Origin of the sequence: Polaribacter sp. KT25b (assembly GCF_900105145.1) — a bacterium.
Lineage (GTDB): Bacteria > Bacteroidota > Bacteroidia > Flavobacteriales > Flavobacteriaceae > Polaribacter.
In genome coordinates this window covers 1380687-1842059 of the sequence record NZ_LT629752.1, presented here as the reverse complement: position 1 = coordinate 1842059, position 461373 = coordinate 1380687, and the positions used below count along the sequence as shown (strand labels likewise).

Sequence of the window (461373 nt, the reverse complement as noted above, 5' to 3'; positions counted from 1 at the left end):
CTGAAACTACTTTTAATAATTCTTCAAAAAATAAAACACTTTGGGTATTAGGTAAAGATAAAAGTATTACCGAAAAAATAGTAACATTAGGTGCAAGTGATGGTGTAAATGTTCAAATTTTAAGCGGAGTTAATGAAGGAGATAAATTGGTTTATAGTTTAAAAGGTGTTTCTAAATCAGAAGGAAAACCTGGAGGAGCTGCAGGATCAGGTGAGAGTCCGTTTATGCCAAAACCACCAGGATCAAAAAAATAAAAGCCATGACTAAAGAAATTATTAAAATAGAAGACTTAAAACGAGAGTTTATAATGGGAACCGAAACGGTTCATGCCCTAAGAGGTATTTCTTTTAATATTAAAGAAGGAGAGTTTGTTACCATTATGGGATCTAGTGGTTCTGGTAAAAGTACATTGCTAAATATTTTAGGATGTTTAGATCAACCAACTTCTGGAACTTATGAAATTGATGGTGTAAAAGTAAAAGATTTAAGTAGAAATGATTTGGCAACTATCAGAAATGAAAAAATAGGTTTTATTTTTCAATCGTATAATTTATTAGCAAGAACATCTGCAATAGAAAATGTTGAATTACCTTTAATTTATAATAGTAAAGTTTCTACAGAAGAACGAAGAAAAAGAGCAATTGAAGCATTAGAAATGGTTGGTTTGGGTGATAGAATGGATCATACACCAGCACAACTTTCTGGAGGACAACAACAACGTGTTGCTATTGCAAGGTCTTTGGTAAATAACCCAGTTATGATTCTTGCTGATGAAGCTACAGGTAACTTAGATACAAGAACATCCTATGAAATTATGTCTTTGTTTCAAGAACTAAATAAAAAAGGGATTACGATTACTTTTGTAACACATGAACCAGATATTGCTACATTTAGTAATAGAACAATTGTATTAAAAGATGGGCATCTTATTAAAGATTATAAAAATGAGAATATACAATCTGCAGCAAAAGAATTAGCGAAATTACCTAAACAAGAAGACTAATTATGAGACTATTAAATCTATTAAAAATTGCATTTAAGGCTATCGTTTTAAATAAAACAAGAACCTTACTAACTATGTTGGGTATAATTATTGGGGTAGCTTCAGTAATTGCCATGTTAGCTATTGGAGAAGGTTCTAAAGAAAGTATTAGAACAACAATTTCTAGTATGGGATCTAATATGATTACTATAAGACCTGGAGCTGACGATAGAGGCCCAGCTAGAGGTAGTGGAGGAAACGTTCAAACTTTGATACTTAAAGATTATGAAAAAATAAAAGAAGAAGCTAACTTGTTAAGTTACATTACACCAGTTGTAAATAGTGGAGGCCAAGTAATTAATGGTTCTAACAACTGGCCAAGTACTATTTATGGTGTAAATCCAGAATATCTTAATATTAAAGTAGTAGGGTTACAAAGCGGAAGTATGTTTACAGATGCTGAAGTAAAATCGGCTTCAAAAGTAGTTTTAATAGGCCAAACAGTTGTGGATAATGTTTTTCCTGATGGTCAAGAACCAATTGGTCAAATGATTCGTTTTAATAATATTCCGTTTAAAGTAATTGGTGTATTAGAAGAAAAAGGAGAAAACACCTTTGGTCAAGATCAAGATGATGTTGTTATAGCACCTTATACAACAGTTCAAAAACGTATTTTGGCTATCGATTATTTAAATCAAATTATGGCCTCGGCTGTTAGTGAAGATGATGCACCAGAAGCAGTAACACAAGTTACAGAAATTTTACGTTCTCAACACAAATTAATGGATAATGAAGATGATGATTTTACAGTTCGTTCTATGGAAGAGTTAATTTCTACATTTAGTTCTACAAGCGAAATGTTAACTGTTTTATTAGTTGCAGTTGCAGGAATATCACTCTTAATTGGAGGAATAGGAATTATGAATATTATGTATGTTTCCGTAAAAGAACGAACTCGAGAAATTGGATTACGAATGGCAGTTGGTGCTAAAGGATCAGATATATTAATGCAATTTTTAATTGAAGCTATTTTAATAAGTATTACCGGTGGAATTTTAGGGGTTATATTAGGTCTTAGTGCTACAGTTTTTATAGAGAAATTTTTAAATTGGCCTACAAGCGTTGCTTTATATTCTATAATAATCTCATTTGTAGTTTGTGCAGTAACTGGTATTTTCTTCGGATGGTATCCTGCAAGAAAGGCATCAGCATTAGACCCTATAACAGCTTTACGTTATGAATAATAAAAAGAATAGAATCAATTAACGTTACAGATTCTATTAGAATAAAAAATAATATATTATGAAAACTTATAAATTTAATAAACCTATTATTGTATTGACTTTTGTATTACTGATCTTAAATTTACAATCTTGTAAAGGACAAAAAAAAGATTCAAAAGCAATTGAAAAAAAAGTGAATAATTATGTTCAAATTGCAACGGGTCAAACTGTTACTTATGATAATGATGGAGAAGTTTTAACAAATTTACAGCCTAATGATTCTCTTTACGGACAAGATGCTACTTATTTAAAAGGCAAAAAAATGTCTTTTAAAAAAAATGAAGATGGAACAGTTTTAGACTTAAATTCTGGATTGATGTGGCAAGAAATTCCTACAACAGAAGGATTTGATTGGAAAGGAGCAAAAGAATATACAGAAAATTTAGAACTAGGAGGATATGATGATTGGAGAATGCCAACAGCTAAAGAGTTATATTCAATTAGTGATTTTAGCGAAGGTTGGCCTTATTTAGATACTACTTATTTTTCGCTTGTAAATAATGAACACGTAGATAAAAGTGAACAATATTGGACAAGCAATAAATATGTAGGTCATACAGAAGAAGGTAAATATGCAGCAGTTTTTGGAGTAAACCATGCTACTGGTCATATAAAAGCATACGCAGGTGAAGAGCCAAAAGACAGAAAAGATAGAAAAGGTCCACCTCCAGGAAATCAAAAACCACAAGGTGCAAAAGGAGAAAATAGCAACGAAAATAGACCTCCACCTCCTGGTCAAGGTAAAGGAACTAGACCTATAGGGAATCCAATGTTAAAACATGTACGTGCAGTTCGTGGGGCTATTTATGGCACAAATCAGTTTATAGATAATGGAGATAAAACTATTACAGATAAAGCATCTGGTTTAATGTGGTCTAAAGATGATAGTAAAAAAGGTTTAGATTGGAAATCCGCGCTTTACTATGCAGAACATTCAGAATTAGCAGGATATTCAGATTGGCGTTTACCGAATGTGAAAGAGTTACAAGGAATTGTAGATTATGATTATGCACCAGGAGCAAAAGATTCAAATTTTGATAGCGCTGCAATTGATCCAATATTTTCTACTTCTGAAATTACGAATGAAAATAACGTTAAAGATTATCCTTATTTTTGGACAAGTACTTCTGCTAGATTTCAAAAAGGGAAACCATATTATTATGCTTGGTATGTTTCTTTTGGGCGTGCTGTAAATAACGAGGGTTTAGATTTTCATGGAGCAGGAGCTGTACGTTTTGATACCAAACATGAAAATGGACCAGCAAGTGAAGGTGGAGAACGTTATAATAACTATGTTCGTTTGGTAAGAAATGTTGAATAGTTTATTCTAAAAAAAACAAAGGGATATTAAGATTATAATCACATAATTATTAGTTACTAAACAATAAAATAAGTAACTAAAGTTATTTTGATTTGTAAACATAAAAAGGTTGTTTTAAAAGACAACCTTTTTACAATTAACCAAACTATATTTTAGTTTAAACTTGCTAATAATTTCTCTGCAACAAGCTGAGATGAAGCAGGATTTTGACCTGTAATTAAATTTCCATCCTGAATAGCATAAGGTGCCCAAGCATCTGCGTTTGAGTAAAAAGCACCAGCTTCAATCAACATATCTTCAACTAAAATTGGTACAATTTCAGTTAATCCAACTTGAGTTTCTTCTAAATTAGAAAATCCGGTTACTTTTTTGCCTTTCACTAAATACTTTCCATCAGTATTTTTAACACCTTTTAAAGCTACTGGCGCATGACAAACAAAAGCTATTGGTTTCTGCTGAGAATTGAATTTCTCGATTAAAGCAATAGATGTTTTGTCATTTGCCAAATCCCATAAAGGTCCATGACCACCTGGATAAAATACTGCATCAAAATTATCTGGATTCATATCAGATAATTTATAAGTATTTGCAATTTTAGCTTGTGCATCTGCATCTTTATTAAAACGTTCTGTGTCTGCTGTTGCAGCATCTGGCGAATCGCTACTTGGATCTATAGGTGCAATACCTCCTTTTGGTGTTGCAATAGTAATAGTTGCACCTTTATCTAATAAAGTGTAATATGGATTTGCGAATTCTTCTACCCAAAATCCTGTTTTTTTTCCTGTATCTCCTAATTTATCGTGAGATGTTACTACAAATAATATTTTCATTTTCTTATTTTTTTAATTCTATTTTTCTTCTGATTTTTTATCAGAAATTACTTTTTAATGTTTATGATTTAAAGTGATAAATCATAAAATCTAATAAGCCATTTTTACAATTTTCTCAACCTTATCTGGTGATAAATTTTGATGTTCTCCTAAACCTAACCAACCACGATCTGTAAAACGTTTTGCTATTTTTTCAGCAGTTCCTTCGTAGTCTTTTGTATAATCAGATAGTTTTGTATCAATGCCTAATTCATGAAAAAAGTCGACTGTTTTTTCAATTGCAGCGTGTGCTTTTTCATCTGTATTTCCATCCGTAATATTCCAAACACGTTCACCATATTGTGCTAATTTTTCTTTTTTAGCTTCAAAATTGAACTTATAATGACTTGGTGTAATTACTGCTAAAGTACGTGCGTGATCAATACCAAATAAAGCTGTTAACTCATGACCCATTGCATGAACTGCCCAATCTGATGGCACTCCTTTTTGAATCAATCCGTTTAAAGCCATTGTACAACTCCACATAAAATTAGAAGCCGCGTTATAATCTGTAGGATCTTTTAAAACCTTCGGAGCAACTTCAATAATAGTTTGTAAAATACTTTCTGCAAAACGATCTTGTAGTAAAGCACCAATAGGATACGTCATATATTGTTCTAAAACATGCGTAAAAGAATCCATTAATCCGTTTGCTAATTGACGTTCTGGAATAGAAGAAATTACTTGCGGATCTAATATAGAAAACTCAGGAAACAAACCTGGGCCACCCATTGCTAGTTTTTCTTTGGTTTCTTTTCTTGTAATTACAGCACCAGAATTCATTTCTGAACCTGTAGCAGGTAATGTTAAAACAGTACCAAAAGGCATTCCTTTTTCTGTTCTAATGTTTTTGGTTAAAATATCCCAAGGAGAATCGCCTTCATATAAAGCAGCAGCAGATAAAAATTTAGTTCCGTCAATTACAGATCCACCACCAACTGCTAATAAATAGGTTATTTTTTCGTCTTTAATTACTTTTAAAGCATCCATTAATAGAGCATATTCTGGATTTGCAGGAATTCCTCCAAACTCAACAATATCAACTTTTGCCAAAGCGTTTTTTACTTGATTGTATATTCCGTTTTTCTTAATACTTCCTCCTCCATAAAGCAATAATACTTTGGCATCTTTAGGAATTTCATTTTCTAATTTCTTAATAGAATCCTTACCAAATATAATTTTAGTAGGGTTTTTAAATTCAAAATTGTTCATCTTCTTTTCTTTTTAATCGGTTAATTTAAAACGTATTTACTATTCAATAATAGTCACTAATTCTTCCATAGGTTTTCTAACTTTTACTAAGTTAACCAACCAATCTGCATCTTCTTTTCTGTAACCAACAGGTAACATTACAGCGCTACGTAATCCTTTTTCTCTTAATCCTAAAATTTTGTCAACAGCATTCGCATCAAAACCTTCTAAAGGAGTTGTGTCTACTTCTTCAAAAGCAGCAGCAGTTAATGCTTCTGCAAAAGCAATGTATGCTTGTTTTGCAGCATGGTTAAAGTTTTCTTCTGAATCTCTTTGTGGATACATACCTAATAACATCTGACGGTAGTTTTCCCAACCTTCATTTTTAAAGCCACGAATTTCGTTTGTTAAATCGAACATGTGGTTTATTCTATCTTCAGTATATGTATCCCAAGCAGCAAAAACGAGTAGGTGAGAACAGTCTGTAATTACAGATTGATTCCAAGCCACTGGTTTTATTTCTTCTTTAATAGCTTGATTTTTAATTACAATTATCTCGAATGGTTGCAATCCGCTTGATGTTGGTGCTAAACGTGCAGCTTCTAAAATTCGTTCAATTTTATCTTCTGATACTTTTTTACCATTCATTGCTTTTGCAGCGTATCTCCAGTTTAATTTGTCTAATAATTCCATATTATATATTTTATTTTTTAATTATTTATGTATTGCGTATTCTTTAATTTGATCTGATTCTATTCGTTTTATTGTTGGTTTTATAGATGCTAAATTTTGCATAGCATCAGCAATTGTAGTTGCTTTTATAATTTTATATTTTTTTAAATTTCCGATAAGAAAAATGTTTACTATTGGAAAAATCACATCATACAAGCGCTCCAAAGGTCTGTTTTCAGTTCTGTCACCTTGTATATAGGAAGGCTGTAAAATGTAAGTATTTTTAATACCAAAACTTAAAACTGAATCTTCCATTTCACCCTTTAATTTATTGTAAAACAAAGCACTTTTTGAACTAGCACCAAGAGCAGAAATCACCATAAAAGTCTCAATATTATTTTCTTTGGATAGTTTAGCGGCTTTGGTTGGTATACCATAATCAATACTTCTATACACTTCTTTATTAGGCGTTTTCTTTAACGTTGTACCAATACAACAAAAGACTTCATCCGCAGTAAAATCTGATTTAAATGATTCTAAATCAATAATGTTACCAATAAATTGTTCAACTTTTAAAGGTAAACCTTCAATTTTTTTTCTAGAGAATAATTTAATTGATGTATAATTATCATCATTAATTAACTTTTGTAAAAGTAGGTTTCCCGTTAAACCAGTTGCTCCTAAAATAATAGCTGTTTTATTCATTTTTAAATTAAATAGTATTAAATTTTTATACTGCTCCAAGCAGCTTCGTAAGCTTCTTCTATATGAGTTTTATCTAGTATAAATGCGCCACGATTTTGTGTCATCATTAAAAATGATAACGGATTTATTGCATACGCATATAGAAGATAATCTGAAATTGGCTTTATAATGCCTTCTTTTTTGCCACGTTCCCAAAGATCGAGTAGCGGTTGCAAATGTTTAATTCCTTCTTGTCTGCTTGTTTCATCAATAATTGGTGTATTATCACATTGTGCTAAAAACATCGCATTTTCGCATTCATTTAATTTAAAATCTGCAATTCGTTTCCAAATCAATTTAAATCCGGCTTCAACGGGCATTGTTTCGTCATAGGTTTCAAAAGCATATTCTGTGTATGCTGCTTTAACTTCTATATATGTTTGATTTAACAAATCTTGTTTATTTTCAAAATATAAATAAATTGTAGCAGGAGAAACATTTGCCATTTTAGCAATTTTACTCATTGGTGTTGCATGAAAACCATTGTTGTTTACCAACTCGATAGTTGCTTTTACCAGTGCATTTCGTTTATCAATACTTTTTTGAAGCTTTGCCATTTTCTATAAATTCTGATACAAAGATATGTAAAAATGAACGTTCATTCTTTTTTTTAACAAACATTTATATATTCTTAAATAGGCAAAATTGATAGTACTAAATTAAAACTATCAATTTGATTTAAACTAATAGGATATCAGATGAATAGAAACAAAAAAGATAATAATATTAAGAATACAAAATCAGAAAAACTCCTATCATAATTCCGACTAACGGAATTAATTTTTTGCGCTTATTTTTCTCTTTAAAGACAAGTCCACCAACAACAACCGCAATAAGAATCTGACTTCGTTTAATAGCAGACAACAACATAATAAGTGCATCAGGATCTTGCAAAGCTTTAAAATAGAAATAATCTGCAGCTTGTAATAAAACACCAACTGCAATAATAGACCATCTAAATTTAAATGCTTTTCGTTTTTCTGCATACGGAAACCAAGTAATTGTTAAGATAATCAGTAAAATAAGGATGGTGTATAAGCAAAACCAAAATTGCAAAGTTTGCGGATTTAAACTTAAATTCTGAATTAAAAATTTATCATACAAACCACTAGAAGCACCTAAAAAAGTGGCGCCAATAATAGCAAAAATCCATTTATTGCGTTTAAAATTAATGCCTTCTTGTTTTCCAATTCTAGAATACAAAATCACGGAGAAAATAATAAAGAAAAATCCTATCCATTGATATACATTAGGACTTTCTTTATAAATAACAATAGCGCCAATAAAGGTGAAAAACGGCCCAGCAGAGCGAATTGGAGTAACAATGGTAATTGGCAAATGTTTTAAAGCCTGATAGGCTAAAATCCAAGAAGCAGCCATTATTGCCGATTTTATAAAAATAAAACCATGTATTTGCCACGAAATTTGCTGAAAATTATAACCATTTTCTAGCGCATCATCAGGATAAAAAATAGCAAGTACATAAAACGTAGCCACAAATAAGAATCCACTAGAAATAGTGCCTAAAAGAACCGGAAAAACTTCATTGCCTTGTACTGCATGTTTTTTACATAAATTGTGTAATCCTAAGAAAAGTGCGGCCAATAAGCCTAAATACATCCACATGGCGCGAAAATAGTTTTTTAAGTTATTTTAGCGTCTCTAAAACTTGAATTACTTGGTAATTCGAAAATTTCTAAATTGAAATACGGAACAGCAGCAATAACATGATCAAAGATATCTGCCATAATGTATTCGTAATTTTTCCAGCGTTTATCGCTACTAAAAGCATAAATTTCTATAGGAATTCCTTGCGGTGTTGGCGCTAATTGACGCACCATAATTATCATGTCTTTATTAATACCAGAATGATTCTCTACATAAGTTTCTATATACTTTCTAAATACACCTAAATTGGTAAGGTTTCTACCATTTAAAAGTAATTCTTTATTGATATTATTGTTTGTGTTATAATTCTTAATATCAGATTGACGCGTTTCTAAATAAGCAGAAATCAATTGAATTTCCTTTAAGTTATGTACTTCATCATTCGTTAAATAATGTACGCTTTCTAATTTAATATTTAATGCTCTTTTAATTCTTCTTCCGCCAGAATCTGCCATTCCTCTCCAGTTTTTAAAAGAGTCAGAAATTAAAGCATACGTAGGAATTGTAGTAATCGTTTTATCAAAGTTTTGCACTTTTACAGTAGCTAAATTGATCTCTATAACATCACCATCTGTATCATATTTTTCAAAGGTAATCCAGTCGCCAATTCGTACCATGTCATTTATTGAAACTTGAATACTTGCAACAAAACCTAAAATAGTATCTTTAAAAATAAGTATTACTACCGCAGAAGCTGCACCAAGAGTTGTAATAAATTGAATAAATTCTATGCCTGTAAGTATCGCAAAAGCAGATAACACACCAACTACCCATGAAAATATCATAAATACTTGAATATAACTATCTATAGGTTTATCCTTTAAACTTGGTAAGGTTTTAAAGTAATCTTTAAGAGTGTGCAAAAGGCTTCGTACAATCCACAGTACAAGGATAATTGTAAAAACCTCTAATCCTTTTTGAATAATATTTTCAAAATAACTAAAGTCAACAAAAACAATAGGAAGAAGCTCTAAAACAATAATTAAGGGAATAATATGAGCTATATTTCGTGGCGCTTTGTTTTGCACTAATAAATTATCAAAATTCGTTTTAGTTTTAGTTGCAAATTTTGAAAATAATTGCACTATAATTTTACGAATTAGAAAATCAATTAAATAGGTAATTATAAATAGCCCAAATAATAAAGCAATCATGTTTAAATATTTGGCTATAACAACAGAAGTACCTGTCGTTACTAAATAATCGTATAAGAGGTGCTCAATTTTCATTAATTGGTAGTTTTAAAAGAAAGTATATCAAGTTAGAAAACGTTGTCTTTTAACGGGCTATAAAAATACGGATTTACGGATGCAATAAGGTGTTTCTAATGATAATTATTATTACTAAATAGTACTTAAAAGTTAAAGTAAACAATGATAAAGTCTTTATAAAATAATACTAAAACCCAATTAAAAAGTATGTCTTTGTTCGGCTATAGAAGATGCGTTTAGCAATTGATGAAATAGTTTGATACTATCAAAATTACGTGTAATTTCATCGGAAACAGCAACTCCAGAAATACCAGTTGCTAAAATATCTTTAACATCTTTTGTGGTGATTTCGCCAACACCAATAATAGGAGTTTCAGTTTTTAAGGCTTCAATAATTACTGTAAATCCATTTAAACCTAAAACGGTTGGCATATTTTCTTTGGTTTCGGCACTTCTAAAAGGACCTAAATGAATATAATCGACTTGATTGGTGATTAATTTTTCGCAATCTTTCAACGTATTTGCCGATCCACCAATAATTTGCCAAGTGTATAAATGTATTCTTGCTTTTGTGTTGCTAATCGTATTTTGGTCTATATGAACTCCATCTGCTTTTACCGTTTTTGCAATTTTATAATCGTTGTAAATCAGTAATCGAGTTTGAAAATGAGAAGTAATTTCTCTTGCTTCTTCTGCTAATTTTAAATGTTTTTTTTCTGATACGTTTTGTAAATGCAATTCTACTATTTCTGCACCTGCAGAACAAGCTTTTTGAATATTTTCTAGATGTTCTTCTGGAGTATTTCCTTGAGATATATACTGTAATTTTGGTATCGTCATGAAATTATTTTTTGACAATTAATTAGTTATAATTAAAAGTATTAAGTTTATTTTGTTGAAATTACTCTAGCGTGTTGCATAAAATAAGATTCATAGCGTTTTAGTGATGGATGCATTTTTTCTGAGTACATTACAAACTGACATTTATGAATACTTTGTGTAAGTAACATCATAGTATTGTGTGCAACTTTTTGTTCTAAAAAGGCAGCGTCATCCATACTAAATATTTGTAATTGTGTGGTATTTATACCTTCTAATAAAAACAACTTATTTAATGTTTTTGGTGTAGCAATCAAAATATCTACACCTTCAAATACTTCTGATTTTATAACATCAATATGTAATTTTTCATCACACAAATAAAGACGTAACGGATGATGTCTAACATATTTTAAAAAGGCTTCGTAGATTTCTGATGCTTTTTCTCTATTCTCAACTAGAACTATAGCTCTTGGTGCGGTGCCAACTTCTTCACATTTTAATTTTTGCAAAGTAGTAAGAATCAACGTAGTTGTTTTTCCGCTTCCTTCTGGAGCTGTACAAAAAATGTTTGCGCCACTTTTAATAACAGGAATACTTGCTTTTTGAAAAGGAGTAGGCGTTGTTATTTCTAGATACTCAAACATCTCTTTGATATCGGAATGTAATTTTTTAAAAGGCATAGAAATTAAAGAGATAATTATTATGTAATATTCAGTTTAAAGAGGGCAAATATACAATATAAATTATGTATCAGTTTTTTCTGTGGTTACTTTTCCTGGTGATGATAAAACTACTAAGATTTATAAAAACTACACAGTTTAATAATCAATCAGAAAAAATAAGATTTCTCAAGCTGAGATTATAAAAAACAATAAAATTAAAAATACAAAACATGTAATATTAAAAGCACTTATTCAGCATTTTTCCAAGCTTGTTTTAAGAATTCTAAGTCTTTTTTAATTCTCGAAAACACCTCTTTTTTATCAATAGTTATTTTTTGATTTCCTTTTTCTGCGCCACCCAAATCATACTCTACATGAAGAGAAACAGGAACATTAATTTTATATTTTTTTAGTAAAGAAAAATAGCGATTAAAATCAACCATACCTTCTCCAACAGGAACGTTTATGGGTTGCCATTTTCCATCAACAATTCCCCATTTTACATCTTTAATAACAATAGAATTTATATATGGTTTTATACGTCTTAAGCCAAGTTCCCAACATTCGCCACCTTCAATTACCGCATGTCTAATATCATATTGACTACCAAAATAGTTGCCATTTGTTGCTTCAATAATAGGAAGTAAATCCCAAATTGGCGCACCAACATTCATCCCAGAATTATTTTGATAACCTCCAATAAGGCCTAATTTTTCATTCAGAATTTCCAATTCTTTTGCTTGTTTTCCAAATAGCGTTTGACTTTCTACAATTGATGTATCTTCTGGATATTTTAACCAATCTGTTCTGTAATTTGTAAAACCTAAAGAACTTGCGGTTTCTAAAACAGACTTTTGCACACTATTATGAACATCCCAAACATTTGTAGACATCATTTTTGGCTTCAAACCATGTTTTTTCATGGCTTCAACAGCTTTAGGTAAATCATCTTTCACATTTTCTGGTAATACGTGTCCTTTTGGTCTTACAGTTAAATCTAAACCATCAAAACCCATATCTACAGCAGCTGCAGACATATCATTATAATCTAAAAATTGTAAATGTTTTGAAAACAAAGACACATTAAGTTCATCATTTGTTGATGAAAAACTTTTATCTACAACATTTTGAAAAGAAAATAAAGGAATACTTGCTAAACCTATTGCTGAAAGTTTGGTGAAATCTCTTCTAGAATATTTTGTATTTAGCTTACTCATTTTTTTTGTATAATATAAAAATTATTGTTTGATACTTGCCTTTTGCTAAGATACTTATTTTGGGTTAACCAATTTTAAGAGTATGTATTTTTCTATATTCTAAAGCAATTTTATTGTAATTTATAAGGATACTTAGGTAAGTGTTAGTTTTAAAAAACTTTTACAACTTTTTTATTGAATAATAAATACCTAACAGTAGGTATTTTCATTTATTATATTTTTTATAACTTTCAAAATTGCTGATAATTGAATTGTGGTAAATAATATGAAATTGTTAAATGATAAAAAACACTTGTTTTAGAGTATTTTAGGTGCATTAAAATAAATAAAAATTTTTAGTTTAAATTAATATCAGAATTTACAAAAGATAAAAATGAAATGTAGTAACAATAGTATTCGTTTTATAAAAAAGCTTTTTACAAAACAAAAAGGGTGTTTCATAAAAAACATTATTCAATAACTACAACTTTTAATATTTTTATAAAAAACAAAAACAAATGAACTATAAAAGTTACACTCACATAGGCAAAAAGAAAGTAAATGAAGATTATTTAACGTGTTCTAAAAATAGCTTTATAGTTTGTGATGGTGTTGGTGGAGAAGTAAGAGGAGAAATTGCAAGTAAAGAGGTGGCTACTTTAATTTTAAAAAGACTTGAAAATACTCAAGATGACTTATCCAAAGAGAAAATTTATGATGCTATTATCAATGCTCAAGAAAAATTAAATAACTATATCAAAGAAAAAGAAGATTTAGTAGGTATGGCAACAACTTTAGCCGCTATTTTTATTTCTGAAAACGGATTTTACTCTACACATATTGGCGACAGTAGGGTATATATTGTAAGACCAAGCAACAATACATTTTGGCATACTTGGGATCATTCTCTAGTTGGAAATTTAGTTAAAAATGGCGAAATTTCTAGAGAAGCTGGTAGAAAACATCCTATGAATAATCAAATCTTTAAAGCGATTAAAGCAAATTTTAAAGACAAAGTCACAGAGCCAGAAATCCATTTTATTACGGATATAAGAAAAGGTGATCTTATTTTTATTTGTTCAGATGGTGTTTCTGAAGCTTTTTCTGATGTTGCTTTGTTAGAGTTACTTGCCGATGAAACTAAAGACCTAACTGAAAAAATAGCGATTATAGAAAAAAAATGTTCAGAAGATAGTATAGATAATAATACAGCTTTTTTATGCGAAGTAGAAAAAAAGGATATTCCTAATACAACTATAATTCCTTTAGAATGGTCGTCTATAGATTCATTACATGAAAATGATAGTTTAGAAACTGTAAGTCTAGAAGATAATCAGGAGGAAGAAATAGAAAAACCAAAGAAAAAGAAGTGGTTTCGATTTTAAGAATTTAAAGAAACATACTAACATCAATAATTAAAATTTTAAAAAAATGACACAGCAAGAATTTAAAGAACGATATGAATTTAGTATTAAAACCGATAAAATTGGTGGAGGTAGTTTTGGTACAGTTTATAAAGCTTATGATAATTCTTTAGATAGGGAAGTAGCCATAAAAATATCTGAAGTAAAATTTGTAGGAGATAAAGAGTTTTCTCTTTTAGAAGAGTTTAAAGCAATAGAAAATATTCCTGTAAATAAATTTATAGCAAACTACGAAGAAGTATTTAGATATGAATCTTTTAATGGAATTTATGATTATGGTATTATGCAATACTATCCTTTAGGAAATTTATCTAATTATTTAAAGAATAATAACTTAAATCTAGAAAAAAGAGAAAGTTTAGTTGTAGGAATTTTAAACGGAATCTCTTTTTTACACAAACATAAAGTAGTTCATAGAGATTTAAAACCAAGTAATATTTTAGTTGTTGATAGAAGAGGAGAATTAATTCCTAAAATAACTGATTTTGGATTAAGTAAACAAGCAGAAGGCGATGGTAAAGCATCTCGTTTTACAAATAGTTTTGCAGGTGGAACCTTACAATATTCTAGTCCAGAGCAATTAAAAGGATTACCATTAAAATTAAATACAGATTTATGGAGTTTTGGTGCAATTGCTTATGAAATTTTAACTGGTAAAACACTTTTTGAAGCTGATGTAAAAGGAACTGCAACTGCAGAATGGCAAAATGAAATTACACAAAAGATTTTGCATAAAGATGTAAGTGAGCAATTAAATATGGTTTCAGAAAGATGGCAAAGAGTAATTAAAGCATGTTTAGAAAGAGATTTAACCAAAAGAATTAAAACTTCGGATGAATTATTTACCATTTTAAATAATGAGAAAATAGAAGAAAATATAGCGTTAGCTGCACCAATAGCAAATAATGATGCAACTATTATTAAAAGTAAAGAACCAGAAAAAGTAATTTCTACAAAAAAGATAGAAGAACCTAAAAAAGAAGCTGCACCAAAGCAAAAAATAATTCAGAAAACGCAACCAATTCCTAAAAAAGAAAAACCAAAATGGATGATACCAACTATTGCAGCAGCAGTTATTGGTATTTTAGGTGTAGCTGGTTATTCTATGATAAAGCCGGAAGAAATAAAACCTTTAAATACCAATTATCAGATATATGAAAAAGATGGGTTGTTTGGATATAAAGTTGATGATAAAATTGTTATACCTGCAAAATATAGTTTGGCTAGAAGTTTTATAAATGGAGTAGCAAATGTTGATACAAAAGATAGTAGTTTTTTTATTGATAAAACAGGTTTTTGGATACCAAATCCTACAATAGCTATTAAAGACTCTATAAGTGAACAAGTTGAAAAGCCAATTAAAAAAGAGACAATAAAAGAGTCGGAAACCATAGAAAAGAAAGAAATTATACAACCTGTTAAAAAAGAAGAGGTAAAAAAGCCAATAAACAAAATAACTATAGATTATAAAATAATTCCCAAAAGTGAATTAAGCAGTTGGATTAAAAAAGGAAATAATTTGCAAAATACTATTGATGCCGCAAATGCTGGTAATGGAGTTGCGCAAAGAAGATTAGGGAGAATAAATGCTTTTATTTATGATAATATTGACAAGAAAATATATTGGTATAAAAAAGCTGTCTTAAATGGAGATGCAATAGCACAATCAAATCTTGGTGTTTCTTATCATTATGGAGAGAATGGTCTTAGACAAGATTATAAGGAAGCTGTAAAATTATATCAAAAAGCATCAGACCAAGGTTATCGGGGAGGTCAGCATAATTTAGCTGTAATGTACAGAGATGGCTTAGGAGTTGAAAAAAATATAGATAAAGCTCTTTATTGGTTTAAAAAAGCAGGAAATCAAGATTATTTAATTTCACAAACTTCTGTAGGAGAGATATTATATTATGGTAGATATGGTGCTAAAAAAGATTATACAGAGGCTTTAAATTGGTATAAAAAAGCAGCATATTTAAATGATGTTAATTCACAATACACAATTGCATTCATGTACGATAATGGTCAGGGTACCACATTTAATTGGAAAGAAGCTTTTAAGTGGTATACAAAAGCTGTAAACCAAGGGCATACAATTTCTAAAAGAAAAGTAGGAGAATTTTATTTTTTTGGAGTTGGTGGAGTTTCTAAAAACATAACAAAAGCAAAACAATTATTTAGAGAAGCAGCTAATAAAGGAGATAAAAAAGCTAAAAGCTATTTAACTGTTATTGATGATTATAAAAATCAAAATACCTACTTAATTACACCTTCTAAATATGGCAATACTTTAAAAGCTAGTAGTGCTACTATAGATGAATTAGCTAAAGGAGATCAACCAGAAACCATTTCTAAATATTCAAATTCATGGTCTTATTCTTTTGATTATACTTTAGGGCAATCTTCTAATGTACAAATTTGGCCAGCAGCAAGTGCCTTTAACAAAGAAAGATATGATGATGAAGTAGATTATTCAAGTTATTCCTCATCAGAAAGATATACAAAAGATGGTACAAAAAAAGTATCAGTTGGTTTTAAAGATGGTGGTGGTTATAGAGGAATTGGCTATATGTATGTAAGAGCTGGATTTAATTCACCTAGTGAAGTTTTAGAGGTAAAAGTGCCAATGATGGCTTGTTGGAAACCTAGAGATGAATATTAAAAAAGTATTTTAGAAATATTTAGTTTAAGAAGTACAAGATATAATGAAAATTATTTATATATAATGACACAACAAGAATTTAGAAACCGTTACGAATTCGATCTCAAAACCGATACTATTGGTGGTGGGAGTTTTGGTACGGTTTATAAAGCGTACGATACTGTGTTAGACATTGAGGTGGCCATAAAAGTTTCTGAAGTAAAAATAGTTGGTGATAAAGAGTTTTCTCTATTAGAAGAATTTAAGGCAATAGAAAACTTAAAAAAGCATCAAAATATAGCTAATTATGAAGAAGTATTTCGTTTTGAATCTTTCCCAACTGTTTTTGATTATGGAATTATGCAATATTATTCTTTGGGTAATTTATCTCATTATTTAAAAAATAATGAGGTTAGTATTGCTAAGAGAGAGAAAATTACAAAAGGAGTTTTAGAAGGAATTGCCTTTTTACATCAGCATAATGTTGTGCATAGAGACTTAAAACCAAGCAATGTTTTAGTAGTTGATAGAAAAGGAGAAATTATTCCTAAAATTACAGATTTTGGTTTAAGTAAACAAGCAGAAGGCGATGGTAAAGCATCCCGTTTTACCAATAGTTTTGCTGGCGGAACCTTACAATATTCTAGTCCGGAGCAATTAAAAGGAATGCCATTAAAATTAAATACAGATTTATGGAGTTTTGGCGCAATTGCTTATGAAATTTTAACAGGAAAAACACTTTTTGAAGCAGATAGCCAAGGAACTGCAAGTGCAGAATGGCAGAATACCATTACACAAAAAATATTGCATGCAGATATCAATGAAGAGCTACAAAATTTACCATCAAAATGGCAAAAAGTAGTACGACTTTGTTTAGAAAGAGATGTTAACAAAAGAGTCCAGAATACAGTTATTCTATTTAAAATTTTAAATGCTGATGAAAGTGTAATTAATTCAAATGAATTACAAAATAAGAACGTTCAAAAAAGTGTTGAGTCGAATAATGAAGCTACAATTATAAAAGGGAATAAGGAGCTAAAAAAGGATGTAGAAAAAACAAAAGAAACTTCACAAAGTCCTGCATTATCTAAAAATGATGCTACGATTATAAAAGGAAACAAGAAGGAAGAAAAAGTAGTAGAAAAACCTAAACCTTACACAAATCAAAAAGTAACAAAACTAAAAAAGGAAGAATCAAAATGGATGTTGCCTGCAGTAGCTTCTGTAGTAATTTTAATAGCAAGTACAATTGGGTATTTTATGTTTTCTTCTAAAGATATAAAAGTCCAAGATGCAAAACTGAGTATATTTAAAGAAGGAAACTTTTATGGATATAAACAAGAAAATAAAATTATTATACCTGCCAAATATAAAAGCGCTGCTTTGTTTGTAAACGATAGTGCGATCGTAAGTATAAAAGATTCTAGTTTCTATATTAATAAAAAGGAGAATTGGTTAGGAACATATTTAAAAGATACAATTTCTTTAACAAAAGGAGAAGATTATTATTATGGTTTCAATGGAGTTAAACAGCATTATACAGAAGCATTAAAATGGTTTTTGAAAGCCGCAAAAAATAAAAGTGTGGATGCTCAAAATTATTTAGGGTATATGTATCATTTTGGAAAAGGGGTACCTATAAACTATGAAGAAGCTCAAAAATGGTACTTTAAAGCAGTAGAACAAGGAAGTGCTAGTGCACAATCTAATTTAGGTTCTATGTACCAATATGGAAGAGGATTTAATATAAGTTATAAAAAAGCACTAATATGGTATCGTAAATCCGCAGAGCAAGGTTTTGCTATTGCACAAAATAATTTAGCTTTCATGTATCAATATGGTTATGGAGTTTCAATAGACTATAAAGAAGCTATGATGTGGTATCAAAGAGCTGCTAATCAAGATGAATTATTTGCTCAAATTAACATAGGAAGGATGTATGCATCAGGAAGTGGTGTTGAAAAAAACAAGAAAGAAGCAGAGAAGTGGTATCTTAAAGCAGCTAAATTAGGAAATGAAAAAGCGAGTTGGTATTTTAATAGGTATGGATATAAATCAAATAAAAAAAAATGGGATGTTTATTTTGATAAATTAAAAAGGTTAAGAATAAAAAATAGAATAAAAAACATGTTTGAGAGTGGAGAAGGGATATCAAGAAAAGATATCAATGAAATCTACCTTTATTATTAAAATTTTATAATGACACAACAAGAATTTAGAAAAAGATACGAATTCGATCTTAAAACCGACAATATAGGAGGAGGAAGTTTTGGTACTGTTTATAAAGCTTATGACAATGCATTAGATAGAGAAGTTGCCATAAAAGTATCTGAAGTAAAAATAGTTGGTGATAAAGAGTTTTCTTTATTAGAGGAATTTAAGGCAATAGAAAATTTAAGTGCGCATCAAAATATAGCTAATTATGAAGAAGTATTTCGTTTTGAATCTTTCCCAACTGTTTTTGATTATGGAATTATGCAATATTATTCTTTGGGTAATTTATCTCATTATTTAAAAAATAATGAGGTTAGTATTGCTAAGAGAGAGAAAATTACAAAAGGAGTTTTAGAAGGAATTGCCTTTTTACATCAGCATAATGTTGTGCATAGAGACTTAAAACCGAGCAATATTTTAGTTGTTGATAGAAGAGGAGAAATTATCCCTAAAATCACAGATTTTGGTTTAAGTAAACAAGCAGAAGGCGATGGTAAAGCATCCCGTTTTACAAATAGTTTTGCTGGCGGAACCTTACAATATTCTAGTCCAGAGCAATTAAAAGGTTTGCCATTAAAACTAAATACAGATTTATGGAGTTTTGGTGCAATTGCTTATGAAATACTAACAGGAAAAACACTTTTTGAAGCAGATAGCCAAGGAACAGCAACTGCAGAATGGCAAAATGAAATTACTCAAAAGATTTTGCATAAAGATTTAAGTGAAGAATTACAAGGACTTCCTGGTAATTGGCAAAAAGTAGTAATGGTTTGTTTAGAAAGAGACTTAACAAAAAGAGTTCAAAATACTGATGAATTATTTTTACTTTTAGATGATAAAAAAACAATAATCACTTCAAATGTAAATAGTGTTTTTCCTAAACAAATAAATAAAGATACTGAAACTATCTCTCGTAATAATGACGCAACTATTATAAAAGGATCAGAGAATTTACATCAAGATAAACAACAAGAAGAGGAACAAGTAAATATAAAATCATTTAAACCAAAAGATTATAGTACTAATAAACCTAAAAAAAAGAATTTTAAATTTATAAAAACAGCAATTGCATTTGTGCTATTAATTTGCATACCATTAGGATATTTTGCAAATAAGAGCTATAAAGAAAATAAAATTTGGGCTTCAGCAAAACAAATAAATACAAAAGAATCTTATCAAGACTATTTAGATAATACAGCAAGTATTGAAAATTTAGAAGAAGTAAAGCAAAATTTAGATTGGATAAAAGCTATAGAAAGTAATACTGTTTTAGGGTTTCAGAAATTTGAAAAAGATTATCCTAAAAGTAATTTTATTTTGAAGCTAGATAGTTTAATGAAATCTTTATCATGGTCAATTAAATTAGAAAAAAATAAAAATGGTTCAGGAAAATGGACTGAAAATCATATGCTTCCTGACGAGCCCAAAGTCTTTAATTTAAAAAATGATAATATTTTAATTTCAAGAAACACAAATTCTAATGGGAATAATAACATTGAATTGAAGTTTATAAATAAATATGGAGAAATGGTTTGGACAAAATCTTTTGGTACTTCAAAAAAAGATTTAGTCTATAATGCTTTAACTATTGATAAGGATAAAACAGCAATTATTGCTTATAATTATTTTAGTTTAAAGGGAGTTTATAAGCCTCAAAAAGATTTATGGATTATGTTATTAGATAAACAAGGCGATTTGATTTGGGAAACAAAATTTAGTAAAGACAATTTAGGTGATGTAAGCGTTAAAACCAATGATAAAAATAATATTATTGTTTCTGGAAGTTTTAGAAAACATGATTCAGAAATTGGTAATGATTGGTTAATTGTATTAGATTCTAAAGGCTCAAAATTAATTGATAAAGCATTTAGCGATACTAACTTTAGAGGGATGTGGCATGAATTTTTACCATTAGATAGTAACTATTTGTTATACTGGAATAATGGACTAGATTTAAAAACACCAAAAGGGATTATTAAAAAATTAGATTATAATGGTCAGGTCATTTGGGAAAAAACTTTAGGCAACTACATAATAAAATCTGCAAGTATCAAAAGAGATTCTATTCTTGTTAATCAATCTAGAGGTTTTTCTAATGGAGTGATAAAAGACAGTGTTGTTGATTATTATTTAGATTTTGATGGAAATATTTTAGGAAAAAAATCAAAACCTTTAGAATATTATGCTTGGGGAAATCCAGAGAAAGTAAAAAGGCTTACTTATCATAAGTATTCAATAGTGAAATTAGAAGCTAATAAGCTTAAAAATACTACAAGTATTTCTTTAAATTCTTTAGATAATAAGTTATTATTTGAACAAGAATTAAAAGGAAGATCTGAATTAATATACGAAAAAGGAAAAAATAACTATTTAACTCTAAGTGGAGATGATAGTAGTTATAATTCAATTAAAGATGCTACATTATTTTCTATAAATAGAAAAGGAAAAATTTTATACGATGAAAATATAAAAAACTGTGTAATTCTTTCTTTTCGTGATTACAATTCAGATGAAAGTCAATCTACATTTTTTTACAGATATGATAACGAAGACAATTTGATTTTAGAAAAAAGAGATCGTTTTGGCTTTAAGTATGAAACAAAAGAATAAAATTATTTTTAAAGGACTATTCATTAAGATCATCAATCTTAATGAAGTTAATAAATAATAAGAAAAGTAAGACATTGTAGTTTTTTTAAAAAAAGCTACAGAAACTTTTGATAGATTTAAGGATAAAAAAATATAATGACACAACAAGAATTTAGAAAACGTTACGAATTCGATCTCAAAACCGATACTATTGGTGGTGGGAGTTTTGGTACGGTTTATAAAGCGTACGATACTGTGTTAGACATTGAGGTGGCCATAAAAGTTTCTGAAGTAAAAATAGTTGGTGATAAAGAGTTTTCTCTATTAGAAGAATTTAAAGCGATTGAAAACTTAAAAAAGCATAAAAATATTGCTAATTATGAAGAAGTATATCGTTTTGAATCTTTTCCTGCTATTTACGATTATGGAATTATGCAATATTATGCGTTGGGTAATTTATCTCATTATTTAAAAAATAACGAAGTTTCGTTAGAAAAAAGAGACAGTATTACCAAAGATATTTTAGAAGGAATTGCTTTTTTACATCAGCACAAAGTAGTGCATAGAGATTTAAAACCTAGTAATATTTTAGTTGTTGATAGAAGAGGTAAAATTATTCCTAAAATTACAGATTTTGGTTTAAGTAAACAAGCAGAAGGCGATGGTAAAGCATCTCGTTTTACAAATAGCTTTGCTGGCGGAACGTTACAATATTCTAGTCCGGAGCAATTAAAAGGATTGCCATTAAAATTAAATACAGATTTATGGAGTTTTGGTGCAATTGCTTATGAAATTTTAACAGGAAAAACTCTTTTTGAAGCAGATAATCAAGGAACTGCAAGTGCTGAATGGCAGAATACCATTACACAAAAAATATTACATACTGATGTAAGTAAAGAATTAGAAAAGTTACCTGTAAAATGGAAAAAAGTGGTAACAGCATGCTTGGAAAAAGATGTAAATAAACGAATTCAAAATGCAAGTACTTTATTTTCTATTTTAAATGACGATGAAAATGTTCAAAAAGAAAATTTTGAAGAAAAAGAAACTATCGTAAAACCGAAAAAATCTTATAAAGAAAAGGAATCAACTTCAAAAAATAATAACGATGCTACTAGAATAAAAGGAAAAGAAAAAACAGTCATTAATAAGGAAAAAGAGCCAATAAATAAAGAACCTATAGAAAATCGAAAAAGCAAAAATCTGCTAGTTTATGTTATTTCTATAGTTTTTATATTAGCCATTGCCTTATTCTTTTGGAAACCTTGGGAGAAAAATATTGAGACTAAAGATTTACAAACTTATACAGCCTTTAAAAACAAAGCAGCCAATGCTTATAAAGTAGATAGTTTAGATTTAGCTCTAAAATATTACAAAGAAGTTGATTCTTTTATGAACGGCTTAAACATAAAAGCAGCAAAACAATTATTATTAAAAGAAGGTATAATTGATAGTATTAATTCTTTAAATAAGATAATAAAAAATCAATTAGAACTTGCTATTAAAAAAGAAAATGATGCTTGGGATGTTGCAAAAAAGACTAATACAATTGATACTTACAATCGTTATTTAAATGAGTATCCTAATGGTGTTTTTAGTGAAACTGCTAAATCATTAGTTTTAGATTTAAGAAAAAAACAATTAACTCCTAATCAAATAAAAAAACAGGTAATTACCGCTATCAAACAAGGAATTGAGAAAAGAGAATCAAACAGAACAATAGCACAAAAATTTTTAAAATTACAATCTAAATTAACAATTTATAAATTGTTAAACGCAGTATATAAAGTTAACAATACTAACGGAATTGAATATGACTTTTTAGAGTTACTAGATAATGTTGCTAATTCTTCTAATAATTTTTTAGAGATAAAAGATTATTACAAAAATAACATGCTGTCTAGAAAAAGGTTATCTCAAATAGTACCTTTTTTATTGAATGATATAAATAGTAAAATTGTTTCTAATACTCAATTTGATAAGGAATCATTTAATCTTTTAAGTGCTGATGTTTCAATTGTAGATTGTATTGCAGAGACAGAATTAAAATTTAATACAGGAAGATACGATAATCGATTTATTGATAATCAAAACAGCCAAAGATCAATATTTAATTTCTTAAGAATGATTAATGAGGCAATTTTGTCTTCAAATAAAAGTAAATCAGCAATTAAAAAAGATATTTCTGTTGGTATCAAAAAAGTAAACAATGAAATATATTATTTAGTAAAATCTATGAATATGGATGCTCAAACTAGAGAATTATTTAATTCTAATACGCTAAGTAATGGCAACTATAAGCTAGTTAAAGATTCTTTTAAATCAAGTTTAAATTCAGCTATATCTAGCGCTAATGGATTTTATAGATTTCGTTATTTAAGAAGTGGAGAAATTAAATTAGATGATATTTAAAATTAGTTTAGTGTAAAATATAAATGAGAGCAGTAATTATGAATCAAGAAAAATATAAAAAACTATACAAATTCAATTTCAAAACCTAATTAGAATCAAATTTTAATGAAACAAATAAATACCATACAATGTTTAAATTTTTCTAATATTGAAGATGCTTCATTTTTAGAAGAAAATGCTAGTTTACTTTCAGTTTCTAGTAAATTATCTTTTTTTTACTTAAAAGAAGATTCTTTAGATAACAGAATATTGTTACGTAAATTAATAAACACCAATGAAAATGAACATTTTGTGGTGGTTTCTACAAATAAAGAAGTAGCATTTTTAGCATGGAAAGCAAATGTGTTGGCTTTTATGCATTATCAGAAAGAGTTATCTGTGGGGTTTCATGAATTTAGAAATCGATTTAAAAAATATCCACCGATAAAAGAAGAAATCAAAGAAAAATTAAAAATTAATTTTAAAGGTGGTTTTGAATTGGTAGACATTACAAGTATTTGTTTTTGTGTAGGGAGTGGTAATTACACCTATATTTATTTAGAAAATGGAACTAGAAAATGTATATCATATCCTTTAAATGTATTAGAAAATAGAATAAAAGAAGTCTCTTTTTTAAATAGAATAGGTAAATCTTTTATAGTAAACATCAACAGAATTAAAAAAGTACAAAGTCAGCATATAGTTTTTAAAGGAGCTACAGAAATAGAATTAAAATTAGGAGAAATTTATATAAAAAGAGTGAAACAAAATTTACTTTGGTATTAGTATGAAAGCATTTACAATAGGAAGAAACGAAAATAACGATTACAAAATAGATAACAATACCGTTAGTGGTAATCATGCAGAATTGCAAATTGCCAATGATTTTAAAACTTTTACGCTAAAAGATTTAAACTCTACAAATGGCACATCTGTTAACGGTCAAAATATTATATCGAAAAGAATTGATGAAAAGCAACGCATTCAATTAGGTACATTTTCTTTAGATGTAGAGGATTTTTTTAAAAAAGTGCAGGCTTATATTTTAAAAAATAGAACTGAGTTTTCTACAGAGTTTCATCAACTAAAAGAAATTGAACTAAAATATAAAAATGAAAAACAGAATGTAAATAAATATTTTAAGTTAAAATCTGCACTTTTAAAAGGTAGTATTACTATTGGTTTAATGGTGTTGGTTTATAACAATGCCTATGTAAAATCTATCGAAGGAATAAGAATATATTTAATGTTAGGTATTGGTACTATTGGTGGTTTAATTTCTACAGCATCAATTTCTGATAAAAAAGTAAAAGAAAAACTAGAGGATTTGTATATCGATTTTTCAGAAAAATTTCATTGCCCAAAATGTAAGTTTGATATGACTTCTAAAAGTTGGCGATTTTGGAAATCTAAAAAGAAATGTCCGAAATGCAAATGTAATTGGGTTAAATAAAAAGTTATTTTTTGAAAAATAAAGAAAACATAGAAATGATTACCATAGAAATTGAAGTTCCTAAAAAACCAGATACAGAATTTTTAGCGGATGAAAACTTTGTTTCTTTGGATTTAGAAGAAATAGAAAATACGCTAATTACTGATGAAATTACACTAGAAGACCTAGAAATAGATACAGCACAAATAACAATTGATGAATTTGAAGATGATGATTTTGAAGAAGATTTTAATGAGTTAAATCCTTTGGATGAAATAGATTTAGATTTTGATGAAATTTTTGAATAATAAATAATATGGCAGGATATAAATGTAAAAAATGCAATACCAATAACACTGTTTTACAAGAATGGATAGAACTTGGCATTAGCAGAGTAGTAACTTGTAAATTTTGTGGGCATAAGATGAATTTAAACTTAAAGCCTAGATCAGTACAAAATAATCCTGGTACACAAGTATCAGAAAACGGACAAGGTTTTAATCATTTTATGGAAAATGAACCAGGTACAAATGTTGTAGGAATCAATAAAAAATCGAAAAGTAAGTTCAAATTACAGATTTTAAAAAGTAATGGTTCTGCAAGTAATTTAGCTGTTAAAAATCCGAAAGAAAATTATACCATATTTATTGGTAGAAATCCGGAAGGAGCAAGTGGTAATTTTAATGCAGAAAAAGATGTCTCTTGGATTTTGGATGACGATTATCTTTCTAGAGCGCATTGTAGTATAAAAGTTCAGAAACAACAGAACAAAGTACAATTTATCATAGAAGATTTAAAAAGTACAAACGGCACACTCGTTAATAAAACAAAACTAGAAAACGAAGATCAAATTTTACTGCATCTTGGTGATGAAGTAGAAGTAGGAGATACTGTTTTTACCTTAACACAAGCTTAAATTTTGTTTTCATTTAATAAAACCTACGTTTCGTGAAGTAAATTTTATCAGAAATAAAAAAAGAGATAATTTTAATAAACTTTAAAAAGAAAAAAATGGAGAAAAAGACATTCATAAAAGGAGCAAGTCAACCATCAAAAAAAAATACAATAAAATTTAAAGGAGTTACCAAAAAACAAATTGAATTACTTAAAGCAAAAAGATTACCATTTGCTGCTGCTTTAGGATTAATTGCTGGTATTGGATCTCAATATGCATTTTTAAGCGCAACAGGTAAAATAGTTGAAAAAGAAGATGTTGATACTGATGAAACTGATGCTGAGACAGAAGAAACTTTTGATTTTGAAGTTCCAACAGATATAGAATTTTCTGATGCTGTTAAAGAAGATATGTCTTTTGCAGAAGCTTTTAAAACAGCAAGAGAAGATACAGATGGTTCAGGTTTTTTTAATTGGCATGGCAACACTTATCATACTTTAAATAAAGAAGAATGGGACGCGCTTTCTGATGAAGAAAAACAAGAATTTTACGATAAAATTAAAGAACATTCAGACTTTGATAATACTGATTATAGTAAAAACGATACAGATGAAACTGATGTTATAATTGATGAGGATGAAACTGATGAAAATAATGAAAACGAAGACGAAACTATTGACGAAGAAATAATTGATGAAATAAGTTATGATGATATTGTTTTTAATGATGACAACGATATTATTGATTCTAATTCGGAATTAGAAGAATTTGTAACACTTGATGAAATTGGTGAAACTGTAGATATTATTGAAGGTTTAAATGATGGTGACGCAACAGAAGAAGCTGAAGGGATTGAAGGCGGAGTTACATATGAGGAAACAGAAATTGAAGAAACTAATATTGAAGACAGTTCTTTTGAAGAGACAGATTTTGAAGACAGTTCTTACGAAGAATCAGATAATGACGATACATCTGGTGATGATATAGATTATGATGATGATTATCTTGATATAATCTTTTAAAAAAAAACTGGTATATGAAAAAAATATTTTTAATAGTTTGTTTAATTTCAATTTCATTACAGAGCTGTAAATTAATAGAAAACTATAAAGCTACAGAAGGCTACAAAGTAAATGAAGAGTTTAAAATTGAATTAGAAAAAGAAGGTGATGGAGGTTATCAATGGAGTTATATACCAATACCAGAAGTAGAACAAATAAACACTTCGAAAAAAATAATTAAAAGTGAAGGTAAATTATTAGTTAGTTATAACAAGGTTTTCACTTTTAAAGCACTTAAACCAGGTACTTATAATTTAGAGTTTCATTTTTTAAGAAGTTTTGAAAAATTAGATTCTATTCCAGAAGATTTTAAAAAAATAATTAAAGTAAATATTAAAAAATAATACTATGAAAAATTTAAGAATTGTTTTTATTACAATGCTATCATTGTATTCTTTCTTTGCAAATGCACAGCAAAAAGGTACAGGATTAGTTGTACCAACAGATCAAGAATTTAGAAAACTGTTTAAAGTACAAAGTGGTTATATTCAAGATGGTCAAAAAATATATGATCTTACATTAACTAAATATGGTGATGAAAACGCTACTTCTTTCGATTTAAGAGACTATAATGGTGTAACTTCTGTAAAAGATCAAGGTACTTGTGGTTCTTGTTGGGCTTTTGCTGCTGTTGCAACAATAGAATCTAGCCATGCTTTAATAAATAAAGAAAAGTTAGATTTATCAGAACAATCTTTTGTTAATTGTGTAAATGATAGTAATGGTTGTAGTGGTGGTTGGTATGATTTTGCTTTTAATTGGTTACTAGAAAACGATGCTGAAGTAGCTTTAGAAGGGCAAACACCTTATGAAACAGTACAAAAAAGTTGTGCTTTATCCGAAGGAAAATCTAATGTAAAATTAGCAAATTATAATTTTATTTCTGGAAATCCATCAACAGTAGAAATTAAAAACTTATTGGTTAAACATGGTGCAATGTCTGTTGCTTTAGATGCAAATACATTCGAGTTTCAAAATTATAACAGTGGTGTTATAAAAACAATGAATACTTTTCCTACACATGCAGTAACTCTTATTGGTTGGGATGATGATAAAGAAGCTTGGTTAATTAAAAATTCTTGGGGAGTAAATTGGGGATTAAATGGCTATGCTTGGGTTGGTTACAATACTTCTGGACTTACCGCTTTTTCTTGGGCAGATGTTACAAAAAACGATTTTTTACCAGAACCAAATAATGATACAGACTTAGTAGAAATAGATTTTGTACATGCACTTGGTTCTTTACAAGTACATCAAGAATTATACGTTAAGATTGATGATGAAGATCCAAAGATTTTTGGAATGAATAAAAAAGGCGTTAAATATCATAATAGAGTATTTGCGACTAAAGGAAAACATAAGTTTGAAATTATAACAACTTCAATTATTAAAAAAGAAAACAAGAAATCTTTAATTTTTGGATATTCAAGTGCAAACGTAAATGTAAAAAAGAATAAAACATATAAATTAGTTTATAAAGAAAGATTAAAAGAATCTAATATTTTTAAATTAACGCTTGAAGAGGATGATATTAAAGTAGATTAAATCATAAAATAAAGATTTTTTTTTTTTGAAAAGTAATAATTAAACTTCATAATTAATCATATAAAATAAGATCAAAGTTTACAAAGCAATAAAATAAAATATGCAAACAAGAGATTATGATGATTATATATATGTGTCATCAACATTAGGTTTTAGAAAAGTAAATGACGACGGTAATGAAGTGTTTGTAAACAAGGAAACTGATGGCTATTGTAATTTATATGCTGATAGTATTAGCGTTAGTTATTTACATAGCATGAATGATGCTCAAATAAATGCAATTCATTTTTTTGAAGAAAATCATGAATATATTTTTGAAGTTTTAATGGCTCATTTTTCTAAAAGATATCAAAATCCAAAATTAGAACTTGGGTTTAGAGATGTTAATATTTTAGATGAAAATGAAAACGAAATTTGTTTCACAGAATATGCTTTTATTGATGCTAAAAAAAATAAAATAAAAATTAAAATGCATCAACTTAAATTGATTAATTAGATATGCTCTACATTAAATTCGCAATAAAATCACAAGAAAAATTTATAGCTTTTAAAGAAGTATATAATCATATGTGTGCTGTTAGAAAACCAGGTTATCAAGAAGAAGAAAAAACAATAGATTGGGAAACTGCTACTGATGAAGAAATTGACCATTTTATGGATGAAGATAAACCTAAAATTGAACTTTTTAATCAGTTATTTCCTGTTTACGCTCAAGAGTTTTTACGCAATTATTTTTCGTACGATAAAAGCAAAAGTATTTTGGTAAGAGCAGATATTTTATCTTTTTTTAATTATTTAGAATATGGTTTTGAAGTTGATTTAGATGCTTTAGAAAAACAAAAAGAAAACGAAGTAATTGTAAAATTCTCTACAGGAAATTATCCTTATGGAGGAATGGAACGCTTTTTAATGACGCTAAAAGCATTTGAATTAAATCCTATTGAGTGTTTTGATGGTTATAATGTGTATCTATTTCAATGGACTTCAGATTATGAACATGACGCTATTATTTTATCAGAAAAAACAAAAGAATACATAACTTCTTTACAACAGAAATAAGAGTGAAGAACTCTTAGAAAAAGAAAGATTTTTAGTATTCAAGATGTATAAAGTATATAAAATGGTTTGTAAATTTAATATTAGAATAACTGTATTAAAAATCGCTATATTTTTATTTCTGATATTTTTATGCAACGTTTCTTTTGCTCAAACAGCCAATAATAAGCATAAAACATGGTTAAATAAAAAAACAACTTTAAATATTTTATATACAGATTAATCTGATAATAAGAAGAATTTAAAAATTGGTTATTTAAAATAAAGTAAGAAAAATGAAAACTAAAAAGTTAAGAGGACACAAACGTATTTTCAAAAATATAGAAAATTGGAAAAATAGCAGTTTAAAACTAGATTTAAAAGATTTAGAAGAATATCAAAGAAACTATGAAAAAGTTTGGGTTCGTCCTTTTAGTGATACTTCAATATCAGGAAAACCAATTCCGGTTCCAAAAAGAAAATCTCGAAAACTAATTTTAGAAAGTTTACTTGCTATTTTTAATAGTTGGGAAACACAATTAAAAACGTTGGATAAACCTTATTATTTAGCAATTTGGTTGTACGAACCCAATATAGCCTATTCGCAAGTAGTTTGTGCAATTGATGGTTTTTTAAACTTTTATGATATTACTTTTTATCGTCCAGAAAATCAAAAAAAAATGCCAACTCAAAATTATGGAAATTTAAAAACGGAGTTAGATACTTTTAATTGGCTTTATGCCAAAGATGATAATTACTTTACCAGTGAAGATTTAAAAATGACTGAAGATGAATATTATACAATTGAAGAATATTATAATTTTCAAAAATGGTATAAACGAAAATTAAAACAAAAATTGAGAACTTACACAGATAAAGATGGTAAAATTACGTATTATATTCCTAAAGACACTGTTTGGATTGGAACAAGAAGAGGCTAAATAAATCAGAAGAATTGTAATTATAAATTTTATTTGATACAGGTTAAAACGAAAAAGCATCAAGTTAAACCTTGATGCTTTTTTATTGTGAACAGAACTTAAAGTTCTTATTGTTTATATAAACTATTTCATAAGTTTATTAAGAATTTTTCTTTGTAATGACTCAAATTCTTCTTTAACTTTTTTTACGTCTTCAATATCTTCTCCTATTAAAACTTCATGTTCATTATTTTTTAAAACTTTAGTTTTATGGGTTTGAATAGTCTGTTCACCAACAACATTCTTAGTAACACCTCCAGTAATTACATCTTTGTCATATAGATTTTTATCGTCTTTTTTCATAATATTGGTTTTAAGATTCATTTAAATATAAGAAAAATTAAACTTTTTTCCAAATTTTCACAGCCTAAGTTTACTCAATTTCTTTAGCTCTTTTTATAATATTTTCTGGAATAGCCTTTTTAGCTTTTGCGCCCATCTTTTTTAATTTTTCAACGCTATTTATTAAGTTTCCTCTACCATCAAAAAGTTTATTCATTGCATTAGAGTATTCTTTTTTACTATCATCAATTCGTTTTCCAATAGTAACTAAATCAGTTAAAAGGCTTTGAAACTTATCATATAAAGCACCAGCTTGTCTCGCAATTTCAATTGCATTTTTTTGTTGCTTTTCGTTCGTCCACATAGAATCAATTGTACGTAAAGTAGCCAATAAAGTCGTTGGAGTAACAATAACAATGTTTTTTTCGAAAGCTTCGTTGTATAAATGAGTATCAGCATTTATAGCAACTGCAAATGCGGGTTCAATTGGTATAAAAAGCAACACAAAATCTGGAGATGCTATTTTATAAATATCTTCATATTTTTTTTCTGATAATTGGTCTACATGTCGTTTTAAAGAAGCAACATGTTCTTTTAAAAATTGTGCTTTTAAAGTTTCATCATCTTCATTTACATATTGCTCATAAGCAGTTAAAGAAACTTTAGAATCTACTATCATTTTTTTATTATCTGGCAAATGAATTACTATATCTGGTAAAATTCTTTTACCATCTTCATTGGTAAAGCTTTGCTGCACATAATACTCTCTATCTTTCTCTAAACCAGATTTTTCTAAAACTCTTTCTAGAACTAATTCGCCCCAATTTCCTTGTGTTTTGTTATCGCCTTTTAAGGCTTTTGTTAGGTTGATAGTTTCCTTGCTCATTTGCAAATTCATCTCTTTTAAACCTATAATTTGCTGACGTAAAGCAGCATGATAATCGATACTTTCTTTGTGCGTTTGATCTACTTTATCTTCAAAAACTTTTATTTTTTCTTGAAGCGGATTTAAAATAATTTTTAAATTTTCTTTGTTTTGTTCTGTAAATTTATTCGATTTTTCTTCTAATATTTTATTAGCAAGCACTTCAAAATCATTCGTAAATTTTTGTTGTAATTTTTCTACTTCGCTTTTATGTTCATCCAACTTTAGTTGCAAATTTTTGTTTTCTGATTCTTGCCTTGTATTTACAGTTATTAAGTTTTCTTTTTCTTGCTGATTATTTTTCAGTTCTTTTTGAAGCTCAATATAATTATCTTCAACCATATCTTTAGATTGTTGCAATAATGCAACGCGTTCTTCTAAAGTAGATTTCTCTTTTTCTATGAAGGTTTTTTCTTTTTCTAGGTTTAATTTGGTTAAAAGTTTACCAATAAAAAATCCTACAAAGCTAAATACCAGTGCTATTAATAAGTAAATAATCAATTCGTTCATCATGTCAATTTAAGTTCTTAAATTTATCACTTTTAAAACAGACAATGAAAGCTATTGCAAAATTTATATTATACACCATTTTAGGTTGGAAATTGGAAAACGATTTTCCAAAAGATATAAAAAAATATGTTGTTATTGCTGCTCCGCATACAAGTTGGGTAGATTTTCCTATTGCTATTTTATCTAGAATGGCTTCTGGAGTGATGATAAATTTTATCGGCAAAAATTCTCTTTTTAAAGGTCCTTTTGGCTTTTTTTTTAGAGCTTTAGGAGGCACACCTGTTGATAGAAGTCAAAGTAATAATTTGGTGGATGCAATTATTGATATTTTTAATTCTAAAGATGAATTTAGACTTGGTTTATCGCCAGAAGGAACTCGTAAAAAAGTAGATGCTTGGAAAACAGGTTTTTATTATATTGCTAAAGGAGCAAATGTGCCAATTGTGATGGCAACTTTAGATTTCGAAAAAAAGCAAGTTAAAATTTCTGAACCTTATTATACAACTGATGATAAAGAAAAAGATTTTAAAGTTTTTTATGCTTTTTATCACAATGTAAAAGGTAAAAATCCAGATCAATTTTAACAAGGATTTTTAAAACCCTTGCTAAAATTGAGTTTTTTTAAGACTTATATTTGTTTGCAACTTTTTGTGCAATTCCTACAATTACTTCAGTAGCTTTTATCATCGATTCTACAGGAACATACTCAAATCGTCCATGAAAATTATGTCCGCCAGCAAAAATATTTGGGCAAGGCAAACCTTTGTAAGAAAGTTGAGAACCATCTGTACCACCTCTAATTGGTTTTATTAAAGGCGTAATACCAATTTCTTTCATAACTTCCTCTACAATATCTACAATATACATAACCGGAGTAACTTTTTCCTTCATGTTAAAATATTGATTTTTAATTTCTACTTTAACCAAATCTTGCTGTAAACGCTCATTAAAATCGAACGCAATTCTTTGCATTAAGTATTTTCTTTCTTCGAATAAATCGAAATCGTGATCTCTAATAATATATTCTAAAACAGTTTCTTCTACATTTCCGGTAATGTCATGTAAATGGAAAAAACCTTCATAATCTGTTGTTTTTTCTGGAACTTCTGTAACAGGTAGAGACGAAATAAATTCGTTTGCAATTAATATTGAATTTATCATTTTTCCTTTTGCATATCCTGGATGTACAATTTTACCAGTAATTGTAATTTTAGCACTTGCAGCATTAAAATTTTCGTATTCTAATTCGCCAATTTGACTTCCATCCATGGTGTAAGCCCATTTTGCACCAAACTTTTCTACATCAAATAAATGTGCTCCTTTACCAACTTCTTCATCCGGAGTAAAACAAATTCTGATTTTTCCATGTTTAATTTCTGGATTTTTAATTAGATATTCCATTGCAGTAACAATTTCTGTAACACCAGCTTTATCATCTGCGCCTAAAAGCGTTGTTCCGTCTGTGGTAATAATTGTCTGACCTTTATATTGCAACAAATCTTCGAAATAATCAGGAGATAAAATAATGTTTTTCTCTTTGTTTAAAACGATGTCTTTTCCGTCGTAATTTTCTATAATCTGCGGATTTACATTTTTTCCTGTAAAATCTGGACTTGTATCAATATGCGCAACAAAACCAATTGTTGGCACTTCATAATTTAAATTACTTGGCAAAGTTGCCATGATGTAACAATTTTCATCTAACTCAACATCTTGTAAGCCAATTTGTTTGAGTTCTTTTTCTAGAATTTTTGCTAAATCCCATTGTTTTTTTGTGCTTGGAAAAGCAGGATTGTTAGGATCTGATTCTGTATCAATCGTAACATATTTTATAAAACGTGTTGTAATGTGTTGTTTATCAATCATTTTTATTGATGAATTTTAATATTTTCTATTAATGAAAAAGAATTACAGAGTCTTTCGTTTACTAATGAATCTCCATAGATTTCTGTTTTTGCTAAGATAAAACTTTGCGCATTAATTTTAATAAAAGTATGACAAGTTTCATACATAAAATTCCCTTTTTTTCCTTTATAGATTATATAAATTGATGGTTTTTCTAAAAGTGTAATTTCTTTCGATTTTATTTTAATCAAGCCTTTTGTTAAGTTTTCTTGTTCTTGCTGAAGGATAAAAGCATCATCAAAATTAATTTTATTTCTGATGAATGTTACATCTAATAAAACAGATTCTGTAAGTTGTTTTGTAGTGTCTGCTGCAAAAATTGAGGACTGCACTTCATCTTGATATAAATTGATTTTCCAATCTTTTGGTAAATCAATTGAGAATAAATTTTTTACATCTTCAACCTTTTCTAAATTTTTATATGCTGATGTTTCACAATTAAAATCTTTACTAATTTCTGATTGTTTTGAACAAGATAAAAATAGGAGTGAAGCTATTAAAAGAATACTATAACTAATTTTTGACACAGGTTTTATGGATTTATACAAATAAATACTCATTTAAATTTTTAAAATTATTTTACTCTAAAATTAGTTTTCCTATTTTCTGATTTCCACTTAACCAAGCTGTATTTTTATCAACAAACTGAATTGCATAATAATCATCTTTAGAAACTTCTACCCAAGTATTTCCTGCATCATTAGAGAAAGAAACACCCGTTTTACCAACCGCAAAAATTTCTTGTCCGTTTGTATTAGGCACATATTGTACACAACTTTTATAATTAGGATTTTGATTATCGGCAACTAAAGTCCACGTTTTTCCACCATCTTTCGTAATTGCCTTATTTGCCTTGTTTTCTGTTGGTTTAGAATAATCTCCGCCAATAATAATTCCGTTATTTTTATCAGAAAAATCAATAGAATAAATACCTTGAGGGCCATTTCCTTGAATTATAGGAGTTTCAAAAATTTGCCATGTTTTTCCAAAATCATCAGACTTTAAAATACGAGTTTTTTTTCCTCCAGAAGCAATCCAAACTGTGCTTCCAATCGTTTTTATATTGGTATTACTTGCTGCAAAAAAAGCTTCATCATCAGCAAATTCTGGAAGATTATCACAAGAAATTTTACTCCAAGAATTTCCTCTATCAGCAGTTAAAATAACAGATGCACAATCTTCTGTTGGATCGCCAACTGCAATTCCGTGTAAACCATCATCAAAAAATTGAAGCGCATCATAAAATACTTTTTCATGATTTTCTGTATACACTAATTCGGTTTTCTCTTTTGATATTTTATATAGCAACGCAGGATTCGCAATTGAAAGTGCAAAAAAAGCATCGCCATTTTTGGCTAAACTTCTAAAATGCGGAATGATAGAATCTTGATAAGTTATGTGTTTTGTAGACCAAGATTTGCCAGCATCCGAAGTAAAACCAACATCAGCTTTAGAACCAGCATAATGCATAGTGTTTGCATCAATTGCTACAATTGCTCTAATACTTGTATTGTCCATTTTAAATTCTTGAATTTTAATATTTTCAATATTTCTAGGAATGTATTTTTCATAGCAAGAAACTATTAATGTGAAAGTTAAAATTAGTAATGTTATTTTTTTCATACGTTTTATTTAAAATTATTTATTTATAAATCAGTTTTAAAATTACTTTTTAATGAACTCATTATAATTACTTTCTGTTTGTAATAATTTAATTATTAGTTAAATAATTAGTAACTGTAATTTTGTTTTTTATATAATTTGTATAGTTCTTTTAAATAATATAAAAAGGATTTAAAAATAGGTTGTCAATTTTAATTGCATATTGTATTTTTAAAAAGTTATATTTCAAAGATAAAAAGATTTTTATGAAAAAAGCATTGGTAATTTCTGGTGGAGGAAGCAAAGGAGCATTTGCAGGTGGTGTTGCGCAATATTTAATGAAAAAAGAAAACAGAGATTATGATTTGTTTATTGGTACATCTACAGGTAGTTTAATGGTTTCTCATTTAGCTTTAGGTAAATTAGATGAACTAAAGCAATTATATACCAATGTTAATCAAAAAACTATTTTTAGTAATAATCCTTTTAAAATTAAAAAAGTTGCCGGCGAAAAAGTAATAAGTATTAGACACTTAAATACATTATGGAATTTTTTAAACGGAAGAAAAACTTTTGGTGAAAGTAAAAACTTACGTAGTTTAATTAAAAAGAAAATTACGAAAGAAATGTACGAAGAAATTAGAAAAAGCAATAAAGAAGTTGTGGTTACTGTTTCTAATTTAACTGCAAATCAAATTGAATATAAATCGAGTAATGATTGCGCTTACGAAGATTTTGCAGATTGGATTTGGGGATCTTGTAATTATGTGCCTTTTATGAGTTTGTTAGAAAAAGATCATTGTCAATATGCAGATGGTGGTTTTGGGTCTTTAGTGCCTATTAGAGAAGCAATTTTAAGAGGAGCAACAGAAATTGATGCTATTATTTTAGAAACAGAAGTTTCTCATTTTAATAAAATACCATCTAAAAATCCTTTTACATTGTTATTTGATGTGCTAGAATTTATGTTAGTGCATGTAGAAAGACATAATATTACAATTGGTAAATTGGCCGCAAATAATAAAAATGTAAAATTGAATTTATATTATACACCTACAGTTTTAACTACAAATTCTCTAGTTTTTGATGAAAAGTTGATGCGTAAATGGTGGAAATCTGGTTTTAAATATGCAAAATCTAAACGAGAAGAATTAATGAGCGAATTTAGACCTGATGTTTTAACTGATCAAGAAATTGAAGAAGGTGTAGATAATGTTGAGAAATTAGTTTTGTAGTTTTTAATTTATGAATTTTGATTTTAAAAATAAAATCCAGCTTTTTTAGCTAAATTTTTAGTATCAAAACATTTATTTATTTAAATTAATAAACATATTATCTTTTGCAGGAGTTGCTAATTTTGAGTTGAAAAATTCATTAAACTCGAATAAGTTTTTTGTCTTAGTACTTGTTTTAGAATCTGTTGTAATATATTCTATAGTTTTATTTAATAAAGGATCTGAGCGCTCACCAAGAACACCTAAATTATTATAATCTTCGCCCAATTCAATTCCAGACAATGTTTTTCCTGGAATAATACCTTCGGGATAGTTTTGATTGTCTTTATTGCTAATTTCTAACACCAAAGGTTGCATAGCATAGGTATGATTTGGATTTAAATTACTACCATTTCGTTGAGAATTATCAGAATCATAAATGGTAATAGAACCAACTTGTTTTCCTCTAGTAGTTTTACCAACCAATTCTACATCAATATAAGAACTTAAAGAATTTATAACCAATTCTGAAGCAGAAGCTGTGCTATAACTAGTTATAAAATACACTTTATTTAAATGTAAACTATTAATACTTTCTTCTAATATAACAGTTCCGTTTTCGTCTGTATTTCTGATTTTATTAGTAAAATTATTTAAAAATCCGTCTGAAGAGTATTTCTTCATTACTTTATCATTCCAAACTTCTTGCGAATATAATTCACCATTAAATTGCCCAGTTACCATACTTCCTAAATAGGTTGCAGTACTAACAGAACCACCACCATTATAACGTAAATCTATAATTAATTCAGTAATATTTTCTGATTTTAAATTGGCAAAAACAGCATTTAATTGTCCGTCGTAATTACTTGCAAATTGATTGTATAATAAGTAACCTATTTTATTTGATCCTTCTGTAAAAACTTTGATAATTGCAACAGGATTTTCTTGTAATTCTACTTTTGATAAAGAAATAGTGTTGTTATTAAAAATAGGATTTCCATCATTATAATTAGCAAAACCAACAGTATAATTAGTAGTATTACTAAATAATAAAGCTTCATAATTATCATAGGTTAATTGAGAGTCATTAATGTAATTAAAAATCATTCCTCTGGAAATTCCATTAGTTGCAGCATCAGAATTTTCAATAACATAACGCACATATCCAAATATTTTGTTAGAGTTATTTTTATATTCTACCAAACCAAACTCCATTCCGTTACTAAGATTAATTCCCTGAAAAGAATTTTCTAAAGCAACATAATCATTTACAATCCAAGAAAACCGATCTTCAGGTCTATTTAATAAACTTTCAAAAACAGCTTCTGGAGAAGAATATCCTTTAAAATTGATATATAAGTCATTTAAGTTAGAAAATTTGTCATCAGATAAATTAGGCACATCTTTTTGCCATAAATAATAGTTGTTTAAACCTTCCCAAATAAAATAATTAATATCATCATTTATAGTTGTTTCTATTGAGTATGCTTTTTCTTTTTCGCAAGAAGAAAAAAGAGTTACTATTGATAAAATACAGATTATAAGTGTTTTATTTATTGTAAAATAGGTGTTCATATTTTTGTTTGATGAAAATTACTGTAAAAAACTCTTAAGAAATTACGACGTTAAAGTCGTTAAATTAACGCAATTTAATCATATTTAGTGTTTTTTATAGCATCGTTGTAACAAAATAAATGATGCATCGTCTTAATTATGTAACCTGATATAAGAGATGAAAAAATATCAGAAAAACAAATAAACCAAATGAACCAATCAGACTTTTTAAAAGTTGTTTTACCGTTTAAAGATAAGGTCTTTAGATTAGCGAAAAGACTCTTAGTTTCTACAGAAGAAGCTGAAGATGCTACTCAAGAACTGATTTTTAAATTATGGAGAAGCAAAGAAAAAATTGCTGATTATAATAATGTTGAAGCATTTGCAATGACCATGACAAAAAATTATTGTTTTGATCGTTTAAAAAGCAAACAAGCAAGTAATTTAACACTAGTACACAGTAATTATAAAGAAAAAGATACGTCTTTAGATAAACAAATGGAATATCAAGACAGTGTAAACCAAGTACATTTATTGATAGAAAAATTGCCAGAGCAACAAAAAATTATAATTCAACTAAGAGATATAGAAGAATATGATTTTGATGAAATCTGTAAAATGGTAGACATGAAACCAACAGCTGTAAGAGTTGCATTATCTAGAGCAAGAAAAACAATTAGAGAAGAATTAATTAAAAAACACAACTATGGAGTTAGCTAACATAGAAAAATTAGTAGAAAAATATTTAAATGCAGAAACTACTTTGCAAGAAGAAACAACCTTAAAAAACTATTTTAAAGAAGGTTCTGTTGCACCACATTTGCAAGAGTATGCGTATATGTTTAATTATTTTGCTGCTATAAAAGCTGAAACTTACACAAAAACCATTGAGTTAGAACCTAAGAAATCTAATAAAAGAAGAAACTATAAATGGTTATCTGTAGCAGCATCAATAGTGTTATTATTTAGCGTATTTATTGGTAAACAAGAATACGAAAGATACCAAGCATTAAAACAATTTGATCAAATAAGTAAAGGATTAAGATTACTTTCTACCAATCTTAAAAAAGGAGAAAAAGCAGTTGCAACCTTATATACTTATGAAGATACTGTAAAAAAAATATTAAAATAAAACCAAGTAAAAATAGTAAAATAAGTAAACACAGAAATTATGAAAAAAATAATAATGTTAATAGCATTTATTGTTACACCAATTGTAACAAATGCACAGTCTTTTTTTGATACTTTAGAAGATACAGAAGGAGTAGATATGGTTGTTGTAACCAAAGATGCTTTTGAGCTAATATCAAAATTTAAAAATGTAGAAATTGAAGATAATGAAGGGATGAAAGTCTTTCAAATGATTCAAGAATTAAAAGAATTTAAAATGTTTTCTACGGATAAAGCATCCGTTGCAGACAAAATGGAAAGCATGGTAAATTCTGCCATTAAAACGCAAAACTTAACGCAATTAATGCGAATTAAAGAAGATGATTCTCGTATTAAAATCTATGTAAAATCAACAAAAAACAAAGATTATGTGAGCGAAGTTTTAATGTTTATTAAAGGTTTAAGTAAAAAAACAAATCAGGCATCAGAAGCTGTAATTGTTTCTTTAACAGGTAATATAGACATTAATAAAATGTCTGAATTAGCAGATACTTTTGTAAAAGAGGGTAACAATAAATAATACTAAGATTGTAAAGTTGGGTTTTTAAAAACCTAACTTTACAATCAATTAAAACACACAAAATGAAAAAATTAACCACACTATTTTCTGTAGTTTTTTTAGTACTTTTTGCAAGTTCTTGTAAAAACGAAAAATCACTGCAGAGTTATTTAGTAGATACCAGCGGAAAAGAAGGTTTTTTTACCGGAGATTTACCTGTAGGTTCTATGTTAACTGCGAAAGCAGATGTTTCTGAAGAAGTAAAAGAAACGATGAAAAGTATCAAAAAAATTAATGTTGCTTTTTTGAAAAAAACAGAAGATAATACAGCTGCTTATGAAACTGAAAAAGCAACACTTAAAAATATATTTACAAATAAAGACTATAAAAGTTTAGGAGCTGTAAAAGCAAAAGGAATGAATGTAAAAGTGTATTACACAGGTAATACAGATTCTTTAGACGAAGTAATTGCTTTTGGGTATAGTCCAGAATTAGGAGTAGGAGTTGCAAGATTATTAGGCGATAATATGAATCCTTCAAAAGTAATTGAAATGTTAAATAGCGTAAAAATGGATGAAGACAATATAAAAAACTTCGGCAAAATTTTTACCGGAAAATAAAGCTATAATTAGGTAGTTTAAAGCTGTAATCTCTTAATAAGATTACAGCTTTTTTATTTATATTTGAAAAAAAATTAGTTTGAAAATTAAAAATAGTTTATTTCTTTACCTTTTTATCTTTCTTATTTCTTGTGAATCTAATGAAACTGTAGAAATAGAAAAAATTCCAACAGCTACAATTACTTCCTATTCTATTTTAGATAATAATAACATTTTTATTCAAACAAAAACGGATTTAGAATTTTCGGATCCACAATCTAATTTTTTAGAAGAACATGGTGTTTATTGGTATAAAAATACCGGATCTAAAGGGAAAATCAATTTAGGATCACTTCAAGAAAATCAATTTATTGCAGATATTTCTCAAGGTTTATTAAAGGATTCTATTTATAAAACGTATCCTTATATTAAGTTTCAAAACAAGTATTTTTATGGAGATACTTTAACTTTTAAAAGCAATTTTACTTCAATGGTAAAAATTGATAAAGTTTTTCCATTAAACGGATTTATAAATGATACTATAACCTTTGAGGGAAAAAACTTTTGTGCTGAAGATTTTAGTAACACAATTTTGCTTGGAACTTTTTCTCAATTACATATTATTTCTGAATCAGATACTTTAATAAAAGCAGTAGTACCAAGTTATTTAAGAGAATCAGAACTTTCATTAACTTTAAAAACGTGTAATACAACTACTCAAATAAAGGATAAATTTACGATTAATGAACCTATTATAGATTCAATAAGTTCTGGTGAGAAATTTATTGGAGATGTTTTAACAATTTATGGTGAAAACATTCATACCTCAATATCAGAAGTTTGGTTAGAAAATATAAAAACAGAACTTGTTTATAATAATAACTCTGTAGATAGTGTGTCTATTAAAGTTCCAAAAAAATTATCTGTTGGTAAAGTAGCTTTAAAAATGAAAGTTTTAGACAGGATAATTGAAAAGCCAAACTATTTTGAAACTACAACTCCTTATATAGAAAGTTTATTGCCACAATCTGTTGGTTTTTTAGATACCTTAACTATAAAAGGGAATTATTTTATTCAGAAAAACTCTAATTTAAAAGTGTATGTTGGTAATAGTCTTCAAAAAATTGTAGCCTTAAAAAAAGGCGAAATAAAGATTTTAATTGATAGATATTTTAACGACACAAATCCGAAAGTAAAATTAGAGTTTACAGACTTTACAATAGAAAAACCCGTTCAAATATTGCCGCCAACAATAGAAGGGTTTAATAAAGAAATTTACCATTTAAATGAAACCGATTTTACAATTAAAACAGAAAGTTTTTTAGACGATGATATTGAAATTGGTGGAAGACCCAAAACATTTGGGGTTAAAAGCGAAATTGATATATTAGGAAACGTAAATTTGTCTTTAATTAGTTGGTTGAATATTAACTTTTATAGTTGGAACTACAACTTAACAACTCCTGGTAGTTTAGAAATTAAAATTACAACGCCATTTGGCGAAGATTCTAAATTGGTTAAAATTCACAAACCAGAAATAATTTCAGTAAACAAAGAAGAATTTAAGTACAATGATCATATCATTTTAACAGGAAATAATTTTGCGTATAGAAGTTTCACAAAAGTGTTTATTGATGACGAAGAAGTTCCTTTTCAAGCAAACTCAGCATATACTTTAAATAATAGTAAAATAGAATTCCCTTTAAATATAAATACTACAGCTGGTAAGCATAAATTATATGTAATTACTGCAGGACAAAAATCTAATGAAATAGAATACAGTATTAAAAAAACAGAAGTTTTTTCTTTAAGTAGTAATTCGGGTACAAGAAGAGATCTTTATGAAATTACAGGAAAAAATCTTCAAAAATTAGATATTACAGCAGACGATTTTTATGTTTTTCAAATAAGTGAAGAAGATGAAAAAGTAACTTTTATGTTGCCTTATTTCAATAAATTAAAACCAAGTTTTAAAATCACAGCTTCAAGTGGAGATCAAAAATTTGACTTAGGCACTTTTAATGGTATTGAACCTTTTGATTTTTATGAACAAGTATATGAAGATGATGTTCCCTATTACAAAACTCACATTTCTTTTTCTGATGAAGAAAATTGGTTTTTCTGCAATAATAAAGGGGTTTATAAATTTTCTTTCATTAAAAATAAATGGGAATTATTTGATAATAACCCTCCACCATTTGGCACACCCATTTTTGGTGAAAAAGCATATATTTCATTAGAAAATGGAATTGCTAAATACCCAATTGGTAGCAAAGTTTATCTTTATGATACGAATACTAAAATTTGGAGTGAAGCTGCGCTTACAAATATCAGTGTAAAAAATGGAGTTATTGTGGGGGATTATTTATACGGAATTCAATACAATACCAACGATTTTTATAAAGTTAATTTGTTAGATAATTCAGTTGAGAAAATAAACAAACCTTCAGATTTAAATATCCTTTATGAAAATATTACTTATGGCGATGATAAAATATTTATAAATCCTTTTCAAGGAAGTGGATATTATTATGATATAAAAACCAACAATTGGGTAAATATGGGAAGACCAAGAGATTTTTATGGAACGTATAATAATGTTTCTTTAAAATATTACAATGGTAGTTTATACTTTAGTGGTGGTTATACCGATGGTGGAGTAGAACATAGATTATATGAATATAATATCAGTACAAATTCGTGGTCAGAAAAAAACCCAATGTTACAAAAGTTAATGAATCACGTAACTTATATAAAAGATGATACCATGTATTTTAGCCTTGGTATCGGTCAATATTATTATATCAATCCGTATGTTCAAGTTTACGATATCAAAAATGATCCGCACTAGTTTAACGGCGCATTAACAGTATATCTTATCATATTTGCTAATTTTGTTTTTACTAACAATACTATTTTATGAAATTTCAGAAGTTTATTATTTTTATTTTTATTTTATTTTCATTTTTAAGTAGTGCTCAAAATGCAACTTACAAATCAGAAAGAGAAAAAATTCATGATTTAGTACATACAAAATTAAAGGTCGATTTTAATTTTGATAATAAAACCATGAATGGTGAAGCCTGGATTACCGCAAAACCGCACTTTTACAACACAAATACAATTACTTTAGATGCAAAAGCAATGCTGATTCATCAAGTTTCTATGAATAATGCTGCTTTAAAATATACCTATGATGATGGTTTGAACTTGATTATCAGCTTAGCTAAAACCTATCAAAAAGACGAGGAATTTACTATTTATATAAAATATACAGCGCAACCAGAAAAGGTGTATCAAAAAGGAAGTGCAGCAATTACAGGTGCAAAAGGCTTATATTTTATAAATGCTGATGGATCTGATAAAAATAAACCTACACAAATCTGGACGCAAGGAGAAACAGAATCTAGCAGTTGTTGGTTTCCAACAATTGATGCTCCAAATCAAAAAACATCCGAAGAAATTTATATTACGGTTCCTAATAAATATGTAACGCTTTCTAATGGCGAATTGATTAGTCAGATTAAAAAAGGAAATAACAGAACAGATTATTGGAAATTTGATCAAAAACACGCTCCGTATTTATTTTTTATGGGAATTGGAGAATATGAAATTATCAAAGATTCATATAAAAATATTCCTGTAAATTATTATGTAGAAAAAGAATTTGCACCTTATGCAAAAGATATTTTCGGATTAACGCCAGAAATGATTGGTTTCTTTTCTGATAAATTAGGTGTAGAATATCCTTGGAATAAATACAGTCAGATTGTTGGTAGAGATTATGTTTCTGGCGCAATGGAAAACACAACTGCTGTAATGCATGGCGAACAAGCATATCAAAAACCTGGGCAATTAATTGATGAAAATGTGCAAGAAAATACCATTGCGCACGAGCTTTTTCATCATTGGTTTGGCGATTTAGTAACCGCAGAAAGTTGGTCTAATTTAACGTTAAATGAATCTTTTGCCAATTATAGCGAGTATTTATGGAGAGAATATAAATACGGAAAAGTTGAAGCAGAAATGCATTTATTTGAAGATGTTGATGCGTATTTAAACGGACTAAGTGAAAGTAAAGACTTGGTGCGTTTTAATTATGACGACAAAGAAGATATGTTCGATTTGGTGAGCTACAATAAAGGTGGCGCTATTTTGCACATGTTGCGTACGTATTTAGGTGATGAAGCTTTTTTCTTAGGATTAAAAGAATATTTAAATACCTATAAATATCAAGCAGCAGAAGTGCATCAGTTGCGATTAATTTTTGAAAAAATAACAGGTAAAGACTTAAATTGGTTTTTTAATCAATGGTATTTTGGTTCTGGACATCCAAATATTGAGATTTCTTACGATTACAATACGTTAAGAAAAACGGTTACAGTTAATGTTGTTCAGTTACAAGCAGATACTTTTAAATTTCCTTTTGCAATTGATGTTTTTGAAGGTGGAAAAAGAACTAGACACAGTGTTTTTGTGGAATCAAAAGATGCGTCATTTTCGTTTCCGTATACAAAACAACCAAATTTAATTCAGGTAAATGCAGATGGATCTTTGGTTTGTGAAATTCATGAAAACAAAGTTTTAAGCGATTATATTTTTCAGCTTAAAAATGCAGATAATTATGCACACAGAAGAGAAGCTTTTTTAGAAGTGGCAAAAAAGCAAGACGATAAAGATGCATTTAACGCAGTAGTTGAAGCTTTGGATGATAAAGCGTATAAAATTAGAGTTTTAGCTTTAAAACAAATTGATTTAATCAATAAGTTTTCTAAAAAAGATGTGATTCTAAAAATTATGAATATTTCCAATACAGATACTAAAACATTAGTACAAGCAGAAGCAATAAATACGTTAGGAAAATTAACAGACCCAGAATTAAAATCAATTTTTGAAAAAGGATTGCAAAGTAAATCATATTCTGTTTTGGGTAAAGCATTGGTTTCTTTGTATTATGTTGATAAACCAGCTGCAATTGCAAAATCGAAAGAATTACCAGATGAAGTTCGTAAAATTTTAGCAACGCCTTTAACAAAAATATTTATTGAAGAAAATGACGAATCAGAATTGCCTTTTGTAGCAAAAAGTGTATTATCTGGAATGTTTTTAACGGGTGATGATGCTACTAAAGTGTTATTTCAAAAAGCATTTAAGCAAATTTCTGAAACTAATAATTCTGAAGCAATTCGTAATTTAGTGGATGATATGGTTGAAAAAGGAAAACAATATAAAAGCTTTAATTTTGATAAAGTTGTTATTAACTTAATGCGAGATATGGTAAAAGAGCAGCAGAAAGTTAATAAATCTAACAAAGAAAAGAATATAGAAATTATTAAAACAGCAATGGCTAAGTTGTTGTAAATTATATTTTTAAAAATAATAAATGCTATATTTAATTGCAATTACTGCACTTCTTATTGTTTTGATTGTTAGTTTATTGCCCAAGAAAAAAGCAAAAGAAATTTCATTTAAAAAAGTTGATATTCCAGCACATTGGCATCAATTATTAGAAGACAACATTCTTTTCTATAAAAAATTAACTTCGGATGAGCAGCAACTATTCAGAACAAAGATTTTTCATTTTTTAAACACAAAAAATATTGAAGCAGTTCATTTTAAGCTAGAAGAATTGGATAGTTTGCTAGTTGCTGCAAGTGCTGTAATTCCTGTTTTTAGATTTCCAACTTGGAACTATTCCAACCTAACAACTGTTTTAATTTATCCTGATTATTTTGATGATGATTTACAATTTAACAGTAAAATTAGTGACAGAACAATAGGAGGTTTGGTTGGTTCTGGAAGATTTGAAAACCAAATGATTTTATCTAGAAAAGCATTGCATCATGGTTTTAGCAATAAAACTGATAAAGGAAATACAGCGATTCATGAATTTATTCACCTTTTAGATAAAGAAGATGGTGTTATTGATGGAATTCCTGCTGCTTTGTTAGACAAACAATATATAATTCCGTATTTGCAATTGGTTCATAAAGAAATGGAAGCAATTAATAAGGATACTTCTGATATTAGAAATTATGGAGGGACATCAGAAATTGAATTTTTAGCAGTTGCAGGAGAATATTTTTTTGAAAGACCAAAATTGTTTAAAAGAAAACATCCAGAATTATATAAAATGCTGGATGCTTGTTTTATGAAATCGTAAGAATAAAATAAACAATAGTTGTTGCTTTTTTTATTGTGTAACAAATTGATTTGTGATGTTATCTACATCTTTTTGTGTAACTTTTTTGGCAGATTTCTTTATCTTATTTATAAATTCTTTTACTTCTTCTACACTTGCAGGACCACCTAAATTCTGACCATTAGCATCAAAAGAATCTGTAATAATTTTTAAATCTGAATCTAAAATTACCCAAAAAGGCAAACCTGCTTTATCACCTTTATATTGCTTTAATAAAGCTGTAGAACCTGGGTTTTCTAAATGTTCTTTTCCTTTTGCTTCATTTACTACAACTGGTACCATAATATAATTGTCTTCAAAGAACTCTTTTGTTTTCTCAGATTTCATGTCTTTGGTCATTTTATGACACCAACCACACCAAGAAGCTTCAAATTTTATAAAAATAGATTTTCCTTCCTTTTTTGCTATTTCTTGAGCATTTTTTAATAAAGTATCTGTAGTTTCTTGTGCCGAAACTTGGAAATTAACAGCTAATAAAGTGGTTATAAAAAGTGTTATAATTTTAAATTTCATGGATAATTTTTTAAGGTTTTGTAAATATAAATAATTAAGATAACTTTTTTAAAGCTTCAATAATTTCTTCAGGTTCAGAACGTGTTCTGTAATCAACATTTACATAATTCCATTTAACTGTGCCGTCTTTTCCTACTATAAATGTAGCAGGAATAGGTAAAACGTTACCATTTCCATTATTAATTTTTTCTAAATCAAGATTACGATCAACTCGCATATGTTCGGCTAAAAACTCAGGTACTTCCCATGCAACACCAAATTGTGTGGCTACTTTTGCATCTTGATCAGATAATACAGTAAAATCCATTTCGCTAATTTCACTTTTTGTTAAAGATCCATCAGGAACTTGCGGACTAATAGCAACTAAAGTAGCTCCTAAGTCATGAATTTCGCTTAATCTTGCTTGCAAAGCTCTTAATTGTAAATTGCAATAAGGACACCAATCTCCACGATAAAATGTAACAACAAGAGGACCATTATTTAATAATGTATCTAACGATATTAATTTTCCATCAGGATTTGGAAGCTCAAAATTGGGTGCTTTTTCTCCAACTTTACATGCATTTTTGCCTTCTTCAAAAGCTTTTGCTTTCTCAATAATATCATCAACACCTTTCATAAAATCAGGTTTTGCATTTCGTCCAGCTGCAATTTTAGCATCCGTTTGTTCTCTTAAAGTCTTCATTTTTAAATTATTTTTTTCTGATACTTCAAATGTAAATATTTATAATACTTTTTTATGTGAAATTAGTATTAAAACTTAAAATTGATTTTTTAGTTATTACTGATAATTTTTTTTTGAGAAATCAAACTTCATTAAAAGAAACATCCAGAATTATTTAAAATACTGGATGCTTGTTTTATTAGGTAGTAAAGATATTTTAGAGTGATGTTTACTAGAATGTAGTGTCAATTTAAATATTTATCATCAGATTTTAGATTTTATCCTACTTAAAGTTTCTTGTGATATATTAATGTAAGAAGCTACAATCTTATTTGGTAAACGTTTAACAATATTTGGATTAATTTTAAATAATTGTTTATATCGTTCTGATGCATCTAGCGTAGTAAAAGAAATTAATCTTTTAGAATTATTTACATACGCTTTCTCTAAATAGATACTATAAAAATCTTTCCATTTGGGAATAGTTTTCATGAGATGTCTAAAATCTTCGTGGGTGATGTATAAAAGTTCGCTATTTTCAATAACTTGAATAGTTTCTTGAGCAGGTTGCTTTGTTATAAAACTAACAAGTTCTGTTGCAAATTGATTTTCAAAAGCAATATAACGCGTTACGTCTTTACCTTCTTCATCTAAGTAAAATAGTCTTAAACAACCTTTTTTTACAAAATAACTAACTTGACTATTTTTTCCGTTAGAAAGTAAAATTTCATGTTTCTTTTTTTTTATTGTTTTAAAATAAGACAGCACAATTTTTAAATCGTCATCTTCAATGTTAATATTCTTTTTTATGAAATTTGTAAGTTCAATATAGTTTGTCATTTATTTATAATCTCTTACAAATTTACGATAATGAATAATATCTTGTATGGATAGAACGATCAAATTATGCTCATTTGCAAATTGTGAAATAGTGTCAGTTTTTGCCATTGTTCCGTCATCGTTCATTAATTCACACAAAACTGCTTCTGGTTTTAAGTCAGCTAATTTCATTAAATCTACGCTACCTTCTGTATGACCTTTTCTTTCTAGAACACCATTATTTTTTGCTCTTAAAGGAAAAATATGACCAGGTTTCGCTAAATCGTTACTTTTTGCATTTTTATTAGCAGCCACTTTTATAGTTCTTAATCTATCTTTAGCAGAAACGCCTGTCGTAACTCCTTCTTTTGCTTCTATAGAAATTGTAAAAGGTGTTTGAAAACTACTTGTATTTTCTTTTACCATATATGGTAAATTAAGTAAATCTGCTTTTTCATTTGTTAAACAAAGGCAAACTATACCGCTACATTTTCTTATCATTAATGCCATTTGTTTAATGGTCATATTGTGAGCTGAGAATATTAAATCACCTTCATTTTCTCTGTCTTTATCATCAGTTAAGATAATTCCATTTCCGTTTTGAAGATGTATTAATGCTTTTTCTAAACGTTCTTGACTGTCTTTATCAATTGTTTGTAATGTCTCTAATTCTGTAAATATCATCTTAAAATCTATTTAATTTTCGATTACAAAATTAATGTTGTCTCAAGTTAAACTAATTGATGTAAGTCAATAAATTAATTTATTTTTAAAAAAGAAAACATCCAGAATTGTATAAAATGCTGGATGATTAAAATGATTTTCAATATAATATAGAGAATCTCTTTTGATGAAATTAGCGTAAAATTTAGAAACATTTATTGCATTAATATAAGATTGCTTATATAAAGTATAATCTAAATTGTTATATAAAGGACTTGTCTGTTTTAGTTGTTCTTTTAAAAGGAGAGCTGCTTTTTCGAAATGATATTCTTGTAAGAAGTGCCCTAAATGAAATTCTCTTGCCATTTTTTTATTTTAATGTATGCTAACTTAATAGTGATATAAAGTAGTTTTAATTATTTAAATTCGAAGCTAACGAAGTTAGAGTATTTTTAGGCATATAAAACACAATTACAACCACTCCTTATTAAACAAGTTATCAACCAAAAATCAACTCTCCAATCTCCATCGCAAAAAACCAACCAAATTTTTCACTTACTTTTCCAAAATCACATAGTATCTTTGCAATTTATGTATAATTCATGTCTATAAATACACTTTTAATAACTCCGCCCTTTACACAATTAAATACTGCGTATCCTGCAACTGCATATATTAAAGGTTTTTTAGATTCTAAAAATGTAAAAACCGAGCAATTGGATTTAAGTATTGAGTTGTTTACAGCAGTTTTTACCAAAGAGTTTATAGATGCAATTTTTAAACAAGCAGCAATGTTGGGCAATAAAGAGTTGCCTTTGGTTTGGAAACAAAAAGAAGAATACATCAATAAGGTAGATGCTGTTATGAATTATTTGCGTGTGCAAGAAGTTACTGCTGCGTATCAAATTGTACATAAAGATTTTTTACCTCACGGACACAGACGCATAAAATTAGATAAAGATTTAACAACCGAGTTTGGGAAATTAGGAATTTTAGATAAAGCCAAACATATTGCAACGTTGTTTGTAGAAGAATTGGGCGATTTTATAAATGTAAATGTCGATGAGTTTTTCTCTTTTACACGCTATGCAGAACAAATTGGTAGAGCAGCTTCTAGTTTTGATGAGTTAGACGAATGTTTACAGTTTGAAACAACTTTGATAGAAGACGAAATGCTGTATTTGTTGGATGAAAAATTACAACAAAAAAATATTAATTTAGTGTGTTTTACAATTCCGTTTCCTGGGAACTTATTTTCTGCTTTGCGATGTGCGCAGTTTATAAAACAAAATTATCCAAATATTAAAATTGGTTTTGGTGGAGGTTATTGTAACACCGAATTAAGACGTTTGTCTGATACTAGAATTTTTAATTTTGTAGATTTTATTACTTTGGATGACGGAGAAGGTCCGTTATTAAGAATTACCGAATTTTTAGACGGAAAAATAGGAGAGGAGCAATTAGAAAGAACGTATATCTGTAAAAATGATACAGTTATTTATCAGAATAAATTACCAAATACTATTTTTCATCATAAAAATTTACCAGCGCCAAGTTATGTTGGTTTGCCTACAGAAAAATATTTGTCTTTTTTAGATGTCATGAATCCGATGCACAGAATGTGGTCTGATGGAAAATGGAATAAACTCACAATTTCTCATGGTTGCTATTGGAAAAAATGTTCTTTTTGTGATGTAAACCTAGATTATATCAGTAATTATCAAAATACAACTTCGGATGATTTGGTTGATAAAATTGAAAAAATAATATCAGAAACAGGAATTACAGGTTTTCATTTTGTAGATGAAGCTGCGCCGCCAAAAATGTTGAGAGCTTTGGCAAACAAATTGATTGAGCGCAAAGTGTATATTACTTGGTGGACAAACATCCGTTTCGAAAAAACTTTTGATGCTGAATTGTGTGCTTTATTATCAAAATCTGGTTGTATTGCTGTAACTGGTGGTTTGGAAGTTGCATCCGACAGGTTGTTAGATAAAATGAAAAAAGGAGTAGATATTGGTCAGGTTGCTAGAGTTACGAAGGCTTTTGCAAACGAAAATATAATGACACATGCGTATTTAATGTTTGGTTTTCCAACAGAAACGGCACAAGAAACGATTGATTCTTTAGAAGTTGTACGTCAATTATTTCAAAATAATTGTATTCAATCTGCTTTTTGGCATCAATTTGCGTGTACAAGTCATAGTCCCGTTGGTAAAAATCCTGATGAATTTCAAATCAACATAATTGGTCCAGAATTTAAAGGTTTTGCAGAAAACGATTTGTATCACGAAGATCCAACAGGAGCAGAGCATCATTTATACAGTGAAGGTTTAAATTTGGCTTTAAATAACTACTTAAATCACAAAGGTTTTGAAATTCCGATTCACGAATATTTCAATTTTAAAGTTCCTAGAGTTACTTTAAAAAGTAATTTGATAAAAGAATATTTAGATAAATAGCAGAATCAGTGTTAATACAATTCCACCAGCTGCAAAATACATTCCTTTTTTAAATACGGGCATTTTTGGTGTGTACATCCAAAAAGCAGATAACACAAAAAATAATAAGGAAACACCAAAAAAGATGTTTAAAAAATAAAGCGGACTATTTGTGTTTGCTTTATGCAAATGTTCCATTCTATCAAGTATAAATGGTAATTCTTGTTTTTTTACTGATGCAATACCTGTTGTTTGGTTGTAAGTTCCATTATTAAAATAAATAATATCACCTTCTTTCTTTATAACTTTTGCTCTCTTTTTAAATATAGGTTTTACTTGATTTGCAGTTAAATTGGTTTCCAATTTTTGTTCAGTAATTACTTCTGTTTTTAAGAAGTCTGTATCTCTATAAATCATTATAATTCCGCTTAAAGCATACACAAACATAATTCCTGATAAAAAATACCCTAAATATCTGTGAATAATTCTTACTTGAAATGAAAACGGAGTTTTTCTTTTTGCCATGAGGAGATTTTATTTAAATATCTATTTTATAGACTTTAATTTATTAATTTGGTTTAATTAAAAACCTGCTTTTTTTTGAAATTAGTTGTAATTGTATAAATTGGTAGTGTAATTATTTTTCAAGTAATAAATTAAATTTACAAAACATATTTTTCGAAAATATCTTGTAATTCTTTTTCAGGATTTTCGCACAATCCAGGATGTGTTTTAGAACTCTGAATAATTGTACTTCTGCAAGCAGCTAACCATCTAAAACGATCGGATATTTCTAATTCGCCAATTTTGCCTCCAGCAGCTTTTCCTTCACAAATTAATTTCCAAGCGTTTAAATAATTGTTTAAAGTTTCCAATTCAATTTCTGATGCAAAAACTTTTAATTTATTTGGATTGATTTCAAATTTTATACCTAAAAATTTTTTCCTTTTCGAAAAAAGGAGCACACCAATATTAAAGAATTCTTCGCGTTCTACTTTTGGTACAAATCTGATGATGGCATATTCAAATGTTACTTTATCTTGCATCTTCCGCTTCTTTAACTAATGTATCAATCATCGATAATTTTGCATTTAAAAAAGAAATATATGCAGCTCTCATTTCATCAGCATTTAAAAAATCGCCTTCACTTTCTAACCAATCTTCAGGAATGTTCGCAACAATTTCTTTTATTACATCAGTATTTATAATTTTTTTTATTTCTGATAAAGCTTCTTGTAAAGAAGTTGCTTTTGGTAGAAGTACATGATCTTTTATCAAAGGGAAAGTTCTTGATAAATGATTTTCCCAAGTTTCCCAATGATGATGAAAGTACAAACTTGCACCATTATCAATTACCCAAAGTTCTTTGTTCCAATTTAGCAAATTGGTGTTTTTTGCAGTTCTGTCAATATTACTAATCAGACTATCTAAAATTACAACTTTAGAAGCTGTTAAAGAATCAACATCAGAAACCAAAGGATCGTATGTTATTGAGCTTGATAAAAAATGCAATCCTAAATTTAAACCTACGCTAAATTTTAATAAGTCTTGAATTTCTTCATCGGGTTCTGTTTTACTAAAAGAATCATCAAGATTCATAAAAACCAACTCCGGAACATTTAAACCAATTGCTCTTGCCAATTCGCCACCAATAAATTCTGATATCAATGCTTTCTTGCCTTGACCTGCACCTCTAAATTTTAGCACATATAAAAATCCATCATCTGCTTTTACAATTGCGGGCAAAGAACCACCTTCTCTTAAAGGTTGTAAATATTGCGTAACATTTACGGTTCGAATATCAATTTTATTCATAGGTACTAAAATATGCTATTTAAATAAATTGAATACAAAAATGAAAAAATCATTTTAATTCTTTTCTTCAATTTTATATTATTTCTGATATTCTTCAAAAGTTCCATCAGCATAAAAAACCACAATTCTTTGAATTCGTTTTCCATCATTTGAGTTATTTGCGAACAAAGTTGGAGTGGAAGTTTGGGTTACAGTTTTTTCATTTTTAGGAAAAGAACCTATTCCGTTTAACAACCAATGAATATCTACATCCTTAAATTCGGAGGTGATTTTTAAAACAAAATCTAAACTTGGTTTGTTTCTTCCTGATAGAATATGAGATATACTTGAACGCTGAACTCCTATTTTATCTGCGAATAAAGAAGCCGATAAATCATGAAATTCCATCACTTTTTTAATCCTAGTTGTAAATTCTAAACTGTTTATCATTGTAACATTTGTTTGTATTACAAATGTAAATTAAACTTTGTAAACAGCAAAATATAATAAATAGATTGTTTTAAAAGTAGAGTATTTTAGTTGAACTATAACTTTATATAAATTACATATTTATATGATTATCACGATATTGAGTTTAATTTTAGTTGTATGTGGTTTACATCAAAGGTTTGTAGGGTGTTTTATAAAAACTAAAAATCAATTAAGTTTACAAAAGTAAATATACTTTCTAAAAACTTTATTTACAATTGTAATATCTTGCTAATTTACAATTGTAACATTACAATTGGCTGCTTATTTTCAATGTTGTAAATTTGCGTTTCTAAATAGAATATACACGTGCAAATATTATCATCAGTAGTAGTAAAGAAAATTTTTAAAGACCAAAAAGAAATATCGCTTTCTGGTAAATGGATAACTTTTAAAAATATCGAAAAGCTATTTTTAAAACATCAAGATGCTTTTGAAATTACTCAACTAGGATTTTCTGAACAACAAAGACCAATCTATAAACTAAAAATAGGTTTTGGTAAGAAGAGAATTTTATTATGGTCTCAAATGCACGGAAATGAAAGCACAGGAACAAAAGCGTTATTTGATTTATTTAATTGTTTTTCTAATTGTAATAATCAAGAATTAAAAACCATTTTAGAAGAATGTACATTGGTTTTTGTGCCAATGTTAAATCCTGATGGTTCGCAAGCTTATACAAGAGTAAATGCAAATAATATCGATTTAAATAGAGATGCTGTGGATAGAGTTGCAAAAGAAAGTAACCTTTTAAGAAATTTATTAGAAGAATTTAATCCGCAGTTTTGTTTTAATTTACATGACCAAAGAACTATTTTTGGAGTAGAAGGCACTAAAAATCCAGCAACTATTTCTTTTTTAGCACCATCAGAAGAAATAACTAGAGCTTTAACTAAAGGAAGAATTGAAACGATGGATGTAATTGTTGCAATGAATTCTTTATTGCAAAATATCATTCCTAATTTTGTTGGGAGATATACAGATGAGTTTTATCCAACAGCTACAGGAGATAATTTTCAAAAACTAGGTTATAACACTATTTTAATAGAATCTGGTCATTATCCAAATGATTATCAGAGAGAGTTTTCAAGAGAATTTACATTCTATTCTATATTACAAGGATTGTTTCATGTTGCCACTGCTACCAAGTTTAATAGTTTTGAACCGTATTTTTTAATACCAAATAACGATAAAATCTTTTATGATGTTATCCATAGATATTCAAATTCGGAAAAAGATGTTGCTTTTCAGTTTAAAGATGAAATTATTGATAAAAAATTCGTTTCAAAATTAGAGAAAATACAAGAAAATGACCTAAAAACGAAAATTGGACACAACGAAATCGTTTTCGAGGGTAAATTTGATTAAGTATTTATCAATTTTATACCTGTTTAGTTAAATTAAAATCATAAATTTGCAGTGTTAATTGAATAATGCACAAAAAATGAAAAAATTTACCTTAGACGAAATAGATCATCAAATTTTAGATGTATTAATAGAAAACGCAAGAACGCCATTTACTGATATTGCTAAACAATTATTAGTGTCTGCAGGAACTATTCATGTTCGTGTTAAAAAAATGGAAGATGAAGGAATCATTCAAGGTTCTACTTTGTCTTTAAACTATGAGAAAATGGGCTATTCCTTTATAGCACATGTAGGCGTATTTCTAGAAAAAACATCTATGACACAAGCTGTAATAGAAAATTTAAGAAAAATAGAAAACGTTACAGTTGCCTATGTTACAGCGGGTAAATATAATATTTTTTGCAAAGTAAGAGCAAAAGGAACCAATGACGCCAAAGATATTATTTATAAAATAGACGATATTCCGGGTGTTAATAGAACAGAAACTATGATTGCTTTAGAAGAAAGCATAAATGATAAAAAGAGGATGATGCATGCAATTTTTAAAGAATTGTAAGTTTAAATTTCCTTTTAAAACATATAAATCCTTATCAATTATTTTGATAAGGATTTTTTTATGGAATACACTTCATTATCTGTATGTTTGTTATAAATTATGAAATCAATAATTTATGAACCATTTACTTAAATATAATTCAAGCCATAAGCTCAAAAATTCAAAGTTGCTTAGTTTGTACAAAAAAATGCTAAAACCTCGCTTAATAGAGGAGAAAATGCTGATTTTATTGCGTCAAGGAAAAATTTCTAAATGGTTTTCTGGAATTGGGCAAGAAGCAATTTCTATTGGTGTAACTGATGCTTTAGAAAAAAACGAATATATTTTGCCAATGCACAGAAATTTAGGCGTTTTTACATCTAGAGATATTACTTTGCATAGATTGTTTTCTCAATGGCAAGGAAAAATGAATGGTTTTACAAAAGGTAGAGATCGAAGTTTTCATTTTGGAACACAAGAATATAATATTGTAGGAATGATTTCGCATCTTGGTCCACAATTAGGTGTTGCTAATGGAGTTGCATTAGCCAATAAACTAAAGAAGAATAATAAAATTTGCGCTGTTTTTACAGGTGAAGGAGGTACAAGTGAAGGTGATTTTCACGAAGCTTTAAATGTAGCTTCTGTTTGGAGTTTGCCTGTTTTATTCTGTGTAGAAAATAATGGCTACGGATTATCAACGCCAACTCAAGAGCAATTTAATTGTAAAGATATTGCTGATAAAGGAATTGGTTACGGAATAGAAAGTTGCATAATTGAAGGTAATAATATATTAGAAGTTTATACAAAAGTTAGTGAAATAGCAAAAAGTGTACGTGAAAAACCAAGACCTATTTTAATAGAATTTAAAACCTTTAGAATTCGAGGTCATGAAGAGGCGAGTGGCACAAAATATGTTCCTCAAGATTTAATGGATTTCTGGGCAGTAAAAGATCCTTTAGAAAATTATCAAGCATATTTAAAAAAACAAGGAATACTTACAGAGGAAATTGAGGTTTTATATAAATCAGAAATTGTTCATGAAATAAATGAACATCTCAAAATTGCTTTTGATGAAGAAAAAATTATTCCAAATGTAGAAACAGAACTCAACGACGTTTATAAGTCTTTTGAGTATCAAGAAGAAAAACCATCAGAAAATAAAAAGATAATTCGCTTTGTGGATGCAATTACTGACGGATTAAAAGAGTCGATGCATAAACATGTAGATTTAGTAATTATGGGGCAAGATATTGCAGAATATGGTGGTGCTTTTAAAATTACGGATGGTTTTTTAGAAATTTTTGGTAAAGAAAGAGTTAGAAATACACCAATTTGCGAATCTATAATTATTTCAACTGCTTATGGTTTGTCTATAAATGGTGTAAAATCTGTTGTGGAAATGCAATTTGCAGATTTTGTTTCCTCTGGCTTTAATCCTATTGTAAACTTATTGGCAAAATCTCATTACAGATGGTCTCAAAATGCAGATGTTGTTGTGAGAATGCCTTGCGGAGCAGGAGTTGGTGCTGGACCTTTTCATAGTCAAACAAATGAAGCTTGGTTTACAAAAACACCAGGTTTAAAAGTTGTGTATCCAGCATTTCCACAAGATGCAAAAGGATTATTAATTAGTGCAATTAATGATCCAAATCCTGTATTATTTTTTGAACACAAAGGTTTGTATCGTTCTGTTTATCAAGATGTTTCTGAAGGTTATTTTACCACAGAAATAGGAAAAGCTGCACTTTTAAAAGAAGGCAATCATTTATCAATTATAAGTTATGGAGCTGCAGTTCATTGGGTTTTAGAAGCTTTAGAAATAATGTCAGAAATTACTGCAGATGTTATTGATTTAAGAACTTTACAACCTTTAGATGTTGAAACAATTTATACATCAGTCAAAAAAACAGGAAAAGCAATTATTGTTCAAGAAGATTCTATGTTTGGCGGCATTGCAAGTGATATATCAGCATTAATTAATGAAAATTGTTTCGAGTTTTTAGACGCTCCGGTAAAAAGAGTGGCTAGTTTAGAAACACCAATTCCGTTTCAAACCGATTTAGAAGCACAATATTTAGGCAAATCATTGGTAACAAAAGCAATACAAGATTTACATAATTATTAAGTATATTTAGCATCAAAATAAAAATATCAGCAATGAACAACAAACAAATTATCTTTAAAAAACGTCCTTCTGGTGTTCCAGATGCTGCAACTTGGCAGTTAGAAACAAACCAAATTCCTGAATTAGAAGAAGGAGAAATTTTAATACAACAACATTATATTTCTTTAGATCCTGCAATGCGTGGTTGGTTAAATGACTCAAAATCTTATATTCCGCCAGTAGAAATTGATGCTGTAATGAGAGCTGGTTCTATTGGAAAAGTGATAAAAAATAATGGAAATCCTGATTTTGAAATAGGAGATTGTGTTACAAGTTGGGGAGGTGTGCAACAATATGTAATTACAGATGGCGAAGGTTGGTATAAAGTTGATACGCGTTTAGCGCCAATGCCAATGTATATTGGTACTTTAGGAATGCCAGGAATGACTGCTTATTTCGGAATTACAGAAGTTGGTAAAATAAAAGAAGGAGATATTGTATTGGTTTCTGGAGCTGCTGGTGCAGTTGGTAGTATTGTAGGGCAAATTGCAAAAATTAAAGGTTGTACTGTTATTGGTATTGCTGGTGGAAAAGAAAAATGCAATTATTTAATTAATGAGTTGGGTTTTGATGAAGCAATTGATTATAAATCAGAAAATATTTATTCTGCTTTAAAGAAAAAATGTCCAAAAGGAATTGATGTATATTTTGATAATGTTGGTGGTTTAATTCTAGATGCTGCTTTAAGTAAGTTAAGAATGCATGCCAGAGTTGTAATTTGTGGTGCAATTTCTCAATATAATAACAAATCTAAAATTTCTGGGCCAAGTAATTATTTATCACTTTTAGTAACTCGTTCTACCATGCAAGGTATGGTTGTAATGGATTATGCAAATGAGTATTCTAAAGCTGCAAAACAAATGGCAATTTGGATAAAAGAGGGTAAATTAAAATCAAAAGAAGATATTTATGAAGGTATTGAAAACTTTTATGAAACCTATAATAGATTGTTTTCTGGAGATAAAAAAGGAAAGCTTATTCTAAAAGTGATTGAAGATTAATGGAGCATTTTTTTCAATGCCCTTATTGTTGGGAAGAAATTTCTATGCTTTTAGAAGCCAATGTTCATCAGCAAATATATATTGAAGATTGCGAAGTTTGTTGCAATCCTATAGAAATTACAGCAACATTTAATCAAAATGAATTAATTGGTTTCGATGCTCAATCTATAGAGCAATAAATAAAGAAAATACAACTTTTATATAATTTATTTTTGAAGCTATTTCCTGCTTTACACTATATCTTTTTTTATTTGTAAATTCTGCTAATGCAGAAATTACAAATAAAAAAAGGATGCCGTTTCAATCAGGGCTAAACCAATTTACTAGCTTTTGGTTTAGCTTAAAAAGGCAAATTACGCTAATGGGTTTTTCCAAGAAAACACTTTAAATAAAGATATCCAATCTTCAGTAAAAGAAGCTTTTAAGGTTAGAGTTTTTGACGAAAAAGGATGTGTAAACTCTAGTTTTCCTGCGTGTAAAAAAAGGTTTTTCCATCCAAAGTTTTCATCAAACATTACATCATGATTTTTGTCACCATATTTTGCATCACCAATTAACGGGTGACTAATTTTATTGGTATGCACTCTTAATTGATGCATTCTTCCTGTTTTTGGCTTTAATTCTACTAAACTATAACGAGAAGAATCATAAGGTTTAACAGGAATGTTTAAAGTTATTTTTTCTAATGTTTTTAAATATGTTAAAGCATCTTTGTGTACGTTAGCATCTCGTCCTTTTACAGGAGTATCAATTGTTTTTGTATCTGGAGAAAATCCACGGACAACACCATAGTAGGTTTTCTGAATTTCATCATTGGTAAACAATTCTTGAAATTTAGAAATGAAATCTTTTTTTTTTGCCATTAAAATAATTCCTGATGTTTTTCTATCTAATCGATGAATAGGGTAGACTTTCAATCCCTTTTCATTCTCAATAATTTGTAGTAGAGAATCTTCATCAGCTACATTTCTAGAATGAAAAGCATGATGTACCAAAACATTGTTTGGTTTATTTACACAAAGAAGATAATCATCTTCAAAAATGATTTCTAAGCTCATTATTTTAGGAATTAAATTAGAATTAATTAGTTTTTAAGGCTAGTTTTAGTTTCTTTTCAGAAAACTTTAAATAAACTATAAGTAGTAATGCGATAGAGCCACAAACAAAAAAACCAATAAATAAAGGTAAAGCTCTAACACTTATAAAACTACCAATAAAAGTTGCAATTGGTACAGCCATTATTGTAGAGAAAAAGCCATTTATTGCAGCTCCAATTCCTGCAATATGACCAATAGGTTCCATTGCTAAAGCCCTCGTGTTTCCAAAAAGAAAGCCAATACTAAAGAATTGTAAACTAAAAAACGGAATTAAAATATAAATACTTGGATTTGTTTCTCCAGAAAAAAATAAGATATAAAACAAAGGAACTACAGTAAATAGAACTGTAAAAACAGAAACCAATTTAAACATACCAAGTTTAACTACTAGTTTTCCGTTTAAAAAAGTAGCTAAACCAATACTAATTGCTAAACCTGCAAAAATAAAAGGAAATTCTTCTTTTAAATTGTATTGCTCTTCAAATATTTGTTGACTAGCACTTAAATACACCATAAACGAACCTGTTATAAAACCAGAAAATATGGTAAAAATAACGGCATATTTATGTTTTAAAAACTCTTTTGCGCCTTCCATAAAAAGAGTGAACTTAAACTTCTTTCTATTTTCTAACTTTAATGTTTCAGGTTGTCGTTTCCAAACCCAAATCATAGTAAAAAAACCAAATATTAATTGACTATAAAATATTGATTTCCATCCATATAAATCTAACATAAGTTTACCAATAGCAGGTGCAACAACGGGTACTAAAATAAAAATAACAGTTATAAAAGACATCACTTTAGCCATATAATTACCACTAAAACGGTCTCTAACCATGGCAATACTTATAGTTCTTGGAGCCGAAAGCCCAATTCCTTGTAGTAATCTACCAACAATCATCATTTCTAAACTAGTTGCAAAAACACAAATTAAACTTGCTAAAGCAAAAACGATGAAACCAACATAAATAATAGGTTTTCTTCCGAAACTATCAGAAAAAGGGCCAGAAATAAGTTGACCAAAACCTAAACCTAAAAAGATCATTGTTATAAATAACTGATTATTTTTAGGATTAGTAATGTGTATTGATTTACTTATATCTGCAACTGCTGGCAATAAAGCATCTATTGCTAAAGCTACTAATGACATTAAAGATGCCATTACGATGATAAATTCTAATTCTGATTTTTGTCTAATTTTCACCGGGCAAAAATACTTTTATTTAAACTTAAAAGGTGTTTGAAACTCTTAAAGTTTATTAAAAAAAGCAACTAACTAACACTGTATAATTTACGGTAATTATTCAACTCCAATTTGGTTTATAACGTTATCGTTTCCAAATCCTTTGGGGTTTTCTCCCCATTTATTTACACCAGGTTCACTATCCATACACAATAAAACTAGTAACCAAATCCAACCAATAATAGGAAAAAATAATAGAAAGAAATACCAGCCACTTTTGCCCATATCATGTAATCTTCTTAATAAAACTGCTAAAGATGGAATGAAAACTATTAACGAATATATATACGAGGCAATTGTAAAGTAAAAAGTAGCAAAAGCAAAATCAAGAATAGAAAAAGTCCAAGAAATTAAAACGTTAAACAAAATAAACATCCAATATTCTTTACGTCTAGCTCTTCCAGAAAAGTCAAAATATTGATTAATTACTTTTAAGTACCAATTCATTATTTGTTATTAAGTTTATTAATTTTCTGTAATACCTTTGGGGTAAGGTCCCCATTTATTAAGTTTAGGTTCACCAAGCAAAATTAATAATATTAACAACCAAAACCAACCAAGAATCGGAATAAAAACAAAAAGAATATTCCAACCATTTTTACCAGAATCATGCAACCTTCTTAATAAAACAGCAATACTTGGAATTAATATTATAGCAAGAAAAATGTAAGGAACATTTGTTAAATCTGCATCTGTAAAACGATATAAATTGGTAAGTATCCAATAAATAAATATATTAGTAAGAAAGAAAACCCAAAACTCTTTACGTCTAGCTCTTCCACTAAAATTGAAATATTGATAAAAAGCTTTAAAATACCACTTCATAACTGGTTGATTTAGAATTAATTCATAAAAATACTAAAAATTTAAAAAAGACCTCTAGTTTTTAATTCTAAATATTTGTTAATCGTATTGCCTGTTAAATCGGCTGGTTTTGTTAATACAGACTGAATTCCGTATTTTTTTAGTTCATTTACAATTTGTTTCTTTTCATACATAAACTTTTCAGCAATAATTGTATCATATACTTCTTGAATAGTTTCTGCTTTTGCATTTGTTAAAATATCTAACTCTGTATTTTTAAAAAACACTACTAATACTAAGTGATTTTTAGCCAAAGCACGCAAATAGGGTAGTTGCCTATTTAAAGCATCGATAGTTTCAAAATTTGAAAATAAAATAAGTAAACTTCTATGAGTAATTTTCCTTTTTACAACAGCATATAAAGTACTAAAATCAGATTCTGAAAAGTTTGTTTTAATGTTATGCAAAGCTTCTGATATTAAACTCATTTGTGAGCTTCTTCTTTCTGCAACAACCCAATCTTCTAATTTTGTTGAAAAAGACAACATACCAGCTTTATCTTGTTTTCTTAAGATAATATTACTAATTGCTAAGGTTGTATTTACTGCATAATCTAATAAACTTAAGCCATTAAATTGCATTTGCATGGCGCGTCCTTTATCAATAATAGCGTATACAGATTGCGATTTTTCTTCTACATATTGATTTACCATTAATTGGTTTCGCTTTGCGGATGCTTTCCAGTTTAAAGTTCTAACATCATCACCAGAAACATATTCTTTAATTTGTTCAAACTCTAAAGAATGACCAATTCTTCGTACTTTTTTTGTTCCGTAAGAAATCGTTGAATTGTTAAATGCTTGAATATTAAAATCGCGTAACTTTAAAAAAGAAGGATAGCATTTTAGTTCTTTTTCTTCGCCTAAAATGTATTTTTTAGTCGCTAATTGTAAGCGAGAACTTGCATACACATTTACATTTCCAAAAAAGTAAACACCTCTTTCTTTGGGTGTTAAATTATAATGTATGGTTTTTTCTTGGCGTTGTTTTAATTGCTGATGAAAGAAAAAATCTCTTTTCTGAAACTGATAAGGCAATTCTTCAATTAATGATAAATGCGCTACAAATGGATAGTTGTTGGTAAGTTGTAAGGTTATTTTGTTTTCATCACCGTTTGATAAGCGCTCTGGTAAATAACGTTCTATTTGAATGGCGTTTTTTGTTTTGTAAAGTAAAAAGACATCAACAAAGGTTAAAATAGTTAAAACGAATAATAACACTTTCGAAACTTCAAAAAAGATAGGAGCAAAGAAGCCTACAACAAACAATATCGCAATGGTTGCTAAGGCATAGAAAAATCTATTGTTTAGAAATAATGTGTTGTAAAAGTGTTTCAATGTTTGTTTAATTGTGTAAATGTTTAATTGTTTTATTGTAAACCGTGTCATTGCGAGGCACGAAGCAATCTGTTTGTTGTTTAGTTCTACTAAATTAGAGACTGCTTCGTGCCTCGCAATGACATTTTTTACTTGCTAACCACTAAGTGCAACTACTAACTAAAACTACCTCGGAATCTCTACGGCTTCAATAATTTGTTCTATAATTTGTTTACTCGTTAAACCTTCCATTTCTCTTTCTGGCGTTACAATTACTCTGTGTTGTAATACGGGAATGGTAGCTCTTTTAATATCTTCTGGCGTTACAAAATCACGACCTTCAATAGCTGCAAATGCTTTTGATGCTGATAAAATAGCAATACTTGCTCTTGGCGATGCGCCTAAATATAAAAACGAATTTGTTCTTGTATTCACTACAATATTGGCAATGTATTTTAGTAAATTCTCTTCAATTTTAATCTGTTTTACCAAAGCTCTGAATTCAACAATTTTAAAACCGTCAATTATAGTTTCTATTTTGCTGTCTTTGGTGGTGTTTTCTAGCGCTTGCTCTCTAATTATAATTTCTAATTCTTCATCAGCACTAGGATACTCTACAACTACTTTAAACAAAAAACGGTCTAATTGCGCTTCTGGCAATCTGTAGGTTCCTTCTTGTTCTATTGGGTTTTGAGTGGCTAAAACAATAAAAGGTTCTAGCATTTTATAGGTAAAACCATCGATGGTTACTTGCTTTTCTTCCATCACTTCAAACAAAGCGGCTTGTGTTTTTGCAGGCGCTCTATTAATTTCATCAATTAAAATCATGCTAGAAAATATAGGGCCTTGTTTAAACTCGAATTGAGAGGTTTGCACATTAAAAACAGAGGTTCCTAAAATATCCGAAGGCATTAAATCTGGTGTAAACTGAATTCTACTAAAACCAACATTTATTGTTCTAGAAAGTAGTTTTGCGGTGATGGTTTTTGCTACTCCAGGAACACCTTCAATTAAAACATGACCATTGGCAAGCAACGAAACTAGCAATAAATCCATCATTTCTTTTTGTCCTACAATTACCTTTTGTAATTGCTGTTTTATCTTAAAAACACTCTCTTGTAATTCGGCTAAATCAATTCTATTTTCAAAAGATAAGTGCTCTGAATTTGTTTCGTTATTTGGTTGTTCCATGTGCTTGTTTATTAAAGAAAGTTTCAATCATTTTATGTAAGACAAGTAGTTCTTCTTTAGAACATTCTGACCTTTTATGTAAAGTGATAATTGTATTTATTAAATAGTTTGTATTTTCAATTTTATTACCTGATTTCGCTGCTAAATGCTGAATGAATTCTTTGTTTAAATTGTTGGTATTTAGCAAGTATTTTGTTCTTACTTTTTCTAAGAAATAGGCAATCTTTTTATCCGCTAAATTCTTATGATCGTCCTCTTTTAAATACAAACTAGAAATGGTTTGTGTAAATGCCACAGTGGTATTATCTAAGGGATTGATAATAGGAATTGCGCGTTGTTTTCTGCGAGCATTAAACAACATAAATAACAAAACACCCCCAAAAGAAACAAATAAAAACCAAGTTAGCGTTTTGTGCTGTAAAAAGAATTTAAAGATCGATTTGTTGTCGTCGTCAGAAGAATCTGCATAGTTACTTTTTTTAATCTGCGGATCCCAATACACTGTGTTTTCTGGCAAATAAGAAAATACATTTTCTACATAATTTTCTTTGTCTTTTAATAAGTAATAATTGGTAAATACAATCGGATTCGTGTGTATATAGATCTCGCCAAAACCGTGATAAATTTTTATAAAGTTGGGTATTTTTTCTCCGTCAATCTTTGTGGTTCCTAAAACGATTGTGGTTTTCTCATTATAGGAAACCACATAATTTCTACGGATGTTTCTATCAAAAGTAAAAGTTTGATTATCAAAAGACTCATTTTCTAAATGGAATTCACCTTTTAATTCTTTTAAATTTTCAACTCCATAGACATCTTTGTCTAAATTGTTCGTTTTAAATGCTAACTGTTCTCTAAGTTCATCAGAAAAATAATTGAGTGCTAAAAAAGCAGTATTTCCGCTATAAACGAATCCTAATAAATAACTTACACCATCATCCGTTAATTTATTCGTGTTGCTCTTTATACAAATATAATTGGAAAGCTTGTTTTTATCAATATTATTTTTATCAATTAGAAAATCGTATAAATTCTCTTTTAAGTAAACAATTTCTTGATTTTTAAATAGTTTATCTGCTTCATTATACACAATATAGGTGCCAAAAGGACTTTTCTCCTTTTCTCTAAAGTTCTCATCCCAATTGGTTTCTTTACAACTAGTTAGCTGTAAAATCATCCCCAAAAATAGCAGACTTTTTAGTATGTGCGTTGGTATTTTCAAAGAATCTGGTTTAAAAACGATTGATATTTTTGCTGTGCTGCTTTAAAGTTCTGTGCGTCAATGGGGAACTCTCCATACCAAACATAACTATATACGTAAGAAATGTAAGAAAATTGACTTCTTAGTGCTGTGTTTTCTATCTCAAAAAGGTATTCTGAATTGGTTTTATCTTTATGATACGCAATCATTTTTTTGGTTGATAAGCCTTTTAAAGTAGTAAGATAATAATACCGAATTGCCAATCTAAAATTTTGATTGTCAATTGCTTGTTGTAAAAGTGTTGCTAAGTCTACATCATGAATGTCTTCATCTTCATAAATTAATTGCTCTTTTTTTCTTTTGGATACATTGTTGGTTTTCCAAAATTGATAATCGAAACCTAATACTATTTTTAAGATGATAAAGATGATAATTCCGCCTAATACATACGGAAATATGTTACTCATAAAGAACACTAAACCTTGTATAAAACCCAAATCAAAAGGAGCTGAGTTGTCTTTTTTTTCAGGCACATTTTCTTTGTATTGGAAATCTTCATCCGAATATTTATCTTTTAAATTGGATGAAAATGTTCTTTCTTTACTAATATCCGTGTTTTTAGTATAAACGATGGTATCTGCTTTTTCTACAACAATTGTATTGAGATCTTCTTGTGCATGCACAAAAAAGGTCATCAATAAAAGGAGGGAAGCGATACACTTTTTCATTTATCGAAGTCCGTGTTTTTTAGCAACTACAAATGGTAACACCAAATAATAATAACTAATGGTTATAAGACTGAAAACAATAATAGCAAAACAAAAAATTGTAGGCATGGTGTTGGAATACCGTGTAATATATCCTTCTAAAAAAGCAGCCATAAGTGTAAACGGAATGGTACTTATAAAAATATAAAAAGCATCTCTCATTCCTATTTTAAAAGACTGAAAACGTTTTAAAGTTCCTGGAAATAAAATACTTGCCCCAATAATATAGCCTGCAGCAGCTTCAATAATCATCCCAAATATTTCGTAGGTTCCGTGAATCCAAATGCCTTTTAAACTATCAAATAAACTGTTATATTGATAAAAAAAAGCTTGAAAGACCGCCACCATAATAGCGTTGTATACAATATAAAATCCGGTACCGATGCCTAAAAATAAGCCCGATAAAAACATCGATAAGCCCACTCGTTGGTTGTTATCATAAATGCCAATAAAAGTACCCCAATTGCTACCGCTTTTGTAAATTGCCATCGCATCGCCACTTTCTATATTCTCTAAAGTCTGATCTACATAGGTATTTCCTAGTATTTGACGTGCAAAAGACTCGTCATTAAAAGTAGAAAGCAATCCTATAAAGAAACAGATAAAAAAGAAAATAAACGAAATGTAAAAGTATTTTCTGTATTTGTAAGAGAGTAGTGGCACTTTATGTAAAAAGAAGCTCATAAATACATTCTGGTCACTTCTTTTTGAATCGTATACTTTATGAAAACTAGTTTTCGCTAACTTATTTAAGTAGCTAGTAACCTTGCTTTTAGGGTAATATGTTTGCGCATATACCAAATCGTTCATGATTTTAATATGCAGGTTGGCAACGTCATCTGGACTTTTTTTCTCTTTATTTGAAAAACTTAGTTCGAATTCAAGCCATTTTTCTTTATTTTGCTTTATAAAAGCGACCTCTCTCATATAGAGCGAATTTACTACTTGCATGAAAACACTCCAAATAAAAACGGCACAAAATGTAAATATAAAATTTACTGTGGCTACAGTATTTCAGAGGCTATTTGCTTTTTCTATAGACAATCTTTTAAAATTTGCTTATTTCTATTTTGCCTTTAAATTTTTTGGTTTTAGTTCGTTAGATACTTCTTTAAATGGAGATGGCTGGACCATTAAAGCGATAGAAGTGTTGTTTTTAGTGCCCATTACGTTTTACTCGCTATACACAGAAATTTTAATGGATGGGCAAACCATTGGTAAACGCTTGTTAAAACTAAAAGTGATCAATGTAGATGGCTTTAAACCATCGATTACTGATTACATTATGCGTTGGTTTTTAAGAATTGTAGATTTTAATTTGTTTTTATTGCTGTTTGTGTATGTGGCTTCTTTAGGATTAAATGAACATACTGGATTGTTGGTTGTGCTTTTTCTATTCGGAAAAATGGTAGGATTCTTTCTGATTTTATTTACCAATAAAAGTCAACGATTTGGAGATGTGATTGCAAATACCATCGTTATTTATTTAAAGGATGATGTACAATTCTCTGAAACCATTTTAGAAGATATCAAAGAGAATTATGTACCAACGTATGCAAATGTGATTAAGTTGTCTGATAATGATATGCGTATTATAAAAGAAACTTATAAAACGGCTGCCAAACATAATGATTATAAAACGCTTATAAAGTTACGTTCTAAAATTCTAGAAGTAACTGGTATCAAGTCTGTACATAATAGCGATTTAGAATTTATAGATACCGTTTTAAAGGATTATAATTATTATACGCAAAGTATGTAGGAGTATTGGTTTTAAAATATTCTATTTTACATAATATAAATTATAGTACGTATACATAGTAATTTTTGTATAGCCGTTTTTCAGGCTATTTACACATAATTGTAGATATAGTGCCTTTAGGTCTATATCGTCAACAATTATGTTAAAAGAAATTACGGCTATTTAATTTCTAGCTTTTAAATGATTGCTATAAATCTCTATTAACTAACGATAAACATTGTTATTGGGGTGTTTTAAAATTCGTCAACAAGTGTTAATTGTATTTTCGTAGAATCTCATACTTGGTAATCTGTTTATTGGGTAGTTTTTTAATCATTTATTTTTGAATTACTACTAAAATTATAGTATATCGAGTGAGATTTGTTATTAATTTTACCCAACCATACCCGTAATAAAAACATCAATAAATGTTTTCATTTTTGTTAATATTCTATCACCAATTTCACGGGCTTTTAAAATGCTTGGTCTATTGTCTAAACATTTAAAAATGTCTTGTCTAATAGGTTCTTGACCATTATAAGTATAACTTTGTATCAAAGCATTAAACTGTTTTTGGTCTAAATGTTCATCTTCACAAATTTTAGACAATGCTTTTACTTTTTCTTCTTTCCAATAATTTTCAAATTCGTCGGTAATACTGTCTGCATCTGTAATATGAGGTAAATTTTCTTCAATAAATTTTTCTATCAATTCTCTTTTACTTCTTAATTTTACATTACCACCTAATAAATCGATAATTGCTTTTTTCTGTTTTTGAGCTTCTGTTTTATCTTTTACTTTTATTTTAGATAATAACTGTAAAATATAAACGATATTTATTTCATCTCTATGAATTAATTCTAACTCAAAATCTACATCGTTTAAAATAGATGTTTTATGGGTTCTTCTTTGTTCGTCTACAAAATCTTTAATATCTAAGTATTCGCTTTTATAGTTTTCAAATGTTTGCTCATCAATATCTAAATTTTGCCAGTCGAAATCTACATAAGATTCTAGAACGTTTTTTGCTCTTAAAAGCCTTCTAAACGCTTGTACAAATTGAAGCTTTTGCTCCTCTCCTACTAAATTATCTACACTTTTGTGTGTTGGTGCAATTGTTAATAACGCTTTTAAGGTTTCATCAAATTTTGTAGCAATGTCTTCATAAGGTGGCATAATTATAGTTTCATTGGCTTCTTTATTAGAAAACAATGTAATGGCTTCATCTGTATCCTTTTTTAAGTTTCTAAAACATACAATATTACCTTGAGATTTATTTTCTCCTAATATTCTATTGGTTCTAGAAAAAGCCTGAATTAAACCATGTTGTTTTAAGTTTTTGTCTACATACAAGGTATTTACTTTTTTAGCATCAAAGCCAGTAAGCATCATATTTACAACAATAACAATGTCTAAGCGGTCTTTAGCATCATTAAAATTCTTCTTTTCTCGTTCTTTTAAACGCTTGCTAATGTCTTTATAATACTCTTCAAATAATTTACTGTCTTTAGTTGAAAAACCAGTGTTGTACATTTTGTTATAATCTACAATGTATTCATCTAATTTTTCTCTAGAATGGCTAGATTTATAGCTTAGTTCACTTTCTGCAGCAACATCCAATTCATCGTCGGGTAAATAATCTTGGGCATCTTCATTTGCTTCATTTGCTCCATAAGAAAAAATAGTTGCTATTCTTAAATTGTGTTCGCCAGCAATTTTTTTAGCTTTAAAAATATCGTAATATTTAATTAAACTTTTAATATTACTTACAGCAAACAAAGCAGAAAAATGTTTGTTATCTGTTTTTGTACTGTGGTATTTAATAATATAATCTGCTATTTTTTCTAAACGTTTTTCGTCTTTAAAAACTTCTGTTTTGTCTATATCTTCTACATCAATATCTAGTAATGTGTTGCTTTTCTTTTTGTAACGCCCTATATATTCTATTCCAAATTTTAAAACATTACCATCTTCTATTGCATCTGTAATTACATATTTGTGCAAACATTTACCAAATAGGTCTTTGGTGGTTCTTTTTCCTAAATTGTTTTTAGAAGCATTGTCTGCAAAAATGGGTGTTCCTGTAAAACCAAATAATTGCGAATTTGTAAAATAGTCTGTAATTAGTTTGTGCGTTTCTCCAAATTGACTTCTATGACATTCATCAAAAATAAGGACTACTCTCTTACTTTTTAAATCTGCTAATTGCTTTTTATAATGCTCTTTAGAAATAGCATTGTTTAATTTTTGAATGGTTGTTAAAACTAATTTAGAATCGCTTGCGAGTTGTTTTACTAGGTTATGGGTGTTTTTGGTAACATCTACACTATCTTTTTTAAAAGAATTAAATTCATTCATGGTTTGATAGTCTAAATCTTTTCTATCTACCACAAACAACACTTTGTCCACTTGTGGCAAATCCATAATAATCTGACTTGCTTTAAAAGAGGTTAAAGTCTTACCAGAACCAGTAGTATGCCATATATATGCATTGTCTGTTGTGGTTTCTACTTGTGCTACTAACTTTTCTACTGCATAATATTGGTAAGGTCTTAAAACCATTAAAATTTTATGCGTTTCGTTTCTTACAATATACTTGGCAATCATTAACCCCAAATGATTTGGGTTTAAAAAAGCATTGGTAAAATCTGGTAGTTCTTTAATATTTTTATTGTGTACATCAGACCAGAAAAAGGTTTGTTTTACAGACTGTAACTCATTATTAGCAAGGTATTTTGTGTTTACGCCATTACTGATGATAAACAATTGTACATATTGAAATAACCCACGATTAGACCAAAAAGAATGTTTTTGATAGCGATTAATTTGATTAAAGGCTTCTTTTATTTCTAAACCACGTCTTTTTAACTCTATTTGTACCAAAGGCAAACCATTGATTAAAATAGTAACATCATATCTGTTTTTATAAGTACCTTCTTGGGTGATTTGATTGGTAACTTGAAATAAATTGTCTGTCCAAACTTCACTATTAAAAAAACGAATGTAAGTAGCTTCTCCTTTATCATTCTCAAACTGAAAACGTCCTCTTAAGGTTTTAGATTTTTCGAATACATTTCCTTTTTCTAAATGGTTTAAAATCTTCTCGAATTCTTTGTCTGAAAAAACACAGTTATTAAACTGTTCTAGTTGATGTTTTAAATTAGCAACCAATGCATCTCCATCTAAAACCGTTACATTTTGATAGCCTAAACCTACTAATTGTTTAATTAGGTTGTTTTCTAGTTGTAATTCTGATTGTTTACTCATTTCTTTTTCTTTTCTCACTCGTCATTTCGAGGCACCCAATTAATACTCGTCATTGCGAGGCACGAAGCAATCTGTTCGTTGGGTTTCTTGCTTTTTATTAAAACTCGTTTTCACTTTCTATATGTTCTCACTCTTGCGTTCTCACTCTTGCGTGGGATTGCTTCATTTCGTTCCTCATTCGCAATGACACGTTCTCTTCTGTCATTGCGAGGAACGAAGCAATCTCTAAGTCTCAATTAACAGATTGCTTCACTCCCACTGCGTTTCGTTCGCAATGACTTGTGCTACTCATAATACAATTCTTCCCATTCTGGATTTATACTTTCTATTAATGCAATTTTTCGTGCTCTATTTCCTGCTTTTAATTGCTTTTCTCTTGCAATAGCATCACCTATCATTTGAAAGGATTCAAAATACACCAATTTATCTAAATTATACCTAGCGGTAAACGATTTTTTATCAATTTTTGCTTTGTGTTGTTTTATGCGCTGTTCTAAATTAGCAGTTACACCAATGTATAATGTGGTGTTGTTTTTATTGGTTAATATGTAAACGAATCCTGGTTTCATTTTTTTTCAAGTGTCATTGCGAGGCACCCAATTAACACTCGTCATTGCGAGGCACGAAGCAATCTGTTCATTAGGTTTCCTGCTTTTTATTAATACTCTTTTCACTTTCTATATGTTTTCACTCTTGTGTTCTCACTCTTGCGTGGGATTGCTTCATTCTTCGCAATGACTTACGCTACTCGTCATTGCGAGGAGTTGCGAGGAACGAAGCAATCTGAAGCAATCTGTTTGTCTATTTAGAGATTGCTTCATTTCGTACCTCATTCGCAATGACATCTTGCTTGTCATTTTGAGTTTACGAAGCAATCTAAACAAACATTTGCTGCAACAAACCTTTTTTAAACGCTTGTGTTTTGTCTATTTGTGTTTGTACGTTTTCTATTTTAGTATCGATGGCACTTAAATAAGTGGCTATTTTTTGTTGTTCTTTTAGGGATGGAAGACTTATTTTAAATTTTGATGTTGCTCCAATACCAAAGAAATTCATTGCGCTTCCACTATCTTGAGATCTAACCTGCTTCCTAACTTTAAAAGAATTCATTGAATGGTACAAAAAAGTACTTTCTATAATATTCATATCAACTCTTAATAACGTTAATTGTGGTCCAATATTTCCGTGAGAAATTGTTGTATCAACAAAAGCAATAGCACCTACATTTGCTCCTCGATTTGTAAAAAGCACATCATTTAACATTAAATGTGCTTTTTTTAATTCTTGATGTTTTTTAATAGGTATAAAATCAATTTTATTTGAAATGATTGAACCTCCAGTACCCAATGCTTTTGAAGTTAAAAAAGGAATACCTATTTCTATAAACTCATTTGTTTTAGGGTATGATGCTCCATAATTACCATCTTGAATTTTAATACAAACCTCACCCAACCTCTTCTCTTCCCAATCAGGAAATTTCTTATTGTTATCAAGAGATTGCTTCGTGCCTCGCAATGACGGTGTGGGTTTAAAACGCAATTGCTGACTAAACAATTGTTGCATCACTCCTTTTTTGTAGTTGGCTAACAATTCCTTTTTTTTGTTGAGTTGTTGTAGTTTGGTATCTACTGCTGTTAAAAATGTGGCTATTTTTTGTTGTTCTTTTAGGTTTGTTAATTTGATTAAAACTTCACTTAAACTGTCTTGACCAACATTATACCTTGTACTTCCACCACTTTTCGTTGTTATCTCTTTTCTTGCTGATGAAGTTTTTAGTAAATAATTAATAAAATATGGATTATAATCTACTTTTTTTCTTCCTCTAATTACAAATCCACCAAATACAGCACTTTTATTTTTATCAACATAAACATTTGCTTGACCTACTTCTTCTCTTGTTTCTGAACTTCTTTGAAAAAGCACATCTCCATAAATAACTTCATTTTTTTCAAGTTCTTTATCTGTTATCTCTACTTTTCCAAAAATTGAATCATAAGTAATTACAGATTCTCCAATAATATCAAGAACGTTAATGAATTTTATTCCTGTACCATATTTTTCTTTATCAGAATTTAAACCATTTTTAAAGGTAAATAAATCACCTAATGTAGTTTTTATCCATTCACCTTCAAACTCTTTAAAACGAAGTTTAGGAACTAAAGAAAGAGATTGCTTCGACGAAAAGTCACGCAATGACGCGTTTTTATTAGTTTCGTCATTGCGAAGCTCTTGTTGCGAGGTACGAAGCAATCTTGCTGAAGCAATCTCTTTTTTATTGGCAGATTGCTTCACTCCGTTCGCAATGACGTTTCCCTCTGTCATTGCGAGGCACGAAGCAATCTGTTTGTTATTTTCTTTCGTCATTAAAAAGGTGTTTCAATATTTAATTCTTTACAGAAATTGGCAATGGTTTGGTCTGTTGTTGCCATATCTTTTTCTAAGGCTTTTAAATCCGAAGAAACATTGAAAAGATCTATAGCTTCTTCTTCTTCAAAAGTATCTACATAACGTGGTATATTTAAATTGTAATCGTTTTCTTGTACTTCTGCTAAACTCGCAACATAACTATATTTGTCTTTGGTTTGCCTTGTTCTATAGGTTTCAATAATGTTTGATAAATGATTGTCAGTCAAGACGTTTTGTGTTTTTACTTTTTCAAAATCGTTACTAGCATCCACAAATAAAATATCTGTAGTAGGTCTGTTTTTTTTCAAAACCAAAATACACGTAGGTATGCTTGTACCGTAAAAAATATTAGAAGGCAAACCAATAACGGCATCCAATTGGTTTTTATCTTCTATTAAATATTTACGAATATGTCCTTCTGCTGCTCCTCTAAACAAAACCCCATGAGGCAACACACAAGCCATGGTTCCAGTATCATCTAATTGATAAATCATGTGTTGTACAAAGGCAAAATCTGCTTTACTTTTGGGTGCCATTTTTCCGTAAGGCGAAAAACGCTCATCACTAATAATACTATCTGGATTCCATTTTGCAGAAAAAGGCGGATTGGCAACTATGGCTTCAAAACGTTGGTCTCTATGTTTTGGTGATGGATTTACAAGTGTATCTTCATTATAAATATCGAACTTTTTGTAATGTACATCGTGCATAATCATGTTCATTCTACACAAGTTGTATGTTGTTGGGTTGCTTTCTTGTCCAAAAAAAGCACCAACTTCTTTAACTTCTTTAGCAACTCTTAATAGTAAAGAACCAGAACCACAAGTTGGGTCGTACACAGATTTTAAACGCTCTTTATTGGTGGTTACCAATTTGGCTAATATTTTAGATACTTGTTGTGGGGTGTAAAATTCGCCTGCTTTCTTCCCTGCTCCAGAAGCAAACTGACCAATTAAATACTCGTAAGCATCACCCAATACATCATTTTCATCGTTTTCTAAATCAAAATCAATGCCTTGTAAATGCACTAACACTTTTACAATCAGTTCGTTTTTAGCTTCTTCTGTTTTACCAAGTTTACTACTGGTTAAATCTAAATCTTCAAAAAGGTTTCCAAAATCGTCTTCAGATTCACTACCCATAGTACTTTGTTCAATATTAGTGAGTACTTTTTGTAAGTCCTCTAAAATGAATTTATGTACGCCACCAGAGTTTCCTCTTTTAGCGAGTTCATCAAACAATTCCGATGGATGTAAGAAATACCCTAAAGCATCTAAAGACGAAAATTTTATTTCTTGTAGTAATATTTCTTCTTGCTCGTTTCCTAAAACCTCGTTATAAGTTAAGTGATCTGGTTGCAAAATATAATTAGCATGCAAGCTCATTTTTTTACTTAAATATTTGTAGAAGATAAAGCCTAGTATATAATCTCTAAAATCATCTGCGTCCATATTACCACGTAAATCGTTGGCAATATTCCACAAAGTTTGTTGTAATTGTAGTTGGTTTTCTGACATTTAAATGTTGTAGTTGTAATTAAAAGATTGGTTGACTACTTAAGGTAATAATACCTTTAAAGTAGTTTTACAAACTAGCAATTTATTTTTTGTTTAAAATTAGTAAAATTGATAGAACTACCAAGAGAATAATGCATCATTTTATAATAATTATACAACTGTCATTACAAAGAAGAAACGACTGAAGTATTCTGTTGGTTATAAAACTTAGATTTTGATTTGTTTTTCTTAATGGCTAACTTATAATAACGAGCGCATGAGTGTCAATCACTAAGATTATATTTACTAGTATCTAGTAATAAATGAAAAGAAGTTGCATTTTTTTTATGGCAAAAAAAAAGGTAAATTGTGGGGAGAGCAGGATTCGAACCTGCGAAGACGTAGTCAACGGAGTTACAGTCCGTCCTCGTTGGCCGCTTGAGTATCTCCCCTTTATATTTATTATTTTAAAGAACCTTTTTTCTTAAAGACAGCGAATATACAATGTTTTTATAATTGTACAAATAAAGTATTATTATTTTTTTAATTACATGTTTTAACCTACTAAAATGAGGTTTCGAGGGTATTTTAAACGTGTTGCAATTGCATTTTTTTGAGAAAGTTTTTTGAGCACAAAAACACCTTTTAAAACATTGTATTATAGTGTTTTGAATTGAAAAACACCTATAAATTTAATCGTATTTAGTGACACATCCTGACACACTGTGACACACTATGACACATTTTGACCTGTATTGACTTCTCTTGACACAAAATAGCAGTTTTTAAGGGGTTTTGTTCGAGTCTTGTTCGAGTTCTTGTTCGAGAACGATAGTAGTCTATTTTTTAAAAATAGATCATTTACCGAAGGAGACTCGAACAAGACCCAAATAAGACAGGGGGAGCAACAATTTTTTAGTGTCGTTAATAATTAGAGATAGTTCTCTTATAAAATTAGAATTAGGTATTATGTAATACTATTTTCAATAGCATTTTTAAGTACAGAAGGTTCGCTACCCTTACCAATACTTAGTAGTTTTGAACCTTTTATAGGAATGCCGTTAAAAGGTCTGCTATGCACCTTACCATCTGGAGTACGTTCAAAATACGCAAAACCAGTTATAATACCTGTTACAGATTTATCTTCTACCACCACCTTCACCTGTAGGCCCCATATCTCCACCTATTTGTGTAACTGTACTATTTATAGTAAAGTAATCGCCAGTATTTGATCCTCCGGTATATGTACCAGCGCTGTATAAACCGTTTGTTTCGGTACCATTGCTTACACTACCACCTGTATATATGTAATATGTTTCTCCTGTTTCTAATTTTGCATTGGCATATATAATGGTATTTACCGTATATGGCACTTCAAAAGTTAAGGCTTCCGTACCATCTTCTGATTGAATATTTAATAGCTGATTTGCACTAACTCCATCAAAAATAACTGAATTTTGAGTACTTGCACTCGCTGTAGGAAAGGAAGTATTTAATCCTAATCCTAAAATGGTTCCTCCTGTAATTTTAAAAGTGTCGTCGTCGCAATCAAAACTACCATCAGGTTCATCTGTTCTAGTTGTTATTGCAATAGTAGTACCGCCTGTAATGGTAATTCCTGCATTACTATCTATAGCATCATTAAGAGTAGTATATGCATAGATATTACCACCATTGATGTATAAAATTCCGTTTGCATTAATAGAATCATCATAAGCATTAATGTTTATAGTTCCGTCATTAATTGTCATAATTGCCTTTGATTCTATTCCTTCTCCTGCTGAAGAGTTAATTTCAAAAGTTCCGCCATTTATCGTTACATTTGGTGTAATCGTATCATCTGGTTCGTCTTCTTCATCAATGTCGTAAGAAGCAGCAATACCATCATCTCCAGTATTAATTGTAAATGTTCCGTCGTTAATAATAATATAACCTTCCTCACAATCCATTCCGTCACTATCTGCTGTTAAATTAAGTGTACCACCATCTACAATAATATAATCATTAGTATGTATGCCATCTGTATCTGCAGAAACTGTAATTGTTCCGCTAATTACTCTAATATAATCATCACTTGCAATACCATGTTTGTAGTTTCCTTTAACATTTAATGCTCCTGTACCACTAAATACCAATTGTCCCTCACTAAAAAAAGCAGCTTTGGCATCTTCATCATCAGGTATATTGCTGTAGCTTGATGCATCTGTTAAGTTATTGGTACCCTCTAATACCACAAAAATGGTTTTTGAAGTTTGAATATTAATTGCAGGACCATCTGCATTTGTAATACTTAAATCCTTTAAAGATAATTTGAGTTTTTTATCACTATAAATTTTTAACATCCCATCAGAAGTTGTTCCTGAAATTTCGTAAGCCACTTCGGATATCGTAGAATTAATAGTTACTTCGGCACCATCTTGGGTAATTACCACATTATCAGGAACCGGATTTGTAATGGTTGCCGATGTATTAGAAAACACAATTTGTATGGTATTTGCAAAAGTGGCATTTTCTACTAAATCACCCTCATCTGCACCTGTGTTATCAGTGTCTCCTTCTGCAGTACCAGATGTATTTGTATCTGTTATAACTACATCTTCCGATAGTGAGACTACTAAACTTTCTTCGTTTTCATCACTGCTACATCCTGTAAATATTGCTATTATCAAGAATAATAGTGAAAATAGACCTAAACTACTGACTTTGTTTTTTAAAGCTACATTTTTCATTTTTAATTATTTTATTATGCTTATACTAGTTTATAAATTATAATTGCTACTTATCTAGTAAGTATGTTATTTTAGATGCACTTACTCATTAAAACTTGTGTATACTTTGTTAAAAAAAGCATAAAAAAAAAGGTTGTTATTAAAACTTTAAGACAACCTTATAAAACAAATTCAGCAAAAAATATTTAATTAAAATCTCTAACCAACCTTACATAATTCTTTATTCTTAAGGAATCTGCAGCATTTACAGATTCTAAAAGATAATCTTCAATTTTTCCAGATTTAGGATCAGAACGTTGCGCACCTGCACCATGCCAATCATAATATTCTGTTGCGCTACTATTATCTTTACTATATGCTTTTCCGAAAGCCACATAACAAGCGGTGTATTTAAAATCGCCTTGTGTTGTACTAGACCAAAACCAACTATCTTCTGTACATTCAAAAAAGTTTTCGTCAATTGCAGGAAATGTTTTTTTATCATAATCTACAATACTCTGTAGCTCTTTGGTATTAGGTACTCTCCAATCTTCATAACCTGCTATTTTGCGATTTTTTGCAACTTGTAAAGCCTCAGCCCAATTGTAAGTTTTACCATTGTCTGCTTTTTGCCACATTAATCCCGTTGCTTTATCGGTAATTGTTCCATTTTTATTATCAACAAAATTATTAACTCCGTACACATTTTCTTTTCCTCTAACTGCTCTTACGTTGTTTCCTGGATCATGAACACCTTTGCTGCCATCAAAATACAAACCTGTTTCATAGGCTTTTATATGTCCGTCGGCAAAATTGAACCCGAAAGCACCTTCCATTTTTATATTCTGTAAAGGGCCTTTTACATATTTAGTACTAGACCAATATTGCCCTGCAAAAGGCATTCTCTTATCGTATTCAAAATCAAAATAATCTGTGTTTAAATACGGTTGTGATTTTTCTAAATCTTGCGGATATAATTCGCCATTAGAATTAAGAAGTGAATACAACTCTTTGATGGTTGGCATTCTCCAATCTGTATAACCTCCAATTTCTAGATTTTCTACATAATTAAAAGCATCATAAAAATTATGACGTTTAAAATCTGGTGTTTTCTGCCACATTAAACCAGTATTTAAATCTGTTACGGTGCCATCTCCATTATCTTGATATGAAGATTCTATTCCTTTAAATTGTGCATCTTGACCGTAAAATGCATCTTCTTTACTAGGTTCATCAATTTGATTACCTTCGTTATCATAAAATTTATCCTGCCCCGTATCAGTTAGAACAAAATGAACTTTATTTAAATTAGTGTTTGCTTTTTTATGCTTTGAGGTATTACATCCTATTAAAGACAAAGCAGCGCAAAAACTAGCGACTTTTAAATATTGTGTTTTCATAATATTATTATTTAACTGTTAGTACTTCTTTTATAATTTGATATATGTTATTAACCTGTTTTATATTCATAAAAATATGAACACTAGAATTTTAATAGTATTAAGTGTTATAAATTACTCATATTTTCTAGAACACTATCATTACTATTTAGTAATGAAACCTTCTTCATTTCATCTTTTTTTACTAAAAATAAGGAAATAATAGCTGAAGCGCCATCACTTACCGGAAAAGAAGCCCAGATACCTAATAAACCGAAATAGCTATTTAAAAGGTAAGTTATTGGTATAAAAAGTAATATAGGTCTTAATAAGGCTAAAAAAGTTGCCTTCTTATTTTTTTGAAGTGCTTGAAAATATCGTGTAATAATTATTTGAATAGCATAAAAAGGAATGGATATTGCAAATATTCTCAAAGCAATTTTACTGATATGAATAACCTCTTGGTTTTGATTTGTATCAATAAAAACACTTGTAATTTGTGTTGGAAATACTTCTATTATTATTACCCCAACAATAGCTACTACACCTACTATTTTTAAAGCTAGTTCTAATGTTTTACTAGCTCTATCATAACGTTTTGCACCAAAATTAAAACTTACAATAGGCTGCATTGCATCTCCCGTTCCTAAGGCAATCATCATAAAAAACACATTAACTCCAAATAGTATTCCCATAGCAGCCACGCCATTTACTCCGCTAGATTGTATCAATAAATTATTAACAAATATATTTTGAAAACTTATAGCTAAATCCATTAAGAATGGTGCAAACCCCACCATTACAATAGGAAAAATAAAATGTTTCTGAATTCTAATTTTCTTCCATACTAGTTTAACAACACTATTTCCTCTCATATAGTATCTCATTAATAACAATACATTTGTAGCTTGTGCTATTACAGTTGCTAATGCTGCCCCCCGAATACCTAATTTAAAAATTTTCATAAAAACATAATCTAAACAAACATTAATAATGCAAGAAAGTACAACTAGTTTAGCTGGAAATTTAGGGTTGCCCTCTGCTCTACAAGTAAACTCTAAAGCAAGAAAAAAACTAAGAGGAAAACCTAAAATGATGACCAATAAATATTCTGCAGATAAATTTAATAATACGCCTGATGCACCAAACAACTCTAGCATAGGCTTGTAAAACAATAAACCAGTACTTGTAAAAACCAGCATAATTACCATAAGACCCGCAATGGCATTGCCTAGTATATTTTCGGCTTTTTCTGGTTTAGATTCTCCTAAATATTTTGCAATTAAAACACCAGATCCACTACCAAAAAGTAATACAAAACCGAATTGAAAAAGGGTTACAGGAAAAACCATAGTTACTGCCGATAAGCCATCTACACCTACAAATTGCCCAACAAATATGCGATCTACAAAATTATAAAGTGCATTTATTAACATTCCTAAAACTGCAGGCCCCACAAAAACAATGAGCAACTTTAATATAGAATCGTGTTTAAGAGAGTATTTTTTATTGTCGTTACGAGTTTTAGATACAATCGATTCTTTCTTTTCTTTTAAGAAAAGAAATAGCTTATTAAATATATTGTTTTGATTGCTCATGATACTTTGTCTCGTTTTAAAAGGACAAAGGTATAGGGATAAAAAACTGTATTATACATTATAATTTACGTATAAAAGATTATTATTTAGGTTTTTTGTATTTTTAACGTAATAATTAAAAGTATAAGAAATGAATTTATTTAGTGACATCAACAACTATTTTTTAAACAGTTTAGATCCTGCTAATGATTATTTCAACAGCTTCTACATTCGAAGAATGGATGCGTCTAAAAATCATATAGTGCTTGATAAAAAGTTTTCTAGTCCACATAAACGAGATTTTTTTGAAATAGCAGTTTTAGAACGAAATACCAAAAAGATTCAAATAGGTAACCAAACTCTACCGGATATGAATAATAGTTTAGCTATTGTATCTCCTTTTCAAGTGATTAATTATAGTGATTTTCCACCTAATGATGATAAAGGTTATATTCTTTATTTTAATGCATCTATTTTTACCAAGTTAAATCAGTCTTATGGATTACAAAATGAATTTCCTTTTTTTAAGATTCATACCATGCCTATTTATCAATTATCAGATTCTGATTTTAACGCTATTCTTAGCTTATCAGAAGAACTATATACTGAATCTAGAAGTAGTAAGTTACATCATTTTGAAATAGTAAAATCATTACTTCTTGTTTTACTATATAAGGTAAAACGATCTACCCAAGATAATAAAGGTATTGTTGCCATGAATCGTTTTGATGCAATTATGTATAAATTTGAACAAGAAATTCTTTCTAGTAATAATCAATTTTTATCGGTAAAAGAGTATGCTTCAAAAATGCACATTAGCCCTATATACTTAACGGAATGTGTTAAAAAAGCAACGGGTAAAAGTGCGCAAAAAATAATAATTGATTATAAAATATTGTATGCAAAAACATTGTTGCACCAAATGGATAAATCTATAGCGGATGTTGCTTATGGGTTAGGTTTTAATGAAGTTGCTAATTTTAATCAGTTTTTTAAACGTAATTTAGGGCTTACTGCTACGCAATTTCGAAATCGAGAGGCTTAGTTTTTTTATATTTATGTTATTATGAAGATGTAAAGAATGAAATAATCTCTTTCTTTATTCTTTTCTTTTTTACTTTGCTGGTTGCTAGAACTATAAAACTGAATGTAATTTACACAAGAATTGTGGTTCCTTTTGATGATTTTTCATTGTCTTCATCAAAGTAAAAATCGATTCTACCTAAATTTACGCCATAAGCACCTACTTGATTTACCAACATGTTTTTTCCTTCTGCATTCTTTACAATGGTTGGTTTTGGTAAAAAAGTATGTGTATGCCCGCCAATAATTAAGTCGATATCTTTTGTAGCTTTCGCAAGGGTTAAATCAGAAACTTTAGTTGGATTGTTTTTATAGTAATAACCTAAATGAGATAGACAGATAATCAAATTACACTTTTCAATGTTTTTTAATTGATGCGTAATGTCTTGTGTAATTTCTATAGGATTTAAATATCCTGTTTCTTTGTACATTTTTTTACCAACCAAACCTTCTAATTCAATTCCTAAACCAAAGATGCCAATTTTAATTCCGTCTTTATTTAGAATTTTATAAGGTTTTACGTGGGTATCTAATACCGTATTTTTAAAATCGTAATTAGCAGACACAAAATCGAACTTTGCGTTTGGTAATTGTTTGTACAAACCCTCAATAGAATTGTCAAAATCATGATTACCAATTGTTGCAACATCATACTTTAAAGTACTCATCAATTTAAACTCTAATTCACCTCCAAAATAATTAAAATAAGGTGTTCCCTGAAAAATATCACCAGCATCTAAAAGCAGCGTATTTTCATTTTCTTTTCTTATCTGATGAATTAATGTGGCGCGTCTTGCAACTCCACCTTTATTTGGAAATTGAGTATCATTAGCCTTAAAAGGCTCTATTTGACTATGCGTGTCATTAGTGTGTAAAATAGTAATGTGTTTTTGTTTTTTAGCCATAAATGATGGTAAGGTAAAACCACCAACTAAGGCCAATGCAGAAACGGCTCCAGTGCGTTTTATAAAATCTCTTCTTTTCATTAGTTTAGCTTAACACGGTTATCTATTGCAGATTGTAAAGTATCTACTTTTTGAAAATAATCTATAATTGCATCTCTCATTTTATAATCTAAAAAAGTAAGTTTTACAGGATTTTTAAAGAAGTTCATTTTATCACCACCTCCTTGTAAATAATCTGTAGTTAAAACTGAATATGTTTTATTTTTATCAAAAGTTTCTCCATTAATTTTTAATGAATACTCTTCATCAGAAATGGTTAAGTTTATATTTTTTGATAAAGGATGTGCTTCTTTATTTTTGATAAAATAAGCAACTAATTCATTTATTTTATCACCTGTTAGGGTAACAACTACCAATTCATTATCAAAAGGCATTAATTTAAAAGCGTGCTGTTTGGTAATGTTTCCTATTGGAATTGTAGAACGAATTCCGCCACTATTAAACATCGAAAAATCAATATTTGTATTCGTTTTTTTCTTAAAAATAGGAGTAGCAACTTCCATACATAAATCTGCCAATAAATTTCCTAGATTACTTTGTCTATTAGTTGCATTTAGGGTGAAACTAACGGTAGAATATGATAAAACCTCTTGCATATCTGCAGTAAGTTCTTCTTTGTAAGGCGCAATCATATTCTCTATTGATTTTGATGACACAAGCATACTATCAATACCAATATTTTTTGCTGATATTTTAGTTAAATGATTATTTGCTTCTTTACAAGAAATTAGTAAAATTAAACAACAAATAAAATGTGATAATTTCATGAAATTTATATTTGTGCGAAAGCTAATAATTTTAAAAATAATAGACTTATTTTATTCTACTAAAATTGCTTTACAATCTCTTAAAATATAATTGTAATGTTCTACATCATTTTGATTCAGTTTTAAAACACCTGTTACTGCAATAATATCGTCTGTTTTAAAAAATGGTGTCAGTTTATAATAATTGACACCATTAACAACATCAACAAACTAACCCATGAATTTAGATATGATGTTAAACACTATTTATTTTAAATTGTTATTCTATAATTTTTATATCTACAGATGTTCTAGCTTGCCAACCTGTTGCATCTGTTACAGAATACGCACAATGATAATCTCCTGTATCTATATCATCTGGAATTGTAATAGCTACATTAATTTCATAGTTATTTAAACCATCTTCAATCGTATAATTTTCTATAAAAATAAATGGGTTTACGGCATCTTTTACTTCACCCAAATCGCATTCTGTTACTTGGTCATCGTGTGTATGATGATCGAAATTATGATGAATATCAATACTATATGCAGCCAATTCTTTATTATCTGTAACCATAGCTCTAAAATAATAGGTTTCTCCTTTTTTTAAAGACGTACAACCCTGTGGAAATCCTTCTGCATAATTGATATCTATCGTTGGTTTTTCTTGATCTTTATAAATACTACTCTCACTAGAACAAGCAGTAAATATTAGTATAAATGATAAAAAATATAAAAATTTTAGTGTAATTTTCATGTTATAATATTTAAAACCGCACAGTATAATTAAATACCATGCGGTATTTTTTTTATTAATTAAGCTGTAACATCAATATGAGTTTCATACTCTTTTGTATTACCATCTTCATCTTCTACTGTAAAAATTATATGGTATTCTCCAGCAGGAGCAGTTGCCGGAACATCTATATGCTCATGAAATTCAACTGAAGTTTGTTCATGGTAAGTTCCTAAAAACTCTTCTTCATAATCCCATTCTACTTCTCCATCAGCAACTGTAAGACCATGCGCATGTGCATCTACAGAAATACTATGAATTCCATTTACAGCATCAATCATAAATTCTGCATGAAAATCTTTTCCTCTTACCACTTCAGAGTCAATAGAAATATCACTTAAAGTGATAACATCTAAAATTTGTATATGTCCTTCTACTTCTGTACTATTACCTAGTTCGTCTGTTACGGTTAATTCTACATGATATTCACCAGCGGGAATATTACTAGGTACATCTACGTGCTCATGAAAAGTAGGGTTAATAGCTAAATATTTAGCATCAGTAAACACTTGTTCAAACTCCCATTCTACTTCATCATCACCAAGAGCTAAATCGTGTGCATGAATAGCAAGAGTTATACTACTTACAATTGCCTCTGCATTTATTACCGCTTCTAAATGAATATCAGAACCTTTATAAGCAATTTGATCTGTAGTATGCTCACTACCTTTACCATACTCAAACTCTGAGATTACTGGTGCTGCAAATTCTAATGGATCATCGTCATTAGTACAAGATTGAATTGACAGCGCTATAAAAGCTATAATTGCTAAAAATTTAAAATTTGTTTTCATAATTTTGGTTTTCATTTGTGTTAATTTTACTTATTTATTTATGATTATTGAATTATTCTAATTGATAATAGTTTAAAAAGGTATTGTTAGCGATAGGGATAAATTTCTACCCGCTTCTGGTACATCTATTAATCTGTAAAAACTAGTATGATTGTAATATTTGGTATCGAAGACATTATTTAATTTTAAACGCATTTCTACAGGTAAATGCTTTTTAAATACATCCATTTGTGCTAAATAAGACATGTTTAGTACCTGATAACCATCGGTTATTTCTTCTGGAGGAACAATTTCATTTTGCGATGCAGTTATTCTATAATCTGCTACTAACTTAGGTTTTTTAAAGAATAAGATATTTTTTAATTTATAATTAGCAGAGATTACCCCAGATAGTGGCGGAGAAAATGGTAAAGTAAAACCTTCTTTTGGGCCGCTAGTTTGTTTAGAATACACATATTCTACAGAAGCATCTAATTGTAAATTTTTTGAGATGTTAGTATTTGCTCTAAACTCTCCTCCTATTCTAAAAACTTTAGCTTGTGTGTATTCGTAAATTTGCAGGGTTTCATAATAATTAGCAGTAGGATTTAAATAAATATAATTCTGAAATATATTTATAAATGGACTAACCCCAATGCTAAAGGATTTTGTAGAATGATCGATATCTACATCTAATTGATATGATATTTCTGGATCTAAATCTAAATTTCCTCGTTCATAACGATACATGTGATAATTAACACCATCAGAAGCCAATTCATTAGCCAAAGGCATTCTAAAACTTCTACCTACATTTACCTTATATGTTGTGTTTTTATAGATATAACTAAGCCCTAAAGAAGCGCTTAAATTTCCAAAATTTAGTACTTTATCTTTAGATCTTTGCAAGTAAACATAAGATGTAGAATTATCATTATTGTTTATCGTTGACGGAAACCAATCTTTATAAGCTTTGGTATCTATCATACCATAATCATATCTTAATCCTGCTAAAAGATGTAAATTATGGTTTATTTTATATTGATCATAACCAAAAACCCCAGCTGTAAAACGATTATATTCTGGAATTAAAAATCCCCAGCCACCAATAGAATTATCTTGGTATTCTATATTTAAACCAACAACCATATTATTGTGGTTATTAGGTTTAAAAGCATCTCTCATGTTAAAAGAGTAAGTATTTTTTTTAAATAAACGTTCTTTTGTACTTGGTGGTTTTGGCATGTAACCATGAGGAACCGCTTCTGAGTGTTCTTCTCTATGATTATTCTGATAGCCAAAATCGAAATACAACTTATGGTTCTCTGTTTTAATAGAAGTATTGTTGGTAATTTTAAAATGATTTACTTTATGAAAAGGCAAATCGATATCTCTATTAGAAGTATCATAATCAATACTAGAAGTTCTTACCTCTAAACCATGTGCATTTGCAAAAAATCCGTTTTTAGCATTCACATTGCTAAATACAGTTTCTGATGTAATTTTATCAGAAATAAAACCAACACTAAAACTTGCATCAGCCTCTTTACCTGCGGTATTTCTTAAATTGTTGTTATGTAAACTAAAAACATAATTTTCATAATTAATTTTATCGGTTGGTACTTTATAATCTCCATAATCTCTATATGTTAGGCGACTTCGATAAAACCATTTTGCTTTTCTAGAAACTATACCTGTAGAAATACCTAACAAATCATTATTGCTTTCACCAAGTATATTTACCTCTCCAGAAAAAGAATTTGGAGAAGGTATTTTATTTGGTTGAATATCTACAACACCAGCAATAGCATCTGAACCATATAATAACGAAGCAGGTCCTTTTATAATTTGTATCTGTTCTATTCCTTGCTGATCTATTTCTAAACCATGATCATTACCCCATTGTTGCGCCTCGTGTTTTATACCGTTTTGTACAACCGCAACCCTGTTAAACCCTAAACCTCTAATTACAGGTTTAGATTGACCAGAACCTATATTTATGGTGCTAACTCCTGGTATTTTACTCAAAGTTTGCATTAAACTATTTTCTCTATTATTATTTAAGAATTCTTTAGAAACGCTTTGGGCAACTATGGGTAATTCTTTAATTTTTCTTCTTTTTGATTTGCCTATCACTTTAATTTCTTCTAATACTGTAGCAGTTTCTATTAAATAAATTGGCATGAATTCTATAGGCGATTTTACTTTAATAGTAACCGTTTGAGAATCGAAACCTAAATGAGAAATTGTAAAAGTATAAGACGAGCCTTTTATTACATTATCTATCACAAAATTGCCTGTATTAGATGAAATTGCATACAGATTTTTGCCAATAATATTGACACCTTCTATAGGATGTAAAGTGCTGGCATTTATTACAGATCCTTTTATTTGATATGAATCTTGCCCAAACGCAATAGCGCACAAGCTAAAGTATAGCCATATACTCAGTAAATTTTTAAACATAATTTATACGATAAGATTTAAAGTATTGTTCTTAAAAAAGAACCATATTAAAAGGTATACATCTATTGATTTAAAGCTAATTAATTGACATATAAATGTCTTATAGAAATCTGTTTTAAATCTATTATATAGATTTAAAAGCTACATAAAAAGGCAAATACACAATTGCACTCTTTGTTTTTAGCTATATTTATAAATAATAAGATGTATAAAAAATTACACTAAAAAGGGAGGTGGTCGAGAAAAGAGTTCTCTTAGAATTGTGTTATTATAAACAATATCACAGTTATTAATAGCAACTTCTTTTTGAACATAAAAATTGATGCTCTTAATTTCAAAATAACTAAAATCAGGAGTAATAGTTGGTGTTAAATTATGTGTAATAGCAGTGTCACAAATAGCACAATATATTACATGCTCTTTATCATCTGAATGAGTTAAAGCATGAAGACCTGTTATTTTCATTGATAGAAAAAGAACAAGAAATAGGTATGTGATATTTTTTTTGTGACTTAATTTCACTAAAATAAAACTTTTTGAAATAAATTAAAAAACAGTGTTAAAAATATTTAGGTACTGTTTATTTTGCAAATATAATGTCTTTTTTACATTATCGCAACAGAGTTGCGTTATGTTTTAATTAAATACATTTAATGCTATATTTTGAGTAGAACTCAATTTAAATTAATAAAAAAACAAATTTATATTTTTTCTTGCCCAATAATCTTTAAAAAATCGTTACGATTTTCATTGTCTTCAAAACAGCCACCATACTCTAAGGTGGTTGTAAAACTGCTTTGATCTTTTATGCCTCTAGAAGAAACACAAAGATGTTTTGTGGTAACGGAAACAATAACATCTTTAGTTTCTAATATGCTTTGTAAGTCGTTTAAAATTTGAAGCACTAGCCTTTCTTGTACTTGCGGACGACGCGCATAATAATCTACTAACCGATTAATTTTAGACAAACCGATTACTTTGTCTTTAGGAACATAAGCAACATTTGCATAACCTGTTATGGGTAAAAAATGATGTTCACAGGCAGAATCAATGGTAATATTTTGTTCTACCAACATTTTTTTATATCCATATTTGTTTTCAAAAGTAGATAGTTTGGGTTTATTTACTGGGTTTAGCCCATAAAACAACTCTTTTACATACATTTTTGCAACACGATACGGAGTTCCAGACAAACTATCATCAGTTAAATCTAACCCCATTTCTTCCATAATCCTTTTAAAATGATGCTGAATATTTTCTATTTTTTCATCATCCGTTTTATCAAAAGCATCTGCACGTAAAGGTGTTTTGATACTTGAAGAGAAATGATTATCTCCTACAATTTCTATTTGTTTTTTATGATTCATGTGTACAACATTTATCGGTTTTACACTGGCAATATTTTCTATTATAAGTATGTAAAATAATCAGAGCAATTGCCGGTATATAAATTGCGCTTTCTGGTATAGAAAGCAGTGCTATTTTTTCATTGATAATAACTACAAACAAGAGTATCCAACTAAACCATAAAGAAGGTTTCATCCAATTATTTGTGGTGGTTTCTGTAGATCTATAAATGGCAAAAAACGAGATAACTAAGAAGAAATAATCTATAGATTTCCACCACACGGGTGTGGTATTACAACATGCTGAAGCACCTGCTTGCACTATAAATAATAAGGGTGTAGCAGCACAATGTATAAGACAAAGAGTACTTGCTATGGCTCCGATGCTGTCGGATTTTTGTTTAGTAATTATCATTATTTATTCTATTAATACAACTGAGTTGCAAATGTAAATAATATATTTGTTAATACAACTAAGTTGCATTATATTTGTTCTATGGGAGTGATTAGAAAGACAAAATCGGTAGAAGCTTTGCTTAACGAGTTTAAAAACAACTCTGTAGCTATTTCAGCTAAAATGTTAATAGATCAATTAGATACTAAATTTAACAAAACTACTATTTATCGTGTATTAGATAAGCTAGAAGATGATGGAGTTTTACATTCTTTTTTAGGTAAAGAAGGACTTAAGTGGTATGCAAAATGTAATGGTTGCTCTACAAATAATCATAATGATTTTCACCCTCACTTTCAATGTTTAGAATGTGGAAAAGTTGATTGTTTAGACGTTACTGTTACACTTCCTAAAATATCTAATAGAAAAATAGAGGTTTCTCAATTATTAATACAAGGAAAATGTGAAAAATGTTTAACTTAATTTTTTTTTATAATTGTATTTTTTGTTTTTTACTTCAAAATAGAATCTTCATGCATTATGGTATAACAACAGTATTTTCGAAGTTTTTTATCATAAAAATTTACTAGAAATCAGGAAGTAGACAAGGCAGAATAGCAAGTATTCCATTTTACAACATATAACAAAACATTATCATATCTTAGTTCATTAAGTGAGTTTCTGTTTTATTCGCTAAATATACCTTTTGGTTTGCACTAAAGGTAAGTCTGCAATTTATTGCAAATCATCGAAAAGTACTTTTATTGGTGAATGAAAACCCAGATTTATTCAAATTTATTTTTAGAAAAATGAATAAGCAATCCATCTACTCGCTTTGTTGGTAGGATCTTATTTCCACCAATCTTGATTATGGACAACTTCTGCTTTTAATAAAAAAGCTTCTCCTATTTTGGGAGTGATTAAAGGCAAATTTAATTCTTTGGCTTTTTTAGTTACGCGCTCAGCAGGATCTTTCCAAGAATGCATTGCCAATTTAAAAGCACCCCAATGAATAGGCATCATTTTTTTAGCTTTTACATCTACAGCGGCTTGTGCAGTTTCTTCTGGAAACATATGAATTTCTGGCCACATTTCATTGTATTGTCCGCATTCCATCATTGCAAAATCAAAAGGCCCATATTTTTTGCCAATTGCTGAAAAATGGGAATCATAACCGCTATCACCACTAAAAAAGATATTTTCTGTAGCGGATTGTATCACCCAAGAGCTCCAAAGTGTACTTTGTCTGTTACTAAACTTCCTTCCAGAAAAGTGTTTGGCAGGTGTACACACAAATTTTAAATCGGCTAAAGTAGTTTCTTGCCACCAATCTAATTCAATGATGTTTTCTGTTGAAACTCCCCAAGCCTCTAAATGTACGCCAACTCCTAAAGGCGCGTAAAATATACCAACTTTATCTTTTAGCTTTAAAATAGATTCGTAATCTAAATGATCGTAATGGTCATGAGATAAGATTACTGCATCAATTTTAGGTAGTTTCTGAACCTCAATAGGTAATTCTGCGCTAAATCGCTTCCCTCCTAACAAACTATGTGGCGCAGGAACATCGCTAAACATTGGGTCTATCAAAATATTTTTATGGTTCATTTGAAGTAAAAAAGAGGAATGACCGAACCAGACAAACCGAGTTGAACTTGCATAATTAGCAATGTTTGTAGCGTCTATTTTTTGAACTACAATATCATTTTTAGGTCTTCCGTCTTCTACTTTGGTAAAAAAGAATTTTTTAGCCATAGTTAAAGTCTCAGAAAAACTCATATCCATATTTACTGGGTGCGTGTTTTCAAATTTTCTATTATGAAATTGAGGGGATTTCATAAATTCTGTTTGCTTTTCTTTAGAAATATCGCCTCCAAAAGACGGATAAAAACCAACGAATAAAAAGTAAATTACTATTAGAACAACTACAAGAACTACAAGCGATACTAACATTCGTTTTATATATTTATAAAGTTTTTTCAATTTAAAAATGTTCTAAATGAAATGCGAATTTAATTGAAAAAGTATGAAAACACGAAACCAATAAACTTTTACTTTACTTTAAATTCACCGTTACTTCTAATATAGAGAACGGTTTCTTTTTTTGCTGAAATAATTGAAGTTGCATTTTTTTCTGCACCAAAATAAGAAGGCGCATTTAATCTGTTAACTACTCCTTTTTTAGAAAACTGGTGTGTTATGCCTCCAGAAATAACTACAGCTCTAAAACTAGGACTCAAATTTTTTATTTTCCCGCTAAAACCAGCAGGCAATTTTAAAAGTGTTGCACGTAATTGATTTTTTTCATGACTACCCCATAAAAAAGCAGTTTCCACATTACTTTTTCCAGCAATCCATTTAATATCATTGGCATTTAACCAAACCATATTCGATTGATCTATATTAATTGGACGCTCTCTATTATCAAAAGCTTCTGAAATTGGTTGTACCAAATATGGACCTTCTTGAATATCTAAAAACGCCATATTTTCTTGACTATCTGCAGCAGTTATGTGTGCTTCTCCTGCTGGTTGTTGCCAATAGGAACCTGCTGGCAGCCATTGTTTTTCTGCCTGTTCGTCATCATTATGTAATAATCCTTTTATTACCACACCGCGATAGGTAATGTTATGAATATGTGGTGGTGAAGAAAATCCTTTATTAAATTTTACTAAAAAACCTGCGGGTTCATTTTTCGTTCTGTCACCCCAAAGTTTTCCTGCCGCGGGACTTTTATCTCCTCTTAACGGATTTAACCAGCCCCATTCTACATTGTCTTCAGTTACCACTTCATTTACAGTTTTTACTGAATCTGTTGATGGTGTCTGTGCATTTATGTAAATGCTTGCAAATATTGCTAAAGCAATAATTATATTTTTTTTCATCACTTTAAATTTAAAGAGAAATACTAATTATATTTCAGTAAAAATTTCGCTTTCTGGTAATCTAGATTTTGGTGTTTTTTCTGTTGAATTAAAATCAGATTCAGCTCTATAACCTAAAGAAACAGCAACCAAAGATGTATATCCTTTTTCTCTTAATCCAAATTCTTCATCCAAAGCTTTTACATCAATCCCTTCCATTGGTGTAGCATCTATTCCTAAACCAGCAACACCTAATAAAAAGCTTCCTATATTTAAATATACTTGTTTCTCCATCCAATGTTGTTGGTCTTTTAAATCGTATTTATGAATACCAGCAAAAGCTTTTACAGCTCCTAAAAACCCGTTTTTAATATCTTCATTTGGGAATCTTCCGTTTTTATCTTCTGTGTCTGCAATATGTTGGTAATATGCATCATCTGCATCTGTTTTTACACAAAATAAAACTACAGCATAAGCATTGGTTACTTTTGGCTCATTAAAACTAAAAAAGCCTTGTGTTCCTTTTGCAATACGTGCCTTACCTTCAGCAGTTTCTGCAACAATAAAATGCCAAGGTTGTAAGTTTACACTAGAAGGACTCATTCTTAATAAGTTTTTTACTTCAGCCATATTTGCTTCAGATATTTTCTTGGTTGTGTCGTATTCTTTTGTTGTGTATCTCCAGTTTAAAATTTCTTTTAAATTCATTTGTATGTTTTTTTTTAAGTTGATTTATAATTATTACACGGCAAAGTTAAAAGTATCAACTTGTATTTCTAATGTATAAAAAAAGGTATTACTGGTAAAAAAAGAGGTTTTAGAAAGGTTTTTTATCTAAATTATCACAAAATAACTCAAATACATGTTTTTTTCACACTCAAACATGCATTAATTAAACGTTAAACCATTATTAATACAATATTTTCTTTTTATGCAATCCTTTTAAAGGTTAAATTGATTCTTGGATAAATCTGTTCTAGAAAAATGTTTTAACTGAAATGGTCTCGTTTCGCCAAAAGTAACAGAAGCAATGGTTGCTAATAAAATGAAAACAGACCAAATAACATTGAACTTGTTTTAGTAATAAAAAAGACAATTAAAATGCAAATAAAAACAACACCTTCAGAAATAGATAAAATTAAATATTGTTGGATATATTTAAAATCAAAAGATATAAATTTTTGTAAAAGATAGATATTAGAAATAATAATTAAGAGTATATATAATTTTAAGGTATAAAAAAAGGGTAATTTTGTAATTATAAGGGTTTCAATAATGAAATAATAGTTTTAAAATAGATTTTTTTCTAAATTTGCTCAAAAAAATCAACAAAACACTACATAATGCAAGTATTAGAAGCATATAAACCTTTTGAAATACAAGAAATTGAATTAACAGAATGGAAACAACGTCCTGTTAAAAATAACTTTTTTGAACTCGTTTTAATAAAAGAAGGAGAAGGTTCACAATGTATTAATTATAACGATTATAGTTATACTAAAAATAGTATGTTTTTGTTACCTCCATTAAAATGCCACTCTTTTACTATTGAAAAACCTACGCGTTTTGTGTTTTTAAAATTTACAGATTCATTTTTTAAGAATGTAAATAGAATTACTATTGATAGAAACGAATGGTTTAAAGAAGCTGCTTACATACTCTCTAATTACAACCAATTACCTGGTGATATCATTAAAAATGAAATCGACAGAAATCATTTAAATAGCTTAGTAACCATGATTTTACAAGAATCTAGAAATTATGGCGAAGAATCTGTAAATCTTGTAACTAGTTTAATGACCAGTATTTTAGAGATTTTAATACGAAATATAAAAAAGAGTAGTTATTTTGAGATTCCAAAAAACAATTCGGATGACAGAATTACAAAAATGCTAACTTACATTAATGAAAACATTGATAAAACCGAATTACTTAAAGTTGAAAATTTAGCCGATGTTTTTATGATGTCTTCTACTTATGTAAGTGAGTTTTTTAAGAAGCAAGTCAAAATGTCTCTACGAGAATATATTATTAAAGCGAAGCTGAAGTTGGTAGAAATACGCTTGTTAAATTCTGATTTTACACTAACACAAATTGCAGACGAATTAGGTTTTACAGATGTTAGCCATTTATCTAAAACTTTTAAACGCTACACAGGAACCTCTATACGAGAGTTTAAAAATAATGGCGAATATATGTTGTTAAAAAGAGGGTCTTGTACACCTAGAAGAATTTAATATTTTGATAAAAAAGTAATTATTTAAAATGAATTTACGCGCTATTTTAACTAGATAAAATTACCTGTCAAAACAGGTGTTTTCAATTTATTTAACACCTATAAACCATCTAAATTAACATCGTCGGCATTGTTTTAAGAGTCTTTTTAGTAGTTAATATTTCTGAAATAAAGTTATTTGCTTATCTCAAAAAAAAACCACATCCTTTATATATTTTATGATCAAAAAATGTTCGATTTCCTTTTTCATACCAAGCTTCTTTAAGCAAAGAGAAATCACTTATAGAAGCAGTTGTAAATATAATTTGTTCTGTATTTGGTAATTTATTGGGATTTCTGATAAAAAAATAACTTCAAAGAATAAAACTAATTTTAAGACAATAAATCAAAAGTAATTTTAATTCCTTGTATAATCATTCCTGTACCTATTATTGCAATAATTAAACCCATAATTTTACCAATTACAGAAATAACATTATTACCTACAGTTTTAACTATAAGATCACTTAACCTAAATGTAAAATAAGTTAATAAACTCATAGAACCAAATATAAGAATAACTAAGAAAATTTGTAAAGGTGCTGCATTAGACACAAAATTCATAGCCGTTACAATAGTTCCTGGCCCTGCTAAAATAGGAATTGCAAGTGGAGACACTGCAATATCTTCATCTATATTTACATTTTTAATGTTTTTCATGTTAGATTGTTTTGACTGCAACATTTCAAAACCAATAAAAAAGATTAAGATTCCACCAGTAATTTTAAACGCAGGAATACTTATATTAAACAATTCAAAAATATATTTACCTAAAAGAATAAATACGGTAACAATTACAAAAGCTATTAAATTAGACTTTTTATTAATTTCTCTTTTTGTTTTTTTGCCTATACCTTGCGTCAAAGAGATAAAAACCGTCATGTTAGAGATCGGGTTCGTTATAGCAAAAAAGCCTGTAAATACAGTGATTGAGAATGTTATTAAGTTATCCATTAATTTGAATTTTTTAATCATGCAAGAAACTGAAATACTTCTATATTACCAAAGTAATTGTTATTTCTTTCGTATGTTTAAATACTTACATTCGTTTTAATTTTCTACAGGCACATAAAATTTAATTTATCAAACATTAAAATCAAATAAACTTACTAAACCATTAATTTTAAATATTATTATTTCTAATGATTAAGACAGATAACTATACAATTCATTAACATGCAAATGATTAAATATTTAAAACATAAAAAACAATAAATAGCAGTAAATTTAACATTCACTTGTTATTAATATATCTAAGTTTGTCTAAACTTTTAAAATCAAAGGTTATTTATTTTCAACTTACTATTTACATAATTGTGGCACAGCTTTTGAAAACAGTTGAGGAAAAATATATAAATTTAAAAAACCAATATTTTATGAAACTTTATAAAAAGGCAACCTTACTAGCATCAATGTTAGCATTATTTTTATTTGTTAGTTGTAACTCTGAAGACGAACCAATACAAGATTCAGAATTTACTATAGAAATAACAAACTTTGAAGCTTCTTATGATAAAGTACAAATAGATTGGTCTTTTGAAAAAGGTGATGATGTACATATTCAAAAAATATATGTGATAAGAACAACTACAGATCAAAACGGGTTTGTAGATACTAAAATTATTGCTACTTTACCAGCTACTCAATTTTCTTATATTGACACTGATATTCCTTATTTTGCCGAAATTAGTTATAAAGTTACACCACTATATGTAGTAACGGATGCTTTTATTGAAAGTGAATTTTATGATTATATTTCTTTAGATAGTGAAATTAAAACTTATGACAGAAATATTGTGTTTTTTAATGAAGTTCCTTTTCAAGTAAAAAAAGACCCTTTAGACGATCATATTTTTCATCTTATAGATCGATTAGATATTGCAGCATTAAAAAAATATGATTTCAATGATAATACAGTTATAAAAAATGCCGATCTTAGTGAAAACTACACACATAATGTTGTTTTTAAAGTAATTGATAATCTAATTTATATTGGAGATGATACTGGTAAATTTAGATTGATTAATAAAAGTACTTATGAAATTGAAAAGGAATTTATGGTAGCTATAGATGGTAAATTAAAATCTTTTGCTGTAGATGGAGATCGAATTTATTATCATGATAATGATGTTTTAAAGCTATATAATTTAAGTACAGAAGTATCTTTAAATTTAAATTTAGCATACTTACCAAGTAAATTTATGGAAACAATAACTGGTAATCAAATTCTATTTGAAAGTACTAAGGTTGCAGAAATTTCATCAACAAATTGCCCAGATAACACCAATTGCAATCCAAATATCTTATATAGTTATGATGCTGTTGCAGGTGAAGAATTACATCACGATCCGTATATTTTCTCATTTAACAAAGATAAAACCAAGTTTATAACTTCTTATTTTGGTGATGTTGTAAACCTTAGCAATTTAACAAAAGAAGCTAGTTTAAAAGAAATTACTGGTGAAAATTATTTTCAAGCTGTTTTTGATAATGAAGGCAAAATATATGCAACAGTTCAAGGAAAAAAAATGATTCATGTTTTCAATGCTGATTACGAGTTAATTGACACCATTGAAACAAAGTTATACCCACTTTTTCCGTTATTAACGTCAGAAGGTTTAAAAGTAATTGGTTCTTACACTAGCGTGCAATACTCTGGATATCTTTATGGTTTAGAGTTTAATTTTAATGATAGTAATGGTAAATGTGCTATTGAAGTGTTTTAATCTAGAAATATAAATCAGTTTTATTCTTTAACAATAGTTAATTTTAATGATTACCAGAAGCAATCTTCCTATTTAAAAAGATTGCTTCTATGCTTTGTAAGCATTCGTAAAGTTATCTTTTTATATAGGGCTTAGTAATATGAGCTTTTGTCATTCCGAAACATTGATGTACTACATGATCAAGTTAACAAAATAAAGCTAAAAAAGCATAACTAAAATTATATGATTCCTCGTTACTTTAGAATGATCTGTATTAAAAAACTATTATTTTTTGTTTAAATTTCTTTTATTTTACAAAATACAAGTTTTGATGATTTTCATTGTAAACTTTTTGTTAGTCGTAATATAAAAATTTGTTTTATCAATTTATTAGCTATTGCAATTTTAATTACTCTTTCTAGTTTTTTTTAAAGAATAATTGATGTTTTTTAACAAAAATTGTCATTGACAAGTTTTAAGTAAACTGATAGTCAATTTTTTATTTTAAATAACTTTAATGAACATGATAACACCAACCAAAAATGAGATATAATTAGTTAACAAACATAGCTTTAAAAATACCTATTATTAGGGATTGACTTTAAAACAAACTTTAATTAAATTTACAAATTAAATATAAACAATTAAAAGATAATTTTATTAATTGGTGATACCAATGACGATTCTAATATTACTGAAAAAACCCAAAGTACAAATTGAAAAAATAATATGTAATGCTCCTGAAACATTAGATATCATTCTTAATGACGTATAAACTCTATTGTTATATTTTACTCAATAAAAAAATATTCATATTTTTTTTAACTTCCATAAATAATACACTCAATAAAACAAAAAAACATGAAAAAAGCATTAGTTTTGATAACTTTATTTATCTTCAACTTGGCAAATAGTCAAGTTCATAAAGAATATTTTGACAATGGAAAATTAAAAGAAATTGGAAAGTATAAGAAAGGAGAACAAGAAGGTGTTTGGAAGTATTATTACCAAAACGGACAATTAGAAAGTAAAACCACCTATGTAAATGGAGATAAAATTGGAAGTTATGAAGCATATTTACAAAATGGATCTCCAACCCGAAAAGGTAATTACAAAAAAGTAAAAGAAGTTGGTGCTTTTGGAAGTTATTACACATCTAAGCCAAGTGGAATATGGTATTATTGGGAATATCATTCTAATGGAAAATTATATTATAAAAAAATTATAGATGAAGATACTGGTTTTGATATAGGAAAATATGAATGCTATTATGAAAATGGTGAACTTCAAGAAAAAGGAAAGTTTGTTAATAATAAAAAAGATGGTGAGTGGTATTTTAATATAGATTTCGAAAGAAATCATCTTTTAAAACGTTTACATCCAGTGGAAGGAAAGTATAAAATAATTTATAAAAAGGGTGAGCCGATAAACTTTAAATATGTAAACTCTCAGTTTGATCCTATAGAAGATAATGAATTATATGAATTAGGATTTAAAAATAACTGTAATAAAAAAATTCAAGTTGCTGTAAGGTATGTAAATCTAGATGGTAATTGGAAAACTTATGGTTTTTATACTTTAAATCCTAAAGAAGAATTTACACTTGGAAAAACAAAAAACAGTGTTTATTATTTATATGCTTTATCTATTGATGGTAAAGACAAATGGAAAGGAATTTTTAAAAAATTCTTTAGAGGTAAACATTATGATTTTAAAAAAGTTATGATTTATGACGGATATGGTAAATATACAAAAGTCTTAAATTGTAACTAAAAAGATAAATTTTCTATTATTAAAAAATACAGTAAAAAAAAAGTTTCAACTAATTGAAAATTAATATTTAATAAAACAATTAATTACAATATTATACCAAATTAATTTTTTGGCAAGAATCAACTTAAGAAGAATCAATTCTAAAAGTTGTGTTCCTATTGTTTAAAAGAATTTCTTCTGTTATAATAACAAACAAATTTGAGAAAGATGGTTCTCTTCTTCTCTGCTCTGTTAGAAAAAAATGATTATAACGAATTTTACTTCTCTCAGGCCTACATATAAAAGTCTACATAGTTTAATTAGGAATGACAAAAAAATACGTTCTTTTATATAAATTAGGAACAAAATAATTATATATACAAAACAACAAATCAACCTATATTTCCGAAGTATTGTGGAATCACATAAACAAGCTAATACAACATAAAAGACCTATCTACAAATTCAACTCCTTCATAATTTCTGCAAACAATTTATACGAATGTACTCTAGCTTTTCCATCATAAATATTAGTAACAGCAATTAATTCATCCACATCAGTTTCTGCTATAAATTCTTTTACTTTAGCTTTCACAGTAGCTTTACTACCAATAAAAGAATATTTCAGCATTTGATGAACTTGCGGATTTTGCATAACCTCTCTTAACTCGTCATTCATAGGGATTGGTGGTTGAACTTTGTCTCGTTTTCCTGTAAATATACCTACAATCATTCTAATTAAAGAGGTTGATAAACTTTGAGCTTCTTCATCTGTATCTGCAACAATAATATTTACACCTGCCATTACATAGGGTTTTTGCAATTCTTTTGAAGACTTAAATTCTTTGCGATAAATAGCAAGTGCATCCTTTAAATAGGTTGTTGCAAAATGACTTGCAAACGCATAAGGCAATCCTTTTTTTGCAGCCAAATGTGCACTATCAGTACTTGATCCTAAAATATAAATAGGCACTTCTACTCCTTCAGCTACAGTTGCACGTACTTTTGAGCTTGAATTATCCGCAGAAAAATAACGTTGAATTTTATCAACTTCTTTAGGAAAAGATTGTGCGGCTTGCATAAAGTCAGATCTTATAGCTTGTGCTGTTTCTCTATCAGTTCCTGGCGCTCTACCTAACCCCAAATCGATTCTGTTTGGGTATAAAGTAGCCAATGTACCAAATTGTTCGGCAATAATTAAAGGCGAGTGATTTGGCAACATAATTCCACCAGAACCAATACGAATCGTTTGTGTTCCTGCTGCTACATACCCCACTAATATAGAAGTAGCACTACTACCAATATTTGGAGAATTGTGGTGTTCTGCTAACCAATAGCGTGTGTATCCAAAAGCTTCTGCATTTTGCGCCAACTCTAATACGTTTATATAAGTTTGTTGCAGGGAATTATTTTTAGACACTAAAGCTAGGTCTAAAACGGAATATAATGTAGGTTTCGCTTTCATAAAAACAGTATATATATTGTAAAATTACTAAAGTTTTTTATAATAATTAAATAGGTAACTATAGTCGTATTAATTTACTAAAACCTACAGTTTACCCTTTATTTTTAATTAATTTTATAACACTGATTTATAGTTTATAAATAAAATATAAAATACAAAAATTGCTGGTCATATAAAAAAATGAAAGTCAAAACTAAACTTTAATTAATCTCTTAAATAAAAATTACTAAAAAAATAAATCAATTTAATAGTCTCCAATTTTATAAATTTTTGTCTCATTTGATTTTAAATCAAGTAAAAAAAATACTGTATGGTTTATGTATGGTTCTCTTTTGACTTTTTTAAGTTTTTAAAAAGTAAATTTGTAATACCTGAATCCTGTGTTTTTTATTTCTAAGGTAATTATTCATTACAATAAAGTGGTAGCTTAGAAGCATAAAAAATCAACAACTATAACTAACAATACATGTATCAAAACTATAAAATTATAACTATTACAAAAAAGTATGTATTTTTATTCTTTATTTTCTGCATCTATAATTTTTCGGCACAATCTGTACGAATTAATGAAGTCGTTTCTTCTAATGATGCATATTTAGATGAAGACGGAGATACTTCTGATTGGTTAGAACTTCATAATTTTGGTACACAACAAATTTCTTTGAAGGATTGGTATTTATCTGATGATGTAAATGATCTTACAAAATGGATTTTTCCTGATATTACTATAGCTCCTAATGAATACATGCTTTTATGGGCTTCATCAAAAAATAGAACTACAGTTAGTGTTCCTAGAACTTTAATCAATAAAGGTGATCAATTTAAATATTTAATTCCTAGTTCAGAACCAAGTTCTAATTGGAAAAATCTAGATTTTAATGATTCTAGTTGGGCAACGGGTGTTTCTGGTTTTGGATATAATGATGGCGATGATACAACAATTATTCCTGTTGGTACACAGTCTATCTATCTTAGAAAAGCATTTACGATTGATAACCTTACGAAAATTTCATCCATATTATTAGATATCGATTATGACGACGCTTTTGTTGCTTATATCAACGGAACAGAAATAGCTAGAGCTAATATTGTAGGTACACCACCAGCTTATAATTCTGGTACAATTACAGATCGTGAAGCAGAAATATACAGCGGTGGAAAACCAGAAAGATTTACAGTGGCAGATTTTGCTACAATTTTAGTAGAAGGAGAAAATATTTTAACAATACAAGCACATAATATCAGTTCTAGTTCGTCAGATTTTACAATTATACCTTTTTTATCAGCAGTCTTTTCCACACAAAGCAATTTAGGAATAACACCACCAGCAATTTTAAACTTATCAGAAAACAATAAATTGCATACAAACTTTAAAATTTCATCAACTTCAGAAACATTAACGTTATCCAATGATTCTGGCACTATTGTACATCAACTAACTGCAGAAAATCTTGCAAAAAATACATCAATTGGTACTTCTATAATTTCTGGAGAAATTGTAAGTTATATAGACACAACACCAGGATATGAAAACTCTAGACAAGAATATGTAGGCAGTGTTCAAAATGAAGTTCTTTTTTCTCATCAAGAAGGATTATTGGAAAGTGCTATCAGTTTAGTGCTATCTGGCAATTTCGATAACGAACTTATACTCTACACTATAGATGGCTCTTCACCAACAGAAAACTCACTTTTATATACAGATCCTATTCAAATTAGTACAAATACTACAGTAAGAGCTCGCCTATTTTTAGAAAACTATATCCCTTCTGATGTAGCTACAAAAACATTTGTAATGAATGCAAGTAGTTCTACATTTACAGACAGTAATTTACCAATTGTTATTATTGCTACAGAAGATAATGTAGCAATACAAGACGCCTCTAGAGTATTCGGAACGATGAAAATTATTCAACGACCAAACGGAGCTAGAAATTATGTAAGTGATGCTAATAACGAAGATTTTATAGATTATTCAGGAACTATTAATATAGAAATTAGAGGTTCTTCATCTCAATATTTACCAAAAAAACCTTACGGATTTTCTACGTTAACAGCAGATCGTTTTGAAAATGATAACGTAAAATTACTAGGAATGCCAAAAGAGAATGATTGGATTTTAAATTCATTTGCTTTTGATGATTCTATGATGCGCGATTATATTAGTTACGAAATGGCTAGAAGAATGGGGCAATATGCTGTAAATTTAAAATATTGTGAAGTTATTGTAAACGGAGAGTATATGGGTTTATATGCACTTTCTGAAAAAATAAAGATTGACGGCGATAGAGTTGACATTGCAAAGTTAGATATAGATGATAATACACTTCCTAAATTATCTGGTGGATATTTGTTACAAACTGATAGACCAACTGTCGAAGATCCGCAGGCTTGGTATAATAACGGAGCGGGTTATATTATAGAAAAACCAAACTCAGAAGACGTTACTACACAACAAGCTTCGTATATAGAAAATGTTTTTAGAAGTTTCGATCAAAATGCAAGTAATTCAAGTATTACAGATGGATATCCATCTATTATTGATGTGCCTTCGTTTGTAGATTATATGATTATGGCAGAAGTTTCATCGAATGCGGATGCCTATGCTTTAAGTACTTTTTACCATAAAGATAGAAGCGGAAAATTAAGAGCAGGTCCTGTTTGGGATTATAATTTAACCTACGGAAATGACTTATTTAACACATTCGATGTTTATTATGATAGAAGTTTAACTAATGTATGGCAATTTCAATATAGCAATACGGGATCTTATATTTGGCGAAGTCTTTTTTATAATACTACTTTTAAATGCTATTTAGCAAAACGTTTTAACGAAGTTACAAGTACTGGCGCATCTTTAGATTATAATTATATAGCTAATTTAATTGATACAACTGCCAATTTAATTTCTGAAGCTTTAGTTCGAGAGAATGAAAAATGGAACACGATTAATAATTTTCCTAGCGAAGTACAAAATTTAAAAAGCTGGTTGCAACAACGTATATCGTGGATGAAATCAAACCTTGGTCAATTTTCTAATTGTAGTAATATTACCACTCCGTCTTTAGTAATTTCTAAAATTAATTATCACCCGCAGGAAACCACTACATTTCCAGAGAGTGATGATTTAGAGTTTATAGAAATACAAAATACAGGAAACACAAATGTAGTACTTACGGGAATTTATCTTTTAAAACTTGGTGTTTCGTATCAGTTTCGTAAGTTTAGTACACTTTTAGCGGGTAAATCGATTTATTTAGCAAGCAATGCGGCCACTTTTGAAGCTAAATATGGCTTTGCTCCGTTTGATACTTTTACTAGAAACTTACCTAATAGCAGTCATAATTTAGTGTTAGCAGATGCTTTTGGAAATGTAATTGATCAAGTACAGTATACAGATAAAGCTCCTTGGCCAGAAACGGCAGATGGAAACGGTTTTTACTTAGAATTGATAAATCCCTTATCAGATAATAGTTTAGCAAGTAACTGGAAAGCTAATACAGAAGATGTATTGAATACTACTTTTAATTTACCTACGGATATTTTTACAGTATACCCAAATCCTGCAAATGAGAAATTAACAATTAACGCGTCACAAACAATTGAAAAAATAGCAATTTTTAATGTTCTTGGACAACAAATTAAAACCATTAAAGTCAATTTACAATCTACAGAAATACAAATACCAGCACTTAAAAAAGGTATGTATGTTTTAAGTGTACAATTTATAGATGGCACTCGTATTTCTACAAAATTTTTTAAAGAATAAAAATGATATTTGTTACCTTTTAAAAACACCAGCAACTAGATTATATTTTACAATATTATTCTGCTAGAAATAGCAGATGTAAAAACACACCAGATAACCAAATAAATAAAGCTGTAAAGCATCTAAAAACACTTTAGGTACTAAGTACTAAACAACTAACTAATACTTTCTGCGTTCTTAAAATAGCTGTATTTCTTTTAAAAAAAATACTACTTGTATTTATAACGAATTGAATGTTAATTTTCTAATAACATTTTGTGTTTTTTTTAACTTTTAACACTCATTTTTAGACTCAAAATGAGTACTTTTATTCTTTATTAGCAAGCATTATTTGTTAATATTGTAATAATCAATTTAAATAAAACTAATAATTTTAAAAACAATAAATTATGAAACGATTAATCGTATTAGTTACAGCAATTTGTATTAGCTCATTTACGTATGGACAATTCCAGGTTTCTGTTAGTACTGGATATTCTGTAGGAAGTGCAGGAATGAAATTAGGAGAAACAATGTCTACCACAGAAACAGAAAACACGTATGGTAGTTATGGTGAAGGTTTAAACTTTCAATTAAGAGGAACGTATTTTTTTAACAATAAGTTTGGTTTAGATTTAGGATTAGGGTATCTTAATGGATCAGATCAAACGGTATCAGAAGTAAGTGTTCCTGGTACTGAGGTAGATGCAATTGCTAGAGCACGTGCATTTGGTGCTTCTGCTTCTGTAGTGTATAAATTTAATAAAAATGTATATGGTCGTTTTGGTGCTTTGGTAAAAGTAGGCGGAAAAACAGAAGCTGTTGTTTATAATCAAGCAACGTTACCAGATGCTACTGCAACTGCATTAGGTTTACCTTCTGGCTCATACACAGAAACTAATTATGTAGAAGATTATCATGGTCATCTTCCTTTAGGTTTTGTTGCTGCATTGGGTTATACTTATGAGCTTAATGAAAACTTTAGCCTTTTTGTTGAAGGAGAATATTACGGAATTAGTTTAAAGCGTAAAGATTCTAAAATTCAAGAGTTTAATACAGATGTATTTTTACCAGACGGAACTGTTGCAATGAGTGGTCTTTACACTTTAGATAATTTACCTGCTGGTACTTATCAAGAAACTACGTATGTAGATACTTTATCAAATACCGAAACAGATGCTTCAAAAAAATTATCACAAAAAGTACCTTATTCTTCTTTCGGAATTAATTTTGGACTTATTTATAAGTTTAAAAATTCAAGCTCTAAATAGTACACTATTTAGATTTTAAAATTAAAGGTTATTTTATAATAATTCTTTTAGTAATTACAACTAAAGAGTTTTATAAAATAACCTTTTTGCTTTAAAAAAAATCAGTACGCCTACAAAAATAAATTTTGTAAACGCACTGAAAGGTTAAATTAAAAAGGGGGATTTTAAGTTTTATTCGAAAGTTATAAATTTCTCTATATCTTGCTTTGTTATTTCTGGGTTTGCACCTTCTCTACTGGTAACTATTGCACCCATAGCACAAGCAAAATCTATCGACTCTTGTGGCGAAACTCCTTTTAATAATCTATCTGTTAATGCAGCCAAAAAAGAATCTCCTGCACCTACTGTATCTGCAACATCTACTTTATAACCCGCATTTTCATAAAATGTATTTTGATAATATAAGATGGCTCCTTTACTACCTTTTGTAACGCATATTGATTTGGTATTGGTAATTGCAGCTATAAACTGTATCGTTTCTATTAAAGTACTTGTTTTTGCATCTAAAGATTTTGCTATTTCAAAAATCTCTTCATCATTAAACTTTATAAAATCTGCTTCATTCATTAAATAATGAAGTACATCAAGCGAATAATGTGGAGCTCTAAGATTTATATCAAAAATTTTATACTTTGCTAATTTTAAAAGTTCATACAATGTATTTCTAGAGGTGTGATCTCTTGCCACTAAACTTCCAAAAATAAAAGCATCTGATTCTTTAACTATTTTAGCCGCACTTTTAGTAAGCTGAATAGCATCCCAAGCTCTTGGGAAATTAATAGTATAAGTTGCAGAACCTTTATCATCTAAAAGAACAGCTACTTCTCCTGTATTTAATTTCTCATCAATTTGAACATTTTCTATTTGTACACCACGTTCTTTAATAAAATCTTTTATTTCGGTACCTGGTATATCATTTCCAACTTTAGTAATAATAGCAACATTATTATCTAAAGATTTTAATCTTAAAGCTACATTTAAAGGTGCGCCTCCAATTTTTTTGTGAGTCGGAAAAACATCCCACAGTACTTCACCAAAACAAACTATATTTTTCATATACTTTTATTTAAGAACACTATTATTCATAGCTATAACGCATTTCTCTATGCCATTTGTTACTATATTATTGTACGCTGATGTGTAAGCTTTTACAAATGCTTCATTATCTTTTAGGTTGCCAAAAATAGAAGCGATTTCTAAAAATGCTGCTGGATTTTCTTTTGCTGCTAATGCTTTTTCATTTAAAATAGTTTTCATAGCGTCTTTAATCAATAAAGGTTGCCCTTTTTCGTTACTACCTAAACTATAAATTGCCCAAGCAGCTATTACAAATGCAGCAAAATCTACAGAGCCATTATTTTCTAATTGTTTGTTTACGGTAGGTAAAATAAATATTGGGAATTTTGCAGAACTTTCAGAACAAATTCTATCTATTTGATCTTTAATATAAATATTTCCAAATCGCTCTAACAAAGAGTCTTTATATGCGTTTAAGTTTACACCTTCTAAACCTGCTAATGTTGGTGTTACTTCTATATTCATATAGTTTTTTAGAAATTTTTTAATTTCTGGATTATGAACAGATTCATCAATTGTAGCATACCCAATTAAATCACCTAAAATACCTAAAACTGAATGCCCAGCATTTAACAAGCTTAATTTCATTTTTTCAAACGGAACAACGTCTTCTACAAATTGAGCGCCTACTTTTTCCCAAGCAGGTCTTCCGGCAATAAAATCATCTTCGATAACCCACTGTTTAAAAGGTTCGCAAACTACTGGCCAAGCATCTTCTATTCCTGATGTTTCTAGTAAGTTTGTAATATCCGAAGGAGAGGTTGCTGGCGTAATTCTATCAACCATCGCATTCGGGAAAGATACATTTTTCGCAATCCAAGTTACCAATTCTGGTGCTGCTTTTTCTACATAGCTTAACAACATGTTTTTAGCCATATGGCCGTTTCCTTGAATATTATCGCAAGATTGTAACGTAAAACCTGCTAAACCTCTTTCTTTTCTTAGTTTTAAAGCCGCCGTTAAATATCCAAAAATTGTTTTTGGTGCTTCCGGATTTTCTAAATCATGGTGAATTAAAGGGTTTGTAAAATCAAAAGCTTTGGTAGCTTCGTTATAATTATAACCTCCTTCGGTAATAGTTAAAGTAATGATTTTAGTATCTACACTTGCCATTTTTTCAATTACTTTTAAAGGATTTTCTGGTGCATATAAATAATCGACTATAGAACCGATTACTCTTTTTGTTAACTTACCATCTAATTCTTTAATTATTAAAGTATATAAACCATCTTGTTCTTTAAGGGTGTTATATATTTTAGCATCAAAATCTAATAATGCAATTCCACAAATTCCCCATTCGGTAACCGATTCGTCATGTAGTAATTGATCTGTATAAAATGCTTCATGTGCTCTATGGAATCCACCAATTCCCACATGTATAATACCTGTTTTAATGTTACTTCTGTTATAAGTAGGACAGGAAACTTTTTTAGCGATTACTGCTAAATTTTGCTGATTTAATTTAATTGTATTTTCCATGATTTTTTATTTATTTAAAGAATTACCTCTTTTAAGTGCCCAGATTGATGTTGCAAAATAAATTACAGTACAAACAAATGCATACGTATAAAATATTTCTCTATTTTCTTTATATATGATTTCGGTTTCACTACCAAATAAAACGATACACGCTAAAACAAGTGTTATTACTAATACAATTAATGAAATCACTTTCAACACCTTTGTAAATACTGATGTATCTTTAATAAGAACTACTTCTTTTTCTGCTTTTTCTTCTTGAAATTTTTTAATGTTGTTATTTCTTTCACTTTCTGCCTTTTCTTCTTCTGGATATTTATCTTTTGCGCCATATTTACCTGCTAAAAAGGTATATACTAGTATTGTAAAAATCCAAGTAGGAATAAATAAGTAATAAAAAGACATTATATTTAAAATGTTTAACCCAAAACCAAATGCCAATCCTAACGCCCAAGAAGCAATTGCGGGTGTACTAAATGTTAACTTACGATAACGTGCAAAATAACGTGTGTAGCCAATTTTAGGAAAAATTTGATGTTCTGCAAAAACAATACTTCCTACAGGTACTACTAACAAACCTGCATAAGTTAATAACGGTAACATTTGAGAAAACACAAAAGGGAAACATGCAACTACCATGGTTATTAAACCAACAATGATTGTGGTCTTTTTTCTTGATGTTTTAGTAAAAATTGCTTGTGCTGCCAAACCTGCTCTATAAAGATTTGCAACAGCGGTTGTCCATCCTGCAACAATAACAATTACAAAACCAGACCAACCTAGCGCATAATATGCAACATCTCCCGGATCTAACTCTACAATAGATTTTCCTATAATAACTGCTGCTCCTGCTCCCATTATTCCTGCAGAAATCCACGCTATAAAATGACCAAACATCATACCTGTACTAGTTGTTAATCCGTAAGATTTCTTTTTGGCAAAACGGAATAAAGCCATATCTATAAGACCAAAATGTGTAATTGAATTTGCAGCCCAAGCAAAACCAATTACTTCTAACAAGCCAATACCTGGTTCTCCATCACTGTTAACTCCTGTCCAAATTGATTGATCTCCTAAATTAATAAATTCTCCCCAACTACTTGGTAAAGTTTCGCCTAAAACATCCAAAGAAAGTGCTGGTAAGAGTATAAATGCACCACTAATAAACATTACAAATAACCAAGGCGCACAAATTGCAGAGAACTTAGAAACCGCAGTAAAACCATAAATTGCAATTGAAACCACCACAGCACCTACGCACAAAACAATCATTACAAACCATAAATTTGTGGGATACCAATCTAGTTGCGCCGGAATATTAAATGCAAAACGTACTGCTGTTGACGATACAGTAATCATTGCCGCAGAAATTACGGTAAAAATAATAACGTTTGCCCAATTATAGAGCTTTGTCATAGAGTCTCCTGCAATTTTATTAAGATAGGTATATAAACTTAATCGAGTATCTACAGCAATAGGAGACGTAATAAAAGTCCAACTTAAAACAGCTAAAACATTACCAATCAATAAACCTAAAATAATATCTTTAGTGGTGGCACCTAAGGCAACAAAAGTTGCACCAATTACAAATTCTGTGGCGGCAACATGTTCTGCAGCATATAAACCTGCAAAATGCCCCCAATTATGTAACTTGTTTTTAGCAATTGGTAATTGATCTTCTTCTAAACTCTCAAATTGCTTAAATTGATTGGATGTTTCCATAATACGTTCTTTATTAGTTTTTATTAGTTTTTGGTTACAATGCTCTGCATGGTAAATTGGATATTTATATTGATTATTATTGATTTAAAACAGTGTAATATCTAGTTGTAGAACCGTAATTTCTTTTTCTGGATTCCACATTGCGGTTACTTCTACGGGCAATTTAAAGTTAGCTATTTTTATATTTTTATTTAAAGCAGCACCTACATTAATAACATTACCGGCACTTTCTGTATAAAAAGTTTTATCTGTAATAAAAGACCATGCACCACCAACAAATAAAGATAATTTAGCATTCTCTTTTTCCCATACCTTTCTTTTAACTTCTAAGTAATTTGTATAAGAGTCTTTTAGTGAACCATCGGTTTGTACTTCATAATCACCAGAACCACCGCCAATAATAGTTGCTAAATATACAGATGTGTTTTTGTCTAATTTATATCCGAAGCCAATATCAACAAAATTATACCCCTGTGTTTTATCATAACTCCAATAATGCAATTGATCTCCTCTTTCCTCTACACCTGTGTAGTTATTGTGGGAAACTGCTTCCATAAAGAAGTTATCAGAAAAGCGATAAGATGTATATATAGAAAACTCTTTATAATTTGCGTTTACATATTTCTTAGTGGTTTCATTCCAAACATCATTGCCTGCAAAACTAGCACCACCCCAAACACCAAATGTAAATTTAGTGTTTTTAGAATTGTATTCTAAACTAGTAGCAAATAAGGCACCAGAGTGTACCATAAATCCATGCCATAAATGCATGTTTTTTAAATGTCCGCTTATATTAAATGCTTGATATTCTTTTGCTGTATCTTGTTGTTGTGCTTGTAAATTTTGAAAACTAGCAACCAATATTGCTATCAACAAAATGCTGTTTATATTTTTTTTAAAAGTAACTAATGCGTTTTGTTTACTATTTTGATGTACTCGTTTCATTATTTCTTTTTTTTTTAAATAAGTAACGAATTGCAACTTACAATTCCAACATAAAACGTCATAATGACGTTTACTATGCAAATGTATATAAAAAAATAATACAAACTCAAAAATAATAGAAAAAAATATCTTAAATTATCATTATAATATCCTAAATTGATAAAAATACTTATATATACAGTGTTTGTATTCTTTTAAAACTTATAATAATAAAATAGTTTTTAGCATTTATAAAGTTAAAAAAATCAAATATTTTAATAATTAATGTATATTTGACGTTTATTATGCTTTTATTTAAAAAATAATAATGTAATTTCACATTCTAAATTAAACTATGAATACTAAAAAAATTCCAAATTTATCGGTTGATTGTGTTGTTTTTGGTTATGATACTGATACTAAATCTTTAAATGTATTGTTGTTAAATCGTTATTTAGAATCGAAATCTAGTAATGCAATACTTGTTAATGATTTTGTTTTAACTGGCTATCATGTATATGAAAATGAAACTTTAGACGAATCTGCTTCTAGAGTTTTAAAAGAATTAACAGGCTTAACAAATCTCTATAAAAAACAATTTAAGGCTTTTGGTGATCCTAATAGATTGATGGATGAAAAAGATTCACTTTGGATTGAGAATCAAGAATTTAATCAAAGAACAGTTACCATAGCTTATTACTTTTTACTAAAAACAGATGCTGTTGCTATAGAAAACAACAAACATAAAGCACAATGGTTTGCTATTAATGAGCTGCCTAAATTAGGTTTTGACCATGAACAAATTATTTTAGAAGCGTATGAAGACCTTAAAATTAAATGCTTACAAGATCCTATTATTTTTGAGTTGTTGCCAGATAAATTTACCATTAATGAGGTACAAGATGTGTATCAATCAATATTAGATATCGAAATTGATAATCGTAATTTTAGACGTAAATTAATCAATAAAAAATACATAGTTCCTTTGGATGAAAAACAAGTGGGAGTTTCTAAAAAACCAGCCCAATTATATATGTTTAGCAAAGATATTTATGATAAAATGTTTCAGAAAAATTACTTAATTAGTATCTAATGGCTTCAAACACTTTTATTTTTGATATGGACGGAGTTATTATTGACTCAGAACCTTTTTGGAGACAAGCACAAATTGATATTTTATCTAACTATAATATTACAATTACCATAGATGATTGTATAAAATATACAATGGGTAAACGAATTGATGATGTAGCGTTAACTTGGTGTCAATTATATTCATTAAAAATATCTCCTAAATTATTAGCACAAGAAATTATTTCTGCTGTTGCAAATTTAATTAGCCAAAAAGGAAATGCTAAAATTGGTTTATATGAACTTTTAGACTTTTTAAAAGAAAACAATTTTAACATTGCACTAGCCACCTCCTCTAGCTTAGCAATTATAGAGGCTGTTTTTAAAAGATTATCAATAGCACATTATTTTGATGTAGTTTGCAGTGCAGACGAAGAAGTTTATGGTAAACCTCATCCTGCTGTATATTTGCGGGTGGTTAAAAAATTAGGTGTAAAAACTAGAGATTGTTTTATTTTAGAAGATAGTGTTACTGGTTTAATAGCTGCTAAAGCTGCTGCTATAAAAACGTTTGTAATTCCAGAAGATACAACAGACCCTCGATTTAGTTTGGCAGACCATATTTTTAATTCAATGTTTGATGTAATTGATTATCTAAAATAAATTAGGTTACTATTAAAACAAGAAAAGAGTCTAATAAAATGATTAGACCCTTTTCTACAATTAACAAAATAAAAACTATTTCATTTCTACAATCCCAATTACCTCATAAGCTCTAGTGCCATCAACTTGTATTTTTTCGTAGATTATGTTTGCATATTCATAATACGTTTGATTGTCTATTACTACTTTTTCATAATCTTCTGGTAGTTCATATACAATAGTACCAATTTCTGGATCTACTACTTCATATTCGTTATTTATTTGTATGTAAAAAACACCATTTGCTGTATAATAATTACGATTATTAAAACGTATTTTTCGATAATTTGTAGGTAATACTTTTATTCTAAATCCTATTTTAGGTGCAATTACAATATATCTACCTCTAGATTGTGTGTAAAATCTATTATTAGCATAATAGTAATTTTGACCATTATTACGAACTACAGTTCTGTTTGGCAAATTTCTTACCGCTACTACTTTTCGTTGCTTTTTTTTGTAGGTTACTCTTGTACTTGGTATTCTTCTACTCACTGTTTTTTTTACCACTACTTTATTGTTAGTTGAGCGTCTTGATTGTGCGGTTGTCTGAGCTGTAAATGAAACTAAAAGTAATGCTGCTATTCCGTATGTTTTTAAAAATAATTTCATAATTTATTCTTTTTAAATGTTCTATTCTTAGACCTATTTATGCTTAGAAAGTTTAAAAAAACACTGTTAAAAATGTCCTAAATAAAAGTAATTCATTAGTAATTACTACCTGTTATTTTACTAATTTAACTAGCCCATGTAATTCTTTAATATTTAAGCTTTCACTTTTATCAGCATCTAATATGCTAAAGTTTTCTTCTACCAAACCAATAGCTTCTGTTGTACTAATAGAACTATCTCTATTAATATCTAATAGATTAAAAATACTAGTAACTTCTTGTAGTGTAGAATCAGAATTTAGCGATTTAAGTAAAGATGTAGCTTCATTTAAACTTGTTGGCTCAAAAATGCTTAAACTATTACAACTAAACAGACTTGTTGTTAGCACTAATAATACTATTACTTTCTTCATAAATATGTATTTAACTTTTTAATATATATCAAAAATAACACTCGTTAATAACCTATAAAAAAGTAATAGACAAATTGAGTTTATTTACCTCTTAACAAGGACTATTTATAGAGGAAGTTAAAAGTAATATTGTAAATAAACTACTTATTATTGTAGTGTAATTATTAACCTGAATTATAAGATTAAATTAATTACTAGATGTATCGTTTTATATATCTTATTTTAGTTTCTTTTTAGCTAATTTAAAAACCTTATTATGCGGGTTAGTTTTGCTTTTACTTAGTACATAAAAAAGTGCGTATTTGATTGCGAGAATTTTCCGAAGAAAAAACAATCACAAGCAAATACGCACTAGAATTATAATTTGTAGTTTATAATATATTAAATTATCTAAATTGCTAGATAGCTTTTACAGGACAACCAATAGCCTTTGTAAAATTTACTGCTGGTTTTTTACCTTTTATTAAAGCATCAATAGCATTTTCTAAATATTTTACTTTAACAGCTTCTGCAGATCTTGCATTATCATCTATAGTACCAATATATTGTACTTTTCTTTCGCTATCTAGTAAAAATACATGTGGTGTTCTAACAGCACCGTATTTAGGAAACACTTCATGCTTTTCATCTGCTAAATACACAAAAGGAAACTTTTTTTCTTTTGCTCTTTTTTGCATAGATTCAAAGTTTTCTTTTTTATTGTCTTCGCTTACATTAGGATTAATAGCAACTACAGCATATCCTTTAGGAGCATATTTATTATGAAGTTCAATTAATCTGTCTTCATACATTTTAGCAAACGGACATTCATTACAAGTAAAAACAACAATATATCCTTTGGCTTTTTTTATATCTGATAAAGAAAACATCTTTTTATCTACATTTTTTAATTTAAAATCTGTAGCCACTTCTCCTATTTGATATCCGCCAATTTCTGCTAATGTCTTAGTTTGTTCTGGGCTATGTCCGCCTCCTGGAGGTCCTTTTCTATCTCCGTTTGGTGGTGGTCCTTTACGTTCGTGATCTTGTGCATTTACAGTATTTGTAATAAATAAACTGCTTATTAAGATAATAGTGGCAAAAATTAGATTGGGTTTTTTCATGTTTGTTGGTTTTAATTTATTTTTTTAATTTCATTTTCAAGGTCTTCCATACTCTCAAACATTCGCTCATGATAAGTACGTTTTTTATTATTAAATATAATTGTAAATGGTATAGAGCCAGACCATTTTGGGTTTACCTTGTCTATCCAACTATTTGCATCTGGGTCGTCTAAAAGAACTACTTTAGATGTAATTCCTTTTTTCTTTAAAAATGGTTTTAATTTTGTTTCTATATCTTCTGGAAAATCAAGACTTACTAATGTAATTTTTACATTGGGATGCTTTTTTTGATATGCTTCTAAAATAGGTAATTCTTTTACGCAAGGTGCACACCACATAGCCCAAAAGTTTACTATTTGTATTTCTTTAGATTCTGTGTATAATAACGGTTCTAAAGTCTTAAAGTTTAAAACCAGAATGTCTTTATTCTTTTCTGTTTCTTGTTCTACTACTAAATTGCTTTTGGTTGTAAATCCTAAAAAGAGTACACAGATTGTTATTAGAATGCTCTTATACATTTTTATTATAGTTTTGTTTTGTAAAATTTAAAAGTATTAGTAATCTACTTCTAAAAAAAATAAAATAGACAATAACACCTTTTATATCTATGAAACTGTTTTTTTTCTAGAAGACATTTAATCAGTGGCTGCAAAACGGTATAACTTGCTAATTAGATTGGTGTTTTTTTCGCTGATTTTTTTTATGTGTTAATAAGTTTGGTTTTTCTGCGGACGAATATTTTTGTTGATCATGGGTTTTACTGCTGATTTCGCTGATATACACTGATTTTTGATGCCTAAATAAATGTAGTTTTCTGAGAATAACTGAAGGAAATTATGTCTGTGAATATCTGAGGGAATAGATGCAACAGCAACTTTATTCTTTAAGAATTTAAAGAATTATTATTAACAAACGCTAAAAATTTTGGTTTGTATTGATCAGAAACTGTAATTCGTTGTTTATTGATAATTATCTGACTACGCTCTATAACTTCCACATTTTTTAGAGATACAATAAAAGAACGATGTACACGCATAAACTGAGTTTCTGGTAGTTCTTCTTCTAAAGTCTTTAAGCTCATCAGCGTTAAAATTGCTTTCGGATTGTCTTTTATCCAAATTTTAATATAATCTTTTAAGCTTTCAAAATACAAAACATCTGCTAATTTAATACGCAATTGCTTGTATTCAGATTTTACAAAAAGAAATTCTTTTTCTTCAGAAATAATAGGTTGCTTTTTCCTCTTTACTAACTCAAACCAAGTACTTGCTTTATTTGCTGCTACTAAAAACTCTGAATAATCAAACGGTTTTAGTAAATAATCTAAAGCTTCAACTTTAAAACCTTCTAAAGCATATTGATCAAAAGCAGTAGTAAAAATTACACGAGTTTCTTTAGGCAACATTTTAGAAAACTCAATACCCGTTAAATCTGGCATTTGAATATCTAAGAACAATAAATCTACAGAAGTAGTTTTAATAAACTCTAAAGCTTCAATAGCACTACTACATTTTTTTTTAAGCTCTAAAAAGGGCGTTTTTTCTACATAGCTTTCTACTAAATTAAGTGCCATAGGTTCATCATCTACAATAACACAGGTAATTTTCATATTACTCATAATCTAGTTGGTTTTAATTTCTAAAATTGCTGTAAATCGATTGTCTTTTACAAAGGTATTAAAACTGTTTTTGTTAGGATATAGTAATTCTAAACGTTTTTTAATATTCGGAATCCCAATTCCAGATCCACTTTTATCATCTGTCTTTTTCGGAAAATTATTATTTTCTATGGTAAATAAAACTGTTTTATCTTTACAAGTAATAACAATATCTATAGTACTTTCTTTACTAGCAGAAACCCCATGTTTAAAAGCATTTTCTATTAAAGATATAAATAATAAAGGTGCTATTTTAATTCCAGATTCTTCGGTTGGAAAATTATAGTTTATAACAGTTTTATCAGACACACGCAATTTCATTAAATCGATATATTTTTTCATAAAATCGATTTCTTTGGTTAAAGATATTAATTCTACATTGGTTTCATATAACATATAACGCATTAATTTACTTAAACTATGCACCGATTTTTTTGCTTGTTCTGGTGATAGATCTACCAAAGCATAAATATTATTTAACGAATTAAAAAAGAAATGTGGTTGCAATTGATAACGCAAATGCTCTAATTCTGATTTTAGTTTAAAATTAGCAGCTTCTTTACGCTCTGCTTCTGTTTTTACTAATTTTTTGGTACTTTTTATAGCTATAGAAAATAACAAAGGAGCCATATAAGAAATCATTTGAAAATAAATAAACATTTTAAGTGGAGGCCCTTCTCCTTCAACTTTAGGTGTTTTTTTAAATAATTCTTCGAAATAAAAATTTTCAATTAGTTCTTTTGTAGTAATAAAAAAAGCAATAACAATTATATTAATTATAATAAAAGGAATTATTTTTTTTAAAAATAAAAACCGATCTATTAAAATAAAATAATTAAGATAAAATACTATTGCGTAAAATACCAAAGGAACCCAAAAGTGAGCTATAATTCTATTAACATCTTGTTCTTGACCATAAGATAAAATATAGGGTATACTAAACAACACAAGCCACACGAGTAGATGAGAAAAGATGTTAATTTTTATATTTTTATGCATATTGTTGTAATATCATTTTATACCTAATATGTTTTTAAATGTCGTATTTATACATTGATTCATTTTTTCTTTATCAAGGCAAATTTATCAAGAATAACCTTAGCTATGTTTTCAAAATTTAACTTAAAGAAAGCATAAAACAAACGATTTATATACTGCATTTAATGCTTTTTAGGTATTATTAAACTTATAAATCAAAACAAAGGTAAAACGAATTCCTTTCTTTTTTATAAAGGAATAGATGTTTTAAGGAATTTATCTGATAAATAAGGTGGTTTTATAGACCGTTTTTTAACAGGGTATTCGAGCGGTGTCGAGAACTTATGAGACTTCTTTAAATTGTTTATTGGTTATGCTTCTCGAATACGCCCGAAGACCAGTTTTGATACTTTTCTTGGGTACTGTTTTTTAACAGGGTGTTCGAGCGGAGTCGAGAACTTACGAAACTTCTTTAAATTGTTTATTGGTTATGCTTCTCGAATACGCCCGAAGACCAGTTTTGATACTTTTCTTGAATACTGTTTTTTAACAAGGTGTTCGAGCGATGTCGAGAACTTATGAAACTTCTTTAAATTGTTTATTGGTTATGCTTCTCGAATACGCTCGAAGACCAGTTTTGATACTTTTCTTGAGTACTGTTTTTTAACAAGGTGTTCGAGCGAAGTCGAGAACTTATGAAACTTCTTTAAATTGTTTATTGGGTATGCTTCTCGAATACGCTCGAAGAACAGTTTTGATACTTTTCTTGAGTACTGTTTTTTAACAAGGTGTTCGAGCGGAGTCGAGAACTTATGAAACTTCTTTATTCTTTATTTTTAAAGTGTGTATCATTCTTGCATTCTGAAAGTATAGGTAAGAGTTTCCAATTGTTTTTAATAAGAGCTTTCTTTTTAGCATGCGACCATTTTTGAATTTTCTTTTCATAATAGAAAGCATCTGCTATATTTAAAAATAATTCTTGAAAAACTACTGTTACTGGTAATCTGGTTTTAGTGTAATTAGCTCCCTTTTTTGATTGGTGAGCTGCTAATCTTTTTTCTAAATTTCTTGTACTCCCAGTGTAATATGTTCCATCGGAGCATTGTAATATGTATACGTATCCAGCCATTTTTTTCTGTAAGATAAGAAAATTTATTAATTTTAGACTTCTCGACTCCGCTCGAAGACCATTTTTTAACAGGGTGTTCGAGCGGAGTCGAGAACTTATTTGGTTTTTTGAATCTAGAATATCTATTGAATTTGCTTCTCGACTCTGCTAGAAGACCGTTTGTTAACAGGGTGTTTGAGTGAAATCGAGAACTTATTTGGTTCTTTGTATCTAAACATGTATTGACTTAACTTCTCGACTCCGCTCGAAGACCGTTTGTTAACAGGGTGTTTGAGCGATATCGAGAACTTATTTAGTTTCTTTGTATCTAGAATATCTATTGAATTTGCTTCTCGACTTCGCTAGAAGACCGTTTGTTAACAAGGTGTTCGAGCGGAGTCGAGAACTTATTTGGTTTTTTGTATCTAAACATATATTGAATTTGCTTCTCGACTCCGCTCGAAGACCGATAATAAGTACTAAAAATAATACTAAAGAATCAATTTATCTTCTTCTACCACCAGAGTATGTCATGGCTTCTCCTTTACCAAAGCCGTAGCTAATACCTAAAGTTACAAAACGACCACGTTGTGTAAAACTGTAAGTTTCAAAAGTAGTTTGAGACACAAATTGTTCAAAATTTCTAGACTCGAACAAATCTCTAACTCCTAGATTTACAATAGCTTTTCCTTTAAATATTTTTTTACGTACACCCACATCTAAAAAAACAAACCCGGTAATACTACCTTGTACCGTTTTATAACCCGATTGGTAATTACCAGTTAATTCTAAATCAATATCTGCTGGCAATCCTATTTTAGAGCCTAATTTAGAAGACCATTGACTACCAGAAAAATCAAAAATTTGTGTTTCATAACTACCTTTTCTATCAAAATAATTAAAGTTAACATTACCTGTTATTGTTAACCAATTATTAGGTCTGTATTTACCGTTTGTTTCAAACCCAAAAGCCGAATCTGTTCCAATATTTTCTGGAGTAGATATGGTTACATTATCTACATATGTAGAAACTTGTTGCACCATATCTGTTGTATATTGATGATAAAAACTAGAACTTAAAGAAGCTTTTCCTATTTTATAGATACTAGTTAACTCGTAAGAATCTGTAAATTCTGGTTGTAGATTTGGGTTACCAACACGAATATTAAAGTTATTTCTAATATTAAAAAACGGATTTAAATCTCTTAACCCGGGTCTATAAATACGTTTAGAATATCCTGCTTGCAGCGAAAAATCTTCTGCTACTTTGTAGGATGAATGTAATGTTGGAAAAATATTAGTAAAATTTTGCTCGTTAGCTTCATTGGTATTTGTTAAAAGGGTTGTTAAGTTGGTATGTTCTACTCTTAGACCTGCTTTTATACCCCATTTTTCTTTTTCGTAAGCCCCCGTTACATAGACACCTAATACTTTTTGATTGTATTCAAAATCGTTGGTTAAATCTTCGTCTACAACAAAAACACCATTGCTTACATCTCTTACCTCATAATCGTTACCAACATCATTAATAACATATTGTGCACCAGTTTCTAAAGTATAAATATTAGAAATAGGATTTGTATAATCTATCTTAAATGTATAGTTTGCTTGCTTAAAATTAGTTTCAGTTTCTTGTTCGCTATTACTATCGGTACCAGAAATAGTAGTATTTGTAAATTCTGATGACTGGTCTTTACCAAAAAAACGCCCTAAAGCACTAAACAATAACGTATGCTCTTCGTTGTTTTTAAATTCTTTTTTATAATTTAATTCGTATGTATATTTAGGGTTGGTAGCATCGGTAATTTCATTACGTACCCAACTAGAAATTAAACTATTAGTAGCATCAAAATAACTAAAATTAGTTTCTGATGGTTGCTCTTCCACTTCATAGGCAAAATTACCAGATAAAGTAATTACATTTAAATCATTTATATAATAATCTGTACCTAAAGTAAGATTGTAAAAGGTTTCGTCTCTAGATTCTGTTCCGTTGCTAAAAATAACTTCATTATTTACCAAATCTGTATTTATAGCTTCCGATTTTTTTGGTATAGATCTATACCCTGCTCCTAATTGTGCAAATAAATTAAAACTTTCTGTTCTTCGGTTTAAACTTAAGCCAATACTATGATTATCTGGAGTTCCGGTATTTAAAGATACAGCCCCGTTCCAACCTTTTTTTTCTTCTTTTTTTAGAATAATGTTTAAAATTCCTGCTGTTCCGGATGCTTCATATTTAGCAGAAGGATTTGTAATTACTTCTATACTTTCTATCATATCTGCAGTAATTGTACCCAGTGCATTGCTAGATTCGTCTGCTAAAACAGATGGTTTACCATTAATTAATATTTGTACACCAGTACTACCTCTTAAACTAATTTCACCTTCTATATTTACATTTACAGAAGGTACGTTATTTAGCACTTCTAAAGCACTTGCGCCTGTGCTACTAATATCTGCACCTACATTAAAAACACGTTTATCTAATTTAAAAACGGTCTTAGAAACTTCGCCTGTTACTACTACTTCGTCTAGTGCTTGCTTATCTGTAGTTAAAATTATATTGCCTAAATCTGCCTTTTTATTGATAAAATTAAAAGTGGTTATTGTTTTTGTTTTAAACCCCATAAAACTTATTTCTAAATAAAAATTGTTATGAGTAGTAGTAATGCTAAAAGCTCCTTTATCGTTAGATGTTGTGCCAACTATAATTTTTTTTGATGTTTTATCATGTAGAACTACTGTTGCATACGGTATGGCTAAAGATGTAGCGTCTTCTATTAGTACTCCAATAATTTTAGTACTATTATTCTGTGCTTTTAGATAACTACCTGCATATAAAACAAGTAACATGCATAATGCCTTTTTTATAAATGAATTCATTTTCTAACTTTTTTTTTGGGGTTGATATATTTTTTTTATAAAAAAAGTATGAATATACTACTATTTTATAAAAGATAGGTATCACAAAACAAGAACTTTAGAAGCGCATAATAGTATTTTATAAATATTTTATTTATGCATTACAAATATAAAGCTATTTACTTTCTTGTATTTACAATATCGACTGTTTAAGCTTTTAAATATACTAATAAGATGATTTTATCGATGTTTTTTTTTGGGATACTGATAAAAGTAAAGAAATTTCATTGTAACTCTTAATTGTGTCTGCTTCGAGTTTTCTTCTGTAAAGTATCTATTTTTTAAAAAAACACCCCTAGCCTACCCGAAGAAACCCCGAACAAGACTCGAACAAAACCCCCATAAATCTCGGTTTTAGTGTCAATCTGTGTCAGACTGTGTCAAACTGTGTCAAAATGAATCAAAATAGATCAAAATGTATCAAAATGTATCAAAATGTATCAAAAATAGTCAATTTGTACTATTTTGTACCAATTTGTGTCAGTACGTGTCAAGGGTTTGTTTGTAAGCTTTTTAACTATTAGTTTCGTGGTATATTAATTTTAAAAATCATAAAATAATGGCAACATTCGAAAAAGGTATTCTTGGCGGATTTTCTGGCAAAGTAGGAAACGTAGTAGGCTCTAAATGGAGAGGTAAAAATGTAATGCGTAGTTTACCACAGCGTGGTAAATATACACCTACAGAAAAACAAGAGCAACAGCGCGCAAAATTTAAAACTGTTATAGGCTTTTTAAGTCCGATTACAGAGGTATTAAATTTGTATTTTGGCAATACGATAGGCGATAAATCTCGCTTTAATATTGCTACTTCTTATCATCTTAAAAACGCAGTAAAAAGCACACCGCTGGGCATGGTTATGGACTATGAAAAAGTTTTAATTAGCAAGGGCGATTTAAGAGGTATTGATGGTGGTACTATAGCAACTGGTGCGGGGCAAACTCTAACTTTTGGTTGGCAAGATAATAGCGGACAAGGTAAAGCTACCGCTACCGATGCATTTATGATTGTTATATATGTACCCGATTTACATATGTACTATACCAATTTATCTGTTGCTACTAGAGAAGCTACCACAGCAACAGTAACTTTACCCAACTATATGGCAAGTTTTGAGGTAGAAGTTTGGGCTTCTTTTAACAAGCCAGGCACCAATTTTGCAGCAACAAGTACTTATTTGGGACCTGTTACAATATTATAATGTAAAATGTTGTAAAAATGCAATAGTTTAACACGCTTTTTTAAATGTGCTTGTTTTGGGTGGCAATTTGTTTAAAAAAAGTGATGCTTACTTATCTGTAGGCTTTTGCTGTATTATACTTTGAACTGCTCTTTTAGAAAATGTTGTATTTAATAGTAAAAGTGGATAAATTGGTCTGGAGCCTATTTTAGAAACAGGAATCAATAGTTTTTTTCTTAATCTATATAATGTACTTCTACTAACTTTAAAATGCTCTGTGGCTTCTTGAGTTGTAAGAAACTTTTCATTTTCCATCATTCTGGCATCATAGATTACATAATCGTTTTCATCTTTTTTCATAATATTTAATTTTAGTTATTATATCTCTAAAATAGAGCTTATTGTCTCCTAATATAGTCATTTTATTTTTAACCCTATTTTTAAAAGCCTCCTATCTTGTTGTTTTTAAGATTATTGCTTTATATGCTATTATTATTTTTGTACACTAGCTACACGGTTTTATATACATATACAGAGTTATTTTATACAAAGATTTCCATATGCTCTTAGGATATAAAACTGCTATAAATATTTGGTTAATTCCTTTTATAGTTTATAAAAAGTGACTACTTTGCTTCTTGAAGTAAAAACAGCTTATTGTACAAATAAATAGTACAACTAAAATGTATTGTTATCCCATCTTTTTAATGTGGTATGGGATGTTTTAGTAATTATATAAGTAGTTCTATAAAATAAAATAAAAAAAGGGCGCCAATATTGTGGAATTTACGCACGTTCAATTTTTGTCTTAATTATTCTATATAAATCATTTTCAAACTCTTTTAAACCTTTTCTACTAAATGTAGTGTATAAGTTATCTGGTTTTATTCCTGTTACATTTGAAAGGCTCGTAATACTTCCAAATATTCGAGCCTCGTTTGTTTCTTTGTTTAGATATATGTATGCCATTATAATTCGTTTTTAAAATTTTCAATTAATTTAAAAATAAAGTTTTCTGGATTTTTAACAAAAAAATATCCTTCCATTTCTTCTGCAGATGCAAATTCAGGGGCGTTTTTATAATCAACATATCCAATAGAATCAAAATCCATCCAATCATCCATTAAAATAATATTAGAATTTTCAGGAATTTCAATTTCATAAATAAATGTTTCTTCGTTGTAATTACCACAATCATCTAAACCTAAAGCATAATCTCTAGCAATTTCAATATCATTAGTAAAATACATTCCTGTATTTTTATTTACTTTTTCAATTTCAGTATAGCTTCCGTGATATAGTTTCATAATATTTGTTTTTATCTTTATTTCTTATACAAATATACAACATATATATGTATTATCAATTACCATTCATCGAAAAAATACAAATATTTTTATTTATTTTGTAATTTCAATATATTGCGCTCAAATATTGTGCATTTTGCTACGCAACGCCCTTTTCTCATTTTACTTTAAAGAACACCTTATAAAGATAATGCTTACTTTTTGTTTAACTATAAGGCTATTGCTTATTAAGTTACTTCTTAAATTCTTGCGAATTTCCTCATTCACTTAAACGCACTATCCTTATAAATTTCGTTGTAAACAATTAAAAACTACTTAGTATTTGCTTCTGTCTTAATATAGTAAGAGCGGTTTGCATACTATTACCTGTTGTTTTTATATTCCAACTTACCCATTCTATTGGCTTGTCTTTAAAGTCTGGTTCTGTAATTAAAAGTTTTTTCATTTTTTACCGTTTTTAAAAGTTAACAACAGCGTTTATAAAATAAAGCTGTTTTGGTTTTACTAAATCTTTTTGTTTGTCTTTGGCTTGTATTTTCCTACGGAAAATCCTCGCCCACTTATACGCTTCATTCCATACACGCCTTAAGTTAGGCAAAATATGAAGAAACGACAGATAAATCCAATTGACTTGCTAATTGATAACCTTTCTGTGAATTTTGCAAAAATTAATGACTTTGAAAAACTACAAGAGTCAGAAGAAGGACAAAGACTTTTTGATTTAATAGTGAAATCTACATCGGAAATGGAATCTTTTCAGACTCTATTTTTGAATTATTACATTCCAGCAGCGAACAGGTCAATTGCTGACAGTTGGACACATATTTCAAAATCAAAATACAAGAGTTTATTAAACATCTCAAAGCAAGATTTAAAAGACAATTTGTATGAAACAATCCGACTTGGGTACGTTGGATTATTTCATAAATATGAATCTTATCTAAAAGATTTAGTTGCTGCGACTAATTTTCTGTTTGCGGAATTAAGAGAAGAAAATAACTTACTGACTTTAGAGAAATATTGTAAAAAAGAATACAATATTGACATTTACAAATCACACTATCAATTCGACATAACAAAGAGGGTTAGTTACATTTGTAATTGTGTTAAACACAAAGATAGTTTCCCTGTAAAAGAACCTATCCATCCTGATTTCAAACACTCTGATAGAAACAAAAAGATTGAAATTGAAAAAGAAATTTTCAAAATAGATATTGAACGAATGAAAATTCATTGTCAATCTCTTCAATCCCAATTATTTTCAATGGGATTTAAACAATATTTGGAACTTGAATTTGAAACAATACTCGAAAGCGTAAAACCTGAACTAAAAGAAAGTTTAGAAACAAAGGAGAAAATTCTATTAGCAAAGAAAAATTTCGAACTTGTTTTATCAGACTTTAGAAAATAAATACTTTGCCTAACAATGTATAAAAATAATGCTAAATTAGTTGCTTAATCAAAGGTTAGTGCACTTTTGTTACGTCTGATTTTCCTTCGGAAAATCCTCGCACACAAAACCGCACTATTCTTATACGTAACCGTTGTGTGTCATTAAAAAAATGAATATTAATCTAAACAAAATTGAGCGAATCAAAAATTACCTAGTGTTTAAATACTCTGGGATTTGTGGCATTGGTTCAATTGGAAATTCTGATGTTGTAAAAATTTTAGAGAATTCTAAAAAAGAAATAGAGTCAGAGAAAGGTATCCAAGGAATTATTTATGACTTCAATGATTTAAGATATGAATTCGGAAATAAATTTTCAGAACTTCTAAGTTTTGATAAACAAAATAAGAAACTATTTGTTAGAATAATACCGAATAAGAGTGACTTAAATAATTGGAAATCTCTACAAGTTAATTGTTCACAAAATAGGAATATAGAATTGTTTCAAACAAATATTAAAAATGCGATTAACTCTATTAATTCTGAAATGAATAATTCAAATAAAGAGATTACTTTGAAAGAATATAATTTATTCTGTAAATATGGTAGTGAGTTACTTTGGGTTTCTGATAAATTACGTTTTAAAAGACCAAAAGACACAAATAAGGAAACTGACGAGATGTTTATTCTGTTAGAGAAACTAGACCAATATCTGGAAATTATTTCTTTAGGAACATACAATTCTGAATTAATTGAACAATATAAAAATGAGATAGTATTATTGAAAGGAAAAGTCTCTAAAGAAGTATTTGAAATAATTAGGGGAAAATATAAAACGCCACACAACACCGTGTAAAATTAATAGCTATTTTTAGCTTATTTACGAAAGTCCTCACGGACTTTCTATCTGTGATTTATTTACTAACTTTAGTGCATAAAAAACGCTACTAATCTTACACAACAACGTTGGCAACAATCTAAAAAATATACTTTCCTGAAATAGGTTGACTAAAAATTAAACACTTAATTATAGTCACTTATGAAAACACAAAATGAACACTGCCGAAAAAAAACTTACGAAAAAGTAACTTTAGAGCTTAAATTATTAGTCGTTGACCAAATTCAAAATGGTCAGATCTCAACCAACTTCGCTTCTAAAAAATATGACATTCCTAGAACTACCATTGGCTATTGGATTAAAAAATATAGTACTTTAGTGCAACAAAATACAGGAATGAGCAAAATAAACGAAATAAAAAAATTAAAGGAACGTATTGAAGCCCTTGAGTTTATCAAAGACTTTCAGCAAGATATTATTGCCGATATGGAAATCATTACAGGAGTCGATTTATCAAAAAAGTCGCTGCCCAAAACATTAGTAAAAGAGATAGAGCTAAAAAAGAAAAACCGTTTAAAAGAAAGTGGTTCTATAAATGTTTTGGGATTAGTAAACAAGCCTTCTACAAAAGATGTAAAGAACAAGAAATCAAACAAATAAATTATGATAAACTTATTGTAATGGTACTAGATTATCGCAAAAAAGTAGGCATGAGAACTGGTGGTATTAAGCTGTATGATGAACTAAAATCTGACTTCATAAAACAAAACATAAAGATGGGAAGAGATAAATTTTACGACTTTTTAAGGCTCCATAATTTGCTCGTCCCTAAGCTTAAAAATTACGTGACAACAACAGATTCGAATCATCAATTTAGAAAATATAAAAACCTAATTAAAGACCAAGTGCCTAATAGACCAGAACAACTCTGGGTAACCGATATAACATACATTAAAACAGAAAATGGACACAATTATCTAGCAATCGTAACAGATGCATATTCAAAGCAAATTATGGGATATAAATTAGATAACAATATGAAGACATCTCTTTGTATAGAAGCTCTTGCTATGGCTATTAAAAACAGAAAATATCCCAATGAAAAACTAATTCATCATTCTGATAGAGGTTTTCAATACTGCAATCCTAAATACACAGCATTTGCCGAAGAAAATGGAATGATAATGAGTATGACAGAACAATATGATCCTTACGAAAATGCAATCGCTGAGAGAATTAATAGAACTTTAAAATATGAATATGGGCTTAGAAACTGTATTAAAAACACTGCTATTGCTCAAGAAATTACAAAACAAGCTGTAGATATATACAATAATTTGAGAAAGCATTTTAGCCTAGATTTAAGAAATCCTGCTGACGTACATTTAAATCCTAACATTAAATACAAATCATATCGAAAAAATAAAGTAAATTTACCTGAACTTAAAATTTAATCTAAAAGCTAGTTCAAATTATTTTTTTGCCTTCTAAACGGCTAAAAAAAATAGTTTGAACGGGTAAATTAATAAAAAAAAGGTCAACCTATATCAGTATAATACAGAATGACATTCAAAGCCTACATTCATAAAATTATAAAGATCGAAACTTCAAATACACAAGTGATTTTTCTTTCAGGATTATTTTTAATGATTATTGGATTGGTTTTTTCATATATATACAACGAAATATTTCATACTGATTCTGGAAAAGGAATTTTAGCTTCAATTATGATGATTGGAATGCTGACAATATTATTTACTTATTTTTATCAATATTATGATTTTGAGAAAATCAAGAACTTAAAAAAAGGTTTTATTGAGCTCGAGAAAGATGAATTGATAATAAACTATTCAGAGAAAATTAAATACGAGGAATTGACTGATTTCGATTTATCTATAAACGCTTATTATAATGAAAAAATCAATTTAGGACATCGGAACCCAACAGAAAAAAGGAGTTTAGGAATAAGCAATTCTTTGACAATTACTCATAAATCTAAAACGAGAACATTTAATTTTAAACTTGAGAGCAAATCTCATCAAAATGTACTTGAGAGAAATATTTATAATTTAGTAATTCACGATAAATTGAGAAATATTGATGGGAAAAAATCAATAAAGCTAATCCCAGAACAATATAAAGGATTTGAGGAATATCGAGAATATGTAGAAAAACAGTTGAAAGAAAAGAAAATTAATTGCACAGAAGGATTACTATTAATGGGATATAAAAGTTTTGATGAAGCTCAAGAACTAAAGAAAAAATACTGTGGCTAACACCTCATATAATTTATGCTTAAATTTGAACTAATACAAACGACAAACATTCAACAAGCGATTTGCTACGTCCGAAAAATCTCCGATTTTCCAGTCGCACAAATCATATAAAAACACGGTAGCACATTTGAGAAAAGTATGAAATTGATTTTAAAAATAACTATTCTGATTATTACTTGTTCGATAAATGCTCAAGAATTTGAATCTTTTGACATCAATTCAATTAATATTAATAATTGGTAAAATACACCACACATAAAAGGAAAATTAGCAACTCAAAATGATGTTGATGAAAATAGAGCAATTTATGTAAATATTGGTCTGAAAGAATATATTCCTATTGATTTAGAGATTCCATTCCTTGCTTGTTTAATAGATGCAAGAACAGAAAGAAAAGATACTGTCGTTGTTGTCCAAGCTCATAAAGTTGATGGAGGAATTTATACTGGGTTCAGAACATTTCACGGAACTGGAATTGGTACTTCTTTATTAAAGGATTTAATAATAATTGATAATTATGAAGAGAATTTAAATACAGCATCTGAATTTTATTTAAAGAAAGAAATAATTCCTGAATCTGTATTAATAAAATTAGTTCCTGAAAACTATACTGAATTCGGAAACTATTATGAAACAACTGAACCTGAACATAAAATGGGGAAAACTGACTTTTTCTATGACACTACTCGACTGATTTTTGAAAAAGTGATTTCTGAAAAAAACTCTGATTTTTATTTACCAAGTTTAAATCTAGCGAGTTTTGCAGATGGAGAATATGCAGAGGAATTTATGGTGTATTTAGAATTAATAATAAATACGGACAAGAAAAAATTTTGTAAATCATTAAGTAGAATAAAATATAAAAATCGTAATCCAATTAAATATTATTCGGAATTAAATAAGTGTGAATAAAAACGTGCTACAACAACATATATAATTTATTGCTGGCAAAAAGCCTACTTACGAAAATCCTCGCGGACTTTCTTGGTCAGTAATTATTTACTAAATTAGGTGCTTGAAACACGCAACAAACCATATATAAACACCTTAGCCACAAGCCGATAAAAAATATGCTAGAAAGTTTAATATTTATGATTTTGTCATTTATCGGAATAGTCGGATTGATTATTTCGATCATAATTTTATTAGTTGGATTGATTAAAAAATCAAAAAAACTAAAAATGACTGGATTGATTTTCTTAATAATTCCGATTTTTTGTTACGGATTAATTCAATTTTGGTATAAAATTGTAATTCCAAACTCTAATGACAGAATATCGAATGAATTTGTTGGAGTTTATTCAACTCATAAAGTTAAATCAAAAAAGTTCCTAAAGAGAAACGGATTGTTTGATAAAGAGCGATTCTTGATTTTAAAAGAAGATGGAACTTATGAGTTTGACAGTATTCCTGGAGTTGATTTATGGAAAAGAGGAAAATGGCAAACTGGTGGAATTGATGGTGCTTTTGATTTTTACAATAACAAAGGTGATTTAATAGAAAGAGGAATGCCTTTTGGAAGTGGTGATAATTGTGGATTAGAATTTGATTTTTATCCGAACCCAAAGGATTATAAAAAAAGAGAAAATTTAACATTAATAAAAACAAATGATTAGGTAAAAGCCAGTACCCAACACCTCATAAAATTTATGCTTACTTTTAAACTAAATAACGAACCTACAAACATTTAACAAACGATTTGCTACGTCCGAAAAATCTCCGATTTTCCAGTCGCACAAATCTTATAAAAACTCGTTGTACGCAATACCCGCAAACTATTGTAAATAAAACTAATAAGACCTGTGAAATATAAAATAATAATTAGAAAAATTCTTAGAATAATAGGTAGTATTGCTATTGTATTTTTAACTATTTTCACCATACACCAATTCAAGGCATCTAGACTTGCGTATGGAAAAAAATCCAATGAAATTAGAAAATCTATTAATCTACCTATTATTAAACCCTTAATGTATTCCCAAGATGTTAATAATGACTTACTTGGAAATCGATGGGTAAGCTTCAGGAAAGAACCGAAAAAGGGAGAAGTATTACATATTTGGAAACTAGCTATTCCTGAAGATGATAACGAAACTCTTCACGAAGAAAGAGACGCTTTCAGGAAAATGGACGAAAATGAAATAGTTTATCAGTTGAACTTATTTTCAACTATTGAAAATGGTAATATTATGGAACAAGAAGCTATTTTATTTGAAGTTTCAAGTTCATATGAAGATAGAAAAACAATTAGCGGAATTGAATTAAAAAACCTGATAGCGGAATGGAAAATACTCGAACTGAAATAATACTACGCACTACACCGTGTATAAAAAATTGCAATATTTAGCTAAACTAAAACTTGTTGCTTCTTTGCTAACTTCTGAATTTCCGCTGGAAATTCCTCGTTCACAAATCGCAACTTTCCATACAAAACAACGTTGTAGGTAATTAAACAGAACTCAATAAAAATAGAAAAAAATGAAAAGAACACTAATCGCATTAATGATTTTAGCATCAAGTAACTTATTTGCACAATCTAGTCCACAAAAATTGATTGACACTTTTTTTGCCACTTATGAAAAGGACGCTGGAAAAGCAGTAAAGGATTTATATGCAACAAATAAATGGACTGAAAGAATAAAAGATGATATTGATAAAATTATTGGAACGGTAAATGGATTTACAGAAAGTTATATGGGAAAGTATTACGGACAAGAATTAATCACTACAAAAAAATTTGCTGAAAGTTTTGTTTTATACTCATATCTCGTAAAATACGACCGACAACCGATTAGATTTATTTTTAAATTTTATAAACCAAACGATGAATGGGTACTTTATTCATATGCGCTAGATGACAGTTTAGATGATGAAATTCAGGAAGCTGCAAAACTGTATTATCTGAATTTGGATAAAGAATAAATAACTACCTACAACAATGGCTATAAGTAATTGCTTGTTCTCGCCTACGTTGGAAATTCCTGCGGAATTTCCAACTTGGTTTGTACTTGCAAAGTTAAGTGCTAAACCACGCAACTACTCATAGCCGAGACCGTTTGGCAACAAGCAAAACGAACAACTGTAACAAAAGTCATAGTCTTTAGATGAAACACTAACCAATGAAAAATACATTTTTAATAACAATTTTAATTTTCACGCTTTTTGGATGTGACAAAAAAGTTGAAGACTCAAAACAGAACATCATCACTTCAGATATTACAAACTTTTGGAAAGCATATGATAAAATCACATCAACTCAAGATTCAATTTTACAATACAAATATCTCGATAGTTTATATTTAAAAAATGGAACAGTTGGTTTAAAAGGAATTAGGCAAGCAAGAAATTATACACCACAAGATTATATAAACTCAATAAATAATTATCCAAAATTTTGGAATTCTGTTCGTAAAAATACTCTTAAAACGGAAATGTATGTTTCTGAATTAGGAGAAGGTATTGAAAAAATGCGAAAAATTTATCCGGAGTTAAAAGCTGCAAGAATTTATTTTACTATTGGAGCTTTAAGAACAAATGGAACTACTATTGACAGTCTAGTTCTTATCGGGAGTGAATTAGCAATGTCAGATAAAAATACAATTGCTTCTGAATTTCAAGGAGATTTAGGAAAAGGTAGACGTAAATATTTCGACAGCAAACCAATAGATAATTTAGTTCTGTTAAATATTCACGAATATGTTCATACGCAACAAAATGAACAAGTTGACAATTTATTATCCTATACGCTTCGTGAAGGGATAGCTGAATTTGTTTCTGTGATTGCAATGGAAGTACCATCTGCTACACCAGCTATAAATTATGGAAAACAAAATGACAAGGTTAAAAAGAAATTTGAAGAAGAAGTGTTTTATGGAAATAATATTCATCATTGGCTTTGGAGTGATTTCCCAAATGAGTTTAAAACAAGAGATTTAGGATATTATATAGGATATGCTATCGCTGAAATAAATTATAATAAAGCAAAAGATAAACAGTCAGCAATAAAAGAGATGATTGAATTAGACTACACTAATGAAACTCAAATTGAGGATTTCGTTAATAGAACTAATTTCTTTTCTAAACCACTCGACAAACTTTATCAAATATTTGAAAATAAAAGACCAACTGTTGTTAAAGTTAAGCAGTTTAAGAATAAAGCTCAAAATGTTAGTCCAAAGACTAAAGAAATAACTATTGAGTTCTCGCAATCTTTAAATGGACACAATACAAGTGTAGATTTTGGAAATTTAGGACAGGATGCATTTCCGAAAGGAACGCTGAACGGAAGGTATTGGGGAAAAGACAATACTTCTTGGACAATACCAGTAAAGTTAGAACCAAATAAAAAATATCAAATATTTATAACTAACAATTTTAGGACAGAAGAAGGTGTCCCATTGAAACCTTTTTTAATAGAATTTAAAACATCAAAATAAAGCCAGTTGCCAACACCGTATAAAATTAATCGCTAGGTTAAAGCCTACTTACGAAAGTCCTCACGGACTTTCTATCTGTGATTTATTTACTAAATTCACTGCTTAAACCACGCAACAAAGCTTATATTAACACGTTATGTGTAATTAATAAAAAAAAATATGAAAAATAATATTTAAAGGTTACTATTATTATTATTTTCTTTATCAATTTTATCACAAAATAATAAAAAATTAAATTCCATAAATAAAAAAAACTTTGTTACTATAACTGGAGAAATCAAGAATATAGACACTTGTAATAAATTAACTTTTTATGCTAAAGACTATATTAACAAGGATATTTTTGAAGAATCTCTTATAGTTGATTCTACTAATATTTTTAGATTTAAATTTAAGTTTAAGTTAACAAAGCAACAAGATGTTAAAATAGCATATAATTATCTATTTAAATTAATTGTAAAACCAGGGGATAGTTTAAATGTAATTATTGATGGGAGTGCTAAAACAAATTCATCTTTTTTAAAAAGGCTAAGTGTTTCTGGAAACAGTAGTGAAATTAATAAAAACTTAATTAGTTTTTATTTGAAAAATCCACTTGATTATGAGTTATTAAGAAAAAAAAGAGCCGAATTAAAGGCTGAAAAATTCTTAAATTTTAAAGATAGTCTTTATGGTCTTCAAGAAAATTATATTAATAAACTTTTACTAAATAAAACTTTATCGAAACCTTTTTTAAACTGGCTTGAGGCTGAAAAGTTATATGCTTATCCTTCAAGTTTTAGTTTTTTTAATTTACATAAATTTAAAAAGAATACAACACAAACTGATATAAAAGATTTATCAAATATTAATTTAAAAACTGATTATTCTAAATATAACTTGTTTGATTTACCTACCGTAAAATCAGAATATTTAATAAACGGTAATATTTCAGATAATTTATCACAAAATATATTTGGATATTACATGTTTTCAAATCAAGCAGAAATTGCAAAACTACCTGTTGATAAACGATTTAATTTTATTTTATTACAAATAAAGAAGGAAAATATCGACCGTCCATTTTTAACTCAAATACTATTTATTGAATTCGTTTCGACATATTTAAATAAGAAAAATACTAATGTATATGAAAATAATTTAGACTTGATAAATGATGTATTAGATAATTCTATATTTAAAGATTCTCTTTTAGCAAAATATAAAAAAATTAAAAAGAATATAATTATACCAATAAAAGAATAATTCTTTTAAAAGATGAATCAAAGGGAACTATTAAAATAATTATATTCTGTTAAAGCAAAATCAAGAAAAAAATTTAATGAAAACATTATCTATAAAAAGATTTCCAACTAATTCAATTATAAATAAAAAAGGAGAAATTATAAATTCGAATAGTAGCTTAAAACCTAGTAATATTGAAACAATAAATATATTAAAAGAATTAACAAAATAATAACTACACACAACACCGTTTATGATTAATGGCTAGTACTCGCCTACTTACGAAAGTCCTCGCAGACTTTCTATCTGTGTTTTATTTACTAAATTAGTTGCTTAAAACACGCAACAAACAATATAAAACAAGGTTGTAGGTAATTAAAAAACAGAACTATGAAACAAAATTTATTAGTAGGATTATTATTGATTTTTACACCTAACGCTTTTTCTCAAGATTCGAAATTTAGTTTGGAAGTAAACTACCCAATTACTATTGACCAAAACTTCTTAGGAGAAGACTCATATGGAATAATTGACCTTGGATTGAAATATAGGTTTGTAGAATTGAATCCATTAAAACTTGGAATAAGTATTAACGGAGGAGTTTTAGTCGACAATTCTAATCAAAATAATTCACCTCAAGATTTTTTAGTTACTACCTATATAATTCAACCGAAAATCTTCGCTGAATTTAATATTCAATCTATTGAAAATTTTCACCCATTTATTGGTTTAGGCTATACATTTATGAATTTCCAATTATCAGGATCTAACAATGGAATGGATGTATCGGATGAATCTGATAAGTTGAGTGGATTTGGTTTGAATTTTGGAATAGCATATGACATTAGCAGGAAAATTTTTATGCAAGCTCAATATGATTTTACAAAACTTAACGTTGACGATGTTCCTGACATAAAATTCAACACAAATGTAAATTTATTAAAACTTGGAATTGGATTTAGAATATAAAAACTACCTACAATACCATGTATAATTAATGGCTAGTACTCGCCTACTTACGAAAGTCCTCACGGATTTTCTATCTGTGTTTTATTTACTAAATTAGTTGCTTAAACACGCCACTAACTATATATAAACAAGTTGTGTGTCATTAAAAAAAAACGAAATCTAAATTGAAAGACCTCTATAATTTTCTTAATGCTATTTCTCCTATTAAAGAAAAGACTTGGAATGAAATAAAAACCCTTTTTACAGAGCATTCATTAAAAAAAGGTGAGTATTTTTTACAAGAAGGAGAGGTCGCTAAAAATTTTGGTTTTCTTAAACAAGGTGTTGTTAGAGCCTTCTATCGTAATAATGAAGGAGTAGAATATAACAAACATTTCTTCACGAAAAACAATATGATTGGTGGCTATTCTTCTTTGGTTTCTCAACTTCCAAGTACTATAAATCAACAAGCATTAACCGATTGTAATTTACTAATAGGAAACTATAAAAAATTAACTGATTTATTAGACAAATATCAAGATTTAGAAAGGCTTTTAAGAAAAATTGCTGAACACTATTTTGTTGATAAAGAAAAAAGAGAAGTAGAAATTGTATTGTTAGAAGCAAACAAACGATATGCTATTTTTCAAAGAGAATATCCTCAATTAGAACAATTAATTCCTCAATATCATATTGCCTCTTACCTTGGTATAACTCCGACACAACTAAGTCGAAATAGAGCCAAAAATAGCAAGAACTAGTATTATCGACATATGTAAATGTATACAAATTTTATGTGTACTTTCTTTGTATCATAATTAAAACACTAAAATTATGATAGAAAAAATCATGTCGTTTACAATATTGTTAGTATTGTTTTCGTGCACGGAATCTAAAAACGTAAACACTCTAAACAATAATAGTATGGCTCAAGAAAAAAACAGTTTTATCAACCCAAAAGGATTATTTAATCCTAAGTACAATGGATTTTCTCATATTGTTAAAGTTCCAAAAGGAAAAGAAATGTATTATTTCTCAGGTCAATGGGCTTCAAATATAGAAGGTAAATTGGTTTCAGAAGATTTTGAAGAACAAGTTAGACAAACTGTTTCTAATGTAAAAATAGCTCTAGAAACAGCTGGATTATCATTAGATGATGTTGTTAAGCAGACTGTTTATATTGTAGATTTTACACTCGAAAAAAAACAAATTCTAATAGACGTAGCATCTAAAGAATGGAGAGTAAAAAATTTTCCAGCTAGTACCATTGTTCCTTTACCTTTATTAGCAACAGCTCCAAATTGTCTTATAGAAATTGAAATTATTGCAGCTAAATAACCTTAAAATGAAAAAACTAATTTTAATTATAACAATTGTAATGATTACGAACATATCACTTTCTGCTCAAAACAAGAAAATTCTTTTTGTTTTGAGTGCAGCAGACACTTTAGAGCTTAATAAAGGGCAAAAATTACGACAAACTGGAGTCTTTTTAAATGAATTTTATTTGGCATATAAATCTGTTTCGGAAAATGGATATACTGTGGAATTTGCCACACCAAATGGAAATGTTGCAACAATTGATGAAGAGAGTACTAATGATAAATATTGGAAAGAAGTATTAGAAATTAAGAATGAAGCCCTGGAGTTTATAACAAAAGACAATTCGTTCAATAGCCCAATTACACTTGAAAATGCAATTGAAAATCAAGGTAATTATGTAGGAATTATTATTCCGGGTGGACAAGGTTTAATGATAGATTTAATAGAAGACAAAAACATTCCTATTCTTTTAAAACTTTTTGCTAAAGAGAATAAGCCAACTGGACTTATTTGCCACGCTCCTAGCCTTATTTTGACAATACCAGCAGAAGAAAACCCATACATTGGATATAAAGTCAATTCTGTATCACCTTTTGAAGAATTTGTAATTGAAAAATTTATAATGAAAGGAAAACCAAAAAACAGGAAAATAGCCAAACAACTAAGAAAATTAGGGCTGATATACAGAAGCGGTTTGCCAAAAGCTAACTTTGCTATAAAGGATAGAAATTTAATTACTAGTCAGAATCCATTTTCAAGTAGCACTTTTAACACCCTTTATTTAGAAGCATTAACAGAATATTTAGAAACAAAAAAATAAAATAAAAAGATAAAAACGCCACATAACATATCATGGAATATTAATTCTCGGAATTTTGATTGGATTGTTTTTAGGAATTATAATGACTAACATAACTGGAATTAAATTATTAGGAACTGCTGGAATTATATTTGGAGCTATTACAACTAAAAAATAATGAATAAATATTTAATAAAGAATAACAAGCCACAACACCTTGTATAGAAAATTGCTATATTTAGCATAATTTAAAACTTGTTGAGATTTTGCAAACTTCTGAATTTCCGCTGCAAAATTCCTCGTTCACAAAATCGCAACTTTCAATAAACAACAACGTTGTGTTTCATTTTACTTCTGTTAGATCTAAACTTAAAAAATATGAAGAAAAGTAAAAAAAATTAAAACCTATCTTATAGAACTACTTGTTTTGATACTGGGTGTTTTTCTTGGAGTGATGGCATCTGAGTGGAGCACAAACAAAAGACTTAAGAAAGACCAAGAAAAGCTATTATTTGGGTTGAAAGTAGAATTGTCCAGCAATTTAGAGTACATATCAGACAGGAAGGTAGAAATATATGAATTTGCGATACGTATCAACCAACTAGTTAAAGAAAATGGTCAGAATCCATCTTTTTTTATAGTACCATTTAAAGAAAAACCATTTGCTGCAAGAATACCAGGTTTCCCTGGATTAGGAAAATCAGCTCTTAATAGAGCAATGTTTGAAGCAGCTATATATAGTAATTTATTTCCAGACCTGAATATCGAACTAATTAAACAATTATCAGTTTCATATAGTATTCAACATAATTTTTTGGATTCAAGAGCTAAAATTGAGCGAAAACTTGAGTATATTGATTCTGAAACAACTTATCGCGAAGTAATGGACATTATGTATGAATATCTGGATGAATTCTACAAAACGCATGAGAGACTTGAATCGGAGTATCAGAAAACAATAGAATTAATTGAAAACTCATTGAATTAATATAGTAAGCTATGAAAAATTAAATAAAAACGCCACACAACAACTTGTATAATTAATTACTGATTTTAGCCTAGTTACAAAAGTCCTCGCGGGCTTTCTTGATCGATAATTATTTACTAAATTAGTTGCTTGAAACACGCAACAAATCATATACAAACATGTTGGCGTGCACTCAAGAAAACCGAGATTTAAATAGATTATAATGGAATTTTACTATTTTTCAATATACATGTAGAACTATTAATTTTTTACGTTATAAAATATTAAATACTAATTAGAAAATAATGAGAAGAATAAAAATTGTAAGTATCATAATTGTGCTATCAATTATCTGTTTTAATTCAGCGTTTGCACAAAACAAACTATCCATTCCTGGTTTTGGAGATATACCTCTTACTAAAGATGGTAATTTATATTCTTTAAATTTTGGGAAATTAGGGAAATTTGGTTTTGCAGGAAGTGTTGATCCACTTTCTTTGACAGCCTCTATTGGTATGGATGATTTAAAAACTTTTCCGGGAGCTAAGGCTATGGGTGCTTTAGGACTTCGGGATATAGAAATGAACGTAAAACAAAAAGCACTTGAAATTGCTGCAAACTTTGACGATAAGATTAAAGATGATTTAGTAAATGAACTCCGCAAAATTGAGCAGCTTAAGCCTATTATAGAAACCATTTTTAATACTCTTGAAATAAGGGAATCGCATGCATCTCTTATTTATAATACTGATGGTAGTTTAGGAGGTGAACTAGACTTCAATATTATTGTATTTGGAAAAAAACTGCGAATTCCAAAAATTAAAGGAAAAGTTGATATTGATACAATTACCAGCCAATTGGTTTCCATAATTAAAAAAGAAGCAATAAGCCTTCTAGCTAATTTAGATGAACTAGTTAAAGGAGCAGAAAAAATTGCTAAAATGGCTTCAAGTGAAGCAGATAAATTAATTGCTGATGCCAAAGTTGCATCAAAACATACTCATTCTAAGGGAGAATGTGATAAAAAATGTTGTCCAAAACATGCAAAAAAATTAAGTGGTCCTATTATAGAAGGATCTTTTGATGCTGTTAGGAAATTTTATTTTGATGTATTCCCTACTATAGGAAAGATTCATGGCGCTACTCCTAAAGAAACTCGACAAATGAGAAGTAGCCTTATAAAAGAAGATTGGGATGCTTTATTTACAAAGATAGATGAAAAATGGGCTAAAATATTAAAGGACAGAACCTATGTTCGTTTTTACATAATGCCTAGTAGTGCTGCCAATGGCGGAAATATTTATAGAAGTAAAGTTAAAGAGTACAAAAAGAAAGACCTAGATTATAGAAAAACGGTATGGGAGCGTATGATGACAAATACCGCAACAGGTAAAGAAGAAGCTAAAATTAAAGGCACTAAAATTCCAGCTGGAACATATTATATAAAATCTGCAAATACAGGTAATGCAAATAATGGCTACTTCGATATTTCTTACAATAGAGAAAAAAAGAAATGGAAAATGAAAGGACAACGTTTACAGATTTGGACAAAAGATAATAGTGGTGCAAAAAAATATAGATTTCATAAAAATAAATATTTGTCTTACTATATAATAACACCTGCAAGCGATAGTAAATTTGCATTAGATTGTTATGGTGGAAAATCAAGTAAAAAAACAGCTATCCATTTGTGGTCAACACATAAGGCAGGCTCTCAGCAGTTTTATCTAGAACACAAAGGAAATGGCAAATTTGCTATTATACCCAAAAGAAACCATAATATGTGTTTAGCTTTGGTAGATAACAAAAATGCAGACAAAGGAAACAAGGTTCATTTATGGACATATTCTGATATGCCTTCAAAACATTGGTATTTGATAAATGTTAAAACAAATAAAAAATATATTCCGAAACAATAATACAATAAAAAAAAGCCTTAACAGCAGTTTGTTTGTTAGTCTGGCAAGTAGCCACTTGTTAGGCTACTGCAAAGTCGTGTTTGATGTGAACAATTCCAGTAATATTAGAAAGAAAAAGAATGAATAAATACAACACGCTAACAATCTTAGTAAAACAACTTTGGGTTAGTGATATTATATATATTAAAACTGAAAATGGACATAACTATTTGGCTATCGTTACTGATGCTATTCTAAGCAAATTATGGGATACAAATTAGATAACCATATAAGAACATCACTTTGCACAGATGCCCTAGCTATGGCTATTAAAAATAGAAAATATACAAATCAAAAACTTATACATCATTCTAACAGAGGGTTTCAATACTGCAATCCTAAATACACCGAATTTGCCGAAAGTAATGGAATTAAAATGAGTATGACAGAGCAATACTACCCTTATGAAAACGCTGTTGCTTAACGTATTAATAGAACTTTGAAATATGAATACGGTTTAAAAAAGACCATTAAAAAACTGATATCGCTCAGAAAATCGTAGCACAAGCTGTAGATATTTATAATAATTTGAGGTCTCATCTTAGCCTCTATTTAAGAAAACCTGCAGAAGTACATTTAAATCAAAACATCAAATACAAATCATATTGTAGAAATAATGTAAATTTACCTGAACTTATAATTTAGAAAGAACTTAGTTCTAATTATTTTTTTGCCGTTCTAAACGGCTATAAAAATCTTTTAAACGGTATAAATTAAACTAAAAAAAAGTCAAGCTATATCAGTATAATACAAAACGTATGAAAAGAATCCTATTAGTATTACTCCTGGCAATAAATGTTTTAGTTTATTCTCAAATCCCTAAAGAAGCTTTTGAATTAACAAACTCATTACCTGATTTATGGGAAAAAGAAAATCCTGAAGAAGCAATAAAATCTTCCGAAAAACTAAATGAAATATTTCAACCTTTTTTTATTGATAGATTGCATCATTCATTAGCTCAAACTATTCTTAGAAATAAAGGTAAAGGAAATGAAACCGTATTTTTAAATGAGCTTTATAAAAAAGATAAAATCTCAATAAAAAAAATAATAGAACCTATCTACTTATGGAATAAATCTTTTAAAATAAATAGATCAGATAAAGCAGATTCATTATTAAAAACGTATTATGCAAAATTATCTGATTCTACAAATTATAACTCAAAAATAGAATTATATGGACTTTTAATTGTTAAAGAATTTGAAGATAAAGAAATTGGCAGTTCAAAACTTAAGGATAAAATTCTCTCTAAAATAGTCTTAAATTTATCTTTAAACCCACTAATAAATAACCCTGCTAAAGGAAACCGTAGAATTAAAGAAGAGCGTGCTTATTATAGATTTTTATTAGCATATAATTACAATCTTCTTTTTGAAAAGAACAAAACAGAAGAATCTATTAAAAATGCTTCAAAATATAGCCCAGACCAAACTGATTTACAAAATAAGTCAGGGTATTTTTATGATGCCTATTTATTGGTTAACGATCTAAAAAATATAAACTACAAAAAAAAATACATTAATTTTTTAAGTAAAAATGGTAAACAGGAAATAGCATTAGATATGTTGCTAGAGGAAACCTATATACAAGCCACAAATGAAAATTTAAAAAATTTAAAAGGTTTCTATAACCAAATAGTTAAAAATAAAACTTTTAAAACTATTTGGTCTAATTATCTTAATTCTAAAATGCTAGAAGTTCCCAAAATTAAAGTTGAATTTAAAGAAGAAATATTAGATTTATCTAAAAAAAGAGATAGTTGGGTTTATATTGATATTTGGGGAACTTGGTGTGCGCCTTGCATTAAAGAACTACCAGAGTTTGACAAAGTTGCAAAAGAATACAATAAAAAATTAGATTCAAAGATAAAATTTTATTCATTTTCCTATAACTCAAAAAAATTAGAGGAATTTATGAATAAGAATAATTATACATTTCCAGTCTCTGAAATAAATAAACAAATAACACAATTATTTAAAGTATCTGCTTATCCAACAAAAATTTTGATTTCACCTGATAATAAATATTTAAAAATACCATTTGGAGTTAATTGGAAAGAGTTTATAAAGAATTATACTCTAATTGATTAAATACTGGTGGTAACAGCGTTTATAATTTATTGCTAGTTCTAGCCTACTTACAAAAATCCTAGCAGATTTTAAATTAGGTTTGTATTTACTAAATTAGGTGCTTGAAACACGCAACTAATCTTATACAACAACTTTGGGCACAAGCACTCACGAAACCTTAAAAATCGAAATAAATAAAAAAATAATTGAAAAAGTGTAATAAAATTACCTTTTGCTAATCTAAAGAGTAAATCATAAAAACATTTACAATGAAAAAATTAGCAATTCTATTCGTCATCTTTTGTTATCAAACAACAACTTACTCTCAATCTGAAAAATATTCTTTCAATATTGAAATTAAAGGGCAAGGGAAACCGATAATTTTAATTCCAGGATTGGCATCTTCTGGTAAAGTATGGGAAGAAACAACAGATACATTAGAGAAAAATTTTGAATGTCATATTTTAACTTTAGCAGGATTTGCTAATCAAAGTGCAATTTCACTCGAAAATGGTTACTTACCAATTATTGAAAACGAAATTATAAAGTATGTTCAGGATGAACTCAATGAAAAACCAATATTAATTGGACATAGTTTGGGTGGTTTTTTATCACTTTCAATTGCAAGTTCTCAACCTAAATTATTGAAAAAGATTATAATTGTAGACTCATACCCATTTATGTCAGCAGCTCATAACCCAAATGCAACCGTAGAAAATGTGATTCCACAAGCAAAAATGATGAAAGAAATGATGCTATCAACTTCTGATAGTCAATTTATTCAACAACAAAAAATGACGATGCCCACTATGATAACTGATTCCACAAATATTCAGTTGGCGAATAAATGGTCTATACAATCAGACAGAAATACAATGGCACAAGCAATGTTTGAACTTATGACAACAGATTTAAGAGATGGTATTGAAAAAGTAAAAATTCCTATCCTTGTATTTGGAAGTTGGTATGGAGCAAAAGATTACGGAATAACAAAAGAAACAGTTGAAGCAAACTATAAAAATCAATTTTCAAAAGCAGCTAATTGCGAAATTATAGTTGCAGAAACAGCCAAACACTTTATAATGTGGGACGAACCTAAATGGTTTATTAATTCGGTTGAAGCATTTATAAATTATGAAGAATAAAGAACAAAAATTTAAACAAGTCTATGAGCAATCAAAGGATAAAGTTTATCGGCTTTGTTTAGGGTTTATGGGAAATAAAACGGATGCTGATGATTTATTTCAAGAAGTTCTTATAAAAGTTTGGAATAATTTAGACACGTTTAGAAATGAGAGTAATATAGATACTTGGATTTACCGAATTACAACAAACACAGCACTCTTAACGCTGAATCGAAAAACCAAATTAAACAAAAAAGAGATAGCATATCAACCCAATATTCCTCATTACGAAATTGAGAACTTGAACGCAACTGATAAAGAACAAGAAGTAAAAAAACTCTATAAATCCATTTCATTACTTAAAGAAATAGATAGAATAATTATAGGTTTATTATTAGAGAATTGTAGTTATGACGACATTTCAAATATAACAGGATTAAAAACTTCGAATGTTGGAGTTAGAATAAATAGAATTAAAAAAATATTGAGAAAAAAACTCAAATAATTATGGAGAAAGATATTACAAATTGGCAAAACCTTTGGAAAGAAGAAAAATCGACACCTTTAGATTTCGGTAAGTTGGTTACTCATTTAAACAAAATTGAAAAGAAAGGAAAATTAGAAAGAATCATTTTACTCGTTGCTGTTCCAATTACGATAATAGTTTTAGCAACATTACTTCCTATACTCTCAAATATTTATTATTTAATATCTATCCTTATCATTGGTTTTGGTATGATAATGATACTAATCCAATCTTATAGAAGTAAGTATAGCTTAATAAGCAATGATGCTGAATTAAATAATCATAAGTATATAAAAAACCTTATTCATAAACTAAAGCAACGAATGTTAACTACATCAAAATATATGTGGTTCTATACATTTTTATTGGTTTTAGGAATAAATATAGGCTACATTGATGTTTTACAAAAATTTAATGTATCAATAACTCTAAGGATAATTATTCACGTTGTTTTCACAGTTTTTATGATTTGCGTGATGTATTATTCAATAGAAAAAAGAAAAAAAGAAAATAATAAAGGAATTTTACCATTAATTGACTTTTTAGAAAATTTGAACTAAAAAATTGCATGTGCCTAACATCGTGTAAAATTAATTGCTAGTTCTAGCCTACTTTAGAAAGTCCTCGCGGACTTTCTTGGTTCTTAATTATTTACTAACTTTACTGCAAAACCAACGCAACAAAACTTATACAACAACGTTGGCAGTAATAAAAAATCGAATGAAAAACTTGAAAGGAAACATCCTATTCTTTATAATAATATTTATTTCAATTAACGTTTTCTCTCAAAAGAAATTTAAAGTTAAAACTGAAGAAAAATATGAAACTAAAAATCAATACTATCTTGTAGATGAAAAAGAAAATATATTACAGAAATTAGACACTTCAAAATACTATATTTTTTTGGAGGAAAATTCTTTGAAATATTTTGCGGTTTTTGGAATAAAAGGAGAAAACGGTTGGTCTGCAATTGACTCAAATGAAAACATACTTTTTCAAGTATATAATTCAGTAAATGGGGAACCTTCACCTGACAGTTTAATAGAAAATAAGATCAGAATAATTAACGAGAATAATAAAATTGGTTTTGCGAATGAAAAAGGAGAAATAATAATAAATCACCAATTTGAAATAGTTACTTCATTTAGGAAAAACAGAGCAATTTTTGGAAATAAATGCAAAAAAGTATATTGGAAAAAGGAAAAGCACGAAAATGGTTGCAATCATTATTCGATTGAATGCTCAGAACACGGTTACATAAACGAGAAAGGAAAAATATTGATATCTGGAAATTACACGTTTGAGGAAATAATGAAAGAATTAAATTGGAAAAACGAATAATACTAAAGCCAACACCGTACAAAATTAATTGCTTGCTTTTTGCTTACTTACAAAAATCCTATCGGATTTTCTTTGTCTGTAATTATTAACTAACTTATTGCTTAAACACAGTAACTAACAATAAACAAAACCGTTACCTGTAATATGAAGAAAACGATATTATTAATTATACTTTATTTCTTAAGTTTAGATTTATCTTTTTCACAAGAAAAAATTTCTAATAAAGATTTAAAATTTTACAAAGAACTAATCAAAGAATTTAAGAAAAATTCAATCAACAAAGATTCAATTAATTGGGTTCTTTTTGAAAAGAAAGTTCTTGAAAAATCCAAAATATCAAAAGATTCTGCTATAATAGAAGCATTATCCTTAAATGGAGAATCACATTCGAGATACTTTAAAAAAGACACAAAGTCTTCTTTACATGGAAAATTTAAGTCTAAAAAAATATTTCAAGATTTTGAAAAAACTGGTTATATAAAAATAGATTATTTCACACCATCAAAAACAAGTCTAAAAGAAACAATAACAAAAGCACGAAAATATATAAATAAACGAATTGAAGCTATTAAATTACAAGACCAGAAAGAATTAAATTGTTGGATAATTGATTTAAGGAATAATGGTGGTGGTGATATGTGGCCAATGATTATTTCTTTAACTCCTTTTTTTAATAATGGAATTTTAGGTTATACTGTGAAAAAAGAAAAAGAGAATATTTGGAGAAAGGAAAACAGTAAAATCTATTATAAAAACATAAACAAAACAAAAAAATATTTAGAAAAACCATTTGATTATAAATTGAAAAATAATAACATTAAAATTGCTGTTTTGATTAATAATAGAACAGCAAGTTCAGCAGAAGCTACAGCTATTGCATTAACGAATAATGAAAATGTGAAATTTTTTGGAACTAAAACATTTGGTTATACTACAAATAATACTTCCATTGAAATGAAAAATGGAGACTTTTTAATTTTAACAACTGGATTTTGGAAAAATTATAATGGAAAAAAATTTAAAGATGGAATTATTCCTGATTTTGAATCTTGCAATGAGAAAGAATTGAAAGAATCTTTAAAAAATTGGATTAAAAAGTAATACTGCAAGTAACAAACAACGTATAAACTTTATTGCTGGTTTTGGCTCACTTGGGAAATTCCTTTAGAATTTCGCCGTTCGTGTTTTTTATTTATTAGATTCATTGATTAAATAAGGCAACTAATCTTATACAATAACGTTGTCAGCAAAAAAACAATCAACTAAGGCAACCATTTTAAAAAAATCAGCGTCTATTAATATGAAAGGATAAAGTAATACTTATTTCTAAACTAAAAAGATTAATAAACACTAGATCAATTTATGAAACACATCAAACTACTATTCACACTTATTGTACTTACTTTATTAACTAGTTGTGCATCTTCAAAAATTAATAAAACCCTTAAACAAGGAAATATCGTTCAGGAAGACTTTAAAACTACCATACCTTTTGAATACCGTAAAGGACTTATTATTCTTAAAGTAACTATTGAAAATGAAAAATATGACTTTATTTTAGACACTGGAGCTTCTAACGTGCTTTCTAAAGAATTGGCAGAAAAGCTTAACGTTAAGTCTTTAGGAAGTGAAAATGTAACTGATATTCACAAAACTAGCCAACTACTTAACTATACAAAAATAGACGATATTGAAATAGGAGGTCTTAATTTTAAGAATACTATTGCGGCTATATCAGATTTTAATAGTGGTGAACTTGCTTGTTTAAATGCCGATGGTTTTATTGGTTCTAATCTAATGCGATTTGCTGTATGGGATTTCGATTTTAAAAATCAAATAATTACCATAACAGATAATGAACAGAAATTAAATATTCCGAAGGATGCTATAGAATCAAAAATGTTTATAGGTACTGCCGTTAGTCAACCATCTATTATTAGCTATATAAATGGTGATAAAGCATTGAATAATATGATTGATTTAGGTAACAATTCTACGTCACATTTATCGTATTTAGATTTTTTAAAACAAAAAAAATCTAAAAAAATCACAAAGTATATTTCTGGTTCAGGATATTCTGGTATTGGTATGTATGGGAAGGGCAAGAAAAAAAATGAGTTTTCTGCAAAAATAGACGAAATAAAAATAGGTGATCATATTATAAAAAATAAGGTGATGAGGGTTAAAGATGGCAAAACAAACCTCGGAATTTTATTTTTTAAAAATTATAGATTGATTTTAAATTGGGAAGAACGAAACGTCAAAATGGTTCTTCAAGAAAGTACTTCTAATAATACAGAATTAAACCATTTTGGTTTCAACCCTAATTTTAATGAAAACAAGGTATTTGTAGATTTTATATATAATGATACAGAAGCATCAAAAGTTTTACAATTTGGAGACCAAATATTACAGATAAATAATATTGATTTTACGAACATTACTGATAACAATAAGTGTGATTACTTTAACGATGGTATTATACCAAAAGGAACTGATGAAATAACAATTATAATATTACGGAATGAAGAAGAACTAGAATTTCAGTTAAAAAAAGTTAGGCTTCTTTAAAACAGAAATAATGCCGAACAACTAACATCCTATATAATTAATGGCTAGTTCTCCCCTACTTACAAAAACCCTTGCGGATTTTCTATCTGTGATTTATTTACTAAATTTAGTGCTTAAACCACGCAACTAATCCTACACAACACATTGTACTGCATTTTAGAAACGAAACCAGATAAATTACAAATTAATCATTAAATCATTTAAAAAAACACTGTAATTATTCAACTCAAAAGGAACATCTGCATTTTTTTCCATATCGTGAAAATGATGTGTTGCTAATAATTCCATTCCTGTAAAAGCATTCATTCTGTGAAACCCAAACATAGCACCTTCATCTACACTTTTTTGATTAAAAAATTCATTTTCTAAAGTAAATGCGGTTTTAGGTGCATTCCAACTTGTAGTTAGTATATATTTTTTTCCACGCATTAAACCACCAGTCCCGTAATTGATGTTTGGATTTTTTCTACTTCTTCCATCACTTGCATAAATTCCATTTTGATGACCTTCAGTAAAAACTTCATCTATATATTTTTTGAATCCAAACGGTATTTGAAACCACCAAATTGGAGTATGATAAATCACTATATCAGCCCACTTAAATTTTTCAACTTCTTCTTTCACATTATAATTTTCACCTACTTGAGTAAATTTCACTTCAAATCCCTCATGTGTATCAAAATATGAAATAGTTTTGTTGAAAAGTGTTTCGTTAAATCTTCCACCAGAATGTGCAAATGGATGACTTCCATTAATTATAAATATGTTTTTCATTTGTCTCTTATTTTATATGGGCAAAACTAAAGCAATATTTATTATTGTAAAAATAATACAAATCATACCTTTGTATCAATATTTTAATAGTTATGGTAAATTTAGAATGGTACAGAACATTTAAAGAAATATATGAAAACGGAACTTTGACCAAAGCTTCTATTGCTTTATATGCTTCTCAACCTGGAGTTAGTGTACACTTAAATGCTTTAGAAGCTTATGTTGGCAAAAAACTATTTGAACGTACTTCGAGAAAAATGATTCCAACAGAAGACGGGAAATTTTTATATGAATATATTATTGAATCTTTAAAAAAATTGGAGATAGCAGAACAGCATTTTAAAAAAACAACGCAAGAAAAAAATCCATCTTTAAATGTAGGAATGTGTTCTGAAATGTTTCAACTCATTATTGAGCCAGAAATTCCAAAACTAGACTTTGACCTAGTAGCTAGATTTGGAGCACATACAGATTTAATAAGAGACCTAAACAACGGCATTTTAGATTTAGTAATAACACCTAAAAAACAGCATGAAAAAAAATCATTAGTTGAGTATATTCCTTTTTCAAAAGAAAGAATCGTTTTAATAGCAGGAAATAAAACCAATGTAACTAAAATACAAAAACACATAGAATCAAACAATTTAAGTAAGTTAGAAGCCGAACTACTTCAAAATATTTGGTATAGTTCCTCAAACGAAATGGAACATTTTAGACGTTTTTGGTTTGAAAATTTTAATAAGAAACCTGCTTTTAAACCAAACTATATTTTGCCTAATATTACTTCTATAATAAGATGTTTAAACAATGGAAACGGATTGGCCTTAGTTCCAGATTTTTTATGTCAAGAACAAATTTTAACAAATAAAATAAAATTAGTTTGGGAAGGCAAAGTAAAAACGGAAAACACCTTATACTTTGCATCTAGAACAGATTTAAAGTACAAAAAAGAATTAGATACTATTAAGGATATATTTACATCAAAAATGAAATAAACGCAGTACAACAAGGTGTATAATTTATTGATAGTTCTCCCCTACTTACTGAAATCCACACGGATTTTCTATTAGGTTCTTAAAACAAGTAACAAACTATATATAAACATGTTTTACATAATATGAAAAAACTGACACTTCTTATAATTACGATTATATTTTTTAATTGTAAAACTGAAAATCAATCACAAGTTGATTATGCAGATTCATTGAGTAATTATTTAACTAAAAACGAAATAAAATTATTGAACAGAGGCTGTGAATTATTTGAAAAAGAAATATTAAAAATAAACGAAAAAAATAATGTTGGAAATTCTTATAAAGAATATGTTGAAAGTTTTAAAGAATACCCACGAAAAATATCTGAAAGTAAGAACATAAATAAATATTTGATTGTCCTAAAAAAATCCGAATTGTATAATAAAATATGGACTGAAAATAAATTGAATGAAAACTTTTTGGATTGTTTAATAGAAAAATCACAAAAACCGAAAGTAAAAGAACTTCTTAATGGTTATAAAGAAATTATTGACATTGCTCTTATCGTAGTTTCTGAAAGTCTGAATAAAAGTTTAACTGAAAAAGAATATGATTCTAAAACAATGAAAATATTTATCGGAATTGAATTTTATTACGGACTGAAAATTAATCAAATTGAATAAAATACTGTGACAACAAATCTTGACAGTTTATACTTTCAAAAAGGAACTGAAGATTTGGAAGGAATTAGACAAGCAAGAAATTATACCCCACAAAATTATATAAACTCAATAAATAATTATCCAAAATTTTGGAATTCTGTTCGTAAAAATACTCTAAAAACAGAAGTTTATGTCCCCGAATTGAATGAAAGTATAGAAAAAATGCGAAAGACAAACAATCAGCAATTAAAGAAATGATTGAATTAGACTACACGAATGAAAATCAAATTGTAGATTTTGTAAATAGAACTAATTTTTTTTCTATACCACTTGACAAGCTTTATCAAATATTTGATAGCAAACGTCCTATTGCTATTGGAATTAAGCAATTTAAAAAATAAAGCTCAAATTGTTAGTCCGAAAACTAATGAAATAACTATTGAGTTCTCACAATCTTTAAATGGACACAACACAAGTGTAGCTTTTGGAAGCTTGGGAGAGGTTGCATTTTAAAAAGGAACGTTGATTGGAAGAAATTGGGGAAAAGATAACACATCTTGGACAATACCTGTAAACTTGGAACCTAATAAAGAATATCAAATATTTATTACAACCAATTTTAGAACAGAAGAAAACATCCCATTGAAATCATATTTAATAGAATTCAAAACATCTAAATAACAAAGCAGTTGCCAACATAGTATAAAAATTAATTGCTGGTTTTGGCTCACTTGGAAAATTCCTCCGGAATTTGGACGTTCGTGTTTTATTTGCTAAATTTAGTGATTAAACTACGCAACAAAGCTTATACAACACCGTCGTAAAACATAAAAAAACTATGAAGAAACCCTTAATATTATTATTTTTAGTTCTATTTTTTTCTAATTCCATTTTTAGTCAAGATATGCCTGAAAAACTTGCTAAAAAAATATGTAAATGTCTTGAAAAAGAACAAATAAAAACAATTGAAGAAATGAATCCATGCTTTGAAAAAGTACTTATTGACAATATGAAGGAAATATATAAAGCATATAAAATTAAATCAATTGAGGAATTAGATTTTGATAAATTAGGACTTGAAATAGGTGATAAATTAATGAATGAATGTGATTATGCTTTGGAAAAACTAACTCCTGAAGAAAACAAATTTGAAAAAGATTTTGTCCCTGAAAAAAACCTTGATTGCTCTAATCTTAAGAATGGAGAATTTTTCTACTTGGATTTTAATACCAGTACTAAAACAAAAGATACCACTTTTGTAACAATAAAAGACAATATGTTTCTTGAAAGAATGAATAATGGAAGAACCTATGCAATGTTAGATATAAAATGGAAAAATGACTGTGAATTTGAATTAATATTTAAAGACAGCAATGATCCCATAAAAAGCGTAATGAGTAAACCAGGAGAAAAATATAGATATCAAGCAGTTTCTTCTACATCAAACTCTTATATTTTGAAATTTTTTTTGGAAAAAAAGGAATTTAAGATTGAATTTTTTAAGGCTAAATAACGTTTTACAACATTTTGCATAATTAATTGCTAGTTCTCCCCTACTTACAAAAATTCTAGCGGATTTTCTATTTGGTAATTTGTTTAGTAAATTAGGCGCTTAAATACGCAACAAAGCATATTAAAACTCGTTGTGTGTAATGCAAAAACAATCTAACACGGAAGAAAAAAAGACGAAAACTATTTAGTTTTCGTCTTCAGGTTTGATAAATTCCGACTGATATTTTTCTAAAAATTTCTTCTGTCTCGAAATCATTTGTTGCCTTAACTTATCAATGTCCATAAAGTCCTTTCCAAAGTTACTTCCGAAAAAATCATCATTAAAGAAATGTTTGCTGAAAAGTGAATCTTGAGAAAAAACATTTTCAAATCCTTGATTTTCAAATACTGAATAGTTTGAGAAAAATCGTGATTTAAAAGATTGCATCAAACTATCTTTATCAGACAATGAGAGATTATCAAAATTATTGTTGGAAGACCAAGAATAAATACTGTCATATCTAATTAAGTTTCCGTTTTCATCAAATTCTTTATCAACTTTCCAATTACCTTTAGGCTCTTCAACTATATTAGTTTGATTTTTTTCTTTTTCATCTTTTTTAGTTTCATTTTCTTGCCCTTTACAACTAACAGTTAACAAGCTAACTATAAATAATAAAATATACTTTTTCATCACTTTTACATATTAAGTTCAAGTTATTATTTAGAGGATGCAGAAAAATCAGCATCCTCTAAATATTTTACTCTAAAATTTAGTGAAACAATTATGAAATCTTAATGCTTCTGGCTGGTTTTTGTTTAGCCTCTTCTTTTTTTGGTAAAAGAATATTTAAAATACCATCTTCATAATTTGCATTAATCTTTTCATCGTTTACACTTTCTGGTAAATTAAAGGTTCTTTTGAACGAAGAATAACCAAACTCTCTACGAGTATAATTTTCTTCCTTATGTTCACTTTCTTCCTTTGTTTCCGTAGAAATAGATAATAATTGATTATCGAGGTCAATTTGGAAATCTGATTTCTTTAGACCTGGAACTGCCATTTCAACTATAAAAGCATCGGCAGTTTCTTTAATATTTACTTTGGGTAAAGTAATTCCAGTATTAAAATTCGAAGTGAATACTGACGGTAGGTCTCTATTAAAGATATCATCTAACCAACTTGATAAATTTGGGAAGTTTTGATTTGAATTGCTGTTCGCTAAACTTCCATTTTTAGGAACACTAACTAAATTGCTCATAATTAAAAAATTTAAATTAAACATTATTTCAAATTTGAAATCTTAATTGATTTCGGGTTCAATAAAACAAAAAAAATACCAAAACAAACAGAACCAGTTTTTATGCAAAAAACCACTTAATTCTCTGAAATTTTGACATATTAATGAATTATTGACATATTTTAATCTAAATTACTGACATATTTACATTTTATAATCGATTGATTATTTGAGAACTGACAAATAAAAAAGTATAAAAACCGATGAATGTAACCTGTGAAAAAGCACTACACACAACACTCTACAAACTTAATTGCTAGTTTAGAGCAGATTTACCAAAATCCTGAAGTATTTTATTGGCAACTAATTATTTACTAAATTTATAGCTTAAACACGCAACAAAGCTTATACAATCAGGTTGGCAAAAATTAAAAATGAAATTGAAAAATGAAAAAAATTACTTTAATTACTATAATGAATTTTCTAATAATAAGCTGTGGAAAACAAAAAGAAAATAAAATTACATCTGAAAATTTCTTTAAAGCTGGGACTATTCAATTTACTGGAAAAGTAAAAAACTTTAAGCTAACTGATGATAGAACTTTATTTATATCACAATATAATGTACTGACAGGCGAAGATGAAGTGTCTTCTATAAAAATAAACAAGGATGGAAAATTTGAGAAAATTATTCCGATATATTCTCCACATGAAATAACATTAAAATACAAAAACAAAAGAACTATACTATTAGTAAATTACTTAGATAGTTTAAATTTTATTTTTGACGTTAAGAATAAAACAATTATTTCTGGTAAAGGAAGTAACCGAAACAATTTATTACAGCAATATATCGAATCATCTTACAAAATAAAAAATAATTATTTCGACGCAATTTTCGGTAAAGAATTTGAGCTTCTTTTAAAAGAGCACTCTAAAACTAAAAGAAAGTTGGATTCTATTACTGATATGATTTTTTTAGACAAAAAACCTGACTCATTACTAGATATTTGGATTAAAACAGATAAAAAGACATTAAAAACTTATGGTTTTATTAATTATGCTTTAAAGAATGAACCTTTCCCAACTCATTTTCTATCAGAAAAAAAAATAATTAATGATTCAGATTTAAACAATATAAACAGTTATTATAACAAATCATTTACTATTGATGTTTTTAATCTGTACATTGGAGCTATAGTAAAAGGAAATCGTGAAAATTTCAACAAAATGCGTACCTTATTTAAAAAAGGTAGCTACGAAGAAGCAACGAACCTACTAGCTGACAGTATATTTAAAAAGTATAAAAATCTTGGAAAAGATATTGTATTATATCGGGAATTTAAACAAATGACTCAGAAAGATTTAATTAGAGATGATCCAAATATTGATTTATTAAAAAGACAGTTCTTAAAGAAAATCAAAAATGAGTTTATAAAAACAAATATTTTAAACGAAAGTTTTAAAAGCAACTCAGCTCAAAAAGAAAAATCTACCATAAATAATTCTGATAATGTATTAGCAGATTTAATTAAAAAACATGAAGGAAAAACACTTTATGTAGACATAAGTGCGACTTGGTGTGGGCCTTGTATTGCTGAATTTCCATATTCTGTTAATTTACACGAAAGTTTAAAAAATGAAAATATCGTTTTTGTTTATCTTTTTGCAAAATCTAACCAAGATACTTGGAAAAAACTAAGTACAAAATATAAATTAAAAGGTGAGAATTTAATAATTAGCGATAATCAATATAATCTTCTATTAAGTGAATATGGAATTAATACAGGTTTTCCTCAATATTTTATAGTTGATAAAAACAAAGAAATAAAGAAAAATATTAAAAGGCCATCTACAACAGGAATGAAAGAATATCTATTGAAGATATTATAAATAACGTTAATCAACACGATGTTTAATTAATTTACTGGTTATTAAATACTTGCAAAAAACCTCGCTGTTTTCTATTCGGTTTTTATTTGCTAAATTAAATGCTTAACCACACAACTAACCATATACAAAACAGTTACAAGTAGTATGACAAAAATAATCGCTGAAAATCTTCTTCAACTAATAATAGTATTTCCAATTATTCTGATTACATTAAAAAATAGAAAATCAGAAACTTTTGAAATTTTAATGGCTTTTATTATATTTTTTCTTATTAATCAAATTTCTCTTGTTTTACCAATGGTTTATCCTAAATTAAGAATTAGTAATTGGAATTCAAATTGGAATTGGGTTGGAAAAATATACGCCATATTTGGAGCTATAGCATTTTTATTAATTTACAGAAAATATCCATTGAAAGATTATTTTTTAACATTTAAACAGGAAAGTAAGTTTTTAAAGAAAGGAATTTTAATAATTACCTCACTTTTAATAATAAAAACTGTGCTTATGTTTTTTGCTCCAACTAAAATACTGAATTGGGAAACACTTTTCTTTCAATTTTCTATGCCAGGAATAAACGAGGAAATTGCTTACAGAGGAATTATGCTTGGACTTTTGGCAAAAATTTTGAAAAGTAAAAACTTAATATTGAATACACCTGTTTGGATAACTGCAATACTATTTGGATTAGAACACGGACTTTCACTTTCAACTGAACTCATTATAACTTTCAACATTCAACCTTTCTTAATAACAATGATTTATGGATTAATTTGGGGTTGGATAACAATAAAAAGTGGAAGTATTTTATTAGCGTTAATTTCACATAATTTAGGAAATGGAACTGGAAATATAATTAGAATGAGGTAAAAAACTACTTGTAATACTCTATATTATTTATTGCTTGATTCTAGCCTATTTGCTAAATTCTTCGCGAATTTTCTTTTCCGTTTTTATTTGCTAAATTATGTGCTTAAACACTCAACCAACCATGTACAAAACCGTTGTGGTTAATAAAAGCTAAATCTCAAAAAATGAAAATAATAATTACGAGAATATTTATAGTAGGTTTAATAATATCAAACTTAAACGCCCAAGAGTCTAAAGAAAATAATGGGGTATTTGTGAATTTTGAACAATTCAAATTAAATCGACCTTGTCCATTGGAATCGATAGACTTAAAAAAAAGAAGTGAATTATTCCTGTCTGTAGACGATATTGAATCTGAATGTAAATTTAAAAAAGTAAATAAACTCATCGCGATATCCTTTGAAAATGAAATATATTATAATATGCGTTTTAATGTTGAGTTTCTAACAAAGAATAAATTTTCTAAACTTCTAGTTAAAGGAAAGTACTGTGCATTCAAAGTAGACGAATCATATCCGAAAAATATTCAAGGACAAGCAGGATTTAACACAGGAGGACTTATTGGAGCAATTATTTTAGGTGTAAATGGCAAGAATAAGATTTATTATTTAGATACGTCTAAAGGATATAAAACAAAAGTTTTGACAAAAAATAGACTTAAAGAAATATTGAGTCAAGAAAAGGAACTTTTAGACGCATTTAATAAAGAGAAAGATGTTTCAGCGGAGTTATACTTGAACTACTTAGAAAAGTTGAATAAAAAAGTTGAAAATCGATAAATTACTTATTAAAACACTGTGTATATCTTATTGCTAGCTTATCGCCTACTTACCAAAGTCCTCTCGAGCTTTCTTGGTAGGTAATTAGTTGCTTGAAACACGTAACAAACCATATAAAAGCCCATTGGCATTCATTGGCGGAACACACTCTGATTCAAAAAAATGGAATATTAATAAACTAATTTTATTATGAAAAATCAAACCAAAAAGAAAATTTTAACTTTAATTAGTTTCATCTGCTTGATAATTCCTTTTATAATTTATAGTTTATGGATTTATGTTTGTAATTTAGGAACAACACAAGCTGAAAGAGTTTCTATTTTTAAGAATTATTTCCCAGATTTTCTTGATGGAAGATGGAGCACAACAATTGTTAGTATAATTTTCAGTATTTCAGCAGTTATTATAAGTAGTATTAATTTAAAACATTTAAATGGAATATGGAAATTAATAAATATTGTACTTCTAATATTGAGCAGTTTATTGTTATTTCTAAATCTATTTTCAATGATGTAAGTTTTATTTTCTTCAATTATGTAAACCTGAATATTTAATTAATCAGAATTTCGCCGTTCGTATTTTATTTAGTAAATTCATTGCTTAAACAACGCTACAAAGCTTATTCAACAACGTTGACAACTATAATGAAAAAAGCATTTTTACTATCAACATTATTTTTTTCTATTCAAATTATCTTTTCTCAAATCAATAAAGATATTCACGAATTGAATTCAATAGACAAACTTTTGACAGAACAAGTTAAGGAAATAATTGACACAAATATTGGTAAAAAAAAAACTGTATTTCTAGGAGAAGCTGTTCATCATAGTGGCTCTGACTTCCTAGGTAAAACAGAATTTATAAAATATTTAGTCACTAAACACGGTTACAAGGACATCGCTTTTGAGAGTGATTTTTTTGCTTTGCTATTTGACCACGACAAGCATAATTTATATACAATGTGGAGTAAATCAAAACAATGTAAAGAACTTTTCGAATTTCTTAAAGAAAATAGTGTCACAATTTGGGGTTTTGACAACAAAATACATTCAAGATATTCATATCAAAATTTCACAAAAAAACTATCCGAAATTCTTAAAAAAGATGGAATTGAATTAAATACAGAATTTACAAGACTTATTAAACTAATTATAAAAAATCAGCACAATAGTAGAAAGGAATTATCTCAAAAAGAAGTTGATTATTTAAAAAATTATATACAAAAACTTCAAACGAATGAAAAAATTAAAACAAACAAGGTTTGGAATCAAATTTTAAATAGTATTGAAAGCGCTATTAAACTTTATACTGTAAAAGACAACTATTCTGATAAGCATAGAATCAAAATAAGAGATAAACAAATGGCTAAAAATCTTGACTTTTTAGTTAAAACTAATCCAAGCAAAAAATTTATTGTTTGGCTAGCTAATGGACATATGTCAAAATCTAACAATGGTTTAATGAAAGGACAAACTATGGGATATCAATTTAGAAAACTAAATCCAAATAGTTCTTATCATATTGCTTTTGGCTCAATAAGATTACCTGAAAGAAAGGAAAAAAACATCATAAAAGCTAGAAAAAAAAGTAAGAACATTTTATCTCTTTTGCCTTCTCTTGAAAGCAATTATTTTCTTGATTCGAAAAAAATAATATCAAACAACATTGAATTAAAAAATAAAATTTTTAATGATATGTATATTTTCAATTTACCAAATAACAAAACAAAATTACTGAATCATTTTGACGCTCTTGTTTTTATAGCATTTGGAGAAGAAGTGAAATATGAAAAATAAATTACAGTTGTTAATACCGTGTATAATTAATTACTTTATTCTTCCCTACTTGCGAATACTCCTGCGGAATATTCACGGGTTCGTAAATATTTACTAACTTAGTTGCTTAACCACGTAACTAACTATACACAAAACCTGATAATATACCAACTTCCTATCCAAATTAAACCTTTAAGAAAATCAAGTGTCTTAGAAGTAAAAAATTTAAAATGACAAAACACTTAGCTTTACTACTATTTTTTTTAGGAACACAATTGTTCGCTCAAGAAAATAATAACCATTTATCTGCAACAATAATTGGCTCAGGCTCACCTAAATTTAATACAGAACGATGTGGTCCTTCTGTATTAATCACTTACAAAAACACTCAAATTTTGGTTGATATGGGCAATGGTACACAAGCCAATTTAAACAAAATTAACTCGAAAATTAAAGACATTGACGGTTTGCTTTTTACTCACCATCATTTAGACCATAATGAGGAGTTTGCTCCTATTTTTATCCAATCGCTTCTTGGTGGAAATAAAACAATTATTGCAGGACCAAAACAAACTACTTCGCTAATCGATAATACTATCGAAAATTATCGAGAAGATATTGATTATAGATTATCAAAATCTGGGAGAAGTTTAACTGATGTTAAATCCAATTTCACCGCTAAAAATTTAACAGGAAACACCATATTCTATATTGGAGAAATAAAAATCACTTACACACCTGTAAATCATACTATTGCTACACTCGCTTATCGTTTTGATGTAGAAAATGAATCCATTGTAATTTCTGGCGATTTAACCTACTCGGAATCATTACCAATTTTAGCTAAAAATGCGGATTATTTAATCATGGATTCTGGAGGAGCTATTGAAGTAGGTTCAAAAAGGAATGTGATTAAAAATAATAACAATAGAAACAATAGTCGAGCAAAAGAAAAAGCACATGTTAATTTAGCTGAAAGCTCTCAAATGGCAAAAGAAGCAAATGTTAAGAATTTAGTTTTAACACATTTCAACTTTACAAATGTGGATGAAGAAGCAACTTCAGCTGAAATACGAAAAAATTATAATGGTACCATTTTATATGGAGAAGACTTAATGTCCATAACTCTCAACCAAAACATCATTACAAACAAGCATTCAAATTTAAAAAATAGTTCCGCGCTTGTAAATACAGGGGTTCAAAATTATTATTCTAACACAAAAAAAAATTCTAAACCAACTGTAGCACAATTAAATAAACAACCTAAAAAAAATAAGAAATCGCAACAAACAGAGCAACGTGAAACAAAACCTTCAAATTATATTAGTCAGTATGCTAATGTTCCTGAAGGAGGTGTTGTAACGAGTGGAGAATTACCAGATTTAAATGCTTTTTCTGCGAATGGAAATTCATTAAAAATAAAAGAGTTAAGCAAAGGTAAGTATACCGTATTGGCTATGGGATGTTTAACTTGTCCGGAATTTCATAAAGCATATACTGGTATTGAGGCTTTAAACGTAGATTATGCGCCAAAAGATGTACAATTCTTTTTTGTGTATAAAAGTTTGCGTCACCCAGAATTAGATGGATATGTTGAAGCACAAAATATTTCGGAAAGATTACTTATGGTTAAAGAAGTAAAAAAGAAGTTAGGTACAAAAGTTCCATGGATTGTAGATGCTATGGATGATAACATTCGTATTGCTTTAAATTCTGGTTCTCAATCGGTATATTTAATATCTCCAGAAGGCAAGATTGTTAAAGGATGGGGTAAACTTAAAGAACAAGAGTTGCGCCAAATGTTAAGTGATAAGGTTGGAGCAGCAAGTACACTAACTACTATTAAAGACCTTGATTTACCTGTTATTAAGCGATACGAAAAACGTTTAAATGAAGAAACAAATACCACAATATATAGACCAGAAGGGTTAAATATTTTATCTATTGTACCTAAAAAACCTGAAGACACCTATTATGTTAAGTTACGTGCAGAAGCCGATAGAAATCTTATTGAAACGGGGAATGGTAAATTAGCATTAGGATTCTTTCCAGACCCTATTCTTGATGCTCATTGGAACAACCTAACGCCACCAATGAAATATGTTCTTGAATTACCAGAAGGAGTTACAGCTTCTCCACAAGAAGCAAGTGCTGAAAAAGGCCCTGGAGATAGCGACACTGAACCACGTCAATTTTGGGTAGATATAAAAGGAGCATCACCAGCAGATCAAATAGAATTAACGCTCCATTATTATGGATGCACTTCTAACATGTGTATGGCACTTACTCATAAATACACTATTAATATAACGCCAGAAGATAATGGCTCAAGAACCTTTGGTTTTAATAAAGGTAAACATAATAATAATAATAATAATAACAATAATAGCCAAAAAGCAAAAAATTCAGGGCCATCTTTTGAAAGAATGTTAGCCAATATGGATACTAACCATGATGGTAAAGTATCAAAATCTGAAGCAAAAGGTAAATTAAAAGAAAACTTTAATAAACGCGATAAAAATAAAGATGGTTATATTACAGAAGATGAATTGGCAAGAAGAAATCGATAAAAACTGATTACAACAATATATAAAAATAATATCGGTTTAATAGCTAAAACGAAACAAAGTAAATAAAAAAAAGTCTGTGGTTAACCGAAAAGTTAGTGTTTAAAAATCCTCCAATATTCTTGTACTAGGTCGTTCGTTGTAAATAATTTGAAGAAAATAAAAAAAAATAAATGAAAACATATTGCATATTCTTTTTTTTAATAGTTGTCAAATATTCGGCATTAGCCCAAGAATATTCCTCTTACAAACAACCATTTCAATTAAATTTATATTCTGAAACATTAAACGATTCTGTAAGTCTGGAAATAACCTTGCCTAAAGGGATTAAGAATAATACAGACGCTGAATATCCAATTATTTATTTATTAGATAAGCAAAATCAAAATAACTATAAATACAATCTCAATACAATTGATTATTTAACCAGTTTACTATGGATGCCAGAAGCCATCGTTGTTGGCATTACTTTTCCTTGGAAAAAAAGAAACAAATGGACAAATCCAAATATTTCCGGTGGTAAAGCCGATGATTTTATAATCTTTTTAGAGAAAGAGTTAAATAATGAATTAAAAAAGAATTACTCTATCTCAAACTTTAATTTATTGATAGGACATTCTCGAACAGCTATTTTTTCTTCTTACGCTCTATCAAAAAGCCCAGATTTTTTCAACGGTGCAATAGCAAACAGTGTGTCTAATTTCGACTTTGGAGATAAACAGCAGCAAGCCCAATTTGAATTTTTCTTAAACAAGATTCCTTCGATTCCCCATAAATACTTTTACTATTTTTCGGTAGGAGAACAATCGTATGGAGATTTACATGAAACAGCTGTAGATACTTTAAATTCCTATTTAATTTCAAAAGATTTACCTAAAAACTTAGAATGGAGATATTACAAATATAAAGTAACACATAATCTTACACCAGGTTTAACTGCAAGTAGAGCACTAAGTGAAATTTTTAAAGATTATGGCAGAAGAATAGACATCTGTTTTAATCTTGCAAAAGCATCAAAAAATAAGGTACCATGGAATGGTTTTCAAGAATTATATTCATCTTTATCATCTGAACTGGGTTTTAAAATACTACCGTCTGAATTATTCTATAATAGCATTGCTTCCGAGTACTACAATGATTATGACAATATATATGGTACAAAGAAACTAAATTTCACACTGGAAGTTTTAGTTAAAGCAATAGAAAAATATCCTAAAGATTTTAGCTATTTCAGTTGGATAGGAGAAATCTATATGACTCAAAAAGATTATGAAAAAGGACTTCTGTTTCTTAATAAATCGATTGAGCTCATTAATAATGATAAATCTATCTCGAAATCTGACCGAATAAGTTACATTGAAGAAATTGAAGCGTTAAAAAATTAAAATAACTACTTACAACCAAAAACTGTTGACAAACATTATAACACCCCCTGAAATAATCCAAATATATTGCCGTTTTATTACAAAAACAATAGTAGATTTTAAAATGCTGTTTTTGGTTTAGTTATTGATAAATAAAATGCTTTTCTAAATTATGCCCTTTTTAAAAACAATGAAAACAATGAAAATTAAATATTTATTCAAAGTAGCTTTTTTATTGATTTTTACAATAACATTTAATAGCTGTTCAAGTGATGAAAAACCGATGAACCCCTTAGATGATAGAGTTTTTACTACGAATGATGATACTGATTTTTTTATTAACTTCGATGGTACAGTAAACCTTATCATTTCAGGAACTTTTCAAAATAATGCTAATTTTGGTAATGAAATAAATAGAGGTTTTGTTTATGGAACTTCTTCTACCCCTCTAGTTAGTGCTAATAATACATCTAATGTAAGCGGAAGTAGTTCAGCCGCAACTGGATATATTGAAGGCTTAACAAGCAATCAAACATATTATATTAGAGGATATTTTGAATATGATGATGGTACTTTTTTCTATGGGAATGAGATACAAGCTTCTACAAATATTGATGCAAGCGCAAATAGAGATTTAACTTTAGCTATAGAATCTGATGCCTTTTTAATTCAGACAAATTTCATAACTGTTACTTTAAACATCAATGATATTATGAAAGAAATACCTGTAGAATTTGGTGTTGAGTATAGTGTAAACAGTGATTTCACTAATAGCAGTACTAACGAAGTTGAAGGTTTTAATGGAGTTCACAATAAAGGTGTTATTTTAACTACAAGTTATTCAGTTGTAGCTGAACCTTTAACGTTTGGAACTCAATACTTTTTTAGACCTTACGCAAAATATGCAGATAATACAGTAACTAATGGTGGTATAAGTACAGCTTCTTTTACTACAAACTAAATGATATAAAAGGTTTGCTAACTTAAGCCATATATAATTTATTACTGACTTCTTGTCTGTTTTCGAAGATTCTCTCTAATTTTCTTGGTTTGTGTTTTATTTACTAAATTTAATGCTTGAAACCCGCAACAAAGCTTATACCAAAACGTTGTGGGCAATTAAAACAAACCACATCCAAGAAATGAAAATTTGCATTGCACAAACGAAATCTCAAAAAGGAAAAGCCAAAGAAAACATTCAGAATCACTTGCGAATAATTGAACTTGGAGTCAAATCAAATACTGATTTAATCATCTTTCCCGAATTATCAATTACTAATTACGAACCTAATTTAGCCAAAGAACTTACTACAGAAATAGAAAATAGTATTTTTAATCTATTTCAAGAACTTTCTAACAATAATGACGTAACAATTGGAATAGGAATGCCGACAAAAGCAAATGACGGAATAAAAATCAGTATGTTAATTTTTCAGCCAAACGAAAAGAGAGTTGTTTATTCCAAGCAAATGTTACATTCAGACGAATTACCATATTTTGTTTGTGGAAATGACCAAGTAATTCTAAATATTAAAGAAAAAAAAATTGCGATTGGAATTTGCTTTGAAACTCTACAAAGTGAACACTTTTTGAATGCTAATAAAGAAGGTGCAGATATTTACATTGCAAGTGTTGCAAAACCAAAAGGTGGAATTGAAAAGGCATATAAACACTTTCCAAAAATTGCCAGAGAATTTAGCACACCAATCTTAATGTCTAATTGTATTGGTAATTGCCACAACTTTATTAGCGTTGGTCAAAGTGCTGTATGGAACAAAAACGGAAAATTAATTGAACATCTTGATAGCGAAAATCAAGGAATTCTTATTTATGACACAGAGACTGAATTAGTAAAAATTGACCAATCGAAAATAGAAAAAGGACAACTTTTTGATTTAGAAAAAATATTTCAAATTTATCTAAATGGTAAAATCGATTTAGAAAATAATGGAATTTATCAATGGACAGATAATTATCCTTCAATCTCAATCATTGAGAATGATTTAAAAAAAGATGTTCTTTACACATTGAAAAGCAATGAAAAAATTATTGGAGCAATTAACATAAGCGAAGAACAAGAAACTGAGTATAAATTAATTAAATGGGAATTTAACAATTCAAAAGTATTAGTAATTCATAGACTTGTAATTGACCCAAAATATCAGAAAAAAGGATACGCACAAAAACTGATGGACTTTGCCGAAAATTTTGCGAAAGAAAATAATTATTCTTCAATAAGATTAGATGCTTATAGTCAAAATTTGGAGGTGATTGAATTCTACAAGAAAAGAAATTATTTTATACGTGGAAATGTCAATTTTCCAGAAAGAGAATACCCGTTTCATTGTATGGAAAAGGATATAATAACTGTCTACAATAACTTGTATAATTAATGGCAGGCTCTCGGATTTTCTATTCTGTTTTTATTTGCTAAATTAGTTGCTGAAACACACAACAGAGCTTATTTAACAATGCTACCTGTAAGCTTAAATAGACATTACCGAAAATAAATGGAAATTAGAAAAGTAAGCATTCAAGATATTGAAAATTTAAAAGAGATAGCAAAACGAACTTTTATAGAGACATATTCTTTAGTAAATAGCAAAGAAAATATGACAAATTATTTGGAAAACAAATTTTCTACAGAAGAGCTTAAGACAGAACTTAATGATATAAATTCTGAATTTTATTTTAGTGAATTTGAAGGAAAAATAATTGGATATTTAAAAGTAAATATAAGACAATCTCAATCTGTTATTAAGGATAAAAATGCACTCGAAATAGAGCGGATTTACGTGCTAAAAGAATTTTACGGAAAAAAAGTTGGACAAAACCTTTACAAAAAAGCTATTAAATTGGCGAAAGAGAAAAATGCGGAATTTGTTTGGTTATCTGTTTGGGAGAAAAATCCAAGAGCAATTCGATTTTATGAAAAAAATGGATTTGTGCCATTTGACAAACACATTTTTAAACTTGGAAATGACGAACAGTCTGACATATTGATGAAATTAGAGCTGAATAAAGAAAAGCAATAGCTACTAACACTGTATAAAATTAAATGCTGGTTTTAGCCTATTTACGAAAGTCTTCGCGGACTTTCTTGGTCTGTAATTATTTACTAAATTAGGTACTTAAACCACGTAACAAACCATATACAACACGTTATGTGTAATTATGACCAACCAAAAAGTATACAACATTCGAAAATCTGTATAAGGAAACAACACTACTTCTATCCGACCTTTGTCTTATTATTTTAACATTGATAAATAGACAAAAATGAATACAAATCAATTTGGCAAAAAAGGTTGGACACCAGACAGAATTGGAGATTTATGTGGTAAAACATTCGTCATTACAGGCACTACAAGTGGAACAGGTTTTGAAGCTGCAAAAATATTGCTATCAAAAGGAGCGAAAGTTGTAATGCTAAATAGAAACCAAAATAAAGCAGAAGACACAATCAAAACTTTAAAGCAAGAACTTGGAAATCAGATAGACGTTTTAGCTATAAAAATGGATTTGGCAGAACAAGCTTCTGTAAAAAAAGCAGCTGAAGAAGTTCTAAAAATAATTCCTCAAATTGATGCATTAATTTGCAATGCTGCAATTGCCCAAGTACCTAAACAAAAACTAACAACTGACGGTTGGGAAAGTCAAATGGGAACGAATTACTATGGGAATTTTACACTTCAAGCTTTACTATTCCCTCTCATTGAAAAATCTAAAGGACGAATTGTAACGGTAGGAAGTCTGGGATATGATATGGGAATTAAAACAATCAAATTTGATGATTTGAATTGGGATAAAGATTACACGCCTAATAATGCATATAGTCAAAGTAAACTGGCACAGATTATGACTATCTATGAACTACAGGATAGATTGAACAAAGCAGGCAAATCAGATGTTAAAGCATATGCTTGTCATCCTGGTTCTTCAAGAACAAACCTTATAAATACAAGTGGTAGTTTTATGATGAAATTCATCTTTAATCTAATGAAATTATCGCCATTAACACAATCGGCTGAAAAAGGTGCCTATCCGAAATTGATGTGTGCTACAGAATCAAATTTAGACCAGAGTTGTTTTTACGGACCTACAGGAAGAAGCAATTGGACTGGTCCTGTTGGAGCACATAAAATAGAACCACACGCCAAAGATAAAGTGGTTGCTAAAAAATTATGGGAACTTACAGAAAAAGAAACCGGTGTAAAATGGAATTTTTAAATTTGTAGTATGGAACATTTTAAAACATTAGCATCGTATTTGGATTATTTAAAACTACCGAGACCTGAACATCCTATGTTGAGTATTTTTAATTCAAATGGTGAAGGTTATCTACCTTGTCCGAGAGAAAGTTCGCCACCAATTACAAATGATTGCTATTCGATTAGTTTAAAAAAATATGTAGAAGGAGATTTAAACTATGGTAGAACAAAGTATGATTTTACCAATGGCGCTTTGATTTTCATTGCACCAAGGCAAATTCTACAATGGGATAATAGTGTAGTTTTTGAGCAGAAAGGGTTTTCAATAAACTTTCACGAAGATTTTATAAAAGGAACAGATTTAGCCCAACAAATTAAAAAATATGGTTTCTTTTCCTATTCAGTAAATGAAGCATTACATCTTTCGCCAAAAGAAGAAAAGCAAATAGAATCGATAGTTGCTAATATTGAAATTGAATATCAAAATAATCAAGATGTCTTCAGTAAAGAAATTATTATTTCTCAATTAAACACGTTGTTAAAATATGCAAATCGTTTCTATGAAAGGCAGTTTTTAAATAGAATAGAAATATCCAATAATTTGTTAGAGCAATTCAATAAGCATTTAACGGAATATTTTGAATCTGGACAATTGCAAGAAAAAGGTATTCCTAGTATAGAACACATCGCTGGTAAAATGTATATTTCACAACGTTACTTAAGTGACACTTTAAAAAAAGAAACAGGTAAAACTACAACCGAACATTTACACTTACACTTAATAGATGAGGCGAAAAATATACTATTACAACCAAATAAAAGTATTTCAGAAGTGGCTTACGAATTAGGATTTGAATATCCACCCTATTTTTCGAGACTATTCAAAAAGAAAGAAGGAATAAGTCCAACTGAATACAGAGAAAAATATAAACTAAATTAAACGATGGAACTATTAAAATTAGCGACAGAATGGGCAAAAGCCGAAGTCTTCTCAACACGTTTCTTCATACTCTTTGCAATTATATTTTTAATCGCAAGTATTGGGTTTTGTCAATTAGGAAAAACAGATTTAGCAAAGGCTTATATCATTCCAACATTAGTAGCAGGAATATTACTATTAATAATTGGTAGCGGACTTAACTACACAAACGTTCAAAGAGTTAAACAATTTGAAAAGGATTTTAATGGTGATGCATCTGCATTTTACCAATCCGAGATTGAACGTTCTGAAAGCACTTTAAAGGAATATAAAGTTGTATTTAAAGTAATTCCAATATTAATTATCATAGCCGCATTATTAATTCTGTTTGTTAACACACCAACTTGGAGAGCAATTAGTATTACAATTATTGCAATGCTAATAGTCATTTTATTAGTTGACGGAACTGCCCACTCAAGAATAGAAAGCTACCATAAAGAATTGAAATTAGTGGATATTGAAAATGAAATTAAAAATAACTACACACAACAACGTTAGCTCATTGGGCTATATTTATACACTCTTGAAATAGTGTTGATTAAAAATTAAACACATAATTATAGTCACTTATAAAAACTCAAAAACAAAACTGGCGAAAAAGTAACTTTAGAGCTTAAATTATTAGTCGTTGGCCAAATTCAAAATGGTCAGATCTCAACCAATTTCGCTTCTAAAAAATATGACATTCCTAGAACTACCATTGGCTATTGGATTAAAAAATATAGTACTATAGCTTAGACTTAAGAAAACCTTTAGAAGTAAATTTAAATCCGAATATCAAGTACAAATCATACCGAAAAAATAATGTAAATTTAACGGAACTAACAATTTAAAAACAAACCTAGTTCAAATTATTTTTTGGATTCTAAACGTCTAAAAAAATACTTTAAACGGTATTAATTAACCGAAAAAAAGGTCAACTTATATCTGTATAATACAAAAACATCATAGCTAATGACATTTAAAGAATATCTAATAAAAAAATACAACAAAGAAACATATGATTTATTTCTTGAGAATTTTGAAACTAAAAGATATTCAAAAGAACATATAATTACGAACTATGAAGAAGTTGAAAAATACTGCTACTTTATTGAAAAAGGCATTATAGAAGCAGAAATTTCAAATAATAAAAACGAATTTTTAATCGATATTTTATTTGAAGGAGAAATTTGTACATCATTTATCTCATTTTACAATGGTTTACCTTCAGATATTCTTTTAAGATGTACCTCAGATACTATTTTAACAAAAATCCCTTTACACTTTATAAAATCTAGTAAGAATCCTTTAATTATAAATTTTCTACAAAATGAATCTATGCGTTATACTATGAAGAGAATTCAAAGAGAGAAAGATTTTTTCATACTATCTACAAAAGAAAGGTATCTTAAAATTTTAAAAAACAATCAAGAACTTATTAATAGAATTCCATTGTATAAATTGGCTAAATACTTAAAAGTTTCTCCTGAACGATTAAGTAGGATTAGAAAAGAAATTTCTTGACCTTAAGTCAATAGAATTAATATTAAAGATTTTAATATTTGCAAATATTAAAAAAGACTTAATGTTAAAAAATATATTGACACCCATTACTACTCTACTTATAATCTTTTCTTGTAATACTGTTAAACAAAATTATAGTACTTTGAGTAAAAGTGAATTTTTAGTGATACACACTAAGAATGAAAATGATGGACAAACGATTACTTTAAGAAATAATCACAACAAAATTTATACAACAACAATATCAATTCCTAATAGAAATTGGGTTGAATTAAAAAAAGGAAATATAATTTCAATGGAAATTAAAGACTCCATAGAAATGAATCCAACTCTTTTAAATTCAAAAAACATTAAAATTATTTCAAAGAAATACTTGAAAGAAAATATTATAAGTTCTATTTCTACTACTAAAACTTCTTACAACTTAGGAGAAGTTATAGAACTTGAAATGGATACTAAGAATTTCGGGGAAGAAAAATTCACATTTTTACCTTGGAAAACTCCAATTGAAAATAGTTTTACAGGAGAGTTTATGGATATAATATATGATAGCAAAAAAATAGAATATAGTGGTATCATGGTAAAAAGAATGCCTCCAACAAAAAATGATTACATCACATTAAAACCAAATGAATCTATTTCAGGGAAAATAAACCTATTAGATGGTTATAAATTTAATAAAAAAGGAATTTATAGTATTCAATTTAATGGTGTTAATGATAAACTACCTGCATCAAACCTAATTTTAATTGAAATTAAATAATATGAAAACATTTTACTTTTTAATAACTATAATACTAATTTGTAGTTGTAAACCAATTGAAATTGAAGATTTTTCAGGTGATTCAGATATAACTGTAATGTCTTTCAATTTACGCTATGATGAACCTGCTGATGAAGAAAATCAATGGGAAAACAGAAAAGAATCTTGTTTAACAATGTTAAACGAAGTAAAACCAACAGTATTTGGTATTCAAGAAGGTTTACATAATCAAGTATCCTATTTAGATAATAACTTACAAAACTATAGTTATGTTGGAGTTGGAAGGGATGATGGCCATTCTGGAGGCGAATATGCTGCTATTTTTTATGATACAACAACAGTTGAACTTCTTAACAATGGAGATTTTTGGCTAAGTGAAACTCCTGAATACCCTTCATTAGGATGGGATGCAAACAATATAAGGATATGTACTTGGGGAAAATTTAGAGATATTGATAAAGATAAAGAATTTTATTTATTCAATACACATTTTGATCATAAAGGTAAAACTGCCCAAGGAGAATCAAGCAAGTTAATAGTTCAGAAAATTGAAGAAATTACAGAATCTGATTTACCTGTTTTTATTACTGGAGATTTTAATATGCTCATAGGTAATTCTCGTTTAGAACCAATTAGAAACAATTATTTTAGTGCTCAGCGATTTGCAGAACGAAGTGATGATAATAAATCTTACAATGCTTTTGGCTTAGGTATTATTAGTAGAAATATTGATTTTATATTTTATAATAGATCAAAAGCTGTTTCGTATAAAACCCTAGTAAAAAATTATGGGGTATCTTATATATCTGACCATTACCCAATTATTACTCATTTTAAATTTCAATAAATTAGTATGAAAAAATACATTCTTTTTACATTACTATTATTAGTTGCTTTTAACACAAATTCACAAAGTAAAAACGATTGGCCTCACATTCCTGGTTTTGATCCAACTTTACATACAACCTTAACCAATCGAAGTACTTTAATAGGTGTATTAGGATTGGCTGCTTTATCTTATAGTTTAGAAGAATTTGTTTTTAAAAATCACGAAAACATTAATTTCTATTCAGCTAGAGCAGGTATGAATAACGAATATGCTTTTGGGTTAAAAAATGTGTGGCATCAAAACATTGGTATTGAACATAGAGTTGCTAGTTGGTTTTCAGTATCAGCAGAATTCAATATTCAAGAATGGCAAGACAAAACACCATTAATTAATGGTAATCAAAAATTTGGTTTGGGTGTTGGTTTAATGACTTATTATCGTTGGTACTTATTTGGAAAGAAAAAAATAAGTCCATTTATTGAATACGGAACAGGAATTTTTACAGGATTTAAGAAATTTCCATACAATGGAACAAATTTTACATTTAACAATTCTACACTACTAGGTTTAGAATATACTTTAATAAACAATAGTAAAATAAGGTTGAGTTATGGTAATTTTAACCAAACTAATTACAATCTTTCAGGGTCAAATCCAGCTTATAATGGAAATGGTTTTAGTATAGGGTATTCACTTAAAATGAAATAAAACTTCCGCCAACAAATGCGTAACCAAAATTGTTTCTTTCTGCTAAATAGAATATTTATTAATTTTAAATCTGAAAAATTTCGATAACCAAAACACAACTTTGGTTACTCTAAATCGTTAGTATTAATTTATGAAAACCGAATTTCCTTTAAAATTTACAACTGAATATTAAACCTGTTTATCTAAACATGAACTAATTGAAAAACTAAATACTCGCTGATTTATTATTCGGTTTGTATTTATTAACTTTATTGTTTAAGCCAAATAATAAGCTACATAGCTACATATAAACACTTTGTGTGCTATTTGAACTCACTCAAAACTACCTACTATTAGGTATTGAATAATATTTATAATTTAATTAATATTAACTTCTTAAACTTTGAATTATGAAAAAAGTAACAGGAATTATTATCTTAATGTTTATTGGTATAAATTTAAATGCACAATCGTGTAAACAATACGGTAATAATTATTTCGGTTGCGGAGTTCCAACCAATGAATTTGAATATATGCGAGCAACTTCTGTTAATGGAGGTTCTCAAATGCAATCTAATTGGTGTTGGGCTGCTTGTATTCAAATGACATTAAATTATCATGGATTATATGTTTCACAAGTTGATGTTGTTAGAAAAATATATGGTTTTTCTAACTCAAACAGACCTGCTAACGAACGACAAATTTTAAATGCTTTGTCTGGTTGGGCTGCTGATAATAGAGGTAGATTTTCTTCAATAAATGCTTATGGAGGCTATACAAGTGTCCAAGAAATTATAAGCGGACTATCGAAAAAGTGGCCATTAATTGTGGGACTTTCAAATTCCAACGGAGGAATTGGACACGCATATGTTATGACAGGAATATATTATTCTAACAGGTATGATAATTTTGGAAATGTTATTGGTATAATACCAGACAAAGTAGTTTTAAGAGATCCTTGGCCTTTAAATGATTCAAGACAAGAAATGAGTTGGAATGAATTTCAAAGAAGAGCATTTATGGGAGTTAAGGTTTGGGTTAATCGAATGTAAAAAACTACCTACAACACCGCATATAATTTATTACTAGTTCTAACCTACTAAGAAAAATACTCTCGGGCTTTCTTTTCGTTTTTTATTTATTAAATTAGGTGCTTAAACACGCAACTACTCATAAACAAACACTTTTTAGGCTATATTATAAAAATAGCTGTCGTCATAAAAATTATATTAGTGAATCTTAAAGAACATTATAGTAAATTATATAAAGAATCAATAAAAAATATCTGTGTTGGAAAATACAGAATTGATAATTTAATTGACTCAAAGGGCGACAAAAGATTTGGAATTACTCTTCTTGTTAGACCGTCTAATGATGTAAAAGAAAAAATCGAAAAACTTATACTCGAATTAAAGAAAACTGAACCAAATCAATATTATTATCCTAATTCTGATATCCACATTACAGTTATGTCAATAATATCGTGTTATGATGGATTTAATATCGAAAACATTGAATTATCTAAATATATTGAATTAATCAAAAAATGTTTACCTACTAAAAAAAACATTGAAGTTAATTTTAAAGGTTTAACTGCATCAACTTCTTGTATAATGGTACAAGGATTTTTGAATAACAACTTATTAAATGAAATTAGAGATAATTTAAGATTTGAATTTAAAAAATCTGAATTGGAACAAAGTTTAGACAAAAGATATTCAATTGAAACAGCACACTCAACAATAGTTCGATTTAGAAATCAATTAAATAAAAAAGAGAGTTTTTTAAAAATAATTGAAGACTATGTTGACTTCGATTTTGGAACTTTTGAGATTACAAAAATTGAACTTGTTTATAACGATTGGTATCAAAGAAAAAAACTTGTAAAGAAATTATACGAATTCGAAATATAAAATTGTTGCCTAACGGCGTAGATAATTTATTGGTTTTAAGAGCCTACTTACAAAAATACTCGCGTTTTTTCTATATGGTTTTTATTTGCTAAATTACATTCTTAAAATACGCTACTAACCTTGTACAAACACATTGGAAGTAAGCTTGATAAAAATTATTATTAATGAAAAAATATTTTTAATAATAACAGTTTTGGTTTGTCTGCATAAAGAGAAACCTAGTACAGCCAAGTTGGCATCAAATATGAAGAAAATCCTGATAATTATATTACTATTCATTTCAGTACTGACTTTTTGCCAAGAAAAGTTTAATAATGAAAAAGAAATTGAGAATATTCAAAACTATAAAGTTGAGGAAATATCGAAAATAATCGATAATAATATTACAATTTCCGGAACTTTATTAACACCAAAATTTAAATTTGATAACGTTATTGTAATAATTTCTGGAACAGGAAAAATATCTCAAAAAGCACACAATTACTTGACTGAATATATGTTAAAAAATAATATTGGAGTTTTTAGATTTGATAAAAGAGGCGTAGGAAAATCGACTGGAGAATATAATGATCAAGCAAAAGTTTATACAAATGATTTTCTTGAAATATTTAGCGAACTTAAAAAATCACAAACTTTAGAAAACAAAAAAATTGGCTTTTTAGGTCATAGTTTAGGCGGTATTGTTTCCCTTAAAGTAATAGAAAAACAAATATTACCAAACTTTTTAATTCAATGGTCTGCACCGATAGGAAAACCGAGAGATTTACTCAAATATCAGATAAATAACGGAATCAGAAATTATGATAATTTAATAATTGGAAAAACAGCTAATGACAAAATAAAAACATTAGACTACATCTTTGATTTAATAGATAAAAATCCAAATAAAACAGCTTGGGAAATATGGAAAACAGCAAAGAAAGAATCAAAAAAACACGGAATTAATAAAAAATCATTCAGTAATTACCTTATGCCTCATAAATTAGAAGAAGCCAGAATAGATAATACAAAAACTTTAGAGAATATTAATTTTCCGACTTTAGTAATTATTGGAAAAGAAGATATTTTAGTTAACCCAAAACAGAGCAAAACAAAATTAGATGAAATTGGAAATTCAAATATTGAATTTAAAGAAATGGATAAATTAAATCACTTTATGACTAAAAAAGGAACTAACGAAAGAACAAATGAAATTTATAATGTAAATTTAAATTTTAAAGAGTATTTAGTGAATTGGATAAACAATCTGAAAAAATAAATATTACCAAAACCAAATATAAATAAAATCGTTACTCATAATTTCAAAGCATTTGTTACAACTCTATTTTTAATCTTATAAACGCTATACTAAATTACAATTAAAAAATATACTGGGTTACTTTAGGTAGAGATAGCTATATACTTTTAAAAATTACTTTTATAGCTTTTAAAAAGTGATTACATTGGTACAAAGTTTTAAATATTTTATTACATAATAAATATACACTGTTAAAAAGCATTGATATTACTTGTTTTTTGATGTTATAGTGTGTTTAAGTAATTATATAATGGGTTATATAAATTTGAATTAAAAAAACTATGAAGTTAACATTAATTTTATTTTTTTCTTTTTTAACAGCAGTTGGACAAAATGTAAAAGGTGTTGTTCTAGATAAAGAAAACCTAAAACCATTAAAGAATGTAAATATCTATTTAAATAAAGATAAAACAGGAACAGTGTCTAATGAAAAAGGAGAATTTAATTTAAAAATAATATCTAAAATAAATCCAATAGATTCAATAAGATTTTCAATTATTGGTTATGAACCTAAAAAATATACTTTATCAAAACTAAAAGAACTTAATAATATAGTTCATTTATCAAAAAAAACAGAAAATCTTAACGAAATTACAATAGTAAATAAGCGAAAACTAAAACGAACAATATCTTATAAAAAATTATCTCCTTTAAAAAACGGAGTTTACAATTTTGGTGCAACATTAGTTGATAATAAACTTTATATAATTGGTGGAGATGAAACTTATTTTGATGATAATGCAAGAAAAGCTTTAAGCGAATCTTCTTCTTTAGAAGAGTTTATTAAAAACACTAAATATAATTCCATTTGGGAAAATTACAGTGATAAATTACAAGTATATGATATAGAAAATGATACTTGGCAAATGTTAGAGTTAAAATTTAGAAAGCGTGCTTATCATAATATAGTATTCGTTAATAACTACATCTATATATTAGGAGGCAAAACACTTTCTACAAATAGAAAACGTGAATATTTAGATGACAAAATAGAAGTTTTAAACCTAGAAACAAAACAAATTATTTTAGATAACACTAATCCGCACCAAGCAGTTAATTTTACCGCATTTCCATATCAAGATAATATTATTGTTATGGGAGGTTCTATTAAACAAAATAGGAACGGACAAAAAACATATACAGACCAATCGCATATCTATAATACAACAAATGGTTATTGGTACAAATTACCAAAGATGACCAAACCAAAAGAAGTGAAAGGTATTATAATAAACAACAAAATATATCTTATTGGTGGGTTTAATAAAGTTCCTCTTTCCTTAATTGAATCGTATAATATTATTACAGGAAAATGGAATAATGAAGGGAATTTATTTTACGGAATAGAAAATCCTGCTTTAACCCATTATGGAAGTATTATATATATCTATAATGATAATAAAATAATTACTTATAATATAAACACTAAAATATTAAATGAATTTAGAATTGACTTAAATTTAAAAAATTCTGAAATTTATTATTATAAAGACAAACTTTATATATTAGGAGGTTTAATAGAAGAAGAATTTGAGAAATCTCCATCTTCAAAGTTATATTCAATCGATTTAAACGAGTTTACAAATACGAGAATTATAAATACTAAAAATAATTAAAAACTATTTCAATAGTAAATAAAAAAATAAAAACGTATTGTAACATTGTCTATAAATAATTACTATGAAATATAGATATATTCTAATTTTAATAACATTTATAAGTTGTAAAACAGAAATTAATAAAAAACAGTCACAGTCTAATAAAAATATACAAAATCAAACTATTTTTATTAATGGAATATCTAAATAATATAAAAGGACAAATTACTAAGGTTTCTAAAATTAGAATTATTAAAGCACCTCAAACTAGTTTTGATATTTAAAATCTACCATTTAAAGAACCGTTTTTGAACCAAATTAATAATAACAAATTTATCAAAATGGTACAAATTTTTGGTCTCATAATATTACTCAAAATGCTAAGAATAAAAATATAAAGTAAAAAAGCAATTTTTACAAAAATGTAACTCTTACTTTTTTCTTTTTTAAACGGGTATTATTAAGTTTTTCTACTAAAGAATCAGCAAATTCTAACGGAATTGCCACAAAAGCACAATCTGGTTTTAATTCTATAGTACCCAGTTGATCTTTGGTTAAACCTCCTTGTTTTATAAATAAACCAGCAATATCTCCTTTTGAAATTTTATCTTTTCTCCCTCCAGAAATAAATAAAGTTTCCCAATATTGAGGCTCTAATTTTGCTTTTTTAGCAATATTTTCTCCTTTAGTATTTTTAATAAAATCTGGCGTTGTTTCTTTTTCCCACTTTAAAATATATGCAGTTCCTTTTTCATTTACTCTTGCCGTTCTTCCGTTTCTATGGATGAATTCTTCTTCATGTTTTGGTAATTCAAAATGAATAATATATTTCATTTCTACAATGTCAATTCCTCTAGCTGCTAAATCTGTAGCGATTAATAATTGACACGTTCCGTTTCTAAATTTTATTAAAGAACGTTCTCTGTCTTTTTGCTCCATTCCGCCAGAAAAACAAGCATGACTAATTTTATGTTTATCTAAAAAAGCACTTACTTTTTCTATACTATCTTTTAAATTACAAAACACAATTCCTGGTTCATTACCAATATGCTTAATTAAATCTAATAAGGTATTAAGTTTATTATGATTTGGAGATATTACAGTTTTAATAGCTAATTGAGAAGTTCTTTTTTCCTTTAAATAATTAATGATAGTTGGTTTGTCTAATTTTACAAAATCAGGAACATCAACACCTTGTGTAGCAGAAGTTAAAACTCGTTTACTTAAAGTAGGCAATTGATTAATAATTCCTCTCATTTCATACTCAAAACCTACTTCTAAAGACTTATCAAACTCATCTAAAACTAAAGTTTTAATGTAATCTTTAGAAAAACGATCGTTGGCAAAATGATCTGAAATTCTTCCTGGAGTTCCTATTAAAATAGCAGGAATATGTTTTAGTTCTATTTTATCTTTTGCCATAGATCTACCACCATAAACAGCATTTACTTTGTATCCAGATCCCATAGTTCTAATTACTTGCTCAATTTGTATTGCTAATTCTCTTGATGGCACTAAAATTAATGCTTGTACTTCATGTATATCTGGATCTAAAGAAGCAATTAAAGGAAGTAAGAATGCAACCGTTTTTCCTGTTCCAGTTGGCGATAATAAAATAGTATTAATAGTAGATTCTATTACAAAAACAGCTTCTTTTTGCATTTTATTTAATGCAGTAATATTTAATTTAGCTAAAATTTCTTCTTGATTTTTTATTTCGTTTGCCATAATTTATTTAATTCTTTTTAACATAAAAAAGGTATTTAAAAGTTAAATTGTTCTCAACTAAGCTCAAATAGACAATCATAACTTTAAAATAAAATATTTAATTACGTTATTTCTTTTTTCTTCTTTTAGATACTTCTGGTTTTATTTTTGCAGATGCAGTTTGTACTAAATAATTTGCCAATATTTTATCAACCAATTCTTCTTTAGTTAAATGATGAAATATTGTTTTTATTTGTGATTTAAAGTCTTGAGAAACATCGTGATTTGGTTTAGTTTTAAATATCTTTTTAGCCCACAACAACCCATTATTTTCTTCGATACTTTGTGAATCTGCTTTTTTATATGCTTTAAAAATAAGTCCCAAATCTTCTTCAAATTCAGGAATTTCTTCTAGTTCTTCTTTTTGAATAATACTTAAAGAAAGCCCCTTTGCTCCTGCTCTTGCCGTACGACCACTTCTATGAACATAAGCTTCATAAGTATCTGGCAAATGATAATTTACAACATATTCAATTTCTTTTACATCAATTCCACGTGCTGCTAAATCTGTAGCTACTAAAATATTAATATTTCCATCTCTAAATTGCCCCATAATTCGATCACGAATTCCTTGAGTTAAACTTCCATGAATTGCACCAGAAGAGAATTTATTAATCGCTAAGTTTTTTGCTAATTTATTTACAGCAGCTTTTGTTTTACAGAATATAATTCCACGTTTCCCTTCTTTTGAACTTAAAAAATGCATTAAAACCTCTAATTTTTCAATAGGTTCTACAACTACATATTGATGGTCAATTCCTTGATGACCCAAAGTTTTCATATCTGCTTCAATATGAACAACATGTTTAGCCATATAATTTTGAACCAATTGTTTAATTGTTCCTGGCATTGTTGCTGTAAACAATAATGTCCTTCTCGATTTCGGAATTTCTTTAATAATAGCATCTACTTCTTCTTTTAAAATAGTTACCATTTCATCAGCTTCATCTAAAACAAAATACTTAATTTCTTTAATATTAATAACACCTCGTTTAACCAAATCTACCAAACGACCTGGCGTTGCAACAATAATATGTGTAGTTGATTTTAAGCGTTCTATTTGAGGTTTTATAGGAATTCCACCACAAATTGATGCGATTGATATTTCTGGAATTTCAGTTGCATAAGAAACCAAATTATCATAAATCTGATGTCCTAACTCTCTCGTTGGCGCTAGTATTAACGACTGAATCTGAGGGTTTTCTAAATCAACTAATTGCAATAAAGGCAATCCGAAAGCAGCTGTTTTACCTGTTCCTGTTTTTGCTAAAACAACCAAATCTTCTTTTTGATTTAATACAACCGGAATGGTTTTAGCTTGAATATCCGTAGGAATAGAAATGTCTAATTTAGCTAAACTATCTTGCAATTTTTTATGAACACCTAACTCTGAAAACGATTTTGACATCAAATAATTTTTTGGCAAAGGTACTAATAAGGTTCTTGAAAATTAGACAAATGATACTTGTGAATTTAAAATGTTAATTTTACGTCTAAAAATGCAATTATATATTTGCACTTACAGTAAAAAACAGTTTTCTATATTTGTATCTTTGCACAAATAAATTAGTAGAATTAGATTTGCAACAAATAAAAGCTCACTTAGATCAAATAGCAACAATTTCTAATGTAGATTGGGATTTTTTTAATTCTAAACTACAACGTAGAGTGATAAAAAAGAAAGCTGTTTTTTTAAAATTAAATGAAATAGAGAATCATATTTCGTTTATAGAATCGGGTGTTGTTCGCTTATTTATTCCTAAAGAAGATCCTGAAAAAGAAATTACTTTTGGATTTAGTTTTAAAAATCAATTTATAAGTGCATATGATTCTTTTTTAACTCAAAAACCATCTGCATATCAATTACAAGCGCTTACAGAAACTACTATTTTAAGTATTACATATGCTGATTTACAAGAAGTTTACAAAAAAACACAAATAGGTAATTTAATTGGTCGGTTAACAGCAGAACGATTATTTCTAATCAAATCTAAACGCGAACAAAATCTTCTAAATCTATCCGCAGAAGAACGTTATCTAAAATTATTTAAAGAACGCCCAGAGCTTTTAAAGATAATTCCGTTAAAATATATTAGCTCTTATATTGGTGTAACCGCACAAGCATTGAGCAGAATTAGAAAACGAATTTAATAAAATACATATATTTTAGAACTCTTTTAGAATGTTCTTTTGTTAAAAAGATTAGTCTTGACTCTAAAAGTTCAGCGGTCTATTTCCTTATATCTTTTTTTAATTGATTTAGGTTCATTGTTTAAAGACTTACATCAAATTATCTTTGCAAAAAAAACTTTATGACAGTTGTTATTTTTGTAATTATTCTTTGGTATGGAGGTTTGTTTTTTCAGTCTTTCTTTTTACACCGTTATGCAGCGCATCAAGTGTTTACAATGTCTAAAACCATGGAAAAAATTACATTTATTTTAACTTGGATTTTTCAAGGATCGAGTTATTTAAGTGCTTATGGTTACGGAATTATGCACAGAATGCATCATGCATATACAGATACTGAAAAAGATCCACACTCGCCTTCTCATGATCCAAATATGTTTGCAATGATGTGGAAAACAAAAAATATTTATCAAGATATTAATACACAAAGGATTGAAATTGACGAACGGTTTACTAAAAATGTTCCGCAATGGAAAACATTTGATGCGTTTGCTGGTTCTCGATTTTCTCGTATCCTTTTTATTGCAGGTTACATTGCTTTTTTCGCTTTCTTTACTACTGCTTGGTGGCAATGGCTTTTATTACCAATCACTTTTTTAATGGCGCCAATTCATGGTGTAATTATCAATTGGTTTGGACATATTTATGGATATGTGAATTTTAAAATGAAAAATACCAGTAAAAACTTGTTCCGATTTGATTTTTTAATGATGGGAGAAGGCTATCACAACAATCACCATAAACACGCAAGTAACGCTAACTTTGGTGTTAAATGGCACGAAATAGATATTACCTATTTAATTATAAGAATTTTAGACTTTTTAGGACTAATTAACTTAAAACCAATTAAAGTTAAAAGTTAGTAAATTTGTAAAAAACAATATAAAAACTAAGTAGATTTATTCTTTATTTTGATTGTAACTATTTTAGATTTCTATAAAAAATAGACTCAATTTAAATTAAAAAAACGATTTAAAAACACCCTTTCTTTAGTGGTGTTTTTTTTCATAATTAGTATCTTTGTTAGTATTAAAATCCCCAATATTAACTTAGCTTTCTATCACTAAAATGAAAAATTACAAACCTAAAAACAGATTAACTTCACAAGCTTATATAGACGGTATTTTAAGTGGAAATAGAGTTATTTTATCTAGAGCAATTACAATTATAGAAAGTAATTTAGAGAGCGATAAAATACTCGCTAAAGAAATAGTTCAGGAAATTTTACCAAATTCTGGAAACTCAATTCGTATTGGTATTACAGGAGTTCCTGGTGTTGGTAAAAGTACATTTATTGAGGTTTTTGGTATGTATCTAGTTAAAAAAGGTCATAAAGTTGCTATTTTATCAATAGATCCTAGTAGTCAACGCTCTAGAGGAAGTATTTTAGGTGATAAAACGCGAATGGAAGATTTAGCTAATTTACAAGAAGCGTATATTAGACCATCTGCTTCTGGAGATACTTTAGGTGGAGTTTCTAATAAAACAGGAGAAACCATGTTGCTTTGTGAAGCTGCAGGTTATGATGTTATTTTAATTGAAACTGTTGGTGTTGGACAATCTGAAACGGCTGTACATGGTATGACAGATTTCTTTTTATTACTGATGTTAGCTGGAGCAGGTGATGAATTGCAAGGAATAAAAAAAGGAATTATGGAAATGGCCGATATGGTAGTCATAAACAAAGCTGACGGAGAAAATATAACAATGAGCAAAATGGCAAAAATACAATACCAAAATGCACTTCATATTTTCCCACAATCAGAATCTGGTTGGAGTCCTGTTGTTAGTACTGCATCCGCAATAAAAAACATTGGAATTTCTAATGTTTGGAACGAAATTCTAAAATTTAAAACACTGGTTGATGAAAATGGTTACTTCTTAAAAAACAGAAACCATCAGCAAATAAAATGGATGTACAATAATATTAATGAAGAATTAAAACAATTATTTTACGGTTCTAAAAATATTAAAAGTGAACTTACTAATTTAGAAAAAGATATTGTTGGTGCTAAGATTTCGCCAGTTAAAGCATCACAACAAATTATAGAACAATTCAAAAGATCATTTGAATAAATAGGATATTCAATTCCTTAAAAAATACTTATAATGACGTTTGATAATTATTTTGATAAGCAATTTGAATTACGTTATTTTGAAATGAATAAATTAGGATTTGCAACACCTACAATTATTTTAGGTTTGTTAGAAGAAACAGCTGCAGAACACTGTTTTTCTATAAATTATAGTTTGTTTGATTTATTCAAAAAAAATATAGGTTGGATTTTAGTATCAGGTGTTTTTCAAATGGATCGTTATCCAAATTATAAAGAAATAATTACCATTAGAACCTGGTTATCAAAATATACTTCTATAACAGGTTATAGAGAAAATATTATTTATGATGAAAACCAGAATATTATAGGAAAAGCTAAAGGTTTATGGGTTTTCTTTGATATTGAAAAAAGGAAACCAATACCTATTTTTAATCAAATTAAAGAAAAATGGTCTTGTTTTATTAACGAATCTATTTCTAGTGATATAAAGAAAAAAATAAATTCTATCGATTTTGCTGATTATCTTAAACAATTTAGAGTAAATCGATATGATACAGACATGAACAAACACGTTAATAATATTAGATATTTACAATGGGTAATTGAATCTATCCCCGAAAATATTTCAGAAAATTATTATTTACATAAAATAGATGGTCGTTTTATTGCTGAAGCTCAATACGGAGACACCGTTTTATCTTTAACAAAAAAACTAGAAACAGAGAACTCTTTTGCGCATACAATAAAAATCGAAGGCAATAATAAAGTTTGTGCTACTGCCAAGACTTTATGGAAAAAATATTAAGAGTGTATCTATGATGTGTTTTTATGTATTTTAATTAGTTCGTTTTTTTGTATATTCTAGCAGAATAACAAACTTTAAAAACCTCTCGACTGCACTCGAGGAGATATCTTTTTTTGACAAACCTATAAGAATAACAAAAATTAAAAAAGCCCAAACAAATTAATGTTTGGACTTTTTATTTATTTTTATCTAGAACTAGAACTTATTCTTGCTCTAAATATTTCTCCATAATTGTAATAGCAGATTCTGAAATTACAGTACCAGGACCAAATACAGCAGCTACTTTTCTTTCAAATAAGTAATCGTAATCTTGCGCTGGTATAACTCCACCTGCAAAAACCATAATATCTGGTCTTCCTAATTTCTCTAATTCACCAATTAATTGCGGAATTAAAGTTTTATGACCAGCAGCCAAACTAGATGCTCCAACAAAATGCACATCATTTTCAACAGCTTGTTTTGCAACCTCTTCTGGGGTTTGAAATAAACCTCCCATATCTACATCAAAACCTAAATCAGCAAAACTAGATGCAACCACTTTTGCACCTCTATCATGCCCATCTTGACCCATTTTTGCAATCATTACTCTTGGACGACGACCTTCTATTTCTGCAAATTTATCAGTCATTTTTTGCGCTTTTGCAAACGTATCATCATTATTTACTTCTTTACCGTACACACCACTTATTAATTTAGTATCAGCTTTATGTCTTCCAAAATGAACTTCTAAAGCATCTGAAATTTCACCCAATGTAGCAAAATTTTCAGCAGCTTCAACAGCCAATTCTAATAAATTACCTTTTCCAGTTCCAGCGCAATCTTCTAATGCTTTTAAATTAGAAGCAACAAGATCTGAGTCACGTTCAGCTTTCATTTTATTTAAACGAGCAATTTGAGAATCTCTTACAACTGTATTATCAACTTCTAAAATTTCTATATTCGATTTTTCTTCAGTTTGGAATTTGTTTACCCCAACTAAAATATCTTGTCCAGAATCTAAACGTGCTTGTTTACGTGCAGAAGCTTCTTCAATACGTAATTTAGGAACTCCAGTTTCAATAGCTTTTGCCATTCCTCCTAGTTCTTCAACTTCTTCAATAAGTTTCCAAGCTTTTTTCGCAATTTCTTGCGTTAAATACTCCACATAATAAGAACCAGCCCAAGGATCAACAGATTTTGTCATCTGAGTTTCATCCTGAATAAAAATTTGCGTGTTACGTGCAATTCTTGCAGAAAAATCTGTAGGTAAAGCTATTGCTTCATCCAAAGCATTTGTATGTAAAGATTGTGTACCTCCTAAAGTAGCAGCCATTGCTTCAATACAAGTTCTAGCTACGTTGTTAAAAGGATCTTGCTCACTTAAACTCCATCCTGAAGTTTGACTATGTGTACGCAATGCCATTGACTTTGGATTTTTTGGATTGAAAGATTTTATAATTTTTGCCCAAAGCATACGTGCAGCACGCATTTTTGCAATTTCCATAAAATGATTCATACCAACTGCCCAGAAGAAAGATAAACGAGGCGCAAATTCATCAATTTTTAAACCTGATTTTAATCCAGTTCTAATGTATTCCATTCCATCAGCTAAAGTATATGCCAACTCAATATCTGCAGTTGCACCTGCTTCTTGCATGTGATAACCAGAAATAGAAATGGAATTAAACTTCGGCATATTCTTCGTAGTGTAATCAAAAATATCACCAATAATTTTCATCGAAGGAGCAGGTGGATAAATGTACGTATTACGTACCATAAACTCCTTTAAAATATCATTCTGAATAGTTCCAGAAAGTTGATTTAAAGGAACTCCTTGTTTTCTTGCAGCGGCTATATAAAAAGCCATAATTGGTAAAACTGCTCCGTTCATTGTCATAGAAACAGACATTTTATCTAACGGAATTTGATCGAACAAAATTTCCATATCTAAAATAGAATCTATGGCAACACCGGCTTTACCAACATCACCAGTTACACGTGGGTGATCTGAATCGTATCCACGGTGCGTTGCTAAATCAAAAGCAACTGAAAGTCCTTTTTGACCTGCCGCTAAATTTCTTCTGTAAAAAGCATTTGATTCTTCGGCTGTAGAAAAACCTGCATATTGTCTAATTGTCCAAGGACGCATAGCATACATTGCGCTATATGGTCCTCTTAAAAATGGAGGCACACCAGCAGCGTAACCTAAATGTTCTGCTTCGGAAATATCTTCTTTTACAAATTGTTTTTTTACAGGGATTCCCTCAGGAGTATTCCAAACTTCTTTATTTTCTGAAGTTGCAACTGTTTGCTTAACAGCTGAATTTATTTTTATATCTGAAAAATCTGGTTTCATACTTCTTAAGATTTTAAGGTTTTTTGAACTTTTTTCTGAATGTTAGAAAGTGTTACCAGAACATCTATTCTCATATTTACAACACCATCTAAACCAGCTTCAGTAAGTTCGTCCATATTTTTTGGAGCACCGGCTAATAATAATACTTTATCTGTATTTATAGCTCTAAATACTTTTATAAAGTCAAGAGCAGTTTCGTCATAATCTTGATCTGAACTACAAATAACAACAATATGTGAATCTGATTTTGCACTTACTTCAGCAGCATTTTGTGCACTTGTGAAACTTTCTTCTTGATGAACATCAAAACCACTTACACCAATAAAATCGTATGCAAAAGCTGCTCTTGCTTTACGCATATTTAAATTACCATAACTAGCTAATTGTACAATTGGTCGTACATTTGTTTCAGCAACTAATTCTTCGGTAACTCTTCGCATTGCCTCAATTTCTAATGAAGCTCTTCTTGGAGTTAATACTTTTAAATTATCAGAAGCACCTTTAGAAAGTAAATTTGCATCAACAGATTCCATAAGGTTAGGATATTTGTTAATACCTACCATTGGAGTTCTACGTTGACTAATTAATTTTAATTTTTTAAGACGGATTTCTGCAATTTGTTTTTGAATTGTTTCGTTTTCAAAATTAGCATAGAAACCACCATCAGCTTCAATCGCTTTAAATAATTCTAACGCTTTGTTAGCTATTTTAGAACTAACTTCTTCAATATAATAAGAGCCATCAACAGGATTTGAAACTTTACCAAAGTAAGATTCTTCTCTTAAAATTGTAGTAATGTTACCAGCTATTCTGCTTGAAAAATCAGAAGGATTTTTAAACTCTTTGTCGTAAGCATCAATTAAAATACCATCTACATTACCTAATATTGCAGACATTGCTTCTGTTGTACAACGTAATAAGTTAGTTTCTGCATCAGTTATAGATTTGCTCCAAATTGAAGTTTTTGCAGTAATCGTATTAGAAAATTCTATAACCCCGTATTTAGCAGCTACTTCTGCTAACAAATTATTGAAAGCTCTAAATTTACCAATTTCAACAAAATACTCTAAACCAATTGCAAGTTTAAAATTTAAATTGTCAAAAATAGCTTGAACTTCAACTCCTTTTTCTTTTAATTTTTCAGTTAAGAAAACTAATGAATTTAATGTGTATGCAATTTCTTGCACTTGGTTTGCACCAGAATCTAAATATTCAGTTCCTGAAATTGTAATTACTTTAAAGTTAGGGAAACTTGAAGTTAATTTAACCAATTCTGCAGTAACTTCTACTTGATTTTCATCAAAAGAACCACTAGTTAAATAGTTAGAAATAATTCCTGTGTTAATAAACCCTTTTAAATTACTATCTTTTGCATAAGAAACTAAATCTTTAGTAAAAGCTACAGCATCAGCTTCTATTTCAAAAGAAACAGTTGTAGTATTTAAATCAATTCCACTTAAAAGTGATGCAACAGATACATTCTCTTTTAATTGAAAAATAATTCCGTTAATTCCTTCTTCAACTGCTTTTACAGCTAATTGATTTCCATTTTCTGCTGTTGTAACTATAATACTTCGGTAATTTACTAATGATTGTGAATTTTCTCCAGTATTTTTAAGCTTTGTAATTTTATTTTCAATCGTATAGCAAGGTTGAAAATTGATACCAGTAAGGTTGTTCCAAACTAGTTTTTTATCAAAATCAGCTCCTTTTAAATCTGCGGTCACTCTTTCCATCCACTGCTCGGTAGAAACCGGAGGGAAATCAGAAAAAAGTGCTTTATTTTTATTGCTCATTATGTGTAAATTTATTTAATATTAAGAGTTAAAATTCTAAAATTACAAATTTTAAGAATACTAACTTCAATAAGTTTATTTTGTCATTAAACTACTTCCAAATCTTTCAAAAATAGCTTTATCTAATTCTTCTCTATGATCTGGATGTGCAACATTTCTTAAAGCTTGTGCTCGTTGTTTTAAATTTTTACCAAACAATTCTGCAATACCATATTCTGTAGCAACAAACCTAGCATGTGCACGAGTTGTTACTACACCAGCTCCTAATTTTAACATAGGCGTTATTTTAGAAACACCTTTAGCGGTTGTAGAAGTAATAGCACAAATTGGTTTTCCTCCTTCGGATAAAGCTGCACCACGCATAAAGTCCATTTGACCACCAACACCAGAGAACATTCTTGTACCGATGGAATCAGCACAAATTTGACCTGTTAAATCTACTTCAATAGCAGAATTAATTGCAGTAACTTTTGGGTTTTTACGAATTACAGATGTATCATTAACATACGCTATATCTAACATTTCAATTTCAGGATTATCATCCATAAAATCATATAAACGCCTGGTTCCCATAGCAAAACCAGAAACAATTTTATAAGGATTCACTTTTTTTTGTGAACCATTAACAATACCTTTTTCTACTAAATCTACAACACCTTCAGAGAACATTTCTGTATGAACACCTAAATTTTTATGATTATGTAAAAATGTTAATACTGCATTAGGAATACCACCAATACCCATTTGTAAAGTAGATCCATCATCAATAATTCCTGCAATATTTTTACCAATTGCTTTTTCAATTTCAGAAGGTTCTACAAATTTCATTTCGTATATTTCTTCAGAAATTTCTACACAAGCATCAAAATGTTTTATATGAATTTGTGCATCACCAAAAGTACGAGGCATTTGTGGGTTAATTTGCGCAATTACTTTTTTACCTTGCTCTATTCCAGAAATAATGATATCAACGGAAACTCCTAAAGAACAAAAACCATGTTTATCTGGTGGAGATACATTTACCATAACTACATCTAAATCCATATAGCCTTCACGAAATAAACTAGGAATATCACTTAAAAAAATTGGAATATAATCTGCTGTATCTCCAATCATTTTACGAATATTTCCACCAATAAAAAAAGCATTGGTATGAAAACTTTCTCTTAATTCTGGGGCTGTATATCCACAAGCTCCTTCTGTATGTAAATGTACAAGTTCAACATTTTTTAACTCTGGCGCTCTTGCTACCATTGCATTTATTAATGCTTGTGGTGTTGCAGAACCACCTTGTATTAAAACTCTATCGTTAGATTTGATTAATTTAACAGCTTCTTGAGCCGTCATTTTATTTGGTATTTTCATTTTAACAAAATTTAAAAATTGTTATTTTATTCATTTAAAAAAATTAAATGCTTCTTTTTATCCTAAAAAACTTAATATAATACCCGCAGCAATAGCAGATCCTATTACACCTGCTACATTTGGTGCCATAGCGTGCATTAATAAGTAATTATGAGGATCGGCTTTTATACCTTCTGCGTGTACTACTCTTGCACTATCTGGTACTGCAGATACACCAGCTGCACCAATTAATGGGTTTATTTTATCATTTCCTTTTAAGAATAAGTTCATAAATTTAGCAAATAATAACCCCCCTATGGTAGCAATCACAAAAGAGATAGCTCCTAAACCAAATATCAACATAGAATCTTTTGTAATAAAAATATCTGCTTGTGTAGACGCTCCAACAGTTACACCTAAAAGAATAGTAACAATATCAATTAATTTAGTACGTGCAGTATCTGCTAACCTTTCTGTTCTACCAGACTCTTTTAATAAGTTTCCAAAAAATAACATACCTAATAATGGTAAAGAACTAGGAGAAATAAAAGTAGTTAATAGTAAAGCTACAATTGGAAAAATCATTTTTTCCTTTTGAGTAACCGCTCTTGGTGGTTTCATTCTAATAATTCGCTCTTTCTTAGATGTAAGTAATCTCATAATTGGCGGCTGAATTACAGGAACTAATGCCATATAAGAATAGGCTGCGATTGCAATTGGACCAATTAAGTTTTTTACTGTTGTACCATCTGGTAATATATTTATTCCATTTGCTAATTTTGATGAAAGGAAAATAGCTGTTGGACCATCTGCTCCACCAATAATACCTATTGCACCTGCTTCCGGAAGGCTAAATCCTAAATATAATGCCCCTAAAAACGTTGCAAATACTCCTATTTGAGCTGCTGCGCCTAAAAGCATTAATTTAGGGTTTGCAATTAAAGATGAAAAGTCTGTCATTGCCCCAATACCTAAGAAAATTAATGGCGGATAAATACCTTTGACTACCCCAAAATAAAGGTAATTTAATACAGATCCGGCTTCATAAATACCTGTCTGATTTCCAGCTACAAAAGGAATATTTCCTAATATAACACCCGTACCAATAGGAATTAATAAAAGTGGTTCATAATCGAATTTAATTCCTAAATAAATAAAAATTATACCGATTAAAATCATTAATAAATTACCACTTGTTGCATTTGCAAAACCGGTGTAGTTATAAAATTGTTTTATTCCATTAAATGCTTCATGTACAAAACCTTCACCCTCTACCTCTTCAGTTTGCACAATAGATGAGATTGTAGCTGTATTTGCTGATGCCGTATTTAATCCAAATACAGGTCTCATAAAAATTAAGAGAGACAGTACTCCAAATATTAATAATAATTTCTTCATTTTTTTTATTTTTACAAGCCTTTGTTTTAAACAATAGCTTTTAAATATTAACCTAACTCTATCAATAGTTCACTTTGTAAAACTTGTTGCCCTACATTAACATGAACAGCTTTTACAGTACCTGCTTTTTCAGATGCAATATTGTTTTCCATTTTCATTGCTTCTAAAACAAGTAATCTATCTCCTAATTTAACTTCATCTCCAACTTTTACATCTATAGATAAAACAGTACCTGGAATTGGTGCAATAACTTTAATGTTTGATGAACTAGAAGAAGAACTAGGGCTAACTTTTAAAGGCTCGGCTGGTCTTTTAGAAGCAGATCTAACTAATGTAGGAGTTTTAGCCTTCTTAATTTCTTCTTTCATTTTTACAGCATAAGAGGTACCATTTACTTCAATATCAATAGTATCAGATTCATGCGAAACTATCTTTACGCTGTAACTATTTTCGTTTATTTTAAATTTAAAATTTTTCATATTTTATATTTTGTTATTGTGAGGCTTTTTTAAAAAATAAATACTCACAAATAATCCTTAATAAGTTTAAAGTCTATTTTGTATACCGTAAATTTTAGAACTCCAAGGAGAATATAATTTTCTCGCTTGCTTAATAGTTAACACAGCATTTTCATTGTCATGTTGTTCATGAAGATATAAGTGTACTGCTACAGAAATTGCTGCTGCAATTTCTCCTGTAAATTTTTCATCATTTTTTACAGAAATATCTTTAATTTTTTTATCTGATCCTTTTGTAATTATTTTATAGACATAAAGCATTACTGGTAATCCAAACTTAAAGAAAAGAGATAAGGTAAGTAATGCACTAAAAACGATAATTAAACCTGTTAACAAAATAACGTATCCTTCGCTAATTTGATCTATTGCTAGCATTGTATGTATCATTATAATGGAATATTTGAGTGTTTTTTAGGTGGATTTACTTCTTTTTTATTTGATAATAACTCTAAGCCTCTAATAATTCTAAAACGTGTATTTCTAGGCTCGATTACATCATCAATAAAACCATATTTTGCAGCCACATAAGGGTTAGCAAATTTAGTTGTATATTCTTCTTCTTTTTTATCGATGTAATCTTGTTTTTCTTCTGCTCCTTCAATTTTTCTAATATTAGAACCTTCTAAAACCTCAACTGCACCTTTAGCTCCCATAACTGCAATTTCTGCAGTTGGCCAAGCATAATTTAAATCCCCTCGTAATTGTTTACAACTCATCACATCATGTGCACCTCCGTAAGATTTACGTAATGTAATAGTTACTTTAGGCACTGTAGCTTCACCATAAGCAAATAATAATTTAGCACCGTGTAAAATAATACCAGCATATTCTTGTCCTGTTCCAGGTAAGAAACCAGGTACATCAACTAAAGTTACAATTGGAATGTTGAATGCATCACAAAAACGTACAAATCTTGCTGCTTTTCTTGATGCTTCACTATCTAAAACACCAGCATAATATTTTGGCTGATTGGCAACAATACCAACAGAACGACCATTAAAACGAGCAAAACCAACAACAATGTTTCTTGCATAATTTCTATGAACTTCTGTAAATTCTGCATTATCTACAATTGTTGAAATAACATCAACAATATCATAAGGTTGATTAGGGTTTTCTGGAATAATTTCATTTAAAATATCATCTAAACGATCAATAGGATCAGAAGTAGAAATTGTTGGTGGTTCTTCTAAATTGTTTGAAGGTAAGTAACTTATTAATTTTCTAACTAAAAGTAAGTTTTCTTCATCATTTTCTGCTAAGAAATGCGAAACACCAGATTTTGTTGAGTGAATATTAGCTCCTCCTAATTGTTCTGTTGTTACAACTTCACCAGTTACAGATTGTACTACTTTAGGACCTGTTACAAACATATAACTTGTTTGGTCTGTCATAATTGTAAAATCTGTTAATGCAGGCGAATAAACTGCTCCTCCAGCACAAGGTCCTAAAATTGATGAAATCTGAGGAATTACACCAGAAGCCATAATATTACGTTGAAATATCTCCGCATAACCCGCTAAAGATCTCACTCCTTCTTGAATACGTGCTCCTCCAGAATCATTTAATCCGATAACTGGAACACCAATTTTCATTGCCATATCCATTATCTTACATATTTTTAATGCATATGTCTCAGACAATGAACCACCAAATACTGTAAAATCTTGTGCAAATACATACACAATTCTTCCGTCTATAGTTCCGTGTCCAGTAACAACTCCATCAGAAAGGTAAACTTGTTTATCTAATCCAAAAGACTTTGTTCTATGTGTTACAAACATGTCAAATTCCTCAAAACTATCTTCGTCTAAAAGAATATCTATACGTTCTCGTGCTGTTAATTTCCCTTTAGCGTGCTGAGAATCGATACGTTTTTCTCCTCCCCCCATCTTAGCTTGCGCTCTTTTCTCGATGAGTTCGTTAATTTTATCTTGATTTGCCATAAATTTATATATTTGCTTATGTATGCTATTATTTTAAATTATTCTTGTTTTGAACAAAGTTCTGTAAGAACACCTAATGTTGATTTTGGATGTAGAAAGCCAATATTTAAACCTTCTGCCCCTTTTCTAGAAACCTTATCAATTAAAGTAACACCTCTTTCTTCTGCCTGTTTTAAAGCTTTTGTTGCACTATCTACTGCAAATGCAATGTGGTGAATTCCTTGTCCTTTTTTGGCAATAAATTTACCAATAGGTCCATCTGGATAAGTACTTTCTAATAATTCAATTTTTGTGCTACCAACCATAAAAAAAGCAGTTTTTACTTTTTGATCTGCAACTTCTTCAACAGAATAACATTTTAACCCTAAAACTTCTTCATAATATTTTATGGATTCTTCTAAGTTTTCAACTGCTATGCCTAAATGTTCAATATGTGAAATATTCATAATTATTTATATAAATTTTATTGTTATTTTTCTAATATGATAATGTTGGGTAACAAAATTAAAAGAAATCATATTTTAAAGATATGATGAATGTCATATAATTATTTAAACTACTAAAACGATTTAGCTATCATAAAAACCAGCAAATCAAATACTTAAACAATAAAAAAACACTTTTACATTCTTGTTTATTTTAATTAAAGGAAATAAAATCCATTAAAAGTTAGTTTTTTATAAAGTAAAATAGTAAGACAGTTTTTACAGAATTCAATTTTACAAACGATACTTTTTTATAGTTTTTTTTACATAAAAAAATGCCATTTCTTTTCAGAAATGGCACCGTACTTTAATTAAAGTTATTTTCTTTTTTTACATAAAATTTAAACCGGTATTTACTTACTTAAACAATGTAAAGTTCCAAAGCCCCAAATTAAATCGATATATTTATACCTAAAATTTCTCTTTTAGGAAAACAATCAACTATAATATTTAAAGCAACTCTATCATTACCGTCATTAAAAGCAGTCACTAAAGCACAATTTACTAGCCTCAAAAAAAATAATTATAAAATAAAAAACGTTGTAATTATACTTTTAAAAGTAAAATTACAACGTGTATATTTAATCTAAAAATTAGAAAACCTTAACAAGTATAATGGAATTTCTTTTTCTTTTTTGTGTAACTTTTTAAAATACCCATATCTTCAAGTTCGTCCATAACATTATATAGCACTAATATTAAAGAAATATTTTCAACTTTTTGTAAAATTTGAAAACTAGTTAAGTGTTGATTTTCTAAAGCTTTTAAAACTGTAATTTGATTGTTTGTTAAGTGTGTCTGATTCATGATAATTTAATTTTTACACTATAAATTTAGAGATTCTATTACCTTAAATTAAAAGAATTAGACAAATAAGCATTATAATAATATCAATTGCTTTTTATTATAGTTGAATGGTAATTTCTTATATATTTTTAATAATGTCTGATAAGTTCTTTTTTAGGTTGAGCTTACATCTTTTTAATTAGGTATTTATTGATTTAACACAATACTCCTAAAATTATTATCTATTCTACAATAAAGCATTAAATTATATTCTAAATAACAAATATTTTTCATTAAATTATTAGTAAATTTATAAAAATTAAAAATTATTTATTTTATTTGTTTCAAACAATATAATAAATATTTGATAAGAGTCTCATAAATCATTTTTTATCAATTTTATACATGAATTTAGCATATAATTTAACTAAATTTGTCGGCATTTTTAAAATTTGATTTTATTCACAAAAAAATCAAAAACTTACTTTGCAAATTGCAAAACAACACAATAATATATGGCTTTAAAAATTGTAATATCGCACAAAACTACCTATAAATATGATCGTAAAGTATCTTTATCTCCTCATATTTTTAGATTAAGACCTGCACCACATTCACGTACACCAATAGAATCTTACTCTATAAAGATTACTCCAGAAAATCAGTTTTTTAACTGGCAACAAGATCCATTTGGTAACTATGTGGCAAGATTAGTTTTTCCTGATAAAACTGATGAAATGTCTATTGATGTTGAGATTATTGCAGATTTAAAAACCATAAATCCTTTTGATTTCTTTATTGAAGAATATGCAGAAGAATATCCTTTTAAATATACAGAAACAACAAAGAAAGAGCTTCAACCTTATTTAGAAATTACAGATAAAGGTAAGTTATTAGAAGCTTTTTTAAAGACTTTAGATTATACACCTAGAAAAACTATTTATTTTTTAATTGACATCAATCAGAAAATTTATGAGTTTTTAAATTATAATATTAGAATGGATCCAGGTGTACAAACCTGTGAAGAAACGCTAAGTCAAAAAAATGGCTCTTGTAGAGATTATGCTTGGTTATTTGTGCAAACTTTGCGTCATTTAGGATTTGGTGCTCGTTTTGTCTCTGGATATTTAGTGCAATTAAAATCTGATGAAAAATCATTAGACGGTCCTTCTGGTCCAGAAGAAGATTTTACAGATTTACATGCTTGGGCAGAAGTTTATTTGCCAGGTGCAGGTTGGATTGGTTTTGATGCAACATCAGGCCTTTTAGCTGGTGAAGGTCATATTCCGTTAGCTTGTACGCCTTCTTTTGAAAGTGCAGCACCAGTATCTGGAATGACAGATAAATGTGAAACTGAGTTTTTCTTTGAAAATAAAGTAACCAGAATTTTTGAATCTCCAAGAGTTACAAAACCTTATGTAGAAGAGCAATGGAATGAAATTTATAAACTAGGAAATAAAGTAGAAAAGCAACTACAAAAACGTGATGTTCGTTTAACAATGGGTGGCGAACCAACTTTTGTTTCTATTGATGATTTAGAATCTCCAGAATGGAATACAGCTGCAGATGGACCTCATAAAAGAAAATTAGGAGCTGATTTAGCAAAGCGATTATACGATAAATTTGGTAATGGAGCAGTTTTACATCATGCGCAAGGAAAATGGTATCCTGGAGAACCTTTACCTAGATGGCAGATAGAAATTTGTTGGCGTAAAGATGGAAGACCTATTTGGTATGACAGAAAATATTTATCTTCTTATGCAGAAAATACTTTTGTTCCACAAAATACAGACAAGCTTTTTTTAGAAACTCTTTCTAAATATTTAAGAGTTTCTACAGAACATATTATGCCTGCTTTTGAAGATCCTTTTTATTATTTATGGGAACAAGGAAATTTACCTATAGATATTAATCCAGAAACGGATAAAGACAGTTCTTTAGCTCGTAAAAAATTACATGATATTTATGAAAATGGAACTTCAAATCCTGTTGGATATCTTCTTCCTTTAAATAAAACTGAAGGAAAATGGTTTACCAGTGAATGGACTTTTAGAAGACAACATATATTTTTAACGGCAGGAAATTCACCAATGGGATTAAGATTACCATTAAACTCTTTGATGTCTAAACCAGAGCATGAAATATTTCCTGTTTATGAGCCAGATATGTTCTCTAAAAAGAAACGTTTGCCTAGCTTTAAAAACATTGTTAAAGAAAGACATCAACAGTTTCTAGATCACGGATTGGAGCATAATATGCCAAATTATTTTGTACGTACGGCAATTTGTGCAGAAATTAGAGAAGATAAATTATATTTATTTTTACCACCATTAGAATCAGCAGAAACATTTTTAGATTTAATTGCTGCAATAGAACTTACAGCAAGAGAATTAAATATTCCTGTTATTATGGAAGGTTATGACCCACCAAAAGATAACAGATTAGAATCACTTAAAATTACTCCAGATCCTGGTGTAATTGAAGTAAATGTGCATCCTGTTACAAACTGGGAAGATTTATGTAAAAACACTTTTACCTTTTATGAGCAGGCAAAACTATCTCGTTTAGGTACAGAGAAGTTTATGTTAGATGGTAAACATACAGGAACTGGTGGAGGAAATCACGTTACTTTAGGAGGTACAAGTCCTAAAGATAGCCCACTTTTACGTAAACCAAGTTTACTAAGAAGTTTATTAACTTTTTGGCAACATCACCCCGGATTAACCTATTTATTTTCGGGTTCGTTTGTTGGGCCAACAAGTCAAGCGCCAAGAATTGATGAAGCTCGTTTAGAAAATTTATACGAATTAGAAATTGCTTTTAGTCAAATTCCTAAAGGTGAAGAAGTTCCTTTTTGGTTAACAGATAGATTGTTTAGACATTTATTAACCGATTTAACTGGTAATACACACAGAGCAGAATTTTGTATTGATAAATTATATTCTCCAGATTCTTCTACCGGAAGATTAGGAATTTTAGAATTACGTGGTTTTGACATGCCTCCTCATCCACAGATGAGTTTAGTGCAAATGTTATTGGTTAGAACTTTAGTAGCTTGGTTCTGGAAAAAACCTTACGAACATAATTTAGTAAGATGGGGAACAGAATTACATGATAAATTTTTAATTGAACATTATGTAAGAGAAGATATTAAAGATATTGTAGAGCAACTAAATAGAGCTGGTTATGCATTTAAAGAAGATTGGTTTAATCCATTTTTTGAGTTTAGATTTCCGCTTCACGGAATGGTAGAAATTAATAATATTCATTTAGAATTAAGAGCTGGCATAGAGCCTTGGAATGTTTTAGGAGAAGAAATGACTGGTGGAGGAACTGCTAGATATGTTGATTCTTCTTTAGAAAGATTACAAGTAAAAGTTACCGATTTTAATGAAGATCGTTTTGTATTAAGTTGTAATGGCGTAAAAGTACAATTAAAAAGTACCGGAGTAAAAGGACAATATGTTGCAGGTGTTAGATATAAAGCTTGGGATCCGTATTCTGCTTTACATCCAACAATTCCTGTTGATACGCCACTTGTTTTTGATATTGTTGATACCTGGAATAAACGATCAATTGGAGGTTGTACTTATTTTGTAGCACATCCAGGAGGAAGAAGTTATGAAGAATATCCTGTTAATAGCTATGAAGCAGAATCAAGAAGAATTAATCGTTTCTGGGAATTTGGACATACACAAGGAGAAATAGACCCTGTAGAAAACATAAACCCAAATACAGAAAGCACCAACAGAACTGTAGAAGAAAATACCAGTTCTAAACGATTTAAATTTAAGGAATTACCAGTTAATTTTGAATTTCCTTACACCTTAGATTTAAGAAAAAAATAAGGACTAAACATCCTACATTTTATGGAGATAGATACAAAGTCAATGATTCATGATTACTTTAAAAATAAAAGTAAATATGATGAATTATTAACATCCAAGATGGATATTAAATCTGATTGGAATGAATTGTTAGATAATTTATTAAAAATTGGTCCTAAAAAACTAGCTTCTAAACAAGCTGACATTAATTGGCTTTTAGCAGAAAATGGTGTTACATATAATGTTTACAATGATCCTAAAGGATTAAATAGACCTTGGTCTTTAAATGTTGTACCTTTTTTAATTCATCAAAAAGAATGGAATTTAGTTGAGAAAGGAATTCAACAAAGATCAGAAATTTTAAATCTTATTTTAAAAGATTTATATGGTAAACGTGAGTTACTTAAAAACGGAATTATTCCGCCAGAAGTAATTTATGCACATCGTGGTTTTTTGCGTTCTTGCGATCAAATAGAATATAAAACAGAAAAACAACTTTTAATTCATGCCGTAGATTTGGCTAGAGGTCCAGATGGTAGAATGTGGGTTGTAAACGACAGAACACAAGCGCCTTCTGGAATGGGTTATGCGTTAGAAAACAGATTTTCTATCAGTAAAACTATTCCAGAAATATTTGAAAATATAAACGTAAAACAACCTTCTACTTTTTTTAATGATTTTAATCAATTATTATTAAATGTTGCGCCATCGAATGTAGAAAATCCTAAGGTTGTTATTTTAACTCCTGGACCTTTAAATGAAACCTATTTTGAGCATTCTTATTTGTCATCATTTTTAGGATATCCTTTAGTTAAAGGAAATGATTTAGTAGTAAGACATGGTAAAGTTTGGTTAAAGTCTTTAAAAGGATTAAAGCAAGTTGACGTTATTTTAAGACGTGTAGATGATAGTTTTATGGATCCTTTAGAGTTAAGAGAAGATTCATATTTGGGAGTTGCTGGTTTATTAGAAGCAGTTCGCTTACAAAATGTAGCTATTGTAAACCCTATAGGAAGTGGTGTTTTAGAAAACCCTGCGTTAATTCCGTTTATGGAAAATATTTGTAAGTATTTTTTAAACGAAAAATTAATTTTACCTCAAATTGCTTCTTGGTGGTGTGGACAAGAAAAAGAGAGAAAACATGTGTTAGAAAATTTAGCATCTTATGTTGTAAAAAGAATTGATAGATCTCATAGAGAAAGTATCTATTTCTGTGAATTTTTAAATAAAGAAGAGCTTAAAGAATTAACTGATGAAATTTTAGAAAACCCAACTAATTTTGTTGCTCAAGAAAAAATATCTTTTTCTACTGCACCTAACTTTGTGAACGAACAACTAGAACCACGTAAAATTTTATGTCGCTCTTTTTCTATTGCTAAGAAAGATACTTATAGTGTAATGCCTGGTGGTTTAGTTAGGGTTGCAGCAGAACGCGAAGAATTATTTGTTTCAAATCAACGAGGCGGAACAAGTAAAGATCTTTGGGTTATTAGTGATGATAGTCAAAATTATTTACAAAATTATTCTTGGAATAAAATGAATACTAATCAATCATTAAGTATAAATGATGTGCCAAGTTATACAGCAGAAAATTTATTTTGGTCTGGTAGATATTTAGGTAGAACCTTATTTACTGCAAGATATTTACGAATGGTTTTAAACCAAATGACACATGTACAATATAATACAGACAGAAAATCTGAATCTGAAAGTTTAAAAATACTATTTCAATCAATTACAAATATAACTTCTACATTTCCTGGTTTTACAGGTGAAAACGAAGAAGAAGCTTTAAAAAATCCTTTAAAAGAAATTATAGCAGTTGCTTTAGATGAACAAAAAATAGGAAGTTTTGCACAATCTTTACAAAGCTTTAATTTCTCTTATTATTCATTAAGAAATTTATGGTCTAGAGATATGTGGCGCGTTTTTGATGGAATTCAAAAACAACTAAAAAAAGTAAAAGAAGAAAAGAATTATTCTATGAATTCTTTATCGGTTTTCTTTGATAAAATGATTACCAGATTAATTGCTTTTATGGCACTTACCGAAGAAAGTATTTTGGTAAGACATGGATTGTTACTCTATTTTCTTGGTTTACAAATAGAACAAGCTTCTATGACTATAGAGAAATTTAGATCGCTAATTATTGTAAATTATGATGAAGAATTAGAGTACGAAATTTTAGAATCACTTTTAACAAGTCATGAAAGTTTAAATATTTACAGATACAGTTATAGTTCTTATTTAAGTATAAAAAATGTAATTAAATTATTACTTTTAGATACAGAATATTCGAGATCTTTAATGTATCAAATTAAAAGAATTAAAAAAGATATCTATAAATTACCAAACACAAATTCTAAAACGGAATTAACTCAATGTCAAGAAAACATAGAGGCAGTTCTTTTAAAAATACAAAGTTTAAATATTGAAGAAATGTTAGAAATTGATACAAATTCTAATATGCGCAAAAAACTAGACACTTTACTGTCTGATTTAAGTGATTTATTGCACACAACTTCTTTATCTATTTCAGATACATATTTTAACCATTCTCAACAACAAAAGCAGTTGGTGGATAGAAAAATTTCTAATTAATATGATTTTTGATCTTTGGCATAAAACAAAATATAGTTATGAAAATGGAGCTTCATTTTGTCATAACATTACAACCTTAAAACCTAGAAGTTTTAAAGGTCAAGAGCTTTTAGAATACAAATTAGAAATTAGCCCTACTCCTACTGATATTTCTGAAAGACTCGATTTTTTTGGAAACACAGTTACTCGTTTTTCAATTCAGCAAAATCATAAAGAACTTATTGTAATTGCAAGAAGTAAAGTTTCAAGAGATTATAATTTGCAAATAGAAAATGATAATGCTTTAGAAGGAAAAAAAATAACTATAGAAAAAGCTTTACAACTTTTAAAAGAAGTTAATACAGAAACTATAGAAGCCAGACAATTTGTATTGTTTTCTCCTTTAATTTCTGATTTTAGTGAAGATATTAAAGAATATGCCGCAAAATCTTTTAAACCAGAAAGATCTCTATTTGAAGCTTCTCACGAATTAATGGAACGTATTTTTACTGATTTTGATTTTGATCCAGAATTTACAACCATTGCTACTCCGTTAAAAGAAGTACTGAAAGAGAAAAAAGGAGTTTGTCAAGATTTTGCGCAAATAGCAATTGCTTGTGTTAGATCTATGGGATTACCTGCTAGATATGTAAGTGGATATATAGAAACATTGCCACCTCCAGGAAAAGAAAAGTTAATAGGAACTGATGCTTCTCATGCTTGGTTTTCTGTATTTATTCCAACTTATGGTTGGATAGATTTCGACCCAACAAATAATCAAATTCCTAAAAATCAACACATTGTTGTTGCTTATGGTAGAGATTATTATGATGTACCACCTTTAAAAGGTGTTATTTATAGTACTGGAAAAAGTGAAATGGATGTTGCTGTAGATTTAAGACCAGCAAAATCATATCAAACTCAAAATTCAGGTCAATCACAAAGTCAAACTTAATCTAAGATAAAAAAAATGTGCATTTTGAATTAATTTTCAAAATGCACAATATATATTTTCTATAATTTTATCTTTGTACTTGTTTTTGCAATTGTTTTGTAGATGCTACAACATCAGAAATATTAAAATAATTACTTTCTAGTTTATCTGCAATTAATATTAGATGATCAATTAAATCGCCCGTAAAAACCTCTAAACTTTCATCGATATCCTCTATTAGTTTATAATCAAATTCTGCTTTCATTTTACCAATTAAAAATGCTGCGGAATCATTTTCAACATATTTATTAATAGAAATAATATTAATGTATTTATCAATTTGAATTAAACAGTTTTTTATAGATCTTGGACATTTTGAACTTAGTATTAAAAACTCTAAAGTTGATGTTCTTACCGGAGTTTTTTTGTAAGATCTACGCATCATATCATAAGTAGAAACACATTTTAATAATGTTGCCCATTGGTAACTTCCATCAATTTCATCGCCATGAATAACTTTTGCAGCGGCTGCATCACTTAATTTAGAATTTATAATTCTAGAAACTTGTAAAGCTCTTTCAATATAAACCCCTAGCATAATAATTGCATAAACTTCATCATGTAAAAGTGTACTTTCAATTTTACTTCTAACTTCGGATGCAGATTGTATTGCTAAAGATGTAAAATCATGTAAACCACTTTTTACAAATTTATCAGCCGGATATCCTTTAATTGTATGGCTAATTTTATTAATACATTCAAATAACTCTGTAGAAATTAAATCTCTAGAACTCCTTGCGTTTTCGTGTGCATTTGTAAATGCATTTAAAATTGAATACGGTTTATCTGGGTTTAACCCCACATTATATAAAACCTCTTCTTCATCTAAAATCATATCAGAATCCATGATTTCATTGGCAGACATATACATTGTAGATCTTAAAACAAATTGTCTAGATCTAGATAATTCGTCTGGTGCATCTAAAGATGTAAAGTAATTAACGCTTAAAAAACGGGCTAAATGTTCTGTGCGTTCTATATATCTTCCCATCCAAAAAAGATTATTGGCTACTCTTGCTAACATATAATTTTATTTTTTTAAAACCCAAGTATCTTTTGAGCCTCCACCTTGTGATGAATTTACTATTAAATTTCCTTTTTTAAGTGCAACTCTCGTAAGACCTCCTTTTAATACAAAGTCTATATCTTTTCCTAATAAAGTAAACGTTCTTAAATCTACGTGCCTAGACTCAAAAGATTCATTTTCTTCTATATAAGTTGGATGTGTAGATAAAGACAAAATAGGTTGTGCAATATATTTTCTTGGTTCTTCTAAAATTGTTTTTTTAACAGTTTCAATTTCTTCTTTTGTAAGTTTATTACCTATAGAAATTCCATATCCACCAGATTCATCAACGGGTTTTATAACTAATTTATCTATATTTTCTAATACATATTTTAAATCATCTTTTCTGCTACAATGATAAGTATGTACATTATTTAAAATAGGTTCTTCATCTAAATAATACTTAATAATTTGTGGCATATATGTATAAACCGCTTTGTCATCTGCAACACCAGTTCCGGGAGCATTTATCAAAGTAACATTTCCTTTAGTATATGCAGCAAATAAACCAGGAACTCCTAACATAGAATCTTTTTTAAATACTAAAGGATCTATAAATAAATCATCTACTCTTCTATAAATTACGTCTACTTTTTCTGGACCATAAATGGTTCTCATATACACAAAATCGTTTTCTACAAAAAGATCTCTTCCTTCTACCAAAACAACACCCATTTGTTTTGCTAAAAAAGAATGCTCATAATAAGCAGAATTATAAACTCCGGGAGTTATAATAACACAAACTGGTGCATCTACACCTTTTGGTTTTACAGACTCCATAGTTTCTAATAATTTAGAGCCATAGTCTACAACTGTATGTGCATTATATTGATTAAAAACACCAAAAAGTGTGTGTTTTACAGCATTTCTGTTTCCAACAACATAACTTACACCAGAAGGACATCTAATATTATCTTCTAAAACATAATAATTACCATCAGAATGTTTTATTAAATCTGTACCAGAAATATGATTATAAATTCCTTCAGGAGGATTTACACCAACCATTTGTGGTAAAAAATTAACAGATGATTTAATTAAATCTGCAGGAACAATACCTTGTTTAATTATTTTTTGATCGTGATATAAATCCCAAAGAAAAAGATTTAATGCTTTACTTCTTTGTAAAACTCCTTTTTCTATAGTTCTCCATTCTTTATTATTTATAATTCTTGGAAATAAATCAAAAGGAAAAATCTGTTCTTTTACTTCTTTTTCACCATACACTTGAAAAGTAATTCCTAAGTTAAAAAATGATGCTTTTGCTTGTGCATTTAAACGATCATATTCTTCTACAGAATAACTACTAAATAAATCATAAAGAGTTTTATAAATTTCTCTTACCTCATTATTTTGACTAAATAACTCGTCGTATAGTTTAGGGTTAAACTCATAGGTAGAAAATAGCGGTAGTTTATTAGTGTCTTTCAAATTTTAAATTTTAGTAAATATAAAATACTTCTGTTAAAATAATAATTATTTTTAAAATATATAATGATTTTTATATAAATAGTTTTATGATAATTCATTTTTTACACTTATCGTAAAAATTGGCACTCATTTTTTTAAATATATAATTCAACTTTTAAAAGGAAACTTATTTAGCTAGTTTTATCCATTAAATTTACTATAATAAAGTAACTAATACCATCTATCATTAGATGTTTTTAAATTAATTATAAAAACATTATACTATACTTAAAAAATAATGTGTTAGATTTATAGAAGAAAACTATAAGTGCATTGTATTTTTAAAAGAGTTAATTTAAATTGTTAGAGAATATTTACTAAACACCTTTATTATTTCTATTGTCTTTTTCTTGAAGTAATAAAATAAACACCAGTTAATAACACTACAGAAGCTACAATAGATTGGGTTGTAAATTCTTCATCTAAAAAATACCATCCTAAAAACAGCGCTATTACAGGATTTACATATGCTGAAGTTGACACTTTCTCTGGTGATACAATTTTTAGTAAATAATTGAAAGATGTAAAGGCAAAAATACCACCAAAAACAATCAAAAAAAGCAAAGAAGCTTGAACTTTAAAACTCCAAAGTGTTGGTTTAATCCATTCTTCATCAAACCCTAAACTGGCAATTATTAATAAAAATCCAGCCATAATCATCTGATAACCTGTACTTACAAAAAAGTTTTTTGGCAAATCTGCTTTTGACACAAAAACGCTTCCATAACTCCAACTTAAAACACAAGAAAACATCATAAAAATACCTAAAAGACTTTCTTCAGAAATAGTAATTTCTGATTGACTTACCAATAAATACATACCAAAAAAACCTAATACAATACCAATAACAGATTTTTTTTGCATTTTCTTCTGATCTATTAATCGCATTAGCAACAACACAAAAAGTGGCTGTGTTGCTGCTAAAAGTGCAGCAAATCCAGAATCTACATATTTTAAAGCCCAAACAAAAACCCCATTTCCATAAACCAAAAATAAAAAACCAGATATAACAGTATTTAACAATTGTTTTTTAGTAATTATTAAAGATTTTTTAAGTGATTTAGCAATAAGCATAATTAAAAATCCAGCCGTTAAAAAACGAATGGAGGCCAAAAAAAATGGAGGTAATTCGGTAACTGCAATTTTATTAAATAGATAGGTAGACCCCCAAATAACATAAATGGCTACAAAGGCTATAACAACTAACGCTTTAGAGTTTTTCAAATATTTCTTTTTAAAGAACAAACTTACTGTTTATATTTTCTTTTTATTATAAAAATTATAAATGTTTTATATTTGAAATTATTTACTTTAATAAAAACAATTGAATAAAAAATATCCTTTTGATCCTTTAGTAAAACATCATTTAATTATTGCTTTTGGTTTAGCTCTATGGATTTTTGTTTTCCTTTATTTTACAAACCCTTTAGATGTTTCTGAATTTAATGAATCAGAAAAACTAATCTATTTACCTTTATATGGTTTATTAGGTGCTTTTTGCTACTCATTATTTTTACCAATTCAGCATTTTATATATCAGAAAAACAACAAAAATTGGTTTGTAAAATCTGAAATATTATTCTTTTTGATATTCATTTTAATAAGTACAATAATAGCAAGAGCATTTTATTTATATGTAATTGTTCTTGGTGAACCAAATCCATATACTTTATGGTATTATTTAAAAACGGTTTTATTTCCGGCCTTTACAACTATTTTACCCATTATAATTTTTGGGCGATTTGCTTTAGGCAAATATCATAATAAACAAACTAAAGCTAAAAAAATTGAAATTAAAGGAGAAGGCAATTATGAAGGTCTACGATTATTTTTTAATGATATTATTTGTATACAATCTTCAGATAATTATATCGAAGTATTTTATCTATCAGGAAATGAATTAAAGAAAAACTTAATCAGAAATAAATTATCTGTTATTGCTGATGAATTTCCAGAATTATTAAGAACACATCGTTCTTATTTAATCAACCCTTATCACTTTTTACAATGGAAAACTGAAAAAAGTAAACTCTTTGTTCTTTTATTTCACCACGTAGAAGTACCAGTTTCTAGAACCTATCAAAATAATGTAAAAACCATTTTAAATTCTACCACAGAATAGGTGTATTTCGCCCCAAACACTTATTAATATTGATTTTATTCTGATTTACTTTCTAGTTTTGTCTCAGAAAGTTTAACCACAAAATCTATTATTATGAAGAATCTAATCAAATTTTTAACAGTATTATTAGTATCAGTCTTTACTTTATCAGCACAAAACAAACCACAAGAAATTGTAATTATTGGCACAATGCATACAGTTCCTAAAATTGTAAAAAACAGCTACAAACCAATGTTGAAGTTTGCAAAAAAATACAAACCAGAAGCTATTTATGTAGAATCGCCAATGGCAAATGATTCTATTTCTTGGCAATATTTAAAAAATGGTTGGTCTAAAGGATATCAAAAATTTTACAAATTATCAGATTCTTTACAAAAGAATTTCGATTATAATGATTCGAAATTTAACGCAACAATTAACAAAGATTTCTCTAAAATGACGAATAATGATTTAGATTATTTAATAAAATCTTTTATTTACAAACGAGATAATGGTAATTATGAATTGTATTCTTACCTAAAAAAATATGGTGTAAATGGCGCAAAAAAACCTACAAGACATGAAGACGGAGATTTAACCTATAAGTTAGCCTTATTTATGAATCATAAAAAAGTAATTAATATTGATGATCAACAAACCAATAAAGAATATCATAATGCTTGGAATAAATGTAGTAAAGAAGGTGTTAAAAATGGGAATAACTCTGCAAATTCTAAATTGTACAAAAAGAATTATAACAATGCTATTTTTCCTGCAATTTTTAGAGGTTTAGGTAAACACACTAATAAAAGAAAATCATTACAACAATTACATGACATGGCTTCATTTTCTTATGTTGTAAAAGATACTAAAGGCTGTAAAGAAGGCAGAAAATATTTTGATGAAAGAAATATGAGAATTGCAAAAAATATTTCAAAAGAAGTAATCAAATCAAAAAAAGACAGAAATATTGTTATTATTGGTGCAGCTCATATAATTGGTTTAGAAAAAGAGTTTAAAGAAAACTACCCTAATTTTAAAGTAATTTTAATGAAAGATTATTAAACTTTCTTAAAAAATTAAAAACCCTCACAGTATAAATTGTGAGGGTTTTTAATTTTTAAGTATCAACTAAAATTATTTATGTCTTCCTTTTAATTCTGCTTCAATATCTTTTAAAGTAAAACCTTTTGCTTGTAATAACATCAAATAATGGAACATTAAATCAGCAGATTCGTACAAGAAAAGTTCATCATTATTATCCATTGCCTCAATAACCGTTTCTACAGCTTCCTCTCCTACTTTCTGCGCAACTTTATTAATTCCTTTAGCAAATAAACTTGCTACATAAGATTTCTTAGTATCCTTGTTTGCAACTCTTTCTGTAATTACATCTTCTAATGTAGAAAAGAAACCATAGTTTTGTTTGTTAACTTCTCCCCAACACGTATCTGTTCCTTTATGGCAAGTTGGTCCATTTGGATTTACAGAAACCAACAAAGTGTCATTATCACAATCTAGTTTAATATCTATTAAATTTAACACATTTCCACTTTCCTCACCTTTAGTCCATAAACGATTTTTAGTTCTAGAAAAGAAAGTAACTAATTTAGTTTCTTGTGTTTTTTTGAACGCTTCTTCATTCATATAACCCAACATCAAAACATTTTTTGTTGTTGCATCTTGAATGATTGCTGGTACTAATCCGTCGTTATTTTTATTGAAATCTATATTCATAATTTTCGTTGTTGGTTCTTCGTTTTTGGTCCAATAACTATAAACCAAAAACTATTTTTTATATTCTAACTGGTATATGTTGTTTTTTCAACTCTTGTTTTAATTCTAAAATAGGGATTTCTCCAAAGTGAAAAACACTTGCTGCTAAAGCTGCATCTGCTTTTCCTTTTGTAAACGTATCTGCAAAATGCTGAATTGTTCCTGCACCTCCAGAAGCGATAATTGGTATATTTAAAATTTCTGATAAATGTGCCAAAGCTTCGTTTGCAAAACCTGCTTTTGTGCCATCATGATTCATAGAAGTAAACAAAATTTCACCTGCTCCACGTTCTTCAACTTCTTTTGCCCATTCAAATAATTTAATATCTGTAGGAATCGTTCCTCCAGCCAAATGCACAAACCATTCTCTATCAATTTGTTTTGCATCAATTGCAACAACAACACACTGACTTCCGAATTTTTCTGCCAATTCGTTTACTAAATCTGGTCTTTTTACTGCAGATGAATTGATTGAAACTTTATCTGCACCCCATTTTAACAACTCATTTACATTATCTACGGATGAAATTCCGCCACCAACTGTAAATGGTATATTAACTTGTTCTGCAACTTGGTGCACCATTTCTATCATGGTTTTTCTACCTTCTAACGTTGCAGAAATATCTAAAAAAACCAATTCATCTGCACCTAATTCTGCATATTGTTTTGCTAAAACCACAGGATCTCCTGCATCAATTAAATTTACGAAATTAACACCTTTTACAGTTCTTCCGTTTTTAATATCTAAACAAGGTATTATTCTTTTTGTTAACATATACGTTATTCGTCATTGCGAATGTAATGAAGCAATCTGTCAATTATTCAGGAGATTACTTCGTCATTCTTCCTCGTAATGACCTTTATTTTGTTAATATAAATTGCTCCAACTGTTTTAAACTGATTTTATTCTCATAAATCGCTTTTCCTATAATTACACCTTCACAACCATTTTCTGCTAATTTTGGGATTTCATCAAAAGCTGAAATTCCTCCTGAAGCAATTAGTTTTAAAGATTTTACATCTGATAAAATTTGATTGTAAATATCAAAACTTGGTCCTTGTAACATACCGTCTTTAGAAATATCTGTACAAATTACATACTGAATTCCTTTTTGCTGATAATCTGCAATAAACGGAATTAATTCTAAAGAACTTTCTTCTTGCCAACCATTTGTTGCTATTTTTCCACCATTATTATCAGGATAAAAATCAGCCCCTAAGATAATTTTTTCTGAACCATATTTAGCAATCCAATTTTCAAAAATTTTTGGATTTTTTACAGCAATACTTCCTCCGGTAATTTGATTAGCTCCAGAATTAAAAGCAATTTCTAAATCATTATCAGACTTTAATCCGCCACCAAAATCAATTTTTAAATTTGTTTTAGAAGCAATTTGTTCTAATACTTTATAATTGATAATCTCGCTAGCTTTTGCTCCATCTAAATCTACAACATGTAAATACTCGATTCCGGCAGCTTCGAATTCTTTAGCAACTTCTAACGGATTTACGTTATAAATTTTCTTAGTATCGTAATCTCCTTTTGTTAAACGAACACATTTTCCGTCTATAATATCTATGGCTGGTATTATTCTCATTTTTTTTAGCTTTTGGCTTTTGGCTTTTGGCTTTTGGCTTTTGGCTTTTAGCAAACTGCTAAAGGCGAATTGATAAAAGCAATATTTCTATAAATTTAAAAAGTTTTGTAAAATTTTTGCGCCTTCTACTCCACTTTTCTCCGGATGAAATTGTACTCCGTAAAAATTATCTTTTTTTAATGCGGATGCATATTCAAATTCATAATCTGTTGTTGCAATAGCGTCTTCACAAGATTCTGCATAAAAACTATGTACTAAATACATAAATTCTTTTTCTTTAATTCCTGTAAATAAATCTGATTTTAAATTATAAATCACATTCCATCCCATTTGAGGAACTTTTACAGCATTTGAAAACTTTTTTACAGCTACATCAAAAATCCCTAATCCTTTTGTATTTCCTTCTTCGGATGAATTACACATTAACTGCATTCCTAAACAAATACCTAAAACAGGTTGTGTTAAAGTAGGAATTACTTTATCTAAGCCACTTTCTTGTAACATTTTCATAGCAGAACTTGCTTCTCCAACTCCTGGAAAAATCACTTTATCAGCAGCTTTTATTTCATAAATATTATTTGATAAAACGGCATCTACACCTAAACGTTTAAAAGCAAATTGAATACTTTTTATATTTCCGGCTCCGTAATCTATAATGACAACTGAAGCCCCTTCTAACTTCCCCGAAGGGGAAGAACTCTCACTGTTATATTTTAAAATCTCTTTATCTAAACTCATATTATCTTTTATACTTTTTAACAACCAATTTTTGCTAGAGTGTTTCTTCCCTTCGGGAAGATTAAGATGGGCTTTTAAAGTACTCCTTTTGTTGATGGTAAAAACATTTTATTTGCATCTCTTTTAACAGCCATTTTCATTGCTTTTGCAAAGGCTTTAAAAATTCCTTCTATTTTATGATGCTCATTATCTCCTTCTGCTTTAATGTTTAAATTACATTTTGCGCCATCTGTAAAAGATTTAAACAAGTGTAAAAACATTTCTGTTGGCATATCTCCAATCATTTCACGTTTAAAATCTGCATCCCAAACTAACCAAGGTCTTCCTCCAAAATCTACTGCAGCTTGTGCCAAACAATCATCCATTGGCAAACAAAATCCGTATCGTTCAATCCCTAATTTATTTCCTAATGCTTTGTGGAACAATTCTCCTAAAGCAATCATGGTATCTTCTATTGTGTGATGCTCATCAACCTCTAAATCTCCATCAACTTTTACAGTTAAATCCATCGCTCCATGACGACCAATTTGATCTAACATATGATCGAAAAACTTAACTCCGGTAGAAATATCATTTTTACCAGAACCATCTAAATTTAATTTGATGTAAATCTTAGTTTCATTGGTGTTTCTAGTAATTTCTGACACTCTATCTTCTAGCTTTAAAAATTCATAAATAGCCTTCCAATCTGTAGAAGTTAAAGCAATACAATTTAGAATTTCTTGTTTAGAAGTTTCTATTTCATCGGCTCCTAATTCTGGATCTTCCGATAAAAAGATTCCTTTTGCTCCCAAGTTTTTTGCCAATTCCATGTCTGTAATTCTATCACCTAAAACAAAAGAATTTTCTAAATCATAATCTTCAGAAAAATATTTGGTTAATAAACCTGTTCTAGGTTTACGAGTTTCTGCATTTTCATGAGGAAACGTCTTATCTATATAAACATCAGAAAAAACAACACCTTCTTTCTCAAAGGCAGAAATTACTTTGTTTTGAGCTGGCCAAAAAGTATCTTCTGGAAAAGAATCGGTTCCCAAACCATCTTGGTTGGTTACCATTACCAATTCGTAATCTAGTTCTTCGGCAATTCTTGCCATATATCTAAATACTTTTGGGTAATATTCTAACTTTTCTAGACTATCTAATTGATAATCTACTGGCGGTTCTAGTACTAAAGTTCCGTCTCTATCTATAAATAATACTTTTTTCATATGGTAAATTTTTGCTTTTAGTAAAACACTAAAGACCAATAACTTTCTGCTATATTTATTGTATCTTTTTTAAAGCTCTTAATAATTTTTGATTTTCTTCACAAATACCAACACTAATTCGTAAGCAATTATTACACAAAGGCTCATTTGTTCTATTTCTTATAACAACGCCGTATTCAATTAATTGTTTGTAACGTTTTGTTGCATCGTCAACTTTAATCAATAAGAAATTAGCATCAGAATTGTATACTTTTTCTATATAATTAACACAACATTCAAGCTCTTTTTTTAGTCGATTTCTCTCACTAATTAATTGACTAATTTCATTTTTAACTTCGCCTATTTTTTGCAATCTAACAATTGCTCTTTGCTGTGTTAACTCGTTGATGTTATAAGGTGGTTTTATATTGTTTAAAACCTTAATTATTTCTTTAGATGCATAACAAATTCCTAAACGGATTCCTGCTAAACCAAAGGCTTTTGATAATGTTTGAGTGATAACTAAATTAGGAAATTTTTCTATTTTTTTTAACCAACTTTCTTTATCAGAAAAATCGATATACGCTTCGTCTAAAACAACCAAACCATTAAATTTAATTAATAATTCTTCAACAATATCATTTGTAAAACTATTTCCTGAAGGATTATTAGGCGAGCATAAAAATAAGATTTTACTGTTTACATCTACAGTTTCTAAAATCTTATTTACATTTGGTTGAAAGTTATTATTTAATAATATCTTTCTATTTTCAATAGCATTTAAATTTGCTAAAACTCCATACATTCCGTATGTTGGTGGTAATGTAATTACGTTATCTTTATTTGGCTCGCAAAAAGCTCTATAAATTAAATCTAAAATTTCATCACTTCCGTTTCCTAAAAGAATGTTTTCTTTACTTACGCCTTTAATTTCTGACAACAAATCTTTTACATTATTTTGTTGCGGATCTGGATATCTGTTAACACCATTTTCAAAAGGATTTTCGTTAGCGTCTAAGAAAATCATTTCTGTAATAGTTACATCTTTATACTCATCTCTTGCTGATGAATATGGTTTTAGAGATTTAATATTTTCTCTAAGCAAGTTTTCTAGGTTAAAGTTAGTTTTCATCATAAAACCTCTCGACTGCGCTCGAGGAGACATTTAGTATATTATTTTAAATCTTTTAAACGAATTGAAACTGCATTTTTATGTGCATCCAATCCTTCTGCTGCTGCCATTAATTCAATTGCATTTCCTATTGTTTGTATTCCTTCTTTTGTTATTTTCTGAAAAGTAATACTTTTTGTAAAACTATCTAAATTTACACCAGAATATGATTTAGAAAATCCGTTGGTTGGTAATGTATGGTTGGTTCCTGACGCATAATCTCCCGCACTTTCTGGCGTATAATTACCAATAAAAACAGAACCTGCATTTTCTATATTATCAACATAAAAATCATTATTTTTTGTACAAACAATAAAATGTTCTGGGCCATATTCATTAATCAATTCTAATGCAATTTCATCATTTTCAACAAAAATAGATTTTGAATTTACTATTGCTTTTTCTGCAATTTCTACTCTTGGTAATACAGCTAATTGCATTTTAATTTCTTTTTCAACTTCGTTAATTAATTCTTTGGATGTTGAAACCAAAATTACTTGACTATCTGCGCCATGCTCTGCCTGACTTAATAAATCTGACGCTACATAACTTGCGTTTGCAGAATCGTCTGCAACCACTAATAATTCACTTGGGCCAGCAGGCATATCTATTGCAACTCCATGTTTTGTAGACAATTGTTTTGCTACGGTTACAAACTGATTTCCTGGACCAAATATTTTATAAACTTGCGGAATAATTTCTGTACCAAATGTATAACCCGCAATTGCTTGAATTCCACCAACTTTTATAATTTTTGTTACTCCGCAAAGATTTGCCGCATACAAAATAGCTGGATGAATTTTCCCTTCTTTATTTGGTGGAGAACATAAAACAATTTCTTTACAACCTGCAATTTGAGCCGGAATTGCCAACATTAAAACTGTTGAAAATAAAGGTGCTGTTCCTCCAGGAATATACAAACCTACTTTTTGAATCGGTCTTTTTTCTTGCCAACATTCAACTCCGTTTGTTGTTTCTACAAAGACTTTATTGGTTTTTTGTGCTTTATGAAACTGGGTAATATTTTCTTTTGCAAGATTTATAGCATTTTTTAAATCATTAGAAATTAGAGCAATTGCTTCTTGAATTTCATCTGAAGAAACCAATTTATTTTCTAAAGAAACTCCATCAAATAATGCTGTATATTTATCTACTGCTTTATCACCATTTTTTTGAACATCATCAAAAATCTGATTAACAGTGTTTTCAATATCATCTACTGTTTTTGTTGGTCTTTGTAAAATTTGAATCCAATCTTTTTTTAATGGATTATTTATAATTTTCATAATAATTATTCTTTATAACCTTGCATTTGCGTTAGGGATTGTAGCATTTGTTTGAGCTCTTTTTTCTTTTTCTGAAAAAAAGCGAGTGCGAAAAGCCCGTTAAAACGCCCAAATAAAAATATTTCAATTTTTAGATACTGAAACAAGTTCAACATTTTATAGTTAAAAAAAAACTATAAAACCATTTTTTCAATTGGACAAACTAAAATACCTTCTGCTCCTTTTGCTTTTAGATCTTCTATAATTTCCCAGAATTCGTTTTTGCTAATTACTGTGTGTACTGAGCTCCAACCTTTTTCTGCCAAAGGTAAAACCGTAGGACTTCTCATACCTGGCAATACTTTTAAGATAGCTTCTAACTTTTCGTTTGGTGCATTTAACAATACATATTTAGAGTTTCTGCCTTTTAAAACCGACTGAATTCTAAATTGAATTTTCTGTAAAATAGCTCTTCTTTCTTCTGTTATTTTAGAAGAAACAGCTAAAACAGCTTCTGATTTAAGTAAAACTTCAATCTCTTTTAATCCATTTTTAAATAATGTAGAACCACTAGAAACGATATCACAAATTCCGTCTGCTAAACCAATATTTGGTGCAATTTCTACAGAACCATTAATAATATGCAAATCTGCATTGATATTTTGTTCTTTTAAAAACTTTTTAACCGTTTCTGGATACGAAGTTGCAATTCTTTTACCATCTAAATCTTTTAGAGAATTTGCTTCAGAATCTTTAGGAACGGCAATAGAAACTTTACATTTAGAAAACCCTAAACGTTCTACAAACTCAATATCTGATCCTTTTTCTATTAAAACATTCTCTCCAATAATGGCTGCATCTACAACTCCATCTTTTAAATATTGAGGAATGTCTCCATTTCTTAAATAGAAAACCTCAACAGGAAAATCTCTAGCTGCTGCTTTTAATTGATCTTTTCCATTATCAATAGAGATACCAATGTCTTTTAAAAGCTTCATTGAATCTTCATTTAATCTTCCTGATTTTTGTACTGCAATTCTTAAATTACTCATTTTTTGATTTGTTTTATGCCTGAGCAAATAGGGTTTAAAATTGAAAAAACCCGTTTGATTTGCTCAAACGGGTTTATAAATATGTTGATTTTATTCAATACACTTTTAAATCGCTTGATTGCAATTGTAAAAATGATGATGATGAAATTGAATAAAAGTCATGTCTTTTTTAATTATATGCAAATATCTGAATTTTATTTTAAAAAAAACAATTGAACTTTATAAAAATTAAAATAAATAAGAATATTTATCAAAATAATAAAATTTGTTAAAAATTTATATTTTCTATTTGTTAAAAAATAACTTTTTGGCTTAGTAACAATCTACTATTTTTGCAGCCATGGAAAACGTAAAACAGGTTACAAAAAAATTACAGCGTTCTGTAGCAGAAGCAATCCAGCAATATCGTATGATTGCAGAAGGAGATAAAATTATGGTGTGTCTTTCTGGCGGAAAAGATAGTTATGCCTTATTAAATATGATGTTATATTTCAAAAAAGTTGCACCAATTTCTTTTGATATTATTGCTGTTAATTTAGATCAAAAACAACCTGGTTTTCCTGAAGAAGTTTTACCAACCTATTTAACTAATTTGGGAGTTGATTTTAAAATTATAGAAAAAAACACCTATAAAATTGTGATGGACAAAACGCCAGAAGGCAAAACTACTTGCAGTTTATGTTCGCGTTTGCGCAGAGGCACCTTGTATGAAGCCGCCAAAGATTTAGGTTGTAATAAATTGGCTTTAGGACATCATAAAAATGATATTTTAGAAACCTTTTTCTTAAACTTCTTTTTCTCTGGAAAACTAGAAACCATGCCTCCTAAATTTAAAAATGATGCTGGCGATTTAGTAGTTTTAAGACCACTCGCTTTGTGTAATGAAAGTGATATTGAAACTTATGCTAGTTTTATGAATTTTCCTATTATTCCTTGTAATCTATGTGGCTCTCAAGAAAATTTACAACGCAAAAAGGTAAAACAAATGATTACTGATTGGGAAACAGAATTTCCCAATAGAAATGCCATTATGATGAATGCTTTGCAAAATGTATTTCCTTCTCACCTTTTGGATAAAAATCTCTATGATTTTGAAAATTTAGAATCTAAAATTAGCTAATCTTTGTATCTATTTTTTGTATTTAATTCCTTTTTAACCTAATTCTATTTTTTATATTCATTTATAAACTTTATGCTTTACTATTAACGCCAATTAATTATCAGATTACAAGAATTTCAACTAAAGAATAAGAGTCTTATAATCAATATAATTAACAATTTAAAACTAAAACTGTTCGTTTACAAAAGTTAATTAATTATTAAAAAACAAAATAAACAGTATTATATTTTTCTATTTCTAACCATTCGTTTAGTTTTGTAATGTAATTAGAATTAATGGCGCGTAAAAAAAAGTATAACGAAGATGAAGTAATAGAAAAAGCAATGTTGCTTTTTTGGAAAAATGGATATGAAACCACTTCTATGCAAATGTTAGAGCAAGAAATGGGTATAAACAAGTTTTCTATATATGCAAGTTTTGGTAACAAACACGGGGTATTTCTTGAAAGTTTAAAACACTATAAATTAAAAGTTAATACTGTTTTAGAAAAATTTAAAAAAGGAACCAATGGTATAGCAGATATTAAGCAGTTTTTTTACGATTCTGTAAGTTCTAATTTTAAAAGCGACCATATTAAAGGTTGTTTTGTAACCAATACCTATAATGAGTTTTCTGAAAAAGAAGATAAATGCATTAAAGAACAAATGAATTTATTTATGGATAATTTAAAATCCATCATCATAGAAAAGTTACAAATGGACACTACTAAAGATAAGCAAACTATTACAAAACAAGCTAATTATTTATTGTTAGCAAAAAATGGTTTAGCAGCAGCAGCTAGGGTAAATACAAAAGAAGAAATTGAAGATTATATTGAATTGATTTTTAAAAATCTATAAAAAAATTTAAACTAAAACTAAACGAACGTTTAGAAACTAAAAAGAAAGTAATAATAAAACAAAAATTATGACAACATTAAAAATTCATAACATAGAAAGTGCTCCAGAAGAGAGTAAATCATTATTAGAAAACTCTCAAAAGGCATACGGTATGATTCCTGGTTTACACGGTGTTTTAGCAGGATCGCCACAAATTTTACAAGCATACCAAACATTACACGAGTTATTTACACAATCTTCTTTTAACGAAGAAGAATTAACGGTAGTTTGGCAAGCAATTAATGTAGAACACGCTTGTCATTACTGTGTACCGGCACATACAGGTATTGCACATATGATGAAAGTAGATGCAGCTATTACAGAAGCTTTACGTAACGAAACACCTTTGACAGATTCTAAACTAGAAGCTTTACGCACTATGACATTATCTGTAGTTAGAAATCGTGGTAATGTTTCTCAAGAAGATTTAAATGCTTTTTATGCAGCTGGATACGAAGAAAAACACGTTTTAGATATTATCTTAGGTTTGTCTCAAAAAACTATAAGTAACTACACAAACCACATAGCTAACACACCAGTTGATGCAGCTTTTTCAAAATTTGCATGGACTAAAAAATAATATTGCTTCTTCTCCCCTAGAAACCATAGCATTAATTGATTGCTTTAAGCCTTCCGTTAAATTTACGGAAGGTTTATTAATTTTTAAAAAACATTTCAAAATGATAAAAGTATCTGTAATGTATCCAAACAGTAAAGATATACAGTTTAATACAGATTATTATACAAATAAGCACTTACCAATGGTTTCTAAACTAGTAGGTAACGCTTTAAAAGATTTAGAATTAGATTTGGGTATCGCAAGCAGAATTCATGGAGAAAAGGCTCCTTATGTAGCAATTGCTCATTTAAAATTTGATAGTATTGGAGCTTTTAAAGAATCTTTTAGCCCTCATGCAAAAACCTTTGCTGAAGATCTAAAAAACTACAGTAATGTGCAAGGAGTATTTCAAATTAGTGAACTAAAAACATTTTAAATTATGGCAGATAAATTAAAAATAGATATCGTTTCCGACGTTGTGTGCCCTTGGTGTACCATTGGTTACAAACGTTTAGAAAAAGCAATACATGAATTAGGTGTTGCAGATCAAATTGACATAGAATGGCAACCGTTTGAATTGAATCCGAATATGCCAGCAGCAGGTCAAAATCTAAACGAGCATATTACAGAAAAATACGGTTCTACTGTAGCGCAACAAAAACAATCAAAACAAATAATGACAGAAGCAGGCGCAGAATTAGGCTTTAAATTCGATTATTTTGATGAAATGCGCATCGTTAACACTTTTGATGCGCATATTTTATTAGAATATGCTAAAGATTTTGGAAAACAAACTAAACTAAAAATGACTTTAACAAAAGCCTTTTTTAGCGATAGAAAAGATGTAACTAAAAAAGCTGTTTTAAAAGAAGCTCTTTTAGAAGTTGGTTTAAATGCAGATGAAGCTTTAGCAAAATTAAATAACGACTACGCTCAAATAAAAGTAAGAGAAGAACAAAACTATTGGAAAAATATGGGTGTAAACTCTGTACCAACAATTGTTTTTAACCGTAAAAGCGCAATTACAGGAGCACAACCTGTAGCTACTTTTAAACAAGTTTTATCAGAATTAATTAAAGAACAACAAACAGTTTAATTTTATAATTTTTAAAAATATGAGTTCAAATAATAATGGCGAATTAGATGTCTTATTAGATAAAGTTAGGAAATCAGGAGCTGCAAAATTTACAGACGAAAAGAAGCAAATATATGCAGACGGAATTACAAGTGTTGCAAATTCTGGAGTCTTAGATTCGGCTTTAAAAGTTGGTGACAAAGCAAAGAATTTTACTTTAAAAAATGCATTAAACGAGTCGGTTACTTTATACAATGAATTAAAAAACGGCCCTGTAGTTTTAACATGGTACAGAGGTGGTTGGTGTCCTTATTGTAACATCACTTTACATGCCTTACAAGAAAAATTACAAGAATTTAAACAAGAAGGTGCTACACTCTTAGCATTAACTCCAGAATTGCCAGATAACTCCTTAAATACATCAGAAAAAAACAATTTAGAATTTACTGTTTTAAGCGATTTAGGAAACAATATTGGTAAAGAATATGGTGTCGTTTATTCTTTAACAGATGATGTTGCTTCTATTTACAATGCTGGTTTTGGGCTCAACAAAGTTAATGGAGATGCTAGTAATGAATTACCTTTAGCTGCAACGTATATTATAGACAAAAACGGAATAATTACCTATGCTTTTTTAGACGCAGATTATACACAGCGTGCAGAACCTTTAGAAATTATATCTGCTTTACAACAATTAAAATAACATCTTTTAAATAAAAGAACCTAAAAATATTAACAGAAATCTTCTGCTTTATTATACTTGTTTCTAATTTAGAAAAGTTTATAAATCTTTTAAAACATGTATTTGCAAACATAGAACAGGTATTATTTTTTCGTAAACAACTAACATACAAACTGTTGTAAAAACTCAACAAAATAGGTGTTTATTTAGCGTTGTTTTATTGGCATTTAAAGATAAAAATATAATATTTAGATAATTTATCTATTTTTATAATGATAGTTATTGCGGTTTATACGCATTTTGCATCCTAATGTTCCTGCAGAGATTCTTTCTATGCAATTTAAGCCAACTGTAATGCCAATTTCTTATATTGTATTAGTTTTATATAGCAAAAATCAAATTCATAAATTATGAAAAAAAGCAACTTAACAAGGCCCAAAGTATTATTTTTTGATGTAAACGAAACACTCTTAGATTTAACCTTAATGAAAAAACAGATTGGCGATGCTTTAGGTGGTAAAGAAGATCTATTGTCTTTATGGTTTACAACCATGCTGCAATACTCTTTAGTGGTTTCTGCAAGCGGACAATACAAACCCTTTGGAGATATTGGTGCTGCTTCTTTACAAATGATTGCTGCAAATAATGATATTGTAATTTCTGATGAAGAAGCCAGAAATATTGTTGTAAAATCAATGCAAAATTTACCACCGCATCCAGAGGTTAAAGACGCTTTAACTTTATTAAAAAAGAAAGGTTATATTTTAGTAGCTTTAACAAATTCTAACAAAGAAAGTTTAAAAAACAAATTTAAAAACGTTGGTTTAACCAATTATTTTGATGATTTACTAAGTATTGAATCTGTTGGCAAGTTTAAACCTTTTACCGATGTTTATAATTGGGCTGCAAATAGAATGAACGTAAAACCAGAAGATTGTATGTTAATTGCTGCGCATGGTTGGGATGTTGCTGGCGCACTTTGGGCTGGTTGGCGAGCTGCTTTTGTTAGTAGAACCAAACAACAAACTTTTCCGTTGGCTCCAAAAACCGAAATAAACGAAACTGATTTACTAAGAGTAGCAGAGATATTAATAAACTACTCATAAAAAATAAAATCTGTAAAAACTTAGCCTTTTAAATTGAAATACCTATTTTGTTGGTAAGATTTGAAGTGAATAAATTAACTTAGCAATATTGGTAAAATAGTTTATCATCAAAGTTTTAAAAAGACCTTAATAGAATTATTAAATTCGGGTAAATCTGTAAAAGATCTCACATAAGAGTTTGTAGTTAGTCAAGCTTTCATTCATAGATAGAATAAAGAATTTTACACTATATCTCTATTAAAATCAAAGTTTAGAGTTTGTAAAACAGATTCAAATCATACTTTTGCATTGGTTGATAATATGCTAAATAGAAACTTTACAAGTAAGCAATTAGGTGAAAAAAGGGTATCTGATATTACATATATAAAAGTTGGTAGTCAATGGAATTATCTTACAACTGTTTTAGATTTAGAAGACAGAAAATCGATAGAACCGGAAAACTAATTGATAATAAAGAGAAAATAGAATATGACTATAGATATTTTATTTAAAATTGTAATCTCGGAAATAAGTACTAGAGGTAACACCCTGTTTAATTAATTGCTCGTTTTAGCCAATTTACAAAATTCCAAACGAACTTTCTTGATTCTGTTTTTAATAGCTAACTTAATCTCTTATTCACTTAACAAACCATATACTAAACAAATTAAAAAATCAAAAACCACACAAAAAATGCCAACAAAAATTATAGACATTAACGAAGCTACTATAAAAAATTATGTAGAAAAATTACGTCCAGAAGATTTAGAAATTAGAAAACAAGTAGATATTGGGTATGCTTATAGAGCAAATGTTGTAAGTTTATATGAAATAAGACCCAATTGGCAAGATTCAAAGAAAATAGAAAAAATAGAGTTTGCAAGAATTAAACATTTTAAAACTAAAAAAATATGGAAACTTTATTGGATGCAAGCCAACGGAAAATGGATTCTATACAAACCCTTCTCAGAATCTACACATTTAAGTAAAATTATAGAAGCTATAAAAAATGATAAACATGGTAGCTTTTTTGGGTAATTTAAAATACCACATTAGCTATTAGCAAATAAAAACTTTATTTTAACACATTTTTTTAGTAGCGATTATTAAATTTACTATTGTTATTTAGAACACTATTAAACTGCTAAAATAGATTTTACGTTATTAACTGCAGAAGTTTGTACGACGTAATTAAAAAGTATCAGCAAAAAAACAGTAAAAGCTACACAAGTTTTTTGAATAAAAAACATCTAAATAGCTAATCATTTTAATTTTAAAAAAAGGATCAATACTTTAAAAGCACATATGTTTCATAAAAAAAAGTATAACAATTTTTATTTTATATTTCTATTGATGAGCAATACGTTATTTGCACATCAACCAGATGCATCTAATATCATAATTTCTAAAACAGATAACGGACAAGTTATTTTACAAATAACCAGCTCTTTAACAGCTTTTCAGCAAGAGGTTAATTTTATAAACGGAGAAGGTTATTATAAAACTCCAGAAGAATTTAGAAATCTAGTAATAAAACATTTTAAAAACCGTTTTTCTTTGATTATTAATAAGAACGACACCATAAAATTTAAAAATCCGAAAGTATTTTTAGGGCATGAAACAAAATTGGTTGCAGAAATTATAGGACTTCCAGAAGCTATAAAAAACATTCAAATAAAAAATACTATATTTAAAGACATTTACCTAAGTCAATCTATGGTTATCTTTTTATTATCACAATTTCCAACAAGCAAATACTCTTTAAATGTTGATAATAAATATCAAATAAATTTATCTCTAAAAGATGGCAATTGGGAAAAGGTAATAGCAAAAAAAACAAGTTCTTATTTAAAATATGCTGGATACTTTGCTTCTTTATTAGTACTTTTAGCAATGTTTTTTGTATTTAGAAAAAAAAATAAACTAAATTAAACATATAATTATTACGGTTATATAACAACATGTTATTAATATTGACACATAAAATATTATGAAAAAACATTCATTAAAAATCTTAACAATAAGCTTATTTCTTGTCGGATTTTCGGCCTGTAAAAGTAATACTACTTCTAAAAAAAACATTGTTCAAGATAAAGTAACAATTGCGGTTAACAGTGATAATTTCTTAACAGGAGGTTTAGCAGAACCCATTACAATTGTAAGCAGAACTTTGTCTGATGGTTCTACCGCAGATTGCTATAAAATAGTTGCAACAAGCACACCTACAGATCATAATATGGGACCTTGGTGTCCTACAAATATTGCAGATGATGCTTCTGCAGGAGGTATTTGGTTAGAAGACGGAAAAGTTTATGATGTTGATGGAGAATTTGTAAAAAACTTATCCACTTTTTATAAAGATGAAAGTTGGATGCTTTACGATAGCGAAACAGGAGAAATTACAAAAACTACCACTAAACAAGAATGTGAAGAAGCTGCAAATCCAAATGTTGGCGAAGAATATAAAAACTACTGTGTAGAATGTTTGCCTTCTTATGTTGCAGATGTTACACATACATACTACATTCCTGTTACTCCAAAAAAAGCCGCAACTCCGTATTCATTTTCAAGAGGTGGTAGAGGAGGCAGACCTGGTGGACCGCCACCAACAGGACACGAAAGACCAGAAGGTGGAGAAAGACCTCCAAGACCAGAAGGAGGAGGACGACCAGAAAACAGTTCTGCAATGCCATCTAGCAGAGGATTGGCTTTTAACGGTGTTGTTTTTGACGCTCCTGCTCCAACAGATAATATTTTAAGTGCATATACCTTAGCTCCTTTTGATGATGCTGGCGGACATATTAATTTAGCTGCCGGATATCATTATCATGCAGCAACAGGTGTTTCAAAAAAAATTACTCAAACAGATAATCATGCAGCTATGATTGGTTATGCTTTTGACGGATACGGAATCTTTGAAAATGCCGATGCCAACGGAAATGAGTATACAGATTTAGATACTTCTAGAGGTCATTATGATGACATTAGAGGTTATCATTATCATGTAGATAAAGCAGGAAACAATAATTTCATCAACGGTTTACGTGGAGAATATGCTCAATAAAAAATAATCAAATCTTATAACACAAAGCTCAAGTTAATAACTTGAGCTTTATTATTTTATAGAAACCCCTCTCCTATTTTATAAATTCTTCTTCCTGATAATTACAAAAAGGTGTTTGCAATTACCAATTCTTTTAGTCAAAAAAAAGTACTTTAGCTCTTTAATTTCGTAGATGATATCAACGGTTAATTTCCTCTTAAAAATCGGATTTTATACTTATATTATCGACATAAAAAAAGGAAAAGAACATGAAAGTACTACATACTGCCGATTGGCATTTGGGGCATCGATTGCATGAACAATCTCAATTTGAAGAACAATCTTTATTTTTATCTTGGACTGAAACCTATATTGTAGACCAAAAAATTGATGTACTTTTAATTTCTGGTGATGTTTTTGACACTGGTTCTCCGTCTAACCAAAGTTTAGAAATGTATTACAGTTTTTTAGTAAAACTAATCGGAACCACTTGTAAATCGATTATTATTACTGGTGGAAATCATGATTCTCCAGGAACTTTAAATGCTCCAAAACACATTTTAGGTGCTTTGAATATAAAAGTAGTTGGTAAAGCAACAGAAGATATTAAAGATGAAGTTTTTGAAATTGAAATAAACAACGAAAAAATAATTATTGCTGCGGTTCCTTATTTACGTGATGGAGATATTAGACGTGCCGTTGCAGGGGAAACTTTTGATGAGCTAACCGATAAATACAAAACTGCCTTAATAAACCATTATGTATCTGCTGCTGAACATTGTAAATTAAAAAACACAAGTAATGCACCTGTAGTTGCTATGGGACATTTATTTGCTACTGGCGGAACCATTTCTGACAGTGAGCAAAATATTTATGTGGGAACTTTAGGACATATTGGCGCAGAAGATTTTCCTTCGTATTTCGATTATATTGCTTTAGGACATTTACATAGACCACAAATAATTGGCGAAAACAACAAAGTACGTTATTCTGGTTCGCCTAATATTTTAAGTTTTAGTGAAATTAACTACGATAAAAAAGTGATTGTTTTATCCGTAGAAAACAATAAAATTACAGCTATAAATGATGCTATAATTCCGAAGTTTAGAGAATTTTACAAACTAACAGGAAATTTACAAGAATGTATAAATGCTTTTCCTAACATTACTTCTAATGCTTATAATCTAAAACCTTGGGTAGAAATTGCTTTAAAAGAAGATCATACAGTAAATACAGACAATTTAAAGTCTGAAGCAGCAAAATATCCTTTTGAAATCTTAAAAATAGGATTGAAAAATCAGCGTAAAATAAAAGGAATTGAAGAGTTATTAGAAAATACAAAATCAATAAAAGAATTATTGCCTACAGAAGTTTTTAAACTGAAATGTGAAGAAATGGATTATGATTTAGAAAAAAGACCCGAAGTTTGGGATGCTTTTAATGAAATATTACAATCCGTTAAAAACCAATAAAGCTGCTTTTCTATGAAAATTTTAAAGATAGAATTACAAAATATAAATTCCTTAAAATCAGACACTCCTGTTGTTATTAATTTTGAAAACGAACAATTTAGAGATGTTGGTTTGTATGCAATTACTGGATCTACAGGCGCAGGAAAAACAACAATTTTAGACGCCATAACCATTGCGCTATATCATAACGTTCCGAGGTTTAATGGTACAAAGGGAACTTTGTTAGACGTTATAAGTCATGGAGCACATGAGGCTTTTAGTAGAATAACTTTTAAAAACAACACCACTGTTTACGAGGCTTTTTGGGGAATTAGAATTGCAGATAAAAAAGGAAAAACATATAAAAACCCGAAAGAAGAAGTCAGTTTAAAAAATTTAACTACAGATACTATTTTAGCAGCTCAAAAACGGAATTTGATTAACGAAATAATTAGCGTTACTCAATTAGACTACAATCAATTTTTAAGATCTGTACTATTGGCACAAGGAGAATTTGCTTCTTTTTTAACAGCTAAAGGTCCTGAAAAAGGAAAATTACTAGAGCAAATTACAGGCGAACAGATTTATAAAAAAATTGGTCAAGGAATTTTAGATCGAAAATCTGAAGAAGAAAAAAAACTTAGGGAAATTGAAGCTAAAATTAATGCCGATGATATTTTAACTGAAGACGCTAAAACAGATTTAAAAAAACAAGATTTAACATTAGATACAGACATTCTTAAAACGGAAAAAGAAATAAAAAGAACACAACTTATTACAGATTGGTATGTACAATATAAAGATTTAGCAACCGCTTCTGAAACGTTAAATGAAAACACAAAAAAGTTAGATGCTTTTATAGAGAAACATAAACCAGAATTAGATTTATTAATCTTAAACGAAAAAGCAGAACCTTTTAAAGAGTTAATTCAGAATTTTAATAGAACCGAAAAAGAAACTTTTGTTAAAAAAAAGCAATTAATAGAAATTGAAAAGGAACTAAATATCCTAAAACCACAGATTGAAAACCTAGAAGAAATCAATAAAAAAGAAACGAATGAAATTGCGAATTCTGAAAAAGAATTTTCTTCTTGGTTACCCAAATTTGATGCCGTTACAAAATTAGATAGTGAGTTAAAAAGTGAAGTTTCTAGCCAGCAAAAATCAAAAGAAAAAGTAGCCGAATTAAAACAACAATTAGATGCTTTAAAAGTTGAAAAACAAAAATTACTTAAAGCATTAAGCGCTACAGAAACTAAAATTAAAATTGATAACACTTATGTTTCTGAAAATAAATTTTTAAATGATGTAGCTTTAGAAATTTCTGATTGGACCACCGGATTAACCACATTAAAAGGACATAAAGAAGCTTTAAATACTACTACTTCCTCTTTCGTTGAAAAAAAATCAATTCTTAACCAAACTGCAGAAAGTTTAAAAACAAATACCGATTTACTACTCAAAAAAACAACAGATGTCACTAAAATTGAAAAAGAAATTTCAAAGATTAATAGTGCAATCGAAAAAAATAATTTAGCTGATTTATTAATTAAAAAAGACAGGCTTCTTGTTTTAGAAACTAATTGGAAGCAATATAAAACACTAGCAGAACAATATAAAAAAACTACAGAAATTAGAACAAATCTAATAGAAAACAAAAAGTCTCACACATTAGATTTAGAAGTAATTAACAAACAATTAGCCACCTTAAAAAAGGATATTGAAGCGCAAGAAAAGGCCGTTTCTGATGCAAATAAAATTTTAGATTTAGAAAAAAGTGTTGCAAAATACGAAACCGATCGTAAGTATTTAGTAAAAGGAAAACCTTGTGGTTTATGTGGCTCTAAAGTGCATCCGTTTACGGAACATGTAAAGGAAATTAACATTTCTAAATCTGAATTAGAACTAAATAATAGACGAGAAAAACTGCTTACTTTAATCCATTCTAAAACAACTTTAGATAAAAATGAAGTTCAACTAAACACAAATATTGATAGTCTAACAAAGCAAATTAATACGCTTACTTCTGAGATAAACTCTATTGAAACGAATGCCAAACAATTAAATATTTCTTGTGAATTAAGTACTATTTCTAAAATTGAAGTTGAACTAAATTTACTAAGCAAACAACTACAAGAATTAAATAAAAATGTAGCTTCTGCACAAAAATTACAAGTAGACAAGAACAATTTATCTAAAGATATAGAAGTACAAAAGAAAGAGGTACAAAGTTTGCAAACCACTGTTGCAACTTTAAATGAAAAAAATAAAAATGCCAAAACTGAAATTGAGAAGCATCAAAAAACAATAGAAAATTTGTCTAAAGTTTGTGCAGATTTAGAAACAGATTTTAAAACCAAATTATCTAAACATAACTACAAATTACCCTCAACAGAAAATACCCAAATTTTTATTAGAGAAATAGAAGAACACATATCCATTTTTAATAAAACACAAAAAAATCTAGACACTTTAAAAGCAGAAATAAAAGTAATTGAAACCAAGCTAGAAAATCATAAAAAGCAATTAGAAACACTTTCTAAAACAGAGTCTGATGTTTTAAAAAACCTAACAACCTCTCGTACAAAGTATCTAGAATTAACAACCCAACGAACAGCTATTTTACCTATAGAAATTAGTGTAGAAAGTAAAAGAAATAGTTTACAAAATTTAAAAAATAAAATAGTAGAAAAAGCAAATTTAACCAAAATTAATTTGCAAAAATTACTAGATAAAAAAAACCAACAAGAGACTTTAAAGGTAGACAATATTGCTACTCAAAAAGAGTTAAAAGACAAATTAAACACCTTTACATCTACTCTTAATTTACAATTGATTGATAGTGGTTTTGCATCTAAAGAAGCTGTTGAAAGTGCATTACTATCTGTAGAAGACAAACTTAAATTTACGAATAATAAAAAACGAATAAATGAAAATCAACTTAAAATAAAAACGCTTAAAGAAGAAAATTTAAAAGCAATCGAAAATTTAAAAAAATCTAAAAATTTTGAAACTTCAGAATCTGAAAGCAAACAAATTTTAATCGATTTAAAAACGAAAAAAGATGCGCTACTAACTGCTAAAGGTAAGATTGTAGAAGCTTTTAGAAAAGATAAAGAAATTCAAGATCGTAATCTGGTAGTATATAAAAAAATAGAAGTACAAACAGAAATTTGCACTGTTTGGAAAGAACTCTTTAAAATTATCGGTAATTCTAAAGACGCCTTTAACGTATATGTACAGCGTTTAACTTTAAAACATTTATTAGATCTGGCAAATGTGCATTTGTATCAATTAAACAAACGTTATTCTTTAAAAATGGAAGATAACTACAAACCTAAAGAAGAACTTAATTTTAATTTAATAGATCATTATCAAACAGATCAAGCACGTTTGGTAGATACTTCTAGTGGTGGAGAAAAATTTATAATCAGTTTGGCTTTGGCTTTAGGTTTATCTGATTTGGCAAGTAAAAACGTAAAAATAGAATCGCTATTTATAGATGAAGGTTTTGGTACGTTAGACGGCAACACCTTAGAAACTGTAATTTCTACCTTAGAAACCTTGCAATCTCAAGGAAAAATAATCGGAATTATCTCTCACGTAGAAAACTTAAAAGAACGTATTCCTACTCAAATTCAAATAACAAAGAAAAGCAACGGAATAAGTAGTGTTGCTATTATTTAAGGCCTTTTATTTACTATTAATAACAGGGCTTATAAAATTAGAATATTTTAATTTTTTTTGCGTAATTAAATGAATAAAAATAGTACCAATGCATAAAAAATCCATCAAAACTTCTATTTAAAAAAATTTGATGGATTTTTATGAATAACTATTTATTTAATAACTATTTTTTTTGATATAATTTGATTGTCTGCCTTTACTTTTAAGATATAAACCCCTGTTGATACTTTAGAAATATCTAAATCTATATTTGAAAGATTCTTTATTCTTTTAGAAATTATTTTCTGACCATTTGTACTGTATAATTCTATATTAGACATAGAATTATTACTTTCTATAGAAATAAAATTTGATGATAACGAGGGATTTGGGAATACATTTAAGCCATCTTTATCTATTAAATAATCTTTTGCAGATAAAACACTGGTATCTTCTGCTGTAAAAATAAATGTTCCTGATTCTGACAGGTTTTTTACATTTTTAGGAGAATTAGTTTCTAACCATACTTTTACATAAAGTTTTGTACCAACAATTAAATTTGATAATGATATAGTTTCTCCGCAAGCAACAGGTTGAGTGCTAGTACAACTATTGTAAACTGCAAATTTAAGCAGACCACCAAAACCAGTTCCTTGAAAACTAAGTTTACCACTATCATTAACAATAATAGAGTACCAAACATCTGCTAAAACGGTTCCTTCTGCACATATGGCATCATTATTTGTATTTCCGTTAATAACATCTCCATAAGTTTGTTGCCCAAATATTAAAGGGATTGCATTTACACAATCGTTATTTGCAGGTGCACAATTTGTAGAATAATTTGCTACGGTATCTTTGTCTGTCCAATTTGTATTACTAAAACTAATATCATCTACTTCTATACAGGTTAAATTTAAATTTCCTTTAGCTTTAAAGGTTGTAATTTTTGTATTACTTCCATTTTTTATCGTTAAACTTTCTAATAAATTATTCTCAACATCAATCAAAAATAAATTATCATTTTCTCTAATATCTACAGTTTTTAATTGATTTTCATTAGCAATAAGTACTAATAGTTCTTTGTTTGAAAATAAATTTATAACTGTTAATTGATTTTGATCACAATAAAGTGTTACTAAATCTACTAATAAATGAACATCTAAGTTTGATAAATCATTTTCACCAACATCTATATTTTTGAGTTGTAAATTATTTGATAGATCTATTGTTTGTAGTTGATTGTTAGCTATAAATAAATTTTCTAAAAGTAGATTCTTACTTAAATCAATTGTGCTAATTTGGTTATTCGCAGCATTTAATTCAACCAAATTTATAAAATCTTCTATTCCTGATAAATTTGAAATTCCTTTAGATTTTATATTTAAACTATTAATAGCAGATAAATTTCCTGTAATAACTTTACCATCAATTTCACCAGAATCATACCCTAAATTTATTAAATATTGTTCGAAATTTGCATCGGGTATACTAGTTGTTTCTGTACAATTTAAACTAAAACCTGTATGAGAATCTCTTTGTTGTTCTACTTTAAACTTATCAAAAGCGGCTGCAACATCAGTAACTGTTACACAATACAAATTAGGACAATTTCTAATATTTGACAAAGAAGATATTTCATTGTATTTTAAGTTAGACATATTAAGAGAATACAAATCTTTATTATCATTAGCATATAAATATGTAAGTTTTGTATTTGATGAAACATCTATGCTAGTAAATAAATTTTCACTTAAGGCTAGTCTTTCTAATTTTTTATTATATTCTAAATTAATTGATTTTAATTTATTTGCACTTAGTCCTAATTTTATTAATTCATTATTTTGAGAGATATTAATAGAAGTCAACATATTACCTCCTAAATAAAGTGTTTCTAAATTAATTAATGTACTTACATTTATACTTGTTAACTCATTAGATCCTAAGTCTAAGTATTCTAATTTTGTGTTTTTAGAAACATCAATAGTTTTAATTTTATTATGATCTAAAACTAATTTTTCTAAAGCAATAAAATCTTCAATTCCTGTTGGATCTACAATGTCTCCTCCAAGGTTTAATGTTTTTATTTGATTAATTGCGTTCGTTGATACATAATCGTCTAAAACATTATCATACCCTAAACGAATCATGTGTGCTTCAAAAACATCATCAGGCATATAAGTTCTCTGAGAATAGGTAAAACTTGTAATTAAAAAGAGTGTATATAATAATTTAATTTTCATAATAATTTAATTTAAGATTTCTATGTCTTTAACTATTGTTAATGCTATTTTTTTATAATCTCTATTAAGTGCTTTCTCTTGTTTATTAAAAGCGGCACCAGGTACATTTAAAGCCATTGTATAGTCTTTAAACTTTATTCTTAATTCTCTCTTTTTGGCAATCCAAAGCGCTGCTTTACCAAGATTTGGTATCCATTCGCCACTTTTAGAAATTCCTTTTTGTAATTGCCAACTTTCTACCCAAGAAGATCCATCTTCTAAATTATCTTTCTCTTCGTAAAAACGAATACTCCCTACTAAATAGTTATATTCATCATCCGACAATTTTACTCTTATTGTACAAATTTTGTTTTGCGAATTGCCTTCCATCATTAAAACCTCTTCTACAGAAACATTGTATTGTTGGGCTAAATCTTTTTTTACTACATAACTACAAGGTTGGGCTAAGTCTGCATAAACCACTTTTGTTTTAAATTTTTTATTTTCAAAAGAAGTATCATTAAAATTGGTACCAACAGCACTTTTTTTATCACCTAAACAACTGGTAAACAAGCTTATTATTAACGTAAATATTAGTATTTTTCTCATAACAATTTTATTTTAAAATCCCATTTTTTTGTACTCGTTAGTATTAATTTTCACAGATTTATCAGAAATATTTACAATTTCCATTTTAAAATTTTCATCTTTATTTGTGGTATTTATTTCTAAAACAAAACCAGATAAATTTGGGTTATTCATTTTCATGCCCAACATAGGCAAGGATTTATTCTGAATAGGAAAATCTTTAGAAACCCAAAAAGAAGTGCTTCCTATTTGATTTGTATACTCATAATCTACCTTAAATTCTTCGCATAAATAACCAATAATCATTTTTGTTTCTCCTGTTTTTCTATAATCAAAATCTCCATCCTCTGGTAACTTATCTTCTACTCCTATTTGACTGCCTATTTGCTCTAAAGAAGTAGTTTTCTTTATTTTCATGCCAGCCATACTCATAAAAATTGTAGATGATTTAGGTGTATTTACAACTAACATTTCCTGACCTTGCATTTCTTTAGTCTTTACAGATATTCCGTATATATCCGGATAACTTCCAATTAAAAAGCTTAAATTTTGTGTTTCTCCCCTTTCATCTGTCATTTTAACTTCTATACGTTTATTAAAATTAAATGTTGATGGAATATCTACTGTTGGCAATGCTTCTTTAAAGCGCTGTGTTTTTTCTTCATCAGAAAAATCATTAGTATTTGATTTTTTTACCTTCGTTGGTTTTGTAATTGTATATTCTGGAGATGTTGTAGTTACCGTTCCTTTTAATATTGAAGGTATATTTTGTTCTAAAGAGTTTGTATTCTTATAATCATGCAGTTTTACATTTCCTGAAAAATTGATAGCAAAATTTTTATCTTTATTAAAAGTAACTGAAACCGTACCATTAATTACATTCATATTTTGATGCGCTCTAACTTCATCTCTTTCATAACTATATGTACCTTGTAACAAAGCGTTATATGCCAATTTTAAAGTAGCTTCTTCTGGAATTTTAAAGGTCTTATTCTTAAGGTTATCTATATTTTCTACTTTATTTATGATTAATTTATAGCCATCAAAAACATCGACATCAGAAGTTCTCCAATACCCAATAATACTTACCTTTTCTCCTTCTTTATTTACCTTTGTTTTTGTAACATCATCTACTCTAAAAGTACCATATAATGTAGAATGATTTATAGAAGCTGTTCCATACGATTTAATAGAATTATCAATATTACTAGTTTGCGTAATGTCTTCTTTTTCTTTCTTTCCTTCTAAAGTTTTATCAATCACTTTATCGGTTTCCTTATCTACTTTTTTTTCGATGTTTTGTTCAATTTTTGTTTGCACTTTCTTTTTAAGTTTTTTCCAAAGTTGTCCATTAACCGGAGTAGTAAATCCTGCGGATAAAACAAAAAAAGTAATTAGAATTTTGAGGTTGGTTTTTAAAATCATTTTATAGTATTTTTTTACTTTAATGATTCTAAAGCCAAAAGGTTAACATATTTTTATTTATTTTTAATTTTTTGTTTACTTTTCTATTTTTAAATCATTAATGAGAGAACAACAGACACTTCTACTTTTAAAACAAGCTGATAAAAATGCTTTAAAAATGGTATATACAGAGAACAGAACTCCATTTATAAATTTTGCTAGAACTTTAGGTATTTCTGATGATGATATTCTTGATGTCTATCAAGATGCAATTATAGTTCTACAAGAAAAAGCTTTAAAAGGAGAAATAGACCATTTAAAATGTACTATAAAAACATATTTATTTGGAATTGGCAAGTACATGTTGTATGAAAAAACTAGGAAAAACAATAAGAAAATTAAAGATTTTTCTTTAGAGAAAGAAGATTATAATTATAAAGAAATTAGTAATAAATTTTTAGATGATGAACCTAATCAATTTCAATTATTATTACAAAAAGCATTTACAACACTAGGTAAAAAATGCAAAGAAGTATTAACACTATTTTATTATAGAGGATATACTATTGACGAAATTACTGATGCCTTAAATTATGATAATAAAAATGTTGTAAAAAGTCAGAAGTCAAGGTGTTTAAAACAACTAAAAGAAAAGATTAAAACAGAAACTCATGGAAAATAAAGAGTTTGATAAAAATCTAAAAAAAGCAATTACTTTACAAAAACGAAAAGAACTTAAAAGTTATATACAATCGGTTGAAAATTCAATTGCAAAACCTAAAAAGTACAATTGGTTACTAGTAGCTTCTATAGCTCTATTAATTGGTTTGTCTAGTTTTTATCTTTTTAACTCTAAATCTCTTTCTAATAATGAATTATATAATTTACATTTTACCCCTTATGAAAATGTAATTGAACCCATTGTAAGAGATAAAGTAAATAAATCTAAAAAGGCATTTGCTTTTAGTTTGTATGAACAAGGGAAATATCTAAAAGCTATAGAAAGTTTTAATAAATTAACAGAAAAAGATTCTATAGAAGCCAATACCCTACTTTTTTTTAAAGCAAATGCATATTTACAATTAGAAGAGTTTAAAAAATCAGAAATTCTTTTTCATAAAATTTTAATTAACGACAATAAAGAATGGAAAAATGAAAGTCTTTGGTACTTAGCTTTAATCTCATTAAAACAAGACAAAAAAGATGCTGCTATAACTTTTTTAGACAAATTACAAAGGCAACAAAAATTAAACTTTAAGACCGAAGAAATCAAAATAATATTAAATAATATTAAATAGTTATTTTATATAAATATTAAATAATGAACTACAAAACTAAAATACTTTCTTACTTTTTTTTAGTTTGTTTTCTCTCTTATTTTAAAGTTATATCTGCCCAAAAAAGAAAAGTTAAAGACATTAATGTTCAATTAAAAGAGTTACAAAGTAAAAAAACACTTAACGCAAAAGATAGTCTTAAATATGCCCATTTTTACCTCTATCAATTTATTGACTTACATAAAAAGAAAATAAGCCATCAAAATATTTCTTCTTTAGATAAAGGAATTTCCTTCTGTCCAAAATCTCAACAAGGAGACAGTCTTAAAGCCGTTTTTTATAATAAAAAAGCGTATTTAAAAAATGAATTAGGATATGCTATGAAAAGCTATAAAAGTATCTTAAATTCTCTTAACTTATTAGAAAATATAGACAATCCTAATGCTGGTTCTATAATGGGAGCTTACCTTTTATTATCTAACCAAAATGCATACTTCGGTAATTTTGAAAAAGCAAAACAATATATGCGTTTGGCCGAAAATATTTATAATAAAAATAAAAACTACATAGATAGCAATACTTTTCTACTAAATAATAATTATCACCGGCTTAAAGTTATTGCAAAATATCGAAAAATATATATGCTCTGGAAATTGTCTGAAAATTCTAAAGACAGTATATCTATTATTAAGGCTATGGAGTCTCTTGAATCTATGCATAAACAACCTGACTTTCATAAAGAAGAGAGAATTTATTATAGTACAGCATTAAATCATATTGGAGATTGGTTTATATCCCATACCCCAGACTCTTTAGTTAGTTCTAAAAATATATCAACAGGTTTAAACTACCTTTTTAAAGCACTTTACTTAACAGAAGAAAAAAACTACCCAGGATTACCATGGGCTATAAAATATAATATTGCTAAAGGATTTACTAAAGGAAATCAATTAAATAAAGCAGATAGCACTATGTCTGTTTTATTTAGAGGAATTACAAAAAATGATGACAGGATTCCTTTTTTTCTTGCTCAAAAAGCACTGATAAAAGCAAAGAAAAAACAAAAAGATAGTGCTTTATTTTATTTTGATAAATCGATACAAAACATTCATAGCGGAAAAAATAGTCTTGCCAATAATTACAAAAATTTTATACCTAGCAAAAGCTATAATCATACCCGCTTACTTCTTAGAATTAATGAAGAACTCACTAATTATTACCCTAAAGACACCGTTGTTCAGAAAAAAAATGTAATAATTTATTATTTAGCCCTGAAACAATTTGAAAATAGCTATTTAGATATTCATTTTAATGAGCAACAAAACAAACAGCTTCGTAAAATTATTTATGGTGTTTTAAAAAACAAAAAAACTGGTTATTTTAATACTAATTTAAACCAAAAATTAATTTTAAACAAATTTGAAATTTTTAGAAATAAGCTAGAATGGAAAAAGTTTTACCAAAATCGTTACACAAATACATTGCCAAAATTAGATTCTTTAAAACAAAGAAATATACAATTGGCATCTTTGTATAACAAGGCAAAAACTTCTAATAATCTTTTTAAAAGAGATTCTATTCAACTACTAATTGCTAAACATGAATCTTATAAGAAAAAACAATTTCCTCAATTAGAATTACTAAGTGATTTTAATTTTTCAGTTAAAGAACTTCAAAAAAAACTTACTAAAAATGATTTAATTTTAAAATATATTTATCTAGAAAATGAAATGGCTATTTATCAAATTTCAAAATCTAATTTTAAAGTTAATTTAGTACCATGGACAGATACTGAGGAAAATATTTTGGTTTCTTTCATAAGTAAAATTAAAAAAAAAAAATTAAAAGATAAACTAGGTAATGAATTATCTGCTATTTTAATTCCCAATATAAATGCTAACATTACACGTTTAATTATAAACCCAGATGGAGTTTTATTTAATTTGCCTTTCGAAATTTTAAAGGTAAATGATAAATTTATAACCGAATTATATAGTACATATTATACTTCTAATTTAGGATTGATCAACTATAAATTAGAAAATAAATCTGCTTCAGAAAACATACATATTTATGTACCTAATTATTCTAATTCTAAAACAAAATCTAAAGTTAGAAACAAACCAAACATCTTAAAAGGAGCAAGTATTGAAGCTAAAAATATTAGCAAATTATTTCCTTCTAAACTCTTTAATGATGATGATTTAACAAAAGTAGAATTTATAAAAACGGCCAGTAGTGCTAAAATTTTACATTTGGCTATGCATGCAGATATTAATAAAACTTACCCAGAACTTAGTCGTTTGTTGTTTAGTAATAATTTAGACAATGAAGAAGATCATTTATATTTAGAAGAATTATATGGCTTAAGTTTAAACGCTGAATTAGCTATTTTAAGTGCTTGTAACACGGGTAATGGTAAAATAAAAAATGGAAATTTAGAATCTTTTCAAAGAGCATTTACTTTTGCAGGTGTCCCTGCAACAGTTGTTAGTTTGTGGGAAGTACCAGATTCTTCGACCGAAAAAATTATGGTACTCTTTTATAAAAACCTTAAAAAGGGTCAAACAAAATCTGAAGCTTTAAAAAATGCAAAATTAAGTTTTAGAACCAAGAACGCTTCTAATAAATTATCAGCTCCTTATTTTTGGGCTGGTTTTGTAGTTTATGGCAATGACAATGCAATTATAAGCTCATTTCCTATTTTTACTACAATCATTTTAACTACCGTTTTAATTATTTTTATTATAATTTTGATAAAAATTAGAAAAAAGCATACAACAATAATTTCGAAAAAATTATAAATATTTTATACCTTAATTATTTCGTTTGTTTAAAAATTCTCTGAATATAAATTATGAAAGTATTCCTATTAAAAAATAAGAAATACCAATTTCTCTAAAAAAAAGCTCAAATTAAATATTTTGAGCTTTTTAGAATATAAGAATACTTCTTCTTTCTTTGTGCGTAAATATATTTTACAATCTATTTAACAAGTCTATTTTTTTATTTTCAAATTCTTCTGTAGAAAGAATTCCTTTGTCTTTTAAACCTGCTAATTTTTCAATTTTACCAAAAATATCCTCTTCAAAAGCAGAATTATTAACGTTGTTATTACTTTCTGCTGGTTGTATTGGATCTTGAGCAATTGGTGCAACAGGAGTTTCTACAACGTTATTTTGTATTTCATTATTTTGAACAGGAGCTGGTTGTTGTGGCTCATTTCCTCCAGAAACAATAGGTAGAGAACCTAAATCTACATTACCATATTGGCTAGTAAAAGAAACCGAGTAATTGCCTCCTTGTTGTTGTCCTACTCCACCAATGTTATGATCTAAAGTATCAAAAATAGTTACTTTTCCGTTTTGTTGTATTGCCAAACGATGTATGCCATTAAAAATAGCATAACTTGTATCATTTTGGCTACCGGTAGAATTAGGAAAACCTAAGTTTCCCCACCAATTACCTGCAAAACCGCCTTGCCCGTTTGCCGTTTTTGGTAAAGGTTTGTACTGTATGGCTCCTTGCTGAATTAAATTAGACAAATCTGTACAAAGTCCGTCTACCAAATATTTAAGATTATTGTTAAACATATCTCCAACCATGGTCATACCACCTTGCATCCATTGTCCGCCACCACCTAATTCCGGAATATTAAATTGTGCCATAGTACCATTACTATTCATAAGGCAATACGTTAAATCTGTAACAGCATTTGTACTAATTCCGTATTTATTAGCTACGTTTACTATATTTTGAAAACTAGCATCTGTAAATATTGCATTCATTATTTTATATGGTGTATTTCTTTATTAAATTAAAAATAGTTATCTAACAATTTTAATACAAAGGTAAACTATAGAAGTATTAATAAAGACCTTTTAACTTGAAGATTTTGTAAATTATCAATACTATTTAAATGATAATAAACACGTTAACTTTTTTAATTAAAATGATTTTAAGAACCGAAAAGTATTGATAAAATTACAATTTAAGAGTATTCTACTTATTTATTGGTAAAATAACACACAAAATAAATTATACAAATATTGTTTTTTTGATGAGAAAAAAAATTACAATTTTAATTTTTAAGATAATTTAACCATATCTAGAATTCTAGACACCATTTTCATCTATAAACCTGCCAAAAAATCTTTTTTAAATTATGATTGCATTGGAATTTCTGGAAGCTTATTTTTAAAACTAGGGGCATTATCTCTGTAAGAAACCAATTTCTTTTTAGAAACTAGCACTATTAAATCTTGACTTAACGTAAATAAAGTAGCTGTTCTAAAAGTTTCTAGAAGTAATTTTTCTAATTCAACAGTTAGAGCATCCAAAGAAAATTGTTTAAATGTATTCTCTTCAGAATGGCGATATTTTAATTCAAAAACCTCTTTTCCTTCCACTTTAAATAAACGCACATATACATTTAACAAACCTTCACTTTTTCTCATGGGTTTGCTTAATGTTAGTTTTACAAATTCATCATTTAGTAAATTCTCTTGTAATATATCAAAAAAAACTTTAAAATCGCTCATAGTACAAAGGTAAAAAAGCCCAAGTTTAAAACTTGAGCTTTTATAAAATATATTAATTAAAAACTGAAACAAGTTCAGTGTTTTAAATTATCCTTTAAAAACAATTTTACGCATACGTAAGCTTTCTGGAGTTACCTCTAAATACTCATCTGCTTTAATGTATTCCATATTTTCCTCTAAAGAAAAATCTACTTTTGGAGCAATTTTCATAGCATCATCTGTACCAGATTTACGCATGTTTGTTAATTGCTTTCCTTTAATTAAGTTTACAGCCATATCATCAGATTTACTGTTTTCTCCAATTACTTGACCAACATAAATCTCTTGATTAATATCGATAAAGAAAACACCTCTATCTTGTAAACGGTTTAATGCATATGCAGTTGCTTTACCAGCAGCAGAAGAAACAATAGCTCCTTTTACCTCTTCAGTAAAATCTCCTTTATAAGGTCCATATTCAGAAAAACGGTGATTAATAATAGCTGTACCACCAGTTGCAGTTAAAATCTTATTTCTTAAACCAATTAAACCTCTAGAAGGAATAGAAAATTCTAAGTGTTGTAAATCTCCTTTTGGTTCCATAACTAACATATCTCCTTTTCTAAGAGATACTAAGTTAATTGCTTTAGAAGCCATATCTTCTGGTACATCAATAGACAATGTTTCCATTGGTTCATGTTTCTTACCATCAATTTCTTTAATAATTACTTGTGGTCTTCCCACTTGTAATTCATATCCTTCTCTACGCATTGTTTCTATTAAAACAGATAAGTGTAAAACTCCACGTCCGAAAACGTTAAATTTATCTTCACTATCAGTAGTTTCAACTTTTAATGCCAAGTTTTTTTCTAATTCTTTAAATAAACGATCTCTTAAGTGACGAGAGGTTACAAATTTACCTTCTTTACCAAAGAAAGGAGAGTTGTTAATTGTAAATAACATACTCATTGTAGGTTGATCTATTTCTGTTCTAGGTAACGCTTCTGGGTTTTCTAAATCTGCAACAGTATCACCAATTTCAAATCCTTCTAAACCAGTTATAGCACAAATGTCTCCACAAGGAACTTTTTCTACTTGTACTTTACCCATTCCTTCGAATACGTGTAATTCTTTAATTCTTACTTTTTTAGTAGAACCATCTGCTTTACATAGCATGTAGTCTTTACCAACTTCTAAATCTCCTCTAAATACACGTCCAATTGCTATTCTTCCTGTAAACTTAGAAAAATCTAAAGAAGTAATTTGCATTTGTGGTGTACCTTCATTATACTTTGTTTCTGGAATAGATTCTAAAACAGCATCTAATAAAGGAACGATGTCTTCTGTTTGATTTTTCCAATCTGTAGACATCCAATTGTTCTTTGCAGAACCATAAACTGTAGTAAAATCTAATTGTTCTTCTGTAGCTTCTAATGCAAACATTAAATCGAACACTTTTTCATGAACGATATCTGGAGTACAGTTTTCTTTATCAACTTTATTTACAACTACAATAGGAGTTAATCCTAATTCTAACGCTTTACCCAATACAAAACGAGTTTGAGGCATTGGCCCTTCAAATGCATCAACCAATAATAAAACACCATCCGCCATTTTTAAGACACGCTCTACTTCTCCACCAAAATCGGCGTGACCAGGAGTATCAATAACGTTAATTTTTGTATTCTTATAGTTTACAGAAACGTTTTTAGAAAGAATTGTAATTCCTCTTTCACGCTCTAAGTCGTTATTATCTAACAATAAATCTGTACGTTCTTTACGCTCGTCTAAGATTTTAGCTTGATCTATAATTTTGTCTACTAACGTTGTTTTACCGTGATCGACATGGGCTATAATAGCGATATTTCTAATTGGTTGCATTTATGTATTCTTAAATTTCGTGCAAAAGTAGTTGTTTAGAAGTGAATTACCCTAATTATAATTAAAATATTTTACTTCTAATAAATTCAGAACCTTAATAGAACGTTATATTATCTATAAAAAAAACAAATTTCGTGGTGCTTTTTACAAAATTCTATCAATTTAAGTAACTGCAGAAATTGAAAAAAAGAAACTATTTTTTATTGAAAATGAACTTATTTATTTTTATTATAATTGATTTTACTTAAACAATTTTTCTATAAAATAATAAACCAATAGCCATTAAAAGTTAATTTAACAGCTAATCGGTTTACTTCACTGGGGGATCATTAAAACTTTACCTATTATGCCTTTTTACTTTTTCTAATTTTAGAAAAAAATATCTTTCCTGCAAACATTATAACACGAACTAAATTAATTGTTTACAAAGCATAATAAAGTTTAAATATACTAACTCTTCTTTTTGAAATTAAGCATATAAAAACAGTTTCTAATTCTTAAATATTAAGAAAGTAACAAGTTCTATAATTAAACTATAAGTTACAATACCTATTTGTAGGTATATTTAAGACAACCTTTATATTTTTAAAAAAATTCTCTATTTATAGTAAAAATTTGTAATAAATTGAAGTAATTACAACTTAAAAGGATTCAAAAAATAAATAATATAAAACACTTTAAAACAGCATCTTATTTTTTATCTACTGGTACATCATCTCTAAATGCCGATGGTAAAATATCAGGAATTAATTTTATCAAAATAGGTAACAAAAAAGTACCTCCTGGCAATAAAAAAACAGCTAATGCTGGTATTGTTTTGCAAATATCTAACAGGTGAATTTTAATTTTTGTTTTTTCTTCACTAGTTAATTTAGTGTGCGTAGATTTTTTTATCAAACTCATCGCTTCTTTACTTTGCCTTAATTCTAGTAACAAGCTATTTTTGTTTTTTATTAATAAAATTTTAATCTCTTCGACACTAGTCATTATAACTTTCTACGTTTGCGTTCAGTTTTTAACAGATTTAATTCTCTGCTTGTTTGTCCTGCAACAGAAGTATTTTCTTCTGCTCTTCTAATTAAATAAGGCATAACATCTCTTACAGGCCCAAATGGTAGATATTTAGCCACATTATAACCTTTACTTGCTAAATTGTAACTAATATGATCGCTCATACCAAATAATTGACCAAACCAAAGTCGATTGTCGTTTTCTTTTATATTGTATTTCTTAGCTAAGTCCATCACTAAATAAGAGCTATCCTCATTATGAGTACCTGCAAATAAAGCCATTTTTGGATGTTCCATTAAGTATCTAATAGCCGCATCATAATTGATATCTGTGGCATTTTTATTTTCACAAATTGGCGATGGATATCCTTTTTCTTCTGCTCTTTCACGCTCTTTTTCCATGTAAGCACCACGAACAACTTTTATACCAATATAAAAACCTTTTTCTTTTGCTTTTAGATGTAAAGATTTTAGATAATCCATTCTGTCATGTCTATACATTTGTAACGTATTAAAGACAATGGCTTTTTCTTTATTATAAGTTTCCATTAACTCGTCAATTAATTCATCTGCAGCTTTTTGCATCCAACTTTCTTCGGCATCAATTAATAATGGAACATCTTTTTGTAATGCCACTTTACAAACTTTATGAAAACGACCTACTACTCTATTCCATTCTTCTTGCTCATCAGAATTTAATTTTTTCCCTTCTGATATTTTTTGATATAATGCAAAACGTCCAAATCCTGATGGTTTAAAAACTGCAAAAGGTATTCCTTTTTTTTCTTCGCAAAAATTAATAATTTTTAAAATTTTTTCTAAAGCACCATCAAAGCTTATTTCTTTATCCTTACCTTCTACCGAATAATCTAAAACACTATGCACACTACCATTGTTATACATATTATCTATAATTGGCAAACAATCTTCTTCTGTAACTCCGCCACAAAAATGATCAAAAACTGTAGAACGAATTAAACCTTCTATTGGCAAATGGGCCTTTAATGCAAAATTAGTTACAGCACTACCAATTCTTACCATTGGTTGATTTTGAATCATTCTAAACAAAAAATAAGCGCGTTCTAATTGTGAATCTGATTTTAAAGCGAAAGCAACTTCTGTGTTATCAAAAAGTTTCATTGAATATCATTTTATCTTAAACAAATATAACTATTGAATGGTAATAATTGAATATTTTATTTTTAATTTGCACTCTCAATAATTTTACAAATGAAAACCATACAAGCAGTTACATATCCTGTTCATTTTCAAAAAGATAGTTACCAAGAATTATCTAAATTGATTGATGCAAAAAACTATTCTACTATTTTTATTTTAGTTGATGAGAATACTTTTGAGCATTGTTATCCTAAATTTATTCCTAATTTAACTACGGATAAAAGAATTGAAGTTATAGAAATTGAATCTGGAGAAATCAATAAAAATCTAGAAACTTGTATTGGCGTTTGGAATGCAATTACAGAATTAGGCGGCGATAGAAAAAGCATTTTAATTACTTTGGGCGGTGGCGTTATTACGGATTTAGGTGGTTTTGTGGCTTCTTGTTTTAAACGCGGAATTGATTTTGTAAACATACCAACAACATTATTATCAATGGTTGATGCTTCTGTTGGAGGAAAAACAGGTGTTGATTTAGGCGTGTTAAAAAACCAAATTGGTTTGTTTACGAATCCACAAATGGTGATTGTAGATACAGACTATTTAACGACAGTTACAGATAGAGAAATTAAGTCTGGAACCGCAGAAATTATAAAATATGGCATCACTTATGATGTTAAACTATTTAACGAGATAAAGAATAATAAAAATTTAAATATCAATGATTTAATATTTAGATCTGTAGAGATAAAAAACGAAGTTGTTCTGCAAGATCCCAAAGAAAAAAATCTGCGTAAAATTCTAAATTTCGGACATACTTTAGGGCACGCAATTGAGTCTTTTTACCTAGAATCTGAAGACAAAGAAACCTTAACGCATGGAGAAGCTATTGCAATTGGGATGGTTTGTGAATGTTATATATCATCAAAATTATTAGGTTTTCCTTCAGACAAAGTTTCTGATGTTAAAGAAGTAATTTTATCAATCTATAATAAAACAACTCTTTTAAAAGAAGATTTTACTGCTATTATGGATTTATTAAAACACGATAAGAAAAACGTAAACGGACAAGTTAACTTTGTTTTACTAAATGATTTTGAAGACTATAAATTAGACTGTAAAGTTTCTGAAGAATTGATTATTGAAAGTATGGAGTTTTACAATTTGTAGAAATAATAAATCAGAAACAAAAAAAAAAGAAACAAAACTAAAATTCATAAAAAAATCCTTCAAATTAAGACTTGAAGGATTTTTTATTTTAAATAAACACTAACTTAAAACTCTCTCTTCCCAAATTCACTATCAATAAATTTCGATTTATTTTTAGCTGCATTAAACGTATAAGAAAGGTTTAACGAAACCATATCTACTTCATACACATAGTTTGTTGTGGTATAAAATTGATCTGGTCTTGATGTTGAAATACGTTGCTCATTGGTATTTAATAAACCCATATCTATATTTTGCCATTGTAATGTTGCTGTTAATTTGTCATCCATAAACTTTTTTATAAATGTTAAGTTTGGTGAATAAAAACGAGAATCTTCTCCCATAGCTGTATTTCTATCAGATAAATAATTAAAGGTAAATTGCAAAGAAGCATTTTTCCAAAAATTATAAGTAGAATTTACATTAAAAGAATAAATAGTAGATTTAGAATCAATATCATAATTTCTTTCTACTCCATCTCTATGTTTAAAATTTAAAATACCATCAATTACATAATTATACACATTTGCACCAATAGAATTAGACCAATTACTTGTTGGTTTAATTGTTGCACCAACTTCTAAACCAATAGATTTACTTTTACCAACATTAGAATAGACTCTATTAATAATACTGTCTATTACAGCGCCATTTGCTTCATAAGCCAACGTATTTACACGATTTATAACATTATTTACATGTCTAAAATATGCGGTTGCATATATCGAATTTCCTCCTTTTAGCTTTTTAGTAATTCCTAACTCTACTAAATCTATAAATTCTGGCAACAAGGTATTATCTCCTTGTTCAAAAACTTCTGAATGTTCACGTTCTGCAAAACTATTCATCATAAAAGTAGTTGTGCGCTCTACTCTTTTACTATAAGCCGTTTTTATATTTGTTTTATCATCAATTTTATATTGTAAAGACGCTGAAGGAAATAATTTTACAAAATCATAATCATAAACGTTTTCTGTAGTTTCGCTTTGTAAAGCTTCTTTATAGGTTCTATCCATAGCTTCTAAACGTAAACCTGCTGCATAATCCCATTTACTTTTAGAACCTGTAATTTGCGCGTAACCAGCATGAATACTTCTTTTTAAGCTAACATCACTAGAAAATTCATCAACTTGAACACCATCTCTTTCATACACAAATTTACCTGTATGATCTAAATCTCTATATTGATAACCTGTTTCTAAAGTTCCAAAAGAAAAAGGTTTCCACAGATAATCTAAATTAAAACGAGCACCATATAAAGGATTATCATTTGTATTGTATTCTTTTTGATATACAATATTGTTATCAGGATGTCCTAAATTATCATTTTCTGTTGGACCTCCTAAAAAAGTATATTCATATAAAACTGATGTTGATATTTTAGATTCATTATTAAACTTATGCGCATAATCGAAACTACCTAAAGCAAAATCTCCTTTTCTGATTCTTAAATTATGATTGTAATATGCAAAAGTATAATCTCTTGTAGAACCACCAATTGGAGAAATTGAATGATTATCATAATAAACAATATCCGCCAAACGTTCTTTTGTACGTTTCCCAGCAAAAAGACCTAAAGAATAAGAATCTGATTTATTTGGCGTATAATCTACATTAAATCTACCATTATAAGTAACTTCATCAAAACTACGCTCACCATCCGAAGGCAAAAAAGTAGTTTTATTTTCTGCTTGATTTACAATAAACATATCTCCTTCTCTTCTCCCAGACTTGTCATTTCTTTGATAGCTTGCGCCAAAAGAAAGATTCCAATTATCTGTTCTTTTATTAATAGTAGCGTCAATTCCGTATCTTTTTGATGCTACTTTTGTATCATAATCTTCAATTGCAGGAAAACCTCCTCTAACATTAACTTGCGCAAAAGTTCCGTTAATTGCTCCTTTTTTGGTGATGATATTTAAGATTCCACCTTTTCCTTCTGGATCATATTTTGCAGAAGGCGCAGTTATTAACTCTATACTTTCTATAGCATTTGCCGGTAATTGCGCTAAAATTGCACTTGCATCTCCTTGCGTTGGTTTGCCATTAATTAAAACTGAAAAACCTTTACTACCACGAACGCTAATTTCTCCTAAACCATCAACAGTTACAGAAGGTAAATTTTTTACAACATCTACAGCATTTCCTCCAACAGTACTTTGGTATTTTTTTGTATCAAAAACTTGACGGTCAATTTTATGTATAACAGCACTTTTTTCTGATTTTACAACAACTTCATTCAACTGATTTCCAGAGCCTAAAACTAATGTTAATGTTCCTATATCTTTTTTCTCTCCCTTTTTATTGATAACAATTGATGTAATTGTTTTTACTTGATAACCAATAAAAGAAGCTTCTATATAATAGTTTCCTGGTTTTACATCAGTAAAAGAAAATAAACCCTCAAAATTAGTTACAACACCTGTTACAAGTGCTTTGTTATTTGTTTGATACAAAGCTACAGATGCATATTCTAACGGATAATTGTCTCCTGAATCTACAATTTTACCGCTAATTTGAGCTACAGTAAACTGACTTACAATAAATGCCAGTAATAAAAATACATTTTTTTTTAAATTCATTGAAATACGTTTTAATTAGTTTTAAGTTAATTACATTATAATGTGGTTAGATTAAATAAATGTAAAAGTTTAATTGGTTGTTTTATTATTGATTTCACAAAAAGATAAAGCATCCTAAAAAAACTTTTAAATAATTCCTTACAAAAGTAATTTAGAGTTTACTATTAAAATGGTTTATTTGAAAATTTTACGGTTTAAGATGTTTTGTTTTTTATTTTAAATTGTTTTGGAGTTTCTCCTGTATAACGTTTAAAATATTTTGTAAAATTAGAAGCATCATTAAACTCTAAACTGTAAGCAATATCGCTAATTGTTTCATTAGTATACAATAAGCGTCTTTTAATCTCTTTAATAATATGATCTGCTATAATATCTGATGCCGATTTATTATATTCTTTTCTACAAATTACATTTAAATTTTGAGGTGTAGTATTTAATTTATCCGCATAAAATTGTACATTATTTTTTAGTGCTTGTGATAAACAGTCTGCAAATTGTAATACTAAATTTGTAGTTTCTACTTTTTCAATATTTGCATAATCTACTAATTTAGAAAGTAAAGCTTTTAATCCGCCTTCAATGGCTTCTTTATTTATTACTTGTTGTTGTTTTTCCCAAGTTAATGCTTTAAAGAGTGCTTTTAATGAAACATCATTTTTAGTAGCCTTAATTTTTGATTTTTGTTGTAGTTTTAATAACTGATAATTAATAAATTTATCTAAGGTTTTTTCTAAAAAAACCTCTTTTATAATAATAACATATCCTTTGGGTTTGGTTGTTATTTCCCAATGATGAACTTCATCTCTTTTAATAAAAAAAATAGTTGAAGGTTTTATTTTATAACTTTTTAAATCTACATGATGATAACCAGAACCTTTAATAAAATATACAATTTCTAAATATTTATTGTGCTTATGAGGTTTTGTGTACCTCTTATTTACATCAAACTTTTCAATTTTAACATCTTTATAATCGGCAATTTTATTATAAGTATCAATTTTATTATCCATAAAAATATTTCTTAATAGGTTGTAAAAAAATTCATAAAAAAAATCCTTCTATAGAGAAGGATTTTTTTTATAATATGTAAATAAGTGATTAAATTTTCTTAACTTTTACTGCATTTAAACCACGCATTCCTTTTTCTAATTCAAAAGAAACTTTATCGTTTTCTGTAATTTCATCAATGATACCACTAATGTGTGTAAAATATTTTTCGTTGTTTTCTGTATCAATAATAAACCCAAATCCTTTAGAAGAATCAAAGAAAGAAACTTTACCTTTTCTCACTGGGTCTTCTTCTGGTAAATCTTCTTTTTTAGTAACAGAAATTTGAATATCTTCTAATTCATATTCTACTTTTAAATCTGGATCTGGTGGAGTATCGGTTAAATTTCCGTTATGATCTACATAAGCAAACTGAATTCCAGAAGTTCCATTTTCTTCTTTTTCAGCTTTTCTAGCTTCCATTTTCTTTTGTTTATCCAAACGTTTTTTTAAACGTTTTTTTTCTTTTTCACTCTTACTAAATGTTTGTTGCGATTTTGCCATTAATATCTACTACTGTTTTTAAATTAATATTCTGGTAAGATAAAATACTTAACCGAAATTCAAAATCAAACTTATTTAACTTGTTTAATGTGTGAAGTGTATTCTGTCTTATTGACTACAAATATAATATTTTAAAAAGATATTTTAATTAATTTAATATAATTTATGTTAAATAATCATTAAATAAAAGTATTAATACTAATACTTAATAGTAATACTATTATATTTGCAACTTAAATGATTTTAAAATGAAAGATTTATTATCCGTACTTAAAATTTCTGTGCCTGATAAAATATTTATCAAGGATCCAGAAACTTCAAATTTAGGACAGAGAATTATAGAACAAAGCATTATATTGATAAATGAAATTGGATTCGAAAATTTTACTTTTAAAAAATTAGGAACTAAAATTGGCTCTAACGAAAGCTCTATTTATAGATATTTTGAGAGTAAACATAAATTGCTTTTATATTTGTCTTCTTGGTATTGGGCTTGGATAGAATATCAATTAGTTATTGAAACATTTAGCATTTCTAATGATTTAGAAAAGTTAAAAACAGCAATTTTAATTGTTACAAGAACCATAAAAGTTGATAGTAAATTCTCACATATTAACGAACCTTTACTATACAGAATTATTGTTAATGAAAGTTTTAAATCTTATTTAACTAAAGAAGTTGATATAGAAAATAAAGAAGGATATTTTGAAATCTACAAACGTTTAATTGCTAGATTAGAGCAAATGATAATTGCTGTAAAACCAGATTATAAATATGGTTTAAGTTTAGCAAGTACTATTCTAGAAGGAAGTTTACATCAACATTTTTTGTTCGAACATTTTCCTTCAATAACAAGTTGTAAAAATGAAGAAACTCCAACAAATTTTTTCATACATTTAGTTACTAAAATATTAAAATAATTATGGCTAAAAATCAATTAACTCCTTGGCAACGATTTATAGAGTTGTTAAAATTAGAGAAAAGAGATATTTTTCAAATTTTTTATTATGCTATTTTTGGCGGAATTGTAGCTTTATCTTTACCTCTTGGAATTCAATCAATTATAAACCTAATACAAGGTGCACAAATTTCTACATCTTGGATCATTTTAGTAATTATTGTAACAATTGGGGTTCTTTTTTCTGGAGCTTTACAATTAATGCAGTTAAGAATTATAGAATCCATACAACAAAGAATTTTTACAAGAGCTTCTTTTGAATTTAGTTATCGTTTTCCTAAAATTAAAATGAACGAATTGCGCGATTATTATCCACCAGAATTAGCAAATCGTTTTTTTGATACATTAACAATTCAGAAAGGTTTATCTAAACTCTTAATTGATGTACCAACAGCTTTATTACAAATTATTTTTGCATTGATTTTATTATCATTTTATCATCCTTTTTTTATCATTTTTGGCATTCTTTTACTGATGTTAATTTATATTGTTTTTAAATTTACTGCACAAAGAGGTTTAGAAACCAGCTTAATGGAATCTAAAATAAAATACAAAGTTGCCCATTGGATTCAAGAAGTTGCAAGAACTGTTGTTAGTTTTAAAATTTCTGGAAACACTAATTTGGCAATGTCTAAAAATGATAATTTAGTTAATAAATACTTAGAAGCTAGAGAAAATCATTTTAGAATTTTGATTTTACAATTCATGCAAATGATTAGTTTTAAAGTAATTGTAACTGCAAGTCTGTTATTAATTGGTGGCGCTTTGGTATTAAATCAAGAAATGAATATTGGGCAATTTGTTGCTGCAGAAATCATTATTCTTTTGGTAATTCAATCTGTAGAAAAATTAATAATTGGGTTAGAATCTTTTTATGATGTGCTAACATCCATAGAAAAATTAGGACAAGTTGTTGATAAAAAATTAGAATCTCAAAAAGGAGAAAGACCTATTTTTAAAAATGGATTAACAGTAGAATTAGATGCGGTTTCTTATGGTGTTGAAAATAAAGAAAAACATATTATCAAGAATTTATCTTTAACTATTAAACCCCAAAGTAGGATTTTAATTATGGGAGAAAGTGGTGCTGGTAAATCTAGTTTATTACGCTTAATTTCTGGAGTTATAGAACCTATTTCTGGAAACATTTATGTAAATAATTTATCATTAAAAAGCTTACATTTAAATCATTACAGATCACAACTTGGTTTATCACTTTCAGAAGAATCACCTTTTGAAGGTTCTATTAGAGATAACCTTGTTTTTGGAAACAAATCTATAAAAGACGAAATTATATTTAATGCTTTAGAAGTTGTTGGATTAACTCAATTTTTAAAAGAACAGTCTAAAGGTTTAGAAACAATTTTATATCCAGAAGGTAAACAAATGTCATATACAATAGCTAAAAAAATAATTTTAGCTAGAGCTATCATAAAGCAACCAAAAATTATGATTTTAGAAGATCCTTTAGATCAATTTAATTTAGAGGAAACTGTAAAAATAATTGGCTATTTAACAGATCCTAAACAACCTTGGGCTTTAATTGTAGTAAGCAGTAAAAAAAGTTGGAGAACAAAATGTAATCAAATAATTACCTTAGAAAAAGGTGAAATTAAATCTATAAACTAAAAAAAGATGTTAAATATATCTAACAATCGAGTAAATAAAAAAGTAGATTTAAAACAATTTAAATCTGGTCAAAAAATCTTTGATAAAGAATATTATAAATCATTTAATAAGTTTCTATTAGCTTTTGCTATTTTAGGTTTTATTGTACTCTTTTTACCTTGGACACAAAATATTACAGGAAAAGGTTTGGTAACTACCTTAACGCCAGAACAAAGACCACAAACAATTCAATCTCAAATTCCTGGCAGAATTGAGCAATGGTTTGTAAAAGAAGGAGATCATGTAAAAAAAGGAGATACAATTCTAAGAATTTCTGAAATTAAAAGCGATTATTTTGATACTAAATTAATTGAAAGAACTACAGATCAAATTAATGCAAAAACATCATCTGTAGATTCTTATCAATTAAAAGTAGCTGCTTTAAATAGACAAATTTCTGCTTTATCTGATGAAAGAAAATTAAAACTAGAACAATCAGAAAATAAATTATTACAGTCTAAACTAAAAGTAAAAAGCGACAGCATCGATTATGAAGCTGCAAAAACCAATATTTTAATTGCAGAAAAACAATTTAAAAGAACCAAAACTTTACAAGATGAAGGTTTAAAAGCTGTAAAAGATGTTGAAGAAAAACGATTGAAATTACAAGAAACTCAAGCGAAATTAATATCACAAGAAAATAAATTATTGGCTTCAAAAAATGAAGTTTTAAATGCTAAAATTGCTATTTCTAGTGTAAAAGCTAATTATACAGATAAAATTTCAAAAGCAGAAAGCGATAAGTTTACTGCAGAATCTAGTGGTTTTGATGCGAAAGCACAAGTATCTAAATTAGAAAATAGTAACAGTAATTATAAGGTTAGAAATAGTTTATTATACATAACTGCGCCGCAAAATGGGTATATTAACAAAGCGATAAAAGGCGGAATTGGAGGAACTTTTAAAGAAGGCGAGGATTTAGTTGGTATTATGCCAGAAAAATACGATTTAGCTGTAGAAACTTTTGTACGTCCAATAGATTTACCGCTTTTACATATTAATGAAAAAGTACGTGTACAATTTGATGGTTGGCCTGCAATTGTATTTTCTGGTTGGCCAAATGCTTCTTACGGAACTTATGGCGCAAAAGTAATTGCAATTGAACGTTTTATTAGTGATAATGGTAAATACAGAATATTATTAGCACCAGATGACGATGGTATAACTTGGCCAGAAGTTAGAGTTGGTTCTGGCGCAAAAACAATTGCATTGTTAGAAGATGTACCAATTTGGTTCGAATTATGGAGACAAATTAACAGTTTCCCTCCTAACTATTATCAGCCAGAAAATAATAAATCTGTCAAATCTGATTCAAAAAAGAAATAAAAAATAATCAATATTTATATGATTAAACTTATGAAAAAAAGTGTTTTATTCTTGCTTTTACTGATGTCTTTTCAACTATTTTCTCAAGAAAAAGCAAACTCTGTATTAACTTTGTCAGAATTTTTAGGCTATGTAAAAACCTATCATCCAATTGTAAAACAAGCAAATCTTATTATCAATAATAGCGAGGCAAAATTATTAAAAGCTAGAGGTGCTTTTGATCCAAAAATTGAAATAGATTTTGACAAAAAACAGTTTAAAGAAAAAGAATATTACAATAAATTAAATGGCGCTTTTAAAATACCAACATATTATGGTTTAGAGTTTAAAGCCAATTTTGAAAATAATGACGGATATTATCTAAACCCAGAATCTACAGTGCCTACAGATGGTTTATATGCTGCTGGTGTTTCTGCATCTATTTTAAAAGGTTTATTAATTAACGAAAGAATGGCTTCTTTAAAACAAGCAAAATTGTTTTTAAATCAGGCAAAAGAAGATCAACAAATATTGGTAAATGAAATTTTATACAATGCTTCTTTATCTTATTTTAAGTGGTTAAAAACATATAATGAAAAAGTAGTTTACCAAGATTTTTTAGAGAATGCAGAAATCCGTTTTAAAGGAACAAAAAAAGCTTTTTTAGAAGGTGATAAAGCAGCAATTGACACTATTGAAGCAGGAATTACTCTTAATGAAAGAATGTTAAATTTAGAAAAATCTCGTATAAAATTAGTAAAATCTTCTTTAGAATTGTCTACCTTTTTATGGCTAAATAACAATACTCCAATTGAGTTACAAGAACATATAATTCCTGATGAAAACACCTTAAACTCTATTGATACAACTTTTAATATTGCGTTGTTTAACAATGCCGATTTTGACATTAATAATCATCCAAAGGTAAAATCTTTAAGGTATAAAATAGAAAGTTTACAGGTTGATAAAAACCTAAAAACAAACAATTTATTACCTAAACTAGATGTTCAGTATAATTTTTTAACTCAAAAACCTAGAGAATTAAATTCTTTAAATGTTGATAATTATAAAGCCGGAATTAATTTTAAATTACCTTTATTTTTAAGAAAAGAAAGAGGTGATTTAAAGTTATCAAAAATTAAATTACAAGAGACAAAATATGAAAATGAAGTTGCAAAAATTTCTATCAAAAATAAGATTGATGCTTTGCAACAAGAATTATCTTCTTTTGTAACTCAAAGTAATTATTTAGCGAACATTGTTAAAGATTATAACACCTTGTTAAATGCAGAAGAACGTAAGTTTTTCTTAGGTGAAAGTTCTTTATTTTTAGTGAATTATCGTGAATCTAAATTGATAGAAACAAAACTAAAAGCAATTGTTTTAGAAAATTCGTTCTTTGAGGCAAAAGCAAATTTATTTAAAGCAGCTGTAATTTCTATTTCTGAAGAATAATTTTTAAATTACTTTAATCAGTTTCTTCTAAAACAAAAAAATCGTTTATAGGAATTTTAAAAACTGTTGATAATTTTAACGCCAAAACTGTTGAAGGAACATACCTGTTTTTTTCTATAGAATTAATAGTTTGTCTAGAAACTCCTATTTTTTTTGCTAAATCGTCTTGCGTTAAATCTAAAATTGCACGTTGAACTTTTAAAGTATTTTTCATCTTATTTATTCATTCGTTTTAATTGCCAAAAAAATAACAATTGTACAATTAGCATAAAAAATAATACCTGAAAATAATCAAAAGATTTCATTTCTTCATTTTGATTAAATAAAAAAGCTACTGCATAATTAATTAAAGGTTGTGTTAAAGAATATACAATTGCCATAATAAAAGCAAGTCTATAAGATTGAGAGCGTAAACTATCAATAAATTCATCTTCTAATTTTTCTTTTGATAAAGAAATTATTAGTAAACCAATTAATAAAACTCCATGTAAAATTGGTCTAATCCATTCAGAATCTTCAAAATATTTTCTTGCAATCATAATAACAAATGTGCCAATAGCAATACTATATCCTACTTTTTTATACTGATGCCCCAATTGAAATTTATTCATTTTTTCTAAATGGTTTCTTTCTCTTTCACAAATTGATTCTTTTGACATGGTTTTATATTTTACAATTAGACAAATTAATTATACATAATGACAAATATACTTTACATTTTGTAATTTAACAACTTTTTTTGATTACTTTTAAATATTCAATAAACTAATCAAAAAATTTATAGCATGACATCAAACACAAACAAACCAAATAGATTATTCTGGATCATAGGCGTTATTGCATTAATATGGAACTCGATGGGAATAGATGGCTATATAAATCAGGTTTATCAAACGAAACGTTTTAAAACGATGTACACAGAAGAGCAATTAGAAATTATTTTTAATTTACCATCTTATGTTACAGCTGCTTTTGCAATTGCCGTTTTTTCTTCTGTTATTGCATCTATATTATTTTTGTTAAGAAAAAAATTAGCAAAAACATTTTTTCTGATTGGTTTAATAGCCGTTTCAGTACAGACATTTTATAATGTTTTTTTAAATCCTGGAAAAGAAATGTATAGAACTGTAGAATATTCTATGCTTATTTTAATTCCTTTATTTGCTCTTTTTCTTTATTGGTATACAAAAAAATGTGCAGATGATGGTATTTTAAATTAGAAATACTGATATAGAAAAGATCTAGACAACGCTCGAATTGACGACTTAACAACTTTTTTTATTCGTATAAAGCAGCTAAAAATTCTGCAACACAAGCTGGTTTTTCTTGTCCTTTAATTTCTATAGTACAAGAGAATGTAACTTTAATTCCGTTGTTTGCTAAATCTTCAATTTCTTTAACAACTGTATGCATTCTTAACTCACTATTTACAGGAACAGGATTTGGAAAACGAACTTTATTTAAGCCATAATTTAAGCCCATTTTTACACTTTTAATAGAAAATGATTCTTCTAAAAGTTTAGAAATCATAGAAACAGACATAAATCCGTGAGCAACTGTACTTTTAAAAGGAGATTCTTTTGCTGCTCTTTTTTCATCAACATGAATCCATTGTTTGTCTAAAGTTGCGTTAGCAAAATCGTTAATCATTTGCTGATTAACAATATACCAATTTCCTGATGGTAATTGTTTGCCTAACATCAACCTAAATTCTTTGAAATTTTCAAAAACTAATGGTTTCATACTACTATGTTTTTGTAAATAAATCGTCTTTAATTTTTGGTAATTGTAATTGAAATCGAACAGCAATAACTCTAATTATTACAATTACAAAAGCTGCAATTACAAAAATGATGTTTTCTTTAACTCCAAAACTATTTAAAATTAAATAGGTAATTCCGCCAGCTAAACAAGCTGATGCATAAATTTCTTTCTGAAAAATTAAAGGAATTTTATTTGTTAAAACATCTCTTAAAACACCACCAAAAACAGCAGAAATCATTCCCATAATTAAAGCAACAACAGGATGTAAATTAAACAATAACCCCTTTTTTAAACCTAATAAAGTAAAAACACCAATGCCAATGGTATCAAACAAAAACATGGTTTTACTTAAGGGTGCAATTTTACTTTTAAATAAGAAAGTTAAAATAACAGCAGCTAAAATTGTCCATAAATAATTTAAATCACCAATCCAATTTATTGGGTGTGCATTCATTAAAACATCACGTAACATTCCACCACCAACTGCGGTAACAAAGGCAATAATTAAGACTCCAAATAAATCAAACTTTTTATCAGAAGCAACCAAAGCACCACTAATTGCAAAAGCAAACGTTCCAAGAATATCTAAAACGTAAATAAGCTCCATTTTACACAGTTACTTCAGTAAATTTAATATTTAATTCTTTTTGAATTTCATGAATACGTTCTAATTCATAGGGTAAAATAAAAACCAAAGAAGTTCCGGTTTTTCCTGCTCTTGCAGTTCTACCACTTCTGTGCGTATAATATTCTAATTGTTCTGGTAATTGATGATGAATTACAAATTCTAATCCGCTCACATCAATTCCACGTGCAGAAACATCCGTAGAAATTAAATACTGTAAACTTTCATTTTTAAAAGCACGCATTACTTTATCGCGTTCTTTTTGTTGCATATCACCTTCTAAAGCAGCCGCAGAAAAACCTTCTTCAACTAAATGATGTGCTAAATTTTGTGCACCAGCTTTTGTTCTACAAAAAATAATGCCTCTACTTGCTTCTCTTTTTAATAAATAAGTAATAATATCTGCAGGTTTATCTTTAATCGTAGTTTTTACAAATTGATGTCTGATGTTTGCATTTACCAAAGAATTTCTATTAATTTCAACTCTTGGTGCATTTGCATCCATATAAGTTTTTATAATTTTTTTAATTTCTTCTGGCATTGTAGCAGAAAATAACCAAGTTTTTCTGTTAGATTCTGTTGTGAATTTTAAAATTCTATTTAAATCTTGTTTAAAACCCATGCTTAACATTTCATCAGCCTCATCTAAAATAACCGTTTTTACATGACTGATATCAATACTGCCACGTTCAATTAAATCGATTAATCTTCCTGGAGTTGCCACAACAACATGTGTTGTTCTTTTTAAATTACCTATTTGACGATCAATTTTTTCTCCACCAAAAACAGCTTCAATAAAAATTTTCTCTTCATTATATTTTGTAAACTTAAAAAGTTGTTTCTTAATTTGTTGTACCAATTCTCTTGTTGGTGATAAAATTAATGCTTGAATATTGCCTTCGTTTGCATTAATTTTATGTAAAACTGGCAAACCAAAAGCAGCTGTTTTTCCTGTTCCTGTTTGTGCTAAACCAATAAAATCAGTTTCTGATTGTAATAAAATTGGAATGGTTTTTTCTTGAATTTCCGAAGGTGTAGAAATTCCTAATTCTTTTAATGATTGTATATATTCTTTACGAATTCCTAATGCAGAAAATGTTGACATTTATAGTATAGTTTAATTTTGCAAAGATACTTTTATTTGTTTGGCTGTAGCACTTTTAAAACGTTTTCTCTAATTCTTGTTGGCTTATAAGTTTTAGCATCTAACATTGCCCAAACTGTTTTCGATTTTGCAACTAAAATAGAATCCTTATAAAACTCAATTAATCGTTCTGATGTAAATCCTTTTGTTTCTCCCACCCAAGTTTTTGCAATAATTTCATCACCTAAAACTGCTTGACCTTTATAATCAATTTCATGTCTTGCAACAACCCAAATATATTCTGGCAAAGGATAGTTTTTCGTTAAAAATGCCCAATGATGAAATGCAACTTCATCCATCCATTTTACGTAAACCACATTATTTACATGATTTAAATCATCAATATCTTCTGATGAAACTGTGAATTTAACTTCAAAAATATTTTTCATTTTATCAATTTTAACAAACATAAAAAATTTAATATTTCTATAACAATTATTGATGCTTCATTTTATGTTATCTCTTTTTTAATGATGATCTTTGTAATAGATTTATGGCACAAATAGTAAGTGAATTAGGTACAGAAAAAATTAGTAAATTACTAATAAAACAAGCAGTTCCTGCAACTATAGGAATTCTTGTAATGTCATTAAACATGATTGTTGACACTATTTTTGTAGGTCAATGGGTTGGTGTTTTGGCAATTGCTGCAATTACTGTGGTTTTGCCAATTGCATTTTTAATTTCTTCTATAGGAATGGGAATTGGAATTGGTGGAAGCTCTATTATATCAAGAGCTTTAGGAGCAAAAGATACAGAAAAAGCTTTTCTAACTTTTGGAAATCAAGTTTCTTTAACCGTAATTTTAGCAATTCTTTTTGTAATTCTCGGTAGTGTTTTTAGTGTGCCTATTTTAAATTTATTTGGCGCTAAAGGAGACATTTTACCAATAGCATCAAAGTATTTTAGTGTGGTTATTTATGGCGTTCCTTTTTTAGCTTTTGCAATGATGGGAAACCCAACAATTAGAGCAGAAGGAAAACCAAAATTTGCCATGTACGCAATGATGATTCCTGCCGTTTTAAATGTTGTTTTAGATGTTGTTTTTATAAAATTTTTTAATTGGGGAATGTGGGGAGCAGGATTAGCAACTTCTATTTCTTTTGCAAGTTCTGGCTTATATATTTTATATTTCTTTTTATCATCTAAAAGTCAATTAAAAATTATTCCAAAAAACTTTAAATTAGATCCAAAAATACTTAGAGAAATTGTTGAATTAGGTGGTGTTTCTATTGTTAGACAAGGTGCAATTAGCATTTTAATGATCGTTTTAAACTACTCTCTTTTTACTTACGGAGGAGAAATTTCGATTTCTATTTTCGGAATTATAAATAGAGTTATGATGTTTTCTCTTTCTCCTGTTTTAGGAGTTTCTCAAGGATTTTTGCCTGTTGCTGGTTTTAATATTGGTGCAGAAAAAAATGAAAGAGTAAAAGAAACTATTAAAAAAGCAATTTGGTTTGGCTCAATTCTAGGAACTATTATTTTTATAGGAATTGTAATTTTAAAAGAAGAAATTATTTGGATTTTTACAGATGATATTACTTTGTTAGATAAAACACCAAACGCTATGTTGGTTGTGTTTTTAGTAACACCAATTGTTACGATGCAATTAATTGGTTCTGCGTATTTTCAAGCAGCAGGAAAAGCTTTGCCTGCTTTATTTTTAACACTTTTAAAACAAGGTATTTTCTTAATTCCGTTAGCGTATATTTTACCTAAATTTTATGGTATTAATGGTATTTGGTGGTCTTTTCCTATTGCTGATATACTTTCTACAATTATTACTGTTTGGATTTTAAAACGTGAAGTTGATAAGAATTTGAATTAATAAGCCCCTTTAATTCCCCAAAGGGGAAAACTCTAACTCTTAAAATCTGTGTGATTTTTTTTCATTTTCTTTATAATTAAACTAAAGATTCCCCATTTAAATTAGTCGTTAAAATATCGCTAAACAAATTAAAAAACGGACGTAATGCTTTAAAGCTTTTGTCTAATTCTTCTAAAAAGTTTTCTGATAAAACCTCTTGATCTGTAAAATTCCTGATGGCAATAAATCCTTTTTTACGCAATAAATCGATGTCTGCATGTTCTTTATCAAAACCTCTTGGTGCAGATTTTAATTCTTCTCCGTCAAATTTGCCTCCAAAGTATTTTAGATAATTTTTATCTGATAAAATTTCACGAATTTCAGTAGCATCTTGTTCAATTTCTTTTCTAATTCTGAATAAATCTTCTTTTTCTGGCTGCCAAAATCCGCCACCTAAAAAAGTTTCTCCTGATTTTATTTGTAAAAAATAACCACCTCGTAATTCTTTTCCCAATCTAGAAAAAGAAACTGCAAACCTAGGATTATAAGGAGTTTTATCTTTAGAAAAACGAACATCTCTATAGATTCTATAGATTTTCATTTTTTCAATTTCATCATGCTTTTCTAAATTCACTTGAATTTCTGCAAATACTTCTTTTACATGATTTTGAATTTCTGTAAAAGTAGGTTTGTGTTCTGTAAACCAATCTCTATTATTGTTTTTTTCTAAATCTTTTAAAAAATTAAAAGTGCTTTTCTGAAATTGCATTTTGATGATTTTTTGGGAGTTCAATTTACAAAGAATATTATAAAACAAACACTACTAATTCAAGAATAAAAATGATAGGATAGCATTTTTAATTGTGTAAATTCGTGCAATTAGTGTCTTATTATAAATGCATCAAAAAACAAAAATTATTCAGAAAAGATATGAAGGTTTTTTACAAACAAATTGTTTGTGGAAAGGCAACTCAATTTATAAATTAAATCAGTTTGAAATTGAACAGGTTTCATCAAAAATAAATATAGAGATTGATGAAAAATTACGCCTAGGAAAGTATATTGAACGTTTTGTTTCTTATCAATTAGAACAAGAAAAATCAATAAAAATTATTTCTGAGAATATTCAAATTCAGAAAGAAAAAATAACTTTAGGAGAATTAGATTGCATTATTTTAAAAGATAATAAACCAATTCATTTAGAAATTATTTATAAGTTTTATCTACATGATAATGCTGTTGGAGAAACAGAAATTGAGCATTTTATTGGTCCAAATAGAAAAGATTCTTTAGTTGAAAAATTAACAAAACTCAGCGAAAAACAGTTGCCTCTTCTCTACTCTAATGAATGTGTTCATTATTTAAAATCAATCAATTTAAATGTTGATGAAATAGAACAAGAAGTTTATTTTAAAGCTCAATTATTTGTTCCGTTTTTAGAAGAAAACATCATTTTAGAAGAACTAAATCAAGATTGTATTGTTGGGTTTTACATCAACAAAAAGGAATTAGAACAATTTAAAGATTCTAAGTTTTTTATCCCAAATAAAAAAGATTGGTTAATTATTCCTCATCAAAATGTAGATTGGCTCAATTTTAATCAGTTTAAAGAAAAATCAACGGAGTATTTAGAAAGAGAATTTTCTCCTTTCTGTTGGATGAAGTTTTTTAACGGAGAAATTAAAAAATTCTTTCTTGTTTGGTGGTAAAAAACACAAGAATACTATTTACTCTTGTGTTCATTTTTTTTAAGTTATTTAATATTAATTTATGCTCCAATCAATTTTTCTAGAGATTAACATTATTGCTGCTAAAATTATAAAAAGACCAATACTACCTACTAATAAAGCATAACTTTCTAATTGAATAATGATAAATATAAAAGTATACAAAATTGTTAATGACAAAAAGATTAAAATCATAAACTTAATATTTTTTAAAATACTTTTAGAATAAAAAGTTATTAAACCTATTACAGATATACTAGCAATAGTGTACGCTTTTAAGAAATTACTGTGTTCTGATATTGAAACAAGTAACGTATAAAACATTAAAAGTGCTAAGCCTATCATTAAATATTGAAAAGGATGCATATTAATTTTACTTATAGTTTGTATTAAAAAGAAAATTAAAAATGTTAAACTTATTACCAAAAAACCATATTTTGCTGAACGTAAACTCTTTTGATATTCATCCACAGGAATTTTAAAATTAACACCAAAATCAAATTCATTTAAATGAGGTAAACCATCAAAATGTTCTTGAGAAAAAGGTCTATTAATATCTAAAACTTTCCATTTTGCATTAAATCCATTTTTATTAATTTTATCTGGATTATAAGGTAAAAACTCTCCCATAAAATTTGCGGTTTTCCAACTAGAAACTATTTGTGCTTTTGTTTCTTTTCCTATGGGGATAAAACGGACATCCTTACTTCCTTTAACTTTAAAACCTAAGGAAAACAACACTTTTTCTTCAGTTTTTTTAAGCTCTTTAAAAGATAAAAAATTAGTCTCTAAAGTATAAAAATCTTTATTTCTTGCTTTTTTAAAATCTGCAGATGATAAGCTATAATCTTTGTTATTTATTTTAATTGAAAGATTAGTGCTTATCCCCTTTACATTTGTTGTTTTAAATATAATTTTACATTTATTCCATAAAATATTTTCTCTATTAACTTCTATTTTACTAAAGTCTATCGTTTTAAATTCTCCACTAATTGATATATTACTATTAAATACCGCAGTTGAATAAATACCCCTTTTTTTTTGCTCTGGATTAATATTAGAATTAATATCTAATTTATCAGGAAAAAAATAACCATACTTTATGTTTTCAATTAATTCTGTAGTTACTTGTTTAGTTTTTTCATTAGTTATAACTTTTTCTTTATAAATCTTATATGGAATTTTTAAGATTGGCCCATAAACTGCTACTTCATTTCCCCACTGTTTACTTATTTCATTTACTACATTCTTTTGATGATAGGATCTTTCTTCAATTAATCCTTCTATATACATTAAAGGTATCATTAAAATAAAACTTAAAACCCCAATCATTACCATTCTAGATGTTATTGAAGTTTTAATTTTTTGTAAAAATTTGTTTGGTTGTTGTTGCTCCATAATTTATAGTTTAAAAAGTTATTAAATACTTCAAAACTATAATTATTCTTTCCTCTTTTTATTAGTAAATGAGTAACTGTAGGTAAATAGTTAGAATTCGTTTTTATTTCTTAAAAAACTATTTTAAATAAAAAAAGGAACTCAAAATGAGTTCCTTTTTTTATAAAATCAAGCTAAATACTAATCAACTTTTTTATCATCATCATTAGAAGCTTTGTTCCAAATTTTGATTTTATCATCTTTTGTAACTCCTTCTAAAACTTCTACATTTACACCATCAGAAGTACCTAATTTTAATGTTTTATTTTCAAAAACACCTTCAGAAACTAATACTTCTACATAAGGCTCTTCTGTTTTTTTATCAAACTTTAATAATGCTTCTTTAATAGATAAAACACTATCTTTTTTCTCTAAAACAATATCTGCATTTGCACTATAACCAGCTCTAATAAAATATTTAGCATCTAAAGAAACATCAGCTTTAATTTTAAACTGTACAGCACCACCTTCTTCGGTTCCTTTTGGAGCAATAAAGTTTAGTTTTGCAGGAAACTTAACACCTTCAATTGCACCAATTGATACGTCAATATCTGAGCCACTTATTAATTTACCAACTTCTGATTCATCTACTTTTCCTTCAAAAATCATTTTACTCATATCTGCAATTGAAGCAATAGTTGTACCAGCGTTAAAGTTGTTAGATTGTATAACTTGATCTCCTTCTTTAACAGGAATTTCTAAAATTGTTCCAGACATTTGTGCTATAATATTTGTGTTTGCAGACGCACCTGAACCAGAAGATCCTTTTTTAATGATTTGATAATCATTTTGAGCATTCTTTAAATCTTGAATAGCTTGTTTATAAGTTACTTCAATAGTTTCAAATTCTGCTCTAGAAATAACACCTTTTTCAAATAAGTTTTTATTTCTATCATAAGAAACTTTAGCATTATTTAAACTAATTTTAATATTATCTACTCTACCTTTTGCGCTAATTAAAGATTGTTCATTAGGTACAACTCTTACCGTTGCAATTAAATCTCCTTTTTTAACTTTTGCACCTTCAAGTAGCATAATTTTATCAATTATACCTGTAATTTGAGGTTTAATTTCAATTTCTTCTAAAGGTGTAACTTTACCTGTTGCAACTGTTTTTTTTACAATTGTTGTTCTAAAAGGTGTTTCGGTTTCGTATTCTACAATATTTTTACTATTTTTCTTACCGAACCAAATTAAAGCAGCTATAAATAATACTGCTATAATAATTAAAATAATTTTTGATCTCTTACTCATGATTTCCTGTTAATTGATTTTATTCTTCTCTTAATGCTTCTATTGGTTTTACTACTGTTGCCATATGTGCAGGAATTAATCCAATTAAGGTTCCTAACACAATTAATGTGGCAAATGCTATCAATATAATTGGTATATTTACTGTAGGGTTAATTAATGCTGCATCTGGTCCTTGACCAAAAGCTGTATCTATAATATAGAGTACTAAACCTCCAAAAATAATACCTAACATACCAGCTATTGTTGTTAAAAAAACAGATTCTAATATAATTTGCTGACGAATATTTTTTGGTGTTGCCCCTAAGGCTCTTCTAATTCCTATTTCTTTTGTACGTTCTTTTACGGTAATAAGTAAAATATTACCAATAGCAAAAACTCCAGCAATTAAGGTTGCAATACCAACAAACCAAGTTAAAAATTGCATCCCTACTAAAAAACCTGTAATTTTTCCTATTTCTTTTCCTAAGTTTACGCTTCCAAATGCTCTTTCATCTTCTGGATGTACTTTATGAAGACCTTTTAAAGTTAGCAAAACATCTCTTTCCATTTGCTCAATATTTGTTCCTTCATTTGCTGTAATCATCATCCAATCTACTTTATTTGCAGTATTGTATACTTTTCTAAAAGTAGTAAAAGGAATATAAGCACAATCTCCGTCAAAATTTATGGTATTTGATGGTTTATAAACACCAATAACATTATAATTAATACTATTTATTTTAATTAATTGTCCTATCGGAAATTCACCTATATCAAACAACTGCTTATACATATCTTCTGATATAACTGCAACTTTTGCTATAGATAAAATATCATTCTGATTTAAAAAACGACCGTATAATAATTGTTTTTTCTGAATTTGATCTAAAATTGGATAATCTCCACTTACTTGAAAATCACCAGATTTAAAATCTTTTATAATTAAATTATTGGTTTGATTTCTTGGTGCTAATAATTTTATTTCATCAGAATATTCAGATTTTAAAACATCAATATCATTCATTGTTAATGTAAACCTTCTTCCTTCTTGAAAACCTTTAAAAGGTTTGTCTGTAGATTGGGTCCAAACAAAAACACTATTTGTTGCAAAATTTCCAAATAGCTTATTAAAACCATTTTCCATTCCTCTTGCAGCACCTAATAAAACAACTAACAAGAAAATACCCCATAACACACCAATTATAGTAATTGCTGTTCTCATTTTATTTTTACGAATGCTGCCGTAAATTTCTTGCCAAGTATCTGCTTCAAATAAAAAATTCATAGTTAGTCTGCTCTTAATGCTTCAATTGGTTTAATATTTGCTGCTCTTTTTGCTGGAACATAACCCGCAATTAATCCTGATAGAATTAAAACTATTGTTGCTCCTATTACAATTCCAGGACTTACACTTGGATCTTTAATAAAATATTTTTCTTCTAAACTATTACCTATTAAACTTAAAATATAAGTTCCTAAGGATAAACCTAAATAACCAGCAATTGTTGTTATTAAAACAGATTCTTGTACAACCATACCAACAATAGATGCTGGTGTTGCTCCTAAAGCCTTTCTAATTCCAAATTCTTTAGTTCTTTCTTTAATTACAAAAATCATAATATTAGAAATACCTATAATTCCTGCTACTAAAGTTCCTGACCCCACTAAAATTACAATAGCGTATAATACCCCCATAAACATACCAATACCTTTGTTTGCTTCTGCCATATTTCTAACAGAAAGCGCACTTTGATCATCTGGGTGAATATTTAATTTTTCTCGTAAATCACGTTCCATTTTATTTCCAAAAGCAATAGCTGCATCTAAACTTAAATTTGGATTGTATCCTAAATTAATCTGACTTATATAATCGTTATTACCATACATCATTTGTGATGTGGAAACAGGCATATATGCCATTCTTTCTTCATTATCTCCTCCTTCATCAGAAAAAATACCAATTACTAAAAAAGAACTTCCATTTACATTTACTCTTTTTCCTAAAGCTGGTCTTTCTCCAAATAAATCCTTTTTAATAAGTCTACCAATTACTAAAACTTTAGATTTTTCTTTAAGATCTCTTTCATTTAAATATCTACCTTCATCTATAATCGTTTTTTCTAAAAACTGATGATCTGGGTTTACAGCTCTTACACTGTAAGTACTAGCTTCATTTTTATATTTTATTGTAAAGTTTTTATAAATTCTTGCAGATTGATATTGAATTTTATTTTCATATGTTTCTTTAACATAATTGTAATCTGCATTTTTTAATTGAATTCTTCTACCTGTTTGTAACCCTTTATAGGGTTTAGAAGTTTTCCAAACACGCACAAACATTGAGTTTTGAGCATCATCAGCAAAAGCACTTGTAAATGAATTACTTAAACCACTTACAACACCAAATAAAAGAGTAAAAAGCAAAATGGCAAAAGAGACTGTAAAACCAGACATTACAGAACGTAACCTGTTTTTATTAATGCTTTGAAATATTTCTCTCCAACGATCTAAATCAAACATATTTAAACAGTTTTACCAACATTAGTTAATTCATCACTAATAATAAGACCGTCTTTTAAACGTACAATTCTTTTGGTTTGTTCTGCAACTTCTTCTTCGTGTGTTATTACAAAAACCGTCATTCCTTCATCATTAATATCTTGTAATAAATCCATAACAGAATCTGTAGTTGTAGAATCTAATGCTCCTGTTGGTTCATCTGCCAAAACAACTTTTGGTTTTGTAACCAAAGCTCTAGCAATTGCAACACGCTGTTTTTGCCCCCCAGAAAGTTCATTTGGTAAATGATTTGCCCATTCTTTTAAACCTACTTTATCTAAATAATCTAAAGCAATATCTAATCTTTCTTTTCTACTTATTCCTTTATAATATAAAGGTAATGCTACATTTTCTAGAGCAGTTTTATAAGAAATTAAGTTAAATGACTGAAAAACAAAACCTAAAAATTTATTACGTAAAATTGCCGCTTTTTTCTCATTTAAATCCTTAATAAGCTCACCATTTAAATAATAGTTTCCTTCATCATGAATATCTAATAAACCAACTATATTTAAAAGAGTAGATTTTCCTGACCCAGAAGACCCCATAATAGAGACAAATTCGCCTTCTTTTATATGTAAATCAATACCTTTTAATACATGAAGAGAATCTTTTCCGATAGGATAAGATTTGTGCATTTTTTCTATTCTAATCATTGGTTTGGTTATTTTTACGCTAAATTACTTATTGCAATGTTTATCAGTTATTAATTTTATGTTAAAAGCTACTAATAATGCAATATAAAGGTAAGACGCATCAAATAAAAAAATGTTACAAAGATTTTTAAAAAAGATGAGTACTTTTACATTTATATTCTACAATTACACCTAAATGGTTGATATACCTAAAAATAAAAAAATAATTCTTTTTGATGGTGTTTGCAATTTGTGCAATAATTCTGTACTTAAAGTAATTAAACACGATAAAAAAAATCTATTTGTTTTTGCCGCTTTACAATCTAAAAGCGGACAAGAAATTATTAGTTATTTAAAAATTGATATTTCTAAAATGGACTCTATTATTTTGTACGAACCTGGTGTTGCATATTACATTAAATCTACAGCAGCGTTAAAAATTATGAAATACTTTGGAGGATTTTGGTTTTTAACTCAAATTTTCGGACTTTTACCAGAGAAAATAAGAGATTATTTTTACGATTATATTGCCAAAAACAGATACAATTGGTTTGGCAAAAAAGAAAGTTGTATGATTCCAACGCCTGAATTGAAAGCTAAATTTATAAACTAATCCCCCATTCCCCCATGAAAAAAATTAGATTCGACAAAGATTTTAAGATTAAATTACCAATTATTGTATTATCAATTTTTATTTTTATTGGAATTTTAAGTTATCAAATTACAACTTCAAATTTTTATATTATATCTACAATCATTGGGTTTTTAACTATTATTATAGCTGTATTTTCTATAATTGGTTTATATAATGCAATTAAGAAAATAAGAAACCCAACAACGGTAAAAAAAGTTTTTTATGTTTTAATAATGGCTATATTTATTTGTACAATTCTCTATATAATTGTAGAAAATATTATGGCAGTAATGAAAATAACAATTTAAATGAAATTACCCAAAGAAATAAAATGTGTCATTTTTGATATGGATGGCGTTATTATAGATTCTGAAGAAATTCATAAAAAAGCGTATTATGAAACCTTTGTTTCTATTGGCGTTCATGTTTCTGATGAATTATACAAAACCCTTACAGGTTCATCTACAATTAATGCTTTTCAGAAATTAGTGACACATTTTAACTTAGATTTAATACCAGAAGAATTGGTTATAGATAAAAGAAAACGATACGTAAACTTCTTTGAAAACGACCCAACTTTACATTTAGTTAAAGGTGTTGAAGATTTAATAAAACATTGTTACAACAAAGGATTAACCCTAGTTTTAGCTTCTTCTTCTGCAATGGTAAATATTAATAGAGTTTTTAACAGATTTAATTTAAACCAATATTTTACAGCAAAAATTAGTGGCGCAGATTTAACGAAATCTAAACCAAATCCAGAAATTTTTGAAAAAGCGGCAATTTTAGGAAAAACAGCAAAAGAAAATTGTATTGTTATTGAAGATTCTGATAATGGTGTTAAAGCTGCAAATGATGCTCATATTTTTGTTGTTGGTTTTAAAAACCCAATGGCAGATAATCAAACTTTAGAAAATGCAGATTTTATTATCAATAATTTTAAAAGATTAAGAAAATTAATATAAACTGGTTTATTAGAAAGTATTAATTAATAATTTTCTTTAAAATACTAAATACGTTTTTTTCTATAACATCTACAGAACCATCTGCAAAAAAGACATTTTTAATGTCTCTTATTAATGCTTCTTTTTCTTCTTGATGTAAATTATTTTCTGATAAATATTGCTGAATTTTATCCAAATTAGTTTCATCAGAATCTACAACAACTTCTGTGTGAATTCTATGAAACGTTTTTTTATCTACTTTAGAAAATATATAATCTTGCTCTTCTTTTGATTCAAAAAAATTGCAATGTGCAGCATATAAAAGTACATATGCTTCAAATTCTTTTCTTGTCCAATCTAATTTTCCCATCTTATTTTTCTATTGGTAAACCTTTTGTACTTCCCCATTCTGTCCAAGATCCATCATAAACTGCATGATTTTTTACACCTGCTATTTCTGCTCCTAAAGCTAAAACGGAAGCTGTAATTCCTGATCCGCAAGAAAAAATAAGATCTTTATTTTTAGGATTTAAACTATTAAAAACTGTTTTTAAATCTTCTTCAGATTTCAGTAAATTATATTCTACAATTTCAGAATACGGTAAACTTACAGAATTCGGAATTCTACCACCTTTTATATCACTTCTAGGTTCTGGCTCTGTTGCTAAAAAGCGTCCTTTAGATCGAGCATCTGCAATTAAAATTGATTCACTTTCAATAGCATAAAGTACATCCGCAGTAAATTTTATTTTTTCTGATTGATAATTAGCTATAAAATTTCCCTTTTTAATTTGACGTCTTACAGTTTTTTCTGTTGGATATTTTTTTAACTCCCAAGCTGGAAATCCGCCATTTAAAACAGCAATATTTGTAAAACCCATAAGTTGAAACATCCACCAAACTCTTGGAGAGGAATAAATGCCTAAATCGTCATACACAACAATACAGCTGTTTACATTAACACCTAATTCTTGTACTTTTTCTTCAAACTTTTTTGCTGATAAAACTGTATTTGGAAATGGTGCATTTTTCTCTGAAAATGATTTTTGAATATCAAAAAATAACCCACCTTTTAATTGTAACTTTTTATCCGAAGAAACAGCTTCTTTTTTAGCAGTAACTTTAGCAATTGTGGCATCAAAAATAATTAGATTTTCATTGTTTAAGTTTTTAAACAACCAGTCTACAGAAACAATGGGATTTTTTATTTTTAAAATCATAATTTATAAAAATACATCAACAAAACTAAGGCTAACAAAAGTTATTTATACTAAATTTATTTACTTCAAAACAACTCTTAAAACCTATTGATTATTTAACTTCATCATAATTATCATCCCAATTTTTTGGAATAGGATTATCGTGTAATTTACCTACAGATTTTGCTACTAAAGTAGATACAGTTGCATCACCAGTAATATTAATTACGGTTCTGCACATATCTAAAGGTCTATCAACAGCAAAAATTAAAGCCAAACCAATTGCTAATTTATCAGCCGGAAATCCTATAGATTCTAACACAATTACCAACATTACCATTCCTGCTCCAGGAACTGCTGCAGAACCAATTGAAGCTAATAAAGCTGTTAAAACAATAGTTAATTGATCTGCAAATGTTAAATCGAAATTTAAAGCTTGTGCAATAAATACTGCTGCAACTGCCTGATATAAAGAAGTTCCATCCATATTTATTGTTGCTCCAACTGGTAATACAAAACTAGCAACTTCTGGATCTACACCAATATGTTCTTCAACTCTCTCCATAGTTACAGGTAAAGTTGCAGCACTTGAACTTGTAGAAAATGCTAATAATTGCGCTGGACTTAATTGTTTTAAAAACCAAAGCGGATTCTTTTTAGTAAATATACTTACTAAAAACATGTAAAAAGCAACTAAAATTAATAAACCTCCAACAACTGTTAAAGCATATTTAAACAACGCAACTAATAAATCTGGATCATCTGAAGAAACCACTACATTAGATAATAATGCAAAAACTGCATATGGAGCAAAAAGCATAATTAAATCAACCATTTTTAAAACTACTTCGTTTAAAGAGTCAAAAAATTCTTTTAAAGGTTTTGATTTTTTTTCACCAATTAATAACATAGAAATTCCTAAAAAGATAGTAAAGAAAATTACTTGTAACATAGAAGTATTTTCGCTCATAGCTTTTAAAGCATTATCTGGCACCATATCTTCTAAAAACTGTAAAGGACCGCTATTTATTTGTTTAGAAGCCTCTTGTATTTTAGCTTGTACGCCTCCACTTGTTGCATATGTATCTGTAAGTTTATTAATAGTTTCTTCGGATATTCCGTCTCCAGGTTGCACTATATTTACTAATAATAACCCTATTGTAATTGCAATTACAGTAGTACCTATATAAATACTAATAGTTCTTAAACCAATATTTTTAAACTTAGAAATATCTTTTAAATCTGATATTCCTTTTACTAAAGATGCAATTATTAAAGGAACTGCAATTAATTTTAAAAGTTTTACAAAAATATTACCAAAAGGATTTATCCAATTAGAAACAAAAACGGCACCTCCATCAATATTTAACATTCCTAACCCAAAAAGGATTCCTGTTACCATTCCTATTAATATTTTCCAATGTAATGCCAAATTTCTCATGTAATCGTTTTAAATTTTAAGAATTTGAAAGGTAAAAAAAAATTAAAATTAATGTGACTTTATTCATATATTGTGTCATAAAATTAGAAATCTTTTATATTAATTATTAAAAGCATAAAATGGCAGGAATATTAGACATATTAAGTAGTGATTTAGGAAAATCAATTATATCAGGAGTAGCAGGTTCTACAGGTAATGATTCAAGTAAAACAAGTAGTGTTTTAACAATGGCTTTACCAGTATTAATGAAAGCTATGGAAAGAAATTCTTCAACTCAAGAAGGAGCAGAAGGATTAATGGGTGCTTTATCTAGCAAACATGATGGAAGTATTTTAGATAACCTTGGTGGTTTATTTAGTGGTGGAGTTGATGAATCTGTAAAAGAAGATGGCGCAGGAATTTTAAATCATATTTTAGGAAGTAAACAAAAAGGTGTTGAACAAGTTATTGGTCAAAAATCTGGTTTAGACGCTGGGTCTGTTGCAAATATTTTAAAAGTTGCTGCACCTTTATTAATGGGTGTTTTAGGTAAACAAAAAAAAGAACAAAACATTAGTAATTCTGGAGATCTAACAGGGTTATTAGGTGGTTTATTAGGTGGAAGTGAGAGTAAAAACGAACAAAACTTTTTAGAACAAATGTTAGATTCTGATGGTGACGGAAGTGTTATTGATGATGTTGCTGGAATGTTTTTAGGAGGAGATAAAAAAGAAACTGATGGAATTGGTGGAATGTTAGGTGGATTTTTTGGAAAATAAATTTCAAATTTTTACATATAAAAAAAAGCTCAAATTTTAAATTTGAGCTTTTTTTTATACTTTACTTTTATAACAAGATTTGTAGATATCTTCATAAACAGGTAATATATTTTGAATAGAAAATTTCTTAGCATGCTCTTTAGCATTTTGTTTAAAAAATTCTAATGAAGCACCATCTTTAAGAATTTGAATTGCATTTTTAGCCATATCTTCTGTATCACCTAAATTACTTAAAAAACCTGTTTTACCATGAATATTTACTTCTGGTAAGCCACCTGTATTTGTAGAAATAATTGCTGTTTTAGCGGCCATTGCTTCCAAAGCTGCAAAACCAAAACTTTCTGTTTGTGATGGTAATAAAAAAACATCTGTGTAGCATAATATTTTAGCAACTTCGGTACTATTTCCTAAAAAGAAAACTTTATCTTTTATTTTTAACTGTTTTGCTAACGTAGAAGCTTTAATTCGTTCAGGACCTTCTCCAATCATCAATAATTTAGAAGGTATTTCTTTTTGAACTTCATAAAAAACCTTAACAACATCTTCAACTCTTTTTACGGGTCTAAAATTACTAATGTGAGTTAAAATTCTCTCATGAGGTTCTGCTAAAGCACTTCTTTTACATTCTTGATGTTCTTCTTTATCATATTTATCAACATCAATAAAATTATAAATAACTTCAATATTTTTTTTTATATTAAATAACTGATTTGTAGTTTCCTTTAAATTATTAGAAACAGCTGTCACAACATCAGAATTATTAATACTAAATTCAACAGCAGTTTTATAAGTTGGATGACTACCAACAAGTGTAATATCTGTACCATGTAAAGTGGTTACTACTTTAACATCAATTCCTTTTTCTAAAAGCATTTGTTTAGCCATGTATGCAGCATACGCATGCGGAATTGCATAATGAACATGTAAAACTTCTAACTGATGTTTCTCTACAACTTCCACCATTTTACTAGACAAAGCCAACTCATAAGGTTGATATTGAAACAATGGATATTCTTCTATTAAAACTCTATGAAAGTGTAATTTATGCGATAAATAATCTAATCGAACTGGTTGATTGTAAGTTATAAAATGTACTTCATGACCTTTATCTGCCAAAGCCATTCCTAATTCTGTTGCTACTACTCCACTTCCTCCAAATGTTGGATAACAAACAATTCCGATCTTCATATTTTAATTGAAAAATTAATTTTAAAAACTTTATCTCTTAGTTGTAAAGATAAACGGATTCTTACAGAATTTCTCTAAAAAAAAGCATAAAAAAAAGCTTTTCAATGAATTTGAAAAGCTTTTTTTAATAAAAATTTAATTTTTAAATCTTTTACTGATTTTTAGTAATCTCCTAAAGTTGCAGGGTTTTGAGCTAAAGCATTTTCTAACTGCTCATCGCTTGGTGCTTTACCATGCCAAGCATGCGTATGCATCATAAAATCTACACCGTTACCCATTTCTGTATGTAATAAAATACAAACAGGTTTTCCTTTTCCTGTTAAAGATTTAGCTTTTGCCAAACCAGCTAAAATTACATCAATATCATTTCCTTTTTCAACATCTAAAACATCCCAACCAAAAGCTTCAAATTTAGCTCTTATGCTTCCCATTGGTAAAACTTGGTCTGTAGAACCATCAATTTGTTTTCCATTTAAATCAATAGTAGCAATTATATTATCAACTTTTTTTGCTGATGCATACATAATTGCTTCCCAGTTTTGACCTTCTTGCAACTCACCATCACCAAGTAAAGTGTATACTATTTTATCATCACCATTTAATTTTTTAGCTTGTGCAGCTCCTAAACTAACAGATAAACCTTGACCTAAAGAACCAGAAGCAATTCTTACACCTGGCAAACCTTCATGTGTTGTTGGATGACCTTGTAAACGAGAATCTAACAATCTAAAAGAAGCTAATTCTGAAACAGGAAAAAATCCACTATGAGCCAAAACACTATAAAATACTGGAGAAATATGTCCATTAGAAAGAAAAAATAAATCTTCATTTTTTCCATCCATATCAAAATCGGTAGAATATTCCATTACTTCTTGATACAAACAAGTAATAAATTCTGCACATCCTAAAGATCCTCCTGGATGACCAGAACTTACTGCATGTACCATTCTTAAAATATCTCTTCTTACTTGTTGTGTAAAATCTTGTAATTTTTGTGTTGTTGGCATTTTATTGTTTTAATTTGAAGGCAAAAGTAATTTTTTTAACAGCAACTAACAAGATTATTTATCAGCAAAACAAAGGTTTATTAACAATTAATGAAAAAAACTTGTAAATAATAGATTTGAAAGATAAAAAACTATGTTTTTTGTTTCTTTTTCTTAGCTGCAGGAAACAAAACATTATTTAAAATTAATCTGTAACCTGGCGAAGTTGGATGCAAATCTAACTCCGTTTTTGGATCGCCAACTCTGTGCGTATAATCTTCTGGATCATGACCGCCATAAAAAGTAAACATTCCTTTTCCTTTTGTTCCATGAATATAACGTGCTTCTCTATTGGTTTTGTTTTCTCCTAAAACCAACACATTTGTTTTTACCGTATTTCTATCAAAAGAAGTAGTTTGGCCCATAAAACCTTTTACCAAAGTTGTATGATTTTGAGTTAACATTGTTGGAACAGGATCCCATTTTGCAGAAAATTCTAACAATGAAAAATAATCTGAAGTTTTTGGAATTTTACGTTTACGTGTCATATCAATAGTAGAAAATTCGTACGTTATTGGACTTCTTACTAACTCAAAATCTTTAAAAGCAAACGTCTTATTGTAATTAATTTTTGATTGATAATTAGGTTCTGATGCATCTCCATCAAACATTGCTTCTGCAATATCAACACCTTCTGCAGATAATGCAATATCAAAACTATCTGTTGCAGAACACATTGCAAACATAAAGCCGCCACCAATTACATAATCTCTAATTTTTTTTGCTACTGCTAATTTTTCTTCGGATACTTTTGCAAAACCTAATTCTTTGGCTTTTTTTTCTGATGCTAATTTTGCTTCAATATACCAAGGAGTCGTTCTGTAAGCGCCATAAAACTTACCATATTGTCCTGTAAAATCTTCGTGATGTAAATGCAACCATTCATAAATAAGTAATTTATCTTCTAAAACTTCTTTATCGTAAATTACATCAAACGGAATTTCGGCATAGGTTAAAACCATTGTAACAGCATCATCCCAAGGCATTTTATCTTTTGGAGAATACACCGCAATTTTTGGAGCTTTCTCTAAAGTAACTGCATCTTGATTTGATGAAGGCGAAGAAATTTCTTCTAAAATTAATTGCGATTTTGCATCAGAAATTATTTGATAAGAAACACCTCTAATTTTACATTCGTTTTCTACAGCTTTATTGTTTTCAATTAAAAAAGCACCTCCATCATAATTTAGTAACCATTTAGATTTTAAACCCGCTTCTAAAGAAAAATAAACAATTCCGTATGCTTTTAAATGATTTTTCTGATTATCATGACTCATAGGTACATAAATAAATGATGCCCAAATTGAGTTTGAAATGAATAAAAATAGATTTAAAATAAATAATTTTCTTAACATTAGTATTACTTTTTAGTCCATTTTTTTATTTTTTTATCTAAAAAATTGCCACCAAAAAGACTTAAAATAAAGGAAACTGGCATACCTATTATTGTTTTTAAAAACTCTTTAGGATTTCTTTGATAATCTTTCTTATATCCAAATAAAAAAATAGACAAATAAATTAGTAAAACAATTGTACCAAAAAATATTTCCATTTTATATATCTAAATTTTTAAAAAAACTAAAATACACAATTACTTTGATGCAATTGTGTATTTCTATAATTTTATAAATTCTTTAGTATTTAAAACGGCATATCATCTATATCATCATCACCAAAAGCATCACCTGGTTCAATTCTATGATCTTGAGAAATATCTGCGTTCATAGAAGATTGAAACTCTGAACTAAAACTTTCTTCTAAATCTGAGAATTTAGCTAAATGCCCAGTAAATTTCAAACGAATATTATCTAAACCACCATTTCTATGTTTTGCAACAATAAATTCACCTTGTCCTTCACATGGTGTGTGTTCATCATCATCCCATTCTGTCATTCCGTAATATTCTGGACGAAAAATAAAAGATACAATATCTGCATCCTGCTCAATTGCTCCAGATTCACGTAAATCTGAAAGCAAAGGTCTTTTAGATCCTCCACGCGTTTCTACGGCACGCGATAACTGAGAAAGTGCTATTACTGGCACAGACAATTCTTTTGCTAAAGCTTTTAAGTTTCTAGAAATCATCGAAATTTCTTGCTCACGATTTCCTCCTGCTTTCCCTCCAGCTGTCATCAATTGCAAATAATCAATCACTAAAATTCTAACATTGTGTTGTGATACTAAACGTCTTGCTTTTGCACGTAAATCAAATACAGAAAGAGAAGGCGTATCATCAATAAAAATAGGCGCATCAGATAAACGTTTTACTTTAACATTTAATTGTTCCCATTCGTGAGGTTCTAAATTTCCTTTTCTTAATTTTTCTGATGTTAATCCGGTTTCCGAAGAAATCATACGAGTAATTAATTGCACAGAAGACATCTCTAAAGAAAATACGGCAACTCCATGATTAAAATCGATTGCCATATTTTTTGCCATCGAGATTACAAATGCTGTTTTTCCCATACCAGGACGCGCAGCAATAATTACTAAATCCGACGGTTGCCAACCAGAAGTTAATGCATCTAATTTTGTAAAACCAGTTTGCAAACCAGACATTCCTTCTTGGTTTCCAATTTCTTGTATTTTAGCCAAAGCTTGTTTTACAAGAGAACCTGCGTCTTCTGAACTCTTTTTTAAGTTTCCTTGTGTAACTTCAAAAAGTTTTGCTTCTGCATCATCTAATAATTCAAAAACATCTGAACTTTCGTCGTACGCATTTTCTATTATTTCTGATGAGATTGATATTAATTTACGCTGTATGAATTTTTGTAAAATAATTCTAGCATGAAACTCGATATGTGCAGAAGAAGCAACTTTTTGAGTTAAACGAATTAAAAAGAAATCGCCACCAACAAAATCTAATTTACCATTCTTTTTTAACAAATTTGATACTGTTAAAAGGTCAATTGGTTCAGAATTTTGAAATAATTCATAAATTGCAGCATAAATTTCTTGGTGTTTTTGATCATAAAAAGCATCTGCACTTAATACATCAATAACATCATCAATTCCTTTTTTATCAATCATCATTGCACCCAATACAGCTTCTTCTAACTCTACTGCTTGCGGCGGAATTTTACCTTTTTCAAGGCTAATAATTCTTGCTTTATCTATTTTTGTACCTGCTATAGGATTCGTTTTTTCCATGGCTACAAATGTACTTTTTTAGGTTGAATGTAATTTCTAATATTTAACTTTAATTTGTAAACATTTATTGTAAACAAAAATGTTATTATCATGTTAATAACCAGTCAACTTCTAATTTGATTTGCTATTTTTACACCAATGAAATGGAATAAAACACATATAATTTTAGCAATACTATTGCCAATTCAAGTTTTTTTAATGCAAATTGTTGCCAACAATCCTGCATTTATAGAACGTTATTATTCAAACGGAATTTACCCAATAATTTCTTCCTTTTTTAGAATTATTTTAGGTTGGATTCCTTTTTCTTTTGGAGATTTATTAATTGCTTTTGGGATATTTTTTTTAATTAGGTTTTTATATAGATTGATAAAAACTAGATTCAGAAACTTTATTCCTAAAACACTTCATTTTACGGCAATTTTATCTGTTATTTATTTTTGTTTTTATCTATTTTGGGGATTAAATTATTACAGAGAACCGTTATCTAAAAACTTAAAGTATCATCAGAAAAAATACACCACAGAACAACTTCTAAAAGTTACAGAACATATTATTGTTAAGCTAAATTATTATCAACAAAAAATTACAAAAAATGACACTTTACTTGTAAAAAACCCTTATTCACAAAAGGAAATGTATAAAATGGCTGTTAGTGGTTATGATAATTTATCTGAAGATTTTCCGCAATTAAAATATCAATTTCCATCAGTAAAAAGTTCATTAATGAGTTTAATACAAACCTATAACGGTACAGCTGGTTATTTAAATCCATTAACGGGTGAAGCACAAGTAAATGATAGAATTCCTAAAACGGGTTACCCAACCACAACCTGTCATGAAATGGCGCATCAAATAGGTTTTGCTGCAGAAAACGAAGCCAATTTTGTTGGTTTTTTAGCAGCCAATTATAATGATGATGTTTACTTTAAATATGCAAGTTATAGAATGGCATTTGGGTATTGTTTATCAGAAATAAAAAAACGCGATCAAGAAGTTTACACAGCAATCTTAAAAAAGGTAAACAAAGGAATTTTAAAAGATTTTAATGCAAGTTATCAGTTTTGGTTACAATATAAAAATCCGTTTGAACCTCTTGTAAAAAAAGGATATAATGCGTATTTAAAAGCCAATAAACAAGCCAAAGGTGTACAATCTTACAACTATGTTGTAGACTTAATAATTTCATATTTCGAAGCCTCTAATGAGGTTTAAATTTCTTAAATTTTTGTTAAATTAAAAATATTTAGTATTTATCAAAAAGGGTATCAATATTTTTAACGTTAATTCAAAACAAATCAAACTACATGAAAAGACTATTATTCTTGCTCTTTTTCTTGTCGCTTTCTGTCTCGAATGCACAAGATTATTTTCCTACGGATGAAGGAGTCAAAACAACTGAAAGTACAACTTTTGCTTTTACTAATGCAAAAATTTACGTAACGCCAACCGAAGTTATTAAAAATGGATCTTTATTAATTAAAGACGGTAAAGTTATTAGTATTGGTAAATCTGTAAAGATTCCTAAAGGAACAAAAACTACAGATTTAGAAGGAAAAACTATTTATCCATCATTTATTGATATTTTTTCTGATTTTGGAATTGCAAAGCCACAAAGACAATCTAGAAGTTCTAGAAGTGCTCAATATGAGCCGGAAAGAGAAGGTTATTATTGGAATGATCATATTAGACCAGAAACAAATTCTTTAGATGATTTTAAATTTGATGCTAAAAAAGCAAAAAGTTTTATTGATGCCGGTTTTGGTGTTGTAAACACACATGTACAAGACGGAATTATTCGTGGAAGTGGTTTATTAGTTGCTTTAAATCCTAACTCTACAAATGCTTATAGAGTTTTAGACACAAAATCTGCACAGTATTTATCTTTTTCTAAAAGCAATAAATCTAGACAAGCTTACCCAAGTTCTTTAATGGGTGCAATGGCTTTACTGCGCCAAGTTTATAATGATGCAGATTGGTATGCTAAAGGAAATATGAAAAATAAAGATTTAGCATTAGAGGCTTTAAATAGCAATAAAGATTTAATTCAGATTTTTGAAACCAACAATCTTTTAGATGCTTTAAGAGCTGATAAAGTGGGTGATGAATTTGGAATTCAATACACAATTCTTGGAAGTGGAGAAGAATTTGAAAGAATTAACGACATAAAAGCTACGAATGCTAATTTTATAATTCCTATTAATTTTAGTAATGCTTACGATGTTTCAGATCCTTTATTAACGCAACATATTTCTTTAAGAGATATGCGTAAATGGAATCAAGAACCTTCTAATTTAAGTGTACTTTCTAAAAATAATGTAAATTTTGCATTAACAACTTACAAATTAAAAGATATAAAATCTTTTCATAAAAACTTGCAAAAAGCTATTAAATATGGTTTTGATAAAGAAAAAGCGTTGGCTGCTTTAACTACAATTCCTGCAGAAATTATTGGAAACAATTCAATAGGAAATTTAAAAACAGGAAGTTATGCTAATTTTATAATTACTTCTGGTGATGTTTTTGATGCTAAAACAACCATTTTTGAAAACTGGGTTCAAGGTGACAAAAACATTATTAACGACATGAATATTAAAGATATAACAGGCGAATACATGTTATATGTTAATAATACAAATTACGATTTATCAATTACCGGAAAAGGTTCTAAACAAACAGGATCTATTAAATTAGGAGATAAAAAATTAAAATCTAAATTTTCTTTTAAAGATGAATGGGTTTCTATTACATTAAATAATGACGATAATTTTACAAGATTACTTGGTAAAGTTATAAATGATGCTAATTTAATACAAGGTGATGCTTTTGATGCAGAAGGTAAAAAATCTACTTGGTCTGCAAGTAAGAAAGTAAAGGGAAAGGATGATAAAAAATCAAAGGGAAAATCTGACAAAAATGCTGATGAAAAAGAAATTTTAGTTTTGCCGGTAAGTTATCCTAATATTGGCTTCGGAAACTTTTCTCAACCAAAAACAACAACACTTTTAATTAAAAATGTTACTGTTTGGACCAGTGAAAATGAAGGAATTTTAGAAAATACAGACGTTTTATTAAAAGATGGTAAAATTTATAAAATTGGTAAAGGTTTAAGTTCTAGAGGCGCAACAGAAATTGATGGAACAGGAAAACATTTAACTGCAGGAATTATTGATGAACACTCGCATATTGCAGCATCATCGATTAATGAAGGTGCACAAAACTCATCTGCAGAAGTTACTATTGAAGATGTTATAGACCCTAATGATATTAATATTTATAGAAATATTTCTGGAGGAACAACAACTTCTCAAATTTTACACGGTTCTGCAAATCCAATTGGTGGGCGTTCTGCAATTATCAAACTAAAATGGGGAGAAAATGCAGAAAATATGATTTATGATAATTCGCCTAAGTTTATAAAATTTGCTTTGGGGGAAAATGTAAAACAATCTAGAAGCTCTAACGGAACACGTTTTCCACAAACAAGAATGGGAGTTGAACAAATGTTTACAGACTATTTTACAAGAGCTCAAGAATATGAAGTTCTTAAAAAAAGTGGAAAACCTTATAGAAAAGATGCAGAAATGGAAACATTGGTAGAAATTATAAATGGCGAACGTTTTATTTCTTGTCATTCTTATGTACAATCAGAAATTAATATGTTAATGAAAGTTGCAGAAAAATTTAATTTTAATATCAACACTTTTACGCATATTTTAGAAGGATATAAATTAGCAGATAAAATGGTAGAACATGGTGTTGGTGGTTCTACTTTTTCTGATTGGTGGGCTTATAAATACGAAGTAAATGACGCAATACCTTATAATGCTGCCATTATGCACAATGCTGGAGTTACTGTTGCAATTAATTCTGATGACAGAGAAATGTCTAGAAGATTAAATCAAGAAGCTGCAAAAACTGTAAAATATGGTGGCGTTTCTGAATTAGAAGCTTGGAAAATGGTTACTATAAACCCTGCAAAATTATTGCATATCGACGAAAGAGTTGGTAGTATTAAAGTTGGTAAAGATGCAGATGTAGTTTTATGGAGCAATCACCCAATGTCTATTTATACTAAAGTAGAAAAAACAATTATTGATGGTAAAGTATATTTTGATATTAATGAAGATCATAAAAAACGTGAAGCTATCAGTCAAGAAAGAAGTAAACTTATTACAATGATGTTGAAAGAAAAATTAGGCGGTGGTAAAACTCAAGCTCCTAAAAAAAGAGTTGATAGAAATTTTCACTGTGATACTTTAGAAGAACTTAAAAACTAAAAATAATGAAAAAAATAATATATAGTTTGATGTTTTTCTTTTTAGTAGGAAACATCTTAGCACAACAAACTCCCGCAGATAAACAAACCACAGATTATTCTATTGAAGGTGCAACTGCACACTTAGGAAACGGACAAGTCATTGAAAATTCTTTGATTATGTTTAGCCAAGGAAAAATCGTTTTTGTTGGAAATGCAAATGTAAAAATTGCAAGAAGAGGAACCATAATAAACGCAAAAGGAAAACATGTATATCCTGGCTTTATTGCTGCAAATTCAACTTTAGGTTTAGTAGAAATTGATGCTGTAAAAGCTAGTGATGACGAAGATGAAATAGGTACAAATAATCCTCATATTAGAAGTTTAATTGCCTATAATGCAGAAAGTAAAATTGTAGAATCGATGAGACCAAATGGAGTTTTAATGGCACAAATTACACCAAGAGGAGGTATAATTTCTGGAACTTCATCTATTGTACAGTTAGATGCTTGGAATTGGGAAGATGCAGCCATAAAAACTGATGACGCAATTCATATGGAATGGCCAGGAAGTTTTACTCGAGGAAGATGGTGGTTAGGAGAAGATCCTGCTTTAAAAGTTGATGGAAATTACAGTAAAAAAATTGAGAACATTAAAACTTATTTTACAAAAGCTAAAAATTACTTAGCTGGCGAAAAAATGAAGAAAAATTTACCTTATGAAGCTACGAAAGGTTTATTTAATGGTTCGCAAAAACTTTTTATTCATGTAAACGGGCAAAGAGAAATTACAGATGCTATTACTATTTCTAAAGAATTAGGGATTGATAATATTGTAATTGTTCATGGTAATGAAGCTGATAAAATTTCAGATTTATTAGTAAAAAATAATGTTCCTGTAATTTTAGACAGACCTCACAGAAATCCTAACAGAGAAGATAACGCGTATGATTATACCTATACAATAGCAAAGGTTTTAACTGATAAAGGTGTTTTAGTAAGTTTAGGAATGGAAGGGCAAATGGAACGTATGAACACTAGAAATTTACCTTTTTATGCTGGTACATTTGCTGCTTATGGTTTAGATAAAGAAGTTGCTTTAAAGTTATTAACATCAAACACAGCAAAAATTCTAGGAATAGATGATTTTGTAGGAACTTTAGAAGTAGGTAAAGATGCAACCTTATTTATTTCTGAAGGAGATGCATTAGATATGAGAACAAACATTTTATCAGAAGCTTTTATTCAAGGTAGAAAAATTAGCTTAGAAACGCATCAAACAGAACTTTGGAAACGATATTCTAACAAATACAAAACCAAATAAATATTAATTCTTATTAAAAAAGGCTCGCAATTGCGAGCCTTTTTAATCAAAAATAGTCTACAATAATAATGTAAACATAATCCCCCCTCTTTTTCAATATTACTTCTTCGTTTTCAAACAATTAATTATAAAAAAATCGAATTCTTAATATTCTTATGCAAATATTAATATTAAATATTTATAAAACAATACCTAACGTTAGGTATATTTTAATTATCACAATCAGAATACCCTTTTCCATAATCATTACTAAATCGAACTTTATTTACATGAACATAAACAGTATTTGCTTCCCTTAAATATTTATAATGAGTAGATTTTTCTGTAGTATTTCCTTTTAAATCAACTCTATTGGTAGTTCTTTGTGAGTTTCTAATATTCTGTTTTTCAGAATAAGGAACAATTTCGTAACTAAAATAAATTTTGTTATTATATCTATTTCTAAACTGCACTAACCATTCATGTTTTTCTGAATAATTGCTTTTAGGTTTTTTCTTAACTCTTAAGTCTAAACCTCTAAAACAATCTGTCGTTTTCCAAGTGCTCCACCCATTTTGGTAACTGTTAGAATTTACATCTATTTTAATTAATTCTTCTTTTTTTAATATTTCTGTTGTATTAATTTTAAAAGACATCATAACCGCTGCAATTGTAAAAACCAATAACCTATAACCATTTTTTTTCATTTTATTTTATTTAAAGATTAATAATAAACAAATATTCACATTTAATAGAGATCATAAAATACCTATAAATAAGTATATTTGCATCAATGAAAGAAATTACCAGCATACAAAATGCTTATATAAAAAATTTGCTTAAAGTTCAAGAAAAGGCTCGTGAGAGAAGAAAACAGAGTTTATTTATTATTGAAGGAAAGCGAGAAATATCACTAGCAATTACAGCTAATTATAAATTTGATACTGTTTTATTTTTTCCTGATTTAATTTCTGAAAATGAAATTTTAAATCTTTTTAACGAAAATATTAATAGAATAGAAATATCTAAAGATGTCTATCAAAAATTAGCGTATAGAGATTCTACTGAAGGAATTATTGCTGTTACAAAAACAAAAGATTTTTCATTAAAAAACATACATTTTAAAAATGAAAAACCTTTAATTTTAATTACCGAAAGCATTGAAAAACCTGGTAATATTGGCGCAATTTTAAGAACTGCTGATGCTGCAAATGTAGATGCCGTTTTTATAGCTGATGCAAAAAGCGATTTATACAACTCAAATATTATTCGCTCTAGTATAGGTTGCGTTTTTACCAATCAAATTGCGGTTGGTTCATCAGAAGAAATAATTACTTTTTTACAAGAAAAGAACATTAATATATTTGCTGCAACTTTACAGAATTCTAACGAATATCATAAAGAAAATTACACAAATGCTACCGCAATTGTTGTTGGAACAGAAGCAACTGGATTGTCAGAAATTTGGCGAGAAAATGCCACTCAAAATATAAACATCCCAATGCAAGGAAAAATAGATTCTATGAATGTTTCTGTGGCTGCTGCAATTGTTGTTTTTGAAGCAAAAAGACAACGAAATTTTAAAATATAAAAATGAAAGTACTAGGTATTGATATTGGAGGAACAGGAATAAAAGCTGCAGTTGTAGACACTAAAACAGGAGAATTACTCTCTGAAAGACACAGAATTGAAACTCCAAAACCTGCAACTCCAGAAGCTGTAGCTAAAGTTGTAAAAGAAATGGTAAGGCATTTTAAATGGAAAAAAGCCGTTGGTTGCAGTTTTCCTACAACTATTGTTAAAGGAAAATGTATTCACACTGGAAATTTAAGCGAAAAATGGCTAAATGTAAAAGTGGATAAATTATTTAGAAAAGAATGTAAATTGCCATTTTATGTAAGTAATGATGCCGATTTAGCTGGTCTAGCAGAAGTAAGTTTAGGTGCAGGTAAAAAAGAAAAAGGTGTTGTTATTGTAATTACAATAGGAACCGGAATTGGTTCTGGTTTATTTTATGATGGCAAGTTAATTCCTAATTTAGAAATTGGTAAAATGTTACATTCTGACGGAAACATTATTGAACGTTTTACTGCCGATTCTGTTAGAAAAAAAGAAGGTTTAACGCTAAAAAATTGGGCATTACGTTTCGATCTTTTACTAGAATACGCAAGAATTGTATTCTCGCCAAGTTTAATTATTTTAGGTGGTGGAATTAGTAAAAGATTCGATGGATTTAAAGAATATTTAACTACAGATGTAAAAGTAAAAGTTGCAGAATTTAGAAATAATGCTGGTATTATAGGCGCTGCAATGTATGCTAGTAAAAAAGTAAAAAAATAAAAAAATTTCAATTAATTTAGTTTTTACCAAACTTTAAAAAAATCTCCCAAACTTTTTTTTAAGTTATTTTAATAATAAAAAATACTAGTACAAAATAATGAGGAGATATATTGAAAATTTTACTTCTAATTTAAATGGAATTGATTTTAAAACATTAGAAAATAGTAAACATTCAGTTTATGGGCTATCAGAAGATTTAAACTTAACCTATGTAAACCCAGAATGGATGAATTTTGCAAAAGAAAACGGAATAAATAATAATATTTTAAAAAAATTTCCTTTAGGCGAACCTATAGTAAATGCTTTTCTTGGTGAATGGGTTAAGAATTTTTATACTGAAAAATTTATGGAAGTTTTAAAAACTGGTAAACCTTGGCATCACGAATATGAATGTTCTAGTGTAGATCATTTTAGAGAGTTTCATCAAGATACTTATCCTTTAAAAAACGGTAAAGGACTTATTATCTCAAATTCTTTAACTATACATTTACCAATGAGTAAAACTGGTCGTAAAGCCTTTAAAGCCCAAGACAAACGTTATGTAGACGCAACTGGTTTTGTTACACAATGTAGTAATTGCAGATGTACACAGCGAGTAATGGAACCTGAAATTTGGGATTGGGTGCCAGAATGGGTAAACAAAATTCCTAAAAATTGTAGCCATTCTATTTGCCCTATTTGTTTTGATTATTTTTGGAAAATATAATTTTAAAACAAGTACAAGAAAATAAATATTAGATTGTAATTCTACAATGAAATTTTTCAATAAAAATAATTTTCTAAAAACCGAATTAGAAACTGTTTAAGCTAAATTCTCTTATAAACAATGCACCCCACTACTCTATTCTATATATTAATTGCAATTATTGTCATCAGTTTTATTGTTGATAAAATTTTAGACACTTTAAATGCTAAACATTTTGATGATAAAATTCCTGAGAAATTAGCAGATGTTTACAATGAAACAGAATACAAGAAATCGCAAACTTATAAAAAAACAAATGCCAAATTTTCTAACTTAACATCTACATTTTCAATAATTTCAACCTTAGTTTTCTTCTTTATTGATGGGTTTAAATACGTTGATAATTTTGCTAGAAGCTTTACAGACAATCCTATTTTAGTGGCTTTGATTTTTTTTGGTGTAATTATGTTTGGGTCAGATATTTTAACAACTCCGTTTTCTTATTATAAAACTTTTGTAATTGAAGAAAAATTTGGTTTTAACAAATCTTCAAAAAAAACATTTTGGCTAGATAAACTAAAAGGTGGTATTATGAGTATAATTTTAGGTGGTGGAATTTTAGCATTAATTATCTGGTTTTATCAGATTGCAGGAGATTTTTTTTGGATCTATGCTTGGGCTTTAGTAGCTATTTTTTCTTTATTTATGAACATGTTTTACGCAAAACTAATTGTTCCTTTATTTAATAAACAAAAACCTTTGGAAGATGGTGAATTAAAATCAGCAATAGAAAAATATGCACAAAAAGTAGGTTTTACATTAAATAATATTTTTGTTATAGATGGTTCTAAAAGATCTACAAAAGCAAATGCTTATTTCTCTGGTTTTGGTTCTCAAAAAAGAATTACACTTTTTGATACTTTGATTAACAACTTAGAAACTGATGAAATTGTAGCAGTTTTAGCACATGAAGTTGGTCATTATAAAAGAAAACATATCATTTTTAATTTAGTTTCTACCATTTTGCTCACTGGTTTTACCTTGTTTATTTTATCACTTTTTATCAACTCTTCAATTTTATCAGAAGCATTAGCAGTTTCTATCCCTAGTTTTCATATTGGCTTAATTGCCTTCGGAATTTTATATTCGCCAATATCAGAAATTACAGGTTTATTTATGAATTATTTTTCTAGAGTTTTTGAATATCAAGCAGATAATTTTGCGAAAGAAACTTTTGCTGCAAAACCTTTAATTACATCACTAAAAAAATTATCAAAAAATAGTTTAAGTAATTTAACGCCACATAAAGCATATGTTTTTATGCATTATTCACATCCAACTTTGTTGGAAAGAATTGAGAATTTAGAGAAATAATTAACCAATAATTATTGTTTTTTTCTTACATAAAGTTTATTCGATTTAAGATTTATGGAAATCTTTAAAAATTCACTTCCTTTTTTTCATCAAATTTAAATCTTTATTTTTTGGTTGTTTAATTTCTTATTCCTAACTTCCCTTAAGATATTATAGAAATCTTGACCCCTAAATTTATGGACTATACAGCAACCGTAGAAGAAGAAAATAAAGAAATAGCAAATCGATACAAAGATTTACTAAAAGGTACTTACGAAGTTTTATCAAAAGAAGATAAAGAATTGATAAGAAAGGCTTTTGATCTTGCTGTAGAAGCACATTCTTCTCAGCGAAGAAAAACGGGTGAACCTTATATTTATCATCCAATTGCTGTGGCTAAAATTGTGGCTATGGAAATTGGTTTAGGTGCAACTTCAATTGCATCTGCATTATTGCATGACGTTGTTGAAGATACAAAATATACGGTTGAAGATATTGAGCAAATGTTTGGTACAACCATTGCAAGAATTGTATCTGGATTAACTAAAATTTCACGTCTTAATAAAGAGAAAAACGCATCAATTCAGGCAGAAAACTTTAGAAAAATGCTCTTAACGTTATATGATGATGTTAGAGTTATTTTAATAAAAATTGCTGACAGATTGCATAATATGCAAACTATGGATGCAATGCCAGATGATAAACAGGTTAAAATTGCATCAGAAACATTGTATATTTATGCTCCTTTGGCGCACAGATTAGGTTTGTATAACATTAAAACAGAATTAGAAGACTTAGGTTTAAAATACACAGAACCTGATGTTTATAATGAAATTGAAAATAAAATAAAAGAAAGTAAACAAGATCAACAAAAATATTTACAACGTTTTACAGATACTCTTAAAAGTGGTTTAGATAAAGAGAATTTTTCTTATGAAATTAAAGGTAGATTTAAATCTATTTATTCCATCAGAAAAAAAATGAGAACTCAAAACGTAACTTTTGATGAAGTTTACGATAAATATGCAATTCGTATTATTTATTATCCTTCTTCTAATGATGATAAATTTGATGCTTGGAAAATTTACACCATTGTTACAGATTATTTTAAACCAAATCCTACGCGTTTACGAGATTGGATTTCTCAACCAAAATCTACTGGTTACGAAGCACTTCATATTACCGTTGTTGGCCCAGATGCAGAATGGGTAGAAGTGCAAATTCGTTCTGAAAGGATGAATGAAATTGCAGAAAAAGGATATGCTGCACATTTTAAATACAAACAGGGTGATCAAAAAGAGAGTGGTTTAGAAAATTGGTTAAATAAATTAAAAGAAACTTTAGAAAGTCAAAGTTTAAACGCGGTTGATTTTGTTGAAGATTTTAAACTGAATTTATACTCAAAAGAAATCTACGTTTTTACACCAAAAGGTGATTTAAAATCGTTACCTAAAGATGCATCTGCATTAGATTTTGCTTTTTCAATCCATACAGATGTTGGTTTAAAATGTAGAGGCGCAAAAGTAAACGGTAAATTAGTGCCTTTAAGTCATATTTTAAAAAGTGGCGATCAAATAGAAGTTATTACAAGCTCTGCAAATAAACCAAATTCTAGATGGTTAGATTTTGTAATTACAGCAAGAGCAAAAACAAAAATTAGAGCGGCTTTAAAAGACGACGAAAAGCAAGTTGCAGAAGAAGGAAAAGCTGTTTTAATGCGCAAATTACGTCATTTAAAAATTAATTTTGATGACAAAGTAATAAACGAATTAGTTGCTTATTTTAAATTAAGAACAAGTTTCGATTTATTTTATAGATTTGGTAATGGAGCTATTGATAATACTCAATTAAAAGCTTTTGTTGCACAAAGAAATGGAGCTATTGTAAACTTTTTTAAATCAAAATTAAGAAGAAGCAATTCTGCTAAAGATATACCAGAAGCTACTGACGAAGTTTCTCCTAAATATGATGCTTTAGTATTTGGTAAAGAAGAAGAAAAACTAGATTATAAATTATCTAAATGTTGTAACCCTATTGCTGGTGATAAAGTTTTTGGTTTTGTAACTATTAATGATGGAATTAAAGTTCATAAAAAAAACTGTCCAAATGCAATTTCTTTACAGTCTAATTATGCATACAGAATTATGTCTGCAAAATGGATTGATTCTACAAAACAAGATTTTAAAGCAATTTTACACATTGCAGGTTTAGATAACCAAGGTATTGTTAATAACGTTACTAGAATAATTTCTAATAATATGAGTGTTTTTATTAACAGTATAAATATTACCGGTGATGAAGGCTTTTTTGACGGAAAAATCTCTCTAAGTGTAAAAAATAGTGCACAATTAAACAAACTAATTAAAAAAATTCAGAAAGTAGAAGGTGTTAAAAAAGTAGAGCGTGTTAATACTTTGTAAATATCATTTATAAAAAAGGGTATTTTTATTAAGAAATAACTGTAAATTTGTTTTTTCGTAAAATTTAAACCATGATCAATCCTCTTGATAATCAAGAAGTAGTTAAAAAAGTTTTTACCGCCTATTTACAAGAGCACAAGCATAGAAAAACTCCAGAACGTTACGCTATACTTCAAGAAATATATGATGCAAAAGAGCATTTTGATATAGAATCTTTGTACATAAAAATGAAAAACAAAAATTATAGAGTTAGTAGAGCAACGCTTTACAATACTATAGATTTATTGTTAGACTGTAATTTAGTTAGAAAACATCAATTTGATGGGCAATCAATGGCGCGTTATGAAAAAAGTTATTTTGATAAAAACCACGATCACGTAATTTTTACAGATACAGGAGAAGTAAAAGAATTCTGTGATCCAAGAATTCAAATAATAAAAAAAACAATTGAAGAAATTTTTGATATAGATATTCATAATCATTCATTGTATTTTTACGGAACAAAAAAGAATAAAGAATAAACAGGTTAACTTAAAGTAAGTGATCTTACTCACTTACTATCATAAAAACAACAAAAAACAAACAACAAATTAACACAACTAATGGCTGTAGATTTATTACTAGGATTGCAATGGGGAGATGAAGGTAAAGGTAAAATTGTAGATGTTCTTACCAGAAATTACGATATCATTGCACGTTTTCAAGGAGGACCAAATGCTGGGCATACTTTAATTTTTGATGGATTTAAACATGTTTTACATACAATTCCTTCTGGAATTTTTCATAAAACAGCTTTAAATGTTGTTGGTAATGGAGTTGTTATAGATCCAGTAATTTTTAAAAAAGAACTTGAAAATTTAGACAAACACAATATCGATTATACTTCTAAATTATTAATTTCTAGAAAAGCACATTTAATTTTACCAACACACAGGTTGTTAGACGCAGCTTCAGAAACTTCTAAAGGAAAAGCTAAAATTGGTTCTACTTTAAAAGGTATTGGTCCAACTTATATGGACAAAACCGGTAGAAACGGAATGAGAGTTGGAGATTTAGAATTAGAAAACTGGAAAGAAAAATATGATGCTTTAACAGCAAAACATATTAAAATGTTAGAGTTTTTTGATGTTCAGGTTGAATATGATCTAAAAGAATTAGAAGCTGAATTTATTAAAGGAATTGATAAATTAAAAACGCTTCCTTTTATTGATAGCGAAGAGTTTTTAAACCAAGCAATTAAAGATAAAAAAACAATTTTAGCAGAAGGCGCTCAAGGTTCTTTATTAGATATCGATTTTGGAACATATCCTTTTGTAACTTCATCAAACACAACAGCAGCAGGTGCTTGTACAGGTTTAGGTGTTGCTCCTAACAAAATTGGTGATGTTTTTGGAATCTTTAAAGCGTACACAACAAGAGTTGGTTCTGGTCCTTTTCCTACAGAATTATTTGATAATGACGGAGAAACAATGGCTAGTGTTGGTCATGAATTTGGAGCAACAACTGGAAGACCAAGAAGATGTGGTTGGTTAGATTTAGTCGCTTTAAAATATGCTGTTGATGTAAACGGAGTTACTCAATTAATGATGATGAAAGGTGATGTTCTCTCTGGTTTTGATACTTTAAAAGTTTGTACTTCTTACAACTACAAAGGCAAAGAAATTAGCCATTTTCCATACAATATTGAACCAGAAAATGTTTCTGTAAATTATACAGAATTTAAGGGGTGGGATGAAGATTTAACAGAAATGACTTCTGCAGATCAATTACCAAAAAATTTACTAGACTATGTTGCTTTTATCGAAAAAGAAACTGGAGTTCCTGTAAAAATAGTTTCTGTTGGTCCAGATAGAAAACAAACAATTAATAGGTAAGACTATTTTATTATAAATTTAAAAAGCATCTTTCTTTATTAGAAAGATGCTTTTTTTTATTCTAAAATTTCAATTTTATAGATTTTCTATTTCTATACTAATCAAATTTAATTTATTTTGTTCTAATTGTAATGCACTTAAAAGCGCTTCTTTATGAGTTATAAAAGCTTGTTTCTGATTTAAAAATAATTCATTATAATAATTAATTCCTGCTTCTAAATTCTTTTTAAACTTCGTTAAAGACCTTAATTGTTTTTTATCAAAATTAGACTTTAATTCTTCTACTTTATCATGTAAATGAGTTATATAAAGAGACAATTCTTTAATAAAAACATTTGGTCTATCTATTCTTGATATCATATTATCTCTTCCATAAATATGATCTGTAATGTTTTGCAAACTCATTACTTTATCATAATACGCCATATTTGGTCCAGGACAAACAGAAACTCCATCGCCAGTTTTCTTTGTACTTACCTTATTTAAAATTAAGGTAGAAGTACCTAAACCAACACAAATACAAGATTTTTCTGTAACTTTATCTACTTGTTTTTGTTTTTCTTCAGAAGAGATTTCTAACGAATCTATTTCTTTTAATTTTAAGTGTTGATATTCTCTTGATGCAGTACACAATCCAGATTCTTTAAACTCATTATTTAAAGCAATAAATTTATTAGGGCAAGAAGTACCTGGTCTTCCTTTATCAATTAGCTCTTGTCTGTGAATATCTTTTGTATTTCCTCTAAGTGTATTAAAAGGAACTCCTAAAGGAGAACTGTTACTCAAATACAAATCTTTCTCTTTAGAATTTGATAATAATTCCATTGTTTTATCATCAACACTTGTAGCTTCTGGCACCAATAAAAAAGGACTTCCCCAACCTACAGAATCTAATTGATAATGATCTAATAAAAAAGAATGTTCTTCTTCTGTACCTACGCCACCTTGTGTTGTTATTTTTAATACTAAATTATTTTTTGGTACAATTTTATTTGTTTCTTTAAGAGCATCAATCAAAATAGATTGAATTTCATTTTGTAAAACCGCTTTATTTTCTTTGAATTCATTTAAAACAGGACCTAATAAAAAACCATCTGTCGCAAATGCATGTCCACCACAATTTAAACCCGATTCTATTCTATATTCTGAAACCCATAAACCCTTTTTAGCTAAAAATTTTCCTTGAATTAAAGCAGATCTATAATCACTAACTTTTAAAATAATCTTCTTTTTAATGTATCCATTTTCATCAGGAAAAAAATCATTAAAATTACTGATATATGAATATAATCTTGGATTCATTCCTGCAGAAAGTACTAAAGATGATGCTAATTTACTATTTGCATATCCTCTTAAAGCAGCATGTGCATCATTATATTCTATAGGTAATAATTCTTTATTTAGATAATTACCTTTATCAATTTTCGTCATTATATTTACATCAATACTACCAGATGTTAAATTTTTATGAGCCCAATCTTTTAGCTTCGTAAAATCGATACCTTCTTCTGTTAGTTTTACAAAATCTTTTTTTAAGGTAGAATATTCTGGTAACAAATGAATATATTCTTTTAAAGCTTTGCTTTTTTCTGATGTTATATTCTTAAGTTGATGAAATTTTTCTTCGGTTTGTTCTTGTAATAAATTTAAATATGAAGTAATTCTTTTTGCTCTAAAATCTTCAGCTTTATCTGTTATTTCTTTATAAGGAATTTCAAATTTTTCGCTGTAAACTTTTCGCATTTTTTCTATTAGAATATCATCAACTAAAGAAATTACAGAGTCAATACCATATTGTGCAACTTTTAAAGGAGAATCAATTGTAAATCCAATTCCCATAACAGGAATATGAAAGGAATGTGCGTTTTTCATCTATTTAATTTAAAGGTGTAATTAATTTAAAATAAGCTTGCAATGTATTATTATTTAACACTATAAAACATGACTATTATCATTTAAAGAAGAAGAAAAAAGTTTAAAATAAAGCTGTGTAATTATCAAAATAAAAATGAGTGTTAAAACTATTTTTAACACTCATTTTTTTACTTTGGGGAAAGAATTTTGTACTATATTAAAGATTATTTTTTTTCTCTAAAGCAATAGCTTTTGGAAACAAAATATTATTTTCTAAATGTATATGTTGATGTAAATCTTGTTCAAATTCATCTAACTTAGCATATAACGCTTTAAATGTATTACAAGCTCCATTTGGCGGAGTATAATTATCAGAAAGTTTCTTAATTTCTTTTAAAATATCGCCAGCACTTTCGTGCTCTTCTTCCATCATTGCAATAGGATTATTTACAGTTCCAAAATGTGGTGTTTTTACTTTTATACCTTCTTTATCAGCTTTAACTAATTGCTTGATAAACGGAAATAAAATTAATTCTTCTTTTTTTAAATGCGCTGCTAATTCTTGCGCTACTTCATTAAAAAGTTTATTAATTTCTATAACTTCTGTATAATGATGTCCATGAACTTTGGCCACTTTTGCAGCATATTGCAAAACTATTGGTGTATTTTCTGTAACATAATTATGATGAATGTTTTCGATATGATCTACTAAAAAATCTAGTTTCCAGCTATCATAATTATAAGCATTAGACGTTGGATTATTAACATTTAACAATTCTTTTTCCATTTCTTCAAAAGAAACATTATGCTTTTTACAAGCTTTTTCTATTGAAATTCCTCCTCCACAGCAAAAATCTATTCCGTGTTTTTTAAACACATCTGCTGTTTTTATATTATAGGTAACTACTTCTGCTACTGTATTTTCTTTAGTTATATTCATTTTAATCTTTATTAATTGTTTCTATAATTTTTGTAATTGTTTCTTTATTATCAACACCTAAACCTTCTTGCTGATGCACTATTTCTCCCTGTGGATTAAAAACACTTATAATATTTGAGTGCGAAAAATCTATAGGTGATATTTCTTTGTATTTAACAGCTAAAACATTTGCAAATTCTCTAACGCCACTTTCTGTTCCTTGTAAAAAAGTCCATTGATCTTCATCCATATAATTTTCGATGGCAAACTTTTTCAATTTTTCTGGAGTATCCGTTTTAGGATCTATACTTACTAAAATATAGTTCACATCATTTTTATAATCTTCAGAAATTTTAGCTTCAATATTTCTCATATCTGCTGCTAATCTTGGACAAGCAGCTTTACAAGTTGTATAAATCATTACCACAACTAAGGTTTTACCTTTTAAATCTTTTAAAGTGATTGTTTTACCTTCTTCTGTATTCCATTTTGATGTTAAGTTAAAAATAGATTCATCAGAAATTTTATCACTTTTAACTTTTGTTGATTTAGAAACGAGTCTTAAATCCATTTTGCAAACAGGACAAGAGCCTTTTTCTACATAAACTTTATCGCCTTCACATTTCATTGGGCATTGATAAGAAACTGTACTCATTTCTGTTTCTTTAGCTGTAGATTTATTGCAAGAACTTAATAAAGTAGTTGTTACAGTTAGTAATAATAGATATTTAATTAATTTCATTTTTCTTTCTTTTTTAATTATCCTTTACACATCTAAACCCAAGGTTTTTCATAGTGTATTTTGCTTTTAAACTTCCTCTAATTGCATAACGCATAAAGGCTGCATAATTCATTAAATCTGTGGCATTAATTGCTGCACTTCCGCAGAATAAATTTGCATCAGCATCTACATCTTTTCTAGATTCACCAGAAATTAAAACCGAATTAAAATCTGAAGTCCATTCCCAAACCAAACCGTGCAAGTCATAAACATTCCAATAATTTTTAAATGTAGAACCTATTGTTTGATTAAAGCTTTTTGGTTTTTCATACCAACCTAGAATAAATTCGTTATAGGTTTTTAGTTTTCTTGCATCTGGCATTTTTTTATCTGCCATTGCAACATATTCCCATTCATCAACAGTTGGCAATCTTTTGCCCATACATTCACAATAATCTTTTGCCGCAAACCATGAAATATTTGTAATTGGTGAATTCAATTTTTGATTTACATTTAGTAAAGTATCAGATTTCCAATCACGTAAATAGCTTTCATCAGCAAATAATTTTATGGTTTTTGATTTTTGCCATTTTGGATTTTTCTTTACAAACGCTAAATATTCTTTATTTGTAACAGGAAATACATCCATAGAAAAATCATTTATAGACACTTTCATAGAATCTCTACCGTATAAAGGAATGTATTTTCCTCCTTTAATTTTAACCATTTTAGATTGACAACTTGCATTAGTTGAATAAAAAAATAGTATACAAATTATCAATCTTAAAATAGTTTTCATCTTTTTAAATTTTAGTGTTTACTTACCGTTTTTAACTTCTTTAACAGTACTTATACTAACATTTGTTTTGTTGTTTCCCCAAGAATTATAAACATACGTTAATACATCTGCAACTTCTTCTTCAGATAAAGTTTGCTTGGTCATAACGCTGTTATATTTATTTCCATTTACTGTAATTTCTCCTGTTTTTCCGTTTAAAACAATACCAACAGCTCTTTTTACATCCGCATTTAAATAATCTGATTTCGCTAAAGGAGGAAATGCATTCGGAATTCCTTGTCCTTCTGCTTGATGACAAGCAAAACAAGTAGTCATATATAATTGTTTACCGTCAGCTATTTTTTGTGCTAAAGGTTTCTCTTTAGTGTTTACAACAACTTCTTTTTGATCATTTTCTGGCATTGTTTGAATTGTACCTCCTTCTGGATGATAAATTCCTTCTTGTTTTACACCAGAATATAATTTTTTATTTTCTTCTCCAGAAACTTTTAACATTCCTAAAGCACCTTTATTAAATGCTCTAAAAATTGCGTGATCTACAATAATAAAAGTTCCAGGAACTTCTACTTTAAATTCTACAATTGCAGCGCCACCAGAAGGAATTGAAGTTGTTTGTACATTTTCATTAATTAAATCTCCTCCTTCTACATGAACTTTATCAAAAATTTCTCCAATAACATGAAAAGAAGACGTTAAGTTAGGACCACCATTACCAACAAATAAACGAACAGTTTCGCCCACATTTGCAGTAATTGCATTGTCGCCAGTTAAAGCACCAACTTTACCATTAAAAACAACATAATCTGCATCTTCTTTTATTGCTTTTGTCATATCAAAAGCTTGCAATCCTTTTTCATCAGTAGCTCCTTTTGTATAAAAATCTCCTTGCATTATGTAGTATTCTTTATCTACTTTAGGTAAACCTCCTGCTGGTTCAACTAAAATTAAACCATACATTCCGTTTGCAATATGCATTCCAACTGGCGCTGTTGCACAATGGTACACATATAAACCTGGGTTTAAAGCTTTAAAAGAGAAGGTTTTTTCATGACCTGGCGCCACAAAAGAAGATTCTGCACCACCACCAGGACCCGTAACAGCATGCATATCTATATTATGAGGCAATTTATTATCTGGATGATTAGACAATGTGAATTCTACTTCATCACCAACTCTTGTTCTAATAAAACTACCAGGAACAGAACCTCCAAAAGTCCAATAAACATATTTAACACCATCTGTCATCTCTCCTTCTTTTTCAAGAATTTCCATTTTTACTAGTAACTTTTTAGCTGTTCTATCTCCCACAGGTGCTGGTACAAAAGGAGGTGAAGTTAATTCTGCTTCCATGGTTCCTTTAATATAAATGGTTGCACTATCTTTAATTGCTATTTCTTTTTTTTCATCCTTTTTACAACTATAAAATAGTATGCTAGCAACACATAATACACATATTGTTTTTAATAATTTCATTGTTAATTTGTTTTTAGTTAAAAGCTTAATAAAAAAAGACTTTTTCATCTTTTATTGTGACAAATTTATTATTGTTTTTGAGTTTAAAACATGACGAATATCATATAAAAGGATATTTTTATCTTTTTATATTTGTAAAGTATAATTTATGCTGAAAAAAGTAAGTTTAAATCTTATAAATACAGTATTGGAAGGGAAAAGAGGAAATAAGATTTAAATATTTTGATACATTTTTAGTATATAACTCTGTAAGAATTAACAATAAAAAGAATAATTTAGTCAAAAAAATCCTCAGGTTGTTTTTTATCAGAAGAAAATAAACTTTTAAAAAATTGAAAAGAAAACAATATTAATCTATTTCAAATAGCATCATAAAAATTTTGATAAAAAATAAAATATATAGTTTTATAAGTCTCTTCTATTTTTTAATAGCTGCATCTTTAGGTATTTTACTAAGATTATTTCCTGTTACAAATGTTGAGGCAACCTATAAATATATAGTTCATACACATTCGCATATTGCGCTTTTAGGTTGGGTTTATATCGCTTTAACTACTTTAATTTTTCATTTATTTATACAAAAAGAAGCTCGTAAAAAATACTTGATTTTATTTTTAGCTACACAAATTACCATTTTAGGAATGTTGTTAAGTTTCCCTATAACTGGATATGCACTCTATTCTATCATTTTTTCTACACTTTTTTTAATTTGTACATATTGGTTTTATGCTTTTTTTAGAAAGCATACTACTTTTGTAAAAAATACTTTTTCTTATAAATTTGTAAATGTTTCCCTCCTATTTTTAGTGATTTCTAGTATTGGGCCTTGGGCTTTGGGAATTATTATGAATACACTTGGCAATACGACTCATCTATATAAAAATGCTATCTACTTCTATTTACATTTTCAATATAATGGATGGTTAATTTTTTGTCTTTTAGGATTGTTTATTTTCTTTTTAGAAAAGCATGAGATTTCTATCAACAAAAAAGCATTTTCTTTATTTTATAAGTTGATGATTTTAAGCTGTTGCTTTACTTTATTCTTATCTTTTCTTTGGATAAAACCTTCGATATTCATTTATATTTTAGCATTCTTAGGCGCTGTTTTACAATTGATTGCATTAATAAAACTTCAACAGATTATAAATAATTTAAAGGCTGATTTATCAAAAAGAATAAATCCTTTTATATATCGATTATTACAATTTATTTATATACTTTTTGTCTTTAAAATTGTGTTACAATTATTAACTTCTATTCCGTTTTTTGCTGAATTGGTATCACAAATTATCGACTTTGTAATTGGTTATTTACACCTTACTTTTTTAGGAATTGTAAGTTTAAGTTTGTTCGTTTTTTTTAAAGAATTTGGCTTACTAAAACTCTCAAAATTTTGGCTACGGATGTATCTTACAGGATTTATTTTATCAGAAATTCTTATTTTTTACAAAGGATTTTGCAATTGGCAACAATTCTCTATCATCAATAATTATTATACAATTTTAGTGTCTGTAAGTGCTTTAATTCCAGTTGCTATTTTAGGAATATGTATTCAAAACATGAAAACTATTTTTTCCACTCAGCAAGAACTTCATTAGCAAATTGATCACACTGATCTAGTGTATCTTTAATATGATCTAAAGTAGTATTAGGGTTAATTAAACACATTCTTATTACAATTTGATTTTGTAAAATGGTAGTTACCAAAAATGCTTCTTTTGATGCAACTACTCTAGAAGAAATTTCTTGATTTAATTTGTCTAATTTTTTATCATATAAATTTAAATCTAAAGGATTGTATCTAAAATTAATAATAGCTAAAGTTGCAGGAGAAACTACTTCCCAGTTTTTACTTTGTCTTAAAATATCTTCGGTTTTTTCTGCTAAATCAATATTATAAGAAATGGCTTCTTTAAATGTTTCTAAACCATAGGTTTTTATAGACATATAAAATTTTAAAGCCCTAAATCTTCTTGTTAATTGAATACCATAATCATAAAAATTAATTTCCGATTCATTACCTTCTATATCTCTTAAATATTCTGGTTTTTCGCTAAAAGTATTGCTTAACCAAGAAGCGTCTTTTACCAATAAACAACCAATTTCATAAGGCTGAAAAAACCATTTATGAGGATCTACAGTTAAAGAATCTGCACGTTCTATTCCTTGTAAAACTTTACTTCCTTTTTCTGATAAAATTGCAGCTCCACCATAAGCACCATCAATATGAAACCATAAATCTTCTTTTTCGCAAATATCTGCCAACACATCTAGAGGATCAACAGTTCCTGTATTAGTGGTTCCTGCAGAAGCAATAATACAAAATGGTTTTTTACCTTTTAATCTGTCTTTTGCAATTTCATTTTTAAGTTTATTAATACTTAACTTAAATTCTAAATCTGTAGGAATAATTCTTATTTGCTCTTTTTTAAAGCCTAAAACTCTAATTGCTTTTATGTTTGATGAATGTGCTTGATCTGATAAATAAATAATTGCATCAGAAAAATCGTCGCCACATTTAATTCTTCTTGCAGTAACTAAAGCTGTTAAATTAGCCATAGAACCGCCACTTGTAAAAATTCCGCCACCTTTTGTAACTGGAAAATTAAACATTTTTAACAACCAATTTAAAGTAACAATTTCTAATTCTGCTGCCGAAGGAGAAACAATCCATCCACCAGAAAAAATATTAAATCCCGTTGCTAATGAATCTGACATTGCACTAATAAAATTACTTGGTCCTGGCACAAAAGAAAACGCTTTTGGATGACTAGAAATATTACTATTTGGTATTACATTTTCCATTACAAAGTTTAAAACTTCATCTGCTGGCATTCCTTTTTCTGGCGCTTCTTGTAAAAAAATGGTATCCATTTCTTTTCTAGACGCTTTAGTAACAGGCTTTTTACTTTCTATGTTTTCAAAATGAGTTACAATTATATCAACAATATTATAACCGTAAGATTTCATTTCTTCTACTGATAAATCAAAAAAAGGTTTCATTATTTTAATTTTTTACAAAATTACAAGATGTTATTAACCTTTTGGTGATAAAAACGTATTATTTAAATATATTTTTTGAAATAAAGTTTATGACCTTTATCATTTTATTTAGAAATATAATTTTTGAAATTTGTTGATGTTAAAATAAAGTGAGATGGAAAACATAAAGAACAATACTGTTGCAGGTTTTGTAGTAAATAACATCCATACCGCAAACATTTTTAAAAAATATGGCATTGATTTTTGTTTTGATGGAAAAATATCTATTGAAGAAGCGTGTATTAAAAATGATGTTAATTATAAACAGTTAGAAAACGAATTAAATGATTTAGATATTAAAACTAATTTTTTAAATGATTTTAATAAATGGGGATTAGATTTTTTAATGATTTTTATTATTCATATTCATCATAGATATGTAAAAATGAACATTCCTATCTTAAAAAAATATGGAGAAAAAGCTGTAAAAAATCAAGGTAAAGATTATACAGAATTATCAGAAATTAATAAGCTTATTATAAAGTTTTCTAACGAATTAATAATACACATGGAAAAAGAAGAAACTATTGTTTTTCCATTTATTAAAAGACTTTTTAAAGCAAACAAAGAACATTCTACTATTAGTTTATCAAACTTTAATTCTTTAAACCATCCTATTAAAATGATGGAAGAATATCATGATAAAGCAGGCGATATTTTAAAAAAAATATCAAAATTATCTAACAAATATAAAATACCAGAAGATGCTAGTTTAGCCTATAAAGAGTTATATAAAAAACTTCAAGAATTTGAAGACAACCTAAAAAATCATGTGCATTTAGAAAATAATATATTATTTCCTAAAGCAAAAAAATTGGTTTTAGAAGTTGTTAAATAATAAATTACTTTAACTTTCACTTTTCTTTAGTAATCAACAATATTCTTTTCATTATTTTTGCGGAAAAACTAATATCTTGAAAAGATTCTTTTTCTTACTACTATTAATTATTACTTCAATTTCTTATTCTCAAGAGAAAAGAAAAATTGTTTATAAAGCAGAAATTCAAGAAGCTGACGAAGAAAAATTTCCAGGAGCAAGTATCCTTATTGGTAATGTAAAAATGAACCATGAAGGCATCGATTTAACTTGCCAAAAAGCATTGTATTATAAAAAAGAAAACTTTTTTAAAGCAATTGGAAACGTTTTTATAAAACAAGGAGATACAATTACACAAACTAGCGATTATGCAGATTATGATGCAAATTCTAAACAAGCACTTTCTTGGGGAAATGTAGTTTTAAAAGACCCAACAATGACTTTAACTACTGATACTCTTCACTTTGACAGAATAAATCAGAAACTGTATTACCAAAGTTTTGCAACTATAAAAGATACTACAAATACATTAAAAAGTAAAAGAGGAAATTACTATTTAGAAAACAAAAAATTTATTGCAACAACAAGGGTTACCATTGAAAATCCTGAGCACTTTTTAGAATCAGATCATTTAGATTATTATACAGAAAGTGGTTATACATATTTATGGGGACCATCAACTATAACAAATACCAAAAATCAGAATAAAATTTATAGCGAAAAAGGATTTTATGATACAAAAACAGATATTTCTCACTTTGTAAAAAACGCAAAATTATACCTAAAAGAAAGAACTGTAGAAGGAGATAGTTTGTATTATGATAAAAGAAAAGGTTTTGCTTCTGCAACCAAAAACATTAAAGTAATTGATACAGTTCAAAATTTTATTACAAAAGGTAATTATGCAGAAATTTTTGAGCAAAAAGATTCTCTCTTTATCATTAAAAAAGCAGTTGCAATTTCTATTATAGAAAAAGATTCTATGTTTATTCATGGAGATACTTTGTTGGTTACAGGTAAACCAGAAAAACGTATTATTAGAACGTATCATAATGTAAAAATATTTAAATCAGATTTACAAGGTAAGTGCGATTCTATTCATACAAATCAAGAAACTGGACTTACTAAAATGTATAGAAATCCAGTTATTTGGTCTGATAAAAATCAAATTACTGGAGATACTATTTATCTAAAATCTAATGTAGATACAGAAAAACTAGACTCTTTAAAAGTATTTAATAATTCTTTTATAATTTCTAAAGATTCTTTATCTGTAGACGATTTTAATCAGATTAAAGGTAGAAATATGTTTGGTAAATTTGAAGAAAACAAGTTGAAAACTCTGTTAGTAAAAGGAAACGCCGAATCTGTTTATTATAACAGAAATGAAGAAACAGATATTATTGAAACAATTACAAAAGAAATTTCTAGCAATATTGAGTTTACTTTTGAAGACGGAATTGTAGCGTCTATAAAATACTTAAAAGCTACGGAAGGCAAAACCTATCCGCCATCAATGTTGCCAGAAGACGTAAAAAAACTAAAAGATTTTATTTGGCGAGAAAGTGAGCAACCCAAGAAAATGGAAGATATTTTTATTATTGATTCTGATGAAAAGAAAGCTCCTATTAAAAAAGAAAGCTTAAAAAAATCGAAAGCAATTCTTGATGAAAGAACTTTTCTAAAAGAAAAACTTAAAAAAGGAAAAAATTTACGGTCTTCTATTAAAAAGCAATAACATGAAATCAGATTTTTTTAAATATCAAGCACAAACTTCTCCTTATCCACTTGCTATTGAAATTTCTCATGCAAAAGGGAGTTATATTTATGATATTCATGGAAAAAAATATTTAGATTTCGTTGCCGGAGTTTCTGCAAATAGTTTAGGTCATAATCATCCAAAAGTTTCTGAAGCTATTAAAAATCAAGTTGATACCTATACACATGTTATGGTTTATGGTGAATTTATTCAGCAACCACAAGTAGATTTATGCAAGGTTTTAGCATCAACATTACCAGAAAATTTATCATCAGTATATATTACAAACTCAGGAACAGAAGCTACAGAAGGCGCTTTAAAATTAGCAAAAAGAGTTACAAATAGATCAGAAATTATTGCTGCAAAAAACTCTTATCATGGAAATACACAAGGATCTATGAGTGTTTCTGGAGTTGAAAAACAAAACTCAGCTTTTAGACCTTTAGTTCCGGGAATCAAATTTATTGAATTTAATAATGAAATTGATATTGCAAAAATAACTCACAAAACTGCGGCTGTAATTTTAGAAACTATTCAAGGAGGTGCAGGTTTTATAGAACCAAAAAATGGTTATTTAACAAAAGTAAAACAACGTTGTATAGAAGTTGGTGCTTTATTAATTTTAGATGAAATTCAAACTGGAATTGGAAGAACTGGTACATTTTGGGGGTTTGAAAATTATAATGTTACTCCAGATATTATCATTACTGGAAAAGGTTTAGGTGGCGGAATGCCAATTGGTACTTTTATTGCTTCTTATGAACATATGAGTTTATTGCAGGATAATCCTAAATTAGGACATATTTCTACTTTTGCTGGTCACCCTGTAATTGCTGCTGCTGCAAATGCAACAGTAAAAGAAATTCTAGAAAAAAACTTAGTTTCAGAAAGTTTACGAAAAGAAAAAATCATCAGAAAACACTTACAACATCCAGCAATAAAAGAAATTAGAGGAAAAGGATTAATGTTAGCTGCAATGGTAGATTCTGCTGAATTAGCTTCAAAAATCATCTTAAAATGTTTAGACAAAGGTTTAATTTTATTCTTTCTTTTATTTGAAGGAAAAGCTATGAGAATAACTCCTCCTTTAACAATTTCTGATGAAGAATTGGCAAAAGGCTGTGCTATTATCATAGAAACTATTGAAGAATTCGTTTAATTCTTCATAGCATCAACCAAACTCACTGAATATCAATAAGTAATATAGTTTTTTGTTTTTAAAAACTTTGTATATTTATATTTTTAAAATACATTAAGTTTAAAAACGGGATTGCTAAAAACCGAAAAAGTAGGCACTAAAAAAATTATATCTTATAAAAAGCAATTATTATGTACAAAAAACAATTTCCAACAGGTTCTTGGTTTGGAGTTAAAGAATTAGCTTTACCAGCATTTATGATAGAAATTGAACTCGAAGTTTATAAACCAGAATAATTACAAATAACTATATTTTATATAAAAAACCCAAGCATAATTGCTTGGGTTTTTAGTTACTTTCATATAAAATAATCAGCACATCTAAAAATAACTAATTGTAATACAATACTTAAAATTATTCTTCAAGTTATATCAACTTAAATGCTTTGCTAGTATTAATTTAAACTCTATTTTAGTTTTTTATATCCTTTAAATGAAAAAAAATAATCTAGATCTTTTTACCGAAATATTTGACACTCATAAAGAATATTGTGGAACCGTAGTGGAAACTCATGTGCAAAAGTTAAAAGAACTAGATGCCTATTTACCTAGAATGCAATCTTTTTTTATCGTAACAAATACAAGTACGAAAATGTATCCTTTTGTTAGTAAAAATTTTGAATACACACTTGGTTTAGATAGAAAAAAAATGGCTAAACTTGGCGCTACGTATTGGTTTTCTCATTTTCATCCAGATGATTTACCAATTTGGATGCGTGTTTTAGAAGATTTAATGCTTTTTACAATGACAGAAATTTCAAAAAAAGATAGACCAAAACTTTGTTATTCTTGGAACTTTAGAATCAAAAATAAAAACGGAGAATATTTAAATACTTTTGAACATCTTACACCTGTATTTTTCGATGATTCTGGCAAACCAATAATTGGAGTTGCCCATTTATGTATTGTTGGCGGTGGAGAACAACGACCAATAATTGCAACCGTTAAAAAATTGAATGACAAAAATGAATATGAAACCCTTTTTTATAAAAACTATTCTCAGAAATTATTATCTGTTTCATTAACAAATAGAGAAAAAGATGTAGTTCGTTTATTGGCTTTAAATAAAACAAGTGCAGAAATTGCTAAAAAACTTTTTATTAGTACACATACCGTAAACGTACATCGAAAAAATATTTTAGGAAAATTAAATTTTGATTCTACCATACAATTAGTACAATATTGTTTAGTAAATCAATTATTTTAAATCTTTTTCTTATTAAAAAAGAGGCTATCTTACTCTATCACTAAACAACAGCTAAAATAAAAGTGTAAATATTTTTGCTCAAAAAATGCTAGAAACCCAATAAAATAAAGGATTATTACATATTTTATTGAAAAATAGTAGTTTATTAAATTTTTAGTTTTTCATTAAATTTAAAATTTTAATAAACTTATTTTCATTTAAAGGTTTGCCTATAAAGTCTAAAACATAAGGATGTGTTTTTCCTTTTGTTTCATCTAAAGGATTGATAGAAGCAGTTACCATAATTATTTTACTTGTTTCTGAATCTCTTAATTTTGAGTATTCTTCAAGAAAAACCCATCCATTTATAATTGGCATATTAATATCTAATATAATTAAATCTGGAATTAATAGTTTTCCTGAAAAAAGTAAATCTAAAGCTTGTTTACCATTATGTACTTTTAGAATATTACCTGCAACATTTAAATTATTTAAATGAATTTCATGTAAATAGTTTGTTGCATCATCATCATCAACTAATAAAATTGTTTTTAGTTTATGCATTAATCTAATTTTTTAGAAATTGAAAAATTAAAACTACTTCCTAAATTTGGGGTAGAAATTACGTTTATAGTTCCATTATGAATCTCAATAATTTTTTTACAATGTGCTAAACCAATTCCTGTTCCATTATAATCTTTATTTGAGTGTAATCTTTTAAAAATTTCAAAAATTTCTATTGTATGTTTTTCTTCAATTCCTATACCAGAATCTTTTATTGAAAAATTATAAGAATCTTTAGTTTCTTCTCCTGTAATATTAATATTTGGCGCTTTGCCTTCTTCTACAAATTTTAATCCATTAGAGATTAAGTTTTGAAGTAATATTCTAATTTCTGTTTTATAGCCCTTAATTTGTTTTGGTAAGCTTCCAATATTTATAACTGCTTTTTTTTCTTTTATTAAATTATCTAAATCTATTAAAACTTCTTGTATAATATCTCTTGTATCAATTTTTGAAACAACTTTATCTTTACCTATTCTAGAATATTCTAAAACACCTTTAATTAAAGACTTCATCCTTTCTGTAGCTTCTAGCGCAATGTTAATGTATTGACTAGCTTTTTTATTTTCTGCTTCGTTAAATTCTTTATGAAGTAATGATATAAAACCTATAATTGTATTTAAAGGTTCTTGCAAATCATGTGAAGCTACATATGCAAACTGAGATAATTCATTATTAGATATTTTTAATTTTTCTAAGGTTAATAAAAGTTCGTCTTGATTTTTTCTTAACAAAGTTATATCTGATGAAACACCTAAAATAAAGTTTTTATTATTATTTTTTATTAGAATTTTATTGGTTGATAGATATTGTTTTTTATTATTATTTATTATTGATTGAAATATGTTAAATTTAGATTTTCCACTTTTAATGATTTCTAAATCTTCTTCCCAATACTCTATAGCTTCTTCTGCTGGTAATAAGTCTGATAGATTTTTACCAACTAAATCTTTACTTGTACTATCATGTATTTCTGATAATGCATTGTTTACTCTAACGTAATTATTTTTATCATCTTTATAAAAAACTAAAGCAGGTATATTATTAATTATTAGCTCTAATTCTGATGATAAATTTTTATAATCGTTACTTATTTGTAGTAATTCGTCTTCTGCTTTTGTTAAATTAGTAATATCTACATAATTAATAACTACACCGTCTACTTTATTATTAGAATTTATATAAGGAATTATACTTTTTAAATATGTATTACCTTCAATATCTTTAACTTTTGCTTCTGTTTTTTTATTATTTTTAATAGCATTTTTTAATTCTTCAATAAAATTTTGTTCATCATAAGTTGGTAGTATATGTTTAAAACTGCCAATATATCGTCCTATATCTGAACTTTCTAAAGCAAAATGTTTTTTAATATGTGGCGTTATTTTTCTAATTTTAAGTTTATCATCTAAAAATAGTGTTCCAATTTCTGTGCTTTTTAACAAGTTATTTATATCATCACTTGCAATTGTAAGTTCTTTATTTTTAAATTGTAATTCTGTATTTACAGTATATAACTCTTCATTTACAGATTGTAATTCTTCATTTGTGCCTTGCAGTTCTTCATTACTTGCCATTAATTCTTCATTTGAGGCTTGTAACTCTTCATTACTAGTTTCTAATTCTTCTACAATAAATTGTAACTCTGCATTTTTAGTTTTTAGCTCATATTCTAAATCTTCAATTCTTTGTTTAGAAAATTCATCTAATTCAAATTGATTATATTTTACTGCATCATTTGTAAAGTTTTCTACATTTTCTGCTTCATTTAAAACTATTAAATAAATTTCTGAATTATTTGTTGTTTCAACTTTAGAAAAAACTAGATTTAATGCTTTGGTTTTATCATCTAATAAATTTTTAATATCAGAAAACATTACTTTTTTGTTTTCTTCATTAATTCTTCTTACTCCGTTTCTAACCATTGCAGCCAATTTATCATCTAACATTTTCATTAAATTAAGTTGAGCTACACCTTGTGAAATATGTAATATTTCTTTTAGATCTCCTTTAACATATAAAATATTATAATCTTTATCAATAAAAATACATTTTGGAGAAAAAACATTAACTAAATGTTGGTTATAAAAATTTTCATTATCTTCTACCCTTTTAGAACTAACTAAAGATGATATATGAAGCCTAGATCTTTTAGATTCTATTTTTCTCATGTTATTATCAAAAGTAAAATCGGTAATTGTTCTAGATTTATTTACAATATTATAAACTTTATATTTTGCACTTATTGTAGCAAAATCTGTTTGAATTTCTCCAAGAGTTTCGCTACTACCAAGAAATAAGTAACCGTCTAAATTTAAAGAAAATTTAAAATGTTGTAAACTTTTTTGTTGTGCTTTAGTAGAAAAATAAATAAGCAAGTTTCTACAAGAAATTAAATCCATTTTAATAAAAGGCGGATCTGCAATTAAATTATGTTTAGAAAACACAATTTTTTCTCTAATTTTTTTATTAATTAAATAATTATCTCCATTTCTAAAAAAATATTTTTCAATATAATTTGAAGGTATATCATTTGCAGAATTTAAAATAAACTCACCAATACTTGCTATTTCTATTGCACGCATATCTGCATCTGTAGCAAATATTTTATAATCATTTTGTAATTTATTTTTTGTTATATATTCGTCCATTAAAATGGCTAATGAGTATGCTTCTTCTCCTGTAGAACAAGCTGCAGACCATACTCGTATTGTTTCATGAGGCTCTTTATTTTTAAAAATTTTAGGAATAATTTCTGTTTTAATTAGGTTAAAAGCTTCTTTATCTCTAAAAAAACTTGTTACACCTATAAAAAAATCATTAATTAATAATTGCTTTTCTTTATCATCTTTTTGTAGAAAACTATAATATTCAGAAATTTTAGAAAAATTTAAAATTCCCATTCTTTTTTCTAAACGTCTTACTAAAGTGTTGTTTTTGTAATCTTTAAATCTTTGTCCAGAAAATTTAAAAAGTAAATCTAGTATATCATTAAATATAGTTTCTACTTCTGTTACAGAACCACCATCTACTTCGCGTATAAAAGAGGGTTTGTTAGGAAACTTTGTTAATTCTACAGCCAATTCTGAAGGTGTACCAATATATTCTGCTAAACCTGTAGAAATTGCGGTATTTGGCATTCCATCAAATTGAGCAGATAAAGGACTTTGCACCATAATTGTACCACCAACTTCTTTTAATGTTCTAATTCCTCTAGAACCATCTGTACCAGTTCCTGATAAAATAACTCCTATTGCTTTATCTTGATATTCTTTAGCCAATGAATGAAAAAACATATCTATTGGTAAATTTAAAGCTGTTCTAGACTCTTTTGGAACATATTTAAATGAATTATTTTCTACTTTTAAACTTGCATTATTTGGATTTAAATAAATATGATTTGGTTTTATTTTTTCACCATCTTCTACTGTAGAAATTGTCATTCTAGAATATTTACTTAACAATTCGTTCATTAAGCTTTTAAAGTTTGGTGATAAATGTTGAACAACGCAAAAAGACATTCCGGTATTTACCGGAATGTGTTCAAAAAATTCTTGCAAAGCATCTAAACCTCCGGCAGAAGCACCAATACCAACAACAAACATTTCTTTATTTACTACAGTATCTAAGTTTTTTTTTGTTTTATTTGGTGCTGATAATTCTTTTTTTTCTTTTTTCATGTACAATTATTAAGAAGTTAGTTTTTACAGTAAGTTATAGCTTTAAACAACTTATTATTATCTAATTAATTAAATCATTAGCTATTTTAAAATAGAAGATTTTAATATTATTCATTAAAATTATTAAGATCTATAAATTATTTAATCCTTTTTAAAAGTTTAAATTATTTTTTAAAAAAAAGTAACGTAAATAATTATTAAATCTTAATTGTAAATATATAAAAAATTCAATAAGATTTAATTGGATAAAAAAATCAATTTTTATAAATTAAATAAAGTTCTTATACTAATAACGTTTAACTATTTAGCTTCTTTTACTAATTAGAAATGAGTATTTGATAAAATACAACAATTAAGTTAATTATAAGTTAATATTTTACTGATATTTATAAAGTTAACAACTTTTAAAAAATATCTTTAATAAGATATTTAAACAAATTTATAGTATTTTACTTCAAAATTAATTATTATTGTAGTAGGTGAGAAATTTGTTCTAAAAATAAAAAAACAGACAACCATTTTATAATAAAAAATAAGAATCTCTAATTTTTAATGAGCAATAAAACACATATAATAAATTCAATTAAAAACTTACATAATCTATTTGGTTTTAAGAAACCAATACACCCTTTATTAAGCATTATAAGTGAAAATGATTTGCATGCATTTAAAAATAGATTAGGAGAAAAATTTATTCTTAACTTTTATTCAATCAGTTTAAAAGATCAAAATTGTGAAGCACATTTTGGAAGAAAAAATTATAATTTTGATAAGGGAGAAATAATATTTTCTGCACCAAATCAAACATTAACACTATCAAAAACAACAAATCTAAATAATAATCAAGGTTGGATTTTATTTTTTCATCCAGATTTAGTTAGAAATACTTCTTTGGATAAAAAAATAGAAAACTATAAATTTTTTACTTACGATATTGATAAAGCTTTACTTTTATCAGATACTGAAAAATTAATTATTACTAATTGTATTGAACTTATAAAAAATGAGATTGCAGGTTCTACCGATAATTATAGCAAACCTGTTGTTGTTTCTACTTTAGATTTATTATTAAATTTTTGTGCCAGATTTTACGAAAGACAATACAAAACAAAATCTATACATACAAACAATATAGTAACTCAAGTTTCTAGTATTTTAAAAGATAATTATGATTCTGGCCTTTTTATAAAACAAGGCATACCAACTGTAGAAAATATTGCAGAAATAATAGGTATAACTCCTAACTATTTAGGCGATGTTTTAAAGAAAGAAACAGGTAAAAACGCCAAAGATTTTATTAACTCTTATATTATAGACAAAGCAAAAACCTTACTTTTAAATGATAATATTACAATAAGCAAATTAGCTTTTGATCTTGGTTTTAATTACCCACACTATTTTAGTAGATTATTTAAAGCTAAAACAGGATTAACACCTAATCAATATAGACAAAATCATTAATAATTTTATAAAAACGACCTATTTACTAATAGTAAAATGAAATTCAACACCTAAATCTAGTGTAGATTTTACCCAAATAGTACCTTTATGTATTTCTATTATTTTTTTACAAAAAGCTAAACCAGTTCCATTACTTTTTTCTGAATTAGTTATATCTAACTTATTAAACATTTGAAAAATTTCAAAATGTTCATTATCATTAATACCTATACCATTATCTTTTACACAAAACTCCCAAAAAGAAGGTTTACTAATACAACTAATTTCAATTAATAAAGAATTTTTGGGTTGCTTAAATTTTATACTATTTAAAATTAAATTTAATAAAACTTGTTTAATTTCCGATGAATAACAGTTAACTATTGGTAAATCTGAATAAACAATACTGGCATTATTTTTTTTAATTAAATCAGACAATTCTATTTTTATAGAATCTATAGTTTCATTTATATCAGTTAATTCTAATGTTTGATTTTTTCCTAATCTAGAAAAATCTAACAAACTTTTCATTTTAGTATTTAACCTTTTTATAGCATCTTCAATAAAATAAAAATAAGTACCTAATTTTTTATCATTAGAATCATGATATTCTTCTTTAATTATTTCAACAAAACTATTAATTGTTCTAATTGGTTCATTTAAATCATGAGAAATTATGTAAACAAAATCATCAAACTCAGCATTTTTTATATCAATTTGCTTCTCATTTTCATTTTCAATATTTCTTAATTTTTCTTCTATAAAAGCTAATTTAGCTTTAAGAATTTTATTTTCTTTTAAAAGTTCTTTCTTTTCCATAGATAGTTTTTCATAACTAATTATAACCTATCTCCTTTCATTTTTTTTAAAGATTGATTGCTTATCATTAATAAATTATTCTAATTGATATTTTTTTTTATAAATTTACAAAAATATCTGTTAAATGATTAAAAGTACAATTAAAATTTTATTAATAGAAGATAATGCTGCAGATGCGGTGTTAATTGAACGTCAAATAAAAAAAATTGTAACATCTCCTCAAATAAAATGTATAGATTTATATAATGATTTTATAACTACTTTAAAAAACTTTAAACCAGATATTATTTTATGTGATTATAGATTAAAAGGTTATTCTGGTAGTGACGTATTAGAATATATGAATACTAATTTATCTTTTTATATTCCTTTAGTTTTTGTTACAGGTGCTATAAAAGACGAAGAATTAGCGGCAAACTCTATACTATCTGGTGCTTCTGGTTACATACTTAAAAATAACATGAATTCTCTTCATGAAAAATTACTTCCACATTTTAAAAAAATAGAAAGCTTAAAAAATAATCATTTAATTGATCAAGATTTAAAACTGAAAATAGAACAACTTCAAAATTATATAAATGGAGTTAAAAATGACAATACAATAAATATTGAATCTTTTAATGAAATGAAAAAAGCTTTTGACAAATTAAAATATCTAATTAATTAAGAATTCAGCAAAAAAAGATCAAATTTTATTAAAATAAGTAATTAGTGTTCTATTTAGATTTTTTAGTGTTAACTAATATCTCAAATATTTAAGACATTTGTATATGCATAATACAAAGCTCTTTTTTAAAAGAACTATAAATTATAGCTAAAAAAAACACCTATAAATATAGATGTTTTTAAATCACACTGTTTAGAATTTCCCCAAGATAATTCTATTATTGTAAAATAAATTAAAACAAACGTAACCTCCCCCGAAGTTAAAAGTTTGTAATTATTTTTACAATTAAGTGTACTGCAATATAAGAAAATAATCAAAAACATTAACATAAATAATAAAATACTTTCAACAAGTATTCTGTGTTATAATTAATGCTTATTGTGTTAAAATTATCACAAAATATTAATTAATTTTGAATTAATTAATATTTTTTTGATTTAAATTTAAATAATTACTCCCCAGCTTAATAAAATTAAACTATTATTTAAGACACTTTTTAATAATAAGGTGTTTTTTTATATTTTTATTATGCCGAAAAGAAATAAAATACTTCTTATTGATGATAATTATGCTACTAATTTTTATCATAACATTATTATTAATAATTTAGACACTTCTAATGAAGTAGATTATTGTACCGATGGTATAGATGCCTTAAATTATCTATCAAATAAAGGTAAATACAAAGCAAATGATAGTTATCCTCGCCCAGATATAATATTTCTAGACTTAAACATGCCAAAAATGAATGGCATAGAATTTTTAGAAGTATATAAAAATTTATCAAAAGAACAAAAAGGAGAAAAATTAATTGTTATGCTTACAATTTCTTTAAATGAAAAGGAAAAAACTAAAATAAAATTATTTCAAGACGTTATAGACATTGAAAATAAGCCTATAACAGAAGAATATTTAAGCAAAATTATAACTACTTAGTAATTTTATTTCATGAAAACAGATGAATTAGTAAGTAATTTCTCTGTAATTGAAAGTAATTAATATGCTGATAAAAATTCTTATATAGGCATACTTTTTTTAGCTTTAGATGAAAATGAAAAAATTATTTCTAAATGAATTATCAACAAAACGGCTCAAGACAAAAAGTTGTGGAGTAAAATAAAAAATAAGAACTTTAACTTTTAAATTACTTCTATTTTAGACGCATCAATTGAACTTGCTAAATTTACTATTACCAGAAATACTTATAGACTATTTTAAACTCACTAAACATGCAGTTAAAAAAAGTGAATTGCATTTCTATTTTATAGAATTAAACACGATTACATAAGAATTTAAAAGATTAAAACTAAGTTCTAAAGGTTTTTTCCCTAAAGTAACTGTTCAAAATTTTCCTATTCTAAGCAAAAACTATTTTCTGCATATTGTAAGCAGACGTTGGCTTAAAGAAAATTCCAAAAAAAAATTTTACTAGGAATTGGCAATTAGTAGCAAAATGAACTTGAATGACTAGTGAATTTGCTGCTTTTTTTAAACAAATCAATATTTAATTACAGTACAAACACAAGTGTTGTAGCAAACTTTTTTGGTGGTAAATCCAAGAAATTTACAAAAGCGTTGGAAAAGTAAAGAAAACGACGATATTGTAAACACTATAAATAACTCTTAAAAATACACACCAGAACTACGAACTACTGGCTAATGGAGATACTTAAAAACAGTTGTTAGCTAGAAGTAGATATTTATTATATAAATCTAGTAGTCATTGGACTGAGAATTAACAAAAAAGAGCTAAAATACTTTTTAAGTATTATCCTCAAATAGAAAAAGCATATGAGCTATGTCAATAATTATCTTGGATTTATAATCAAACAAAACTCAAAAATTATTATCTGTTTCATTAACAAATAGAGAAAAAGATGTAGTTCGATTATTGACTTTAAATAAAACAAGTGCAGAAATTGCTGAAAAAATTTTTATTAGTACACATACCGTAAACGTGCATCGAAAAAATATTTTAGGAAAATTAAATTTTGATTCCACAATACAATTAGTACAATATTGTTTAGTAAATCAGTTGTTTTAAATCTTATTCTAATTAAGAAAATTTCTACCTCAATTAAAAATCACTTTTTAATTATCTTAAAAAAATAAAAAACTATCTAAAAGTAACTATTTATTAAAATGTCGATTAGAGCGCAGTTAAAAAAAATTAAAATCTATCTACTGCACTCTAACTAACAATCCTTTTAAAATAACAAAACATTTACCTATTTTACAAAAGAAAAAGGTTTCCCAATAGAATCTGTCCTTATTTCAATATCTAAAATTTTTGCTACAGAAGCTGCAACTTGATTTGTAAATATTTGTTCTTCGGATACAATTTCTCCTTGTGGTTCTACATGCTGCCCAAAAGCTATTACCCAAACTTGATCTGTATTTTTTATAGAATTTCCATGATGTTTCCAACTTTTTAATGGCTCTGTACCTCTACCATGATCTGTAGTAATTATAAAAGTAGTTTTTCCTTTATAAAAGGAATCTTGTTGGGTAAAATACCACAGTTTTTTAATATACTCGTCTGTTCTGTTTGCAGATTTTAAATACGCATCATATTCGCCATCATGTGCAAAATCATCGGTTTCACCATAAGAAATAAACACCAATTTTGGATGTTTCTTTTTGATAGTTTCTAAAGCATAATGATGTGTAAAAACATCTAAACGAACGCCTCCCCAAGGACTCGGCGTTTCTGCTTGTAATTCATTTAAGAAAAGTTCTTTGTCTGACAAATTAGCTCCTTTTGCTTCTCTAAATCCTGCATTTACATACAAACCACTTCTTTCTTCATTAATAATAGACGGAAAAACATCCCAACTACCAAAAGCAGCAACTTTACCTTTATAGGCGTCATTTTTTTCTGCAATTTCTAAAATTGTAATATTCGGATTCGGAATTTTACTATTGCTATTAATTCTTTTATCATCGGCTTTTCCTGTTAAAATTTCATTATAACCCGGGTACGAAAAATGCATTCCGTTAGTTAAATTCATTTTACTTCCTTGCCAACGGTTACCATGAATTTGCCCCATTACTGCAACTTCACTCCATATGAAAGGAAATAATATTTCTCTTCTTTCTGTTGCTTTATATTTCCAAAACAGATTTTTTAATGCTAATGTGTCATTCACATATTCTTTGTTTGCAATCAATAAAGAATCTGCACCAGAAAATAATTCTTGCCAGCGCAAACCATCTAAAGTAATTACAAAAACTTTAGAGGCAGCATGTTCAATTTCTTGTTTCTTTTTTTCTTCGGATGAACACGCGGAGATTATCAATAAAAATAAAACCGATATTAATTTTATATTTTTCATTATTTTATTGTTTTAAATGCTCTAACAACAGACCAATTACTCCAATTTAAAAACTGATCTCGGTAACGAACACGAACATAATAAGTAGTATAATTATTTAGCTTTCTATCTAAAATTTCATCAGATAAATCATCATCCTTTTGTCTATTTTCTTTGTAATACCAATTTTCATGTTGTTTCCAAGAATTGTATATAATTTTAGAAAAATCTTTAGTTGTTGAAACTTGCCAATTAGAAGCCCCATGAAATGCATCTTTTTTATCACTTTTAAAAGAGTTCGCTTTTAAAACCACTTTATAAATAGGTTGTGGCTCTTTACCAAAATCAACTAAAACAGGTGTATTTGGTTGAATTGTTTTCTTAAAAACGGTAATACTGTCTCTTAATTCGTTGTTTCTAAATTCAATATTATTACCTCTACTAATTCTTTTTAATGTAAAAGAAGGGTTTTCTTTATCTGGATTAATTGTTGCCAAAACAAAACCATATTCGTCTTGCGTTACCGTAAACTCATCATAATCTCTCCCTTCAAATTCACCCCAATTATCAATAGCCCCTCCAGCGGATGCTACATTTACCCAAAGATGTTTGTGTTCTTTAGATTGTCCTCTAGAATATCCATGCGTATGACCGAAAAAGTGCAAACTTGGTTTGTTAGATTCTTTTGTAAAATTCTCTAATAATTTTACAACTTTTCCAGAAAAATCTTCTTCTCCAGGAATCCATAATTCTGATTTATGTGGATGATGTAATTGTGCAAACACAAAATCTATCGTATCGTTTTTGGCTGTTTTAGCCAATAATTCTTTTAACCAAATTAATTGCTGTTTTATATCTCGATATCCATCATTAGAATCTAAACCAATAATTCTTGTATTTGCATAATCTTTAAACCACCAATGTTCTGCATATTCTGGACTTCCGTTTTTTGGTAAACTAAAATACTTAAAGAAATAATCTGAATTTCGTTCATGATTTCCAGGAACTGGATAAACAGGCACTTGAGAAAACAATTTTTCTGATTGTTTAAAAAAATGTTCTTCCCATTGATTAAAAGTAGTTCCGGTAACCACCAAATCTCCAGGAATTACTACCATTGCTAAATTGTCTGAAATATTACCTTCAAAATTTTTATCAAAATAAGGTAAAATACCTTCTTCTACTACTTCTTTAAATTTAGTTGGGTATTGCCAATCGTTTTGCATATCGCTCATAGCAACTAAGTTTATCTTTTTAGATTCGCCTGCAAAAGGAGGAGTTTTAAATTGATATACTTTAGAAACAGCTTTGCCCGTTTGTACTTTGTAAAAATAGGTTGTAAATCTTGTTAAACCAGTTATAGCAACTTCATGCACTCTTTTTTCTGTAAAATTGATATCAAAAGAAGTTCCTATTACTTTATTTTTTAATCTGTTCTTTTTTGTTCCCCAATAGACTATTGATTCTTCATCAAAATCTGTTTGCCACATAATTTTGATAGAAGTTGGTTCTGCATCTTGCAAGTAGGGTTTTATTTCTATTTTTTGCGCCAATAAAATCTGAGTACAAAAAAGTATCAAAAATGTGATGAATATCTTATTTTTCATAATTATTAAATTAAAAATAAGGCCGTAATTAAATTACGACCTTATTTAGTTTATTTTTATGTTATTTTAACCACCAAGTTAATTCTCTAATGCCGTCGTTAGAACCGCCAAATTGTCTTGCTATTGCTTCTGTAACATTAACTGAATTGTTATTGTATTCATCTAAAGGATAAATCCATCTTGTTGGAGCTGTGCCAACACCTAAAGGAAAAACAGGATAACCAGTTCTTAAATGATCAAAATACATTCTCCATCCACCTTGTAAAAAAGACGTCAAATATTTCTGAGTTAAAATTAACTCTAATTTTTCTGCATCTGTAGTTGCATTTAAGAAGTTTACTTTTGATCCTGCAATATAATTTACAGCTTCAGCTTGCGTATAATATGCTTCATAACCTTTTGCATACGTATTATAAAATTGGAAGTTCGCTTTAATTCCGTTTTCGTAAAAAATTTGGGCATTTGTAGCAGGAATCCAACCTTTAACACTTGCTTCTGCTAAGATAAATTGTAGTTCAGAAAAACTTAAAAGATTGTGTGCTTCTGCTGTTGGATCTGCTGTATATCTTTCATTTACTTTAGATACTTTTCCGGCTGCTGCTAATAAATTAACATCATTATAAGGTATTACTGGGTTACCACCAGCATAAGAAGAAAAATCATTAATAGCCAAACCTGCTTCTTTTGCATTTTTAGTTTGACCTGCAATAGCAAATAATCGTTTATCTTCTCTTTCTACTAACATATCTATAAAAGTAGAAGCCATGTATAAACCAGAACCATAACCACTAGAATTGAATTCTGTATATCTAGAATCAACCACATCAACAAACTCTAAACGAGCACCTTCTTCTGGAGTAGCAATTATTGGTTGAGAATTATAAATAGCTGCAAATTCATTTTTAATATTTAAAGAAGAACTTCCTTCCTTTTTAGATAAAGTTAATAACACTTTTAAACGAAAAGAATTTACTAACTTTTTCCATTTGCTAACATCTCCATTAAAAATAGGATCTCCTGTAATAATATCTGTTCCGTCTAACAAAGAGTTTGCCATTTCTAACTCTTTTAAAATTCCTGTAAAGACTTCTTCTTGAGTACTATATTTTGGTTGATATAAATCTTCCGTTTCTCCTTTTAATGCATCGATATAAGGCACATCTCCAAAAGTTAAGGCTAAATCATAGAAATAATATGCTCTAAAAAAGTAACCAATTCCTTTGTAAGAATCATCTTTTATTCTATCTGCTTCTTCCATCATTTTTGTTACTTGTCTTAAACTATTATAAGCATCAAAACTAGCTCTATCCCATTTGTAAAACTGAGAAGTACTCTCACCATCTGTTTGAACAATCATTCTAGAAGCATACATTGCACCTGTTCCTTTTACCTGAAAAGCAGATGTTGTAATATTTGTAAGTAATAAACTTGGGTGCGTTTCACTTACTTTATTTGGATTTTCATTGATGTCTAAATCTTCACAAGAAAAGACAACAATTACCATCATTAAAAATAATATTATTTTAAAATTTTTCATTTTTATTAAAATTTAAAAGTTAAACCTAAACCTAAATATCTTGTCGATGGATCTTGTAAATTATCATCATCCCCAAAATCTGGATCAATAATATCTGCTTTTTTCAAAATGAATAAGTTGTATCCATTAAAGCTAGCATTTAATTGTTTTACTCCTTTTATATTTGCAATTTTTGTTAAATCATAACTTAAAGAAACAGTTCTTAATTTAAGATAAGATCTATCGAATACATTGGCAAAAATTTCGCTTTCTTCTTCTGTTACTTGCGCTCTATAAGGATAGTTTTGAGACCAAGCTTGCCAACTTACTGGTGAAGTGTGGGTTGCATAAGTTCTTGTATCAGAAGTTACATTTCCGTTTAAATCTCTTTGCACAGAACCTCCTATAACGTTTACACCTGTTGGCACATAAACAGTTCCAATTCCGTTAGCATATTCAGCATCTCTGTAAAGTGTAGAATTTGGGTGCTTACCACCCCACCACATTTTTTCTACAGTTAAAGATCTCATTAGACCTCCCCAAACACCATCAATACCTACTTTTAAAGAAAAGCCTTTGTACTTGAAATTGTTTTCTAATCCAAATCTAAAATCAGGATTTTTGTTACCAATATTTTGCTTATAAGGGTTTTTAGTTGGCATTCCTGTATTTGCATCTAAAATTAATTTTCCATCAGCAGATTTCTCCCAAACGGTTGCGTAATATGCATCTGTTCTATCGTTTAATCGCAAACTATTATATTGTTCTGCATCTTCATCTAATCTTGTTAAACGTTGTACTTTTTTAGACCAGTTTGCTAAAACATCCCATCTAAAATCTGTATTTTTAATAGGTGTTGCTCTTACAGAAACTTCAAAACCATTTGTTGTAAATTGGTGTGCATTTTCTTTTCTTGATGAAAATCCTGATCCTAAAGAAATTGGTAAATCAATAATTGAGTTTTCATCAACTGCATTATAATAGGCAAAATCTAAACCTATTCGATTGTTTAAAAAACCTGCACTTAAACCTAATTCTACATTGGTTGTTAAAGAACCTTCGATATCTGGATTTACAAGACTACCTGAATATGAAAGTTCTGGACTACCATCATAAGTACCTGCATTGTCATAATAAGAATTAATTTGATATGCACTTAAAGATCTTTTTACTTGTGCCCAAGAACCAAAAGCTTTTAAATAATTTATAGATTCTGGCAATTGAAACCAATCAGAAATCATACTACTTAAAGAAACAGAAGGATAAAATAATGAGTTATTATCTGTTGGTAATGTAGAATGTTTGTCTGTTCTACCTGTAAATGTTAAGAATAATTTACTATCAAAATCTAACTCTAACATTCCGTATAAGCTATTTACAGATCTTTCAGAAAAATTTGTACTTCCTTTTATATTTCCTTTAGTATTATTTAAACTATACAATTCTGGAACTATAATTCCGTCTGTAGCATTATATTCTTGTTGATATTTATGATATTCTGATGATGCTCCAACATTGGCGCTAAATGAAAGTTTATTTGAAATTTCCTTATTGTAAGTAGCTAATAAATTATAATCTACATCCACAGAATTAGTATTCCAAGTTTTGTAATCTCCATCTCTTGGATCTCCATAGTTTAAATAAGATTTAGGGCTTTCTCTATCTTCAAATCTATCTTTCATTACCGCAGATCCCATTGCCTGAATGCTAAAATCATCTGTTACTTTATAGTTTAATTTTAACTGTCCGTTTAACACATTAGAATCATACTTTTGATTCAATTCATTAGCAGCAAAGTATACATTGTTATACCAAGCATAATTAAAATTTGCTTGCCTATAGCCTTCTTGACCCGGAATATATCTGTGCTCATTTAACTCTTTTCCGTTCACATCATCTCCCATCCAAATTAAAATTGTATACATATGATTTTTAGGACCATAACCATGCCTTGGATAATTTGGCGAGTACACTTTATTATAAGCCAACTTGCTATCTAACGTTAATTTATCTGATAATTTTGTTGATGAGTTAAATGTTAACCCCGCAGTTTTTAGACTAGCATTTGGTACTCTATCGGTATGAGATTTATAGTTACCAGACAATCTATAAGATCCATTTTTTGAAGAATTCGCTACAGAAAATGAAGTTGTATTTATAACACCTGTTCTTAAAAAATCTTTTAAGTTATTGTGATATTCCCATGCAATTGGTACTCTAGAATAACGAGATTTATCATCATATTTTGTACCACTTACATCTCCCCACCAAGGAGTAACTTCTCCTGTAACATTATCTTTTATAGGACTATTCCATTGTGCTATTTCTACTCCAGGTTCAAATTTTGGACCCCAAATCATATCGCCATCAGAAATACCACCATCTTGTCCGTCCCAAAATTCATACTGCCCGTTAGAACCATTTCCATATTCTGTTTGAGTTTCTGGAAAAACAGTAAAACCAGCACTTACCATTGTATTATGAGATACAGTAATTTCTAATCCATTAGATTTTTGACCTCTAGAAGTTGTAATTTGTATTGCTCCATTACCCCCTCTATAACCGTATAATGCAGATGCAGAAGTTCCTTTTAAAACCGTAATATCTACAATATCATCAGGAGAAATATCATAAAAATCTGTACTAACCGGAATTCCATCAACAACAACTAAAGGTGTTTTTCCTCTTAATGTAAAAGAAGGAGCCTGAAACAAACCTGTTGGATTGCTAACTGTTAAACCAGCAACTTTACCTGTTATTAATCCTGCTGCATTTGGAGCAACAATTTCTTTAATTGTAGAAGCCTCTACTTTTTGAGTAGCATAGCCTACCTTTTTTTGTGACCTCTTAATGCCTAAAGCAGTTACAATAACTTCACTTAAAGAATTTACTTCTGGTAACATTGTTATGGTTATATTATTTTTGTTTCCAATAACAATATCTTTACTTTGATACCCCAAAAACTCTACTCTAATTATATTTTTTTCTTCTTTAAATTCTATTTTAAAATTTCCATCAAAATCTGATGTAGCCCATTTATCACTGTTTTTAACATTAACAGTTGCTCCTGGTAAAGGACTACCTGTTTCATCAATTATTTTTCCTGATAATACTTGCTGCGAAAAAGCAATCGTACTCAAAAAAAAGGACATTAAAATTAAAAATTTACTTAAAAATTTGTGTTTCATTTTGTAGTTTATTTAGTTTAATATTGAGCTACAAAGCAAAAAATATTAAGTTAAACTAACGTTTAATGAACATTAGTATATTGAATCTAAAAACTAAAAAGAGTTTACTATTTTGTTATGTCAAAGTATTTTTTTAAGCTAATAGTAACATTAATTTAAAAGTAAAGCGCATAAAAAAACCTTGAGTAAATACTCAAGGTTTTTAAAAATCTATTTTATAAGAAAAACTACTTCGCTACATTTACAGCTCTTGTTTCTCTAATTACAGTAACTTTTACTTGGCCAGGATACGTCATATCATTTTGTATTTTTTGAGAAATACTAAAAGATAATTCAGAAGCTTTTGTATCACTTACTTTACCACTTTCTACCATTACACGTAATTCACGACCAGCTTGAATTGCATATGCTTTTTGAACTCCAGAAAAACCAAAAGCAATTTCTTCTAAATCTTTTAAACGCTGTATATAAGAGTCTAAAACTTGACGTCTTGCTCCAGGTCTTGCTCCAGAAATTGCATCACAAACTTGTACAATTGGCGATAATAAACTCTTCATTTCTATTTCATCATGGTGAGCACCAATAGCGTTACAAACTTCATCTTTTTCACCATATTTCTCTGCCCATTGCATTCCTAAAAGTGCGTGAGGAAGTTCACTTTCTGTTTCTGGAACTTTACCAATATCATGCAATAAACCAGCTCTTTTAGCTAATTTTGCATTTAACCCCATTTCTGATGCCATAATGCCACAAAGGTTGGCAACTTCACGTGAGTGCTGTAATAAGTTCTGACCATAAGAAGAACGGTATTTCATGCGTCCAACTGTCTTTATTAACTCTGGATGTAAACCATGAATTCCTAATTCTATAACCGTTCTTTTACCAACTTCTATAATTTCTTGCGTAATTTGATTTTCTGTTTTCTTAACTATTTCTTCTATTCTAGCAGGGTGAATTCTACCATCAGTTACCAATTTATGCATCGATAAACGTGCTATTTCCCTACGAACAGGATCAAAACAAGAAAGAATAATTGCTTCTGGTGTATCATCAACAATAATTTCTACACCTGTTGCAGCTTCTAAAGCTCTAATATTACGTCCTTCTCTACCTATTATTCTACCTTTTACATCATCAGATTCTAAGTTAAAAACAGAAACACAATTTTCTACAGCTTGCTCTACACCTACTCTTTGTATAGTACCTAAAATAATTTTTCTAGCTTCTTGTTCTGCTGTTAATTTTGCTTCTTCTACAGAAGTTTGTATAAAGGCCATAGCTTCAGATTTTGCAACTTCTTTTAAAGAGGCAACAAGTTCTACTTTAGCTTCTGCAGCAGATAAGCCCGAAATTTGCTCTAACATATCTACATGACGCTTGTGCATTTTATCTAAATCTTCTTCTTTCTTTTCTAAAAAATCTAATTTAAAATCGAAATCTTTTTCTTTGCGCTCTAAAGATTGATTTAAGCGTTTGTTTTTATCAACTTCTGATGCTACTTTAGATTCTCTATCTCTAATTCTTTTTTCAACATCTGAAATCTTTTTTTCTCTTGATAAAATAACTTTTTCATGCTCAGATTTAAGTTCTATAAATTTTTCTTTTGCTTGTAAAATTTTATCTTTCTTAATAGCTTCTGCATCTATTTTAGCTTCTTTTAAAATTGAAGCTGCTTCACTTCTTGTAGCATCAAGTATTTTCTTTCCTTTCGATTTTTCAATCGTTTTAAAGATTAAAAAACCTACAGCTATTCCTATAAAAACTCCCACAATAATGGGAAGTATCATTCCATCCATAATTTAAATTTAAGGTATAAAAAAAGCCTACGATAGTTGGGTTTTTAAACTCCAATATGACATTTATAGGACTAACTAACTGTTCAAGGATCCTTTTAAAGTGCTGAACAAGTTCAAGCTAAAAGGCATGCTTTAGTAGTTAAGACTCATCCTTCATAATAGAATAGTGTTGAGTTTAATAAACAATTACTAACGTAGGCAGTGTGTTGTTAATGTATTTTTAATGAACTTATTTTAAATGCTTACTTACTAAATTAGTAAGCTCATTTAATTTCTTTATTTCTTCTTCATTTGTGTCATTTTTATTTAAAGATATCATTTCTAATTTAGAAGCAAATTGTAATGCAGACATAGCTAAAACATCTTGTTTGTCGCTTACTGCATAATTTTGCTCATACATAGAAATTAAATTATTTATTGCATTTGCAGCTTTACGCATACCTTCTTCTTCTTTAGTGTTGTTAACACTTAAAGGATATGTTCTACCTGCAATTACAATATTAATCTTTAGTTTATCCACAATATAAAGAACTTTATTCTTGTAACTGAATTATACATTTATCAATTTCTCTAATTAATGTATTTATCTTCAGTTTTGTATCTTTTGTATTTGTACTACTGCCTTCAATAGTTTTAGCTATTTTTAATAAATCAAAATCTTTTTTTTGTGCTATTAAATGTTGCTTACTTTCTAAAATTTGATGTTGTAATTCTGTGTTACTTTGAAGCAATATTTCGTTTTCATTTTTTAAAAACTCATAATTTGAAAGTAGTATTTTTAACTTATCTTCCAGTAAATGAATTGCTTCTAGCGTATTACTCATATTCAATTTTAGAATAAACTATAATTACAAAGTTAACAATCTGTTTGAAACTTTACAACATTTTATTACTTTTTTACTAATCAACTGAAATCAAACAAATTATAAAAAGAATGATTTTTACTATTTTTGCATAAAATAATTGAATTTTGAATAAAATATTGCTTTTTTCCTTTTTGCTACTTCCTTTTTTATGTACTTCTCAAGAAAAATATCCACAAAATTATTTTAATAATCCTTTAGAGATTCCTATTCTTTTGTCTGGTTCTTTTGGCGAATTACGTAGCAATCATTTTCATGCAGGTTTAGATATTAAAACCAAAGGTAGAGAAGGTTTAAAAGTGTTAGCTGCTGCAGAAGGATATGTTTCTAGAATAAAAGTGCAACAATTTGGATACGGAAAAGCCATTTATATTACACACCCTAACGGATTTACAACTGTTTACGGGCATTTAAGCAAATTTGCTGATGAAATTGAAGATTATGTGAAATCTATACAATATAAAACAGAGAATTATGAGACTGGAAATTTATATTTTAAAGAAAATGAATTTCCAGTAAAAAAAGGAGAAATCATTGCATTATCTGGTGATACTGGTGGTTCTGGAGGTCCACACTTACACTTCGAAATAAGAGATACAGCATCAGAAAATGTTATAAATCCGTTGTTATTTGGGATAAAAGTTGATGACACAATTGCACCTACTTTTCTAAATTTAAAAGTAGTTGCTTTAAATGCTAATACAAGAATTAATCAACAAAGAAAAAGTTTTCAAATCCCTATTAAAAATATTGGAAAAGGTAAATACGTAGCAAATAGAATTTCTGCAAGTGGAGTAATTGGATTTGGAGTAAATGTTATTGACCGCTTTAATAACTCCTATAACAAAAACGGAATATTTAGTTTAGAAATGTTAGTAAATGGTAAGCGATTTTACTATCATTATGTAGAAACCTTTTCGTTTGCAGAAAGTAAATTCTTAAACTTACTTATTGATTATAAGCATTATAAAAAGTATAAGAAAAAATATCAAAAAACATATAAAGAAACTGCAAGCAAATTATCTACTTATAAAAATTTGATAAATAATGGAAAAATTGACATTAAAGAAGGACTAAATTATAACGTAGAAATTATAGCAAAAGATTTTGAAGGAAATTTAAGTTCTATAAAAATACCTGTTGCTGGTAAAGAAAGTAACGCGCTTTTTACAGAACAAAAAGACACAACTGCTTATAAAATAATTGCAAAAAATTTTAATAAGTTTAAAAATAAAAATGTTACTGTAGCTTTTCCTAAAAAAACATTTTATGAAGATATTTATTTAGATTTTAAAGTTGATAAAGGAATTGCAAAAATACACACGCCAACAATTCCTTTAGATAAAAATTATACATTAACTTTTAATGTATCAGATTATTCTAATGACCAAAAAGAGCACTTATATATTGCCAATGTAGAGTACCCAAAATATCCTAGATATCAATATACAAGAAAAAAAGACAGTACATTTTTTACTACAACAAAAACTTTAGGCAATTACACTTTATTATCTGATAAACAAAAACCTAGAATAAAATTATTATACTTTAAAGACAAACAATGGATTAGTAATTTTAAAACTCTAAAAGTTAAAATTTCTGATGTTGGTTCTGGCATTAAAAACTACAGAGCTACTATTGATGATGAATGGATTTTAATGGAGTTTAATCATAAAAAAAATATATTAACCTATAATTTTAGTGATAAAAAATTGGTTGGTAGCAAACATATCTTTAAAATTGTAGTCTCAGACAATGTAGGAAATACGAATGAGCTTTCTGCAACGTTCTTTAAGAAACAAATAAACTAATTTTTGTGAAAAACATACTATTCTTTTTGCTACTAATACCTAGTTTTTTAGTAGCCCAAAAAACAACTATATTAAAAGGTACTGTTAGAAATAACCTAAACGAACCAATAGAAAAAGTTACTATAAAATATGGAAACACAGGAGATGTTACTGATAAAAATGGTAATTATTCTATTAGAATTCCGTTTAATGAAGAAATTACAATAATTTTTAGTCATGTTTCTTATAGAACTTTTACTAAAATAATTACCGCAAACAGTAGAAATGCAATTCGCTACTCGCCTACTTTATCTTTAAAAACAGAACAGCTAAAAGAAATTATTGTAAAAGATATTAGAAAAAAAGTTGAAGGATTAACAACGATTGATGCTAAAAAAGCAAAAAATATTATTGGCCCAAATGCTGGTGTAGAAAATGTTTTAATGACTTTACCTGGTGTAAGTAACAATAATGAATTAAGCACGCAATATAATGTTAGAGGTGGTAATTTTGATGAAAATTTAGTGTATGTAAACGGAATTGAAATTTACAGACCTTTTTTAATTAGATCTGGTCAGCAAGAAGGTTTAAGTTTTATCAATTCTAATATGGTGCAGAATATTAATTTTTCTGCCGGAGGTTTTCAAGCAAAATATGGCGATAAATTATCATCGGTTTTAGATATTACTTATAGAAAACCAACTGAAACTGCCACAACAATTGATGCTAGTTTATTAGGTGCAAGTGTTACTTTTGAAGGTAACTTTTTAAATAAAAAATTAAGTACAATAACCGGCGTTAGATATAGAGACAATAGTTTGTTTGTTAACAGTAAGCAAATTGAAACTAACTTTAGACCAAAATTTACAGACATTCAAACGTTTTTATCTTATGAATTTTCAGAAAAGCTTTCTTTAAATTTCTTAGGAAATTTTTCTTTGAACAATTACAATTATCAACCAATATCAAGAAGTACACGTTTTGGAACAGTTGCAGAACCTTTAGAGCTAAATGTTTTTTATTCTGGTCAAGAACAAGATAAGTATTTAACTTTATTTGGTGCTTTATCTGCAGAATATGAAGTAAATGATAATTTTACGTTAACAACAACTGCTTCTCGATACAACACGCAAGAGGAAGAACATTTTGATATTGCTGCTGCTTATAGTTTAGGTGAAGTTGATGCAAATATTGGATCTGAAAGTTTTGGTGAAGTTGATTTTTCTCAAGGAATTGGATCTCAATTAAATCATGCTCGTAATGATTTAGATGCTTTAATATCTAATATTCAAGTAAGAGGAACCATTAAAAACGGAGAAACTCAATGGAATTTTGGCGCAAAATATCAGAAAGAAGATATTAAAGACAGAATTAGAGAATGGGAAATTATAGATTCTTTAGGTTTTTCTATAAGACCGCCATATCATTCATCTAACAATCAACCTTACGAACCTTTTGAAGGTGAAATTACTCCTTATCAAAACATCAGAAAAGATAATTCTGTTGCTATTAATAGAGTTTCTGGTTTTGTACAATTTAATCAGCGTTCTTTTTGGAATGATCATGAAGTTTTCTATAATGTAGGAATTAGAGCTCAAAATTGGTCGGTTACAGGAAACGGAATACAATCTAAAAATCAAACTATTATCAGTCCGAGAGCACAATTTGCAATCAAACCAAATTGGGAAAAAGATATGTTGTTTAGAATTTCTGGCGGATTGTATGCACAACCTCCTTCTTACAGAGAATTAAGAAATTTTGATGGTGATATAAATGTTGATGTTAAAGCGCAGAAATCGATTCATTATGTGGCAGGAATGGATTATAGTTTCCAGATGTGGGAAAGACCTTTTAAGCTAACAACAGAGCTGTATTATAAAGATTTATCTGATGTAAATGCGTATTCTGTAGATAATGTTAGAATACGTTATAGAGCAGATAATGTTACAACTGCTTATGCAACTGGAATAGATATTCGCTTAAATGGTGAGTTTGTTCCTGGTAGTGACAGTTGGGTTAGTTTAGGGTATTTAAAAACCGAAGAAAACATTGATAATCAAGGATATATTGCAAGACCTTCTGACCAACGAATTAAATTCGGAATTTTATTTCAAGATTACGTTCCTAATTTACCAGATTTAAAAGCATATTTAAACTTAGTTTATAATACAGGAGTTCCTGGAGGAGCTCCATCTTACGCAGATGTGTATCAATTTCAACAACGTTTAAGAGATTACAAACGTGCAGATTTAGGTGTTTCTTATATTTTTGTGGATGCTAACAAACAATTTTCTACAGGTTGGTTATCAAAATTTAAAGAATTAACAGCTGGCTTAGAACTTTTTAATATGTTTGATATTCAAAATTCAATTACCAATACTTGGGTTAGAGATGTGTATTCTAAAACCCAATTCGGAATTCCGAACTACATGACTGGAAGAGTTTTAAACTTTAAAGTTGGAATGTCGTTTTAAGAAATAAGACGTCTCAATATTAATATTGAGACGCCTATTTAAAAACATTTTAAAAACAATCTGTCTTTTTAGGATAGTCCTTTTTAGCTGTTAAATCTCTTCTATAAAACAAAGCCGAGTTTATAACAATGTTTGCTTTAGTTGCAGACATTCCTAAAAATAATTCTTTTTCTCCTTTTTTAGCAAAATCATACGTTAAATCTTGATGCAATGCTTTTTTTACACCTTTGTAGGTATAACAAACTAATAAACCATAAACCCCAGATAATTTCGTAGGTTTTGTTGCCGTCATGTCATACGTATTCGGAGTTACTTTTAACCTAGCATTTCCATATTCGTTTTCTATTAAAAGTGTTTTGACGTTTGTTATCGATTGTGCACTTAAAAATTGTGGAGCAACAAATAACATCAGTATAAATAATTTGATTAAATTTTTCATAATTTAAATGGTTTTTAATATTTTCAAATATCATAAATTAAATAAAGAAAATCAATACCTAGCAATAGGTATATAAAAAGAAGAGCTGACTTTCATCAACATCTAAAACCTTATAAATCACTTTTAATAGTAATTATTTGAAAAGTTTTACTGTACATTCGGCGGTTCTACCTTAATTTAAAGAATACTTATCTAAAAGTTCTTCATAAACGAAATTGAAATCTATCAGGTCATTGATTTTTCGCAATAAATTAACTGTGGGAACTGTATTGACTTAGTTGTAAACTCTTTTGTTGTGCTAGCATCATTAAAAATACAAAAAGGATTAGAGTTTTTAAAATTCTAATCCTTTTATTTAGACTTTTTCTGTAGCCTCGATTTGACCAACTCTTTTTTTTATCTGAATATTTTTCTTCTTCTTATTAGTTTTTAATTAATTTTTGATTGATAAATCCCTTATCGGTAATAACTCTTACAAAGTAAATTCCTTGAGATAGAGCTTTAATATCAATTAAATAGTTTTTACTCTTTATTACTTTCTTCCCTATTGCATTATAGATTTCTATAGATTTTAATTCTAAACTATTTGCCAATGAAACTTGAATATTAGTAATTGCAGGGTTTGGATACACTGATATGTTTTCTTTTAAAAATTCATTAATAGACAATGCAGATTTAGAGCAATCTGTACTATAACTTGCTGTTGCATCTTTTTTCCAATTTACGTTTGTATTTGATGCATTTACATCATCAACTTGAATACATGTTAAATCAGAATTTCCTGTTGCATCAAACTTTAAAAGAGTAACATTTGAGTTATTATTAAGGTTTAAACTTTCCAATTTATTGTTAGAAACAATTAACTCTGTTAAGCTAGAAACTTTAGAAATATCAATATCTATAATTAAATTATTTGCGACATTTAATTTTTTAATTCCTTGTGAATTATCTCTTTTAATACTTCTTTTTTCTCCTGTAGATTTAGAGGTAACAACTACACTTGTATTATCTAGTAAACTACTAATATCTGTAATACTATTGCCAGAAATATTGATACTTGCTGCATTAGAAAAAGCTTCTAAACCAGTTACATCTGTAATATTTTTTCCACTTAAATCTAAATCTCCTGTAAATGCTTGCGCTTCTTCGTAAGTAATTACTCCATCATTATTAAAATCTAAACCAGCTGCTGTTAATAAAGCTGTTTCAAAATTTTCATCTTCTGTATATACTTCCCACTCTGCACTACAATCTGTATTAAAGTTTACAGATGTATCTATACTTGTCCAATTATTAGTAGAAAACGTAGCATCATCAACAGCAATACAAGTTAAATTTGCATTGTTAGCAATATCAAACTCAACAATTGCTGTATTATTTCCGTTTTTTAAATAAGCTCTTTCTAGTACGTTGTCATTTAAAAATAACTTTGTAACATTTGTATTTTTAGAAATATCAATATTTTCTAGTTTATTATTATTTAAATAAACTTCTTGTAATAATGTGTTTTTAGAAATATCTACAGTTGTTAAATTGTTTTGCCCTAATAATAGTTGTGTTAAATTTATATTATTAGAAACATCAACATCGCTTACACCTGAGTTTGATAAATCTATTCTATTTAATGCTATATTATTAGAAAAATCATAAGTTGGTATTTCTGGATTATCTGTAGATCTAAAATCATATAGTTTTATATTATTAGAAATATCTATTGTTTTTAAATTGGTTTCAGAAACATACAATCTTTGTAAATCTACTAGTTGCGAAACATCTATGGTAGAAATTGCCGTTTTCCATAAATGAATTCTATACAGTTTTAAATTATTTGAGAAATCTATAGCAGATAAATTATAATTCCAATCTAGTTCTAATTCTTCTAAATCTGAATTTTTAGAAATATCTATAGCACTTATGTTATTTATGTTTAACCATAACCTTTTTAAGAATAAATTATTGGTTACATCTATTTCTGTTATCTGATTACTACCTGCATATAGAAATTCTAAACTTGTTAGAAACGTAATATCTAAAGCCGTTAATTGATTAGTATAAATACTTAAATAAGAAAGTTTAGTATTGTTAGATAAGTCTACCGTTTTTAAGTTGTTTTCGCTAACATTTAAACCCGTAATATTCTTAAAAGCTGCTATACCAGTTAAATTATCTATATCTAAAGCCTCTAAAGTTATAGTACCTGTAACAGCTTCAGCTTCAGAAACCTGTATTTCTGTATCTTCATTGGTATTTATAGTAGTATCTGCCACTAAAGCTGTTTTCATATTATAATCTGGTATACTAACAGTGGCAGGAATATTACAATCTGTATTAAAAGTAGCTGTTGCATCAATTAACTCCCAATTTGCAGTAGAAAAACTCACATCATCTACCTGAATACAAGCTAAATTAGCATTATTATTTGCAGAAAAATAGGTGAAATTAGAGTTATTGCCATTTTTTACATTTAATACATCTAATTGATTATTATCACAACTTAAGTTATAAACACTGCTGTTATTAGAAATATCTAGTTGAGTTAATTGATTAGACCCTACTCTTAAATCTTCTAAATCGGCTAGCATAGAAACATCTATAGTTGTTAGATAATTCCAATAAATATCTATTCTTTTTAATTTTGTATTGTGCGATAAATTAATTGCTGACAATTGATTATTTGAAGTAAATAACCAATTTAATTCTGTGTTATTTGTTACATCTAAACTTGTTATTTGATTTTCATGTACAAATAAATCTACCAAATTAACCAACATAGAAACATCTATAGTTGTAATTTGATTACGCATAACACCAAAACGTTCTAAAGCTGTGTTGTTAGAAACATCAATACTTGTTAATTGATTGTCATTTAAAAATAAGTTAGTCAATACTAAGTTTTGAGATAAATCTACAGAAGTTAGTTCGTTATTTCCTGATTCTAAAGAAACTAAATTGGGCATTGCTTCAATTCCTTGTAAACTTTTAATTTTTGCTGAAACGTTAGGTAACAAAGTATTATTTTCTGGATCTTGGATATTTAAACTATCTATTGCTTGTGCTTCTGATATTAAAATATTTCCATTTAATCCATTCGAATCCCAACCTAAATCTATCAACGCTTGTTCAAAGTTTGTATCTGGAATTGTTACAATTGTATTTTCACCTTCACAATTGGTACTATAAGTTGCAGTATCATCTTTTGCCCAATTTGTTGTATTTTGAGTAGCATCTATTTGTATACAGGCTAAATTTGGGTTATCATATAAGCTAACAACAGAAGTATATTGTGGATCTCCTTGTCCTAATAAAAGATTATTACTTACATCTAAACTTGTTAAATCGTTTCCGTTTAAGTACAAGTTTGTCAAACTGCTATTATTACTAATATCAATAGTAGAAATAGCGTTATTTTCAAAAGATAACCAATATAGTTCTGGGTTGTTCGTTACATCAATAGCAGATAAACTATTAGTATCCATTACTAAATATTGTAATTTAGTATTGTTAGAAACATCAATACTTGCAAAATTATTATTTATAATAGTCAACCATTCTAAGTCTAGATTATTAGAAACATCTATCGAAGTTAAATTACTATTATATCCAGCATAAATTCTTTTCAATTTTGTGTTTTTAGACACATCTATATTCGATAATCCTACTCCATAAAAAGTAATAAATTCTAAGTTAACATTTTTACTTATATCAATTGCATTTATTGGATTATTTGAAAAACGTAAATCTTTTAAGTTGATATTGTTTGATAAATCTAAAGTTGATATTTGATTATTTGGCTGTAATTCATAATTATTCTCTAAACGTAACATTTCTAATAATGTGTTTTGTGTTACATCTAATGAAGTTAATAAATTATCATAAGCATACAGTTTCCAAAGTGCTGTATTGTTTGTTATATCAATGTTTGTTAACTGATTTCCATGTAAAAACAATTCTTGTAAACTTGTTAACATAGAAACATCTATAGTTGTAATTTGATTACGCATAACACCAAAACGTTCTAAAGCTGTATTGTTAGAAACATCAATACTTGTTAATTGATTATCATTTAAAAATAAATTAGTTAACGCTAAGTTTTGAGATAAATCTACAGAAGAAATCTCATTAACTCCTGATTCTAAAGAAACTAAATTAACCATAGCTTCTATTCCTTCTAAGTTTTTAATTTTTTCCGTTACATTTGGTAATAAAGTATTATTTAAAGGGTCTTGAATGTTTAAACTATCTATTGCTTGTGCTTCTGATATTAAAATATTTCCATTTAATCCATTCGAATCCCAACCTAAATCTATCAACGCTTGTTCAAAGTTTGTGTCTGGAATTGTTACAATAGTATTTTCACCTCCACAATTGGTACTATAAGTTGCAGTATCATCTTTTGCCCAATTTGTTGTATTTTGAGTAGCATCTATTTGTATACAGGCTAAATTTGGGTTATCATATAAGCTAACAACAGAAGTATATTGTGGATCTCCTTGTCCTAATAAAAGATTATTACTTACATCTAAACTTGTTAAATCGTTTCCGTTTAAGTACAAGTTTGTCAAACTGCTATTATTACTAATATCAATAGTAGAAATAGCGTTATTTTCAAAAGATAACCAATATAGTTCTGGGTTGTTAGTTACATCAATAGCAGATAAACTATTAGTATCCATTACTAAATATTGTAATTTAGTATTGTTAGAAACATCAATACTTGCAAAATTATTATTTATAATAGTCAACCATTCTAAGTCTAGATTATTAGAAACATCTATCGAAGTTAAATTACTATTATATCCAGCATAAATTCTTTTCAATTTTGTGTTTTTAGACACATCTATATTCGATAATCCTACTCCATAAAAAGTAATAAATTCTAAGTTAACATTATTACTTATATCAATGGCATTGATTGGATTATTTGAAAAACGTAAATCTTTTAAGTTGATATTGTTTGATAAATCTAAAGTTGATATTTGATTATTTGGCTGTAATTCATAATTATTCTCTAAACGTAACATTTCTAATAATGTGTTTTGTGTTACATCTAATGAAGTTAATAAATTATCATAAGCATACAGTTTCCAAAGTGCTGTATTGTTTGTTATATCAATGTTTGTTAACTGATTTCCATGTAAAAACAATTCTTGTAAATTTGTTAACATAGAAACATCTATAGTTGTAAGTTGATTACGCATAACACCAAAACGTTCTAAAGCTGTATTGTTAGAAACATCAATACTTGTTAATTGATTATCATTTAAAAATAAATTAGTTAACGCTAAGTTTTGAGATAAATCTACAGAAGAAATCTCATTAACTCCTGATTCTAAAGAAACTAAATTACCCATAGCTTCTATTCCTTGTAAGCTTTTAATTTTTGCTGAAACGTTAGGTAACAAAGTATTATTTTCCGGATCTTGTATGTTTAAACTATCTATTGCTTGTGCTTCTGATATTAAAATATTTCCATTTAATCCATTCGAATCCCAACCCAAATCTATCAACGCTTGTTCAAAATTTGTATCTGGAATAGCAATTGTTTGAGCCATAAAATTAAAACTCAAAAAAAAGATTCCTAAAAAAAATAGTTTTGTTTTCATTGTAATATAATTTTAGTTAAAATATTTGTTTCGTTTTCAAAAATAGTTTTATCAGTAATTCCTTAAAATACCTACATGTAAGTATTTTAAGTTAGAAAAAACTAAAATTCAATTAATTTAAATGCTTTAGCATATCTATACCAATCAAAAATTGATTCAAGATTTAATTTTTGTTTGATATGTTTCCTATGTGTAGAGATTGTAGTCGTTTCTACAAAAAGTTTTTGTGCTATTTCATTAGATTTCTTACCGTTTACAACAAGTTTAAAAACTTGCTTTTCTTTAAAAGTTAAAGAATCAAATTTTGTTTTATGTTTAAGAATAAACTGTTTTTCTTTTTCTAACTCTTCAGAGAATTGCATTAGTTTTGGAAAATCTTCTAGAGAAATATTAAAGAAAAAAAGGAAATCTTTTACAGAGGTAATTGGAAGTTTTTTTCTTTCAGTTATTTTATTAGAATAAGCTTCTTCAAATTGAAAGTTTTCATATAATTTAATTATCTCCATACTACCTACCTATTTATATTTATAATGAATACTCAAAATTAATTTGAACTCAATCAAAAAAAACCATACTTTAGTACAGTATTTTACAATTTATATTACTAGTGAAACTTAAATTATTTACTTTTTTATTTTTATTCACATCTCTTATTTTCTCTCAAGAAAATTCGTTGTCAGTTTATACTGGGTTAAAAACTTTTTATACTAACGAAAAAGAGCCACACACAATTACAGACATCATAAATAAGTATAAAGAAGGTCAATTTTACAAAGAGGAAAACCAAAAGATCTATAAAAAGTTAAATCATAAGATTTTATGGCACAACTTCTCCATAAAACCCTGTAAAACAAATACTGGCGATAAGTATTTTACCATTTCCAATACATATTTGCCGTATGGAAAAATCTATTTAAAAAAGGGGAATAAGATTGATTCACTTTATAGAGTTTCAAATAACAAGTTTTTTCCACACAAAAATATTTTTTATAGAAATCCTGTTTGGAAAATTCCTCTAGACTCAATATTACCTACAGACGTCTTTTTAAAAGTAAAAAACAGCAGTGGTAGAACTAGAATGGCACTCTATTTAGAAACAGAAAATGAATTCTTAAAACGTATAGAAACAGAATATTTTTACTTTGGGTTATTTATTTCTTTTCTTATTTCAATGACCTTGATATTAATCTTTTTTGCAGTTCTTAAAAAAGAGTATGCTGTCTTGTTTTATGCCTTTTATATAATTACTGTTTTATTTGAGTTTCTTGCAGGTAAAGGTTTAGGTGTTCAATACTTTTGGTCTAACAGTCCTTTTTTTATAAATAATATTAGAAGTTTTAGCCAGACAGTAGGTGTCTTTTGTATTGGTTTCTTTTATATGAAATTCTATAAATTAAAAGCTTCTCAAACTATTTCTAAAGGAATTTTTAAATGGGGTACATTTTTAACAATTCCTATCATTTTATTATATATTTATAAATATTATTTTGGTGGATTGGTTAATTTGTACCTCGTCGTTTGGACCGTTTTAAAAATTATTATATTTATTTGGGTTTTAAACCATTTATATTTAACCATTAAAAAACAACTCCCTATTTATTTAGTGATTGCTTTTATTTTACCAATTCTCGCAGTAATTAACGGCCAAATTATGAACCCTGAAGTTCATCATAAATTAGCTGTAAAATTAAGCGGTCCGAATATATATTACATTACTTTGTCTTTAGAAATTCTATTATTTACTAGATACATATTTGGTTCTGTAATAGATACACAACGAAAATATTTTAAACTAAAAAAAGTAAGTGACGAGTTAAAATATAATTTTCAAAACAAAACATTTAAAATTCAGCAACAAGAACGCAACAAATTAGTAAATAATGTACACGATACTTTTGGTGGTTATTTAGAAGCTTTAAAATTACGTTTACTACAAAAATCAGAAAATACACCAGAAAAAATACAAGAAATTTTAGATGCTTTTTATACAGATTATCGCTATTTATTAAATAGCTTATATGCTCCTAAAATTAATTCAGAAAATTTTATAAGTAATTTAATTGAATTTTGTGAAAAATTAGATAAACTCACTAATCAAAAAATTTACTATGATTTTAATATTCATCATCTAGATTTAGAACAAGAAAAATGTGTTCATTTATATAGAATAATCTCTGAGCTAACCACAAATGCAATTAAATATTCTGAAGCTTCAGAAATAAATATTTTAATGAATCAAAAGACTGATCAATTTGTTATTCTTAAGGTTTTAGATAATGGCATAGGTTTTAACCCAAAAAACCTATTAAAAACTGGTTTTGGTTTAAATAGTGTAAAAGATAGAGTTGAACAAATAAATGGTTCTTTAGAAATAATTTCTAATAAAAATGGAACTATATTTAAAATAGAAATTCCTATAAATGATTAAAAAACCTTTAAAAATTATTATTGCAGACGACAATCATTTTTTTTGTGATGCCTTAAAAGACAGTTTAAATATTCACGTAGAATTAAATGTTACCAATACTTTTACAACATTAAAAGAACTCATAAAATTTACAAACTATAATAATTTAGATGTTTTAATTTTAGATATAAATTTTAATGGAGAAAGTTCTTTAGATTTTATTGATCAAATAAAAAAAGAAAATAAAGGTTTTAAAATTATTGCATTAACTACAATGAATAATAACTTTATAAAAGAAAAAGCAATAAATAATGGCGTTGATTTTTTTGTTGGAAAAGACGGAAACCTCGAAAATTTTAAAGAAATTATTCTAAATTGTTTTGTTAATAAAACTATAAAAAAAAATAAAACCTCATCAAAAATAACTATTGATAATTATACATTTACAAAACGTAAATTAGAAATATTACAAGCTTTGTATATTCATTCTGATAAAAAAGAGAAAGAACTTTCTGCAATATTAAATATCACAGAAAGTTCTTTAAAATCTCATAAAAGAGAGTTGTTTGAAATTACAAACACAAAAAGTACGCCTGAATTAATAAAATTCGGAATTAAGAAATCTTTGATAATTTCTTAATCTAATATTTGCGCAGCATGTGCTTTGGTTTTAACTTTCGAAATTATATCCTTAATAACTCCGTTTTCATCAATAACAAAAGTTGTTCTGTGAATACCGTCATATTCTTTACCCATAAATTTCTTTGGTCCCCAAACATTAAAAGCTTCAATTACCGCTTTGTCTTCATCTGCTAACAACGGAAAAGGTAATTCATTTTTATTGATGAAATTTTGTTGTCTTTTAGCAGAATCTGCACTTACTCCTAAAACATCGTATCCTTTAGCTAAAAAAGATTGATAATTATCGCGCAAATCACACGCTTCATTTGTACAACCTGGCGTACTTGCCTTTGGATAAAAGAATAAAACTAACTTTTTACCTGCATAATCAGCAAGTTTAATTGTATTACCTGCTTGATCTTTTGCTTCAAATTGTGGAGCTTTATCTCCTATTTTTAGTGATGTCATTTTTAAATAGTTTTAAAGTTTAAAAGTACAAAGTTTATAAAGTACTTTCAAACTAATCCTAAAAAATTAATTTAAAATAAGGATTTATACTTTACAACTTTTTAACTTTACAACTTTATAACTCATTTTATGACCAAACAAGAAAAAGTACAATTTGTAATTGATACACTTCAAGAAAAATATCCAGAAATTCCTATTCCTTTAGACCATAAGGATCCGTATACTTTATTAGTTGCTGTTTTATTATCGGCACAATGTACAGATGTTCGTGTAAATAAAATTACGCCTTTATTGTTCGCTAAAGCGGATAATCCTTTTGATATGGTAAAAATGTCTGTAGAAGAAATTAAAGAGATTATTAGACCTTGCGGATTATCGCCAATGAAAAGCAAAGGAATTTATGGTTTATCAAAAATATTAATTGATAAATATAACGGCCAAGTTCCGCAAAGTTTTGAAGGGTTAGAAGAATTGCCAGCAGTTGGTCATAAAACAGCAAGCGTTGTAATGAGTCAGGCTTTTGGTGTTCCTGCTTTTCCTGTGGATACACATATTTTAAGATTAATGTTTCGTTGGAATTTGAGCAACGGAAAAAGTGTTGCGCAAACAGAAAAAGATGCAAAACGTTTGTTTCCTAAAGAATTATGGAACGATTTGCATTTGCAAATTATTTGGTATGGTCGTGAGTATTCGCCTGCTCGTGGTTGGGATTTAGAAAAAGACATCATTACAAAAACAATTGGTAGAAAATCGGTTTTGAGTGATTATAATAAAGCTAAAAAGTAGCCTCTAATTTTAAGGATGCTCTTATTATTTTGATACAGATTTCACAGATTTACACTGATTTTTATAGAAATAGTTACACTGAGATTCACAGAGAAAAATGTTGTTTATACAGCAATTACAGATTATTTTATACAAAACAACCTTAAAATTACAATAGAAATTTTAAGGTTGTTTTGTGTTAAAAGAGGAATATTTTCCCCTTTGGGGAATTAAAGGGGCTGTTATTGAGGTATTGCTTTACCTATTAATGTATCTCCTTTAATAATTTCGAAAGTATCATCTACTTCTGCAGTATCGTGTAAAACTCTTACTAAAGTTTGTGCAACATCGTCTCTACTAATTTCTCCTTGCTTATTTAGTTTATGTTTTAATTCAATTTTTCCAGAACCTTTATCATTTGTTAAAGAACCTGGCCTAACAATTGAATAGGTTAAATTACTTTGTTTTAAAAACTCATCTGCATTATGCTTCGCTTCTAAATACTCTTGTAAATTTTCTGCTTCTTTTGGGTTATCTGCCCCCATAGAGCTTAGCATTACAAATTTTTTGATGTTTTGTTTTTCAGCTGCTGCAATTAATTTCTTTGCGCCATTTTCATCTACCTCTTTTACTTTTTTTGCTCCAGAACTTGCAGCAAATATTACTTTATCAATATTATGAACTGTATGAGAAACATCACCTTCTAAATCTGCTAAAACGGTTTGTATGTTTCTTTCTAAAAATTGCTTTTCTTGTTCTTTTTTACGAACCATTGCCACTGGATTAAAGTATTGAGATGATTCTAATAAGTTTACTATTTTTTTTCCTGTGGTACCATTGGCACCTGCTACTAATATATTTTCCATACCACAAATTTCGATGAAAATAGCAGTATATCTTTGCTGATATAATGTAAATGTTGATGGATATGAAATAAAATCAGCTTTCCATTGGTAGAATATACAAAATTGATTTTAAGTTTTTCTGCATAATCTAAGGCTCGTTGTAAACCTTTTGTTGGATGATCTCCAAGCTTTTTTGCTTCAACGATTGCTAAATTGGTGTTATTGTATTTTAATAAGTAGTCTAAAAATAGTCGCTTACCTCTTTTGTTTCCTAAAAGTTTTCTACCATCTATAAATTAGTATTCACGAACAATATGAATCGATTCCCATTGACTTTCTGATAATTTAGGGTCTATAAAATTGGCACAAGTATCAGATTCTGATATGTTATTCTTGTTCATAAAACAGTTAATCATTTTTAGCAATTTTACCCAAAAAAGATAAAGAAATAAATGTAAGAAAAAGCAGTCTACTAACCAAGGTAAGTCCAAAAAAATAATAGACACCTCTTGTATGTATCGTTTTATATAAACTAGCAGTATAAATTAAAAGTTTGGTGTATATATAAGTAGAATTTAATGCTTTAAAGGTTCTCTTACAACTTACATCAAGAGGCAATACAACATCCATCAAAGCCCAATTATTATTACAACAAGAGGCAATTGTAAAACTTGCTTAACTTTTGGTACAAACTATAGTAACTTTTGGCACAGAGCTACCTTAGTTTTGACACAAACTATATAGGCTTTTTGGTAAATATTGTAGTATTTTTTACGTAAAGTTCTAGTATTTTAGAGCAAACATACTAGTATTTTATTCTCTTTTTTGTAGTATATTTGAGAAATAGCTAATTAACAGCGCATTAGCCTTATATTTCTCAATAACATACAATATACAAAAAAAATGGCATTACAGTACAGAATTACCAAAAGAAATAACAGTATTCAAAATAATACCCCACAATACATTTTACAAGCCATAAGCAAGGGCACCATAGATTTAGACAAATTAAGTGTTGATATTAGTAACGAATGTAGTTTACACCAAGTAGATGTGCAAGCGGTGCTTATTGCATTGGGTATTAAAATGAATTTTTACTTGCAAGATGGTTATGCTATAGATATGGGAGATGTGGGTAAATTTAAAATGGGCTTGCAAGGCGTGGCAGCTTCAACACCAGAAGAATTGTCTCCTAAAAAGAATATTAAAAAATTTAGCATCAATTACCAACCTTCTATTAAGCTAAAACGAATGTTAAAAGCAGGAGTGAAAGTGTTTAAAGAAGGGAGTAGGCATTTGTAAGTTTTTCGTTCTTCGTTGTTGGTTGTTCGTTGTTGGTTGAATCTTGTTAGATTTCTCTATTTCTCTTTCACATCAAATAAAAAAAGCTCCAATATTTAATATTGAAGCTTTCCTCTCTTAATTCAAATTCAATTCAATAAGACCTTTTGATTTGGTTTTTACAAAAGTTAATGATTTGGAAAAATCAATCAAAAATTGAACTGTTTCTTGTTTTGGTTGCATCTGAAAATCAGAAGACTTTTTTGAGTAAATTTGCATCATATAAAGTTATTTAATCTCTTGGTTATAAAATTACTAACGATGCTTTTTTCTTTTTATTATTGGTTTACTAAAATAATTTTATTATTTTCTATTAATTTTCGCATATTTATTAAAGCATAGCGCATTCTACCCAAAGCTGTATTAATGCTAACCCCAGTATTTTCGCTTATTTCTTTAAAACTCATATCTTTATACATACGCATAACTAAAACTTCTTTTTGTTCTTCTGGCAAACCCTTTATTAGATCTCTTACATCTTCAAAAATCTGATCTTGTATCAATTGTTTTTCTGCATTAAGGTTGTTATCACCTAAAACAGAAAAAATATCAAAATCGTCTGTATTTTTAAATTTAGGCATTCTATTATTTTTTCTAAAATAATCGATTACTAAATTGTGAGCAATACGCATTACCCAAGGTAAAAATTTACCTTCTTCATTATAATTTCCTTTTTTTAGCGTTTTAATTACTTTTATAAAAGTGTCTTGAAAAATATCTTCTGTAAGATCTTTATCTTTAATTTTACTAAAAATAAAACTATATAAACGATGTTGATGTCTTTTAATTAAGACCTCTAAAAAAGCTTCATTACCATTAATGTAACCCTTTATTAAACTACTATCTGTTTCTTTTTGTATACGCATCATAACTACTTTTAAAGAAAGAAAAGTTTCTTTCTTTTTTAGATTTATTTATTAATAAAATAAAAGTAATTTTTAACTATATGCGTCTTGTTTAGTGATTGTTAAGTCTTCAAATATATAAATATTTTTTCATCCAACAAATATTTTAACAAATTCAATATCATTCTTTTTTTTAGTAAATGAAAATAATGGTATTTTTATAGCTTATATTTTTTGAACAATGAAGACCGATCTTTCTACAATAAATCCTAAAGAAAACATCATTATTAAAGGTGCAAAATTGCATAACTTAAAAAATATTGATGTTGTAATACCTAGAAATAAACTTGTTGTAATAACTGGACTTTCTGGCTCTGGAAAATCTTCTTTAGCTTTTGACACCTTATATGCAGAAGGGCAAAGACGTTATGTAGAAAGTTTAAGTTCTTATGCGCGTCAGTTTTTAGGAAAATTAAACAAACCAAAAGTAGATTATATTAAAGGTATTGCCCCAGCAATTGCTATTGAGCAAAAAGTAAATTCTACAAATCCGCGTTCTACAGTTGGTACAAGTACAGAAATTTACGATTATATAAAACTTTTATATGCAAGAATTGGTAAAACTTACTCTCCTATTTCTAATCAAGAGGTTAAAAAAGATACGGTTTCTGATGTTGTTAATTTTATAAAAAAGTTTGCTGATAAAACAAAACTTTTACTGCTTGCACCAATCATTATAGATGAAAGCCGAGATTTAAAAACCTTATTGCAAGTTTTAGAACAGCAAGGTTATGCTCGTTTAAAATGGAATGAAAAAGTTTATAGAATTGGCGATTTCCCAATAGATGATTACAAAAATGAAGCATTATATTTAGTGGTAGACAGAATTGTTACTAAAGATGATGAAGATTTTTATAACCGATTGGCAGATGCAATACAAACTGCTTTTTTTGAAGGTAAAGGAGTTTGCTTTATAGAAAACTTAGCAGATAACAAGGTTTCTGAGTTTAGCAATAAATTCGACTTAGACGGCATGTCTTTTTTAGAACCAAACACACATTTATTTAGTTTTAACAATCCTTATGGCGCTTGCCCAACTTGCGAAGGTTACGGAAATGTAATTGGTATTGATGAAGATTTAGTAATACCAAATACTGGTTTATCTATTATGGAAGACTGTATTTTTCCTTTTAAAACGCCATCTTACATACACTATAAAGAAGAATTAATTTCTGTTGCGTATCAGTTTGATATTCCTATTCATAAACCTTGGTTTCAGTTAACTGATAAACAAAAAGAATTGGTTTGGAATGGTAATAAATCTTTTAACGGTATTCATCATTTCTTTTCAGTTCTAGAAGAAAAAAGCTATAAAATTCAGAATAGAGTAATGCTTTCTCGTTATCGCGGAAAAACAAAATGTACTACATGTAACGGTAAACGTTTGCGAAAAGAAGCAAATTATGTAAAAATAAATGAAAAAACTATTTCTGATTTAGTTACGCTTCCGTTAGATGAATTAGCAGTCTTTTTTAAGAATATAAAACTAAACAAATACGAAGAAAAAATTGCAAAACGTTTGTTAACAGAAATCAACAATCGACTTCTTTTTTTAACGGATGTTGGTTTGTCATATTTAACCATTAACAGAACTTCTAACACACTTTCTGGCGGAGAAAGTCAGCGTATAAATTTGGCAACTTCTTTAGGAAGTTCTCTAGTTGGTTCTATGTATATTTTAGATGAACCAAGTATAGGTTTGCATCCAAAAGATACAGAAAGATTGATAAAAGTTTTAAAAGATTTGCGCAATTTAGGTAACACGGTAATTGTAGTAGAACATGATGAAGATATCATGAGAGAAGCAGATTACATTATAGATATTGGCCCAGAAGCTGGTACTTATGGTGGTCATGTTGTTGCGGAAGGAAATTTTGACAAAATTTTAAAATCTGAATCTTTAACTGCAAAATATTTAAATGAAGATTTAAAAATAGAGGTTCCTAAAAAACGAAGAACTTCAAAAAATAGTATCCAAATTATTGGCGCAAGAGAACATAATTTACAAAATATCGATGTTACTTTTCCGCTAAACGGATTAACAGTTATAACAGGTGTTTCTGGTTCTGGAAAAAGTACCTTGATAAAAAATATTTTATATCCATCAATGCAAAAAAAACTGAATGGTTTTGGAGATAAAATTGGTCAACATACAGAAATAAAAGGCGATTTTGAAAATATAAAAAATGTAGAATTTATAGATCAAAATCCTATCGGACGTTCTTCTCGCTCAAATCCGGTAACGTATATAAAAGCCTATGACGATATTAGAGCATTATTTTCTAATCAGAAATTAGCAAAAATAAGAAATTACAAACCAAAACATTTTTCTTTTAATGTAGAAGGCGGTCGTTGTGAAGTTTGTAAAGGAGACGGAATTGTAACCATCGAGATGCAATTTATGGCAGATGTACATTTAGAATGCGACGCTTGTAATGGAAAACGTTTCAAAAAAGAAGTTTTAGAAGTTAAGTTTGACGGGAAATCTATCGACGATATATTAAAATTAACAATTGATGATGCTGTTGAATTTTTCTCGGAAAATTTAGTCACTAAAATTGCAAAAAAACTAAAACCTTTGCAAGATGTTGGTTTAGGTTATGTGCAATTAGGGCAATCTTCTTCTACCCTTTCTGGTGGTGAAGCGCAGAGAATAAAATTGGCATCCTTTTTAGTAAAAGGAATTACTAAAGACAAAGCTTTATTTATTTTTGATGAACCAACAACAGGTTTACACTTTCATGATATTAAAAAATTATTAGCGTCATTTAATGCTTTAATTAACAAAGGTCATTCTATTATTGTGATTGAACATAATATTGAGTTGATAAAATGTGCAGATTACATTATAGATCTTGGTTTAGAAGGTGGTAAAAAAGGTGGAAACCTTATTTTTCAAGGAACTCCAGAAGATTTAGCCAAAAATAAAACCTCTTTTACGGCAAAATATTTAGCAGAGAAATTATAAATTAATTCTTTTTTTTAGAAGCTATTTCCTGCTTTCACTACTCGCTTTTTCTTTGTGCTGAAAAAAATCAGCACAAAGAAAAGAGCTCAAACAAGCCGTTCAATCAGGGCTAAAACATTCGTTACACTAAATAATCTACGAATTCTAATCTAACTTTAACGAATTCTAAAACAGCCAAAATTTAAGTAATTTTCAGTACTACTTTTACAGTGTATTAACATTTAAACAAGTAGAAATTATGAAAAAAGTATTTAAAAAATTAGGAATCGTTGCAGCAATTATTTTAACATCTAGCGTTTTTATAAATTGCGATAGAACAACAAAAATTGCAAAAAATGAATCTGAAACAGCCATCGTTTACGACCATATAAACTCAAATGTTAAAGAAGAAATTATTACTAGAAAACCTTTAGTTTTTATTACTGGTTTTGATATTGATGATGAAACTTTTTATAACAATGCAAGAACTTATTTTACAGAAAAAGATTTTGAAATTGTAGAAGATCAATATTCTTTAGAAGAAATAATTAATTGGCTAAATCAAAATGAAAGCGAAAATCCGTATGGCGAAATTCATATTGTAAACAAAAGCAATCCTTATAAAGGTATGACTTTAGAAACTGTTGTTAAAGGCGAAAAAATTACAGCAGAATCACTACGAAAAAATATTACAAAAGGAACTTTACCAATTTTAAAGGAAAGTGTAAACGCAAATTCTAAGATAATTTTTCACGCAAATGGTTTAGGAGAAAACATCGAATTAATGAATACTTTTAAAGATGCTTTTTGCTCAGACGAACTACCAAGTGTAATTGCTTCTTCTTACTTTTCAGTTTTTGGTGGCGAATTTACAGAACATTATTTGGCAAAACCATTTTATGTTTTTTATCCAACAGCAAATTCACCAGGAAAAGTAGATTTATCAAAAGAAATTGCCAGAAAATATAGAGAAGAAAAAAATATCGATTGGTACGACGCTTTAAATAACAAAAACGAAAGATATGTTGGCGATGCTTATTCAACTCAATTTTCGATTCCAATAAAATTTGAATTAGATTATCATAATTCTGATGATGAAATGCCAACTTTTAGCAATCAACAAGAAATTATAGATTTTATTCAGCAAAAAGAAAGTTTATATGCAGAGTTTGTAAAACTAAATATTCCATTAGAAAAATTTAGATGGACTACAAAAGTTAAAAATAGTTTGTTTACTATTTATGGAAAAACGACAGGTTTAATTGTTTTAAAACCATTAATTAAACCTTACGGAGCATTAGAACATGTAAAACCAGATACCAATAACAAACGTTTATATGCAATGAATTAATTGAGAAAGGGAAAGTAATTTTAAAAACGTCATTATATAAAATACTATATAATGACGTTTAAATTAGTAAGTTTGTGATATGATGTTTTATAAAAAAAATCTTCTTGTTTTTTTTCTATTAGCTTTTGTAAATATGTTTGCTCAGCAAAATAATTTACAACTTTTTACTGTTGATGATGGTTTACCTAGCAATATTATTTTTGATATACATCAAGATAAAACTGGTTATTTATGGATTGCCACAGAAAAAGGACTCGTAAAATTTGATGGTGATGATTTTACTCAAATCAACAAACAAAAAACAACCAATTTAACAACTAAAAATAATACAATTTATGCTGGTTTAGAAAACGGTTTATTAATTAAAGAACATAGTAAAGAAGTTTTTTTAGCATCTAAAAAAGTACTAAAAACGTTTATTTTTAATGATATTATTTTTGTTGGTACTGAAGAAGGAGTTTACAAAATCTATAAAAATCATATAGAAACAATTAAAATAAATACAGAAATAAACAAGTCTTCTATTAACGATATTATTTTTGTTTATAACGCTTTTTATGTAGCAACAAATAAAGGTTTATGGAAACTAAATCGTTTAGAAAACCCAAGTAAAATTGAAAAAATAAATAACAATTACATTATTTCTCTTGCTAATTTTCAAAATGAAATTATTGTTGCAACGCTTAAAAATGGAATAAAAACTATTAATGCAAACGCTATTGAAAAAACAATTTCTTTTCAAGAAAATATAACATCCGTAAAAAAACTAAAAAATGAAATCTGGGTAACTTCCAACAAAAACGGAATTGAAATTTTTACGCTTCCCTCCTTTTCATTTAAGCAAAAAATAAACAAATACAATTCTTTAAAAACAGATGAAATAAATACTGTTTTTAAAGACAATCAAAACACAATTTGGATTGCCACAAATAAAGGATTATACCAACTTAAAAATGACAATTATAACAATTCAAATAATAAAAAGCCAGTTATTTATTTTGAAAATTTACTTGTAAATAATCGAAAAGTAGATTCACTTTTAAATAGTAAAATTGCTATAAATTTTTCACCATCAGAAAATAATATTTCTATCTATTTTAAAACAGTTGATTTAATAAATCCTAAAAAAATTAAATACAGATATCAATTAATTGATGGATTTTCTGCTTGGTCTACAAATAATTCTGTACAATTTGCAAACTTAAATGCCGGAAGATATACGTTTAAAATTCAATCAAAAATTGATAAAGAAGAAAGTAAAATAAAATCTTTTTCTTTTAAAATTGATGCGCCTTTTTATAAAAAAACAACATACATTTTAGCTGCAATAGCACTATTATTATTTATTGCATATTTAATATTAGATTTTTATATCAGAAATCTTAATAAGAAAAATAAAGAAAAAATAGACACCCTAAAATTAGAAAACCATTTACTTTCTTTAGAACAAAAAGCGTTGCAATTACAAATGAATCCGCATTTTATATTTAATGTTTTAAACGGCATTAAAGCACTTGGAAACTCAGGAAAAACAACAGAATTAAATACAACTATTTCTCAATTTTCTGTTTTATTAAGAAGTATTTTAAACAACTCTAGAAAAGAAGAAATTAGTTTAAAAGAGGAAATAGAATCTTTAAAAAATTATATAGAATTAGAGCAGAAAATGAGTTCTAAAACTTTTGAATATAAGATAATTACAAATTTAAATAACATTGATGCAGAAGAAATTTTGATTCCAACAATGTTAGTGCAACCTTTTATTGAAAATGCCATTAAACATGGCTTTCAAGCAAATACAAAAGGAATAATTACTATTTCTTTTGATGTAAAATATCACTTTTTAAATTGTTCTATCATCGATAATGGCATCGGAATCGATCAATCTAAAAAAGGAAAATCTAATTCTAATCATAATTCTTTGGCTTTAAAAGTATCCAAAGAAAGAATTACACACATTTCTAACAAAAGTTCATTTACGATTAATGAAATCGTTGAAAACTCTATGATAAAAGGAACCAAAGTTTGGTTTAAAATTCCGTTAAAAACAGATTTCTAATGAAAAGAAGAAAATTTATTAAAAAAACCATTTATGGAACTCTTGGAGCAAGTTTTTTAGGCGGAATTTATTCCTGGCAAGTAGAACCTTATTGGCTAGAATTTGTAGAAAAAAAAATGCCCATTAAAAATTTACCAGAAAATTTAATTGGTAAAACACTCATTCAAATTAGCGATATTCATGTTGGTAATAAATTTAATTATCAATATATAATCGATTCTTTTAAAAAAGCGCAAAAATTAAATCCTGATTTTGTTGTGTATACAGGAGATTTTGTTTCTTATGATACCAATGAACAATTTGCGCAATTAAAAGAAGTTTTTAAATATAGTGTAACAGGAAAATTAGGAACTGCTGGCGTTTTAGGAAATCACGATTATGGTCATGATTGGGTTCAGCAAAACGTTGCAAATAAAATTACATCTATTGTACAAAGTGCTGGAGTTAAAATTTTAAGCAATGCCGAATTTAATTTTAATGGATTAAACATTATTGGTTTGGATGATTTTTGGGGATTAAATTTTAATCCGAAGAAAATAATGGACAAATACAATTCTGAAAATGCTAATTTAGTTTTATGCCATAATCCAGATGTTTGTGATTTAGATGTTTGGAATAATTATAAAGGTTGGATTTTAGCTGGACATACGCATGGCGGACAAGTAAAACCTCCTTTTTTAAATCCGTTAATTTTACCTGTAAAAAACAAAAAATATAATGCAGGAGAAATTAATTTAAACGACGGAAGAACGCTTTATATCAACAGAGCTTTAGGTTGTCTTATTCCTGTTCGATTTAACGTAAGACCAGAAATTACTGTTTTTAAATTAGAAAAATTGTCTTAAAAATGAAAAAACTTACATCGATTGTAGTAGATGATATTCCTGTAGCTTTAGAAATGCTATGTTCTGATATTGAAAAATACCACCCAGAAATAGAAATTATAGGAAAAGCAGCCAGTGTAATTCAAGCTGCAAAATTATTACAGAAAAAACAACCAGATATTTTATTTCTAGACATAATGTTAGGAGACGGAACTGGTTTTGATATTTTAGAAATTGTACCTAATTTACAATCTAAAATAATATTTGTTACAGCAAGTGATGCTTTTGCTATTAAGGCTTTTAAATTTGCAGCTATCGATTATATTTTAAAACCCTATTCTAATGACGATTTAACAAATGCAATTGAAAAAGCGAAAAAACAAATACAACCTAACAAAGAACAATTAGACGTTTTGCAAGAAGCTATAAACAATCCTTATTCTGCAAATCAAAAAATATCTTTACACACATCAGAAAAAATAATTGTTGTACAGCTTTCAGAAATTATACGTTGTAAATCAGACAATAATTATACAACCTTTTATTTAGAAAACAATCAAAAAATATTGGTTTCAAAAACTTTAAAATATTTTGCTGATATGTTAAAAGAAAACGGATTTTTAAGAGTGCATCAAAGTCATTTAATAAACATAAAATATATAAAAGAATTTATAAAATCTGATGGAGGATATCTGATGTTAAAAGACAAAAGTAATATACCGGTTTCTATAAGAAAAAGAAATGAAGTAATTGAAGCTTTAAATAATTTTAACTAGCAAAAATTATAATTCTATCGATACTTATATGTACAAAAAAAGTCTTCACATTTCTGAGAAGACTTTGTTTTTTGGGTGGAAGACGGGACTCGAACCCGCGACACTCGGTACCACAAACCGATACTCTAACCAACTGAGCTACAACCACCATATAATTGCGGGTGCAAATATAAATCTTTTTTCTATTTATAAAAAAGAAAATATTAAATTAATTTACTAAAATTTTCAATTGCCACGTAACGCTCTGTGGTAAAGCCTTCTGCATAATCAACACCAATTAACCTGCCTAAATCTCTTGCTCTATAATTAATACTATCTGTAAAATTCTTACTTGTTATAGGCGTTTCTGGCTCATTACTTTTAGGATCATAAAACTGAGAAGAATAAGCCAACACAGATTTCTCTTTAACATCCATAAAACCAGTAACATTAATTACAAAATCTGGTTCAATGTTTTTCCATTGTATATAATGATACACTTGTTTTGGTCTCCATTTTTCTTGTAACTTGCCATCAATTTCAGTTTCTACCTTTATTAATCCGCTTAAAAAGCAAGCATCAGAAACCAAACTACTTGCTTTTGGATGATCTATATGTCTGTCATCAATTGCATTGCACAAAACTATTTCTGGTTGATATTTACGAATCATTTTTATAATTTCTAATTGATGCTTTTTATCATTTACAAAAAACCCATCTGCAAAACGTAAATTTTCACGAACAGAAACTCCTAAAATATTAGCAGCATTTGCAGCTTCTACATCTCTTAACTCTGCAGAGCCACGAGTACCTAACTCACCTCTTGTTAAATCTACAATTCCTACTTTTTTTCCTAAAGAAATTTCTTTTGCAATGGTTGCTCCACAACCTAATTCTACATCATCTGGATGGGCTCCAAAAGCCAAAATATCTAGTTTCATATATAATTTACTTAATTAAGATATATTAATGTTTTATCAGTTTTTATTATAAAAACCAATCTAATGCCCTTAAAATAGACAACAAATTCATCATTTTATTAATTATTCTACAATAAAACAAGAAAATGAATCATCAAAAATAATCATTTTTTAAAGAAACGTAATAAGAAATTATTTCTATTACGTTTTCGTATTTAATTTTATATAATATTGACTTCTTTTTGTTAGGATTATCATAAAAATTAACGGCATGGTATAGGTATGATATATGTCATAAAACAAACTGTATAATGTGAGTAATTTTACAATATCAAAAAAAAATAATATAGAAGCCAATCAGATGGCAATTGTAATAAACATTAATTAATACCTATAAAATTAAATTATGGAAACCAACAGAAACATGGAAACTTACGGACTAAAAAATGTAACTGTAAATTGGAACTTACCTACCGAAGAACTTCAAAAAATTACTATTGAAAAAGGTATGGGTAGAGAAACCAAAAATGGAACTTTAGCTATAAACACTGGTAAATTTACTGGTAGATCTCCTCAAGATAGATTTATAGTAAAAGATGACTATACTGCAGACAAAGTTTGGTGGGGAAAAACCAACAAACCCGTTTCTCAAGAAAACTTCGATAAATTAAAAGCAAACGTTACAAATTATTTATCTAATAAAGAATTATACGCTAAAGATGGTTATGTGTGTGCAGACCCAACTTACAGAACAAATGTTAGAACAGTAGCAGAATACCCTTGGTCTATTTCTTTTGTATTTAATATGTTCTTAAGACCTACTGAAGAAGAATTAGCTAATTTTGATGAAGACTGGTTAGTATTATGTGCTCCTGGTTATGTTTGTGATGATCCAAAAGCATACGGTATACGTCAAGGAAATTTCTCTATCATTAACTTTACAGATAAAATTGCTTTAATTGGTGGTTCTGGTTATACAGGAGAAATTAAAAAAGGAATTTTCTCTGCATTAAACTTGGTGTTACCAGTAGAAAAAAATGTATTACCAATGCACTGTTCTGCAAATGTTGGTGAAGATGGAGATACTGCAATTTTCTTCGGATTATCTGGAACAGGAAAAACAACTTTATCTGCAGATCCTACAAGAAAATTAATTGGTGATGATGAACACGGATGGACTGCTGATAACACTATTTTTAACTTTGAAGGTGGTTGTTATGCTAAAGTTATCGACTTATCAGAAGAAAAAGAACCAGATATTTTTAGAGCTATTAAGCCAGGTGCTTTATTAGAAAATGTAGTATTTAAAGAAGATGGGGAAGTAGATTATATGGATGGTTCTATTACGCAAAACACACGTGTAAGTTACCCAATTTATAACATCGATAATATTGCAGTACCATCATACGCAAACAACCCTAAAAATATTTTCTTTTTAACAGCAGATGCTTTTGGTGTACTACCTCCAGTTTCTAAATTAACTCCTGGACAAGCTGCATACCACTTTATCTCTGGTTATACTGCAAAAGTAGCAGGAACAGAAGCAGGAATTACAGAGCCTGTACCATCTTTCTCTGCTTGTTTTGGTGAACCTTTTATGCCATTACACCCTACAAAATACGCTGAAATGTTAAGTAAAAAAATGACTGAAGCTGGTGTAAATGTTTGGTTGATTAACACTGGATGGTCTGGAGGTCCTTACGGAACTGGTTCTCGTATTAAATTAAAATATACAAGAGCAATGATTGGAGAAATCTTAAAAGGAAGTTTAGATAATATCGAATTTGAACAACACCCAATTTTCGGATTATTTATGCCAAAATACTGCCCTAATGTACCTACAGAAATGTTAAACCCAATGAATACTTGGTTAAACAAAAGTGCATACATTAGTAAAGCAATTCACTTAGCACATTTCTTCCACTTAAACTTTGAGAAATTTGCAAATGAAGCTTCAGATCATATTATTGAAGGAGGTCCATTAATTGATGAGCACCACCAATTAGATCACATGTAGTAGAAAAGTTTCTTTATATGAGGCTAGGTTTTCTTTCAAAAAAAGAAAACCTAGCCTTTTTTAAATTTATTAAAATTATGAAAAAGACACTCCTAACCTTTCTTCTTTTTATTTCATTTACAAATTTTAATGCACAAACAAAAGCAGAAAGAAACTTTGGAAGTTGGTATTATATTTACGGAACTCACAAAATTTCTACGAATTGGAGCATACTAACTGGTTTTGAAGAACACAATTATCAAACACTTAAAAATTATAATTTAGTACTTTACACTGTTACCGCAAATTATAAACTTTCTAAGAAATTTACAACAACATTAGGGTATATGTATTTAGATATAGATAAAACTTTTGATGAAGATATTGACCCTAATACTATAGAAAACAGACATTACGAACAAATTTCTTACAAATTTAGTTTGTTAAACTTACCGTTTGATCATCGTGTAAGAGTTGAGCACAGACATTTAAATACACTAGGAAATAATAGTTTAATTCATAGAGTTAGATATCGATTAAGAACAAAAATTTCTTTAAACAATACATTTTACCTAACAGCTAGTAATGAATCTTTCTTAAATTTTAAAGGCAATTTATATGCTGAAAATAGATTTTATTCTGCTCTTGGAATAAAAGCATCAAAAAATATTGCTTTAGAAATTGGTTATTTAGGCCATTATATTAGTGATCTTCATTTAGATAGATTACAATTTGGTATCTTTTTTAATACTGATTTAAGAAAAAAAGCAAAGATTTAATTCTTCGCTTTTTTTATAGCTTGTTCAATATCTACTATTAAATCGTCTGTTTCTTCAATTCCCACAGAAAAACGAATTAACCCATCTTTAATTCCTCTTTCTAAACGCTCTTCTTCACTCAATAATGCATGTGTAGTTTGTGTTGGGCTAACTGTTGTACTTTCTACACCGGCCAAACTCATCGATGGTTTTATCAATTGTAAACTATTTTGAAATTTCATAGCATCAATTCCTTCTTTTAACTCAAAAGACAACATGGCGCCAAAACCTTTCATTTGTTTTTTTGCAATTTCATATTGTGGATGACTTTTTAATCCTGGATAATAAACCCTATCAATATCCGCATTATTTTCAAAATATTCTGCCATAATTTGAGCGTTTTTAGTTTGCTCTTTTACACGCAGATTCATGGTTTTTAAACTTCTTTCTAACAACCAAACTGTTTGATCGCTTAAATTTCCTCCAAAATTAATGGCTGTTTTCCAAATCAATTCAATATGTTCTTTGGATGCTGCAACTGCTCCCGCAGAAATATCAGAATGACCACCCATATATTTTGTTGCGGAATGTAAAATAATGTCAATTCCGAAATCAATAGGATTTTGATTGATAGGCGATGCAAACGTGTTATCAATCATTGTGATGATATTTTTTTCTTTAGCAGTATCAGCAATTGCCCTCATATCTGTAATTCCTAATAACGGATTTGAAGGTGTTTCTATATATAAAATTTTTGTATTTTTTTTGATTAAAGCCTTAAAATCAGCAGCTTTATCACTTTCTGTAAAAGAATATTCAATTCCGTATTTCTCAAATTCAGTTACTACAAAATTATAGGTTCCGCCATAAATTACTTGCTGAATAATTACATGGTCTCCTTTTTTTAAAAAAGCTAACATTGCATTAGAAATTGCAGCCATTCCAGAACTAAAAATTAACGCATCTTCTGTATGCTCTAACGCAGCAATTTTTTTACACAACATTTCTTGATTTGGCGTATTTAAATAACGCGGATATCGTTTTACATCTACACCATCAAAAGCATAGGAAGTTGACATATAAATTGGCGAAATGGCACCTTTAAATTGCTCGTCTTTTACCTCACCAACGTGAACACATATTGAATTTACACCTAATTTTTTATTTTTATCCATTTAAGAAATTTTATATCAGCTAATTTAAGAAATTCGATTGATTAGTTTCTACAAAAAAACAATATCTTCGTAATATGATATCAGTTTTACTTGTTGGAAAAGGAAATGTAGCAACTCATTTATATGACGCTTTTTTAAATGTTGATGCAGTAAAAGTTACACAAATCAGCTCTAGGGAATTGGATAAAATTCCGCAAGCGGATGTAACAATAATTGCTGTTTCTGATGACGCTATTACTGAAGTTTCATCAAAAATTACAAATAATTTTGTGGTACATACTTCTGGCAGTGTTTCTATAAATGATTTAAAGAACAATACTAGAAAAGGTGTTTTTTATATGTTGCAAACTTTCTCAAAAGATAAAAATGTCGATTTTTCTAAAGTTCCTTTTTGTTTAGAATCAGAAAGTAAAGAAGATTATAAATTACTTGAAACGCTAGCAAAATCAATAGGAAAAAAAATCTATTCTATAAATTCTGAACAAAGAAAAACATTGCATGTTGCTGCCGTTTTTGTAAATAACTTTACAAATCACATGTATAAAATTGGGAATGATATTTGCATAGAAAATAATGTTCCGTTTGAAATTTTACAGCCATTGATTAAAGAAACAGCATCAAAAATTGAATATTTATCACCAGAAAAAGCACAAACAGGACCCGCAGTTAGAAATGATAAAAGAACAATTAAAAATCACTTAAATTTGTTGGATATAAATCAACAAGAAATTTATAAAATCTTAACAAAATCAATCCAAAATGGAAATTAGTTACAAACAATTATTACCCAATATAAATACTTTAATTTTTGATGTAGATGGCGTTCTTACAAACGGAATGGTTACTATAATGCCAGACGGCGAGCTTATAAGACACATGAATATTAAAGATGGTTATGCTTTAAAAACGGCGGTTGATAAAGGTTTAAATATTTGTATTATTTCTGGCGGAAATAATGAAGGAGTAAGAACTCGTTTAGCAAATCTTGGTATTAAAGACATTTATTTAGGTGCTCATGATAAAATAGAGCAATACAATGAATTGGTAAAAAAGTACGATTTAAAACCAGAAAATGTGTTGTATATGGGTGATGATATTCCAGATTTTCCTGTTATGAAATTGGTTGGTTTATCTTGTTGCCCAAATGATGCTGCAGCAGAAATTCAAAAAATATCTAAATATATTTCTTACAAAAAAGGTGGCGAAGGTTGTGTAAGAGATATTATTGAACAAGTTTTAAAAGTTCAAGGAAAATGGGACAATAATTTTAATGCTAAATATGATTAAGCATAATTATTCGTTTAAATATTAAATCGATTACAACTATTTAAAAAAAATAATTAACTAATTTCTAAATACTTAAAACATGAAAAAAATAATATTAACAGTTCTTTTAATTACAATAAGCGTTTCTATAAATGCACAAACCATTTTTGGAAAATGGAATTCAAGAAATGATGACACTGGCAAAATTGATTCCGTTGTTGAAGTTTATGAGGAAAACGGAAAAGCATATGCTAAAATTATAGAAATTAAAAATCCTGACAGAAAAAATGCTGTTTGTGATTTGTGCGAAGGAAAAAATAAAGACAAACCTATTTTGGGTTTAAATATTTTAACTGGCTTAGAAGAAGATGGTGACGAATGGTCTGGAGGAAAAATTCTAGATCCAAGAAATGGAAAAGTATACAAATGCTACATTAAACTTGAAGGAGCAAATAAACTAAAAATAAGAGGATTTATAGGATTTGCTTTAATTGGTAAAACCTCTTATTGGGAAAGAGCAGAGTAAATTTCTTCACTAATAATTTATTAAATAACTATGGAGAAAATCCATTTTGCAATTAAAAATGAAAATCTATCAACTAATAGTAATTTAGTTGATAGATTTTTAAATAACACTCATTCTTTACCTAATTTAAAGAATAAAAAAGGATTTTTATTTTCTGTTTCTGTTTTAGAGAAATTTATAGAAAAAGAAGCAAGATACAATACAAAAACATTAACTTTTAAAGAGAACAGAAGTATTCGTTCTTTTTCTAGTGGAGAACAAAAAAAAGCACTACTTAATTATTTATTTGAACAAAAACCAGATTTTTTAATTTTAGACAGTCCTTTTGAGAGCTTAGATGTAAAAGCTGTTGCAGATTTAAAAGAGAAACTTATAAAGTTATCTTCAGAAATTATTTTAATTCAAATTTTTAATAGAAAAGAAGAACTTTTACCAGTAATTACACACATTTTAGAAGTTGAAAACAACGAAATCACTTCAAGTAACCCAATAGAAAAACATACTTTTCAAGAAAATAATTTTGATTTTAAAGGTACGATTCCTAAACCTATTACTTTTTATAAAAATATATCAAATCAATTAATATCCTTACAAAATGTTTCTGTTAATTATGATGAGAATTGTATTTTAAACAACATAAATTGGACCATCAATAAAAATGAATTTTGGCAATTAATTGGCCCAAATGGTTCTGGAAAAACAACCATCTTGTCTATGATTTATGGTAACAACGTAAAAGCTTACGGACAAGATATTTATTTGTTTGGCAAAAAAAAAGGTTCTGGTGAGAGTGTTTGGGAAATAAAAGAAAAAATAGGTTATTTCAGTCCGTCAATATTAGAGTTATTTCAAAGAAGAACTACTGTTAATGAAATGATTATTTCTGGTTTTTTTGATAGCATTGGTTTATACAAATCACCTAGTAATTTACAAATTCAACTTGCAGAACAATGGATAAAATTATTAGATTTAGAAACTAAAAAAGAAACTCCTTTTACAAACTTAACCACAGCAACACAAAGATTGGTTTTAATTGCAAGATCTATGATTAAACATCCACCTTTATTAATTTTAGATGAACCTTTAATCAATTTAAATAACCAAGAAACTTCGATAATTGTAGCTTTAATTAATAAAATTGCAAAAGAAAGCGATACAACAATTCTTTTTGTTTCTCACAGATCTGTTGATAATTTAAAACCAAATTATACCTATAAACTTACGCCAACTAAAAGTGGTTCTTTAGGAAAAGTAGAAGAATAAATTTAATTTCTTTCTTCCAACATTGGCACAAAAGCAAAATCACCTAATTCGTGTTTTTCAAATTCTTTGGCAGATTTTCTTATAAACAAGGTCATTATTTGCGTTTCATTGCCAACAGGAATTAACAACTTTCCTCCTATTTTTAATTGTGCCAATAAAGGGTTTGGAACGTAAGGAGCACCAGCAGTAACAATAATTTTATCAAAAGGTGCTTGTTCTGGCAAACCTTTATAACCATCTCCAAAAATAAACTTCTTTGGTTTATATCCCAATTTTGGTAAAAATAAAGAGGTTTTTTTAAACAACTCGTGCTGTCTTTCTATTGAATAGACAATTGCGTTTAACTCTAATAAAACAGCCGTTTGATAGCCAGAACCTGTACCAATTTCTAAAACTTTATCACCTGCTTTAATTTCTAAAGTTTGCGATTGAAATGCAACTGTATAAGGTTGTGAAATTGTTTGATCTGCTGCAATAGGAAATGCTTTATCTTGATATGCATGAGATTCGAAACTAGAATCTATAAAGCTATGTCTAGGAATTTTTTTGACTGCGTTTAATACATTCTTATCTGTAATTCCTTTTGCTTTTAACACAGTAGCTAACTGATTTCTAAGTCCTTGATGTTTTTGGGTGTCTTTCAATTCTTGGTAGATTTCTAGGGTTTAAAAATAGTAATAAATTCTTATAAAATTGTATATTTGTTATTGCCGATTTAAAAAAATTGGAAATCACTAAAATTAAAGTCATTACGAGGAACTTACTTGCTAAAAGCATAGAATGACGAAGTATTTTTTTTTATAAAAAAGACTACTTCACTTTGTTCGCAATGACAAAAACAGAAACATTATGTTAAAAGTTGGAGTATTAGGTGCAGGTCATCTAGGAAAAATTCATTTGCGTTTATTAGAACAATCAAAAAGATATAACTTGATTGGTTTCTATGATCAAGACACTGTAAATGCAGAAAAAGTTGCTACTGAATTCGGGTATAAATTATTTAATTCTATTGATGATTTAATTGATGCTGCAGAAGTTGTAGATATTGTAACACCTACCCTTTCTCATTTTGAATGTGCAAAAAAAGCAATTGAAAAAGGCTGTCATATATTTATAGAAAAACCAATTGCTAAAACTGTTTTAGAAGCAGAAGCTATTAAAACTTTAGCGAGTCAATTTCATGTAAAAGGGCAAGTTGGTCATGTAGAAAGGTTCAATCCGGCATTTATTGCAGCAAAAGATATGATTGTAAACCCAATGTTTATAGAAACACATCGATTGGCAGAATTTAACCCAAGAGGTACAGATGTTCCTGTTGTTTTAGATTTAATGATTCATGATATTGACATTATTCTTTCTGTTGTAAAATCGAAAGTTAAAAATGTTCATGCAAGTGGAATTTCTGTTATTTCTGATACCCCAGATATTGCAAATGCAAGAATTGAGTTCGAAAATGGTTGTGTTGCTAATTTAACAGCAAGTAGAATTTCTATGAAAAACATGCGTAAAAGTCGCTTTTTTCAGAAGGATGCGTATATTTCTGTAGATATGTTAGAGAAAAAAGCAGAAATTGTAAGAATGAAAGATGTTCCAGAAAATCCTGATGATTATGCAATGATTTTACAAAATGCTGAAGGTGTTAAAAAACAAATTTATTTTGACAATCCAGAAGTTACAAATAACAATGCAATTTTAGACGAATTAGAAACTTTTGCTGATGCTATCTTAAACAACACAGAACCAATAGTTTCTCTAAGAAATGGTGCTGAAGCTTTAAGAATTGCACAAATGGTAATTGATAGTTATTAAAGCCCATCCTTAATCCTTCCCAGAGGGAAGGAAACAGAGTTGAGGATAGACTTTAATAATAAATGTTTAAACTCTAAAATTATCATTTTATGAAATTTATAGAGAGTATTTAATAACAAAATTTTTATTTACCCAAGTAAGAATTCCTTCCCTTTAGGAAGGTTAAGATGGGCTTTTTAGTATGAAAAATATAGCTGTAATTGGTGCAGGAACTATGGGAAATGGAATTGCACATACATTTGCGCAATTTAATTATAAAGTTCAATTAATTGATATTTCTGATGCTGCTCTTAAAAAAGGAATGGCAACAATTACCAAAAATTTGGATAGAATGGTTGCTAAAGAAAAAATTTCTGAAGCAGATAAAGCACAAACTTTAACCAATATTTCTACTTTTACATCTATTAAAGAAGGTGTTAAAAATACGAGTTTAGTGGTTGAAGCTGCTACTGAAAATGCAGTTTTAAAAGCAAAAATTTTTAAAGAATTAGACGAAGTTTGTGATGCAGAAACAATTCTAGCTACAAATACTTCATCAATATCTATAACTCAAATTGCTGCAGTTACTAAAAGACCGGAAAAAGTTATTGGAATGCATTTTATGAATCCGGTACCGATTATGAAATTAGTTGAGATTATTAGAGGTTACAATACCTCTGATGATGTAATGAATTTTACGGTTGATTTGAGTAAAAAAATAAATAAAATTCCAGTTGAAGTTAATGATTATCCAGGTTTTGTTGCCAACAGAATTTTAATGCCAATGATTAACGAATCTATTGAAACTTTATATAATGGAGTTGCCGGCGTTGCCGAAATTGACACGGTTATGATGTTAGGAATGGCACACCCAATGGGCCCTTTACAATTGGCAGATTTTATTGGTTTAGATGTTTGTTTGTCTATTTTAAACGTAATGTACGAAGGATTTAAAAACCCTAAATATGCACCTTGTCCGTTATTGGTAAATATGGTAAATGCAGGAAAATTAGGTGTGAAATCTGGTGAAGGTTTTTATGATTATTCAGAAAATAGAAAGGCTGAAAAAGCAGCTAAAATGTTTAGTTAAAAATTAATTATTACTTACTTTTTTACATGAGAAAAAGCCATACTATTTTAATTATACTTTTTGTTTTCACGACAACTTACAGTCAAGAGAAAAAAAAATCTACTTTAAAACCCAGTAAAATTGGGTTTTTATACAATTATGGTACAAATGAAAATTTAATTTTTGATGATGTAGATTATACATATTCTACAAATACTTTTAAAGCACAAGCTTTTTATAAGCTAGGGAATTGGAAAAATCTTAATTTTGAATTAATTGTGCAACCCCAAGTTCAGTTTTTAGATCATCAATTAATAAATGAGCAATTTGTCTTACCAAGTGAAGAAAATTATTTAGAAAAAAGAGCTGAATTCACGAAAGCGAAAACCATGAATTTATATGGTATAGAATTTGGTATTGCTGTAAAAAAACAATTAACAGAAAAATTAAATTTTCAAGGGACTATAAGTTTAGGTTTTAATTATATTGATACAAGAACAGAACGAATTGCAAAAGGATTTACATTTATAGAAAATTTTTCTGTAGGATTTTCCCATCAAACATTTACCAATTCTTTTATATATTTAGGAACCAATTTTGGGCATGTTTCTAACTTAAACTTTCAACAACCAAATAATGGTTATAATATTTTAGGGCTTGAAATTGGTTATTCTTATGCTTTAAACTAAAAAAAAACGTCTTTCTGAATTCTATTCAAAAAGACGTTTTATAAATATTCTTTTTATTAATTATTTCCCTAACCAAGAATTTAACATCCAAATTGTTTTTTCTTGTTCTGCAATAAAATCGCTCATCATAGAATTTGTTCCTTCATCATCAGCTTCATCAGAAATACCTAAGATAGTTCTTTCAATTTTTAATAATTCTGATAATGAATTTACAACTAACTCTACACCTTCTACATCATTAGAAATATTTTTTCCTACAGCTACAGAAGAATTTGCTAAATAATCTTCAAAAGTGTGTAATGGTTTTCCTTGTAGTGTTAAAATACGTTCTGCAATTTCATCAATCTTTACTTGAGAATCTGTGTAAAATTCTTCAAATTTAACATGTAATTGAAAGAAATTTTTCCCTTTAATATTCCAGTGTAGACCTCTTAAATTTTGATAGTATATCTGAAAATTTGACAACAATCCGTTTAGTTCTGTTACTAAATTTGCTGTATCTTTTTTGTCTAATCCTAATATTGATTTGTTCATTTTATTATGTTTTAATTTGATACCTCAAATTTAATAGAAATTAAAGGAGAAATACTATAATTATTATTGATAGTTTTAATATCTTTATCAAAATTTTTTATAAAGAATGACTATTACACAATTAAAATACGTTTTATCTGTTGCAGAATATCAAAATTTTACGGTTGCAGCAGAACATAGTTTTGTTACACAACCCACATTGAGTATGCAAATTCAAAAATTAGAAGATGAATTAGGTGTTAAAGTATTTAATCGCTCTAAAAAACCAATTGAACTAACAGAAGTTGGTAAAAAAATTGTTGAACAAGCTAAAGTTATTGTTGATGAAAGTAACAGAATTTTAGACATAGTACATCAACAAAAAGGATTTATTGGTGGTGAGTTTAAAATAGGAATTATACCAACTATTATGCCTACTTTATTGCCAATGTTTCTAAATAATTTTACTAAAAAATATCCAAAAGTAAAATTAATTATTGAAGAATTAACTACCGAAGATATTATTAGAAGATTAACTGATGGACATATTGATGCCGCAATTGCTGCAACACCTTTAGAAAATGAATCTATTAAAGAAAGACCTTTGTATTACGAACCTTTTGTTGGTTTAGTACCCCAAAATCATAGATTGTATAAAAACAAAATGATTACTTCTGATGAATTAGAAATGGAAGATATTTTATTATTAGAAGACGGACATTGTTTTAAAGACAGTGTACTTAATTTGTGTAGAACTCACAAAATTGATAATAAAAAAGGGTTTCAGTTAGAAAGCGGAAGTTTTGATACATTGATAAAACTCTCAAAAGAAGGTTTAGGAATGACTCTTTTACCTTATTTACATACATTGGATTTAAATGACGTTGACAAATCTCATTTACGTGAATTTACAAATCCGCCACCAGCAAGAGAAGTAAGTTTAATTTATCATAAATCGCAATTAAAAATGCAATTAATAGAAGCTTTAAAGAAAACTATTGATGGTGTTATTAGAGGTGCAATTTCTTTTTCTGATGTAAAAATTATTAGTCCGTTGCAGAATAAATAAAAAATTAACAGCAAAAAAAACCTGACAAATTTTAAAATCTGTCAGGTCTTTTTTATTTATAATGAATTTGAGATTTCTTTTAAAATACTAAAATCTCTATGAGTTTAGCGAAAAAAATCATTTTGCTTTTAAAAATTTAAGAATACATAGAATCACGTAATTCTTTAATTTTTGGATCTGATAAATAATCATCAAAAGTAGAATACCTATCTATAACTCCTTTCGGCGTTAATTCTATAACCCTATTTGCAACAGTTTGTGCAAACTCATGATCGTGTGTAGAAAACAAAACAGTTCCTTTAAAGTTAATTAAAGAATTATTTAAAGATTGAATAGATTCTAAATCTAAGTGATTTGTTGGTTCGTCCAAAATTAAAATATTTGCTCTTTTCATCATCATTCTAGAAAGCATACAACGCACTTTTTCTCCTCCAGAAAGCACATTACTTTTTTTAAGAGCTTCTTCTCCAGAAAAAATCATTTTACCTAAGAATCCACGTAAATAAACTTCTTCACGTTCCTCTTCGGTTTGTGCATATTGTCTTAACCAATCTACTAAATTTAATTCTCCGTTTTGAAAAAATGATGAATTATCTAACGGTAAATAAGATTGAGTTGTAGTAACACCCCAAGAAAATTTACCATCATCTGCTTTCTCATTATCAGTTATAATTTGATAAAAGGCAGAAATTGCTCTAGAATTTTTAGAAATAACTGCAACTTTATCTCCTTTATTTAAGTTGATATGCACATTGTTAAATAATTTTTCGCCTTCAAATTCTCTAGATAAACCTTCTACATTTAAAATTTGATCTCCTGCTTCTCTATCTCTTTCAAAAATAATTGCAGGATAACGTCTACTTGAAGGTTTTATATCTTCAACATTCAACTTATCAATCATTTTTTTACGAGAAGTTGCTTGTTTCGATTTTGCAACATTGGCAGAAAAACGACGAATAAAATCTTCTAATTCTTTCTTTTTATCTTCTGCTTTTTTATTTTGTTGTGCTCTTTGTTTTGCGGCTAATTGGCTAGACTCGTACCAAAAAGTATAGTTACCAGAATAATTATTTATTTTACCAAAATCAATATCAGAAATATGTGTACAAACCGCATCTAAAAAGTGTCTATCATGCGAAACTACAATTACACAGTTATCAAAATTTGCTATAAAATTTTCTAACCAAGCAATAGTTTCAAAATCTAAATCATTTGTTGGCTCATCCATTATTAAAACATCTGGATTACCAAAAAGTGCTTGCGAAATTAATACACGAACCTTTTGTTTACCATCTAAATCTTTCATTAAAGTATAATGTAAATCTTCAGAAATACCTAAATTAGATAACATTGCTGCCGCATCAGAATCTGCATTCCAACCATTCATTTCTTCAAATTTTATTTGAAGTTCGCCAATTTTTTCTGCATTTTCATCTGTATAATCTGCATATAAAGCATCAATTTCTTTCTTAATTTTAAACAGTTCTTTGTTACCCATAACAACTGTTTCTAAAACTGGAAATTCATCAAAAGCATAATGATCTTGAGATAAAACAGACATTCTTTTTCCTTTTTCTAGATGAACTTGTCCAGATGTTGGTTCTTGTTTACCCGAAATAATTTTTAAAAAGGTTGATTTTCCTGCTCCGTTTGCGCCAATAATTCCGTAGCAATTTCCCTGAAGAAATTTAGTACTTACTTCATCAAACAAAACTCGTTTTCCAAACTGAACAGATAAATTAGAAACTGATAACATAATAATATTTTAAATTTCTGCAAAAGTAGTAAATTGATTTCTCTTTTCTTGCTTGATATCTAATGCTTTTTGTAAAAAAAATACTTAATAGTTTAATTTTCTATCAATTATTTTTAACAACGTATTAACAACTAAGGCAACATTGAATACCTAAATTTGTTAAATGTATTTTAGCTTTAAACTAATATGACAAAAAGATTATTTTCCTTTTTACCTATGCTACTTTTAGTAGTTATAAGTAGCTGTGAATCAAATAAAAAAGAAAAGATTACTTATTTTGGCGGTAAAATTATCAATCCAAAATCTAATAGTGTTGTGCTTTATTCTATGGATAAAGTTATAGATACTTTTTACCTAAATAAACAGAATAAATTTCTTGGAAAGTTAAAAAATGCAAATGAAGGTTTGTATTATTTTTTTCATGGTGATGAAAATCAATATATTTATTTAGAACCAGAAGATAGTTTAATGTTGCGTTTAAATACTTGGGATTTTGATGAATCGTTAGTATTTGCAGGTGAAGGGGCAGAAAGAAATAATATTTTAATTGATTGTTTTTTAGAAAACGAAAAAGATAAAAAAGCTTTCTATAATTATAATAAACTAGATCCTAAAAACTTTAAAAAGAAAGTAGATTATTTAACCAAACAAAAGTTAAAAACCTATGACAATTATTTAGAACATCATACAGAAGAAACTGAAGGGTTTAAGCAATTTTTAAAAGTAGCACTTACTTTTCCGGTTTATGAACAAATAGAAAAATATCCTATTATTTATGCAAAATATTCTGATTCTGGTGATTTTCCTGAACTAGATAAATCTTTTTTTGATTACAGAAATAGCATCCAAATAAACAAGGATTCATTAATGTACTACCCTCCTTATTTTCAATACATTAGAACTTATTTATATAATAAAACTTATGCTTTAGGTCATCCATCTGTAAAGAGTAATTATTCTGCCAAATTTACTTTAGATTTATTAAAAGTTATAGATAAAAATATAAAATCTGAAGTTTCTAAAAATGTCTTTTTAAAACAAACTGTAATTAGCCATTTTTACAACAAATCTAGTTGCAACATAAATGAAAAACCTTTTAATAAGTTTTTTGAGTTAAGTACAAATGAAGAAGATAAAAATCAAATTCAGAAAATAGTTAATGACTCTAAGGCTGTTAAAAAAAACAATACTTTACCAGATTTTAATGTTATTAATTATAGTAATACAGAAATACCTATTAGTAAAATTATTAAAAATAAAAATGTACTACTTTTCTTTTGGAGTCCAGAATATTATACAGAAAACTATATTACTTCTAGAATAAAATATTTATCAAAAAAATATCCAAAAGTAAGTTTTATTCAAATTAAAATTGATGGCACAAAAAATGATAACATCAAAAAAAACACTTTAAGTAATCAATTTTATATTAACAATAAAAGTGATGCAAATTTATTTTTAACAAGTAAAATGCCTCGATGTATTTTAGTAAATAAGCAAGGAAAAGTAACAAATGGTTATGCTTCATTTTCTTCTTTTAACATAAACCCTTATTTAAAGGCACTTAGCGAAAATTAATTAATTCGTTTTTAGCCTATTATCTATTTAATTTAAAGTACCTTTGCACGATTTTAAAAGTGAGACAACTCACTTAAATCAAGTCCAAAATTTATAATCAGGTTTACAGGTGGGCGTTCTGTGAATCTACAAAAACACAGTAATGTCAACATTTAAAGAATTAGGTTTAAAAGAACCTATCATCAAAGCATTAACAGATTTAGGTTACGAAAACCCAACTGTTATTCAAGAAAAAGCAGTTCCTCAAATAATTTCTTCTACAAGCGATTTAAAGGCTTTTGCACAAACAGGAACAGGTAAAACAGCAGCTTTTAGTTTACCTATATTAGAACTTTTAGATACTAGTAGTAATAATGTACAAGCTATTATTTTATCACCTACAAGAGAACTTGCAGTTCAAATTGGTAATAATATTAAAGACTTTAGTAAATACTTAAAAGGTGTTAATGTAACAACTGTTTATGGAGGTTCTAGTATGGAAGAACAAATTAGATCTTTAAAAAGAGGATCTCAAATTGTTGTTGGTACTCCAGGTAGAACTGTAGATTTAATTAATAGAAGAGCTTTAAAACTTGGTAACGTTAAATGGTTAGTTTTAGACGAAGCCGACGAAATGTTAAATATGGGCTTTAAAGATGAATTAGATAAAGTTTTAGAAGCAACTCCAGACACAAAACAAACCTTATTATTTTCTGCAACTTTTCCTAGAGAAGTAGAATCGATTGCAAGAAACTATATGACAAAGCCAGTTGAAATTACTTCTGGCGAAAAAAATTCAGGATCAGATAATGTAAGTCATGAGTATTATGCTGTTACAGAAAGAACTCGTTACCCTGCATTAAAAAGAATTGCAGATTTAAACCCAGATATTTACGCAATTATTTTTTGCAGAACTCGTAGAGAAACACAAGAAGTTGCAGACAATTTAATAAAAGATGGTTATAGTGCAGATTCTTTGCATGGAGATTTATCTCAAGCACAAAGAGATTCTGTAATGGGTAAATTTAGAAAAAAATCTATTCAAATATTAGTTGCTACTGATGTTGCTGCTCGTGGATTAGATGTAAATGAATTAACACATGTAATTAACCATAAATTACCAGATCAAATAGAAAACTACACACACAGAAGTGGTAGAACTGGTAGAGCTGGTAACACAGGTATTTCTATTGTTTTAGTTAACGGAAAAGAAAAAGGAAAATTAAGAGCAATAGAAAGAATTATTCAAAAGAAATTTGTAGAAGGTAAAGTACCTTCTGGAAAAGAAATTTGTCAAAATCAATTAATGAATTTAATTGATAAAGTAAATAATATCGAAGTAAATGAAACTCAAATTAATGAGTTTTTACCAAGCATTTACGATAAATTAAAAGATTTAGACAGAGAAGAATTAATTAAAAAATTCGTTTCATTAGAGTTTAACACCATGTTAGCCTATTATGAAAATGCTAAAGATTTAAATAATTTATCTAGAGAGAATTCTAGATCAAGAGAAACAGCAGATAATATGACGCGCTTTTTTATCAATATTGGTAGAAAAGACAGTTTAAATCCTGGTAAATTAATTGGTTTAATTAACGACCAAAATATTGGTGATAAAATAGAAATTGGTGCAATTGATATTTTAGACACGTTTTCTTTCTTTGAAATTGATAAAAATTACGAAGAAAAAACTCTAGAAGTATTTGCTGCTAATCAACCAGATTTTGGCGGTCGTTCGGTAAATATCGAAATTACTAAAAAAGATCGTTCTGGCGGAGGCGGAAGAAGAGGCGGTAAAAAACCTTTTGGTAAAAAAGATGGTGGTTTTGGAAGACGTAGAAGTTCTGAAGCTTCTTCTGACAGAGGAAGAAAAAGAAGTTCTCGCTCTTCTGATAGACCAGACCGAGGTTCTGCAGACAGAAAAACTGGCGGATTTGGTAGAAGACGTAGAGAAAGATAATCTACTTAAAAGATAAGTATAAAGCCTCACATCTACTGAAATAAATTCAGTTTAAATGTGAGGTTTTTTTATTGATTTCCTTTTAAATATTCAACCACAGCTTTTCTTATATCAAAAGCAAGTTCATTGTTTTTAGGTTTATATATTGATAAAACTTCTTTATTTTCTGATGATAAAAAAGGAATATCAAAACCTTGCAATAAATAATCAGAAAAAGCAACTGTGTAAATTTTATTGATGTTTAATTCTTTGTTTTTAATCATCCACTTCTCTCCTACTTTTTCTGCATTAAATCGTTGTAAATAAGCGCCAGTTCCAGCAGCTAAAATTCCATAATCTAAAACACGCTTTAACAATCTTCCTTTAATTTCAACTTTAAAAATTGCTCCTCCGTAAGGTAAAACTCTAAAAATATCTACTGCGTTAATATTCCCCAACAACTCATCATCAATTCTAATAGAACCACCATTAACAATTGCACAATCTACTTTATCATCAAAAGCAAAAGACATCGATTTTGTAATAATAGTTCCCAAATTAGTTTGTTCACTTCTTACTTGTGTGTCTCTTCCATCCAAAGGAATTTTTGTTGCATAAATTATTTTCTCAGGATTTTCAACAACAACTTTAATCTCTGATTTTAAAATATTTTGCCATTTTTTAACCACTAAATCCACTTTTTCATCACTTTTAATGGTTGTATTAATTTCTTTTAATTCTGATGTAACTATAGTTTTTTTCGTCTTTTTATCAAAAGAAATTCTATGGATGTAAGCCGTTTTTGCATTTGCGTCTGCTTTAGAAATTATTACATTTCCTATTTTATCATAAGAATTTGTGTGCTCATGACCGCCCATAATTAAAGGTAAATCTGGAATTAACTTTGCAATTCTTTTATCATTTGTAAGTTTAACATGTGTTAGACCAAAAACAACATCTACAGAATCTTTAATTGCAGCATAAGAAGCTCTTGCTTTTACAAACATATTTCCATACTCTACATAATCTACTGGGTTTGACGGAATACAAACACTTATAAAACCGACTTTAATTTTTGTGCCATCTTCATCTGTAAATTCTTTGACAAATGTTTCTTTTAAAGGAATTTGTTTCCCTTCTTTTTCTTTATAAAATGGGATTGATTTATTTTTTGTTTTCAATTTTACATTTGCGGAAATCCAAGGAAAATTACTTTCATTTAAACGTTTTTGTAAATCTTTTTGAGAAATATCAAACTCATGATTTCCAAAAGCAACTAAATCTACATCCATCTCATTTAAAACTTCAACCATTTGTTTTCCACGAACTCTTTCTCCGTCAACTTTTATGGTTCCTAATAAAGAAGGATTTAAAAAATCTCCCGCCAAAAACAACATCGTATTTTTATTTTCTTTCAATAATTCTTGATGAACAGTTGCAACTCTTGCCAGCCCACCAAATTCTCCTCCTTGAATTGGTGCAATTTCATACACATCATTAATTTGTAAAAAGGTAAAATCTATTTTATCATCATCTTTTTTACAAGAAAATAAAAGTGTAAAAGACAATAAATATAGGAATGATTTTAAATGTTTCATTTTTAAATATTTTTTTTGATTTGGATTTGCAGTCAACCAGAAAAGTTGAAAATCTTAAATAAAAACCTCTAAAGCTTTATTATAAGCACTTTCAAAACTCATTGGTTTTATATTTGTATCGGCTTTTTCTGCAGTAAAATAACTCAATAATTTTTCTGTTGGCATATTACCTGTTAATTCGTCTTTTGCCATTGGACAACCACCAAACCCCATTATTGCTCCATCAAAACGATTACAACCCGCTTTGTAAGCTGCATCTACTTTTTCAAACCATTTATCTGGCGTTGTATGTAAATGTGCACCAAACTCAATGGCTGGATATTTAGGAATTAAATTAGAAAATAAATACGAAATTACATCTGGAGTTGAGCTACCAATGGTGTCTGAAAGTGATAAAATTTTAACACCCATTTTACTAAGTTTCTCTGTCCAATTACCAACAATATCAACATTCCAAGGATCTCCATAAGGATTTCCAAAACCCATAGATAAATAAGCAACAACTTCCTTTTTTGATTTATCAGCAATGTTTAAAGTTTCGTCTAAAGCCTCAATAGATTCGGCAATAGTTTTGTGTGTATTTCGCATTTGAAAATTCTCTGAAATAGAAAAAGGATATCCTAAATAATCGATTTCTTCAAATTGAGATGCGTCTTCTGCGCCTCTAACATTCGCAATAATTGCCAATAATTTACTTTGCGTTTTAGACAAATCTAACTTTGATAAAACTGCTGCAGTATCTCTCATTTGAGGAATTGCTTTTGGCGATACAAAACTGCCAAAATCGATGGTATCAAAACCAACTTTTAATAAGGAATTGATATACAATGCTTTTTTTTCTGTGGATATAAAATGAGACTTTATACCTTGCATTGCATCTCTTGGACATTCTATGACTTTGACTTTTTTCATCAATTCAAATATAGATAAAGTAACTTAGTTGTAAAATTTTTTCTATTGATTATTATACTCTTTATACTAAATTCGCTTTTTAAATGAGTACATCAAAAAAAATATTACCAATAATTGTTATTTCACAATTTTGTTGCACGTCTTTGTGGTTTGCAGGTAACGGAGTTATGAGCAATCTTGCAACTACTTTTCAGCTACAAGAAAATGCTTTAGCATTATTAACTTCTGCTGTTCAATTTGGCTTTATAGCTGGTACTTTAGTATTTGCTTTGTTTACAATTGCAGATCGATTTTCGCCATCAAAAGTATTTTTTATTAGTGCTTTTTTAGGTGCCCTTTTTAATATTGGTTTTATTTTAGAGAAACAAACTTTATTTAGTTTGATATGTTTACGCTTTTTAACAGGGTTTTTCTTGGCAGGAATTTATCCGGTAGGAATGAAAATCGCAACCGATTATTATCAAAAAGGATTAGGTAGATCTTTAGGTTTTTTAGTTGGCGCTTTAGTTTTAGGAACTGCTTTGCCTCATTTATTAAAAGACCTTTTAATCAGTTTTTCATGGAAGAGTGTTTTAATTACAACTTCTTCTTTAGCACTATTTGGCGGTTTATTAATGTTGGTATTTGTTAAAAATGGTCCTTTTAGAAAACCAAGTACAACTTTAGATGTATCAGTTTGTTTTAAAGTTTTTAAAAACGTGAATTTTAGAAAAGCTGCTTTTGGATATTTTGGTCATATGTGGGAATTATATACTTTTTGGGCTTTTGTGCCAGTTTTATTAATGACTTATCAAAATCTACATCCACAAAATACGTTTAACATTTCTCTTTTGTCTTTTATAATAATAGCAATCGGAAGTATTTCTTGTGTTTTTGGGGGCTATATTTCTCAGAAATTCGGTGTTAAAAAAACTGCTTTTAGCTTTCTATTTTTATCTTTTATTTGCTGTATTATTGCTCCAATTCTATTTCTAATACCAAATAAGTATATTTTTATTGCTTTTTTGATTTTTTGGGGAATGGTTGTTATTGCAGATTCGCCTTTATTTTCGACATTAATTGCGCAAAATACGCCATCAAAAGATAAAGGTACAGCGTTAACAATTGTCAATTCAATCGGTTTTTTAATTACAATTATTAGTATTCAAATCATTAGTAGTTTATTAAATTTTACTAATTCTAATTTAGTGTTTTCCGTTTTAGCAATTGGTCCTTTTTTCGGGTTGATAGGCTTGAAAAATAAAACTATCTAGATAATTTTAGAAATAGTAACCAATTAATTTAGAACGTCTTTAAACATAAATCTAAAAATAAGTTTAATATTATGTTCATGAAATATACACAAGACTAAAAAATTAAATTATAACACATTATTCCTTTTTGTTAATACGTAGTTAAAAACTCAGTATTTATGTAAATAGTTTTTCTTTTTTATCTTATTTTTGACCAAACTAAAAAACTAAATTATGGCTAATATCACACTAAAAGGAAACGCAATAAATACAATTGGAAATTTACCAAAAACAGGATCAAAAGCACCTGATTTTAAACTAACTGCAGTAGATTTATCAACAAAAACATTAAAAGATTTTACTGGTAAAAAAGTAATTCTAAATATTTTTCCTAGTGTAGATACAGGTACTTGTGCAGCCTCTGTTAGAGCGTTTAATAAAAAAGCATCAGAATTAGAAAATACTGTTGTTTTATGTGTCTCTAGAGATTTACCTTTTGCGCAAGCTCGTTTTTGTGGTGCAGAAGGAATTGAAAATGTTATTATGCTTTCTGATTTTGCTACGGGTAGTTTTGGTAAAGATTATGAATTAGAAATTGCAAACGGACCACTAGCTCACTTAAATTCTAGAGCAATTGTAATTATTGATGAAAATGAAAATGTAGTTTATACAGAACAAGTTCCAGAAATTGTTGATGAACCAGATTACGATGCTGCTTTAAAAGCAATTTAATTTATGAAAAATCCTAATGATAGTTATATAAGAGGAAGAATACGAAGTTTAAAATATGCTTTTAAAGGTTTTTATATCTTAATTACAACAGAAGATAGTATAAAAGCTCAATTATTTTTTGCCTTAATTGCAACAATATTAGGATTTTATTTTAATATTTCTGCAACAGAATGGTGTTTACAACTTATCGTTATTGGTCTAGTTTTAGTTGCAGAAGCTGCAAATACTGCTATTGAAGAATTAGCAGATTTTGTACACCCAGAGTTTCATGTTAAAATTGGTTTGGTTAAAGATATTGCTGCAGGTATACCTACATTTGCTGCACTAATTTCTTTAATTGTTGCTGGTTTTATCTATGTTCCTAAGATATTATTGTTATTTTAAGCAAAAAAGTATTATTAAATTTTAATGGCCAAAAAGAAAATAAGTACAAATAAAGCAACTGCTCAAAAAGGAGAAAAATCAAGTATTTTTTCTTACTTAAAAACAAGACAGGCTAAAACTCTATTATCAATATTTTTAATGTTGTTTGCAGTTTTTTTATGTATTGCTTTTATTTCCTTTTTTTTTAATTGGCAAGACGACCAAAGTACTTTAAATTATTTAACTGATAAAACTGTAAAAAGTAAAAATCTTTTAGGAAAAATTGGCGCCAATTTAAGTAACTTTTTTATTTATGAAGGTTTTGGTTTGTCTGCATTTATTATTGCATATCAAGTTTTTTTAACAGGATTTCATATACTTATAAGAAACAAATTTTCAAAAATTATTATTTCCTGGAACTGGGGTTTGCTTTGTATGCTATGGATCTCTGTTGCCTTAGGCTTTCTAAATAGCAAATTTGCACTTTTATCTGGTGTTGTTGGTTTTGAAATTAACAATTACTTACAAACTTTTATAGGTAAAACAGGTTTAATAATAATTTTAATTTTTACTTTAATAACTTATATAATAATCCGTTATAAAGTTTCTTTTGATGCTTATATCGAAAAAATAAAAGAAAAAAAGTTAAAAAGAGAGGCTGAAAATCTAGAAACGGAAAGTGTAGAAAAACCATCAGAAAAAACAACTGCTAAGGCTATTTTAAATACTGATGAAACAACTTCTGAAACAATTTCTTTAAGTAAGAATAAGAAGTCAAATTTTGAAATCTCTTCAGAAAAATTACAACCAACCATTCAAAAACACTCTAGCATTACATCCGAAGAAAACGATGAAATTATTTTAAAAGTTGAAAAAGATTCTGAGGTAAATATTGAAGAAACTGTTAAAGAATTAGCTATTGATATAGAAGAAACTGAAGAAGAAGAGTCTTCTACTGAAAATTTATCAGATAAAATATTAAAAGATTTTGGTGAGTTTGATCCTACTTTAGAATTATCAAACTTTAAATTTCCTACGTTTAATTTATTAAAACAATATAACGATAGTATTTCTGTTGATCCGCAAGAATTAGAAGCAAATAAAGATAGAATTGTAGAAACTTTAAAAAACTACAAAATTGGAATTGCAGAAATTAAAGCAACTGTAGGACCAACTATTACTTTATATGAAATTGTTCCTGAAGCTGGAATTAGAATTTCGAAAATTAAAAATTTAGAAGATGATATTGCATTATCTTTATCTGCATTAGGTATTAGAATTATTGCACCAATTCCAGGAAAAGGTACAATTGGTATAGAAGTACCAAACAAAAGATCTACAATTGTTTCTATGCATTCTGTTATTTCATCAAAGAAATTTCAAGAATCTCATATGGAATTGCCAATTGCTTTAGGCAAAACAATTTCTAACGAAACTTTTGTAATTGATTTAGCTAAAATGCCTCATTTATTAATGGCAGGTGCAACTGGGCAAGGAAAATCTGTTGGTTTAAATGCAGTTTTAACATCACTTTTATATAAAAAGCATCCTGCAGAAGTAAAATTTATTTTGGTTGATCCGAAGAAAGTTGAACTTACTTTATTTAATAAAATTGAACGTCATTATTTAGCTAAACTACCAGATATGGAAGAAGCTATTATTACGGATACTACAAAAGTTGTACACACATTAAATTCTTTATGTATTGAAATGGACAACAGATACGATATGTTAAAATCTGCCATGGTTAGAAATATTAAAGAATATAATGTAAAATTTAAACAACGAAAATTAAATCCTAATGATGGTCATCATTTTTTACCGTATATTGTGTTGGTTATTGATGAGTTTGCAGATTTAATTATGACTGCAGGTAAAGAAGTAGAAACACCGATTGCACGTTTAGCACAATTGGCACGAGCTATTGGAATTCATTTAATTGTTGCAACACAAAGACCATCTGTAAATGTAATTACAGGAATTATAAAAGCAAATTTTCCTGCAAGAATTGCATTTAGAGTTACATCTAAAATAGATTCTAGAACCATTTTAGATTCTGGTGGCGCAGATCAATTAATTGGTCGTGGAGATTTACTTTATACTGCCGGAAATGAAATAAATAGAATTCAGTGTGCTTTTGTAGACACACCAGAAGTTGAAAAAATTACCGATTTCATTGGGTCTCAAAAAGCATATACAGAAGCCTATTTATTGCCAGAATATGTAGATGATGAAAGTGGCACAAGTATTGATATTGATATTTCTGATAGAGACAAACTATTTAAAGAAGCTGCAGAAATTATTGTAACAGCGCAACAAGGTTCTGCTTCTTTATTACAAAGAAAATTAAAATTAGGGTACAATAGAGCTGGTAGATTAATAGATCAATTAGAAGCTGCTGGTATTGTTGGTGGTTTTGAAGGAAGCAAAGCAAGACAAGTTTTAGTACCAGATTTTGTTGCATTAGAACAATTATTAGAAAACGAAAAGAACCTATAATTTCTCGAAAAAAAATCGAGCTTATAATTATTTATTATGAAAAAATTTACAACTTTATTATTAAGTTTATTTATTACAACAATTACATTTTCTCAAAACTCAAAAGAAGCAAAATCATTGTTAGATGAAGTTTCTACTAAAATGGGAGCTTACCAAAATATGTTTATTGGTTTTAGTCAAACTTTAAGTAACAAAGATGCAGGTATTATGGAAGGTGATGAACCACCAATTAGAGGTGAAATTTATTTACAAGGAGAAAAATATAGTTTAAAATACCTAGGAAATGATTTTATTTATGATGGAAAAAAATTATATATAATTAATAATGATGAAAAAGAAATTTCTATTACTGATGGAGATTTAGATGGAGATGATGGTTTTATTTATCCATCAAAATTATTAACTTTTTACAAAGAAGGTTATAATTTTAAAATGGGGAAATTATTAGATATGAATGGTAGAAAAATTCAGTTTGTAACACTAAATCCTATTGACAGCAATTCTGATATTGTAAAAGTAGAATTAGGTATAGATGCAAAAACAATGCATATTTATAAACTAATTCAAACTGGTTCTAATAAATCTAAAACAACATTTACAATTACTAAATTTAAAAATAATCAATCTTTATCAGAAACATTTTTTAAATTTGATAAAAAGAAATATTTAAGTCAGAATTACATTATAGATTAATTAATTCAATTAACAGAAAATTAGTAGCATCTTAATTTTTAAGATGCTACTTTTACGTTTTATGAAAATCTTAGATAAATACATCTTAAAAAGTTTTTTTAAACCTTTTATAGCAACCTTTTTAATAGTACTTTTTGTACTGGTAATGCAGGCTTTATGGCAAGCATTTGAAAATATTGCTGGTAAAGGAATTAGCCTTATTTTTATCTTAAAGTTTTTGTATTACACAACTTTAATGATAATTCCGCAAGCACTACCAATTGGTGTTTTATTATCATCGATAATGGCTTTAGGTAATTTAGGAGAAAACTACGAATTTGCTGCAGCAAAATCTGCAGGAATCTCTTTACATCGATTAGTAAGACCATTAGGTATCTTAGCTATTTTATTAAGTATCGTTAACTTCTTATTTTTAAACAACGTTTACCCTTATGCTGTTTATGAACAAATAAATTTAAAGAATAACATTAAGAAAAAACAACCAGCAATGGCATTAATTCCTGGAAGTTTTAATGCAGATTTACCTGGTTATCAAATAAAGTTTGATGAAAAATATGGTGAAGACAAAAACTTATTAAAGAATGTTTTAATATATGATTTAAAAAGCAATAGAGGAAATCAAAAAGTAATAACAGCTAAAAGTGGAAAAATTGTTACTGAAGAAGGTAGTAGATATATGACCTTTATTTTATATGATGGCAATTATTATGAAGAACACGTAAAATCTGCTAGAACATCAATTAAAAGAAAAAAAATGGCCGCTTCAAATGCTACTTTTAAAGAATATGAATTCAATATAGATATTGGAGGCATAAGTTCGGTTGTAGATACTACAAAAAGTAAAGGTTATCCAATGATGTATACTTTAAAAGAAATTAAAGATACAATTCCTAGATTAAAAGAAAAATATTACGATGCATTAGACAATAGAGCAAAAAATATATTTATAAGTACACAAGCTAATGATTTATATAAATATCCTGATTCTTTAAAAAAGAAAAATCTCGATAGTAAAACACTTCAAAATTTTAAAGATAAAGAAAAAATTACCATTTTAAATTCTGCAATTGCAAAAACAAATAGAGTTGTTAGCTCTTTAAATAATAATAACCTAACTATAAAATGGAATAGAAAAATATTAAATTTTTATGATACTGAATATTATAATAGGTTTGCATTTTCTTTATCTTGTATAATTTTATTCTTTATAGGTGCACCTTTAGGTTCTATTATTAGAAAAGGTGGTTTTGGCTTGCCAATGATATTAGCCATTGCAGTATATGTAATCTACTTTTTTGCTAATACTTTTGGAAAAAACTTAGCAGAAGAAAGCACAATAACATCGTTTTTAGGTTCCTGGATTTCTGCGATTATTATGACACCTGTTGCAATATTACTAACAAGAAGAGCTACAAAAGACAAAGGAATATTTAACTTAAATTCCTTTTTACAGCCAATTACAAATTTTTTCAAAAAAATTATACCAAATAAAGGTACCAAAATATGAAAACTCAAATTCTACAAAACAAAACGCAATTAAATACAATTGAAGAAGCTATTAACGATATTAGAAATGGTAAAGTTATTATAGTTGTTGATGATGAAAATCGTGAAAATGAAGGGGATTTTTTAGCAGCTGCAGAAAAAGTTTCTCCAGAAATGATCAATTTTATGGCTACTCATGGACGTGGATTAATTTGTGCACCTTTAACTGAAAAGCGCTGTAAAGAATTAGAGTTAGTAATGATGGTTAATAATAACACAGATCCTATGGAAACTGGTTTTACAGTCTCTGTAGATTTACGTGGTAAAGGTGTTACAACTGGTATTTCTGCTTCAGACAGAGCGCTTACTGTTAAAGCTTTAATAGACAAAGACACTAAACCTTTTGATTTGGGTAGACCTGGCCATATTTTTCCTTTAAGAGCAAAAGAAGGTGGCGTTTTACGTAGAACTGGTCATACCGAAGCTGCAATTGACTTTGCTCGTTTAGCTGGTTTAAAACCTGCAGGAGTTATTGTAGAAATAATGAATGAAGACGGTACAATGGCTCGTTTACCTCAGCTTTTAAAAGTGGCTAAAAAATTCGATATTAAAATTGTTTCTATTGAAGATTTAGTTGCATATAGGATGGAACATGATTCTTTAATTGAAAAGAAAGATGATTTTGATATTGAAACTCGTTTTGGTAAATTTAGATTAAGAGCGTATCAACAAACCACAAATAATCAAGTACATATTGCATTAACAAAAGGTTCTTGGACTAATGACGAAGGTGTTTTAACTAGAATAAATTCAACTTTAGTTAATAATGACATTCTTGGTACTTTAACTAATAATGCTGATAAAAAATTAGATCAAATGTTTAACGTGATAAATGAAGCAGAAAAAGGTGCTATTCTATTTATCAATCAGCAAAATGAATCTAAAAATTTATTGAATAGATTATCCGTTTTAAAAGAAAGTCAAAAAAATGGTGAACTAAAAGCACCTGCAATCGGAATGGATCAAAGAGATTTTGGAATTGGCGCACAAATTTTACACGATTTAAACATCAGTAAATTAAAATTAATAACCAATACACAGCAAACAAAAAGAGTTGGTATGATTGGTTATGGATTAGAAATTGTAGATTACATAACGTATTAAAGAAAAAGGAAGAGAAAAGTTTATATTTTTTTATTAATGAAATCCATATTCGCGTTCAACTTTACAAATTCTTAATTGATACTTTTTGTACCACTTCTCTCTTCCTAAATTTCTTGCTTCTGTGTGTTCTATATTATTTTTCCATGCAATAATATCTGATAACGTCTGCCAATAAGAAACGGTTATTCCTACTTCACTTCTTGCAGATTCAATTCCTAAATAGCCTTTTTGTTTTTTAGCTAATGTTTCCATTTTTTCTGCTGTTTTAGTGTAACCTTCTAAATTATCTGTAACAATTGTGGTAAAAATTACAGCGTAATAAGGCGGATTTAAATTGTCTACAATCATAATTTTAATTGATATTTTGTTTCTGGTAATTGAAGATCATCACTTATAAATTTTTTCAATATTGTAAAATTATTTTTTTCTAAAATTTTTACGGATGCACTATTTTCATCAACAACATAGGCTATTATTTTTTTTAAACCTATTTTTTTACAATAAGAAATAAGTCCTTTACAAATTTCAAACCCATATCCTAAACCCCAATAAATATCTAAAAAACGATACCCGATTTCATTATCATTATAAGCATCTTTTACGATTGCTACCGTTCCAATAAATTGATTATCATTTTTTTAAACTACAGCATAAATCCAAAAATCATTATTTTTAATAGAATATCTCTTGATTAATTCTTTTAATTCTTCTACATTTTTATCAAAATTTTTAATTTCTCCATCTGCAAATTGCATCACTTTTGGATTAGTTTGCATTTTGTGAAATACATGTATATCATCAAAAATAAGTTCTCTAACTTTTAATCTTTCTGTCTCAAAAAGCATACAATATTTTTTAATTAATTAAACATAAATATACTTATTTGATTACAGAAAATAAATAGCAAATCACATTCATTTATATATAATGTTTTATGAAAATATTGTAAATTTATATGTGGAAAAAGTACCAAAATTGCCGTAAATTTATAGCTTGGCATTAAACTTGCTCATAAATTATTATAATAATTTTAATTCTTATTTTTTATAAAAAGATATCTCTAAAAATGTCTAAAACACATATATATTTCATGCCTGGATTGGGTGTTGGTCCAGATATTTTTAAACAACTTAATTTATCTAAAGAGTTTGAATTGCATTACTTAAAATGGAAAAAACCTCTTTACCAAGAAGAAACACTTACTAATTATGCTATGAGAATGTTAGAAGATATTAAACATGAAAATCCTGTTTTAATAGGTGTTTCGTTTGGAGGAATTATAGTACAAGAAATAAGTAAATTTATCGACACCAGGAAAATAATTATTATTTCTAGTGTAAAATCTAAAAATGAATTTCCTAAAAAATTTAAATTTGCAAATTTAAGTAATCTTTATAAACTTTTTCCTACAAATATAATTACCAATTTCGAGAAATACAGTAAATTTTTTATTGGTAAAAAACTCAAGAAAAAAGCCGCTAATTATAAAAGATACTTAACAGTTAAAGATAAAACATATTTACAATGGTCTATTTACAATGTTTTAAATTGGCAACAAGAAATACCAACTAAGAATATTTTACATATTCATGGAACAAAAGACAAAGTTTTTCCTATTAAATATATACATAATTGTGAGCAAATTATAGGTGGAGATCATGCTATGATTATGACGAAAGCAAAAAAAATATCAGAAATTATTAATACTTATTTAAAATAACTACTAAAATTATAGTACTTTTATATATCAAATTATTACATAAAATGAGCAATACTTATAAAATAATTTCTATTCTTAGTGTAATTTCTGTCACCTTTTTATGTGTGAACGCTATTAATAAAACGGAATCGGATGCTATAAATGATCCAAAAATTGGTACACATTTAAGCTATAAAATACAAGCATTAAAATTACCCGATAATTTAAATCTTGCAGGTGAGCAAGTTCCGCTAGAAATTGCAGATGTAAAAGAAAGAATGGAAAGAGAATTGCTAGTAAATACATATTGGCAATCTAATGGTTTATTACTTTTAAAACGTGCAAATAAATATTTTCCTATCATAGAACCTTTATTAGCAAAATATGGTTTACCAGATGATTTTAAATATTTAGCTCTTGCAGAAAGTGGTTTTACAGATGAAACTTCTTCTGTTGGTGCTGCCGGAATATGGCATTTTATGAGAACAACAGGTAAAGAATATGGCTTAGAAATAAACAACAATGTAGATGAAAGATATCACATAGAAAAATCTACAAAAGTAGCTGCAGAATATTTAAAAAAAGCTAAAGAAAGATTTGGTACTTGGACTCTAGCTGCGGCTTCTTACAATGCTGGTATGTATGGCGTTTCTAGAAGAATGGAAGAACAACAAGTAAATAGTTATTATGACGCACTTTTACCTGATGAAACAGAACGTTATATTTTTAGAATTATTGCTTTAAAGGAAATTTTAAGTAATCCAGAAAAATATGGTTTTGTTTTTGATAAAGAAGATTTATATTCTTTACCAAAAACATACACAATTAAAGTTGATACAGCAATTACTAATATTGCAACTTTTGCAAAAGGATTTGGATTAAATTACAAAGAGTTTAAAATCCATAATCCTTGGTTAAGAGAAAATAAGCTGAATAATAAAAGTAGAAAATTATATGAAATAAAAATTCCAGTAAAATAATTATTCAATAATATTTTTTACTCTACCAACTAAACCAGATTCAAGCTGTACTTTTATTCCGTAAGGATGTGTAACTGATTTTGTTAATATTTTAGCAACAATACCTTGTGTTAATTCACCAGTTCTTTGATGTGGCTTTAGCACTATTTCTACAAACAATCCAACTTTAATATTGGCCCTTTTTCTGGCATCAATAATCATAATAAAAAATTTCTATAAAAATAAAAAAAGCCTATCAATAATTTGATAGGCTTTTAGTTAAAAAATTAACTAGTAATAAATATATATTATAATACTCTTACGTTTACTGCGTTTAATCCTTTTCTTCCATCTTGTAAGTCGAATTCAACTTCATCGTTTTCACGAATTTCGTCAATTAATCCTGACACATGTACAAAATGTTCTTTGTTTGATCCTTCTTCAGTGATAAATCCAAATCCTTTAGATTCGTTGAAAAATTTTACGGTACCTTTATTCATTATAAAAATTATTGTGTTGTTAATTTAATTACTAACAACATTTATTATCTCGCAAAGATAATGCCAATAACTGAATAAAAACATTAATTAATCTTTTATTTTAAATAATAAAGCATAAAAAAAAGCCTAACAAAATATTGAAAGGCTTTAGATAAAAATTTAACTAGTAATAGATATATATTATAATACTCTTACGTTTACTGCGTTTAATCCTTTTCTTCCATCTTGTAAGTCAAATTCAACTTCATCGTTTTCACGAATTTCATCGATTAATCCTGACACATGTACAAAATGTTCTTTGTTGTTTCCTTCTTCAGTGATAAATCCAAATCCTTTAGATTCGTTGAAAAATTTTACGGTACCTTTATTCATTATAAAAAATTATTGTGCTGCTAAATTAATTCTAACAGCGATTTGTTATTAAGATACAAAGATAATGCCATTTTTTTAATAAATGAAATAATCAGTAACCTTATTTAAACTAAAACATTAAGTACTAGTTAACAAAGCTTTAATCGAACTAAATTCTTCTAATATTTCATCAAAAACATCCTTTACGGGTTTTATTTCATGTATTAAACCTGCAATTTGACCAATTTCTAACTCTCCATTCTCTAAATCTCCTTCAAACATTCCTTTTTTTGCTCTTCCTTTTCCTAATAATTCTTTTAATTGTTCTGTTGATGGATTTTGCTGATATAACTCTTGCACTTTATTGTAAAATTGATTTTTCACCAACCTAACTGGCGCTAATTCTTTTAAAGTAAGTTGCGTATCTCCATCTTTTACATTTACAATAGTATTTTTAAAATTTTGATGTGCAGAAGATTCTAATGTTGCAGCAAATCTACTTCCTATTTGAACGCCATGTGCGCCTAAAACCATTGCTGCTAACATTCCTTTTCCAGATGCAATTCCACCAGCAGCAATTACAGGAATATTTACTTGATCATTAACCATAGGTATTAAAGTAAAAGTCGTTGTTTCTTCACGTCCATTATGCCCTCCTGCTTCAAAACCTTCACAAACAACAGCATCAACTCCGGCTGATTCTGCTTTTAATGCAAATTTTACAGAGCTAACAACATGAACAACGGTAATTCCTTTATCCTTTAAGAAAGAAGTCCAAGTTTTAGGATTTCCTGCCGAAGTAAAAACAATCTTCACTCCTTCTTCAATAATAATATCCATAATTTTTTCAATATCAGGATATAACATTGGTACATTTACACCAAAAGGTTTATCTGTTGCTTTTTTACATTTTTGAATGTGCTCTCTTAAAACCTCTGGATACATTGATCCTGAACCAATTAAACCTAATCCACCAGCATTAGAAACTGCAGATGCTAATCTCCAACCAGAAACCCAAACCATTCCGCCTTGAATAATTGGATATTGAATTTTAAATAATTTGGTAATTTTATTTGTCATTATTGTTTTATCAATTTAACAGTTTTTTGCTGATTTTCCATTTGAATTTTCAACATATAAAATCCTGCTTCTAAATTAGAAATATCAACAGTATTTGATATTAATTTTGATTTTTCTAAAACTTTTTCTCCTAAAATATTAAAAATCTGGATTGATAAATTTTCTACAGAAGTACCTTCAAAAGAAAATGAAAAAGAGTTTTTTACAGGATTTGGATAGATACTTATAGTAGAATTACTAAAATCATTTGTAGATAAAACTTGATTGTAAGCAGTTTCAAAATCTGGAACTCCATAACCATATTGATCTGTTGGATTATTATATTTATCGGCAGATTTTCGAATTAAATCCATAATTTCAAAATTCGTTTTATTTGGAAAAGCTTGCCAAAAACAAGCTACAACTCCTGTCATTATTGGAGATGAAAAAGAAGTTCCGTTTGATGTTGATATGTTTCCTGATGAATAATTTATAACTGCAGCGCTTTGCCCTTTTGCTAAAACATCTGGTTTTATTCGATTATCTGCTGTTGGACCAAAAGAACTAAAATATACTATATTTTCTGATGAATTTACTGCGCCTATTGAAAAAACAGAAACCGCATCGGCAGGCGCGCCAATATATTTCCAAGAATCACCTCCTTCATTTCCTGCAGCGTTTACTAAAATTATTCCACGAGATGCTCCAATTTCTGCTCCTCTTGAGATAAAAGTTGTTTTTCCATCCATATCTGCATACGAATGACTGTGATCTGGATTATCGTAAGTTGTATATCCTAAAGAAGTATTTATAACGTTTACACCTAAACTATCTGCTCTTTCTGCCGCTTCTACCCACAAGGTTTCTTCTAAAACGGTTTCTGTCTCTGCAATTTCTGATATAAATAAATAAAATTTTGCATCTGGTGCTGTACCAACAAATTGATTTTCTACATAACCAGCAATAGTTGATAAAACATGTGTTCCATGGCTATCTCTTGTGTAAATATCAGTATTTCTATCAGCAAAATTATAACCACCTAAAATTTGATTATTGTCTCTTATTCTTTGAAAAGCAGAAAGGGTATTTACATTAGGAAAACCAGCATCTATGATTGCAATTTGCATTCCTTCTCCTGTAAAATTTTGTTCATGTAAAAAATCTCCTTTTAACATTTTTATCTGATTTTCTGCATTTCCGTAGATAAAATCAGTAGTTGTGTTTGAAAATTTATTTTGATGATTTGGCGTTACACTTTTTACTCTTTTTTTTGCTCCAGGATTTAAAGATTTATTAGCAAACTCAATAGATTCTATAAAAGTAAAATTTGATAACAAACCATTAATTTGAGAAACTGTACCTTGAACATGAATTGCATTTAACCATTTAGATTTTCCTAAAACAGTAATGTTACCTTCATTTTTTAGTTGATTATAATAATTTTCATCAATAGGAACATCTTTTACATCTAAAGAAATATTTTGTATAATTCTTCTATCTAAAGAACGTTGAGAAAGCATTTGCAAAGGATTTTGCAAAAAAGTTGCCGAATTTGGTTTGTCTTTTAAATAAAGCCAGGCGTCTTCCGTTTGAGAAAAAGTGCTAAAAAAACTAGCAACGCATAAAAAAAGTAGTAATTTCTTCATACTTCGAAATTACTACTTTTTTACGATTCTATAAATTTTTATTAAGAAATTACGCCAGAACCTAACAATTCTTCATTTTTATACCAGGCTACAAACTGCCCTTCTTGAATTGCAGATTGTTTATTTTGAAATTCTACATATAAACCACTTTCTACTTTGTACAAAGTTGCTTTTTCTAAAGGTTGTCTGTATCTAATTCTGGCATCAACTTGCATTGTTTCTGCAGATTTTAAAATTAAATCTTCACGAATCCAATGAATTTCTTCATTATCAACAAATAATACATTTCTATATAATCCTTTGTGGCTTTTTCCTTCACCTGCGTAAATTACATTTTCTACAACATCGGTTTCTATTACATATAAACCTTCTTTTGTTCCGCCAACATTTAATCCTTTACGCTGACCTTTTGTAAAATAATGTGCTCCTTGATGCTTACCAACTACTTTTCCGTCTTCTTTTTTGTACGCAAATTTTGTTGAGTAATATTTTAGTTCAGCTTCCTTGTTTTCAAACTCTGGAGCAGCTTTTGTGTACTGCTCAAAATCCGAAGGAATGGTAACAATAACTCCTTCTTTTGGCTGTAATTTTTGTTGTAAAAATTCTGGTAAACGAACTTTACCAATAAAACACAAACCTTGAGAATCTTTCTTTTCAGCAGTAATTAAATCTGCTTTTTTGGCAATCTCTCTAACTTCTGGTTTTGTAAGTTCTCCAATTGGAAACAACGCTTTTGTTAATTGTTCTTGCGATAATTGACATAAAAAATAAGACTGATCTTTGTTATTATCTTTCCCTGCTAATAATTTATAAACAGGTTTTCCTTCAATAATTTCTTCACTTTTTCTGCAATAATGCCCAGTTGCAACATAATCTGCGCCTAGTTTTAAAGCGATGTCCATAAAAACATCAAACTTAATTTCGCGATTACAAAGAATATCAGGATTTGGAGTTCTTCCTTTCTCATATTCATCAAACATATAATCTACAATGCGTTCTTTATATTGCTCGCTTAAATCTACAACTTGAAAAGGAATTTCTAATTTTTCGGCAACAATCATGGCATCGTTACTGTCTTCTAACCAAGGACATTCGTTAGAAATTGTTACAGAATCATCGTGCCAATTTTTCATAAAAAGTCCGATTACTTCATACCCTTGTTCTTTTAATAAATGTGCTGTAACACTAGAATCTACACCGCCAGAAAGACCAACAACTACTCGTTTCATTTTTTAATTTTGAGGATGCAAAGTTACAACTTTGATTAGAATTTATTCATTGAAAGAATTGATGATTTTATTGAACAAATTGATGATTTTTAGAAAGTTTTATTTCCGTTTTTTTCTTCTTTATATTTCAATATTAATTTAATAGCTTTTAAATTGAAAAATGTGCTACTTTTCATCGTTTTCGTTTTTCTTATACTTCTTATTATTTTCAATATCTTTTTTGTTTGCAACTTCTCCGTCTAAATAATATTCCCATTCTCCTACCCTTTTTCCTTTTAGATAAGTACCTGCTTCTTTAAGATTTCCATTTAACTCAAAATACTTTGCCTGTCCATTTGGTTTTCCGTTTTTGAAAGTGATTTCTTCAATTAAAATTCCGTCACTAGAATATTTTTGAGAAAGACCATTTTTTAATCCGTTTACATAAAAAGTAATTTCTGTTTCTTTTCCGTTTGGATAATAATTAACTAATTTTCCATCAAGTTTTCCTTCTTTGTAAACTTCTTCTGACATTATTTTTCCATCAGAAAAAAAATAAGTCCAATTACCAATTCTGTTTTTATCTTTAAAATAACCTTTGCTTTGTAGTTTGCCTTTAATGGTATAAAATTCTACTAAAACATTTTGACTTTCTTTAGAATATGTTTTAATAATTACTGGATATTTAGAACTAGAAATATCATAAAATTTAAAAACACCAACTTCTTTTCCATTTTCAAATTGACCAGTATAACGTATTTTATCATCCGAATAATACTTAATCCAAGTACCTGTTCGTTGTTTATTTTCATTAAATTGATTAATCTTTTGAGCACTTATTTTTTCATTTGTAAAAAAACAAGCTATAAATGCAAAAACTGCAATAAGTCTTTTTATATTTAGCATGGCAACAATTTTAAAGTAAATATACATAAATCAGACCAAAATGAGCATCTTTTTTGTTACAGAACAACTCAATAATATGGAAAATCCTAAAAGAGAAAACCGAGAAAGAGTTGCAAATATTGTTTTAGCAGATCAAAAATTATTTAAAGATTTAGTTACGATTACTTTTGATGTTGAAAATAAAGTATCTATAAAAGCTGCTTGGATTTTAGAATGGATTTGTAATCATCATCAATTAAATTGGATTTTACCACATTTAAAAGAATTCTCTACAAAAATTTCTAATTTAAAATTTGATAGTGCAATAAGACCTTGCGCTAAAATTTGTGAACTTTTAGCAAATGCTTATTTTGCTAAAAATGATAATGAGATTAAAAATCAACTTACCACAAAACACATTGATTCAATTGTAGAAACTGGATTTGATTGGTTAATTACTCCGCAAAAAATTGCAGTTAGAGCTTATACAATGAACACTTTATATTTCTTTGGATTACAAAAAGATTGGATTCATCCAGAATTAAAACATCTAATAGAAACAAAAATAATACACGAAAGTAAAGGCTGTAAAGCACGTGGAAAATACATCTTACAAATGATAGAAAAACATGAGAATTCTGCTTCATAAATCTGTTGAATTGATTATTTTTGCAGTTAACAACATAACTAAAAAATGGAATTATCACAATTAAATGCCATCTCTCCTATTGATGGACGTTATAGAAATAAAATATCAAAATTAGCAGACTATTTTTCTGAAGAAGCTTTAATAAAATATAGAGTTCGCGTAGAAATTGAATATTTTATTGCTTTGTGCGAAATTCCTTTGCCACAATTAGCTGATTTTAACAACGATTTATTTGCTGATTTACGTAAAATTTATACTGATTTTACAACTGAAGATGCTCAAAAAATAAAAGATATTGAAAGCATTACAAATCATGATGTAAAAGCTGTTGAATATTTTATCAAAGAAAAATTTGACGCTTTAGGTTTACAAAAACATAAAGAATTTATCCACTTCGGATTAACTTCTCAAGACATTAATAACACAGCAGTTCCTTTATCAATTAAAGAAGCTATGAATGATGTGTATGTTCCTCATTATTTTGAACTTTTAGAAAAATTACAAGAATTAGTAATTGAATGGAAAGACATTTCTATGTTGGCAAGAACTCATGGTCAGCCTGCATCACCAACAAGATTAGGAAAGGAAATTGAAGTTTTTGTGGTTCGTTTAAAAGAACAATTTAATTTATTAAATGACATACCAAGTGCTGCTAAATTTGGTGGTGCAACAGGTAATTATAATGCACATAAAGTTGCGTATCCAACAATTGATTGGAAAGAATTTGGAAGTAAATTTGTACAAGAAAAGTTAGGTTTATACCATTCTTTTCCAACAACACAAATAGAACATTACGATCATTTAGCGGCTTTATTTGATACTTTAAAACGTATTAATACCATCATTTTAGATTTAGACAGAGATTTCTGGACATACGTTTCTACAGATTATTTTAAACAAAAAATTAAAGCTGGCGAAGTTGGTTCTTCTGCTATGCCACATAAAGTAAATCCTATTGATTTTGAAAATTCTGAAGGAAATTTAGGGTTGGCAAATGCAATTTTTGAACATTTATCAGCAAAATTACCAGTTTCTAGATTACAGCGCGATTTAACGGATAGTACAGTTTTACGTAATGTTGGTGTGCCTTTTGGACATACAATTATTGCTTTTACATCAACCTTAAAAGGATTGAACAAATTATTGTTGAACAAACAAAAATTTGAAGATGATTTAGAAAATAATTGGGCTGTTGTTGCAGAAGCAATTCAGACGATTTTAAGACGTGAAGCATATCCAAATCCTTATGAAGCTTTAAAAGGATTGACGAGAACTAATGCTAAAATCAATCAAAAATCAATTGCAGATTTTATTGATACTTTAGAAGTTTCATCAGAAATTAAAGCAGAACTAAAAGCAATTACACCATCAAATTATACAGGAATTTAATGAAAAAATTAGTCTTTATTTTAGTAGGAATTTTAGCTTTAACATCATGTAAATCAGAATTTGAAGATAATTCTGATAGATTTAAATTGGGTGTTTTTGAAATTCCTGCTGGTAAAGGTTTTGTAAAAGAAACGATTATCAGAAAAGATAGTATTCAAATTAGTAAACATGGCGACCATGTGGATACTTTGTCTATAAAATGGAAAAATAATTTCTTTTACACCTTAAAATACATCAACCCAAAAAATGATTTACAAGAAGATCCGATGTTTGTTCAGATAAATAAAATTCATAAAGATTCTTATGATTTTACTGTAAAAATTGGTTTTTCTAAATTCAGTAAAAAAGCAACAGTTTATAAAGTAAAGTAAAAAAATGGAAATATTTTTACACGCAGATACTTGGGTAGCATTAGTGACATTAACTTTTTTAGAGATAATTTTAGGTATAGATAATATTATTTTTATTTCTATAACCGCAAATAAATTACCCAAAAATCAAGTAAGAAAAGCAACTCTTTTAGGTTTGGCTTTAGCAATGGTAACTAGAATTTTATTACTTTTTAGTATCTCTTATTTAATTGCTTTAAAAGATCCGTTTTTTGAAATAGATTTAGGTTGGTTTAAAACTGCGTTAACTGGGCAAAGTATCATATTATTTTTAGGTGGTTTATTTTTACTCTATAAAAGTACTAAAGAAATTCGTCAAAAAGTAGAAAACACAAATGAAGAACATGTGCTAAAAACACCTAAAGTAATTTCTTTTAAAAGTGTTATAATTCAGATTATTTTAATTGATATTGTTTTTTCTTTTGATAGTATTTTAACTGCTGTTGGAATGACAAATGGTATTCATGGTGCTTTATTGATTATGATTATTGCTGTAATAATTTCTATTGTTATTATGATGATTTTCTCTAATCCTATAAGTAATTTTGTAAACAACAACCCAACTATACAGATGTTGGCTTTAGCTTTTTTAATTTTAATTGGCTTTATGCTAATTACAGAAGCAGCTCATTTATCGCACACAGAAATTTTTAACAAAACTGTAGGCGCAATTCCAAAAGGTTATTTGTACTTTGCGATCGCATTTTCTTTAGGTGTAGAAATGTTAAATTTAAAAATGCGTAAAAAATAGAGTATTGGTTAAAAAACTAATTAGCACTTTTTTCCTTTTTGTATTGATAGCACCACTATCAATACAAATTTTGCATGTTTTAGAAAATCACGAACACACTTCTTGTACTTCTAAAGTAGAAAATCATATTCATAAACAAAGTTTTAATTGTAAAGAATTACATAAGCATTTAACTTTTTTTACTTTTGATTTTACATCTAATTTTGATGTAATTCCTACACATTTTTACACTTCAATATTTATTTTAAATCCTCAAATTGATAAAGAAATTTATCAATCTATTAAATCTACAAGAGGTCCACCAAGTTTTACTGTTTAATTTATATTATCACGAAAAGCAACAAAGATTACTATTAATCAGAAATTTAACATCTAAATAATAGCTTCCTTTATTGCTACATTGTCGTATTTATCTTTTTTTAATCAGTAAAAATAACATTAATGAAAACATTTATAAAATTGCTACTTTTAGTAGCAGTATTTTCTGCGAATGCACAAAACAGTATTTCAGGAAAAATAACAGATAACAACAATAACCCATTATCTGAAGTAGGAATTTATGCTCAAGAAATTCATAAAGGAACAACTACAAATGAAGATGGAACTTATGTAATAAAGAATATTCCTAATGGAAAATTAAAAATTACTTTTACCTATTTAGGATACAAATCGGTAACAAAAACAATTGTAATAACTTCTAAAAATGAAATCCTAAATATTCAATTAGAAGATTCTTCTTTTGAAATGGATGAAATTATTATTTCTACTCCTTTTAATAAGTTACAATCTGATAATGTAATGAAAGTTGAAAGATTATCAGCAGAATCTATTAAAAAAATGGGAGCTACAACACTTGCTGAAGGCATCACAAATATTGCTGGAGTTTCTCAAATTTCTACAGGAAGTTCTATCGGAAAACCTGTAATTAGAGGATTGAGTGGTAATAGAGTTTTAGTGTATACACAAGGAATTCGTTTAGAAAATCAGCAATTTGGTGGCGAACATGGTTTGGGAATTAACGATGCAGGAATTAGCAGTGTTGAAGTAATAAAAGGGCCAGCTTCTCTTCTTTATGGTTCTGATGCTTTAGGTGGAGTTTTGTATTTAAATCCAGAAAGATTTGCATCAGAAAATCAAAAAGAAATTAATTTTAGTCAAAAATATTTTAGTAATACTTTAGGTAGCAATACTTCTGTTGGATTAAAAACGTCTAAAGAAAATTGGAAATTTTTAGCCAGAGGAACGTATGCTTCTCATTCTGATTATACAATTCCTACGGATGAAAGAGTAACAAATACTCGTTTTAATGAAAAAGATTTTAAAACAGGAATTGCATATTCTAAAAATAAATTCACATCAGAAATTCGTTATAATTTTAACAATTCTCAATTAGGTTTAACAGAAGGAATTGCTGATCAATCTACTAGTAAATCTCTTTTAGAACCATATCAAGTTATTGATAATCATATATTAAGTGCTCATAATCATATCTTTTTTGGTAATTCTAAATTAGATATCGATTTAGGATATACTTTTAATGACCGACAAGAATTTGAAGAACACGAAGAGCATGATGATGGCGAAGAGGATGAAGAACATGAGGAACATGAAGAAGCTGCTTTAAGAATGAAATTAAAAACATATTCTTATAATGCCAAATATCATTTTCCTAAAACTGGAAATTTTGAAATTCTTTCTGGTGTACAAGGATTACATCAAACAAATACAAATTTTGGCGAAGAAATATTAATTCCTAATGCAATTATTAATGATTTTGGAATTTTTACAACTGCAAATTATGCGTGGAATAAAAGTACATTACAAGCAGGAATTCGTTTTGATAATAGAAATATAAGCACAGAAAGTCATGAAGTTGCTCATGAAGATGAAATTCATGTTTTTAATGCTATTGATAAATCTTTCAATAGTTTTACAACTTCTTTAGGATTTAAAACTTCTTTCACAGATTTTTTTACAACTAGAATAAATTTAGCAACTGGTTTTAGAGCACCAAATTTAGCGGAATTAACATCTAATGGAGTTCATCATGGAACCAATAGGTTTGAAGAAGGAAATAATAATTTATCAAATGAGAAAAACACTCAAATTGATGTTTCTTTAGAATATAAAACTGAACATTTTGAGTTTTTTGCTAACGGATTTTACAATCATTTAAATGATTATATTTTTTTAAATCCTACAGGAGAAATTGAAGATGAAAATCCTGTTTATACGTATGTGCAAGAAAATGCAAAATTATACGGTGGTGAATTTGGTTTCCATTTACACCCACATCCAATTGATTGGTTGCATTTAGAAAGTACTTTTGAAACAGTTACTGGTAAACAAAGTAGTGGTGATTATTTACCATTGATTCCCGCAAATACTTGGAAAAATACATTTAGAACAGAATTTAATATCAAAAATTGGTTGCAAAAAGGATATACTTCATTGAGTTTACAAAGCACTTTTAATCAAAATAACGTTAGTGTTTTTGAAACAGAAACTCCTAGTTACAATTTAGTAAACTTAGGTTTTGGAGGTGATGTTGTACTTGGAAAAACAACGTTTACCACATCAATTTCTGTAAATAATTTGTTTGATAAAGAATACATTAATCATTTGTCTCGTTTAAAAGCAGATGGAATTTTAAATCAAGGAAGAAATATAGTTGTAGGTGTTAATTTTGTTTTATAAAACTAGATAATATATAGTTTTAAAAAGTGCTGAGTTAATTAAACTCAGCACTTTTTTATTGTACATATTTTGTTTTCTTTAATGAACTTAAAATGATAAAAGAAGCTAAAAAGAAAACTGCCATACAAAGTACACTCCATTGCATAGAATCTGTTATAGAATATAAAAATCCGTACACAAAAGTTCCTAAAACAATTGCTATTTTTTCAGTAACATCATAAAAACTAAAATACGTTGCATGATCTTCTGTCTCTGGTAATAATTTAGAATACGTAGAACGTGTTAAAGACTGAATTGCACCTTGCACAAAACCCAATAAAACTCCTAATCCGTAGAAATAAAACGCTACATTTTCTTGCTTTTTATCGAGCATAAAAGCTGCAAAACAAACAACCATCCAAATTAGAATGGTAACTTTAAGTGCTTTTATATTTCCCCATTTTTCTGAAAGTCTAGAAAAAACAAATGCACCAATAATTGCTACAATTTGTACTAATAAAATAGTTATAATTAAGTTAATTGCTGGTAAACCTAATTCACTTGACCCAAAAATTGCCGCCATTAAAATAATAGTTTGTACACCAATACTTAATAGGAAAAATGAGATTAAAAAACGCTTTAAAGTAGGATAATTCATTACTTCTTTAGCAACTATTTTTAATTCTTTAAAACCTCTCCAAATATAATCTTCCTCAGGTTTTTTATTATAAATATCATTTGGCAATCTTTTAAATGTTATTTGCGCAAAACCAATCCACCAAATACCAACTAATAAAAACGAAATTCTTGATGCCAAAGATGCATCTATACCAAACCAATCTGGTTTCTGAATCATAATTAAATTGATTATCAGTAAAATAACAGAACCTGCATATCCATAAATAAAACCTTTTGCACTTGCTCTATCTTGTTGTTCTGGATGTGCAACTTCTGGTAAATAAGCATTGTAAAAAACTAAACTTGCCCAAAATCCTATACTTGCTAAAATGGTAAAAACAATACCAATCCAAACCGTATCTATGCCATCAAAAAAATATAAACTTGCCACAGACAAACCTCCTAACCAACAGAAAAACTTCATAAACTTTTTCTTACTTCCTGTATAATCTGCAATTCCTGATAAAATTGGAGAAATAAATGCAACAACTAAAAATGAGAATGACAACGCATAACTATACAAACTATCAGGATGATTCCATTCTGTGCCTAGAAAAATAACTGTTTTACCATCTGTTACTGCACTATAATACAAGGGAAAAACTGCAGTACTTATAACTAAAGAATATACCGAATTTGCCCAATCATAAAAAGCCCAACCATTTATTAATTTTTTATCTCCTATTTTTAACATACTTATTTTATATAAAATAACCGTTCAAAAAATAATTTTGAACGGCCACAATATATGAAATCTAATTGTTAATCTAATTTTTCATAAGTAAATTACCTTTTACATTATATTCTGCTGCATATTTTTTAGCAGTTGGTAAATAACTTCTTAAATCTTGTATTCTAGATTCATTTGAAGGGTGTGTACTTAAAATTTCTGGTTGAGAACTTCCACCAGAATTTGCACTCATTCTTACCCAAACTTCAGCAGCTTCTGTACCATCATAACCAGCCATAATCATAAAAACCAACCCTAATCTGTCTGCTTCTTGCTCATGAACTCTACTAAACTTTAACATTCCTAAACCAGAGCCTACACCAAAAGCTGTATTCCACATTTGTTGAGATTCTGCACTTTTATTTGACGTTCCTAAAGCAACTAATAAACCTCCTATTTGTTGTCCATAAGAATTTGTCATTCTTTCTTGACCATGTTTAGCAAATGCATGCGCAACTTCGTGCCCCATAACTGCAGCAACTCCATTATCATTTGCACAAATTGGCATAATTCCTGTATAGAAAACAACTTTTCCTCCTGGCATACACCATGCATTTACAGTTGCGTCTTCTACTAAATTAAATTCCCATTTATAAGAATCTGCTTCTGATGTCATATTATTTGCTCTCATAAAACGATCTACTGCAGCAGAAATATTTTTACCAACTTCTTTTACTTGATTTGTCATTTTGCTATTAGAAGAAAGTTTATTTTCTTCTAAAAACCCTTGATATTGAGCAAAACTAGCGGGTAAAACTTGCGCATCACTTACAAGATTAACTCGTTTTCTACCAGTAATTGGCACAGTACTACATTCTGAAAAAAGAAAAACTGCGACTATTAAAACTATTATTTTTTTCATTATTTTTTACTTTTTGGTTCATATTATAAGACACCAAATATCGGTCTTAGTCACTTATAATTTTCAATAAAATTACGTATTCTATATTTCTAAAACTAAAACTTTTCAAAAAAAAGAAAAATTTAAATGTTTATTTAATTCTGATAGGCTTGTAAGATTCACAAAAAATGTTCGTCTGATGTTAAATAGGATCTTTTGTGTAAATTAATATAATCATTATAAAATTGATTCAAAAAAGTTATAAAAATCAATTTTTAACTCAAAAAAAAATGAAAAAACTAGCAAGTATTCTTGTCTTATTTTTGATGATAAGTTGTGTAGGAAATGCACAAAACTCATCCAAAGAAAAGAAAATATATAAAATTGTTAAAACAGATATTGAATGGAAAGAACTACTTTCTCCCCTACAATATAATGTTTTAAGAGAAGCTGGAACAGAAAGAGCTTTTTCTAGTGATTTGAATAATAATCATAAAAAAGGAACTTATGTTTGTGCTGCATGTAAAACTGCTTTGTACAAATCTGACCATAAATACGATTCTGGTTCTGGTTGGCCTTCATTTGATAGAGCAATAAAAGGAAATGTTGAATTAGACATCGATTACAAAATTGGTTATGCAAGAACTGAATTAAAATGTACTACTTGTGGTGGACATTTAGGACATTCTTTTGATGATGGACCAAGAAAAACTACAGGAAAGCGACATTGTATAAACGGAGCTGCATTAGAATTTGTTCCAGAAAAATAAAAATATTTTATTTAATTATTTTTTTAAAATAGTATCTTTAAAACTTATTTGGTTTTAAAGATGAAAAAAATAAAATTTCCAAGCGCACAAACAGTTTTGTTATTAATAGCTGCTTTTGTTGCGCTTTTAACTTGGTGTGTTCCTTCTGGACAATATGACAGATTAGCTTATAATAAAGACGATAATAGTTTTATAAAAACGAGTCAGGAAGGATCAATTATTTTAGAAGCATCGCAAAAAACATTAGATGATTTAGAGGTTAAAATTCCGTTAGAAAAATTCACCTCTGGCGCCATTTATAAAGCAATTAGTATTCCTGGAACTTATCAAAAATTAGAAGCCAAACCTCAAGGGTTTATCGAATTTATTTTAGCGCCTTTAAAAGGGATTATAGCAGTTGCTGATATAATTATTTTGGTTTTATTTATTGGAGGTTTAGTTGCAATTGTAAATTTTACAGGTGCTTTTGAAGCAGGAATTTCTAGACTTTCCAATGTCTTAAAGGGCAAAGAATATATTCTTATAATTGTAGTAACAACCTTGATTGCTTTAGGCGGAACGACTTTTGGTTTGGCCGAAGAAACAATTGCCTTCTACCCTATTTTAATTCCTATTTTTATTGCTGCAAAATACGATGCAATTGTAGCTTTAGCATGTATTTATATTGGTTCTTCTATTGGTACAATGGTTTCTACTATAAATCCTTTTAGTACAATTATTGCATCAAATTCTGCCGGAATTAATTGGACTACAGGAATTGAAGGAAGAGTTGTAATGCTTTTAATTGGATTGATTATTTGTATTTTATACATTATAAGATATGCTCAAAAAGTTAAAAAAGATCCATCAAAATCTATCATTTTTGATCAAAAAGAAAGCATTGAAAAAAGATTTTCTTATCAAGATTCATTAGAAAAAATTAACTTTACTTTTCGCTTAAAATTAGTATTAACCATTTTTATTTTATGTTTTATAATTATGGTTTATGGTGTTAGCAATCTAGATTGGTGGTTTTTAGAAATGACAGGAGTTTTCTTTGTTGGCGCACTTTTAATAGGATTTATTTGCAGAATAAATGAAACTGTTTTTGTGGATACTTTTATAAAAGGAGCTAACGAATTATTAAGTGTTGCATTTATTATTGGATTGGCAAGAGGTGTTACTATTTTAATGGAAGATGGTTTAATTAGTGATACTTTACTGTTTTATGCTAGCTCATTTACAGAAGGAATGAACAAAGGTTTGTTTATTAACTCGATGCTTTTTGTGTATAGTGGATTGTCGTTTTTTATTCCTTCATCATCTGGAATGGCAGTTTTAACAATGCCCATTTTGTCTCCTTTAGCAGATACGGTTTCATTAGGTAGAGAACATATTGTAAACACGTATCTTTTAGGAATGGGGTTATTTAATTTTATAAATCCTACGGGATTAATTTTGGCTTCACTTGCAATTGTAAAAATTGGATATGATAAATGGTTGAAATTTGTAATTCCTTTAGTGCTCATTTTAACTTTAGTTTCTATGATCTTTTTAACCATTTCTGTTTATATCTAACTAAAATGTAGATATAACCAAATTAAATTTCTTATTTTTAAGCATTAAATTATTGTTGGGTGGATAAAGTTGAGATAGCCAATTTATTAGAAGAAAAACACCAACAATTATTTAGTTGGCTAGAGAATCAACCCATAGAAAATTGGGAAATTGGTCCAGAAACAAAATGGTCTACAAGTCAGCATATTGAGCATTTAGTTAATAGTTTACAGTTACTAAATAACGCTTTAAGTTATCCAAGATTTATTTTAAAATATAAATTCGGTACTTGTAATAGAGCACCTAGAGATTACGAAACTGTTGCCAAAAACTATCAGCAAAAACTTTTAGAAAATTTAGAAAAAGCAAGAGTTTTAATCAAAAGTTAAAGAAACCCACTTTAAAAGGAAGAAATCGTTTGTTGACAAGATTGCAAATTCAACAAAAAAAATTGCAATATAAAACAGTTCATATTAGCGAAAAAAACTTAGACACATTAGTGCTTCCACATCCATTAATGGGTAAAATGACTGTTAGAGAAATTATTATGTGGACGGCTTATCATACTGAGCATCACACAAAAACTTTACAAAATTTATATTAATTGAAAACGATTATTAAAAAACCACATATTTTCTTTTTTAGCTTAATTCCTCTTTTTATTATTTTTGCTATTATTAAAAAAGGTGGTATTATAGATATAACAATAAATAATACATTCTTTGCTGTTAAAATTCATTATTGGTGTTATTTTTCGGCTGTTTTTACGGCTTTAATTGGCATAAATTATTACATGCTTTATTGGGCAAAAAAACGAACTGTACATATTTTGTCTTTGTTTCATATATTGTTTCAGTTTGCGGCTTTAATTCCTTTTACTTTTTGCATTTTCTTTTTAAATACAAAAGTAGTTTTCACCAAAAGTTCAATAGATTTTTATTACATTCTTTCTATTTCTTATATCCTTTTTACTATTTCGATATGCTTACATATTCTTAATTTTATTTTAACAATTTTAAGAAAAACTAGCTAATCTATTTTAATATTAATTATGAAAAAAATAATAACTAAACCTCATTTATTTTTCTTCGGATTAGCATTCGTTTTTATTTTATTGGGTTTATATAAAAAAGATATAACATTAGATATTGCTGTATACAGTACCTATTTTGAGTTTCATGCAGATTTTTGGTGCTATCTTTCTGCCATTTTCTTTTGCTTAATTGGTTTAAATTATTTCAGTTTAATTTGGGCAAAAAAAACACCTAAAGTATGGTTAACTATTTTGCATATCTTTTTACAAACAATTTCACTAATACCATTTATATATGGAATTTTCAGCTTAAATTCTGATGAAAAATTAACTCAAATTAATTCTTTCTATTTCATAGATTTAGATTTAGCAATTGCCATATCATTTATAATTTTTCTATGCTCAATATTTATACATTTAATCAGCTTTTTTACAAGCTTATTTTTAAAGACTAAATAATTAAAAAACTCCCTTTTATCACTTTACTAATCATCTCTAATTCTTATATTTGTGCTTCCTAAAAAAGAAAACAAATTATGTTTAATAATTTAAGCGATAAATTAGATAAAGCCTTACACACCTTAAAAGGTCATGGTAAAATTACAGAAGTAAACGTTGCAGAAACGTTAAAAGAAGTTAGAAGAGCACTTTTAGATGCCGATGTTAACTTTAAAATTGCCAAAGAATTTACTAAAAAAGTACAAACACAAGCTATTGGTCAAGATGTATTAACTACCTTGAATCCAGGGCAATTAATGGTAAAGTTAGTTAAAGATCAACTAACGGAATTAATGGGTGGCGAAACTGTTGGCGTAAATTTAGGAGGCTCGCCAACTGTAATTTTAATGTCTGGTTTACAAGGTTCTGGTAAAACTACTTTTTCAGGAAAATTAGCAAATTACTTAAAAACTAAAAAATCTAAACAAGTTCTTTTAGTTGGTTGTGATGTTTACAGACCAGCCGCTATAAATCAATTACAAGTTGTAGGTGAACAAATTGATGTTGATGTTTATGCAGAGGTTGGTAATAACAATCCTGTAGAAATTTCTTTAAATGCTATAAAACACGCCAAAGCAAAAGGCAAAAATGTTGTTATTATTGATACTGCTGGTCGTTTGGCTGTAGATGATGCCATGATGACAGAAATCTCTAATATTCATAAAGCTGTAAATCCACAAGAAACTTTATTTGTGGTAGATTCTATGACTGGACAAGATGCTGTAAATACTGCTAAAGCATTTAATGATATTTTAAATTTTAATGGTGTTGTACTTACAAAATTAGATGGTGATACGCGTGGTGGAGCTGCTTTATCCATAAAATCTGTTGTTGATAAACCTATAAAGTTTATTGGTACAGGAGAAAAAATGGATGCAATTGATGTTTTTCATCCAGATAGAATGGCAGACAGAATATTGGGAATGGGAGATGTTATTTCTCTTGTTGAGCGTGCTCAAGATCAATATGATGAAGAAGAAGCTAGAAAATTACAAAAAAAGATTGCTAAAAATCAATTTGGTTTTGATGACTTTTTAAGTCAGATTCAACAAATTAAAAAGATGGGAAGCATGAAAGATTTAGTTGGTATGATTCCTGGCGCTGGTAAAGCAATGAAAGATGTTGATATTGATGATGATGCTTTTAAAGGTATTGAAGCAATTATACATTCTATGACGCCAAGTGAAAGAAGTACGCCAACAACTATAAATGCAAGTAGAAAAAAGAGAATTGCAAAAGGATCTGGAACTAGCATTCAAGAAGTAAATCAATTGATGAAGCAATTTAATCAAATGAGTAAAATGATGAAGATGATGCAAGGAGGAGGAGGCAAAAAAATGATGCAAATGATGCAAGGAATGAAATAAAAAATATTTGGCTGCTTTTTAGCAGCCATTTTAATTTGCAAAATGTCTAAAGAAATTACAAACAACCTAGCTTTTGAAAACATAAAAAAATTACTTTTTATTTTTTTGGGTGTTTGTATTTTTTTTGTTTCAAATACAAATGGAATGTTTTGGGACAACGTTCTTTTTGCTTCAAAAATGGGCAACCATTTATATTATAATTCTATTTTTAACTGGACGATTCCAGACCAATTTGATCCCGGTCATCCTCCTTTTTTAGGTTTTCTTTTAGCTATTTCTTGGAAAATATTAGGTCATAAACTTTGGGTTGGTCATTTTTTAATGATGCCTTTTACAATTGGCGTTTTTTATCAGTTATTTAAATTTATATCCTATTTTGTAGAAAATCAAAAAAATCAAATTTTAGCATTTTTACTGATTATTGCAGATCCAACATTATCAACTCAATTCGTAATTGTAAATCCAGAAGTAATTATTGTATTTTTCTTTTTACTATCTCTAAACGGAATTCTATTTAAAAATAAAAAAACTAAATTTATTGGGTTATTCTTTTTAAGCATCGTTTCATTTAGAAGTATGCTATTGTTTGGCGGACTCTTTTTGTTTGATATTTTTAATACCTATTTATTAGAAAAGAAGAATTTAAAAAAAATATTGAATTTAAAATTTCTCTTATTTTACTTTTTAAGTGCTTTACCAGGGTTTGTTTTTGTTTGTTGGAGATTATTAACAAAAGGTTGGTTACAAACACACCCAGATTCACCTTGGGCTGGACTTTGGGGTTTTGCTGATTTAAAAACTTTTTTAAAAAATTGTTTTTTTCTAGTTCATAGATATGCTGATTTTGGACGGGTTTTTATTTTTATATTTTTAGCAATTATTTGTATATTTTTTGGAAAAAAAATAATTACATCAACAAAAAATAAGCAACTTTTATTATTAGCAATAGCTTCTGTATTTTTTATTGTTGTAATTTCTTTAATATCTACAAATACATTTGGTCATCGCTATTTTATTGTCTCTTATATTGCTTTTACTTTATTAGCATATACTATTTTACAACAGTACTACAAATCAAAAAAAATACTCTTTTCATTACTTTTCTTAGGGCTTATTTCTGGAAATTTATGGGTTTATCCAAGAGAATTATCACAAGGTTGGGATGCAAGTTTGGCACATATTCCTTATCATTCTTTAAGAATAAAAGCCATAAATTACTTAAATAAAGAAAATATTGATATTGATAAAGTTGCTAGTTTTTTTCCGAATTTAACTACTTTAGATAATATTGATTTAAGAGGTGATCAAAGAGCTTTTTCTAAATTTAACACAAAAAATAAGTACATTTTTTATTCTAATGTCTTTAATTTAACGGATAAAGAATACGAAATTTTAGATACTAATTACAACATTTTAAAAGAATTCAATAAAAATAACATAACAGTCATAATTTATATTTTAAAAGAAAAATGATTTTACTAGACGGAAAAAAAACTTCAGCAGATATTAAAGAAGAAATTGCTTTAGAAGTAAGAGAATTAAAAGATAAAGGAAATAAAACACCACATTTAGCAGCTGTTATAGTTGGTAACGATGGCGCAAGTATTACCTATGTAAATGCAAAAGTAAAAGCTTGTGAACGTGTAGGTTTTGAATCTTCTTTAATTCGTTTATCAGAACAAACTACAGAAGAAGAATTACTTAATGAAATTGCAATCTTAAATATTGATAATGATATTGATGGCTTTATTGTTCAGCTTCCTTTACCAAAACATATTGATGAGCAAAAAATAATAATGGCAATTAATCCTGATAAAGATGTTGATGGTTTTCATCCAACGAATGTTGGAAAAATGGCGTTAAACTTACCTACTTTTATCTCTGCAACACCTTTCGGAATTCTAGAATTATTAGACAGATATAATGTAGAAACTTCTGGAAAACATGTTGTTGTTTTGGGAAGAAGTCATATTGTTGGTAGCCCAATGAGTATTTTATTATCACAAAAAAGAAAAGTTGGTAATGCAACTGTTACCATGTGCCATAGTAGAACTCAAAACCTAAAAAGCTTTACTTTACAAGCTGATATTATTATTGCTGCAATTGGTATTCCAGAGTTTTTAAAAGCAGATATGGTTAAAGACAATGTTACTATTATTGATGTTGGTATAACTCGTTTAGCCGATTCTAGCAAAAAAAATGGTTTTAGATTAGTTGGTGATGTTGCTTTTAATGAAGTTTCAGAAAAAGCAGCTTTTATAACACCTGTTCCTGGCGGAGTTGGCCCAATGACGATTGCGATGTTATTAAAAAACACATTATTAGCGCGTAATAGAAAAAGCTAAAATTAACCATTACCTATTTTAAAAAAGCTAATATTTTTTTGATAACTTTTCTGATTTTTTACCAGAATTCTTCATAAAAATATTAGCTTATTTTTTATTAGTTTGTAGTATTATATAAATTGATTTATTACTAAAAAAATCAAGTAAAAATTATAGATCTTCTTTATTTGTTATATTTTAAATATTAAAAGTAGTTCTGTTTATGACAACAATAAAACATCCGAAGATTTATAAATTATTAGAATTGATATTTTAAATAAAAAATTAAAATTACTAATTTACACTCCAAATTCTTTTTTATAAATACGCATTATTATCAGAAATAAACTTATTAATAAAGGTCCAAAAATTAAGCCAATAAACCCAAAAAGAGGTACGCCAACAATAACACCAATTAGCGTTATTAAAGGATGAACGTTGTCTAGTTTTCTAAGCACAAAAAGTCTAATAATATTATCTGTAGAACCCACAACTAGTAAACCATAAATAAGAATTCCCCAAGCGGTAAATTCATTTCCAGAAGAAATAGTTAAAACAAAAACAGGAATTATACCAATTAAAGTACCTACAAAAGGAATCATAGAACCAATAGTTACTATTATAAACCAGAAAAAAGGATCTTTAATATCAAAAATTAGAAGACCAATTAAGGCAATAAGTCCTTGTGCAATTGCAACTAAAGGAATTCCTACAGCATTAGAACGAACCATAGCAACTGCTTCTTTTCCAATAATTTTTAAGTTTTTATCATCAATAGGAATATATTCTAACAAAGAATCTTTTAATTTATTTCTGTTAGTTAACATGTAATAAAGCATAAAATACATTAAACCTAAAGCTATAAATGTATTAAAAGTGCTTCCTGCAAAATTATCTAAATTACTTGCTAACCATTTAGAAATTTCTGAAACATTAATATTAGAACTTAAATCATAACCATATTTATTCTCAAAAGTAACTGCAAAGTTTTTAATAGCCTCTTCAACTTTTTCAGAATTATTTACAACTTGACCAATTTTATTGCCAAGCATAAATATAATTCCAGAAACAGGTAACAAAATACATATAAAAGACAAAAACATTAACATACCAGCAGCTAAATCTGGATGCCATTTTTTTCTTACTAAAAATGCCATCCATTTTCTTAACAAAACATACATTGTTATTGCCCCAAAAACACCCAATAAATAAGGTATCATCTCTAAAAAAATTAAAATTGCAAATAATAAAATTATTAATAAAACAAAAACTTGTCTTATTTTTTTAGAGGGAATTGTATCTGACATTTGTGAATATTTTTTTCTGTAATTTATAAAATATTTTATTCTAAAAATTATAAATAATCATTTATCTTAAAATAAGAAATAACTTGAACAAAATAATTTTTCATATTGGAGAAACCGTCTTTTAGAATTCTTGAATTTCAAAGTATATATTTGGATTTTATTTTCTGTAAGAATTCTCTTTAAAAATACGATATGAAATTTTGTTTTCTTTGTATGAAACTCTAATTAGAGAAATATAAAAAAGCATAAGAAGATAGCATATTATTTCATAAAATGCTTATTTGATTTAATAATATACTAAAAAAACAGTTTTTATTCGTCTTCTCTATTTACCAAATCAATAGAAAATGCTGGCAAACAAACAGCTAAATATTCACATTCATCATCAAAAGGATTTGAGTATTGAACTCTTATATTTTTCTCTATTTTGATAGATTGACCAGCTTCTAAAACAACAATTTCGTCGTCGATAATAAATTGTTTTTTCCCTTTAATAATATACGTATATTCATCAAAAGCTGGCGTTTGAAAAGGCTCTTTCCATTTTGGCGGTGCAATCATATGAGCAATACTTATTTGCGAATTTTTATCTGTAGCATTACCAAAATGTTCTTCTATTAATTTGCAATCTGTTGTTGGTACAACAAATGGCTTATTTTGAATTGTATATTTTTTATCCATAATTAATAATAAATCATGTTATAAATGCTTTCTACATCTACTTCTACTTTTGTAAAAGTAGAAAAATCTTTTTCTAATGCATAATAATTGTCAGCTGTTTCTATACTTAAGTTTTCTAGATATATTTTAGACAAATTAGCCAATTTTACATTCGATTTATTTTTTGCTCCAATTGCTAATCTTAAGGTATTTATATGCGTTTTATCTTTTAAAAGACAGCCTATAATACCAATGTTTTCTGCTTCTACAGCTACACATTCTAAAAGTATTTCTCTTTCTTTTTTATCAATTTTAATATCATTATCTAAATAATATTGAAAAATTATTCTTCTTTCAAACTCAGAATTTGGTCTAAGAATTGTTTCCTTTTGATGTAAAATTGAGAATTCTTTCAAGTTTTCGATTTAATTAAACCAAACGATAAATGATTTTATTTTTGCTAAATCTGGTATTTGCTCTAAAGATATTTTTTTAGTAATAAAATCTTTAATTCCTAATTCTTCTTTATCAATAGTTATTGTTGCATTTAATTCGTCTAAAAACAACGTAACAGATTGTAAAGTAGACTCTGGTCTTAAAATATTATTTGCATTTATTTCAGAAAAATTAGAGCTTAAACTAATACCGTTTTCGGTTTTAAAACGAGTATCATGAATTTCTATACTTTTTATGGTTGATGTTGAATCTAATTGTTCTTTAGGCGTAATTGTAAGTAAAAGATTACCTCCTTTTTCAAAAATTAAATATTCGTCATCATCTTGAAAATAGTCATCACCTAATGCACCTTCACTTAAATTTTTAACAATAGAATCATTTTTAAAGATGGTTTCTAAATCGTTAATTGTAGTTAGTGTAGAGATTTTACCCACTTTTCCTTTTTCAATTTTAAAATCATCGCCTTTATTACAGCTTATAATTAATAATAAAAATACAATTGCTATTAGTGGTAAAAAATTCTTTTTATTCATGTTTGGTGGTTTTATATTTTCTTTAACGTTAAAATTTTAATTTTGTTATTTAATCACTTTTTTTAAAATTCCAAAAACGGCTCTAATAAAAGTGGCACTTGTTAATACTTTTACAATTGGGTTTATTCTTGTACTTTTTCTTGTGTAACTTCTAGAGGAAGATTTTTGATTTCTTTTTCTTTCTTTCTCATCAGCTTCTGCCTTAATTGCTTTTTCTTCTGCTAAATTAATCTTTTCTATTTTACTATTCAGCATTTCATAAGCACTTTCTCTATCTAATTCTTGATTGTATTTGTGTATCAGTTTAGAATTATTAATAACAGTAGTCAACTCACTATCTGTTAAAACATCCATTCTACTCATTGGCGCTCGTAACATGGTTCTTGCTAAAGGAGTTGGAATTCCTTTTTCGTTTAAAACGGATACAAATGCTTCTCCAATTCCTAATTGCGTTAACACTTCTTTCGTGTCATAAAATTCTGATGAAGGATAATTTTCTGCTGCTAACTTAATTGCTTTTCTATCTTTTGCAGTAAATGCCCTTAATGCATGTTGTATTTTTAAACCCAATTGTGCTAACACATCTTCTGGAACATCATTAGGGTTTTGAGTTACAAAATACAAACCAATTCCTTTAGAACGAATTAGTTTTACAATACTTTCTATCTGATTTAATAAGGCTTTAGATGCTTCTTCAAAAACCAAATGTGCTTCGTCAATAAATATTACTAATTCTGGTCTGCCACTATCTCCTTGTTCTGGAAAAGTTTCATAAACTTCTGCCAATAATTGCATCATAAAAGTAGAAAACAACTTTGGTTTATCTTGAATATCTGTTAAACGTAACACAGAAATAATTCCTCTTCCATTTTCATCAATTCTAGTTAAATCTTCAACATCAAAAGATTTTTCTCCAAAAAACAAATCTCCTCCTTGTTGTTCTATTTCTATAATTTTACGCAAAATAGCTCCTGTACTTGAAGAAGAAATACGGCCATATTCTTTTTTAATTTCTTCTTTACCTTCATCCGTAATAAATTGCAACACTTTTTTAAAGTCTTTAATATCTAATAAAGGCAATTTATTATCATCGCAATATTTAAAAATAATAGCAACAATTCCTTGTTGTACTTCTGATAAATCTAAAATTCTTGATAATAAAACTGGACCAAATTCTGATACAGTTGCACGCATTCTTGTTCCGTTTTGTTCTGATATTGACAGTACTTCAATTGGAAATTTTTTAGCTTCAAAAGGAAAACCAATTTTTGCATGACGTTCGTCTATCTTTGGATGACCAGGACTTGGTTGTGCTAAACCAGATAAATCTCCTTTTATATCCATCAATAAAACAGGAATTCCTTTGTCTGATAATGTTTCTGCTAAAACTTGTAGTGTTTTTGTTTTTCCTGTTCCAGTTGCGCCAGCAATTAAACCATGTCTATTTAGTGTTTTTAAAGGTATTTTTACAATTGCGTTTGTAACTGTTTCTTCTCCTAACATTGCTGCTCCAAGTTCTATATAATCGCCTTTGGTTGCATAACCATCGTTTATAAACTCAAAGAATTCTTCTTGCTGACTCATTTTATTAAATTTCGATAAAAATAATCAAAGTTTAAGAGTTTGAAAATAAAAAGTGAATTTAGTTTCTTTTTAAAACACACAGTTTTTAAAGAACGTTTTCTATTTTGTATATTGTTCACTTTTATCAGAAAATCAAATACAAATGAAAAAATTACTTACAATCTTTTTTTTAAGTGCTACTTCTCTACTCTTTTCTCAAGAGTTTTCTATGGATTTAGTTAAAAATATGAAACCAAGAAATATTGGTCCTGGAGGAATGTCTGGTCGTGTAACAGCTATTGATGTTGTACATTCTAACCCCGAAATTATGTACGTTGGTACAGCTTCTGGCGGAATCTGGAAATCTACATCCGGAGGAATAAAATGGGAGCCAATTTTCGAAAAAGAACTTACGGCATCAATTGGTGCAGTTGCTATTCAGCAATCGAATCCAAGTGTAATTTGGGCAGGAACTGGTGAAGGAAACCCTAGAAATAGTTTAAATGGTGGTTTCGGAATTTACAAATCTTTAGATGCCGGAAAAACTTGGAAATCTATGGGTTTAGAAAAAACCAGACATATTCATAGAGTTGTTATTGATCCTACAAATCCTAATATTGTGTACGTTGGCGCAATTGGTTCGCCTTGGGGAGAACACCAAGAACGTGGCGTTTACAAAACGATTGATGGAGGAAAAACATGGAAACAAATTTTATTTACAAATGCAAAAGCTGGAGCTGCAGATTTAATTATGGATCCAAAAAATCCGAATAAATTAATAGCTACCATGTGGGAACACAAACGTGATCCTTGGTTTTTTAAATCAGGTGGAACAGGAAGTGGTTTGTATATTACGCATGATGGAGGAGAAAATTGGAAACAAATTACAGAAAAAGAAGGTTTTCCAAAAGGTGAATTAGGCAGAATTGGTGTTGCTATTGCACCTAATAATACAGATGTAATTTATGCATTGGTGGAAGCCAAAAAAAATGCTTTGTATAAAAGTGAAGATGGCGGATTTAAATGGAAAAAAATAAACGATAAATCGGATATTGGAAATCGTCCTTTTTATTATTCAGAAATTTATGTAGATCCTCAAAATGAAAATAGAGTGTATTCTGTTTTTACTTACATTAATGTATCCGAAGATGGAGGAAAAAACTTTAAACAATTAATGCCTGCTTATGGTGTTGATAATGGTGTGCATCCAGATCATCATGCTTGGTGGATTCATCCAAAGAATGGTAAATTTATGATTGATGGAAATGATGGTGGTTTAAATATTACAAAAGATGGCGGAAAATCTTGGCGTTTTATTGGTAACATTCCCGTTGCACAATTTTATCATATTAATGTAGATAATGAGTTTCCATATAATGTTTATGGCGGAATGCAAGATAATGGTTCTTGGCGAGGTCCTGCGTATGTTTGGAAAGTGCAAGGAATCAGAAATTCTTACTGGCAAGAAATTAGTTTTGGTGATGGATTTGATGTTGTTCCAGATAAAGACGATTCTAGATATGGTTGGTCTATGAGTCAACAAGGTTCTGTTTCTAGATATGATTATATTACTGGTAATAATTATGGAGTACAACCTACACATCCTGATGCTAATATACAGTTACGTTTTAACTGGAACGCAGCTATTAACATAGATCCTTTTGATAATGCTACATTGTATTTTGGAAGTCAGTTTGTACATAAATCAACAGATAAAGGCTTAACTTGGTCTGTTATTTCTCCGGATTTATCAACCAATAATCCAGAAAAATTAAAACAAAGCGAAAGTGGTGGTTTAACTTTAGATGCAACAGGAGCAGAAAATCACTGTACAATTTTAGTAATAGAACCATCCGTTTTAGAAAAAGATATGCTTTGGGCTGCTACGGATGATGGTCAAGTTCACATCACAAAAAATGGTGGAGAAACTTGGACAAACGTTGCAAAAAACATCAAAGGTTTACCAGAAAATAGTTGGATTACACAAATAAAAGCATCCAACAAAAACAAAGGAGAAGCTCTTTTAATTGCAAATGATTACAGACGATTTAATTATACACCTTACGCATATAGAACCAAAAATTACGGTAAAACTTGGGAACGTATTGTGGATGAAAATGACGTACAAAGTTATGCTTTGTGTATTATTGAAGATCCTGAAAACGAAAATTTACTTTTTTTAGGAACTGATGATGGTTTGTATATTTCTATAAATGCTGGCGAAAAATGGACAAAATGGACAGAAGGTTTCCCAACTGTTCCTGTTAAAGATTTAGTAATTCATCCAAGAGAAAATGATTTAGTTATTGGTACTTTCGGGAGAGCTGCTTGGATTTTAGATGATATTCGTCCGTTAAGAGCTATTGCAAATGGAAATGTGATTTCTAAAAATCTAGCACTATTTGTTCCGCCAACTGCGCATCAAGTTGCAATACAACAACCTACAGGAAGTAGATTTGGTGCTGATGCATTGTATCAAGGAGAAAATAGAAAAGGAGGCGCAATAATTTCTTATTATATTAATATTCCTCAAATTGAGAAAAAAGAAGAAAAAAGCGCTGATGAAAATGATAAAAATTCAGCTGACAAATCTGATAAGACAGAAAATAGTATCAAAAATGATTCTATAAAACTAGAAGTTTTTGATGGACAAAGATTGATAAGAACCTTAAAATTTAAAACGCCTAAAGAAAACGGTGTTCATAAAACAACTTGGTATTTTAGAGAAAAAGGTGTTAATAGGGCTTCTAGAAGTATTAGAGAATCTAAAAATGAACCTAGAGGTGTTGCTGTAAAACCAGGTACATATCATTTAAAAATGACTTTAGGTAATAACATTTCTGAACAAGATATAAACGTAAAATTTGACCCTCGTTTACAAATTTCTGAGGAAGCTATCAATCAAAAATATGAAGCTAGCAAAGAACTTGAATCTTATCAAGAAAAAATTGCAGCCATTGTAAAACAATTGGTAGAAAGTAAAAATACTACAGAAACTATAAAATCTCAACTTTCTAAAGAAGACAAGAAAAAATATGAATTAGAAATAAAATCATCTACAGAGATTATTAAAAAAATTAATAATTTAATTGATATTTATTTAGGTAAAATTGATAAAAGACAAGGTATTACTAGAAATAAAGAAGTTACTATAAATCAACGTTTAAGAACTGCAAGTCGATATGTAAGTTCGCGTTTTGGTAAACAAACAGCTACAGAAACTCAATTGGTACATCAGTTTAAAGAAGCATTTACAAAAGCTGTTAAAGAAACAAATTCATTTTTTAATTCTGATTGGTTAACGTACAAATCATCCGTAGAAAAAATTCAAATTTCATTATTTAAAGAAATAAAAACCTTCAAATAAATACTAAAGAATGAGAAAAATATGTGTTCTTTTGTGCGTAAGTCTTTTTTGCTATAAAATACAAGCTCAAAATTCTGCAGAAAATAAATTAGGAACTTGGTATATGTATAATGGTTCTCATAAACTATCTAAAAATATAAAACTAAAAACAAGTGCACATTTTAGGTACTATGAACTTGCATCAGAATATCAACAAGAAATTTATAGAACGGGGCTTAACTATAATCTTACTAAAAAAGTAAATATTACAGGTGGAGTTGTCTACTCAATTACAGATACTTCTTATAAAAGTAATTTACCAGACTTATACGAATACCGCTTTTATCAAGATGTAAATTTAAAAGATAATTGGAATAAAATTCAAGTTAATCATAGAGTTAGATTGGCACAAAGATTTAAAAGAAAAAATTTTGAAGACGAAGTTAAGCATAGAATAAGATATGGATTGTTTTTAAAATATCCATTGTCTCAAAAATGGGAAACGTATGCTTTTAGTGAAATATTTATAAAATTTGCTGCAAAAGCATTTAGTCAAAATAGAACTGGAGCAGGATTTATAAGAGGAATCAATGAAAACCTTAAATTAAAATTAGGTTACTTTTACACAAAATTTTCTAACAGCAGTCTCCATAGATTGCAATTAGGAATTATTTTAAACACAAATCATATTAAAAATAATTTATAAAATGAGTGAACCAATATTTACAAATGATGCCATTGTTTTTGGTGTTTTAATGATTTCTTTAGGTTTTGTTTTTTACACAGAAAATTTAAAAACAGGGTTTTGGCCTAAATTTTACAAAATTGTACCCGGTTTATTTATGGCCTATTTTATTCCTGCTATTTTTACAACTTTTAGAATCATATCCCCAGAATGGGAAACTAAAAATATAGCTGGAGAAGTTGTAAAAAACAGCTCTCAATTATATTATGTTGCTAGTCGTTTTTTATTGCCTGCAGCTTTGGTTTTAATGACATTAAGTATAGATTTAAAAGCTATTTTTAACCTTGGTTCTAAAGCTTTAATTATGTTTTTTACAGGAACTGTTGGTATTATAATTGGTGGCCCAATTGCAATTTTATTGATTTCAATTTTTTCTCCAGAAACTGTTGGAGGATCTGATTTTGATGCAGTTTGGCGTGGACTTTCTACACTTGCAGGAAGTTGGATTGGTGGTGGAGCAAACCAAACAGCTATGTTAGAAATTTACAAATACAACCCTGCAAAATATGGAGGAATGGTAATTGTTGATATTGTTGTTGCTAATATTTGGATGGCAATTTTATTAATAGGAATTGGAAAAAAAGAAAAAATAAATAAATGGTTAAAAGCAGACAATTCTGCCATTGAAGAATTGAAAGAAAAAGTAATTAAATTCACTAAAAAAGTGAAAAGAAATCCTACTCTAACAGATTTAATGGTAATGCTTGCAATTGCTTTCGGAACCGTTGGTTTTGGTCATTTTGCAGCTGGTTATTTAGGTTCATTTTTCTCTGATATTGTTGCTTCTATGTCATCACAAACTTGGCGAAATATCTTCTCTTTTTTAGATTCAGAATTTTTCTGGTTAATTAGTATTTCTACAATTGTTGCCATTGTTTTATCATTTACAAAAGCAAGAAACTATGAAGGCGCGGGCGCAAGTAAATTAGGTAGCGTTTTTATTTACATTTTAGTTGCCACAATTGGTATGAAAATGGATTTAAATCAGGCTTTTGAAAATCCAGGTTTAATGGTTATTGGTTTAGTTTGGATGACAATTCATGCCGTTTTATTAATACTAGTTGCTAAAATTATAAGAGCTCCTTATTTCTTTTTAGCTGTAGGAAGCCAAGCAAATGTTGGTGGTGCAGCTTCTGCCCCAATTGTTGCACAAGCTTTTCATCCATCATTAGCAACTGTTGGTGTTTTATTAGCCGTTTTTGGGTATGCAATTGGTACAGTTGGTGCAATTGCTTGTACTATTTTAATGGAATTATCATCAACTTTATAAAAAAATCAGCATATTTGCACTCCAAAATTTTAATCAAAATGAAAAAAATTACAGCTATTTTAGCTTTATCAATTATACTTTTTGCATGTTCTTCTAAAAAAGAAGGAAACATGATTGTTCAAGGACAAATTAAAGGTCTTAAAAAAGGGACTTTATACTTACAAAAAATGGCAGATACTTTGATAGTTTCTGTAGATTCTATTGCATTAAATGGTTCTGATAAATTTATATTGACAGATAATGTAGAGTCACCTGTTATGTATTATTTAACTTTTGATGGAAATACAACAGATAAAAGAATTTTATTTTTTGGAGAACAGGGTGTCATCACAATTAATGATAAGGTAGAAAAATTTGGTTTTAATCCTAAAATTACGGGTTCTAAAAATCAAAAAGTTTTAGATAAATATCATCTTGTTAGCAAAAGGTTTCAAAATGAACGTTTAGAATTTATTAAAAAAGATTTTTATGCTAAAAAAGCAGATGATAAAGAATTAATAAAAAAATTAGAAGAAGACTATAATAAGTTAGTAAGAAGAAGAGTTTTATACACCACTAATTTTGCTATAACAAATGCAGATTTTGAAGCCGCTCCTTACATTGCATTAACAGAAATGTATGATGCTAGTTTAAAAATGTTAGATACGGTAAATGCAAGTTTAACTCCAAAAGTTAAAAGCTCTGAATATGGTAAACGTTTTCAAGAATACTTAGATAACATTAAGTCTGATAAAGAATAAATTAACACTATTTTTTAAAAATAAAAAAGCCGAGCAAATTGCTCGGCTTTTTTGTTACTAATTATTTTAGATATAAAAATCTAATTATTCTTTAATAAATTTTGCCGTTCCCACAGCATTAGAAACCTGATATTTAATCAAATATATACCAGAAGCTAAATTAGAAACATCTATAGATTCACTATTTTTATTGATATCTAAACTCTTTACTTTTTTACCAAGTACATTATAAATTTGAGCATTTTTAATAGTATTTACTGCAGAAATATTTAATGTATTAGTTGTAGGATTTGGATACATTTTAATATTTAATAAATCATTATCTACAACACTTGCAGTTGCAGAATTAAATAAAGTAACATCATCAATATAAAAAGTAAAGTTCGCACTTCCATCTCCTTCTGTTCCGTTATCAAAAATTATAACAAATTTATCATAAGTATTAGCTTTATTAATTGCTGCATAATCAAAAGTTAAAGTTTCCCATTCATTAGCAATAGTTGTTGCAACTTCTTTTTCGAAAAATGTTGCACCATTTCCAGAGTCTTCTACTTTTAATAATACTTTTGCTCCTACTCTTGGAGAAAATACTTTCATGGTAAAAGTATCATTATTTGCAAAATCCATTGGAGAACTCAAATTAAGAGAACTTCCTCCCCAAACTTGACCAGCACTTTTTACCATTTTACCAACATTTGCAGAACTATTATTTGCATTGTTATGAGGGTTTGTTACGGTAGTTACAACTCCTCCATCAAAATCGCCCCAAATCGTTGTGCTTTCAAAATCTAAAGGTAAAGCTACTGTAGGAACTACAACCCCCGAACTAGTTAGAGCAATATCATCTATATAAAAAGTAAAGTTTGCAGAACCATCTCCTTCTGTACCATTATCAAAAATTAAAACAAACTTATCGTAAATATTCGTTTTACTAATTGCTGCATAATCAAAAGTTAATGTTTCCCATGCATTTGCCATTGTGGTAGGTACTTCTTTTTCAAAAAATGTTCCTGAGTTTCCAGAGTTTTCTACTTTTAACAAAACTTTTGCACCAACTCTTGGTGAATAAACTTTCATTGTAAAGATATCATTGTTTGCAAAATCCATACCTGAACTTAATACAAGTGAACTTCCTCCCCATGTTTGACCAGCACTTTTAACCATTTTACCAACATTTGCAGAACTATTATTTGCATTATTATGAGGGTTAGTTACGGTAGTTACAACTCCTCCATCAAAATCTGCCCAAGTAGTTGCACTTTCAAAATCTAATGGTAAAGCTACTGAAGGAACTACAACTCCAGAACTTGATAACGCAATATCATCTATATAAAAAGTAAAGTTAGCAGAACCATCTCCTTCTGTTCCGTTATCAAAAATTAAAACTAACTTATCGTAAATATTAGTTTTACTAATTGCTGCATAATCGAAAGTTAAAGTTTCCCAAGAATTTGCTACTGTAGTAACAACTTCTTTTTCGAAAAAAGTATTAGCGTCTGATGAGTTTTCTACTTTTAATAAAACTTTAGCTCCAACTCTTGGTGAATATACTTTCATTGTAAAAGTATCATTATTAGCAAAATCCATTCCTGAAGCTAAAGCAATTGAACTTCCTCCCCAAGTTTTATCAGCATTTTTTATCATTTTACCAACATTTGCAGAATTATTATCGGCATTATTATGAGGGTTTTCAACTGTTGTAACTTCACCTCCATCAAAATCTACCCAAGTAGTTGCATTTTCAAAATCTAGTGGTAAAGTTGCTGTACCTGCAACAGGAACTGCTGGCGCATCTGTTAACTTTTCTGCATTAAATTTAATATTGTCTATATAAATTGTACTTCCTTCTGCTCTATCTGCTTTATCTTGAGTCCAATCTACAAAAATTACTATTTGACTAATATCAGATAAAAGACCGTCTTCAATAGCAGAAAGATCCCAAGTTAAAGTTTGCCATTGATCTACAACATTATTATTTACGTTTTGATCTGTAATTTGAAATGAAGTACCAGCACTATTAGTTCCCATTTTTATACCTACAGTACCTACATAGTTTTTGTTTACGTCTATACTTAATGTCAAATTGCTAGCTAAAGATTTATCTATTTTCCATGTACCAAACTTAGAAGTTTCCCAAGCATTATTAACACCCGCATAAAAAGCATTTCCAGGACCAACAACGACTTTCATTACTTTAGAAGCTGTTGCATTTACACCATCTAAATCTGGATTATCTATAATTTCAGCTGGAGCAGGATTATTATCAAAAGTAAACCAATTGGCTGCTATTCCAGATGGAGTTCCTTCTTCAAAATCTAAATGATATTGTTGTTGTTGTGCAAAACCAATTGATGTAATCAGAAAAGCGATTAGTAAAGTAATTTTTTTCATTTTATTATTGTTTTAAGTTAATATTCTTCAAACTTACACTTCTAATATTACGAATACAATAATATTGCCACTACAAAAAACATACATTGATAATTATAGTCATAAAATATTATGAATTACATACTACAACTAGGTTTTGAGCTATTTAAATTTTAGTCAAAAAAAAACATCTAATAACTAATTTTTACATTTGTATGGGTAATGTATAGGTGTTTTATTTAACTGTATTTAAATAACTTACATTTTAAACTTATTAAAACAAAAAAAATCAGAATAAATATATATTCTGATTTTTTATTATTTTATCAAGTAAAAATTACATATTAAAACTTTAAGTTACCATATTTGTCCCATAATCCCCAATAAGCACCAACATCTCCTTCATCACCAACTTTCCAAGATTCATCAAAAGAAGAAAAATAAAACATTTCTATATTATCTACTTCTGCCCAAACTTGAGAGTTTATAAAATATTTCATTGCATTCTCGGCATTAGAATGTGCACCTTCTAAACTACTTCCTTTACTTGGCCAACCAGTTTCGGTAATAATAATTCGTTTTCCTTTTGCTGTTTTTTTAGCTTGTTCATACATTTCTTGCATATGATTTAAAGAATACTCTATGTTACAACCTTCCCAAAAAGGATAACAGTTTGATAAAATAACATCGCAAGCTGCAGTAATTGCTGGTCGTTTAGAAAATTCATAATATGCATCTACATAACCAACTTCTATATTTGAAATTTCTTCTTTAACTCTATTTATATAAACTAACAACTCTTCTTCTGTTAATTCTTTACGGTATAAAACTTCATTACCAACTGCAGCAATATCTACAAAGCCTTTTTTTGCAAGTTGAATTAATCCTTCTATTTCTTCTTCGTTTTTTTCTAAATCATCACTTAACCAAGCACCAACTAGAGTTTTAATCCCATGTTTTTTTGCTATTTTAGCAATATGTTCATGACCTTCTGTACAAGAAAAAGAACGAATCCATTTGGTATAGGGTTTTAAGATATTAATTCTTCTTTCTATTTGTTCTTCGGATATAAAGTCACCTGGTTTTTGACTATCTGCATATATACTAAAACAAATTCCATGCATACCAGAATCTAGTGTTTCTCGCCAAAGTTTTACTATATCTTCTTTAGAATACTGGCTAAATTCTACGCCAATATTCTTGGAAAAATTAACTTTAACCTTCTCAAATGAAATATGGTTTTCTTTTCTATATGACATTAATTGTTTTTTAGTTCTTTTCTTTTTTCTAATTCTAACCTAATTTCATTAGCACGTTTTTCATCAATATCATAATCCCACATGATATACATAGCTAAAACAGTACCTAAAACTGGAAAAAAACAAAAGAAGGTATGTAAACCATTTACGGCAGATTGTTGGTTTATAGTTGGTAAATCTGGATTAAAACCTACAACAGCAATAATAGCTCCACTTAATGCACCTGCAATTGCAAAGCCAACTTTTACCATCCACCAATAAATAGCGCCAAATATACCTTCTCTTCTTTTTCCTGTATTTAACTCATCAATATCAATGACATCTGCTGTCATAGACATCATAATTGTAAACAAACTACCAATACCAAAAGAAAAGAAAGGCAAAGCAATAATATACATCCAAGGTTTACCTGGTACAAATAAAAACCAAAGCATTATATAACCTATTATTGATATTCCTTGGGCTATTAAAAAGGCTTTTTTCTTTCCCCAGATTTTAGACATTTTTGTGATAATCGGAATTACCAAAAACGTTGTTCCTAAAGCACCTAAACAACCAAAAAGAGAAACCCAAATTCCGCTTTCTGCAGCATCACCATTAAATAATTTGTAAACAATAACAAAAAAAGTTAAGGCAGCAACTGTGTTAAAAGCGTTGTAAATTAAAAATGTTGCTCCACATAATTTTCTAAATACTTTTATTTTAAAAGCTTCTTTAAAACTATCGTAAATTTTCACTAAACTATTACCAATATTTGAAGAATTTAAAGGCTCGTAATTCTCATTAAGTGTTGATTTACTTTTAATAAATAAAGCAGGAACAATAGCACAAATTGCACACGGAATTGCCACCCAAATTGATAATTCCCTAACTGCTACTTCTGCTGATGGAAACCAATCAGGATCATACATAATAACCCAAAACCAAGGTGCAATTACCCAAGCCCATTGACCAATCCACTGAGCAATTGCCATTATACTTGTACGTTCGTGAAAATCATCGCTCATTTCGTAACCCATTGCTACATAAGGCACACTAAAAAATGTGAGTCCTAAATAAAAAACAATTGACCAAATGAAAAAATACCAAAAATTGAATTGCAGAGAATTTTCTTTAAACAATTGCCACATAAAAATATAAGCAATTCCCATAATAATTCCGCCAATTAAAACATATTGTCTTCTTCTACCCCATTTCGATTTTGTATTATCAGAAATAAACCCCATTATTGGATCTGTGATTGAATCGAAAATTCTTGGAAAAAAATAAATTAAAGACCACATCCAACCAGGGAAACCTAAATCTTGTACCAAAACAACCATAAAAATACCCAAAATAGCAGGAAACATTTGGTTTGCAAACATTCCTATGCCAAAAGCAATTTTTTGCCCCATTGCCACTTTCCCTTTTATTAATATTTTATCTGACATCGTTTTATGTTGGATTTAGTTTTTAACAACAATCGTTTGAATTGCTTGACCTTGAATAGCTATTTTGATGTTCTTTTCACCTAAAGAAAGCTTAATACTTTTTGGAGTTTCTTTTTCATTAAAAACAACTACAGCTATCGTTCCATCAAGATTTTCTGCAGCTGTAATCAGTAAATCTTTATCTGTATTTTCTAGTTCTATAACTTTAGCTTCAGGTCTAATAAATTTGCTAAAATGTGCCAATGTATAATACAAAGGCGTAAAATACACCTCATCTGTTTGCGGATCTACAATAACTGGAGCAATACACCAATTCTTAAACCAATTTGGTCCACCTTTGGTGTCTAAAACCATATTCCAATCTACCCAACCATCAACATAATTATTTAAACAACCAATAATATCTCTTGCATATCTATTAACAGGAGCGTATTTAGGATGTAGATATTTGTCTTTTTCAGGAGCCCAATCCCAACCCCAATCTGTTGCTTCTTTTTGCCAATACCAAGCATCATCTTGCCAAACAGGAACCTGAGAATCTACACAAGCTTCTGTTTGAATTAAATATTTATTTGGCGCTTTTTGGTGTGCGTATTGCAACTCTTCAGGAAAAATTTCATACGTACTTGCATACCAATGAATGGCTGTACCATCAAAATATTTAGAAGTTGCTTCGTTTTTGTATTGAGAATCTATCCATTCTTTTAAATGCTCTCTATTTTGATCGTATCCTAAAATTTTTACTTGATGACCATCTGCTTCTAATTTTGGTCCTAAATGATTTTGTACAAAATTGGTCATTTCATCAGGTGAATAATGCATACTTTCCCAATTATTACCATTTCCTAAAGGTTCATTTTCTACAGTAAAACCCCAAATATCTATACCTTCTGCTTTGTAAGCATCTACATATTTAGAGAAAAACAATGCCCAAGTATCATAATAATTTGGCAGTAATTTACCACCTACCCATTTGTTATTATCTTTCATCCAAGGGACTGCTGTCCAAGGAGAAGCAAAAATTTTAAATCCGTCTGTTGATGCTTTCAAGGCATCTTTTATCATCGGAATTAAATCGTCTTTGTCTTCTTTTACTGAAAAATGTTCAAGATTAACATCATCAGCCACAGGCGAATACGAGTATTGAGAAATTGAAAAATCGCAAGAATTCATATGTGTTCTTGTCAATGAATAATTTGCACCTTCAGTTGAAAAATAAGCCTGAATTATCGTGTCTCTTTTTTCTTTGCTTAAACGATTTAACAAATACGCTGAAGATTCTGTAAAAGCACCCCCAAAACCAGTAATTGTTTGTCTTTTTTTAGTTGGTAATAGCTTCACTTTTATGGTTTCTTTCTGATTTTCATCCGAAGAAAAACCCTCTAATTTGGTTAAATTATTTCCGCTTGCAGAAGTTTCGTAAACCTCTACATTTAATTTATCTTGATTATTTTGACAGCTTAAAATCATAAATGATAGTAGTGTATATAAAAAATAGGTTGTCTTTTTCATAATTCTTTATCTTTGATATTCTGTATTTGGAACTAAAACCGTTTTCATTAATTCTTCTTTATTTCCATTAAATGTTTTGGTAATTGGGTTACCTCCTCTTTTTAAATCTTTAAAAATTCCTTGATCTACCAAACTCCAAATTGGGTATTTAGCTTCGCCCTTTAAAGTGAATAAACCAAAATGATTTTCTGATCCTAAAGGATTTTGTGCATCTTTCCATTGCTCATCAAAAGCTTCAAAATAAAAGCAAGAAATCCCTGCTTTGTTGGTCCAGTTTCTTAAATGCTTGTAATACAAACCTTGCTTGTATTCGTCTGTTGCTCTAGAACCATTAACTCCATAATGACCACTAGAAACTGTTGCCCAACCCGTTTCGCCAATATGAATTGTTTTGGTTGCGTCTATACTTTTTACATAATCTGAAACATTTTTGTATTGCATTTTTGCAAATTCTAAAGCACGTAACATAGCATTATCAATTTTTTCTTTTTCTGATAAATGCTGTTCATTATCTGGAACTTTCCAAAAATTAGGATTGTAATGTGAATTATGATATGCATACGTGTGCATAGAAACATAATCTACAGCCTTAATTAAATTTTCTAAATCTGCTACTCTATAACTTGAATCTCCACCACCCCAAGAAGCAAAATCATCTGAACTTGTAATCCATAAATCTTTATCTAATTTACCTTGCTTTTTTAGATTTTGTAAATAGTTTACATATTTTAAAATAACACTTGGTTGCACATAATAACTAGTTGCCCAATTAACCATAGCTTCATTACCAACAGCAATTATTTTTACGATATCTGGATATTTATTCGTCAAAGCAACTGCTCTTTCAATTTCTCCTTCATTTTGTTCACTCTCTACTTCGTGATTAGGTTCTTTGTCTGTCCAAGCGTTTAAACAATCTATCCAAGCTCCTAACATTACGTACATTTCGAAACTGGAATCTTCTTGTTTTAATTGATGAATGGCTTCTAAAACATTAGCTGCGTGAGGCAATTCTGGCTGTACATTATAGGTTCTTATAATGCGAATCCCCATAGCAAACATCAATTTTAAATCTTCTTTTAACTGCGCAATTGTTGGTTGATTTTCTCTTGATTTCTGTCTATAACCTCCATAAGAAATTGCCAAATAATCTGGATTACCTAAAATTTGAGCTGCTGTCATATTAGTTTTAATTTCTTGCTTATCTGCTGTTTTATTTTCTTTTTTAGAATTGCATCCAAAGAACAAAACCAGCATTAAGATTGATATTTTTATGTTTATAAATGATTTCATAGGCATTTTAATAGTTTAATCCAAAACCAAAAGGGAATAATGTTTCTATAGAATTATCCCAAAAATTAGGACCATATTCACCTTTATAATCTTCTTCGGATTTTGGCCAAGAATGAGGAAGTTTTCCTAAAAAATTATAATCGCCAAAAAGTACTTCTGCAATTCCATCTCCTTCAGAACCTGGCAACCAAGCCGCTACAAAAGCATCTACTTTTTTAATTTGATTTGTAACTACTAATGGTCTACCAGAAACTAAAACCACGATTGTTTTAACTCCATTTTCTTGATAGTTTTTAATATATTTTTGATGTTCTTCTGATAAGGTTAATCTTAACTGATTAGACTCGTGACCTATATCACCAAAAAACTCAGCATAAGGTGTTTCACCCACAACAATAATTGCTACATCTACATCTAAATGATTTTTTGTTGCTGTTGAATCGTATAAGACTTCTCCTTTAGAAAGCTTTTTAATTCCGTCTAAGATGGTTGTTGCTCCTTTATAATTTTCTTTGGTTCCTTGCCAATTTATCGTCCAACCTCCAGATTGTAAACCCCCAGAATTTGCGTGCTCGCCAACCACAACAATCTTCTTTGTTTCTTTTGATAAAGGCAATATTTTCTCTTTATTTTTTAATAAAACCAACGATTCTCTTACTGCTTGTTTTGCAACTTTTCTATGTTCTTTTACACCAACTTTATTTGCTAAAGTTGTATCCGGAAAAGGATTTTTAAACAAACCCAATCTAAATTTTTGACGTAAAATTCTTCTAACAGCATCATCTATTCTAACTATTGAAACAGCTTTATTTTCTATACCTTCTTTTAATCCTTTTTGATAACCAATAACATTACCATCTACAGCCATAACCATATCTACACCTGCATTTATAATATCATTTTTACCAAATCTTGAATATCCTTGCCAATCAGAAACAACAATTCCTTTAAAGTTCATTCCTACTTTTAAAGTGTCTGTAATTAGTGCTTTGTGAGCGTGCATAGAAATACCAGAAATTGTATTAAAAGAAGCCATAATTGCACCTACATTTTCTTGAACTGCAACTTTATATGGTGGCAACAAATAGGTTTCTATTTCTTTTACTGATAAAGAAGTATTACCTCCTTCTCTACCAAAATCTGTAGCTCCATCACCAATAAAATGTTTGGCTGTTGCCAATACTGTTTTGGAATTCTCTAAATTACCTTGAAGCCCATTTACAGCAGCTTTTGTAAGCTTTTCAGTTAGTGATGTGCTTTCTGAAAAAGCTTCATAAACTCTTCCCCATTTTTCATTAAAAGGAATGGCTACACAGGGCGAAAACACCCAGTTAAAACCAGTAGCTTGACTCTCTATAGCTGTAATTCTCGCTATTTCTTCTACTAATTTTTCATTTCTTGTGGCTCCTAAACCAATATTATGAGGAAAAATAGTAGCTCCATCAAAAGTATTTTGTCCGTGCACAGCATCAACTGCAAATAACAAAGGAATGCCTAATCTCGTTGATAAAGCTTTCTTTTGAAGCTCATAAAATCTATTTTGCCATTCTAAAGCAGTTTTACCCGGATTTGGCCCTTGAGTATGAATTATTGAGCCAATAAAATTGGAAGTTATGAGCGAATCTGCTGCTTGATCAAAATGCCTTATTTGCGACATCTGTCCGATTTTCTCCTCTAAAGTCATTAACTTTAGAAGAGAATCTACTTTTTGCTCAATAACATCTTCTTTACTGATTTTTATTTCTTTTGTACAAGAAAATCCTATCAATAAAAAAGAACAAATTAGATATATAAAATAGCTGATCTTCATCAAATTTATTTAACTATCGATACTTTTATATGGTTAATTTCATTAGATCTATCAAACATTTTTGTACTTGTTTCTTTGTCTAATTCAAGACCATCAAAAACAACTTTTTTATCATCATTAAAAATAACATCGATTGTATTTTTATCTGATAAATTATAGATAATTGGCACTTGACAATAAGTAAAAGCCAGTTGATTTTTAGCAATATCTAAAGCTGCTTTTTCGCTATTTACATTGATGTAGGTAAACGCTTTAGCATCATTTAAAAACTCAGAAACCTTCAATAATCTCGGATTAAACACAACTTTTCCTTCTTTTACAAAGACACCCAATTCACCAAATCTACTTAGTAAATCTTCTTTTACTTGACCTGTCATTCCTGGTTGTTGAGCGCCTTTATTTGCTGGCGTATGCGAATAAGCATCTGTTGGAAAAGCACCATACAATTCTGGTGATTTGTGTACACCAATACCTGCACTTATTTCATAATAATGGTCTAATAATCTACCAATTACCTTTTCACTTTCGCCAAGTTTTACAGCCAATAAACAATTTTCTTGTACAGCAACTAAAAGCTTAGAAACCATATGCCAATAAATAGAGCCCAAACCTTCGTAACCAAAGAAAGTTCCTGAACGACCTGTAAACGATTTATGATCGAAAATATCTTCGAAAATTGATAATACTGTATTTTCATCCTCAGAAATTAAAGAAGAATATTCTTCTGATAAATTTGCTAAAGCAGCTTTTACACTGTTTGCATTGTTGAAATTTCCGTTAAAATGACAGTTTCCTAAAACGTCTTTTTCAATAATTTCTATATTATTATCCGCAATTAATTGTTGTAATAATTTTGAACTTTCAACTTGATTTGCACTAATATTATTCTTCTGTGTAAATCTTGGTAAATCTTTATTTGGGTATAAAATATAACTGTATTGATCTGGTCTAAACAAAGCAGATGCTTTTAAACCATCTAATAAATCTAAGGCCTCTTTTGGCGATAAATAACCAGAACTTAAAGCTGCAACTTGCCCTTCTAACATTTCTGATAAATACGAAATTGAAACCTCTTCATCATTTTCGATAGTCATTAAATTGTAAGCATGGTACATATTATCTGAACGTTTGTTTGCTCTAATACTATGCTCTAAATAACTTTTGGTAATTTCTAAAAAGTGTGCTAATGCACTTTTTGAAATTGTGGTTTTGTTTGATGAAAATCCGTTTTTATAAATCGTAGTTCTATACTCGCTTGCAGGATTTCCTAATCCATCTAAAACCGTTTTTCTTTCTTTGTCTGTAACTTTTCTAGATAAAATAGCTTCATTATTTTCTAAAGTTTCTACAATTTCTGCAAATAAAGTAGCCAATTCATCAGAAATTTGTACTTCGCTTACATCCGCATTTGCGACAATTCCTTCAAAGAAATTAATAAATCTTCTTAGATAATTTAAGGTAACCATAGACACTCCATTACCTACTAAAGCGTTGTTGGCGTCATTCCATTCTGGTCTTTGCGTGTTTAACCAAATACCACCTTCTGGAATAAAGTTTGATACTTTAGCCAAAACTGTAACCAAAAGTTTTTCTATTAAATTAACCTTATGAACCTTGTTGTTTTTATTTGAAATTAAAGCACCATCAGCACCAATTTCTGCTCTTTTTTCATCAATTTTTGCATTTAATTGATGATCAAAATCAATAGTATCTTTTGGATTTTTTAAAATATCTGCATACGGTTTTATAATGTAAGGCACATTTGCGTACACAAAAATGTCATCATTAAACAATTCTGCTAGTTTAGAAGGATAATGTTTTTCTATAAACTCTAAGAATTTTAGCAAGTAAATTATCTGATGATCTCCCCAATAACCAATGTAAGACCAAGGATCGTGTTCTTCTATTACTTCCCAATCAAAACCACCTTTTGTAACTCTGTAAGGATTGTAACCCTCAAAAGTAGTGGCGTTTAAAAACTTGTGAATCATACTCTCAATAAATTGAGGATATGAATGTGCAAGAGTTTCCCAGTTTTGGAAAATGTCTCTCCAGTTCCCTTCGTAATCTAAAATTTTAGAACCGTCAATTTCACTTTTTGTATTGATAGAAAACTTGTTCCAAGGTCTACTTGGATCTCCATGTCTTCTACTAAATTTTAATGGTAAATACTCTAAACACAATCGTTTAAAATCCTTATCAGCATCGTTCTCTGCCAAATTTTTAATAAAAGTTAGCGTAAATTTTTCTGGTAAATTTGCTAAAGACTCTTTTTTAGCCGCAAATAATGGCTTGTTTGCTTTTGATAAATAGGTTGTGAAATCGTCTTTTTCTATGGTATAATTATCATCAAAAATACCACCTCTCATAATATTGAAAAGTGTATTAGAAAAATGTCTTGTATTGATTAATGGATCATTAGAAAGCTGTAAACCATCAGAAGCAGCAACTAAATTAATTAAGTTTTTTGTACCTGCTTCAATATTGTTTTGTAATAGTTCCTCTAAATTATCATTGGTTTTTATCAACTCAGAAATGCGAGTAACATCTGCAACTGTTTGATTTACGTTCGCAACTTGTAGCCATTTTTTTTCTGAATTACTAGGTAAATGAATATCAGCATTTATAAGATATGCGCCTTTTTCTGCTTTCATATCCACTTCTTGTTGAAGTTGTAAACCTCTTCTAAAATTATTCACTTGTAAAGAGGATAATAAATAAGTTGGATTTTCTAAACCTAAAGACCACACTAAATTGGCTTTTAAGGCTTCACTTGGTTCTGCTTTATCAACAATAATAGCACTTAAAGCATAAATACCTAATCCAACTTCTGCTTCTAATTCGCACTTTTTATAGGCATCAACCAAATTACTTCGAATACCTTGTATGTCTGAACCTACACCATAAGGAATGATGTCTTGAAATCCGTCTAAAATAGAAATATCCAGGTTTTCATCAGTATTATTGATTAAACTTGCTTTTCTTACAAATCCAAATTGGTCAGAAGAGTTCCATTGATATTTAAACGTTAGGTTTAAATCGTGATTAATTTCTTCGAAAATTACTTTATTACCATATTCGTTTTTGTAAACATTTCTGGTGATGTGATACAAACCAGCTTGTCTTTCAGAAAAAGGTTCCCATAAAACAGTTTTATTATTTTTAGCAATTTTAAAAATTGTTTTACAACCTGTAGTTTCTGCAAGTTCTGTAATTTTATCGTCTGTGTAATATGGAAAAATTGCGTATTCTGCATTTTTTCTTCCGGCTGTTAAACCTCCATTACTAGAAATAAACATCCAGTGATTTGAGTCTGAAACAATCGTCATAAAAAAAGGACGCATTGTATGACTATTCGATATTTTATAGTAAGATTCGTTTTCTAAAGTTACCAACTCTCCTGTTATAGCTGTATTAGGATTCGAGTTTACATTGTCTTTGTAAGAAACAGTTTTGCTCATTTTTTTCTTTATTATATTGATTTTTTCTGTTGATAATTTTTAGGCTATCGATATTTGTTTTTACTCTTTAATTAAACCAGTATGTTTTGCCTGAATATTTTTAAAATAGTTTGATATAAACTCTTTTGTAAGTCCTTTTTTATAAGGATTTAGTTGATGTATTTCTTGAATTGCATAATACGCCACTCTTGGCTTTAGCACATAAAAACCTTCTTGATCTGGAGTTTCTTTTGCACAGATTCCAAACCATTCTTCGTTCATATTTTGGCTACCTTCTGTAAAATCGAAATGATAACCAGGACTTGACCAAGAAGCATTATTATCGTGAATTTCTAAGTTTTTGGTTTGCCCATATTTCCACCAACCATCACTAAATTGAAATGTAAATCCGCCAATTGAATTATTTGCTTTACCCAAGTTTGCTGCATTTAAATAAATTTCTTTCCAATTTTCAATCATAAAATAAGCTTGCATTTTCTGATCTTCTGCATTGGTTTTTGCATTGAAAGCATCTGCACCAAATTCTGTAAAAAGAATAGGTTTATTAATTTCTTTTTTTACTCTTACAAAGGCATCACCAAAAGATTTACCTCTATACATATTTGTACCAAAAATGTCTACATCTTTGCATTCGTCTGCAAACATATCTGCAAATAATAAATCGCCATTACAAACTGCAATAGGATGATTATTATCAATTTCTTTTATCAATTTTGCAGCTTCATTAAAGAGCTTGTACATAGGTCTTCCTCTTTTTTCGCCCATTTCTCTTTTTTGATTTTCATCATCAGGAAAGTCTTCTGTTTCTGAGCCTGCCCAAAAAAGTCCATAATTATTCTCATTCCCTAAAAGAAATAAAAGTAATCCTGGAGTATCTTTATAAGCCTTAGCCATATTAGTAACTTCTGATAATAAACCTTTTTGAGTTTCTGGGTTTCTGTAATCTGTAACAGGAATCCATTGGTTATTTATTGTATTTCCATATCTACCAAAAGAGTGATTTAACATTGTGTAAATTCCGTAGTGTTTATAGATATGCGTAATCCATTTTGGTGGAATACCTGAATACACGCGAATTGTATTTACGCCCATTTTTTGCAATAAACTCATTTCTGATTCTAATGCTTTTTCTATAAAATCTTCTGATTGATTCCAAAGGCTGTATTCGAAATTTGCGCCTATTGGGAAGTAATCCCAATTCATCCCATTTATAAAAAAGTCTTTTCCATTTACCTTTAATTTAACGCCTTGATCATTACTTACAACAGCAACATTATTTTTTTGCGCGCAAGAACTTAAGGTGATTAAAATGATAAAAAAGGCAATAAAAGTACTTTTCATAATTATGAATTTATTATAAACCTAAAATTGAATTGAGAATAAAAAATAAGGTCAGCCAATATAAACTGACCTTATTAAACCTAATTAAAATAAAATATTACTGATAAACTTTTACGTAATCAATTTCCATTATATCTTCTGTAAACCCAGCATCTATATCACCACCAAGAGTACCACCCATTGCTACATTTAAAATTAAAAAGAAATCATCATTAAATGGTAAATCTGAATTGTTTGTTAATTCATAAAAAGAAACTCCATCTACATACATTTTAATAGCAGTATCTGTCCACTCTAAAGTATACAAATGAAACTCAGAATCTACATTAGTAATTGCAGTTGTTGTTCCATAATCTGCTTTTGTTTGGCTTGCTTCATCAAACCAATGGCAAGTAGCTAAAGTTGTATTTTTATCTTGACCTGTCATTTCCATAATATCAATTTCACCAGATTTTGGCCAACCTACAGTAGAAAAATTAGAACCAAGCATCCAAATTGCTGGCCAAGTACCTTGTGCAGTTGGTAATTTTGCTCTAACCTCTACTCTACCATATGTAAAATCATAAAGCCCTTCCGATTTTAATCTTGCAGAAGTATAGCCTCCACTACCATCAGCTTTCGCTGTAATAATTAAAGAACCATTTTCTACTTTTGCATTTTCTAATTCGTTTGTGTAAGTTTGAGCCTCTCCATTTCCCCAGCCACCTGCACCTAAATCATAGGTCCAATTTGCAGCATCTGGTGCTCCATCAGTATTAAAATCATCTTCCCAAACTAAGTCATTGTAAGTATAACTTACAGCACCTTCTACTGGTTTTGTTGATGTAAATTTATGATACCAAGCAAAACCATCTCCATCTTGAATAATTCTAACTATTAATTCGTCATTAGAAATTGAAATGATATCGTAAGTACTAGAACCTACTAACCACCCCATAAAACCACCATCAGAAATTTCGAAAGTTGTACCTCTATAAGGTTCGTTATTATAAGTACCTTCTGTAGCAGCTTTAGATTCTGAAGGAACCATTGTAACAGTTTTAACACCAAACATAGAAGTAGCAACTGTTTCATCTTGACAAGTATCACCAGTAACACCTAAAACATCTGCATATGTACCAGGTACAAATGCTGGCCCAACAGTTTGTTCAAATGTAATTCCGTTTGCAGTTCTTGTAAACACAAACTCATTATCATACATACAGCTTTTTTCTGTATCCCAAGCTTTAATTCCATTCCACCAAGCTTCATATGCAAATTCTCCATTTCCATAATCATCAGTAACTGGACCTAAACCAACGTGTACATCTTTGTCTGCTTGCCAATACCATTTTTTACTACTACCAAAATCTTCTTCACTAGCAGATCCTGTTAAAAAGTTACCCGCTTCAACATCGGAAAAAGAACTAAATATTGTAACATCTATTGTTGTACTAGTGCTTAAACCACCAGTACCTGTTGCATTTACAATAACTGTATATGAATTAACACCAACCTCTGTATATCTATGTGTAATTACACCTGTTGGTTCTACATCTTTTTTACCGTCACCAAAATCGAATTGATAATTAATAACGTCATCTGATGTTGCTGTAAAAACAACAAAACCAGTTCCATCTCCATTAGGATTACTAGCATCCTGACCAACCACTTCTAAACTAATAGCTAAGTTAGATGGTACTACTATTTCACCTACTTCATATTTATTTTCTTGACAACTGTAGAAAACAGTAATTAGAGAAAATAATACGATATAAATATTTTTTATTTTTTTCATTTTTATATTTTTATAAAGTTATCTTTTATAAATAAAAGTTTAAATCTAATTACTAGATAATGAAACGTCATCTATATTAACCATACCTATTTCTGCACCTAAATCGAATATAATTCTTGCATCTGCAGCTCCAAACTCAGTTGCAGTAAGTGTAAGTGTATATGTTGTTCTAGTTGATGTTATATTTACAGTTTCTACAGTATTTGTCCAAGGATCTTTACTAAGACCTATACCTGCAAAAATTCCTCTATTAACATCAGACCAAGCATCAAAAGTTAAAGTATAAGTATTTCCTTGTATAATTTCAAGTATCTGACTTGCATTTACATCATAAGCATTTCCTGCAGCAGTAACATTAACAGAATAATAAGTATTACCACCTTCGGTAACTACAGGAGCTGATGTAGATGTATCTACACCTATTAACCAAGAATCACTTCCATTTTCAAAATCTCCATTAACAACTATATTTCCTGTACCAATTATTAATGATACATTATCTATATTAACAATACCTATTTCTGCTCCTAAATCGAAAATAACTCTTGCATCTGTTGCTCCAAATTCTGCCGCAGATAACGTTAAAGAATATGTAGTTTTTGATGTTGTTATGTTTACAGTTTCAGATTTATTAGTCCAAGGATCTTTACTAAGACCAATACCAGCAATAATTCCTCTGTTAACATTAGACCAAGCGTCAAAAGTTAAGGTATATGTATTTCCTTGTATAATTTCAACTTTTTGACTAGTATTTACATCATAAGAATTTCCTGCTGCAGTAACATCAACAGAATAATAAGTATTACCACCTTCGGTAACAACTGGTGCCGATGTAGAATCATCTACTCCTATAAGCCAAGAATCACTACCGTTTTCAAAATCTCCATTTGTAAGTAAACCATCATCAAAAATTACTCCAGATCCTTGTTTATAGAAATATAAATTATCAATAAAAATTGTACCAGAACCTACAAATTTAAATTGTTTTAATTTATCTACTGATAAACCCTGACTAGTAAATTCTGACATAGGTATATCAAAACTATTCCATTGATCAGCTACTAACGTTTTAGTCACAAATCTTTCATCTTCAGGCTGAACTCCATTTGGTAGTGGAAAAATATCTATACTTGTAGCATCTGTAGTCCAAATATCTATATGTAACATCTCCATAGATGATGCATCTATTTCTGAACCAATATCTATACCTTGATAGTTTAAGTTACTATACTGAATCATCTTATCTCCATTAAGATCATAAACATTATAAAGAGTAGATTGACTCCAATTTGGATTAAAATCTGTATCAGCAATATCTGTATACTTATCACTAAAAATAGAAATTACATCTTCATCTTCTCGAGTTGATGGTATACTTGCAGAAATTATAGGAGCTAAAATTTCTGTAACTTCAAAATCTGCTGCATATTCTGTTGTATCAACAGCACCACCTTTTGCTACTACTTTAATAGCATAAATACCTGGATTAGCATAAACATAAGAAACCGCTTCACCAATATTACTGGTAACTACAGGCTGTGTAACACCATCTTCGCCAGAATAAAATTCATATACAGTAGCAAAATCTGCTGTAGCAGTTACATTAACTTGTTTAGAAATTGCAGCATCATTTTCTATGCTAACAACTAAATTTTCTGGTGCTTTAAAAGAAACCATTAATTCTTCTGTTATTTCTACTGTATCTCCTTTAATGTTAGAAGCTACTACTTTTACTTGATAAGTACCTTCTAAATATGTGTGTTCAATAGCATTTCCTTGATTTATCGTTTCTGGTTCTACTGTTCCATCTCCAAAATAAATATCGAAAACAGTTGCACCTTCTGCTACTGGCATTATAGTAACTACACCTGTATTATCTTGTGTAATATTAAACACAGCAGACACATTAGATGGAGCAGGAATATTATCTAAAAAACTTAAATTATCATCATCTGTACAAGCATATATCATTAAAATAATGATAAATACTTTTGTTATTTTATTAATTATTTTCATATCTATATTATTTTAATTTGTTGAACATGTAGATGTTGCATATCCTTTATTTTGACACCATCTATTTCCTGCCAATTCAATTTCTATTCTTGGTATTGGAAATAATTCGTTTTTTTCTGTTTTAAAACCAGAAATGGTAATTGTTTTACCTGTTCTTACTTGATCGAAAAAACGATGACCTTCACCTGCTAACTCTAATCTTCTTTCTAACAAAATGTTATCCAGATTTGCTGTAACTCTATGGTCTGAATCTCCAAAAGCTCTATCTCTAACTTCATCTAATAAATCTTGAGGATTATTCTTTTGAGCTGATGCTAATAAGTTTGCTTCTGCTGCCATTAATAAAACATCTGAATAACGAATTGCTCTATAGTTATTACCATGAGTAATTCTAGTATCTCCTAAGTTTGATTCCTGATATACCATATATTTATGATTATAATAACCTGTATATTCATTTCTAGTATCAAAAGTTACTGCTGGATTTGCTGCAACAAAATCTGACATATTAAAAATAGTTGGGTTTAATCTTGAATCTCCGGCAACATATAAATCTACTAATGCTTGTACTGGTGTACTAAATGTATTACCATCATCATACGGCGCCCAATTAGTTCTGTCTCCTGTAAATCTTGGCGACATAAAACCTGCAGCTACATTACCTTCTGAACCTTCTAAGAAATCATAACTTGCTCCTTCTACACCAATAGAATATTGAATTTCAAAAACAGATTCTGAATTATTTTCATTATTATTTAAGAAAATTGTACTATAGTCTGCTACTAACTGATATTGACCTGATGAAATTACTTTTTGAAATTCAGTAGCAGCTTCATCATACTTTTTATCAAATAAATAAATTTTACCTAATAAAGCTAATGCAGCACCTTTTGTTGCTCTACCTGGTTGAGTTTGTACCCATGGTAAATTTGGTATTGCCGCTGTTAAATCTGCTTCAATTTTAGCATAAACATCTGCTTTTGCTGTTCTTTCTGCTGATTGGGAATCTGCTACACTTACTCTATTTTCTGTAAAAAGAGGAACATCACCAAAAAATTTCACCAATTCAAAATAGTAGTAAGATCTTAAGAATAAATTTTCTGCTAATAATTCTGGTTTTCTAGAAAAATCTACTTTGTCTTGAAACTCTACTATATAATTTGCTCTACTAATACCTGCATACATCCATTTCCAAACATTACGCAAAGCTTCATTATCTGGAGTATGAATCATATCATCTATTTGTTGCCAATCTGTTACATCATCTGGTCTTTCTCCTCCACAATATGCATTATCAGAAGCTATTTCTCCTAAAATATGATTTAAATAATTGGTTCCTAAAAGGTCATAAACACCAATTAGTGCGTCTTCATAGTCTTGCTGACTATTAAAAAAGTTTTCAGAACTTTGTTCTCCTTCTTTTGTTATGTCTAAATAATCATCACAAGCGTTAAAGCTAAAGGCTAAAACCAAAAGTGTAATTATTTTTGTTATTTTATTTTGCATATCTATTTTTTTTTTAAAATGATAGGTTAACTCCTGTTGTAAATGTGCGTGTTTGTGGGTATTGACCTAAATCTACACCTGCTCCTAAAGGACTCGAGTTAGAAACATCAGGATTATAACCACTATACTTAGTAAACGTATATAAATTGTTTACAGCAAAATACACTCTTAATTTATCCATATTTAATTTCTCTAAAACACCTGCAGGTAAAGAATACCCTACTTGTACATTTTGAATTCTTAAATACGATCCATCTTCTACATAAAAATCTGAAAACAATGTATTTGCTGTAGAAGTAGTTGTTGCTCTTGGTACTGTATTAGAAGTTCCTTCGCCAACCCATCTATCTAAATATAATGTTGGCTTATTGCTGTATGTTAAAAAACGTTCGTAACTTCTAGCAACGTCATTACCTATTGATGCATAAATTGAAGTAGCAAAATCGAAATTTTTATAGTTTATGTTTAAATTAGCACCTAAAGTAACATCTGGAATTGGGTTTCCTATAACAGTTTGATCATCACTACTACCAAATTCTACAACACCATCTCCATCTACATCTACAAATCTAATATCTCCAGGTTTTGCTCCTGATTGTGTTGCATGTGCAGTGATTTCTGCTTGATTTTGAAAAATACCATCTGTTTTTAATCCGTAGAAAACACCAATTGGTAATCCTGTTTGAAATCTAGAAGTAGTTTGAGCTAAATCAAACAATCCGCCAGAGAAAAAACCAGCAGCATTATTAACTTCTATGGCTTTATTTTTAACGGTTGTAGCATTAACTCCTAAACTAAATTTAAGATCTTCTGATATTTCATGATTAAAATTAATACTTACATCAAAACCTTTATTTTCTATCGTACCTGCGTTTACTACTGGCGCACTACTTCCTGGTGCAGAAGCGCCAACAAGTCCAGAAACATCAGCTACTAATAATAAGTTTTCTGTTCTTTTTTTATAGTAATCGAAAGTAACATCTAATTTATTAGAAAATAAGCTAACATCAAAACCTAAATTTAGTTGCTTGTTTGTTTCCCATTGTAAATCTGGATTAGCTAGCGCTCCTATTGCGTTACCATAATATAGATTATTACCGAAAGAATAAGAAGCTTCACTTCCGTTTGTTCCTTGTAAAAATCCTAAGTATCTATAACTACCTATTTTATCATTACCTGTTATACCCCAACTTGCTCTTAACTTTAATCTGTCGATAGCTTTAACATTGAAATATTCTTCTTTATTTATTACCCAACCTGCAGAAACAGAAGGAAAATACCCAAATCTATTATCTGGACCAAATCTTGTAGAAGCATCTCTTCTTAACATTGCAGAAAAAAGATATCTACTTTCATAATCGTATTGAATTCTTCCAAAAAATGAATACCATCTATCTTCAAGAACACCTGTTGACGCATTGTTGTTTTGTCTTAAAGTATTGTCTGAATCTATATTTCCATCAACATCTAATGCTTCATCATAAATAAAAGACTGTGTATTAAACAAATAAGCATTACTCCAATTATCTCTATCTGCACTTACAGTTAAGAAACCAGTTGCATACGCACCATAAAATTGTTCGCTTCTTAAAGAAGTACCAGCTAAAACATTAAAATTATGTTTATCTTCTATTGAAAAGTTATAGTCTATAAAGTTTTCAAAAGTAAAATCGTAATAATTTTGATTATTTTCATAAACAGTACTAAAAACATCAGTCGTTCCGTTGTCATTTCTATCCAAATCAAAAGCTCCACCTTCTAAATTTACACTATTTACAACTTTACCTGCACCATAATAGCTTATTGGAAAATATTGTCTATTTACTACATCTGAATAATTAAAATTATAACGACTTGTAGCTTTTAAGTTTTCAAGTACATTATAAACTAATTCTACTTTTCCTGTAAACCTGTTAGTTCTCGTAACGTTATTAGTATTATCTATTAACGCTAAAGGATTTACAATTTCTGAACCTTGATTATCTGCTATATAGGAAAATCCTCCTGAAGGACCTGTACCATCAGTACCATCATAAATAGATGTTAGAGGAGAAGCATTTAATGCATAGTATAAAGTAGAACCTCTACCAGATTCATTAATACTTCTATTTTTAATGTTAGTATATAATAAAAAGGTATTAAGCTTTAATTTATCTGTTAAATCTATACCTAAATTATTTTTTAGGGTAAACCTATTAAAATTAGACTTTTCAGGAGCAATAATCCCTTCTTGATTAAAGTAACTAGCACTAAAACCATAAGTTACTTTATCAGATCCTCCAGTTGCACCTAATGTATGACTAACAATTGGTGAAGTTGTAAATAATGCATCTTGCCAATCTGTACCAACTCCATAACTACTTATATTAGTAAATGGAATTTGGTTACCATCTGCAACTTCTGTTTCATTAACATAAATTGCATATTCTGATGCATTCATTAAATCTAATTTGTTTGAAGCTTCTTGAAAAGAAATGTAAGAATTTAAAGAAAATTTTGTTTTTCTATTTAATTTACCTCCTTTTGTAGTGATTAAAATAACTCCATTTGCTGCTTGCACACCATAAATTGCAGAACTCGCATCTTTAATAATATCCATTTTTTCAATATCATTCGGATCAATAATACTTAAATCTGAACCAATATTAACACCATCTACAATTACTAATGGACTATTATCTCCATTTGTAGTTACACCACGAATTCTAATATTTAAAGAAGCTCCTGGAGAACCAGAATTTGCCGTAACTTGGACACCTGCAGCGCTACCTTTTAAAGCTTCTTCAATTCTAGTAGGATTTGCTTCGGCAATTTTTTCTGAGCTAATACTAGAAAACGCTCCAGAAACTAATTCTTTTCTTTGTGAACCATAACCAACTACAACAATCTCATCTAAAGATTCTGCAGATTCTTCTAAAGAAGCATTTATTGTTTCTTCATTTACAATAACTTCTTTTTTCTTATATCCTAAATAATTAAATACTAATACAGATCCTTTTGCTACTTTTGATAAACTGTATAACCCATCAAAATCAGTTTGTGTACCTGTAGTTGTACCTTTAATAATTATACTTACTCCTGGCAATGCATCTCCAGTTGCCGCATCTTTTACAACACCTTTTACGTTTAATGTTTGAGCTGTAGCCCAAAAGCTAATAAACATAAAGAGTAGTAATGAACCTTTTTTTCTCATGAATAATGTTTTAGTTAATAATAATGTAAAAATAGATATCTTTTTTTACTGAATCATTAAAAACAACCGCAACAAAAAACATACATAACAAAAAAACACATATAAACCCTTATTACGTCTAATGTTAAAGAAACATTAAAATTTAATATAAAGCAAAAAAAACAGTAAATGTTGTGGTATTGTATAGGTGTTTTTAAAGGTTGATAAGGTACTACACTTCAATGATGTAGCTTGTTAAGTTCTCATCATGAGGTAAATTCATTTTTTTTCGCAATCGATAACGTTTTACCTCTACACTTCTTGGAGAAATATTTAAAAGTGGTGCTATTTCTTTAGACGATAAGTTTAGCCTAAGATAGGCGCATAACCTTAAATCGTTTGGAGTAAGTTCTGGGTGCTTCGTTTTTATTTTATCTAAAAACTTTTTATCTGCATTATTAAATGCCTCTTGAAACATTTTCCAATCATCTGTATTGTTTAAATTTTTATCAATAATTTTAACAACTTTATTTAAACTATCTTTTCCCCCGGAAACTAATTCTGTTTTTATAGAACTTAAAAATTCGTTTTTTCTAATGATACTCATTGTAGAAGTAGCCAATTCTCTATTTTTACCTTCAATATCATTTCTTAATTTTTCGTTATTAAGCTTAATTATTTTTTGAGAGTTCTCTAACTCCTGTAATTCTAATTCTTTTTGAGCTTTTTCTAATAATTTTTCTCTTTGATTTCTATAATATTTACGATGCAACACATTTGTAATATACCCTAAATAGATAAACAATAAAACATAAACAATAACCATAAAGCTACCTAAATGCCAAGGTTTATCAATCTCAAAGGCATATTTTGCTACATTTTCACTTACCTTTTGATCTACTAAAGCTCGTACTTTAAATGTATAATTTCCTGGTGGTAAATTCTCAAATAAAAGTGAATTAGAATTTGATAGCTTGCTCCATTTCTCATTAAAACCAACTAATTGATATTGATAATTTACAGATGACGTTTTATTAAAATTTGTAACACTATAAAAAAATTCAAAATTATTTTCACTACTCTTAAAAGCCGTTTTCTTTAATAAACTAATTTTATTTTGCGGCTTATCTAACTCATTATTATAAATTCTATTGATACTAACCAAAAAATCCTTTGGTTGAATAACATTATTTAAGTCAACAACTAAATAACCATCATAAGTACCAATCAAATATTTCTTATCATTTAAATATAAAATATTTTCGAAACCGGTAGCTCCTTTATGAACAGAACCTTTTATAGGTATAATTTCTAATTTTGGCTTATTACTTAATTTTCCTGGAGTAAAATAACGAATATCCTCTTTAGTAAAAGACCACAGCTTATTAGTAGGTTTATCATATAATAATTTAGCCGATAAAAAAACATCTTTAGGTAATAACTTACTATAAATAGAATCTAATATAAATTGATCTTTTGCTGCTTCATATTTATAAACTCCTTTTTTAGACGAATAAAAAATATCTTTATTATATTTTATTAAACTTGAATGTATTCCCTTTTCTACAGATTTGTCTTTACTAATTTTTAAAACTGTTCTAAAATCTTTATCAATTTCTAATTTAAAAACCCCTTTATACTCATGATTTACAAATATTTTATTTTTATCGGTTAAGATAAAATACCTACTAGAATTAGAAAATCCTGCTATTTTATTTCTCAATTTCCAAGACGAACCCTCTTTAGTTAAAATATATAAACCCTCATAATTACCTTGTAATAAAGTCGTTTCATTAATCTTCTCTAACCCCCAAGTTCCTACTACACCCTTTATTAATTCTGCTTTATTATTATTAATTATATATGTACCAAAATCATGACTACAAAACAAAGTATTATTTATTATTTGTAGGTTCCAAACTTGGCCCTGAGTATTTGTAACAAAACTAAAAGCATTATCAGAATCTTTTTCTCTATAATATAAGCCTTGATTTGTGCCTATATATAAATAATCTTTATAAACTATTGAGGCATAAATTGTTCCCCAAAAATTATTCTTTTTTACAAATAATTTAAAAGGAGATTTAAAATTTATAGAATTTATTCCGCTATCTAAACCTAACCAAATATTATTATCAATATCTTCAAAAACACTTAAAACAGTGTTATTTCCTAAACCTAAAGTTTGTGTAATATGATAATCTAATTCACCATTTTCCCTAAGATATACTAATCCACTAGAAATTGATCCCAAAGCAAAATTTCCGTTTTTTAAATGACTTGCACTATAAATAGTCTTGTCTGACAAAAATTGATCAGCAGGTATTTTCCACGGAATTAACACTTTACCTTCTAAAAAGAAAAAGCCTTCTTTTTGTGTTAAAATAAGTAGTTTATCATCTTTGACAAAAAAATCTACTATCCTATTATTTTTTAAAACTGGGTCGTCAGAAACTAACTTAGCAATTCCATTTTCTATTCTAAAAACTCCTCTATCATTTTCTTGAAAATAGATAATTTCATCTACTATAGAAAGTTTATGAATTCTACTTTCTGACTTAATAATTTTTACTGTATTCTTTTTTATATTATATAAATAAATTCTTTCTAAAGATTTAAATATCATCCAACCATCTAGCTCAAAAATCTCCCAGATTTGCTCATCTTCTAGCATTTTAATATCGTGTTCTTTTACAATTGAATTAAATTCTAAAAGACCAAAGTCATTTTTTTTCCAGAAACCAAAATCCATGTAAAAACCGGTATAAATCTTATCTTTAAAAGATTTAACAGAACGCATTATTGTTTCGTTTGGTGTAGGATATAACTGCCAACTTGCACCATTATACTCCAATAACCCTTCATTATTAGCTACATAAATAAACTTATTAGATGCTTGGGTAATTGCCCAATTTTGATTGGCCGCTCCATAATTTTCTGCAGAAAAAATATTTATTGGCGGTAGCTCTTGAGAAAACGTTAAATTAGTTACTAAAAAAAAAATAAAGGAATAAATAACTCTATACATATTTTGTTACGTAATGTTTGGTTACTAAATTACGTTAAATATAATAAAATATAGAAAATAATAGAACTATGTATAGGTAATGTATTGGCAAATATTATTAATTACACTTTAAAAGCAACAAAAAGTAAGAAAAACAAAAAAATGTATTGTTAAAATACAATAACCATACTTACTCACTTTATTAGAAATTACCTCAAAAATAATTATTCTAAGATTTTTTACCACTTTTTATAGAACAACCAATTGCTCTTGTTTCAGTTTTTTCTATCTTTTTTCCTAATAATAAAGCATCAACAGCATTTTCTACATATTTTTCTGTAACTGCATCTGGGTTTCTAGAACTGTCATCAATTGCACCAATATATTCTACTGTCATTTCCTTTTTACTCACAATAAAAACATGTGGTGTTTTTGACGCTCCAAATTTAGGATACACTTTTTGACCTTCATCAAATAAATAAGGAAATGTAAACCCTTTTTCTGATGCACGAATTTTCATATCTTCAAAACCATCTCCTCTTGAAGCTTTTGGGTCATTAGGATTAATAGCAATTACAGGAAATCCTTTTGATTTATATTTTGCATCTAAATCGTTAATTCTGTCTTCATTTGCTACAGAAAACGGACAAGTATTACAAGTAAAAATAATGATATAACCTTTTGCTTCTTTATAATCTGATAAAGAGACCGATTTACCATCTATATTCTTTAATTTAAAATCTTCAATTATATCACCTACTTTATAACCAGCATCCGTTTTTACGGTAAAAGCTACTGTTATAAAGGCAAATACTGATAAAATTAGTGCTGTTTTAATTGTTTTCATTTGTTAATTGATAAATGTTAGTAATTCACTTTCTAAAGTTTCATAATCAAAAGATTGTTCATAAAACTTTCTGTTATTTTTATTATAAATAATGGTTGCTGGCAAAGCGCCACTCCAATTTTCGTCAATTGCTTTAATCCAAACATCTTCATTAACATCATCTAATAAAACAACTTCAGATTGTATTTTATGCTTTTTAATAAAAGGAATTAATTTCTTTTCAACTTGTTTTGGAAAATCTAAACTCACCAATAAAACCTCCACATTTTTATCTGCATATTTTTGTTTAATTTTTTCAAAAAAAGGTAATTCTTTTACACAAGGAGCACACCAAGTTGCCCAAAAATTTATTACATAAATCTTATCATCCTTCTTTTCTAAAAAAGGTTTTAACTCACTGTAATTATACGTTTTAACTAATATTACTTCTGCTACTTTTTGCGTGTTCGTTTCTTTTACAACTTCTTTTTTACAAGAAACAAAACCAACAGAAAACAAAAAAATAAAAATTGTTTTTTTTATCATTTAATAAAAATACTTATTTTAAATACTCGATTAAAATAATTAACTCTTAATTAACAAAAAAACCTCACCAAACTAGTTTATGAGGTTTTAAAATAATGTTTTACAAGTAGTTAATTATAAATATCATTCAGCACTTTTGCCAAACGAATTCCACCTCTTTGTAATTGTGTTCTTACAGTTGCAAAATGATTGTAAGAATATTTATAACGTAAATTTTCACCTACTTTTACTGAATTATATACTTCTTTTGTAATTGCATGTACTTCATTTACCCAGTCAATAATTGTCCCTTTTTCGATTGCTTCAATTTGTTTTTTTGACAAATCGTCTGCATTTTCAGCCAATTCTACGTAACTCATTTCCCAATCATCAATCATTTTACTATCCCAAACACTGTGTAAATTTGCACCGTTTCCAAACCACTGAACTTGAATAGTATTACCACCTTTATCTTCCTTTTGCCCAATATGCATAGGTTGATGTAAATCGCCAATATAATGAATTAACATTTTTAAATGAAAATTCTGCTCTTCGTCTGTACTATTTTTATCTTTCAAAATAGCAATTGACTCATTAATTCCTGTTACTAAATCTCCTTGTGGATTTTTTTCTGCTTGTTCATAGGTTTGATCTAAATCCATATTTACATAATGTAACGGATAATATTTACTGTATTTTCTATCAGATTTTATTTCATCTGCAAATGTAGATACAAAAGCCAAACTATGTCCTTTTAGTATTTTATCAACACGTTTTTTAGTTCTTCTTGTTAGATATTTTTCTGCTATTTTACCTGTAACTCTATGCCCGTTTTTTCCCCAAAAATAAGCGTCATCCGAAGAGGATTTCATAAAAAAAAGAAACGGAATCAATAAAAGTAATTTGATTTTCATTTTAAATATTTTAAAATTAATTTTCAGCTAAAGTATAAAAAATAATACTTAATAATTTGTAAATATTAAAAAATATCCTATATCTTTGTGATATCAAAATAATATCAATTTAATCTAAACATAAATGAAATCAGAAAAAATAATTAAACCAGCAAATGGTTATTTAATGTTATTAGTAGTTTTAGTATTATTCTTTGGCGGAATAGCAACATCATTTATTAAAGAGAATCCAATCTTTCTTCCAGCTTCAATAATAGGTTTTATAGGATTTTTCGGTTTTATTTTAGTGAATCCGAATACATCAAAAGTTATTTTACTTTTTGGTAAATATGTAGGAACCATAAAAGACAATGGTTTGTATTGGGCAAATCCTTTATTTAGAAAGAAATCAATTTCTTTAAGAGCAAGTAATTTTGACAGTGAACGTTTAAAAGTAAATGACAAACTTGGAAATCCAATTATGATTTCTACGATTTTAGTTTGGAGAGTTACAGATACTTATAAAGCTGCTTTTGATGTTGATAATTACGAAAATTTTGTACGTGTACAAACAGATGCAGCTGTTAGAAAATTAGCTAGTATGTATCCTTATGATAATTTTGCTGATGAAGGCCACGATGAAGATATTACGTTACGTTCTAGCGTAAATGAAGTTTCTGAAGCTTTAGAAAAAGAAATTGACGAACGTTTATCGATTGCAGGAATTGAAGTTTTAGAAGCTAGAATTGGTTATTTAGCGTACGCGCAAGAAATTGCTTCTGCTATGTTAAAAAGACAACAAGCAACTGCAATTGTGGCTGCAAGACATAAAATTGTACAGGGTGCAGTTGAAATGGTAGAAATGGCGCTAAATGAACTAAATAAAAAACAAATTGTTGAACTTGATGAAGAACGAAAAGCTGCAATGGTTAGTAATTTATTAGTTATTTTATGTGGAGATAAAGAAGCTTCGCCTGTTGTAAATGCAGGAACTTTAAGTCATTAAATTCAGTTAACAAAAAATAAAATTAACATGAAAGAATATAAAGTAGTACAACCAAAATTAAGTTTTAGAAATCGTTTACAAAGCATGGAAGACAATTTAAATCAGTATGCAAGAGAAGGTTGGAATGTAATAAATATTGCTCCAAACTGGTCAAATATTGTTTTAGAAAGAGAAAAAAACCGCTAAAATGAAAGTATTTAAAGAAGAACAACGTTTTACGCAAAGTTGGCTAATAATTATTCTGATAATTGCTCTTATTGGTCCACTTTGTTTTGGAATTTACGGAATTGTACAGCAAATATTTTTAAAAAAACCTTTTGGAGATCAACCAATGTCTGATACTGGATTACTCGTATTCACCTTTGTAATGTTGTGTTTTTCAATTCTGATTTTCCTCTTTAAATTAACCACAAAAATTGATGAAATTGGGATTCATTATCAGTTTTATCCTATTCATTTTTCTTTAAAAACTATTAAATGGTCAGAAATAAAAGCAGCAAGAGTTAGAACTTATTTACCTCTTTCAGAATTTGGTGGTTGGGGTTTTAGAAGTGGCTTTTTTGGCAATAAAGGCAAAGGAAAAGCATTGAACATTTCTGGTGATATTGGTATTCAACTTGAATTTAAAAACGGAAATAAATTACTTATAGGAACACTAAAAGAAGCTGAAGCAAAAAGTGTTTTAGAAACCTATCAAAATAAAATAATATGATACGAGTTATTACCTACCTAATCGTTTCCATTTTCGGAATTTTAGTTTCTTTCGGGCAAATAAAATCCGAAGAAATTACAATTAAGAACGATGCAATTGAACTTCCTGGAACTTTAACTTTCTCTGAGGAAAATGCACCTTTAATTATTTGGGTTCACGGTTCTGGTGTTGTTGATAGAAACGGAAATCAACCAAATTATATTCAACAATTTAGAGAAGCAGTTAACAAAGAAAACATCGCTTTTTTTAGTTTTGATAAGAGAACAGCCAATAAAAATAATAGCAAGTATTTAAAAGATACAAAATTTACTGATTTTGCCTTAGATATTGATGTAATTGTAAATCATTTTAAAAAAGACAAACGTTTTACAAAAATCACGTTAATTGGTCATAGTCAAGGTTCTTTAATTGCTATGTTGGCGTCAAAAAATATTGATAAATATATTTCTCTTGCAGGTGCCGGAGAAACGATTGATAAAACGATTGTAAAACAAATTGGTAAAAATAATCCTACTTTAGGAGAAGCTGCTCAACAGCAATTTGACACTTTAAAAGCGAAAGGAAAAATTGAAACTGTAAATCCGTTTTTGATCAGTATTTTTGCAAAACAAAATCAAGAATTTTTATACGAATGGATGCAAATAAATCCTACAGAAGAAATTAAAAAAATTACGATTCCTACTTTAATTATAAATGGCGATAAAGATTTACAAGTTAAAATTGAAGATGCAGAAAACTTGAAAAATGCAAAACCAAATGCAGAATTGGTTATTATTAAAAATATGAATCACGTTTTAAAAAACATAGAAAAAGAGGAAGACAATTTAGCTTCTTATTATTCAGCTAATTTTCCTTTATCAGAAAAACTAATTACAACAATTGTTGAATTTGTAAAAAAATAACATGGCAAAGAAAAAAGCTTTTGCTTTACGCATAAATGAAGATATGATGAAAGCCGTTGAAAAATGGGCTGCAGATGAGTTTCGTTCTACAAACGGACAAATAGAATGGATGCTAATGCAAGCGCTTAAAGACGCAAAAAGAGAACCTAAAAAGAAGGATGAATAGCTTTATAATACAATAAATAAAAAAGGTGCTGACTTTATAATAAAGTTAGCACCTTTTTTTATGTTTAAACAATTCTTATCCTTTTGGAAAATATTCAGGAATCAATCCTTTTAGCTTTTCTAAAGTTTCATCAACAGTTAAATCGCTCATTCCACCAGAAGCATTTGCATGACCTCCACCGTTAAAATGTTCTTTAGCTAAAAAATTTACTGCATTTTCTGCTCCTTTAGAACGGAAAGAAATTTTCATAATTCCGTCTCTTTCCGTAAAAACAATCGCAGCTTTCATTCCTTTTATAGATAAAACCAAGTTTGCCAAACTATCTGTATCTCCTTTTTTATATTGATATTTTGCTAGTTCTTCTTTAGATAAAGAAATAATTGCCACATTGTGATCGTATAAAATTTCTAATTTTTCGCTCATTGCATACCCCTGTAAACGCAAACGAGTTTCTGTATTATTGTCGCTTAATTTTTCGTGAATTAAATGATGTTCTACACCTGCTGCTAAAATTTTGGCTAAAACTTCGTGCGTTCTTGGTTTTACAGAATTAAATCTAAAACTTCCAGTATCTGTTAAAATACCTAAATACAAAGGCGTTCCTATTTTTTCGTCCAACAACTCTAAATGGCCAGATTGTTCTATTAAATCTACAATTAATTGAGATGTTGAAGATGCTGTAGTTTCCGAAACTGTAATTGTAGGAAACTCATCAGGATTTAAATGATGATCAATCATAATCTTTTTACAAGTTGCTTCTTCTAATAAAACTTGCATTTCTGGTCCTACTCTATTGGTTGCATTGTAATCTAAAGAGAAAATTAAATCTGCTTTTTGCATTTCTGATGTTACTTCTTCCGGATTTTCATCCATTAAAATAATAGCAGAAGTATCTAACCAATCTAAAAAATCTGGTGCTTTATCAGGATGACAAACCATTGCTTTTTTTCCTAATTTTTCTATAAAATAAAGTAATCCTAAAGAGGAACCAACGGAATCTCCATCGGCAGATTTGTGTGCTGTAATAACGATATTTGAAGCAGCTTTAATTTCTGCCTCAATTTGTTTGTAAATATTCATGGATTGTTTTTTGTACAATTGCTACTAAAAAGCAATTGCCTTTTTTTTTAAGAAGGTGCAAAGTTAGGTTTATTATTGAGTAAAAAATGAAAGTTTTTAATTTTTAATGAATAACTAGGTTTTGATTTAAGTCTTTTATATTAAAAAAGCAAAGAAACAAGCCACATAAAGTTATTACTTCCAGTAATTTATTAAATCATCTATTTCTGCATTATTAACACCTACAAAAATATTTTCCCAATATATACTTTCATTTATCTTCACAAAAACTCTGTAATAACCAATCTCTAAACTAATCAAATCTATTTTTATTTCAGATGAATTTAAGTCGATAAATTTTAATTTTGCATTAGATTCTATTTCGTCTTCAATATATAAATCAGAATTTAATATCGAATTAAAATCAGTTTGTAGATATTTCTTAGAAGAATTTGCAGAAGTTATCCAAATTTTCGAAATTTTTTCTACTGATTTTATATTTAATAAATCAACAGATGGATTTGGGTAAAAAACAAAGTTATTGTTATTAAATTTATTAGGATTTCCTAATTCACCAGTTTTAGAACCAAAAGTGTCTACTAAATTAATTCCTGTTACTAGATTAATAGCTACTTCATTTTCAGAATCGTTATCATTATTACTACAGTTCATAAAAGAAACTACAACTAAGAATATTATTACTTTTTTCATTTTTTATTTTCGGTAAGAATAACGAAGACAAAACGTCGTTATAAATTATTTTAGAAGCAAGCGAATTTATAAGAAAATAAGTTTAAACACAAAATATTACGTTTTATGTTTGCTTTAAATTTAAATTAACACATTACTAAATACAACTCCTAAAATGTTTAAATGCTTTATAGGTACTATAATTTCTGTTTCTTTAAAAAGTGCAAAATTAGAATTATAATCAATTAAAAAAAGTAAGGAACTTTGGTTTTATTGATATCTAAAATAATGATTGCAATTTGGGTAATTAACTTGATCGTTATAATTGTTTAAGTAAGATAATATTGTTTCTGCTGCTGTTAACAATTGTACCTTTCCATTAGCTGGAAAATAATCTTCATAAACTGCTGGAATATAATCATTTGTACCAATAGTTAAAATAGTAGCATCTGGAATTGTGTTATTATTTAAATCTTTAATTTCTATATAATTTCCATTTTGCTCAATATTAATTCCAGAAAAATAAAAACCAGAACCAGCGCCTTTTAGAAAATTTTTAATTTCAGCAACAGTCATTTCATATATAACGGTTCCGTTGTTAAATGGAGAAATTTCAAAAATCTCTCTATTTGTAATATCTCCTTCATTTAACGTAGAACGAACGCCACCAGTATTCTGAAAAGTAACATCAACATTCATAGCTCCTTTTAAAGCATCCGTATAAAAACAACCAACTTGAGATTTATAATGATACAAATGAGAAAAACCAATAATTTCATTTAAATAAGGCAAATCATTATAATCGTCGATAATTGCTTTTAAATCTGCATCATATTTAGAGTAAGCATTTAAATCTATCAATTCATAATTTATTTCTTGTACAGTTTTGTCTTTAATTGTCAATTCTATTTTTCCTAGATTATTTAAATTAGCTCCAGATTGAAAAATTGGAATGTTATTAATTGTTGTATTTATTTCCTGATGAGAATGACCTCCAATAATCAAATCAAAATAAGGATATTGTTCAGCAATTTGAGAATCTGTGTTAAAACCAAGATGCGTTAAAGCTATATATACATCAGAATCTTCTTTCGATTTAATATCTGCATATTGAGTGATTACACTTTCTGGTCGTTCAAAACTAAGATTTTGAACTCTCCAAGGATGTGTTGATGGAATTGTTTGTGTATCACTTCCGTTGGTTTCTACCAAACCTAAAAAAGTAACCTTTATATCTTCAACACTTAATGTTTTATATTCAAAAGGATCTGGAATACTAGAGTTTGACATATCTACATTAGCACAAACCCAATCAAAATTAGCTTGACTCATTCTATCTGTTAATATTAATTCTCCATAATCAAATTCGTGATTTCCAAGTACAGAAACATCAAATCCAACTCGGTTCATAAGATCAATCATAGGAAAACCTTTCTGCGGATGATTATCTACAACCGGATTTCCAGAAAAAATATCGCCACTACAAACTGTTAAAACATTTGTTTCTTGCTTTTCTAAATCTATAATATGTTTAATTTTAGAAAAATTATCTAATTGACCATGTTGATCATTAATAAAAAATATAGTTAGATTTTTTTCTTCGGATGTAACAATCTTAATCTGTTCATTTTTAGAACACCCGGTAATTAAAAGAAGTATTGTTAATAAGAAAATGAATCTATTTTTCATGTAGTAATTTTTTAAAGAATACAATATCAAACTAAATTAAGCACAATTATTGTATAAAATTAGTTGGCGAAGTTATAGAAAATACAATTAGAAAAAAGTTAAATTGTTATTGGTAATTTAAATTTAATACTAAAAACAACTAAGTTAGCCAATCCAATTTTTAAACTCTTTTACGCATTCTAAAAAATATATTCTATATAAATCTGATTTTAAAACAGTTAAATATTGATTAATCACAAAATCACTTTCTTTAGAATTCAAATAAGTTCCATATTAAAAACTATAAAACAATAAATAGTATTTGAGTCAAGTATTTGAATCTTCTAAGCTACTTCTACCATAAAAGATTCTTTATAATTTTCAATTTTAGAAAAATCAAAACAGTCGATTTAATTTCTGACTCAATTTGCTTGGAAATACTCATAGAAATTTTCTGTATAATCACCAAAAAATAACTACATTAAAAACAACAAGTTAGCCTTAATTTAGAGAAAAATAACTAGTTTTATTTTGTTTTTTTCTCTAAATAAAAAATAATTAATGAAAATATAATTTCAATTATTCCGCCAACAATTACTATCAAATAAAAATATTTACTAAATAATATTCCTAATACCCCTGCTAAAATTAAAACTGCTCCAAAAATCCAATATATTTTATTTCCATAAAGAGAGTTAAATATTAAATATCGTGCACCAATAATTAAAATCATAATAGAAAAAAACCAATTGGCTTGAATTTGAAGTATAGAGTATGCTATAAAAAGACCAATAAATAATAGAATTGTACTTTCTAAAGCTAAATTAGCTAAAGGATTTTCTTTTTTATGTTTTCCTGATCGTTTTAAAGCTTTACATAATGCCATTCCTAAAGGATGAATTATCATTCCTCCGAAAAAGAAGACTAATACACTTATTTTTTGTGTATTTATTAAGGCAGTAATTCCTGAGGCTAACCAAACAAATCCTGATACGAAAGCTCCAGGAGCTCCACCAAAATAAGAATTTCTCATGTCTTTTTGCGCTTCTAATAAAGTCATATTTTGTTTTTTATTTAATAATACAAACTAGTCAATCCAACTTTTAAAATCTTTTACACGCTCTCTACTCACAATAATTTCTGTTTCAGAATAAGAGTTTAAAATTAATTTTAATCGAGAATTTGTGTATGAGATAATATCTTTAATGGCATTTATATGCACAATAAAAGTTCTATTTACTCTAAAAAAATGTTCTGGATTTAGTTGCTCTTCCCAATTTTCTAAAGAATTATCTAGCAAATGATTTCGCTTTTCTAAAGTGTGAATGTAGGTTGATTTATTTTCACTAAAAAAGCACTCAATATCATCAATAGGAATAATTTTTATATGTTGACCAACTTTAATTGACAAACGCTTTTTAAACTTTCTATCAACAGGATTGATCAATAACTTTCTAATATCATCAATATTTACCTGCACATCCGATTGTTTTGGTTGATTTTCTTTAAACTTATCTACAGCAACTTTTAATTCGTCCTCATCTAAAGGTTTCAGCAAATAATCTACACTATTTAATTTAAAGGCTTTTAGCGCATATTCGTCGTAAGCTGTTGTAAAAATAATAGCAGATTTTACTTCAATTTCTTCAAAAATCTCAAAGGATAAACCATCAGAAAGTTGAATGTCTAAAAATATTAAATCAGGATGTTCATTATTTTGCAACCAATTTAAAGACTCTTCAACAGAATGTAACATTTGTTTTGCTTCAATATCTAAAGCTGCTAACATTCTACTTAATCTTCTTGCAGCTGGCTTTTCATCCTCAATAATTAATACGTTCATTGTTTTGTTGTTGGTTGTTGGTTGTTGGTAAAAAAAATGCGCCTTCACGACTATGTAACTTTGTAATTATTTTTCTTCTTTCATAAATTCTTCAATTTTTATTTCTTCCCAATCTTTTCCATGAAAATTAAGAATATCAAACGTTTTAAGAGCATCAAATACTAAGAAAATTCCCCAAATTAACCAAAAAGGAATATACTTAAATCCATCTTCATCAAATTGATTACTTACAATAAAATCTCCAAAAAGTTTGAAAGAAAAACTCCAAACAAAAGTTAAAAACAAATTTACTAATATATATGAGACTAGATGTTTATAGAATTTTTTAATATCTTCCACTTTTTGTTTTGCTCTTATCATTTTTTTTTCAGTGAGGTTTTCCATATTTTTAAAAGTTTTTAGTAAACTTATTATCTTTATCCATCATCTCTTTAATCTTTCTTTCTTCCCAGTCTTTTCCTAATCCAAAAGATTTAAAACCGAAAACTCCTAACCAATGAAAAAACATTCCTATTCCCCAAAAAAGCCATGTAGAAACTACTCCAAAATTAGTTATTGCATCAGAAAATGAATAATTATTTTGCATTAATCCGAAAATAATAATTGCACTAATAAAAATATTTACCAAAACATACACAATTAAATGAACATAAAAACCTTTAATAGCTTTCACTCTCTTTTTAGCCCTTAAATAACTTTGCTCTTGTCTAAAATCCGATTCCATTTTCTTACTTATTTTCGTTCATAAATTCTTTAATTTTCTTGTCTTCCCAGTCTTTTCCAAATCCTAATAAATTAAAACCAAAAACTCCCAACCAATGAAAAAACAAACCTGTACCCCAACCTAAAGTAGAAAACCAAAACCAATGAAAATGGGGCTCAAAAGTTAAGTTTACATAAATAATGATAGGAATTACAATACAATATATTGTTAAATGTGTGTAAAAACCTTTTATAGCTTTTACTTTTTTTTGAGCCCTTAAATAACGCTCTTGCTGTACATTATTCGCTTCCATTTTTTATATTTTTTTGTCGTTCATGTATTCTTTAATTTTTTTCTGCTCCCAATCTTTATTCATAAATAAAGTCAAACCGAAAGTATTTAATGCTTGAAAAACAATTCCGATTCCCCAAAACAACCAAATTTTATAATTATGATAATTAAAAACTGCTTCATTAAAAGTATCTCCATCATTTATATCACCCACAATAAAAATTGCTGATAAAAATATATTTACCACAATATAAACTGCTAAATGTTTGTAAAACTTACTAATCTTTTCAACTCTTTTTTTAGCAAGAATATATCTTTGTTCTTCTGTAAAATTAGGTTCCATTATCTGTAATTTTTGTGTTTATTTTCTTTATCCATCATTTCTTTAATTTTTCTTTCTTCCCAATTAGAACCTAAGAAAATATTATAATTATTTACTTCTAAAAAGTGAAAAATTAATCCCATTCCCCATCCAAAAATTGGAAACCAAAACCAATGAAATCCTGGTGAAAATCTTAAATTTATAAAAATTAAAAAAGGAATTACCAAGCAATAAGATGCTAAATTTTGATAAAATTCTTTTAATTTTTCTACTCTTTCAACTGCTTTTACGTATTTGCTATTTTCTAAATTATCTTGATACATACTATTTTCCATTTTAATTAAGAGAGGTAAACTCACCTTAAAAGTTTTGTTATTATTTTCTATTTTTACACCTTTTGGTGTTATTAATCCATATCTATCAGCAATATTTTGCAAACCAACTTTGGTGCTTTTACCAATTGCTTCTTTCGGATTGATGTTGTTTTCAATTATTAAATAATCATCTTTTTCGTAAATATGAATCGTTAATGGTTTAGATGATGAAACCACATTGTGTTTTACTGCATTTTCTAACAAAAGTTGCAAAGAAAGAGGTACAATCTTTAAATCTGGATTGCTAACTGCATCAGGAATATTAAACTTTACAGCGTCTTCAAAACGCATTCCTAGCAATTCCATGTAGGTTTTTGCAAACTTTAATTCTTCTGTAAGCGTTATTAAATCTTTGTTTCTTTGCTCTAAAACATATCTGTAAATTTTAGATAGTTTTGTAGTAAATTTTTCTGCTTGCGCAGGATTTTCGCCAATTAAACTCGTTAAAACATTTAAGCTATTAAATAAAAAGTGTGGATCAATTTGACTTTTTAACGACTCAAATTTTGCGGTTTCTGTTTTAGCTACAATTTCTTGTTTTGTAGTTTCTTGCGTCATTGCTAATTTCCAGTTTACCATAAAACCTCTGGCGTGAAAAAAAGCTGCAACTCCTAACGAAAAAATTATAGTAATTAAATGGATCCAAACTAATTCTCCTTTAAAAAAATTATTAATATCGTGCCCGAAAAGTAATATATATTGAATAAAATGAATTACTAAAACTGCAGAAACGGTGTATAAAACTGTAGCTATAATTCCGCCCCAAACTCTTTTATTGGTCTCTTTAACCCAATCCCATTTTGTATTTAAATATTCATTAATAACTCCATTTCCAAGCCCTAAAACAAATGAATACATACCAGAAATTAAAAACACATACGCCATTCCTACCACACTAAACTGCTGATTTACAATAATAAAAAAGACACCAAGTACTACAGTTAGTTTAGTGCAAACTATAGCATCTTTTTTTATTACATTTAAAAAACTTGAATTTGATGATGTCATTTTTTGGAATTGAAATTATAAAGAAACTTATTAAAATCTGATTTCTAAAGATACATTTTTATCAGCAACTACAAATTTAGCATCTTCATATTTAGGTGGACCAAAATTCATCACATTATTTGATGCTCCATAATTTTCTAAAGGCATTCCGTTTGTTGCAAAATCCATTTTATTATTTTCATTTTTATCATGAAAACAAATAATTGCATATTCACCACTTGGAATATCAGTAAAAGAAACCATACTTTTTCCTTCTTTAATTTCTGATAAAACACTTTGTAAAGATTTTATTCTAAAATTTTCTTTATCAAATAAAGCAAAACTTACTTTACCTTCATCAGATGTTACATTTACAACTGTTGCTGTAATACTTACATTTTCTTGTGCAGTTATTTTGTTAGAAAAAAACAATACTGCTGTTACTATAATTGCTACTAAGAATTTCATAATATTTTGTTTTTATTGGTTAATGATGGTACAAAGATGCAACGCAACCATCGTTTTTTAAATTAAAGAATACCGAGTTGTATTTTTTTTAGGATGAATTGTAATTACGAGTATAATTCGATACTATTTTGAATCAAAAAGCAAGTATCTTGATAAAAAAAGTGTAACTTTAATCTGTCTTAAAAACTTAAATTTTGTTCGATCTAAAAAAAATAATATCGGCAAATCAAACAAAAGAAACCGATAATTATACGATTAAAAAAGAAGGTATTTCTTCTTTAAAATTAATGGAAAGAACTTCTCTTTCTTTTGTAAATGCTATTCATAAAAATATTTATAACTATTCAAAAATTGTAGTTATTTGCGGAGTTGGTAACAATGGTGGAGATGGTTTTGCAATTACAAGAATATTACAAGCTAAAGGCTATCTTGCAGAAGCAATTTTAATAAAAACAGCTAATAATCTTTCTCTCGATTGTAAAACCAATTTTAATAAACTAGAAGAAGTTACAATTATAAAATCTGAAGATGATTTGTTTGATTTTAACAAATTTGACATAATTATTGATGCTATTTTTGGTTCTGGCTTAACTAGAAAAGTTGAAGGTTTAGCTGCAAAAACTATTAAAAGCATAAATGAAGTAAAAAAACATGTTTTTTCTGTTGATATTCCTTCTGGTTTATATTGCAATCAATTACCTGATTCTGATTTTATTGTAAAGTCTGATCTTACAATTAGTTTTCAAAGACCAAAATTATCTTTTTTCTTTCAAGAAAGTAACCAATATATTAAAAACTGGAAAGTAATAAACATAGGTTTAGATGAAGATTTTATTCAAAAATTACCAACCAATAATTTTGTTTTAGATAGCACAATTTCTAAAAGTGTAAAAAAAAGAGAAAAACATTCACATAAAGGAACATTTGGTCATGCCTTAATTATTGCAGGTTCTTATGGTAAAATCGGAGCCGCAGTTTTGGCTTCTCAAGCTTGTTTAAAAGCTGGCTCCGGACTTTTAACAACATACATTCCAAATTGTGGATATAATATTTTGCAAATTTCTACACCAGAAGCAATGTGTTTAACTGATAAAAAGAAAAAATATATTTCTGAATTACCAGATATTTCTTCTTACAATTCCATTGGAATTGGACCGGGAATTGGAAAAAAGGATGCTACAAAAGAAGTTTTAAAACAACTTTTTGAATCAACAAAAGTTCCATTAGTTATTGATGCTGATGCTTTAAATATTATTTCTGAAAATAGAGAATTACTAAATATATTACCAAAAAACGCAGTTTTAACGCCACATCCAAAAGAATTTGAAAGATTTGTTGGCACATGGAAAACTACTATAGAATGTTTTGAAAAACAAAAACAGCTTGCAAAAGAACATGAATGTATTGTTGTTTTAAAAGGTGCAAATACATGTATTTGTAATCCAGAAGGAACACTTTTTTTTAATATTTCTGGAAATCCAGGAATGGCAACTGGTGGAAGTGGTGATACTCTTACAGGAATAATTACTGGCTTATTAGCGCAAGGTTACCCTCCTATTAAAGCAGCTTTAATTGGTGTGTATTTTCATGGAAAAGCAGGAGATTATGCAGACGAACAAAAAGGAGAAAACGCTTTAATTGCTTCGGATATTATCAATTATCTAAAAATTGAAACTGAATAATTTTTATTTTTTACTACTAACTTATTTATAAAAAACATGATTTCTGATGTTCTTTTAAAAACAAACTTACTGATTTTCATTTAAATAACTTTTTTTTTAGATAAAAACACAACTGACTTTAAATTATTAAACTAAAAGAATACTTTGTTTTTTTTGACAAGTTTTTAATTTTCATAAAAAACAACGTGTTTATCAATTTATATGTTATCAAAAAACGATTATTTAAGAATTCTGTTGATTAATTTTCAACTCAAATCCCAATTTTGTTAAAATTTGATAAAACTTACAAAAAAAAGGTACACTTATGATAATACTTTTGAAAATATATATACTTTAGCACCATGATTACTTCAAGAAGAAATAAATTATGTACTACAATAGTTCCCAGCTTGCGCTTGCGCAACCGCCGTCGCTAATATTTTACTTTAGCAACAAGACAACTTATTATAGTATTTATCCTTTTATTTTTTTATCGTGAATCTTTCTTACAAAACTTACTTACAACCTTTAGTTATTTTAAACAATAACAATGTACGACGCAGTTTTATTATTCGCCCTTTGGGTGTATAAACTATTATGGAATTTAGGTGAGTCCGATTCTACTTTCAAAAAAACAAACAACAACTTATATAAAATAAAAAATTCAATGCAATGGAAATTGTAATTGCTAACAAATCACATACTGTTTACGCAGATATTATTTGTAAAACCATAGAAGACGCTGCTCAGGTTAGAGGAACAGGTATCGCAAAAAGAAAACCAGAATACGTTGCCACTAAAATGGAAAACGGTAATGCTGTTATTGCTTTAGATGGTGATAAATTTGCAGGATTTTGCTACATAGAAAAATGGGGACATGGAAAATTTGTTGCCAATTCTGGTTTAATTGTACATCCAGATTATAGAAATATAGGATTAGCAAAACTAATTAAGCAAGTAATTTTTAATCATTCTAGAACAAAGTTTCCAGATGCAAAAGTATTTAGTATAACAACTGGTTTAGCTGTTATGAAACTAAATACAGAATTAGGTTACAAACCTGTAACTTTTTCTGAATTAACAGACGATCAAAGTTTTTGGGATGGATGCAAAACTTGTAGAAACTATGATGTCTTAACAAGAACAGAAAGAAAAATGTGCCTATGTACAGGCATGTTATATGATCCGAATAATAAAATTACTGAAGATCCAAAAGAAGTTAAAGAAAATGTTTTTAAAAGACTAAAACATATAAAACAAAGTTTATTCTTAAAAAAAGAAAAAAAATGAAAAAATTAGTAATTGCATATAGTGGCGGTTTAGACACTTCTTATTGTGCCGTAAGTTTATCAAAAGAATATGAAGTACACGCTGTAAGTGTAAACACAGGTGGTTTTACAACAGAAGAAATTAAACATATAGAAAGTAATGCTTATAAAATGGGCGTTTCTACTTATAAAAATATTGATGCTGTTTCTACTTTTTATAATAAAGTAGTAAAGTATTTAATTTTTGGAAACGTATTAAAGAACAGTACATATCCACTTTCTGTAAGTGCTGAAAGAATTATTCAGGCAATAGAAATTGTTGAATATGCTAAAAGTATTGGTGCAGAATATATTGCGCATGGAAGTACTGGTGCAGGAAATGACCAAGTACGTTTTGATATGATTTTTCAAACTTTGGCGCCAGGCATCAACATTATTACGCCAATTAGAGATCAAAAATTAACAAGACAAGAAGAAATAGAATACTTAAAATCTGAAGGAATTGATATGCCTTGGGAAAAATCTAAATATTCTGTAAATAAAGGCCTTTGGGGAACAAGTGTTGGTGGCGTTGAAACTTTAAAGTCTGAACTTCCTTTACCTAATGAAGCATATCCTTCTCAATTAGAAAAAGAAGGTGAAGAAAAAGTTACTTTGACTTTTAAAAACGGCGAATTTGTTGCTTTAAATGGAGAAGAAAACAAACCTGAAATCAATATTGAAAACTTAAATAATATCGCTTCAAAATTTGCAATTGGTAGAGACATTCATGTTGGTGATACAATTGTTGGAACAAAAGGAAGAGTTGGTTTTGAAGCTGCAGCTGCTTTAATTACAGTAAAAGCACATCATTTGTTAGAGAAACACACCCTAACAAAATGGCAATTACAACACAAAGAATATTTGTCTAGTTTTTACGGAATGCATTTACACGAAGGTCAATATTTAGATCCTGTAATGAGAGATACTGAAGCTTTTTTACAAAGTTCTCAGAAAATGGTATCTGGAAATGTTGTCGTTTCTTTAAAACCTTATCATTTTTCTTTAGATGGAATTATTTCTGATCACGATTTAATGTCTAGTGCATTTAGTACGTATGGAGAAGAAAATAAAGCTTGGACTGCTGATGATGCTAAAGGCTTTATCAAAATTTTAGGAAATCAGAATAAAATATATCAACAAGTAAATAAATAAAATTTGTGTAAACGAATAATTGTTGAATTGTTTAATTGTGCAATGGCTAAGTTTTAGAACATACTTTTACACGATTAAACAGTTCAACTTTTAAACAATTTTGAAGAATGAAGAATTTAGAAATAGGAATTATCGGTGGCGCAGGTTATACAGCAGGAGAATTAATTAGATTATTGCTAAATCATCCTGAAACAAATATCAATTTTGTATATAGCACTTCTAATGCTGGCAATAAATTGTATAAAGTACATCAAGATTTAATTGGTGATACAGAAATCAATTTTACAAGCGAAATTAATGCTGATGTTGATGTGTTGTTTTTATGTTTAGGTCATGGAAATTCAACTGCCTTTTTAGCCAAAAATAGTTTTTCTGATACTACAAAAATCATTGATTTAAGTAATGATTTTAGATTACTTGCGGATAAAAATTTCGATGGAAAAGACTTTGTTTATGGTTTACCAGAATTGGATAAAGAAATTATAAAAACCGCAAAATATATTGCAAATCCGGGTTGTTTTGCAACTGCTTTACAATTAGCAATTTTACCTTTAGCTGCAAATGGTTTGTTACAAAATGATGTTCATATTAATGCTGTAACTGGTGCAACTGGCGCAGGAACTTCTTTATCTGAAACTACACATTTTACTTGGAGAGATAATAATTTTTCTCATTATAAAGCATTTAATCATCAACATTTAGGAGAAATTAATCAAACTGTACATCAATTACAACCTAATTTTAATTCTAAAATTAATTTTATGCCAAATCGTGGTGATTTTTCTAGAGGAATTTTTGCAACTACTTACACAAAGTTTGATGGCACTTTAGAAGAAGCGAAAAAAATGTATAAAACCTACTATAAAGATGCCGCTTTTACTTTTGTTTCTGATGAAAGCATTTTTATGAAACAAGTAGTAAACACCAACAAATGTTTAGTACAATTAGAAAAACATGGCAATAAATTATTAATTACAAGTACTATTGATAATTTATTGAAAGGAGCTTCTGGACAAGCAATTCAGAATATGAATTTAATGTACGGCTTTAAAGAAACCTTAGGATTGAATTTAAAAGCAAATTATTTTTAATCGCAGGGCGATAGCCAAAGATTTATTTACCAAAGGATTGCCTCGTAATTATAATAGTAAGAAAATGGTTCTTGATTATTTACTAGCCCGCGTTAGCGATTGAAACGGCATCCTTTTTTTGAGGAACGAAGAAAAAGATATAGTGTAAAGCGCGACCTTTAGGTAACGCCAAAAAAAAAATAAAAATGAAAGTAGCAATTATTGGAGCAGGAAGTTTAGGACAATCTATATCCAAAGGTTTATTGAAAAATAAAGTGGTGAGTTCTTTGTATTTAACGAAAAGAAACACCAATTCTATTAAAGATTTTAATGACTTTAACGAGGTGATTTTAACTTCTGATAATACGGAAGCTATTAAAAATTCTGATATTTTAATTTTTGCAGTTCAGCCAAGACATTTAGAAACTATTTTAACAAGCGTAAAACCACTTTTACATAAAAATCATGTTTTAATTTCTGTTATTACTGGGTTTTCTATTGCTAAAATTGAAGCTATTGTTGGTGAAAATCATTTTATAATTCGATCAATGCCAAATACTGCTGCTTCGGTTGGTCAATCTATGACCTGTCTTTCTCCTAATACTAAAGGAAAAGAAAAAGTAGAATTAGCACAAACTATTTTTAACAGTTTAGGAGTTTCATTGGAAATTCCGGAAGAACAATTACAAGCTGCAACGGTTATTTGTGCAAGCGGAATTGCTTTTTGGATGCGCTTAATTCGTGCCACAACTCAAGGCGCAATTCAACTAGGTTTTGAAGCAGATGTTGCACATAAATTAGCAATGCAAACTTGTTTTGGAGCCGCTAGTTTATTAAAAGAATCTGGCAGACATCCAGAAGCAGAAATAGACAGAGTTACAACTCCCGGAGGTTGCACAATTGAAGGTTTAAACGAAATGGAACATCAAGGTTTAAGCTCTTCTTTAATAAAAGGAATTAATAAATCTTTTGATAAAATTAACCAAATAAAAAACTAACAACATGCCATTATTTAACGTTTATCCTTTGTACGATGTTACACCTGTGAAAGCAAAAGGTGTTTATGTTTATGATGAAAATAAAATAGAATATTTAGATTTGTATGGAGGTCATGCAGTAATTTCTATTGGTCATTCGCATCCAAAATATGTAGAAGCAATTTCTAAGCAAGTTTCAAAATTGGGTTTTTATTCAAATGCAATTCAGAATCCTTTACAAGTTAAATTAGCGAACAAGTTAGAAACGATTTCTGGTTGTAAAGATTATGAGCTATTTTTATGCAATTCTGGTGCAGAAGCGAACGAAAATGCGTTAAAATTAGCTTCTTTTAAAACAGGAAAATCTAGAGTAATTGCTTTTAAAAATGGTTTTCACGGACGAACTTCTGCTGCTGTTGCTGCCACTGATAACAAAAATATAATCGCGCCAATTAACGCGCAACAAAAAGTTACAATTTTAGATTTAAATGATATTGAAGCCGTAAAAACAGAACTTGAAAAAGGAGATGTTTGTGCTGTTATTGTTGAATTTATTCAAGGTGTTGGTGGTTTAGACGAAGCAACTAAAGAATTCTTTGAAGAAGTTGATGTGCTTTGTAAAGCTAATAACACTTTTTTTATTGCTGATGAAGTGCAGTCTGGATATGGTAGATCTGGTAAGTTTTTTGCTTTTCAACATTATAATGTAACTCCAGATGTAATTTCCATTGCAAAAGGAATGGGAAATGGTTTTCCTATTGGAGGAATTTTAATTCATCCTTGTATTGAAGCAAAATTCGGAATGTTAGGAACCACTTTTGGAGGAAATCATTTAGCTTGCGCTGCAGGTTTATCCGTAATAAAAGTAATTGAAGAAGAAAAATTGATAGACAATGTAAATGAAATGTCTTGTTATTTTATCAAAATTGCAAAAACGATTCCTCAAATAAAAAATATTAAAGGAAAAGGCTTAATGCTAGGTTTAGAATTTGATTTTGAAGTAGGAGATTTACGTAAAAAATTAATTTACGAGTATCACATTTTTACTGGCGGAGCAATGAATAAAAATTTATTAAGAATTTTACCTCCTTTAACAATCAAAAAAGAACATATCGATCAATTTTTTGAAGCTTTAGTAGATGCTTTAGATGAATAATTTCGTTTTATTTTTAGATAGTTGAAAAGTTTATAAAATATAAAATTATCAACCAAAACAATTAACCAAAACCATGAATACCTTATTATCCATAGAAACTAGAAATGCTGTTTTACTAACAATGGCAGTGCTTTTAGAACAAGAAAGAGCAACAATTATTAACATCAATAAAAAAGATTTAGAGGCTTATAAAGGTGATGATATTTCTATGTTTGACAGACTAAAAGTTGATGATTCAAAAGTTGATGAAATGATTAAAGCTGCTAAACATTTGGCTTCTCAAGAAGATCCTGTAGGTTTAGTTCGTTTTAGTTTTAAGCATGATAATGGAATGCAAGTTTATAATAAAACTGCTTCTTTTGGTACGGTTTTAATTATTTATGAATCTAGACCAGATGTTACTGTTGAAGCTGCTGGAATTGCTTTTAAATCTGGAAATAAAATTTTATTAAAAGGCGGAAAAGAATCTTTAAATTCTAACTTAAAAATTGTTGAATTATGGCATCAAGCTTTGAAACAACATTATGCAGCAACAGATTGGGTTGAGTATTTACAATTTAACAGAACTGAAACACAAGCATTTTTAGAAAAACCAACTCAAAAAGTAGATTTAATTGTACCTCGTGGTGGAGAACGTTTAATTGCTTTTGTAAAACAACACGCTACGTGTCCGGTTATTATAAGCGGACGTGGAAATAATTTTGTGTATGTTTCTAAAGAAGCAGATTTAGATATTGCGATTGCTGTTATTTTAAACGGAAAATCAAAAATATCTGCTTGTAATGCTGTTGATAAAGTTTTAATTGATCAAAATTTACCGAATAAAAATAAATTCATCAGTACATTAATATCAAAATTAAATGAAGCTAAGATTCAGGTTTTGGGTGATGAAACTATATCAAAATCTCATCAACTAGAACAAATTTCATCAAACGAAGTTTGGTACGAAGAATTTTTAGATTATAAAATTGTGATTGGAGAAATTGAATCAAACTCAGCTGCAATTACCATGATTAATACCTATTCTGGTGGACATTCATCAGTAATTATTACAAAAAATGAAGCTGAAGCAAAACTATTTATGGAAAACGTAGATACTGCTGCAGTTTATCATAATGCATCTACTCGATTTACAGATGGAGGTCAGTTAGGTTTGGGTGGCGAATTAGCAATTAGTACAGATAAATTACACCAACGTGGACCAATTGGTTTGCAACATTTGGTAACTAATAAGTGGTATGTTCATGGAAATGGACAAGTGAGAAGTTAAATATTTTACAGTTTTCAGTCGTATTTGACAGTCTAAATTAGAGTCGCGGTTTACAGTCAGAGTAAACAGTTGAAAAAAGAAACACA

General features: G+C 28.3%; 415 protein-coding genes, 2 tRNA genes, 1 other RNA gene and 6 pseudogenes (1 of these 424 cut by a window edge). 218 read left to right on the top strand and 206 right to left on the bottom strand.

The window, feature by feature from the left end:
• The 4 genes in view from BLT70_RS07925 to BLT70_RS07910 are tightly spaced (at most 58 nt apart) and all read left to right on the top strand, a layout consistent with a single transcriptional unit that may run on beyond the window.
• Positions 1-254 carry the 3' portion of an efflux RND transporter periplasmic adaptor subunit gene (locus BLT70_RS07925; RefSeq protein ID WP_091893304.1) on the top strand. Its footprint begins 955 nt before the window's first position, so 254 of the gene's 1209 nt are visible here — the last part of the coding sequence; its start codon lies beyond the left edge, outside the window; the stop codon is at positions 252-254.
• A 5-nt stretch (positions 255-259) separates the two neighbouring features.
• Complete coding sequence (locus tag BLT70_RS07920; RefSeq protein WP_091893302.1) at positions 260-1003, top strand: ABC transporter ATP-binding protein; 744 nt, start codon at positions 260-262, stop codon at positions 1001-1003.
• Positions 1004-1005: 2 nt separating this feature from the next.
• Complete coding sequence (locus tag BLT70_RS07915) at positions 1006-2226, top strand: ABC transporter permease (RefSeq protein WP_091893300.1); 1221 nt, start codon at positions 1006-1008, stop codon at positions 2224-2226.
• A gap of 58 nt (positions 2227-2284) precedes the next feature.
• Positions 2285-3586 (top strand): DUF1566 domain-containing protein, encoded by a 1302-nt coding sequence (locus BLT70_RS07910; RefSeq protein WP_091893298.1) that lies wholly within the window; start codon positions 2285-2287, stop codon positions 3584-3586.
• 152 nt (positions 3587-3738) lie between these two features.
• Here BLT70_RS07910 and BLT70_RS07905 read toward each other — a convergent pair whose 3' ends face one another.
• The 10 genes from BLT70_RS07905 to BLT70_RS07860 all read right to left on the bottom strand — a co-directional run bounded on the left by BLT70_RS07905 (position 3739) and on the right by BLT70_RS07860 (position 12642).
• Complete coding sequence (locus BLT70_RS07905) at positions 3739-4416, bottom strand: type 1 glutamine amidotransferase domain-containing protein (protein WP_091893296.1); 678 nt, start codon at positions 4414-4416, stop codon at positions 3739-3741.
• A 90-nt stretch (positions 4417-4506) separates the two neighbouring features.
• Positions 4507-5667, bottom strand: a complete 1161-nt coding sequence (locus BLT70_RS07900) for an iron-containing alcohol dehydrogenase (protein WP_091893294.1) — start codon at positions 5665-5667, stop codon at positions 4507-4509.
• 39 nt (positions 5668-5706) lie between these two features.
• The gene (locus BLT70_RS07895; protein ID WP_091893292.1) at positions 5707-6339 is read right to left on the bottom strand and encodes a nitroreductase family protein; all 633 of its coding nucleotides are present in this window, start codon (positions 6337-6339) and stop codon (positions 5707-5709) included.
• Between the two features lie 21 nt (positions 6340-6360).
• Complete coding sequence (locus tag BLT70_RS07890; RefSeq protein ID WP_091893290.1) at positions 6361-7023, bottom strand: nucleoside-diphosphate sugar epimerase; 663 nt, start codon at positions 7021-7023, stop codon at positions 6361-6363.
• 17 nt (positions 7024-7040) lie between these two features.
• A complete protein-coding gene (locus tag BLT70_RS07885; protein ID WP_091893288.1) occupies positions 7041-7619 on the bottom strand; it encodes a TetR/AcrR family transcriptional regulator in 579 nt (192 codons plus the stop codon).
• A 169-nt stretch (positions 7620-7788) separates the two neighbouring features.
• Entirely contained in the window at positions 7789-8688 is a 900-nt protein-coding gene (locus BLT70_RS07880; RefSeq protein ID WP_091893286.1) for an EamA family transporter, read from the bottom strand.
• A gap of 17 nt (positions 8689-8705) precedes the next feature.
• Positions 8706-9959: a mechanosensitive ion channel family protein gene (locus tag BLT70_RS07875; protein WP_091893284.1), complete on the bottom strand. Its 1254-nt coding sequence runs from the start codon at positions 9957-9959 to the stop codon at positions 8706-8708.
• Positions 9960-10139: 180 nt separating this feature from the next.
• Complete coding sequence (locus tag BLT70_RS07870; protein WP_091893282.1) at positions 10140-10781, bottom strand: thiamine phosphate synthase; 642 nt, start codon at positions 10779-10781, stop codon at positions 10140-10142.
• A gap of 47 nt (positions 10782-10828) precedes the next feature.
• Complete coding sequence (locus BLT70_RS07865) at positions 10829-11407, bottom strand: DEAD/DEAH box helicase (protein ID WP_231962844.1); 579 nt, start codon at positions 11405-11407, stop codon at positions 10829-10831.
• Positions 11408-11673: 266 nt separating this feature from the next.
• On the bottom strand, positions 11674-12642 hold the full coding sequence (locus BLT70_RS07860) for a sugar phosphate isomerase/epimerase (protein WP_091893279.1): 969 nt from the start codon (positions 12640-12642) through the stop codon (positions 11674-11676).
• Positions 12643-13139: 497 nt separating this feature from the next.
• Between BLT70_RS07860 and BLT70_RS07855 the strand changes: the two genes are divergently transcribed.
• From BLT70_RS07855 to BLT70_RS07785, 15 genes are all read left to right on the top strand, one after another.
• Positions 13140-14006 (top strand): PP2C family serine/threonine-protein phosphatase, encoded by an 867-nt coding sequence (locus BLT70_RS07855; RefSeq protein WP_091893277.1) that lies wholly within the window; start codon positions 13140-13142, stop codon positions 14004-14006.
• Positions 14007-14052: 46 nt separating this feature from the next.
• Positions 14053-16707 (top strand): protein kinase, encoded by a 2655-nt coding sequence (locus tag BLT70_RS07850; protein WP_091893276.1) that lies wholly within the window; start codon positions 14053-14055, stop codon positions 16705-16707.
• Between the two features lie 63 nt (positions 16708-16770).
• Positions 16771-18876 carry a serine/threonine-protein kinase gene (locus tag BLT70_RS07845; protein ID WP_091893274.1) on the top strand — a complete coding sequence of 702 codons (2106 nt, stop codon included), beginning with the start codon at positions 16771-16773 and terminating at the stop codon, positions 18874-18876.
• A gap of 9 nt (positions 18877-18885) precedes the next feature.
• Positions 18886-21510: a serine/threonine-protein kinase gene (locus tag BLT70_RS07840; RefSeq protein WP_091893271.1), complete on the top strand. Its 2625-nt coding sequence runs from the start codon at positions 18886-18888 to the stop codon at positions 21508-21510.
• Positions 21511-21645: 135 nt separating this feature from the next.
• Entirely contained in the window at positions 21646-23901 is a 2256-nt protein-coding gene (locus BLT70_RS07835; protein WP_091893269.1) for a serine/threonine-protein kinase, read from the top strand.
• 105 nt (positions 23902-24006) lie between these two features.
• Entirely contained in the window at positions 24007-24666 is a 660-nt protein-coding gene (locus tag BLT70_RS07830; protein ID WP_091893267.1) for a LytTR family DNA-binding domain-containing protein, read from the top strand.
• 1 nt (position 24667) lies between these two features.
• Positions 24668-25333, top strand: a complete 666-nt coding sequence (locus tag BLT70_RS07825; RefSeq protein WP_091893266.1) for an FHA domain-containing protein — start codon at positions 24668-24670, stop codon at positions 25331-25333.
• An 11-nt stretch (positions 25334-25344) separates the two neighbouring features.
• A complete protein-coding gene (locus BLT70_RS07820) occupies positions 25345-25620 on the top strand; it encodes a hypothetical protein (protein ID WP_157691862.1) in 276 nt (91 codons plus the stop codon).
• 8 nt (positions 25621-25628) lie between these two features.
• Positions 25629-26228 carry an FHA domain-containing protein gene (locus BLT70_RS07815; protein ID WP_091893261.1) on the top strand — a complete coding sequence of 200 codons (600 nt, stop codon included), beginning with the start codon at positions 25629-25631 and terminating at the stop codon, positions 26226-26228.
• 95 nt (positions 26229-26323) lie between these two features.
• Complete coding sequence (locus BLT70_RS07810) at positions 26324-27229, top strand: hypothetical protein (RefSeq protein ID WP_091893259.1); 906 nt, start codon at positions 26324-26326, stop codon at positions 27227-27229.
• Positions 27230-27243: 14 nt separating this feature from the next.
• Positions 27244-27612, top strand: a complete 369-nt coding sequence (locus BLT70_RS07805; RefSeq protein ID WP_091893257.1) for a protease inhibitor I42 family protein — start codon at positions 27244-27246, stop codon at positions 27610-27612.
• A gap of 4 nt (positions 27613-27616) precedes the next feature.
• Positions 27617-28813: a C1 family peptidase gene (locus BLT70_RS07800; RefSeq protein ID WP_091893255.1), complete on the top strand. Its 1197-nt coding sequence runs from the start codon at positions 27617-27619 to the stop codon at positions 28811-28813.
• Positions 28814-28913: 100 nt separating this feature from the next.
• Complete coding sequence (locus tag BLT70_RS07795; RefSeq protein ID WP_091893253.1) at positions 28914-29309, top strand: hypothetical protein; 396 nt, start codon at positions 28914-28916, stop codon at positions 29307-29309.
• Positions 29310-29311: 2 nt separating this feature from the next.
• Positions 29312-29872, top strand: coding sequence for a hypothetical protein (locus BLT70_RS07790; protein WP_091893251.1), 561 nt, complete (start codon positions 29312-29314; stop codon positions 29870-29872).
• Between the two features lie 272 nt (positions 29873-30144).
• The gene (locus BLT70_RS07785) at positions 30145-30789 is read left to right on the top strand and encodes a hypothetical protein (protein WP_091893249.1); all 645 of its coding nucleotides are present in this window, start codon (positions 30145-30147) and stop codon (positions 30787-30789) included.
• 123 nt (positions 30790-30912) lie between these two features.
• On the opposite strand, the gene BLT70_RS07780 is transcribed toward BLT70_RS07785, so the two are convergent.
• Positions 30913-31131 (bottom strand): hypothetical protein, encoded by a 219-nt coding sequence (locus tag BLT70_RS07780; protein ID WP_157691861.1) that lies wholly within the window; start codon positions 31129-31131, stop codon positions 30913-30915.
• Positions 31132-31201: 70 nt separating this feature from the next.
• Positions 31202-32545 carry a DNA recombination protein RmuC gene (gene rmuC / locus BLT70_RS07775; protein WP_091893245.1) on the bottom strand — a complete coding sequence of 448 codons (1344 nt, stop codon included), beginning with the start codon at positions 32543-32545 and terminating at the stop codon, positions 31202-31204.
• A 44-nt stretch (positions 32546-32589) separates the two neighbouring features.
• Between rmuC and BLT70_RS07770 the strand changes: the two genes are divergently transcribed.
• Positions 32590-33129: a 1-acyl-sn-glycerol-3-phosphate acyltransferase gene (locus BLT70_RS07770; protein WP_091893243.1), complete on the top strand. Its 540-nt coding sequence runs from the start codon at positions 32590-32592 to the stop codon at positions 33127-33129.
• Between the two features lie 37 nt (positions 33130-33166).
• On the opposite strand, the gene pepT is transcribed toward BLT70_RS07770, so the two are convergent.
• The 3 genes from pepT to BLT70_RS07755 are packed head-to-tail and all read right to left on the bottom strand — an operon-like array spanning position 33167 to position 36073.
• The gene (pepT, locus tag BLT70_RS07765) at positions 33167-34411 is read right to left on the bottom strand and encodes a peptidase T (protein WP_091893241.1); all 1245 of its coding nucleotides are present in this window, start codon (positions 34409-34411) and stop codon (positions 33167-33169) included.
• A 2-nt stretch (positions 34412-34413) separates the two neighbouring features.
• Positions 34414-35010, bottom strand: coding sequence for a hypothetical protein (locus BLT70_RS07760; protein ID WP_157691860.1), 597 nt, complete (start codon positions 35008-35010; stop codon positions 34414-34416).
• A 19-nt stretch (positions 35011-35029) separates the two neighbouring features.
• Entirely contained in the window at positions 35030-36073 is a 1044-nt protein-coding gene (locus BLT70_RS07755) for an exo-alpha-sialidase (RefSeq protein ID WP_091893237.1), read from the bottom strand.
• A 245-nt stretch (positions 36074-36318) separates the two neighbouring features.
• Here BLT70_RS07755 and BLT70_RS07750 point away from each other — a divergent pair, with 245 nt between their 5' ends.
• On the top strand, positions 36319-37287 hold the full coding sequence (locus tag BLT70_RS07750) for a patatin family protein (RefSeq protein ID WP_091893235.1): 969 nt from the start codon (positions 36319-36321) through the stop codon (positions 37285-37287).
• 72 nt (positions 37288-37359) lie between these two features.
• Here the strand turns inward: BLT70_RS07750 and BLT70_RS07745 are convergent, their stop codons facing one another.
• Entirely contained in the window at positions 37360-38844 is a 1485-nt protein-coding gene (locus BLT70_RS07745) for a S41 family peptidase (RefSeq protein ID WP_091893233.1), read from the bottom strand.
• Positions 38845-39033: 189 nt separating this feature from the next.
• On the opposite strand from BLT70_RS07745, the gene BLT70_RS07740 reads away from it, so the two are divergent.
• The 7 genes from BLT70_RS07740 (at position 39034) to BLT70_RS07710 (ending at position 47254) form a co-directional block, all read left to right on the top strand.
• Positions 39034-39543, top strand: coding sequence for an RNA polymerase sigma factor (locus tag BLT70_RS07740; RefSeq protein ID WP_091893231.1), 510 nt, complete (start codon positions 39034-39036; stop codon positions 39541-39543).
• Positions 39530-39955, top strand: coding sequence for a hypothetical protein (locus BLT70_RS07735; RefSeq protein WP_091893229.1), 426 nt, complete (start codon positions 39530-39532; stop codon positions 39953-39955). The genes BLT70_RS07740 and BLT70_RS07735 overlap by 14 nt, the downstream gene beginning before the upstream one ends.
• Positions 39956-39994: 39 nt before the next feature.
• Positions 39995-40513 carry a DUF4252 domain-containing protein gene (locus BLT70_RS07730; protein WP_091893227.1) on the top strand — a complete coding sequence of 173 codons (519 nt, stop codon included), beginning with the start codon at positions 39995-39997 and terminating at the stop codon, positions 40511-40513.
• A gap of 62 nt (positions 40514-40575) precedes the next feature.
• On the top strand, positions 40576-41112 hold the full coding sequence (locus BLT70_RS07725; RefSeq protein ID WP_091893225.1) for a DUF4252 domain-containing protein: 537 nt from the start codon (positions 40576-40578) through the stop codon (positions 41110-41112).
• Positions 41113-41191: 79 nt separating this feature from the next.
• The gene (locus tag BLT70_RS07720) at positions 41192-43942 is read left to right on the top strand and encodes an IPT/TIG domain-containing protein (protein ID WP_091893223.1); all 2751 of its coding nucleotides are present in this window, start codon (positions 41192-41194) and stop codon (positions 43940-43942) included.
• 68 nt (positions 43943-44010) lie between these two features.
• Entirely contained in the window at positions 44011-46452 is a 2442-nt protein-coding gene (locus tag BLT70_RS07715) for a M1 family metallopeptidase (protein WP_091893221.1), read from the top strand.
• 22 nt (positions 46453-46474) lie between these two features.
• Positions 46475-47254, top strand: a complete 780-nt coding sequence (locus BLT70_RS07710) for a zinc-dependent peptidase (RefSeq protein WP_091893219.1) — start codon at positions 46475-46477, stop codon at positions 47252-47254.
• Positions 47255-47284: 30 nt separating this feature from the next.
• Here the strand turns inward: BLT70_RS07710 and BLT70_RS07705 are convergent, their stop codons facing one another.
• The 5 genes from BLT70_RS07705 to BLT70_RS07685 form a co-directional block, all read right to left on the bottom strand.
• Entirely contained in the window at positions 47285-47806 is a 522-nt protein-coding gene (locus tag BLT70_RS07705; RefSeq protein WP_091893217.1) for a thioredoxin family protein, read from the bottom strand.
• A gap of 34 nt (positions 47807-47840) precedes the next feature.
• Entirely contained in the window at positions 47841-48491 is a 651-nt protein-coding gene (locus BLT70_RS07700; protein WP_091893213.1) for a peroxiredoxin-like family protein, read from the bottom strand.
• A 243-nt stretch (positions 48492-48734) separates the two neighbouring features.
• Positions 48735-49310 (bottom strand): Crp/Fnr family transcriptional regulator, encoded by a 576-nt coding sequence (locus tag BLT70_RS07695; protein WP_091893212.1) that lies wholly within the window; start codon positions 49308-49310, stop codon positions 48735-48737.
• On the bottom strand, positions 49311-49973 hold the full coding sequence (gene ribB, locus BLT70_RS07690) for a 3,4-dihydroxy-2-butanone-4-phosphate synthase (RefSeq protein ID WP_091893210.1): 663 nt from the start codon (positions 49971-49973) through the stop codon (positions 49311-49313).
• 66 nt (positions 49974-50039) lie between these two features.
• Positions 50040-50318 (bottom strand): hypothetical protein, encoded by a 279-nt coding sequence (locus BLT70_RS07685; protein ID WP_091893208.1) that lies wholly within the window; start codon positions 50316-50318, stop codon positions 50040-50042.
• Between the two features lie 236 nt (positions 50319-50554).
• On the opposite strand from BLT70_RS07685, the gene BLT70_RS07680 reads away from it, so the two are divergent.
• Complete coding sequence (locus BLT70_RS07680) at positions 50555-52414, top strand: radical SAM protein (RefSeq protein ID WP_091893206.1); 1860 nt, start codon at positions 50555-50557, stop codon at positions 52412-52414.
• On the opposite strand, the gene BLT70_RS07675 is transcribed toward BLT70_RS07680, so the two are convergent.
• The 4 genes from BLT70_RS07675 to BLT70_RS07660 form a co-directional block, all read right to left on the bottom strand.
• A complete protein-coding gene (locus tag BLT70_RS07675; protein WP_091893204.1) occupies positions 52403-52918 on the bottom strand; it encodes a hypothetical protein in 516 nt (171 codons plus the stop codon). The two genes, BLT70_RS07680 and BLT70_RS07675, sit on opposite strands and share 12 nt — an antisense overlap.
• Before the next feature lie 137 nt (positions 52919-53055).
• Positions 53056-53439 carry a DUF3037 domain-containing protein gene (locus BLT70_RS07670; protein ID WP_091893202.1) on the bottom strand — a complete coding sequence of 128 codons (384 nt, stop codon included), beginning with the start codon at positions 53437-53439 and terminating at the stop codon, positions 53056-53058.
• Entirely contained in the window at positions 53429-54208 is a 780-nt protein-coding gene (locus BLT70_RS07665) for a HipA family kinase (RefSeq protein WP_091893200.1), read from the bottom strand. Before BLT70_RS07665 ends, BLT70_RS07670 begins: the two co-directional genes overlap by 11 nt.
• A gap of 78 nt (positions 54209-54286) precedes the next feature.
• On the bottom strand, positions 54287-54637 hold the full coding sequence (locus BLT70_RS07660; RefSeq protein ID WP_091893198.1) for a helix-turn-helix domain-containing protein: 351 nt from the start codon (positions 54635-54637) through the stop codon (positions 54287-54289).
• Positions 54638-54985: 348 nt separating this feature from the next.
• On the opposite strand from BLT70_RS07660, the gene BLT70_RS07655 reads away from it, so the two are divergent.
• The 5 genes from BLT70_RS07655 to BLT70_RS07635 all read left to right on the top strand — a co-directional run bounded on the left by BLT70_RS07655 (position 54986) and on the right by BLT70_RS07635 (position 59926).
• Positions 54986-56044, top strand: a complete 1059-nt coding sequence (locus tag BLT70_RS07655) for a M14 family zinc carboxypeptidase (protein WP_091893196.1) — start codon at positions 54986-54988, stop codon at positions 56042-56044.
• 76 nt (positions 56045-56120) lie between these two features.
• Complete coding sequence (locus BLT70_RS07650) at positions 56121-56600, top strand: Lrp/AsnC family transcriptional regulator (RefSeq protein WP_091893194.1); 480 nt, start codon at positions 56121-56123, stop codon at positions 56598-56600.
• Between the two features lie 115 nt (positions 56601-56715).
• Positions 56716-58707 (top strand): thiamine pyrophosphate-dependent enzyme, encoded by a 1992-nt coding sequence (locus BLT70_RS07645; protein WP_091893192.1) that lies wholly within the window; start codon positions 56716-56718, stop codon positions 58705-58707.
• A 32-nt stretch (positions 58708-58739) separates the two neighbouring features.
• Positions 58740-59747, top strand: coding sequence for an NADP-dependent oxidoreductase (locus BLT70_RS07640; protein WP_091893190.1), 1008 nt, complete (start codon positions 58740-58742; stop codon positions 59745-59747).
• Positions 59747-59926 carry a CPXCG motif-containing cysteine-rich protein gene (locus BLT70_RS07635; protein ID WP_091893188.1) on the top strand — a complete coding sequence of 60 codons (180 nt, stop codon included), beginning with the start codon at positions 59747-59749 and terminating at the stop codon, positions 59924-59926. The genes BLT70_RS07640 and BLT70_RS07635 overlap by 1 nt, the downstream gene beginning before the upstream one ends.
• 174 nt (positions 59927-60100) lie before the next feature.
• Here BLT70_RS07635 and BLT70_RS07630 read toward each other — a convergent pair whose 3' ends face one another.
• The 9 genes from BLT70_RS07630 to BLT70_RS07590 all read right to left on the bottom strand — a co-directional run bounded on the left by BLT70_RS07630 (position 60101) and on the right by BLT70_RS07590 (position 68353).
• Complete coding sequence (locus tag BLT70_RS07630; protein ID WP_091893186.1) at positions 60101-60805, bottom strand: pseudouridine synthase; 705 nt, start codon at positions 60803-60805, stop codon at positions 60101-60103.
• Between the two features lie 22 nt (positions 60806-60827).
• On the bottom strand, positions 60828-62048 hold the full coding sequence (locus tag BLT70_RS07625) for a multidrug effflux MFS transporter (RefSeq protein WP_091893185.1): 1221 nt from the start codon (positions 62046-62048) through the stop codon (positions 60828-60830).
• 96 nt (positions 62049-62144) lie between these two features.
• Complete coding sequence (locus BLT70_RS07620; RefSeq protein WP_091893183.1) at positions 62145-62534, bottom strand: DUF805 domain-containing protein; 390 nt, start codon at positions 62532-62534, stop codon at positions 62145-62147.
• A gap of 18 nt (positions 62535-62552) precedes the next feature.
• Entirely contained in the window at positions 62553-62912 is a 360-nt protein-coding gene (locus BLT70_RS07615) for a DUF805 domain-containing protein (RefSeq protein ID WP_091893181.1), read from the bottom strand.
• A gap of 41 nt (positions 62913-62953) precedes the next feature.
• Positions 62954-64288: a DUF58 domain-containing protein gene (locus tag BLT70_RS07610; protein WP_231962842.1), complete on the bottom strand. Its 1335-nt coding sequence runs from the start codon at positions 64286-64288 to the stop codon at positions 62954-62956.
• Between the two features lie 165 nt (positions 64289-64453).
• A complete protein-coding gene (locus BLT70_RS07605) occupies positions 64454-65458 on the bottom strand; it encodes a MoxR family ATPase (RefSeq protein ID WP_091893177.1) in 1005 nt (334 codons plus the stop codon).
• Positions 65442-66635: a hypothetical protein gene (locus tag BLT70_RS07600; RefSeq protein ID WP_091893175.1), complete on the bottom strand. Its 1194-nt coding sequence runs from the start codon at positions 66633-66635 to the stop codon at positions 65442-65444. Before BLT70_RS07600 ends, BLT70_RS07605 begins: the two co-directional genes overlap by 17 nt.
• A 41-nt stretch (positions 66636-66676) precedes the next feature.
• Complete coding sequence (locus BLT70_RS07595) at positions 66677-67387, bottom strand: DUF4129 domain-containing protein (RefSeq protein ID WP_157691859.1); 711 nt, start codon at positions 67385-67387, stop codon at positions 66677-66679.
• Positions 67388-68353 (bottom strand): stage II sporulation protein M, encoded by a 966-nt coding sequence (locus BLT70_RS07590; protein ID WP_091897526.1) that lies wholly within the window; start codon positions 68351-68353, stop codon positions 67388-67390. It lies immediately after the preceding gene.
• Positions 68354-68375: 22 nt separating this feature from the next.
• Here BLT70_RS07590 and BLT70_RS07585 point away from each other — a divergent pair, with 22 nt between their 5' ends.
• Positions 68376-69188 carry an RDD family protein gene (locus BLT70_RS07585; protein WP_091893172.1) on the top strand — a complete coding sequence of 271 codons (813 nt, stop codon included), beginning with the start codon at positions 68376-68378 and terminating at the stop codon, positions 69186-69188.
• Between the two features lie 372 nt (positions 69189-69560).
• Here the strand turns inward: BLT70_RS07585 and BLT70_RS07580 are convergent, their stop codons facing one another.
• The 9 genes from BLT70_RS07580 to BLT70_RS07540 form a co-directional block, all read right to left on the bottom strand.
• The gene (locus BLT70_RS07580; RefSeq protein ID WP_091897523.1) at positions 69561-72434 is read right to left on the bottom strand and encodes a type I restriction endonuclease subunit R; all 2874 of its coding nucleotides are present in this window, start codon (positions 72432-72434) and stop codon (positions 69561-69563) included.
• A 284-nt stretch (positions 72435-72718) separates the two neighbouring features.
• The gene (locus tag BLT70_RS07575) at positions 72719-73003 is read right to left on the bottom strand and encodes a GIY-YIG nuclease family protein (protein ID WP_091893170.1); all 285 of its coding nucleotides are present in this window, start codon (positions 73001-73003) and stop codon (positions 72719-72721) included.
• A 307-nt stretch (positions 73004-73310) separates the two neighbouring features.
• On the bottom strand, positions 73311-74798 hold the full coding sequence (locus BLT70_RS07570) for a restriction endonuclease subunit S (protein WP_197678384.1): 1488 nt from the start codon (positions 74796-74798) through the stop codon (positions 73311-73313).
• Complete coding sequence (locus tag BLT70_RS07565; protein WP_091893168.1) at positions 74798-76357, bottom strand: type I restriction-modification system subunit M; 1560 nt, start codon at positions 76355-76357, stop codon at positions 74798-74800. Before BLT70_RS07565 ends, BLT70_RS07570 begins: the two co-directional genes overlap by 1 nt.
• Before the next feature lie 349 nt (positions 76358-76706).
• Positions 76707-76788, bottom strand: a tRNA-Tyr gene (locus tag BLT70_RS07560).
• A gap of 515 nt (positions 76789-77303) precedes the next feature.
• Complete coding sequence (locus tag BLT70_RS07555) at positions 77304-77489, bottom strand: hypothetical protein (protein WP_091893166.1); 186 nt, start codon at positions 77487-77489, stop codon at positions 77304-77306.
• Positions 77476-79065, bottom strand: coding sequence for a carbohydrate-binding domain-containing protein (locus tag BLT70_RS07550; RefSeq protein ID WP_091893165.1), 1590 nt, complete (start codon positions 79063-79065; stop codon positions 77476-77478). The genes BLT70_RS07555 and BLT70_RS07550 overlap by 14 nt, the downstream gene beginning before the upstream one ends.
• Positions 79066-79250: 185 nt before the next feature.
• The gene (locus BLT70_RS07545) at positions 79251-80444 is read right to left on the bottom strand and encodes a DUF1566 domain-containing protein (protein ID WP_091893163.1); all 1194 of its coding nucleotides are present in this window, start codon (positions 80442-80444) and stop codon (positions 79251-79253) included.
• A gap of 107 nt (positions 80445-80551) precedes the next feature.
• Complete coding sequence (locus tag BLT70_RS07540; protein ID WP_091893161.1) at positions 80552-82021, bottom strand: MATE family efflux transporter; 1470 nt, start codon at positions 82019-82021, stop codon at positions 80552-80554.
• A gap of 130 nt (positions 82022-82151) precedes the next feature.
• Here BLT70_RS07540 and BLT70_RS07535 point away from each other — a divergent pair, with 130 nt between their 5' ends.
• A complete protein-coding gene (locus BLT70_RS07535) occupies positions 82152-83045 on the top strand; it encodes an AraC family transcriptional regulator (RefSeq protein ID WP_091893159.1) in 894 nt (297 codons plus the stop codon).
• A gap of 109 nt (positions 83046-83154) precedes the next feature.
• On the opposite strand, the gene BLT70_RS07530 is transcribed toward BLT70_RS07535, so the two are convergent.
• The 8 genes from BLT70_RS07530 to BLT70_RS07495 all read right to left on the bottom strand — a co-directional run bounded on the left by BLT70_RS07530 (position 83155) and on the right by BLT70_RS07495 (position 90593).
• On the bottom strand, positions 83155-84069 hold the full coding sequence (locus BLT70_RS07530) for a metallophosphoesterase (RefSeq protein ID WP_091893157.1): 915 nt from the start codon (positions 84067-84069) through the stop codon (positions 83155-83157).
• Entirely contained in the window at positions 84069-84815 is a 747-nt protein-coding gene (locus BLT70_RS07525) for a 5'-nucleotidase C-terminal domain-containing protein (RefSeq protein WP_091893155.1), read from the bottom strand. The genes BLT70_RS07530 and BLT70_RS07525 overlap by 1 nt, the downstream gene beginning before the upstream one ends.
• A gap of 259 nt (positions 84816-85074) precedes the next feature.
• Complete coding sequence (locus BLT70_RS07520; protein WP_091893153.1) at positions 85075-85554, bottom strand: DUF4625 domain-containing protein; 480 nt, start codon at positions 85552-85554, stop codon at positions 85075-85077.
• A 59-nt stretch (positions 85555-85613) separates the two neighbouring features.
• On the bottom strand, positions 85614-86387 hold the full coding sequence (locus tag BLT70_RS07515) for a DUF4625 domain-containing protein (RefSeq protein ID WP_172824400.1): 774 nt from the start codon (positions 86385-86387) through the stop codon (positions 85614-85616).
• A gap of 72 nt (positions 86388-86459) precedes the next feature.
• Positions 86460-88832 carry a TonB-dependent receptor gene (locus BLT70_RS07510; RefSeq protein ID WP_091893150.1) on the bottom strand — a complete coding sequence of 791 codons (2373 nt, stop codon included), beginning with the start codon at positions 88830-88832 and terminating at the stop codon, positions 86460-86462.
• A 216-nt stretch (positions 88833-89048) separates the two neighbouring features.
• Positions 89049-89297, bottom strand: a complete 249-nt coding sequence (locus tag BLT70_RS07505) for a hypothetical protein (RefSeq protein ID WP_091893148.1) — start codon at positions 89295-89297, stop codon at positions 89049-89051.
• A gap of 236 nt (positions 89298-89533) precedes the next feature.
• Positions 89534-90199, bottom strand: coding sequence for a GTP cyclohydrolase I FolE (gene folE, locus BLT70_RS07500; protein WP_091893146.1), 666 nt, complete (start codon positions 90197-90199; stop codon positions 89534-89536).
• Positions 90189-90593 (bottom strand): MerC domain-containing protein, encoded by a 405-nt coding sequence (locus BLT70_RS07495; protein WP_091893145.1) that lies wholly within the window; start codon positions 90591-90593, stop codon positions 90189-90191. The genes folE and BLT70_RS07495 overlap by 11 nt, the downstream gene beginning before the upstream one ends.
• An 81-nt stretch (positions 90594-90674) precedes the next feature.
• Between BLT70_RS07495 and BLT70_RS07490 the strand changes: the two genes are divergently transcribed.
• Complete coding sequence (locus BLT70_RS07490) at positions 90675-91055, top strand: Fur family transcriptional regulator (protein WP_091893143.1); 381 nt, start codon at positions 90675-90677, stop codon at positions 91053-91055.
• Between the two features lie 366 nt (positions 91056-91421).
• On the opposite strand, the gene BLT70_RS07485 is transcribed toward BLT70_RS07490, so the two are convergent.
• The 3 genes from BLT70_RS07485 to nfsB form a co-directional block, all read right to left on the bottom strand.
• Entirely contained in the window at positions 91422-92525 is a 1104-nt protein-coding gene (locus BLT70_RS07485; protein WP_091893141.1) for an MBL fold metallo-hydrolase, read from the bottom strand.
• Between the two features lie 98 nt (positions 92526-92623).
• Entirely contained in the window at positions 92624-93457 is an 834-nt protein-coding gene (locus BLT70_RS07480) for a DUF4437 domain-containing protein (protein ID WP_091893139.1), read from the bottom strand.
• Positions 93458-93484: 27 nt separating this feature from the next.
• The gene (nfsB, locus tag BLT70_RS07475) at positions 93485-94144 is read right to left on the bottom strand and encodes an oxygen-insensitive NAD(P)H nitroreductase (protein WP_091893137.1); all 660 of its coding nucleotides are present in this window, start codon (positions 94142-94144) and stop codon (positions 93485-93487) included.
• A gap of 635 nt (positions 94145-94779) precedes the next feature.
• On the opposite strand from nfsB, the gene BLT70_RS07470 reads away from it, so the two are divergent.
• A complete protein-coding gene (locus BLT70_RS07470; protein ID WP_091893135.1) occupies positions 94780-95673 on the top strand; it encodes an AraC family transcriptional regulator in 894 nt (297 codons plus the stop codon).
• A 371-nt stretch (positions 95674-96044) separates the two neighbouring features.
• Here BLT70_RS07470 and BLT70_RS07465 read toward each other — a convergent pair whose 3' ends face one another.
• The gene (locus tag BLT70_RS07465) at positions 96045-96665 is read right to left on the bottom strand and encodes a MarC family protein (RefSeq protein ID WP_091897517.1); all 621 of its coding nucleotides are present in this window, start codon (positions 96663-96665) and stop codon (positions 96045-96047) included.
• A 422-nt stretch (positions 96666-97087) separates the two neighbouring features.
• On the opposite strand from BLT70_RS07465, the gene BLT70_RS07460 reads away from it, so the two are divergent.
• Positions 97088-98437, top strand: a complete 1350-nt coding sequence (locus BLT70_RS07460; RefSeq protein ID WP_157691858.1) for a hypothetical protein — start codon at positions 97088-97090, stop codon at positions 98435-98437.
• Between the two features lie 840 nt (positions 98438-99277).
• A complete protein-coding gene (locus BLT70_RS07455; protein ID WP_091893131.1) occupies positions 99278-100189 on the top strand; it encodes a DUF1036 domain-containing protein in 912 nt (303 codons plus the stop codon).
• Between the two features lie 436 nt (positions 100190-100625).
• Here BLT70_RS07455 and BLT70_RS07450 read toward each other — a convergent pair whose 3' ends face one another.
• Positions 100626-101633, bottom strand: coding sequence for an LLM class flavin-dependent oxidoreductase (locus tag BLT70_RS07450; protein ID WP_091893129.1), 1008 nt, complete (start codon positions 101631-101633; stop codon positions 100626-100628).
• Positions 101634-102099: 466 nt separating this feature from the next.
• Between BLT70_RS07450 and BLT70_RS07445 the strand changes: the two genes are divergently transcribed.
• Together BLT70_RS07445 and BLT70_RS07440 are read left to right on the top strand one after the other, a co-directional pair.
• Entirely contained in the window at positions 102100-105402 is a 3303-nt protein-coding gene (locus BLT70_RS07445) for a CotH kinase family protein (protein ID WP_091893127.1), read from the top strand.
• Between the two features lie 389 nt (positions 105403-105791).
• Positions 105792-106652, top strand: a complete 861-nt coding sequence (locus tag BLT70_RS07440) for an outer membrane beta-barrel protein (protein WP_091893125.1) — start codon at positions 105792-105794, stop codon at positions 106650-106652.
• Between the two features lie 171 nt (positions 106653-106823).
• On the opposite strand, the gene BLT70_RS07435 is transcribed toward BLT70_RS07440, so the two are convergent.
• From BLT70_RS07435 to BLT70_RS07420, 4 genes are all read right to left on the bottom strand, one after another.
• Positions 106824-107708: a carbohydrate kinase family protein gene (locus tag BLT70_RS07435; RefSeq protein WP_091893123.1), complete on the bottom strand. Its 885-nt coding sequence runs from the start codon at positions 107706-107708 to the stop codon at positions 106824-106826.
• 6 nt (positions 107709-107714) lie between these two features.
• Positions 107715-109208 (bottom strand): mannitol dehydrogenase family protein, encoded by a 1494-nt coding sequence (locus BLT70_RS07430; protein WP_091893121.1) that lies wholly within the window; start codon positions 109206-109208, stop codon positions 107715-107717.
• A gap of 6 nt (positions 109209-109214) precedes the next feature.
• Positions 109215-110930 (bottom strand): cytosine permease, encoded by a 1716-nt coding sequence (locus BLT70_RS07425; RefSeq protein WP_091893119.1) that lies wholly within the window; start codon positions 110928-110930, stop codon positions 109215-109217.
• Positions 110931-111014: 84 nt separating this feature from the next.
• Entirely contained in the window at positions 111015-111875 is an 861-nt protein-coding gene (locus BLT70_RS07420; protein WP_091893117.1) for a hypothetical protein, read from the bottom strand.
• 334 nt (positions 111876-112209) lie between these two features.
• Here BLT70_RS07420 and BLT70_RS07415 point away from each other — a divergent pair, with 334 nt between their 5' ends.
• Positions 112210-112947: an NUDIX domain-containing protein gene (locus BLT70_RS07415; RefSeq protein WP_091893115.1), complete on the top strand. Its 738-nt coding sequence runs from the start codon at positions 112210-112212 to the stop codon at positions 112945-112947.
• Positions 112947-113588, top strand: coding sequence for a hexitol phosphatase HxpB (gene hxpB, locus BLT70_RS07410; protein WP_091893113.1), 642 nt, complete (start codon positions 112947-112949; stop codon positions 113586-113588). The genes BLT70_RS07415 and hxpB overlap by 1 nt, the downstream gene beginning before the upstream one ends.
• Before the next feature lie 75 nt (positions 113589-113663).
• Here the strand turns inward: hxpB and BLT70_RS07405 are convergent, their stop codons facing one another.
• The 8 genes from BLT70_RS07405 to BLT70_RS07370 form a co-directional block, all read right to left on the bottom strand.
• The gene (locus tag BLT70_RS07405; RefSeq protein WP_091893111.1) at positions 113664-114239 is read right to left on the bottom strand and encodes a DUF6515 family protein; all 576 of its coding nucleotides are present in this window, start codon (positions 114237-114239) and stop codon (positions 113664-113666) included.
• A gap of 112 nt (positions 114240-114351) precedes the next feature.
• Positions 114352-114651 carry a hypothetical protein gene (locus BLT70_RS07400; protein ID WP_091893109.1) on the bottom strand — a complete coding sequence of 100 codons (300 nt, stop codon included), beginning with the start codon at positions 114649-114651 and terminating at the stop codon, positions 114352-114354.
• Positions 114652-115049: 398 nt separating this feature from the next.
• On the bottom strand, positions 115050-115754 hold the full coding sequence (locus BLT70_RS07395; RefSeq protein ID WP_091893107.1) for a thioredoxin family protein: 705 nt from the start codon (positions 115752-115754) through the stop codon (positions 115050-115052).
• An 11-nt stretch (positions 115755-115765) separates the two neighbouring features.
• Positions 115766-116272 (bottom strand): thioredoxin-like domain-containing protein, encoded by a 507-nt coding sequence (locus BLT70_RS07390; RefSeq protein ID WP_091893105.1) that lies wholly within the window; start codon positions 116270-116272, stop codon positions 115766-115768.
• 365 nt (positions 116273-116637) lie between these two features.
• A complete protein-coding gene (locus BLT70_RS07385; RefSeq protein WP_091897515.1) occupies positions 116638-117363 on the bottom strand; it encodes a LytTR family DNA-binding domain-containing protein in 726 nt (241 codons plus the stop codon).
• A 12-nt stretch (positions 117364-117375) separates the two neighbouring features.
• Positions 117376-118410, bottom strand: coding sequence for a sensor histidine kinase (locus tag BLT70_RS07380; protein ID WP_091893103.1), 1035 nt, complete (start codon positions 118408-118410; stop codon positions 117376-117378).
• 802 nt (positions 118411-119212) lie between these two features.
• Positions 119213-119518, bottom strand: a complete 306-nt coding sequence (locus tag BLT70_RS07375; protein WP_091893101.1) for a GIY-YIG nuclease family protein — start codon at positions 119516-119518, stop codon at positions 119213-119215.
• Between the two features lie 483 nt (positions 119519-120001).
• Complete coding sequence (locus BLT70_RS07370) at positions 120002-122383, bottom strand: outer membrane beta-barrel family protein (RefSeq protein WP_091893099.1); 2382 nt, start codon at positions 122381-122383, stop codon at positions 120002-120004.
• Positions 122384-122981: 598 nt separating this feature from the next.
• On the opposite strand from BLT70_RS07370, the gene BLT70_RS07365 reads away from it, so the two are divergent.
• Positions 122982-123623 carry a DUF6266 family protein gene (locus tag BLT70_RS07365; protein WP_091893097.1) on the top strand — a complete coding sequence of 214 codons (642 nt, stop codon included), beginning with the start codon at positions 122982-122984 and terminating at the stop codon, positions 123621-123623.
• An 87-nt stretch (positions 123624-123710) separates the two neighbouring features.
• Here BLT70_RS07365 and BLT70_RS07360 read toward each other — a convergent pair whose 3' ends face one another.
• From BLT70_RS07360 to BLT70_RS17125, 4 genes are all read right to left on the bottom strand, one after another.
• Entirely contained in the window at positions 123711-123962 is a 252-nt protein-coding gene (locus BLT70_RS07360; RefSeq protein ID WP_091893095.1) for an AlpA family transcriptional regulator, read from the bottom strand.
• A 426-nt stretch (positions 123963-124388) separates the two neighbouring features.
• Positions 124389-124571 (bottom strand): hypothetical protein, encoded by a 183-nt coding sequence (locus tag BLT70_RS07355; RefSeq protein WP_091893093.1) that lies wholly within the window; start codon positions 124569-124571, stop codon positions 124389-124391.
• Positions 124571-124909, bottom strand: coding sequence for a hypothetical protein (locus BLT70_RS07350; protein WP_091893091.1), 339 nt, complete (start codon positions 124907-124909; stop codon positions 124571-124573). The genes BLT70_RS07355 and BLT70_RS07350 overlap by 1 nt, the downstream gene beginning before the upstream one ends.
• A 304-nt stretch (positions 124910-125213) precedes the next feature.
• Positions 125214-125354 (bottom strand): hypothetical protein, encoded by a 141-nt coding sequence (locus tag BLT70_RS17125; protein ID WP_157691857.1) that lies wholly within the window; start codon positions 125352-125354, stop codon positions 125214-125216.
• A 156-nt stretch (positions 125355-125510) separates the two neighbouring features.
• Between BLT70_RS17125 and BLT70_RS07345 the strand changes: the two genes are divergently transcribed.
• The 26 genes and pseudogenes from BLT70_RS07345 to BLT70_RS07225 all read left to right on the top strand — a co-directional run bounded on the left by BLT70_RS07345 (position 125511) and on the right by BLT70_RS07225 (position 148699).
• Positions 125511-126320, top strand: a complete 810-nt coding sequence (locus tag BLT70_RS07345) for a hypothetical protein (RefSeq protein WP_231962841.1) — start codon at positions 125511-125513, stop codon at positions 126318-126320.
• A 151-nt stretch (positions 126321-126471) separates the two neighbouring features.
• Positions 126472-127155 carry a hypothetical protein gene (locus BLT70_RS07340; RefSeq protein ID WP_091893089.1) on the top strand — a complete coding sequence of 228 codons (684 nt, stop codon included), beginning with the start codon at positions 126472-126474 and terminating at the stop codon, positions 127153-127155.
• A gap of 183 nt (positions 127156-127338) precedes the next feature.
• On the top strand, positions 127339-127797 hold the full coding sequence (locus BLT70_RS07335) for a helix-turn-helix domain-containing protein (RefSeq protein WP_091893087.1): 459 nt from the start codon (positions 127339-127341) through the stop codon (positions 127795-127797).
• Positions 127743-128591, top strand: a complete 849-nt coding sequence (locus tag BLT70_RS07330) for an IS3 family transposase (protein ID WP_231962851.1) — start codon at positions 127743-127745, stop codon at positions 128589-128591. Before BLT70_RS07335 ends, BLT70_RS07330 begins: the two co-directional genes overlap by 55 nt.
• 165 nt (positions 128592-128756) lie before the next feature.
• On the top strand, positions 128757-129413 hold the full coding sequence (locus BLT70_RS07325; protein ID WP_172824399.1) for a hypothetical protein: 657 nt from the start codon (positions 128757-128759) through the stop codon (positions 129411-129413).
• A 654-nt stretch (positions 129414-130067) separates the two neighbouring features.
• Complete coding sequence (locus BLT70_RS07320) at positions 130068-130325, top strand: hypothetical protein (RefSeq protein WP_091893081.1); 258 nt, start codon at positions 130068-130070, stop codon at positions 130323-130325.
• Positions 130326-130594: 269 nt separating this feature from the next.
• Complete coding sequence (locus BLT70_RS07315) at positions 130595-131029, top strand: hypothetical protein (RefSeq protein WP_157691855.1); 435 nt, start codon at positions 130595-130597, stop codon at positions 131027-131029.
• 186 nt (positions 131030-131215) lie between these two features.
• Complete coding sequence (locus BLT70_RS07310; RefSeq protein ID WP_091893076.1) at positions 131216-131719, top strand: hypothetical protein; 504 nt, start codon at positions 131216-131218, stop codon at positions 131717-131719.
• Positions 131720-131891: 172 nt separating this feature from the next.
• Entirely contained in the window at positions 131892-132335 is a 444-nt protein-coding gene (locus BLT70_RS07305; RefSeq protein WP_091893074.1) for a hypothetical protein, read from the top strand.
• 197 nt (positions 132336-132532) lie between these two features.
• Positions 132533-133849 (top strand): hypothetical protein, encoded by a 1317-nt coding sequence (locus BLT70_RS07300; protein ID WP_091893072.1) that lies wholly within the window; start codon positions 132533-132535, stop codon positions 133847-133849.
• Between the two features lie 582 nt (positions 133850-134431).
• Entirely contained in the window at positions 134432-135094 is a 663-nt protein-coding gene (locus BLT70_RS07295) for a hypothetical protein (RefSeq protein ID WP_091893070.1), read from the top strand.
• Positions 135095-135170: 76 nt separating this feature from the next.
• Complete coding sequence (locus BLT70_RS17510; RefSeq protein WP_302847806.1) at positions 135171-135305, top strand: hypothetical protein; 135 nt, start codon at positions 135171-135173, stop codon at positions 135303-135305.
• A 158-nt stretch (positions 135306-135463) separates the two neighbouring features.
• On the top strand, positions 135464-136042 hold the full coding sequence (locus tag BLT70_RS07290) for an outer membrane beta-barrel protein (RefSeq protein ID WP_091893068.1): 579 nt from the start codon (positions 135464-135466) through the stop codon (positions 136040-136042).
• A gap of 164 nt (positions 136043-136206) precedes the next feature.
• Entirely contained in the window at positions 136207-136782 is a 576-nt protein-coding gene (locus BLT70_RS07285) for a Crp/Fnr family transcriptional regulator (protein ID WP_091893066.1), read from the top strand.
• 73 nt (positions 136783-136855) lie between these two features.
• Positions 136856-137359: a RidA family protein gene (locus tag BLT70_RS07280; RefSeq protein WP_091893064.1), complete on the top strand. Its 504-nt coding sequence runs from the start codon at positions 136856-136858 to the stop codon at positions 137357-137359.
• A 7-nt stretch (positions 137360-137366) separates the two neighbouring features.
• A complete protein-coding gene (locus BLT70_RS07275; protein WP_197678383.1) occupies positions 137367-138164 on the top strand; it encodes a DJ-1/PfpI family protein in 798 nt (265 codons plus the stop codon).
• A 433-nt stretch (positions 138165-138597) separates the two neighbouring features.
• Positions 138598-139131, top strand: coding sequence for a hypothetical protein (locus BLT70_RS07270; RefSeq protein WP_091893062.1), 534 nt, complete (start codon positions 138598-138600; stop codon positions 139129-139131).
• 284 nt (positions 139132-139415) lie between these two features.
• The gene (locus BLT70_RS07265) at positions 139416-141029 is read left to right on the top strand and encodes an RICIN domain-containing protein (protein ID WP_091893060.1); all 1614 of its coding nucleotides are present in this window, start codon (positions 139416-139418) and stop codon (positions 141027-141029) included.
• Positions 141030-141267: 238 nt separating this feature from the next.
• Positions 141268-141492 (top strand): annotated as a pseudogene (locus BLT70_RS07260) (DDE-type integrase/transposase/recombinase); the annotation flags it as partial.
• Positions 141493-141826: 334 nt separating this feature from the next.
• Positions 141827-143158, top strand: coding sequence for a TlpA disulfide reductase family protein (locus tag BLT70_RS07255; RefSeq protein ID WP_091893056.1), 1332 nt, complete (start codon positions 141827-141829; stop codon positions 143156-143158).
• 248 nt (positions 143159-143406) lie between these two features.
• Complete coding sequence (locus tag BLT70_RS07250; protein ID WP_091893054.1) at positions 143407-144282, top strand: alpha/beta fold hydrolase; 876 nt, start codon at positions 143407-143409, stop codon at positions 144280-144282.
• The gene (locus BLT70_RS07245) at positions 144272-144766 is read left to right on the top strand and encodes an RNA polymerase sigma factor (RefSeq protein ID WP_091893053.1); all 495 of its coding nucleotides are present in this window, start codon (positions 144272-144274) and stop codon (positions 144764-144766) included. The genes BLT70_RS07250 and BLT70_RS07245 overlap by 11 nt, the downstream gene beginning before the upstream one ends.
• Before the next feature lie 2 nt (positions 144767-144768).
• Positions 144769-145347, top strand: coding sequence for a hypothetical protein (locus tag BLT70_RS07240; protein ID WP_091893051.1), 579 nt, complete (start codon positions 144769-144771; stop codon positions 145345-145347).
• A gap of 160 nt (positions 145348-145507) precedes the next feature.
• Positions 145508-146128, top strand: coding sequence for a WG repeat-containing protein (locus BLT70_RS07235; RefSeq protein ID WP_091893049.1), 621 nt, complete (start codon positions 145508-145510; stop codon positions 146126-146128).
• A 144-nt stretch (positions 146129-146272) separates the two neighbouring features.
• Complete coding sequence (locus tag BLT70_RS07230) at positions 146273-147229, top strand: S41 family peptidase (protein ID WP_091893047.1); 957 nt, start codon at positions 146273-146275, stop codon at positions 147227-147229.
• 261 nt (positions 147230-147490) lie between these two features.
• Positions 147491-148699 (top strand): aspartyl protease family protein, encoded by a 1209-nt coding sequence (locus BLT70_RS07225; protein ID WP_091893046.1) that lies wholly within the window; start codon positions 147491-147493, stop codon positions 148697-148699.
• 177 nt (positions 148700-148876) lie between these two features.
• Here the strand turns inward: BLT70_RS07225 and BLT70_RS07220 are convergent, their stop codons facing one another.
• The gene (locus BLT70_RS07220; RefSeq protein WP_091893044.1) at positions 148877-149473 is read right to left on the bottom strand and encodes an NAD(P)H-dependent oxidoreductase; all 597 of its coding nucleotides are present in this window, start codon (positions 149471-149473) and stop codon (positions 148877-148879) included.
• Between the two features lie 92 nt (positions 149474-149565).
• On the opposite strand from BLT70_RS07220, the gene BLT70_RS07215 reads away from it, so the two are divergent.
• The 6 genes from BLT70_RS07215 to BLT70_RS07200 all read left to right on the top strand — a co-directional run bounded on the left by BLT70_RS07215 (position 149566) and on the right by BLT70_RS07200 (position 152622).
• The gene (locus BLT70_RS07215; RefSeq protein WP_091893042.1) at positions 149566-150468 is read left to right on the top strand and encodes a LysR family transcriptional regulator; all 903 of its coding nucleotides are present in this window, start codon (positions 149566-149568) and stop codon (positions 150466-150468) included.
• A gap of 122 nt (positions 150469-150590) precedes the next feature.
• Positions 150591-151130: a hypothetical protein gene (locus BLT70_RS07210; RefSeq protein ID WP_091893039.1), complete on the top strand. Its 540-nt coding sequence runs from the start codon at positions 150591-150593 to the stop codon at positions 151128-151130.
• 6 nt (positions 151131-151136) lie between these two features.
• Complete coding sequence (locus BLT70_RS07205) at positions 151137-151367, top strand: hypothetical protein (RefSeq protein ID WP_091893037.1); 231 nt, start codon at positions 151137-151139, stop codon at positions 151365-151367.
• On the top strand, positions 151364-151510 hold the full coding sequence (locus BLT70_RS17120; protein ID WP_157691852.1) for a hypothetical protein: 147 nt from the start codon (positions 151364-151366) through the stop codon (positions 151508-151510). Before BLT70_RS07205 ends, BLT70_RS17120 begins: the two co-directional genes overlap by 4 nt.
• A gap of 121 nt (positions 151511-151631) precedes the next feature.
• Positions 151632-151790 (top strand): hypothetical protein, encoded by a 159-nt coding sequence (locus BLT70_RS17115; protein ID WP_157691851.1) that lies wholly within the window; start codon positions 151632-151634, stop codon positions 151788-151790.
• Positions 151791-151947: 157 nt separating this feature from the next.
• Complete coding sequence (locus BLT70_RS07200) at positions 151948-152622, top strand: hypothetical protein (protein ID WP_157691850.1); 675 nt, start codon at positions 151948-151950, stop codon at positions 152620-152622.
• A 183-nt stretch (positions 152623-152805) separates the two neighbouring features.
• Here BLT70_RS07200 and BLT70_RS07195 read toward each other — a convergent pair whose 3' ends face one another.
• Positions 152806-153294, bottom strand: a complete 489-nt coding sequence (locus tag BLT70_RS07195) for a hypothetical protein (protein ID WP_091893033.1) — start codon at positions 153292-153294, stop codon at positions 152806-152808.
• 91 nt (positions 153295-153385) lie between these two features.
• Positions 153386-153862, bottom strand: coding sequence for an Hsp20/alpha crystallin family protein (locus BLT70_RS07190; RefSeq protein WP_091897506.1), 477 nt, complete (start codon positions 153860-153862; stop codon positions 153386-153388).
• Between the two features lie 426 nt (positions 153863-154288).
• On the opposite strand from BLT70_RS07190, the gene BLT70_RS07185 reads away from it, so the two are divergent.
• The 21 genes from BLT70_RS07185 to BLT70_RS07080 all read left to right on the top strand — a co-directional run bounded on the left by BLT70_RS07185 (position 154289) and on the right by BLT70_RS07080 (position 176890).
• Positions 154289-155734 (top strand): redoxin family protein, encoded by a 1446-nt coding sequence (locus BLT70_RS07185; protein WP_091893031.1) that lies wholly within the window; start codon positions 154289-154291, stop codon positions 155732-155734.
• A 144-nt stretch (positions 155735-155878) separates the two neighbouring features.
• Positions 155879-156604 carry a CPBP family intramembrane glutamic endopeptidase gene (locus BLT70_RS07180; RefSeq protein ID WP_091893029.1) on the top strand — a complete coding sequence of 242 codons (726 nt, stop codon included), beginning with the start codon at positions 155879-155881 and terminating at the stop codon, positions 156602-156604.
• Positions 156605-156768: 164 nt separating this feature from the next.
• On the top strand, positions 156769-157383 hold the full coding sequence (locus BLT70_RS07175) for a DUF6563 family protein (RefSeq protein WP_091893027.1): 615 nt from the start codon (positions 156769-156771) through the stop codon (positions 157381-157383).
• Positions 157384-157572: 189 nt separating this feature from the next.
• Entirely contained in the window at positions 157573-157899 is a 327-nt protein-coding gene (locus BLT70_RS07170; RefSeq protein ID WP_091893025.1) for a hypothetical protein, read from the top strand.
• A 128-nt stretch (positions 157900-158027) separates the two neighbouring features.
• Positions 158028-159179 (top strand): erythromycin esterase family protein, encoded by a 1152-nt coding sequence (locus BLT70_RS07165; RefSeq protein WP_091893023.1) that lies wholly within the window; start codon positions 158028-158030, stop codon positions 159177-159179.
• A gap of 209 nt (positions 159180-159388) precedes the next feature.
• Entirely contained in the window at positions 159389-161728 is a 2340-nt protein-coding gene (locus BLT70_RS07160) for an MBL fold metallo-hydrolase (protein WP_091893021.1), read from the top strand.
• A gap of 170 nt (positions 161729-161898) precedes the next feature.
• Positions 161899-163110 carry an alpha/beta hydrolase-fold protein gene (locus tag BLT70_RS07155; RefSeq protein WP_091893019.1) on the top strand — a complete coding sequence of 404 codons (1212 nt, stop codon included), beginning with the start codon at positions 161899-161901 and terminating at the stop codon, positions 163108-163110.
• Positions 163111-163279: 169 nt separating this feature from the next.
• On the top strand, positions 163280-164050 hold the full coding sequence (locus BLT70_RS07150) for a hypothetical protein (protein WP_091893018.1): 771 nt from the start codon (positions 163280-163282) through the stop codon (positions 164048-164050).
• Between the two features lie 181 nt (positions 164051-164231).
• The gene (locus BLT70_RS07145; protein WP_157691849.1) at positions 164232-165482 is read left to right on the top strand and encodes a GNAT family N-acetyltransferase; all 1251 of its coding nucleotides are present in this window, start codon (positions 164232-164234) and stop codon (positions 165480-165482) included.
• A gap of 117 nt (positions 165483-165599) precedes the next feature.
• Entirely contained in the window at positions 165600-166124 is a 525-nt protein-coding gene (locus tag BLT70_RS07140; protein ID WP_091893014.1) for a GNAT family N-acetyltransferase, read from the top strand.
• A 244-nt stretch (positions 166125-166368) separates the two neighbouring features.
• Entirely contained in the window at positions 166369-167319 is a 951-nt protein-coding gene (locus tag BLT70_RS07135; RefSeq protein ID WP_091893012.1) for an SDR family oxidoreductase, read from the top strand.
• A gap of 9 nt (positions 167320-167328) precedes the next feature.
• Entirely contained in the window at positions 167329-168240 is a 912-nt protein-coding gene (locus tag BLT70_RS07130) for an AraC family transcriptional regulator (protein ID WP_091893010.1), read from the top strand.
• Between the two features lie 3 nt (positions 168241-168243).
• Positions 168244-168777 carry a hypothetical protein gene (locus BLT70_RS07125; protein WP_091893008.1) on the top strand — a complete coding sequence of 178 codons (534 nt, stop codon included), beginning with the start codon at positions 168244-168246 and terminating at the stop codon, positions 168775-168777.
• A gap of 456 nt (positions 168778-169233) precedes the next feature.
• Positions 169234-169785, top strand: coding sequence for a Crp/Fnr family transcriptional regulator (locus tag BLT70_RS07115; protein WP_091893006.1), 552 nt, complete (start codon positions 169234-169236; stop codon positions 169783-169785).
• Positions 169786-169927: 142 nt separating this feature from the next.
• Positions 169928-170548, top strand: coding sequence for a hypothetical protein (locus BLT70_RS07110; protein WP_091893004.1), 621 nt, complete (start codon positions 169928-169930; stop codon positions 170546-170548).
• A gap of 1 nt (position 170549) precedes the next feature.
• Complete coding sequence (locus BLT70_RS07105) at positions 170550-171395, top strand: endonuclease/exonuclease/phosphatase family protein (RefSeq protein ID WP_157691847.1); 846 nt, start codon at positions 170550-170552, stop codon at positions 171393-171395.
• Between the two features lie 6 nt (positions 171396-171401).
• Positions 171402-172085: a hypothetical protein gene (locus tag BLT70_RS07100; RefSeq protein WP_091893001.1), complete on the top strand. Its 684-nt coding sequence runs from the start codon at positions 171402-171404 to the stop codon at positions 172083-172085.
• A gap of 389 nt (positions 172086-172474) precedes the next feature.
• Positions 172475-173116: a papain-like cysteine protease family protein gene (locus tag BLT70_RS07095; protein WP_091892999.1), complete on the top strand. Its 642-nt coding sequence runs from the start codon at positions 172475-172477 to the stop codon at positions 173114-173116.
• A 180-nt stretch (positions 173117-173296) separates the two neighbouring features.
• Entirely contained in the window at positions 173297-173977 is a 681-nt protein-coding gene (locus tag BLT70_RS07090) for a 2'-5' RNA ligase family protein (RefSeq protein WP_091892997.1), read from the top strand.
• A 244-nt stretch (positions 173978-174221) separates the two neighbouring features.
• Entirely contained in the window at positions 174222-175235 is a 1014-nt protein-coding gene (locus BLT70_RS07085) for an alpha/beta fold hydrolase (RefSeq protein ID WP_157691846.1), read from the top strand.
• A 320-nt stretch (positions 175236-175555) separates the two neighbouring features.
• A complete protein-coding gene (locus tag BLT70_RS07080) occupies positions 175556-176890 on the top strand; it encodes a carboxypeptidase-like regulatory domain-containing protein (RefSeq protein ID WP_091892993.1) in 1335 nt (444 codons plus the stop codon).
• 396 nt (positions 176891-177286) lie between these two features.
• Here BLT70_RS07080 and BLT70_RS07075 read toward each other — a convergent pair whose 3' ends face one another.
• Together BLT70_RS07075 and BLT70_RS07070 are read right to left on the bottom strand one after the other, a co-directional pair.
• Complete coding sequence (locus tag BLT70_RS07075) at positions 177287-178600, bottom strand: DEAD/DEAH box helicase (protein ID WP_091892991.1); 1314 nt, start codon at positions 178598-178600, stop codon at positions 177287-177289.
• Between the two features lie 106 nt (positions 178601-178706).
• On the bottom strand, positions 178707-180047 hold the full coding sequence (locus BLT70_RS07070) for a DEAD/DEAH box helicase (protein ID WP_091892989.1): 1341 nt from the start codon (positions 180045-180047) through the stop codon (positions 178707-178709).
• 173 nt (positions 180048-180220) lie between these two features.
• Here BLT70_RS07070 and BLT70_RS07065 point away from each other — a divergent pair, with 173 nt between their 5' ends.
• From BLT70_RS07065 to BLT70_RS07050, 4 genes are all read left to right on the top strand, one after another.
• Positions 180221-180790, top strand: a complete 570-nt coding sequence (locus tag BLT70_RS07065) for a Crp/Fnr family transcriptional regulator (RefSeq protein WP_091897503.1) — start codon at positions 180221-180223, stop codon at positions 180788-180790.
• A gap of 161 nt (positions 180791-180951) precedes the next feature.
• Positions 180952-181692 carry an acyl-CoA desaturase gene (locus tag BLT70_RS07060; RefSeq protein WP_091892987.1) on the top strand — a complete coding sequence of 247 codons (741 nt, stop codon included), beginning with the start codon at positions 180952-180954 and terminating at the stop codon, positions 181690-181692.
• Positions 181693-181897: 205 nt separating this feature from the next.
• Positions 181898-182905: a methylmalonyl Co-A mutase-associated GTPase MeaB gene (meaB, locus tag BLT70_RS07055; protein ID WP_091892985.1), complete on the top strand. Its 1008-nt coding sequence runs from the start codon at positions 181898-181900 to the stop codon at positions 182903-182905.
• A gap of 33 nt (positions 182906-182938) precedes the next feature.
• Positions 182939-183691, top strand: a complete 753-nt coding sequence (locus tag BLT70_RS07050) for an acyl-[acyl-carrier-protein] thioesterase (protein ID WP_091892983.1) — start codon at positions 182939-182941, stop codon at positions 183689-183691.
• A 202-nt stretch (positions 183692-183893) separates the two neighbouring features.
• On the opposite strand, the gene scpA is transcribed toward BLT70_RS07050, so the two are convergent.
• The 9 genes from scpA to BLT70_RS07005 all read right to left on the bottom strand — a co-directional run bounded on the left by scpA (position 183894) and on the right by BLT70_RS07005 (position 194320).
• Complete coding sequence (scpA, locus tag BLT70_RS07045; protein WP_091892981.1) at positions 183894-186026, bottom strand: methylmalonyl-CoA mutase; 2133 nt, start codon at positions 186024-186026, stop codon at positions 183894-183896.
• A 5-nt stretch (positions 186027-186031) separates the two neighbouring features.
• Positions 186032-187822 (bottom strand): methylmalonyl-CoA mutase family protein, encoded by a 1791-nt coding sequence (locus BLT70_RS07040; RefSeq protein ID WP_091892979.1) that lies wholly within the window; start codon positions 187820-187822, stop codon positions 186032-186034.
• Between the two features lie 75 nt (positions 187823-187897).
• The gene (locus BLT70_RS07035) at positions 187898-189187 is read right to left on the bottom strand and encodes an acetyl-CoA hydrolase/transferase family protein (protein ID WP_091892977.1); all 1290 of its coding nucleotides are present in this window, start codon (positions 189185-189187) and stop codon (positions 187898-187900) included.
• A 57-nt stretch (positions 189188-189244) separates the two neighbouring features.
• On the bottom strand, positions 189245-190564 hold the full coding sequence (locus BLT70_RS07030) for a sodium ion-translocating decarboxylase subunit beta (protein WP_091892975.1): 1320 nt from the start codon (positions 190562-190564) through the stop codon (positions 189245-189247).
• 47 nt (positions 190565-190611) lie between these two features.
• Positions 190612-191043: a biotin/lipoyl-containing protein gene (locus BLT70_RS07025; protein ID WP_091892973.1), complete on the bottom strand. Its 432-nt coding sequence runs from the start codon at positions 191041-191043 to the stop codon at positions 190612-190614.
• Positions 191044-191109: 66 nt separating this feature from the next.
• Positions 191110-191457, bottom strand: coding sequence for an OadG family protein (locus tag BLT70_RS07020; RefSeq protein WP_172824398.1), 348 nt, complete (start codon positions 191455-191457; stop codon positions 191110-191112).
• 11 nt (positions 191458-191468) lie between these two features.
• Complete coding sequence (locus tag BLT70_RS07015) at positions 191469-193028, bottom strand: acyl-CoA carboxylase subunit beta (RefSeq protein ID WP_091892969.1); 1560 nt, start codon at positions 193026-193028, stop codon at positions 191469-191471.
• A 38-nt stretch (positions 193029-193066) separates the two neighbouring features.
• On the bottom strand, positions 193067-193474 hold the full coding sequence (gene mce, locus BLT70_RS07010) for a methylmalonyl-CoA epimerase (protein WP_091892967.1): 408 nt from the start codon (positions 193472-193474) through the stop codon (positions 193067-193069).
• A 642-nt stretch (positions 193475-194116) separates the two neighbouring features.
• Positions 194117-194320 carry a hypothetical protein gene (locus BLT70_RS07005; RefSeq protein ID WP_091892965.1) on the bottom strand — a complete coding sequence of 68 codons (204 nt, stop codon included), beginning with the start codon at positions 194318-194320 and terminating at the stop codon, positions 194117-194119.
• A 494-nt stretch (positions 194321-194814) separates the two neighbouring features.
• Between BLT70_RS07005 and BLT70_RS07000 the strand changes: the two genes are divergently transcribed.
• From BLT70_RS07000 to BLT70_RS06990, 3 genes are read left to right on the top strand one after another with little or no spacing between them, the layout of a single operon-like run.
• Positions 194815-198147: a DUF2126 domain-containing protein gene (locus BLT70_RS07000; protein ID WP_091892963.1), complete on the top strand. Its 3333-nt coding sequence runs from the start codon at positions 194815-194817 to the stop codon at positions 198145-198147.
• A 21-nt stretch (positions 198148-198168) separates the two neighbouring features.
• Positions 198169-200727, top strand: a complete 2559-nt coding sequence (locus BLT70_RS06995; protein ID WP_091892961.1) for a circularly permuted type 2 ATP-grasp protein — start codon at positions 198169-198171, stop codon at positions 200725-200727.
• A 1-nt stretch (position 200728) separates the two neighbouring features.
• Positions 200729-201661 (top strand): transglutaminase family protein, encoded by a 933-nt coding sequence (locus BLT70_RS06990; RefSeq protein ID WP_091892959.1) that lies wholly within the window; start codon positions 200729-200731, stop codon positions 201659-201661.
• Positions 201662-201728: 67 nt separating this feature from the next.
• Here the strand turns inward: BLT70_RS06990 and BLT70_RS06985 are convergent, their stop codons facing one another.
• The 3 genes from BLT70_RS06985 to BLT70_RS06975 form a co-directional block, all read right to left on the bottom strand.
• On the bottom strand, positions 201729-202724 hold the full coding sequence (locus BLT70_RS06985; RefSeq protein WP_091892957.1) for an alpha-E domain-containing protein: 996 nt from the start codon (positions 202722-202724) through the stop codon (positions 201729-201731).
• Between the two features lie 6 nt (positions 202725-202730).
• Complete coding sequence (locus BLT70_RS06980) at positions 202731-204197, bottom strand: circularly permuted type 2 ATP-grasp protein (protein WP_091892955.1); 1467 nt, start codon at positions 204195-204197, stop codon at positions 202731-202733.
• Positions 204198-204572: 375 nt separating this feature from the next.
• On the bottom strand, positions 204573-205460 hold the full coding sequence (locus BLT70_RS06975; protein ID WP_091892953.1) for an EamA family transporter: 888 nt from the start codon (positions 205458-205460) through the stop codon (positions 204573-204575).
• A gap of 100 nt (positions 205461-205560) precedes the next feature.
• On the opposite strand from BLT70_RS06975, the gene BLT70_RS06970 reads away from it, so the two are divergent.
• Together BLT70_RS06970 and BLT70_RS06965 are read left to right on the top strand one after the other, a co-directional pair.
• Entirely contained in the window at positions 205561-206358 is a 798-nt protein-coding gene (locus BLT70_RS06970; protein ID WP_091892951.1) for a LytTR family DNA-binding domain-containing protein, read from the top strand.
• Positions 206359-206451: 93 nt separating this feature from the next.
• A complete protein-coding gene (locus tag BLT70_RS06965; protein ID WP_091892949.1) occupies positions 206452-207402 on the top strand; it encodes a DUF5694 domain-containing protein in 951 nt (316 codons plus the stop codon).
• A gap of 72 nt (positions 207403-207474) precedes the next feature.
• On the opposite strand, the gene hisIE is transcribed toward BLT70_RS06965, so the two are convergent.
• From hisIE to hisG, 8 genes are all read right to left on the bottom strand, one after another.
• Entirely contained in the window at positions 207475-208122 is a 648-nt protein-coding gene (gene hisIE / locus BLT70_RS06960) for a bifunctional phosphoribosyl-AMP cyclohydrolase/phosphoribosyl-ATP diphosphatase HisIE (protein WP_302847805.1), read from the bottom strand.
• A gap of 10 nt (positions 208123-208132) precedes the next feature.
• A complete protein-coding gene (gene hisF / locus BLT70_RS06955) occupies positions 208133-208888 on the bottom strand; it encodes an imidazole glycerol phosphate synthase subunit HisF (RefSeq protein WP_091892947.1) in 756 nt (251 codons plus the stop codon).
• Positions 208889-208973: 85 nt separating this feature from the next.
• Positions 208974-209711: a 1-(5-phosphoribosyl)-5-[(5-phosphoribosylamino)methylideneamino]imidazole-4-carboxamide isomerase gene (gene hisA / locus BLT70_RS06950; RefSeq protein ID WP_091897498.1), complete on the bottom strand. Its 738-nt coding sequence runs from the start codon at positions 209709-209711 to the stop codon at positions 208974-208976.
• 87 nt (positions 209712-209798) lie between these two features.
• Positions 209799-210449: an imidazole glycerol phosphate synthase subunit HisH gene (gene hisH, locus BLT70_RS06945; RefSeq protein ID WP_091892945.1), complete on the bottom strand. Its 651-nt coding sequence runs from the start codon at positions 210447-210449 to the stop codon at positions 209799-209801.
• Positions 210450-210523: 74 nt separating this feature from the next.
• The gene (gene hisB / locus BLT70_RS06940; protein ID WP_091892944.1) at positions 210524-211660 is read right to left on the bottom strand and encodes a bifunctional histidinol-phosphatase/imidazoleglycerol-phosphate dehydratase HisB; all 1137 of its coding nucleotides are present in this window, start codon (positions 211658-211660) and stop codon (positions 210524-210526) included.
• A gap of 55 nt (positions 211661-211715) precedes the next feature.
• Positions 211716-212771 (bottom strand): histidinol-phosphate transaminase, encoded by a 1056-nt coding sequence (hisC, locus tag BLT70_RS06935; RefSeq protein ID WP_091892942.1) that lies wholly within the window; start codon positions 212769-212771, stop codon positions 211716-211718.
• A 41-nt stretch (positions 212772-212812) separates the two neighbouring features.
• Positions 212813-214096, bottom strand: coding sequence for a histidinol dehydrogenase (gene hisD, locus BLT70_RS06930; protein ID WP_091892940.1), 1284 nt, complete (start codon positions 214094-214096; stop codon positions 212813-212815).
• Positions 214097-214269: 173 nt separating this feature from the next.
• Entirely contained in the window at positions 214270-215127 is an 858-nt protein-coding gene (gene hisG / locus BLT70_RS06925) for an ATP phosphoribosyltransferase (protein ID WP_091892938.1), read from the bottom strand.
• A 340-nt stretch (positions 215128-215467) separates the two neighbouring features.
• Here hisG and ttcA point away from each other — a divergent pair, with 340 nt between their 5' ends.
• The 13 genes from ttcA to BLT70_RS06860 all read left to right on the top strand — a co-directional run bounded on the left by ttcA (position 215468) and on the right by BLT70_RS06860 (position 228707).
• Positions 215468-216247: a tRNA 2-thiocytidine(32) synthetase TtcA gene (gene ttcA, locus BLT70_RS06915; RefSeq protein WP_091892935.1), complete on the top strand. Its 780-nt coding sequence runs from the start codon at positions 215468-215470 to the stop codon at positions 216245-216247.
• A 275-nt stretch (positions 216248-216522) separates the two neighbouring features.
• Positions 216523-217086 (top strand): TetR/AcrR family transcriptional regulator, encoded by a 564-nt coding sequence (locus tag BLT70_RS06910; RefSeq protein ID WP_091892933.1) that lies wholly within the window; start codon positions 216523-216525, stop codon positions 217084-217086.
• Between the two features lie 67 nt (positions 217087-217153).
• On the top strand, positions 217154-217705 hold the full coding sequence (locus BLT70_RS06905; RefSeq protein WP_091892931.1) for a carboxymuconolactone decarboxylase family protein: 552 nt from the start codon (positions 217154-217156) through the stop codon (positions 217703-217705).
• A gap of 100 nt (positions 217706-217805) precedes the next feature.
• Positions 217806-218120 carry an EthD family reductase gene (locus BLT70_RS06900; protein WP_091897496.1) on the top strand — a complete coding sequence of 105 codons (315 nt, stop codon included), beginning with the start codon at positions 217806-217808 and terminating at the stop codon, positions 218118-218120.
• A 3-nt stretch (positions 218121-218123) separates the two neighbouring features.
• Entirely contained in the window at positions 218124-218780 is a 657-nt protein-coding gene (locus BLT70_RS06895; RefSeq protein ID WP_091892929.1) for a DsbA family oxidoreductase, read from the top strand.
• 19 nt (positions 218781-218799) lie between these two features.
• Positions 218800-219462 carry a peroxiredoxin-like family protein gene (locus tag BLT70_RS06890; RefSeq protein ID WP_091892927.1) on the top strand — a complete coding sequence of 221 codons (663 nt, stop codon included), beginning with the start codon at positions 218800-218802 and terminating at the stop codon, positions 219460-219462.
• Positions 219463-219851: 389 nt separating this feature from the next.
• A complete protein-coding gene (locus tag BLT70_RS06885) occupies positions 219852-220547 on the top strand; it encodes a haloacid dehalogenase type II (RefSeq protein WP_091892925.1) in 696 nt (231 codons plus the stop codon).
• A gap of 300 nt (positions 220548-220847) precedes the next feature.
• Positions 220848-220991: a hypothetical protein gene (locus BLT70_RS17110; RefSeq protein ID WP_157691845.1), complete on the top strand. Its 144-nt coding sequence runs from the start codon at positions 220848-220850 to the stop codon at positions 220989-220991.
• 228 nt (positions 220992-221219) lie between these two features.
• The gene (locus BLT70_RS06880; protein WP_091897493.1) at positions 221220-221564 is read left to right on the top strand and encodes a DUF3024 domain-containing protein; all 345 of its coding nucleotides are present in this window, start codon (positions 221220-221222) and stop codon (positions 221562-221564) included.
• Positions 221565-221879: 315 nt separating this feature from the next.
• Positions 221880-222458: a hypothetical protein gene (locus BLT70_RS06875; RefSeq protein WP_091892923.1), complete on the top strand. Its 579-nt coding sequence runs from the start codon at positions 221880-221882 to the stop codon at positions 222456-222458.
• A 58-nt stretch (positions 222459-222516) separates the two neighbouring features.
• The gene (locus BLT70_RS06870) at positions 222517-223590 is read left to right on the top strand and encodes a YHYH protein (protein ID WP_091892921.1); all 1074 of its coding nucleotides are present in this window, start codon (positions 222517-222519) and stop codon (positions 223588-223590) included.
• Between the two features lie 248 nt (positions 223591-223838).
• Positions 223839-225041 (top strand): exonuclease subunit SbcD, encoded by a 1203-nt coding sequence (gene sbcD / locus BLT70_RS06865; protein ID WP_091892919.1) that lies wholly within the window; start codon positions 223839-223841, stop codon positions 225039-225041.
• A 12-nt stretch (positions 225042-225053) separates the two neighbouring features.
• Positions 225054-228707, top strand: a complete 3654-nt coding sequence (locus BLT70_RS06860) for an AAA family ATPase (RefSeq protein ID WP_091892917.1) — start codon at positions 225054-225056, stop codon at positions 228705-228707.
• A gap of 152 nt (positions 228708-228859) precedes the next feature.
• Here BLT70_RS06860 and BLT70_RS06855 read toward each other — a convergent pair whose 3' ends face one another.
• Genes BLT70_RS06855 through BLT70_RS06845 form a run of 3 tightly spaced genes read right to left on the bottom strand, consistent with a single transcriptional unit; the run spans position 228860 to position 232921 of the window.
• On the bottom strand, positions 228860-230929 hold the full coding sequence (locus tag BLT70_RS06855; protein WP_091892915.1) for a T9SS type A sorting domain-containing protein: 2070 nt from the start codon (positions 230927-230929) through the stop codon (positions 228860-228862).
• Between the two features lie 6 nt (positions 230930-230935).
• Positions 230936-231517 carry a hypothetical protein gene (locus tag BLT70_RS06850; protein ID WP_157691844.1) on the bottom strand — a complete coding sequence of 194 codons (582 nt, stop codon included), beginning with the start codon at positions 231515-231517 and terminating at the stop codon, positions 230936-230938.
• A 12-nt stretch (positions 231518-231529) separates the two neighbouring features.
• Positions 231530-232921: a DUF4412 domain-containing protein gene (locus tag BLT70_RS06845; RefSeq protein WP_091892911.1), complete on the bottom strand. Its 1392-nt coding sequence runs from the start codon at positions 232919-232921 to the stop codon at positions 231530-231532.
• Positions 232922-233021: 100 nt separating this feature from the next.
• Here BLT70_RS06845 and BLT70_RS06840 point away from each other — a divergent pair, with 100 nt between their 5' ends.
• Genes BLT70_RS06840 through BLT70_RS06830 form a run of 3 tightly spaced genes read left to right on the top strand, consistent with a single transcriptional unit; the run spans position 233022 to position 236981 of the window.
• Positions 233022-233582: an RNA polymerase sigma factor gene (locus tag BLT70_RS06840; RefSeq protein ID WP_091892908.1), complete on the top strand. Its 561-nt coding sequence runs from the start codon at positions 233022-233024 to the stop codon at positions 233580-233582.
• Entirely contained in the window at positions 233572-234198 is a 627-nt protein-coding gene (locus tag BLT70_RS06835) for a tol-pal system YbgF family protein (protein WP_091892906.1), read from the top strand. Before BLT70_RS06840 ends, BLT70_RS06835 begins: the two co-directional genes overlap by 11 nt.
• A 23-nt stretch (positions 234199-234221) precedes the next feature.
• The gene (locus BLT70_RS06830; RefSeq protein WP_091892905.1) at positions 234222-236981 is read left to right on the top strand and encodes a CHAT domain-containing protein; all 2760 of its coding nucleotides are present in this window, start codon (positions 234222-234224) and stop codon (positions 236979-236981) included.
• A gap of 174 nt (positions 236982-237155) precedes the next feature.
• Here the strand turns inward: BLT70_RS06830 and BLT70_RS06825 are convergent, their stop codons facing one another.
• The 5 genes from BLT70_RS06825 to BLT70_RS06805 form a co-directional block, all read right to left on the bottom strand.
• Positions 237156-237965, bottom strand: a complete 810-nt coding sequence (locus BLT70_RS06825; protein ID WP_091892903.1) for an SHOCT domain-containing protein — start codon at positions 237963-237965, stop codon at positions 237156-237158.
• A 375-nt stretch (positions 237966-238340) separates the two neighbouring features.
• A complete protein-coding gene (locus BLT70_RS06820) occupies positions 238341-238718 on the bottom strand; it encodes a hypothetical protein (RefSeq protein WP_091892901.1) in 378 nt (125 codons plus the stop codon).
• Positions 238719-238805: 87 nt separating this feature from the next.
• Positions 238806-240578, bottom strand: a complete 1773-nt coding sequence (gene typA, locus BLT70_RS06815; RefSeq protein ID WP_091892899.1) for a translational GTPase TypA — start codon at positions 240576-240578, stop codon at positions 238806-238808.
• Positions 240579-241268: 690 nt separating this feature from the next.
• Positions 241269-241514, bottom strand: coding sequence for an LETM1 domain-containing protein (locus tag BLT70_RS06810; protein WP_231962840.1), 246 nt, complete (start codon positions 241512-241514; stop codon positions 241269-241271).
• A gap of 50 nt (positions 241515-241564) precedes the next feature.
• Positions 241565-242728, bottom strand: coding sequence for a proline dehydrogenase family protein (locus BLT70_RS06805; protein ID WP_091892895.1), 1164 nt, complete (start codon positions 242726-242728; stop codon positions 241565-241567).
• A gap of 90 nt (positions 242729-242818) precedes the next feature.
• On the opposite strand from BLT70_RS06805, the gene aroB reads away from it, so the two are divergent.
• The gene (aroB, locus tag BLT70_RS06800; RefSeq protein WP_091892893.1) at positions 242819-243877 is read left to right on the top strand and encodes a 3-dehydroquinate synthase; all 1059 of its coding nucleotides are present in this window, start codon (positions 242819-242821) and stop codon (positions 243875-243877) included.
• 104 nt (positions 243878-243981) lie between these two features.
• Here the strand turns inward: aroB and BLT70_RS06795 are convergent, their stop codons facing one another.
• The 3 genes from BLT70_RS06795 to BLT70_RS06785 all read right to left on the bottom strand — a co-directional run bounded on the left by BLT70_RS06795 (position 243982) and on the right by BLT70_RS06785 (position 248049).
• Positions 243982-246498 (bottom strand): outer membrane beta-barrel family protein, encoded by a 2517-nt coding sequence (locus BLT70_RS06795; protein ID WP_091892891.1) that lies wholly within the window; start codon positions 246496-246498, stop codon positions 243982-243984.
• A gap of 194 nt (positions 246499-246692) precedes the next feature.
• Positions 246693-247508 (bottom strand): AraC family transcriptional regulator, encoded by an 816-nt coding sequence (locus BLT70_RS06790; RefSeq protein ID WP_091892889.1) that lies wholly within the window; start codon positions 247506-247508, stop codon positions 246693-246695.
• 88 nt (positions 247509-247596) lie between these two features.
• Positions 247597-248049, bottom strand: coding sequence for a cold-shock protein (locus BLT70_RS06785; protein ID WP_091892887.1), 453 nt, complete (start codon positions 248047-248049; stop codon positions 247597-247599).
• A gap of 248 nt (positions 248050-248297) precedes the next feature.
• Between BLT70_RS06785 and BLT70_RS06780 the strand changes: the two genes are divergently transcribed.
• Genes BLT70_RS06780 through BLT70_RS06765 form a run of 4 tightly spaced genes read left to right on the top strand, consistent with a single transcriptional unit; the run spans position 248298 to position 253435 of the window.
• On the top strand, positions 248298-248969 hold the full coding sequence (locus BLT70_RS06780) for a TetR/AcrR family transcriptional regulator (RefSeq protein ID WP_091892885.1): 672 nt from the start codon (positions 248298-248300) through the stop codon (positions 248967-248969).
• Positions 248970-248971: 2 nt separating this feature from the next.
• Positions 248972-250636, top strand: coding sequence for a peptidase domain-containing ABC transporter (locus tag BLT70_RS06775; protein ID WP_091892883.1), 1665 nt, complete (start codon positions 248972-248974; stop codon positions 250634-250636).
• Between the two features lie 6 nt (positions 250637-250642).
• Positions 250643-252001, top strand: coding sequence for an HlyD family secretion protein (locus BLT70_RS06770; protein ID WP_091892881.1), 1359 nt, complete (start codon positions 250643-250645; stop codon positions 251999-252001).
• Between the two features lie 30 nt (positions 252002-252031).
• Entirely contained in the window at positions 252032-253435 is a 1404-nt protein-coding gene (locus tag BLT70_RS06765; RefSeq protein WP_091892879.1) for a TolC family protein, read from the top strand.
• 13 nt (positions 253436-253448) lie between these two features.
• Here the strand turns inward: BLT70_RS06765 and BLT70_RS06760 are convergent, their stop codons facing one another.
• Together BLT70_RS06760 and BLT70_RS06755 are read right to left on the bottom strand one after the other, a co-directional pair.
• Positions 253449-253649 carry a helix-turn-helix transcriptional regulator gene (locus BLT70_RS06760; RefSeq protein WP_091892877.1) on the bottom strand — a complete coding sequence of 67 codons (201 nt, stop codon included), beginning with the start codon at positions 253647-253649 and terminating at the stop codon, positions 253449-253451.
• Between the two features lies 1 nt (position 253650).
• The gene (locus tag BLT70_RS06755) at positions 253651-254094 is read right to left on the bottom strand and encodes a hypothetical protein (RefSeq protein ID WP_091892875.1); all 444 of its coding nucleotides are present in this window, start codon (positions 254092-254094) and stop codon (positions 253651-253653) included.
• 126 nt (positions 254095-254220) lie between these two features.
• On the opposite strand from BLT70_RS06755, the gene BLT70_RS06750 reads away from it, so the two are divergent.
• The gene (locus BLT70_RS06750) at positions 254221-254655 is read left to right on the top strand and encodes a hypothetical protein (protein ID WP_091892873.1); all 435 of its coding nucleotides are present in this window, start codon (positions 254221-254223) and stop codon (positions 254653-254655) included.
• 58 nt (positions 254656-254713) lie between these two features.
• Here the strand turns inward: BLT70_RS06750 and BLT70_RS06745 are convergent, their stop codons facing one another.
• Genes BLT70_RS06745 through BLT70_RS06730 form a run of 4 tightly spaced genes read right to left on the bottom strand, consistent with a single transcriptional unit; the run spans position 254714 to position 257357 of the window.
• On the bottom strand, positions 254714-255178 hold the full coding sequence (locus BLT70_RS06745; protein ID WP_091892871.1) for a MaoC family dehydratase: 465 nt from the start codon (positions 255176-255178) through the stop codon (positions 254714-254716).
• A 4-nt stretch (positions 255179-255182) separates the two neighbouring features.
• A complete protein-coding gene (locus BLT70_RS06740) occupies positions 255183-255806 on the bottom strand; it encodes a trimeric intracellular cation channel family protein (RefSeq protein ID WP_091892869.1) in 624 nt (207 codons plus the stop codon).
• 1 nt (position 255807) lies between these two features.
• Entirely contained in the window at positions 255808-256929 is a 1122-nt protein-coding gene (locus BLT70_RS06735; protein WP_091892867.1) for a DEAD/DEAH box helicase, read from the bottom strand.
• Positions 256930-256961: 32 nt separating this feature from the next.
• Positions 256962-257357 (bottom strand): thioesterase family protein, encoded by a 396-nt coding sequence (locus tag BLT70_RS06730; RefSeq protein WP_091897490.1) that lies wholly within the window; start codon positions 257355-257357, stop codon positions 256962-256964.
• A gap of 104 nt (positions 257358-257461) precedes the next feature.
• Between BLT70_RS06730 and BLT70_RS06725 the strand changes: the two genes are divergently transcribed.
• A complete protein-coding gene (locus BLT70_RS06725; RefSeq protein WP_091892865.1) occupies positions 257462-258799 on the top strand; it encodes an MATE family efflux transporter in 1338 nt (445 codons plus the stop codon).
• A 76-nt stretch (positions 258800-258875) separates the two neighbouring features.
• Here BLT70_RS06725 and BLT70_RS06720 read toward each other — a convergent pair whose 3' ends face one another.
• Entirely contained in the window at positions 258876-259547 is a 672-nt protein-coding gene (locus BLT70_RS06720; protein ID WP_091892863.1) for a DUF2461 domain-containing protein, read from the bottom strand.
• A 127-nt stretch (positions 259548-259674) separates the two neighbouring features.
• On the opposite strand from BLT70_RS06720, the gene BLT70_RS06715 reads away from it, so the two are divergent.
• Positions 259675-260487: a DUF1853 family protein gene (locus BLT70_RS06715; RefSeq protein WP_091892861.1), complete on the top strand. Its 813-nt coding sequence runs from the start codon at positions 259675-259677 to the stop codon at positions 260485-260487.
• Between the two features lie 54 nt (positions 260488-260541).
• On the opposite strand, the gene creD is transcribed toward BLT70_RS06715, so the two are convergent.
• From creD to BLT70_RS06690, 5 genes are all read right to left on the bottom strand, one after another.
• Complete coding sequence (creD, locus tag BLT70_RS06710) at positions 260542-261903, bottom strand: cell envelope integrity protein CreD (RefSeq protein ID WP_091892859.1); 1362 nt, start codon at positions 261901-261903, stop codon at positions 260542-260544.
• A gap of 180 nt (positions 261904-262083) precedes the next feature.
• Positions 262084-263196 carry an efflux RND transporter periplasmic adaptor subunit gene (locus tag BLT70_RS06705; RefSeq protein ID WP_091892857.1) on the bottom strand — a complete coding sequence of 371 codons (1113 nt, stop codon included), beginning with the start codon at positions 263194-263196 and terminating at the stop codon, positions 262084-262086.
• A 19-nt stretch (positions 263197-263215) separates the two neighbouring features.
• A complete protein-coding gene (locus BLT70_RS06700; RefSeq protein ID WP_091892856.1) occupies positions 263216-264460 on the bottom strand; it encodes an ABC transporter permease in 1245 nt (414 codons plus the stop codon).
• A 2-nt stretch (positions 264461-264462) separates the two neighbouring features.
• Positions 264463-265695 (bottom strand): ABC transporter permease, encoded by a 1233-nt coding sequence (locus BLT70_RS06695; RefSeq protein WP_091892854.1) that lies wholly within the window; start codon positions 265693-265695, stop codon positions 264463-264465.
• A gap of 2 nt (positions 265696-265697) precedes the next feature.
• Positions 265698-266390 (bottom strand): ABC transporter ATP-binding protein, encoded by a 693-nt coding sequence (locus BLT70_RS06690; RefSeq protein ID WP_091892852.1) that lies wholly within the window; start codon positions 266388-266390, stop codon positions 265698-265700.
• 175 nt (positions 266391-266565) lie between these two features.
• Between BLT70_RS06690 and BLT70_RS06685 the strand changes: the two genes are divergently transcribed.
• The 3 genes from BLT70_RS06685 to BLT70_RS06675 are packed head-to-tail and all read left to right on the top strand — an operon-like array spanning position 266566 to position 267968.
• A complete protein-coding gene (locus tag BLT70_RS06685) occupies positions 266566-266982 on the top strand; it encodes a thiol-disulfide oxidoreductase DCC family protein (protein ID WP_091892850.1) in 417 nt (138 codons plus the stop codon).
• A 14-nt stretch (positions 266983-266996) separates the two neighbouring features.
• A complete protein-coding gene (locus BLT70_RS06680) occupies positions 266997-267311 on the top strand; it encodes a hypothetical protein (RefSeq protein WP_091892848.1) in 315 nt (104 codons plus the stop codon).
• Complete coding sequence (locus tag BLT70_RS06675) at positions 267312-267968, top strand: HAD family phosphatase (RefSeq protein WP_091892846.1); 657 nt, start codon at positions 267312-267314, stop codon at positions 267966-267968. It begins immediately after the preceding gene.
• A gap of 19 nt (positions 267969-267987) precedes the next feature.
• On the opposite strand, the gene BLT70_RS06670 is transcribed toward BLT70_RS06675, so the two are convergent.
• The 3 genes from BLT70_RS06670 to BLT70_RS06660 all read right to left on the bottom strand — a co-directional run bounded on the left by BLT70_RS06670 (position 267988) and on the right by BLT70_RS06660 (position 270587).
• Complete coding sequence (locus BLT70_RS06670; RefSeq protein WP_091892844.1) at positions 267988-268317, bottom strand: hypothetical protein; 330 nt, start codon at positions 268315-268317, stop codon at positions 267988-267990.
• Position 268318: 1 nt separating this feature from the next.
• Positions 268319-269167 (bottom strand): sulfurtransferase, encoded by an 849-nt coding sequence (locus tag BLT70_RS06665; RefSeq protein WP_091892842.1) that lies wholly within the window; start codon positions 269165-269167, stop codon positions 268319-268321.
• 91 nt (positions 269168-269258) lie between these two features.
• Positions 269259-270587, bottom strand: coding sequence for a dicarboxylate/amino acid:cation symporter (locus tag BLT70_RS06660; RefSeq protein ID WP_091892840.1), 1329 nt, complete (start codon positions 270585-270587; stop codon positions 269259-269261).
• A gap of 119 nt (positions 270588-270706) precedes the next feature.
• On the opposite strand from BLT70_RS06660, the gene BLT70_RS06655 reads away from it, so the two are divergent.
• Positions 270707-271345, top strand: a complete 639-nt coding sequence (locus tag BLT70_RS06655; RefSeq protein ID WP_091892837.1) for a DUF937 domain-containing protein — start codon at positions 270707-270709, stop codon at positions 271343-271345.
• Between the two features lie 54 nt (positions 271346-271399).
• Here BLT70_RS06655 and bshA read toward each other — a convergent pair whose 3' ends face one another.
• The 5 genes from bshA to dnaB form a co-directional block, all read right to left on the bottom strand.
• Positions 271400-272533, bottom strand: a complete 1134-nt coding sequence (bshA, locus tag BLT70_RS06650) for an N-acetyl-alpha-D-glucosaminyl L-malate synthase BshA (protein ID WP_091892836.1) — start codon at positions 272531-272533, stop codon at positions 271400-271402.
• A 161-nt stretch (positions 272534-272694) separates the two neighbouring features.
• On the bottom strand, positions 272695-273540 hold the full coding sequence (locus BLT70_RS06645) for a transketolase (protein WP_091892834.1): 846 nt from the start codon (positions 273538-273540) through the stop codon (positions 272695-272697).
• Between the two features lie 131 nt (positions 273541-273671).
• Positions 273672-274856, bottom strand: a complete 1185-nt coding sequence (locus tag BLT70_RS06640; protein WP_091892831.1) for an asparagine synthetase B — start codon at positions 274854-274856, stop codon at positions 273672-273674.
• A gap of 83 nt (positions 274857-274939) precedes the next feature.
• Complete coding sequence (locus tag BLT70_RS06635) at positions 274940-275131, bottom strand: hypothetical protein (RefSeq protein WP_091892830.1); 192 nt, start codon at positions 275129-275131, stop codon at positions 274940-274942.
• Between the two features lie 89 nt (positions 275132-275220).
• The gene (gene dnaB / locus BLT70_RS06630) at positions 275221-276729 is read right to left on the bottom strand and encodes a replicative DNA helicase (RefSeq protein WP_091892828.1); all 1509 of its coding nucleotides are present in this window, start codon (positions 276727-276729) and stop codon (positions 275221-275223) included.
• A gap of 138 nt (positions 276730-276867) precedes the next feature.
• Here dnaB and BLT70_RS06625 point away from each other — a divergent pair, with 138 nt between their 5' ends.
• The 3 genes from BLT70_RS06625 to BLT70_RS06615 all read left to right on the top strand — a co-directional run bounded on the left by BLT70_RS06625 (position 276868) and on the right by BLT70_RS06615 (position 282310).
• Positions 276868-277944: a DUF3810 domain-containing protein gene (locus BLT70_RS06625; RefSeq protein WP_091892826.1), complete on the top strand. Its 1077-nt coding sequence runs from the start codon at positions 276868-276870 to the stop codon at positions 277942-277944.
• Positions 277945-278036: 92 nt separating this feature from the next.
• A complete protein-coding gene (locus BLT70_RS06620) occupies positions 278037-281009 on the top strand; it encodes an amidohydrolase family protein (RefSeq protein WP_172824397.1) in 2973 nt (990 codons plus the stop codon).
• Positions 281010-281014: 5 nt separating this feature from the next.
• Complete coding sequence (locus BLT70_RS06615; RefSeq protein ID WP_091892823.1) at positions 281015-282310, top strand: amidohydrolase family protein; 1296 nt, start codon at positions 281015-281017, stop codon at positions 282308-282310.
• Positions 282311-282519: 209 nt separating this feature from the next.
• Here the strand turns inward: BLT70_RS06615 and BLT70_RS06610 are convergent, their stop codons facing one another.
• On the bottom strand, positions 282520-282996 hold the full coding sequence (locus tag BLT70_RS06610; protein ID WP_091892821.1) for a hypothetical protein: 477 nt from the start codon (positions 282994-282996) through the stop codon (positions 282520-282522).
• An 86-nt stretch (positions 282997-283082) separates the two neighbouring features.
• Here BLT70_RS06610 and BLT70_RS06605 point away from each other — a divergent pair, with 86 nt between their 5' ends.
• The 7 genes from BLT70_RS06605 (at position 283083) to BLT70_RS06575 (ending at position 290961) form a co-directional block, all read left to right on the top strand.
• A complete protein-coding gene (locus tag BLT70_RS06605; protein WP_091892819.1) occupies positions 283083-283880 on the top strand; it encodes an RNA methyltransferase in 798 nt (265 codons plus the stop codon).
• A gap of 2 nt (positions 283881-283882) precedes the next feature.
• A complete protein-coding gene (gene ppgK, locus BLT70_RS06600; RefSeq protein WP_091892817.1) occupies positions 283883-284629 on the top strand; it encodes a polyphosphate--glucose phosphotransferase in 747 nt (248 codons plus the stop codon).
• Positions 284630-284726: 97 nt separating this feature from the next.
• Positions 284727-285335 (top strand): hypothetical protein, encoded by a 609-nt coding sequence (locus BLT70_RS06595; RefSeq protein WP_091892816.1) that lies wholly within the window; start codon positions 284727-284729, stop codon positions 285333-285335.
• Positions 285336-285455: 120 nt separating this feature from the next.
• On the top strand, positions 285456-286688 hold the full coding sequence (locus tag BLT70_RS06590) for a M48 family metallopeptidase (protein WP_091892813.1): 1233 nt from the start codon (positions 285456-285458) through the stop codon (positions 286686-286688).
• 176 nt (positions 286689-286864) lie between these two features.
• Entirely contained in the window at positions 286865-289087 is a 2223-nt protein-coding gene (locus tag BLT70_RS06585) for a bifunctional (p)ppGpp synthetase/guanosine-3',5'-bis(diphosphate) 3'-pyrophosphohydrolase (protein ID WP_091892812.1), read from the top strand.
• Between the two features lie 71 nt (positions 289088-289158).
• A complete protein-coding gene (locus tag BLT70_RS06580) occupies positions 289159-289608 on the top strand; it encodes a Fur family transcriptional regulator (RefSeq protein ID WP_091892810.1) in 450 nt (149 codons plus the stop codon).
• Between the two features lie 81 nt (positions 289609-289689).
• Positions 289690-290961 carry an adenylosuccinate synthase gene (locus tag BLT70_RS06575; RefSeq protein ID WP_091892808.1) on the top strand — a complete coding sequence of 424 codons (1272 nt, stop codon included), beginning with the start codon at positions 289690-289692 and terminating at the stop codon, positions 290959-290961.
• 75 nt (positions 290962-291036) lie between these two features.
• On the opposite strand, the gene BLT70_RS06570 is transcribed toward BLT70_RS06575, so the two are convergent.
• From BLT70_RS06570 to nirK, 5 genes are all read right to left on the bottom strand, one after another.
• Positions 291037-292833 carry a hypothetical protein gene (locus tag BLT70_RS06570; RefSeq protein ID WP_091892806.1) on the bottom strand — a complete coding sequence of 599 codons (1797 nt, stop codon included), beginning with the start codon at positions 292831-292833 and terminating at the stop codon, positions 291037-291039.
• A 199-nt stretch (positions 292834-293032) separates the two neighbouring features.
• Positions 293033-293755, bottom strand: a complete 723-nt coding sequence (gene ric, locus BLT70_RS06565; RefSeq protein ID WP_091892804.1) for an iron-sulfur cluster repair di-iron protein — start codon at positions 293753-293755, stop codon at positions 293033-293035.
• Between the two features lies 1 nt (position 293756).
• A complete protein-coding gene (locus tag BLT70_RS06560) occupies positions 293757-294476 on the bottom strand; it encodes an SCO family protein (RefSeq protein WP_091892802.1) in 720 nt (239 codons plus the stop codon).
• 13 nt (positions 294477-294489) lie between these two features.
• Entirely contained in the window at positions 294490-295254 is a 765-nt protein-coding gene (locus BLT70_RS06555; RefSeq protein WP_172824396.1) for a formylglycine-generating enzyme family protein, read from the bottom strand.
• 18 nt (positions 295255-295272) lie between these two features.
• Complete coding sequence (nirK, locus tag BLT70_RS06550; protein ID WP_091897487.1) at positions 295273-296727, bottom strand: copper-containing nitrite reductase; 1455 nt, start codon at positions 296725-296727, stop codon at positions 295273-295275.
• 380 nt (positions 296728-297107) lie between these two features.
• On the opposite strand from nirK, the gene BLT70_RS06545 reads away from it, so the two are divergent.
• The gene (locus BLT70_RS06545; protein WP_231962839.1) at positions 297108-298328 is read left to right on the top strand and encodes a hypothetical protein; all 1221 of its coding nucleotides are present in this window, start codon (positions 297108-297110) and stop codon (positions 298326-298328) included.
• On the opposite strand, the gene BLT70_RS06540 is transcribed toward BLT70_RS06545, so the two are convergent.
• Positions 298297-299733 carry an aspartate aminotransferase family protein gene (locus BLT70_RS06540; RefSeq protein ID WP_091892796.1) on the bottom strand — a complete coding sequence of 479 codons (1437 nt, stop codon included), beginning with the start codon at positions 299731-299733 and terminating at the stop codon, positions 298297-298299. The two genes, BLT70_RS06545 and BLT70_RS06540, sit on opposite strands and share 32 nt — an antisense overlap.
• Positions 299734-299887: 154 nt before the next feature.
• On the opposite strand from BLT70_RS06540, the gene BLT70_RS06535 reads away from it, so the two are divergent.
• The 4 genes from BLT70_RS06535 to BLT70_RS06515 all read left to right on the top strand — a co-directional run bounded on the left by BLT70_RS06535 (position 299888) and on the right by BLT70_RS06515 (position 304752).
• Positions 299888-300610: a DUF542 domain-containing protein gene (locus BLT70_RS06535; protein WP_091892794.1), complete on the top strand. Its 723-nt coding sequence runs from the start codon at positions 299888-299890 to the stop codon at positions 300608-300610.
• A gap of 76 nt (positions 300611-300686) precedes the next feature.
• Positions 300687-302327: an OstA-like protein gene (locus BLT70_RS06530; RefSeq protein WP_157691843.1), complete on the top strand. Its 1641-nt coding sequence runs from the start codon at positions 300687-300689 to the stop codon at positions 302325-302327.
• A 1-nt stretch (position 302328) separates the two neighbouring features.
• Positions 302329-303507, top strand: coding sequence for an aspartate aminotransferase family protein (locus BLT70_RS06525; RefSeq protein ID WP_091892792.1), 1179 nt, complete (start codon positions 302329-302331; stop codon positions 303505-303507).
• A 471-nt stretch (positions 303508-303978) separates the two neighbouring features.
• Positions 303979-304752, top strand: a complete 774-nt coding sequence (locus BLT70_RS06515; RefSeq protein WP_091892790.1) for a LuxR C-terminal-related transcriptional regulator — start codon at positions 303979-303981, stop codon at positions 304750-304752.
• A 153-nt stretch (positions 304753-304905) separates the two neighbouring features.
• On the opposite strand, the gene BLT70_RS06510 is transcribed toward BLT70_RS06515, so the two are convergent.
• Both BLT70_RS06510 and BLT70_RS17580 read right to left on the bottom strand, forming a co-directional pair.
• Positions 304906-305295, bottom strand: a complete 390-nt coding sequence (locus BLT70_RS06510; protein WP_091892788.1) for a response regulator — start codon at positions 305293-305295, stop codon at positions 304906-304908.
• Positions 305295-306737 (bottom strand): annotated as a pseudogene (locus tag BLT70_RS17580) (PAS domain-containing protein); the annotation flags it as partial. The pseudogene BLT70_RS17580 and the gene BLT70_RS06510, both read right to left, overlap by 1 nt.
• 541 nt (positions 306738-307278) lie before the next feature.
• Between BLT70_RS17580 and BLT70_RS17575 the strand changes: the two are divergent.
• Entirely contained in the window at positions 307279-307326 is a 48-nt protein-coding gene (locus BLT70_RS17575; protein WP_368086351.1) for a hypothetical protein, read from the top strand.
• A 212-nt stretch (positions 307327-307538) separates the two neighbouring features.
• On the opposite strand, the pseudogene BLT70_RS17570 reads toward BLT70_RS17575, so the two are convergent.
• Positions 307539-308900, bottom strand: a pseudogene (locus tag BLT70_RS17570) (chemotaxis protein CheB); the annotation flags it as partial.
• Between the two features lie 627 nt (positions 308901-309527).
• On the opposite strand from BLT70_RS17570, the gene BLT70_RS06500 reads away from it, so the two are divergent.
• Positions 309528-310436: an AraC family transcriptional regulator gene (locus tag BLT70_RS06500; protein ID WP_091892784.1), complete on the top strand. Its 909-nt coding sequence runs from the start codon at positions 309528-309530 to the stop codon at positions 310434-310436.
• Positions 310437-310454: 18 nt separating this feature from the next.
• On the opposite strand, the gene BLT70_RS06495 is transcribed toward BLT70_RS06500, so the two are convergent.
• Positions 310455-311234, bottom strand: coding sequence for an ATP-binding protein (locus tag BLT70_RS06495; RefSeq protein ID WP_091892782.1), 780 nt, complete (start codon positions 311232-311234; stop codon positions 310455-310457).
• A 124-nt stretch (positions 311235-311358) separates the two neighbouring features.
• Here BLT70_RS06495 and BLT70_RS06490 point away from each other — a divergent pair, with 124 nt between their 5' ends.
• The 3 genes and pseudogenes from BLT70_RS06490 to BLT70_RS17565 all read left to right on the top strand — a co-directional run.
• Entirely contained in the window at positions 311359-311901 is a 543-nt protein-coding gene (locus tag BLT70_RS06490; RefSeq protein WP_091892780.1) for a response regulator, read from the top strand.
• Positions 311902-312429: 528 nt separating this feature from the next.
• Entirely contained in the window at positions 312430-312837 is a 408-nt protein-coding gene (locus BLT70_RS06485) for a response regulator (RefSeq protein WP_091892778.1), read from the top strand.
• Between the two features lie 931 nt (positions 312838-313768).
• Positions 313769-313945: pseudogene (locus BLT70_RS17565) on the top strand (response regulator transcription factor); the annotation flags it as partial.
• 184 nt (positions 313946-314129) lie between these two features.
• Here the strand turns inward: BLT70_RS17565 and BLT70_RS06475 are convergent.
• From BLT70_RS06475 to BLT70_RS06440, 8 genes are all read right to left on the bottom strand, one after another.
• A complete protein-coding gene (locus tag BLT70_RS06475) occupies positions 314130-315236 on the bottom strand; it encodes a phosphoglyceromutase (RefSeq protein ID WP_091892774.1) in 1107 nt (368 codons plus the stop codon).
• Positions 315236-316822: a metallophosphoesterase family protein gene (locus BLT70_RS06470; protein WP_091892772.1), complete on the bottom strand. Its 1587-nt coding sequence runs from the start codon at positions 316820-316822 to the stop codon at positions 315236-315238. The genes BLT70_RS06475 and BLT70_RS06470 overlap by 1 nt, the downstream gene beginning before the upstream one ends.
• 61 nt (positions 316823-316883) lie before the next feature.
• Entirely contained in the window at positions 316884-318359 is a 1476-nt protein-coding gene (locus BLT70_RS06465) for a SusD/RagB family nutrient-binding outer membrane lipoprotein (protein ID WP_091892770.1), read from the bottom strand.
• A 5-nt stretch (positions 318360-318364) separates the two neighbouring features.
• On the bottom strand, positions 318365-321526 hold the full coding sequence (locus tag BLT70_RS06460) for a SusC/RagA family TonB-linked outer membrane protein (protein ID WP_091892768.1): 3162 nt from the start codon (positions 321524-321526) through the stop codon (positions 318365-318367).
• A gap of 227 nt (positions 321527-321753) precedes the next feature.
• The gene (gene rny, locus BLT70_RS06455; protein WP_091892766.1) at positions 321754-323322 is read right to left on the bottom strand and encodes a ribonuclease Y; all 1569 of its coding nucleotides are present in this window, start codon (positions 323320-323322) and stop codon (positions 321754-321756) included.
• Positions 323323-323368: 46 nt separating this feature from the next.
• Positions 323369-323497: non-coding RNA, 6S RNA (gene ssrS, locus BLT70_RS06450), on the bottom strand.
• Positions 323498-323551: 54 nt separating this feature from the next.
• Positions 323552-323842 carry a cell division protein ZapA gene (locus BLT70_RS06445; RefSeq protein ID WP_091892764.1) on the bottom strand — a complete coding sequence of 97 codons (291 nt, stop codon included), beginning with the start codon at positions 323840-323842 and terminating at the stop codon, positions 323552-323554.
• A gap of 13 nt (positions 323843-323855) precedes the next feature.
• Entirely contained in the window at positions 323856-324146 is a 291-nt protein-coding gene (locus BLT70_RS06440; protein WP_091892762.1) for a hypothetical protein, read from the bottom strand.
• A gap of 146 nt (positions 324147-324292) precedes the next feature.
• On the opposite strand from BLT70_RS06440, the gene BLT70_RS06435 reads away from it, so the two are divergent.
• Both BLT70_RS06435 and BLT70_RS06430 read left to right on the top strand, forming a co-directional pair.
• Positions 324293-325996, top strand: a complete 1704-nt coding sequence (locus tag BLT70_RS06435; protein ID WP_091892760.1) for a M23 family metallopeptidase — start codon at positions 324293-324295, stop codon at positions 325994-325996.
• Positions 325997-326001: 5 nt separating this feature from the next.
• Entirely contained in the window at positions 326002-328449 is a 2448-nt protein-coding gene (locus tag BLT70_RS06430) for a carboxypeptidase-like regulatory domain-containing protein (protein WP_091892758.1), read from the top strand.
• A 49-nt stretch (positions 328450-328498) separates the two neighbouring features.
• On the opposite strand, the gene BLT70_RS06425 is transcribed toward BLT70_RS06430, so the two are convergent.
• From BLT70_RS06425 to BLT70_RS06415, 3 genes are all read right to left on the bottom strand, one after another.
• Positions 328499-328888: a hypothetical protein gene (locus tag BLT70_RS06425; RefSeq protein ID WP_091892756.1), complete on the bottom strand. Its 390-nt coding sequence runs from the start codon at positions 328886-328888 to the stop codon at positions 328499-328501.
• Positions 328889-329310: 422 nt separating this feature from the next.
• Positions 329311-334491, bottom strand: a complete 5181-nt coding sequence (locus BLT70_RS06420) for a T9SS type A sorting domain-containing protein (RefSeq protein WP_091892754.1) — start codon at positions 334489-334491, stop codon at positions 329311-329313.
• Between the two features lie 101 nt (positions 334492-334592).
• Positions 334593-334997 carry a helix-turn-helix transcriptional regulator gene (locus BLT70_RS06415; protein ID WP_091892752.1) on the bottom strand — a complete coding sequence of 135 codons (405 nt, stop codon included), beginning with the start codon at positions 334995-334997 and terminating at the stop codon, positions 334593-334595.
• A 101-nt stretch (positions 334998-335098) separates the two neighbouring features.
• Here BLT70_RS06415 and BLT70_RS06410 point away from each other — a divergent pair, with 101 nt between their 5' ends.
• Together BLT70_RS06410 and BLT70_RS06405 are read left to right on the top strand one after the other, a co-directional pair.
• Positions 335099-336919, top strand: coding sequence for an ATP-binding protein (locus BLT70_RS06410; RefSeq protein ID WP_157691842.1), 1821 nt, complete (start codon positions 335099-335101; stop codon positions 336917-336919).
• Complete coding sequence (locus BLT70_RS06405; protein WP_091892748.1) at positions 336912-337538, top strand: response regulator transcription factor; 627 nt, start codon at positions 336912-336914, stop codon at positions 337536-337538. Before BLT70_RS06410 ends, BLT70_RS06405 begins: the two co-directional genes overlap by 8 nt.
• Here the strand turns inward: BLT70_RS06405 and bcp are convergent.
• The gene (gene bcp / locus BLT70_RS06400) at positions 337535-337987 is read right to left on the bottom strand and encodes a thioredoxin-dependent thiol peroxidase (protein ID WP_091892746.1); all 453 of its coding nucleotides are present in this window, start codon (positions 337985-337987) and stop codon (positions 337535-337537) included. The genes BLT70_RS06405 and bcp overlap by 4 nt on opposite strands.
• 129 nt (positions 337988-338116) lie before the next feature.
• Here bcp and nth point away from each other — a divergent pair, with 129 nt between their 5' ends.
• On the top strand, positions 338117-338773 hold the full coding sequence (gene nth / locus BLT70_RS06395) for an endonuclease III (protein WP_091892744.1): 657 nt from the start codon (positions 338117-338119) through the stop codon (positions 338771-338773).
• 221 nt (positions 338774-338994) lie between these two features.
• Here nth and BLT70_RS06390 read toward each other — a convergent pair whose 3' ends face one another.
• Positions 338995-339618, bottom strand: a complete 624-nt coding sequence (locus tag BLT70_RS06390; RefSeq protein ID WP_091892742.1) for an SDR family oxidoreductase — start codon at positions 339616-339618, stop codon at positions 338995-338997.
• A 77-nt stretch (positions 339619-339695) separates the two neighbouring features.
• A pseudogene (locus BLT70_RS17560) lies at positions 339696-339998 on the bottom strand (type I restriction endonuclease subunit R); the annotation flags it as partial.
• Positions 339999-340500: 502 nt separating this feature from the next.
• Here BLT70_RS17560 and BLT70_RS06375 point away from each other — a divergent pair.
• Positions 340501-340899, top strand: a complete 399-nt coding sequence (locus BLT70_RS06375; RefSeq protein ID WP_091892739.1) for a DNA-binding protein — start codon at positions 340501-340503, stop codon at positions 340897-340899.
• Between the two features lie 317 nt (positions 340900-341216).
• Here the strand turns inward: BLT70_RS06375 and BLT70_RS06370 are convergent, their stop codons facing one another.
• Positions 341217-341804 carry an RNA polymerase sigma factor gene (locus tag BLT70_RS06370; RefSeq protein ID WP_091892737.1) on the bottom strand — a complete coding sequence of 196 codons (588 nt, stop codon included), beginning with the start codon at positions 341802-341804 and terminating at the stop codon, positions 341217-341219.
• Positions 341805-342024: 220 nt separating this feature from the next.
• Here BLT70_RS06370 and uvrA point away from each other — a divergent pair, with 220 nt between their 5' ends.
• The 5 genes from uvrA to BLT70_RS06345 all read left to right on the top strand — a co-directional run bounded on the left by uvrA (position 342025) and on the right by BLT70_RS06345 (position 349800).
• Positions 342025-344811, top strand: a complete 2787-nt coding sequence (uvrA, locus tag BLT70_RS06365) for an excinuclease ABC subunit UvrA (RefSeq protein ID WP_091892734.1) — start codon at positions 342025-342027, stop codon at positions 344809-344811.
• Between the two features lie 238 nt (positions 344812-345049).
• Positions 345050-346141, top strand: a complete 1092-nt coding sequence (locus BLT70_RS06360; protein ID WP_091892732.1) for a hypothetical protein — start codon at positions 345050-345052, stop codon at positions 346139-346141.
• Between the two features lie 133 nt (positions 346142-346274).
• Positions 346275-348200: a sensor histidine kinase gene (locus BLT70_RS06355; protein WP_172824395.1), complete on the top strand. Its 1926-nt coding sequence runs from the start codon at positions 346275-346277 to the stop codon at positions 348198-348200.
• The gene (locus BLT70_RS06350) at positions 348200-349045 is read left to right on the top strand and encodes a metallophosphoesterase (protein WP_091892728.1); all 846 of its coding nucleotides are present in this window, start codon (positions 348200-348202) and stop codon (positions 349043-349045) included. Before BLT70_RS06355 ends, BLT70_RS06350 begins: the two co-directional genes overlap by 1 nt.
• Before the next feature lie 2 nt (positions 349046-349047).
• A complete protein-coding gene (locus BLT70_RS06345) occupies positions 349048-349800 on the top strand; it encodes a LytTR family DNA-binding domain-containing protein (RefSeq protein WP_091892725.1) in 753 nt (250 codons plus the stop codon).
• Positions 349801-349873: 73 nt separating this feature from the next.
• Here BLT70_RS06345 and BLT70_RS06340 read toward each other — a convergent pair.
• A tRNA-His gene (locus tag BLT70_RS06340) sits at positions 349874-349949 on the bottom strand.
• A 54-nt stretch (positions 349950-350003) separates the two neighbouring features.
• On the bottom strand, positions 350004-350720 hold the full coding sequence (gene bshB1 / locus BLT70_RS06335) for a bacillithiol biosynthesis deacetylase BshB1 (RefSeq protein ID WP_091892723.1): 717 nt from the start codon (positions 350718-350720) through the stop codon (positions 350004-350006).
• Between the two features lie 385 nt (positions 350721-351105).
• Here bshB1 and pckA point away from each other — a divergent pair, with 385 nt between their 5' ends.
• Both pckA and BLT70_RS06325 read left to right on the top strand, forming a co-directional pair.
• Positions 351106-352716 (top strand): phosphoenolpyruvate carboxykinase (ATP), encoded by a 1611-nt coding sequence (gene pckA / locus BLT70_RS06330; protein ID WP_091892721.1) that lies wholly within the window; start codon positions 351106-351108, stop codon positions 352714-352716.
• A gap of 77 nt (positions 352717-352793) precedes the next feature.
• Complete coding sequence (locus tag BLT70_RS06325; RefSeq protein WP_157691841.1) at positions 352794-353474, top strand: DUF2490 domain-containing protein; 681 nt, start codon at positions 352794-352796, stop codon at positions 353472-353474.
• On the opposite strand, the gene BLT70_RS06320 is transcribed toward BLT70_RS06325, so the two are convergent.
• Entirely contained in the window at positions 353471-354628 is a 1158-nt protein-coding gene (locus BLT70_RS06320) for a PLP-dependent aspartate aminotransferase family protein (protein WP_091892717.1), read from the bottom strand. The two genes, BLT70_RS06325 and BLT70_RS06320, sit on opposite strands and share 4 nt — an antisense overlap.
• Positions 354629-354702: 74 nt before the next feature.
• Here BLT70_RS06320 and BLT70_RS06315 point away from each other — a divergent pair, with 74 nt between their 5' ends.
• The 4 genes from BLT70_RS06315 (at position 354703) to BLT70_RS06300 (ending at position 357683) form a co-directional block, all read left to right on the top strand.
• Complete coding sequence (locus tag BLT70_RS06315; protein WP_091892715.1) at positions 354703-355398, top strand: Rossmann-like and DUF2520 domain-containing protein; 696 nt, start codon at positions 354703-354705, stop codon at positions 355396-355398.
• Positions 355388-355915 carry an HAD family hydrolase gene (locus BLT70_RS06310; protein ID WP_091892713.1) on the top strand — a complete coding sequence of 176 codons (528 nt, stop codon included), beginning with the start codon at positions 355388-355390 and terminating at the stop codon, positions 355913-355915. The genes BLT70_RS06315 and BLT70_RS06310 overlap by 11 nt, the downstream gene beginning before the upstream one ends.
• A gap of 79 nt (positions 355916-355994) precedes the next feature.
• Positions 355995-356420, top strand: a complete 426-nt coding sequence (locus tag BLT70_RS06305; protein WP_091892711.1) for a DUF2147 domain-containing protein — start codon at positions 355995-355997, stop codon at positions 356418-356420.
• Positions 356421-356450: 30 nt separating this feature from the next.
• Positions 356451-357683 (top strand): ATP-binding cassette domain-containing protein, encoded by a 1233-nt coding sequence (locus BLT70_RS06300; protein ID WP_091892708.1) that lies wholly within the window; start codon positions 356451-356453, stop codon positions 357681-357683.
• A gap of 2 nt (positions 357684-357685) precedes the next feature.
• On the opposite strand, the gene BLT70_RS06295 is transcribed toward BLT70_RS06300, so the two are convergent.
• Positions 357686-358327 (bottom strand): protein-L-isoaspartate(D-aspartate) O-methyltransferase, encoded by a 642-nt coding sequence (locus tag BLT70_RS06295; protein WP_091892706.1) that lies wholly within the window; start codon positions 358325-358327, stop codon positions 357686-357688.
• A 205-nt stretch (positions 358328-358532) separates the two neighbouring features.
• Here BLT70_RS06295 and BLT70_RS06290 point away from each other — a divergent pair, with 205 nt between their 5' ends.
• The 3 genes from BLT70_RS06290 to BLT70_RS17400 all read left to right on the top strand — a co-directional run bounded on the left by BLT70_RS06290 (position 358533) and on the right by BLT70_RS17400 (position 361229).
• A complete protein-coding gene (locus BLT70_RS06290; protein ID WP_091892704.1) occupies positions 358533-359492 on the top strand; it encodes a Gfo/Idh/MocA family protein in 960 nt (319 codons plus the stop codon).
• Positions 359493-359673: 181 nt separating this feature from the next.
• Positions 359674-360561: a 3-hydroxyacyl-CoA dehydrogenase family protein gene (locus BLT70_RS06285; RefSeq protein WP_091892702.1), complete on the top strand. Its 888-nt coding sequence runs from the start codon at positions 359674-359676 to the stop codon at positions 360559-360561.
• A 26-nt stretch (positions 360562-360587) separates the two neighbouring features.
• Positions 360588-361229, top strand: a complete 642-nt coding sequence (locus tag BLT70_RS17400; protein WP_231962838.1) for an acyloxyacyl hydrolase — start codon at positions 360588-360590, stop codon at positions 361227-361229.
• A 60-nt stretch (positions 361230-361289) separates the two neighbouring features.
• On the opposite strand, the gene BLT70_RS06275 is transcribed toward BLT70_RS17400, so the two are convergent.
• A complete protein-coding gene (locus BLT70_RS06275; protein WP_091892700.1) occupies positions 361290-361763 on the bottom strand; it encodes a Dps family protein in 474 nt (157 codons plus the stop codon).
• A 106-nt stretch (positions 361764-361869) separates the two neighbouring features.
• Here BLT70_RS06275 and BLT70_RS06270 point away from each other — a divergent pair, with 106 nt between their 5' ends.
• Positions 361870-362811 carry a hydrogen peroxide-inducible genes activator gene (locus BLT70_RS06270; RefSeq protein ID WP_091892698.1) on the top strand — a complete coding sequence of 314 codons (942 nt, stop codon included), beginning with the start codon at positions 361870-361872 and terminating at the stop codon, positions 362809-362811.
• 136 nt (positions 362812-362947) lie between these two features.
• Here BLT70_RS06270 and BLT70_RS06265 read toward each other — a convergent pair whose 3' ends face one another.
• Positions 362948-364567: an ABC-F family ATP-binding cassette domain-containing protein gene (locus BLT70_RS06265; protein WP_091892696.1), complete on the bottom strand. Its 1620-nt coding sequence runs from the start codon at positions 364565-364567 to the stop codon at positions 362948-362950.
• A 186-nt stretch (positions 364568-364753) separates the two neighbouring features.
• Between BLT70_RS06265 and BLT70_RS06260 the strand changes: the two genes are divergently transcribed.
• Both BLT70_RS06260 and BLT70_RS06255 read left to right on the top strand, forming a co-directional pair.
• Positions 364754-366145, top strand: a complete 1392-nt coding sequence (locus BLT70_RS06260; RefSeq protein ID WP_091892694.1) for a hypothetical protein — start codon at positions 364754-364756, stop codon at positions 366143-366145.
• Between the two features lie 142 nt (positions 366146-366287).
• The gene (locus BLT70_RS06255; RefSeq protein WP_091892692.1) at positions 366288-368087 is read left to right on the top strand and encodes a DEAD/DEAH box helicase; all 1800 of its coding nucleotides are present in this window, start codon (positions 366288-366290) and stop codon (positions 368085-368087) included.
• Positions 368088-368155: 68 nt separating this feature from the next.
• On the opposite strand, the gene BLT70_RS06250 is transcribed toward BLT70_RS06255, so the two are convergent.
• Both BLT70_RS06250 and BLT70_RS06245 read right to left on the bottom strand, forming a co-directional pair.
• A complete protein-coding gene (locus tag BLT70_RS06250) occupies positions 368156-369664 on the bottom strand; it encodes a bifunctional UDP-sugar hydrolase/5'-nucleotidase (RefSeq protein WP_091897478.1) in 1509 nt (502 codons plus the stop codon).
• Between the two features lie 54 nt (positions 369665-369718).
• Complete coding sequence (locus tag BLT70_RS06245) at positions 369719-370576, bottom strand: hydroxymethylglutaryl-CoA lyase (RefSeq protein WP_091892691.1); 858 nt, start codon at positions 370574-370576, stop codon at positions 369719-369721.
• A gap of 83 nt (positions 370577-370659) precedes the next feature.
• On the opposite strand from BLT70_RS06245, the gene BLT70_RS06240 reads away from it, so the two are divergent.
• The 7 genes from BLT70_RS06240 (at position 370660) to ribB (BLT70_RS06210) (ending at position 378744) form a co-directional block, all read left to right on the top strand.
• A complete protein-coding gene (locus tag BLT70_RS06240; RefSeq protein ID WP_091892689.1) occupies positions 370660-371829 on the top strand; it encodes a nitrate/nitrite transporter in 1170 nt (389 codons plus the stop codon).
• Positions 371830-372042: 213 nt separating this feature from the next.
• A complete protein-coding gene (gene tpx, locus BLT70_RS06235; RefSeq protein WP_091892687.1) occupies positions 372043-372540 on the top strand; it encodes a thiol peroxidase in 498 nt (165 codons plus the stop codon).
• Between the two features lie 3 nt (positions 372541-372543).
• Positions 372544-372924, top strand: a complete 381-nt coding sequence (locus BLT70_RS06230; RefSeq protein ID WP_091892685.1) for a diacylglycerol kinase — start codon at positions 372544-372546, stop codon at positions 372922-372924.
• Positions 372925-372948: 24 nt separating this feature from the next.
• Positions 372949-375402 carry a DNA translocase FtsK gene (locus tag BLT70_RS06225; protein WP_091892684.1) on the top strand — a complete coding sequence of 818 codons (2454 nt, stop codon included), beginning with the start codon at positions 372949-372951 and terminating at the stop codon, positions 375400-375402.
• A gap of 36 nt (positions 375403-375438) precedes the next feature.
• Positions 375439-376095 (top strand): outer membrane lipoprotein carrier protein LolA, encoded by a 657-nt coding sequence (locus tag BLT70_RS06220; protein ID WP_091892682.1) that lies wholly within the window; start codon positions 375439-375441, stop codon positions 376093-376095.
• Between the two features lie 61 nt (positions 376096-376156).
• Positions 376157-377602 (top strand): LptF/LptG family permease, encoded by a 1446-nt coding sequence (locus BLT70_RS06215; protein WP_091892680.1) that lies wholly within the window; start codon positions 376157-376159, stop codon positions 377600-377602.
• Positions 377599-378744: a 3,4-dihydroxy-2-butanone-4-phosphate synthase gene (gene ribB, locus BLT70_RS06210; RefSeq protein ID WP_091892678.1), complete on the top strand. Its 1146-nt coding sequence runs from the start codon at positions 377599-377601 to the stop codon at positions 378742-378744. Before BLT70_RS06215 ends, ribB (BLT70_RS06210) begins: the two co-directional genes overlap by 4 nt.
• Positions 378745-378777: 33 nt before the next feature.
• Here the strand turns inward: ribB (BLT70_RS06210) and BLT70_RS06205 are convergent, their stop codons facing one another.
• From BLT70_RS06205 to BLT70_RS06195, 3 genes and pseudogenes are all read right to left on the bottom strand, one after another.
• Entirely contained in the window at positions 378778-379092 is a 315-nt protein-coding gene (locus BLT70_RS06205) for an antibiotic biosynthesis monooxygenase (RefSeq protein ID WP_091892676.1), read from the bottom strand.
• A pseudogene (locus BLT70_RS17555) lies at positions 379089-379367 on the bottom strand (GNAT family N-acetyltransferase); the annotation flags it as partial. The pseudogene BLT70_RS17555 and the gene BLT70_RS06205, both read right to left, overlap by 4 nt.
• 15 nt (positions 379368-379382) lie before the next feature.
• Complete coding sequence (locus BLT70_RS06195) at positions 379383-379589, bottom strand: hypothetical protein (protein WP_091892674.1); 207 nt, start codon at positions 379587-379589, stop codon at positions 379383-379385.
• 221 nt (positions 379590-379810) lie between these two features.
• Here BLT70_RS06195 and BLT70_RS06190 point away from each other — a divergent pair, with 221 nt between their 5' ends.
• Together BLT70_RS06190 and BLT70_RS06185 are read left to right on the top strand one after the other, a co-directional pair.
• Positions 379811-380464, top strand: a complete 654-nt coding sequence (locus BLT70_RS06190; protein WP_091892672.1) for an alpha/beta hydrolase — start codon at positions 379811-379813, stop codon at positions 380462-380464.
• 44 nt (positions 380465-380508) lie between these two features.
• Complete coding sequence (locus BLT70_RS06185) at positions 380509-381423, top strand: lytic transglycosylase domain-containing protein (protein WP_091892670.1); 915 nt, start codon at positions 380509-380511, stop codon at positions 381421-381423.
• Here the strand turns inward: BLT70_RS06185 and BLT70_RS06180 are convergent, their stop codons facing one another.
• From BLT70_RS06180 to BLT70_RS06150, 7 genes are all read right to left on the bottom strand, one after another.
• A complete protein-coding gene (locus BLT70_RS06180) occupies positions 381424-381624 on the bottom strand; it encodes a YwbE family protein (RefSeq protein ID WP_368086347.1) in 201 nt (66 codons plus the stop codon).
• A gap of 86 nt (positions 381625-381710) precedes the next feature.
• Entirely contained in the window at positions 381711-381902 is a 192-nt protein-coding gene (locus BLT70_RS06175) for a cold-shock protein (RefSeq protein WP_026778088.1), read from the bottom strand.
• Between the two features lie 180 nt (positions 381903-382082).
• Positions 382083-382274 (bottom strand): cold-shock protein, encoded by a 192-nt coding sequence (locus BLT70_RS06170; RefSeq protein WP_091892668.1) that lies wholly within the window; start codon positions 382272-382274, stop codon positions 382083-382085.
• A gap of 117 nt (positions 382275-382391) precedes the next feature.
• Positions 382392-383333 (bottom strand): nitronate monooxygenase family protein, encoded by a 942-nt coding sequence (locus BLT70_RS06165; protein ID WP_091892666.1) that lies wholly within the window; start codon positions 383331-383333, stop codon positions 382392-382394.
• Positions 383333-384958, bottom strand: coding sequence for a S8 family serine peptidase (locus BLT70_RS06160; protein ID WP_091892664.1), 1626 nt, complete (start codon positions 384956-384958; stop codon positions 383333-383335). The genes BLT70_RS06165 and BLT70_RS06160 overlap by 1 nt, the downstream gene beginning before the upstream one ends.
• Before the next feature lie 41 nt (positions 384959-384999).
• Complete coding sequence (gene mnmA / locus BLT70_RS06155) at positions 385000-386187, bottom strand: tRNA 2-thiouridine(34) synthase MnmA (RefSeq protein WP_091892662.1); 1188 nt, start codon at positions 386185-386187, stop codon at positions 385000-385002.
• A gap of 165 nt (positions 386188-386352) precedes the next feature.
• On the bottom strand, positions 386353-387072 hold the full coding sequence (locus BLT70_RS06150) for a toxin-antitoxin system YwqK family antitoxin (RefSeq protein WP_091897469.1): 720 nt from the start codon (positions 387070-387072) through the stop codon (positions 386353-386355).
• A 40-nt stretch (positions 387073-387112) separates the two neighbouring features.
• On the opposite strand from BLT70_RS06150, the gene BLT70_RS06145 reads away from it, so the two are divergent.
• From BLT70_RS06145 to BLT70_RS06120, 6 genes are all read left to right on the top strand, one after another.
• Positions 387113-387700 (top strand): adenylosuccinate lyase, encoded by a 588-nt coding sequence (locus tag BLT70_RS06145; RefSeq protein ID WP_157691840.1) that lies wholly within the window; start codon positions 387113-387115, stop codon positions 387698-387700.
• 45 nt (positions 387701-387745) lie between these two features.
• Complete coding sequence (gene purB, locus BLT70_RS06140) at positions 387746-389089, top strand: adenylosuccinate lyase (protein ID WP_091892659.1); 1344 nt, start codon at positions 387746-387748, stop codon at positions 389087-389089.
• On the top strand, positions 389089-389460 hold the full coding sequence (locus BLT70_RS06135; RefSeq protein WP_091892657.1) for a hypothetical protein: 372 nt from the start codon (positions 389089-389091) through the stop codon (positions 389458-389460). The genes purB and BLT70_RS06135 overlap by 1 nt, the downstream gene beginning before the upstream one ends.
• Positions 389461-389464: 4 nt before the next feature.
• The gene (locus BLT70_RS06130; RefSeq protein WP_091892655.1) at positions 389465-390229 is read left to right on the top strand and encodes a TerC family protein; all 765 of its coding nucleotides are present in this window, start codon (positions 389465-389467) and stop codon (positions 390227-390229) included.
• A gap of 4 nt (positions 390230-390233) precedes the next feature.
• Entirely contained in the window at positions 390234-390548 is a 315-nt protein-coding gene (locus tag BLT70_RS06125; protein WP_157691839.1) for a hypothetical protein, read from the top strand.
• A gap of 122 nt (positions 390549-390670) precedes the next feature.
• Positions 390671-392926: a TonB-dependent receptor gene (locus tag BLT70_RS06120; protein ID WP_091892651.1), complete on the top strand. Its 2256-nt coding sequence runs from the start codon at positions 390671-390673 to the stop codon at positions 392924-392926.
• Positions 392927-392981: 55 nt separating this feature from the next.
• Here the strand turns inward: BLT70_RS06120 and BLT70_RS06115 are convergent, their stop codons facing one another.
• Together BLT70_RS06115 and BLT70_RS06110 are read right to left on the bottom strand one after the other, a co-directional pair.
• A complete protein-coding gene (locus BLT70_RS06115) occupies positions 392982-394277 on the bottom strand; it encodes an MFS transporter (RefSeq protein ID WP_091892649.1) in 1296 nt (431 codons plus the stop codon).
• A 73-nt stretch (positions 394278-394350) separates the two neighbouring features.
• Positions 394351-395175 (bottom strand): M48 family metalloprotease, encoded by an 825-nt coding sequence (locus BLT70_RS06110; protein ID WP_091892647.1) that lies wholly within the window; start codon positions 395173-395175, stop codon positions 394351-394353.
• A gap of 269 nt (positions 395176-395444) precedes the next feature.
• On the opposite strand from BLT70_RS06110, the gene msrB reads away from it, so the two are divergent.
• The 9 genes from msrB (at position 395445) to folD (ending at position 402703) form a co-directional block, all read left to right on the top strand.
• Positions 395445-395924, top strand: coding sequence for a peptide-methionine (R)-S-oxide reductase MsrB (gene msrB, locus BLT70_RS06105; protein ID WP_091897466.1), 480 nt, complete (start codon positions 395445-395447; stop codon positions 395922-395924).
• Positions 395925-395984: 60 nt separating this feature from the next.
• The gene (locus tag BLT70_RS06100; RefSeq protein WP_091892646.1) at positions 395985-397481 is read left to right on the top strand and encodes a YfcC family protein; all 1497 of its coding nucleotides are present in this window, start codon (positions 395985-395987) and stop codon (positions 397479-397481) included.
• A 59-nt stretch (positions 397482-397540) separates the two neighbouring features.
• Positions 397541-397849, top strand: coding sequence for a hypothetical protein (locus BLT70_RS06095; protein WP_091892644.1), 309 nt, complete (start codon positions 397541-397543; stop codon positions 397847-397849).
• A 62-nt stretch (positions 397850-397911) separates the two neighbouring features.
• The gene (locus tag BLT70_RS06090; protein ID WP_231962837.1) at positions 397912-398064 is read left to right on the top strand and encodes a DinB family protein; all 153 of its coding nucleotides are present in this window, start codon (positions 397912-397914) and stop codon (positions 398062-398064) included.
• Entirely contained in the window at positions 398065-398493 is a 429-nt protein-coding gene (locus tag BLT70_RS06085) for a hypothetical protein (protein WP_091892640.1), read from the top strand. It begins immediately after the preceding gene.
• Positions 398494-398511: 18 nt separating this feature from the next.
• Positions 398512-398952, top strand: coding sequence for a hypothetical protein (locus BLT70_RS06080; protein ID WP_091892638.1), 441 nt, complete (start codon positions 398512-398514; stop codon positions 398950-398952).
• Between the two features lie 77 nt (positions 398953-399029).
• A complete protein-coding gene (gene ffh, locus BLT70_RS06075; RefSeq protein ID WP_091892636.1) occupies positions 399030-400358 on the top strand; it encodes a signal recognition particle protein in 1329 nt (442 codons plus the stop codon).
• Positions 400359-400400: 42 nt separating this feature from the next.
• Positions 400401-401831: a hypothetical protein gene (locus BLT70_RS06070; protein WP_091892634.1), complete on the top strand. Its 1431-nt coding sequence runs from the start codon at positions 400401-400403 to the stop codon at positions 401829-401831.
• Positions 401828-402703 carry a bifunctional methylenetetrahydrofolate dehydrogenase/methenyltetrahydrofolate cyclohydrolase FolD gene (folD, locus tag BLT70_RS06065; protein ID WP_091892632.1) on the top strand — a complete coding sequence of 292 codons (876 nt, stop codon included), beginning with the start codon at positions 401828-401830 and terminating at the stop codon, positions 402701-402703. Before BLT70_RS06070 ends, folD begins: the two co-directional genes overlap by 4 nt.
• Positions 402704-402981: 278 nt before the next feature.
• On the opposite strand, the gene BLT70_RS06060 is transcribed toward folD, so the two are convergent.
• The 5 genes from BLT70_RS06060 to BLT70_RS06040 form a co-directional block, all read right to left on the bottom strand.
• Positions 402982-403989: an AI-2E family transporter gene (locus BLT70_RS06060; RefSeq protein WP_091892630.1), complete on the bottom strand. Its 1008-nt coding sequence runs from the start codon at positions 403987-403989 to the stop codon at positions 402982-402984.
• Between the two features lie 312 nt (positions 403990-404301).
• The gene (locus tag BLT70_RS06055) at positions 404302-404670 is read right to left on the bottom strand and encodes a cupin domain-containing protein (RefSeq protein ID WP_091892628.1); all 369 of its coding nucleotides are present in this window, start codon (positions 404668-404670) and stop codon (positions 404302-404304) included.
• Between the two features lie 2 nt (positions 404671-404672).
• A complete protein-coding gene (locus tag BLT70_RS06050) occupies positions 404673-405065 on the bottom strand; it encodes a hypothetical protein (RefSeq protein ID WP_091892626.1) in 393 nt (130 codons plus the stop codon).
• A 9-nt stretch (positions 405066-405074) separates the two neighbouring features.
• A complete protein-coding gene (locus BLT70_RS06045; RefSeq protein WP_091892624.1) occupies positions 405075-405638 on the bottom strand; it encodes a hypothetical protein in 564 nt (187 codons plus the stop codon).
• Positions 405639-405683: 45 nt separating this feature from the next.
• A complete protein-coding gene (locus tag BLT70_RS06040; protein ID WP_091892622.1) occupies positions 405684-407222 on the bottom strand; it encodes a helicase HerA-like domain-containing protein in 1539 nt (512 codons plus the stop codon).
• A gap of 142 nt (positions 407223-407364) precedes the next feature.
• Here BLT70_RS06040 and BLT70_RS06035 point away from each other — a divergent pair, with 142 nt between their 5' ends.
• The 4 genes from BLT70_RS06035 to BLT70_RS06020 are packed head-to-tail and all read left to right on the top strand — an operon-like array spanning position 407365 to position 413302.
• The gene (locus BLT70_RS06035) at positions 407365-410568 is read left to right on the top strand and encodes a hypothetical protein (RefSeq protein WP_091892620.1); all 3204 of its coding nucleotides are present in this window, start codon (positions 407365-407367) and stop codon (positions 410566-410568) included.
• A gap of 10 nt (positions 410569-410578) precedes the next feature.
• Positions 410579-411253, top strand: a complete 675-nt coding sequence (locus BLT70_RS06030) for a DUF2490 domain-containing protein (RefSeq protein WP_091892618.1) — start codon at positions 410579-410581, stop codon at positions 411251-411253.
• Between the two features lies 1 nt (position 411254).
• The gene (locus BLT70_RS06025) at positions 411255-412562 is read left to right on the top strand and encodes a DUF819 domain-containing protein (protein WP_091892616.1); all 1308 of its coding nucleotides are present in this window, start codon (positions 411255-411257) and stop codon (positions 412560-412562) included.
• 38 nt (positions 412563-412600) lie between these two features.
• Positions 412601-413302 carry a DUF4369 domain-containing protein gene (locus BLT70_RS06020; RefSeq protein WP_091892614.1) on the top strand — a complete coding sequence of 234 codons (702 nt, stop codon included), beginning with the start codon at positions 412601-412603 and terminating at the stop codon, positions 413300-413302.
• Positions 413303-413386: 84 nt separating this feature from the next.
• Here the strand turns inward: BLT70_RS06020 and BLT70_RS06015 are convergent, their stop codons facing one another.
• The 16 genes from BLT70_RS06015 to BLT70_RS05940 all read right to left on the bottom strand — a co-directional run bounded on the left by BLT70_RS06015 (position 413387) and on the right by BLT70_RS05940 (position 441521).
• Complete coding sequence (locus BLT70_RS06015; protein ID WP_091892612.1) at positions 413387-415693, bottom strand: T9SS type A sorting domain-containing protein; 2307 nt, start codon at positions 415691-415693, stop codon at positions 413387-413389.
• Positions 415694-416016: 323 nt separating this feature from the next.
• Positions 416017-416931: a glycosyl hydrolase family 17 protein gene (locus tag BLT70_RS06010; protein WP_091892611.1), complete on the bottom strand. Its 915-nt coding sequence runs from the start codon at positions 416929-416931 to the stop codon at positions 416017-416019.
• Positions 416931-418361, bottom strand: coding sequence for an MFS transporter (locus BLT70_RS06005; RefSeq protein WP_172824393.1), 1431 nt, complete (start codon positions 418359-418361; stop codon positions 416931-416933). Before BLT70_RS06005 ends, BLT70_RS06010 begins: the two co-directional genes overlap by 1 nt.
• A 15-nt stretch (positions 418362-418376) precedes the next feature.
• Complete coding sequence (locus BLT70_RS06000; protein ID WP_091892609.1) at positions 418377-419831, bottom strand: glycoside hydrolase family 30 beta sandwich domain-containing protein; 1455 nt, start codon at positions 419829-419831, stop codon at positions 418377-418379.
• A gap of 48 nt (positions 419832-419879) precedes the next feature.
• Positions 419880-421166, bottom strand: a complete 1287-nt coding sequence (locus BLT70_RS05995) for a glycosyl hydrolase family 17 protein (protein WP_091897460.1) — start codon at positions 421164-421166, stop codon at positions 419880-419882.
• Positions 421167-421173: 7 nt separating this feature from the next.
• On the bottom strand, positions 421174-422976 hold the full coding sequence (locus tag BLT70_RS05990) for a glycoside hydrolase family 3 N-terminal domain-containing protein (protein WP_091892607.1): 1803 nt from the start codon (positions 422974-422976) through the stop codon (positions 421174-421176).
• Between the two features lie 5 nt (positions 422977-422981).
• Positions 422982-426437 carry a hypothetical protein gene (locus BLT70_RS05985; protein ID WP_091892605.1) on the bottom strand — a complete coding sequence of 1152 codons (3456 nt, stop codon included), beginning with the start codon at positions 426435-426437 and terminating at the stop codon, positions 422982-422984.
• A gap of 60 nt (positions 426438-426497) precedes the next feature.
• Positions 426498-427778: a glycoside hydrolase family 2 TIM barrel-domain containing protein gene (locus BLT70_RS05980; RefSeq protein ID WP_091892603.1), complete on the bottom strand. Its 1281-nt coding sequence runs from the start codon at positions 427776-427778 to the stop codon at positions 426498-426500.
• Between the two features lie 97 nt (positions 427779-427875).
• Positions 427876-429555, bottom strand: a complete 1680-nt coding sequence (locus tag BLT70_RS05975; RefSeq protein ID WP_091892601.1) for a family 16 glycosylhydrolase — start codon at positions 429553-429555, stop codon at positions 427876-427878.
• Positions 429556-429600: 45 nt separating this feature from the next.
• A complete protein-coding gene (locus BLT70_RS17105) occupies positions 429601-431571 on the bottom strand; it encodes a carbohydrate binding domain-containing protein (protein WP_157691838.1) in 1971 nt (656 codons plus the stop codon).
• A gap of 12 nt (positions 431572-431583) precedes the next feature.
• Complete coding sequence (locus BLT70_RS05965) at positions 431584-433077, bottom strand: RagB/SusD family nutrient uptake outer membrane protein (protein WP_091892599.1); 1494 nt, start codon at positions 433075-433077, stop codon at positions 431584-431586.
• Between the two features lie 13 nt (positions 433078-433090).
• Complete coding sequence (locus tag BLT70_RS05960; protein ID WP_091892597.1) at positions 433091-436270, bottom strand: TonB-dependent receptor; 3180 nt, start codon at positions 436268-436270, stop codon at positions 433091-433093.
• A 211-nt stretch (positions 436271-436481) separates the two neighbouring features.
• Positions 436482-439277, bottom strand: a complete 2796-nt coding sequence (locus tag BLT70_RS05955; RefSeq protein WP_091892595.1) for a triple tyrosine motif-containing protein — start codon at positions 439275-439277, stop codon at positions 436482-436484.
• Positions 439278-439485: 208 nt separating this feature from the next.
• Positions 439486-440103: a thioredoxin family protein gene (locus BLT70_RS05950; RefSeq protein ID WP_091892593.1), complete on the bottom strand. Its 618-nt coding sequence runs from the start codon at positions 440101-440103 to the stop codon at positions 439486-439488.
• Between the two features lie 3 nt (positions 440104-440106).
• Positions 440107-440628, bottom strand: a complete 522-nt coding sequence (locus tag BLT70_RS05945; RefSeq protein WP_172824392.1) for a TlpA family protein disulfide reductase — start codon at positions 440626-440628, stop codon at positions 440107-440109.
• Between the two features lie 110 nt (positions 440629-440738).
• Complete coding sequence (locus BLT70_RS05940; RefSeq protein WP_091892591.1) at positions 440739-441521, bottom strand: S1/P1 nuclease; 783 nt, start codon at positions 441519-441521, stop codon at positions 440739-440741.
• A 124-nt stretch (positions 441522-441645) separates the two neighbouring features.
• Here BLT70_RS05940 and BLT70_RS05935 point away from each other — a divergent pair, with 124 nt between their 5' ends.
• From BLT70_RS05935 to BLT70_RS05915, 5 genes are read left to right on the top strand one after another with little or no spacing between them, the layout of a single operon-like run.
• Positions 441646-442506, top strand: coding sequence for an SPFH domain-containing protein (locus BLT70_RS05935; protein WP_091892589.1), 861 nt, complete (start codon positions 441646-441648; stop codon positions 442504-442506).
• A gap of 27 nt (positions 442507-442533) precedes the next feature.
• Entirely contained in the window at positions 442534-442692 is a 159-nt protein-coding gene (locus BLT70_RS05930; protein ID WP_091892587.1) for a DUF4177 domain-containing protein, read from the top strand.
• 1 nt (position 442693) lies between these two features.
• Entirely contained in the window at positions 442694-443218 is a 525-nt protein-coding gene (locus BLT70_RS05925) for a hypothetical protein (RefSeq protein ID WP_091892585.1), read from the top strand.
• On the top strand, positions 443215-444120 hold the full coding sequence (locus BLT70_RS05920) for an alpha/beta hydrolase (RefSeq protein WP_091892583.1): 906 nt from the start codon (positions 443215-443217) through the stop codon (positions 444118-444120). Before BLT70_RS05925 ends, BLT70_RS05920 begins: the two co-directional genes overlap by 4 nt.
• 1 nt (position 444121) lies before the next feature.
• Complete coding sequence (locus tag BLT70_RS05915) at positions 444122-444286, top strand: Arc family DNA binding domain-containing protein (protein ID WP_091892581.1); 165 nt, start codon at positions 444122-444124, stop codon at positions 444284-444286.
• A gap of 75 nt (positions 444287-444361) precedes the next feature.
• On the opposite strand, the gene BLT70_RS05910 is transcribed toward BLT70_RS05915, so the two are convergent.
• From BLT70_RS05910 to BLT70_RS05860, 11 genes are all read right to left on the bottom strand, one after another.
• Complete coding sequence (locus BLT70_RS05910; RefSeq protein ID WP_091892579.1) at positions 444362-445366, bottom strand: bifunctional oligoribonuclease/PAP phosphatase NrnA; 1005 nt, start codon at positions 445364-445366, stop codon at positions 444362-444364.
• Positions 445367-445540: 174 nt separating this feature from the next.
• A complete protein-coding gene (locus BLT70_RS05905) occupies positions 445541-446056 on the bottom strand; it encodes a hypothetical protein (RefSeq protein ID WP_091892577.1) in 516 nt (171 codons plus the stop codon).
• Positions 446057-446305: 249 nt separating this feature from the next.
• Positions 446306-447724 (bottom strand): bifunctional UDP-sugar hydrolase/5'-nucleotidase, encoded by a 1419-nt coding sequence (locus BLT70_RS05900; RefSeq protein WP_091892575.1) that lies wholly within the window; start codon positions 447722-447724, stop codon positions 446306-446308.
• 505 nt (positions 447725-448229) lie between these two features.
• Positions 448230-448763 (bottom strand): hypothetical protein, encoded by a 534-nt coding sequence (locus BLT70_RS05895; RefSeq protein ID WP_091892573.1) that lies wholly within the window; start codon positions 448761-448763, stop codon positions 448230-448232.
• A gap of 27 nt (positions 448764-448790) precedes the next feature.
• Positions 448791-449546 carry a LytTR family DNA-binding domain-containing protein gene (locus tag BLT70_RS05890; protein WP_091892571.1) on the bottom strand — a complete coding sequence of 252 codons (756 nt, stop codon included), beginning with the start codon at positions 449544-449546 and terminating at the stop codon, positions 448791-448793.
• A gap of 66 nt (positions 449547-449612) precedes the next feature.
• Positions 449613-449930 (bottom strand): 2TM domain-containing protein, encoded by a 318-nt coding sequence (locus BLT70_RS05885; protein ID WP_091892569.1) that lies wholly within the window; start codon positions 449928-449930, stop codon positions 449613-449615.
• Between the two features lie 4 nt (positions 449931-449934).
• Positions 449935-450270, bottom strand: a complete 336-nt coding sequence (locus BLT70_RS05880) for a 2TM domain-containing protein (protein ID WP_091892567.1) — start codon at positions 450268-450270, stop codon at positions 449935-449937.
• Positions 450271-450274: 4 nt separating this feature from the next.
• Positions 450275-450562 carry a 2TM domain-containing protein gene (locus BLT70_RS05875; RefSeq protein ID WP_091892565.1) on the bottom strand — a complete coding sequence of 96 codons (288 nt, stop codon included), beginning with the start codon at positions 450560-450562 and terminating at the stop codon, positions 450275-450277.
• Positions 450563-450565: 3 nt separating this feature from the next.
• The gene (locus BLT70_RS05870; protein ID WP_091892563.1) at positions 450566-450883 is read right to left on the bottom strand and encodes a 2TM domain-containing protein; all 318 of its coding nucleotides are present in this window, start codon (positions 450881-450883) and stop codon (positions 450566-450568) included.
• Complete coding sequence (locus BLT70_RS05865) at positions 450883-452244, bottom strand: 2TM domain-containing protein (protein WP_091892561.1); 1362 nt, start codon at positions 452242-452244, stop codon at positions 450883-450885. Before BLT70_RS05865 ends, BLT70_RS05870 begins: the two co-directional genes overlap by 1 nt.
• A gap of 30 nt (positions 452245-452274) precedes the next feature.
• The gene (locus tag BLT70_RS05860; protein WP_091892559.1) at positions 452275-452691 is read right to left on the bottom strand and encodes a DUF2141 domain-containing protein; all 417 of its coding nucleotides are present in this window, start codon (positions 452689-452691) and stop codon (positions 452275-452277) included.
• Between the two features lie 194 nt (positions 452692-452885).
• Here BLT70_RS05860 and BLT70_RS05855 point away from each other — a divergent pair, with 194 nt between their 5' ends.
• The 7 genes from BLT70_RS05855 to BLT70_RS05825 all read left to right on the top strand — a co-directional run bounded on the left by BLT70_RS05855 (position 452886) and on the right by BLT70_RS05825 (position 461287).
• Positions 452886-454373: an NAD(P)H-hydrate dehydratase gene (locus tag BLT70_RS05855; protein WP_091892557.1), complete on the top strand. Its 1488-nt coding sequence runs from the start codon at positions 452886-452888 to the stop codon at positions 454371-454373.
• Positions 454374-455024: 651 nt separating this feature from the next.
• Positions 455025-455642, top strand: coding sequence for a GNAT family N-acetyltransferase (locus BLT70_RS05850; protein ID WP_091892555.1), 618 nt, complete (start codon positions 455025-455027; stop codon positions 455640-455642).
• Complete coding sequence (locus tag BLT70_RS05845; protein ID WP_091892553.1) at positions 455639-456814, top strand: argininosuccinate synthase; 1176 nt, start codon at positions 455639-455641, stop codon at positions 456812-456814. The genes BLT70_RS05850 and BLT70_RS05845 overlap by 4 nt, the downstream gene beginning before the upstream one ends.
• Before the next feature lie 107 nt (positions 456815-456921).
• Entirely contained in the window at positions 456922-457905 is a 984-nt protein-coding gene (argC, locus tag BLT70_RS05840) for an N-acetyl-gamma-glutamyl-phosphate reductase (RefSeq protein ID WP_091892552.1), read from the top strand.
• 185 nt (positions 457906-458090) lie between these two features.
• On the top strand, positions 458091-458882 hold the full coding sequence (proC, locus tag BLT70_RS05835) for a pyrroline-5-carboxylate reductase (protein WP_091892550.1): 792 nt from the start codon (positions 458091-458093) through the stop codon (positions 458880-458882).
• Between the two features lie 4 nt (positions 458883-458886).
• Positions 458887-460017, top strand: coding sequence for an aspartate aminotransferase family protein (locus BLT70_RS05830; RefSeq protein ID WP_091892548.1), 1131 nt, complete (start codon positions 458887-458889; stop codon positions 460015-460017).
• Between the two features lie 73 nt (positions 460018-460090).
• Positions 460091-461287, top strand: coding sequence for a glutamate-5-semialdehyde dehydrogenase (locus tag BLT70_RS05825; protein WP_091892546.1), 1197 nt, complete (start codon positions 460091-460093; stop codon positions 461285-461287).
• The last annotated feature ends 86 nt before the right edge of the window (positions 461288-461373 follow it).

What these genes read in the sequence shown, in the direction of transcription:
- BLT70_RS07920 (WP_091893302.1), top strand. Translation starts at nt 260, where the DNA reads ATGACTAAAGAAATTATTAAAATAGAAGACTTAAAACGAGAGTTTATA.
- BLT70_RS07915 (WP_091893300.1), top strand. Translation starts at nt 1,006, where the DNA reads ATGAGACTATTAAATCTATTAAAAATTGCATTTAAGGCTATCGTTTTA.
- BLT70_RS07910 (WP_091893298.1), top strand. Translation starts at nt 2,285, where the DNA reads ATGAAAACTTATAAATTTAATAAACCTATTATTGTATTGACTTTTGTA.
- BLT70_RS07905 (WP_091893296.1), bottom strand. Translation starts at nt 4,416, where the DNA reads ATGAAAATATTATTTGTAGTAACATCTCACGATAAATTAGGAGATACA.
- BLT70_RS07900 (WP_091893294.1), bottom strand. Translation starts at nt 5,667, where the DNA reads ATGAACAATTTTGAATTTAAAAACCCTACTAAAATTATATTTGGTAAG.
- BLT70_RS07895 (WP_091893292.1), bottom strand. Translation starts at nt 6,339, where the DNA reads ATGGAATTATTAGACAAATTAAACTGGAGATACGCTGCAAAAGCAATG.
- BLT70_RS07890 (WP_091893290.1), bottom strand. Translation starts at nt 7,023, where the DNA reads ATGAATAAAACAGCTATTATTTTAGGAGCAACTGGTTTAACGGGAAAC.
- BLT70_RS07885 (WP_091893288.1), bottom strand. Translation starts at nt 7,619, where the DNA reads ATGGCAAAGCTTCAAAAAAGTATTGATAAACGAAATGCACTGGTAAAA.
- BLT70_RS07880 (WP_091893286.1), bottom strand. Translation starts at nt 8,688, where the DNA reads ATGTGGATGTATTTAGGCTTATTGGCCGCACTTTTCTTAGGATTACAC.
- BLT70_RS07875 (WP_091893284.1), bottom strand. Translation starts at nt 9,959, where the DNA reads ATGAAAATTGAGCACCTCTTATACGATTATTTAGTAACGACAGGTACT.
- BLT70_RS07870 (WP_091893282.1), bottom strand. Translation starts at nt 10,781, where the DNA reads ATGACGATACCAAAATTACAGTATATATCTCAAGGAAATACTCCAGAA.
- BLT70_RS07865 (WP_231962844.1), bottom strand. Translation starts at nt 11,407, where the DNA reads ATGTTTGAGTATCTAGAAATAACAACGCCTACTCCTTTTCAAAAAGCA.
- BLT70_RS07860 (WP_091893279.1), bottom strand. Translation starts at nt 12,642, where the DNA reads ATGAGTAAGCTAAATACAAAATATTCTAGAAGAGATTTCACCAAACTT.
- BLT70_RS07855 (WP_091893277.1), top strand. Translation starts at nt 13,140, where the DNA reads ATGAACTATAAAAGTTACACTCACATAGGCAAAAAGAAAGTAAATGAA.
- BLT70_RS07850 (WP_091893276.1), top strand. Translation starts at nt 14,053, where the DNA reads ATGACACAGCAAGAATTTAAAGAACGATATGAATTTAGTATTAAAACC.
- BLT70_RS07845 (WP_091893274.1), top strand. Translation starts at nt 16,771, where the DNA reads ATGACACAACAAGAATTTAGAAACCGTTACGAATTCGATCTCAAAACC.
- BLT70_RS07840 (WP_091893271.1), top strand. Translation starts at nt 18,886, where the DNA reads ATGACACAACAAGAATTTAGAAAAAGATACGAATTCGATCTTAAAACC.
- BLT70_RS07835 (WP_091893269.1), top strand. Translation starts at nt 21,646, where the DNA reads ATGACACAACAAGAATTTAGAAAACGTTACGAATTCGATCTCAAAACC.
- BLT70_RS07830 (WP_091893267.1), top strand. Translation starts at nt 24,007, where the DNA reads ATGAAACAAATAAATACCATACAATGTTTAAATTTTTCTAATATTGAA.
- BLT70_RS07825 (WP_091893266.1), top strand. Translation starts at nt 24,668, where the DNA reads ATGAAAGCATTTACAATAGGAAGAAACGAAAATAACGATTACAAAATA.
- BLT70_RS07815 (WP_091893261.1), top strand. Translation starts at nt 25,629, where the DNA reads ATGGCAGGATATAAATGTAAAAAATGCAATACCAATAACACTGTTTTA.
- BLT70_RS07810 (WP_091893259.1), top strand. Translation starts at nt 26,324, where the DNA reads ATGGAGAAAAAGACATTCATAAAAGGAGCAAGTCAACCATCAAAAAAA.
- BLT70_RS07805 (WP_091893257.1), top strand. Translation starts at nt 27,244, where the DNA reads ATGAAAAAAATATTTTTAATAGTTTGTTTAATTTCAATTTCATTACAG.
- BLT70_RS07800 (WP_091893255.1), top strand. Translation starts at nt 27,617, where the DNA reads ATGAAAAATTTAAGAATTGTTTTTATTACAATGCTATCATTGTATTCT.
- BLT70_RS07795 (WP_091893253.1), top strand. Translation starts at nt 28,914, where the DNA reads ATGCAAACAAGAGATTATGATGATTATATATATGTGTCATCAACATTA.
- BLT70_RS07790 (WP_091893251.1), top strand. Translation starts at nt 29,312, where the DNA reads ATGCTCTACATTAAATTCGCAATAAAATCACAAGAAAAATTTATAGCT.
- BLT70_RS07785 (WP_091893249.1), top strand. Translation starts at nt 30,145, where the DNA reads ATGAAAACTAAAAAGTTAAGAGGACACAAACGTATTTTCAAAAATATA.
- BLT70_RS07780 (WP_157691861.1), bottom strand. Translation starts at nt 31,131, where the DNA reads ATGAAAAAAGACGATAAAAATCTATATGACAAAGATGTAATTACTGGA.
- rmuC (WP_091893245.1), bottom strand. Translation starts at nt 32,545, where the DNA reads ATGAACGAATTGATTATTTACTTATTAATAGCACTGGTATTTAGCTTT.
- BLT70_RS07770 (WP_091893243.1), top strand. Translation starts at nt 32,590, where the DNA reads ATGAAAGCTATTGCAAAATTTATATTATACACCATTTTAGGTTGGAAA.
- pepT (WP_091893241.1), bottom strand. Translation starts at nt 34,411, where the DNA reads ATGATTGATAAACAACACATTACAACACGTTTTATAAAATATGTTACG.
- BLT70_RS07760 (WP_157691860.1), bottom strand. Translation starts at nt 35,010, where the DNA reads ATGAGTATTTATTTGTATAAATCCATAAAACCTGTGTCAAAAATTAGT.
- BLT70_RS07755 (WP_091893237.1), bottom strand. Translation starts at nt 36,073, where the DNA reads ATGAAAAAAATAACATTACTAATTTTAACTTTCACATTAATAGTTTCT.
- BLT70_RS07750 (WP_091893235.1), top strand. Translation starts at nt 36,319, where the DNA reads ATGAAAAAAGCATTGGTAATTTCTGGTGGAGGAAGCAAAGGAGCATTT.
- BLT70_RS07745 (WP_091893233.1), bottom strand. Translation starts at nt 38,844, where the DNA reads ATGAACACCTATTTTACAATAAATAAAACACTTATAATCTGTATTTTA.
- BLT70_RS07740 (WP_091893231.1), top strand. Translation starts at nt 39,034, where the DNA reads ATGAACCAATCAGACTTTTTAAAAGTTGTTTTACCGTTTAAAGATAAG.
- BLT70_RS07735 (WP_091893229.1), top strand. Translation starts at nt 39,530, where the DNA reads ATGGAGTTAGCTAACATAGAAAAATTAGTAGAAAAATATTTAAATGCA.
- BLT70_RS07730 (WP_091893227.1), top strand. Translation starts at nt 39,995, where the DNA reads ATGAAAAAAATAATAATGTTAATAGCATTTATTGTTACACCAATTGTA.
- BLT70_RS07725 (WP_091893225.1), top strand. Translation starts at nt 40,576, where the DNA reads ATGAAAAAATTAACCACACTATTTTCTGTAGTTTTTTTAGTACTTTTT.
- BLT70_RS07715 (WP_091893221.1), top strand. Translation starts at nt 44,011, where the DNA reads ATGAAATTTCAGAAGTTTATTATTTTTATTTTTATTTTATTTTCATTT.
- BLT70_RS07710 (WP_091893219.1), top strand. Translation starts at nt 46,475, where the DNA reads ATGCTATATTTAATTGCAATTACTGCACTTCTTATTGTTTTGATTGTT.
- BLT70_RS07705 (WP_091893217.1), bottom strand. Translation starts at nt 47,806, where the DNA reads ATGAAATTTAAAATTATAACACTTTTTATAACCACTTTATTAGCTGTT.
- BLT70_RS07700 (WP_091893213.1), bottom strand. Translation starts at nt 48,491, where the DNA reads ATGAAGACTTTAAGAGAACAAACGGATGCTAAAATTGCAGCTGGACGA.
- BLT70_RS07695 (WP_091893212.1), bottom strand. Translation starts at nt 49,310, where the DNA reads ATGACAAACTATATTGAACTTACAAATTTCATAAAAAAGAATATTAAC.
- ribB (WP_091893210.1), bottom strand. Translation starts at nt 49,973, where the DNA reads ATGATATTTACAGAATTAGAGACATTACAAACAATTGATAAAGACAGT.
- BLT70_RS07685 (WP_091893208.1), bottom strand. Translation starts at nt 50,318, where the DNA reads ATGGCAAGAGAATTTCATTTAGGGCACTTCTTACAAGAATATCATTTC.
- BLT70_RS07680 (WP_091893206.1), top strand. Translation starts at nt 50,555, where the DNA reads ATGTCTATAAATACACTTTTAATAACTCCGCCCTTTACACAATTAAAT.
- BLT70_RS07675 (WP_091893204.1), bottom strand. Translation starts at nt 52,918, where the DNA reads ATGGCAAAAAGAAAAACTCCGTTTTCATTTCAAGTAAGAATTATTCAC.
- BLT70_RS07670 (WP_091893202.1), bottom strand. Translation starts at nt 53,439, where the DNA reads ATGCAAGATAAAGTAACATTTGAATATGCCATCATCAGATTTGTACCA.
- BLT70_RS07665 (WP_091893200.1), bottom strand. Translation starts at nt 54,208, where the DNA reads ATGAATAAAATTGATATTCGAACCGTAAATGTTACGCAATATTTACAA.
- BLT70_RS07660 (WP_091893198.1), bottom strand. Translation starts at nt 54,637, where the DNA reads ATGATAAACAGTTTAGAATTTACAACTAGGATTAAAAAAGTGATGGAA.
- BLT70_RS07650 (WP_091893194.1), top strand. Translation starts at nt 56,121, where the DNA reads ATGAAAAAATTTACCTTAGACGAAATAGATCATCAAATTTTAGATGTA.
- BLT70_RS07645 (WP_091893192.1), top strand. Translation starts at nt 56,716, where the DNA reads ATGAACCATTTACTTAAATATAATTCAAGCCATAAGCTCAAAAATTCA.
- BLT70_RS07640 (WP_091893190.1), top strand. Translation starts at nt 58,740, where the DNA reads ATGAACAACAAACAAATTATCTTTAAAAAACGTCCTTCTGGTGTTCCA.
- BLT70_RS07635 (WP_091893188.1), top strand. Translation starts at nt 59,747, where the DNA reads ATGGAGCATTTTTTTCAATGCCCTTATTGTTGGGAAGAAATTTCTATG.
- BLT70_RS07630 (WP_091893186.1), bottom strand. Translation starts at nt 60,805, where the DNA reads ATGAGCTTAGAAATCATTTTTGAAGATGATTATCTTCTTTGTGTAAAT.
- BLT70_RS07620 (WP_091893183.1), bottom strand. Translation starts at nt 62,534, where the DNA reads ATGAATTGGTACTTAAAAGTAATTAATCAATATTTTGACTTTTCTGGA.
- BLT70_RS07615 (WP_091893181.1), bottom strand. Translation starts at nt 62,912, where the DNA reads ATGAAGTGGTATTTTAAAGCTTTTTATCAATATTTCAATTTTAGTGGA.
- BLT70_RS07605 (WP_091893177.1), bottom strand. Translation starts at nt 65,458, where the DNA reads ATGGAACAACCAAATAACGAAACAAATTCAGAGCACTTATCTTTTGAA.
- BLT70_RS07600 (WP_091893175.1), bottom strand. Translation starts at nt 66,635, where the DNA reads ATGATTTTACAGCTAACTAGTTGTAAAGAAACCAATTGGGATGAGAAC.
- BLT70_RS07595 (WP_157691859.1), bottom strand. Translation starts at nt 67,387, where the DNA reads ATGAAAAAGTGTATCGCTTCCCTCCTTTTATTGATGACCTTTTTTGTG.
- BLT70_RS07590 (WP_091897526.1), bottom strand. Translation starts at nt 68,353, where the DNA reads ATGAGAGAGGTCGCTTTTATAAAGCAAAATAAAGAAAAATGGCTTGAA.
- BLT70_RS07585 (WP_091893172.1), top strand. Translation starts at nt 68,376, where the DNA reads ATGAAAACACTCCAAATAAAAACGGCACAAAATGTAAATATAAAATTT.
- BLT70_RS07580 (WP_091897523.1), bottom strand. Translation starts at nt 72,434, where the DNA reads ATGAGTAAACAATCAGAATTACAACTAGAAAACAACCTAATTAAACAA.
- BLT70_RS07575 (WP_091893170.1), bottom strand. Translation starts at nt 73,003, where the DNA reads ATGAAACCAGGATTCGTTTACATATTAACCAATAAAAACAACACCACA.
- BLT70_RS07570 (WP_197678384.1), bottom strand. Translation starts at nt 74,798, where the DNA reads ATGACGAAAGAAAATAACAAACAGATTGCTTCGTGCCTCGCAATGACA.
- BLT70_RS07565 (WP_091893168.1), bottom strand. Translation starts at nt 76,357, where the DNA reads ATGTCAGAAAACCAACTACAATTACAACAAACTTTGTGGAATATTGCC.
- BLT70_RS07550 (WP_091893165.1), bottom strand. Translation starts at nt 79,065, where the DNA reads ATGAAAAATGTAGCTTTAAAAAACAAAGTCAGTAGTTTAGGTCTATTT.
- BLT70_RS07545 (WP_091893163.1), bottom strand. Translation starts at nt 80,444, where the DNA reads ATGAAAACACAATATTTAAAAGTCGCTAGTTTTTGCGCTGCTTTGTCT.
- BLT70_RS07540 (WP_091893161.1), bottom strand. Translation starts at nt 82,021, where the DNA reads ATGAGCAATCAAAACAATATATTTAATAAGCTATTTCTTTTCTTAAAA.
- BLT70_RS07535 (WP_091893159.1), top strand. Translation starts at nt 82,152, where the DNA reads ATGAATTTATTTAGTGACATCAACAACTATTTTTTAAACAGTTTAGAT.
- BLT70_RS07530 (WP_091893157.1), bottom strand. Translation starts at nt 84,069, where the DNA reads ATGAAAAGAAGAGATTTTATAAAACGCACTGGAGCCGTTTCTGCATTG.
- BLT70_RS07525 (WP_091893155.1), bottom strand. Translation starts at nt 84,815, where the DNA reads ATGAAATTATCACATTTTATTTGTTGTTTAATTTTACTAATTTCTTGT.
- BLT70_RS07520 (WP_091893153.1), bottom strand. Translation starts at nt 85,554, where the DNA reads ATGAAAATTACACTAAAATTTTTATATTTTTTATCATTTATACTAATA.
- BLT70_RS07515 (WP_172824400.1), bottom strand. Translation starts at nt 86,387, where the DNA reads ATGAAAACAAATTTTAAATTTTTAGCAATTATAGCTTTTATAGCGCTG.
- BLT70_RS07510 (WP_091893150.1), bottom strand. Translation starts at nt 88,832, where the DNA reads ATGTTTAAAAATTTACTGAGTATATGGCTATACTTTAGCTTGTGCGCT.
- BLT70_RS07505 (WP_091893148.1), bottom strand. Translation starts at nt 89,297, where the DNA reads ATGAAAATAACAGGTCTTCATGCTTTAACTCATTCAGATGATAAAGAG.
- folE (WP_091893146.1), bottom strand. Translation starts at nt 90,199, where the DNA reads ATGAATCATAAAAAACAAATAGAAATTGTAGGAGATAATCATTTCTCT.
- BLT70_RS07495 (WP_091893145.1), bottom strand. Translation starts at nt 90,593, where the DNA reads ATGATAATTACTAAACAAAAATCCGACAGCATCGGAGCCATAGCAAGT.
- BLT70_RS07490 (WP_091893143.1), top strand. Translation starts at nt 90,675, where the DNA reads ATGGGAGTGATTAGAAAGACAAAATCGGTAGAAGCTTTGCTTAACGAG.
- BLT70_RS07485 (WP_091893141.1), bottom strand. Translation starts at nt 92,525, where the DNA reads ATGTTAGTATCGCTTGTAGTTCTTGTAGTTGTTCTAATAGTAATTTAC.
- BLT70_RS07480 (WP_091893139.1), bottom strand. Translation starts at nt 93,457, where the DNA reads ATGAAAAAAAATATAATTATTGCTTTAGCAATATTTGCAAGCATTTAC.
- nfsB (WP_091893137.1), bottom strand. Translation starts at nt 94,144, where the DNA reads ATGAATTTAAAAGAAATTTTAAACTGGAGATACACAACAAAAGAATAC.
- BLT70_RS07470 (WP_091893135.1), top strand. Translation starts at nt 94,780, where the DNA reads ATGCAAGTATTAGAAGCATATAAACCTTTTGAAATACAAGAAATTGAA.
- BLT70_RS07465 (WP_091897517.1), bottom strand. Translation starts at nt 96,665, where the DNA reads ATGGATAACTTAATAACATTCTCAATCACTGTATTTACAGGCTTTTTT.
- BLT70_RS07460 (WP_157691858.1), top strand. Translation starts at nt 97,088, where the DNA reads ATGAAACTTTATAAAAAGGCAACCTTACTAGCATCAATGTTAGCATTA.
- BLT70_RS07455 (WP_091893131.1), top strand. Translation starts at nt 99,278, where the DNA reads ATGAAAAAAGCATTAGTTTTGATAACTTTATTTATCTTCAACTTGGCA.
- BLT70_RS07450 (WP_091893129.1), bottom strand. Translation starts at nt 101,633, where the DNA reads ATGAAAGCGAAACCTACATTATATTCCGTTTTAGACCTAGCTTTAGTG.
- BLT70_RS07445 (WP_091893127.1), top strand. Translation starts at nt 102,100, where the DNA reads ATGTATCAAAACTATAAAATTATAACTATTACAAAAAAGTATGTATTT.
- BLT70_RS07440 (WP_091893125.1), top strand. Translation starts at nt 105,792, where the DNA reads ATGAAACGATTAATCGTATTAGTTACAGCAATTTGTATTAGCTCATTT.
- BLT70_RS07435 (WP_091893123.1), bottom strand. Translation starts at nt 107,708, where the DNA reads ATGAAAAATATAGTTTGTTTTGGTGAAGTACTGTGGGATGTTTTTCCG.
- BLT70_RS07430 (WP_091893121.1), bottom strand. Translation starts at nt 109,208, where the DNA reads ATGGAAAATACAATTAAATTAAATCAGCAAAATTTAGCAGTAATCGCT.
- BLT70_RS07425 (WP_091893119.1), bottom strand. Translation starts at nt 110,930, where the DNA reads ATGGAAACATCCAATCAATTTAAGCAATTTGAGAGTTTAGAAGAAGAT.
- BLT70_RS07420 (WP_091893117.1), bottom strand. Translation starts at nt 111,875, where the DNA reads ATGAAACGAGTACATCAAAATAGTAAACAAAACGCATTAGTTACTTTT.
- BLT70_RS07415 (WP_091893115.1), top strand. Translation starts at nt 112,210, where the DNA reads ATGAATACTAAAAAAATTCCAAATTTATCGGTTGATTGTGTTGTTTTT.
- hxpB (WP_091893113.1), top strand. Translation starts at nt 112,947, where the DNA reads ATGGCTTCAAACACTTTTATTTTTGATATGGACGGAGTTATTATTGAC.
- BLT70_RS07405 (WP_091893111.1), bottom strand. Translation starts at nt 114,239, where the DNA reads ATGAAATTATTTTTAAAAACATACGGAATAGCAGCATTACTTTTAGTT.
- BLT70_RS07400 (WP_091893109.1), bottom strand. Translation starts at nt 114,651, where the DNA reads ATGAAGAAAGTAATAGTATTATTAGTGCTAACAACAAGTCTGTTTAGT.
- BLT70_RS07395 (WP_091893107.1), bottom strand. Translation starts at nt 115,754, where the DNA reads ATGAAAAAACCCAATCTAATTTTTGCCACTATTATCTTAATAAGCAGT.
- BLT70_RS07390 (WP_091893105.1), bottom strand. Translation starts at nt 116,272, where the DNA reads ATGTATAAGAGCATTCTAATAACAATCTGTGTACTCTTTTTAGGATTT.
- BLT70_RS07385 (WP_091897515.1), bottom strand. Translation starts at nt 117,363, where the DNA reads ATGAAAATTACCTGTGTTATTGTAGATGATGAACCTATGGCACTTAAT.
- BLT70_RS07380 (WP_091893103.1), bottom strand. Translation starts at nt 118,410, where the DNA reads ATGCATAAAAATATAAAAATTAACATCTTTTCTCATCTACTCGTGTGG.
- BLT70_RS07375 (WP_091893101.1), bottom strand. Translation starts at nt 119,518, where the DNA reads ATGGCTGGATACGTATACATATTACAATGCTCCGATGGAACATATTAC.
- BLT70_RS07370 (WP_091893099.1), bottom strand. Translation starts at nt 122,383, where the DNA reads ATGAATTCATTTATAAAAAAGGCATTATGCATGTTACTTGTTTTATAT.
- BLT70_RS07365 (WP_091893097.1), top strand. Translation starts at nt 122,982, where the DNA reads ATGGCAACATTCGAAAAAGGTATTCTTGGCGGATTTTCTGGCAAAGTA.
- BLT70_RS07360 (WP_091893095.1), bottom strand. Translation starts at nt 123,962, where the DNA reads ATGAAAAAAGATGAAAACGATTATGTAATCTATGATGCCAGAATGATG.
- BLT70_RS07355 (WP_091893093.1), bottom strand. Translation starts at nt 124,571, where the DNA reads ATGGCATACATATATCTAAACAAAGAAACAAACGAGGCTCGAATATTT.
- BLT70_RS07350 (WP_091893091.1), bottom strand. Translation starts at nt 124,909, where the DNA reads ATGAAACTATATCACGGAAGCTATACTGAAATTGAAAAAGTAAATAAA.
- BLT70_RS17125 (WP_157691857.1), bottom strand. Translation starts at nt 125,354, where the DNA reads ATGAAAAAACTTTTAATTACAGAACCAGACTTTAAAGACAAGCCAATA.
- BLT70_RS07345 (WP_231962841.1), top strand. Translation starts at nt 125,511, where the DNA reads ATGAAGAAACGACAGATAAATCCAATTGACTTGCTAATTGATAACCTT.
- BLT70_RS07340 (WP_091893089.1), top strand. Translation starts at nt 126,472, where the DNA reads ATGAATATTAATCTAAACAAAATTGAGCGAATCAAAAATTACCTAGTG.
- BLT70_RS07335 (WP_091893087.1), top strand. Translation starts at nt 127,339, where the DNA reads ATGAAAACACAAAATGAACACTGCCGAAAAAAAACTTACGAAAAAGTA.
- BLT70_RS07320 (WP_091893081.1), top strand. Translation starts at nt 130,068, where the DNA reads ATGGGGAAAACTGACTTTTTCTATGACACTACTCGACTGATTTTTGAA.
- BLT70_RS07315 (WP_157691855.1), top strand. Translation starts at nt 130,595, where the DNA reads ATGACTGGATTGATTTTCTTAATAATTCCGATTTTTTGTTACGGATTA.
- BLT70_RS07305 (WP_091893074.1), top strand. Translation starts at nt 131,892, where the DNA reads ATGAAAAGAACACTAATCGCATTAATGATTTTAGCATCAAGTAACTTA.
- BLT70_RS07300 (WP_091893072.1), top strand. Translation starts at nt 132,533, where the DNA reads ATGAAAAATACATTTTTAATAACAATTTTAATTTTCACGCTTTTTGGA.
- BLT70_RS17510 (WP_302847806.1), top strand. Translation starts at nt 135,171, where the DNA reads ATGAAAACATTATCTATAAAAAGATTTCCAACTAATTCAATTATAAAT.
- BLT70_RS07290 (WP_091893068.1), top strand. Translation starts at nt 135,464, where the DNA reads ATGAAACAAAATTTATTAGTAGGATTATTATTGATTTTTACACCTAAC.
- BLT70_RS07280 (WP_091893064.1), top strand. Translation starts at nt 136,856, where the DNA reads ATGATAGAAAAAATCATGTCGTTTACAATATTGTTAGTATTGTTTTCG.
- BLT70_RS07275 (WP_197678383.1), top strand. Translation starts at nt 137,367, where the DNA reads ATGAAAAAACTAATTTTAATTATAACAATTGTAATGATTACGAACATA.
- BLT70_RS07270 (WP_091893062.1), top strand. Translation starts at nt 138,598, where the DNA reads ATGGCATCTGAGTGGAGCACAAACAAAAGACTTAAGAAAGACCAAGAA.
- BLT70_RS07265 (WP_091893060.1), top strand. Translation starts at nt 139,416, where the DNA reads ATGAGAAGAATAAAAATTGTAAGTATCATAATTGTGCTATCAATTATC.
- BLT70_RS07255 (WP_091893056.1), top strand. Translation starts at nt 141,827, where the DNA reads ATGAAAAGAATCCTATTAGTATTACTCCTGGCAATAAATGTTTTAGTT.
- BLT70_RS07250 (WP_091893054.1), top strand. Translation starts at nt 143,407, where the DNA reads ATGAAAAAATTAGCAATTCTATTCGTCATCTTTTGTTATCAAACAACA.
- BLT70_RS07245 (WP_091893053.1), top strand. Translation starts at nt 144,272, where the DNA reads ATGAAGAATAAAGAACAAAAATTTAAACAAGTCTATGAGCAATCAAAG.
- BLT70_RS07240 (WP_091893051.1), top strand. Translation starts at nt 144,769, where the DNA reads ATGGAGAAAGATATTACAAATTGGCAAAACCTTTGGAAAGAAGAAAAA.
- BLT70_RS07235 (WP_091893049.1), top strand. Translation starts at nt 145,508, where the DNA reads ATGAAAAACTTGAAAGGAAACATCCTATTCTTTATAATAATATTTATT.
- BLT70_RS07230 (WP_091893047.1), top strand. Translation starts at nt 146,273, where the DNA reads ATGAAGAAAACGATATTATTAATTATACTTTATTTCTTAAGTTTAGAT.
- BLT70_RS07225 (WP_091893046.1), top strand. Translation starts at nt 147,491, where the DNA reads ATGAAACACATCAAACTACTATTCACACTTATTGTACTTACTTTATTA.
- BLT70_RS07220 (WP_091893044.1), bottom strand. Translation starts at nt 149,473, where the DNA reads ATGAAAAACATATTTATAATTAATGGAAGTCATCCATTTGCACATTCT.
- BLT70_RS07215 (WP_091893042.1), top strand. Translation starts at nt 149,566, where the DNA reads ATGGTAAATTTAGAATGGTACAGAACATTTAAAGAAATATATGAAAAC.
- BLT70_RS07210 (WP_091893039.1), top strand. Translation starts at nt 150,591, where the DNA reads ATGAAAAAACTGACACTTCTTATAATTACGATTATATTTTTTAATTGT.
- BLT70_RS17120 (WP_157691852.1), top strand. Translation starts at nt 151,364, where the DNA reads ATGATTGAATTAGACTACACGAATGAAAATCAAATTGTAGATTTTGTA.
- BLT70_RS07200 (WP_157691850.1), top strand. Translation starts at nt 151,948, where the DNA reads ATGAAGAAACCCTTAATATTATTATTTTTAGTTCTATTTTTTTCTAAT.
- BLT70_RS07195 (WP_091893033.1), bottom strand. Translation starts at nt 153,294, where the DNA reads ATGAAAAAGTATATTTTATTATTTATAGTTAGCTTGTTAACTGTTAGT.
- BLT70_RS07190 (WP_091897506.1), bottom strand. Translation starts at nt 153,862, where the DNA reads ATGAGCAATTTAGTTAGTGTTCCTAAAAATGGAAGTTTAGCGAACAGC.
- BLT70_RS07185 (WP_091893031.1), top strand. Translation starts at nt 154,289, where the DNA reads ATGAAAAAAATTACTTTAATTACTATAATGAATTTTCTAATAATAAGC.
- BLT70_RS07180 (WP_091893029.1), top strand. Translation starts at nt 155,879, where the DNA reads ATGACAAAAATAATCGCTGAAAATCTTCTTCAACTAATAATAGTATTT.
- BLT70_RS07175 (WP_091893027.1), top strand. Translation starts at nt 156,769, where the DNA reads ATGAAAATAATAATTACGAGAATATTTATAGTAGGTTTAATAATATCA.
- BLT70_RS07170 (WP_091893025.1), top strand. Translation starts at nt 157,573, where the DNA reads ATGAAAAATCAAACCAAAAAGAAAATTTTAACTTTAATTAGTTTCATC.
- BLT70_RS07165 (WP_091893023.1), top strand. Translation starts at nt 158,028, where the DNA reads ATGAAAAAAGCATTTTTACTATCAACATTATTTTTTTCTATTCAAATT.
- BLT70_RS07160 (WP_091893021.1), top strand. Translation starts at nt 159,389, where the DNA reads ATGACAAAACACTTAGCTTTACTACTATTTTTTTTAGGAACACAATTG.
- BLT70_RS07155 (WP_091893019.1), top strand. Translation starts at nt 161,899, where the DNA reads ATGAAAACATATTGCATATTCTTTTTTTTAATAGTTGTCAAATATTCG.
- BLT70_RS07150 (WP_091893018.1), top strand. Translation starts at nt 163,280, where the DNA reads ATGAAAACAATGAAAATTAAATATTTATTCAAAGTAGCTTTTTTATTG.
- BLT70_RS07145 (WP_157691849.1), top strand. Translation starts at nt 164,232, where the DNA reads ATGAAAATTTGCATTGCACAAACGAAATCTCAAAAAGGAAAAGCCAAA.
- BLT70_RS07140 (WP_091893014.1), top strand. Translation starts at nt 165,600, where the DNA reads ATGGAAATTAGAAAAGTAAGCATTCAAGATATTGAAAATTTAAAAGAG.
- BLT70_RS07135 (WP_091893012.1), top strand. Translation starts at nt 166,369, where the DNA reads ATGAATACAAATCAATTTGGCAAAAAAGGTTGGACACCAGACAGAATT.
- BLT70_RS07130 (WP_091893010.1), top strand. Translation starts at nt 167,329, where the DNA reads ATGGAACATTTTAAAACATTAGCATCGTATTTGGATTATTTAAAACTA.
- BLT70_RS07125 (WP_091893008.1), top strand. Translation starts at nt 168,244, where the DNA reads ATGGAACTATTAAAATTAGCGACAGAATGGGCAAAAGCCGAAGTCTTC.
- BLT70_RS07115 (WP_091893006.1), top strand. Translation starts at nt 169,234, where the DNA reads ATGACATTTAAAGAATATCTAATAAAAAAATACAACAAAGAAACATAT.
- BLT70_RS07105 (WP_157691847.1), top strand. Translation starts at nt 170,550, where the DNA reads ATGAAAACATTTTACTTTTTAATAACTATAATACTAATTTGTAGTTGT.
- BLT70_RS07100 (WP_091893001.1), top strand. Translation starts at nt 171,402, where the DNA reads ATGAAAAAATACATTCTTTTTACATTACTATTATTAGTTGCTTTTAAC.
- BLT70_RS07095 (WP_091892999.1), top strand. Translation starts at nt 172,475, where the DNA reads ATGAAAAAAGTAACAGGAATTATTATCTTAATGTTTATTGGTATAAAT.
- BLT70_RS07085 (WP_157691846.1), top strand. Translation starts at nt 174,222, where the DNA reads ATGAAGAAAATCCTGATAATTATATTACTATTCATTTCAGTACTGACT.
- BLT70_RS07080 (WP_091892993.1), top strand. Translation starts at nt 175,556, where the DNA reads ATGAAGTTAACATTAATTTTATTTTTTTCTTTTTTAACAGCAGTTGGA.
- BLT70_RS07075 (WP_091892991.1), bottom strand. Translation starts at nt 178,600, where the DNA reads ATGGCAAACGAAATAAAAAATCAAGAAGAAATTTTAGCTAAATTAAAT.
- BLT70_RS07070 (WP_091892989.1), bottom strand. Translation starts at nt 180,047, where the DNA reads ATGTCAAAATCGTTTTCAGAGTTAGGTGTTCATAAAAAATTGCAAGAT.
- BLT70_RS07060 (WP_091892987.1), top strand. Translation starts at nt 180,952, where the DNA reads ATGACAGTTGTTATTTTTGTAATTATTCTTTGGTATGGAGGTTTGTTT.
- meaB (WP_091892985.1), top strand. Translation starts at nt 181,898, where the DNA reads ATGAAAAATTACAAACCTAAAAACAGATTAACTTCACAAGCTTATATA.
- BLT70_RS07050 (WP_091892983.1), top strand. Translation starts at nt 182,939, where the DNA reads ATGACGTTTGATAATTATTTTGATAAGCAATTTGAATTACGTTATTTT.
- scpA (WP_091892981.1), bottom strand. Translation starts at nt 186,026, where the DNA reads ATGAAACCAGATTTTTCAGATATAAAAATAAATTCAGCTGTTAAGCAA.
- BLT70_RS07040 (WP_091892979.1), bottom strand. Translation starts at nt 187,822, where the DNA reads ATGAGCAATAAAAATAAAGCACTTTTTTCTGATTTCCCTCCGGTTTCT.
- BLT70_RS07035 (WP_091892977.1), bottom strand. Translation starts at nt 189,187, where the DNA reads ATGAAAATACCAAATAAAATGACGGCTCAAGAAGCTGTTAAATTAATC.
- BLT70_RS07030 (WP_091892975.1), bottom strand. Translation starts at nt 190,564, where the DNA reads ATGAAGAAATTATTATTAATATTTGGAGTACTGTCTCTCTTAATTTTT.
- BLT70_RS07025 (WP_091892973.1), bottom strand. Translation starts at nt 191,043, where the DNA reads ATGAAAAATTTTAAATTTAAAATAAACGAAAATAGTTACAGCGTAAAG.
- BLT70_RS07020 (WP_172824398.1), bottom strand. Translation starts at nt 191,457, where the DNA reads ATGCTAGCAATAGATCAAATTAGCGAAGGATACGTTATTTTGTTAACA.
- BLT70_RS07015 (WP_091892969.1), bottom strand. Translation starts at nt 193,028, where the DNA reads ATGGCAAATCAAGATAAAATTAACGAACTCATCGAGAAAAGAGCGCAA.
- mce (WP_091892967.1), bottom strand. Translation starts at nt 193,474, where the DNA reads ATGAATATTTCACATATTGAACATTTAGGCATAGCAGTTGAAAACTTA.
- BLT70_RS07005 (WP_091892965.1), bottom strand. Translation starts at nt 194,320, where the DNA reads ATGAATCAGACACACTTAACAAACAATCAAATTACAGTTTTAAAAGCT.
- BLT70_RS07000 (WP_091892963.1), top strand. Translation starts at nt 194,815, where the DNA reads ATGGCTTTAAAAATTGTAATATCGCACAAAACTACCTATAAATATGAT.
- BLT70_RS06995 (WP_091892961.1), top strand. Translation starts at nt 198,169, where the DNA reads ATGGAGATAGATACAAAGTCAATGATTCATGATTACTTTAAAAATAAA.
- BLT70_RS06990 (WP_091892959.1), top strand. Translation starts at nt 200,729, where the DNA reads ATGATTTTTGATCTTTGGCATAAAACAAAATATAGTTATGAAAATGGA.
- BLT70_RS06985 (WP_091892957.1), bottom strand. Translation starts at nt 202,724, where the DNA reads ATGTTAGCAAGAGTAGCCAATAATCTTTTTTGGATGGGAAGATATATA.
- BLT70_RS06965 (WP_091892949.1), top strand. Translation starts at nt 206,452, where the DNA reads ATGAAGAATCTAATCAAATTTTTAACAGTATTATTAGTATCAGTCTTT.
- hisF (WP_091892947.1), bottom strand. Translation starts at nt 208,888, where the DNA reads ATGTTAACAAAAAGAATAATACCTTGTTTAGATATTAAAAACGGAAGA.
- hisA (WP_091897498.1), bottom strand. Translation starts at nt 209,711, where the DNA reads ATGAGAATAATACCAGCCATAGATATTATAGACGGAAAATGTGTTCGT.
- hisH (WP_091892945.1), bottom strand. Translation starts at nt 210,449, where the DNA reads ATGAGTTTAGATAAAGAGATTTTAAAATATAACAGTGAGAGTTCTTCC.
- hisB (WP_091892944.1), bottom strand. Translation starts at nt 211,660, where the DNA reads ATGAAAAAAGTATTATTTATAGATAGAGACGGAACTTTAGTACTAGAA.
- hisC (WP_091892942.1), bottom strand. Translation starts at nt 212,771, where the DNA reads ATGAAAACTAACTTTAACCTAGAAAACTTGCTTAGAGAAAATATTAAA.
- hisD (WP_091892940.1), bottom strand. Translation starts at nt 214,096, where the DNA reads ATGAAAATTATAAATAATCCATTAAAAAAAGATTGGATTCAAATTTTA.
- hisG (WP_091892938.1), bottom strand. Translation starts at nt 215,127, where the DNA reads ATGAGTAATTTAAGAATTGCAGTACAAAAATCAGGAAGATTAAATGAA.
- ttcA (WP_091892935.1), top strand. Translation starts at nt 215,468, where the DNA reads ATGGAAAACGTAAAACAGGTTACAAAAAAATTACAGCGTTCTGTAGCA.
- BLT70_RS06910 (WP_091892933.1), top strand. Translation starts at nt 216,523, where the DNA reads ATGGCGCGTAAAAAAAAGTATAACGAAGATGAAGTAATAGAAAAAGCA.
- BLT70_RS06905 (WP_091892931.1), top strand. Translation starts at nt 217,154, where the DNA reads ATGACAACATTAAAAATTCATAACATAGAAAGTGCTCCAGAAGAGAGT.
- BLT70_RS06900 (WP_091897496.1), top strand. Translation starts at nt 217,806, where the DNA reads ATGATAAAAGTATCTGTAATGTATCCAAACAGTAAAGATATACAGTTT.
- BLT70_RS06895 (WP_091892929.1), top strand. Translation starts at nt 218,124, where the DNA reads ATGGCAGATAAATTAAAAATAGATATCGTTTCCGACGTTGTGTGCCCT.
- BLT70_RS06890 (WP_091892927.1), top strand. Translation starts at nt 218,800, where the DNA reads ATGAGTTCAAATAATAATGGCGAATTAGATGTCTTATTAGATAAAGTT.
- BLT70_RS06885 (WP_091892925.1), top strand. Translation starts at nt 219,852, where the DNA reads ATGAAAAAAAGCAACTTAACAAGGCCCAAAGTATTATTTTTTGATGTA.
- BLT70_RS17110 (WP_157691845.1), top strand. Translation starts at nt 220,848, where the DNA reads ATGCTAAATAGAAACTTTACAAGTAAGCAATTAGGTGAAAAAAGGGTA.
- BLT70_RS06880 (WP_091897493.1), top strand. Translation starts at nt 221,220, where the DNA reads ATGCCAACAAAAATTATAGACATTAACGAAGCTACTATAAAAAATTAT.
- BLT70_RS06875 (WP_091892923.1), top strand. Translation starts at nt 221,880, where the DNA reads ATGAGCAATACGTTATTTGCACATCAACCAGATGCATCTAATATCATA.
- BLT70_RS06870 (WP_091892921.1), top strand. Translation starts at nt 222,517, where the DNA reads ATGAAAAAACATTCATTAAAAATCTTAACAATAAGCTTATTTCTTGTC.
- sbcD (WP_091892919.1), top strand. Translation starts at nt 223,839, where the DNA reads ATGAAAGTACTACATACTGCCGATTGGCATTTGGGGCATCGATTGCAT.
- BLT70_RS06860 (WP_091892917.1), top strand. Translation starts at nt 225,054, where the DNA reads ATGAAAATTTTAAAGATAGAATTACAAAATATAAATTCCTTAAAATCA.
- BLT70_RS06855 (WP_091892915.1), bottom strand. Translation starts at nt 230,929, where the DNA reads ATGAAAATTAAATTATTATATACACTCTTTTTAATTACAAGTTTTACC.
- BLT70_RS06850 (WP_157691844.1), bottom strand. Translation starts at nt 231,517, where the DNA reads ATGAGAAAAATACTAATATTTACGTTAATAATAAGCTTGTTTACCAGT.
- BLT70_RS06845 (WP_091892911.1), bottom strand. Translation starts at nt 232,921, where the DNA reads ATGATTTTAAAAACCAACCTCAAAATTCTAATTACTTTTTTTGTTTTA.
- BLT70_RS06840 (WP_091892908.1), top strand. Translation starts at nt 233,022, where the DNA reads ATGAGAGAACAACAGACACTTCTACTTTTAAAACAAGCTGATAAAAAT.
- BLT70_RS06835 (WP_091892906.1), top strand. Translation starts at nt 233,572, where the DNA reads ATGGAAAATAAAGAGTTTGATAAAAATCTAAAAAAAGCAATTACTTTA.
- BLT70_RS06830 (WP_091892905.1), top strand. Translation starts at nt 234,222, where the DNA reads ATGAACTACAAAACTAAAATACTTTCTTACTTTTTTTTAGTTTGTTTT.
- BLT70_RS06825 (WP_091892903.1), bottom strand. Translation starts at nt 237,965, where the DNA reads ATGAATGCAATATTTACAGATGCTAGTTTTCAAAATATAGTAAACGTA.
- BLT70_RS06820 (WP_091892901.1), bottom strand. Translation starts at nt 238,718, where the DNA reads ATGAGCGATTTTAAAGTTTTTTTTGATATATTACAAGAGAATTTACTA.
- typA (WP_091892899.1), bottom strand. Translation starts at nt 240,578, where the DNA reads ATGCAACCAATTAGAAATATCGCTATTATAGCCCATGTCGATCACGGT.
- BLT70_RS06805 (WP_091892895.1), bottom strand. Translation starts at nt 242,728, where the DNA reads ATGAAACTTTTTGATAACACAGAAGTTGCTTTCGCTTTAAAATCAGAT.
- aroB (WP_091892893.1), top strand. Translation starts at nt 242,819, where the DNA reads ATGAAAACCATACAAGCAGTTACATATCCTGTTCATTTTCAAAAAGAT.
- BLT70_RS06795 (WP_091892891.1), bottom strand. Translation starts at nt 246,498, where the DNA reads ATGAATTTAAAAAAAAATGTATTTTTATTACTGGCATTTATTGTAAGT.
- BLT70_RS06790 (WP_091892889.1), bottom strand. Translation starts at nt 247,508, where the DNA reads ATGGATAATAAAATTGATACTTATAATAAAATTGCCGATTATAAAGAT.
- BLT70_RS06785 (WP_091892887.1), bottom strand. Translation starts at nt 248,049, where the DNA reads ATGGCAAAATCGCAACAAACATTTAGTAAGAGTGAAAAAGAAAAAAAA.
- BLT70_RS06780 (WP_091892885.1), top strand. Translation starts at nt 248,298, where the DNA reads ATGAAAGATTTATTATCCGTACTTAAAATTTCTGTGCCTGATAAAATA.
- BLT70_RS06775 (WP_091892883.1), top strand. Translation starts at nt 248,972, where the DNA reads ATGGCTAAAAATCAATTAACTCCTTGGCAACGATTTATAGAGTTGTTA.
- BLT70_RS06770 (WP_091892881.1), top strand. Translation starts at nt 250,643, where the DNA reads ATGTTAAATATATCTAACAATCGAGTAAATAAAAAAGTAGATTTAAAA.
- BLT70_RS06765 (WP_091892879.1), top strand. Translation starts at nt 252,032, where the DNA reads ATGAAAAAAAGTGTTTTATTCTTGCTTTTACTGATGTCTTTTCAACTA.
- BLT70_RS06760 (WP_091892877.1), bottom strand. Translation starts at nt 253,649, where the DNA reads ATGAAAAATACTTTAAAAGTTCAACGTGCAATTTTAGATTTAACGCAA.
- BLT70_RS06755 (WP_091892875.1), bottom strand. Translation starts at nt 254,094, where the DNA reads ATGTCAAAAGAATCAATTTGTGAAAGAGAAAGAAACCATTTAGAAAAA.
- BLT70_RS06750 (WP_091892873.1), top strand. Translation starts at nt 254,221, where the DNA reads ATGACATCAAACACAAACAAACCAAATAGATTATTCTGGATCATAGGC.
- BLT70_RS06745 (WP_091892871.1), bottom strand. Translation starts at nt 255,178, where the DNA reads ATGAAACCATTAGTTTTTGAAAATTTCAAAGAATTTAGGTTGATGTTA.
- BLT70_RS06740 (WP_091892869.1), bottom strand. Translation starts at nt 255,806, where the DNA reads ATGGAGCTTATTTACGTTTTAGATATTCTTGGAACGTTTGCTTTTGCA.
- BLT70_RS06735 (WP_091892867.1), bottom strand. Translation starts at nt 256,929, where the DNA reads ATGTCAACATTTTCTGCATTAGGAATTCGTAAAGAATATATACAATCA.
- BLT70_RS06730 (WP_091897490.1), bottom strand. Translation starts at nt 257,357, where the DNA reads ATGAAAAATATTTTTGAAGTTAAATTCACAGTTTCATCAGAAGATATT.
- BLT70_RS06725 (WP_091892865.1), top strand. Translation starts at nt 257,462, where the DNA reads ATGGCACAAATAGTAAGTGAATTAGGTACAGAAAAAATTAGTAAATTA.
- BLT70_RS06720 (WP_091892863.1), bottom strand. Translation starts at nt 259,547, where the DNA reads ATGCAATTTCAGAAAAGCACTTTTAATTTTTTAAAAGATTTAGAAAAA.
- BLT70_RS06715 (WP_091892861.1), top strand. Translation starts at nt 259,675, where the DNA reads ATGCATCAAAAAACAAAAATTATTCAGAAAAGATATGAAGGTTTTTTA.
- creD (WP_091892859.1), bottom strand. Translation starts at nt 261,903, where the DNA reads ATGGAGCAACAACAACCAAACAAATTTTTACAAAAAATTAAAACTTCA.
- BLT70_RS06705 (WP_091892857.1), bottom strand. Translation starts at nt 263,196, where the DNA reads ATGAGTAAGAGATCAAAAATTATTTTAATTATTATAGCAGTATTATTT.
- BLT70_RS06700 (WP_091892856.1), bottom strand. Translation starts at nt 264,460, where the DNA reads ATGAATTTTTTATTTGAAGCAGATACTTGGCAAGAAATTTACGGCAGC.
- BLT70_RS06695 (WP_091892854.1), bottom strand. Translation starts at nt 265,695, where the DNA reads ATGTTTGATTTAGATCGTTGGAGAGAAATATTTCAAAGCATTAATAAA.
- BLT70_RS06690 (WP_091892852.1), bottom strand. Translation starts at nt 266,390, where the DNA reads ATGATTAGAATAGAAAAAATGCACAAATCTTATCCTATCGGAAAAGAT.
- BLT70_RS06685 (WP_091892850.1), top strand. Translation starts at nt 266,566, where the DNA reads ATGGTTGATATACCTAAAAATAAAAAAATAATTCTTTTTGATGGTGTT.
- BLT70_RS06680 (WP_091892848.1), top strand. Translation starts at nt 266,997, where the DNA reads ATGAAAAAAATTAGATTCGACAAAGATTTTAAGATTAAATTACCAATT.
- BLT70_RS06675 (WP_091892846.1), top strand. Translation starts at nt 267,312, where the DNA reads ATGAAATTACCCAAAGAAATAAAATGTGTCATTTTTGATATGGATGGC.
- BLT70_RS06670 (WP_091892844.1), bottom strand. Translation starts at nt 268,317, where the DNA reads ATGGGAAAATTAGATTGGACAAGAAAAGAATTTGAAGCATATGTACTT.
- BLT70_RS06665 (WP_091892842.1), bottom strand. Translation starts at nt 269,167, where the DNA reads ATGATTTTAAAAATAAAAAATCCCATTGTTTCTGTAGACTGGTTGTTT.
- BLT70_RS06660 (WP_091892840.1), bottom strand. Translation starts at nt 270,587, where the DNA reads ATGAGAAATTTGGCATTACATTGGAAAATATTAATAGGAATGGTAACA.
- BLT70_RS06655 (WP_091892837.1), top strand. Translation starts at nt 270,707, where the DNA reads ATGGCAGGAATATTAGACATATTAAGTAGTGATTTAGGAAAATCAATT.
- bshA (WP_091892836.1), bottom strand. Translation starts at nt 272,533, where the DNA reads ATGAAGATCGGAATTGTTTGTTATCCAACATTTGGAGGAAGTGGAGTA.
- BLT70_RS06645 (WP_091892834.1), bottom strand. Translation starts at nt 273,540, where the DNA reads ATGCCAACAACACAAAAATTACAAGATTTTACACAACAAGTAAGAAGA.
- BLT70_RS06640 (WP_091892831.1), bottom strand. Translation starts at nt 274,856, where the DNA reads ATGAGTCATGATAATCAGAAAAATCATTTAAAAGCATACGGAATTGTT.
- BLT70_RS06635 (WP_091892830.1), bottom strand. Translation starts at nt 275,131, where the DNA reads ATGGAAATATTTTTTGGTACAATTGTTTTACTAATTTATTTGTCTATT.
- dnaB (WP_091892828.1), bottom strand. Translation starts at nt 276,729, where the DNA reads ATGGAAAAAACGAATCCTATAGCAGGTACAAAAATAGATAAAGCAAGA.
- BLT70_RS06625 (WP_091892826.1), top strand. Translation starts at nt 276,868, where the DNA reads ATGAAATGGAATAAAACACATATAATTTTAGCAATACTATTGCCAATT.
- BLT70_RS06620 (WP_172824397.1), top strand. Translation starts at nt 278,037, where the DNA reads ATGAAAAGACTATTATTCTTGCTCTTTTTCTTGTCGCTTTCTGTCTCG.
- BLT70_RS06615 (WP_091892823.1), top strand. Translation starts at nt 281,015, where the DNA reads ATGAAAAAAATAATATATAGTTTGATGTTTTTCTTTTTAGTAGGAAAC.
- BLT70_RS06610 (WP_091892821.1), bottom strand. Translation starts at nt 282,996, where the DNA reads ATGAAAAAAAATGGTTATAGGTTATTGGTTTTTACAATTGCAGCGGTT.
- BLT70_RS06605 (WP_091892819.1), top strand. Translation starts at nt 283,083, where the DNA reads ATGAAAGAAATTACCAGCATACAAAATGCTTATATAAAAAATTTGCTT.
- ppgK (WP_091892817.1), top strand. Translation starts at nt 283,883, where the DNA reads ATGAAAGTACTAGGTATTGATATTGGAGGAACAGGAATAAAAGCTGCA.
- BLT70_RS06595 (WP_091892816.1), top strand. Translation starts at nt 284,727, where the DNA reads ATGAGGAGATATATTGAAAATTTTACTTCTAATTTAAATGGAATTGAT.
- BLT70_RS06590 (WP_091892813.1), top strand. Translation starts at nt 285,456, where the DNA reads ATGCACCCCACTACTCTATTCTATATATTAATTGCAATTATTGTCATC.
- BLT70_RS06585 (WP_091892812.1), top strand. Translation starts at nt 286,865, where the DNA reads ATGGACTATACAGCAACCGTAGAAGAAGAAAATAAAGAAATAGCAAAT.
- BLT70_RS06580 (WP_091892810.1), top strand. Translation starts at nt 289,159, where the DNA reads ATGATCAATCCTCTTGATAATCAAGAAGTAGTTAAAAAAGTTTTTACC.
- BLT70_RS06575 (WP_091892808.1), top strand. Translation starts at nt 289,690, where the DNA reads ATGGCTGTAGATTTATTACTAGGATTGCAATGGGGAGATGAAGGTAAA.
- BLT70_RS06570 (WP_091892806.1), bottom strand. Translation starts at nt 292,833, where the DNA reads ATGAAAAACGCACATTCCTTTCATATTCCTGTTATGGGAATTGGATTT.
- ric (WP_091892804.1), bottom strand. Translation starts at nt 293,755, where the DNA reads ATGAATATAACTAAAGAAAATACAGTAGCAGAAGTAGTTACCTATAAT.
- BLT70_RS06560 (WP_091892802.1), bottom strand. Translation starts at nt 294,476, where the DNA reads ATGAAATTAATTAAATATCTATTATTACTAACTGTAACAACTACTTTA.
- BLT70_RS06555 (WP_172824396.1), bottom strand. Translation starts at nt 295,254, where the DNA reads ATGAAAACTATTTTAAGATTGATAATTTGTATACTATTTTTTTATTCA.
- nirK (WP_091897487.1), bottom strand. Translation starts at nt 296,727, where the DNA reads ATGAAATTATTAAAAACAATATGTGTATTATGTGTTGCTAGCATACTA.
- BLT70_RS06540 (WP_091892796.1), bottom strand. Translation starts at nt 299,733, where the DNA reads ATGAAACCTTTTTTTGATTTATCAGTAGAAGAAATGAAATCTTACGGT.
- BLT70_RS06535 (WP_091892794.1), top strand. Translation starts at nt 299,888, where the DNA reads ATGGAAAACATAAAGAACAATACTGTTGCAGGTTTTGTAGTAAATAAC.
- BLT70_RS06525 (WP_091892792.1), top strand. Translation starts at nt 302,329, where the DNA reads ATGAAATCAGATTTTTTTAAATATCAAGCACAAACTTCTCCTTATCCA.
- BLT70_RS06515 (WP_091892790.1), top strand. Translation starts at nt 303,979, where the DNA reads ATGAAAAAAAATAATCTAGATCTTTTTACCGAAATATTTGACACTCAT.
- BLT70_RS06510 (WP_091892788.1), bottom strand. Translation starts at nt 305,295, where the DNA reads ATGCATAAACTAAAAACAATTTTATTAGTTGATGATGATGATGCAACA.
- BLT70_RS06500 (WP_091892784.1), top strand. Translation starts at nt 309,528, where the DNA reads ATGAGCAATAAAACACATATAATAAATTCAATTAAAAACTTACATAAT.
- BLT70_RS06495 (WP_091892782.1), bottom strand. Translation starts at nt 311,234, where the DNA reads ATGGAAAAGAAAGAACTTTTAAAAGAAAATAAAATTCTTAAAGCTAAA.
- BLT70_RS06490 (WP_091892780.1), top strand. Translation starts at nt 311,359, where the DNA reads ATGATTAAAAGTACAATTAAAATTTTATTAATAGAAGATAATGCTGCA.
- BLT70_RS06485 (WP_091892778.1), top strand. Translation starts at nt 312,430, where the DNA reads ATGCCGAAAAGAAATAAAATACTTCTTATTGATGATAATTATGCTACT.
- BLT70_RS06475 (WP_091892774.1), bottom strand. Translation starts at nt 315,236, where the DNA reads ATGAAAAATATAAAATTAATATCGGTTTTATTTTTATTGATAATCTCC.
- BLT70_RS06470 (WP_091892772.1), bottom strand. Translation starts at nt 316,822, where the DNA reads ATGAAAAATAAGATATTCATCACATTTTTGATACTTTTTTGTACTCAG.
- BLT70_RS06465 (WP_091892770.1), bottom strand. Translation starts at nt 318,359, where the DNA reads ATGAAAAATTTTAAAATAATATTATTTTTAATGATGGTAATTGTTGTC.
- BLT70_RS06460 (WP_091892768.1), bottom strand. Translation starts at nt 321,526, where the DNA reads ATGAAACACAAATTTTTAAGTAAATTTTTAATTTTAATGTCCTTTTTT.
- rny (WP_091892766.1), bottom strand. Translation starts at nt 323,322, where the DNA reads ATGGATGGAATGATACTTCCCATTATTGTGGGAGTTTTTATAGGAATA.
- BLT70_RS06440 (WP_091892762.1), bottom strand. Translation starts at nt 324,146, where the DNA reads ATGAGTAATACGCTAGAAGCAATTCATTTACTGGAAGATAAGTTAAAA.
- BLT70_RS06425 (WP_091892756.1), bottom strand. Translation starts at nt 328,888, where the DNA reads ATGAAAAATTTAATCAAATTATTTATACTGATGTTATTTGTTGCTCCA.
- BLT70_RS06420 (WP_091892754.1), bottom strand. Translation starts at nt 334,491, where the DNA reads ATGAAAACAAAACTATTTTTTTTAGGAATCTTTTTTTTGAGTTTTAAT.
- BLT70_RS06415 (WP_091892752.1), bottom strand. Translation starts at nt 334,997, where the DNA reads ATGGAGATAATTAAATTATATGAAAACTTTCAATTTGAAGAAGCTTAT.
- BLT70_RS06405 (WP_091892748.1), top strand. Translation starts at nt 336,912, where the DNA reads ATGATTAAAAAACCTTTAAAAATTATTATTGCAGACGACAATCATTTT.
- bcp (WP_091892746.1), bottom strand. Translation starts at nt 337,987, where the DNA reads ATGACATCACTAAAAATAGGAGATAAAGCTCCACAATTTGAAGCAAAA.
- nth (WP_091892744.1), top strand. Translation starts at nt 338,117, where the DNA reads ATGACCAAACAAGAAAAAGTACAATTTGTAATTGATACACTTCAAGAA.
- BLT70_RS06390 (WP_091892742.1), bottom strand. Translation starts at nt 339,618, where the DNA reads ATGGAAAATATATTAGTAGCAGGTGCCAATGGTACCACAGGAAAAAAA.
- BLT70_RS06375 (WP_091892739.1), top strand. Translation starts at nt 340,501, where the DNA reads ATGGCATTACAGTACAGAATTACCAAAAGAAATAACAGTATTCAAAAT.
- BLT70_RS06370 (WP_091892737.1), bottom strand. Translation starts at nt 341,804, where the DNA reads ATGCGTATACAAAAAGAAACAGATAGTAGTTTAATAAAGGGTTACATT.
- uvrA (WP_091892734.1), top strand. Translation starts at nt 342,025, where the DNA reads ATGAAGACCGATCTTTCTACAATAAATCCTAAAGAAAACATCATTATT.
- BLT70_RS06360 (WP_091892732.1), top strand. Translation starts at nt 345,050, where the DNA reads ATGAAAAAAGTATTTAAAAAATTAGGAATCGTTGCAGCAATTATTTTA.
- BLT70_RS06355 (WP_172824395.1), top strand. Translation starts at nt 346,275, where the DNA reads ATGTTTGCTCAGCAAAATAATTTACAACTTTTTACTGTTGATGATGGT.
- BLT70_RS06350 (WP_091892728.1), top strand. Translation starts at nt 348,200, where the DNA reads ATGAAAAGAAGAAAATTTATTAAAAAAACCATTTATGGAACTCTTGGA.
- BLT70_RS06345 (WP_091892725.1), top strand. Translation starts at nt 349,048, where the DNA reads ATGAAAAAACTTACATCGATTGTAGTAGATGATATTCCTGTAGCTTTA.
- bshB1 (WP_091892723.1), bottom strand. Translation starts at nt 350,720, where the DNA reads ATGAAACTAGATATTTTGGCTTTTGGAGCCCATCCAGATGATGTAGAA.
- pckA (WP_091892721.1), top strand. Translation starts at nt 351,106, where the DNA reads ATGGAAACCAACAGAAACATGGAAACTTACGGACTAAAAAATGTAACT.
- BLT70_RS06325 (WP_157691841.1), top strand. Translation starts at nt 352,794, where the DNA reads ATGAAAAAGACACTCCTAACCTTTCTTCTTTTTATTTCATTTACAAAT.
- BLT70_RS06320 (WP_091892717.1), bottom strand. Translation starts at nt 354,628, where the DNA reads ATGGATAAAAATAAAAAATTAGGTGTAAATTCAATATGTGTTCACGTT.
- BLT70_RS06315 (WP_091892715.1), top strand. Translation starts at nt 354,703, where the DNA reads ATGATATCAGTTTTACTTGTTGGAAAAGGAAATGTAGCAACTCATTTA.
- BLT70_RS06310 (WP_091892713.1), top strand. Translation starts at nt 355,388, where the DNA reads ATGGAAATTAGTTACAAACAATTATTACCCAATATAAATACTTTAATT.
- BLT70_RS06305 (WP_091892711.1), top strand. Translation starts at nt 355,995, where the DNA reads ATGAAAAAAATAATATTAACAGTTCTTTTAATTACAATAAGCGTTTCT.
- BLT70_RS06300 (WP_091892708.1), top strand. Translation starts at nt 356,451, where the DNA reads ATGGAGAAAATCCATTTTGCAATTAAAAATGAAAATCTATCAACTAAT.
- BLT70_RS06290 (WP_091892704.1), top strand. Translation starts at nt 358,533, where the DNA reads ATGTTAAAAGTTGGAGTATTAGGTGCAGGTCATCTAGGAAAAATTCAT.
- BLT70_RS06285 (WP_091892702.1), top strand. Translation starts at nt 359,674, where the DNA reads ATGAAAAATATAGCTGTAATTGGTGCAGGAACTATGGGAAATGGAATT.
- BLT70_RS17400 (WP_231962838.1), top strand. Translation starts at nt 360,588, where the DNA reads ATGAGAAAAAGCCATACTATTTTAATTATACTTTTTGTTTTCACGACA.
- BLT70_RS06275 (WP_091892700.1), bottom strand. Translation starts at nt 361,763, where the DNA reads ATGAACAAATCAATATTAGGATTAGACAAAAAAGATACAGCAAATTTA.
- BLT70_RS06270 (WP_091892698.1), top strand. Translation starts at nt 361,870, where the DNA reads ATGACTATTACACAATTAAAATACGTTTTATCTGTTGCAGAATATCAA.
- BLT70_RS06265 (WP_091892696.1), bottom strand. Translation starts at nt 364,567, where the DNA reads ATGTTATCAGTTTCTAATTTATCTGTTCAGTTTGGAAAACGAGTTTTG.
- BLT70_RS06260 (WP_091892694.1), top strand. Translation starts at nt 364,754, where the DNA reads ATGACAAAAAGATTATTTTCCTTTTTACCTATGCTACTTTTAGTAGTT.
- BLT70_RS06255 (WP_091892692.1), top strand. Translation starts at nt 366,288, where the DNA reads ATGTCAACATTTAAAGAATTAGGTTTAAAAGAACCTATCATCAAAGCA.
- BLT70_RS06250 (WP_091897478.1), bottom strand. Translation starts at nt 369,664, where the DNA reads ATGAAACATTTAAAATCATTCCTATATTTATTGTCTTTTACACTTTTA.
- BLT70_RS06245 (WP_091892691.1), bottom strand. Translation starts at nt 370,576, where the DNA reads ATGAAAAAAGTCAAAGTCATAGAATGTCCAAGAGATGCAATGCAAGGT.
- BLT70_RS06240 (WP_091892689.1), top strand. Translation starts at nt 370,660, where the DNA reads ATGAGTACATCAAAAAAAATATTACCAATAATTGTTATTTCACAATTT.
- tpx (WP_091892687.1), top strand. Translation starts at nt 372,043, where the DNA reads ATGGCTAATATCACACTAAAAGGAAACGCAATAAATACAATTGGAAAT.
- BLT70_RS06230 (WP_091892685.1), top strand. Translation starts at nt 372,544, where the DNA reads ATGAAAAATCCTAATGATAGTTATATAAGAGGAAGAATACGAAGTTTA.
- BLT70_RS06225 (WP_091892684.1), top strand. Translation starts at nt 372,949, where the DNA reads ATGGCCAAAAAGAAAATAAGTACAAATAAAGCAACTGCTCAAAAAGGA.
- BLT70_RS06220 (WP_091892682.1), top strand. Translation starts at nt 375,439, where the DNA reads ATGAAAAAATTTACAACTTTATTATTAAGTTTATTTATTACAACAATT.
- BLT70_RS06215 (WP_091892680.1), top strand. Translation starts at nt 376,157, where the DNA reads ATGAAAATCTTAGATAAATACATCTTAAAAAGTTTTTTTAAACCTTTT.
- ribB (WP_091892678.1), top strand. Translation starts at nt 377,599, where the DNA reads ATGAAAACTCAAATTCTACAAAACAAAACGCAATTAAATACAATTGAA.
- BLT70_RS06205 (WP_091892676.1), bottom strand. Translation starts at nt 379,092, where the DNA reads ATGATTGTAGACAATTTAAATCCGCCTTATTACGCTGTAATTTTTACC.
- BLT70_RS06195 (WP_091892674.1), bottom strand. Translation starts at nt 379,589, where the DNA reads ATGCTTTTTGAGACAGAAAGATTAAAAGTTAGAGAACTTATTTTTGAT.
- BLT70_RS06190 (WP_091892672.1), top strand. Translation starts at nt 379,811, where the DNA reads ATGTCTAAAACACATATATATTTCATGCCTGGATTGGGTGTTGGTCCA.
- BLT70_RS06185 (WP_091892670.1), top strand. Translation starts at nt 380,509, where the DNA reads ATGAGCAATACTTATAAAATAATTTCTATTCTTAGTGTAATTTCTGTC.
- BLT70_RS06180 (WP_368086347.1), bottom strand. Translation starts at nt 381,624, where the DNA reads ATGATTATTGATGCCAGAAAAAGGGCCAATATTAAAGTTGGATTGTTT.
- BLT70_RS06175 (WP_026778088.1), bottom strand. Translation starts at nt 381,902, where the DNA reads ATGAATAAAGGTACCGTAAAATTTTTCAACGAATCTAAAGGATTTGGA.
- BLT70_RS06170 (WP_091892668.1), bottom strand. Translation starts at nt 382,274, where the DNA reads ATGAATAAAGGTACCGTAAAATTTTTCAACGAATCTAAAGGATTTGGA.
- BLT70_RS06165 (WP_091892666.1), bottom strand. Translation starts at nt 383,333, where the DNA reads ATGACAAATAAAATTACCAAATTATTTAAAATTCAATATCCAATTATT.
- BLT70_RS06160 (WP_091892664.1), bottom strand. Translation starts at nt 384,958, where the DNA reads ATGAAGAAATTACTACTTTTTTTATGCGTTGCTAGTTTTTTTAGCACT.
- mnmA (WP_091892662.1), bottom strand. Translation starts at nt 386,187, where the DNA reads ATGAAACGAGTAGTTGTTGGTCTTTCTGGCGGTGTAGATTCTAGTGTT.
- BLT70_RS06150 (WP_091897469.1), bottom strand. Translation starts at nt 387,072, where the DNA reads ATGCTAAATATAAAAAGACTTATTGCAGTTTTTGCATTTATAGCTTGT.
- BLT70_RS06145 (WP_157691840.1), top strand. Translation starts at nt 387,113, where the DNA reads ATGAGCATCTTTTTTGTTACAGAACAACTCAATAATATGGAAAATCCT.
- purB (WP_091892659.1), top strand. Translation starts at nt 387,746, where the DNA reads ATGGAATTATCACAATTAAATGCCATCTCTCCTATTGATGGACGTTAT.
- BLT70_RS06135 (WP_091892657.1), top strand. Translation starts at nt 389,089, where the DNA reads ATGAAAAAATTAGTCTTTATTTTAGTAGGAATTTTAGCTTTAACATCA.
- BLT70_RS06130 (WP_091892655.1), top strand. Translation starts at nt 389,465, where the DNA reads ATGGAAATATTTTTACACGCAGATACTTGGGTAGCATTAGTGACATTA.
- BLT70_RS06120 (WP_091892651.1), top strand. Translation starts at nt 390,671, where the DNA reads ATGAAAACATTTATAAAATTGCTACTTTTAGTAGCAGTATTTTCTGCG.
- BLT70_RS06115 (WP_091892649.1), bottom strand. Translation starts at nt 394,277, where the DNA reads ATGTTAAAAATAGGAGATAAAAAATTAATAAATGGTTGGGCTTTTTAT.
- BLT70_RS06110 (WP_091892647.1), bottom strand. Translation starts at nt 395,175, where the DNA reads ATGAAAAAAATAATAGTTTTAATAGTCGCAGTTTTTCTTTTTTCAGAA.
- msrB (WP_091897466.1), top strand. Translation starts at nt 395,445, where the DNA reads ATGAAAAAACTAGCAAGTATTCTTGTCTTATTTTTGATGATAAGTTGT.
- BLT70_RS06100 (WP_091892646.1), top strand. Translation starts at nt 395,985, where the DNA reads ATGAAAAAAATAAAATTTCCAAGCGCACAAACAGTTTTGTTATTAATA.
- BLT70_RS06080 (WP_091892638.1), top strand. Translation starts at nt 398,512, where the DNA reads ATGAAAAAAATAATAACTAAACCTCATTTATTTTTCTTCGGATTAGCA.
- ffh (WP_091892636.1), top strand. Translation starts at nt 399,030, where the DNA reads ATGTTTAATAATTTAAGCGATAAATTAGATAAAGCCTTACACACCTTA.
- BLT70_RS06070 (WP_091892634.1), top strand. Translation starts at nt 400,401, where the DNA reads ATGTCTAAAGAAATTACAAACAACCTAGCTTTTGAAAACATAAAAAAA.
- folD (WP_091892632.1), top strand. Translation starts at nt 401,828, where the DNA reads ATGATTTTACTAGACGGAAAAAAAACTTCAGCAGATATTAAAGAAGAA.
- BLT70_RS06060 (WP_091892630.1), bottom strand. Translation starts at nt 403,989, where the DNA reads ATGTCAGATACAATTCCCTCTAAAAAAATAAGACAAGTTTTTGTTTTA.
- BLT70_RS06055 (WP_091892628.1), bottom strand. Translation starts at nt 404,670, where the DNA reads ATGGATAAAAAATATACAATTCAAAATAAGCCATTTGTTGTACCAACA.
- BLT70_RS06045 (WP_091892624.1), bottom strand. Translation starts at nt 405,638, where the DNA reads ATGAATAAAAAGAATTTTTTACCACTAATAGCAATTGTATTTTTATTA.
- BLT70_RS06040 (WP_091892622.1), bottom strand. Translation starts at nt 407,222, where the DNA reads ATGAGTCAGCAAGAAGAATTCTTTGAGTTTATAAACGATGGTTATGCA.
- BLT70_RS06035 (WP_091892620.1), top strand. Translation starts at nt 407,365, where the DNA reads ATGAAAAAATTACTTACAATCTTTTTTTTAAGTGCTACTTCTCTACTC.
- BLT70_RS06030 (WP_091892618.1), top strand. Translation starts at nt 410,579, where the DNA reads ATGAGAAAAATATGTGTTCTTTTGTGCGTAAGTCTTTTTTGCTATAAA.
- BLT70_RS06025 (WP_091892616.1), top strand. Translation starts at nt 411,255, where the DNA reads ATGAGTGAACCAATATTTACAAATGATGCCATTGTTTTTGGTGTTTTA.
- BLT70_RS06020 (WP_091892614.1), top strand. Translation starts at nt 412,601, where the DNA reads ATGAAAAAAATTACAGCTATTTTAGCTTTATCAATTATACTTTTTGCA.
- BLT70_RS06015 (WP_091892612.1), bottom strand. Translation starts at nt 415,693, where the DNA reads ATGAAAAAAATTACTTTACTAATCGCTTTTCTGATTACATCAATTGGT.
- BLT70_RS06010 (WP_091892611.1), bottom strand. Translation starts at nt 416,931, where the DNA reads ATGTCATATAGAAAAGAAAACCATATTTCATTTGAGAAGGTTAAAGTT.
- BLT70_RS06005 (WP_172824393.1), bottom strand. Translation starts at nt 418,361, where the DNA reads ATGTCAGATAAAATATTAATAAAAGGGAAAGTGGCAATGGGGCAAAAA.
- BLT70_RS06000 (WP_091892609.1), bottom strand. Translation starts at nt 419,831, where the DNA reads ATGATTTTAAGCTGTCAAAATAATCAAGATAAATTAAATGTAGAGGTT.
- BLT70_RS05995 (WP_091897460.1), bottom strand. Translation starts at nt 421,166, where the DNA reads ATGAAATCATTTATAAACATAAAAATATCAATCTTAATGCTGGTTTTG.
- BLT70_RS05990 (WP_091892607.1), bottom strand. Translation starts at nt 422,976, where the DNA reads ATGAAGATCAGCTATTTTATATATCTAATTTGTTCTTTTTTATTGATA.
- BLT70_RS05985 (WP_091892605.1), bottom strand. Translation starts at nt 426,437, where the DNA reads ATGAGCAAAACTGTTTCTTACAAAGACAATGTAAACTCGAATCCTAAT.
- BLT70_RS05980 (WP_091892603.1), bottom strand. Translation starts at nt 427,778, where the DNA reads ATGAAAAGTACTTTTATTGCCTTTTTTATCATTTTAATCACCTTAAGT.
- BLT70_RS05975 (WP_091892601.1), bottom strand. Translation starts at nt 429,555, where the DNA reads ATGAAAAAAATAAAAAATATTTATATCGTATTATTTTCTCTAATTACT.
- BLT70_RS17105 (WP_157691838.1), bottom strand. Translation starts at nt 431,571, where the DNA reads ATGAAAATAATTAATAAAATAACAAAAGTATTTATCATTATTTTAATG.
- BLT70_RS05965 (WP_091892599.1), bottom strand. Translation starts at nt 433,077, where the DNA reads ATGCAAAATAAAATAACAAAAATAATTACACTTTTGGTTTTAGCCTTT.
- BLT70_RS05960 (WP_091892597.1), bottom strand. Translation starts at nt 436,270, where the DNA reads ATGAGAAAAAAAGGTTCATTACTACTCTTTATGTTTATTAGCTTTTGG.
- BLT70_RS05955 (WP_091892595.1), bottom strand. Translation starts at nt 439,277, where the DNA reads ATGTATAGAGTTATTTATTCCTTTATTTTTTTTTTAGTAACTAATTTA.
- BLT70_RS05950 (WP_091892593.1), bottom strand. Translation starts at nt 440,103, where the DNA reads ATGAAAACAATTAAAACAGCACTAATTTTATCAGTATTTGCCTTTATA.
- BLT70_RS05945 (WP_172824392.1), bottom strand. Translation starts at nt 440,628, where the DNA reads ATGATAAAAAAAACAATTTTTATTTTTTTGTTTTCTGTTGGTTTTGTT.
- BLT70_RS05940 (WP_091892591.1), bottom strand. Translation starts at nt 441,521, where the DNA reads ATGAAAATCAAATTACTTTTATTGATTCCGTTTCTTTTTTTTATGAAA.
- BLT70_RS05935 (WP_091892589.1), top strand. Translation starts at nt 441,646, where the DNA reads ATGAAATCAGAAAAAATAATTAAACCAGCAAATGGTTATTTAATGTTA.
- BLT70_RS05930 (WP_091892587.1), top strand. Translation starts at nt 442,534, where the DNA reads ATGAAAGAATATAAAGTAGTACAACCAAAATTAAGTTTTAGAAATCGT.
- BLT70_RS05925 (WP_091892585.1), top strand. Translation starts at nt 442,694, where the DNA reads ATGAAAGTATTTAAAGAAGAACAACGTTTTACGCAAAGTTGGCTAATA.
- BLT70_RS05920 (WP_091892583.1), top strand. Translation starts at nt 443,215, where the DNA reads ATGATACGAGTTATTACCTACCTAATCGTTTCCATTTTCGGAATTTTA.
- BLT70_RS05915 (WP_091892581.1), top strand. Translation starts at nt 444,122, where the DNA reads ATGGCAAAGAAAAAAGCTTTTGCTTTACGCATAAATGAAGATATGATG.
- BLT70_RS05910 (WP_091892579.1), bottom strand. Translation starts at nt 445,366, where the DNA reads ATGAATATTTACAAACAAATTGAGGCAGAAATTAAAGCTGCTTCAAAT.
- BLT70_RS05905 (WP_091892577.1), bottom strand. Translation starts at nt 446,056, where the DNA reads ATGAAAAAAGTAATAATATTCTTAGTTGTAGTTTCTTTTATGAACTGT.
- BLT70_RS05900 (WP_091892575.1), bottom strand. Translation starts at nt 447,724, where the DNA reads ATGAAAAATAGATTCATTTTCTTATTAACAATACTTCTTTTAATTACC.
- BLT70_RS05895 (WP_091892573.1), bottom strand. Translation starts at nt 448,763, where the DNA reads ATGACTTTATTAGAAGCGCAAAAAGACATGAGAAATTCTTATTTTGGT.
- BLT70_RS05890 (WP_091892571.1), bottom strand. Translation starts at nt 449,546, where the DNA reads ATGAACGTATTAATTATTGAGGATGAAAAGCCAGCTGCAAGAAGATTA.
- BLT70_RS05885 (WP_091892569.1), bottom strand. Translation starts at nt 449,930, where the DNA reads ATGGAAAACCTCACTGAAAAAAAAATGATAAGAGCAAAACAAAAAGTG.
- BLT70_RS05880 (WP_091892567.1), bottom strand. Translation starts at nt 450,270, where the DNA reads ATGGAATCGGATTTTAGACAAGAGCAAAGTTATTTAAGGGCTAAAAAG.
- BLT70_RS05875 (WP_091892565.1), bottom strand. Translation starts at nt 450,562, where the DNA reads ATGGAAGCGAATAATGTACAGCAAGAGCGTTATTTAAGGGCTCAAAAA.
- BLT70_RS05870 (WP_091892563.1), bottom strand. Translation starts at nt 450,883, where the DNA reads ATGGAACCTAATTTTACAGAAGAACAAAGATATATTCTTGCTAAAAAA.
- BLT70_RS05865 (WP_091892561.1), bottom strand. Translation starts at nt 452,244, where the DNA reads ATGACATCATCAAATTCAAGTTTTTTAAATGTAATAAAAAAAGATGCT.
- BLT70_RS05860 (WP_091892559.1), bottom strand. Translation starts at nt 452,691, where the DNA reads ATGAAATTCTTAGTAGCAATTATAGTAACAGCAGTATTGTTTTTTTCT.
- BLT70_RS05850 (WP_091892555.1), top strand. Translation starts at nt 455,025, where the DNA reads ATGGAAATTGTAATTGCTAACAAATCACATACTGTTTACGCAGATATT.
- BLT70_RS05845 (WP_091892553.1), top strand. Translation starts at nt 455,639, where the DNA reads ATGAAAAAATTAGTAATTGCATATAGTGGCGGTTTAGACACTTCTTAT.
- argC (WP_091892552.1), top strand. Translation starts at nt 456,922, where the DNA reads ATGAAGAATTTAGAAATAGGAATTATCGGTGGCGCAGGTTATACAGCA.
- proC (WP_091892550.1), top strand. Translation starts at nt 458,091, where the DNA reads ATGAAAGTAGCAATTATTGGAGCAGGAAGTTTAGGACAATCTATATCC.
- BLT70_RS05830 (WP_091892548.1), top strand. Translation starts at nt 458,887, where the DNA reads ATGCCATTATTTAACGTTTATCCTTTGTACGATGTTACACCTGTGAAA.
- BLT70_RS05825 (WP_091892546.1), top strand. Translation starts at nt 460,091, where the DNA reads ATGAATACCTTATTATCCATAGAAACTAGAAATGCTGTTTTACTAACA.